472 protein-coding genes, 4 tRNA genes and 33 pseudogenes (2 of these 509 only partly in view) are annotated in these 439,577 nt (G+C 67.2%); 245 read left to right on the top strand and 264 right to left on the bottom strand.

What is annotated here, in order from left to right; translation table 11 throughout:
* The 17 genes from MNOD_RS20225 to MNOD_RS46935 all read right to left on the bottom strand — a co-directional run.
* Positions 1-2,033, bottom strand: the 5' portion of a protein-coding gene (locus tag MNOD_RS20225) for a phage tail length tape measure family protein (RefSeq protein WP_015930809.1). The gene continues 1,066 nt to the left of window position 1, outside the view; the window shows 2,033 of its 3,099 coding nt (coding positions 1-2,033); the start codon lies at positions 2,031-2,033; its stop codon lies beyond the left edge, outside the window.
* A 148-nt stretch (positions 2,034-2,181) separates the two neighbouring features.
* The gene (locus MNOD_RS20220; RefSeq protein ID WP_015929246.1) at positions 2,182-2,592 is read right to left on the bottom strand and encodes a gene transfer agent family protein; all 411 of its coding nucleotides are present in this window, start codon (positions 2,590-2,592) and stop codon (positions 2,182-2,184) included.
* On the bottom strand, positions 2,592-3,038 hold the full coding sequence (locus MNOD_RS20215; protein ID WP_015930808.1) for a phage tail tube protein: 447 nt from the start codon (positions 3,036-3,038) through the stop codon (positions 2,592-2,594). The genes MNOD_RS20220 and MNOD_RS20215 overlap by 1 nt, the downstream gene beginning before the upstream one ends.
* A 21-nt stretch (positions 3,039-3,059) precedes the next feature.
* Positions 3,060-3,458, bottom strand: a complete 399-nt coding sequence (locus MNOD_RS20210) for a DUF3168 domain-containing protein (protein WP_015930807.1) — start codon at positions 3,456-3,458, stop codon at positions 3,060-3,062.
* Complete coding sequence (locus tag MNOD_RS20205; protein ID WP_015930806.1) at positions 3,455-3,952, bottom strand: HK97-gp10 family putative phage morphogenesis protein; 498 nt, start codon at positions 3,950-3,952, stop codon at positions 3,455-3,457. Before MNOD_RS20205 ends, MNOD_RS20210 begins: the two co-directional genes overlap by 4 nt.
* A complete protein-coding gene (locus MNOD_RS46940; RefSeq protein ID WP_157091520.1) occupies positions 3,852-4,097 on the bottom strand; it encodes a hypothetical protein in 246 nt (81 codons plus the stop codon). The genes MNOD_RS20205 and MNOD_RS46940 overlap by 101 nt, the downstream gene beginning before the upstream one ends.
* The gene (locus MNOD_RS20200; protein ID WP_015930805.1) at positions 4,097-4,462 is read right to left on the bottom strand and encodes a head-tail adaptor protein; all 366 of its coding nucleotides are present in this window, start codon (positions 4,460-4,462) and stop codon (positions 4,097-4,099) included. Before MNOD_RS20200 ends, MNOD_RS46940 begins: the two co-directional genes overlap by 1 nt.
* Positions 4,459-4,743 (bottom strand): head-tail connector protein, encoded by a 285-nt coding sequence (locus MNOD_RS20195; protein WP_015930804.1) that lies wholly within the window; start codon positions 4,741-4,743, stop codon positions 4,459-4,461. Before MNOD_RS20195 ends, MNOD_RS20200 begins: the two co-directional genes overlap by 4 nt.
* A gap of 5 nt (positions 4,744-4,748) precedes the next feature.
* Complete coding sequence (locus MNOD_RS43725; protein WP_015930803.1) at positions 4,749-6,695, bottom strand: collagen-like protein; 1,947 nt, start codon at positions 6,693-6,695, stop codon at positions 4,749-4,751.
* On the bottom strand, positions 6,688-8,052 hold the full coding sequence (locus tag MNOD_RS20180; RefSeq protein WP_015929253.1) for a phage portal protein: 1,365 nt from the start codon (positions 8,050-8,052) through the stop codon (positions 6,688-6,690). The genes MNOD_RS43725 and MNOD_RS20180 overlap by 8 nt, the downstream gene beginning before the upstream one ends.
* A gap of 6 nt (positions 8,053-8,058) precedes the next feature.
* The gene (locus MNOD_RS20175; protein ID WP_015929254.1) at positions 8,059-8,358 is read right to left on the bottom strand and encodes a hypothetical protein; all 300 of its coding nucleotides are present in this window, start codon (positions 8,356-8,358) and stop codon (positions 8,059-8,061) included.
* A gap of 55 nt (positions 8,359-8,413) precedes the next feature.
* On the bottom strand, positions 8,414-10,399 hold the full coding sequence (locus MNOD_RS20170; protein WP_015929255.1) for a phage major capsid protein: 1,986 nt from the start codon (positions 10,397-10,399) through the stop codon (positions 8,414-8,416).
* 14 nt (positions 10,400-10,413) lie between these two features.
* Positions 10,414-12,165 (bottom strand): terminase large subunit, encoded by a 1,752-nt coding sequence (locus tag MNOD_RS20165; protein ID WP_244424537.1) that lies wholly within the window; start codon positions 12,163-12,165, stop codon positions 10,414-10,416.
* A gap of 31 nt (positions 12,166-12,196) precedes the next feature.
* The gene (locus tag MNOD_RS20160) at positions 12,197-12,628 is read right to left on the bottom strand and encodes a P27 family phage terminase small subunit (RefSeq protein ID WP_015930801.1); all 432 of its coding nucleotides are present in this window, start codon (positions 12,626-12,628) and stop codon (positions 12,197-12,199) included.
* Positions 12,629-12,763: 135 nt separating this feature from the next.
* Positions 12,764-13,036, bottom strand: coding sequence for a hypothetical protein (locus MNOD_RS20155; protein WP_015929258.1), 273 nt, complete (start codon positions 13,034-13,036; stop codon positions 12,764-12,766).
* 3 nt (positions 13,037-13,039) lie between these two features.
* Positions 13,040-13,402, bottom strand: a complete 363-nt coding sequence (locus MNOD_RS20150) for a hypothetical protein (RefSeq protein WP_015929259.1) — start codon at positions 13,400-13,402, stop codon at positions 13,040-13,042.
* Positions 13,395-13,535, bottom strand: a complete 141-nt coding sequence (locus tag MNOD_RS46935) for a hypothetical protein (RefSeq protein WP_015929260.1) — start codon at positions 13,533-13,535, stop codon at positions 13,395-13,397. Before MNOD_RS46935 ends, MNOD_RS20150 begins: the two co-directional genes overlap by 8 nt.
* 382 nt (positions 13,536-13,917) lie before the next feature.
* Here MNOD_RS46935 and MNOD_RS20145 point away from each other — a divergent pair, with 382 nt between their 5' ends.
* Both MNOD_RS20145 and MNOD_RS20140 read left to right on the top strand, forming a co-directional pair.
* Positions 13,918-14,166 (top strand): hypothetical protein, encoded by a 249-nt coding sequence (locus MNOD_RS20145; protein WP_015930800.1) that lies wholly within the window; start codon positions 13,918-13,920, stop codon positions 14,164-14,166.
* A gap of 83 nt (positions 14,167-14,249) precedes the next feature.
* Positions 14,250-14,579, top strand: a complete 330-nt coding sequence (locus tag MNOD_RS20140; protein ID WP_015930799.1) for a hypothetical protein — start codon at positions 14,250-14,252, stop codon at positions 14,577-14,579.
* A gap of 161 nt (positions 14,580-14,740) precedes the next feature.
* On the opposite strand, the gene nusG (MNOD_RS41625) is transcribed toward MNOD_RS20140, so the two are convergent.
* Positions 14,741-15,433 (bottom strand): transcription termination/antitermination protein NusG, encoded by a 693-nt coding sequence (gene nusG / locus MNOD_RS41625; RefSeq protein ID WP_015930798.1) that lies wholly within the window; start codon positions 15,431-15,433, stop codon positions 14,741-14,743.
* 50 nt (positions 15,434-15,483) lie between these two features.
* Positions 15,484-15,642, bottom strand: a pseudogene (locus MNOD_RS50045) (MucR family transcriptional regulator); the annotation flags it as partial.
* Between the two features lie 656 nt (positions 15,643-16,298).
* On the opposite strand from MNOD_RS50045, the gene MNOD_RS43720 reads away from it, so the two are divergent.
* The gene (locus tag MNOD_RS43720) at positions 16,299-16,904 is read left to right on the top strand and encodes a hypothetical protein (RefSeq protein WP_015930797.1); all 606 of its coding nucleotides are present in this window, start codon (positions 16,299-16,301) and stop codon (positions 16,902-16,904) included.
* A 561-nt stretch (positions 16,905-17,465) separates the two neighbouring features.
* Here MNOD_RS43720 and MNOD_RS20125 read toward each other — a convergent pair.
* Positions 17,466-18,221, bottom strand: a complete 756-nt coding sequence (locus tag MNOD_RS20125) for a sulfite exporter TauE/SafE family protein (RefSeq protein ID WP_015930796.1) — start codon at positions 18,219-18,221, stop codon at positions 17,466-17,468.
* Positions 18,222-18,265: 44 nt separating this feature from the next.
* Positions 18,266-18,490, bottom strand: coding sequence for a hypothetical protein (locus MNOD_RS20120; RefSeq protein WP_015930795.1), 225 nt, complete (start codon positions 18,488-18,490; stop codon positions 18,266-18,268).
* Between the two features lie 113 nt (positions 18,491-18,603).
* Here MNOD_RS20120 and MNOD_RS20115 point away from each other — a divergent pair, with 113 nt between their 5' ends.
* Both MNOD_RS20115 and MNOD_RS20110 read left to right on the top strand, forming a co-directional pair.
* Positions 18,604-19,494 carry a LysR family transcriptional regulator gene (locus MNOD_RS20115; protein WP_015930794.1) on the top strand — a complete coding sequence of 297 codons (891 nt, stop codon included), beginning with the start codon at positions 18,604-18,606 and terminating at the stop codon, positions 19,492-19,494.
* 217 nt (positions 19,495-19,711) lie between these two features.
* Positions 19,712-20,779, top strand: coding sequence for an ISAs1 family transposase (locus tag MNOD_RS20110; RefSeq protein WP_425277482.1), 1,068 nt, complete (start codon positions 19,712-19,714; stop codon positions 20,777-20,779).
* Positions 20,780-21,021: 242 nt separating this feature from the next.
* Here MNOD_RS20110 and MNOD_RS20105 read toward each other — a convergent pair whose 3' ends face one another.
* Both MNOD_RS20105 and hisD read right to left on the bottom strand, forming a co-directional pair.
* Positions 21,022-21,381, bottom strand: coding sequence for a RidA family protein (locus tag MNOD_RS20105; RefSeq protein WP_015930792.1), 360 nt, complete (start codon positions 21,379-21,381; stop codon positions 21,022-21,024).
* Between the two features lie 14 nt (positions 21,382-21,395).
* The gene (gene hisD, locus MNOD_RS20100; protein WP_015930791.1) at positions 21,396-22,706 is read right to left on the bottom strand and encodes a histidinol dehydrogenase; all 1,311 of its coding nucleotides are present in this window, start codon (positions 22,704-22,706) and stop codon (positions 21,396-21,398) included.
* A gap of 74 nt (positions 22,707-22,780) precedes the next feature.
* Between hisD and MNOD_RS20095 the strand changes: the two genes are divergently transcribed.
* The gene (locus MNOD_RS20095) at positions 22,781-23,500 is read left to right on the top strand and encodes a GntR family transcriptional regulator (protein WP_015930790.1); all 720 of its coding nucleotides are present in this window, start codon (positions 22,781-22,783) and stop codon (positions 23,498-23,500) included.
* A gap of 225 nt (positions 23,501-23,725) precedes the next feature.
* Here the strand turns inward: MNOD_RS20095 and MNOD_RS20090 are convergent, their stop codons facing one another.
* Positions 23,726-24,076 (bottom strand): RidA family protein, encoded by a 351-nt coding sequence (locus MNOD_RS20090; RefSeq protein ID WP_015930789.1) that lies wholly within the window; start codon positions 24,074-24,076, stop codon positions 23,726-23,728.
* A gap of 96 nt (positions 24,077-24,172) precedes the next feature.
* Between MNOD_RS20090 and MNOD_RS20085 the strand changes: the two genes are divergently transcribed.
* From MNOD_RS20085 to MNOD_RS20070, 4 genes are read left to right on the top strand one after another with little or no spacing between them, the layout of a single operon-like run.
* The gene (locus MNOD_RS20085) at positions 24,173-25,252 is read left to right on the top strand and encodes an ABC transporter substrate-binding protein (protein WP_015930788.1); all 1,080 of its coding nucleotides are present in this window, start codon (positions 24,173-24,175) and stop codon (positions 25,250-25,252) included.
* A 9-nt stretch (positions 25,253-25,261) separates the two neighbouring features.
* The gene (locus MNOD_RS20080; protein ID WP_015930787.1) at positions 25,262-26,356 is read left to right on the top strand and encodes an ABC transporter ATP-binding protein; all 1,095 of its coding nucleotides are present in this window, start codon (positions 25,262-25,264) and stop codon (positions 26,354-26,356) included.
* 12 nt (positions 26,357-26,368) lie between these two features.
* Entirely contained in the window at positions 26,369-28,150 is a 1,782-nt protein-coding gene (locus MNOD_RS20075; protein ID WP_015930786.1) for an ABC transporter permease subunit, read from the top strand.
* 7 nt (positions 28,151-28,157) lie between these two features.
* The gene (locus MNOD_RS20070) at positions 28,158-29,429 is read left to right on the top strand and encodes an NAD(P)/FAD-dependent oxidoreductase (RefSeq protein ID WP_015930785.1); all 1,272 of its coding nucleotides are present in this window, start codon (positions 28,158-28,160) and stop codon (positions 29,427-29,429) included.
* 418 nt (positions 29,430-29,847) lie between these two features.
* Here the strand turns inward: MNOD_RS20070 and MNOD_RS20065 are convergent, their stop codons facing one another.
* The gene (locus tag MNOD_RS20065) at positions 29,848-31,332 is read right to left on the bottom strand and encodes a M81 family metallopeptidase (RefSeq protein WP_015930783.1); all 1,485 of its coding nucleotides are present in this window, start codon (positions 31,330-31,332) and stop codon (positions 29,848-29,850) included.
* Between the two features lie 266 nt (positions 31,333-31,598).
* On the bottom strand, positions 31,599-32,936 hold the full coding sequence (locus tag MNOD_RS20060) for a chloride channel protein (RefSeq protein WP_015930782.1): 1,338 nt from the start codon (positions 32,934-32,936) through the stop codon (positions 31,599-31,601).
* A 152-nt stretch (positions 32,937-33,088) separates the two neighbouring features.
* Here MNOD_RS20060 and MNOD_RS46930 point away from each other — a divergent pair.
* Positions 33,089-33,187, top strand: a pseudogene (locus tag MNOD_RS46930) (IS6 family transposase); the annotation flags it as partial.
* A 583-nt stretch (positions 33,188-33,770) separates the two neighbouring features.
* On the top strand, positions 33,771-33,971 hold the full coding sequence (locus MNOD_RS20055) for a hypothetical protein (protein WP_015930780.1): 201 nt from the start codon (positions 33,771-33,773) through the stop codon (positions 33,969-33,971).
* 490 nt (positions 33,972-34,461) lie between these two features.
* Here MNOD_RS20055 and MNOD_RS49250 read toward each other — a convergent pair whose 3' ends face one another.
* From MNOD_RS49250 to MNOD_RS19990, 12 genes are all read right to left on the bottom strand, one after another.
* Positions 34,462-34,938, bottom strand: coding sequence for a hypothetical protein (locus MNOD_RS49250; RefSeq protein ID WP_043749102.1), 477 nt, complete (start codon positions 34,936-34,938; stop codon positions 34,462-34,464).
* Positions 34,939-34,954: 16 nt separating this feature from the next.
* Positions 34,955-36,349, bottom strand: coding sequence for an RtcB family protein (locus tag MNOD_RS20040; protein ID WP_015930778.1), 1,395 nt, complete (start codon positions 36,347-36,349; stop codon positions 34,955-34,957).
* Between the two features lie 79 nt (positions 36,350-36,428).
* Positions 36,429-36,872, bottom strand: coding sequence for a Ros/MucR family transcriptional regulator (locus MNOD_RS20035; protein ID WP_015930777.1), 444 nt, complete (start codon positions 36,870-36,872; stop codon positions 36,429-36,431).
* Between the two features lie 367 nt (positions 36,873-37,239).
* Complete coding sequence (locus tag MNOD_RS20030; protein WP_050783374.1) at positions 37,240-38,868, bottom strand: hypothetical protein; 1,629 nt, start codon at positions 38,866-38,868, stop codon at positions 37,240-37,242.
* Positions 38,865-39,434, bottom strand: coding sequence for a hypothetical protein (locus MNOD_RS20025; RefSeq protein WP_015930774.1), 570 nt, complete (start codon positions 39,432-39,434; stop codon positions 38,865-38,867). The genes MNOD_RS20030 and MNOD_RS20025 overlap by 4 nt, the downstream gene beginning before the upstream one ends.
* Entirely contained in the window at positions 39,431-40,528 is a 1,098-nt protein-coding gene (locus tag MNOD_RS20020) for an ATP-dependent DNA helicase (RefSeq protein ID WP_015930773.1), read from the bottom strand. Before MNOD_RS20020 ends, MNOD_RS20025 begins: the two co-directional genes overlap by 4 nt.
* On the bottom strand, positions 40,525-40,773 hold the full coding sequence (locus MNOD_RS20015) for a hypothetical protein (RefSeq protein ID WP_015930772.1): 249 nt from the start codon (positions 40,771-40,773) through the stop codon (positions 40,525-40,527). The genes MNOD_RS20020 and MNOD_RS20015 overlap by 4 nt, the downstream gene beginning before the upstream one ends.
* Before the next feature lie 4 nt (positions 40,774-40,777).
* Complete coding sequence (locus MNOD_RS20010; protein ID WP_015930771.1) at positions 40,778-41,455, bottom strand: hypothetical protein; 678 nt, start codon at positions 41,453-41,455, stop codon at positions 40,778-40,780.
* A complete protein-coding gene (locus MNOD_RS20005) occupies positions 41,446-41,886 on the bottom strand; it encodes a hypothetical protein (RefSeq protein ID WP_015930770.1) in 441 nt (146 codons plus the stop codon). The genes MNOD_RS20010 and MNOD_RS20005 overlap by 10 nt, the downstream gene beginning before the upstream one ends.
* A gap of 2 nt (positions 41,887-41,888) precedes the next feature.
* The gene (locus tag MNOD_RS41620; protein WP_015930769.1) at positions 41,889-42,269 is read right to left on the bottom strand and encodes a VRR-NUC domain-containing protein; all 381 of its coding nucleotides are present in this window, start codon (positions 42,267-42,269) and stop codon (positions 41,889-41,891) included.
* 98 nt (positions 42,270-42,367) lie between these two features.
* Entirely contained in the window at positions 42,368-42,775 is a 408-nt protein-coding gene (locus MNOD_RS46920; protein WP_157091518.1) for a hypothetical protein, read from the bottom strand.
* A 554-nt stretch (positions 42,776-43,329) separates the two neighbouring features.
* Positions 43,330-43,662: a hypothetical protein gene (locus MNOD_RS19990; RefSeq protein ID WP_015930767.1), complete on the bottom strand. Its 333-nt coding sequence runs from the start codon at positions 43,660-43,662 to the stop codon at positions 43,330-43,332.
* 93 nt (positions 43,663-43,755) lie between these two features.
* Here MNOD_RS19990 and MNOD_RS19985 point away from each other — a divergent pair, with 93 nt between their 5' ends.
* The gene (locus MNOD_RS19985; protein ID WP_043749094.1) at positions 43,756-44,025 is read left to right on the top strand and encodes a hypothetical protein; all 270 of its coding nucleotides are present in this window, start codon (positions 43,756-43,758) and stop codon (positions 44,023-44,025) included.
* 89 nt (positions 44,026-44,114) lie between these two features.
* Here MNOD_RS19985 and MNOD_RS19980 read toward each other — a convergent pair whose 3' ends face one another.
* Positions 44,115-44,384 carry a hypothetical protein gene (locus MNOD_RS19980; protein ID WP_157091517.1) on the bottom strand — a complete coding sequence of 90 codons (270 nt, stop codon included), beginning with the start codon at positions 44,382-44,384 and terminating at the stop codon, positions 44,115-44,117.
* Positions 44,385-44,516: 132 nt separating this feature from the next.
* Between MNOD_RS19980 and MNOD_RS46915 the strand changes: the two genes are divergently transcribed.
* The 13 genes from MNOD_RS46915 (at position 44,517) to MNOD_RS19925 (ending at position 51,247) form a co-directional block, all read left to right on the top strand.
* On the top strand, positions 44,517-45,287 hold the full coding sequence (locus tag MNOD_RS46915) for a S24/S26 family peptidase (protein WP_043749067.1): 771 nt from the start codon (positions 44,517-44,519) through the stop codon (positions 45,285-45,287).
* Between the two features lie 448 nt (positions 45,288-45,735).
* Positions 45,736-46,164, top strand: a complete 429-nt coding sequence (locus tag MNOD_RS19970; RefSeq protein ID WP_015930765.1) for a hypothetical protein — start codon at positions 45,736-45,738, stop codon at positions 46,162-46,164.
* A 10-nt stretch (positions 46,165-46,174) separates the two neighbouring features.
* The gene (locus MNOD_RS50040; RefSeq protein ID WP_015930764.1) at positions 46,175-46,300 is read left to right on the top strand and encodes a hypothetical protein; all 126 of its coding nucleotides are present in this window, start codon (positions 46,175-46,177) and stop codon (positions 46,298-46,300) included.
* Positions 46,297-46,431, top strand: a complete 135-nt coding sequence (locus MNOD_RS50035; protein WP_015930763.1) for a hypothetical protein — start codon at positions 46,297-46,299, stop codon at positions 46,429-46,431. The genes MNOD_RS50040 and MNOD_RS50035 overlap by 4 nt, the downstream gene beginning before the upstream one ends.
* Positions 46,432-46,483: 52 nt before the next feature.
* On the top strand, positions 46,484-47,365 hold the full coding sequence (locus tag MNOD_RS19965; RefSeq protein ID WP_015930762.1) for a TAXI family TRAP transporter solute-binding subunit: 882 nt from the start codon (positions 46,484-46,486) through the stop codon (positions 47,363-47,365).
* 6 nt (positions 47,366-47,371) lie between these two features.
* Entirely contained in the window at positions 47,372-47,566 is a 195-nt protein-coding gene (locus MNOD_RS19960) for a hypothetical protein (protein WP_015930761.1), read from the top strand.
* 3 nt (positions 47,567-47,569) lie between these two features.
* On the top strand, positions 47,570-47,959 hold the full coding sequence (locus tag MNOD_RS19955; RefSeq protein WP_015930760.1) for a hypothetical protein: 390 nt from the start codon (positions 47,570-47,572) through the stop codon (positions 47,957-47,959).
* A complete protein-coding gene (locus MNOD_RS19950) occupies positions 47,959-48,933 on the top strand; it encodes a PD-(D/E)XK nuclease family protein (protein WP_015930759.1) in 975 nt (324 codons plus the stop codon). Before MNOD_RS19955 ends, MNOD_RS19950 begins: the two co-directional genes overlap by 1 nt.
* Complete coding sequence (locus MNOD_RS19945; protein WP_015930758.1) at positions 48,930-49,871, top strand: AAA family ATPase; 942 nt, start codon at positions 48,930-48,932, stop codon at positions 49,869-49,871. Before MNOD_RS19950 ends, MNOD_RS19945 begins: the two co-directional genes overlap by 4 nt.
* A complete protein-coding gene (locus MNOD_RS41610) occupies positions 49,871-50,224 on the top strand; it encodes a helix-turn-helix domain-containing protein (RefSeq protein WP_015930757.1) in 354 nt (117 codons plus the stop codon). The genes MNOD_RS19945 and MNOD_RS41610 overlap by 1 nt, the downstream gene beginning before the upstream one ends.
* Positions 50,221-50,640 carry a hypothetical protein gene (locus tag MNOD_RS19935; RefSeq protein WP_015930756.1) on the top strand — a complete coding sequence of 140 codons (420 nt, stop codon included), beginning with the start codon at positions 50,221-50,223 and terminating at the stop codon, positions 50,638-50,640. Before MNOD_RS41610 ends, MNOD_RS19935 begins: the two co-directional genes overlap by 4 nt.
* Positions 50,640-50,837, top strand: a complete 198-nt coding sequence (locus tag MNOD_RS19930; protein WP_015930755.1) for a hypothetical protein — start codon at positions 50,640-50,642, stop codon at positions 50,835-50,837. The genes MNOD_RS19935 and MNOD_RS19930 overlap by 1 nt, the downstream gene beginning before the upstream one ends.
* On the top strand, positions 50,837-51,247 hold the full coding sequence (locus tag MNOD_RS19925; protein ID WP_015930754.1) for a hypothetical protein: 411 nt from the start codon (positions 50,837-50,839) through the stop codon (positions 51,245-51,247). Before MNOD_RS19930 ends, MNOD_RS19925 begins: the two co-directional genes overlap by 1 nt.
* A gap of 44 nt (positions 51,248-51,291) precedes the next feature.
* Here MNOD_RS19925 and MNOD_RS19920 read toward each other — a convergent pair whose 3' ends face one another.
* Entirely contained in the window at positions 51,292-51,543 is a 252-nt protein-coding gene (locus MNOD_RS19920) for a hypothetical protein (RefSeq protein ID WP_015930753.1), read from the bottom strand.
* Positions 51,544-52,057: 514 nt separating this feature from the next.
* Between MNOD_RS19920 and MNOD_RS19915 the strand changes: the two genes are divergently transcribed.
* Genes MNOD_RS19915 through MNOD_RS19880 form a run of 10 tightly spaced genes read left to right on the top strand, consistent with a single transcriptional unit; the run spans position 52,058 to position 55,807 of the window.
* The gene (locus tag MNOD_RS19915; protein ID WP_015930751.1) at positions 52,058-52,333 is read left to right on the top strand and encodes a hypothetical protein; all 276 of its coding nucleotides are present in this window, start codon (positions 52,058-52,060) and stop codon (positions 52,331-52,333) included.
* A complete protein-coding gene (locus tag MNOD_RS48160; RefSeq protein WP_015930750.1) occupies positions 52,326-52,481 on the top strand; it encodes a hypothetical protein in 156 nt (51 codons plus the stop codon). Before MNOD_RS19915 ends, MNOD_RS48160 begins: the two co-directional genes overlap by 8 nt.
* Positions 52,482-52,483: 2 nt before the next feature.
* Positions 52,484-52,957 (top strand): hypothetical protein, encoded by a 474-nt coding sequence (locus tag MNOD_RS19910; RefSeq protein WP_015930749.1) that lies wholly within the window; start codon positions 52,484-52,486, stop codon positions 52,955-52,957.
* A complete protein-coding gene (locus tag MNOD_RS19905) occupies positions 52,954-53,394 on the top strand; it encodes a hypothetical protein (protein ID WP_015930748.1) in 441 nt (146 codons plus the stop codon). The genes MNOD_RS19910 and MNOD_RS19905 overlap by 4 nt, the downstream gene beginning before the upstream one ends.
* 11 nt (positions 53,395-53,405) lie before the next feature.
* The gene (locus MNOD_RS19900) at positions 53,406-53,834 is read left to right on the top strand and encodes a hypothetical protein (protein ID WP_015930747.1); all 429 of its coding nucleotides are present in this window, start codon (positions 53,406-53,408) and stop codon (positions 53,832-53,834) included.
* On the top strand, positions 53,827-54,687 hold the full coding sequence (locus tag MNOD_RS19895; protein WP_015930746.1) for a phage Gp37/Gp68 family protein: 861 nt from the start codon (positions 53,827-53,829) through the stop codon (positions 54,685-54,687). The genes MNOD_RS19900 and MNOD_RS19895 overlap by 8 nt, the downstream gene beginning before the upstream one ends.
* Positions 54,680-54,931, top strand: coding sequence for a hypothetical protein (locus MNOD_RS19890; protein WP_015930745.1), 252 nt, complete (start codon positions 54,680-54,682; stop codon positions 54,929-54,931). Before MNOD_RS19895 ends, MNOD_RS19890 begins: the two co-directional genes overlap by 8 nt.
* Positions 54,921-55,367: a hypothetical protein gene (locus tag MNOD_RS19885; protein ID WP_015930744.1), complete on the top strand. Its 447-nt coding sequence runs from the start codon at positions 54,921-54,923 to the stop codon at positions 55,365-55,367. Before MNOD_RS19890 ends, MNOD_RS19885 begins: the two co-directional genes overlap by 11 nt.
* Positions 55,364-55,525 carry a hypothetical protein gene (locus MNOD_RS48155; RefSeq protein WP_015930743.1) on the top strand — a complete coding sequence of 54 codons (162 nt, stop codon included), beginning with the start codon at positions 55,364-55,366 and terminating at the stop codon, positions 55,523-55,525. Before MNOD_RS19885 ends, MNOD_RS48155 begins: the two co-directional genes overlap by 4 nt.
* A 3-nt stretch (positions 55,526-55,528) precedes the next feature.
* Positions 55,529-55,807, top strand: coding sequence for a helix-turn-helix domain-containing protein (locus MNOD_RS19880; RefSeq protein WP_015930742.1), 279 nt, complete (start codon positions 55,529-55,531; stop codon positions 55,805-55,807).
* 171 nt (positions 55,808-55,978) lie between these two features.
* Here MNOD_RS19880 and MNOD_RS19875 read toward each other — a convergent pair.
* Positions 55,979-56,054, bottom strand: a tRNA-Glu gene (locus MNOD_RS19875).
* Positions 56,055-56,172: 118 nt separating this feature from the next.
* Between MNOD_RS19875 and MNOD_RS19870 the strand changes: the two genes are divergently transcribed.
* Positions 56,173-56,952: a TrmH family RNA methyltransferase gene (locus tag MNOD_RS19870; RefSeq protein ID WP_015930741.1), complete on the top strand. Its 780-nt coding sequence runs from the start codon at positions 56,173-56,175 to the stop codon at positions 56,950-56,952.
* Between the two features lie 157 nt (positions 56,953-57,109).
* Here MNOD_RS19870 and MNOD_RS19865 read toward each other — a convergent pair whose 3' ends face one another.
* The 9 genes from MNOD_RS19865 to phnG all read right to left on the bottom strand — a co-directional run bounded on the left by MNOD_RS19865 (position 57,110) and on the right by phnG (position 64,945).
* On the bottom strand, positions 57,110-58,645 hold the full coding sequence (locus MNOD_RS19865) for a CYTH and CHAD domain-containing protein (protein ID WP_015930740.1): 1,536 nt from the start codon (positions 58,643-58,645) through the stop codon (positions 57,110-57,112).
* A gap of 147 nt (positions 58,646-58,792) precedes the next feature.
* Entirely contained in the window at positions 58,793-59,326 is a 534-nt protein-coding gene (gene phnN, locus MNOD_RS19860) for a phosphonate metabolism protein/1,5-bisphosphokinase (PRPP-forming) PhnN (protein WP_015930739.1), read from the bottom strand.
* Between the two features lie 2 nt (positions 59,327-59,328).
* Positions 59,329-60,465, bottom strand: coding sequence for an alpha-D-ribose 1-methylphosphonate 5-triphosphate diphosphatase (locus MNOD_RS19855; RefSeq protein ID WP_015930738.1), 1,137 nt, complete (start codon positions 60,463-60,465; stop codon positions 59,329-59,331).
* 28 nt (positions 60,466-60,493) lie between these two features.
* The gene (phnL, locus tag MNOD_RS19850) at positions 60,494-61,198 is read right to left on the bottom strand and encodes a phosphonate C-P lyase system protein PhnL (protein WP_015930737.1); all 705 of its coding nucleotides are present in this window, start codon (positions 61,196-61,198) and stop codon (positions 60,494-60,496) included.
* Positions 61,195-61,965 (bottom strand): phosphonate C-P lyase system protein PhnK, encoded by a 771-nt coding sequence (gene phnK / locus MNOD_RS19845; protein ID WP_015930736.1) that lies wholly within the window; start codon positions 61,963-61,965, stop codon positions 61,195-61,197. Before phnK ends, phnL begins: the two co-directional genes overlap by 4 nt.
* A 2-nt stretch (positions 61,966-61,967) precedes the next feature.
* Positions 61,968-62,858, bottom strand: a complete 891-nt coding sequence (locus MNOD_RS19840; RefSeq protein WP_015930735.1) for an alpha-D-ribose 1-methylphosphonate 5-phosphate C-P-lyase PhnJ — start codon at positions 62,856-62,858, stop codon at positions 61,968-61,970.
* Positions 62,855-63,937 carry a carbon-phosphorus lyase complex subunit gene (locus MNOD_RS19835; RefSeq protein WP_015930734.1) on the bottom strand — a complete coding sequence of 361 codons (1,083 nt, stop codon included), beginning with the start codon at positions 63,935-63,937 and terminating at the stop codon, positions 62,855-62,857. Before MNOD_RS19835 ends, MNOD_RS19840 begins: the two co-directional genes overlap by 4 nt.
* A 4-nt stretch (positions 63,938-63,941) precedes the next feature.
* The gene (gene phnH, locus MNOD_RS19830) at positions 63,942-64,532 is read right to left on the bottom strand and encodes a phosphonate C-P lyase system protein PhnH (RefSeq protein WP_015930733.1); all 591 of its coding nucleotides are present in this window, start codon (positions 64,530-64,532) and stop codon (positions 63,942-63,944) included.
* Positions 64,532-64,945, bottom strand: a complete 414-nt coding sequence (gene phnG, locus MNOD_RS19825) for a phosphonate C-P lyase system protein PhnG (RefSeq protein WP_043749089.1) — start codon at positions 64,943-64,945, stop codon at positions 64,532-64,534. Before phnG ends, phnH begins: the two co-directional genes overlap by 1 nt.
* A 144-nt stretch (positions 64,946-65,089) precedes the next feature.
* On the opposite strand from phnG, the gene phnF reads away from it, so the two are divergent.
* Together phnF and MNOD_RS19815 are read left to right on the top strand one after the other, a co-directional pair.
* Complete coding sequence (phnF, locus tag MNOD_RS19820) at positions 65,090-65,839, top strand: phosphonate metabolism transcriptional regulator PhnF (RefSeq protein WP_015930731.1); 750 nt, start codon at positions 65,090-65,092, stop codon at positions 65,837-65,839.
* Between the two features lie 190 nt (positions 65,840-66,029).
* Positions 66,030-66,452 (top strand): tellurite resistance TerB family protein, encoded by a 423-nt coding sequence (locus tag MNOD_RS19815; protein WP_015930730.1) that lies wholly within the window; start codon positions 66,030-66,032, stop codon positions 66,450-66,452.
* Positions 66,453-66,744: 292 nt separating this feature from the next.
* On the opposite strand, the gene phnE (MNOD_RS19810) is transcribed toward MNOD_RS19815, so the two are convergent.
* From phnE (MNOD_RS19810) to MNOD_RS19790, 5 genes are all read right to left on the bottom strand, one after another.
* Entirely contained in the window at positions 66,745-67,611 is an 867-nt protein-coding gene (gene phnE, locus MNOD_RS19810; RefSeq protein ID WP_015930729.1) for a phosphonate ABC transporter, permease protein PhnE, read from the bottom strand.
* A complete protein-coding gene (phnE, locus tag MNOD_RS19805) occupies positions 67,608-68,492 on the bottom strand; it encodes a phosphonate ABC transporter, permease protein PhnE (protein WP_015930728.1) in 885 nt (294 codons plus the stop codon). Before phnE (MNOD_RS19805) ends, phnE (MNOD_RS19810) begins: the two co-directional genes overlap by 4 nt.
* 7 nt (positions 68,493-68,499) lie before the next feature.
* Complete coding sequence (phnD, locus tag MNOD_RS19800) at positions 68,500-69,429, bottom strand: phosphonate ABC transporter substrate-binding protein (RefSeq protein ID WP_015930727.1); 930 nt, start codon at positions 69,427-69,429, stop codon at positions 68,500-68,502.
* A gap of 50 nt (positions 69,430-69,479) precedes the next feature.
* Positions 69,480-70,301, bottom strand: coding sequence for a phosphonate ABC transporter ATP-binding protein (phnC, locus tag MNOD_RS19795; RefSeq protein ID WP_015930726.1), 822 nt, complete (start codon positions 70,299-70,301; stop codon positions 69,480-69,482).
* Between the two features lie 93 nt (positions 70,302-70,394).
* On the bottom strand, positions 70,395-71,078 hold the full coding sequence (locus MNOD_RS19790) for a DUF1045 domain-containing protein (protein ID WP_015930725.1): 684 nt from the start codon (positions 71,076-71,078) through the stop codon (positions 70,395-70,397).
* Between the two features lie 97 nt (positions 71,079-71,175).
* Here MNOD_RS19790 and MNOD_RS19785 point away from each other — a divergent pair, with 97 nt between their 5' ends.
* The gene (locus MNOD_RS19785; protein ID WP_043749085.1) at positions 71,176-71,646 is read left to right on the top strand and encodes a SelB domain-containing protein; all 471 of its coding nucleotides are present in this window, start codon (positions 71,176-71,178) and stop codon (positions 71,644-71,646) included.
* 94 nt (positions 71,647-71,740) lie between these two features.
* On the opposite strand, the gene MNOD_RS48150 is transcribed toward MNOD_RS19785, so the two are convergent.
* Positions 71,741-71,911: a hypothetical protein gene (locus MNOD_RS48150; protein ID WP_015930724.1), complete on the bottom strand. Its 171-nt coding sequence runs from the start codon at positions 71,909-71,911 to the stop codon at positions 71,741-71,743.
* 57 nt (positions 71,912-71,968) lie between these two features.
* A complete protein-coding gene (locus MNOD_RS19780; RefSeq protein WP_015930723.1) occupies positions 71,969-72,256 on the bottom strand; it encodes a YARHG domain-containing protein in 288 nt (95 codons plus the stop codon).
* 547 nt (positions 72,257-72,803) lie between these two features.
* Between MNOD_RS19780 and MNOD_RS46910 the strand changes: the two genes are divergently transcribed.
* On the top strand, positions 72,804-72,977 hold the full coding sequence (locus MNOD_RS46910; RefSeq protein ID WP_157091515.1) for a hypothetical protein: 174 nt from the start codon (positions 72,804-72,806) through the stop codon (positions 72,975-72,977).
* Positions 72,978-73,070: 93 nt separating this feature from the next.
* Here MNOD_RS46910 and MNOD_RS19770 read toward each other — a convergent pair whose 3' ends face one another.
* The 3 genes from MNOD_RS19770 to MNOD_RS19760 form a co-directional block, all read right to left on the bottom strand.
* Positions 73,071-73,304 (bottom strand): GcrA family cell cycle regulator, encoded by a 234-nt coding sequence (locus MNOD_RS19770; RefSeq protein ID WP_012332750.1) that lies wholly within the window; start codon positions 73,302-73,304, stop codon positions 73,071-73,073.
* A gap of 210 nt (positions 73,305-73,514) precedes the next feature.
* Complete coding sequence (locus MNOD_RS19765) at positions 73,515-74,873, bottom strand: hybrid sensor histidine kinase/response regulator (protein WP_015930720.1); 1,359 nt, start codon at positions 74,871-74,873, stop codon at positions 73,515-73,517.
* A complete protein-coding gene (locus tag MNOD_RS19760) occupies positions 74,870-76,030 on the bottom strand; it encodes an FIST N-terminal domain-containing protein (protein ID WP_015930719.1) in 1,161 nt (386 codons plus the stop codon). The genes MNOD_RS19765 and MNOD_RS19760 overlap by 4 nt, the downstream gene beginning before the upstream one ends.
* Positions 76,031-76,623: 593 nt before the next feature.
* Between MNOD_RS19760 and MNOD_RS19755 the strand changes: the two genes are divergently transcribed.
* The 5 genes from MNOD_RS19755 (at position 76,624) to MNOD_RS19735 (ending at position 83,564) form a co-directional block, all read left to right on the top strand.
* On the top strand, positions 76,624-77,286 hold the full coding sequence (locus MNOD_RS19755; protein ID WP_085984947.1) for a response regulator: 663 nt from the start codon (positions 76,624-76,626) through the stop codon (positions 77,284-77,286).
* 186 nt (positions 77,287-77,472) lie between these two features.
* A complete protein-coding gene (locus MNOD_RS19750; protein ID WP_015930717.1) occupies positions 77,473-79,539 on the top strand; it encodes a carbon starvation CstA family protein in 2,067 nt (688 codons plus the stop codon).
* 7 nt (positions 79,540-79,546) lie between these two features.
* Positions 79,547-79,771, top strand: coding sequence for a YbdD/YjiX family protein (locus MNOD_RS19745; protein ID WP_015930716.1), 225 nt, complete (start codon positions 79,547-79,549; stop codon positions 79,769-79,771).
* Between the two features lie 441 nt (positions 79,772-80,212).
* Positions 80,213-81,154 carry a DMT family transporter gene (locus MNOD_RS19740; protein WP_015930715.1) on the top strand — a complete coding sequence of 314 codons (942 nt, stop codon included), beginning with the start codon at positions 80,213-80,215 and terminating at the stop codon, positions 81,152-81,154.
* Positions 81,155-81,254: 100 nt separating this feature from the next.
* Entirely contained in the window at positions 81,255-83,564 is a 2,310-nt protein-coding gene (locus MNOD_RS19735) for a Tex family protein (RefSeq protein ID WP_015930714.1), read from the top strand.
* A gap of 56 nt (positions 83,565-83,620) precedes the next feature.
* Here the strand turns inward: MNOD_RS19735 and MNOD_RS19730 are convergent, their stop codons facing one another.
* Positions 83,621-84,193, bottom strand: coding sequence for a L,D-transpeptidase (locus MNOD_RS19730; protein ID WP_015930713.1), 573 nt, complete (start codon positions 84,191-84,193; stop codon positions 83,621-83,623).
* Between the two features lie 261 nt (positions 84,194-84,454).
* Entirely contained in the window at positions 84,455-85,348 is an 894-nt protein-coding gene (locus MNOD_RS19725) for an alpha/beta fold hydrolase (protein WP_015930712.1), read from the bottom strand.
* A 682-nt stretch (positions 85,349-86,030) separates the two neighbouring features.
* On the opposite strand from MNOD_RS19725, the gene ssb reads away from it, so the two are divergent.
* Positions 86,031-86,543: a single-stranded DNA-binding protein gene (ssb, locus tag MNOD_RS19720; RefSeq protein ID WP_015930711.1), complete on the top strand. Its 513-nt coding sequence runs from the start codon at positions 86,031-86,033 to the stop codon at positions 86,541-86,543.
* A gap of 662 nt (positions 86,544-87,205) precedes the next feature.
* Here ssb and MNOD_RS19715 read toward each other — a convergent pair.
* The gene (locus MNOD_RS19715; protein WP_015930709.1) at positions 87,206-89,149 is read right to left on the bottom strand and encodes an APC family permease; all 1,944 of its coding nucleotides are present in this window, start codon (positions 89,147-89,149) and stop codon (positions 87,206-87,208) included.
* A 508-nt stretch (positions 89,150-89,657) separates the two neighbouring features.
* Between MNOD_RS19715 and MNOD_RS50715 the strand changes: the two genes are divergently transcribed.
* The 3 genes from MNOD_RS50715 (at position 89,658) to MNOD_RS19700 (ending at position 93,875) form a co-directional block, all read left to right on the top strand.
* Positions 89,658-89,939 (top strand): hypothetical protein, encoded by a 282-nt coding sequence (locus tag MNOD_RS50715; RefSeq protein WP_425277481.1) that lies wholly within the window; start codon positions 89,658-89,660, stop codon positions 89,937-89,939.
* Between the two features lie 313 nt (positions 89,940-90,252).
* Positions 90,253-92,982 carry a DNA gyrase subunit A gene (gene gyrA, locus MNOD_RS19705; protein ID WP_043749080.1) on the top strand — a complete coding sequence of 910 codons (2,730 nt, stop codon included), beginning with the start codon at positions 90,253-90,255 and terminating at the stop codon, positions 92,980-92,982.
* Positions 92,983-93,182: 200 nt separating this feature from the next.
* Complete coding sequence (locus tag MNOD_RS19700; protein ID WP_015930707.1) at positions 93,183-93,875, top strand: ArsR/SmtB family transcription factor; 693 nt, start codon at positions 93,183-93,185, stop codon at positions 93,873-93,875.
* A 40-nt stretch (positions 93,876-93,915) separates the two neighbouring features.
* Here the strand turns inward: MNOD_RS19700 and MNOD_RS19695 are convergent, their stop codons facing one another.
* From MNOD_RS19695 to MNOD_RS19665, 7 genes are all read right to left on the bottom strand, one after another.
* Entirely contained in the window at positions 93,916-96,057 is a 2,142-nt protein-coding gene (locus MNOD_RS19695; protein ID WP_015930706.1) for a S9 family peptidase, read from the bottom strand.
* Between the two features lie 115 nt (positions 96,058-96,172).
* Positions 96,173-96,601, bottom strand: a complete 429-nt coding sequence (locus tag MNOD_RS19690; protein ID WP_015930705.1) for a SufE family protein — start codon at positions 96,599-96,601, stop codon at positions 96,173-96,175.
* A 67-nt stretch (positions 96,602-96,668) separates the two neighbouring features.
* Complete coding sequence (locus MNOD_RS19685) at positions 96,669-97,694, bottom strand: sensor histidine kinase (RefSeq protein WP_015930704.1); 1,026 nt, start codon at positions 97,692-97,694, stop codon at positions 96,669-96,671.
* Positions 97,695-97,780: 86 nt separating this feature from the next.
* Complete coding sequence (locus tag MNOD_RS19680; protein WP_015930703.1) at positions 97,781-98,170, bottom strand: DoxX family protein; 390 nt, start codon at positions 98,168-98,170, stop codon at positions 97,781-97,783.
* A gap of 174 nt (positions 98,171-98,344) precedes the next feature.
* Positions 98,345-99,217 carry a S1 family peptidase gene (locus MNOD_RS19675; protein WP_015930702.1) on the bottom strand — a complete coding sequence of 291 codons (873 nt, stop codon included), beginning with the start codon at positions 99,215-99,217 and terminating at the stop codon, positions 98,345-98,347.
* 150 nt (positions 99,218-99,367) lie between these two features.
* On the bottom strand, positions 99,368-100,117 hold the full coding sequence (locus MNOD_RS19670) for a S1 family peptidase (protein ID WP_043751638.1): 750 nt from the start codon (positions 100,115-100,117) through the stop codon (positions 99,368-99,370).
* A 223-nt stretch (positions 100,118-100,340) separates the two neighbouring features.
* Positions 100,341-100,676 (bottom strand): hypothetical protein, encoded by a 336-nt coding sequence (locus MNOD_RS19665; RefSeq protein WP_015930700.1) that lies wholly within the window; start codon positions 100,674-100,676, stop codon positions 100,341-100,343.
* Between the two features lie 186 nt (positions 100,677-100,862).
* On the opposite strand from MNOD_RS19665, the gene MNOD_RS19660 reads away from it, so the two are divergent.
* The 3 genes from MNOD_RS19660 to MNOD_RS19650 all read left to right on the top strand — a co-directional run bounded on the left by MNOD_RS19660 (position 100,863) and on the right by MNOD_RS19650 (position 103,540).
* The gene (locus MNOD_RS19660; RefSeq protein ID WP_043749077.1) at positions 100,863-101,240 is read left to right on the top strand and encodes a PepSY domain-containing protein; all 378 of its coding nucleotides are present in this window, start codon (positions 100,863-100,865) and stop codon (positions 101,238-101,240) included.
* Between the two features lie 153 nt (positions 101,241-101,393).
* Positions 101,394-102,071 (top strand): response regulator transcription factor, encoded by a 678-nt coding sequence (locus tag MNOD_RS19655; protein WP_015930698.1) that lies wholly within the window; start codon positions 101,394-101,396, stop codon positions 102,069-102,071.
* Positions 102,068-103,540: a sensor histidine kinase gene (locus tag MNOD_RS19650; RefSeq protein WP_015930697.1), complete on the top strand. Its 1,473-nt coding sequence runs from the start codon at positions 102,068-102,070 to the stop codon at positions 103,538-103,540. Before MNOD_RS19655 ends, MNOD_RS19650 begins: the two co-directional genes overlap by 4 nt.
* Before the next feature lie 30 nt (positions 103,541-103,570).
* Here the strand turns inward: MNOD_RS19650 and MNOD_RS19645 are convergent, their stop codons facing one another.
* On the bottom strand, positions 103,571-104,809 hold the full coding sequence (locus MNOD_RS19645; protein WP_015930696.1) for an MFS transporter: 1,239 nt from the start codon (positions 104,807-104,809) through the stop codon (positions 103,571-103,573).
* Positions 104,810-105,019: 210 nt separating this feature from the next.
* Here MNOD_RS19645 and ccmI point away from each other — a divergent pair, with 210 nt between their 5' ends.
* The 4 genes from ccmI (at position 105,020) to MNOD_RS19625 (ending at position 109,516) form a co-directional block, all read left to right on the top strand.
* A complete protein-coding gene (gene ccmI / locus MNOD_RS19640; protein WP_015930695.1) occupies positions 105,020-106,138 on the top strand; it encodes a c-type cytochrome biogenesis protein CcmI in 1,119 nt (372 codons plus the stop codon).
* Positions 106,139-106,424: 286 nt separating this feature from the next.
* Positions 106,425-106,931 (top strand): cytochrome c maturation protein CcmE, encoded by a 507-nt coding sequence (gene ccmE / locus MNOD_RS19635; protein ID WP_015930694.1) that lies wholly within the window; start codon positions 106,425-106,427, stop codon positions 106,929-106,931.
* Between the two features lie 115 nt (positions 106,932-107,046).
* A complete protein-coding gene (locus MNOD_RS19630; RefSeq protein WP_015930693.1) occupies positions 107,047-109,041 on the top strand; it encodes a heme lyase CcmF/NrfE family subunit in 1,995 nt (664 codons plus the stop codon).
* Between the two features lie 4 nt (positions 109,042-109,045).
* Complete coding sequence (locus MNOD_RS19625; protein WP_015930692.1) at positions 109,046-109,516, top strand: cytochrome c-type biogenesis protein; 471 nt, start codon at positions 109,046-109,048, stop codon at positions 109,514-109,516.
* On the opposite strand, the gene MNOD_RS19620 is transcribed toward MNOD_RS19625, so the two are convergent.
* Positions 109,500-110,654 carry a GGDEF domain-containing protein gene (locus MNOD_RS19620; RefSeq protein ID WP_015930691.1) on the bottom strand — a complete coding sequence of 385 codons (1,155 nt, stop codon included), beginning with the start codon at positions 110,652-110,654 and terminating at the stop codon, positions 109,500-109,502. The genes MNOD_RS19625 and MNOD_RS19620 overlap by 17 nt on opposite strands.
* Positions 110,655-110,687: 33 nt before the next feature.
* Positions 110,688-110,960, bottom strand: a complete 273-nt coding sequence (locus tag MNOD_RS46905) for a hypothetical protein (RefSeq protein WP_157091514.1) — start codon at positions 110,958-110,960, stop codon at positions 110,688-110,690.
* An 89-nt stretch (positions 110,961-111,049) separates the two neighbouring features.
* On the opposite strand from MNOD_RS46905, the gene MNOD_RS19615 reads away from it, so the two are divergent.
* The 3 genes from MNOD_RS19615 (at position 111,050) to lanM (ending at position 113,869) form a co-directional block, all read left to right on the top strand.
* The gene (locus MNOD_RS19615; protein WP_015930690.1) at positions 111,050-111,652 is read left to right on the top strand and encodes a PilZ domain-containing protein; all 603 of its coding nucleotides are present in this window, start codon (positions 111,050-111,052) and stop codon (positions 111,650-111,652) included.
* A gap of 352 nt (positions 111,653-112,004) precedes the next feature.
* Entirely contained in the window at positions 112,005-113,327 is a 1,323-nt protein-coding gene (locus tag MNOD_RS19610; RefSeq protein ID WP_015930689.1) for a hemolysin family protein, read from the top strand.
* A 122-nt stretch (positions 113,328-113,449) separates the two neighbouring features.
* Positions 113,450-113,869 (top strand): lanmodulin LanM, encoded by a 420-nt coding sequence (gene lanM / locus MNOD_RS19605; RefSeq protein ID WP_015930688.1) that lies wholly within the window; start codon positions 113,450-113,452, stop codon positions 113,867-113,869.
* Between the two features lie 58 nt (positions 113,870-113,927).
* On the opposite strand, the gene MNOD_RS19600 is transcribed toward lanM, so the two are convergent.
* A complete protein-coding gene (locus MNOD_RS19600; protein ID WP_015930687.1) occupies positions 113,928-114,161 on the bottom strand; it encodes a hypothetical protein in 234 nt (77 codons plus the stop codon).
* A gap of 272 nt (positions 114,162-114,433) precedes the next feature.
* Here MNOD_RS19600 and MNOD_RS19595 point away from each other — a divergent pair, with 272 nt between their 5' ends.
* The 3 genes from MNOD_RS19595 (at position 114,434) to MNOD_RS19590 (ending at position 116,604) form a co-directional block, all read left to right on the top strand.
* A complete protein-coding gene (locus tag MNOD_RS19595) occupies positions 114,434-115,462 on the top strand; it encodes an adenylate/guanylate cyclase domain-containing protein (RefSeq protein ID WP_050783525.1) in 1,029 nt (342 codons plus the stop codon).
* Between the two features lie 94 nt (positions 115,463-115,556).
* Complete coding sequence (locus MNOD_RS46900) at positions 115,557-115,697, top strand: hypothetical protein (protein WP_015930685.1); 141 nt, start codon at positions 115,557-115,559, stop codon at positions 115,695-115,697.
* A gap of 481 nt (positions 115,698-116,178) precedes the next feature.
* Complete coding sequence (locus MNOD_RS19590; RefSeq protein WP_015930684.1) at positions 116,179-116,604, top strand: Ros/MucR family transcriptional regulator; 426 nt, start codon at positions 116,179-116,181, stop codon at positions 116,602-116,604.
* A gap of 36 nt (positions 116,605-116,640) precedes the next feature.
* Here the strand turns inward: MNOD_RS19590 and MNOD_RS19585 are convergent, their stop codons facing one another.
* Positions 116,641-117,423 (bottom strand): DUF1194 domain-containing protein, encoded by a 783-nt coding sequence (locus tag MNOD_RS19585; protein ID WP_015930683.1) that lies wholly within the window; start codon positions 117,421-117,423, stop codon positions 116,641-116,643.
* 210 nt (positions 117,424-117,633) lie between these two features.
* Here MNOD_RS19585 and MNOD_RS19580 point away from each other — a divergent pair, with 210 nt between their 5' ends.
* Positions 117,634-118,377, top strand: coding sequence for a restriction endonuclease (locus tag MNOD_RS19580; RefSeq protein WP_015930682.1), 744 nt, complete (start codon positions 117,634-117,636; stop codon positions 118,375-118,377).
* A gap of 346 nt (positions 118,378-118,723) precedes the next feature.
* Here MNOD_RS19580 and MNOD_RS19575 read toward each other — a convergent pair whose 3' ends face one another.
* The 5 genes from MNOD_RS19575 to MNOD_RS48145 form a co-directional block, all read right to left on the bottom strand.
* Entirely contained in the window at positions 118,724-120,214 is a 1,491-nt protein-coding gene (locus MNOD_RS19575; RefSeq protein WP_015930681.1) for an efflux transporter outer membrane subunit, read from the bottom strand.
* Positions 120,211-123,498 carry an efflux RND transporter permease subunit gene (locus MNOD_RS19570; RefSeq protein ID WP_015930680.1) on the bottom strand — a complete coding sequence of 1,096 codons (3,288 nt, stop codon included), beginning with the start codon at positions 123,496-123,498 and terminating at the stop codon, positions 120,211-120,213. Before MNOD_RS19570 ends, MNOD_RS19575 begins: the two co-directional genes overlap by 4 nt.
* Before the next feature lie 49 nt (positions 123,499-123,547).
* Positions 123,548-126,667: a multidrug efflux RND transporter permease subunit gene (locus MNOD_RS19565; protein ID WP_015930679.1), complete on the bottom strand. Its 3,120-nt coding sequence runs from the start codon at positions 126,665-126,667 to the stop codon at positions 123,548-123,550.
* Positions 126,668-126,971: 304 nt separating this feature from the next.
* A complete protein-coding gene (locus tag MNOD_RS19560) occupies positions 126,972-128,327 on the bottom strand; it encodes an MdtA/MuxA family multidrug efflux RND transporter periplasmic adaptor subunit (RefSeq protein ID WP_015930678.1) in 1,356 nt (451 codons plus the stop codon).
* A gap of 317 nt (positions 128,328-128,644) precedes the next feature.
* Positions 128,645-128,806, bottom strand: a complete 162-nt coding sequence (locus MNOD_RS48145) for a hypothetical protein (RefSeq protein WP_015930677.1) — start codon at positions 128,804-128,806, stop codon at positions 128,645-128,647.
* Between the two features lie 363 nt (positions 128,807-129,169).
* Here MNOD_RS48145 and MNOD_RS19555 point away from each other — a divergent pair, with 363 nt between their 5' ends.
* The 3 genes from MNOD_RS19555 to MNOD_RS19545 all read left to right on the top strand — a co-directional run bounded on the left by MNOD_RS19555 (position 129,170) and on the right by MNOD_RS19545 (position 132,071).
* Complete coding sequence (locus tag MNOD_RS19555; RefSeq protein WP_015930676.1) at positions 129,170-130,324, top strand: aminotransferase; 1,155 nt, start codon at positions 129,170-129,172, stop codon at positions 130,322-130,324.
* Positions 130,325-130,399: 75 nt separating this feature from the next.
* The gene (locus tag MNOD_RS19550; protein ID WP_015930675.1) at positions 130,400-130,864 is read left to right on the top strand and encodes a DUF4112 domain-containing protein; all 465 of its coding nucleotides are present in this window, start codon (positions 130,400-130,402) and stop codon (positions 130,862-130,864) included.
* A 19-nt stretch (positions 130,865-130,883) separates the two neighbouring features.
* Positions 130,884-132,071 (top strand): ABC transporter permease, encoded by a 1,188-nt coding sequence (locus MNOD_RS19545; protein ID WP_015930674.1) that lies wholly within the window; start codon positions 130,884-130,886, stop codon positions 132,069-132,071.
* Positions 132,072-132,113: 42 nt separating this feature from the next.
* Here MNOD_RS19545 and MNOD_RS19540 read toward each other — a convergent pair whose 3' ends face one another.
* The 24 genes from MNOD_RS19540 to MNOD_RS19425 form a co-directional block, all read right to left on the bottom strand.
* Positions 132,114-132,818 carry an ABC transporter ATP-binding protein gene (locus MNOD_RS19540; protein WP_015930673.1) on the bottom strand — a complete coding sequence of 235 codons (705 nt, stop codon included), beginning with the start codon at positions 132,816-132,818 and terminating at the stop codon, positions 132,114-132,116.
* Positions 132,819-132,927: 109 nt separating this feature from the next.
* Positions 132,928-134,214 carry a lipoprotein-releasing ABC transporter permease subunit gene (locus MNOD_RS19535; protein ID WP_015930672.1) on the bottom strand — a complete coding sequence of 429 codons (1,287 nt, stop codon included), beginning with the start codon at positions 134,212-134,214 and terminating at the stop codon, positions 132,928-132,930.
* Positions 134,215-134,288: 74 nt separating this feature from the next.
* Complete coding sequence (gene proS / locus MNOD_RS19530; RefSeq protein ID WP_015930671.1) at positions 134,289-135,620, bottom strand: proline--tRNA ligase; 1,332 nt, start codon at positions 135,618-135,620, stop codon at positions 134,289-134,291.
* Positions 135,621-136,106: 486 nt separating this feature from the next.
* A complete protein-coding gene (locus MNOD_RS19525; RefSeq protein WP_015930670.1) occupies positions 136,107-136,442 on the bottom strand; it encodes a DUF1467 family protein in 336 nt (111 codons plus the stop codon).
* A gap of 5 nt (positions 136,443-136,447) precedes the next feature.
* Positions 136,448-136,852: a methylmalonyl-CoA epimerase gene (gene mce, locus MNOD_RS19520; protein ID WP_015930669.1), complete on the bottom strand. Its 405-nt coding sequence runs from the start codon at positions 136,850-136,852 to the stop codon at positions 136,448-136,450.
* Positions 136,853-136,969: 117 nt separating this feature from the next.
* Entirely contained in the window at positions 136,970-138,640 is a 1,671-nt protein-coding gene (locus MNOD_RS19515) for a ribonuclease J (RefSeq protein ID WP_015930668.1), read from the bottom strand.
* Between the two features lie 194 nt (positions 138,641-138,834).
* Positions 138,835-139,629, bottom strand: coding sequence for a biotin--[acetyl-CoA-carboxylase] ligase (locus MNOD_RS19510; protein WP_015930667.1), 795 nt, complete (start codon positions 139,627-139,629; stop codon positions 138,835-138,837).
* Positions 139,630-139,639: 10 nt separating this feature from the next.
* The gene (gene nuoN / locus MNOD_RS19505; protein ID WP_015930666.1) at positions 139,640-141,088 is read right to left on the bottom strand and encodes an NADH-quinone oxidoreductase subunit NuoN; all 1,449 of its coding nucleotides are present in this window, start codon (positions 141,086-141,088) and stop codon (positions 139,640-139,642) included.
* A 9-nt stretch (positions 141,089-141,097) separates the two neighbouring features.
* On the bottom strand, positions 141,098-142,618 hold the full coding sequence (locus MNOD_RS19500) for an NADH-quinone oxidoreductase subunit M (protein ID WP_015930665.1): 1,521 nt from the start codon (positions 142,616-142,618) through the stop codon (positions 141,098-141,100).
* A 40-nt stretch (positions 142,619-142,658) separates the two neighbouring features.
* Entirely contained in the window at positions 142,659-144,764 is a 2,106-nt protein-coding gene (gene nuoL, locus MNOD_RS19495) for an NADH-quinone oxidoreductase subunit L (protein ID WP_015930664.1), read from the bottom strand.
* 64 nt (positions 144,765-144,828) lie between these two features.
* The gene (nuoK, locus tag MNOD_RS19490; RefSeq protein WP_015930663.1) at positions 144,829-145,134 is read right to left on the bottom strand and encodes an NADH-quinone oxidoreductase subunit NuoK; all 306 of its coding nucleotides are present in this window, start codon (positions 145,132-145,134) and stop codon (positions 144,829-144,831) included.
* 117 nt (positions 145,135-145,251) lie between these two features.
* The gene (locus MNOD_RS19485) at positions 145,252-145,872 is read right to left on the bottom strand and encodes an NADH-quinone oxidoreductase subunit J (protein ID WP_015930662.1); all 621 of its coding nucleotides are present in this window, start codon (positions 145,870-145,872) and stop codon (positions 145,252-145,254) included.
* Positions 145,873-146,009: 137 nt separating this feature from the next.
* Positions 146,010-146,498 carry an NADH-quinone oxidoreductase subunit NuoI gene (nuoI, locus tag MNOD_RS19480; protein WP_015930661.1) on the bottom strand — a complete coding sequence of 163 codons (489 nt, stop codon included), beginning with the start codon at positions 146,496-146,498 and terminating at the stop codon, positions 146,010-146,012.
* Positions 146,499-146,523: 25 nt separating this feature from the next.
* The gene (nuoH, locus tag MNOD_RS19475; RefSeq protein ID WP_015930660.1) at positions 146,524-147,546 is read right to left on the bottom strand and encodes an NADH-quinone oxidoreductase subunit NuoH; all 1,023 of its coding nucleotides are present in this window, start codon (positions 147,544-147,546) and stop codon (positions 146,524-146,526) included.
* 10 nt (positions 147,547-147,556) lie between these two features.
* Positions 147,557-149,638, bottom strand: coding sequence for an NADH-quinone oxidoreductase subunit NuoG (gene nuoG / locus MNOD_RS19470; protein WP_015930659.1), 2,082 nt, complete (start codon positions 149,636-149,638; stop codon positions 147,557-147,559).
* Positions 149,639-149,676: 38 nt separating this feature from the next.
* The gene (gene nuoF / locus MNOD_RS19465; RefSeq protein ID WP_015930658.1) at positions 149,677-150,978 is read right to left on the bottom strand and encodes an NADH-quinone oxidoreductase subunit NuoF; all 1,302 of its coding nucleotides are present in this window, start codon (positions 150,976-150,978) and stop codon (positions 149,677-149,679) included.
* A gap of 9 nt (positions 150,979-150,987) precedes the next feature.
* Positions 150,988-152,145 carry an NADH-quinone oxidoreductase subunit NuoE gene (nuoE, locus tag MNOD_RS19460; RefSeq protein ID WP_015930657.1) on the bottom strand — a complete coding sequence of 386 codons (1,158 nt, stop codon included), beginning with the start codon at positions 152,143-152,145 and terminating at the stop codon, positions 150,988-150,990.
* Between the two features lie 39 nt (positions 152,146-152,184).
* Positions 152,185-153,375 carry an NADH-quinone oxidoreductase subunit D gene (locus MNOD_RS19455; RefSeq protein WP_015930656.1) on the bottom strand — a complete coding sequence of 397 codons (1,191 nt, stop codon included), beginning with the start codon at positions 153,373-153,375 and terminating at the stop codon, positions 152,185-152,187.
* Between the two features lie 78 nt (positions 153,376-153,453).
* The gene (locus MNOD_RS19450; protein ID WP_015930655.1) at positions 153,454-154,101 is read right to left on the bottom strand and encodes an NADH-quinone oxidoreductase subunit C; all 648 of its coding nucleotides are present in this window, start codon (positions 154,099-154,101) and stop codon (positions 153,454-153,456) included.
* A gap of 11 nt (positions 154,102-154,112) precedes the next feature.
* Entirely contained in the window at positions 154,113-154,700 is a 588-nt protein-coding gene (locus tag MNOD_RS19445; protein ID WP_043749071.1) for a NuoB/complex I 20 kDa subunit family protein, read from the bottom strand.
* A gap of 38 nt (positions 154,701-154,738) precedes the next feature.
* Positions 154,739-155,104, bottom strand: a complete 366-nt coding sequence (locus MNOD_RS19440) for an NADH-quinone oxidoreductase subunit A (RefSeq protein ID WP_015930653.1) — start codon at positions 155,102-155,104, stop codon at positions 154,739-154,741.
* 321 nt (positions 155,105-155,425) lie between these two features.
* Complete coding sequence (locus MNOD_RS19435; protein ID WP_015930652.1) at positions 155,426-155,911, bottom strand: CAP domain-containing protein; 486 nt, start codon at positions 155,909-155,911, stop codon at positions 155,426-155,428.
* Between the two features lie 75 nt (positions 155,912-155,986).
* Positions 155,987-156,063, bottom strand: a tRNA-Asp gene (locus tag MNOD_RS19430).
* A gap of 42 nt (positions 156,064-156,105) precedes the next feature.
* Positions 156,106-156,182: transfer RNA gene (locus MNOD_RS19425), tRNA-Asp, on the bottom strand.
* A 139-nt stretch (positions 156,183-156,321) separates the two neighbouring features.
* On the opposite strand from MNOD_RS19425, the gene MNOD_RS19420 reads away from it, so the two are divergent.
* Positions 156,322-156,397: transfer RNA gene (locus tag MNOD_RS19420), tRNA-Val, on the top strand.
* Between the two features lie 106 nt (positions 156,398-156,503).
* On the opposite strand, the gene MNOD_RS19415 is transcribed toward MNOD_RS19420, so the two are convergent.
* The 8 genes from MNOD_RS19415 to MNOD_RS19385 all read right to left on the bottom strand — a co-directional run bounded on the left by MNOD_RS19415 (position 156,504) and on the right by MNOD_RS19385 (position 160,583).
* On the bottom strand, positions 156,504-157,661 hold the full coding sequence (locus MNOD_RS19415) for a site-specific integrase (RefSeq protein ID WP_015930651.1): 1,158 nt from the start codon (positions 157,659-157,661) through the stop codon (positions 156,504-156,506).
* 214 nt (positions 157,662-157,875) lie between these two features.
* Entirely contained in the window at positions 157,876-158,037 is a 162-nt protein-coding gene (locus tag MNOD_RS48140; protein WP_015930650.1) for a hypothetical protein, read from the bottom strand.
* 60 nt (positions 158,038-158,097) lie between these two features.
* Positions 158,098-158,559: a hypothetical protein gene (locus MNOD_RS19410; protein ID WP_015930649.1), complete on the bottom strand. Its 462-nt coding sequence runs from the start codon at positions 158,557-158,559 to the stop codon at positions 158,098-158,100.
* Positions 158,556-158,738 carry a hypothetical protein gene (locus tag MNOD_RS19405; RefSeq protein WP_015930648.1) on the bottom strand — a complete coding sequence of 61 codons (183 nt, stop codon included), beginning with the start codon at positions 158,736-158,738 and terminating at the stop codon, positions 158,556-158,558. The genes MNOD_RS19410 and MNOD_RS19405 overlap by 4 nt, the downstream gene beginning before the upstream one ends.
* Positions 158,728-159,435: a hypothetical protein gene (locus tag MNOD_RS19400; protein WP_015930647.1), complete on the bottom strand. Its 708-nt coding sequence runs from the start codon at positions 159,433-159,435 to the stop codon at positions 158,728-158,730. Before MNOD_RS19400 ends, MNOD_RS19405 begins: the two co-directional genes overlap by 11 nt.
* On the bottom strand, positions 159,425-159,658 hold the full coding sequence (locus MNOD_RS19395) for a hypothetical protein (RefSeq protein WP_015930646.1): 234 nt from the start codon (positions 159,656-159,658) through the stop codon (positions 159,425-159,427). Before MNOD_RS19395 ends, MNOD_RS19400 begins: the two co-directional genes overlap by 11 nt.
* A 15-nt stretch (positions 159,659-159,673) precedes the next feature.
* On the bottom strand, positions 159,674-160,114 hold the full coding sequence (locus MNOD_RS19390) for a hypothetical protein (RefSeq protein ID WP_015930645.1): 441 nt from the start codon (positions 160,112-160,114) through the stop codon (positions 159,674-159,676).
* Positions 160,115-160,118: 4 nt separating this feature from the next.
* Positions 160,119-160,583 (bottom strand): hypothetical protein, encoded by a 465-nt coding sequence (locus tag MNOD_RS19385; RefSeq protein ID WP_015930644.1) that lies wholly within the window; start codon positions 160,581-160,583, stop codon positions 160,119-160,121.
* A gap of 188 nt (positions 160,584-160,771) precedes the next feature.
* Here MNOD_RS19385 and MNOD_RS46895 point away from each other — a divergent pair, with 188 nt between their 5' ends.
* Positions 160,772-161,128 carry a hypothetical protein gene (locus MNOD_RS46895; protein ID WP_157091513.1) on the top strand — a complete coding sequence of 119 codons (357 nt, stop codon included), beginning with the start codon at positions 160,772-160,774 and terminating at the stop codon, positions 161,126-161,128.
* 82 nt (positions 161,129-161,210) lie between these two features.
* Here MNOD_RS46895 and MNOD_RS49240 read toward each other — a convergent pair whose 3' ends face one another.
* Positions 161,211-162,803 (bottom strand): DNA adenine methylase, encoded by a 1,593-nt coding sequence (locus MNOD_RS49240; RefSeq protein ID WP_015930643.1) that lies wholly within the window; start codon positions 162,801-162,803, stop codon positions 161,211-161,213.
* 87 nt (positions 162,804-162,890) lie between these two features.
* Here MNOD_RS49240 and MNOD_RS19375 point away from each other — a divergent pair, with 87 nt between their 5' ends.
* Positions 162,891-163,127: a hypothetical protein gene (locus tag MNOD_RS19375; RefSeq protein ID WP_015930642.1), complete on the top strand. Its 237-nt coding sequence runs from the start codon at positions 162,891-162,893 to the stop codon at positions 163,125-163,127.
* Positions 163,128-163,182: 55 nt separating this feature from the next.
* On the opposite strand, the gene MNOD_RS19370 is transcribed toward MNOD_RS19375, so the two are convergent.
* The 14 genes from MNOD_RS19370 to MNOD_RS46880 all read right to left on the bottom strand — a co-directional run bounded on the left by MNOD_RS19370 (position 163,183) and on the right by MNOD_RS46880 (position 170,130).
* The gene (locus tag MNOD_RS19370) at positions 163,183-163,635 is read right to left on the bottom strand and encodes an ASCH domain-containing protein (RefSeq protein WP_015930641.1); all 453 of its coding nucleotides are present in this window, start codon (positions 163,633-163,635) and stop codon (positions 163,183-163,185) included.
* Positions 163,635-164,018 (bottom strand): hypothetical protein, encoded by a 384-nt coding sequence (locus MNOD_RS19365; protein WP_015930640.1) that lies wholly within the window; start codon positions 164,016-164,018, stop codon positions 163,635-163,637. The genes MNOD_RS19370 and MNOD_RS19365 overlap by 1 nt, the downstream gene beginning before the upstream one ends.
* Entirely contained in the window at positions 164,018-164,215 is a 198-nt protein-coding gene (locus MNOD_RS19360) for a hypothetical protein (RefSeq protein ID WP_015930639.1), read from the bottom strand. Before MNOD_RS19360 ends, MNOD_RS19365 begins: the two co-directional genes overlap by 1 nt.
* Position 164,216: 1 nt before the next feature.
* Positions 164,217-164,459 (bottom strand): hypothetical protein, encoded by a 243-nt coding sequence (locus tag MNOD_RS19355; protein WP_015930638.1) that lies wholly within the window; start codon positions 164,457-164,459, stop codon positions 164,217-164,219.
* On the bottom strand, positions 164,459-164,878 hold the full coding sequence (locus MNOD_RS19350; RefSeq protein WP_015930637.1) for a hypothetical protein: 420 nt from the start codon (positions 164,876-164,878) through the stop codon (positions 164,459-164,461). The genes MNOD_RS19355 and MNOD_RS19350 overlap by 1 nt, the downstream gene beginning before the upstream one ends.
* A gap of 2 nt (positions 164,879-164,880) precedes the next feature.
* Positions 164,881-165,327: a hypothetical protein gene (locus tag MNOD_RS19345; RefSeq protein WP_015930636.1), complete on the bottom strand. Its 447-nt coding sequence runs from the start codon at positions 165,325-165,327 to the stop codon at positions 164,881-164,883.
* 10 nt (positions 165,328-165,337) lie between these two features.
* Positions 165,338-165,829: a hypothetical protein gene (locus MNOD_RS19340; protein ID WP_015930635.1), complete on the bottom strand. Its 492-nt coding sequence runs from the start codon at positions 165,827-165,829 to the stop codon at positions 165,338-165,340.
* Between the two features lie 3 nt (positions 165,830-165,832).
* Entirely contained in the window at positions 165,833-166,930 is a 1,098-nt protein-coding gene (locus tag MNOD_RS19335) for a hypothetical protein (protein WP_015930634.1), read from the bottom strand.
* A 9-nt stretch (positions 166,931-166,939) separates the two neighbouring features.
* The gene (locus MNOD_RS41605; RefSeq protein WP_015930633.1) at positions 166,940-167,863 is read right to left on the bottom strand and encodes a hypothetical protein; all 924 of its coding nucleotides are present in this window, start codon (positions 167,861-167,863) and stop codon (positions 166,940-166,942) included.
* 5 nt (positions 167,864-167,868) lie between these two features.
* Positions 167,869-168,183 (bottom strand): hypothetical protein, encoded by a 315-nt coding sequence (locus MNOD_RS19325; protein ID WP_015930632.1) that lies wholly within the window; start codon positions 168,181-168,183, stop codon positions 167,869-167,871.
* Positions 168,180-168,350, bottom strand: a complete 171-nt coding sequence (locus MNOD_RS48135) for a hypothetical protein (protein WP_015930631.1) — start codon at positions 168,348-168,350, stop codon at positions 168,180-168,182. The genes MNOD_RS19325 and MNOD_RS48135 overlap by 4 nt, the downstream gene beginning before the upstream one ends.
* Positions 168,347-168,472, bottom strand: a complete 126-nt coding sequence (locus tag MNOD_RS50030; RefSeq protein WP_015930630.1) for a hypothetical protein — start codon at positions 168,470-168,472, stop codon at positions 168,347-168,349. The genes MNOD_RS48135 and MNOD_RS50030 overlap by 4 nt, the downstream gene beginning before the upstream one ends.
* Before the next feature lie 10 nt (positions 168,473-168,482).
* Positions 168,483-168,911: a hypothetical protein gene (locus MNOD_RS19320; RefSeq protein ID WP_015930629.1), complete on the bottom strand. Its 429-nt coding sequence runs from the start codon at positions 168,909-168,911 to the stop codon at positions 168,483-168,485.
* 448 nt (positions 168,912-169,359) lie between these two features.
* Positions 169,360-170,130 (bottom strand): S24/S26 family peptidase, encoded by a 771-nt coding sequence (locus MNOD_RS46880; protein ID WP_043749067.1) that lies wholly within the window; start codon positions 170,128-170,130, stop codon positions 169,360-169,362.
* Positions 170,131-170,262: 132 nt separating this feature from the next.
* Here MNOD_RS46880 and MNOD_RS19310 point away from each other — a divergent pair, with 132 nt between their 5' ends.
* Complete coding sequence (locus MNOD_RS19310) at positions 170,263-170,532, top strand: hypothetical protein (protein WP_157091511.1); 270 nt, start codon at positions 170,263-170,265, stop codon at positions 170,530-170,532.
* 190 nt (positions 170,533-170,722) lie between these two features.
* Here the strand turns inward: MNOD_RS19310 and MNOD_RS19305 are convergent, their stop codons facing one another.
* A complete protein-coding gene (locus MNOD_RS19305) occupies positions 170,723-171,001 on the bottom strand; it encodes a hypothetical protein (protein ID WP_015930626.1) in 279 nt (92 codons plus the stop codon).
* 107 nt (positions 171,002-171,108) lie between these two features.
* Between MNOD_RS19305 and MNOD_RS19300 the strand changes: the two genes are divergently transcribed.
* Positions 171,109-171,435, top strand: a complete 327-nt coding sequence (locus MNOD_RS19300) for a hypothetical protein (protein ID WP_063748571.1) — start codon at positions 171,109-171,111, stop codon at positions 171,433-171,435.
* A 626-nt stretch (positions 171,436-172,061) separates the two neighbouring features.
* Here the strand turns inward: MNOD_RS19300 and MNOD_RS49235 are convergent.
* The gene (locus MNOD_RS49235; protein ID WP_015930624.1) at positions 172,062-172,334 is read right to left on the bottom strand and encodes a hypothetical protein; all 273 of its coding nucleotides are present in this window, start codon (positions 172,332-172,334) and stop codon (positions 172,062-172,064) included.
* A 212-nt stretch (positions 172,335-172,546) separates the two neighbouring features.
* On the opposite strand from MNOD_RS49235, the gene MNOD_RS41595 reads away from it, so the two are divergent.
* The 27 genes from MNOD_RS41595 (at position 172,547) to MNOD_RS19160 (ending at position 198,504) form a co-directional block, all read left to right on the top strand.
* Positions 172,547-172,927, top strand: a complete 381-nt coding sequence (locus MNOD_RS41595) for a VRR-NUC domain-containing protein (RefSeq protein ID WP_015930622.1) — start codon at positions 172,547-172,549, stop codon at positions 172,925-172,927.
* Positions 172,928-172,929: 2 nt separating this feature from the next.
* A complete protein-coding gene (locus MNOD_RS19285; protein ID WP_015930621.1) occupies positions 172,930-173,364 on the top strand; it encodes a hypothetical protein in 435 nt (144 codons plus the stop codon).
* Positions 173,355-174,032, top strand: coding sequence for a hypothetical protein (locus MNOD_RS19280; RefSeq protein ID WP_015930620.1), 678 nt, complete (start codon positions 173,355-173,357; stop codon positions 174,030-174,032). The genes MNOD_RS19285 and MNOD_RS19280 overlap by 10 nt, the downstream gene beginning before the upstream one ends.
* A gap of 4 nt (positions 174,033-174,036) precedes the next feature.
* Positions 174,037-174,366 (top strand): hypothetical protein, encoded by a 330-nt coding sequence (locus tag MNOD_RS19275; RefSeq protein WP_015930619.1) that lies wholly within the window; start codon positions 174,037-174,039, stop codon positions 174,364-174,366.
* The gene (locus MNOD_RS19270) at positions 174,363-174,683 is read left to right on the top strand and encodes a hypothetical protein (protein ID WP_015930618.1); all 321 of its coding nucleotides are present in this window, start codon (positions 174,363-174,365) and stop codon (positions 174,681-174,683) included. Before MNOD_RS19275 ends, MNOD_RS19270 begins: the two co-directional genes overlap by 4 nt.
* Positions 174,680-175,798, top strand: a complete 1,119-nt coding sequence (locus MNOD_RS19265) for an ATP-dependent DNA helicase (protein ID WP_015930617.1) — start codon at positions 174,680-174,682, stop codon at positions 175,796-175,798. Before MNOD_RS19270 ends, MNOD_RS19265 begins: the two co-directional genes overlap by 4 nt.
* A complete protein-coding gene (locus MNOD_RS19260; protein WP_015930616.1) occupies positions 175,795-178,707 on the top strand; it encodes a bifunctional DNA primase/polymerase in 2,913 nt (970 codons plus the stop codon). Before MNOD_RS19265 ends, MNOD_RS19260 begins: the two co-directional genes overlap by 4 nt.
* Before the next feature lie 326 nt (positions 178,708-179,033).
* On the top strand, positions 179,034-179,459 hold the full coding sequence (locus MNOD_RS19255; RefSeq protein ID WP_015930615.1) for a Ros/MucR family transcriptional regulator: 426 nt from the start codon (positions 179,034-179,036) through the stop codon (positions 179,457-179,459).
* 68 nt (positions 179,460-179,527) lie between these two features.
* Positions 179,528-180,049 carry a transcription termination/antitermination protein NusG gene (nusG, locus tag MNOD_RS19250; RefSeq protein WP_015930614.1) on the top strand — a complete coding sequence of 174 codons (522 nt, stop codon included), beginning with the start codon at positions 179,528-179,530 and terminating at the stop codon, positions 180,047-180,049.
* 299 nt (positions 180,050-180,348) lie between these two features.
* The gene (locus tag MNOD_RS19245) at positions 180,349-180,663 is read left to right on the top strand and encodes a hypothetical protein (RefSeq protein ID WP_043749064.1); all 315 of its coding nucleotides are present in this window, start codon (positions 180,349-180,351) and stop codon (positions 180,661-180,663) included.
* Positions 180,664-180,755: 92 nt separating this feature from the next.
* Positions 180,756-181,106 (top strand): HNH endonuclease, encoded by a 351-nt coding sequence (locus tag MNOD_RS19240; protein WP_015930611.1) that lies wholly within the window; start codon positions 180,756-180,758, stop codon positions 181,104-181,106.
* A 119-nt stretch (positions 181,107-181,225) separates the two neighbouring features.
* Entirely contained in the window at positions 181,226-181,807 is a 582-nt protein-coding gene (locus MNOD_RS43675; RefSeq protein WP_015930610.1) for a hypothetical protein, read from the top strand.
* Between the two features lie 16 nt (positions 181,808-181,823).
* A complete protein-coding gene (locus MNOD_RS19230; protein WP_015930609.1) occupies positions 181,824-183,524 on the top strand; it encodes a terminase large subunit in 1,701 nt (566 codons plus the stop codon).
* A gap of 19 nt (positions 183,525-183,543) precedes the next feature.
* Positions 183,544-185,523, top strand: coding sequence for a phage major capsid protein (locus MNOD_RS19225; RefSeq protein ID WP_015930608.1), 1,980 nt, complete (start codon positions 183,544-183,546; stop codon positions 185,521-185,523).
* 56 nt (positions 185,524-185,579) lie between these two features.
* Positions 185,580-185,978 carry a hypothetical protein gene (locus MNOD_RS19220; protein ID WP_015930607.1) on the top strand — a complete coding sequence of 133 codons (399 nt, stop codon included), beginning with the start codon at positions 185,580-185,582 and terminating at the stop codon, positions 185,976-185,978.
* A 2-nt stretch (positions 185,979-185,980) separates the two neighbouring features.
* Positions 185,981-187,354: a phage portal protein gene (locus tag MNOD_RS19215; protein ID WP_015930606.1), complete on the top strand. Its 1,374-nt coding sequence runs from the start codon at positions 185,981-185,983 to the stop codon at positions 187,352-187,354.
* A complete protein-coding gene (locus MNOD_RS50025; protein ID WP_157091509.1) occupies positions 187,347-190,469 on the top strand; it encodes a hypothetical protein in 3,123 nt (1,040 codons plus the stop codon). Before MNOD_RS19215 ends, MNOD_RS50025 begins: the two co-directional genes overlap by 8 nt.
* 7 nt (positions 190,470-190,476) lie before the next feature.
* Entirely contained in the window at positions 190,477-191,091 is a 615-nt protein-coding gene (locus tag MNOD_RS19200; RefSeq protein ID WP_015930602.1) for a hypothetical protein, read from the top strand.
* Positions 191,092-191,111: 20 nt separating this feature from the next.
* Positions 191,112-191,417 (top strand): hypothetical protein, encoded by a 306-nt coding sequence (locus MNOD_RS19195; RefSeq protein ID WP_015930601.1) that lies wholly within the window; start codon positions 191,112-191,114, stop codon positions 191,415-191,417.
* Positions 191,417-192,094, top strand: a complete 678-nt coding sequence (locus MNOD_RS19190) for a hypothetical protein (protein WP_015930600.1) — start codon at positions 191,417-191,419, stop codon at positions 192,092-192,094. Before MNOD_RS19195 ends, MNOD_RS19190 begins: the two co-directional genes overlap by 1 nt.
* Before the next feature lies 1 nt (position 192,095).
* A complete protein-coding gene (locus MNOD_RS19185; protein ID WP_015930599.1) occupies positions 192,096-192,506 on the top strand; it encodes a phage tail terminator-like protein in 411 nt (136 codons plus the stop codon).
* A 28-nt stretch (positions 192,507-192,534) separates the two neighbouring features.
* Positions 192,535-193,461 carry a phage tail tube protein gene (locus MNOD_RS19180; protein WP_015930598.1) on the top strand — a complete coding sequence of 309 codons (927 nt, stop codon included), beginning with the start codon at positions 192,535-192,537 and terminating at the stop codon, positions 193,459-193,461.
* 11 nt (positions 193,462-193,472) lie between these two features.
* Positions 193,473-193,757 carry a hypothetical protein gene (locus MNOD_RS43665; RefSeq protein WP_015930597.1) on the top strand — a complete coding sequence of 95 codons (285 nt, stop codon included), beginning with the start codon at positions 193,473-193,475 and terminating at the stop codon, positions 193,755-193,757.
* Positions 193,696-194,112, top strand: a complete 417-nt coding sequence (locus MNOD_RS19175) for a hypothetical protein (RefSeq protein ID WP_015930596.1) — start codon at positions 193,696-193,698, stop codon at positions 194,110-194,112. The genes MNOD_RS43665 and MNOD_RS19175 overlap by 62 nt, the downstream gene beginning before the upstream one ends.
* Positions 194,113-194,231: 119 nt before the next feature.
* Positions 194,232-194,477, top strand: a complete 246-nt coding sequence (locus tag MNOD_RS50710) for a phage tail assembly chaperone (protein ID WP_043749054.1) — start codon at positions 194,232-194,234, stop codon at positions 194,475-194,477.
* A gap of 38 nt (positions 194,478-194,515) precedes the next feature.
* Positions 194,516-198,307, top strand: coding sequence for a phage tail length tape measure family protein (locus MNOD_RS19165; protein ID WP_015930595.1), 3,792 nt, complete (start codon positions 194,516-194,518; stop codon positions 198,305-198,307).
* An 8-nt stretch (positions 198,308-198,315) separates the two neighbouring features.
* A complete protein-coding gene (locus MNOD_RS19160) occupies positions 198,316-198,504 on the top strand; it encodes a helix-turn-helix domain-containing protein (RefSeq protein ID WP_015930594.1) in 189 nt (62 codons plus the stop codon).
* Here the strand turns inward: MNOD_RS19160 and MNOD_RS19155 are convergent.
* The gene (locus tag MNOD_RS19155; protein ID WP_015930593.1) at positions 198,488-198,694 is read right to left on the bottom strand and encodes a hypothetical protein; all 207 of its coding nucleotides are present in this window, start codon (positions 198,692-198,694) and stop codon (positions 198,488-198,490) included. The two genes, MNOD_RS19160 and MNOD_RS19155, sit on opposite strands and share 17 nt — an antisense overlap.
* A 32-nt stretch (positions 198,695-198,726) precedes the next feature.
* On the opposite strand from MNOD_RS19155, the gene MNOD_RS19150 reads away from it, so the two are divergent.
* The 17 genes from MNOD_RS19150 to MNOD_RS19070 all read left to right on the top strand — a co-directional run bounded on the left by MNOD_RS19150 (position 198,727) and on the right by MNOD_RS19070 (position 215,416).
* Positions 198,727-199,044: a hypothetical protein gene (locus MNOD_RS19150; RefSeq protein WP_015930592.1), complete on the top strand. Its 318-nt coding sequence runs from the start codon at positions 198,727-198,729 to the stop codon at positions 199,042-199,044.
* A gap of 58 nt (positions 199,045-199,102) precedes the next feature.
* Positions 199,103-199,429: a hypothetical protein gene (locus MNOD_RS19145; RefSeq protein ID WP_015930591.1), complete on the top strand. Its 327-nt coding sequence runs from the start codon at positions 199,103-199,105 to the stop codon at positions 199,427-199,429.
* 26 nt (positions 199,430-199,455) lie between these two features.
* Positions 199,456-199,845 carry a hypothetical protein gene (locus MNOD_RS19140; RefSeq protein ID WP_015930590.1) on the top strand — a complete coding sequence of 130 codons (390 nt, stop codon included), beginning with the start codon at positions 199,456-199,458 and terminating at the stop codon, positions 199,843-199,845.
* Positions 199,846-199,855: 10 nt separating this feature from the next.
* Positions 199,856-200,221, top strand: coding sequence for a phage tail protein (locus MNOD_RS41580; RefSeq protein ID WP_015930589.1), 366 nt, complete (start codon positions 199,856-199,858; stop codon positions 200,219-200,221).
* A complete protein-coding gene (locus MNOD_RS19130) occupies positions 200,218-200,949 on the top strand; it encodes a phage minor tail protein L (RefSeq protein ID WP_015930588.1) in 732 nt (243 codons plus the stop codon). Before MNOD_RS41580 ends, MNOD_RS19130 begins: the two co-directional genes overlap by 4 nt.
* Entirely contained in the window at positions 200,927-201,745 is an 819-nt protein-coding gene (locus MNOD_RS19125; protein ID WP_015930587.1) for an NlpC/P60 family protein, read from the top strand. The genes MNOD_RS19130 and MNOD_RS19125 overlap by 23 nt, the downstream gene beginning before the upstream one ends.
* The gene (locus MNOD_RS19120; protein WP_015930586.1) at positions 201,742-202,305 is read left to right on the top strand and encodes a tail assembly protein; all 564 of its coding nucleotides are present in this window, start codon (positions 201,742-201,744) and stop codon (positions 202,303-202,305) included. The genes MNOD_RS19125 and MNOD_RS19120 overlap by 4 nt, the downstream gene beginning before the upstream one ends.
* Before the next feature lie 7 nt (positions 202,306-202,312).
* Complete coding sequence (gpJ, locus tag MNOD_RS19115) at positions 202,313-211,015, top strand: TipJ family phage tail tip protein (protein WP_015930585.1); 8,703 nt, start codon at positions 202,313-202,315, stop codon at positions 211,013-211,015.
* A 2-nt stretch (positions 211,016-211,017) separates the two neighbouring features.
* Complete coding sequence (locus tag MNOD_RS19110) at positions 211,018-211,437, top strand: hypothetical protein (RefSeq protein WP_015930584.1); 420 nt, start codon at positions 211,018-211,020, stop codon at positions 211,435-211,437.
* A 3-nt stretch (positions 211,438-211,440) separates the two neighbouring features.
* Positions 211,441-211,878: a hypothetical protein gene (locus MNOD_RS19105; RefSeq protein ID WP_015930583.1), complete on the top strand. Its 438-nt coding sequence runs from the start codon at positions 211,441-211,443 to the stop codon at positions 211,876-211,878.
* Between the two features lie 6 nt (positions 211,879-211,884).
* Complete coding sequence (locus tag MNOD_RS19100; RefSeq protein ID WP_015930582.1) at positions 211,885-212,334, top strand: hypothetical protein; 450 nt, start codon at positions 211,885-211,887, stop codon at positions 212,332-212,334.
* Between the two features lies 1 nt (position 212,335).
* On the top strand, positions 212,336-212,752 hold the full coding sequence (locus tag MNOD_RS19095; RefSeq protein ID WP_015930581.1) for a hypothetical protein: 417 nt from the start codon (positions 212,336-212,338) through the stop codon (positions 212,750-212,752).
* On the top strand, positions 212,749-213,111 hold the full coding sequence (locus MNOD_RS19090) for a hypothetical protein (protein WP_015930580.1): 363 nt from the start codon (positions 212,749-212,751) through the stop codon (positions 213,109-213,111). Before MNOD_RS19095 ends, MNOD_RS19090 begins: the two co-directional genes overlap by 4 nt.
* A gap of 114 nt (positions 213,112-213,225) precedes the next feature.
* Entirely contained in the window at positions 213,226-214,098 is an 873-nt protein-coding gene (locus tag MNOD_RS19085; protein WP_015930579.1) for a hypothetical protein, read from the top strand.
* Between the two features lie 47 nt (positions 214,099-214,145).
* Complete coding sequence (locus MNOD_RS19080; RefSeq protein ID WP_015930578.1) at positions 214,146-214,415, top strand: Pam3-gp28 family putative phage holin; 270 nt, start codon at positions 214,146-214,148, stop codon at positions 214,413-214,415.
* A gap of 67 nt (positions 214,416-214,482) precedes the next feature.
* The gene (locus MNOD_RS48130; protein WP_198157524.1) at positions 214,483-215,043 is read left to right on the top strand and encodes a hypothetical protein; all 561 of its coding nucleotides are present in this window, start codon (positions 214,483-214,485) and stop codon (positions 215,041-215,043) included.
* The gene (locus MNOD_RS19070) at positions 215,018-215,416 is read left to right on the top strand and encodes a hypothetical protein (RefSeq protein WP_015930576.1); all 399 of its coding nucleotides are present in this window, start codon (positions 215,018-215,020) and stop codon (positions 215,414-215,416) included. The genes MNOD_RS48130 and MNOD_RS19070 overlap by 26 nt, the downstream gene beginning before the upstream one ends.
* A gap of 799 nt (positions 215,417-216,215) precedes the next feature.
* On the opposite strand, the gene MNOD_RS19060 is transcribed toward MNOD_RS19070, so the two are convergent.
* Together MNOD_RS19060 and MNOD_RS43655 are read right to left on the bottom strand one after the other, a co-directional pair.
* Complete coding sequence (locus tag MNOD_RS19060; RefSeq protein WP_015930572.1) at positions 216,216-217,601, bottom strand: aminotransferase-like domain-containing protein; 1,386 nt, start codon at positions 217,599-217,601, stop codon at positions 216,216-216,218.
* A 28-nt stretch (positions 217,602-217,629) separates the two neighbouring features.
* Positions 217,630-218,016: a GntR family transcriptional regulator gene (locus MNOD_RS43655; RefSeq protein ID WP_083786510.1), complete on the bottom strand. Its 387-nt coding sequence runs from the start codon at positions 218,014-218,016 to the stop codon at positions 217,630-217,632.
* 212 nt (positions 218,017-218,228) lie between these two features.
* On the opposite strand from MNOD_RS43655, the gene MNOD_RS19055 reads away from it, so the two are divergent.
* Positions 218,229-219,350 (top strand): LacI family DNA-binding transcriptional regulator, encoded by a 1,122-nt coding sequence (locus MNOD_RS19055; protein ID WP_015930571.1) that lies wholly within the window; start codon positions 218,229-218,231, stop codon positions 219,348-219,350.
* Between the two features lie 116 nt (positions 219,351-219,466).
* Positions 219,467-219,583 (top strand): annotated as a pseudogene (locus tag MNOD_RS19050) (transposase); the annotation flags it as partial.
* Here MNOD_RS19050 and MNOD_RS43650 read toward each other — a convergent pair.
* The 5 genes and pseudogenes from MNOD_RS43650 to MNOD_RS19035 all read right to left on the bottom strand — a co-directional run.
* Positions 219,557-219,916 (bottom strand): annotated as a pseudogene (locus MNOD_RS43650) (GntR family transcriptional regulator); the annotation flags it as partial. The pseudogenes MNOD_RS19050 and MNOD_RS43650 overlap by 27 nt on opposite strands.
* Positions 219,917-219,957: 41 nt before the next feature.
* Entirely contained in the window at positions 219,958-220,311 is a 354-nt protein-coding gene (locus MNOD_RS49225; protein WP_043749046.1) for an aldehyde dehydrogenase family protein, read from the bottom strand.
* A gap of 48 nt (positions 220,312-220,359) precedes the next feature.
* Positions 220,360-220,623, bottom strand: a complete 264-nt coding sequence (locus tag MNOD_RS49220) for an aldehyde dehydrogenase family protein (protein ID WP_244424535.1) — start codon at positions 220,621-220,623, stop codon at positions 220,360-220,362.
* A 108-nt stretch (positions 220,624-220,731) separates the two neighbouring features.
* A complete protein-coding gene (locus tag MNOD_RS19040) occupies positions 220,732-221,631 on the bottom strand; it encodes a dihydrodipicolinate synthase family protein (RefSeq protein WP_015930569.1) in 900 nt (299 codons plus the stop codon).
* A gap of 148 nt (positions 221,632-221,779) precedes the next feature.
* Positions 221,780-222,754 carry a hypothetical protein gene (locus MNOD_RS19035; protein ID WP_280113426.1) on the bottom strand — a complete coding sequence of 325 codons (975 nt, stop codon included), beginning with the start codon at positions 222,752-222,754 and terminating at the stop codon, positions 221,780-221,782.
* Positions 222,755-223,691: 937 nt separating this feature from the next.
* On the opposite strand from MNOD_RS19035, the pseudogene MNOD_RS43635 reads away from it, so the two are divergent.
* Positions 223,692-224,526 (top strand): annotated as a pseudogene (locus tag MNOD_RS43635) (IS5 family transposase); the annotation flags it as partial.
* Here the strand turns inward: MNOD_RS43635 and MNOD_RS19030 are convergent.
* The 3 genes from MNOD_RS19030 to MNOD_RS19020 all read right to left on the bottom strand — a co-directional run bounded on the left by MNOD_RS19030 (position 224,491) and on the right by MNOD_RS19020 (position 229,693).
* Positions 224,491-224,943, bottom strand: coding sequence for a Crp/Fnr family transcriptional regulator (locus MNOD_RS19030; protein WP_244424801.1), 453 nt, complete (start codon positions 224,941-224,943; stop codon positions 224,491-224,493). The pseudogene MNOD_RS43635 and the gene MNOD_RS19030 sit on opposite strands and share 36 nt — an antisense overlap.
* Positions 224,944-225,347: 404 nt before the next feature.
* Positions 225,348-228,461 (bottom strand): efflux RND transporter permease subunit, encoded by a 3,114-nt coding sequence (locus MNOD_RS19025; RefSeq protein ID WP_015930566.1) that lies wholly within the window; start codon positions 228,459-228,461, stop codon positions 225,348-225,350.
* A 41-nt stretch (positions 228,462-228,502) separates the two neighbouring features.
* Positions 228,503-229,693 carry an efflux RND transporter periplasmic adaptor subunit gene (locus MNOD_RS19020; protein WP_015930565.1) on the bottom strand — a complete coding sequence of 397 codons (1,191 nt, stop codon included), beginning with the start codon at positions 229,691-229,693 and terminating at the stop codon, positions 228,503-228,505.
* Positions 229,694-229,751: 58 nt separating this feature from the next.
* Between MNOD_RS19020 and MNOD_RS50020 the strand changes: the two genes are divergently transcribed.
* Positions 229,752-229,976, top strand: a complete 225-nt coding sequence (locus tag MNOD_RS50020) for a hypothetical protein (protein ID WP_425277513.1) — start codon at positions 229,752-229,754, stop codon at positions 229,974-229,976.
* Here MNOD_RS50020 and cysC read toward each other — a convergent pair.
* The 8 genes from cysC to MNOD_RS18995 all read right to left on the bottom strand — a co-directional run bounded on the left by cysC (position 229,973) and on the right by MNOD_RS18995 (position 236,382).
* Positions 229,973-230,605 carry an adenylyl-sulfate kinase gene (gene cysC, locus MNOD_RS19015; RefSeq protein ID WP_015930564.1) on the bottom strand — a complete coding sequence of 211 codons (633 nt, stop codon included), beginning with the start codon at positions 230,603-230,605 and terminating at the stop codon, positions 229,973-229,975. The genes MNOD_RS50020 and cysC overlap by 4 nt on opposite strands.
* A 75-nt stretch (positions 230,606-230,680) precedes the next feature.
* Positions 230,681-231,430: a sulfotransferase domain-containing protein gene (locus MNOD_RS43625; RefSeq protein ID WP_015930563.1), complete on the bottom strand. Its 750-nt coding sequence runs from the start codon at positions 231,428-231,430 to the stop codon at positions 230,681-230,683.
* A 66-nt stretch (positions 231,431-231,496) separates the two neighbouring features.
* Positions 231,497-232,285, bottom strand: coding sequence for an ABC transporter permease (locus MNOD_RS19010; protein ID WP_043751560.1), 789 nt, complete (start codon positions 232,283-232,285; stop codon positions 231,497-231,499).
* Between the two features lie 3 nt (positions 232,286-232,288).
* Complete coding sequence (gene nodI, locus MNOD_RS19005) at positions 232,289-233,203, bottom strand: nodulation factor ABC transporter ATP-binding protein NodI (RefSeq protein WP_015930561.1); 915 nt, start codon at positions 233,201-233,203, stop codon at positions 232,289-232,291.
* Positions 233,170-233,544 (bottom strand): carbamoyltransferase N-terminal domain-containing protein, encoded by a 375-nt coding sequence (locus tag MNOD_RS50705; protein ID WP_157091508.1) that lies wholly within the window; start codon positions 233,542-233,544, stop codon positions 233,170-233,172. Before MNOD_RS50705 ends, nodI begins: the two co-directional genes overlap by 34 nt.
* Before the next feature lie 67 nt (positions 233,545-233,611).
* Complete coding sequence (nodC, locus tag MNOD_RS43620; protein WP_015930559.1) at positions 233,612-235,066, bottom strand: chitooligosaccharide synthase NodC; 1,455 nt, start codon at positions 235,064-235,066, stop codon at positions 233,612-233,614.
* A gap of 15 nt (positions 235,067-235,081) precedes the next feature.
* Complete coding sequence (gene nodB, locus MNOD_RS43615) at positions 235,082-235,741, bottom strand: chitooligosaccharide deacetylase NodB (protein ID WP_015930558.1); 660 nt, start codon at positions 235,739-235,741, stop codon at positions 235,082-235,084.
* Positions 235,738-236,382: a NodA family N-acyltransferase gene (locus MNOD_RS18995; protein ID WP_015930557.1), complete on the bottom strand. Its 645-nt coding sequence runs from the start codon at positions 236,380-236,382 to the stop codon at positions 235,738-235,740. The genes nodB and MNOD_RS18995 overlap by 4 nt, the downstream gene beginning before the upstream one ends.
* 113 nt (positions 236,383-236,495) lie before the next feature.
* On the opposite strand from MNOD_RS18995, the gene MNOD_RS18990 reads away from it, so the two are divergent.
* The 14 genes and pseudogenes from MNOD_RS18990 to MNOD_RS18935 all read left to right on the top strand — a co-directional run bounded on the left by MNOD_RS18990 (position 236,496) and on the right by MNOD_RS18935 (position 247,577).
* Positions 236,496-237,422: a LysR family transcriptional regulator gene (locus MNOD_RS18990; protein WP_015930556.1), complete on the top strand. Its 927-nt coding sequence runs from the start codon at positions 236,496-236,498 to the stop codon at positions 237,420-237,422.
* A 116-nt stretch (positions 237,423-237,538) separates the two neighbouring features.
* Positions 237,539-237,763: a transposase family protein gene (locus tag MNOD_RS18985; protein ID WP_015930555.1), complete on the top strand. Its 225-nt coding sequence runs from the start codon at positions 237,539-237,541 to the stop codon at positions 237,761-237,763.
* Between the two features lie 109 nt (positions 237,764-237,872).
* Positions 237,873-238,865, top strand: coding sequence for a DDE-type integrase/transposase/recombinase (locus MNOD_RS18980; RefSeq protein ID WP_015930554.1), 993 nt, complete (start codon positions 237,873-237,875; stop codon positions 238,863-238,865).
* Positions 238,866-239,748: 883 nt separating this feature from the next.
* Entirely contained in the window at positions 239,749-240,069 is a 321-nt protein-coding gene (locus tag MNOD_RS18975; RefSeq protein ID WP_015930553.1) for a HesB/IscA family protein, read from the top strand.
* A gap of 12 nt (positions 240,070-240,081) precedes the next feature.
* Positions 240,082-240,342, top strand: a pseudogene (locus MNOD_RS43610) (iron-sulfur cluster assembly scaffold protein); the annotation flags it as partial.
* 209 nt (positions 240,343-240,551) lie between these two features.
* A pseudogene (locus tag MNOD_RS50325) lies at positions 240,552-241,121 on the top strand (beta/alpha barrel domain-containing protein); the annotation flags it as partial.
* A 67-nt stretch (positions 241,122-241,188) separates the two neighbouring features.
* Complete coding sequence (locus tag MNOD_RS50320) at positions 241,189-241,614, top strand: homocitrate synthase/isopropylmalate synthase family protein (RefSeq protein ID WP_341874467.1); 426 nt, start codon at positions 241,189-241,191, stop codon at positions 241,612-241,614.
* A gap of 198 nt (positions 241,615-241,812) precedes the next feature.
* A pseudogene (epsC, locus tag MNOD_RS18960) lies at positions 241,813-242,522 on the top strand (serine O-acetyltransferase EpsC).
* A gap of 22 nt (positions 242,523-242,544) precedes the next feature.
* Positions 242,545-242,904 carry a nitrogenase stabilizing/protective protein NifW gene (nifW, locus tag MNOD_RS18955; RefSeq protein ID WP_015930550.1) on the top strand — a complete coding sequence of 120 codons (360 nt, stop codon included), beginning with the start codon at positions 242,545-242,547 and terminating at the stop codon, positions 242,902-242,904.
* 148 nt (positions 242,905-243,052) lie between these two features.
* Positions 243,053-243,907, top strand: a complete 855-nt coding sequence (locus MNOD_RS18950) for an electron transfer flavoprotein subunit beta/FixA family protein (protein WP_015930549.1) — start codon at positions 243,053-243,055, stop codon at positions 243,905-243,907.
* 12 nt (positions 243,908-243,919) lie between these two features.
* Positions 243,920-244,846, top strand: a pseudogene (locus MNOD_RS48125) (electron transfer flavoprotein subunit alpha/FixB family protein); the annotation flags it as partial.
* 24 nt (positions 244,847-244,870) lie between these two features.
* Complete coding sequence (locus tag MNOD_RS48120) at positions 244,871-245,911, top strand: electron transfer flavoprotein subunit alpha/FixB family protein (protein ID WP_050783523.1); 1,041 nt, start codon at positions 244,871-244,873, stop codon at positions 245,909-245,911.
* A gap of 31 nt (positions 245,912-245,942) precedes the next feature.
* Positions 245,943-247,250: an FAD-dependent oxidoreductase gene (locus MNOD_RS18940; RefSeq protein WP_015930547.1), complete on the top strand. Its 1,308-nt coding sequence runs from the start codon at positions 245,943-245,945 to the stop codon at positions 247,248-247,250.
* Positions 247,251-247,292: 42 nt separating this feature from the next.
* Positions 247,293-247,577: a ferredoxin family protein gene (locus MNOD_RS18935; protein ID WP_015930546.1), complete on the top strand. Its 285-nt coding sequence runs from the start codon at positions 247,293-247,295 to the stop codon at positions 247,575-247,577.
* 167 nt (positions 247,578-247,744) lie between these two features.
* Here the strand turns inward: MNOD_RS18935 and MNOD_RS50700 are convergent.
* The 9 genes and pseudogenes from MNOD_RS50700 to MNOD_RS18895 form a co-directional block, all read right to left on the bottom strand.
* Positions 247,745-247,944 (bottom strand): annotated as a pseudogene (locus MNOD_RS50700) (SIR2 family protein); the annotation flags it as partial.
* A 37-nt stretch (positions 247,945-247,981) separates the two neighbouring features.
* Positions 247,982-248,200 carry a putative nitrogen fixation protein NifT gene (gene nifT / locus MNOD_RS18930; RefSeq protein ID WP_015930545.1) on the bottom strand — a complete coding sequence of 73 codons (219 nt, stop codon included), beginning with the start codon at positions 248,198-248,200 and terminating at the stop codon, positions 247,982-247,984.
* Positions 248,197-248,502 (bottom strand): nitrogen fixation protein NifZ, encoded by a 306-nt coding sequence (locus tag MNOD_RS18925; protein WP_015930544.1) that lies wholly within the window; start codon positions 248,500-248,502, stop codon positions 248,197-248,199. Before MNOD_RS18925 ends, nifT begins: the two co-directional genes overlap by 4 nt.
* Before the next feature lie 125 nt (positions 248,503-248,627).
* Positions 248,628-249,263, bottom strand: a complete 636-nt coding sequence (locus tag MNOD_RS18920) for a 4Fe4S-binding leucine-rich repeat protein (protein WP_015930542.1) — start codon at positions 249,261-249,263, stop codon at positions 248,628-248,630.
* Positions 249,264-249,274: 11 nt separating this feature from the next.
* Positions 249,275-249,481 (bottom strand): 4Fe-4S binding protein, encoded by a 207-nt coding sequence (locus MNOD_RS18915; protein ID WP_015930541.1) that lies wholly within the window; start codon positions 249,479-249,481, stop codon positions 249,275-249,277.
* Between the two features lie 62 nt (positions 249,482-249,543).
* Positions 249,544-251,040: a nitrogenase cofactor biosynthesis protein NifB gene (gene nifB, locus MNOD_RS18910; RefSeq protein WP_015930540.1), complete on the bottom strand. Its 1,497-nt coding sequence runs from the start codon at positions 251,038-251,040 to the stop codon at positions 249,544-249,546.
* Between the two features lie 237 nt (positions 251,041-251,277).
* The gene (nifA, locus tag MNOD_RS18905; RefSeq protein WP_015930539.1) at positions 251,278-253,077 is read right to left on the bottom strand and encodes a nif-specific transcriptional activator NifA; all 1,800 of its coding nucleotides are present in this window, start codon (positions 253,075-253,077) and stop codon (positions 251,278-251,280) included.
* A gap of 295 nt (positions 253,078-253,372) precedes the next feature.
* Positions 253,373-253,817 (bottom strand): annotated as a pseudogene (locus tag MNOD_RS18900) (carboxymuconolactone decarboxylase family protein); the annotation flags it as partial.
* Positions 253,818-253,882: 65 nt separating this feature from the next.
* Positions 253,883-254,430 (bottom strand): annotated as a pseudogene (locus MNOD_RS18895) (redoxin domain-containing protein); the annotation flags it as partial.
* Between the two features lie 383 nt (positions 254,431-254,813).
* Here MNOD_RS18895 and MNOD_RS18890 point away from each other — a divergent pair.
* The 4 genes and pseudogenes from MNOD_RS18890 (at position 254,814) to MNOD_RS18875 (ending at position 258,129) form a co-directional block, all read left to right on the top strand.
* Positions 254,814-255,020, top strand: a complete 207-nt coding sequence (locus MNOD_RS18890; RefSeq protein WP_244424534.1) for a hypothetical protein — start codon at positions 254,814-254,816, stop codon at positions 255,018-255,020.
* 569 nt (positions 255,021-255,589) lie between these two features.
* A complete protein-coding gene (locus tag MNOD_RS18885) occupies positions 255,590-256,624 on the top strand; it encodes a hypothetical protein (protein WP_341874466.1) in 1,035 nt (344 codons plus the stop codon).
* Positions 256,625-256,772: 148 nt separating this feature from the next.
* Positions 256,773-257,024 (top strand): annotated as a pseudogene (locus MNOD_RS18880) (dihydrodipicolinate synthase family protein); the annotation flags it as partial.
* Between the two features lie 193 nt (positions 257,025-257,217).
* Positions 257,218-258,129, top strand: coding sequence for an ornithine cyclodeaminase family protein (locus MNOD_RS18875; RefSeq protein WP_244424533.1), 912 nt, complete (start codon positions 257,218-257,220; stop codon positions 258,127-258,129).
* 290 nt (positions 258,130-258,419) lie between these two features.
* On the opposite strand, the pseudogene MNOD_RS43595 reads toward MNOD_RS18875, so the two are convergent.
* Positions 258,420-258,754, bottom strand: a pseudogene (locus tag MNOD_RS43595) (transposase family protein); the annotation flags it as partial.
* A 513-nt stretch (positions 258,755-259,267) separates the two neighbouring features.
* Between MNOD_RS43595 and nifH the strand changes: the two are divergent.
* From nifH to MNOD_RS18830, 10 genes and pseudogenes are all read left to right on the top strand, one after another.
* On the top strand, positions 259,268-260,167 hold the full coding sequence (nifH, locus tag MNOD_RS18870) for a nitrogenase iron protein (RefSeq protein ID WP_015930533.1): 900 nt from the start codon (positions 259,268-259,270) through the stop codon (positions 260,165-260,167).
* Between the two features lie 70 nt (positions 260,168-260,237).
* A complete protein-coding gene (nifD, locus tag MNOD_RS18865; protein ID WP_015930532.1) occupies positions 260,238-261,755 on the top strand; it encodes a nitrogenase molybdenum-iron protein alpha chain in 1,518 nt (505 codons plus the stop codon).
* Positions 261,756-262,188: 433 nt separating this feature from the next.
* Positions 262,189-263,727: a nitrogenase molybdenum-iron protein subunit beta gene (gene nifK / locus MNOD_RS18860; protein ID WP_015930531.1), complete on the top strand. Its 1,539-nt coding sequence runs from the start codon at positions 262,189-262,191 to the stop codon at positions 263,725-263,727.
* Between the two features lie 75 nt (positions 263,728-263,802).
* Positions 263,803-265,323, top strand: coding sequence for a nitrogenase iron-molybdenum cofactor biosynthesis protein NifE (nifE, locus tag MNOD_RS18855; RefSeq protein ID WP_015930530.1), 1,521 nt, complete (start codon positions 263,803-263,805; stop codon positions 265,321-265,323).
* Positions 265,320-266,702 (top strand): nitrogenase iron-molybdenum cofactor biosynthesis protein NifN, encoded by a 1,383-nt coding sequence (gene nifN, locus MNOD_RS18850; protein ID WP_015930529.1) that lies wholly within the window; start codon positions 265,320-265,322, stop codon positions 266,700-266,702. The genes nifE and nifN overlap by 4 nt, the downstream gene beginning before the upstream one ends.
* Positions 266,671-267,162: a nitrogen fixation protein NifX gene (nifX, locus tag MNOD_RS18845; protein ID WP_015930528.1), complete on the top strand. Its 492-nt coding sequence runs from the start codon at positions 266,671-266,673 to the stop codon at positions 267,160-267,162. The genes nifN and nifX overlap by 32 nt, the downstream gene beginning before the upstream one ends.
* 15 nt (positions 267,163-267,177) lie before the next feature.
* Positions 267,178-267,660 (top strand): NifX-associated nitrogen fixation protein, encoded by a 483-nt coding sequence (locus tag MNOD_RS18840; RefSeq protein ID WP_015930527.1) that lies wholly within the window; start codon positions 267,178-267,180, stop codon positions 267,658-267,660.
* A gap of 13 nt (positions 267,661-267,673) precedes the next feature.
* Positions 267,674-267,787 (top strand): annotated as a pseudogene (locus MNOD_RS50015) (CCE_0567 family metalloprotein); the annotation flags it as partial.
* 111 nt (positions 267,788-267,898) lie between these two features.
* A complete protein-coding gene (fdxB, locus tag MNOD_RS49195) occupies positions 267,899-268,213 on the top strand; it encodes a ferredoxin III, nif-specific (protein ID WP_043751555.1) in 315 nt (104 codons plus the stop codon).
* Positions 268,185-268,958 (top strand): nitrogen fixation protein NifQ, encoded by a 774-nt coding sequence (locus tag MNOD_RS18830; protein ID WP_015930525.1) that lies wholly within the window; start codon positions 268,185-268,187, stop codon positions 268,956-268,958. The genes fdxB and MNOD_RS18830 overlap by 29 nt, the downstream gene beginning before the upstream one ends.
* Before the next feature lie 375 nt (positions 268,959-269,333).
* Here the strand turns inward: MNOD_RS18830 and MNOD_RS18825 are convergent.
* Positions 269,334-270,373 (bottom strand): annotated as a pseudogene (locus MNOD_RS18825) (IS110 family RNA-guided transposase).
* Between the two features lie 152 nt (positions 270,374-270,525).
* Here MNOD_RS18825 and MNOD_RS43585 point away from each other — a divergent pair.
* Positions 270,526-271,366 (top strand): annotated as a pseudogene (locus tag MNOD_RS43585) (IS5 family transposase).
* 1,197 nt (positions 271,367-272,563) lie between these two features.
* Here the strand turns inward: MNOD_RS43585 and MNOD_RS18815 are convergent.
* Positions 272,564-273,214 carry a TetR/AcrR family transcriptional regulator gene (locus MNOD_RS18815; RefSeq protein WP_015930522.1) on the bottom strand — a complete coding sequence of 217 codons (651 nt, stop codon included), beginning with the start codon at positions 273,212-273,214 and terminating at the stop codon, positions 272,564-272,566.
* A gap of 510 nt (positions 273,215-273,724) precedes the next feature.
* Here MNOD_RS18815 and MNOD_RS18810 point away from each other — a divergent pair.
* The 7 genes from MNOD_RS18810 to MNOD_RS18785 all read left to right on the top strand — a co-directional run bounded on the left by MNOD_RS18810 (position 273,725) and on the right by MNOD_RS18785 (position 281,791).
* Complete coding sequence (locus MNOD_RS18810) at positions 273,725-275,398, top strand: AMP-binding protein (RefSeq protein ID WP_015930521.1); 1,674 nt, start codon at positions 273,725-273,727, stop codon at positions 275,396-275,398.
* A gap of 92 nt (positions 275,399-275,490) precedes the next feature.
* The gene (locus MNOD_RS18805; RefSeq protein WP_157091507.1) at positions 275,491-276,150 is read left to right on the top strand and encodes a nitroreductase; all 660 of its coding nucleotides are present in this window, start codon (positions 275,491-275,493) and stop codon (positions 276,148-276,150) included.
* 111 nt (positions 276,151-276,261) lie between these two features.
* Positions 276,262-277,920, top strand: coding sequence for an MFS transporter (locus MNOD_RS18800; RefSeq protein ID WP_015930519.1), 1,659 nt, complete (start codon positions 276,262-276,264; stop codon positions 277,918-277,920).
* A 140-nt stretch (positions 277,921-278,060) separates the two neighbouring features.
* Entirely contained in the window at positions 278,061-279,233 is a 1,173-nt protein-coding gene (locus tag MNOD_RS18795) for an acetyl-CoA C-acyltransferase (protein ID WP_015930518.1), read from the top strand.
* A 12-nt stretch (positions 279,234-279,245) separates the two neighbouring features.
* A complete protein-coding gene (locus MNOD_RS18790; RefSeq protein ID WP_015930517.1) occupies positions 279,246-280,007 on the top strand; it encodes an SDR family NAD(P)-dependent oxidoreductase in 762 nt (253 codons plus the stop codon).
* Positions 280,008-280,566: 559 nt separating this feature from the next.
* On the top strand, positions 280,567-280,809 hold the full coding sequence (locus MNOD_RS50695; protein ID WP_083786504.1) for a LuxR C-terminal-related transcriptional regulator: 243 nt from the start codon (positions 280,567-280,569) through the stop codon (positions 280,807-280,809).
* A gap of 271 nt (positions 280,810-281,080) precedes the next feature.
* Complete coding sequence (locus MNOD_RS18785) at positions 281,081-281,791, top strand: enoyl-CoA hydratase-related protein (RefSeq protein ID WP_015930516.1); 711 nt, start codon at positions 281,081-281,083, stop codon at positions 281,789-281,791.
* A 92-nt stretch (positions 281,792-281,883) separates the two neighbouring features.
* On the opposite strand, the pseudogene MNOD_RS46860 reads toward MNOD_RS18785, so the two are convergent.
* A pseudogene (locus MNOD_RS46860) lies at positions 281,884-282,288 on the bottom strand (methyl-accepting chemotaxis protein); the annotation flags it as partial.
* Between the two features lie 142 nt (positions 282,289-282,430).
* Between MNOD_RS46860 and MNOD_RS18775 the strand changes: the two are divergent.
* From MNOD_RS18775 to MNOD_RS18740, 8 genes are all read left to right on the top strand, one after another.
* Complete coding sequence (locus MNOD_RS18775; RefSeq protein WP_015930514.1) at positions 282,431-283,399, top strand: proline racemase family protein; 969 nt, start codon at positions 282,431-282,433, stop codon at positions 283,397-283,399.
* Positions 283,400-283,410: 11 nt separating this feature from the next.
* On the top strand, positions 283,411-284,064 hold the full coding sequence (locus MNOD_RS18770) for an amino acid ABC transporter permease (RefSeq protein WP_015930513.1): 654 nt from the start codon (positions 283,411-283,413) through the stop codon (positions 284,062-284,064).
* Complete coding sequence (locus tag MNOD_RS18765) at positions 284,064-284,912, top strand: amino acid ABC transporter ATP-binding protein (protein WP_015930512.1); 849 nt, start codon at positions 284,064-284,066, stop codon at positions 284,910-284,912. Before MNOD_RS18770 ends, MNOD_RS18765 begins: the two co-directional genes overlap by 1 nt.
* A 3-nt stretch (positions 284,913-284,915) precedes the next feature.
* Complete coding sequence (locus tag MNOD_RS18760; RefSeq protein ID WP_015930511.1) at positions 284,916-285,815, top strand: dihydrodipicolinate synthase family protein; 900 nt, start codon at positions 284,916-284,918, stop codon at positions 285,813-285,815.
* Between the two features lie 108 nt (positions 285,816-285,923).
* Positions 285,924-287,357, top strand: coding sequence for an NAD-dependent succinate-semialdehyde dehydrogenase (locus tag MNOD_RS18755; RefSeq protein WP_015930510.1), 1,434 nt, complete (start codon positions 285,924-285,926; stop codon positions 287,355-287,357).
* Positions 287,358-287,633: 276 nt separating this feature from the next.
* Positions 287,634-288,869: an NAD(P)/FAD-dependent oxidoreductase gene (locus MNOD_RS18750; RefSeq protein WP_015930509.1), complete on the top strand. Its 1,236-nt coding sequence runs from the start codon at positions 287,634-287,636 to the stop codon at positions 288,867-288,869.
* Between the two features lie 99 nt (positions 288,870-288,968).
* Positions 288,969-289,811: a transporter substrate-binding domain-containing protein gene (locus MNOD_RS18745; RefSeq protein ID WP_015930508.1), complete on the top strand. Its 843-nt coding sequence runs from the start codon at positions 288,969-288,971 to the stop codon at positions 289,809-289,811.
* Between the two features lie 81 nt (positions 289,812-289,892).
* Positions 289,893-291,287, top strand: a complete 1,395-nt coding sequence (locus MNOD_RS18740; RefSeq protein WP_015930507.1) for an aminotransferase-like domain-containing protein — start codon at positions 289,893-289,895, stop codon at positions 291,285-291,287.
* A gap of 81 nt (positions 291,288-291,368) precedes the next feature.
* On the opposite strand, the pseudogene MNOD_RS18735 reads toward MNOD_RS18740, so the two are convergent.
* Positions 291,369-291,633 (bottom strand): annotated as a pseudogene (locus tag MNOD_RS18735) (methyl-accepting chemotaxis protein); the annotation flags it as partial.
* Between the two features lie 142 nt (positions 291,634-291,775).
* On the opposite strand from MNOD_RS18735, the gene MNOD_RS18730 reads away from it, so the two are divergent.
* The 7 genes from MNOD_RS18730 (at position 291,776) to MNOD_RS18700 (ending at position 298,642) form a co-directional block, all read left to right on the top strand.
* Complete coding sequence (locus tag MNOD_RS18730) at positions 291,776-292,747, top strand: proline racemase family protein (RefSeq protein ID WP_015930506.1); 972 nt, start codon at positions 291,776-291,778, stop codon at positions 292,745-292,747.
* Positions 292,748-292,887: 140 nt separating this feature from the next.
* On the top strand, positions 292,888-294,123 hold the full coding sequence (locus MNOD_RS18725) for a metal-dependent hydrolase family protein (RefSeq protein WP_015930505.1): 1,236 nt from the start codon (positions 292,888-292,890) through the stop codon (positions 294,121-294,123).
* 32 nt (positions 294,124-294,155) lie between these two features.
* Complete coding sequence (locus MNOD_RS18720; protein ID WP_015930504.1) at positions 294,156-295,373, top strand: ABC transporter substrate-binding protein; 1,218 nt, start codon at positions 294,156-294,158, stop codon at positions 295,371-295,373.
* Positions 295,374-295,429: 56 nt separating this feature from the next.
* Complete coding sequence (locus tag MNOD_RS18715) at positions 295,430-296,296, top strand: branched-chain amino acid ABC transporter permease (protein WP_015930503.1); 867 nt, start codon at positions 295,430-295,432, stop codon at positions 296,294-296,296.
* Positions 296,296-297,183 (top strand): branched-chain amino acid ABC transporter permease, encoded by an 888-nt coding sequence (locus MNOD_RS18710; RefSeq protein WP_015930502.1) that lies wholly within the window; start codon positions 296,296-296,298, stop codon positions 297,181-297,183. The genes MNOD_RS18715 and MNOD_RS18710 overlap by 1 nt, the downstream gene beginning before the upstream one ends.
* Positions 297,180-297,938, top strand: a complete 759-nt coding sequence (locus tag MNOD_RS18705) for an ABC transporter ATP-binding protein (protein WP_015930501.1) — start codon at positions 297,180-297,182, stop codon at positions 297,936-297,938. The genes MNOD_RS18710 and MNOD_RS18705 overlap by 4 nt, the downstream gene beginning before the upstream one ends.
* A complete protein-coding gene (locus MNOD_RS18700; RefSeq protein ID WP_015930500.1) occupies positions 297,935-298,642 on the top strand; it encodes an ABC transporter ATP-binding protein in 708 nt (235 codons plus the stop codon). Before MNOD_RS18705 ends, MNOD_RS18700 begins: the two co-directional genes overlap by 4 nt.
* 122 nt (positions 298,643-298,764) lie before the next feature.
* Here the strand turns inward: MNOD_RS18700 and MNOD_RS18695 are convergent, their stop codons facing one another.
* Complete coding sequence (locus tag MNOD_RS18695; protein WP_015930499.1) at positions 298,765-299,592, bottom strand: pyrroline-5-carboxylate reductase family protein; 828 nt, start codon at positions 299,590-299,592, stop codon at positions 298,765-298,767.
* 639 nt (positions 299,593-300,231) lie between these two features.
* Here MNOD_RS18695 and MNOD_RS18685 point away from each other — a divergent pair.
* The 4 genes from MNOD_RS18685 to MNOD_RS18670 all read left to right on the top strand — a co-directional run bounded on the left by MNOD_RS18685 (position 300,232) and on the right by MNOD_RS18670 (position 305,856).
* Positions 300,232-301,131, top strand: a complete 900-nt coding sequence (locus MNOD_RS18685) for a dihydrodipicolinate synthase family protein (protein ID WP_015930497.1) — start codon at positions 300,232-300,234, stop codon at positions 301,129-301,131.
* A 199-nt stretch (positions 301,132-301,330) separates the two neighbouring features.
* Positions 301,331-302,764, top strand: a complete 1,434-nt coding sequence (locus MNOD_RS18680; RefSeq protein WP_015930496.1) for an NAD-dependent succinate-semialdehyde dehydrogenase — start codon at positions 301,331-301,333, stop codon at positions 302,762-302,764.
* A gap of 133 nt (positions 302,765-302,897) precedes the next feature.
* Positions 302,898-304,133: an NAD(P)/FAD-dependent oxidoreductase gene (locus tag MNOD_RS18675; RefSeq protein WP_015930495.1), complete on the top strand. Its 1,236-nt coding sequence runs from the start codon at positions 302,898-302,900 to the stop codon at positions 304,131-304,133.
* A gap of 331 nt (positions 304,134-304,464) precedes the next feature.
* Entirely contained in the window at positions 304,465-305,856 is a 1,392-nt protein-coding gene (locus MNOD_RS18670) for an aminotransferase-like domain-containing protein (protein WP_015930494.1), read from the top strand.
* A gap of 206 nt (positions 305,857-306,062) precedes the next feature.
* Here MNOD_RS18670 and MNOD_RS45735 read toward each other — a convergent pair whose 3' ends face one another.
* Entirely contained in the window at positions 306,063-306,221 is a 159-nt protein-coding gene (locus MNOD_RS45735) for a hypothetical protein (RefSeq protein ID WP_244424532.1), read from the bottom strand.
* Between the two features lie 66 nt (positions 306,222-306,287).
* Between MNOD_RS45735 and MNOD_RS45730 the strand changes: the two genes are divergently transcribed.
* Positions 306,288-306,566 (top strand): hypothetical protein, encoded by a 279-nt coding sequence (locus MNOD_RS45730; RefSeq protein WP_050783368.1) that lies wholly within the window; start codon positions 306,288-306,290, stop codon positions 306,564-306,566.
* A gap of 770 nt (positions 306,567-307,336) precedes the next feature.
* Here the strand turns inward: MNOD_RS45730 and MNOD_RS50690 are convergent.
* Positions 307,337-307,420, bottom strand: a pseudogene (locus MNOD_RS50690) (IS6 family transposase); the annotation flags it as partial.
* Between the two features lie 382 nt (positions 307,421-307,802).
* On the opposite strand from MNOD_RS50690, the gene MNOD_RS46855 reads away from it, so the two are divergent.
* The 3 genes from MNOD_RS46855 (at position 307,803) to MNOD_RS46850 (ending at position 308,697) form a co-directional block, all read left to right on the top strand.
* On the top strand, positions 307,803-307,997 hold the full coding sequence (locus tag MNOD_RS46855) for a hypothetical protein (protein WP_015930492.1): 195 nt from the start codon (positions 307,803-307,805) through the stop codon (positions 307,995-307,997).
* 75 nt (positions 307,998-308,072) lie between these two features.
* A complete protein-coding gene (locus tag MNOD_RS50010; protein ID WP_015930491.1) occupies positions 308,073-308,204 on the top strand; it encodes a hypothetical protein in 132 nt (43 codons plus the stop codon).
* Positions 308,205-308,523: 319 nt separating this feature from the next.
* The gene (locus MNOD_RS46850; RefSeq protein WP_015930489.1) at positions 308,524-308,697 is read left to right on the top strand and encodes a hypothetical protein; all 174 of its coding nucleotides are present in this window, start codon (positions 308,524-308,526) and stop codon (positions 308,695-308,697) included.
* Here MNOD_RS46850 and MNOD_RS50005 read toward each other — a convergent pair.
* Positions 308,694-308,837: pseudogene (locus tag MNOD_RS50005) on the bottom strand (IS481 family transposase); the annotation flags it as partial. The gene MNOD_RS46850 and the pseudogene MNOD_RS50005 overlap by 4 nt on opposite strands.
* 74 nt (positions 308,838-308,911) lie before the next feature.
* Positions 308,912-309,010, bottom strand: a pseudogene (locus tag MNOD_RS50685) (IS481 family transposase); the annotation flags it as partial.
* A 103-nt stretch (positions 309,011-309,113) separates the two neighbouring features.
* Between MNOD_RS50685 and MNOD_RS18650 the strand changes: the two are divergent.
* A pseudogene (locus tag MNOD_RS18650) lies at positions 309,114-309,557 on the top strand (transposase); the annotation flags it as partial.
* 545 nt (positions 309,558-310,102) lie between these two features.
* On the opposite strand, the gene MNOD_RS18645 reads toward MNOD_RS18650, so the two are convergent.
* The 3 genes and pseudogenes from MNOD_RS18645 to MNOD_RS46840 all read right to left on the bottom strand — a co-directional run.
* The gene (locus MNOD_RS18645; protein ID WP_015930488.1) at positions 310,103-310,486 is read right to left on the bottom strand and encodes an MmcQ/YjbR family DNA-binding protein; all 384 of its coding nucleotides are present in this window, start codon (positions 310,484-310,486) and stop codon (positions 310,103-310,105) included.
* A 102-nt stretch (positions 310,487-310,588) separates the two neighbouring features.
* The gene (locus MNOD_RS18640; RefSeq protein WP_198157523.1) at positions 310,589-311,806 is read right to left on the bottom strand and encodes an FAD-binding oxidoreductase; all 1,218 of its coding nucleotides are present in this window, start codon (positions 311,804-311,806) and stop codon (positions 310,589-310,591) included.
* Positions 311,807-312,006: 200 nt separating this feature from the next.
* A pseudogene (locus MNOD_RS46840) lies at positions 312,007-312,126 on the bottom strand (IS481 family transposase); the annotation flags it as partial.
* 1,218 nt (positions 312,127-313,344) lie between these two features.
* Here MNOD_RS46840 and MNOD_RS18630 point away from each other — a divergent pair.
* The 5 genes and pseudogenes from MNOD_RS18630 to MNOD_RS18615 all read left to right on the top strand — a co-directional run bounded on the left by MNOD_RS18630 (position 313,345) and on the right by MNOD_RS18615 (position 316,313).
* Entirely contained in the window at positions 313,345-313,683 is a 339-nt protein-coding gene (locus MNOD_RS18630; RefSeq protein ID WP_015930486.1) for a hypothetical protein, read from the top strand.
* 354 nt (positions 313,684-314,037) lie between these two features.
* On the top strand, positions 314,038-314,493 hold the full coding sequence (locus tag MNOD_RS18625) for a LexA family protein (protein WP_015930485.1): 456 nt from the start codon (positions 314,038-314,040) through the stop codon (positions 314,491-314,493).
* Positions 314,490-315,784, top strand: a pseudogene (locus MNOD_RS18620) (Y-family DNA polymerase). The gene MNOD_RS18625 and the pseudogene MNOD_RS18620 overlap by 4 nt, the downstream one beginning before the upstream one ends.
* Positions 315,785-315,840: 56 nt before the next feature.
* Positions 315,841-315,950, top strand: a pseudogene (locus tag MNOD_RS46835) (IS6 family transposase); the annotation flags it as partial.
* A gap of 168 nt (positions 315,951-316,118) precedes the next feature.
* The gene (locus tag MNOD_RS18615) at positions 316,119-316,313 is read left to right on the top strand and encodes a hypothetical protein (RefSeq protein ID WP_043749008.1); all 195 of its coding nucleotides are present in this window, start codon (positions 316,119-316,121) and stop codon (positions 316,311-316,313) included.
* Between the two features lie 945 nt (positions 316,314-317,258).
* Here the strand turns inward: MNOD_RS18615 and MNOD_RS18610 are convergent.
* Entirely contained in the window at positions 317,259-318,419 is a 1,161-nt protein-coding gene (locus MNOD_RS18610) for an IS110-like element ISMno25 family transposase (RefSeq protein ID WP_015930483.1), read from the bottom strand.
* A 252-nt stretch (positions 318,420-318,671) separates the two neighbouring features.
* Positions 318,672-319,682 (bottom strand): annotated as a pseudogene (locus tag MNOD_RS18605) (IS110 family RNA-guided transposase).
* Between MNOD_RS18605 and MNOD_RS18600 the strand changes: the two are divergent.
* Positions 319,611-320,147: an NAD(P)H-dependent oxidoreductase gene (locus MNOD_RS18600; protein ID WP_425277480.1), complete on the top strand. Its 537-nt coding sequence runs from the start codon at positions 319,611-319,613 to the stop codon at positions 320,145-320,147. The pseudogene MNOD_RS18605 and the gene MNOD_RS18600 sit on opposite strands and share 72 nt — an antisense overlap.
* A gap of 24 nt (positions 320,148-320,171) precedes the next feature.
* Here the strand turns inward: MNOD_RS18600 and rpoN are convergent, their stop codons facing one another.
* The 4 genes and pseudogenes from rpoN to MNOD_RS18580 all read right to left on the bottom strand — a co-directional run bounded on the left by rpoN (position 320,172) and on the right by MNOD_RS18580 (position 323,884).
* Positions 320,172-321,683 (bottom strand): RNA polymerase factor sigma-54, encoded by a 1,512-nt coding sequence (gene rpoN / locus MNOD_RS18595; protein ID WP_015930482.1) that lies wholly within the window; start codon positions 321,681-321,683, stop codon positions 320,172-320,174.
* Between the two features lie 341 nt (positions 321,684-322,024).
* Positions 322,025-322,392 (bottom strand): annotated as a pseudogene (locus tag MNOD_RS43570) (IS481 family transposase); the annotation flags it as partial.
* A gap of 176 nt (positions 322,393-322,568) precedes the next feature.
* The gene (gene trxA, locus MNOD_RS18585; protein ID WP_015930481.1) at positions 322,569-322,892 is read right to left on the bottom strand and encodes a thioredoxin; all 324 of its coding nucleotides are present in this window, start codon (positions 322,890-322,892) and stop codon (positions 322,569-322,571) included.
* 238 nt (positions 322,893-323,130) lie between these two features.
* Positions 323,131-323,884 (bottom strand): annotated as a pseudogene (locus tag MNOD_RS18580) (IS6 family transposase).
* A 536-nt stretch (positions 323,885-324,420) separates the two neighbouring features.
* On the opposite strand from MNOD_RS18580, the gene MNOD_RS18575 reads away from it, so the two are divergent.
* Both MNOD_RS18575 and MNOD_RS18570 read left to right on the top strand, forming a co-directional pair.
* A complete protein-coding gene (locus tag MNOD_RS18575) occupies positions 324,421-325,455 on the top strand; it encodes a hypothetical protein (protein WP_341874465.1) in 1,035 nt (344 codons plus the stop codon).
* A gap of 148 nt (positions 325,456-325,603) precedes the next feature.
* A complete protein-coding gene (locus tag MNOD_RS18570) occupies positions 325,604-326,503 on the top strand; it encodes a dihydrodipicolinate synthase family protein (protein ID WP_015930479.1) in 900 nt (299 codons plus the stop codon).
* Between the two features lie 406 nt (positions 326,504-326,909).
* Here the strand turns inward: MNOD_RS18570 and MNOD_RS43565 are convergent.
* Positions 326,910-327,125 (bottom strand): annotated as a pseudogene (locus MNOD_RS43565) (IS3 family transposase); the annotation flags it as partial.
* Between the two features lie 107 nt (positions 327,126-327,232).
* Between MNOD_RS43565 and MNOD_RS18565 the strand changes: the two are divergent.
* The gene (locus MNOD_RS18565) at positions 327,233-327,592 is read left to right on the top strand and encodes a DUF4113 domain-containing protein (protein WP_015930478.1); all 360 of its coding nucleotides are present in this window, start codon (positions 327,233-327,235) and stop codon (positions 327,590-327,592) included.
* A gap of 25 nt (positions 327,593-327,617) precedes the next feature.
* On the opposite strand, the gene MNOD_RS18560 is transcribed toward MNOD_RS18565, so the two are convergent.
* Complete coding sequence (locus MNOD_RS18560) at positions 327,618-327,869, bottom strand: hypothetical protein (RefSeq protein WP_015930477.1); 252 nt, start codon at positions 327,867-327,869, stop codon at positions 327,618-327,620.
* 88 nt (positions 327,870-327,957) lie between these two features.
* On the opposite strand from MNOD_RS18560, the pseudogene MNOD_RS50680 reads away from it, so the two are divergent.
* Positions 327,958-328,059, top strand: a pseudogene (locus MNOD_RS50680) (IS6 family transposase); the annotation flags it as partial.
* A gap of 89 nt (positions 328,060-328,148) precedes the next feature.
* Here MNOD_RS50680 and MNOD_RS18555 read toward each other — a convergent pair.
* On the bottom strand, positions 328,149-328,805 hold the full coding sequence (locus MNOD_RS18555; protein WP_244424531.1) for a Crp/Fnr family transcriptional regulator: 657 nt from the start codon (positions 328,803-328,805) through the stop codon (positions 328,149-328,151).
* A 428-nt stretch (positions 328,806-329,233) separates the two neighbouring features.
* On the opposite strand from MNOD_RS18555, the gene MNOD_RS18550 reads away from it, so the two are divergent.
* Positions 329,234-329,602, top strand: a complete 369-nt coding sequence (locus MNOD_RS18550; RefSeq protein ID WP_015930475.1) for a hypothetical protein — start codon at positions 329,234-329,236, stop codon at positions 329,600-329,602.
* A gap of 579 nt (positions 329,603-330,181) precedes the next feature.
* Here MNOD_RS18550 and MNOD_RS18545 read toward each other — a convergent pair.
* Genes MNOD_RS18545 through MNOD_RS18525 form a run of 5 tightly spaced genes read right to left on the bottom strand, consistent with a single transcriptional unit; the run spans position 330,182 to position 332,467 of the window.
* A complete protein-coding gene (locus MNOD_RS18545) occupies positions 330,182-330,370 on the bottom strand; it encodes a hypothetical protein (protein WP_015930474.1) in 189 nt (62 codons plus the stop codon).
* The gene (locus MNOD_RS18540; RefSeq protein WP_015930473.1) at positions 330,370-330,618 is read right to left on the bottom strand and encodes a hypothetical protein; all 249 of its coding nucleotides are present in this window, start codon (positions 330,616-330,618) and stop codon (positions 330,370-330,372) included. The genes MNOD_RS18545 and MNOD_RS18540 overlap by 1 nt, the downstream gene beginning before the upstream one ends.
* Before the next feature lie 37 nt (positions 330,619-330,655).
* On the bottom strand, positions 330,656-330,913 hold the full coding sequence (locus MNOD_RS18535; RefSeq protein ID WP_015930472.1) for a hypothetical protein: 258 nt from the start codon (positions 330,911-330,913) through the stop codon (positions 330,656-330,658).
* Between the two features lie 35 nt (positions 330,914-330,948).
* Positions 330,949-331,389 carry a very short patch repair endonuclease gene (locus MNOD_RS18530; protein ID WP_015930471.1) on the bottom strand — a complete coding sequence of 147 codons (441 nt, stop codon included), beginning with the start codon at positions 331,387-331,389 and terminating at the stop codon, positions 330,949-330,951.
* A gap of 1 nt (position 331,390) precedes the next feature.
* A complete protein-coding gene (locus tag MNOD_RS18525) occupies positions 331,391-332,467 on the bottom strand; it encodes a DNA cytosine methyltransferase (protein ID WP_015930470.1) in 1,077 nt (358 codons plus the stop codon).
* Positions 332,468-332,618: 151 nt separating this feature from the next.
* Between MNOD_RS18525 and MNOD_RS43560 the strand changes: the two genes are divergently transcribed.
* The 4 genes from MNOD_RS43560 (at position 332,619) to MNOD_RS46825 (ending at position 336,440) form a co-directional block, all read left to right on the top strand.
* Positions 332,619-333,944 (top strand): ATP-binding protein, encoded by a 1,326-nt coding sequence (locus MNOD_RS43560; RefSeq protein WP_198157522.1) that lies wholly within the window; start codon positions 332,619-332,621, stop codon positions 333,942-333,944.
* Between the two features lie 3 nt (positions 333,945-333,947).
* Positions 333,948-334,922, top strand: a complete 975-nt coding sequence (locus MNOD_RS46830) for an O-methyltransferase (protein WP_015930468.1) — start codon at positions 333,948-333,950, stop codon at positions 334,920-334,922.
* A gap of 694 nt (positions 334,923-335,616) precedes the next feature.
* Entirely contained in the window at positions 335,617-336,000 is a 384-nt protein-coding gene (locus MNOD_RS18520) for a DUF2493 domain-containing protein (RefSeq protein ID WP_015930467.1), read from the top strand.
* Between the two features lie 260 nt (positions 336,001-336,260).
* Positions 336,261-336,440: a hypothetical protein gene (locus MNOD_RS46825; RefSeq protein WP_015930466.1), complete on the top strand. Its 180-nt coding sequence runs from the start codon at positions 336,261-336,263 to the stop codon at positions 336,438-336,440.
* A gap of 484 nt (positions 336,441-336,924) precedes the next feature.
* On the opposite strand, the gene MNOD_RS18515 is transcribed toward MNOD_RS46825, so the two are convergent.
* Complete coding sequence (locus MNOD_RS18515; protein ID WP_015930465.1) at positions 336,925-337,149, bottom strand: hypothetical protein; 225 nt, start codon at positions 337,147-337,149, stop codon at positions 336,925-336,927.
* Positions 337,150-338,013: 864 nt separating this feature from the next.
* Here MNOD_RS18515 and MNOD_RS18510 point away from each other — a divergent pair.
* The 3 genes and pseudogenes from MNOD_RS18510 (at position 338,014) to MNOD_RS18500 (ending at position 339,446) form a co-directional block, all read left to right on the top strand.
* Positions 338,014-338,364: a CsbD family protein gene (locus tag MNOD_RS18510; RefSeq protein ID WP_015930464.1), complete on the top strand. Its 351-nt coding sequence runs from the start codon at positions 338,014-338,016 to the stop codon at positions 338,362-338,364.
* Between the two features lie 30 nt (positions 338,365-338,394).
* A complete protein-coding gene (locus MNOD_RS18505) occupies positions 338,395-338,628 on the top strand; it encodes a hypothetical protein (RefSeq protein ID WP_015930463.1) in 234 nt (77 codons plus the stop codon).
* Between the two features lie 459 nt (positions 338,629-339,087).
* Positions 339,088-339,446, top strand: a pseudogene (locus MNOD_RS18500) (integration host factor subunit alpha).
* A 396-nt stretch (positions 339,447-339,842) separates the two neighbouring features.
* Here MNOD_RS18500 and MNOD_RS46820 read toward each other — a convergent pair.
* Positions 339,843-340,103: a hypothetical protein gene (locus tag MNOD_RS46820; protein WP_157091505.1), complete on the bottom strand. Its 261-nt coding sequence runs from the start codon at positions 340,101-340,103 to the stop codon at positions 339,843-339,845.
* A 330-nt stretch (positions 340,104-340,433) separates the two neighbouring features.
* Complete coding sequence (locus MNOD_RS50675; protein ID WP_157091721.1) at positions 340,434-340,562, bottom strand: DUF3309 family protein; 129 nt, start codon at positions 340,560-340,562, stop codon at positions 340,434-340,436.
* Here MNOD_RS50675 and MNOD_RS18495 point away from each other — a divergent pair.
* Together MNOD_RS18495 and MNOD_RS43550 are read left to right on the top strand one after the other, a co-directional pair.
* The gene (locus MNOD_RS18495) at positions 340,541-341,851 is read left to right on the top strand and encodes a hemolysin family protein (RefSeq protein ID WP_043748998.1); all 1,311 of its coding nucleotides are present in this window, start codon (positions 340,541-340,543) and stop codon (positions 341,849-341,851) included. The genes MNOD_RS50675 and MNOD_RS18495 overlap by 22 nt on opposite strands.
* Positions 341,852-342,264: 413 nt before the next feature.
* A protein-coding gene (locus MNOD_RS43550; protein ID WP_076611772.1) for an IS630-like element ISMno11 family transposase occupies positions 342,265-343,226 on the top strand; the annotation gives its coding sequence in 2 pieces (ribosomal slippage) (positions 342,265-342,604 and positions 342,604-343,226; 963 coding nt in all).
* Between the two features lie 607 nt (positions 343,227-343,833).
* Here MNOD_RS43550 and MNOD_RS18475 read toward each other — a convergent pair.
* From MNOD_RS18475 to MNOD_RS18465, 3 genes are all read right to left on the bottom strand, one after another.
* Complete coding sequence (locus MNOD_RS18475; protein WP_043748996.1) at positions 343,834-344,097, bottom strand: hypothetical protein; 264 nt, start codon at positions 344,095-344,097, stop codon at positions 343,834-343,836.
* A gap of 271 nt (positions 344,098-344,368) precedes the next feature.
* Positions 344,369-344,686 (bottom strand): helix-turn-helix domain-containing protein, encoded by a 318-nt coding sequence (locus tag MNOD_RS18470; RefSeq protein ID WP_083786496.1) that lies wholly within the window; start codon positions 344,684-344,686, stop codon positions 344,369-344,371.
* Positions 344,687-344,912: 226 nt separating this feature from the next.
* The gene (locus MNOD_RS18465; protein ID WP_015927300.1) at positions 344,913-345,146 is read right to left on the bottom strand and encodes a hypothetical protein; all 234 of its coding nucleotides are present in this window, start codon (positions 345,144-345,146) and stop codon (positions 344,913-344,915) included.
* Between the two features lie 183 nt (positions 345,147-345,329).
* On the opposite strand from MNOD_RS18465, the pseudogene MNOD_RS46805 reads away from it, so the two are divergent.
* The 4 genes and pseudogenes from MNOD_RS46805 to MNOD_RS18445 all read left to right on the top strand — a co-directional run.
* Positions 345,330-345,416: pseudogene (locus MNOD_RS46805) on the top strand (IS6 family transposase); the annotation flags it as partial.
* A gap of 1,064 nt (positions 345,417-346,480) precedes the next feature.
* Positions 346,481-346,699 (top strand): DUF6894 family protein, encoded by a 219-nt coding sequence (locus tag MNOD_RS18455; protein ID WP_244424529.1) that lies wholly within the window; start codon positions 346,481-346,483, stop codon positions 346,697-346,699.
* Positions 346,700-346,975: 276 nt separating this feature from the next.
* On the top strand, positions 346,976-347,494 hold the full coding sequence (locus MNOD_RS18450) for a Ros/MucR family transcriptional regulator (RefSeq protein ID WP_015930455.1): 519 nt from the start codon (positions 346,976-346,978) through the stop codon (positions 347,492-347,494).
* A gap of 90 nt (positions 347,495-347,584) precedes the next feature.
* Positions 347,585-347,782 carry a hypothetical protein gene (locus tag MNOD_RS18445; RefSeq protein WP_244424528.1) on the top strand — a complete coding sequence of 66 codons (198 nt, stop codon included), beginning with the start codon at positions 347,585-347,587 and terminating at the stop codon, positions 347,780-347,782.
* 1,275 nt (positions 347,783-349,057) lie between these two features.
* Here the strand turns inward: MNOD_RS18445 and MNOD_RS46800 are convergent.
* Positions 349,058-349,255: a hypothetical protein gene (locus MNOD_RS46800; protein ID WP_157091504.1), complete on the bottom strand. Its 198-nt coding sequence runs from the start codon at positions 349,253-349,255 to the stop codon at positions 349,058-349,060.
* A 450-nt stretch (positions 349,256-349,705) separates the two neighbouring features.
* Between MNOD_RS46800 and MNOD_RS18430 the strand changes: the two genes are divergently transcribed.
* Positions 349,706-349,945, top strand: coding sequence for a hypothetical protein (locus MNOD_RS18430; RefSeq protein WP_043748989.1), 240 nt, complete (start codon positions 349,706-349,708; stop codon positions 349,943-349,945).
* Here the strand turns inward: MNOD_RS18430 and MNOD_RS18425 are convergent.
* A complete protein-coding gene (locus MNOD_RS18425) occupies positions 349,936-350,202 on the bottom strand; it encodes a hypothetical protein (protein ID WP_015930451.1) in 267 nt (88 codons plus the stop codon). The genes MNOD_RS18430 and MNOD_RS18425 overlap by 10 nt on opposite strands.
* Positions 350,203-350,305: 103 nt before the next feature.
* On the opposite strand from MNOD_RS18425, the gene MNOD_RS18420 reads away from it, so the two are divergent.
* Positions 350,306-350,560 carry a hypothetical protein gene (locus MNOD_RS18420; RefSeq protein ID WP_015930450.1) on the top strand — a complete coding sequence of 85 codons (255 nt, stop codon included), beginning with the start codon at positions 350,306-350,308 and terminating at the stop codon, positions 350,558-350,560.
* Positions 350,561-351,069: 509 nt separating this feature from the next.
* The gene (locus MNOD_RS43540) at positions 351,070-351,357 is read left to right on the top strand and encodes a hypothetical protein (protein WP_015930449.1); all 288 of its coding nucleotides are present in this window, start codon (positions 351,070-351,072) and stop codon (positions 351,355-351,357) included.
* Between the two features lie 203 nt (positions 351,358-351,560).
* On the opposite strand, the gene MNOD_RS18410 is transcribed toward MNOD_RS43540, so the two are convergent.
* Positions 351,561-351,854, bottom strand: coding sequence for a helix-turn-helix domain-containing protein (locus MNOD_RS18410; protein ID WP_244424527.1), 294 nt, complete (start codon positions 351,852-351,854; stop codon positions 351,561-351,563).
* A 1,595-nt stretch (positions 351,855-353,449) separates the two neighbouring features.
* Between MNOD_RS18410 and MNOD_RS18400 the strand changes: the two genes are divergently transcribed.
* Entirely contained in the window at positions 353,450-353,653 is a 204-nt protein-coding gene (locus tag MNOD_RS18400; protein ID WP_015930445.1) for a hypothetical protein, read from the top strand.
* Between the two features lie 253 nt (positions 353,654-353,906).
* Here the strand turns inward: MNOD_RS18400 and MNOD_RS18395 are convergent, their stop codons facing one another.
* The 17 genes from MNOD_RS18395 to MNOD_RS18315 all read right to left on the bottom strand — a co-directional run bounded on the left by MNOD_RS18395 (position 353,907) and on the right by MNOD_RS18315 (position 371,335).
* Positions 353,907-354,272, bottom strand: coding sequence for a hypothetical protein (locus tag MNOD_RS18395; protein ID WP_015929235.1), 366 nt, complete (start codon positions 354,270-354,272; stop codon positions 353,907-353,909).
* Position 354,273: 1 nt separating this feature from the next.
* Positions 354,274-354,780: a hypothetical protein gene (locus MNOD_RS18390; RefSeq protein ID WP_015930444.1), complete on the bottom strand. Its 507-nt coding sequence runs from the start codon at positions 354,778-354,780 to the stop codon at positions 354,274-354,276.
* 17 nt (positions 354,781-354,797) lie between these two features.
* On the bottom strand, positions 354,798-355,067 hold the full coding sequence (locus MNOD_RS18385; protein ID WP_015930443.1) for a Pam3-gp28 family putative phage holin: 270 nt from the start codon (positions 355,065-355,067) through the stop codon (positions 354,798-354,800).
* A 135-nt stretch (positions 355,068-355,202) separates the two neighbouring features.
* Positions 355,203-355,841, bottom strand: a complete 639-nt coding sequence (locus MNOD_RS18380; RefSeq protein WP_015930442.1) for a glycoside hydrolase family 108 protein — start codon at positions 355,839-355,841, stop codon at positions 355,203-355,205.
* Positions 355,842-355,955: 114 nt separating this feature from the next.
* Complete coding sequence (locus MNOD_RS18375; RefSeq protein WP_015930441.1) at positions 355,956-356,318, bottom strand: hypothetical protein; 363 nt, start codon at positions 356,316-356,318, stop codon at positions 355,956-355,958.
* Entirely contained in the window at positions 356,315-356,731 is a 417-nt protein-coding gene (locus MNOD_RS18370) for a hypothetical protein (protein ID WP_015930440.1), read from the bottom strand. Before MNOD_RS18370 ends, MNOD_RS18375 begins: the two co-directional genes overlap by 4 nt.
* A gap of 1 nt (position 356,732) precedes the next feature.
* On the bottom strand, positions 356,733-357,182 hold the full coding sequence (locus MNOD_RS18365; RefSeq protein ID WP_015930439.1) for a hypothetical protein: 450 nt from the start codon (positions 357,180-357,182) through the stop codon (positions 356,733-356,735).
* A gap of 6 nt (positions 357,183-357,188) precedes the next feature.
* Positions 357,189-357,626, bottom strand: a complete 438-nt coding sequence (locus MNOD_RS18360; RefSeq protein ID WP_015930438.1) for a hypothetical protein — start codon at positions 357,624-357,626, stop codon at positions 357,189-357,191.
* A 3-nt stretch (positions 357,627-357,629) separates the two neighbouring features.
* Positions 357,630-358,049: a hypothetical protein gene (locus MNOD_RS18355; protein WP_015930437.1), complete on the bottom strand. Its 420-nt coding sequence runs from the start codon at positions 358,047-358,049 to the stop codon at positions 357,630-357,632.
* Between the two features lie 2 nt (positions 358,050-358,051).
* The gene (gpJ, locus tag MNOD_RS49185) at positions 358,052-367,768 is read right to left on the bottom strand and encodes a TipJ family phage tail tip protein (RefSeq protein ID WP_015930436.1); all 9,717 of its coding nucleotides are present in this window, start codon (positions 367,766-367,768) and stop codon (positions 358,052-358,054) included.
* A gap of 7 nt (positions 367,769-367,775) precedes the next feature.
* A complete protein-coding gene (locus MNOD_RS18345) occupies positions 367,776-368,345 on the bottom strand; it encodes a tail assembly protein (RefSeq protein WP_015930435.1) in 570 nt (189 codons plus the stop codon).
* Positions 368,342-369,160: an NlpC/P60 family protein gene (locus MNOD_RS18340; RefSeq protein WP_015930434.1), complete on the bottom strand. Its 819-nt coding sequence runs from the start codon at positions 369,158-369,160 to the stop codon at positions 368,342-368,344. Before MNOD_RS18340 ends, MNOD_RS18345 begins: the two co-directional genes overlap by 4 nt.
* Positions 369,138-369,869: a phage minor tail protein L gene (locus MNOD_RS18335; RefSeq protein WP_015930433.1), complete on the bottom strand. Its 732-nt coding sequence runs from the start codon at positions 369,867-369,869 to the stop codon at positions 369,138-369,140. Before MNOD_RS18335 ends, MNOD_RS18340 begins: the two co-directional genes overlap by 23 nt.
* The gene (locus MNOD_RS18330) at positions 369,866-370,231 is read right to left on the bottom strand and encodes a phage tail protein (protein WP_015930432.1); all 366 of its coding nucleotides are present in this window, start codon (positions 370,229-370,231) and stop codon (positions 369,866-369,868) included. Before MNOD_RS18330 ends, MNOD_RS18335 begins: the two co-directional genes overlap by 4 nt.
* Before the next feature lie 3 nt (positions 370,232-370,234).
* The gene (locus tag MNOD_RS18325; RefSeq protein WP_015930431.1) at positions 370,235-370,624 is read right to left on the bottom strand and encodes a hypothetical protein; all 390 of its coding nucleotides are present in this window, start codon (positions 370,622-370,624) and stop codon (positions 370,235-370,237) included.
* 26 nt (positions 370,625-370,650) lie between these two features.
* Entirely contained in the window at positions 370,651-370,974 is a 324-nt protein-coding gene (locus MNOD_RS18320) for a hypothetical protein (protein WP_015930430.1), read from the bottom strand.
* 58 nt (positions 370,975-371,032) lie between these two features.
* Entirely contained in the window at positions 371,033-371,335 is a 303-nt protein-coding gene (locus MNOD_RS18315) for a hypothetical protein (protein WP_015930429.1), read from the bottom strand.
* Between the two features lie 104 nt (positions 371,336-371,439).
* Here MNOD_RS18315 and MNOD_RS18310 point away from each other — a divergent pair, with 104 nt between their 5' ends.
* A complete protein-coding gene (locus tag MNOD_RS18310; protein WP_015930428.1) occupies positions 371,440-371,640 on the top strand; it encodes a hypothetical protein in 201 nt (66 codons plus the stop codon).
* On the opposite strand, the gene MNOD_RS18305 is transcribed toward MNOD_RS18310, so the two are convergent.
* The 5 genes from MNOD_RS18305 to MNOD_RS18285 are packed head-to-tail and all read right to left on the bottom strand — an operon-like array spanning position 371,637 to position 377,276.
* Entirely contained in the window at positions 371,637-375,209 is a 3,573-nt protein-coding gene (locus tag MNOD_RS18305; protein ID WP_015930427.1) for a phage tail length tape measure family protein, read from the bottom strand. The genes MNOD_RS18310 and MNOD_RS18305 overlap by 4 nt on opposite strands.
* On the bottom strand, positions 375,199-375,396 hold the full coding sequence (locus MNOD_RS18300) for a DUF7697 family protein (protein WP_198157521.1): 198 nt from the start codon (positions 375,394-375,396) through the stop codon (positions 375,199-375,201). The genes MNOD_RS18305 and MNOD_RS18300 overlap by 11 nt, the downstream gene beginning before the upstream one ends.
* A 53-nt stretch (positions 375,397-375,449) precedes the next feature.
* Positions 375,450-375,866 carry a hypothetical protein gene (locus MNOD_RS18295; protein ID WP_015930425.1) on the bottom strand — a complete coding sequence of 139 codons (417 nt, stop codon included), beginning with the start codon at positions 375,864-375,866 and terminating at the stop codon, positions 375,450-375,452.
* Positions 375,867-375,880: 14 nt separating this feature from the next.
* Complete coding sequence (locus MNOD_RS18290) at positions 375,881-376,822, bottom strand: phage tail tube protein (RefSeq protein ID WP_015930424.1); 942 nt, start codon at positions 376,820-376,822, stop codon at positions 375,881-375,883.
* 19 nt (positions 376,823-376,841) lie between these two features.
* Positions 376,842-377,276 carry a hypothetical protein gene (locus MNOD_RS18285; RefSeq protein ID WP_015930423.1) on the bottom strand — a complete coding sequence of 145 codons (435 nt, stop codon included), beginning with the start codon at positions 377,274-377,276 and terminating at the stop codon, positions 376,842-376,844.
* A 302-nt stretch (positions 377,277-377,578) separates the two neighbouring features.
* Here MNOD_RS18285 and MNOD_RS18280 point away from each other — a divergent pair, with 302 nt between their 5' ends.
* Positions 377,579-377,791: a hypothetical protein gene (locus tag MNOD_RS18280; protein ID WP_015930422.1), complete on the top strand. Its 213-nt coding sequence runs from the start codon at positions 377,579-377,581 to the stop codon at positions 377,789-377,791.
* 51 nt (positions 377,792-377,842) lie between these two features.
* On the opposite strand, the gene MNOD_RS18275 is transcribed toward MNOD_RS18280, so the two are convergent.
* The 12 genes from MNOD_RS18275 to MNOD_RS41575 form a co-directional block, all read right to left on the bottom strand.
* Positions 377,843-378,508: a DUF6441 family protein gene (locus tag MNOD_RS18275; protein ID WP_015930421.1), complete on the bottom strand. Its 666-nt coding sequence runs from the start codon at positions 378,506-378,508 to the stop codon at positions 377,843-377,845.
* On the bottom strand, positions 378,505-378,858 hold the full coding sequence (locus MNOD_RS18270) for a head-tail joining protein (RefSeq protein ID WP_015930420.1): 354 nt from the start codon (positions 378,856-378,858) through the stop codon (positions 378,505-378,507). Before MNOD_RS18270 ends, MNOD_RS18275 begins: the two co-directional genes overlap by 4 nt.
* Entirely contained in the window at positions 378,855-379,118 is a 264-nt protein-coding gene (locus tag MNOD_RS18265) for a hypothetical protein (RefSeq protein WP_015930419.1), read from the bottom strand. The genes MNOD_RS18270 and MNOD_RS18265 overlap by 4 nt, the downstream gene beginning before the upstream one ends.
* A gap of 11 nt (positions 379,119-379,129) precedes the next feature.
* On the bottom strand, positions 379,130-380,170 hold the full coding sequence (locus MNOD_RS18260; RefSeq protein ID WP_015930418.1) for a major capsid protein: 1,041 nt from the start codon (positions 380,168-380,170) through the stop codon (positions 379,130-379,132).
* A gap of 3 nt (positions 380,171-380,173) precedes the next feature.
* The gene (locus tag MNOD_RS18255) at positions 380,174-380,554 is read right to left on the bottom strand and encodes a head decoration protein (protein WP_015930417.1); all 381 of its coding nucleotides are present in this window, start codon (positions 380,552-380,554) and stop codon (positions 380,174-380,176) included.
* Between the two features lie 4 nt (positions 380,555-380,558).
* The gene (locus tag MNOD_RS18250) at positions 380,559-381,146 is read right to left on the bottom strand and encodes a hypothetical protein (protein ID WP_015930416.1); all 588 of its coding nucleotides are present in this window, start codon (positions 381,144-381,146) and stop codon (positions 380,559-380,561) included.
* A 68-nt stretch (positions 381,147-381,214) separates the two neighbouring features.
* Positions 381,215-382,117, bottom strand: a complete 903-nt coding sequence (locus MNOD_RS18245) for a S49 family peptidase (RefSeq protein ID WP_015930415.1) — start codon at positions 382,115-382,117, stop codon at positions 381,215-381,217.
* Complete coding sequence (locus MNOD_RS18240; RefSeq protein ID WP_015930414.1) at positions 382,114-383,727, bottom strand: phage portal protein; 1,614 nt, start codon at positions 383,725-383,727, stop codon at positions 382,114-382,116. The genes MNOD_RS18245 and MNOD_RS18240 overlap by 4 nt, the downstream gene beginning before the upstream one ends.
* Positions 383,721-383,978 carry a phage head-tail joining protein gene (locus MNOD_RS18235; protein ID WP_015930413.1) on the bottom strand — a complete coding sequence of 86 codons (258 nt, stop codon included), beginning with the start codon at positions 383,976-383,978 and terminating at the stop codon, positions 383,721-383,723. The genes MNOD_RS18240 and MNOD_RS18235 overlap by 7 nt, the downstream gene beginning before the upstream one ends.
* A gap of 2 nt (positions 383,979-383,980) precedes the next feature.
* On the bottom strand, positions 383,981-386,059 hold the full coding sequence (locus tag MNOD_RS18230; protein ID WP_015930412.1) for a phage terminase large subunit family protein: 2,079 nt from the start codon (positions 386,057-386,059) through the stop codon (positions 383,981-383,983).
* Positions 386,007-386,150: a hypothetical protein gene (locus MNOD_RS46790; protein WP_157091502.1), complete on the bottom strand. Its 144-nt coding sequence runs from the start codon at positions 386,148-386,150 to the stop codon at positions 386,007-386,009. The genes MNOD_RS18230 and MNOD_RS46790 overlap by 53 nt, the downstream gene beginning before the upstream one ends.
* Positions 386,151-386,503: 353 nt before the next feature.
* Positions 386,504-386,926 (bottom strand): hypothetical protein, encoded by a 423-nt coding sequence (locus MNOD_RS41575; protein ID WP_015930411.1) that lies wholly within the window; start codon positions 386,924-386,926, stop codon positions 386,504-386,506.
* A 182-nt stretch (positions 386,927-387,108) separates the two neighbouring features.
* Between MNOD_RS41575 and MNOD_RS18220 the strand changes: the two genes are divergently transcribed.
* Positions 387,109-387,294 carry a hypothetical protein gene (locus MNOD_RS18220; RefSeq protein ID WP_015930410.1) on the top strand — a complete coding sequence of 62 codons (186 nt, stop codon included), beginning with the start codon at positions 387,109-387,111 and terminating at the stop codon, positions 387,292-387,294.
* A 5-nt stretch (positions 387,295-387,299) separates the two neighbouring features.
* Here MNOD_RS18220 and MNOD_RS18215 read toward each other — a convergent pair whose 3' ends face one another.
* The 4 genes from MNOD_RS18215 to MNOD_RS18195 all read right to left on the bottom strand — a co-directional run bounded on the left by MNOD_RS18215 (position 387,300) and on the right by MNOD_RS18195 (position 390,083).
* Complete coding sequence (locus tag MNOD_RS18215) at positions 387,300-387,713, bottom strand: hypothetical protein (RefSeq protein WP_043748980.1); 414 nt, start codon at positions 387,711-387,713, stop codon at positions 387,300-387,302.
* Between the two features lie 662 nt (positions 387,714-388,375).
* Complete coding sequence (locus MNOD_RS18205; protein WP_015930407.1) at positions 388,376-388,585, bottom strand: cold-shock protein; 210 nt, start codon at positions 388,583-388,585, stop codon at positions 388,376-388,378.
* Positions 388,586-389,093: 508 nt separating this feature from the next.
* Positions 389,094-389,693, bottom strand: coding sequence for a hypothetical protein (locus MNOD_RS18200; protein WP_015930406.1), 600 nt, complete (start codon positions 389,691-389,693; stop codon positions 389,094-389,096).
* Positions 389,694-389,801: 108 nt separating this feature from the next.
* Positions 389,802-390,083, bottom strand: coding sequence for a hypothetical protein (locus MNOD_RS18195; protein ID WP_015930405.1), 282 nt, complete (start codon positions 390,081-390,083; stop codon positions 389,802-389,804).
* A gap of 890 nt (positions 390,084-390,973) precedes the next feature.
* Between MNOD_RS18195 and MNOD_RS18190 the strand changes: the two genes are divergently transcribed.
* From MNOD_RS18190 to MNOD_RS18180, 3 genes are all read left to right on the top strand, one after another.
* Complete coding sequence (locus MNOD_RS18190) at positions 390,974-392,635, top strand: IS1182-like element ISMno10 family transposase (protein ID WP_012631283.1); 1,662 nt, start codon at positions 390,974-390,976, stop codon at positions 392,633-392,635.
* 209 nt (positions 392,636-392,844) lie between these two features.
* Positions 392,845-393,114, top strand: coding sequence for a DUF6489 family protein (locus MNOD_RS18185; RefSeq protein ID WP_085984945.1), 270 nt, complete (start codon positions 392,845-392,847; stop codon positions 393,112-393,114).
* Positions 393,115-393,377: 263 nt separating this feature from the next.
* Positions 393,378-393,536, top strand: a complete 159-nt coding sequence (locus MNOD_RS18180; protein WP_157091501.1) for a hypothetical protein — start codon at positions 393,378-393,380, stop codon at positions 393,534-393,536.
* Between the two features lie 114 nt (positions 393,537-393,650).
* Here the strand turns inward: MNOD_RS18180 and MNOD_RS18175 are convergent, their stop codons facing one another.
* The 12 genes from MNOD_RS18175 to MNOD_RS18120 form a co-directional block, all read right to left on the bottom strand.
* Positions 393,651-394,289, bottom strand: coding sequence for a transcription termination/antitermination NusG family protein (locus MNOD_RS18175; protein ID WP_015930401.1), 639 nt, complete (start codon positions 394,287-394,289; stop codon positions 393,651-393,653).
* Positions 394,290-394,377: 88 nt separating this feature from the next.
* Positions 394,378-394,785: a Ros/MucR family transcriptional regulator gene (locus tag MNOD_RS18170; protein ID WP_015930400.1), complete on the bottom strand. Its 408-nt coding sequence runs from the start codon at positions 394,783-394,785 to the stop codon at positions 394,378-394,380.
* Between the two features lie 367 nt (positions 394,786-395,152).
* Positions 395,153-396,781 carry a hypothetical protein gene (locus tag MNOD_RS18165; RefSeq protein WP_050783367.1) on the bottom strand — a complete coding sequence of 543 codons (1,629 nt, stop codon included), beginning with the start codon at positions 396,779-396,781 and terminating at the stop codon, positions 395,153-395,155.
* A complete protein-coding gene (locus MNOD_RS18160; protein ID WP_015930397.1) occupies positions 396,778-397,347 on the bottom strand; it encodes a hypothetical protein in 570 nt (189 codons plus the stop codon). Before MNOD_RS18160 ends, MNOD_RS18165 begins: the two co-directional genes overlap by 4 nt.
* Entirely contained in the window at positions 397,344-398,441 is a 1,098-nt protein-coding gene (locus MNOD_RS18155; protein WP_015930396.1) for an ATP-dependent DNA helicase, read from the bottom strand. The genes MNOD_RS18160 and MNOD_RS18155 overlap by 4 nt, the downstream gene beginning before the upstream one ends.
* Positions 398,438-398,686, bottom strand: a complete 249-nt coding sequence (locus tag MNOD_RS18150) for a hypothetical protein (RefSeq protein ID WP_015929138.1) — start codon at positions 398,684-398,686, stop codon at positions 398,438-398,440. Before MNOD_RS18150 ends, MNOD_RS18155 begins: the two co-directional genes overlap by 4 nt.
* Positions 398,687-398,690: 4 nt before the next feature.
* Entirely contained in the window at positions 398,691-399,254 is a 564-nt protein-coding gene (locus MNOD_RS18145; RefSeq protein ID WP_015930395.1) for an MT-A70 family methyltransferase, read from the bottom strand.
* On the bottom strand, positions 399,251-399,691 hold the full coding sequence (locus tag MNOD_RS18140) for a hypothetical protein (RefSeq protein ID WP_015930394.1): 441 nt from the start codon (positions 399,689-399,691) through the stop codon (positions 399,251-399,253). The genes MNOD_RS18145 and MNOD_RS18140 overlap by 4 nt, the downstream gene beginning before the upstream one ends.
* 2 nt (positions 399,692-399,693) lie before the next feature.
* Positions 399,694-400,083, bottom strand: coding sequence for a VRR-NUC domain-containing protein (locus MNOD_RS18135; RefSeq protein ID WP_015930393.1), 390 nt, complete (start codon positions 400,081-400,083; stop codon positions 399,694-399,696).
* On the bottom strand, positions 400,080-400,277 hold the full coding sequence (locus MNOD_RS18130; RefSeq protein WP_015930392.1) for a hypothetical protein: 198 nt from the start codon (positions 400,275-400,277) through the stop codon (positions 400,080-400,082). The genes MNOD_RS18135 and MNOD_RS18130 overlap by 4 nt, the downstream gene beginning before the upstream one ends.
* Positions 400,277-400,636: a hypothetical protein gene (locus MNOD_RS18125; protein WP_198157520.1), complete on the bottom strand. Its 360-nt coding sequence runs from the start codon at positions 400,634-400,636 to the stop codon at positions 400,277-400,279. The genes MNOD_RS18130 and MNOD_RS18125 overlap by 1 nt, the downstream gene beginning before the upstream one ends.
* Positions 400,637-401,201: 565 nt before the next feature.
* Positions 401,202-401,525 (bottom strand): hypothetical protein, encoded by a 324-nt coding sequence (locus MNOD_RS18120; protein ID WP_015930390.1) that lies wholly within the window; start codon positions 401,523-401,525, stop codon positions 401,202-401,204.
* 93 nt (positions 401,526-401,618) lie between these two features.
* Between MNOD_RS18120 and MNOD_RS18115 the strand changes: the two genes are divergently transcribed.
* Positions 401,619-401,888, top strand: a complete 270-nt coding sequence (locus tag MNOD_RS18115; protein WP_043748970.1) for a hypothetical protein — start codon at positions 401,619-401,621, stop codon at positions 401,886-401,888.
* Between the two features lie 89 nt (positions 401,889-401,977).
* Here MNOD_RS18115 and MNOD_RS18110 read toward each other — a convergent pair whose 3' ends face one another.
* Positions 401,978-402,220 carry a hypothetical protein gene (locus tag MNOD_RS18110; RefSeq protein ID WP_015930388.1) on the bottom strand — a complete coding sequence of 81 codons (243 nt, stop codon included), beginning with the start codon at positions 402,218-402,220 and terminating at the stop codon, positions 401,978-401,980.
* A gap of 87 nt (positions 402,221-402,307) precedes the next feature.
* On the opposite strand from MNOD_RS18110, the gene MNOD_RS43525 reads away from it, so the two are divergent.
* The gene (locus tag MNOD_RS43525; protein WP_198157519.1) at positions 402,308-402,982 is read left to right on the top strand and encodes a S24 family peptidase; all 675 of its coding nucleotides are present in this window, start codon (positions 402,308-402,310) and stop codon (positions 402,980-402,982) included.
* A 243-nt stretch (positions 402,983-403,225) separates the two neighbouring features.
* On the opposite strand, the gene MNOD_RS18100 is transcribed toward MNOD_RS43525, so the two are convergent.
* A complete protein-coding gene (locus MNOD_RS18100; RefSeq protein ID WP_015930386.1) occupies positions 403,226-403,486 on the bottom strand; it encodes a hypothetical protein in 261 nt (86 codons plus the stop codon).
* Between the two features lie 198 nt (positions 403,487-403,684).
* Between MNOD_RS18100 and MNOD_RS18095 the strand changes: the two genes are divergently transcribed.
* From MNOD_RS18095 to MNOD_RS18055, 12 genes are read left to right on the top strand one after another with little or no spacing between them, the layout of a single operon-like run.
* Positions 403,685-404,113 (top strand): hypothetical protein, encoded by a 429-nt coding sequence (locus MNOD_RS18095; RefSeq protein ID WP_015930385.1) that lies wholly within the window; start codon positions 403,685-403,687, stop codon positions 404,111-404,113.
* 10 nt (positions 404,114-404,123) lie between these two features.
* A complete protein-coding gene (locus tag MNOD_RS49995) occupies positions 404,124-404,249 on the top strand; it encodes a hypothetical protein (protein ID WP_015930384.1) in 126 nt (41 codons plus the stop codon).
* Positions 404,246-404,419 (top strand): hypothetical protein, encoded by a 174-nt coding sequence (locus tag MNOD_RS48115; protein ID WP_015930383.1) that lies wholly within the window; start codon positions 404,246-404,248, stop codon positions 404,417-404,419. Before MNOD_RS49995 ends, MNOD_RS48115 begins: the two co-directional genes overlap by 4 nt.
* Positions 404,416-404,610, top strand: a complete 195-nt coding sequence (locus MNOD_RS18090; protein WP_015930382.1) for a hypothetical protein — start codon at positions 404,416-404,418, stop codon at positions 404,608-404,610. The genes MNOD_RS48115 and MNOD_RS18090 overlap by 4 nt, the downstream gene beginning before the upstream one ends.
* 1 nt (position 404,611) lies before the next feature.
* Positions 404,612-405,001 (top strand): hypothetical protein, encoded by a 390-nt coding sequence (locus MNOD_RS18085; RefSeq protein WP_015930381.1) that lies wholly within the window; start codon positions 404,612-404,614, stop codon positions 404,999-405,001.
* Between the two features lie 21 nt (positions 405,002-405,022).
* Positions 405,023-405,757: an ERF family protein gene (locus MNOD_RS18080; RefSeq protein WP_015930380.1), complete on the top strand. Its 735-nt coding sequence runs from the start codon at positions 405,023-405,025 to the stop codon at positions 405,755-405,757.
* Entirely contained in the window at positions 405,757-406,392 is a 636-nt protein-coding gene (locus MNOD_RS18075) for a lambda exonuclease family protein (protein ID WP_015930379.1), read from the top strand. Before MNOD_RS18080 ends, MNOD_RS18075 begins: the two co-directional genes overlap by 1 nt.
* Positions 406,392-406,541, top strand: a complete 150-nt coding sequence (locus MNOD_RS46785; RefSeq protein ID WP_015930378.1) for a hypothetical protein — start codon at positions 406,392-406,394, stop codon at positions 406,539-406,541. Before MNOD_RS18075 ends, MNOD_RS46785 begins: the two co-directional genes overlap by 1 nt.
* Entirely contained in the window at positions 406,541-406,894 is a 354-nt protein-coding gene (locus tag MNOD_RS18070) for a helix-turn-helix domain-containing protein (RefSeq protein ID WP_015930377.1), read from the top strand. Before MNOD_RS46785 ends, MNOD_RS18070 begins: the two co-directional genes overlap by 1 nt.
* Positions 406,891-407,313: a hypothetical protein gene (locus tag MNOD_RS18065; protein ID WP_015930376.1), complete on the top strand. Its 423-nt coding sequence runs from the start codon at positions 406,891-406,893 to the stop codon at positions 407,311-407,313. The genes MNOD_RS18070 and MNOD_RS18065 overlap by 4 nt, the downstream gene beginning before the upstream one ends.
* A complete protein-coding gene (locus tag MNOD_RS18060) occupies positions 407,313-407,510 on the top strand; it encodes a hypothetical protein (RefSeq protein ID WP_015930375.1) in 198 nt (65 codons plus the stop codon). Before MNOD_RS18065 ends, MNOD_RS18060 begins: the two co-directional genes overlap by 1 nt.
* Positions 407,510-407,716: a hypothetical protein gene (locus tag MNOD_RS18055; RefSeq protein ID WP_015930374.1), complete on the top strand. Its 207-nt coding sequence runs from the start codon at positions 407,510-407,512 to the stop codon at positions 407,714-407,716. Before MNOD_RS18060 ends, MNOD_RS18055 begins: the two co-directional genes overlap by 1 nt.
* A gap of 205 nt (positions 407,717-407,921) precedes the next feature.
* Here MNOD_RS18055 and MNOD_RS18050 read toward each other — a convergent pair whose 3' ends face one another.
* The 4 genes from MNOD_RS18050 to MNOD_RS46780 all read right to left on the bottom strand — a co-directional run bounded on the left by MNOD_RS18050 (position 407,922) and on the right by MNOD_RS46780 (position 410,966).
* On the bottom strand, positions 407,922-408,173 hold the full coding sequence (locus MNOD_RS18050) for a hypothetical protein (protein ID WP_157091500.1): 252 nt from the start codon (positions 408,171-408,173) through the stop codon (positions 407,922-407,924).
* Positions 408,174-408,337: 164 nt separating this feature from the next.
* Positions 408,338-408,880, bottom strand: coding sequence for a hypothetical protein (locus tag MNOD_RS18045; protein WP_043748961.1), 543 nt, complete (start codon positions 408,878-408,880; stop codon positions 408,338-408,340).
* A gap of 535 nt (positions 408,881-409,415) precedes the next feature.
* Complete coding sequence (locus MNOD_RS18040) at positions 409,416-409,913, bottom strand: DUF2441 domain-containing protein (RefSeq protein ID WP_244424526.1); 498 nt, start codon at positions 409,911-409,913, stop codon at positions 409,416-409,418.
* A gap of 516 nt (positions 409,914-410,429) precedes the next feature.
* Entirely contained in the window at positions 410,430-410,966 is a 537-nt protein-coding gene (locus MNOD_RS46780; protein WP_157091499.1) for an STM3941 family protein, read from the bottom strand.
* A gap of 227 nt (positions 410,967-411,193) precedes the next feature.
* Here MNOD_RS46780 and MNOD_RS18035 point away from each other — a divergent pair, with 227 nt between their 5' ends.
* The 5 genes from MNOD_RS18035 to MNOD_RS18020 are packed head-to-tail and all read left to right on the top strand — an operon-like array spanning position 411,194 to position 413,572.
* Positions 411,194-411,586 carry a hypothetical protein gene (locus MNOD_RS18035; RefSeq protein WP_015930368.1) on the top strand — a complete coding sequence of 131 codons (393 nt, stop codon included), beginning with the start codon at positions 411,194-411,196 and terminating at the stop codon, positions 411,584-411,586.
* Positions 411,579-411,734: a hypothetical protein gene (locus tag MNOD_RS48110; RefSeq protein ID WP_015930367.1), complete on the top strand. Its 156-nt coding sequence runs from the start codon at positions 411,579-411,581 to the stop codon at positions 411,732-411,734. Before MNOD_RS18035 ends, MNOD_RS48110 begins: the two co-directional genes overlap by 8 nt.
* Before the next feature lie 2 nt (positions 411,735-411,736).
* On the top strand, positions 411,737-412,201 hold the full coding sequence (locus MNOD_RS18030) for a hypothetical protein (protein WP_085984944.1): 465 nt from the start codon (positions 411,737-411,739) through the stop codon (positions 412,199-412,201).
* 4 nt (positions 412,202-412,205) lie between these two features.
* The gene (locus MNOD_RS18025; RefSeq protein WP_015930365.1) at positions 412,206-412,646 is read left to right on the top strand and encodes a hypothetical protein; all 441 of its coding nucleotides are present in this window, start codon (positions 412,206-412,208) and stop codon (positions 412,644-412,646) included.
* 14 nt (positions 412,647-412,660) lie between these two features.
* Entirely contained in the window at positions 412,661-413,572 is a 912-nt protein-coding gene (locus MNOD_RS18020) for a phage Gp37/Gp68 family protein (RefSeq protein ID WP_015930364.1), read from the top strand.
* A gap of 76 nt (positions 413,573-413,648) precedes the next feature.
* Here MNOD_RS18020 and MNOD_RS18015 read toward each other — a convergent pair whose 3' ends face one another.
* Positions 413,649-413,798: a hypothetical protein gene (locus MNOD_RS18015; RefSeq protein WP_157091498.1), complete on the bottom strand. Its 150-nt coding sequence runs from the start codon at positions 413,796-413,798 to the stop codon at positions 413,649-413,651.
* Between the two features lie 298 nt (positions 413,799-414,096).
* Between MNOD_RS18015 and MNOD_RS48105 the strand changes: the two genes are divergently transcribed.
* Together MNOD_RS48105 and MNOD_RS18005 are read left to right on the top strand one after the other, a co-directional pair.
* A complete protein-coding gene (locus MNOD_RS48105; protein ID WP_198157518.1) occupies positions 414,097-414,258 on the top strand; it encodes a hypothetical protein in 162 nt (53 codons plus the stop codon).
* Between the two features lie 212 nt (positions 414,259-414,470).
* Positions 414,471-415,577, top strand: coding sequence for a tyrosine-type recombinase/integrase (locus tag MNOD_RS18005; RefSeq protein WP_015930362.1), 1,107 nt, complete (start codon positions 414,471-414,473; stop codon positions 415,575-415,577).
* A 416-nt stretch (positions 415,578-415,993) separates the two neighbouring features.
* Here the strand turns inward: MNOD_RS18005 and MNOD_RS18000 are convergent, their stop codons facing one another.
* On the bottom strand, positions 415,994-417,298 hold the full coding sequence (locus MNOD_RS18000; RefSeq protein WP_015930361.1) for a solute carrier family 23 protein: 1,305 nt from the start codon (positions 417,296-417,298) through the stop codon (positions 415,994-415,996).
* A 338-nt stretch (positions 417,299-417,636) separates the two neighbouring features.
* Here MNOD_RS18000 and MNOD_RS49170 point away from each other — a divergent pair, with 338 nt between their 5' ends.
* Entirely contained in the window at positions 417,637-418,011 is a 375-nt protein-coding gene (locus MNOD_RS49170) for a hypothetical protein (RefSeq protein ID WP_244424525.1), read from the top strand.
* An 874-nt stretch (positions 418,012-418,885) separates the two neighbouring features.
* Positions 418,886-420,058 carry a hypothetical protein gene (locus MNOD_RS17985; RefSeq protein WP_015930359.1) on the top strand — a complete coding sequence of 391 codons (1,173 nt, stop codon included), beginning with the start codon at positions 418,886-418,888 and terminating at the stop codon, positions 420,056-420,058.
* A 356-nt stretch (positions 420,059-420,414) separates the two neighbouring features.
* Here MNOD_RS17985 and MNOD_RS50670 read toward each other — a convergent pair whose 3' ends face one another.
* The 6 genes from MNOD_RS50670 to MNOD_RS17960 form a co-directional block, all read right to left on the bottom strand.
* Positions 420,415-420,771, bottom strand: coding sequence for a pilus assembly protein N-terminal domain-containing protein (locus MNOD_RS50670; RefSeq protein ID WP_425277512.1), 357 nt, complete (start codon positions 420,769-420,771; stop codon positions 420,415-420,417).
* 128 nt (positions 420,772-420,899) lie between these two features.
* Positions 420,900-421,355 carry a pilus assembly protein N-terminal domain-containing protein gene (locus tag MNOD_RS17980; protein WP_015930357.1) on the bottom strand — a complete coding sequence of 152 codons (456 nt, stop codon included), beginning with the start codon at positions 421,353-421,355 and terminating at the stop codon, positions 420,900-420,902.
* 431 nt (positions 421,356-421,786) lie between these two features.
* A complete protein-coding gene (locus MNOD_RS17975) occupies positions 421,787-423,043 on the bottom strand; it encodes a pilus assembly protein TadG-related protein (protein ID WP_050783366.1) in 1,257 nt (418 codons plus the stop codon).
* 111 nt (positions 423,044-423,154) lie between these two features.
* On the bottom strand, positions 423,155-424,120 hold the full coding sequence (locus MNOD_RS17970) for a type II secretion system F family protein (protein WP_015930355.1): 966 nt from the start codon (positions 424,118-424,120) through the stop codon (positions 423,155-423,157).
* Positions 424,121-424,128: 8 nt separating this feature from the next.
* On the bottom strand, positions 424,129-425,112 hold the full coding sequence (locus tag MNOD_RS17965; RefSeq protein WP_015930354.1) for a type II secretion system F family protein: 984 nt from the start codon (positions 425,110-425,112) through the stop codon (positions 424,129-424,131).
* Positions 425,113-425,139: 27 nt separating this feature from the next.
* Positions 425,140-426,597 (bottom strand): TadA family conjugal transfer-associated ATPase, encoded by a 1,458-nt coding sequence (locus MNOD_RS17960; protein ID WP_015930353.1) that lies wholly within the window; start codon positions 426,595-426,597, stop codon positions 425,140-425,142.
* A 619-nt stretch (positions 426,598-427,216) separates the two neighbouring features.
* On the opposite strand from MNOD_RS17960, the gene MNOD_RS17955 reads away from it, so the two are divergent.
* From MNOD_RS17955 to MNOD_RS17930, 6 genes are all read left to right on the top strand, one after another.
* Positions 427,217-427,381: a Flp family type IVb pilin gene (locus MNOD_RS17955; protein ID WP_015930352.1), complete on the top strand. Its 165-nt coding sequence runs from the start codon at positions 427,217-427,219 to the stop codon at positions 427,379-427,381.
* Between the two features lie 119 nt (positions 427,382-427,500).
* Positions 427,501-427,983: an A24 family peptidase gene (locus MNOD_RS17950; protein ID WP_157091496.1), complete on the top strand. Its 483-nt coding sequence runs from the start codon at positions 427,501-427,503 to the stop codon at positions 427,981-427,983.
* Between the two features lie 18 nt (positions 427,984-428,001).
* On the top strand, positions 428,002-428,796 hold the full coding sequence (gene cpaB / locus MNOD_RS17945; protein ID WP_015930350.1) for a Flp pilus assembly protein CpaB: 795 nt from the start codon (positions 428,002-428,004) through the stop codon (positions 428,794-428,796).
* A gap of 82 nt (positions 428,797-428,878) precedes the next feature.
* Entirely contained in the window at positions 428,879-430,150 is a 1,272-nt protein-coding gene (locus MNOD_RS17940) for a CpaE/TadZ family protein (protein ID WP_015930349.1), read from the top strand.
* 143 nt (positions 430,151-430,293) lie between these two features.
* The gene (locus tag MNOD_RS43515) at positions 430,294-430,692 is read left to right on the top strand and encodes a TadE/TadG family type IV pilus assembly protein (protein WP_244424524.1); all 399 of its coding nucleotides are present in this window, start codon (positions 430,294-430,296) and stop codon (positions 430,690-430,692) included.
* Positions 430,693-430,762: 70 nt separating this feature from the next.
* On the top strand, positions 430,763-431,086 hold the full coding sequence (locus tag MNOD_RS17930; RefSeq protein ID WP_198157517.1) for a TadE/TadG family type IV pilus assembly protein: 324 nt from the start codon (positions 430,763-430,765) through the stop codon (positions 431,084-431,086).
* Positions 431,087-431,253: 167 nt separating this feature from the next.
* Here MNOD_RS17930 and MNOD_RS17925 read toward each other — a convergent pair whose 3' ends face one another.
* The 6 genes from MNOD_RS17925 to MNOD_RS17910 form a co-directional block, all read right to left on the bottom strand.
* Positions 431,254-431,799, bottom strand: coding sequence for a tetratricopeptide repeat protein (locus tag MNOD_RS17925; RefSeq protein WP_015930347.1), 546 nt, complete (start codon positions 431,797-431,799; stop codon positions 431,254-431,256).
* Positions 431,789-432,109 carry a hypothetical protein gene (locus tag MNOD_RS46775; protein ID WP_015930346.1) on the bottom strand — a complete coding sequence of 107 codons (321 nt, stop codon included), beginning with the start codon at positions 432,107-432,109 and terminating at the stop codon, positions 431,789-431,791. The genes MNOD_RS17925 and MNOD_RS46775 overlap by 11 nt, the downstream gene beginning before the upstream one ends.
* A gap of 1 nt (position 432,110) precedes the next feature.
* On the bottom strand, positions 432,111-433,208 hold the full coding sequence (locus tag MNOD_RS41565) for a type II and III secretion system protein family protein (protein ID WP_198157516.1): 1,098 nt from the start codon (positions 433,206-433,208) through the stop codon (positions 432,111-432,113).
* Between the two features lie 24 nt (positions 433,209-433,232).
* Positions 433,233-433,496, bottom strand: coding sequence for a pilus assembly protein N-terminal domain-containing protein (locus tag MNOD_RS48100; protein WP_198157515.1), 264 nt, complete (start codon positions 433,494-433,496; stop codon positions 433,233-433,235).
* A 778-nt stretch (positions 433,497-434,274) separates the two neighbouring features.
* Positions 434,275-436,488 (bottom strand): ATP-binding protein, encoded by a 2,214-nt coding sequence (locus tag MNOD_RS41555; protein WP_015930345.1) that lies wholly within the window; start codon positions 436,486-436,488, stop codon positions 434,275-434,277.
* Complete coding sequence (locus MNOD_RS17910; protein WP_015930344.1) at positions 436,485-437,156, bottom strand: LuxR C-terminal-related transcriptional regulator; 672 nt, start codon at positions 437,154-437,156, stop codon at positions 436,485-436,487. The genes MNOD_RS41555 and MNOD_RS17910 overlap by 4 nt, the downstream gene beginning before the upstream one ends.
* A 258-nt stretch (positions 437,157-437,414) precedes the next feature.
* Between MNOD_RS17910 and MNOD_RS41550 the strand changes: the two genes are divergently transcribed.
* Positions 437,415-437,924: a pilus assembly protein N-terminal domain-containing protein gene (locus tag MNOD_RS41550; protein ID WP_015930343.1), complete on the top strand. Its 510-nt coding sequence runs from the start codon at positions 437,415-437,417 to the stop codon at positions 437,922-437,924.
* A 29-nt stretch (positions 437,925-437,953) separates the two neighbouring features.
* Positions 437,954-438,451: a hypothetical protein gene (locus tag MNOD_RS46770; RefSeq protein ID WP_157091494.1), complete on the top strand. Its 498-nt coding sequence runs from the start codon at positions 437,954-437,956 to the stop codon at positions 438,449-438,451.
* A 669-nt stretch (positions 438,452-439,120) separates the two neighbouring features.
* Here MNOD_RS46770 and MNOD_RS49165 read toward each other — a convergent pair.
* Positions 439,121-439,577, bottom strand: the 3' portion of a protein-coding gene (locus MNOD_RS49165) for a hypothetical protein (RefSeq protein ID WP_244424523.1). Its footprint extends 113 nt past the window's final position; 457 of the gene's 570 nt are visible here — the last part of the coding sequence; its start codon lies off the right edge, out of view; the stop codon is at positions 439,121-439,123.

Raw genomic sequence — 439,577 nt, 5'->3', positions numbered from 1 at the left:
CGGTTCGCGGCGTCATCGCCCAGGATGCTGCGCCCCGACACGCCGCCGCGCCCGTCCCTTGCGGCGCGCAGCAGGTTGAGGCCACCGCTCGGCCCGTAGTTGTGGAGCAAGTACAGGTTCTCCAGCGATGCGGCGAACCCCGCATCCAAGAGCTTCTTGCCGTTCTCGCGCCCATAGGCTTCGGTCAGCCGCTCGTTGACGGCGCGATCCTGCTTGAGGCCGAGGATGGCCGCATCCGTCATGCCCGCGGCCAGATTGGAGAACTCCTTCCGGTAGAGCTCAACGAAGGTCTTGTCCAAGAACTGCCCGTAGCCTGATGCCGATGACCTCGTGTTCTTGGCCGGGTTGTTGCCCTCCGCTCCGAACACCGCCCGCACGTAGCCTTCCGGGAGGATGACGTCGCCCTTGGCCTGCTCGGCAGCCTGGGCCCGGTAGGCTTCAACAGCCCGGGTGCCCGCCGCCTCGAAGCCCTTGGCCGCATTCTCATTGCCGGCGGTGCGCGCCGCCTCGGCCATGTCGTGGAACCGGCGGACGATCTGCTGCAGGCCGCGCTCGTAGGACGAGAGGCCGGCCGTGCGCTGGTCGAAGTCGGCGGCCTCGAGGGCCTGCTTCGCCGCCGCTCCGCCGGCCGCATAGGCTTTCCTGAGCAGGTCGAGCCGCGCCTGAAGCGCACCGTACTTCTCGATCGCGTTCTGAACACCGCCCGCGATTTCCACGTCGGGATGGCTGATGAGGTTGGCAAGCGCCTTTTCGACCTTGACGACTTCGGCCTCAACCTCGCGCAACTTGGCCGCCTCCGGGTCGAGAGCACGAATGATCTCGCCGGCCTGGACCGACAGTTCGCGCGCGCCGATGTCACTCGCTGCCTTCTTCGCGTCCTCCAGCTGCTTCGTGATGCGCGCGATGGCGTCGTCGAGGACCTTAAGCTGCTGCGGGTCGGCGATGCTCGGCACGAGCATCCGGACCTGATCCTCCGACAGGCCGCTGGCGCGTAACTCTTTCGCGTACTCGCTCTCCACGCCCTCGGCCGCCGCACGCCGCTGGGCCTGCAGCATGGCAAGCTGCTCTTCTGGCGAGAGCGCGGTGAAGCCGCCGACCGCGCGACCGATGATACCCGCTGTGCGCGAGGCCGCGGAGCCGAGATCGTTCCAGATCTGGCCCCACAGGCTGGTCAGCTTCGCGGCCCGCTCAAGCTCCGGCTGCACGGCCCGGGTCAGGACATTGATCGCCTCCTGGCGGTTGCCTTGAGCAGTCAGTGTCTTGACGTACTGCATCGTCGCGTCGTCAAGCGCGCCGATCCTGGCGTTCAGCTCCTCGGCGCCCCGGGCCGGGTCGGAGAACAACTTGGCGAGTTCCTTGCCGGCCTCAGGAAGATCCGTGCCAGTGAGCTTGGCATACCCTTTCGCCAGAGAGGCTACGCCCTCCAGATTGCCGACTCCGACCTTGCCCGTCGACGCCACGGAGGTGACGGTCTGCTGGGCATCCCCCAAAGGGAGATTCTGAGCCCGGGACAGAGCGTCCGAGACCCGGGTCACGTCCCGCACGGTGGCGCCGCTCGCCCGGCCCACGCCCGTCAGGCCCAGCTCGATCTTCTGTTGCATCTCGCGGTAGCGGATGCCGAGGAAGGCCGCAGCCGCCCCGGCGCTGACAATGCCGCCCGTCAGGAGGCGAGCCGGGGTGAGAGCGGCAGCGAATCGCCGAGCGAGGTCCTTCGCGCCGGCCGCTGCACCTCCCGGCGTGTCGGCCAGCGCCTGATAGACCTGCCCGCCCTGCTGGGCGAGCACCTGCAGAACGGGTGCGCCCGAGCCGAGCGACGAGACGATGTCGTTGGCCTGGAAGGCCAGGTTCTTGAGCTGGTCCGAGCGAAGCCCCTGCTCCAGGTTGTCGGTGATCGCCTTGGCCGCACGCTTGGACGACTGATCCGCCTTGCGGGCGAACGCATCGACGTCGCCGGTCGCCTTGGCCAACTGGCGCGACAGACGGGTGACGTCCGCGTCCAGCGCGATGACAAGCCGTTCGAGGTCAGTGGCCATCAGCGAAGCCCGATCCACGCAGCGAGAGCATTTTCCTCGCCTTCGGTCAGCTCTGGGTCGCCCTGGGGATCCTGGGCTCTATTCCAAGCCGCGACGATCTCGTTGAACTCCTCGAGCGACAGCCCATCGAGGCTGTGCAGGCCGATGATCAGGGCGTTGGCGCGGAGGGCGGCGAAGTCGATGCGGCCGTCATCGACGGCGACGAGATCGCCGCTTCCCGGTTTCCCTGGCGGGTGACCTCCTCGCCGGCATTGCCGAGGACGGCGGCCCCGAGGACCAGGATGGCGACCGCGATGACCTCCGCCAGAGGCGTCTCGTCGCCGGCGTAGAGCCGCACGAGCTTGGCCGCCTGCGGCGCCGGCAGCCCGCCGCCGATCAGCCCGAGCCGCACCGTCTCCTGCGCGTCCTCGACCCGGGCGCGGCCCTCCACCAGGCGCTTGAGCACCTCGGGCGGGCCGGCGTCGCACCTCTCCTGCAGCTCCTTCAGCCGCGGGATGTCCAGATGGAACAGGTACGTCCCATCGGCCCAATCGAGTTCGATGCTGGTCTTGCGCGCCATCAGGATGCTGCCACCCAGGTGACCGGGCCGGTCGATTGCAACTCGATCGCCTTGGTGACGCGCTGGCCCTTGCTGGCGCCGTCTTCCATCGAGGTGAGATGGAACAGGCCGAGCCAGTAGCCGCCGTCCTCCGCCGCGGTGCCGGACTTCTGGATGCGCACGCGCACCGGAGCGTCGTCATCATAAGCGGCCCGCCAGCGCGGCTCGCTCTCCTTGGCCATCACACCGCGGCCCGAGATACGCACCGACTTCGAGACCACGTCGCGCTCGGTCCAGGCCGCCGCGTCTTCATTGTCGCAATCGGGCACCTGGGTCTCGCTGACGTCCTTGCTGAAGGTGACCGACCGCTCGGTCAGCCCGCACGGGGCCACGAAGGTGTTCGGGGTGGTGGTGCTCTCGAGCAGCACCTGATAGCCCGCAAAGCTGCGGGTCGTGGCCTGCGCCATCTCAATCTCCTGGGGCTGGGGTCAGACGCGCTCGACGAGAGCGCGGAAGGAAAGGCGAGCGCGCACCAGGAGCGGCTCGCTGCCGTCGATCGTGGTGTCCCGGTGCTCGATCTCGAGGAGCACCCAGGGCGCAGCGAGCGTCAGGGGCGCGAGATGGAGCGCGTCGCGCACCAGGCCGGCGATGCGGGAGGCCTCGGGTTTCCCGACCGCGTCGGACCAGACGTCGAGGTCGGCATAGACCTCCAGCCCCTCCACACAGTCGGCTCGATCGTCCACGGCCTGGAAGCTGCGCAGGTGGAGGTAGGGCAGGTCCGTCTTGGCGGGGATGCGGTCATAGACGCGTCCGCTGACCGCCGCGCCGGCCGGGGACGTCTTCAGCGCCGCGACGAGCGCGCCCTGCAGCGCAAGCTCCGCGCTCATTCAGCCGCCCCGCTGCCGCCCGTCCGGCCAGCCGCAATGTCCTTGGCGGCCTTGCGGCCGGCCCGCACGATCCGGGCTGTGGTGCGCTTCTTGAGAGCCCGATAGGCCGGGTAGAAATACGGCTCGGCTCGGGCGCCCGGGTTTTGGGTGCCGGCAAACCGGCCCTGGTTGATGTGCGGCGCGGTGCCGAACTCCACCAGGCGGGCGTACCAGGCCGTCGCATCGCCCGCGACCACGTGCACCGAGAGGTCGGGGTCGCCGACGAGCCCGCCCGGCCCGCCGACACCGCGCACGTTCGCGTTCTCGGGCGTGTAGGTGCCCTTCACGGCGCGAATCGACTTGCGCAGGGCGCCCGACTTCACGGGCGCGAGGCGCTTCTGCAAGGCGACGATTTCATCGGCCCCCTGCGCGATGGCCGGCCCGACCGCGGCGCGCACCTTGTCCGGCAGCGCCCGCATCTTCTGCAGCAGCCTCTCGCGGTTCCTGATCGCCATCGATGATCTCCGCTGCGCCCGCAGCCACGGCCGCCTCGACCTGCACCTGGGGCAGGCGCATCTCCTCGCCCTTGCGGTGGGCGATCACGACGCTCGGCCGGGGCCAGAAGTCGAAGTCGCGCAGGAAGCGCACGCGCGCGGCCATCAGGCGGTCTCCCCGGCCATGCACACCAGCGTGATCCACTGGCGCCTGCGGTCCATGTCAGCGGCGGCCTGGATCGCGTAGACCGTGCCGGTGCGCTCATCGACGGCCCGCCAGGACGGGGTGATGGTCCGGGTTTGCCTGTCGAAGCGGACGATCATCGTGACCGGCTGGCGGCCGGTGAGGCGCGCCGCCAGCACCGCCTCGCTGCCGGGCTTCATCAGGAAGGCCGCGGCGCGCGTGAACTGCGCCTCGAACGGGCCCGGCACGGTGTTGCCGTAGCCGTCCTCCGTGCCGCCCCGCTTCTCGAAGCGGATGCGCTCGCGGAGTGCGCCGGCCCCGAACGCCAGCCCCGGTCCCGCCCTCATGCGATCGCCGGGTCGCGCAGCCGATGCAAGAGCGACCGCACCGCATCGGTCAGTGGGTCGACCTGCCCCTCCCGGTTCTCGTACAGGACGCCGAGCGCCAGCAGGATCGCCGCCTTGACCCGCGCCGGCACCGTCTCCGCGGTCCAGCCGTGCTCGGGCGTCTTGAGGTAGTCGAGCACGAGGTCGGTCGCGGCCTCGATCTTGTCCTGCACCAGCGCATCCTCATCGGTGCCGTCGATGCGCAGGTGCAGCTTGGCCGCTTGCAGCGTGACCAGAACCATGGCCCTCACCACCTCCGGCCGTCAGGGCCGGCCTTGCCCTCGGGCCCGCGCTCGCCCGGCTTGCCGTCCTTGCCATCGCGGCCGCGCTTGACCGCGAGGCGCCAGCCCTCGCCGCCATCCGGCTTCGCGTCGGTCTCCGTCTGGGCGATCCAGAACGAGCCGGCCCAGGTGACGCCGTCGCCGGGCTGGTAGATCGTGCCCGCCTTGTAGACGCCGCGATCGATCAGCGTCGGGACGCGGTGGCGGAACTCCTTCACCTCCTCGCCGCGGCGGTAGCGCCGCACAAGCGTGCGGCCGTCCTCGGCGAGCTCCTCCTCCAGGTCCTCGAAGCCAAAGCCGTCGGCGCCGCGCTCACCGGTTTCGCCCTTCTCGCCCCGTTCGCCGCGCTCTCCGGCGGCCCCAGGAGCGCCGTCCTTTCCGTCGCGGCCCGGGTCGCCCTTCTCACCGCGCCCGCCAGGTATCCCGCGCTCGCCGCGCTCACCAGGAGCACCCGGCTCACCGCGCTCGCCCGTCTCACCAGGAGGACCCGGCTCGCCCTGCGGCCCCCGTTCGCCCCGCTCGCCTGGAGGCCCCTGCTCGCCGGGCTCGCCACGCTCTCCTCGATCGCCGGGCGGTCCCTGTTCACCGCGCTCACCGGGCGGACCCTGCTCACCCGCAGCGCCGGGCTCGCCCGGCAGGCCGCGCTCACCTTGTGGCCCGCGCTCGCCCAGCGGACCCGGCTCGCCCGGCGGACCCGGCTCGCCCGGCGGACCCGGCTCGCCGGCCGGTCCCCGCTCGCCGGCGGGACCTCGCTCGCCCCGCTCTCCGGGGTCGCCCTTCTCGCCCTGCTCGCCGCGCGGGCCCGGCTCCCCCCGCTCGCCCGGCGCACCATCCTTGCCGGCGCTGCCGGCCCGGCCATCCTTGCCGTCCCGGCCGACCACGAGGCCAAGCTGCTTGGTGTCGCCGTTCGACAGCGTGACCACGAGATTGCCAGCTCGATCGATCAGAGCATCGGCGAGGCCGACGCCGTCCTTGCCGTCCACGCCGTCTCGACCGTCCCGGCCCGGCGTCCCGTCCTTCGGGAGCGGGATCTGGCTGACGGCCTGCGTGACCGCCTCCTCGACAGCGACCCGCAGGGCCTCCGGTTCGACGTCCTGGCCATCCCGACCGTCGGTGCCATCCTTGCCATCGCGACCTGGTTCTCCTTGTTCGCCACGCTCACCGGGAGCGCCGTCGCGGCCGTCGCGGCCGTCGGCACCGTCCTTGCCATCTCGGCCAACCACCAAGCCGAGATCCCGCGTTTCGCCATTCGACAGAGTGAGGATGAGCTTGCCGCTCCGGTCGATCAGGGCGCCCGCAACGCCGACGCCATCCCTGCCGTCCCGGCCCGGCGTCCCGTCCTTCGGAACAGGGATCTGGCTGAGGGCCTTCGTGACGGCCTGCTCGACAGCGGCCGCGAGCACCTCGGGATCGAAGTCCTTGCCATCCCGTCCGTCCTTCCCGTCCGTGCCGTCGCGCCCAGGCGCACCGTCCCGCGGCCTCGGGATAGCGTCGACCGCCTTGGATACCTCCTCGACCACCGCGGTGCGGAGAAGCTCCGGATCGAAGTCGCGGCCGTCCCGACCATCCGCCCCATCCGTGCCATCGCGGCCCGGCTCGCCCGGCGCGCCGTCGACCCCATCGCGGCCGTCCCGGCCGGGCGCGCCATCGGCCCCGTCCTTGCCGTCCTTGCCTGTCACGCGGCCGACGCTGAGCTCCTCGCCCGTCGTCATCGTCAGGACGAGCAGGCCATCCGCGGTGACGATGGCCTTCGCGAGGCCGCGGCCCGGCTGGCCATTGTGACCCCGCTCGCCGCGCAGAGGCTCCCGCCTCTCCAGCGCCTCGAGCCGGGCGAGCAGCGGCCCCACCGTCCGGGCGAGATAGCCCTCCACCGCGCGAAACACCGCCTCCGCGAGCCGGTCAGCCTCATCCATGGGCGGGCGCCTCAGCGAACTTGAGCCGGAGGGCCGTCGCCAGACGCGCGATGTTCTCACTCGCCGCCTGCGGATCCGGGGGCGCGTCCACCGCGGCCGGGTGGAACGGATCGGCCTGCGCATCGCGCTTGGCCAGCGCCGCGAGACTGAAGTTCTGTTGCTGCAAATAGGGGGACTCGCCCCCCGGGACCGGCTTGAGGTCGAGCCGTCGGCGCGCCTCGTTCGGCGATTTGATCCCGGCCCCCACCGCCTCCTTCTCGGCGTTGATCAACGCCGTGGTGTCCATCCGCAAGAGATTGTCGACGTCGAACTCCGTGCCGATGCCCTCCGCCAGGCCGAGACCTTCGTCGAGACAGAGCTCGATCGCCTCGATCAGGGCCTGAAGGCACTGCGAATAATACTCGATGTTGAGCGCCTGAACGTTGTTGTAGGACGGCAGCGGCCCGACGCCGATCTTGTAGGGCGGGACATGGTAGGTGGAGCAGACCACCTCGGCGGTCCACCTCAGCTGCTCGATCAGCTGAAAGTCGACGGCCTTGGCCTTCATCGGCTCGTATTTGAGGCCGTCGCCGAGCACGGCCACCTTGCCGGCGTTCTTCCCCGAATAGTTGCTCTCCCAGTGCTCCTTCAGCCGCTTGGCCGTGTCGTCGTGGATCGCCCCGGGCGCCGTCAGGATGCCGCTCGGCTGCGCCCCGTTCTGGAAGAACTGCGTGCTGTCGTTCTGGATGGCCAGACCCTGGGTTGCGGCCAGCCCCCCGGCGAAGATCGGCGACAGCCCGATCAGCGGGTGAAAGAAGCAGTTGAAGCGGTCGTGGATGATCTCGCGCGCCGGGACGACGACGCTCCCGGTCAGGCCGCTGATCCGGTCGGTGTTGAGCTGGTAGAAGACCGAGCCGTCGTCCGCGACCAGCGGAGTGACCAGGTTCCAGTCAAGCACATAGAGCCGCACCACGACGCCGCGGTTGTCGCGCTGCTTCAGGACGATGCTGTTGCCGGACTGCAGCTTCGAGAGCACCCAGCTTTCCATGAACTGGATGCGGTTCTGGAAGTGGTTCGGCTTGCGCAGGACCGGCGAATAGGCCGGATTCGTGACCTCGGCCCAGATCCCGTCATCGCCCCTTTGGACCAGCTTGATGCGCAGTTTCGCGATGTCCGAGGCGATCAGCGTGCGGCAGGCGAAGTCGGCATGATGGGACAGGACGGCGTTATACTTCACCGCCACGCTCTGCTGCCACGCCCCGGCGACGCTCTCGAGGATGCGGAGCCAACCGCCGCGGCCCTGCGGGACGGGCGCGAGCGCCTTGGTCCGCGGGGCAAGGGCGTTCCCAAGGGCCGCCAGGAACGTGCTGCGCGCCATGCAAGGTCAGCCCTCGGTCGTGGCCGCCGCGATCTTCGCGCGCAGCGTCTCCACGTCCCAGCCATGAAAGGCGCGCTTGCCCACGACGCGCTCGTATTCGGCGCGGAGGGCCGCAAGACCGTCCTGCGCTTCGGCCTTCGAGGTGGACGGCGTCTCGTCCTGCTGGGCGTCCGTCTCCTCGGCCGGCGGGGCGTCCAGCGAGGCAGCCGGCGCAGCGGGGCGGCGATAGCCGAGCCTTTCGAGCACGCGCCGATAGCGCGGATCGGACGACCGCATCGCCCGGGTCAGGTAGCTTTGGCTTTTCACGGGGATCTCCCTGGACCGGAGACGAGCCGCACGAGGCGGCCCGTCAGAGGATCAATCAGGGAGTGGCCGGAGGCGCGCCCCACTTGACGCCCGACAGGAGGGCGACGCCGCTCGCCCGGCGGCGGGCCCAGTTCACCGTGCGCTCGGCCCGGAAGCCGACCGAGTCGGTCTGCCAGAGCGAGACGAGCTGCGCCCCCGTCGGCACGCCGGCGTCGCCGGCCGGGGTGTCCGCCATCTCGAGCGACGCCTCGCGGCTCATGTCGATCGCCACGCCGCCCTCGTCGGCGAGGTAGACGTCCGCCGCATTCACCAGGGCCACGTAGGCGCCCGTCCCCGGGCTCGGGACGAACTCGGACGCGATCACCGGCAGGCCGAACAGGGTGCCCCCGTTCATGCTGATGCCGGCGAACTCGGCCTGCCCGAGCGGGTTCTGCATCAGCGACAGGGCCAGCGCCGTGGTCGCCGGCATCACCCACACGCCCGAGGTCGGGGTGTTGTTCGCCGCGATGAAGGCGCCGAACAGCGCGCGGATGTCGGCGCGCACCGCATCGGCGTCGTTGCCGGACGACGCGATCGGCGTGAGGCCGTGGGTGATCGACGCCGGCGACACGTTGGCCGCCGCGGCCTTGGCCGGGTCGATGAAGTCCCGATCGAGGCGCTCGCGGAGGGCCGCGGCGAGCTGGTCGCGCACGATCATCTCGGCGGACGGGCTGGAGTCGCGCAGCGTCTCCTCGCTCACGACCGCGATGTTGGCGACCTTGAGCGGCTCCAGGGTCTTGCGCTCGAAGTCGAACCTGGTGAGCGGCTTGGCCTTGCCCTCACCGACCCAGTAGCCCTGACCGCCCGAGGTCTGGCCGATCAGCGCGACCCGGAACGGCACCTGCCGCAGGGCCGGGACGCCGTTGGCGCCGAAGCGGCCGAGGATGGTCTGCGGGCGCAGGAACTCGACGAAATCCGCAAAGACGCTGGTCTCCTCGCCGACGAGGGCACCGGCCCAGGTGGCGTTGCTCGTGGTCCCGGCCGGCACCGCGGCCTTGGACACGATGCCGTAGATGACCGAGTTCTCGCCGTAGAGCTCCTTGGCGAGCGTGCGCGGGCTCTCGCCGTCCAGCTTGGCGAGGGCCTTCACCCGGGCCAGCCGCGCAAAGCCGATGCCCGGCGGCAGCTTCGGGCTGGCCGTGACCACGACCCCGCTGCGGGCCGCCGCGCCGTCCTCGGCGGTCCGGATCTGGTTCTGCACGACCGGGCGCGCGGAGGCGGCCTGGGCCTTCTCCAGGGCGCGCAGCCGCTTGAGATCGCCGTCGATCGCCTGGACCTCCTGCTCCAGGGTATCGAACTCCTCCTGCTCGGCGGCGTCGGTCGAGCGGCCCTCGTCGATCGACGTCTGCATGACCTCGGCCATGCGCGCGGCCTTGGCCTGCCGGGTGGCTTCCAGCGCCGCGATCTGCTCAGCAACGGTCTTCATCGCCGTCACGTTCTCCGGTTTCAGATTGACAGGTTTGGTGGATGTGCCCGAGGCGCCGGGACGAACAGGTCGATCGGATGCTCTCGGCTCCTTGCCGGTCGCGGCGAGCACAGGGGCGTCGATCGACTTGATGAGGGAAATCTTGGCGTCCGCATTGGCCGGGACGGTCACAAGACTGAGCTCCAGGACCTCGGTTTGCGTGAACCGGATCCCGCCGCTGTCGAGGAAGGCGTATTCGAGGGCACGGAACCCGATCGAGACCGCGCGGACGAGCCCGGCCTTGACCTCGCCCCAGGCCGTCTCGACCCGGTCGCGCAGCGGGCCCGGCTCCGCGATCTGCGGCAGGCGCGCCTCGAAGGTGATCCCGTCCGGGGTCGGTTTGTCGAAGCTGACGCTGCCGACCGGCTTGTCGTGGTCGTGGTGATGCAGCAGAGGCATCGGGTTCTTGAACCGGACGCCCAGCGGTTCCACGATGTCCCCGACCCGGTCCGGATTGGGTGTGGTCGCAATGCCGCGGATGATGCGCTGCTCGTCCTCAACGGCTTTGACGGTGAGGAGCGAATACATGCGGTTCATGTCCGGGGTCCTTCTCAGCCCAGCACGAACATCTGGTATTCGCGCGGGCGTTCGGTCGGGTGGAACAGGGCGGCGCCGGTCGCCATTGCCAGCGTGACCAGCCCGTCGATGCGCCCGCGCGAGCGGGCCTTGTCGAAGGCGCGGTTGCCCTGGCCGTCGCAGTCGACCTGGGCGTTGGCCGCGCAGGCATAGGTCACCGGCGAGGCGGCGATGGTGATCGTGCCGGTGAGGATCTTGTCCTCGAGCTGCTCGATGGAGCGGGGCATCACCAGCTGGCGGTCCTCGAACGCGACCCGCTTGCCCTGGCCGTGCGCGACGAGCTTCAGCCCCGCGCCGGGCGGCTCCTCCGGGCCGCGGTAGCGCCAGACCGCCAGGCCGATCGCCTCGCAGGCGGCGATGAAGTCGGCCATGCCGGCCGGATCGAAGGCCAGGAACTGCACCTCGTGCTCGGCGACCAGCCGGGCGACCTGGGCCGCCACGAAGGTCTTGTCGATCACCGCGCCCGGAACGGCGACCAAGCCCGTCTCCTCAGGCCTCTCCGCCCACTGGTCATAGGGCGCCTGATCGGCCCGGGCCCGGTCGGCCAGCCCCTCGCGCGTGGTCCAGTACCAGGTCTTGGCGAAGAGGTGCCCGTCCGCGCCGGCCCACACCGCCGTGAGGGCGGTGAGGTCGTTCTTCTTGGACAGGTCCAGCCCCAGCCAGCACGGCCGCCCCTTCAAGGCCTCCTCGTCCACCGTGCCCTGCACCGCGGCCCAGGCCTCCTCGGCGATCCAGAACGCGGTGGCGCCGATCGGGATGCCGAAGTAGAGCCGCTTCACCGACAGGGCAGTGGAGAGCAGCTGCCGGGCGGTGTTGACCTCGCCCCGGATGTTCTCCAGCGGGAAGGTCACGCCCAGCGCCGGCAGCGCCTTCGGCCAGCAGGCCTCGTTGTCGAACACGCTCTCGCGGTCGGCTACATCGACCCGGGCGATGAGGGCGAACGCCTCGTCGTCCCTAATCTCGCCCGTGGCGACCTTCTGGTAGAACTCCGAATAATCCGTGCCGACGATCTGGGTGGAGGCGGGCGTGTTGGTGCCCAGCAGCATGATCGCGTCGCCCGGCATCTTGGCGATGGCCCGCTTCCACGTCTCGATGGGGCCGTTCTGCTTGAACTCATGGATCTCGTCGGCCAGCACCGCGGTCGGCCGCGGGCCGGAAATCGACTCACCATTGGCCAGCGATTGGAACTTCGAGCCGGTCGCCGGGTGCTCGATTTTCCAGGCGTTGTCGAGCTCGCCCCGGATGACCACCTGCTCGCGGCTCTCCAGGCTGTCGGTCTCGTCGTCGCCGCCCGGGATCGGCGCGCGGCACATCGCGACCGCGTCCTTGAACAGCACGTTGGCGGTCGCCCGGTCCTGGCCGATGGCGTAGATCTCCGACCGGGCCACGCCGTAATAGCCCATCAGGTAGAGCCCGATCGCGGCCATCAGGGGCGACTTGGCCTGGCCCTTGCCGGTCTCCAGCCAGCCGGTGCGGAAGCGCATCCGGCCGCTGTCCGTGCGCCAGCCGAACAAGGAGCCGATCACGAAGGTGTGCCAGGGCAGCGGCTGGAAGGGCTGGCCGGCCTTGGTGCCGGCCGTGATGGTGAGCACCGCCGGGAAGAACCCGAGCGCGTGCGCCGCCCGGTCCGGCCGCCAGTGCAGCCCCCGCGCCGGTCCGTCGCGCAGGTCGCGCAGGTGCCGCTCGGCGGCATGGCGCACGAGCTCGCCGGCTATCTGCCGGCCCACAACGACCTCGTCCGCCCAAGCCGTAACCGGGTCAGCGGGCGACCGGCTTGAGGTAGGCGTCCGCCGCACGGGCCGTCCTCGCTCTCCGCTCGACCTTCGCCGCCTTGCCGCGGCGCACCGGCGCGAGGCCGAGCTCGGCCTCCAGCACCCGAATCGCCTCGTCCGCCTTCGCCATCACCGACCAATACGGATTCCACTGGCCGGTCTTGGCGCGCTTCGCCCGCAGGATCGCGCCATGCTCGGCCACGTGCCGGCTCGCGCGCTCGTACTGGATGCGCATCTCGACCAGCCGCTTGATGGCGTGGCCGTTGCTGACCGACAGGGTGCCCCGCTCGCCCATCTCGCGGACGATGTGGCCCCACTGCTCATGCGCGAACGCAATGTCGAGTTCATCGGCGTAGGCCTGAGACCAGTCGGGCTCGGCCGGCGCGCCGTCACCGCCGGGAATTGCTGCCAGTGTCAACCGTCTTCTCCGTAGGAGATGGCCGACATCCCCCCGTTCAATTTTTGCTTCCGGTGCGAACGCAGCGGGGGCGACCGGTGCAGTCCGAATGCCCCTGAACTTTCGACCACCCCCCCCGGGGGGGTATCAGTCCCCTCAGGGCCGGGCGCGGCGGTCTGCATCCCGCTCCCGACCACGCGGGTTGATCTCGGCGAGATCCATCACCGTCGCATCCCGCCAGAACGTGTCGGCGCCCTGCGCCCCCACATCGCGCTGGCCCCGCGGCGGCACCTTCGGATAGAGCGGCTCTGGGGATCTCACCTCGACCTGCATCACGACACGGCCGAACCAGCCCGGTCTGCCGCGCACGCGGCCGGTGAGATGCCGGGCCTGTAGCTCGGCTCGCGAGTGCCAGCGCCGCTCGGCCATCGATCAGCTCCGGTTCCACGGATGCAGCGGGTCGCGCGGGCGCCCGTCCGGGGTGACGCCGGGCACATAGCCCCGGCGCTCCTGCCTCTGCTTGAGGCGGTCATGGCAGGGAGCGCAGAGGGACTGCCGCTCGCCATGCCAGAACAGATGCTCGTCCCCTCGGTGAGGCTGGATGTGATCGCAGATGGAGGCCGCCACCGGGCGCTCATCGGTGGAGCACATCGCGCAGAGGGGATGCTCCCTCAGCTGGGCCTTGGCGAGGCGGCGCCAGCGGGCGGTCCAGTACCAGTGACGCCAAGGCTGATCGGCCGTGCGGTGCGCGTCGGACCTACGGCTCCGGGCCTTCTCGGCTGCGCTCTTATCCATGGCGCAACTGAACGCCCGCCAGGATCTTGCCGGCCGTCACGAGGCTGATCGCAGTCGAGAACACTGCGAACATGCTGCCGAGCATGGTGAGAAGCGCACGGGCTAGGCCAATGACTCCAGTGTAGCCGGACATCGGCTAATCCCCCTGAGCGGTGGCGGTCGATAGCCCAACGTGCATCATGGATGCTGCTCTCTGATCACTGCAGCCAACTTTGCGGAGGGCGGCAGGTCGAGTGGCTAGCCTCCTGGTCACCCGACCTGCTCTCACAAGCCGACCTGCTACTGCCTCTCTCGACACAGTCCCTGGCCGTAGATCTCGCAGGGCGGTGAGACGGGCTGGCCCGCAGACACTTCGCGACAGAGCCGTCCGCGTCGGGCTTGGTGATGATGCGGCCGATGGAGGCCCAGCACACGCAGAAGGTCTCCGGCGCGGGCGCCGGAATGTGAACCCCCGCACATCGTTACCTGAAATCCCCGCACAGTGTGTTGTCGAGGCACACCAAGGAGATCCCAAGATGGCGCTCGCTCAATCCAAGTTACACATCGCCGCCGTCCTGTGCGGAATGGCGTCCATCGCGCTCAGCGTCCCTGCCGAAGCGCAGTGGGGTGGGTACGGCGGCCATCGCGGCGGCAGGCAGTGCCCGATGGGCGACTGCGGCTACCGTCGGCCTCCCTCGCCCGGCTCTCGGGTCGGAATGATCTGCTACAATTTTGCGGGCAAGCCCTACGTCTACAAGGGCATCGGACGCTGCCCGATCAGCTAAAGCGCAGTCGCGCCAGGCAAGTTGCCTCGGCCTCTCACCACGGCGCTGTTTGCAGTTCACGGTGACAGCGAAGGATCAAAACGATGCCGCTCGCGACTGTTCGCCGCCTGGCTTTGCCCGCTCTGTTCATGGCGACTCCGATCGCAGTGTTCGCCTACACCGTCCCCGTCCAAGCTCTTGGTGTTGAACAGTGCTACAAGTACAAGAAAGGCAGTACGGAGTATAAGCGCTGCCTTTCATATCTGAATATGGCCGGAACCCCCGTTCAGCGTCGCAACGCCAGCGATCAGATGCGCCAGGATCGGGAACGTCGCCGCTGCAGCTGGTACCCAAGCGCTTCAGCGAGCAACAGGCTTTGGGTCTGCAACGACTATATCACGCATCGCGAGCGCGAACTCGGCATCAGACGCTAAGTGGCATTTGGACATAGCTATCGCAGGGAGCGGTGGTTTTCTTCGAAAACCGCCGCCGGGGTCCACTGCCGCAACCTTCTACCCGAAGGGAGGTCGCAGGGTGGGTCGAGCCCAGATCGCACACGATCCGGGTTCTGGATACACGGCGCCATTCCGTCGAGTCAAGCAGCATTGCTCAACCTTTCCACCTGTGACGGCTCCAGAGTCACCGGAGTCGAACGGCCGAAGATCGACACGGCAACCTTCAACGTATGCTCGAGGTTGTCGATCTCTTCGACGAGGCCGTTGAACGACGCGAACGGTCCATCCGTCACGCGCACTGGTTCCCCGACCTCGAAGTCTTCCACGGTGAGCGCATCGGCACGGCGGATGGGCTCGCCACGACCACCGAGATTCCCGGCGAAGGCGTCGAGCTGCTTTCCGCGGACCAGGACCGGCTTCTCGGCCACGTGCCGAACCCCCTCGACCTCGAAGTAGACCTCCTGCAGCCAGGAGGCGTCCTCCCCTGGCTCGAGGCCCACGAACAGGAGGCGGCCGAGCAGCGGCACCCGGACCTTCCGAGCCCGGCCGGATCGCTCAGCGACAACGACCTCCTGGAGACGAACCGCCGGCACAGCGCCCTGCGCGAGGGCAGCCATCAGGCGGGCGGTCTGCTTGCGGCGAGCATCGACGAGGTGCCAGCGCATCGAGCTCATGTGCTCGTCCTCGGCCTTCTTCGCCGCCTCACGCCGGGCGGCGCGCTCCTGGGCCGTTCGCGCACGCTCGCCGCGGGCCTGGAACTCCGCGGAGCGTCGCCGCTTCTCGCGGCGGCGACGCTTCGGGTTGAGACGGAGTTTGGCCTGCTTGCTCGCCATGCTGAACTCCACGCGGGGTCAAGCCGGCACCGCAGCGCCGGCCGAGAGCATCACGCCACGGCGGCGAGGTGCGGCTTCCGACCCAGCCCCGCAGCCTTGGCGAGTTCCGACCGCTGCGCCGCGTAGTTCGCCGCGACCATCGGGTAGTCGATCGGCAGGCCCCACTTCGCCCGGTACTGCTCGGGCGATGCGCCCCGCGCCCGATCGCGCACGAGAAGCTTCTGGCTGCGGCCAAGCGCCTGACGAGCGGCACCGGCAAGCGAAAGGATGGAAAGTTGGCCTGGTCTCCGAAGTCATGGTGGGAGCGGTCAACGGCTTAGGTCCGTGTGGTTACGTCGCTATCCGTACGGTTCCCGTGCCGCCGCTGACACTGTCAATCGTGTCCGAAGGGACCTGGATCAGGACCCAATCAGAGTGACCGTAGGTGCATCTGCTTCCGACCCGCCTTCGAGCCTCAAGGCGGGCCGGGCCAACCGGTGCTCTTGACCCGTTGCGGACATTGACGCGGCGCGGCTCGCGGGTCCGCTCACGGCGCATCTCGACCCTTCGGTGCCATGTCACGCGCCTCGGGAGCCTCGACTGAAGGTGTGAGGTGTGGCGGAGCCCCTCTCGTCCAGGCAGACGGATGCGCGATAGAACGGTTGTATTGCCGGAGTGCCAAGCTCGACTATTTCGGTCTTAGCCCTTTGCCGTAAACCAGGGCGATCCATCCTCCTCGTATCACAATTTACATCCGCACAGCGTCGCCCAGGAACCTCGGCCGTTATCATGTGTTGACGGTGGGCCTGTTGGGATTTCGCTGCCTGGGTAGCCTGAGTTTGCAACTCTGCTGGACAGGCAGTGCGCAGATGCAATGGAGGCAGCTATGCGTGCCATCATATTTGCGCTTATTGTCATTTTCGTAGCAGAGAACGGTACGGTAGCGGCTGCTGAGAATCAGGACTCGACATATAGTAAGCAGTTCATAGCTTTCTTTTTTGAAATAAGAAGATACAACAATATTATCTCGGAGGTTACAGAAGAAAGTATAAAACATTCCGGTGACGCGCATATATCGCAGAAAACAAGCAAAGCTGCATCTGCCTTTGACATCTGCAATATGGATGACTTTGACAATTTTAAGAGCTATATATCGTCCAGAGATAGTCGCTACATCAGGGAATTCAATCTGGCCAAGAATCCTGAAGACATTTTCTATATTGATGATTCCGTAAATTACGTCAAGCAACTTATAAGCAATATAAACAGACTTGCACGGAAAAGAACTTACAAAGTTGGCGCTGCAATTGCCTATTTCCGGCTCGATACCGAAGGTGTCGTTCTGGAGGCTCGTGTGATAGACTTTTTAGGAGATCCAACGACCGTCAGAGAGGTCTACGGGGTTGTAACTCCAGGAAGGAAGCTGGGCGAGCCGCCGTATTTTGCAGATGAAGATAATCTGAAGTTTATAGTTCCCGTCGTTTTTGAGTGATGGTGTTTTTGCATCTGAATACCAGCGGATACGACTATCGGTCGATCAGCAGTATATTCTTCATATTATCGTCGGATATTGCCTCATTCATTCCGTCGGAAGGATGATATGAGGCCTGGTAATCAATTTCAGTATATAATTTCTACCAGCGGACGTGCCACATCCTTCGGCTGCTACTGATGAACGCGTTCGCTACGCTGCTGACATCGAAAAGTTAAGGATGACCGATATTGTTGAAAAACTCCGTTTGGCGTTCGCTTTCGTGCGTCAGCATACAACAGGTTGGGCTGGTGCGCTGCAGTTGCCGCTACCTATGGAGGAGCCGAAGGGCGTCAGGGACATTTTCAACAATATCGGCGCATTTCGGCCCTTCGCGGCATCGGCCATTGTGCCTCGGGGCTCTCGACCAGAGGCGGGACGTGTGGCGGAGCTTGTCAGCTCAGCCTGATGGTGTTCAACACGATCGTGGAGGCGCCCCGCGGGAGGACTGGGGTTGAGGCCTCATCCAAACAGCGTCACGGCGCCGAGCGGCACGCTGCGCCGAACCGCTCCGCAGGACGTTCAGAGCAAGGCGCGGGACGCCAAATGAGTGCCGAGGGCGAGCAAGCCGAGGAAGAAGCAGCGCCGGAACACCGGCTCGCTGACCCGGCCCCGCACCCATCCGCCCATCGCCATACCGACCAGCGCCGGGCCGAGCGCGAAGGCCGAGGCGCCCGCCGTTCCGGGCTCGAACACGCCGCTCCCAGCCAGCACCGCCGCGAGCGCCAGTGTCGACACTGTGAACGAGAGCCCGAGGGCCTGGATCAACTCATCCTTCGCCAAGCCAAGCGCCCCGAGATAGGGCACGGCCGGGATCACGAACACGCCCGTGGCGGCCGTCACAAGCCCCGTCAACGCGCCGATGAGCGGCCCCATCCACCCCCCCTGCGCTTCGGGCGGCAGGGCGAAGCGCACGGCGGTGAGACCGAGCACCGCGTAGGCCATCAACGCCAGGCCGAGCGCAATGGCGGCCTGTCCGGCGTGGCTGCCCTGCAGGAATCCGGCCCCGGCGAGCGTCCCGACCACGACACCAACCATCATCGGCCAGAGCCGGTGCGCCAAGGTGCCAAAGCGGGGTCCGGCCGCGAGCTGCCAGACGTTGGTGACGAATGAGGGCACGATCAGGAGCGCGGCGGCCTGGGCAGGTGCCATGACAAGGCTGAGCAGTCCCATGGCGACGGTCGGCAGGCCCAGCCCGATCACGCCTTTGACGAAGCCGGCGAGGAGGAAGGTCAGCGCCGTGATCGCGATCGGGAGTGGGTCCAGAGCGGAGGTCATGGCCGGCCGTGTCGTTGGGACGGGGGTGAACTGGCTTGGCAGGATCAGTCGTGCAGCAACATGTCCCGCAGCACGGCATCCTCGGCACCCTCGAGGCTGACGGGGGCTGTCCGCTGCTCACCAGCCACCGGCAACGCCATGCGACAGGCGTGCGAGTCGGCATCCAGTCGGGCGAGCGCTGCGAGGGCGGTCAGGCCCGCCAGGGCGACCGTGGCCGCCTGAAGCAGCACATCTGCTGCGGTGATCGTTGTTCGTGCGTTCCGCGCCATACTCCTACCCTGAGAGCAGCGCCGGCACGGGACAATGCGGAAGTGACCAGGCTCAGGCTTCGGCCCGGCCGAAGGCTCTTGCATCCGTGCTCTCGGGTTCGGACGATTGAGGAATGCGCTTCGACCTGACCGACCTCCGCCTGTTCCTGCATGTGGCCGAAGCCGAGAGCATCACGCGCGGAGCGGAGCGGGCCGGCATGGCCCTGGCGTCCGCGAGCGAGCGCATCCGCGGCATGGAGAGGACGAGCAATGTGCCCCTGCTCGAGCGCCACCCCCGCGGCGTGCGACCGACGCCGGCCGGTCAGGCCGTAGCTCATCATGCACGAGTCGTGCTGGGCCAACTTGAGCAGATGCGGGGTGAACTGGGGCAGTATGCTCAGGGCCTGCGCGGCCACGTTCGGATGCTGTCGAACACGGCCGCCCTGGCCGGCTTCCTTCCCGACGCGCTGACCGATTTCCTGACCGCCAATCCCACCATCGACATCGACCTTGAGGAGCGACCAAGCCGCGAGATTGTCTCCGCGATCGCGGGTGGGTTAGCTGACATCGGCATCGTCGCCGATACGGTCGACCTCGGCGCCTTGGAGACGCTGCCCTTCCGGACCGACCGGCTCGTCCTCATTGTGCCGGCGGATCACGCCTTCGCCAGCCGAGGCGAGGTCGGGTTCCGAGAGGTGCTGGGCGAGCCCTTCGTCGGCCTGAGCCATGGCAGCGCGTTGCAGGCCCACCTCGCCGATCACGCCGCGCGAGCCGGCCACCCGCTCAAGCTCCGCGTACGCTTGAACGGGCTGGAGGCGGTCTGCCGGATGGTCGCGAGCGGAGTGGGCGTGGCGATCGCCCCCGAAGCGGCCGCACGACGTGCAAGTGGGACGGCGGCGATTCGATCGGTCCAGCTCAGTGACGCCTGGGCGCTCCGGCGTTTGACGATCTGCGTCCGCAGCGTCTCGGCGCTGCCGGTGCACGCTCAAGGGCTGGTGCATCACCTGACCAGGGATCACTCATGACCCCTTCCGGACGTTCGCGGGGTGCGTGAGGAATGTCCGGTTGCGAGCGTTTTCCGGACATTTGATTTCCTGACAGGGTTCACGCATGATCTCGGGTTGGGCTGTGATTGAGGCTCGTGCTGGCCATTTCCCGCTCCGTGCAACAGGGGACGAGCGGCATGATCGAAGGTTTGGCGGCCTGCTTCCCAGGGCTTGAGGATCCACGCGAGACCAGCCGGTGCGACCACCTGCTCATCGACATCCTGGTGATCGCGGTGTGCGCCGTGTCGCCTGCGCCGAGAGCTGGGAGGACATTGAGCTCTACGGACGCAGCAAGCAGGCATGGCTGCAGACTTTCTTGACCCTGCCGAACGGGATCCCCTCCCACGACACCTTCCGGCGGGTCTTCATGCTGCTCGACGCGGATGCATTCGAGCGCTGCTTCACCCGATGCGTGCAGTTCCGGGCCGGTGGGATCGCGCGCGAGGTGGTGGCGGTGGATGGCAAGTCGGTCCGCCGCTCGGCCAGCCACCGCCATGAGCATGGGCCGCTGCACCTGGTCAGCACCTGGGCGAGCCGGCGAGGGCTGGCTCTCGGCCAACGCGCGCTCGACGGGAAGTCGAACGAGATCAGGGCGATCCCGGAGCTACTCGAGACCCTGCAGCTCGACGGCTGCATCGTGACGCTCGATGCGATGGGCTGCCAGACGAGCATCGCCGAGCGGATCCGCGCCAAGGGCGCCGACGATCTCCTGGTGCTCAAAGCCAATCACGGCGGCGCTTATCGCGCCGTGCGCATGCATTTCGAGCGCACCTGCTTGGGCTCGGGAGCTGCTGGTCGCCCGGTGTTCGACGCCTTCGAAGGTCACGGCCGGTTGGTACGCCGGCGCGTCTTCGTGGACGCCGCGGCCACGGCGCTCGCGCCGTTGAGCGGCTGGCCCGACCTGAGCAGGGTGCTGGCGGTGGAGACGCTCCGCGGGATTCCTGGCACCGGCACGGTGGTGGCCGACATTCGCTACTTCCTGACCAGCTGCAGGGACGATCCCTCCGTCCTGGTCGGCGTGATCCGTCGGCACTGGAGCGTGGAGAACGCGCTGCACTGGGTGCTCGAGGTCAGCTTCCGCGAGGATGACAGCCGCGTTCGTGACCGGACCGCCGCGCGCAACTTCGCCCTCGTGCGCAAGATCGCCCTGAACCTGATCGCCCAGGACCGGAGCACGCAGGCCAGCCTACGCGGTAGGCGCAAGAAAGCTGCTTGGGACGATGACTACATGCTCCAGATCATCGCAAACCAGGCTCATGCGTGAACCCTGGATTTCCTGACAGGGTCTCCTGACACAGATGGCTGAGGGGCTGGAGCGCTGGGCAGGACGCAATCCGCGTGGAAGGTTTTCCGTCGTTTTCTATACATCCAGATCGGGCAAGTTTCGGCCGTGAGTTCCGAGACCAGCATGCCGCTGATGGGGCAGGTAGCACGGGAGCCGCCTAGAGCGGCACCCGAGCGGTTTGAGTCGGGACGGTAATCGCGCAGACCGCCGAGCGGCTGTCCTCAAGCCGGCTTGGCAATCGCGGCCGTGACAACCAGTTCAAGCCGCACGTCGCGCCCAAGGTCCTGGACCCCAATCGTAGCTCGCGCGGGTAGGTGAGCGGCGCCAAAGAACTCCTTCCAGGCGCGGTTCAAGCCTTCTTTCTCGCCGAGGTCGACGAGGTAGGCCGTTGCCTGCAGCACGTGCTGGCGATCAGAGCCATGGGCGAGGAGGAGGGCGTCTAGCTGCGTCAGCACATCGCGCGCCTGCCCCGCGATGTCGAGGTCTGTATTCTCGGCCACGATGCCTGCAAAATAGAGAACCCCACCGTGAGCAACGACCTCGTGCAGCAGGCCGCCATAGGGAGAATGACGCTGAACCATCGCCTGCCTCGTCATCAAGCTTCGACGGCGGCGCCATAGGGCACGTTGCGGCGGCCGTACCGGCGGACGCGGATGTTGGCCTGCTCGGCATGGCCCGTGAAGCCTTCGAGCGCACAGAGCCGCGAGCAGTAGGCGCCGAGTGAGGCCGCTGCCTCATCCGTCATCACGCGCTGATAGGTGACGGTCTTGAGAAACTTCCCGACCCAGAGCCCGCCCGTGTAGCGCGCAGCCCCCCGCGTGGGCAGCGTGTGGTTCGTCCCAATCACCTTGTCTCCGAAGGCGACGTTCGTGCGCGGCCCGAGGAAGAGTGCGCCGTAATTGGTCATCCGATCGAGAAACCAGTCGGGATCCCGCGTCATCACCTGGACGTGCTCGGAAGCGATGCGGTCTGCCTCGCGCACCATCTCGTCATCATCCTCACACAGGATGACCTCCCCGTGCGTCTCCCACGCAGCCCGAGCGATGGCGGCGGTTGGCAGAACTGTAAGCAGGCGCTCAATCGCAGCCAGGGTGTCGCGAGCGAGGCGCTCGGACGTGGTGAGCAGGATCGCGGGCGAGTCTGGTCCGTGCTCGGCTTGGCCGAGGAGATCCGTCGCGCAGAGCTCGCCGTCGGACGTCTCGTCGGCGATGACGAGCGTCTCGGTGGGACCGGCGAAGAGATCGATGCCCACCCGCCCGAAGAGCTGGCGCTTCGCCTCCGCCACATAGGCGTTGCCCGGCCCCACCAGCATATCAACGGCCGGGATCGTCTCGGTACCGAGCGCCATGGCGCCGACGGCCTGGACCCCACCCAGGCAATAGATTTCGTCGGCGCCCGCGAGCTTCTGGGCCGCTACAATCGCGGGCGCGGGCCTCCCCTTGTAGGGCGGTGCGCAGGTAGCAACGCGCGGCACCCCAGCGACCTTGGCGGTAATAACCGACATATGAGCCGAGGCGAGCAGCGGATATTTCCCACCCGGCACGTAGCAGCCTACGGCGCTGACCGGGATATTCTTATGGCCAAGCACAACGCCAGGCAGGGTCTCGGCCTCGACGTCCTTCAAGCCGGATCGTTGGATTTCGGCAAAGTGGCGGACTTGGTCCTGAGCGAAGCGGATATCGTCGAGGCTCCGGCTGGACAACTCGGCCACGCAATCCCTGATCTCGCGGTCGGTCAAGCGGAAGTCACTTCGGTCCCAACCATCGAAGCGAGCCGAGGCTTCGCGCACGGCCACGTCGCCCCGCGCAGCGATGTCTGCGAGCAGCGTCTCAACGGTAGCCCGCACGCCTGCATCTTCGGCGGCCTGCGCGTCGGCACTGCGTCCGGCCTTCAGAAATTTTGCCATCTCGGTTACCCTTTCACGCAGCCCATTGACATGTCAGATCTGACATGTCAATAGAGGCACGAGAGGATACATTCGTGGACGATGTCGCCGAACGGCAGCTCAAGGACCACCTCTACGAGGCCTTGAAGCTGGCCATTATCACCTGCGAGCTACCGCCGGGCGCGGAGTTGTCCGAGGGGTATCTTTCTGCCCGCTATGGGGTCGGCAAGGCACCGGTTCGCCACGCGCTGTCGCGACTGGGCCAGGACGGTTGGGTCACGAGCATTCCGCGCAGCGGCCATCTCGTCGCGCCCATGACGCTCGACGACGTTGCCGATATCTTCGCCATGCGCGAGATCGTCGAACCGGAGTCTGCGGCGAGGGCGGCCGGGAAGATTTCCGAGGTGCGCCTGAAGCGGCTCAACCGCGCCTGCGCCAACCCCTATCGAATTTCGGACGTGGCGGCGAAGCGGCGCTTCCTTCTCGCCAACCGCGACTTCCACGTCGCGATCGCTGAAGCCTGTGGAAGCCCGCGCCTGGCCCGCTCAGTGGCCAAGCTTCATGACGAGTCCCTTCGCGTTCTCTACCTCAGCGCCAGCGAGAAGGAGTTGTCGGGCGATTGGTCCCGGGGCCACGGCCCGATGATTGAGGCGATCGCGACCGGCGACAGAGAAGCGGCGCGCCAGACTACCCTGGACGGCATCAAGCGCAGCCGCGACGCCGTCATGACGGTGTTTCAGGAGACGCCGGAGCTGATTACCGGACGTCGTACGCTGCGGGCGCCATCCAGGCGCCTCGTCGAGCGGATCGGGTAACAGGCCTGCAACCCGGCATGTCACGAACTTGATTCACAGCAGAAGTAGACAGCAAGCAGTCAGGTGCCGATTAGGGCACCTGACTGATAACATGTGACTACTTTGCTGAATTCATAGTCTCGAAACGGTTTGAAATTTAAAAATTTCTATCATCGTTTTTCCAATATTCACTTTCAATTCATTTCGCGATATCACGCAAGATACCGGAGACGTAATACCTGTCTCTCAGTCTACTGCGGCCACCACCTTAATCTCGACGAGGTGGCGAGAACTCGCGAGGGGCGCTCCGACCGTGGCGCGGGCTGGGGCATGGCCTTCCGGCATCCAACTCTCCCACACGGCATTCATCTTGGCTGCCTCGGCCATGTCGGCGAGCCAGATCTGCGCAGACAGAATGCGAGTTTTGTCTGTCCCAGCCTCGGTCAGGAGCGCGTCTATTTTGGCGAGCGTCTCGCGCGTTTGAGACTCAAGCGAGCCATTCAAGTCGTCCGCGACCTGGCCTGCCAAGTAAGCTAAGCCGCGGTGCACAACGAGCTTACTGAGGCGCTTGTTCGTGCCGCTGCGCTGTATCGACATGGTGAGGTCCTCCTTGTTGGCAGACCGCTGTTGACATGTCAGATCTGACATGTCAATCGAGTTTGGCGGAACCATCGTGACATGTGAGAGGGTGGGATGAGCAAGACGGGACCGATCACGGGAATGACCCGCCGCGGCCTTCTCGGCAGCGTCGCAGCGGCAAGCGCGATGGTGTCGGCACCGGCGATCCGGAGCGCCGCGGCGCAGGCGAACCGCCGCATCGTGGTGCGCGATCCGGGCGGCCCTTACACGCCAGGCTTCACAGCCGCCTTCTACGAGCCGTTCAAGAAGGCGACCGGGATCGAGGTGGTGGGCGTCGTGGGCCAGCACGATCCTGTTAGCTACATCAAGAGCATGGTCGAGGCGCGCAACTACGTCTGGGACGGCGCGCTCCTCAACCAAGCCTCGCACGACGTTCTCATGGATCCGAAGACGGGTCTGTTTCTGGAAGAGCACCGCTCCAGCCCAGGCGGCATTCCGGAGAAGTACGTCACGCCGACGTTTATGCCAGTTCTGGCGCTCCAAACCGTCCTCGCCTTCCGCAGCGACGCCTTCTCAGGCAAGTCAGGTCCGGCTTCGTGGGCCGATTTCTGGAACGTCAAGGACTTCCCCGGTCGGCGCTCCCTGCGCAAGCATCCCCAGGACACCTTGGAGCAGGCGCTGCTCGCCGACGGCGTACCAGCTGACAAGCTCTATCCGCTCGACCTCGACCGTGCTTTCAAAAGCCTCGACCGCTTGAAGAAGGACGTCCAGATCTGGTGGACGGGCGGAGCGCAGACCTCGCAGCTGCTCAAGACCCGCGAGGTCGACCTCTGCCCAACTTGGAACGCCCGCGCGCAGGCCGCCATCGACGAGGGTGCGCCGGCCAAGATCGTCTGGAATCAAGGCCTGCTCGGCACAGAAGGCTTCTGCATCCTGAAGGGTGGGCCCAAGGCCGATCTTGTCCGTGAATTCGTCGCCTTCACGCGCGATCCAGAGCGTCAGGCAGTCTACACCAAGTATCTTTCCTACGGGCCTGTCCATCCGGATGCTTACAAGTACATCGATGCGGAGCGCGCCAAGGCGCTTCCGACCTCGCCAGAAAATCTGAAGACTGCCATCCAGATCGACACGAAGTACTGGGGTGAAGCAAAGGACCGGGTGTTGGAACGCTTCAACACCTGGCTGCTCGGGTGAGGACGGGATATGGCTGTTTCTCGCTCCATCAAGCTCTCCGCGCGCGACGTCGGCAAGCGCTACGGCGCAGCCGTCGCGCTGGCGGACGCGACCTTCGACCTCGCCGAGGGCGAATTCCTGACGCTGCTCGGCCCCTCCGGGTCGGGTAAGACGACGCTGCTGATGATCGTGGCCGGGCTCGTGCCGCCGAGCTCCGGCGAGATCCTGATCGACGGCCGGCCGGCGACCAACCTCGCGAGTTGTGACCGCGATATCGGGATGGTCTTCCAGAGCTATGCGCTCTTTCCGCACCTGACTGTCGCCGAGAACGTCGCGTTCCCGCTCGAGATGCGGCGCCTGCCCAAGCACGAAGTCGAGACGCGCGTGCGAGAAGCGCTCGACCTCGTTCGGCTCGGCCACCTCGCCGACCGGCTGCCAGCGCGGCTCTCGGGCGGGCAGCAGCAGCGGGTGGCGCTCGCCCGCGCCATGATCTACCGGCCCTCCATCATCCTGATGGACGAGCCGCTAGGTGCCCTCGACAAGAAGCTGCGCGAGCATATGCAGAGCGAGATCCGCCGCCTGCATCATGAGCTCAGCATCACTGTTCTCTACGTCACGCACGATCAGGATGAGGCGATGGGCCTGTCCAATCGCATCTGCCTGATGAACAATGCCCGCATCGAGCAGATCGGCACGCCGGACGAACTTTATTTCCGGCCGAGCACGCCGTTCGCAGCGAACTTCATCGGTGAGTCCAACCTCCTGCCTGTGACGGTGGCCAGTCGGGACGGCGACATCGGCGAGGTTCGCACAGCCACCGGCGTTACGCTGCGCGGCCGCACCGTCCCGACGAGCCCGGTCTCTGGCGACGCATTGCTCGCAGTACGGCCGGAGCGGCTTCTGCTCCTCGACGAGGGAGCGAGTAGCGAGAACAGGCTCGTCGGGACGGTGCGCGACAGCGTGATGCTCGGCGCTCTGACCCGCGTGGAGATCGAGCCGGCCGGCGGCGGCCACCTCGCCGCCCTGCTGCTCACAGCCGGACGGGCCCGCCCGCGCGTCGGCGAAGTCGTGCGACTCGGCTGGCCCGCTGATGCCGGCATTGTGCTTCCTTGTGAAGCGGCCTGAGCGGGAGCGGACATGAGCAATATGGCCTTAGCGACCCCTCTCGACGCCCCCGCTCCGCGCCTCAAGCTTCGTCTCGCGGCCCTCCGCGGCTGGTTGCTGCTTGCGCCGGCTGCGGTTCTGCTCGGGTGCTTCTTCCTCTACCCCGTCGTGAGACTCATGGCGCTGAGCCTTCTCGACGGGTCAGGCCAGCCGAGTCTCGTCCATTACGGGCGCTTGTTCGGTTCGCCCGTCTACGTCTCCGTGCTGGGGACGACGCTGCAGATCGCCTTTTGGACCGCCATCGTCGCGCTGCTTGCCGGCTACCCCGTGGCCTATGCCATCGCGCGGGCCGAGCCGCGCAGCCGAGCGCGGCTGATGCTGTGGGTGCTGCTCCCCTTCTGGACAAGCTTCCTGGTCCGTACCTTCGCCTGGATCGTGCTGCTCGGCCGCACCGGCGTGCTCAACGACACGCTCCAGCGCCTCGGCATAGTGGGGGGGCCACTCGAGCTGATCTACAATCTTGCGGGCGTGCTGGTCGGCACGGTGCACGCGCTCATGCCACTTGCGATCCTGACGCTCGTGCCGGTGCTCGAGAAGATCAACCGCGATCTTGAGAAGGCGGCCTCGACCCTCGGCGCGCGCAGCGGCTCGACGTTCTGGCGCATCTCCTTCCCTCTCTCGCTTCCGGGCGTCGCCGCGGCGGGCCTCCTCGTCTTCATCTCGGCTCTCGGCTTCTTCATCACTCCTGCCCTCCTCGGCTCGCCGAAGCAGACGATGGTCGGCCAACTCATCATCGAGCAGATCCAGGAGATGATGAACTGGGGCTTCGGGGGCGCGATCTCGGCGCTCCTGATCACCGCGACGATCCTGATCTTCTTCGCCTACGACCGGCTCGTGGGTCTGTCGACGCTGGCCGGCGGCAGCTCGGAGGGCGATGCGGCGCCGAGCCGCGCGGCGCGCCTCGGCACTTCCATGCTCGGCGCTGCCGGCCGGGCTTCGGACGCGTTCGGCGGGGCCCTCGGTCGGGTTGGTTTCGCCCGCGCTCCCTCGCTCGCCGGGCGTGCGACCGTCCTGCTCACCCTCGGTTTCCTGGCCAGCCCGGCCCTGTTCTTGATCCCGGTTTCGGTTTCGAAAAGCGCCTTTATCGAGTGGCCGCCGGCTCTGTTCTCCGGCCAGTGGTACGCGGCACTCGCCGACTCGCCGCAGTGGCTCGGTGCGGCGGCCCGCTCGATCACCGTGGCGACGCTCTCGGCGCTGTTGGCCGTGGCGATCGGCACGCCCGCGGCTTTCGCTCTGACGCGCTTCAACCTCGCCGGCAAGTCCACGATCTTGGCTCTACTCCTGGCGCCGCTGATCGTGCCGCGCATCGTGACGGCCGTCGGCCTGTTCTACCTCTTCGCCCAGATCGGCCTGATCGGCACGACGCTGGGCCTCGTGCTCGGCCATGCCGTGCTGTCGGTGCCCTACGTCACGACCACGGTCATGGCCGTTCTGAAGCACCACGACTGGCGACTTGAACAGGCTGCCTCGACTCTCGGTGCCGGCCGCATCACGACGCTGCGGCGCGTGACACTCCCGCTGATCCGCAACGGGCTCATCGCCGCCTACCTGTTCGCCTTCGTGACTTCGTTCGACGAGCTCACGATCGCGCTCTTCGTCACGGGCGGCCTGTTCGGCACGCTGCCGAAGCAGATGTGGGATGACGCACTGCTCAAGGTGAGCCCGATGCTAGCCGCTGTCTCGGTCGTGCTGCTGGTCCTGATCACGGTCTTCGTGGTCGTGGCCGAGCGGCTGTCGCGGCCGCGGAGCGCCTGAGGTGACCATGGTTTCGACAGCAAACGGACGCGCGTCCAGGCACGGTCGCTCGGCCCTCGTCATCGGTGCGGGCGCGGTCGGCCTCTCGGCTGCGGTTCAGCTCGGACGCCGGGGCCTGCAGGTCACTGTTCTCGACGAAGCCCAGCCCGGAGGCGGTGCATCGCACGGCAATTCCGGCATGCTGGTGGCGGACACCGCCATGCCGACTTCTCTGCCCGGCATGATCCGAAAGGTGCCGCGCTGGCTGAGCGATCCTTTGGGACCACTCACGATCCGGGCGGCCTATCTGCCGAAGGCAATGCCCTGGCTCTGGCGTTACCTGAAGGCCGGGACGCGACGTCAGGTCTTCTACGCCTCGGCTGCGCTTCGCGAGCTGAACCGCCGCACCTTCTCGGGCTGGGCCGATCTTATCGGCCCTGCCGAGATGGCGCGGCTCGTGCGCCAGGACGGCCAGATCTATCTCTGGGAGGGGTTGAAGACGGCCCCCCCGCCCGGGATCGAGGACGAGATCAGGGCAATGTTCGGGATTCAGTCAGAGATCATTGGACCCGATCAGATCCGGCAGTTTTATCCCGGCATCGCCCGCACGGCCACTCACGGGCTTCTCATCAGGGGCAATGGTCACACGGTCGATCCCGGCGGCCTCACCCGTGCCTTGGCCGAGCGCTTCGTGGCCGAGGGAGGCGAGTTGGCGCATGAGCGGGTGCTGAAGCTCTGGCCACGCGACGGGGGCGGCTGGAGCGCGATGACGAACCTGACCAATCACACCGCGGACTTGGTTGTTGTGGCCGCAGGTGCTTGGTCGACCCGCCTCTTGGCGCCACTCGGCATTGCAATACCTCTGGAGACGGAGCGCGGCTACCACGTCATGCTGCCGACGCCGTCGATCCGGCTCGGGATGCCGATCCTCAGCAAGACCGGCTACTTCGGCATGTGCTCGATGGCCGGGGGCCTTCGAGTGTCGGGTACGGTGGAGATTGCTGGGCTCGACGCGCCGCCGACGCTGCAGCGCGCCGAAAATCTGCTGGTTCAGGCGAAACGCCTTTTTCCCAGTCTGGAACATGGTGAACCCATCTACTGGATGGGACATCGTCCCTCGACGCCGGATAGCCTGCCCGTGATCGGGCCGATCGGGGATCGGCCAGGTCTTTATGGCTGTTTTGGCCATGGACACGCGGGTATGACGGGGGCGCCCGCAAGTGGCCAGCTGCTAGCCCAGCTGATTGCTGATGAGCGACCCAGCTTCGATCCTGCGCCATACTCCGCGGCCCGATTTTGAGAGTAATGTGCGGTGGAAGCAAGCGAGCACTGCCAATATAGCTTCTTCCATAAGCCGCCCGATACTGTTGGCGAATTCGGATGGCTTTCCGGCCGGGCGTCTGGCGCGGCCGTTGCACAGGCGTGAGGCCCGTCCCGTCACGGGCTCTGCGGCGGGCGTGGTCGGAATTCCCCAACAGATGGGCCGCGCGCGGGCGCGCACCATCCGCGCGGGCGCGCACCATCATGGAGAGGAAATGGGACGGCTGAGTCGGGCCCGGGACCGAGCGGCCAACCCTATTTCCGCAGCAGTATCCCGTCGTTTTCTGGACATGGGCAGAACGCAGGACGGCCCGCGCACAGGCGCAGGCCGTTGGCCGTCATCAGTGAAAAGGTGAGGCTTGGCGGCGAAAGCCAGTGCCCCCCATCCTCCGTGCTCTTCAGGCGGTCCACGTGGCCTCCAGGTCGATCGGGTAGGTCGGGCGGGCGAGCTTGGCGAAGGGGAACAGGCGGTAGTCGGAGCTCGTCACGCCGGCGCTGGCGCACTCGACGGTCGCCCGGGCAATCGGCTCGAAGACCGGGCGGCAGTACATGCGCGACTTCAGGATCAAGAAGCGCGCCGCCCGCGGATCGATGCCGCTCTCTATGAAGATCGCGAGGTCCCAGGGCTCATGTGGCTCCTCGGTCACCAGGACGCGCGCCCGACCAGTGTCGAGGACGGCAGCGCGACCCATGGAGAAGCGCTGCCCCGTATAGGTCGGGCCAGTGACGACATAGCTGCCATCTCCGAGCGCCGCGACCCGGCCCGAGAGCGCGAGCGGGGCCTGGGGCGGGAAGCCCGGGAGCGCCACCTTGTTGCCGAGCCGGACCTCCGCTGCGGCGCCGGTCCCGGCCGCGAACAGGGCGGCCACGGTTTCCGGGTCGCAGATCGGCCCGGCAACGATGCCGTCGAGGCCCGCCTCCAGGCAGGCGGCTAGCACGTCCATCACGTCGCAGGTGCCGCCCGACATGCAGTTGTCGCCGTGGTCGAGGAGCAGGACGGGTCCGGTGCCGGGGCCCGCCTCGGCCGCGCGCGCTGCGGCGATTGAGGCGGCGAGCGGCACCTCGTGGTAGACGAACTCCGTCCGGCGCGCCCAGATCGCGGCACCGAGCTCTGCCGCGGCTGCCCGCGCCTGCGCTGCGCTCTCGGCCGCGACCACGAAGGACACGCCGGTCTCGGCGAGATCCGCGAGGCTGAAGCCGCCGAAGAGCGTGGCGGCGAGGATACCCGGCCGCGCCTCCATTGCCCGCGCCGCGGCGACGAGGTCGGCCATCGGCCCCGGCACGCGGGTGTCCATCCTGAGCGTATGGGCGAGCTGAGGCGGATGGCACCAGGCCTGGTGCGGCCGCAGGCCCTCATCGAGCATGCGGCCGACGAGGCGGGCGACGTGTTCGCCTGTCTCGGCCATGTCCACGTGCGGGTAGGTTTTGAAGCCGACAATGACGTCCGCCGCCTCGACCATGCGCGGCGTGACGTTGGCGTGGAGATCCAGGGCGACGCCGAGCGGAACGTCCGGGGCGATCGCCCGAATGCGGGCGAGAAGCTCGCCCTCGCCGTCGTCGTGGCTCTCGGTCACCATCGCGCCGTGCAGGTCGAGGAGGATCGCCTCACATCCCTCCGCCACCGCGGCGAGGATCGCGGCGGACAAGGCCTCGAAGGCCGCGTCGGCGACCGGTCCGCTCGGGTTGGCATGGGCCATGACCGGCACGGCGACCTCCATCCCCCGTGCCTGTGCGAAGGCCAGGAAGGCGCCGAGCGCCGTGGCACTCCCGGTGCCCGCCTCGCGCGCCGCCTCGCCCCAGAGAGGCCGGAAGGCCGAGAGCGGTGTGGCGAGGGGCGAGAAGGTATTCGTCTCGTGGTTGAGGCGAGCGGTCACGATGCGCATGGCGGCCCTCGGCGGAAGATGTAGGGATGGGGCGAGTCGGGTCCGTCCAAGGCTACCTGCTCGGAAAGCCGCAGCCACTCGACGGGATACTCACCGTGCTAGGCAGGAGTTGATGTTGCTACGGCGTGAGGTGGTTCCATACGCCGCGCTTATGCGAACGACACGGCTCAGTTCCAGCTCCGCGGTTCCAGTGCGCAAGCCCTATTGGAACGCATCCTTCTGCAGCCTGCGGCACGCGATCCGGGTGTCTAAGCAGTTTCTTCTGCTCAGGCAGCCGGCTTCACCGGCGGGGCCGCGGGATCGGCGCGCGCCAGAATGATGTCGGCGAGCGCGTGGTAGAGCCCGCCCCGGCAGACGAGCTTCGAGGCCGCGTCGGCGATGAGCGCAGCGATCATCAGCGGGATCATCATGGCGTGGTCCTGGGTCATCTCGGTGACGATGACGAAGGAGGTGACCGGCGCCTGCAGCACGCCGGTGAGGTAGGAGACCATGCCGATCAGCACGAGCGCCCCGATCGAGATGCCGGGGAACAGCCCGTGGAACTCGGCCCCGAGCCCGGCCCCGACCGCCAGCGAGGGCGCGAACAGCCCGCCCGGGATGCCGCTGATCGAGGTCAGCACGGTGGCGGCGAACTTGAGCGGCGCAAAGTCAGCGCGCGCGGGCGCGTCCCCGTGTAGGATGGCGCGGGCCTCCTCGTAGCCGGTGCCATAGACCGCGCTGCCGGAGGCGAGGCCGCACAGGGCGACGCCGAGCCCGCACAGCATCGCGAAGGCGACCGGCCGCCGCGCGATCAGCGCGCCCGCCCGGCCCGGCAAGCCGCGGCCGAACAGGATCACGATGCGGCTGAACAGGCCCCCACCGAGCCCGCCGAGCCCGCCGATCAGCGGCACCACGACCCAGCCGGTGCCGATCGCCAGCGTCGCGTCGGTGGTGCCGAAATAGGTGTAGTTTCCGACGAGCCAGAGGGAGGTGAGGCCCGCCGCCACGATCGCCGCCACGATGAGGCTGGTGGTACGCGCCTCGTAGGTCCGCCCCAGTTCCTCGATGCCGAAGGCGATGCCGGCCAGCGGCGTGTTGAAGGCCGCCGCTACCCCGGCCGCGCCGCCGGCCAGGATCAGGCCGGGCAAGCGCTTCGGCGAAAGGTGACCCGCCGCCGCCATGATGGCGGCCCCCACCTGCACGGTCGGGCCCTCGCGCCCGGCAGCGGCCCCGCAGAGGAGGCCGAGCGTCATCACCACGATCTTGCCGAAGGCGACGCGCAGCGAGATCAGCGCGTGGCGAAACCGCGGGTCCTTGGTGTGGCGCGCAGCGATCACCTGCGGGATGCCGGAGCCTTGCGAGTTCGGGAAGACCGTGCGGGCGAGCCGTGCCCCGAGGCCGAAACCGGCGGGGGTCATGACGAGCGCGATCAAGGGGGAGACCGCCAGGATCGACTTGAAGGCGGCCTGTGCCGCATCCGCGGCCTTCGCCATCAGCACGGCGGCGAGCCCGATGCAGATGCCGCTGAGGAGGAAGAGCAGGCGCCGGCGCCAGATCCCGAAGGCATCGACCGATGCGCTGCGCAAGTGCGCCATCGAGCGGGAGTGATAGAAGCGTCGCGGCATCTCTCAATTCGGTCCGGCGTTTTCGGCTGCGAGGGCGAGTAGCGCGGCTCCTAATCCGCTATTCTTGGGCCTGTCGCAAACGCGGATGAGCCCACGTTCACGAGTCGTTAGGCATACCGAAAGAGCTTGCCGCCTCATCCCGGAGCCGGCCCATGATCCTGAATGCCCTCGCCCTCAAGCTGAGGCGCCAGGCCCGCAGCGACTTCAAGGGCCGGCGCTTGGAGGCGTCGCTCATCGTCCAGGCGCTCTCAAGGCACATTTGCTGGGTTCCATACGCCGCCCTGATGCGAATGGGGCCGGCCTCACGCGGGCGGGCGCATTTCCGGCGACGACGGGCGCTTACGTCCAGCGTGCCCTGAGCTGGGTGAATGAGCTGGTGCTGTGCAACATGCAAACCGCGCCGGCCTAGTCCAAACGGCAGGATTGCCTCGCCGCCTGAGGCGTGTACTTCTAGTGCCACTTGTCTACGAGCTGCCTTCGCCTGCCCGGTTTACTATGGCGGGCTTTTCTTGTTTTCAGCCCCTGATGGCCGTTCCAACCGCTCTCCTCGCTGGAGTCACATTCTTCTTCGCAATCTGCAATAATATCATCCCATCGCCTGTCTTATAAGCACTTAGATTATAGATTTATTCTATAGAACCTGACCTCGCCTTAAAAAAGCGATTATTATCTGCTCATCCGCGTTATCGGGAGCATTATGGCGCGCCGTGCTCAAGCTTGTCGATCGCTTGTTGAGGACGCGGCAGAGGTGACCGTCAACCGGCGCAGCGGAACCAGACGAGCAACCGGACATCGACTCGTGGGCCTTGCCCCAACGATTGATGGCAACCGGTCATGACGGACCCCAACCTCGCCGAGGTGCTGCGGCAGGTCGAAGAGACGATCACGGAGTGGAACCGTCAGGCGGCTGAACTCTGCCGGTCGTCGGAGGAGTTGCTCCGCGTCGAGGTGACCGCCGAGCGCAAGTCCGCCCGCGCGATCCGATGCGCCTGGACGCCCGCCCCGGGCCGCAGGAGAGTCGCAGGCGGCGTTTGAGGGGGCCGGCGGTGCCGGGGCGGGGACTCGACAGGCACGATCGGCCGCTGGTGGCCTCCTGCGCGATCCATCGGAACTGATTGGTCGGCCGGCGAGCTACTGGCGCGCGACGAGGAGCCGGGAGTAACATCGCGATCGGTCGGCGCGGGTGTCTCCCCCGCACGTCCCCGCGCCGCCAGCGAGACTCCTCGCAAAGGGACGGGGGTCGGTCAGCCGGAGGGGGCCACCGGTCCTCGTCTGACACCTGCCCGTGGGCATCACCACGGACAGCCGATTGCGCCAGGAGCTCCGGTTCCTTCTCGCCAGGCTCGCCCATGTCGGAGCCTTCGGTGAAGCCAAACAGGGGCTCGCTGGCGAGCTCTTCGTCGCGGCCGCTGTTCTCTGCCGCGGTTCTCTCATCCTGAGCCAGGACCACGCTGTCGGGCGGCAGGATGAGGCATGCAGCAGCGGGCAGGACAGGCAGAGAGTCACTGACAGCCGCCTCTCACCGTCAAGCTGATTGAGTCCTGACCCCAAACCGATTTTCGCGTTCGGCCAGGCTCGCCGCGTTCTTTGCCGCGGCGAGCCGCTCACAAGCCCGCACGCGCCGTCGGTGAAAGGTGCGCTCGTTCCAGCCCTTCTCACGGCACCACTCCGCGATCGAGGCCTCCGCGTCCCCGCCGGCCGCCCGGATCCGCGCGTAAGTCTTCAGCGCCAGGAGCTCGTCCTTGTCGGTCAGCACCGTGCGGGCCAACCCCAGAATATCGAAGCTGGCGCCGGGCCGCTCGAGGTCAGCCGAAAGCAGCGCGGCGCCAGGTCCGGTGGCGATTGCGGATTCCCGCAGGAGCCGCAGCGGGATGATGACCCACCGCTCGATGTCCTTGGCGGTCCACGCAGGCAGCGGATCAGCACGCTCGGGAGGCTCTGCCACCTCGGGCGCCTCCTCGCCGCCTCCGCCGGCCGCTCCGGGGCTCTCCTGCAGGCTCACGCGCGCTTAGGGCTCCTCAGTCCTTGTACGGGTCGAACTCGCCTTCGCCGGCCATGGCGACGGCGAATGGGCGCAAGGTGTGCAGGATCCGGATCGTGCCCTCGTGCTGCGCCAGCACCTCGGGCAGGCGCCGATAGGCCTGGGGCGCCTCGTCGATCTCGCCGCCCCACAGGTGCACCCCGCGCTCGCGGATCCAGGCCTGCCACTCGTCGTGACGCACCCGGCCGGGCTGGCGGATCTTCTTGCCGCGCTCGTCACGCACGAAGCGCCCACGCGCCTCGGTGCGCGACATGATCCGGCCCGCCCCGTGGATGGTCGAATAGAGGCTCTCGCGCGACTTCTCGCTCTCGGTCCCCTCCAAGATCACGGCGTTGTCGCCCATCGAGCCGCCGACGAAGCCGCGCTGGCCCGGGAATGCTGGGGTCGCCCCCTTGCGCACCACCCACAGGTCCCGGCCGCTGTGGCGCTCGCGCCAAGCCCAATTGTGGTGGTTGTGGACAGTATCGGTGATGGCGCCGCCAATGATCCGGCGCACGCGCTCCACCACCCACTCGCGGCCCGCATAGGCATACTGGCCGGCGAGGTCGAGCCCAGCGATGTAGCTCTGCCCGATCTCGTGCTCGACCGGTACCAGTGCTGGGGCCACCTCCATCCCATCCTTGGCATCAACGAGTTCGAGGTGCTTCGTGGTGATGGTGTGCCCGAGGCCGCGCGAACCGAAATGCACACCGATCCAGACGAAGCCCTCCTCGTCCTCGAACAGGTCGACATAGTGGTTGCCCGAGCCCACCGTGCCGAGTTGTGCCCGCGCTTTCCCCTTCATCTCCTTGGCACCGATGGCGTGGTCCCACAGGTCGCTTTCGAAGAGGGGATGGTCGACCTTGAAGTTGTTTTTCTGCCCTACGCCGAAGCTGATCGTGCGGCCGATGTCGGCAAGGATTGAGGGCGCCTGGTCCGCGATGTCGGCGTAGCGGGTATCGAGACGGACCGCCATGTTCCCGCAGGCGATGTCGAAGCCCACGCCCGAAATCGAGATGTGGTCCTCGTAGGCGACGACACCACCGATCGGGTGGCCGTAGCCGAGATGGCCGTCGGCACAGAGTACGCCTTTCACAGCGCTGCCCAGCCCCATGCAGCGCTCGATCTGACGCACGGTCTTCTCGTCGTGCTCACCGAAGATGGTGATCGGCGGGTCGAGGACCTCCAGATTCTCGCGCCGAATGGGCGCAAGAGACGCCGGTCCGACTTCCGGCAGGGACTGATCGTCCACCTCGCTCATCGTCTTGAGCGCCGCGATGATCTCGTCCTGGCGGGCGCCGGCGGTCTCCATCTCGGCTGCCTTGGCGATCCCCGCCTTGAACCATTTGCCCGGCTTGAAGCCCCAGCCGATCAGGGTGCTGCCGTCGATCATCACGTCTCTCCCTGCTGAGTGGGGCTGCGGTGGCGCAGAGGCCCCACCGCTAGCTGAACTCTCGATAGGCGGCTGGGGGTCAGTGAGCCGTCGCCCCCGAACGGCCGCCAAGATGCGCCTGCGCGGAGCCACGGCCGAGACCCGAGCTCTTGGCGAGTTCCGACCGGTGCGCGGCGTAGTTCGCGGCCACCATCGGGTAATCCGGCGGCAGGCCCCACTTGGTTCGGTACTGCTCGGGCGTCAGTCCGCGTCCAGCAAGGTGCCGCTTGAGCGTCTTGTAGGGCTTGCCAACCTCCAACGAGATGATCGCGTCCGGCGTCACGGTCTTGCGGATCGGCACAGGCGGGACGAGCGGTTCGGGCGCGGGCTCCGGCGCCTTACCCAGGTCTTGCAGCGCGGCGTGGGTGCTCGCAATCAGGCCGGGCAGTTCCGCGGCAGGGACGGCGTTGTGGGCGACGTAGGCGCCGACGATGCGGGCAGCCAGGCCGGCGAGGCCGGGGGACTGGGTGTCAATGTCGGGCATCAGGATCTCCTCTATGTCTCTGAACTACCTACTGTTCTTCATCTGGAACGGCGGTGGCGCACCGGTCCGGTCCTGGGGTTTCGGTGGGGTTTTGGGGGGTTAGGGTGGGGTTTTTTGTCGAGAAACCCCACACCAAAATCTGCTGATGTGTCAGAGACTTAGAGGTGCTTTGGGGGTTATTGGGGTTTTTTTCTCATTCTTACGCGTGCGCAGGAAAGGTCGCGCGTGAAGATTGGCGAAAAAACCCCGAAAACCCCCAAATCAGCCATAAACCCCTGTCCCATCGTCAGATTTTCCGTGGGGTTTCCGGTGGGGTTACATTTTTCGAAACCCCACAAACCCCACGAGAAACCCCACTCGCGCGTGCTCACCTCCCTTCCTCCGGCGCCTTGCAGAGTGCGTAGCGATTGCCCCGCTTCTCGTCGGCGACCATCTCGATGCGCATGCCGGCCACGACCCGGCCGCGGACGCCCGTGAGCCAGCGGCCGAGGCTGCGGGTCGAGATCGCGGATCCCTTGCCGGCCTGGCGCATCAGCACCTCGCGCAAGGACGGCCGCAGCGGCTGCCCGTCGGTGCCGGTCTCCTGCGCGGCCGCGGCGATGTCGCCGGTGGCGTAGTAGGCGCCCTCGATGAGGTGCTCGCCCCAGGCCGTGATGAGCTCCGACAGCGCGGCGCGCTCGGGATCCTCGCCGCGCGCGATGTCCATGCTCGCGACCGGGTCGGCCTCGCCGAGCCACACCAGCGCCGAGCGGACCGTGTCCGACCACGCCCCGTAGGACCCGATCGGGCCGCAGACCCGCGGCGCGCCGGCGGCGCGGTAGGCCCGGGCGATGGTGAGGGCGGCGGCCACGTAGGCGCCGCGGTCGGCCATCACGGCCTGCATCGGGTTCGACGCGAACTCCCGCTGCTCCGGCCGCTCCACGCCGGCGTCGAGCCGGCACAGCACGGCCCGCCGCGTCATGTCGCCGACGAGCGTCAGATTGTTGCCCGTCGCGAACACGGCCGCCCGGCACTCGATCTCCGGCACCTCGGACCGGCCCAGGATGCGCACCCTGACCACCGGCCGTTCCGTCACTTGGCAGAGCGCGTCACCGCCGAGTTCGCCGTTGACGTTGTCGAGCGAGATCAGGGGCGTACCGCTGAGAAGGAGCGCGCCGAGACGCTTCTCGGTCTCCTCCTCGGTGCGCCCGACCGCCATGACGGCACAGGGCCGTCCCGTGACGATGGCGGCGATCAGATCGACGAGATACGACTTGCCGGTGCCCGCGGAGGAGGCCCGGATCCCGTGACAGGGCGCCGAGGGCAGCGTGGGCCGCAGCATCGCGGTCAGGATGCCGGACAGTGCCACGGCGCGATCCACGGGCCCGACGAACGGAAATTCCTGCAGGGGCTCCAGCAGAAGCGCGAGCGCGGCCTGCGCCTCGGCGCGACTCGGCCGCTCCGGGATCGCCGGCATGACCACGGCCTCGTCCGGCATCAGGAAGAGCCGGGTCGCGGGGTCGTATCCGGGCTCGTCGAGCAGCGAGCCGTCGGGCCGCAGGGTCGGAATCGTGGTGATGCCGGAGATCGGCGGAAGCCGCCACCGGCCCTCGCGCGACAGCAGGATCGCCACGGCCTTGTCGGGCGGATCGATGTTCACCCAGCGCTGGGCGCGCCCGTCGAAGCGCTGGAACTTGGCGACCTGGGCCAGGATGTCGGCCAGGGAATCTGCGGTCAGGGGCTTCAGCTTGGCGACGAGGGCGAGGCCGCCGTTGGCGGTCGGGGTCGGCTCCACGACCGGCCGCACCAGCGCGCCGGCGCGGGTGAACACCGCCGCCCCGCTCTCGATCAGGGCGTCCTCGGCCTCGTCGACGACCCGCGGCAGCTCGGAGGCCACCACCTTGATCACCGGCAGAAGGTCCGACGATCCCGACGCGCCGCCGGCACCCTGGGCGCCGGCATCACGAAGCCGTTTAGCCCGGCGGGCCTGATCGAGGTCGATCGGCGCCGTCATCATGGTGCCTCGACCAGGATGCGGGGCATCCTGACCTTCCTGAGCATCGCCTCCACGGCCTCGCCGTGGGCGATGTCCTGCGTCAGCAGCGTGCCGGCTCCCAGGAGCGCAGGCCGGGCAAGGGCGTCGTTGATCACCACCACGCCGCGCCAGCCCGCCGCCAGCCAGCCGACGGGGTCGCGGTGCACCACGAGCGGCTCCTTGTCCGCGAGCGGGCGCCACAGGCTGTCCTCGCCGAGCATGCCGACCACGCCGAGCCACGTCGCGAGGCGGCCTGCGGCGGGATCCCAGGCCACGACGTCGACCAGCGCTCCGCCGGCGTCCCGGGCCGGGATCGTGTAGGCCTCGACCGCGCCCGGCCCTTCGCCGCCGTCGTGCCGCGCGAAGCCGAAGCGCTGTCGCTTCCCGAACACCACGAGGTCGCGCAGCACCAGGTCGACGCCATGCCGAGCGCAGGCGAGATGCCGGCCCTCGACGCCGCGGCGCCGGAACGCCGCGAAGTCGGCGCGCCCCAGCGGCAGCCCACGGGCCTGCTCCCGTTCCGGGTCGAGGGCGGGCCGCGCCCTCATGACAGCACCACCGTCACGGCATCGGCCGCGCGCGTGAGCCCGGTGTAGAGCCAGCGCTGCGCGGTCTCGCGAAAGGCGCAGCTCTCGTCGAACAGCACCACGCGATTCCACTGCGAGCCCTGCGCCTTGTGCACGGTGAGCGCGTAGCCGTACGTGAACTCGTCGAAGCCTCTGCGCTGCTTCGGGCTCAGCGCCTCTTCCTGGCCGTGGAAGAACTCGCTGCGTACCTCCACCGGGACCGGCACGGCGTCCGGGTCGTGGTCCGGCATGACCTCAAGTTCGACGGTGGCGCCGTCGTTCTGCGCGACGTCGGCGACCTCCCAGAGCCCGCCGTTGAGCAGGCCCTTGTCCTTGTTGTTGCGCAGGCAAACGAGCCGGTCGCCGATCTCCGGGCCGGCCGGGTCGCGGCCGTAGAGCTGTCGCACCTTCGCGTTCAGCCCGCGCCGGGTCTGGTTGCGACCGACCAGGATCTGGTCCGCGCGGAGCACGGCGCGCTGGCCGAGCGCCGCGCGCTGGATGACGCGGCTCTCGCCGTAGGCGCCGGCGTCGAGCCGCCCGCCCTGGCGCACGCGCATCGACATCGCGATGATCGGGTTGTCCGCGGCCTGCCGATGCACCTCGGTGAGCATGAAATCGGGGTCGCCGCCCGTGAAATAGCCAGCGCCGTCGACGGGCGGCAGCTGCGCGGGGTCGCCGAGCACGAGCACCTTGGTGCCGAAGCTCATCAGGTCTCGGCCAAGCTCAGGACCGACCATCGAGCACTCGTCGACGATGACGAGCGCGGCCGATGCGACGGGGCTGTCCTCGTTCAGCACGAAGATCACGCTGCCGTCGCGGCGCGGCTTCGGCCGGTAGATCAGCGAGTGGATCGTGCTGGCGCCGGTGCAGCCCTTTGCCCGCAGGACGAGCGCAGCCTTGCCGGTGAAGGCGGCGAAGAGCACATCGCCTTTGACGCCCTCGGCAAGGTGCCGGGCGAGCGTAGTCTTGCCGGTCCCGGCGTAGCCGCCGAGGTAGAACGGCGCCCGGCCCGGGCTCTTGAGCCACGCCTTGACGGCGCGCAGGGCCTGATCCTGCTGGGGCGACCACGCCGTCATGCGCGTTGCCCCGTTCGCTCGTAGGCCGCCAGGATCCGCTCCCGCTGGCGCGCCGGCAGCCCTTCCAGGATCCGCAGCGCGCGGGCGCGCCGCGCCGGGATGGATGGATCGCCCAGCGCCACAGCGGCCGGATAGGCGTCCGGCACGCCGACGAGCGCTCCGGAGAGGCGCACCGCGTCCGCCCCGCGCGTGTGGACGCCGACGAGGCCAGGACGGAAGACGGGCAGGGCGCGGAAGGGCGTCATGGCGCTACTCCGCGGCCACGAGCAGCGGTGCCGTGGTCTGCGCGCCGAAGCGCGCGGCGTCATCGGGACGAGTGAGCGCGCGCCGACAGCCAGGCGGGATGTGCAGGATCGGCTGCGGCTCGACGAAGGTGCTCCAGCAGAACCACGCGTAGGCGGTCGCCGTCGTGCCGTTCGGCTCCCACCGGCCGCGATGCATCGGAAGACGCTCGACGTAGGGGGCGAACAACGTGGGCGGCCGGCGCCTGAACAGGCGCTTGTAGCGGTCCGCGCCCTCGTTCCAGGCTGTCCGGCACAGGCAGGCGACGATGGGCGCGAGGTCGAGCGCGCGCAGCACGAAGTCGGCCGCCACATTGAACGGCGGGTTGAACACGATCGCCTCGACGTCCCGCGGCGGCAGTGTCGCAGCATCAAGGAAGTCCGCGACCACGTACCCGCAGCCGTAGTCGAACACGTCTGAGGCGTGCACGTTGGGAATTGACTCGCGCAGCACCTCGGCCATGTGTCCCGCGCCGCAGCACGGGTCCCACACGCTCGCGATCGGCCGCAGCGACAGGCGTGGCAGGACGTGGCGCACGAAGGCGCGCGTGCCCCACGGCGCCGTCGGGAAGAAATCGAGGCTGTCCGGCGGCTCGCGCCGCGACGCCATGACGGCCGCGCCGCCCGCGGGGGCGATCACCGACATCCGAGAATCCCCTTGATCCGCTCGAAGGCGCGGGGTGGGTCGCCGGGCACGCCGTCGTTGAAGGGCTCGAGGCCGTTCCGCTCCCGCATCAGGGCGATGCGCCGCCCGATCAGGCTGAGGAGATCGTGGCGGGCGTCGCCGTCCATCTCCTGGATCCACGCCGCGGCCTCGACGCGGGCGATCAACGCCGGCCCGTCGGCGAAGCCCATCCGGCGCATGAACCGATCGAGGTCGCGGATCTCCTCGCCGCGAGGACCGGCGAGCAGCGCCTCAAGCTTCTGCCGCTTCCAGGCCCGGTACTGCTTGGAGAGCTGCTCGTCCTCGCGCAGCTTCTTCTCGCCCTTCAATCCGAGCCGCATTTGCGCCGATCCCCCGACGCGGGCAGGGCTGCGGGCATGACGGGCCTCGGAATGGGACTGGAGCGCCGCCACGGTCAGAACTCCGTCGCCGGCTCGGGCGCAGGCCCGCGGCGCGGCCCGAACCCAGCCTCGCGCATCGCCTGCACCGCGCCCTCGATGTCCCGCACCACGGCGACCGGGAAGCCGCGCTCGCGCAGGTTCGGGATCAGGCGCCGCTGGGCCGCGCTGAGCGACCCGCCGGCCGCCTTGACCTCGAGCAGCAGGACCCGGCCGTCGCGGCCGTAGGCGATCAGATCGGGATGCCCGGGCTCGACGCCCTCCGCCCGCAGCTCTACCGCCTCGCGCTTGCCGCGCCGGCCGCCGTTCGGCACCGCAGCCACGATGGCATCGAAGCTGCCGCGCAGGCGCGCCACGATGGCGGCCTGGATGTGGTGCTCGGGGCGGGCGCGGGTCATCGCTGACCTTCCGCGCGACCATCGGTCGGCGCCGGCCGGCCTGTCTCGGGCGGCGTGAATTCGGAGGGCCTGAAATCGACGAAGTCCGTCATCGTCGATCACGCTCCGCGCGCTTCCGAAGCAAGACGGCGAAGCGTACGCGCCGCCTTCCACGCCTCATCTGCCGTAGACCGGATCTGCTCAAGATCTTCGCCGCTTGAAGCAGGAGATGCTTGGGCAACCAGGCGCTCAAGGCGTTGAGCCAACGCCGCAGCTTTCTGAACTTCGGTCCGAAGCTCGCCGGCGCGGCGGGCATGCGCGGCCCGGATGGCGTCCATCTCGGCGGCGTCGATCCGGCGAGCCTCGCGCCGCCAGATATCCTCGGCACGGCCATAGCTCATCGGCTCCTGAAGAACGGCAGAGACCGCGCGCGCGGCGCGCGTGATGGCAGCTTTCACGGTGTCGCCGACCGGCCGCGGTTCGGCGAGCTCTCGCAGAAGCTGAGAGGCTTGATCGACCGTCGTCATGCGACCGCCCTCGGAATACTTTTCCGAGCCCTCGGTATGTTTTCCCGGCACGTCGGAAGGCTCCTGTGGTTCAACAGCGTCGAACCGAAAGGAGCTTCGAGATGCAGGAGGTGGACAGGGATACGCAGGACAACACGCGCGCGACCGACGATGCTTGCCGGCGAGCGGTCACGCGAGACCAGGAACAGGGGAGCGCCCGCGCGGTCAGCGATGCGAGAGACCTTGATGGCGCGGGCGCACGCGCCGCCGAACGCGGCACGTCGGAATTGCGGCCCCAAAAAGCCCCCCTCTCCGCACCGGGAGAGGGGGCCAGTCAGGGAGGAAACGCCCACGATGGGCAGTGCTCCAGCCGGGAACGCCAACGCCGGCCGGGGCCTCGGAGCGCGGGCCGGGCGGCCGGCGCGAACAGAATTGCTGAGCTGAGCTCCGCGAAGAGGGTTGCGCCCGATCCGGAACGGACAGGGGCCGGTCGTAGCCGGACCGGGCGCGCTGCCGGCTGGGCCAGGCTTGCTGGACCGGCGGGTCTCGGGGGCGGAGGAGGAGCGCATGACGGCTCACGCCTCGCCGCGACTGGACGAGTGAAGACGCTGGGCTGGTGCGGGGCTGGTGCCGCCGCTGAGCGCATCGCCGGCCTTCTCGAACACGGGTCGGTCGCCGTCGGCGCTGAGGCCGCGGACGAGGCGCGGACCGCTCTGGTGCGGGCCGCCGCCGCTCGCCATTACGGCGTCGCCGTCCAGGAAGCGGTCGAGCCAAGCGCGCAGCTGCACCGCTTCCGTGCGCGTGAGCTGCCCGTCGGCGAAGGGTCCGGCGGAGGGGATCTGCACGCGAGCGCGATTGCCGATCGGGGCGACGCGAAGCGGGCCAATCTCCTGCGGGAGGGCGCGCATCAGGCGCCTCCCACAGCAACTGCAGACGCCGGGCGGCGGAACAGGTCGGAACGCCGCCCGGCGCTGCTACCATCGGAAGTGCCAACCAACCCGATGGAGCGGCTGATGACGGAAACCGATGAGGCTCGGTGGCTCGCGCTGTGCGCCGCGGTGCGCGCCCTGGCCATGCACGCTGCACGCGCGGCCAATCCGGCGCATCCGGCCGACTGGCTGGCGAGCGTCGCGCTCGCCGCTGATGGTCTAGTCAACGCCATGACGAACCCGCACCTGACGGAAGAAGAGCTTGAGAAGGTGACGCAAGCGACCGAGACCACGCTTCGGCTGATCTTCGATCAAGCGGTCTTCCCGGTCCGTGAAGCGTGATTGGCCCCACGACCAACCCGAGCCCGCATCGCCTGACATGCGGACGATGTGATGGATTGCTGTCCGATCGACGGTGAAGCGGTGCTTAGTCACGGCGCCGCCTCCGCCATCGAGGCAGCAGAGGAAGCGGCCAGCGCGGCCTCTACCTGTGCCGCTGACTTCGGCGGGCGCCGGATGTCATCGGGCCACGGGAGATTATCCGGCCAATGATCGGAGAAGAATTGCATCGCGCGCTCGTAGCGCCCGAGATACAGATCGCGGCCGCTTGCGATAACGTCGAGCTTGTTAGTGTCCTGGAAGAGGCGCCAGCTTACGGTTGTCCGCTTCAGCCCTGTCGCGGAGCCGTAGAGGCCTGCCAAGCGAAGGATGTCTTCTCTGCCATTCATACCGAGGCGTCCGATCCAACGCACTCAGCATCGGTACAAATACCGCGGATGTCAACGGCCTTATTACCGCTCGCAAACGGCCGTGTTGGCGGTCATTCTACCGCCATGGAATTACGAGAGATTTTGGAGCGGATAGAGCGCCGGCTGGAGGCCACCGGCCTGTCGGAGCGTGCCGCTTCGGAGAAGGCCGGAAAGCCCGACGCAATCCGCAATCTGCGCCGTGCTCTAGAGAAGGATGGCCGCCAAGGGGTCAGCACGGCGACACTGAATGCGCTCGCGCCGGTCCTGGGTACGACATCTGTCTGGCTCTTTGCCGGAGCAGGCCCTGAGGAGCCAGCCAAGGCGCCTAGCTCTGGATCAACCTCTATCTCTTCTGCAGCAGGTGGAGAAGAGATCGTCCAAGCGACACAGCCGGCGGTTCGCGTTTTATATGGCGGCTTTGTCGAGGCGGGATCTTACCGCGAGATTTCAGAATTCATAGATGTCCCGCCCGAAGACATCTTTCTTCCACCCGATAGCGAATACCCACGGGTGCAGCAGGTTGCCTTCGACGTACGCGGGGACTCAATGAATGCTCTCACGCCGCGACCAATTCTGCGCGGCGATCGCGTTGTGGCTCTAGACTTTGAAGGGTTGCATGGTCGTGTTGCACTCCACACCGGAATGGTCGTGATTGTCCAGCAAAGCCGAGAAGGCGGGCACTTGGTAGAGCGCTCAGTGAAGCAACTGGAGGTCTATGAGGACCGGTACGAGTTTCACCCGCGCTCGACAGTGTCGCGCTATAAGCCGATCGTGGTTCCCCACAGCATGGAGGCTGACGATGGACGCGAAGTTCGGATACTGGCTTGGGCTCGGAGCGTGTTGAACAAGCTTTAACAGGCCAGCCGAGTGGGCGGACTTTCGAAATAAGCTACTAGCTGAGAAGATTTGCCGGAGCATCTATGGCATTCAAACGGGATATTCTCTGCCATTTTTCTCACTCGCCTGTCAATTGTAGCAGCATCTCTGCGCTGCATTCCAAGTGATACAATCGGGTATGTCTCGTCCATACATGACAAACAACGCACCCTGAGCTTATACCGCAATTCAGATAGGCCGCCTGACGCATCATTGCGCCCGCACATTCCAAGTTCCTCTGCGTCATATGCCCCTAGTTCGTTCTCTTTTGAGCTGCGTGTCAAGCGTCCCGGCCGCGGTGGAATGGCATTTTTTCCGCCGTGCGGGGTTGCACCCGCTTTCGCGGGTTTTATACCGCAAGCCTCTTGACGCGGTAAAATAACCGCAGTTAGTTTCCGTCCATCGCCTCTCGCGATGGAGCCCCGCAGTGCTCACCCGCCCCCAACCCGACCTCGTTGCCCTGCTCGGCCGCCGCGAGCCGCCTCGCACCTACCTTGCTCACTTTGTCGATGCCTCGGGCCGGAAGTGGATCGAGGAGACCATCGTCGACAACGGCCTCACTGCGATTGCGGAGTTCCTTGCAGCCGACGAGCGCCAGGGCTCGATGCTCCGGGAGGTCTACGAGCTCGACATCACCGACCCGCTGACGCCGGTCGCCCGCAACGTCACTGCGATGGCGCTCGGCAAGGTCGTCGACCTGATCGACCGGGACGATGAGCGGGACGCGCTGCCCGCGAGCCTGGAGGACGCGGCCCGGCGCCATGGCGTCGTGGGTCCGGCCGAGAAGGCGCCCGCCGACGTGCTGCCCTTCACCCGCTTGACGCCCGCGTGCGTCGGCGTCGCGACCCGCGGGTGAGGAGGGGCGGATGCGCCTTGCTCTCCGCCTCGCCGCGCTCGACCGCCGCTGCCGGGCCGCCGCCCAGATCGCCGCCCGAGCCGGGCTTCTCGTCGTGATCGCCGCGAGCTTCGCGGCCATCGGGAGGTGGCTGTGATCTGGGCCGTCCTCTCCCGCTCCACCGACCTCCTCGCCCTGATCGGGCTCGGGACGGTCATCGTCCTGAGCGTGCGCGTCGCGCTCCGCCTCTCCCGCCTCTTCGCCCGTCGCTCTCCGCCCCGGGCCTGACCCGCTGCCGGCCCGGGCTCGGCCGGCTCGCACCCCACCCCCGGAGATCCCCATGAGATCGCTGCTTCTCGTATCCGCGGCCCTGCTCGCATCCTGCGCCGCCCAGGCGGCCGAGCCGCCGGCCTTCCGCCTCTGCACCGGCAGCGAGGCGGGCCATTATTTCCGCGCCGGCCACCTCCTGAAGAGCAAGGCCTCGAGCGTGCAGCTCGAGGTGATCCCAACCCAGGGCTCGCTCGACAATCTCGACAAGATCGTGGCGGGCCAGTGCGACGGCGCCTTCGTCCAGGCCGACGCGCTCCTCGTCTACTCGGCCCGCAACGCTCAGGCGCTATCGACCCTCGAGCGGGCGGGCGTGCTCTATCAGGAGCAGGCGCACCTGCTCTGCAACCGGCAGGCCGGGATCAAGCGGGTGGTCGACCTCACCAAGGCCACCACGGTCGCGGTCGGGCCGGACGGCTCGGGCGGTCGCACGACCTGGGACGCCTTCGTGCTGGCCGACAAGACGCGCTACGCCCCCATCCAGATCGACACCCGGTCGGGCGTGCGCGCGCTCTCGGCGGTCGCGGACGGCTCCCAGGTGCAGTGCATGCTCTGGGTCGGCGCGCTCAACGCCTCCTTCATCAAGGGTGATGCCCAGGCGCAGGGGGACCGCATCGTGCTCGCCGGCACGGACGACCGCGACATGACCACGACCGCCAAGGATGCGCGCGGGCAGCCGGTCTATACCTACGGCGAGATCCCGGCCGGGACCTATCCGCGCATCCAGCCCGCCGGGCTGGTCTACGGCACCAAGGCGCTCGGCACGATCGCGGTCGATGCGCTGTTCGTGACCGGGCTGGCCTGGGTGACCGCGCACGAGCGGGCCTACGACGGGCTGCTCCGCGCCTTCGCGGCGGCCAAGCCGCAGATCCAGAGCCTCGTCCAGCCGCAGTAGCCGCTCGTGACCCGCCGGGCCGAGCCCGAGACCCCGGCCGAGCGGCGGGCACGTCGCTCCGCCGACCGCCTGGAGCGCATCGCGGCCGCGGCCCGCGCTGAAGACGCTAGCGCCCGCCAGCTCGCCCTCGCCACCGAGGCCCGCATCGCTCGCCTGCAGGCGCGGGCCGGGTCCGACACCAGCCCCACCAAGGAGGACTGATCCATGCCGATTCCTGCCGACCAGACGCTTGTGCGCGGGGACGTGATCCTCGTGCGGGCCGTGGTGGAGTTCGCAGGTCACAACGACCCGAACCTGATCTTCGCGAAGGTCGAGGGGTATGGCGAGGACGTCATGGCACGCCGTGAGTCCGCCGACCTCGCCGAAACGCTGATTGCCGTCGGCGATGAGGTCACCCTGGCGGATGCCGAGGGCGAGGAAGACCTCCGCGGCATCGTCCGGGCGCTCGACGGCGAGGACGTCTGGGTGCGCTGGAGCTCCGCCCTCGCTGCGGCGCCGGTCGTGGATCGCTGCCTGCTGATGCGCACCCGCACCGCCGATGAGGTCGCCGCGGCCGCGCGCGCCTCCAGCCCCTTCCTGGAGGCGGCCGAGTGATGGACATCCGCCCCCACTCCGCGGGCCGCGTGCCCGGGCCCGGCCTTTTCCACATGCCGGCCGAGATCTACCACGACGATCCAGCGCCCGAGCCGAGCCTGAGCTCGTCGATCGCAGACCTCCTCATCCACCGCAGCCCGCGCCACGCATGGCTCGCCCATCCGCGGTTCGGCTCGGACGGAATTGAGCGAGATCCGACCCGCGCGAAGGAAATCGGCACTGCGGCCCACAAGCTGATCCTCGGGCGTGGCACCGGCCTCGTCGTCATCGATGCCGACGATTACCGCACGGCCAAGGCGAAGGCCGAACGCGCCGACGCCTACGCGGACGGGCTCTGCCCGATCCTCGCGCCCGACCTCGCCCAGGCCGAGGCGATGGCGCAGGCCGTGACCGCGCAGCTCGCCGAGATCCCGGACTGTGAGGGCTTCGCCGACGCGCCGTCCGAGGTCGTCGCGGTGGTGCGCGACCCGACCGGGGCGTGGGTCCGGATCATGATGGACCGCGTCGAGTTCCGCGCGAACCGGGTCATCATCTGGGACGTCAAGACGGGTGACCAGCCGGCCGCGCCGCAGGGCCTCGGGCGGCGCGTCGAGGCAATGGGCATGGAGGTGCAGGCCGCCCTCTACGTCCGCGCGCTCGCGACGCTGTTCCCGCGGTTCGCGGGCCGGGTGAGCTTCCGCTGGCTGTTCGTCGAGAACGAGGCGCCGCAGCACGCCATCGCGGTGGCGGAGGCCGACAACGTCGGCATGGGCATCGGCGCCCGGAAGGTCAGCGCTGCGCTCCACCTCTGGAACCGCTGCCGCGCGACAAAGACGTGGCCGGGCTACCCGGCGCAGATCCTTCGCGTCGAATACCCGGAGTGGGCCGCGAACCGCTGGACCGAGCGGGAGGAGGCGGACCCGACCCTCGCCGGGGTGTCCTACGACATCACGCAGAGCCCGTGGCGCCCCGTCGACATGGGAGATGCCGCGTGAGCTTCACCTTCGCTCCCGCCGTCCGCGAGCAGGTCTCGCTCCTCATCGCCCTGGCTGGCGCCAGTGGCAGCGGCAAGACCAAGAGCGCGCTGCGCCTCGCCGAGGGGATCTCGCCGTCCGGCAAGATCGCCTTCATCGATACGGAGGCCCGGCGCGGCCTCCACTACGCCGACCAGCACCGCTTCCTGCATGCCGACATGCGCCCGCCGTTCCGGCCCGAGCGCTTCGTCGAGGGCATCCGCGCGGCCGAGGTCGCCGGCGCCGAGGTCGTGATCCTCGACAGCTTCAGCCACGAATACGACGGCGAGGGCGGGATCATGGATTGGGCCGACGACCTCGCCGAGACGGGCGTGAAGTCGCCCGGCAACTGGAAGGAGCCCAAGCTCGCGCACAAGCGCATGATGGGCGCGCTGCTCCAGTGCCGCGCCACGCTGATCTTCTGCCTGCGCGCCGACGAGAAGATCGAGATCGTCCGCGAGGGCGGGCGCACACAGGTCCGCCCGCTCGGCTGGATGCCGATCTGCGAGAAGCGGTTCATGTACGAGATGACGGCGAGCTTCACGCTCTCGCCGGACACGCCCGGCAAGCCGCGCTTCGACTTGCCGCACAAGGTGCAGGAGCAGCACCGGGGCTTCTTCCCGCAGGGTCAGCCCATCGACGAGGCGTGCGGGCAGAAGCTCGCGGCGTGGGCGCGGGGCGGGACGCCCTCACCGGCCCTCGCGCCTCCGCCGAGCCAGCCTGAAGCGAGCGAACCGAAGCTGTTCGGCGTCGCCCGCGAGAAGGCCCGGGCCGGCCGCGAGGCCTTCGAGGATTGGCGCGAGCGCCTGACCGACCGCCAGCGCGACGGCCTTCAGCCCATCGCTGCGGAGCTCGAGCGCCTCCTCGATGACGCCGATGCGCGCGCCGACGACCGCCACCTTCAGCCCGAGGACGCCTGATGCAGCCCATCATCATGACCACGGCCACGGCTCCGCGCTCGCTCGGCGAGCGCATCCAGCGCCGCCGCCGCAGGCTGGGCATCCTGCAGTCCGAGCTCGCGCGGGCCATCGGCTACGGGCCGGGGGCGATCTCCCGGTTCGAGCGGGGCCACCGGGTGCCGAAAGAGGTGCTGCCGCGGCTCGCGGCCGCGCTGCAGGTCGATGTCGGCGACCTGCTCGCGGATGCCGCGGCCATCGAGCCGTCGCGCGAGGAGCGCGAGCTGCTGCGGGCCTACCGCGCGCTGCCCGACAGCGGGCAGGCCGAAATCCGCAGCCTGATGGCCGCCATTGCTGCCGGGAGGGTGGCGCGATGATCGATCCTGCCATCGCCGACCTGCGCGAATTCGACTGGCCCAGCCTTGCCGCCGCCCGCATGGAGGCCGACGGCAAAAGCGGGGTGCTCGCTCAAGCCGTGGACTGGCAGGCGAGCCTCGTCGGCGCCTTCCCGGGCACTCACCGCAAGTCCCGACAGGTGATCGCGCATGTGCGGGCGCAGCGGGACGACCTGCGCCGGCTCCAGGTGCTGGCCGAGATCTTCGAGCGGCACGGCGAGCAGCTCGTCCCGATCGTCGAGGCGCTGGAGGCGGGCCGGGAGGTCGTGGTCCGGCAGAGCCGGGCGGCGGAGCTGGTCCGCTGCAGCGCACCGGTGCTGGCGCACTGGCCGGCGATGCGGCGGCCCGGGACGGTGATGGGGCCGGTCGTGGTCGCGATGGCAGCGGAGGTGCGGTGATGCGCTCCGACCTCGTCGACCTCACCGTGCGCCTGCACCACGAGACCAATCGTGCCGTCCTCGTCTCGACGGACGGCGACCGCGAGAAGGCGGTCTGGATCCCGAAATCCGCCTGCGAGATCGAGCCGGACGCGGGGCAGGCCACCCACACCCTGAGCCTGCCCGAGCGGGTCGCTGTCGAGAAGGGGCTGGTGTGATGGCCCGCGAGCGCCTGCCCAACCGCCGCGAGCACGAGGTCTTCGACTTCGTGTTCTCCCGCGGCCCGCACGATCCGGTCGGCACCCGCTACACCGCCGGCCTCGGCTGGGCCGCCCCCGGCGCGCCCGTCACCGAGATCTTTCTCGACTGCGACAAGCTGGCCTCCGCGATGACCGACGACGCGCGCGACATCGCCGTCATCCTGTCGATCGCGCTCCAGCACGGCGTGCCGCTCGCGCCAATCCGCGCCGCTCTGACGAAGCTGGAGAGCGGCGAGCCGGCGGGCCTCGCCGGCCGGCTCCTGGCCGAGATCGAGGCGCGGGCGCCGGAAGCGTTCGAGCCGCGGCCTGGCGACCCTGGCGGCCACGCGCCGGCTCCTGTGGTGGCGGATGTGGAGGCCGCGCGATGACCCGGCCCCTCGTGGTCGACAGCTTCGCGGGCGATCTATTCCGTCTAATGCACCGCGAAGTTCTTAACGTCATAGATTTCGTACAGGATCGGCATCATTCGGCGGATCGCGTCGACAGCCGTGTTCGCCTCGTCACCGGCTTGCGCATCCACATCGATAACGAACGAAGGCAAAACCGTTACGTCGGTGCGTGGCCCGATCCGAATGCCTTTGATATGCTCGCCGCCAGGAACGCGGCGAATGTGCTGCAAGAGAATATCAGCGATTTCGGTTCGCGTCTTCGACTTGCGCTTCATGTAGATCCGCCCCTGCGCCGCGGGCGTATGCCTCGTGGGTGCCCGGCCGTCCCTTACATTTGTCAAAGGGAAGCGGCATGACCTCCGCCCGCCTCACAGACCTGTGCGCAGCCGGCACGAGCCTAGTCGTCTTTCACATCGTAAACCTGGAACATTGTGTGCGCCAGCTGGCGGATCACCTCAATAAGAAGCTGATAATCCGCCTCGTCGCCATTCTCGAAACACAGAATGACACCAGGATCTTCATTACATTCGGTGGACGCAATAAGTCGAAAATATCTTATGTTTTCGCTGCCCGGAACGTTGCGAACAATGTGAATGATCGCTTTCTCTATATGGCTTCGAGTCCTTGTCAAACGCTGCATGAGTCTGACCCTGGCCCGCTGATAAACTTACCTCCACCTTGGCTAGCGACCTACTGCTCATTGGTGGTGTGAGACCGTGACCGCCGCCCTCTCCCGTCTTACCCCGCCCTCAGGGCGCCCCGATCCCTCATCCGCAGGAGCGTGATGCCGTGACCATCAAGAACGTGATCGCGCACGTCGAGTGCGACCGCTGCCGGAAGGACTTCACGGTCCGGATGGAGACCGGCGATGCGATCCCCAAAGGCTGGGATCTGATGGACCTCGCCACCGACGCGGTGCGCGGCGGGGAGATCTACCTCGCGCCGCGGGAGACCGTGACCTTCGACGGCTGCTCCGTCGCTGGTGAAGGCTCAGACCTCGAACATCTGTGCCCAGCCTGCACCCAGGCCGAAGATGCCAAGCAGGCGGAGGCGGAGCATGCCTGACCGCCTCTCCCTCTTCGATCTCATCAGCATCGCTGCCGCGGCCGTCGAGCTGTTGATCACTGCCGTCTGGCGGATGCCGGCGGCGGTGATGGCCGACATCGCAGGCTTCTTCGGCCCGGGCCCGGCCTTCTCGTTTGTGGGAGCGTGACCTTGTCCCGTCGCATCTACGTCGCCTCGTCCTGGCGCAATCCGAAGCAGCCGGCGGTCGTCGCCGCGCTGCGCGCGGCGGGCCACGAGGTCTACGACTTCCGCAACCCCTTCAATGGCGTGCCGGGCTTCGCGTGGTCGGAGATCGACCCGAATTGGGAGGCATGGTCGGCCGCGGAGTACCGGCGCCTGCTGACCACGCACCCGATCGCCGCCCGCGGTTTCGTCAGCGATCTGCGGGGCATGCAGTGGGCCGACACCTGCGTCCTCGTTCTGCCCTGCGGGCGCAGCGCACACCTGGAAGCCGGCTGGTTCTGCGGTCAGGGCAAGCGCTGCCTGATCCTCACCCAGGATGGCGAGGAGCCCGAGCTGATGGCGCTCCTCGCCACTGACATCTGCATCTCGCTCGAGGAGGTGCTGCAGCGGCTCGCGGGCGGTCCAGGCCCGCTCGCCATGGCTGCGGAGTTGAGGCCATGACGACCGAGACCCAAGCCGCGGCCGCGGCCGGCCCGGCCTTCCCCCGCTTCGACGGCGCCGATGTGTGGGTCACCCTCACCAACGAGGAGAAGGCCGAGATCGGCGCTATCGCGATCGAGCTCGTCGTCACCCGGCGACTGTGGCAGCGCGTCTATGAGGATGGACTGGGCGACATCATCCAGCGCGCTGCGGGCGCTGCGCTCCAGCTGCTGCCGCATCTCCTCGACCAAGCCGTGTCTGACGTGCTGCCGGACGGCGCGCTGGAGGCCGAGGACGGCATCACACCGCGCGTCCCGTCGCTCCTCGGCGGGATCTGCCGCGACTGCGGCTGCACCCAGGAGGACGCCTGCCCGGGCGGCTGCGGCTGGGCCGGCGAGGACCAGTGCAGCACCTGCGCGGCCGAGAACGCCCCGGCTGCCGCTCATCCCGAACTCTGACGGGGGCCGTCGTGGCGACCATCTTCGATCGCGAGATCGCGATCCGCAATCCGCAGCAGATCGACATGGAGAAAGTCTGGCACGCCTTGCGCGGGTCACCCAATGGTCTTCGGCAGAAGGGCCTGATGGTCGCGGTCCACAACGACTATCGGCTGGACGGCCAAACCAAGACTTTCTGGCTGATGACCTGGGACACTGGCCAGCGGGACAGCTTCGGCCGCCAGATCATCCGCTCATTCAAGGGCGAGGGCGCCACCGACGCCGAGGCCCTGGACCAGATCCGGGCGGAGTTCGCCGCGGTCACCGACAATCACAAGCACGCCCCGCTCTGCCCAGCCAACCACTTCCACGGCGCTCGCGCGCCGACGGGCCCATGCACCTGCGGCGCGGTGCAGCTCGGCGTCTTCATGCACGGCGCCCGGGAAAACGATCATGGCTGAAAACACCAAGATCGAATGGTGCCACCACACCTTCAATCCGTGGGTGGGCTGCACTCGCCTCAGCCCGGCGTGTGACCACTGCTACGCCGAGGCCTGGGCCAAGCGCACCGGACAGGCGCACCTCTGGACCGGCGAGCGCCGCCGGACCAGCGCCTCGAACTGGCAGCAGCCCTTGAAGTGGGACCGCGCCGCGGCCGCGGCCGGCGAGCGGCACCGGGTCTTCTGCGCCTCGCTGGCCGACTTCTTCGACAACCAGGTGCCGAGCCGCTGGCGCGACGACGCTTGGCACTTGATCAGCCAGACCCCGCAGCTCGATTGGATGCTGCTGACGAAGCGCCCGCAGAACATCGCCAAGATGCTGCCGGGCCCGGCGACCGGCGCGCCGGCCTGGGGCGAGGGCTGGCCGAACGTCTGGCTCGGCACGACGATCGAGGACCGCGCCCGGCTGCGGAACCCCGACGCGCTGAGGACCGTGCCGGCGCGGGTGAGGTTCCTGTCCTGCGAGCCGCTGCTCGAGGATCTCGGTGAGATTGACCTCACCGGCATCCACCTCGTGATCGTCGGCGGCGAGAGCGGCCCGGGCGCGCGGCCTATGCGAGCGGAGTGGGCGCGATCCATCCGCGACCAGTGCATCGCAGCGGGCGTCGCCTATCACTTCAAGCAGCACGGCGACTGGATCGACGTCGACCAACTGCGCCACCTCGACGGCTGGACGGGCGGGCCCGGGTTCGGGCGCTTCGACCACTGCCGCTACGACCAAGACGCCGAATGCCTGCGGATCGGCAAGGCCGCCGCCGGCCGCCTCCTCGACGGCCGCACCTGGGACGAGATGCCGGAGGTGCGCCATGCATAGCCCGCGCACCCGGCGTCACTCGGCCCAGCATGACGATCACTGCGTCCTGACCTTCGACGGCATCAACTGGCGCATCGCCAAGATGTGCGGCCTCGACAGGATCGTCCTCATCAGCCTGGACGGTCAGAACATGACACTGTTCGACCTCTCGGCGGCGGATCTGCCGGTTTATTGCGCGATGGCGGCGGCCTGGCTCGAGCCGGACATGGCGATCGACAATGCGGAGGTGAGCCATGTCGGTTGATCCCGCCCGCGCCGCCTACGAGGCGCGCTTTGCCAACATGACGCTCGGGCCGCGCGGTGCCGCCCCGGCTTGGGACGACCTCCCGCCCGAGGGCCGGGCGGTGTGGCAGCGGGTGGCGGAGGCCGCCCGGCAAGGCCAACTGACCGTCGCCGAGCACAAGAAGCTCGTCGCGGCCACGGAGGCGGCTTTCGCTGCGCTCAGAACGGAGCACCAGGAGGCGCTGTGCGATCTGGGCGACCGAGTGGACGAGATCGTCCGCCTGCGCGAGGCGCTAAAGCCCTTCGTGGCGTACGCCCGCTACGCGCTGGCCGACGGCTTCGAAGGCGAGATCGGCGAAGTCATCGTGGACGGCCTGCGTCGCAGCATCAGCATGCAGGATCTGCGCCGAGCAGCCGAGGTCTATGGCGCCGCATCTGCTCAGGAGGGCGGCCGGTGAGCACCTTCGACGCCATCCTGCTCGGCAGCACCGCCCTGGCCATCCTGTTCGCCTTCACGCACTACGGCTGGCGGGCCGTGCACTGGCTGGGCTGCGCCATCGGCCTGATCGGGCTCGCGCTGGCGAGCCTCGGACGCAACAACGAAGAGAGGAGGTGAGCCATGCGCAGGGCTGAGCGCATCCCCGGCCAGAACGAGACACCGGCACAGGAGCGATCCGTGAAGCGCCGATCCGAGCCGCGGCGGCCCGCAGACCCCCTCGCCTATCGCGTCGATGATGCGGCTGCCGCGATCGGTGTCAGCCGCTCCAAGGTCTGGGAGCTGATCGCGCGTGGAGAGATCGTCGCCCGGAAGCTCGACGGATCGACCATCATCCTGCGCGACGATCTCCAGACCTATCTCGACGGCTTGCCAGAGACCGGGGCGCCCGCCTCGATGTAGGCGCCCCAATCATCCATCAGCCGGCGACGCTTCGTGCGTGCGTCGCCGCGGCGGTCGTTGGAGCCACACCTGACACGCGTCTGTCCGTGGATGTCCACCACCGCCCAGGGGCGTATATTCGACCGATATTCGACGAATGATCCGCGCCGCCTGCTAAGTTATTGAAATTGCTGGCGCGCCCTACGGGACTCGAACCCGTGTTTTCGCCGTGAAAGGGCGACGTCCTAGACCGCTAGACGAAGGGCGCTCGCGCGGTGGGGACCCTATAGTGACCTTCGCTGCCGCGGGCAACTGGATTGATGGGGTTGACGCGGTCGGCGGCCTGCGTCTTGTCGGCTCGCCGCAGGGCGGCGGGAGACGAGCGAATGATGACGAAGCGGACGGCGCCCCGGGATCGGCGGCACCGGAGCGGAGCGGACCGGAGAGCGGCACCGGCCGGGGATGACCGGATCATCCTCTATGGATGGCATCCGGTGACGGAGGCGCTGCGTAATCCGGGGCGCGGCCTGCATCGGCTGCTCGCCACCGAGAACGCGCTGGCGCGACTTGCCGCGGAACTGGGCGAGCTGCGCATCGTCCCGCAGATGGTCCGGCCGGGCGAGATTTCGGCCCTCGTCGGTCCGGATGCCGTGCATCAGGGCCTCTATCTCGAAGCCGAGCCGCTCCGGGCCCCAGCCTTCGATACGCTGCCGCCGGATGCGGTGCTGCTCGCCCTCGACCAGATCACCGATCCGCACAATGTCGGCGCGATCGTGCGGACGGCCGCCGCCTTCAACGTCACGGCCATCGTGACCACGGCGCGGCACTCTCCCGCCGCCACGGGCGTGCTCGCCAAATCGGCCTCGGGCGGGCTCGAACACGTGCCCTTCGTGACCGTGCGCAACCTCGCCGAGGCCCTGATCGACCTCGGCGAGCGCGGCTTCACCCGCATCGGCCTCGATTCCGAGGCACCGGTGCCCCTCGATCAGGTGACGCCGGCGCCCCCCCTCGTCATCGTGCTCGGGGCCGAGGGCAAGGGGCTGCGCCAGCGCACCAGGGAGTGCTGCGACGTGATGGCCCGGCTCGATTTCCCGGGCGCCATCAAGAGCCTCAACGTGTCGAACGCCGCGGCCATCACGCTCTACGCGCTGGCGCCGCGACGCTGACAGGCGCCGCGCTGGATCTTATACCACCGGCCCAAGATGCTGCCGCGCATGCTCACGCATCGGGCCGTTGATCCATCTCGAATTGTCGACACCAAGCCAGAGGCTTGGCGACAATGCGAGAGCGGAACCAACGGTCACATGAAAATGACCGTTGGTCTCAGCGCCAGAAGGGCCGGACATCGATCAGGGCCGCATGCGCCTTGGCGGCGGCGGCGAGGAGCCGCGCGGTGCGCTCCTCCATGTCCGCCGTGGTCAGGCCCGCGGCGAAGATGGCGGAATCGGGGGCGCCGCGCGTGAGATCCTCCGTCAATCTGTGCGCGGTCGAGATGTCGTTGAGGTCGCCGAGGCAATCCTGCAGGTCCGAGAGCGCGCCGACGAAGACCTTGTGGCGCTTGGCAGCCTTCGGCTTGGGATAGAGGCTGCCGAAGAACTCGGCCCCGTAGCGCAGCTTCTTCGCCGCAATGCGCACTTGATGGCGCGCCTCGGGATCGAGCTCGTCGAGCCCGCGCCCGCGCTTCTTCAGCTTGCGGCGGCGGCGCTCCAGCTCCTCGGCCGCGAAGGCGCGCGCCGGGCCGTCGCGCCGGTCGGCCTGCGGAGCATCCGGCGCGAGCCAGGGGCCCGCATCGACCCAGGCCACGAGGTCGAGCAGAAAGAGCCGCCACTCGGCGCTGCGGAGGATGGCGACCACGGCATCGTAGGCCTTGGTGCGCTCGCCCTCGAGATGCTTCTCCAGGTTGAGCAGGCCCGCCTCGTCCGGCCGGCGCTCCCGCTCGGCCGGCAGCGTGCTCCGGAGGAAGACGTCGAGGTTGCGGGCAACGCCGAACGGCTCGCTCAGGCGCTTGAGCTCGGCGCGCAGACCCGGCGAACGGGCATCGTCCACGAGGTCCCCGAACAGCGAGAAGGCGGAGCGCAGCCGCCGCAAGGACACGCGCAGCTGATGCAGCGCCTCCACCTCGCGGTGGGCGAGCAGCGCCTCCTCGTTGCGCCGCATGTGCCGCAGACAGGCCTGAGCGATCGCCTGCAAGGCCGCCCCGGCGCTCATCGCCGGGTCCAGGCGAAGCGGCTCCGCCTTGCTGAAGCGGTCGAGCCGGCCCGCCAGAAGAGCAAAGCCCCGCTCGGCCTTCGTCATCACGCCGAGGCGCAGCGGCACGCTCGCGTTGAGGTCCCGGGCGAGCGCGAACAGATCGGCGGCGGTGCCGCCCTTCAGCTCGAGTTCGAGTTCGTTGATCGGGGCGACGCGGTCGATGGCGCCGTCGATCGCCGTGATCCGCCCACGGTCGAGCGCGACCTCGATGCGCGTGTCGCCGCGGTCGATGGCCCGCACCGACCGCTCCACCGCGGCCGAGAACAGCGGCTTGAGCGTGGATTTCCGGTCGAGCAGGTCGGCCACCGGCGTGTCGCAGAGCGGCGTCAGGTCCGGCTCGGCTCCCTTGATGACCCATTCCCATTCCGGCCGCTCGAACAGCCCGGCCCCCGTTCCGGCGGCCTTGACCGTCTGGATGTGCCGCGCCCCGTTGCTGCGCACCCGCAGGGTGTAGCCGGCCTCGCTGAGGCGCCGGTCCTCGGTGTCGAAATAGACGGAGGTGAGCCGCTCCTCCGCCGCGCTCCCGCCGAGCAGCGGGTGCCCGCTCAAGGTTGCGAGGTCGGACGCCTCGAATTCGAGCTTCAATTCGGTCTCACGCGGCGTCGTCATCCTGGCCTTCCCGTCTCCCTCGATGCGGACCCCCGCCCGACGCAGGTCCGTACCGCCCGAGCAGCAACGCGCGAGCGAGAGCGAAGATCATGGCGGCACAGACAGCTTTCGCAAGTGGGCCGCTTCCGCTGGGTCAGAGCGCTTTTGTCAGCGCGCCCGCAGGTGAGCCACGAGCCGCGCGGCCCCGTCCTCCGGCGGGCCGTCATTGACGATGGTGAGGTCGGCCTCGTCCGGGGCCTGGCGGGCGAGGCGGGCGGCGATGTCGCCATCCTCCGGGCGACCCCGCACTGCCAGACGCGCCGCCAGCACAGCGGGCGGCGCCGTCACCGCCACGACGCTCACCCGGGGCAGGCGGGCGCGGGCCTCGGCCACGATGCGGCGGGAGATGTTGACGACCACGACCTGCCCGGCCTGCGCCAGCGCCACCGTCTCGCGCGGGAGCGCATAGCCGAGCCCATGCGCGTGCCACGACAGGGCGAAGCGGCCGCTGGCCTCGCCCTCGGCGAAGGCGGCCTCGCCGATCTCGTCGTTGTCCTCGTGGGCGGAGGGCGGCCGCGTCACGAGGCGGCGCGGGAAGACGAAGCGGGGCTCGTCCGCGAGCGCCGCCCGCGCGAGGCGGATCAACGTATCCTTGCCGGCCCCGCTCGGGCCGACGACGAGCACGAAGCCGCCCGGCCTCATCGTCACGCCACCCGCTCGCCGCCGCGCCAGACCTGACGGACCACCGGCACCCCGTCGGCGAGGTGGACCCGGACGAGGTCGGCCCTCAGGCCCGCCGCCAGGGCACCGCGGTCGTGCAGGCCGGTGGCGCGGGCGGGGTTCGCCGTCACGGTGGCAAGGGCCTGCGGCAGGGTGATGGAGGCCACGCGCTGCGGGAGCAAGAAGGCCGCCAGGATCAGGCTCGCCGGCACATAGTCGGAGGAGAGGATGTCGAGATGCCCGGCCCGGGCGAGATCCTCGGCCGCGACATTGCCGGAATGCGAGCCGCCGCGGATCAGGTTCGGGGCGCCCATCATCACGGTGATCTCCGCCGCCCGGGCCGCCTCGGCCGCCTCGGCGGTGGTCGGGAACTCGGCCAGCGCCACCCCTTCGCGGCGCGCGAGGGCGACATCGTCGAGGGTGGTGTCGTCGTGGCTCGCGAGCGCAATGCCGCGCGCCCGCGCCAGTTCCACCAAGGCCGGCCGGTTGATTGCGGTGAGGGCCTGGCCCTCGCGGATCTTGCGCTCGGTCCCCGCCTTGATGGCCTCCATGGAACGCCCGCCGCGGCCGGCATACTGGTAGTACTTCGTGATGTCGCGGAACTGGCGCTGGCCCGGCGTGTGGTCCATCAGCGAGATCAGGCCGATGGGGAAGCGGTCAGTGAAGCTCCGCACGGATTCGAGCACGTCCTCCGAGGGAAGCTCGCAGCGCAGATGCGTGCGGTGCTCGGCCCGGAACAGGCCGGCGCTGCGCGCCCCGTCGATCGCCGCGGCCAGAAGCATCAGCTCGGGACCAAGGCCGCTGCCGTCCGGATCGCTGCCCGCCCGCAGACTGTCGAACACCGTGGTGATGCCCGAGGCCGCGATCTGCGCGTCATAGGCGAGGACGGCGCCGAGCGGGTGCCAGCGCACCCCCGGCCGCGGGGCATAGTGGCTCTCCAGGTGATCGGTGTGGAGCTCGATGAGGCCGGGGATCAGGTGGTCGCCCGCAAGGTCGAGCCCGCGCTCCGGCGCCCTCCCCTCGCCGATCTCGGCGATGCGGCCATCCGCAACGGCGAGCCAGCCGGTCTGCACCCGGTCGGGCAGGACGAGGGTGGCGTTGTCGAGGATCATCTCGGTCATGGGGGGTCTCGCTGGGGGGTCTCGCCCTTCAGGCCGCCGCACGGTCGCGGAAGTGAGTGACATCGAGGATGCGGGTGGCGACCGCCTCCCGCATCTCGGCATCGTGGAAGATGCCGAGGAGGCCGGCCCCGGCCGCCTGTTTCTCGCGGATCAGCTCCAGCACGACCGCGCGATTCGTCGCGTCGAGGGAGGCGGTGGGCTCGTCGAGGAGCAGCAGCGGCTTGTCGGCGATGAAGCCGCGCGCGATGTTCACCCGCTGCTGCTCGCCGCCTGAGAAAGTGGCGGGGGGCAGATCCCACAGGCGCTCGGGCAGGTTGAGGCGGGTGAGCAGCGCGGCGGCGCGGCACTCGGCCTCCTCCGGCGACAGGCCGCCCTCGCGGCCGGCCTCCTCGACCACGGCGCGGGCGCCGACCCGCGGGATCACGCGCAGGAATTGCGAGACATAGGCGACGACCCGGCGGCGCAGGGCCAGCACCTGCCGCGGCTCCGCCGTCGCCACATCGACGAGGCGTGCCCCGTCCCGGATGCGGATGGCGCCCGCATCGATCCGGTAGTTGCCGTAGGCCATCTTCAGGAGCGAGGATTTCCCCGCCCCGGAGGGCCCGCCGAGCACCACGCATTCGCCCGGGCGCACCTCCAGGCTCACGCGGGAGACCACCGGCAGCCGCACGCCCCCGCGCAGGTGGAGCGTGAAGGTCTTGGCGACATCCTCGAAGGCGATGAGCGGGGTCATGCGGCGAGCACCGAGGAGACGAGGAGCTGCGTGTAGGGCTCGGCGGGATCGTCGAGCACCTGATCGGTGAGGCCGGTCTCGACCACGCGCCCGGCCCGCATCACGATCATGCGGTGGGAGAGGAGCCGGGCCACCGCGAGATCGTGGGTGACGATGACGACAGCGAGGCCGAGTTCCGCGACGAGGCGGCGGATCAGGTCGAGGAGCCGGGCCTGCACCGAGACGTCGAGGCCCGAGGTCGGCTCGTCCATCAGCACGAGGCGCGGGCCGGTGACGAGGTTGCGGGCGATTTGCAGGCGCTGGCGCATGCCGCCGGAAAAACTCGCCGGGGTGTCGTCGATGCGGTCGGACGCGATCTCGACCTTGGCGAGCCAGTCGAGGGCAGCGGATCGGATCCTTCCGTAATGCCGGGCGCCCACCCCCATCAGCCGCTCGCCGACATTTCCGCCGGCCGAGACGGCAAGGCGCAACCCTTGCGCCGCATCCTGCCGGATGAAGCCCCAATCGGTGCGCATGAGGTGGCGCCGCTCGGCCGCCGACAGGGCGGCGAGATCGGAAAGCCGCCCGTCGCGCATCCGGAACAGAACCTCGCCGGCATCGGGTTCGAGCTCGCGGGCGATCAGCGACAGCAGGGTCGACTTGCCGGAGCCGGATTCGCCGACGATGGCCAGCACCTCGCCCGGATCGAGGTCGAAGGAGATGTCGGCGCAGCCGAGCCGGGCGCCGTAGCGTTTGGTGAGGCCGCGGATGCGCAGAAGCGGTTCCATCGTCACACGCCCTCCCCCTGATGGCCGGCGGCGCGGCGCTCCTCGCAGAAATCCGTGTCCGAGCAGACGAACATCCGCCCTCCGGCATCGTCGAGCAGCACCTCGTCGAGATAGACTTCCCGGGCTCCGCAGAGGGCGCAGGGGCGCTCGAAATGCTGCACCCGGAACGGATGGTCCTCGAAATCGAGGCTCCTCACCCGCGTATAGGGCGGCACCGCGTAGATGCGCTTCTCGCGCCCCGCTCCGAAGAGCTGCAGGGCCGGACAATCATCCATCTTCGGGTTGTCGAATTTCGGGGTCGGGGACGGGTCCATCACGTAACGGCCCGCCACCTCGACCGGATAGGCGTAGGTGGTGGCGATGTGCCCGTGCCGGGCGATGTCCTCGTAGAGCTTGACATGCATCAGCCCGTATTCGGCGAGGGCATGGAGCTGGCGCGTCTCGGTCTCGCGCGGTTCGAGGAAGCGCAGCGGCTCGGGGATCGGCACCTGGTAGACGAGGGTCTGGCCCTCGGCGAGCGGGTGCTCGGGGATGCGGTGGCGGGTCTGGATCACCGTCGCCTCGGCGGTGCGGGTGGTCACCGCGACGCCGGCCGTGCGGGCGAAGAAGGCGCGGATGGAGACGGCGTTGGTGGTGTCGTCCGAGCCCTGGTCGATGACCTTGAGCACGTCCCGCCGGCCGAGGATCGCCGCCGTCACCTGCACGCCGCCGGTGCCCCAGCCATAGGGCATCGGCATCTCGCGCGAGGCGAAGGGCACTTGGTAGCCGGGCACCGCGATGGCCTTGAGGATCGCCCGGCGGATCATCCGCTTGGTGCCCTCGTCCAGATAGGCGAAGTTGTAGCCGGGATGCGGAGCCTCGACCGCAGCGTCGTGAAGCAGCGTCGCGCTCATTCGGCGGCCTCCTGCGCGGCGGCGTGCTCGGCGCGCATCCGGCGCACCAGTTCCAGCTCGGCCTGGAAATCCACGTAATGGGGCAGCTTCAGGTGCTCGACGAAGCCCGTCGCCTGAAGCGCGTCGCAATGGGCGAGGACGAATTCCTGGTCCTGGGCGGGCGAGGCGACCGGCTCGCCCAGTTCGGCCGCCCGCAGCGAACGGTCCACCAGCGCCATGGCCATCGCCTTGCGCTCGCTTTGCCCGAAGGCGAGGCCGTAGCCGCGGGTGAATTGCGGCGGTTTTTCGGCGCTGCCCTTGAACTGGTTCACCATCTGGCACTCGGTGAGCGCCACGCGCCCGAGGGGCACCGGAAAGCCGAGTTCCTCCGGCACGAACTCCACCTCCACCTCGCCGACGCGGATCTCGCCCACGAAGGGGTGGGTGCGGCCATAGCCGCGCTGGGTCGAGTAGCCGAGCGCCAGGACGAAGCCCTCATCGCCCCGGGCGAGCGCCTGCAGCCGCACCGCCCGGTCGGCGGGAAAGTCGATCGGCTCGCGGGTGAGATCGCCGACGGGCTCGCCCGCATCCGGCGGCGAGGGCTCGATCAGGCCGTCATGCCCGAGGAGATCGGTCACGCGCGGGGCCGGCCCCGGCTCCGGCTCGGCCTCGGCGGCGGCGGGCACCTCGCCCCCAGCGGCGAGGGCGAAATCGATCAGCCGGTGCGTGTAGTCGAAGGTGGGCCCGAGCACCTGCCCGCCGGGCAGATCCTTGAAGGTGGCGGAGATCCGCCGCCGCAGATTCATGGCGCCGGTCTCCACCGGCTCGGCGGCGCCGAAGCGGGTGAGCGTGGTGCGGTAGGCGCGCACCAGAAAAACGGCCTCGATCAGGTCGCCGCGCGCCTGCTTGAGGGCGAGCGCGGCGAGGTCGGGATCGTAGAGCGAGCCCTCCGTCATCACCCGGTCGACGAGGAGGCTCATCTGCTCGGCGATCTGCGCCACGGAGAGGTCGGGCACGGCGGGGTCGCCCCGGCGCTCCTCCGCGAGGAGGCGGTGGGCATTGGCGATGGCGGCCTCGCCGCCCTTCACGGCCACGTACATGGGTTCACCCCTCCGTCACGCGGGTCGAGCGGGGCAGGCCGGCGATGCGGCCGGGCGCCGTCAGCAGGAGGTCGATTCCGAGCGGAAAGGCGGCCCGGTTCCGGCCCATCCGGGCCACGAAATCCGCCGGCAGCGGAGAGGCCGAGAGGCGGGCTTGGCCGCGGATGCCGGGGCCTTCGAGAATGACGCCCCCCGCCTCCGCCAGCGCCTCCACCGCCATCACCAGGGTGGCGGAACGATCCGGATAGGCGGGCTCGCCTTGCGCGAAGCGAGAGAAGTCCGGGCAGCGAGCCGGATCGGCGATGAGGGCGAAGGCGGCCGCCTCCGACTCGGCCACGATCGGCGCGCCGGTGTGGAAGCGCAGGAACTGCGCGACCTCCGCCTGCGCGGCAAGCGCCGGGTCGAGCCAGACCGGCGCATCCGCATCGGTCAGCGCGAGCGCTACGGCGGCGAGTTCGGGCGTGAGCGGGGGCGGCGGCGCCAGGGCGATGGCCATGGCCTGGATCCGGCCGGGGCGGGCGAGCGCATCCATGACGGCCCGGAAGACGGCCTGCCCGTCATGGACCGGATCGCTGAGACCGGGAGCGAGCGCCATCAATCCTCTCCGCGCGCCATGGTGAAGAAGTTGACCCGCGTCGCCGCGATGCGCCGGGCCTCCGCCTCCGCCTCCGCCGCGCGCCGGGCCGCGAGTGGCGCGAGGGCCGCCTCGACGGCTGCCCGTGTGTCGGGACGCTGCCAGAGGGCATCAAGGATCGCGGCGAGCCGCGCCCTCGCGCGGTCGCGGCCGAGATGATAGGCAAAGCCCGTCTCGCCCGCGGCCAACCGGATCGCCGCCCGGGTCACCGTCATCTCGCCCCAGTTGAACGGGCGCCCGTCGCCGCCGATGCGCCCGCGGGCCATCACCAGCCCGGTCTCGGCGGGGCGGAGATCCTCCACCTCGCCCATGGGCCCGATCGCCGCGAGGGCGGTCCGCAGCTCCTCCCGGGTCGCCTGCCCGCACAGGGCCATCACGGCGCGGCGCGCGGCGGTGTCTGGCGTCTCTGTCCCGCCTGGTGTTGGAGTGCGATCCGGCATGAGTGTGATGGGTGTTCCGATTTGTCTAATTGTATAGACAACCTCTCTGCGCAGGGCAACGGCAATTCGGGTGATGGTATGGGCGAGAGCGGCGACACCCCGGTGACGGCGCTGAGCCGCGGCGAAGGTCTGGCGGCATGGCGGCAGATCGCGGACGGGCTGGCGGCCGAGATCGAGGCCGGCCGGCTCGCGGCCGGAGCCCAGCTGCCGACGGAAGCGGCCCTGGCGGCCCGGTTCGGCGTGAACCGGCACACGGTCCGCCGGGCGCTCGCGGCACTGGCGGAGCGCGGGCTGGTGCGGGCGACGCAGGGGCGCGGCACCTTCGTGGAGGCGCCCCGCCTCGCCTATCCGATCGGACTGCGCACGCGCTTCTCGGAGATCGTGTCGCGGGCGGGGCGCGAGGCCTGGGGCGACCTCATCGCAGCCGCGTCCATCCCGGCCGACGATGGGCTCGCGGAGGATCTCGGAATCGGCGTCGGCGATCCGGTGCTCGAACTGCTGACCGTGCACCGGGCAGACGGCACGCCGATTTCGACGGCGCGCACCTGCCTTCCCCTGCCCCGCTTCGCGGGCTTCGACCGCGCCTATGCGGCCCTCGGCTCGATCACCCGCGCCTATGCGGAATACGGGATCGCCGACTACACCCGCCTCTCGACCCGGATCGGCGCCCGCGTGGCCGCCGCCGACGAGGCCGCGCGGCTCGACCTCGCGCCCGGCCGGGTCCTGATCACCATCGCGAGCGTCAACGTCGATGCGGCGGGCACGCGCATCCAGGCGACGCGCAGCCTGTTCGTCGCCGACCGGGTGGAACTGGTGGTGGAGGGCTGACATGCGCCGGGACATGCCGGGCGGAATGGATGCCGGTCCGGCGCCCCTGTTACGTGTTCGTCGAAGAAATCATCCCGGAATGCGCAAATAAAAGATGCCACCCGTCTCGGTCCCGGACATTCGACAAAAATATACTCCTTGCCTATGAACCCGCCGGCGCTGCCGATCGCGCGCCGCGCAGGGAGACACGATGATGTTCAACATGTTCAAGTCGCAGGCATCCCTTGATCTCACCCCGCGGAACTGCCTTGCCGTCTCATTGATCTATTGCATGGGAGCCGATGGCGAGGTGGACCCGGAGGAGATCGGTCATCTCATGTCGGTGCTGGGTCGTAACGTGACACGCCAGCAGCTGGACGCCGTCCTGCGGTACTCCCGCTCCACGCAGCCGGCTCAGTTCCTGGCCGACGCCGCGCCCAACCTGCGGCCGGAGCAGCGGCTCTGCATCATCCTGAACATGATCGACAGCGCGATGGCGGATGGCGAGGCGGAGCCGGGCGAACAGCAGTTGATCATGCAGTTCGCACAGGCCTTCGGCCTCACGGAAAGCGATCTGACGCCCTATTTCCGCACCCTGGTGGCCAAGAACGATCGCGCCGTGCTGGATCGGTAGTTCGAGACGGGCTCGTTATCCGCAACGACCGCCGGCGGTCGTTGCGGCGTCGGAATAATCATCACATCAGCGTCATGCACAGGCAGGATCTGTTCTAACGTGAACGGATCCTGCTTAGGCTTTTGATACGGCTTCCAGTTGATCCGTTCGGAGACGAGAGGGCGCGGGAACCCCTCTCCCGCACGGGAGAGGGGTTCCCGCGCCCTCTCGTCTCCGAACGGATCAGCCGGAAACTGTATGACATGTCGCAGGTTTTTGACGGAAAACCGCAAGGTACTTGTCCGAAACCTGCTTAGTGCACCACCTTGCCGATGATCGCCTGCCGCAGCCGGCCGGAGACGAAATCGATCGCCGCCACCGTCACCAGGATCATCAGCACCAGGAAGGCGACCTGCTGCATCTCCAGCACCCGGATCAGCTCCGTCAGGTACTGGCCGATGCCCCCCGCGCCGACGATGCCGATGATGGTCGCCGAGCGGGTGTTCGATTCGAAGTAGTAGAGCACCTGGCTCGCGAGCACCGGCAGCACGCCCGGCAGGAGGCCGAAGCGGAGGCGGTGGAGCGCCCCGCCGCCCGCGGCCGTCACGCCCTCCTGGGGCTTGCGGTCGGCGGTCTCGATGGCCTCGGCGAAGAGCTTGCCGAGCGCGCCGAAATCCGCGCAGGCGATGGCGAGCGCCCCCGCGAAGGGGCCGAGCCCGACGACGTTGATCCAGATCAGCGCCCAGATCAGCACGTCGACCGAGCGGATCACGTCGAAGCCGCGCTTGGCCGCGAAGCGCACGAACAGGTTCGGCGCCGCGTTGCGGGCGGCGAGGAATGCGACCGGGAAGGCGAACAGGGCCGCCGTCAGCGTGCCGAGGAAGGCGATGGCGAGCGTCTCGCCGAGCGCCTTCAGGAAGGCCGTGAGCTGCCCGCCAGAGGAGGGCGGCAGCATCAGCACGGCGAATTCGCCGAGGCGATGGAGCCCCGCGAGGATGCGCCACAGCGAGAAGTCGAGCCGCACCATCCCGAAGATCGCGAGCCCGAGGACGGCCGCCACGATGCCGATCACCGTCAGCCGGTGCCGGAGCGGCGTCGCGAACGCGTCGGGATGGCGGCTCCTGAGGCCCGCGAGATCGGCGAGCGCGGCGCGCCGCAGGGCGGAGGCCGGACGGCTCATCGGGCGATCTCCCGTCCGAGCAGATGATGACGCAGCCGCTCGGTCGCGATGTCGATGCCGATCACGGTCAGGATGATGAGGAGCAGGATCGCGCTCACGTCAGTGTAGTAGAAGTTGCGGATCGCCACGAGGAACTCCTGGCCGATCCCGCCCGCGCCGACGAAGCCCATTACCCCTGCGCCCCGCACGTTGATCTCGAAGCGCAGGAGCCCGTAGGAGGCGAAGTTCGACAGCACCTGCGGGACGACGGCGAAGCGCACCGTCTCCACCCAGGAGGCGCCGCTCGCGGTCAGGCCCTCGACGGGCTTCATGTCGATGTTCTCGACCACCTCCGCGAAGAGCTTGCCGAGCGCCCCGGCCGTGTGGATGGCGAGGGCGAGCACCCCGACCATCGGCCCGAGGCCGAAGGCGATCACGAAGATCAGGGCGAAGACCACCTCCGGCACGGTGCGGAAGAGTTCGAGCAGCCGGCGCGTCGCAAAGCAGAGGATGCGGGAGCGCACGAGATTGGCCGAGGCGAGGAAGCAGAGCGCGAAGGCGGCGAGGCCCCCGAACAGCGTGCCGAGATAGGCCATCAGCAGCGTCTCGCCGAGAAGCGAAAGCCATTTCGGCAGGCCCCAGTACCAGGCGGCGAGATCGCCCGGCAGCGTCGCGGGTGAGAGCGACGGCAGGATCTGGGCGATGTAGGCGGTGAAGTTCTCGATATTCTGGACGAAGGTGAGCGGCCGCACCTCCGCCATCACCCCGGCGACCAGCACGAGGGCGAGGACGAGAACGAGCGCCGCGAGGCTGCGCCGTCGCGCGCCCGCGACGGCCGCCTCATAGGCCCCGGCGAGGACCTGAGCCCTCGCCGGCGGCAATGGTGGGATGCGCGTGGTCACGGGACCCTTACGAACGCTTGCGCTGCTCGTCGTTGTACCGAAGCATCTCGATGATCGGCTGATAGTCCTTCAGGGTCACGGCCGTGAAGTCGAGGTCCTTGCCGTCCGACAGCCTGTCGAAGGCAGCCTTGTCCTTCTTCGGCACGGCAACGAAGGCCTCGCGGATGGACTTCTTCAGGTCGTCCGGCAGGCTGGACAGGATCGCGAAGGGCCCTTCGGGCAGGAACTCCGACTTGAAGACGACGCGGAAATCCGACTGCTTCATCGGCGAGCCGTCGGCGTTCTTGAGCATGCCCTTGGTAATCATCCGGGTGACGGCGGTGTCGTCCTCGGAGTTCCAGAGGTTCGCGGCGGCATCCGCCGTTCCCTGCACCAGAGCCAGCACGGCATTCTCGTGGCTGCCCGCGAAGAAGGTCTTGCCGAAGTGCTTCTCGACGTCGTAGCCGGCCTTCTGCATGAAGAAGCGCGGGGCCTGGTTGCCCGAGGTCGAGTTGGGGTCGACGAGGGCGAGGTTCTTGCCCTTCAGGTCCGCCAGGGTCTTGTAGGGACTGTCGGCCTTCACGTAGACGACCGAGTAATAGCCGGAGGCGCCGTTGCTGTGCTTCTGGTTGACGACCGGCTCGGTCTTCACGCCGGTCATCACCGCGCGCGAGAAGGAGGCCGGACCGTAGAAGGCGATCTGGATGTTGCCGGCCCGCTGGCCCTCGATCACCGCCGCGTAGTCGTTGGCGACCCGCAGCTTCACCGGCACGCCGATCTCCTTCGTCAGGTATTCGGTGAGCGGCGTGTAGCGGTCGACCGTGCCGGAGGCGTTCTCGGCCGGGATCACCCCGAGGGTGAGCTCCGGATACTTGGCCTTCCAATCCTGCGCCGCGGCCGGGACCGCCAGGGTCGCGAGCGCCGCGAAGGCGCCGACGAGGGTGCGTCGGTTGAGCATCGTGTCCATCCTTCTTTGAGGCGCGGGGGGTTCCGCGTCCGGTCGAACCGTCAGGCGCCGAGGCGCGCCGCCGCCCGCACGGGCTGGGCGCCGGGCTCCGGCAGCGGCGGGGCGGGCGGGCGGTCCATCACCTCGCCCGCCTCCAGGCGGTAGAGGGTTTGCGCCACGTCCTCGGTCAGGTCGAAGCCGCGGCCGTCGAAGACGAGCCGGCCGGCCGAGAGGCCGATCAGCCGGTCGCAATAGGCCCGCGCGAGGTCGAGGGAGTGCAGGTTGCACAGCACCGTGATGCCGTAGCGCTTGTTCGCCTCCGCCAGGGCGTCCATCACCAGCCGCGTGTTGCGCGGATCGAGGGAGGCGACCGGCTCGTCGGCCAGGATGATCTCGGGCTCCTGCACCAGCGCCCGGGCGATCGCGACCCGCTGCTGCTGGCCGCCCGAGAGGGCATCGGCGCGGTTTGCCGCAAAGGTGCCCATGTCGAAACTCTCCAGCGCCGCGAGCGCCAGCGCCTTGTCCTCCGCCGACCACAGCTTGAGGAGCGAGCGATGGGCCGGCGCATGGTTGAGCCGCCCCATCAGCACGTTCGTCATCACGTCGAGGCGACCGACGAGGTTGAACTGCTGGAAGATCATGGCGCAGCGCCCGCGCCATTCCCGCAGGCGCCGCCCGCGCAGCGCCGTGACGTCGAGCCCGTCGTAGAGGATGCGCCCTTCCGTCGGGTCCGCGAGCCGGTTGAGCATGCGCAGCAGGGTCGATTTGCCCGCGCCCGATCGCCCGATCACGCCCACGAAGCTTCCGCGCTCGATGCGCAGCGACACGCCATCCACGGCGCGCCGGGCGCCGTATTGGCGCGTGAGATTCTCGACAACCAGCATCAACCCGTCCGTGGTCGCTTGCGAGGCGGACCTAAACCCCGGTCAGCGACAGTGGGATGACAGCGGCCGGCGCCGTGCCGGGATGGCGGGGAGTCAGGACGGCTTCCCGAAGGGAAGGCGCCGCAATACGCGGAACGGCGCATCCCCGTCCTGCCGCATCAGGGTCACGGCATCGATTACCAGTTCCTCCCCGGCGCCGTAGGCCCGGCTCAGGCGCTCCCGCCAGGGCGCACGGTCCTCCACCGGCAGCGCATCCGTCAGGGTCATGTGAAAGCGGAAGAACTCGAACACGTACGGGTAGCCCCAGCGGTCGAGGAGCGCCCGCTCGCGCGGGCTTAAGCGCTCGGGCCGGCGCCGCGTCCGCTCGGCCTCGCTCAAGGGAGCCCGGAGCGGGTCGAGGGCGGCTACGCACTCCGCTGCGAAGATGCCGAGCCCGGCCGGGCTCTCGGCCGGGACCAGAGCCGTGAAGCCGTCGAGGGTTGCGACGACGAGCCGTCCGACCGGGACGGGCGGGTGGTGCGCCGCGAGCGCGGCCGCGGCGGCGAGCAGATCCTCCTCGCTCCGGCCGGCCGCGAGCCGCATCGGCGCCTTGAGGGTGGCATGGAAGCCGTAGCTGCGCGGCGAGACGCTGACGCCCTCCACATCCGCGAATCCGGCGAGGCGCGGAACCGCCGCGCCGCTTTCGCTGTCATAGCCCAGGATGCCGTTGCCGAAACGAGCGAGCGCGGAGCCGGGGTCGGGCGTGTAGTAGAGCGCGTAGCGCGTTGCATCCCTCACCGCGGTTCTCCTCCCTCGTTCTGCACGGGTTCAGCATGGCGGGATGACGGTTCGGTGACGAGGCCCGTGCCGACCGGGGCTGCGCGCGAGGAGAATGATGGAGCCGAGGGGTCGGGTGCGGGACCGGGATCTCGTTCGGGCGGCGGCATCCGACCCGTCGCGTCACGAATCCGAGGTGGTGCGCGGCCTGGAAGCGGTGTTTCGCCGGGGCGGCCTCACCCCGCCCGACGAGATCGATGCGGTCGGGCGCGACATCCGCCGCCAGGAGGCGCTCGCCCATCTGGTCCGGGCCGGAACCCTGATCCGCGCCGTGGACCGGGTGCAGCGCCGTGCGATTCTCTTCCACCGCGAGGCCGTCGAGGGCGCCAAGGCGACGCTCGCGCGCAGCTTCGCAGGGGGAGACGGCTTCCTGGCCCGCGAGGCGGGAGCGGTGCTCGGGATCTCGCGCAAGTTCTCGATCCCGCTCCTCGAACATCTCGACGACATCCACTTCACGCGCCGGATCGGAGACCGGCGCGTGCTCATCGGCGAGGCGGGGGCAGGACCGGGCACGCCCGCCTCCCCATAGCCCATGGCGGAGGCGATCGGGGTCTGGCGGCCCTCCCGGTCTTTAAAACCAGCGGCGGGCGTCGGGCCACGGCCGGTCGGGCGCCCGAGCGGTCTCACAGCACCCAGCAGATCAGCCAGACGACGCTCCAGCCGACGAGGCCGACCCAGGCCAGGGTGAGCGGAATGCCCACTGCCAGCGTCAGGAGCATCGCGGCATCGCGCAGTCTGTCCAGAAACGGCGAACCCGGATGAAATCCGGACATCTCGGTCTTGTTCTGATGCATGATCAGGCCTCCCGCGGGACGTGTCGCCCCCGATCGCAAACGGAGCGCCAGCTTCCGTCAGGGGCGGCAGCCGAGCAGCCGCTCGGTCTCGCGGATCGCCGCCACCGCGTCGCGCTGCCGGACGGAGAGCGGCACGTCGCGCTCGTCGTCGTAGGCGCAGCCGGCATTGCCGAAGGTCCGGATGCCGCGCGGCGTGCGGAAGCAGTAGCCGGCTTCCTTGAAGATGCGGTTGCGCTGATACCAGAGTTCCTCGCAGCCCTGGGCCGAGGCCTGGAACGGCAGCAGCGCGCCGGCCGCGGCCAAGCCGATGAGGATGGCGCTGCGGATGGTGGCGTGGTCGGTCATCGGTCGGATCTCCTGCGCCGCTTGGCGACGTGACAGGGCGACCATGCCGCGCAGTACCGCGGCTGCCATGCGGTGGCGCACCAGGCGAGCCTCACCCCGGGGTGCCCGCCATGGCAGATTGTGTCCTCTGCGCAGGGCGTCGGCCGGGACGGCCACCGGGATTCCCCTGCGGCACGACATGCTCTATGCCGTCGGGACGCGCTGCATCCTTACGGAAGGGACCGTTCTGGTGTTGAATCGCCGATTCGCACTCGCGGTGGCGCTACTGCTCTGTGCCGTCCCCGGCGCGGAAGCACAGACCCGCTGGACCGATCCGCCGAGCCGCGCCGCAGCCCCGTCCGGGCCGGCCGCCTCGGCCGTCGCGCATCCGAAACAGGGCGCGATGCCGCACCCGATCCGGCCTCGGGCCAGGCGCATGCCCGCCCCCGTCAGGCTGGTCGCAACCAGCCGCCGCCATCCGAGTCCGTCCGCACGGCATCCGCCGCAGCCGGTCGCGCTTGCGCGTCGGCCGCGCGGCGTCCCCCGGTCGGCGCCGCTCCGGCAGACCATGCTGGTCCGGACGCTCTACCCGACTCTCGGCACCTGGGACGGGCCCGGATGGGTGATCGGGGCGGATCCGCGGGCTGGCTCTCCCGGCTGCCGCCGCCCGGTCGCCGCGGAGGACGGGCGCGGGCCGCGCCGCCGGATGCCCGCCCTCTATCCCTGCGCCGCCGGAAATTGAGCCGCTGCCCGCGAGCGTCAGCGCCCGGCCGAACGCCCCGGCCCGGAAACCCGTTCGGCTTCCAGCCCGTCGAACGGCGATGCTACGGTTGCCTCAGCGCAGGCGGCCAGGACGCGCCGGCTCGAAGACGATGCGGCGGTGGAAGGCGCACCAGCTCTTCCCGTCCTGCACCGGAGCGCCGCAGCAGATCGCGCGGTCGTTCGGCTCGCCGATGATGAACTTGCACACGAACGCGCCCGACTGCGCGAACGGCACCCGAAGCTCCGGCGACGGCTCCTCGACGGTCTCGGCAGGGAAGAGATGCGACATGCGCACGAGCTGATTCATATCGGGCTGACTCACGGGCCTCCACTCGATCCACAAGAGGATGACGGGCCGGTTCGAGAAATGAAGCACGGCACGCCGTCCCTGCGGCCCGTGCGAGCACGGGCCGCAGGGACGGCGCGATTCAGCAAATTTGGGGAGCATGCGGCGAGAAGGCAAGTCCCGCCTGCCCTCGACCTTTGCGGGGCACGCCTGCGCGGAACGCGGGGACGCTCAAGCTTTCGTCAACAGATGCGCCAGCAATGCGCGCAGCTGTCCGGGCTTGATCGGCTTGTGGACAAGCTCGCAGCCGGCGGCCCGCACATGCGCCTCGACCTCCGGCGAATGGTCCGCGGTGGTCACCACCGCCGGGATGTCGCCGCCGTGCACGGTGCGCAGCCACGTCACCGTGTCGAGGCCGCAGGCCCCGCCGTCAAGGTGATAATCCGCGATGATGACGTCCGGGCTCCAGGTCGAGCCGGTCAGGCGCATCAGGCTGAGATGGTCACGGGCCGCCAGCGCATGGGCGTCCCAGTTCTGGAACAGCCGCGCCAGGGCTTCGAGCGCGGCGCGGTCGTTCTCGATCACGGCGATGCGGGCGCCCGTCAGGCTCGTCGGCAGGGCGAGCGGCTGCACCGGCCGGGGCGCCTCCGCCCGGGCGCGCGGCAGCATCAGGGTGAAGCGGGAGCCGTGGCCGACGCGCGAGGCGAGGGTCAGCCGGTGGCCGAGCGCCTCGGCGGAGCGGCGCACGATCGAGAGGCCGAGGCCAAGCGCGATCTCGCCGTCGACGCTCTCGCGCCCGCCGCGGTGGAACTCCTCGAAGATCAGGTCCCGGTCGGCGTCCGGGATGCCCGAGCCAGAATCGATCACGTCGATCCGCACCTCCGCGCCGCGGGCCCGCGCCGCCACCAGCACGCCGCCCGCCTGTGTGTAGCGGATTCCGTTCGAGACGAGGTTCTGGAGGATCCGCTGCAGGAGCAGAAGGTCGCTCGTGACCCAGAGGTCGCCCGGCCGCACCCCGAGGCGCAGGCCCTTGCGCGCGGCGAGCGGGCCGAAGCTCGCCTCGACGCTCTCGAACACGTCGGCGAGATTGAGGCTGCGGGGCGCCGGCTGGATCAGCCCGGCATCGAGCTTCGAGATGTCGAGGAGGGTCTTGATCAGGTCCTCGATGGTCTGGAGGCCGCGCTCGACCTGGCCGACGATCGCCTGGGCTTCCGCCCCCACCGGCATGTCGCCGAGCGCCGAGAGCGAGAGGCGCGCGGCGTTGAGCGGCTGGAGCAGGTCGTGGCTCGCGGCCGTGAGGAAGCGCGTCTTCGAGCGGTTCGCCCGCTCGGCCTCCTCCTTCGCCGCGGTGAGCGCCTGGTTCGAGCGCTCCAGGCTGCGCATCAGCGCCGTCAGCTCCTCCGTCCGCGCCCGCACCTGCCCTTCGAGGGTGATGGCGGTCTGGAACAGCGAATAGGCGGTGCCGCGCTGATCCATCGAGCGCTCGACCTGAGCCATCAGGGCGCCGTTGATACGCTCCAGCTTGGCGATCCGCCGCAGCAGCGCCTCGCGCTCCTCGGCCGCCGTGACCTCCTCCGTCTCGACGCTCATGACACGGTCCGCCGGCCGATCGCAATGCCAGTTAAGGTCTGGTTCAGGTGCATGGAGCGGAACTGCTCGCCGTAGGTCTCGAAGCCCACGACGTTGTACTGGCGATAGAGGTCCGAGATGCAATGGCGGACCTGATGAAGCTCGGCGTCGAGGCGGCGCAGCACGCATTCGAAGCCGATGACGAGGTCGAGCCCGCCGAGGCGCGCGTCGAGGCGCGCGAGCTCCTCGCGCGTCGCCTCGACGATGTCCTTCTGGCGGGCGAGGGTCAGCACCACGCCTTCGTCCACCGCGCAGAAGAAGCTGAGCGAGCCGTCCGGATTGAGGTGGCGGATCGAGCGGCAGAAATAATCGCCGCCGATGCGCACCACGAGCGGATTGGCGGCGAAGTCGGTGGGCGTCAGGGCCTCGAGCGGCATGCCGAGTGCACGCGCGTATTCCAGGGCGGCCGGCTCGGCGTTCAGCTCCCGCACCGCGCGCCGCCCGTGATCGGTGTCGGTGACCACGAACTTGGTCCCGGTCGGCTCGAAATTGTGGTTCTTGAAGATCTCGACCAGGAAGTCGGTCTCGATCAGCAGCAGGATCGCGGCGCGGCGGTGAACCGCCCCGTCGTGGATCAGCGCCGTTTCGCAGAAGGTGAGTTCGTCCCCGGCCGACCCCCCGACGAGGGGTACGCCGTCGAGCCCGCCCGCGACGGCGGAGGTCACCGCCTCCTCGGCATTCGCGAGCCCGTCGATGAGCGAGATCGCGAAGCGCTGCCCTCCGGTGCCGATCGCGTCGAGGCTGGTGCGCAGCAGGCGCAGCGCTTCCGCGGCCCGCTCCACGTCGAGATCGTCGATCCTGTCCAGCAGCACGGAGGCGATCCGGAAACCCTCCCGCGGGAAGGCGACGGCGACGAGGCCCCGCGCCAACCCGCTCATCGGGCTGATCTCGCCCGACGAGGTGCAGCCCGAGACCCGGATGCCCGGGAAGTGACGGGCGACGGCCGCCGCCACACCGTCGACGCCGTAGCTCGGCGAGAAGAAGATCACGAGATGCGCGATCCGCTCGCGATCGAGTGTCGCCGCAAACGCTGCCACCGCCGCTTCCGCACCTGCTTCATCGGTCCAGGCCGTCTGAATGCCGCACTGGTGCGAGCAGGAGCGTGTGCCCTGCGCCACGGTTCCTCTCCCAGACCCACCGCCCGTCACACGGCGGGACGGTGCGCATTATGGCGGCTGCCCGGGAAAGAGGCAAATGCGGCAGGGTGCGCAGGCGCAGCCGGTGCGGCGACTGCGCCTGCGCTGGGGAGCGGGGCGGCGATCGCCCCCGCGATCGGCCGGCGCGCCCGGACAGGCGCGCCCGCCATGATGCCAGCCCCGGTCCCGCCTGCTTCGCGGTGACGTTTCCTCCGACCGCTGAAGGCCCGAACGATACGGCTGACCCTGTCTCGCCGGCCATTGGACGAAGGTGCAGGGAGACCTCATCCTCACGCCGCCCCGGCATCGTCATACCAAAGCACAGTGTCATAAGATCAGCTCGCATGATAATCCTCAATCCCGCTAATAACAGATGTAGTTGGAAAGTATTACTTCTGCGGGGCGGTTCGGCAGCGCGGCGGGGGCGGCGGAGGCTCCGCGGAGGCGGGCCGCCGGCAGCTTGATAAGGATGTTGCAGGCCGATGGTGGGATTGACCGGGACGGGCAACCATATGTCTCCTCGCGACGGGAGGACACCGGACGAAAGGCCGGCGCCCGTCGAAAAGGGGTCGGACATGCATCTGATGATCGTCGATGATCACCCGCTGTTCCGCGAGGCTCTGGCGAGTGCGGTGCGGCTCGCCTTTCCGGCGGCGGCGGTCGAAGAGGCGGATGGGATCGAGGCCGCCTGCGCGACGCTCTCGCGCCTGCGCTCGGTGGACCTGACGCTTTTGGATCTCACCATGCGCGGCGTGAACGGCTTCGACGGCCTGATCGCGATTCGCACTCGGTTCCCACGCATCCCGATCCTGGTCGTGTCGGGCCTCGACGATCCGCGCATCGTGCGCGAGGCGCTGAGCCACGGCGCATCCGGGTTCGTCCCGAAGGCCGCGGGCAAGGCGGTGCTCACCCGCGCCATCACGGATGTTCTCAACGGCTCGATCTTCGTGCCCGAAGGCGTGGGCGCCCAGGAGGGTGAGGCGCCCCGCGGCGGCAAGCCGCCGATCGCGCAGCGCATCGCCGAACTCACGCCCCAGCAGGTGCGCGTGCTGCTGATGATCCGGCAGGGCAAGCTCAACAAGCAGATCGCGCACGAACTCGGCGTCGGCGATTCCACCGTGAAGGCGCACGTGTCGGAGATCCTGCGCAAGCTCGGCGTGATCAGCCGCACCCAGATCGTGATCGAGACGGCGAACCTCGACTACGACCATATTCTCTCCGAGAGTTCGACCAACTGACGCGCCGGCGGCCTTGCGCGAAGCGGATGGGCCGGGCGGAGAGAGGATGAGCGATGTCGTCCGCGCGGGCCGTGACAGGGCTGCGGCGGCCGCGGGTGCTTATGCGAGAGTCTAAAAGCGGTTAATGTCCCGGGAAACTAAACGGCCGTCCGCTGCCGGACCGCCCCCCTCGGGAGACTCGCTCGCATGACAGCCATCCAGAAGCACGGGCCATGGGCCCTCGTCGGCGCCCTGGGTGCCGCCGCGCTCGCCATCATCGCCACGACCCGCGGCGAGACCGTCAACGCCCTCTGGATCGTCGTTGCCGCGGTGTCGATCTACCTGATCGCGTACCGCTACTATTCGCTCTACATCGCCACCCACGTGATGCGGCTCGACCCGAACCGCCCGACCCCGGCCGTGCGGCACAACGACGGGCTCGATTACGTGCCCACCGACAAATACGTGGTGTTCGGGCACCATTTCGCGGCGATCGCGGGCGCCGGCCCGCTGGTGGGCCCGGTGCTCGCCGCGCAGATGGGCTACCTGCCCGGCCTGCTCTGGATCATTGCGGGCGTGGTGCTGGCCGGCGCCGTGCAGGATTTCATGGTCCTGTTCGTGTCGATGCGCCGCGACGGGCGCTCGCTCGGCGAGCTGATCCGGACCGAACTCGGCATCGTCCCGGGCATCGTCGCGCTGTTCGGCGCCTTCCTGATCATGGTGATCATCCTGGCGGTGCTCGCCCTCATCGTCGTGAAGGCGCTGGCCGAAAGCCCCTGGGGCACCTTCACGGTGATGGCGACGATCCCGATCGCCATGCTGATGGGCGTCTATTCGCGCTGGATCCGGCCGGGCAGGATCGGCGAGGTGTCGCTCCTCGGCTTCGTGCTCCTGATGCTCGCCATCGTGTACGGCCAGACAGTCGCGAACGACCCGACGCTGTCGCGGATGTTCACCTTCACGGGCACGCAGCTCTGCTGGATGCTGATCGGCTACGGCTTCGTCGCCTCGATCCTGCCCGTGTGGCTGCTGCTCGCCCCGCGCGACTATCTGTCGACCTTCCTCAAGATCGGCACCATCGTGGGCCTCGCCCTCGGCATCCTGGTGCTCGCCCCGCACCTGCAGATGCCGGCGGTGACCAAGTTCGTCGACGGCAGCGGCCCGGTCTGGTCGGGTTCGCTGTTCCCGTTCCTGTTCATCACCATCGCGTGCGGCGCGGTCTCGGGCTTCCACAGCCTGATCGCCTCGGGCACGACCCCGAAGCTCATCGACAACGAGGTCAATGCCCGCTTCATCGGCTATGGCGGCATGCTGATGGAATCCTTCGTCGCCGTGATGGCGCTCGTCGCCGCGAGCGTCATCGATCCGGGCGTCTACTTCACCATGAACTCGCCCACTGCAATCATCGGCACCACGCCCGAGACCGCCTCGGCGGCGGTGACCCAGATGGGTTTCCCGATCGTGCCGGCGACCATCCAGCAGACCGCCGCCGATGTGGGTGAGCACACGGTGATCTCGCGGGCGGGCGGCGCCCCCACCCTCGCGGTCGGCATGGCCCACATCATCTCGAACGTCATCGGCGGCAAGGCGATGATGGCGTTCTGGTACCACTTCGCCATCCTGTTCGAGGCCCTGTTCATCCTGACGGCAGTCGATGCGGGCACCCGGGCGGGGCGGTTCATGCTGCAGGACCTGATCGGCGTCGCGGTGCCGGCCTTCAAGGACACGGCCTCCTGGGGGCCGAGCATCCTGGCGACCGCGATCTGCGTCGGGGCCTGGGGCTACTTCCTCTATCAGGGCGTCACCGACCCGCTCGGCGGCGTGAACACCCTGTGGCCGCTCTTCGGCATCTCGAACCAGATGCTCGCCGCCATCGCGCTCACCCTCTGCACGGTGGTGATCTTCAAGATGAAGCGCGAGCGCTACGCCTGGATCACCATCCTGCCGACCCTGTGGCTCGTGGCCTGCACGCTCACCGCCGGCCTGCAGAAGGTGTTTTCCGCCGATCCGCGCGTCGGCTTCCTCTCCCATGCTGACCGCTACGCTTCGGCCGTGGCCGAGGGCAAGGTGCTGGCGCCGGCGAAGTCGATCGACCAGATGCACCAGATCGTGTTCAACGACCGCATCGACGCGCTGCTCGCCTTCCTCTTCGTGGCGGTGGTCGTGGCGATCGTCGCCTTCGGGGTGAAGTCCTGCATCGCGGCCTACCGGGCCACGACCTGGACGGCGCTGGAAGCCGATACGCGCGGCGCGGTCCCGGCTCCGGCGGAGTGAGGCGGCCATGGCCCTGCAGACGGAGGCCCTGCGGCAACGCTGGGCCACCCTTACGAAATGCGTCTGCGACGGAGCCCGGCTCATGGTCGGCCAGGGCAATTACGACGCCTATGTGGCGCATATCCGCAAGACGCATCCGGACCAGGAGCCGATGACCCCGACGGAGTTCTTCCGCGACCGGCAGAACGCCCGCTTCGGGGCCGGCGGGCGCGGCGGCTTCCGATGCTGCTGACCTCCTGAATGGGAAACTGGCTCTGCGGGTGAGATGGAGCATGCGACGCCGCAGCGCTCGCTCTGTCTCGATCGAACCTGACCGGCGTGGCAGCCGCCCCGCTCCTCGTGCTGAGGTGCTGGCGATCGAAGATCGCAAGGAGCACCTCAGCATGAGAGCCGGGGTTGGCTGCCATCGGGGGCCTTGCGGCCGGTTTCATCCGTCAGGGTCGACCCGGCCGGTGGTGAACTGGTGCCGTCAGGCGCCCTGAACATGCGCGGCGCCCGGCCGTGACGGGCCGGGCCGCCGCGCGATCCTGGCCCTCGTTTGGCCACAACCCGGTAAACCCGGCCTTAATCAGGGCTGAGCCGGCAGCATGGCCGTTCCGCGGGATCGTCACGGCTCAGTCGAGGCAAGCAGTGGTAAGTTGAGCGGGTCCCGTTCTCCCGCCCCTGTCGTTCCGTGGCCACGCTCGCCCCCAGCCTTCCTGCCGTCCTCCCGTCGCGCCCCGCCCTGTCCCTGATCGGGGATCAGCCGCTGCGCGGAATCGCGCTCGTCATCCTGTCGACGGTCTTCCTGTCATCGTCCGATGCGACCGCGAAGTACCTCGCCGGGTCGCTCCCGCCGCTCGAGATTGCGTGGCTGCGCTATGCCGGCTTCGTCGTGGTGATGCTGGCCGCTTCCCTGGTCGGCGGCGCCAGGCAGCGCGGGCGCTCGCCGTTCCGCAGCGCGCGGCCGGGGCTCCAGCTGCTGCGGGGCTTCGCCCTGGTGGCCTCCGCGGTGCTCTTCCTCTGCGGGCTGCGCTACCTGCCGGTGGCGGAGGCGACGGCGATCAGCTTTGTGTCCCCGCTCTTCGTCACCGCCCTGTCGATCCCGCTTCTCGGCGAGACCATCGGCATGCGGCGCTGGATCGCCGCGCTCGTCGGCCTTTGCGGCGTGCTGATCATCCTGCGCCCGGGCACCAGCGCCTTCCAGGCCGCGGCGCTGCTTCCCGTCGCCTCGGCGCTGTTCTGGGCCCTCGCCCTGGTGGCCACCCGCAAGATCAACGGCTACGACGCGCCGCAGACCACGATGACGTGGTCGGCTCTCGTCGGCTTCGCGCTCCTCACCTGTGTGGTCCCGACCGTCTGGACGACCCCGAACCTCAAGGAGGTCGCGATCGGCGCGGCGATCGGCCTGATCTCGACCACCGGCCACTGGATCGTCACGATCGCCTACCGGCACGCCCCGGCCTCGACGCTGGTGCCGTTCTCCTACAGCCAGATCGTCTGGGCGGCGCTGATCGGCGCCTTCGCCTTCGGCTCGGTCCCGGATGCCTTCATGGGCCTGGGCGTCCTTGTGATCGCGGCGAGCGGCCTCTACACCGCCCACCGCGAGCGACTTCGGGGAGTCCGGAGGGCCTGAGGCCCTCCGGCGGGGTTTCCCAAGGGGCAGCGCCCCTTGGGGCGAAGCCCCGCGGGCGAAGCCCGACGGAGCCGTCTCGCCGGGTTCCCAAGGGCAGGACATGCTGAGCATCACCCAGCGCATCGCGGCCGAACTCGGCGCGCAGGAATGGCAGGTCAAGGCGGCGGTCGATCTGCTCGACGGCGGATCGACGGTCCCGTTCATCGCCCGCTACCGCAAGGAGGCGACCGGCACGCTCGACGATGCGCAGCTGCGCACCTTGGAGGAGCGCCTGCGCTACCTGCGCGAGCTTGACGAGCGCCGCCGGGCGATCCTCGAGAGCATCGAGGCCCAGGGCAAGCTCGATGAGGCGCTGCGCATGCAGATCCTCTCGGCCGAGACCAAGGCGCGGCTCGAAGACCTCTACCTGCCCTACAAGCCCAAGCGCCGCACGAAGGCGCAGATCGCCCGCGAGGCTGGGCTCGGCCCGCTTGCGGAGGCGCTCCTCACCGATCCGCGACGCGCGCCGCTCGACGCCGCCGCATCGTTCGTGAACGCGGAGAAGGGTGTCGGAACGCCGGAGGCCGCGCTCGAAGGGGCGCGTGCCATCCTGGTCGAGCGCTTCGCGGAGGACGCGGAGTTGATCGGGGCGCTGCGCGAATCCTTCTGGAGCCGCGGGCGCCTCGTCTCGACGCTGCGCGAGGGCAAGGCGGAGGCGGGGGCGAAGTTCTCCGACTATTTCGACTTTTCCGAGCCGCTGACCCGCCTCCCCTCGCACCGGGTGCTCGCCCTGTTCCGGGGCGAGAAGGAGGAGGTGCTGGACCTGCGCCTTGATGAGAATCCGGCGAATGCGGAGCCCGGCGCGCCCAACCTCTCCGAGGGCCGGATCGCGCTGCGGCACGGGATCCGCGACGAGGGGCGGCCGGGCGACCGCTGGCTCGCCGAGACGGTGCGCTGGGCGTGGCGGACGAAGCTCCGGTTGTCGATCGAGCTCGACCTGCGGGCGCGGCTCTGGGAAGCGGCCGAAACGGAGGCGGTGCGGGTCTTCGCCGGCAACCTGCGCGATCTGCTGCTCGCCGCGCCCGCGGGGGCACGCCCGACGCTGGGCCTCGATCCGGGCTACCGGACGGGCGTGAAGGTCGCGGTGGTGGACGCGACCGGCAAGGTCGTCGCCACGGACACGATCTATCCGCACGAGCCCCGGCGCGACTGGGACCGTTCACTCGCCACGCTGGCGCGGCTCTGCCACCTCCACAAGGTCGAGCTGGTCGCGATCGGCAACGGCACCGCCTCGCGGGAGACGGACCGTCTCGCGGCGGAACTCGCGCAGAAGCATCCGGAGCTGAAGCTCACCAAGGTCGTGGTGTCGGAGGCCGGCGCGTCGGTCTACTCGGCCTCCGCCTATGCGAGCCAGGAGCTGCCGGATCTCGACGTGTCGCTGCGCGGGGCCGTGTCGATCGCCCGGCGGCTGCAGGATCCCCTGGCGGAGTTGGTCAAGATCGAGCCGCGCTCGATCGGCGTAGGCCAGTACCAGCACGACCTCGCGGAGGGGAAGCTGTCGCGCTCCCTCGACGCGGTGGTGGAGGATTGCGTCAATGGCGTCGGCGTCGACGTCAACACCGCCTCGGCGCCGCTCCTCGCCCGGGTCTCGGGCCTCACCGAGCGCGTGGCGCAGAACATCGTCGTCCACCGCGACGCCAACGGCCCCTTCCGCAGCCGCAGCGGGCTCAAGAAGGTGGCCGGGCTCGGGCCGAAAGCCTTCGAATTGTCAGCGGGCTTCCTGCGCATCACCGGCGGCGAGGACCCGCTCGACGCGTCGGGCGTGCATCCGGAGGCGTATCCGGTGGTGCGCCGGATCCTCGCGGCGACGAAGAGCGACATCAAGGGCGTGATCGGCAACACGGCCCTGCTGCGCGGGCTGAACCCGAAGAGCTTCACGGACGACACGTTCGGGCTGCCGACCGTCACCGACATCATCGCGGAGCTGGAGAAGCCGGGCCGCGACCCGCGCCCGAGCTTCCGCACCGCGACCTTCCGGGAGGGTGTCGAGACCATCGCGGATCTCAAGCCCGGGATGCTGCTCGAAGGCGTGGTGACGAATGTCGCGGCCTTCGGGGCCTTCGTGGATGTCGGCGTCCACCAGGACGGCCTCGTCCATATCTCGGCCCTGTCGAACAGCTTCGTGAAGGACCCGCGCAATGTGGTGAAGCCCGGCGACGTGGTGAAGGTGAAGGTCCTCGACGTGGACGTGCCGCGCAAGCGCATCTCGCTGACCATGCGCCTCGATGATGCCGCCGGCGCTCGCCAGGGCCGCGAGGGTGGCCGGCGGGAGCCTGCGCCGCGCCCCTCCCGTCCGGAGCCGCGCCCCTCCGGCGATGGCGCCCTGGCGGAGGCGCTGCGGCGGGCCGGCCTCGACCGGCCCCGGCGCTGACGACACGACGCGCCGGACCGTCTCCCGGCGGGTCCGGCACCTTCACGGCGATCGGATCAGGGCAGCACCACCACCTTGGTGCCCACCTTCACCCGATCGTAGAGATCGATCACGTCCCGGTTCGTCATGCGGATGCAGCCGGAGGACACGGCGGCGCCGATGGTCTCGGGCTCGTTCGAGCCGTGGATGCGGTAGAGCGACGATCCGAGATAGAGCGCGCGGGCACCGAGCGGGTTGTCCATCCCGCCCGCCATGTAGCGCGGCAGGTCGGGGCGCCGCTTCAGCATCTGCCCGGGTGGCCGCCAGGCGGGCCATTCCTTCTTCATGGTCACGGTCTTGGTGCCCGACCAGGAGAAGCCCTGCCGTCCGACGCCGACCCCGTACTGGATCGCCTCCTGGTTCGGCAGGATGTAGTAGAGCCGCCGCTGGCTCGTCGAAATCACGACGGTGCCGGGCTTGTAGGGGCTGTTCCAGCCGATGGTCTGGCGCGGCACCGCCTGCTGGCGAAAGACGGTCAGGAAGTCGGCGAGCGGGCCGCGGTCGAGCAGGTTCGCCGCACGGCCGGGCCCGGTGCCGGCAAGCGCCATCAGGGCGGCGCCGCAGAGCGGCGCCAGAATTCGAGGCGTCATCTGTCCCCCTCACTCTGCGGGTGCGCCGGATCGCGGCGCGGAGCAGCGGGCATGGCCGAGGTGGATCCGGACGGTCAAGCCACGGTCGGCAGACGGAGGGCCAGGTGACGCTTTCGGGACACAGGCTTGAGGAGCGGTTTCATAGCAACGGCCCGGGCTGCTGACGCAGCGGGTGCTGACGCAGCGGGCCGTTGATCCATCTCGGATTTTCGCCAAGCCTTTGGCTTGGCGAAAATCCGAGAACGGAACCAACGGTCCTTTTCAATGACCGTTGGTATCGGCCGTCAGGAAGCCGACCAGCGCCCGGTTCACGGCCTCGGGCTCCTCGTGCTGAACCCAGTGGGTCGCGTCCGGGAAACGCTGCACGCGCCCGTCCGCGCAGCGCGCGAGGCTATCCTCCGCCAGGCCGGCTTCGAGGGCCGTGTCGCGTTCGCCCCACAGGACGAGCACCGGCGGCTGCACCGGGGATGGCGCCGGGCGCCGGGGCAGCCGCAGGGCGCGGTACCAGTTCAGCATGCCGGTGAGCGCCCCGGGCTCGGCCCAGGCGGCCGCGTAGCGGTCGAGGGTCGCGGCCTCGAAGGTGCCGGGGCGGCTGCTCGTGACGAGGGCACGGCGAAGGAGTGCGAAGTCGCCGGCCCGCAGCATCGTCTCGGGCAGCCAGGGCAGTTGGAAGAACCCGATGTAGCTGCTGCGCAACGCTTGGCTCGGATGGCGCCGGACATAGTCCATGAACACGTCCGGATGCGGCGCGTTCAGAATCGCCGCGCGATCGATCCGCTCGGAGTACTGAGCCGCCACCCGCCACGCGACGAGCCCGCCCCAGTCATGGCCGACCACCCGGATCCGATCCCGCCCGAACGCATCCGCGAGAGCGATCACGTCCGCGGCCAGTTCGTCGAGGTGATAGGGGCCGAGATCGGTCGGCTTTCCGGTCGCCCCGTAGCCGCGCTGGTCCGGCGCGACGACGCGCAGGCCGGCCGCGGCGAGCGGCCCGATCTGGTGCCGCCAGCCGTACCAGAACTCCGGAAAGCCGTGCAGGAGCAGGGCGAGCGGCCCGTCCTCCGGACCGGCCTCCGCCATGTGCATGACCATTCCGCGCACGCGGATCGACCGCGTCGTGGGCTCGGGCATCGTCGTCACGGTCGCATCCACCATGCATCGTCCTCCCGGGAGAGAACGGTGCAAGAGGCATGACGATCCGGACCGACTGTCGATCGCCGTGCCCGGGAGGCAGGCTCCCGCCCTGCCGTCGTGCCGACAGGCCTTCCTCACTGCGCTCTTCAGCCTTCGTCAACCGGGGACTCGTCAAGGCACGTGGCATCAATGCACCAGCCCACACCAATCACCCTACCTGACCTAAGGGCCGCTTGCCGAAGCCACGCCGCCGCGCCTATATCTCGCACTGCAACACGGCGATGGCATCGTCGAGTTGCTGCCCATCTTGGGGCGTTTCCTCCCTAGACTTTGGCCACACCGCGCGTGTGGCCTTTTTTTGTGGAGGCAGCATTGCTGTCGATGACGACGCAGCGGTGTTCTGGGCGGAGCCGGCCCGATCGCCAGACCTGCCGTCGTCGCGATCGGCGGCTGGCCGCACGGCAGTCGACGTGGTCCGGATCGGAAGCGCCCAGGCGCGGAGCACGCTTCATCTTGCTCTTTTGTGCGAACAAAGATAGAACGATCTCGATCCTGCCGGCTGTGTGTTCCGGGCACAGGCTGCCCGTCGACCTTGCCGGTGCGGATCCGTTCGGCCCACCTTCGGGCGCGACCCATGGACGGTCCGCAAGCCTGGGCCGGGCGCGGCAGCCCGAGAGAGATGAACGGCGTTGAGGAGAGTGTGATGGCGGGCAGCGTGAACAAGGTGATCCTGGTGGGCAATCTCGGGCGCGACCCCGAAACCCGCCGCCTCACCTCCGGCGACCCGGTGGTCAACCTGAGGCTCGCGACTTCGGAATCCTGGAAGGACAAGGCCACCGGCGAGCGCAAGGAGAAGACCGAGTGGCACTCGGTCGTGATCTACAACGAGAACCTCGCCCGCGTGGCCGAGCAGTACCTGCGCAAAGGCTCGAAGGTTTACGTCGAGGGCCAGCTCCAGACCCGCAAGTGGCAGGACCAGTCGGGCGTCGAGAAGTACACGACCGAGGTGGTGCTGCAGCGCTTCCGCGGCGAGTTGACGATCCTCGACGGGCGCGGCGGCGGCGAGACGGGCGCCATGGACGAGATGGGCGGCGGCCAGATCAGCCGCGGTGGCGATTTCGGCGGCGACCGCTCGTCCGGCGGTGAGCGCCGTCCGGCTCCGGCGGGGGGTAGCCAGAAGCGCTACGACGACCTCGACGACGATATCCCCTTCTAGAGCGCTCCCCGCCGAAGTGGAGGCCGGTTCGGCGCAAGGGAGCGCGAACCATTAAAAACTTGGGAGCCGTGGCCGTTTCAGCCGAAACGGCCACGGCTCTAGTGTTTTGTCCTAGATCAAGTGCTGGGGAGAGGCTGCGCGGCTTGTCGCGAGCTTGGCAGGTCATGAAGTGCCAGTTCACCTTGGCGGCGTTGCGCCGCTCTTCCCAGAAGGCGACCTGACGACTGAGCGTCTCGGCCTGGGCGATGCGCCGGGCGAGGCACAGCAGCCTCCGGTGCGCTCAACTCGATCTCGGCCATGGTGAGCCACCAGCCATGCTGGGGCGTGTGGTGCGTTGCGGACATGGACTTGGTCCGTGCGCGCCTCCGATCCCGGGCGCACCCGCAGCGGCGGGCAGGTCGCGCCGATCCGGTGCTTGAAAGTCTCGTCCAGGCACACCACCGGCCGGCGCGCATCATAGGGCCGGCAATACACTTCCAGCCCCTCCTCCATGTGGAAGACGAACTCCGCCGAGTGCTGGGGCGGAATGCACCACATCCGCCTCAGATGCGGTTTGAGCGCGGCTTTTTGAGTGCCTGACGCACCGGCCCGTGCGACACGGCCGCCGCATACTGGAGTTCCACCATGGGGCGACAGGTGGCGTCCATCGAGGCGGGGCTTCCTCAGGCGGCCACTCGCGGTCGAGCCGGCGCCTCCATCTCGTCCAGGTACCAGGGCACGTTGACCACCGTCAGACGGGGCCCGCCGTGCTTCAGAAGCCGGGAGCGGAGCCGGCGCGCCCGGTGCGTATGCATGATGGTCTGGTACCAGCGCTGCTGCACCAGTTCCGGGATCAGGACGGCGATGCGCCGGCCCCCGAACCGGGCTTGGAGCTCCCGCGCAAGCTCAAGGATCGGCTCGTAAATGGTGCGGCGCCCCGCCCGCAGGATCACGAGCCGCGGCGGTGCCAACCCGGCCCGGCGCGCCGGCTCCTCGACATCCTTCTTCCATTGCGCCCGCAAGATGCGGTGGCGCTCCTCCTCGTCAGGGCCCTCGAGCTGGATCAGATGAACGCCGACGACGTCAGGCGAGAGGCTCATGGCGAAGGCGAGCGCCCTGTCGCCGACCTTGTTCCAGTCCTCAAGCGCGACAAGCACGACGGGCGGTTCGGTCTCCCGGAGGTCGAGCGGGCCCGGTTCGCGCACACGGGCGGCGACTTCGTCGTAGTAGCTCCGGACCGCCTTCAGGAGCACGATAACCAGCGGCATGACCACGACCGTGATCCATGCGCCCTCCAGGAACTTGGCGGACAGGATCACGATGAGGGCCACCCCGGTCGTCGTGGCGCCGACCGCATTGATGGCGAGATGAACCTTGTGAGCCCAGCGTTCGCGGGCGGATGTGGCATGACGGATGGCGCGGAGCCAGTGCGCCACCATGCCGGTCTGCGACATGGTGAAGGTCATGAAGGCGCCAATGGCAAACAGCGGGATCAGGTGATCGGTGATCCCGCCGAACACCGTGAGGAGGATCCCGGCCGTAGCGGCCAGATAGAGGATGCCGACCGAGAACACGAGGCGCCGCCCGACGACCGCGAAGGGCTTCGGCAAGAATCCGTCCTGTGCGACGGCCCGGCAGAGACGTGGGAAATCGACGAAGCTCGTGTTCGCCGACAGGGCCAGGACGCAGAGCAGGGAGCCCATGGCCACGTAGTAGAAGACGCCTTCGCCGATGACCGCGCTCGCGAGCTGGGAGAGGACGCTGCGGTAGCCTCCTTGGGTTTGATCCATGGCACCGACGCGATAGGCGGTGGCGAGATAGGCGATGCCCGCGAGGAGGCTGCCCAGGATGACCACGATGGCGGTCAGCGTCCGGTGTCCGTGTTTGACCGGCGGTTCGCGGAAGGCGCTCATCCCATTGCTGACGGCCTCCACGCCAGTCATGGCCGTGCAGCCGCCGGCGAAGGCGCGCAGCAGCAGCCACACGCTCACGGCCTCCGCCGCCTCGGGGAGATGGGGCGGGGGCACGACAGGGTGCGGGCTGCCTCCCGACGTCACGGTGTTGTAGATCCCGATGCCCAGGATGGCCGCGAAGCTCGCCACGAAGGTGTAGGTCGGGAGGGCGAACAGGCGGCCGGCATCGAGCGTGCCGCGCAGGTTGACGATCGTGACCAGGAGGAGGATGCCGAGGCACAGCGGCAGGATATAGGGATGCAGCGCTGGGACAGCCGACACCAGCGCCGCCACCCCTGCCGAGATGCCGACGGCGACGTTGAGGACGTAGTCGATCATCAGCGCCGCGGCCGCGAGCAGGCTGGCGTTCGTGCCGAGATTTTCCTTGGCGACGACGTAGGCTCCGCCGTTGGTGGGGTAGGCCCGGATCGTCTGCCAGTACGAAACGAACAGGACAACGAGGAGCGCCACGATCGGCGCCGTGACCCAGCCGATAGAGGCGAGGCTTGCCGCGCCGAGCGGCCTCAGGACGGTGAGGGCCGCCTCGGGCCCGTAAGCGGACGAGCCGAGGCCGTCGAGGCCCATGGCTGGCAGGCCCTCGAAGGCGCCAATCTTCCGCTCGCCATACTCGCGATTCGCCAGTCGACGGCCCAGGATGAGGCCAACAATGCTCAAGCCATGTCTCCCGGCTCACCCGGGGGCCGGGCAGGAGACCAACAATGGCTGGCGCCGCGACGTTCCGCGCTCAGGCTCGTGTTCTCCGCAGAGACAGTGATGTACGACCGGATGCGCGAGCGAGGATCGCTCCGACAATCGGGAAACAGGTCAAGCCGCAAGCAGCCTTGCCCACCGGCATGACGCGTGGCTCCCCCGTGACCCGCGCCACGCCCATGGACCGGGCAGGCATCCCGGACACCTGACTTGAAGCCAACCAGGTGAACTCTACCCCGCCAGCCTGAGGAATTGCGCAAGCCCGTGCCGCTCCCGCCAGAGAGGCCACAGCCTCCGGCAGATCTTTGCCGCCGCCCCATCCTCCCCAGGTGAAACGTAGCGGCTCCTCGCGCGACCAGCGCTCGCTACCGCGGCTGCGTTACCCAGGCGATTCGAATGCCCCGGCGGCCGAGACCGTGAACTGTCGCTGCACCCTTGAAACCCGGGCCGACTTTCTGGCGGGCATGCGCTGATGCGGTCAGCCGACCAGATCGTCCAAGGTGAGGTTGAGCGCCTGGGCCAGCTTGCGCAACGTGTCGATCGTGCCTTCCCGGCGGCCCGTCTCGATCTGCGACAGGAAGGGCTGCGCAATCCCCGCCTTCTCGGCAAGCGCCTTGGCGGTCAGCCCGCGGTACTCGCGCCAGACCCGGATTCGGTTCGCGCCGCTGAGCAGGCGCTCGACGATCTCGGCGGGAATGAGCTCTTCCTCGGCTGTTCAACACGACTGACGAGGTCGACCAGTTGGCCGATCTGATCCGGCGCCGCCACCAAGCGTCGTCCCACATCGCCAAGGCGGCCGCCACCGTCGACTGACATCCAATGCGGGGCAGCCCATGAGGACCGCCCCGCCTGATCGTCCGATTGTGCGGTCAGGCTTGCCAGGGGTGTGCAGCCCCGGCGGCCGAAGACGGATCCGGGCAGGCAGGCCCGGCTTGCGGAGCGCCCTCGCACACACCATCTAAAACCTTGAATTCTCATAGTTTCCGGCAGCCGTCACGCGGGTGGCGGCTGGGCCGGAAATCGGCTATTTGCAGGGCGGCCCTGTCGGCCCCCGCGAGAGTGTGACCTTGGCAGAGAAGAACGACGAGACCGGCGCGCCTCCGCCCGCCAGCGACATCAAGCCCGTTTCCATCACCGACGAGATGCGCCGCTCCTACCTCGATTACGCCATGAGCGTGATCGTGAGCCGGGCGCTGCCGGATGCGCGCGACGGGCTCAAGCCCGTGCATCGCCGCATCCTCTACTCGATGTATGAGAACGGCTACCTGCCGGACCGCAAATACGTCAAGTCGGCGCGCATCGTCGGCGACGTGATGGGTCAGTATCACCCGCATGGCGACCAGTCGATCTACGACGCGCTAGTGCGCATGGCGCAGGATTTCGCCATGCGGATCATGCTGGTGGACGGCCAGGGCAATTTCGGCTCGATCGACGGCGATCCGCCGGCGGCGATGCGCTACACGGAATCGCGCCTCGCCAAGCCGGCCATGGCGCTCTTGGAGGACATCGACAAGAACACCGTCGACTTCAACCCGAACTACGACGAGTCGAAGGACGAGCCGGCGGTCCTGCCCGCCCGCTTCCCCAACCTCCTCGTCAACGGGGCCGGCGGCATCGCGGTGGGCATGGCGACGAACATCCCGCCGCACAATCTCGGCGAGGTGATCGACGGCTGCGTCGCCCTGATCGACGACCCATCCCTCACCATCGAGGCGCTCAACGAGATCATCCCGGGGCCCGATTTCCCGACAGGCGGCCTGATCCTCGGGCGCGCCGGCACCCGCGCGGCCTACATGACCGGGCGCGGCTCGGTGGTGATGCGCGCCAAGTCGCATGTGGAGGAGATCCGCAAGGAGCGCGAGGCGCTGGTCTTCACCGAGATCCCCTATCAGGTGAACAAGGCCTCGCTCGTGGAAAAAATCGCCGACCTCGTGCGCGAGAAGCGCATCGAGGGCGTGGCGGACCTGCGCGACGAATCCGACCGCGACGGCATGCGCATCGTCGTCGAGCTGAAGCGCGACGCGATGGCGGATGTCGTCCTCAACCAGCTCTACCGGTATACGCCGCTGCAGACCTCCTTCGGCTGCAATATGGTGGCGCTGAATGGCGGCCGGCCGGAGCTCCTCAACCTCAAGGACCTGATCCAGGCCTTCATCGATTTTCGCGAAGAGGTCGTCTCCCGGCGCACCAAGTTCCTGCTGCGCAAGGCGCGCGAGCGCGCCCACGTCCTGTGCGGGCTTGCCATCGCGGTGGCCAATATCGACGAGGTGATCCGCCTGATCCGCACCTCGCCGGATCCGAACAGCGCCCGCGAGGCCCTGATGAGCCGCGACTGGCCGGCCGCCGACATCGCGCCGCTCATCGCGCTCGTGGACGATCCGCGCCATCGCGTCGCCGATGACGGGACCTACCGCCTGTCCGAGGCGCAGGCCCGCGCGATCCTCGACCTGCGCCTCCAGCGCCTGACGGCCCTGGGCCGGGACGAGGTCGGGGACGAGCTGAAGCAACTCGCCGACGAGATCGCCGATTATCTCGACATCCTGCGCTCCCGCGCCCGCATCCTCGGCATCGTCAAGGCCGAGCTTGCCGAGGTTCGCGCCGAATACGCGACGCCGCGCAAGACCGAGATCCAGGACTGGGACTCGAACGTCGAGGACGAGGACCTGATCCAGCGCGAGGACATGGTCGTGACCGTGTCCCATGCGGGCTACATCAAGCGCGTACCGCTCTCGACCTACCGGGCGCAGCGCCGCGGCGGCAAGGGCCGCTCCGGCATGACGACGCGCGACGAGGATTTCGTCACCCGCCTGTTCGTGGCGAACACGCACACGCCGGTGCTGTTCTTCTCCTCGCAGGGGCAGGCCTACAAGGAGAAGGTCTGGCGGCTGCCGCTCGCCGCGCCCAATGCCCGCGGCAAGGCCCTGGTGAACATCCTGCCCCTCGACCAAGCGGGAGAGCGGATCACCACGATCATGCCGCTGCCGGAGGACGAGGCGTCCTGGGAGACCCTCGACGTGATGTTCGCGACCGCGAGCGGCAACGTGCGGCGCAACAAGCTCTCCGACTTCGTGCAGGTGAACCGCAACGGCAAGATCGCCATGAAGCTCGACGAGGGCGACCACATCGTCCATGTCGAGATCTGCACCGAGGCCGACGACGTCCTGCTCACCACGGCGGCGGGCCAGTGCATCCGCTTCCCGGTCACCGACGTGCGGGTGTTCAAGGGCCGCGACTCGACGGGCGTGCGGGGCATCAATCTCGGTAAGGACGACCGGGTCATCTCGATGACGATCCTGCGCCACTTCGAGGCGACGCCCGAGGAGCGGCAGGCCTATCTCCGGCGGGCCAATGCGGACCGGCGCGCCACCGGCGAGGCGGTCGATCTGCCGACGGCGCCCGAGGCGGATGGCGAGGAGACCACGGCCTCGATCGATCTCGGCCAGGAGCGCTACATCGACATGGGAGCGGCCGAGCAGTTCGTGCTCACCCTCTCGGAGCGCGGCTTCGGCAAGCGCACCTCGTCCTTCGAGTACCGGATCTCCGGACGCGGCGGGAAGGGCATCAAGGCCATGGAGGTCAATGCCCGCAACGGCCACCTCGTGGCCTCGTTCCCGGTGGAGCCGAGCGACCAGATCATGCTGGTCACCAATGGCGGGCAGCTCATCCGCGTGCCCGTCGACGACATCCGCATCGTCGGCCGCGCCTCGCAGGGCGTGACGGTGTTCAACACCGCCAAGGACGAGCGCGTCGTCTCGGTCGAGCATATCGAGGGCGAGGAGGAGGGTGAGGGCAACTAGGCTCCCGATCCCGGGTCTCGCCGGAGGCCTCACGCCTCCCGGTTGATTCCTTCCGAGACGAGACAAGCGCGGGGAACCCCTCTCCCGCACGGGAGAGGGGTTCCCCGCGCCGCCCGCGCCCTCTCGTCTCCGAACGGTACGGCGGCGGCCGAAGCGTCGCCGCCGCGGCCGTGCTACCTCCGGCGCCGGAGGGTTGCGCCATGGTGACGACGGCTTCGATCGCGGAAATCGGTGCGATGATCGGCGATCCCGCCCGGGTCGCCATGTTGCAGGCGCTCATGGGCGGGCGAGCCCTGTCAGCGGGCGAACTCGCGGCAGTGGCCGGCATCGCGCCACAGACCGCCAGCGGCCACCTCGCGCAGCTCACCGCGTCCGGCCTCCTCGCGGTCACGCGCCAGGGCCGGCATCGGTATCACCGCCTCGCCGCGCCCGCGGTGGCGCGCCTGCTGGAGAGCTTGATGCAGGTCGCAGGCACTGCCGCCGCGACGCCCCGGACCGGACCGCGGGACGAGCGGCTGAGGCTCGCCCGAACCTGCTACGACCACATCGCCGGCCGGCTCGGCGTCGCGCTCGCGGATGCGCTCGCGGCGGCAGGCTGGATCGAGCTCGGGGATGAGGCCGGCCTCGTGACGCCCGAAGGGCTGTCGCGGCTGACCGCGCTCGGCCTCGACCTGTCCGTGCCGCCGCATCGTGGCCGCGCCGTTCCGCTCTGCCGGCCCTGCCTCGACTGGAGCGAGCGCCGCCCCCATCTCGCGGGACGGCTCGGCGCCGCGCTCTGCACGCACGGGCTCGCGCAGGGATGGATCCGGCGGCAGGCGGGATCACGGGCCCTGGCCGTCACGCCCGAGGGACGGCGCGCCTATCGCGAGGTCTTCCGGGTCGAGCTGGCGTGAGGCCGGCGCCCCTCGGCGATGCGCCTCGAAGAACCGGGGCTCAGCTCCCCTCCCCCGCCTTGCCCACCACGGCGAGCGCGAAGGCATAGATCAGCGCCACCTCCTCCAGCCGGTCGAAGCGGCCGGCGGCGCCGCCATGGCCGGCCTCCATGTTGATGCGCAGCAGCACCGGGCCGCCCCCCGTCATGGTGGCGCGCAGGCGAGCCACCCATTTGGCGGGCTCCCAGTAGGTGACGCGCGGGTCGGTGAGCCCGCCGAGCGCCAGGATCGCCGGATAGGCCGTCGCCCGAAGGTTGTCGTAGGGCGAGTAGGACAGGATGGTCTCGAACGCCTTCGGGTCCGCGCCGGGATTGCCCCATTCGGGCCATTCCGGCGGGGTGAGCGGCAAGCTGCCGTCCAGCATGGTGTTGAGCACGTCGACGAAAGGTACATCGGCGACGATGCCGGCAAAAAGCTCCGGCGCGAGGTTGGCGACCGCCCCCATCAGCATGCCGCCCGCGCTGCCGCCATGGGCGACGATGCGGCCCGCCGACGTGTAGCCCGCCGCGATCAGGGCGCGCGCGCAGGCGACGAAATCGGAAAAGGTGTTCGGCTTCTTCTCGCGCTTGCCGTCGAGGTACCAGCGCCAGCCCTTCTCGGTCCCACCCCGGACATGCGCGATGGCATAGACGAAGCCGCGATCGACGAGCGAGAGCGGGTTGGTGCGGAAGCTCGCCGACATCAGCGAGCCATAGGAGCCGTAGCCGTAGAGAAGGAGCGGCGCCGTGCCGTCGAGCGGACAGTCGCGGCGGTGGAAGAGCGAAATCGGCACGCTCTCGCCGTCCGGCGCGGTCGCGAACAGCCGCCGCGTGACGTAGGCGGCCGGATCGTGGCCGCTCGGCACGTCCTGGCGCTTGCGCAGGAGGCGGGTGCGGGTGGTGACGTCGTAGTCGTAGGTCTCGGCCGGCGTCGTCAGGGACGAGTAGACGAAGCGGATCACGGTCGTGTCGAAGGCAAGACCTGGCAGGAGACCGAGGGAATAGGCCTCCTCCGCGAAGGCGACGCTGTGCTCCTCGTCCGTCGCGGCCTCGCGCACGATCAGGCGCGGCCGCGCATTCTCCAATTCCAGCCGCACGAGGTGCTGCGCCAGCACGTGCTGGAAGCGGATCATCACGCCCTGCCGATGCGGGACGAGGTCGCGCCAATTTGCCCGGCCGGGTTCGGCGAGCGGGGCGACCGCGATCTTGAAGTCCTCCGCCCCGTCCGCATTGGTGAGGATGAAGAGTTCGTCGCCGCGATGCTCGACGGAGTAGATCAGCTTGCTCGTGCGCGGCTCCACCGTCCGGTAGGCGGTGCCCGGGCGGGCCCGGTCGACGAGGTGGACCTCCGCGGTCTCGTGGTCGCTCGCCGTGATGGTCAGGAAGGCGCCGGACTGGGTCTGGTCGATATGGACGAAGAAGCCGGAATCCGGCTCCTCATAGACCATCTCGTCCTCGCTCTGCAGCGTGCCGAGCCGGTGCAGCTTCACCCTGGCCGGCCGGTGATTCTCGTCGACGGCGACGTACCAGAAGGCGGTGGCGTCGGCGGCCCAGACCGCCTCGCCGGTGGTGGCGATGACCGCGTCCTCGCGGTCCCGGCGGGTGGCGAGGTCGCGGACCCGGATGGTGTAGAGTTCCGACCCCTTGGTGTCCGAGCTCCAGGCGACGAGGGCATGGTCGTCCGAATGGGCCGCGTCCGCGAGGTCGAAGAAGGCATGACCCTCGCCCTCGCGATCACCGTCGATCAGGATCTCCTCGCCCTCACCGGCGAGCCGGTCGACCGGCAGTTCCGCGATGCCCGCGGAGGGACGGCGGCAGACGAGCGGATGCTGCCCGCCCTCCCGATGGCGCGTGTAGTAGGCGAAGGGCCCATCCACATCGGGCACGCTGCCGTCATCCTCGCGGATGCGCGCCCGCATCTCGGCGACGAGCGCCTTGCGCAAGGGGCCGGTGCCGGCGAGCGCCGTTTCCGCATAGGCGTTCTCGGCCTCCAGATACCGGCGGATCTCGTCCGGCAGCGCCGCCGGATCCTTGAGGACCTCGCGCCAGTTCTCGGCCTTCAGCCACGCATAGGGATCGCTGACGGTGCGGCCATGAACCGTGACGGCATGCAGCCGCACGGGCGCCGTCGGAGGCGGAAGGGTGGGTCGAAGGAACGAGGTCATGCGGGCCACCGGGTCGATCGCGAATGCCTGCCATGTGCCGCCATAGGCGGCATGCGGCAAGGTATGAACGCTGCCGCAGGCGGCAGGGAGCCGGGTGACGGTGTGACCGCGGCGGTCAGGCCGCTTCCGCCACCCGGGCGGCGTCCGACCGCATCCGCTCCATCATGGCCCGTGCGCCGTTCGACCGCTGGGCCGTCAGGTGCTCGGAGAGCCCGAGCTTCTGGAACAGCCCGAACGCATCGGCCTTTGCGGCATCCGCCGCGGGGCGCCCGTCGAAGAAGGCGATCAGCACCGCTACCACGCCCTTGGTGATGTGGGCATCGCTGTCGCCGCGGAAATGCAGGCGCGGCGTCCCGCCGGCCCGGTCCACGAGCGTCTCCAGCCAGACCTGGCTCACGCAGCCGCGCACCTTGTTGGCCTCGGTGCGGGCCTCCTCCGGCAGCGGCGGGAGCTTGCGGCCGAGTTCCATCAGGTACTGATGGCGATCTTCCCATTCCTCAAGGAATGCGAAATTGTCCACGATCTCGGCAATGGGCGGCAGCATGGCTCGACGGGGTTTCGGGGCGATGGCCGGGATATAAGCATCCGCCCGGCGCCGCGCCACCCGCGCCTCACGGGGGTTCCGGCAGGTGGAGTTCCAGGGGGGATTCCGGCGTCGCCTCGCCCGTGGCGGTGATTTCGGCCTGCCCTGCATAGGCGGCGATCAGCCGGGGCCCGAGCTTCGGGGGCGCGGCGGAGACCAGCCCGCTCCCGATCCCGCTCGCGATGATCCGCACGCGGATCGGCTCCTCCGGGGCACCCGCCGGGATCAGCACGGAGGTGAAGCAGGTCGCAGTCTCGGGCGTGGCGTCGAGCCCCTCCGCCACCACCTCCGCCAGGATCATCCCGAGGGCGTTCGCGGTGCGGGGCTGGAGCAGGGCCGTGCGCTCGACCGCGACATCGACCACGATCCGGCCGGCCCGGCGCATCTGCGAGAGGCCATGGCCGAGCCGCTCAAGGTACTCGGCAAGGTCGATGCTGGCGATGGCCGGCGCCTCGTGCAGATGCTGCTGGACGAGCGCGATGGCCCGCACGCGCTGCCCGAGCGCATCGAAGGCGGGCCGGCACTCGCCCGGCGCCGCGCGGCCGTAGAGGCCGATCAGGCTGACCATCACCTGCAGGTTGTTGCGCACGCGGTGATAGACTTCCGCCAGCAGCGCCTCCTTCTCGACGGCGGCGTGGGCGGCGTGCTCCTCGGCCCGGCGCCGGTCGGTGATGTCGAAGCAGGAGCCGCAATAGCCCTGGAAGGCGCCGCCCTCGTAGAGCGGCGCGCCCTGGCCGAGCATCCAGCGGAAATCGCCGTCGTGGCGGCGCAGCCGGTACTCGGCCGTGAAGCTGCTGCGGTCGGCATGGGCGGCGGCGAGGACCGCCTCGTGCCCGTCGCGGTCCTCGGGATGGATGCCGTCCTTCCAGCCGGAGCCGAGCTCGTCCGCGACGGGCCGGCCCCGGAACGCGAGCCAAGCCGGATTGACGTAGATGCAGCGTGCCTGCGGGTCGGTGCGCCAGATCAGAAGGGGCGCCCCATCAGCGAAGAGACGGAAGGCCGCGCTGACGCCGGTCGGCGGAGCCGCCTCGGGCGAGGATATGTCTGCGGCCATGTGCGTTTTGCCCGCTCTGCCGGTTCTCTCCCTCGGAGCGCGATCAACGTGCCGGCCGCATGGCCGTTCCCCCTGATTAACGGGTGTTAGCGCTGGTTGATCGCGAGGCGGCCGGGACCGACGGCGGCGATCATCAGGAGCGCACCGATGATCGAGACGTTCTTCATTGCCTGGATCTGATTCGCACGCACGGCGTCGCCCGTCATCGACCAGAAATTGTGGAAGAACACGATGGTGAGGGCGGTGAAGGCGGCGAGCGCCACGGCGGCGGCCCGCGCGTAGAAGCCGAGCGCGATGAGGAGGCCGAGGCCGAGCTCCGCCGCGATGGTCAGGTAGGCGAGGATCTCCGCCGCCGGCAGGCCCTTGGCCGAGATGGCACCGGCCACCATCCCCGGATTCATCAGCTTGCCGAATCCGGACCAGAGGAACAGCGCCACGACGAGCAGGCGGGCGACGGCAAGGACGGCGTTGGTCATGGGATCTCCTGGAGCATTTTCCGGCGAAGCGGATCCCGGTTCGTCGCAGAAGAATGCGACAAACTCAGAAACCTCGGGCGGCATCCGTTCCATCGTGAACGGATGCCGCCCTCCATGAGGTCTCCCGATAGGACTACGGTTCTTCAGCCGTCAAGCTTGCGCGCCGGCCTTGGATCAGCGCCCGCCCGTCCAGTCCGCCGGATTGCCGCGCAGGCTGCGCGACTGCGCGGGGTCGCCCGGCCGGTAATGCGAGAAATCATCGATCCGGGCGGCGATCCAGTCGGTGTGGCGGGCGATCGGCGTCACGGCGGTGAAGCCGCCGCAGGCGGTCCGCACGCGCCCCTGCTGGGCGGCGCCGCTCGACCAGCTCACCACGCCGACGAGTTGATAGCCCCCGGGGCCGCCCTTCAGGATCGGGCCGCCCGAATCCCCCAGGCAGGCGCCCGCCCCCGCGGTCTCCGCGAGGCTGCGCCGGTCGGCCACCACCGTCACGGTATTGGCGACCTTGAGGTCGCCCAGGGAGACGAGGCGCGCCTGTCGCAGCACCCGGGCGGTGCTGCGGCGATTCTCCGCCACGACGCCGTAGCCCGCGATCGCCACCGCCTCTCCGGCGGCGAGGCCGCCTCCGCCCCGGGTGCTCAGGGGCTGGAAGTCGGGCCCGAGCCGCTCGCTCAGCTTGAGGATCGCCAGGTCGGTGCCCGGCTGATCCTCCGGCGTGGTGCCGGCGACGAAGTCCGGATGCATCGCGGCCGCGATGGCCCGAAGGCGCCGCTGCCGGAAGGAGCGGTCCGTGACCACCACCCAGTAGCCGGCCTTGTGCATGACGCAATGCGCGGCCGTCAGCACGAGATCCTGATCGATCAGCGAACCGGAGCACATCTCGCCGCTCGTGCTCTCGATGCGCACGACGGAGCCGCGCAGGCCGTCGGGATCTCGGGCGATCTCTCCGAGAACGACGGCTCTCGCACCGCCCGGCCACCCGGCGAGGGACAGACCGAGCGCGGCGACGGCGAGGCGGGAATTCAGGCTGGCAGATACGAAGTGCATGCGTCGAACTGTGGAGCCTCCGGCCACGCTCGACAAGGGAAGTCTCGCAGGCTGTTGCCGGTTCCGAGACAATAGCGCCGCAGCGTAAACAGAGTCGTGAACAACCGACCGGTCGGGCTGCCGGATCCTTGCGCCGGCATAAGCGGACCTTCACTCCCAGCGGACGGCGACGCCCCATTCGGCCGCGATGCGGTCGATCCAGGCCCGCTGTGGCCCGAGGAGCACGCCCTGGGAAAATCCGCCACACCCCTTGGCGCCGCTCGCCCAGGTGGTGACGGCGACGATCCGGGTCTCGGCGGCGATCGGCCCGCCCGAATCGCCCTCGCAGGCCCCGACCGGATCGCCCGTATCCTTCAGCCAGACCAGGATGCGGCTTTGGCCGTGAGGCTCGACGACGGGCAGGGCCGCCGTCCGGAACGTTCCGCTGCTGCGCGCGTCGCCCGGCCGGGCGAGGCCGTATCCGCCGAGCGTGAGGCGCGTCCCGGCGCGCGGCATTTCCTCGGACAGCGCGGCCGCGGCGAACCGCGCGGGCAGAGGCTCGGCCAGCCGCAGGAGGGCGAGATCGATCGACCGCCGGCGGGCCGCGATGGCGCCCGCGTCGTAGCCGGGATGCACCGCCGTCCCGGCCAGCGGCAGGAGAACGGGCTGGCCGGCCTCATCGCGAAAATGCACCCTGTGCTCCGCCGGCCCCGCGGCGCAATGGCCGGCCGTCAGGATGATCCGGGGTGCCAGCACGACGCCGCTGCACACGCCGCCGCGCGACGACAGCACCATCACCGCGGCACGGGCGAGACCGCTCGCGGAATCGTCGCGGCCGCCCGTGACAGCCCGGGCCGGCAGCAGGCCGGAGCCCAGGACCAGCGCCGCAGCCAGGCAAGGAGCGGCCCACCGGAGCCCCATGCGGCCGATGAAGCGGCCGTCCCGAGCAGAGCGCTTGAGGTCATCCGAGAGGAATCGTGGAACGCGGCGCAGCATCGGCTCGTCTTGATCGGTCCGGCATCAGGCTGCGGCCCCGTCCGGAGATCGCCGCGCAGGCCCGAAGTGATATCATGCGGTTTCCGGTTGGTCCGTGACGGTGACTGTCGCACCGCACAGCCGTCAAGCCGCAAGCGAGACCCCACCGTCAAGGCCGAAGCGGTGCAATCGATCCCGTCACCGGCGCTTCGGGCGCGAGGCACCCGGTGCAGACCGAAGCGATCGCCCGCCGAGCCCTGGCGGTGATCCGCGCCTCGAAGGCCTCCCGCGCGGCAATGGCCCGGCGAACCGTCTCGGCCTCGTCGTCTCCATCCGACAGGATGGAAGACTCGCCCCGGGGATGGATGCGCAGCAGCAGGGGCCGCTCGGCATCCTGCGCGGCGGCCGCGGCTCCGCTGGCGAGTCCGCAGGCGAGACCGAGCAGCAGGGCCGGTCCTGCGCTCCTAAAGGGAAGCCGCGTCTCCAGACGTCGCCTCTCCGCCATGTGCCCTTCCCGGTGCCCCCGCCGTTCCGATCGGGACGAAACTCGGTGCAAGCCGTTGACCAATTGCTAACCATGATCGCCGCCATCGGTCCGGGTCGACAGGCGAAATTCTCAAGGCAGACCGGCGGGTCTTCCGCCGATACCTCATTCAGGCCGCATTCAGTGCTGCAGCCCGATGGTCCGGACATGCGTTACGCCGCTCTCATCCTGTCTGTCGGAGCCGCCGGCCTCATCGGAGCGATGAGCTGGTATGCGCTCGCTCAGGACACGACGGAGACGGCGACGGTGGCGGCGCCCGTGCCGGCCTTGCGGCTGTCGCAGGCGGCCCATACCTGCCTCTCGCCGGGCGACCTGCGCGAGGCGGTGGCCGAGAAGCGGGTGGTCGAGCCGGTCGCGGCGATCCGCGCCGCGCAGGCGGCGGTGCCGCGGGCCGAGATCGTGCGGGCCAATCTTTGCCGCCGGGACGAGGCGCTGGTCTACATGCTGACGGCCTTGCGCCGGGACGGGCAATTCGTGCACGTCGTGGTCGATGCCCGGTCGGGTCGGGTGGCCGGCCAATGGTGAGGCCGCATCCGCGCGCGGCCGGACGGATCGTCCCGAGGCTCCGGGGCGCTTCCGAAAGCGCCCCGGAGCCTCTAAGCTCTTGATGTGTCGCGTGTCCGGACGGAAAACCGGATTCCGCCGCTTCAGGACAAGCGCTAGTGAACGAGGCTCGCCGTGCGTCTGCTCGTCGTCGAGGATGACCGGGATCTCAACCGGCAGGTCGTCACCGCCCTGGAACAGGCGGGCTACGCCGTCGACAAGGCGTTCGACGGCGAGGAGGGCGCCTTCCTCGGCGAGACCGAACCCTATGACTGCATCATCCTCGACATGGGCCTGCCGAAGCAGGACGGGGTGACGGTGCTGTCCGGCTGGCGCCGGGCGCAGGTGAAGACGCCGGTCATCATCCTGACCGCCCGCGACCGCTGGAGCGACAAGGTCAACGGCTTCGATGCGGGCGCCGACGATTACGTCACCAAGCCCTTCCACATGGAGGAGCTGCTCGCCCGGGTGCGCGCCATCCTGCGGCGGGCTGCGGGCCATGCGTCGAGCCAGATCAGCGCCGGTCCGGTGACCCTCGATACCCGCTCGGGCCGCGTCTTCGTGGACGGCAGCCCGGTCAAGCTCACCTCGCACGAGTACCGCCTGCTCTCCTACCTGATGCATCATACCGGCCGCGTGGTCTCCCGGGCGGAACTCACCGAGCATCTCTACGACCAGGATTTCGACCGTGATTCGAACACCATCGAGGTCTTCGTCGGGCGCCTGCGCAAGAAGCTCGCGGTCGATCTGATCCAGACCGTGCGCGGCCTCGGCTACCTGATCGATCCCGGCGCCGGCTCCGCCCCGTCATGAACGCGCCCGCCCGAGGCATCGCGGGCAGCGTCGGCCCGGAAACCGAGACCGCGGCCCCGGTCCGCCCTAATCTCTGGCGGTCCTGGCGGCGCCGCTCGATCTCGGTCCGCCTCGCGGTCTCGGCGCTTTTGTCGAGCGCCCTGATCCTGCTGATCGCGGGCCTGATCCTCTCGACCCTCTACCGGGAGACGACGGAGCGCGCCTTCGACAGCCGCCTGATCGTCTACGCCAACGACCTCGCCACGAACCTCGTCTCGCCCGGCGACACCGAGGGCAAGGCCTTCGGGGCCTTGGGGGATCCGCGCTTCGACCTGCCGCTCTCGGGCTGGTACTGGCAGGTGGGGCGCCCCAATGCCAAGCCGCGCGACCTGCGCACCTCGCGCTCGCTCGTCGGCGTGCCACTGCCGCCGCCCGACAACGCCGTCGGGGAGGCCGGGGCCGGGCAGCTCCGCAAGGGCTACGGCCGCGCCCAGGACGAGCGGCCGCTGCGCATCATCGAGCGCACGGTCGATCTCGGCGAGGAGGGACGCTACCTCGTGCGCGTTGCCGGCCCCTCGGACGAGATCGAATCCGACATGCGCCGCTTCACGGTGGCGCTGACGACGACCTTCTCGATGCTCGGACTGTCGCTCGGGCTCACGACCCTGCTGCAGATCCGCTTCGGCCTTGCCCCGCTCAACAAGCTGCGGGCGGCGCTCGGGGCCATCCGCCGCGGCGAGGCCGACCGGATCACGGGCGACTACCCGCGCGACATCGCTCCGCTCGCGGGCGAGGTGAACCTCCTCATCGAGACCAACCGCGAGATCCTGGAGCGCGCCCGCACGCAGGTCGGCAACCTCGCGCATGCGCTCAAGACGCCGCTCAGCATCATTGTGAACGAGGTCGATGCCAACGACGCGTCGAGCGAACTCGCCGTCAAGGTGCGGGAGCAGGCCGCGATCATGCGCGACCAGGTCAACTACCACCTCGACCGGGCGCGGGCGGCAGCACTCGCCGGGACGCTCGGCACCTTCACGGATGTGGAGCCGGTGGTCGCGGCGCTGATCCGCACCTTCGGCAAGATCTACCGCGACAAGACGCTGGCCTTCGACGTCGCGATCACGCCGGGCCTGCGCTTCCGCGGCGAGCGGCAGGATTTCGAGGAGATGATCGGCAACCTCGTCGACAACGCCTCGAAATGGGCCGCCGGGCGGGTGGCGATCCGGGCCGAGGTGATCGGCCAGGGCGATTATCCGCATCTGATCATCGCCGTGGAGGATGACGGCCTGGGCCTCCCCCCGGAGGCCCGCGTCGCGGTGCTCAAGCGGGGCCGGCGCCTCGACGAGACCAAGCCCGGCTCCGGTCTCGGCCTGTCGATCGTCGCCGATCTCGCCACGCTCTATCGCGGGCGCCTGCGCCTGGAGGCGGCGAGCCTGGGCGGCCTGCGGGCCGTGGTGGAGATCCCGGGCGACGCGAGCCCCAGGGCCTAGCGCGAATCCCTCACGGCCCGCGACGCCCCTCTACTCGGCCGCCGCGCCGATCGCCCGCACCCCGCGGCTGCCTGCGCGCTCGGCAAGCAGCGAGGCCGCCCAGATGACGAGGCCGCCGAGCGCCAGCGCCGTCCCGACCCAGCCGGTCGCCGGGAGCCCGAGGCCATGCGCCAGGGCGAGGCCGGACAGCCACGGACCAAGGGCGTTGGCGACGTTGAAGGCCGAATGGTTGAGTGCCGCCGCCAGGGTCTGCGCATCCTCCGCGACGTCCATCAGCCGCGTCTGCAGGATGGTGGAGAGCCCGCCCCCGCAGCCGATCAGGAACACCACGGGCGCAAGCGTCCACAGGCTGCCCGTGGCCGCCGGATAGAGCGCCAGAGCCGCCGCGCTCCCCGCGAGGGTGAGGCCGGCGGCTTGCATCTGCGCGCGGTCCGCCGCCCAGGCGCAGACCAGATTGCCGATCGTCAGGCCGAGCCCGAACAGGCCGAGCACGAGCGGGACCATGCCGGGCGAGGCCCCCGTGACCGTCAGCAACGTCGAGGCGAGGTAGGTGTAGACGGCGAAGAGGCCGCCGAACCCGATGGCGCCCGTGGCAAGGGTCAGCCAGACTTGCCCGCGCCGCAGCGCGCCGAGTTCACGCAGCGCGCTCGCCCCCGTAGCGGGCCGGCCGAGCGGCGCGAACCAGCGCACCAGAGCGGCGGTGGCGAGGGCGAGCAGGGCGACGAGCGCGAAGCTCCAGCGCCAGCCCGCCACCTGCCCGATCACGGTGGCGAGCGGCACGCCGACGATGGTCGCCACCGTGAGGCCGGCGAGCACGCGCGCCACCGCCTGCGCCCGCCGCTCGACGGGCACCAGGGAGGCCGCGACCAGGGAGGCCACCCCGAAATAGGCCCCGTGCGGCAGCCCGGCGAGGAAGCGGCAGATCAGCATCGCCCGATAATCCGGCGCGAGGGCGGACAGGCCGTTGCCGAGGGCGAAGAGCACCATCAGGCCGACGAGGAGCCTGCGCCGCGCCACCCGGGCGGCGAGGACCGCGATGACCGGCGCGCCGATCACCACGCCGAGCGCATAGGCGCTGATGACGTGGCTCGCGGTCGCCGCGTCGATGCCGAGATCCGGCGCGAAGGCCGGCAGCAGGCTCATCGCCGCGAATTCCGTCGTCCCGATCGCGAAGCCGCCCATGGCGAGCGCGAGCAGGACGAGGGCGGGATGGCGCGCGGGGGGATCGCCCCCGGCAGAGCGGAAGGTCTGGGGCGGCACGTAGGACATGCGGGCGGAACGGCTCCTGGGCGGCCCGGCCGGCCGCGAGGCGGCGGTCGAGTCGGACCGGGGCCAACGTTGCACTGCACAATGCGTTGCGCAATGCAGCGTTGCCCCATGGGCAGGCCAGCCATGCGCCGCCGGCGCGGCGCCTCGCGTGACACCGTGTCGCCGCGCGGCGCAATCGTGTCGTTTCAGCCCGGGAGCTAGAGGGACCAGATGATGGCGATCTGGTTCCTCTTCGCGCTGATGACCGGGGCAGCAGTGTTCGCGCTGCTCTGGCCGCTCTCGCGCCGGCCCGATCCGGCTCTGCCGGAAGGCGGCACGGACTCGGTACTGGCGACCGAGACCGAATTCTACGAGGACCAGCTGCGCGACATCGAGCGGGACGCGGCCCGCGGCCTCATCACGCCGCAGGAGGCGGAGGCCGCCCGCGCCGAGGCCGCCCGCCGGCTCCTGCGCGCCAGCCGCACGCTCGGCGATCCGGCCGTGGCGCGGGTCGGCGAGCCGGCCCTGCGGCACCGCCGCGCCGCCTCCGCCTTCGCGCTCTCGACCGTGCCGCTGATCGCGCTGCTCGTCTACGGCCTCTACGGGTCGCCGGGCCTGCCGGCCCGGCCCCAGGCTGAGCGCCTCGCCACCGCCCGGGATGCGGGACGCGACCTCGCGGCGGGCGTCGCTCAGATCGAGACCCACCTCGCCAAGCACCCGGAGGACGGGCGCGGCTGGGAGGTGCTGGCGCCGGTCTATCTCCGGCTCGGGCGCACGGAGGATGCGATCAGGGCCTACGAATCGGCCCTGCGGATCCTCGGCGAGACCGCGCCGCGCCTCGCGGATTACGGCGAAGCCCTGGTGGCGGGCAGCGACGGCATGGTGACGCAGAAGGCCCGCACGGCCTTCGAGCAGTCGCTCGCCGCCGATCCGGGCGGGGTCAAGCCGCGATTCTATCTCGCGCGGTCGGCCGAGCAGGACGGCAACCGCGACCTCGCCCTCTCCCGCTACACGGCGCTCGCCGAGGCCTCTCCGGCCGACGCGCCCTGGATGCCGCTCCTGCGCGAGAGCATCCGGCGCCTCGGCGGGACGCCCTCGGCGGCCGAAGCCAAGCCGGCCCCCGGCGAGGACCAGCGCAGTGCCATCCGCGGCATGGTCGCGGGCCTCGACCAGCGCCTCGCGGCCGAAGGCGGCAGCCCGGAGGAATGGGCGCGACTGGTGCGCTCCTACGGGGTCATGGGCGAGCGCGACAAGGCCGCGGATGCCCTCGCACGGGCGCGGGCCGCGCTCGGCGACAAGGCCGCGCCGGTCGAGGCCGTGGCCCGCGAGATCGGCCTGTCCTCCCCCTGATACCAACGGTCATTGAAAATGACCGGTGGTTCCGTTCTCGGATTTTCGCCAAGCCTCTCCACAAAGCCTTTGGGCTTGGCATCGAAAATCCGAGATGGTCAACGGCCCGATGCGTGAGCATGCGCGGCAGCATCTTGGGCCGTTGGTATGATGTCGCAGGGCCAACAGGTCGCTGCGGGTTTTGCGCCTGTGCGCGGTAGTCTAGAGGTCCGTGCGTGACAACGAGCCGGGAGACGCTCCTGATGGTTCCGACGCCCCCTGCCGCCGATCAGCCGGAGGTCCGCCGGTGACCCGCAAGCAGCGTCGGCTGATGCTCATCGGCGTCTGCGGGGCGGTACTCGCGGTGGCGCTCGGCCTCGTCCTGTGGGCGATGCGCGGCACCATCGTGTTCTTCCGGTCGCCGAGCGAGATCGCCAGCCAGGCGGTGGCGCCGGGCGTGCGCTTCCGTCTCGGCGGCCTCGTGCAGGAGGGGTCCGTGCAGCGCGGTCCCGACGGGCGGGTCGCCTTCGTGGTCACCGATAATGGTGCCACCGTGCCGGTGCGCTATCAGGGGCTGCTCCCCGATCTCTTCCGCGAAGGCCAGGGCGTCGTCGCCGAGGGGATGCTCGAGCCCGGCGGCATGTTCCGGGCCGACACCGTGCTCGCCAAGCACGACGAGACCTACATGCCCCGCGAGGTGGCCGATGCCCTCAAGAAGCAGGGGCACTGGCAGGGCGAGGCCAAGCATCCGGGCGGGACGGCGCCCGCACCGCAGACGGCAAGCGGTGAGAAGCCGGCGCTCCGGCAGCAGTGACCGGTTGTCCGTGCGGCGAAACATCGTCGCGGCGGGACGGATCAACCGGATTAGAAGGCGACGGGCGGGCCGGCAGCGGACGGGCCGCGGCGGGACTTGAAAAGAGGCTTCTCCCTTGCTCATCGAGGCTGGTCACTACGCGCTTGCGCTCGCGCTCGCCCTGTCGCTCGCGCAGGCGGTAATGCCGGTCTGGGCCGCGCGCACCGGCGATCCGGTCCTGCGCGGCGTCGCGGTGCCGGCGGCGCTCGCGAGCTTCGTCTGCATCGCCTTCGCGTTCGGCGCCCTTACCTTCGCGCATGTCACCTCGGATTTCTCGGTCCTGAACGTCTTCGAGAATTCCCATGCCCTCAAGCCGATGGTCTACAAGATCTCCGGCGTCTGGGGGAATCACGAGGGCTCGATGCTCCTCTGGGTGCTGATCCTGGCACTGTTCGGGGCGATCGTGGCGCTCGCCCGGGATTCGGTGCCCGCGACGCTCAGGGCCAACACGCTCGGCGTTCAGGCCACGATCACCTTCGTGTTCCTGCTCTTCATCCTGACGACGTCGAACCCCTTCGCGCGGCTCAACCCGGCGCCGGTCGAGGGCCGCGACCTCAACCCGATCCTCCAGGATCCAGGCCTCGCGATCCACCCGCCGCTGCTCTATCTGGGCTATGTCGGCTTCTCGATCACCTTCGCGTTCGCCATCGCGGCCCTGATCGAGGGGCGCCTCGACGCCGTCTGGGCGCGGGCGGTGCGGCCCTGGACGCTGCTCGCCTGGTGCTTCCTCACGGTCGGCATCGCGATGGGCTCCTACTGGGCCTATTACGAGCTCGGCTGGGGCGGCTGGTGGTTCTGGGATCCGGTCGAGAACGCCTCGCTGATGCCCTGGCTCGCCGGCACCGCGCTCATCCACTCCACGATCGTCATGGAGAAGCGCGACGCGCTCAAGGTCTGGACGGTGCTCCTCGCCATCCTGACCTTCTCGCTGTCGCTGCTCGGCACCTTCCTGGTGCGCTCCGGGGTGCTGACCTCGGTCCACACCTTCGCGACGGATCCGGCGCGGGGCACCTTCATCCTGGCCATCCTGGTCCTGTTCATCGGCGGGTCCCTCACGCTGTTCGCGTGGCGGGCGCCGAGCCTGCGGCAGGGCGGGCTGTTCGCGCCGATCTCCCGCGAGGGGGCGCTGGTGCTGAACAACCTCTTCCTCTCGGCGGCCTGCGCCACCGTCCTCGTCGGCACCCTCTATCCGCTCGTGCTCGAATCGCTGACGGCGGAAAAAATCTCGGTCGGCGCCCCCTTCTTCAACCTCACCTTCCTGCCGCTCGTGGTGCCGCTCCTCTTGGCTGTGCCCTTCGGGCAGACGCTCGCCTGGAAGCGCGGCGATCTCATTGCTGCGGCCCAGCGCCTCCTCGTCGGGGTCGCGGCCGGGATTCTGGCGGTGCTCGGGCTCCTGGCGATCCGCGCCGGCGGGCCGGTCGCCGCCCCCTTAGGGGTCGGGCTCGGCACCTATCTGGTCGTCGGGGCGGTGATGGAGATCGTGACGCGCGCGAAGGGAGGCTCGCTCGGCCTGTCGCTGCGCCGCGCCACGGGTCTGCCGCGCTCGGCCTGGGGCACGGCACTCGCCCATGCGGGCGTCGGGCTCACGGTGATCGGCATCGCCGCGCAGGCCTGGAGCGTCGAGGCCCTCGCCACCGTCCCGCGCGGCGGCACCCTCACGGCCGGCCCCTACACGGCGACGCTCACCGGCGTGGTGCCGCGGACGGGCCCGAACTACACCGAGACGGTGGCCCAGCTCGCCATCCGTGGCTCCGACGGCGCGCTCGAAGGCCGGCTGGAGCCGGGCAAGCGCTTCTACGGCACCCGCAACATGGCGGTGAGCGAGGCGAGCCTGCTCACGCTCGGCCTCGGCCAGGTCTATGCCAGCGTCGGCGAGAGCCAGCCGGACGGGGCGCTCGGCATCCGGCTCTACTACAAGCCGCTCGTCCTGCTGATCTGGCTCGGCGCCGTGGTGATGGCCCTCGGCGGCGGCCTGTCGCTCACCGACCGGCGCTTCCGGATCGGCGCCCCGGCCAGGAGCCGGTCGCGCGCGCAGGCCCCGGCCCCGACGACCCCCGTGGCGGCGGAGTAGCCCGATGTCCCGCCCGAAAGCCGTCCTGACCTCCCTGGCGCTGCTCTCGCTCCTCGCCCTCTCCTCTGCCGCGCATGCGGTGCAGCCGGACGAGGTGATGGCGGATCCCAAACTCGAAGCGCGCGCGCGGGACATCTCGGCCGGGCTGCGCTGCCTCGTGTGCCAGAACCAGTCGATCGACGATTCCGACGCGCCGCTCGCCCGCGATTTGCGCCTGATCGTGCGCGAGCGGCTGCGCCAGGGCGACGACGACAAGGCGGTCGTCGACTACGTCGTGCGGCGCTACGGGGAATTCGTGCTCCTGCGCCCGGTACTGGCCTGGCACACGGCCCTGCTCTGGCTCACCCCTCCGCTGGTGCTCGCGCTCGGGGGCCTGGGGCTGTGGCTGCGGACCCGCCGCCGGAGGCCCTCCCCGCCCGCCGCGCTCTCGGCCGCCGAGGAGGCCGCCCTCTCCGACCTCATGAAGCGGCGCTGATCTCCCGGACGGGACGCGGCGCCGGCCCGTCCCACACCACGCGGTCGCGCCCGAGGCGCTTGGCCCGGTAGAGCGCCCTGTCGGCGCGTTCGAGGAGTGCGTCGAGCCCCGCTTCGCCGCGCGCGGCTCCGACGCTCACCGTCACCCGAAGGTTCGGGATGCACTCGGCGCGCATGCCCGCCAGCGCATGCCGGATCGTCTCGGCGATCGGCTCCGCGGCGGAATCGCCCGGCAGCACGCAGGCGAATTCCTCGCCGCCCAGGCGGCCGAACACCGCCTGCGGCGGCAGAAGTGTCCGCGCCAGCGTGCAGAAGCCGACCAGCACCGCATCCCCGATCCCATGCCCGAACGTATCGTTGATGCGCTTGAAGTGGTCGAGGTCGAACAGGAGGAGCGTCGCCCGTCCGCTTGCCAGCAGGACCGAGGCCCTCTCCTCCAGCCCGCGGCGATTGACGACGCCGGTGAGCGGATCGGTCAGCGCGCTGAGCCGCTGCTCCCATTCGAGCCGCTCCTTGGCCAGCGCCATGAACAGGAAGGCGATCGCCACCATGTAGAGGAGCGCCGCGAAACAGAGCACCGCGACCCAGGGGCTCGCCACCGGATTCACCGCCGGCACCGGAAAGACGAGGCTCGCCGGGATCCGCACCGCGTATAGCGCCGCCTGGCTCGCGAGGAGCAGGATGGCGGGGCCGCGGGAGACGAGCGGCTCGGGGCGTCCGCGCCAGAATTCGTGGGCGCACAGCAGGCACAGCACGGATGCCGCGCTCGAGGCCAGGATCACCCGCGCGGTGACCGATTCGTAGAAGGCGGGCACGAGGCAGGCCGCAATCCAAAGGGCGGGCGCCGCCATCAGGGCGGTGGGCGCGGTCCGGCGGCCCTCGAAGCTGCGGGCGCCGCTCCAGATCATCCCATAGGCCAGGAGGAGCAGCGTGTTGGCGAGGCCGATCGACAGCCAGTCCGGGATGACGCCCCGCCCGCAGAGCAGGGCCGAGCCCCCCGCGCCGATCAGATGCGCGAGCCCCCAGACGGCGAGCGCCTGCGTTCGCCGCGCCTGTCCCCACGACAGCAGGAAAAGCATCCCGACGATAAGGGCGACGAACACCGTCACGGCCATCAGGGTCGGGGCGTCGAGGATCATCGAACGATTCGATTCCTTCAGCACTTCGCGACATCAAGCCCAGGGAAGGTGAAGAAAGACTGTCGCGACCGGAGATTTCTCCCGGCCGGCCCCGAGAAGGGCAGGATCGTCGATGTCGATCCTCACCCGGCCATGGTGGTTTCGACGATCAGCTACGGATGAACCCTCGGTCGCCCGGATCCGGATTGCGAGGCGGGCCAGCCGCTCGCGAAAACCAATTCGCAACGCGGCCCGGTCAAGATCGAGCCGCGAGCCCGAGGCGGCGGGGTTGCTCTCCGGCACGGCGATCTCGATGCGCTCCGTCAAGGAAGCCGCAACGAGGGCGCGCCAGACTCCGCGCGCGGGTTGGCTTGGTGTCGCAGCGCCGAGCATGTCCCGGGCAGGTCGGGTGTGTCATGATGCAGACCTCACGAGCGATCCCCCCGCCGGGCACGCCCCCGGAATCCCCCGCGACGGTCCTGCGGATCTCCGGCCGCTACCTCCTGCCGAACGGCCACGAGCATGCCTGCGAGACGCGCACCTTCTCCCTGACCGAAGCGGAGTTGATCGCCGCCGTCCCGGGGCTGCCGGGCGATCCGGTCACGATCTATCTCAACACGATCGGCGCGGTCACGGGCGTGATCCGCAGCCTGACGCCCGCAGGCTTCATCGTGGCGATCGAGATCGGCCCGGGGCGCCGTGCCCGCATCGCCGCGCGGCTCGCCTGGCTCGCCGCCCGCGCCAGCGGCAAGATCGACCAGCGCAGCGATGTGCGCATCGTTCCGGCGACAAAGGCAGTTCAGGTGAAGCTTCCGGACGGCTCGGTGCTGCCCGGGAGCTTGATCGATCTCTCGATGACCGGAGCCGCCATCGCGGTCGCGGCCCGGCCGGCCGTCGGCGCGACCGTGACTGTGGGCAAGCGCTTCGCGACCGTCGTGCGCCACCTCGACGGCGGGATCGCAGTCGCCTTCCGGCTGCCCTTCCGCCCCGAAACCTTCAACGAGTCGGTGGTGCTCTGAATAGAAGCTGAGGTGCGTGGAAACCACCCCGCGCCTCAGCATGAGGGCCGGTGGGGCTGCCACAAAAGGAAGCGTTCGTTCAGCCGGTTTAATCCGTCAGGCTCAACGCAACTTGTGGTGAACTGATCCGGTTTCCGGACGATCCGTTCGGAAACCGGATCACCAAGCCCGTGCGGCGCGGAGCTCTGCTCCGTGCCCCCAAAGCGAAGCCGAAATCCGCATGGCGAGGCAATCATCCGGATTTCGTATGACGCGCTTTCCCGGACGGCCGGATAGCCCAGCGGGGGCAAGACACGCTATGAGATGGCCGCGGTGGCCTGCCGAGGCACCACCGCATGCGCCACGGGAGGCGGTGATTTTTTCCGACAGTCCTTGGGGAACGGGCCTTGGCCTGTTCGCCGTCGTGTTCCTGGTCTTCGCGAACGGGTTCTTCGTCGCGGCCGAGTTCGCCCTCGTGGCGGTGCGGCGCAGCCGGGTGCAGGAACTGGTGGCGGAGAAGCGAGCCAACGCCGCCGCTCTCCAGCGGGCGACCGACCATCTCGACGCGCATCTCGCGGCGACGCAGCTCGGCATCACCATCTCGTCGCTCGCCCTCGGCTGGGTCGGCGAGCCGGCTCTGGCCCACCTGATCGAGCCGCTGCTCGCATGGCTGCCGCCGCCCCTGGGAGCGGCGAGCGCCCACGCGATCTCGGTCGTCGTGGCGTTCGTGGTGATCACGGCCCTGCACATCGTGCTCGGCGAACTCGCGCCCAAGAGCCTCGCGCTCCAGCGCAGCGAGCGCACCGCCCTGGCCGTGGTCCGGCCCCTCCGGCTGTTCCTGCTCCTGTTCCGTCCGGCGATCGCCTTCCTCAACGGGCTCGGGAACGGCGTCCTGCGCCTGTTCGGTCTCCAGCCCGGCTCGGGCGAGGATTCGCTGCATTCCCCGGCCGAGCTCACCCTCCTCGTCGCGGCGAGCCAGGAGGCCGGCCTGATCCAGGAGGCGCAGCAGGAGGCGGTCGCGCGCATCTTCGGCATCGGCGAGCGGCGCATCCGGGACATCATGACCCCGCGCCACGAGGTCGACTGGGTCGACATCGAGGAGCCTCGGGAGGCGATCCTCGAAACCGTGCGGGCCTGCCGTCACGAGGCGCTGGTGGCGAGTCGGGGCGAGATCCACGAGATCGTCGGCGTCCTGCGCAAGCAGGACATCCTCAACCAGATCCTCGACGGGACCTCCGTCGACATCGCGCCCCTGATCCGCGAGCCGATCGTGGTGCATGAGGGGATGCCGATCCTGCGCGTGCTCGAGACCTTCAAGGCCAAGCCGGTACGCATGGCGATCGTCGTGGACGAATACGGCAACCTCGAAGGCATCGTCACCCAGACCGACCTTCTGGAGGCGATCGCAGGCGACATTCCGGACGCAGAGGACGAGGAGCCGATGGTGGTGGAGCGGCAGGACGGCTCGCTCCTGATCGACGGCATGATGCCGGCGGTCGAAGCCTTCGAGCGCCTGGGCTTCAGCAATCCGCCGGACACGGACGATTATTCCACCCTCGCCGGATACGTGATCTCCGAACTCGGCCGCATCCCGTCGGCGGGAGACGCCTTCGAGCGGCAGGGCTGGCGCTTCGAGGTCATCGACATGGACGGTCGCCGCGTCGACAAGATCCTGGCCGAGCGCGCACCCGCCTGATCTCTCGGCCGCTTGCGGTCTCCGGCCGCCCGCCTATGTTGACGCGCTGGGCGTCGAGCCGAGATCTCGGTGTGGCAACATCGGGGCTCGACTTTCCGCCGGACTTGACGAGAGAGACTTCCATGATCGGATCCCTTCGACATGCCGCGCTGGCGATGGCGCTTATCGTTGCCGCACCGACCGGCTGGAGCGGCAGCGCCGAGGCGAAGCCCAAGGGCGCGGACCGCACGATCGCGGCGGTCGACACCGATGCGGACGGCACGATCGACCTCACCGAGGCCAAGGCGGCAGCCTCCAAGGTGTTCGACGCGGCGGAGAAGGATGCCGACGGGACGGTCGACGCCAAGGAACTGAAGGGCCGGCTGAGCCGCAAGGAGCTGAAGGCCGCCGATTCGGACAACGACGGGACGCTCACCAAGGACGAGTTCCTCGCCCTGGTGGAGGCCCGCTTCAAGGCCGCCGACCCGGACGGCGACGGCACTGTCGACGCCAAGGAACTTGCTACGCCCGCCGGCAGGGCGCTGTCCCGGCTCCTGAAGTAACGGCCGGCACGGTCGGCCGCGGGCCGAGGGCGGCGCTGGCCGCCCCCCTCCCCCGCGGTCAGTCGCAGCGCTCGCTGCGCACCGTCTTCGAGTCGCCGAATTCGTTCTCCTTGCGCACGGTCTTGGTCTCGCAGCCGCCGACCGAACCGGTGGATTCGACCGACCGCTTCTCGATCACCGTCGAGCGCTCGGCGGGCGGCGCGTCGCGCCGGATGACGGTGACGTCCTCGGCGAGCGCCGGGACCGCGGTGAGCGCAGCGAGAGCCGCGAGAGGGGCAAGGCGGATGCGCATGGAAGCCTCCTGGCTTGAGGGTGATTGACGCCTCGAACGTCACCGCAGGCGGGAGGGTTCCGCATCACCGCGCCCGCCCGGACTTGCCGCAAGTTCGGCCCATCGGGGCAATCCTTGCGCAAAGCACGCGGAATGCTCCGAAAAGAGCCTGAATCGCAGTGCAGAGGCGCCCGCATGCCCCGTGACAGGGAGGCCTCAGGGTGACCCGCGCCGCTCAGTTCGATCGTCCGGCTCCGCTTGCCGGACGCGGTCCGGCCGCTGTGGTGTCGAGGCTGATCCCGCAACACGTCTGGTTCTGGGTCGCCATCCTCGCCCTCAGCGCCGCGGCGGGCGTCCTCTACGACGTGATCTTCAGCAACGGCATCCCGGTCGTGGCCGGGATCTACGGTCTCTGCATCGGGGCGAGCGCGCTCATGCTGGAGCGGGGCGTGCTGATGCCGCGCCTTCAGTCACGCTTTCGCCGCCTGCCGACCTTCCTCTACGTGCCGGTGGCCGAACTCGCCTATGTGGGGATGATCGCGCTCGGACATGCGGCCGGCGGCGTCGTGGTCTGGGGCACCGGCTTGAGCGCGGAGCCCTTCGCCAGTTCCGTCGTGCCGTCCCTGCGTGCGCTCGTCTACGCGCTCGCGGTCTCCGCCCTGCTCGTCTTCGTCGTGCGGATGCGCGACCTCATCGGCGCGGAGGTCTTCGTCAACCTGATGGTCGGCCGCTATCACCGGCCCGTCGAAGAGGAGCGCATCTTCCTGTTCGTGGACGTGGTCGGCTCGACCGCCTATGCGGAGATGCATGGCGACCTGAAGGCGCAGGCCTATCTGTCGGCGGTGTTCGCCGCGATCGCCGAGCCCGTGCGCCGCTGCCAGGGATCCACCGACGACTTCATCGGCGACATGGCGCTGATCACCTGGCCGATGGCCCGCGGGCTGCAGGAGGCGCGCTGCGTCGCCTGCATCTTCGCCATCCGCGACGCTCTGGCCCGTGAGGCGCCCGCCTGGCGCGAGCGCTTCGGGACGGTGCCGGAGGTTAGGGCCGCGCTCCACGGCGGCTCCGTCGTAACCGCGGAGGTGGGCGTCGACCGGCACAAGATCGCGTATTTCGGCGATGCCGTGAACGTCACGGCGCGCATCGAAACCCTCTGCCGCACCCTCGACGCGCCCGTCCTCATCTCCGCCGACCTTCTCGACCTGCTGCCTCACCTTCCGGCCGGCATCCGGGCGCGGCCTCTGGGGCGCCACGCGCTGCGCGGACGGGGCCAGGCGCTCTCGGTCGCCGCCCTCGAACAGGATCAGGCGACGCTGCGCTGATCCCGACCGCATCGAACATTTCGGTTGGGATCGGCCGCCGACCCAACGGAACCGTGCCGGCCGCACCCGGTTGACGGTGCATGGAGGGCCGGTGATGCCGCTCATCCGGAAACAATCGAGCTTCGACGGCCGCTGCACGGTCTTCGTCGGCGAGGCGGTGATCTTCACCGACCTCACCGAAGCGCAGGCGGACGCGATCATCCTCACCTACCGGCGTCTCCTCGGCACGGACTGACGCGACGGCTCCGGCCGGATCGCCCGGCCCCTCCGGGGTGACGAGCCTTCATCAAGGTGCGGGCGGCCCATCGCATTGCGACCCGCAGATATAGGAAAATATTCCTAAATCGCAGCGTTCGCGCATAGAACGGCGGTCCTGGCTGCGTATTCTTCGCGCTTCGGCCTGCCCTGACACCGATTGGAGGCGCAACCCATAACTTTGTCCTTGGGCAAGAGATGACCTTTTCGGAGCGGCCTGAGATGGCCGGACGTGATTTCGCGGACATGACTTACATATGTTATCATCCAACGGTTGCAACACCAAAGCACGACCGGAACCTGGAATACTCCGCGTGTCGTTCTACGACCCTCTTGCATGAACGCGCGGGACGCAATAGTCGTGACAACTCGCGGACACAGTCCAGCCACATCGCGCACATATCTTAGCGCGGAAATGTCTGGGTCTGAGTGCGTTCAATCCGGTATAGAGGGTCGGCAGAATGAGTGAGAGTGAGGCGTTGGCGGGCTACATCGAGCTGGCCGCCGACATCGTGTCGGCGTTCGTGAGCAAGAACCCGGTTCCGGTGGGCGAGCTGCCGGGCCTGATCGCCTCGGTTCACGAGACCCTCGGCCGGCTGGGCAAGGATCCCGTCGAACAGAAATCCGAGCCCCCGACCCCTGCGGTGCCCATCAGGAAGTCGGTCATGCCAGACTACCTCGTCTGCCTTGAGGACGGCAAAAAGTTCAAGTCCCTCAAGAGGCATCTGCGCAGCCGGTACGGCCTGTCGCCGGAAGAGTATCGGGAGCGCTGGAATCTGCCGACCGACTATCCGATGGTGGCGCCGAACTACGCGGCAGCGCGCTCGGAACTGGCGAAGACGATGGGCCTGGGGCAGCAGCGGCGCCGGAGAAGCGGCCGCAGCTGAGACCCGGCAGAATCGACCCGGACCGGAAATAAGACTTTAGTCCCAATCCGGGCTCGGCCTGTCGCCGACGAAGCAATTGGTCGCCGGCGCGGTCTGGGTGCGCAGGATCAGGGGCACGGGGGGCCGGTCGGCCACCTCGCGCACGATCTTCGCCCGGATGGCCTCGGCGAACTGCTCGCGCTCGCGCACCGGCACCATGAAGCTGCCGGTGCCGCCGATCACGCAGTCCCGGTAGTAGAGGTCGAGGTCCTTGATGTCCCAGGGGCCGCTCGGCTCGCGGATCATCAGCGGCAGACCGTTGATGACGATGCCCTTCGCCACCGCGTCGTCGCGGGCGCGGGTGACGGGCCGGCCCTGGTTGTTGGGACCGTCGCCCGAGACGTCGATCACCCGCCTGACGGGCTGGAAGCGGGTCTCAGTGAGAAGACCGACCGAGAAGTCGATCGCGCTCGCGATCGAGGTCCAGGTGGAGCGCCGCGGAGGGCTCTGCGACAGGCGCTCCGCGAAGGCGAGTGCGTCCTTCCGGCCGGATATGAGGGTCCAGGGCACCACCACCCGCTGGTTGCCGACGCCTGCCCATTCCACATAGGTGACGGCGATGCGCCCGACCTGCCCCTGGGCGACCGCCTGATGGACGGTCGGGGAGCGAAAGGCTTCGACATAGCCGCTGCGCTGGACGAATTGCTCGTCGGCCGTCATCGACAGCGAGATGTCCACGGCCAGGACCAGGGCGAGATCCACCTCGGCTGGCGTCTCGGCGCTGCGCCCGACGGCGCCGCAGATCACGCATGCGAGACACGCCAGCACCCATCGCCGCATCGGGGGACTCCCTGTGGACCGGCCGGGGAAGGCGAGCGGGCCGGAACGGGAAAGCATCGGCCGAGCCTGAGGGGCGTGCAAGGGAGGCGGCAGCCTTGCGCTGATAGGTCCCGGCCGCAAAGAGGCCTGTGGATACCGCCTCCGCCAGGGGTGCGGTTAGCTCCCGGTCAGTCGGCCCCCGCCAAGACTCCCCGGGGACAAGGAGCCCGCATGGCCGCGCCGCGCAGCATCGCCGATCTCGCCTTCTGGCCCGTGGTGGCCGGCGGCCTCGCGAGCCTGTGGGTGGGTCCGGGGGCGCTCGCCGCCAGCGGCATCGTGCTCGCCGGCATCATCCTCCACCGGCTCGGCCGCGGGCGCCGCTTCCGCCGCCGCGCCCGCGCCCTCGTCGAGCGGCATCGCGAGACCCTGACGCTGCGCCGCCGCCAGGAAACCTATCTGGACGCCTACGACAACCTGATCCTCGACGGATGGGAGCGCGAGCGCGCCTATTACATCGCCCGCACGCTGGTTCCGCGCCTGGAGGAGGAGGGCTACGGCGACCTCGTGGCGAAGCGCCACGCCGATCTCCTGGCCATCGTCGAGGCCGCCTCGCTGCCTGACGAGGCGCCCGAGGAGGTGCCGCCGGACGACGGGATCGCCTACGAGCGCTTCTGCGCCGCGCTCCTGGAGCGCGCCGGCTGGGATGCCCGCCCCACCCGCGCCTCCGGGGACCAGGGCGCCGACGTGATCGCCGAACAGGACGGCCTGCGCCTTGTGCTGCAGTGCAAGCGCTACGCGAAGCCGGTCGGCAACGCGGCCGTGCAGGAGGTGGTGGCGGCCCGCAGCTACTGGCAGGCCGACTGGGCGGCGGTGGTGTCCAATGCCGGCTTCACCCCGGCCGCCCGCAAGCTCGCAGGCGCGACGGACGTGCTCCTCCTGCACCACGACGACCTGCCGACGCTGCGGGTGCGCTGAGACGCGCCCCAAATAGAACCTGACCTGCGTGGCAGCCGCCCCGCTCCTCATGCTGAGGTGCTGGCGATCGAAGATCGCACCGCAGCGGGCCTCGAAGCACCCCGGACCGGTATTCCCGGCATGAGGGCCGGGGTTGCTTGCCACGGGAGAGAGCGTTCATTCAGCCGCGGTTTCATCCCTCAGGATCGGCCTAGCCGGTGGTGAACTGATCCCAACGGCCCGGGCTGCTGACGCAGCAGGTGCTGATGCAGCGGGCCGTTGACCATCTCGAATTTTCGACACCAAGCCTGTGGCTTGGCGAAAATTCGAGAACGGAACCAACAGTCCTATTCAAGGCCCGGTGGTATTACTCGTCCGTGCGCAGTGCCTGACCCGTATCGATCGGCAGCGTCCTGAACGCCTTCAGCTCCTCGCCGCTCGGCAGCGAGCGGGTGTCCCAGCCCCCGCCGAGCGCGCGGATCAGCGAGACCGAGTTGGTGAAGCGGTTGAGCAGGATCTGCAGCGCCGTCACCTCGTTGTTGAGCGCCAGGGCCTGGGCGGTGACCACCGTCGTGTAGTTCTGGGTCCCGGCCCGGTACTCGTTGAGCGCGATCTCGACCGCGCGCCGCGAGGATTGCACGGCGACATCCTGCGCCGCCGCCTGCCGGGCGAGGATGCGCTGACCCGAGAGGCCGTTCTCCACCTCCTGGAAGGCGGTGAGCACCGTCTGCCGGTAGGTGGCGACATCGGCGTCGTAGCCCGCCCGCGCGGCCTGGAGCACGGCGGCGCGGGCGCCGCCGTCGAACAGCACCTGGCTGCCATTGGCAGCCACCGACCAGAAGGTGTTCGCCGCCGAGAAGAAGTTGCGGGCCGGGTCGCCCGCGATGCCGCCATTCGCCGAGAGCGTGATGGTCGGATAGAAGGCCGCCACCGCGACGCCGATCTGCTCGCTCTGCGCCTGCACGGCCCGCTCGGCCTGCGCGATGTCGGGCCGCCGCTCCAATAGGTCGGAGGGCACGCTCACCGGCACGGTCGGCGGCCTGGCCGCGAGCCGTATGCGGGGCAGCGACACCTCCGCGGGCGGCCGGCCGATTAGCACCGCGATCGCGTGTTCCAGGGTCGCCCGCTGCAGGCCGACCGCGATCGCCTGGGCCTGCGTGGTCTGGAGCTGCGTCTGCGCGGTGATCACGTCCGAGCGTGCGGCGACGCCGGCCGCGTATTGATTCTCGGTGATGGCGAGCGAGCGCTGGTAGGCCTGAACCGTCTGGTCGAGCAGGCGCTGCAGCGAATCCTGGTAGCGGAGCTGGAAATAGGCGGCCGCGAGTTCGGCCTGGTTGGCGAGACGCACCGCCGCGATCTCGGCCGCGCTCGCCTGCGCGGAGGCGACGTCGCTCTCGATCTGGCGGCGGATGCGCCCGAACAGGTCGAGTTCCCAGCTCGCCGAGCCCTGGAGGGTCAGCGTTGTGCGCTCGACGCCACCGCTGCGCGAGCGGCTGATGCTCGGCGCCCCGAGCACGGTCGGGAAGAGCTGCGCCCGCGCCTCCTGGACGAGGGCCCGGGCCTGCCGGTAGGCGGCCACCGCCGCGCGCAGGTTCTGGTTGTCGACATCGACGAGGCGGATCAGCCGGTCGAGCGCCGGATCCCGGTAGACGCGCCACCAATCGCCCCGGTCGGCCTCGTCGGCGGGCCGGGCCGGGCGCCAGTTGCGTCCCGGCATCACGGTGGCGCGCGCGCCGCCCTCCTTGAAGGCGAGCGGCGTCTCCACGGAGGGCCGGGAATAATCCGGGCCGACGAGGCAGCCGGCGAGCAGCAGGGACGGCAGCGCGGCCGCGCTCAGACGAACGGTGAGCGTCTTCATTCGGCGGCCGGAGCGGGCAGCGGCGACGCGCCGGACCCTTTACGCATCACGCGCAGCCGGAGGCGGTCGAGGAGGAGGTAGACGACGGGCGTGGTGTAGAGGGTCAGGACCTGGCTCACGATGAGGCCGCCCACGATGGCGATGCCGAGCGGACGGCGCAGTTCGGAGCCCTCGCCGCCATCGAGAATCAACGGCAGCGCGCCGAGCAGCGCCGCGAGCGTTGTCATCAGGATGGGCCGGAAGCGCAAGAGGCAGGCCTGGGTGATCGCCTCCCGCGGGCCGACGGCGCGCGTGCGCTGCGCGTCGAGGGCGAAGTCGATCATCATGATGGCGTTCTTCTTCACGATGCCGATGAGGAGGAAGATCGCGATGAGCGCGATCACGCCGAATTCCTCGCCCATCGCCATCAGGGCGAGAATCGCGCCGATGCCGGCCGAGGGCAGCGTCGAGAGGATCGTGATCGGGTGGACGAAGCTCTCGTAGAGGATCCCGAGCACCGCGTAGACGGTGAGCAGCGCCGCCAGGATCAGCAGGGGCTGGCGCGACGAGGAGGCCTGGAAGGTCTTGGCGGCCCCGGCGAATTCCCCGTGGATGGTCGCCGGCATGCGTAATGCCCGCATATGCGCCTCGATCGCCGCCGTGGCGTCGCCGAGCGTCTTGCCCGGGGTGAGGTTGAACGAGACGGTGGTCGCCACGAACAGGCCCTGATGGCTCACCTGCACGGGGGCGGTGCCGGTCTCGAATCGCGCGAAGGCCGAGAGCGGCACCATCGTCTCCTTGGCGCTGCTCACCGCGGCCGCCGAGGAGGCGCCGGCCTTGCCGCCCGCGATGGCGTTGGTGGCGGCGTTGCGGGCCGAATCGGTGGCGACGGCCGCCGCCGCCGCAGCGGCGTCGCTGGGGGTGGTCTGCGCGCTCCCCACGGTGCCGGCCACCGCGTTGGTGGAGGCCGAGCCGCGCGCCCTCGCGCCGGAGGTCGAGACGTAGATCTGCTTCAGGACCTCCGGATTGCCGAGATAGCGGGGCGCGATCTCCATCACGACGCGGTACTGGTTGAGCGCGTTGTAGATGGTCGAGACCTGGCGCTGCCCGAAGGCGTCGTAGAGGGTGTTGTCGATGAGGTCGGGGGTCAGGCCGTAGCGGTAGGCGGTCGGGCGGTCGACCACGAGGCGGCTCTCGAGCCCGCCCTGCTGCTGGTCGGAGGTCACGTCCGTGAAGATCGGGTCCTTCTGCAGCGCCTCCACCAGCTTGGGCGCCCAGGCATAGAGCTCCTCGCCGCTATCGCCCTGCAGCGTGTACTGGTACTGCGAGAAGCTCTGGCGCCCGCCCACCGTGAAGTCCTGCCGCGGGAACAGGTAGAGCCGCGCCCCCGGGATGCCGGCAAGCTTGGGCCGCAGCCGCGCCATCACCTCGCTGATCGGGTCGCGGGTGCCGTGGGGCTTGAGGCCCACGAAGACGTTGGCCGAGTTGGTGCCGCGGCCGCCCGTGAACCCCACCACGCTCTCCACCGCCGGGTCCGCCTGCACGATGTCGGTGGCCTGCTTGAGCTTGGTGCTCATCGCCTGGAAGGAGATGCGCTGGTCGGCCTGGATGCCGCCGATCATCTGGCCGGTATCCTGCTGGGGAAAGAAGCCCTTCGGCACGATGACGAACAGGTAGACGTTGAGCCCTACCGCCCCGAGCAGCACGAGCATCACGATGGCCCCGTGCCGCAGCGCCCAGGCGAGCGTGCGCCCGTATCCCCGCAGCAGGAGATCGAAACCGACCTCCAGAGCGCGCGCGACGAGGTTGGGCCGGCGCCCGTGCGGCCCGGGCGTGAGCAGCCGCGCGCACATCATCGGCGTGGTGGTGAGGGACAGGACGAGCGAGATCAGGATCGCCAGCGAGAGCACCACGGCGAATTCCTGGAAGAAGCGCCCGATCAGCCCGCCCATCAGCAGGATCGGTATGAACACGGCGACGAGCGAGAGGCTCATCGACAGCACCGTGAAACCGACCTCCCGGGCGCCGAGCAGCGCCGCTTCGAGCCGCGGCCTCCCCTCCTCGATATGGCGCTGGATGTTCTCCAGCACGACGATGGCGTCATCGACCACGAAGCCCGCCGCGATGATCAGCGCCATCAGCGAGATGTTGTCGAGGCTATAGTCGCACAGATACATCGCCGCGAAGGTGCCGACGAGCGAGATCGGCACCGCCACGGCCGGGATCAGCGTCGCCCGCCCCGAGCGCAGGAACAGGAACACGACCAGGATCACGAGCCCGACCGAGATCATCAGCGTGCGCTCGGCTTCCGCCAGCGAGGCCCGGATCGTGCGGCTGCGGTCGCCCGTGACCACGAGGTCGATGTCGCCCGGAAGCGCGGCCTTGATCTGCGGCAGGGCGGCCTTCAGGCGGTCGACGGCCTCGACCACATTGCCGCCCGGCTGCTTGTAGACGATGAGCAGGACGCCCGGCTGGCCGTTGATGAGGCCGAGATTGCGCCGGTCCTCGACGCCGTCAATGACCTGCCCGACATCCCGCAGGCGCACGGCGGCGCCGTTGCGGTAGGCCACCACGATGTCCTGGTAATCGGCCGCGACCCGGCCCTGGTCGTTGGCATAGAGCTGGTAGCGGCGCGTCTGCGTCTCGATCGCGCCCTTGGGCGAGTTGGCGTTGGCGCTCGCGATCGCCGCCCGGATGCCTTCGAGCCCGATGCCGTAGTGGAACAGCGCGCCGGGCTCGAGTTCGACGCGCACCGCGGGCAGCGAGGAGCCGCTGGCGTCCACATTGCCGATGCCGTCGAGCTGCGAGAGCTTCTGCTGCACCACGGTCGCGGCGCTGTCGTAGAGGGCCGAGGGGCTGAGCGTCTTCGAGGTCAGGCCGATGATCAGGATCGGCGCGTCCGCCGGATTGAACTTGCGGTAGGTCGGATTCTGGCGCAGCGCGGCGGGCAGGTCGGCGCGCGCGGCATTGATCGCTGCCTGCACGTCGCGGGCGGCGCCGTTGATGTCCCGCTCCAGGGCGAATTGCAGCACGATCCGGGTCTGGCCGGTCGAACTCGTCGAGGTCATCTGGTCGACATCGGCGATCTGGCCGAGGCGCCGTTCGAGGGGCGCGGCGACGGTCGCCGCCATGGTCTCGGGGCTGGCCCCCGCCATCTGGGCCTGGACGAGGATCGTCGGGAAATCGACCTGCGGCAGGGGCGCCACGGGCAGCCGCACGAAGGCGAACAGGCCCGCGAGCAGGACGCCGAGGGTGAGCAGCGTCGTCGCGACCGGCCGCAGAATGAAGGGGGCCGAGAGGTTCATCGCGCGGCACCCGCATAGGGCGCGGGTCGCGCGGGGAACCGAGCGCGATTCACGGCACCGCCTCGCCGGGCGCGAGCCCGCTGCGCCGCCGGCCGCTCAGGCGCCGGCCCAGGCGGTCGAAGGCGAGATAGATCACCGGCGTCGTGTAGAGGGTCAGCACCTGGCTCACGATCAGCCCGCCCGCGATCGAGATGCCGAGCGGCTGGCGCAGTTCCGAGCCCGTGCCCGTGCCGAGGATCATCGGCACCGCCGCGAACAGGGCCGCGAAGGTCGTCATCATGATCGGGCGGAACCGCAGCAGGCAGGCCTCGTAGATGGCGTCGCGGGGCGACCGGCCCTCCTCGCGCTCGGCCTGGAGCGCGAAGTCGATCATCATGATGGCGTTCTTCTTCACGATGCCGATCAAGAGCACGATGCCGATGATGCCGATGATGTCGAGGTCGAGCCCGAACAGCATCAGCCCGGCGAGCGCGCCGATGCCGGCCGAGGGCAGCGTCGAGAGGATCGTGATCGGGTGGATGAAGCTCTCGTAGAGCACGCCGAGCACGATGTAGACCGTCACGATCGCGGCGAGCACCAGGAACAGCGTGTTGTTGAGCGAGGCCTGGAAGGCCAGGGCCGAGCCCTGGAAGACAAGCTGGAAGCTGTCGGGCAATCCGATCTCGGCCTTCGCCGCCTGGATCGCCGCGACCGCCGGTCCGAGCGAGGCGCCGGGCGCGAGGTTGAAGGAGATCGTGGCCGCCGGGAACTGGCCGAGATGGCTGATGAGGAGCGGCGCGCGCTTCTCGGTCACCGTGGCGATGGCCGAGAGTGGCACCTGCCCGTTCGTCGCCGTCGAGGAGGGCAGGTAGATCTGGTTGAGGGAGGGTAGGCTGCGGTGGAGGTCGGGATCGGCCTCCAGGATCACCCGGTACTGGTTCGACGGGGTGAAGATCGTCGAGACGATGCGCTGCCCGAAGGCGTCGTAGAGCGCGTTGTCGACCGAGGCCGGGGTGATGCCGTAGCGGCCTGCCGTGGCGCGGTCGATGGTGATGTAGGCCGCAAGACCGTTCGCCTGCCGGTCGCTCGCCACGTCGGCGAGGTCGGGGATCTGCCGCAGGCGGTCGACGAAGCGCGGCACCCAGGTATCGAAGGCTTCGGGATCGGGATTCTCCAGGATGAACTGGTACTGCGTCGGGCTCACCGCCGTGTCGATGGTGAGGTCCTGCACCGGCTGCATGAACAGGGTGATGCCCGGCACCTCCGCCGTGCGGGCGCCGATGCGCCGGATGATCGCGCTCGCCGTCTCGGAGCGCTCGTCGCGCGGGCGCAGGTTGATGAGGAAGCGCCCGGAATTGAGCGTGACGTTCTGCCCGTCGACCCCGATGAAGGAGGACAGGCTCACCACGTCCGGATCCTTCAGGATCTCCTCGGCGAGCCGCCGCTGGCGCTCGGCCATGGCCGCGAAGGACACGGTCTGGTCGGCCTGGCTGACGCCCTGGATCACGCCCGTATCCTGGACCGGGAAGAAGCCCTTCGGGATGACCGCGTAGAGATGGACCGTCAGGATCAGGGTCCCGACCGCCACGAGCAGGGTCAGCGGCTGGTGGTTGAGGACCCCGCGCAGCGTGCGTCCGTAGAGCCGGATCCCGGCCTCCATCGTCCAGCGCCCTGCCCGGGCTATGAGGCCGGCCTGGCGCGCCCGCGCCGGCTCGTGGCGCAGGAGCCGGGCGCAGAGCATCGGCACGAGGGTGAGCGAGACGATCCCTGAGATGACGATCGTCGCGGCGAGCGTGATGGCGAATTCATGGAACAGCCGGCCCACCACCTCGCCCATGAACAGGAGCGGGATCAGCACCGCGAGCAGCGAGACCGTGAGCGAGATGATGGTGAAGCCGATCTCCGCGGAGCCTTTGAGCGCCGCCTCCAGGGGCGAGGCGCCCTCCTCCACGTGGCGGGCGATGTTCTCGATCACCACGATGGCGTCGTCGACCACGAAGCCCGTGGCGATGGTGAGCGCCATCAGCGAGAGGTTGTCGAGGGAGAAGTCCCACAGGTCCATCACCGCGAGCGCCCCGACGAGGGAGAGCGGCACCGACAGGCTCGGGATCAGGGTCGCGGGCAGCGAGCGCAGGAACAGGAAGATCACCAGCACCACGAGGGCGATGGCGAGAAGAAGCTCCATCTGCACGTCGTGCACGGAGGCGCGGATGGTGACGGTGCGGTCGGTGAGCGGCGTGACCTGGATCGCCGCCGGCAGCGTGGCCTGAAGCTGCGGCAGCAGCGCCTTGATCCGGTCCACGACCGCGATGACGTTGGCGCCGGGCTGGCGCTGGATGTTGAGGATCACCGCCGGGGTGGTGTCCATCCAGGCGCCGAGCTTGGTGTTCTCCGGGCCCTCCACCACGTCGGCGACCGCCGAGAGCTTGACCGGCGCACCGTTGCGGTAGGCGATGACCGCGTCCCGGTAGGTGGCGGGGTCGCGGATCTGGTCGTTGGCGTTGATGGCGAAGGACTGGCTCGGCCCGTCGATCGTCCCCTTCGGCGTGTTGACGTTGAGGTTGGCGATGGTGGTGCGCAGGTCGTCGATGTTGAGGCCGTAGGCGGCGAGCGCCCGCGAGTTGAAACGCACCCGCACGGCCGGCCGCTGCCCGCCGGCCATCGTGACGAGGCCGACGCCCGCCACCTGCGAGATCTTCTGCGCGAGCCGCGTCTCGGCGAGATCGCGCACCTCAGTGAGCGCCAGGGCCTTCGAGGTCAGGGCGAGCGTCAGGATCGGCGCGTCGGCCGGGTTTACCTTGGCGTAGACGGGCGGCGCCGGCAGGTCGCTCGGGAGCAGGTTGCCGGCCGCGTTGATCGCCGCCTGCACCTCCTGCGTGGCGATGTCGAGGGAGAGGTCGAGGTCGAATTGCAGCGTGATGACCGAGGCTCCCGCGGAGGATTGCGAGGTCATCTGGTTGAGATTGGCGAGCTGCCCGAACTGCCGCTCCAGCGGCGCCGTCACGGCGGAGGTCATCACCTCGGGGCTCGCGCCCGGATAGAAGGTCTGGACCTGGATCGTCGGGTAGTCGACGGCCGGCAGCGCCGAGAGCGGCAGGTTGAGGTAGGACAGGATGCCGCTGAGCAGGATCGCCAGCATCAGGAGCGTGGTGGCGACCGGCCGCAGGATGAAGAGGCGGGAGGGGTTCATGCCGCCCTCCGATCAGATCGTCCCACGCCTCTTCTGTTCAGCGCGGGCAGCACCGAGAACCCCTCTCCCGTGCGGGAGAGGGGCAGGCGATCGAAGATCGCGCGTGAGGGTCCCGGACGGATCCGCCATATGGCTGAGACGGTAGTGCTGGCAACGGCACGGTTCAGGATACTTGCTGAACCACCTAGGCCCTCACCCCTACCCCTCTCCCGCACGGGAGAGGGGTTTCCATACGGAGAGGGGTTCCCGTGCGCGGACGGGAAGGGGGATTGTCCGGTGGACCACGCGGCCCGCATGGCTCGCCTCACTGAGCCTGCCGGCGGCGCCGGTGCGGGCGCTCGCCCTCGGCCGCAGCCTCGCCTTCCGCACGGGGGCGCGTCTCGGCGGGTGGGGCGGCCGGTTCCGCATCGGCCGCCTTCGCCTCCGCCGCGCCGCGCCCGGTCACGCGCACCTCGGCCCCGTCGCGCAGGCGGTCGGTGCCGTCGACCACGACCTGATCGCCGGCCTTGAGCCCGGCGGTCACCACGGTCCGAGTGCCGTCCGTCTCGCCAATCGTAATCGGCCGGATCGTGACCTTGCTGTCCTCGCCCAGCAGGTAGACGAAGGTGCCGGGCGTTCCCCGCAGGACCGCGGAGGCCGGGACGATCGGTGCATCGCGGACCGTGTCGACGAGGAGCTTCGCGTTCACGAACTGGTTCGGGAACAGCCGGTCGTCCTTGTTCGGGAAGAGCGCGCGCAGTTTCACGGTGCCGGTGGTCACGTCGATCTGGTTGTCGACGGTGTCGAGCATGCCGCTCGCGAGCTCGGTCGTGTCGCTGCGGTCGAAGATCCGCACCGGAAGCTTCGCGCCCGTGCGCAGACGGTCCATCACCCGTGCCAGCACGTCCTCCGGCAGCGTGAACAGGACCGAGATCGGCTGCAGCTGCGTCACCACTACGATGTTGGTGGAAGCCGCCGTGACGTAGTTGCCCTGGTCGATCTGGCGCAGGCCGACCCGGCCGTCCACCGGCGAGGTGATGCGCCCGTACTGGATGTTGAGCTTCTGCTGGTCGATCTGCGCCTGGTCCGAGGCGACGATGCCCTCGTACTGCTTCACCGTCGCGGCCTGGGTGTCGACGTTCTGCTTCGAGATCGAATCCTGGCGGTTGAGGGTCTGGTAGCGGGTGAGATCGAGCCGGGCATTCTGCAGGAGCGCCTGGTCGCGCTGGAGCTGGCCCTGGTACTGCGCGAGCAGCGCCTCGTAGGGCCGCACGTCGATCTGCGCCAGGAAATCGCCCTGCTTGACGAGCTGGCCCTCGCGGAAGCCGATCTGGGTCAGGTAGCCGCTGACCTGCGAGCGCACGGTCACGGTGGCGAGCGGCGTCACAGTGCCGAGACCGGATAGCACCACCGGCATGTCGCCCGTCGTCACGGTGGCGACGCCGACTGCCTGCGGCCCCTCCCCGCCCCCGCCGCGTCGGCCGCCGCGGCGGCCCGTCTCGGACTTGGCGGCCTGCTTCGCCTGGAACTGGAACCCGTTCGGCAGATAGGTGCGGTAGCCCCAGGCCCCGGCCGCTCCCAGCGCGAGCAGCAGGAGCAGCCAGAACGGCCACCTCCTGCGGCGGCGCGGCGACACCGTCTCGACGGCGTCGTCGGTGCGGATGGGAGAGAGTTCGTTCATCGCCTCGACCCGTGACTCTTGCACTCAGGCGGCGCCCCCCGCCAGCCGCACCCCATGGTCTCGCCTTGCCTAAGCGGTATAGGGCGCGACACACGGAGAGCCGCTGCGTCACGCCATCGCCCGGCCCCATCCGCCACGGCAATGCGTCGCCAGTACGGCCGCGATGTTGCGCCTTGATTACTGAACGCAGGCCGAGCGCGGCGCGGGAAGCAGCTTAGAGCCGTTCCCGACCTGACTGCATCGGGCCGGCGGCTCTAAAGCTTTGATGTGACGCGCTCCCTTGCGCCGAACCGGCATCCACTTCGACGGGGAGCGCTCTAGCGCAGGCCCTGCTCGACGAGGGCGCGGCGTTGCGCGAGCACGTCCCGCACGATGGCCCGATAGGCATCGTCCACCGGACGCACCGGCACGGCGAGACGCAAGGAGAGGCCGAGCGCCGCCGTCAGGCAGCCGAGGATGATGCAGGTGCGGACGGACATGAAAGCTGGAACTTGGAGGCTGACGGGCTCCCGTCGCCCGAAGCGGGGCGGCGCGCCCCGGCCGGGGCACGGGGCCGCCCGAAGCATGGGGCCGTGATGCCCGACCCTCGCGGGTTCCGCAAGGCGGGCCGCAAAAGGTACGGCCGGGCCGACTGCCATTCGCGATGCGGGGCGAGGGGGCGGAGCCCCGCATCACTGACAGCGGCCAGCCCGACCGCATGGCCGAAAGCTATTCGATGACTGACGAATGTCAACATTCGTCAGTTCACAGGGTGCGGCCGATGTGCGGTTTCGCACGTGCCGGACGCGTGGTAGCCAGACGGGACTTCCCCTGGTTCTCGCGATGGCGCTGACGATTCCGGCATGAACCCGATCTTCGCCGACCTGCCGACCACCGTGTTCGAGGTCATGTCCGCCCTCGCCCGCGAGACCGGCGCCGTGAATCTGGGCCAGGGCTTCCCCGACGATCCCGGGCCCGAGGACGTCCGGCGAAAGGCGGCCGAAGCCGTGATCCACGGCTGGAACCAGTACCCGCCGATGATGGGCCTGCCCGAGCTGCGCGAGGCGGTGGCCGCCCATTATGCGCGCTGGCAGGGCCTGTCCGTCGATCCGGGCACCGAGGTGATGGTGACCTCCGGCGCGACGGAGGCGCTCGCGGGCGCGCTGATGGCGCTGGTCGAGCCGGGCGACGAGGTCGTGCTGTTCGCGCCCCTCTACGACGCCTACCTGCCGCTGGTGCGACGGGCCGGCGGCGTGCCCCGCATGGTGCGCCTGACCCCGCCCCATTTCCGGCTCGACGAGGCCGCGCTCGCGGCCGCCTTCTCGGCGCGCACCCGGGTGGTCCTGTTCAACAATCCTCTCAACCCGACCGCCACGGTCTTTCCCGAGGAGGATCTCGCGCTGCTGGCGGAATTCTGCCGCCGCTTCGACGCGGTGGCGGTCTGCGATGAGGTCTGGGAGCACGTGGTGTTCGATGGACGGCGGCACCGGCCGCTGATGGCGCTGCCGGGGATGCGCGAGCGCACCGTCAAGATCGGCTCGGCGGGCAAGATTTTTTCGCTCACGGGCTGGAAGGTCGGCTTTGTGCTCGCCTCCCCGCCGCTGATGCGGGTCCTGGCCAAGGCCCATCAGTTTCTCACCTTCACCACGCCGCCGAACCTCCAGGCAGCGGTGGCCTACGGGCTGGGCAAGGAGGATTCCTACTTCGAGGCGATGCGGGCGGGGCTCGCCCGCTCGCGCGACCGGTTCTCCGCGGGCCTGCGCGACCTCGGCTTCTCGGTGCTGCCCAGTGCCGGAACCTACTTCCTCAACATCGACATCGCGCCCCTCGGCGAGAGCGACGACGTCGCCTTCTGCGAGCGGCTGGTGCGCCGGCACGGGGTGGCGGCGATCCCGGTGAGCGCCTTCTACGCCGAGGATCCGGTGCGCCAGGTGGTGCGCTTCTGCTTCGCCAAGACCGACGAGACCCTCGACCGGGCCCTGGACCGGCTGAGCGGCCTCGCCCGCCGGACCGCCTGATGCGGGCGCTCCTTGTTCTGCCCCGGGGCCGGGGCCACATGCGGGATCATGACGATTCCGCATCGGAGCCCCGCAATGGAGTTCATGCAGACGGCCGGCGGCCGCTTCTCCGCGTCGGAGATGCCGCCCTTCCGGTCCGCCCGCGCACAGCCGGACGATGTCGAGCGGACCTTGGCCCGGCTCGAACTCCTGGCGCATCTCCTCGATTCTGCCTTCGTGCTGCCGGGGATCAACCGCCGCGTCGGCATCGACGCGCTGATCGGCCTCGTGCCGGTGATCGGCGACGCGATCACCACGGCGATTTCCTCCTACATCATCTGGGAGGCGCGCCGGCTCGGCGTGCCGCGCTGGCTGATCGCCCGGATGGCGGCGAACGTGGCCTTCGACGGCGTCGTCGGCGCGGTGCCGCTGATCGGCGACCTGTTCGACGCGGCCTTCAAGGCCAACAAGCGCAACGTGCGCCTGCTGCGCCGCCACCTGGAGCGGAGCGGCAGCGTGCGGCCCTCCGTCATCGACGGGATGGCAACGCGCCTCGACTGACCCGCAACGGGGAGCCGGCATGAACGAGCGTCCCCGCCCCGCGGAGCTCGATGCGGTTCCGCTCACCTCGCCGGCGGCGGCCCCCGTGGCGGTGCCGCTGCCCGAGATCGGGACGCGGCGCCTCTCGCCGCTGAACCGGCGGCGGCTCGCCAATTTCCGGGCGAATCGGCGCGGCTCCTGGTCCTTCCTGATCTTCGTCGTCCTGTTCGTCGTCAGCCTGTTCGCCGACTTCATCGCCAACGACCGGCCGATCCTGGTCTCCTACAAGGGCGAGTGGCTGACCCCGATCTTCGTCGACTACCCGGAGGAGAAGTTCGGCGGCTTCCTGGCCCGGACCGACTACCGCGATCCGGTCATCAGGAAGGAGATCGCCGAGAACGGCTGGGCGATCTGGCCCCCGATCCGCTTCTCCTACGACACGCACAACCTCGACCTGCCCGTGCCGGCGCCGGCCCCGCCCACCTGGCTGCTCACGGATGCCCAGTGCCGCCCGATCGCCGAGAAGACCGGGGGCTCGTCCTGCCGCGACATCGAGTGGAACTGGCTCGGCACCGACGACCAGGGCCGGGACGTCGTCGCGCGCCTGATCTACGGCTTCCGCCTCTCGGTCCTGTTCGGCCTGACGCTCGCGATCATCTCCTCGGTGATCGGCGTGCTGGCCGGCGCCGTCCAGGGCTATTTCGGCGGCTGGATCGACCTGACCTTTCAGCGGGTGATCGAGATCTGGACCGCGATCCCCTCGCTCTATCTGCTGATCATCATCTCGTCGATCATCACGCCGAGCTTCTTCGTGCTGCTCGGCATCCTGCTGCTGTTCTCCTGGGTGTCGCTGGTCGGGGTGGTGCGGGCGGAGTTCCTGCGGGCGCGCAACTTCGAATACGTGCGGGCGGCGCGCGCGCTCGGGCTCTCGAATGCCCGCATCATGTTCAAGCACCTGTTGCCGAACGCGATGGTGGCGACGCTCACCTTCCTGCCCTTCGTGCTCAACGGCTCGATCACGACGCTGACCTCGCTCGATTTCCTCGGCTTCGGCCTGCCGCCGGGCTCGCCCTCACTGGGCGAGCTGCTGGCCCAGGGCAAGGCGAACCTGCAGGCGCCCTGGCTCGGGCTCACGGGCTTCGCCGTCATCGCCGTGATGCTGAGCCTGCTGATCTTCGCGGGCGAGGCGGTGCGCGACGCCTTCGATCCGCGCAAGACCTTCCGGTAGCGGCGGCTGCCACGGACGGGAGCGCTTATACGATCGCGGCCCTCAGGCCGCCTGGACGACGAGGCCGTCGCGGATGGTCACGCGCCGGTCCATACGGGCGGCGAGCTCGAAATTGTGCGTGGCGATCAGCGCCGCGACGCCTGAGGCCCGCACCAGCGAGACCAGCACCGCGAAGACATGGGCCGCCGTCTGCGGGTCGAGGTTGCCGGTCGGCTCGTCGGCGAGCAGCAGGCGCGGTCCGTTCGCCACCGCGCGCGCGATCGCGACCCGCTGCTGCTCGCCGCCCGACAGCTCGGCGGGCCGGTGGGAGAGCCGGTTCCTGAGGCCGAGGAAGGTCAGGAGTTCGGCCGCCCGCGAGCGCGCCTCCCGGGCATCGAGGCCGCGGATGAGCTGGGGCAGCACCACGTTCTCCAGCGCCGAGAACTCGGGCAGGAGATGATGGGCCTGGTAGACGAAGCCCATCTCCTCGCGCCGCATGCGGGTGCGGGCGTCGTCGTCCATCCGGGCGCTCGGCTGGCCGCCGACATAGACCTCGCCGCCATCCGGCCGTTCGAGCAGCCCGGCGACGTGCAGCAGGGTCGACTTGCCGGTGCCGGAGGGGGCGACGAGCGCCACGATCTCGCCGGGCCAGATCGCGAGGTCGGCCCCACGCAGGATGTCGAGGGTGCCCTCGGCCTGGGCGTAACGACGCTCCACCCGAGAGAGGAAGAGCGCCGGGACCGGCTGCTGCGGCTGCGAGGCGTCCATGGCGGCCTCAAGCCCAGGGGAACGGCGTGAGCGGAACGGGACGGTCGTAGGTCACGGATACCATGAACTCGAACACCTCGCGGCGGCCCGGACGGGCCGCGGACAAGCCTCAGCCGTAGCGCAGTGCCTGCACCGGGTCGAGCCGTGCGGCCCGCCAGGACGGGTACAGGGTGGCAAGGAGCGACAGGACGAGGGACATCAGCACCACGGCCACCACCTCGCCCGGATTGATCTCCGAGGGGATCTCCGAGAGGAAGCGCACCGTCGGATCCCACACGCCCGGCAGCAGCGTGCGCTGGATCACCGTGATGTTCGCCGCGAACACGATGCCGAGCAGGCAGCCCACGAAGGTTCCGACGAAGCCGATCGACGCACCCGTGATCAGGAACACGCGCATGATCGTGCCCCGCGTCGCCCCCATGGTGCGCAGGATGGCGATGTCGCTCGACTTGTCCTTCACCAGCATGATCAGGCTCGACACGATGTTGAGCGCGGCCACCAGTACGATCAGGGTGAGGATGATGAACATCACGTTGCGCTCGACCTCGAGCGCCGAGAAGAAGGTGCGGTTGCGCTGGCGCCAGTCGGTCAGCACGACGGGCCGCTCGGCCGCGAGTTCGAGGGCGGAGCGCAGCTCGCCGACGCTGTCGGCATTGTCGAGGAAGACCTCGATCACCGTCACGTCGCCGTCGCGGTTGAAGAAGCCCTGCGCCTCCGAGAGGGGCATGTACACGAAGGTGGCGTCGAATTCCGACATGCCGACCTCGAAGATGGCCGCGACGTTGTAGCCCTTGATCCGCGGCGCCGTGCCGAAGGGCGTCGTCGCGCCCTTCGGGGTCGCGAGCGTGATGGTGTCGCCGGCCTGGAGGCCGAGCGCCTCGGCAAGCCGTCGGCCGATGGCGACGCCGCCGGCCGTGTCGAAACCTTCGAGCGTGCCGCCGCGGATGTTGCCCGACACCGCCTGGATCTTCTTCAGGTCCTCCGCCCGCACGCCGCGCACCAGCACGCCCGAGCCGCCATAGGGCGAGGAGGCGAAGGCCTGCCCCTCCACCATCGGCAGCGCGAGCGAGACGCCCGCCACCTTCGACAGGCGCTCCGACAGATCGGCGTAATCCGTCAACGGCTTGTCGATCGGCGCGACGAACACGTGGCCGTTGATGCCGACGATCTTCGACAGAAGCTCCTTGCGGAACCCGCTCATCACCGACAGGACGATGATCAGCGTGGCGACGCCCAGCATGATGCCGAGGAACGAGAACAGCGCGATCGCCGAGACGAAGCCCTCCTTCCGGCGCGTCCGGAGGTAGCGTCCGGCGATCACCCATTCGAAGGGCGCGAAGGGCGGGGTGCCGCCCGAGGAGAAGCGCAGGCGTTCGCGCACCAGGGCCGTGATCATCGATGCCCCTGCCTTTCCTCGGCGCATGATGCGCGGCAGTCCCTCTCCCGGGTGGGAGAGGGGGGATCCTGCATTCACTCCTTCGCCCCCCGCAGGCGGGGCGCCACCGCGTCGACCGCAACGATCTCCCGCTCGCCGGTGGCGCGGCGCTTGAGTTCGATCGTGCCTTCCGCAAGCCCCTTGGGGCCGACGATGACCTGCCAGGGCAGGCCGATCAGGTCGGCGGTCGCGAACTTGGCGCCGGGCCGCTCGTCGCGATCGTCGGTGAGCACCGTCAGGCCCGCCGCCTCCAGTTCCTCCTGGAGCTTCGCACAGGCCGCGTCGGTCGCCGCATCGCCCACCTTCAGATTGAGCAGCGCGACGTCGAAGGGCGCGACCGAATCGGGCCAGACGATCCCGGCTTCGTCGTGGCTCGCCTCGATGATCGCCGCGACGAGACGGCTCGGGCCGATCCCGTAGGAGCCCATATGCACCGGCCGCTCCTGCCCGTCCGGGCCGGTGACGCGGGCACCCATCGGCTCGGAATACTTGGTGCCGAAATAGAAGATGTGCCCGACCTCGATGCCGCGGGCGGCCATGCGGGCCTCCTCGGGCACCGCCTCGAAGGCGGCCGGCTCGTGCATCTCGGAGGTCGCGGCGTAGCGGGAGGTCCAGTGATCGACCGTCGCCTGCAATGCCGCCACGTCGTCGAAATCGATCGAGGCGGGCGGGATCGGGAAGCCGAGATAGGCGCGGTCGCAGAACACCTCGCTCTCGCCGGTCTGCGCCAGGATGATGAATTCGTGCGAGAGATTGCCGCCGATCGGCCCGGTCTCGGCCCGCATCGGGATCGCCTTGAGCCCGAGCCGCGCGAAGGTGCGCAGATAGGCCACGAACATCTTGTTGTAGGCGTGCCGCGCCCCCGCCTCGTCGAGGTCGAAGGAATAGGCGTCCTTCATCAGGAACTCGCGCGAGCGCATGGTCCCGAAGCGCGGCCGGACCTCGTCCCGGAACTTCCACTGGATGTGGTAGAGGTTCTTCGGAAGATCCTTGTAGGAGCGCACCGCCGAGCGGAAGATCGCCGTGATCATCTCCTCGTTGGTCGGCCCGAACAGCATCTCGCGCTCGTGCCGGTCGCGGATGCGCAGCATCTCCTTGCCGTAGGCCTCGTAGCGGCCGGATTCGCGCCAGAGCTCCGCCGACTGGATGGTCGGCATCAGGAGCTCGATGGCGCCGCTGCGGTCCTGCTCGGCGCGGATCACCTCCGTGACCCGGTTGAGGACGCGCAGGCCGAGCGGGAGCCACGCGTAGATGCCGGCCGCCTCCTGGCGGATCATGCCGGCGCGGAGCATCAGCCGGTGCGAGACGATCTCCGCTTCCTTGGGAGTCTCACGCAGGATGGGCAGGAAGTAGCGGCTGAGACGCATGCAGAACCTTGCCGAGCATGGTGGGCGCGCGAGGCACGGCGGATGGCCGACTCGCCCCGGCACACAACACATTGCACCGGCAAAAGACAAGCGGCGCATGGTCCGGCCTGCCTGCAACCATTGCAACCGCCGGCGCCGAAATGGACCGATCGGAGCCGGATCGGACGCGCCGGCGGGCCGGGGAGAGGATTTCGGTGCGGTCCATGCAAAAAATCGCATCGCCCTGCTCCGAAAGGCGTGACAATGCGTACTCTTCTTCCTATAAGCGGCCTTGCGATGATGCGCAGTCGGCCACAAAGGCCGACGCGCAAGGTCCGAGTCTCGGGAGGAACGGTCAGCCGAAACGCCGGATGCGGCGCAAGACCAATCGAGTGGCTGACGAAAACATCCAGAAGCTTTTTAAGCAAGGCTCCCGAGCCTTGCTTTTTTATTGTCGGCCGGGACCGTCCGGATCATCGTGATCCGGCTAACAACCTGCGGCCGACATCAGAGGCCGGCGAGCGGGAAAGCCGCGATGGCCGCCAGGAATACAACGTCGGAGAGCAGTGTGGTCCACAGAGCCTTGCGGCGCATCTGCGGCAGGGGCGGCGCGCCCGGATCCTGCCCGGGCACGTAGGGCTGCGAACCGTCGTCCTTCGCCCGGAAGGGCAGCACGGCGAAAAGCAGCGTCCACCAGACCACGAAATAGAGCGCGACCGCTCCGAACCAGGTGAGGCCGAAGGGGCCCGTCGCCACCGCGAGGGCGGGCACCATCACGGCGGTGCAGGCGAGGAGCGTGCGCGGAATCGAGGCGGTGGCGACCTCGACGGTGGAGGCGAACATAGGCGTCAGGCCTGTTCCAGCTCGACGAGGGTGCCGAGGAAGTCCTTCGGGTGCAGGAACAGCACCGGCTTGCCATGCGCGCCGATGCGGGGTTCACCGCTGCCCAGGATCCGGGCGCCCTCCCCCTTCAGGCGATCGCGGGCAGCCAGGATGTCGTCCACCTCGTAGCAGACATGGTGGATGCCGCCGCCCGGGTTGCGCTCCAGGAAGGACGCGATCGGGGAATCGGCGCCGAGGGGCTCCAGGAGCTCGATCTTGCTGTTGGGCAATTCGACGAAGATGACCGTGACGCCGTGCTCGGGCTGGGCCAGCGGCGGCGACAGCGTCGCGCCGAGGGTGTCGCGATAGATCTTCGCGGCGGCCTCCAGGTCCTTCACCGCGATGGCGACGTGATTCAACCGGCCGATCATGTTCCTCTGGCTCCTCTCCGGGTGGTCGCGCTCGTTGTACACGAGGCCGCGAAAGGCCACCCGGGTCTTTCGTCCGAGACGGGGCCGGGACCGCCGCAGGCGCTCCCGGGGCGGGGCTCAGATCTCCACCACCTGGACGTGGCAGGCGGGCTTCTTGCCCCAGACCTCGTTGACGGCCGCGCGGATCGCGCGGTCGACGGCGTTCTCGACGGCCTCGGAATCGCGCCGCTTCTGGCGCGACAACCCGCCGAAGGTCCGCTCCACCACGTCCTCGACGATGTCGATGATCGCCTCGCCGTTCCGGCCGTAGGTCGGCAGGCCCATGAGGTCGATCGCCGGCTCGCCCTTCATCTCCCCATGCTGATCGATGGCGATCGCCACCGAGATGATCCCCGTGAAGGAGAGCTTGCGGCGCTCGGGCAGCGCCCGGTCCGTCTCGGTGATCAGCACCATGCCGTCCTTGTAGAGGCGCCCGTGGCTGACATGGTCGATGATCTGAGGCGCGCCCGGCGCGAGGCGGATCAGGGTGCCGTTGCGGGCCTTCACCACGTCCTCGACGCCCTGCTTGCGCGCGAAGGTGGCGTGCTCGGCGAGGTGCAGCGGCTCGCCATGCACCGGCACGGCGATGCGCGGCTTCGTCCAGCGATACATGGCGGCGAGTTCGTCCCGGCGCGGATGGCCCGAGACGTGGACAAGTTCCGTACGGTCGGTGACGACCTCGACCCCGGCCTCGACCAGGTCGTTGATGATGGCCCCGATCGCGCGCTCGTTGCCGGGGATCGCCCGCGACGAGAAGATCACCCGGTCGCCGGGAGACAGGGCGATCTCCGGATGCTCGTCGCGGGAGACGCGGGACAAAGCCGCGCGCGGCTCGCCCTGCGAGCCGGTGAGCAGGGCCACCACCTTCTCGCGCGGCAGATAGCCATAGGCCTCGGGTTCGCGGAACTCGGGCAGGCCGTCGAGATAGCCGCATTCGCGCGCGACATCGATGACGCGGTCCATGGCGCGCCCGACCGCCACGACCTCGCGCCCGCAGGCCTGCGCGGCATCCGCCACCGCCCGGATGCGGGCGACGTTCGACGCGAAGGTGGTGACGGCGACCCGGTGCGGCGCCGAGCGGATGAGCTCCGCCAGATGGGCCGCGACCTCGGCCTCGCTCGGCGAGCGGCCCTCGCGGGTGACGTTGGTCGAATCGCAGACCAGCGCCAGCACGCCCTCCTCGCCGAGGCGGGTGAACACCTCCTCCGAGGTGACGTTGCCGACGACCGGCGCGTCGTCGAGCTTCCAGTCGCCCGTATGCACCACGAGGCCGTGCGCGGTGCGGATCGCCAGCGCGTTCGCCTCGGGGATCGAGTGCGCCACCGGGACATACTCGACCTCGAAGGGACCGAAGCTCATGCGCTCGTTCGGCCTGACCTCGCGCAGGTCGATCTTCGGCGCGCCCGGCTCGCCGAGGCGACGCGTCTCGATCAGGCTCTTGGTGAAGCCCGTCGCGTAGACCGGCACCTTCAGGCGGGGCCACAGCTCGACTAGCGCGCCGATATGGTCCTCGTGACCGTGGGTGATCAGGATGCCGAGCAGGTTCTCGCGCTGTTGCTCGATGAAGCTCAGGTCCGGATACATCAGGTCGACGCCCGGCATGTGCTCCTCGCTCGCGAAGCCCATGCCGCAATCGACCATGATCCATTTGCGCGCCGTCGGCGGACCGAATCCGTAGAGCGCTGCATTCATCCCGATCTCGCCGACGCCGCCGAGCGGCACGAAGACGAGTTCATCTCCCTTCGCCATGGACACACAACACCTCATGGGCCGCCGTCGCGGCCCTCCTCGAAGAACGGCTTTCTGCCGTCACGGTCACGGCGCCGTCATGTCGGTTCCGGCCGCAGGCGAGCGGCCCCGGGCGGCGGCGCGTCGGCGCCCCCGCCTGTCGCTTGTTCATCGAGAGCCGTCGTCGCCGCTCAGGCGCCGGTCCGGCCCGTCCCTCACGCCGCCGTCGCGGCCGAACCGAAATGCACCGCTCCGGCCGTCACCGTGCGCTGCGTCCCATCCGCAAGGCGCACCACCAGGCGCCCGCTCGAATCGATCGTGTCGAACGTGCCGGCGAGGCGTTCGGATCCCGTGTCGACCGCCACGGGGCCGCCGAGGCCCGCCGCCGTCGCGAGCCAGGCCGCTCGGATCGCCGGAAACCCGCTCCCCTCGTCCCAGACCCGGAGGGTCTCGATCCAGGTCGCGCTGAGGCGCCGGAACAGCCCGGCCGCATCGGCCGGGCGGCCGAGACCGGCGAGCGAGGCCACCGGATAGGCGAGCCCCTCGGGCGCGGCGGCCACGTTCACCCCGAATCCGACCACCACCGCGGCGCCCTGCGGCAGGGTTTCCATCTCGAGAAGGATACCGGCGAGCTTATCCCCGCCCGCCAGCACGTCGTTCGGCCATTTGAGGCGAAACGCATCCGCCGCGCCGCGCTCCGGCCCGCAGACCTCGCGCAGCGCCCGTTCCAGGCTGAGTCCGGCCACGAAGCCGAGCGTGGCGATGCGGTCCGGCGCGAGGCCCGGCGGAACCGGCCAATACAGGCTCGCCGCCAGATTGCCCTCCGGGGAGGACCAGGCGCTGCCGCGGCGTCCCCGCCCCTCCGTCTGCCGACGCGTCACCACCCAGAGCGGCCCCTCGGCGCCCTCGCGGGCGCGCGCCATCGCCTGCGTGCTCGTCGAGCCGAGGGTATCGTGCGTCTCAAGACGGTACCCCGCGGCCAGCGCCGCCGGGTCGAGGGAAAATGCCATGCGGCCTGGGTCAGAACAGGGATCGGGCGGCTGTTCCGGCGGCCGCGACCAGCGGAGCCGGAACGATCCAGAACAGAACGACGACCACGCTCGACGCCGCAAGCACGATCCGCAGGCCCGGGGCCAGCGGCTCGTAGGCCGCCTGCGCATCGTCGAAATACATGATCTTGACGATGCGGACATAGTAGTAGGCGCCCACGACGCTGGTGACCACGCCGATCACTGCCAGCACGTTGAGCCCCGCCTTGATGGCTGCGGCGAAGACGTAGAACTTGGCGAAGAACCCGGCGAGCGGCGGGATGCCGGCGAGCGAGAACATCATCATGGCCAGGCAGAAGGCCAGCCAGGGATGGGTGCGCGACAGACCCGAGAGATCCTCGATCGTCTCGAACATCCGGTTGCCGCGCCGCATGCCGAGGATGACCGCGAAGGCACCGAGCGTCATGGCGAGGTAGATCGCCATGTAGACGACGACGCCGCGCACGCCCTCCTCCGTCCCGGCGGCGAGCCCGATCAGCGCGTAGCCGACATTGCCGATCGAGGAATAGGCCATCAGGCGCTTGAGGTTGCGCTGGCCGATCGCCGCGAAGGAGCCGAGCGCCATGGAGGCGATGGCGATGAAGACGATGATCTGCTGCCACTCGGCTACGACGCCCGGGAAGGCGCCGATGAAGACGCGCACCGTCATGGCCATGGCGGCCATCTTGGGCGCCGAGGCGAAGAAGGCGGTGACCGGGGTGGGCGCGCCCTCGTAGACGTCCGGCGTCCACATGTGGAAGGGCACCGCCGCGAGCTTGAAGGCGACGCCCGCCGCGACGAACACGATGCCGAGCACGAGCCCGAGGCCCGCATGCGCCTCGCGCAAAGCCGTGACGATCCCCGGGAAGGACACGCTGCCGGTGAAGCCGTAGACGAGCGAGGCGCCGTAGAGCAGCATGCCCGAGGACAGGGCGCCCAGCACGAAGTACTTGAGGCCCGCCTCCGTCGAGCGCACGTCGTCGCGGTGGAACGAGGCGATGACGTAGGCGGCGAGCGATTGCAGCTCGAGGCCGAGATAGAGCCCGATCAGGTCGTTGGCCGAGGCCATGATCAGCATCCCGATCGAGGAGAGCACGATCAGGATCGGGTACTCGAAGCGCTCGATGCGCTCACGGGCGAACAGGTCGCGGGCGAGCAGCAGGGCCGCGAGCGAGCCGACGAGCGTCAGCGTCTTCATCACGCGGGCGAAGCCGTCGACGATGAAGGAGCCGTTGAAGGTCGTGATCTTGGCGCCCAGGGGCTGGCTGACCACCGAGAACAGCGCGACGATCAGCACGATGATCGCGCCGACCGTGACGCCCTCCGTGGAGCGCTCGCCGCGGAGCGCCCCGTAGAGGATCAGCACCAGCGCGCCGACCGTGAGGATCAGCTCCGGCAGGGCGGGCCCGAGGGCGGGCATGACGATCTCTGCGGCGTTCATCGGGGATCTCTAATGCGCGACCGGCAGCGCCGCGGCGGCGGTCTGGGTCGAGGAGAGGGCGGCCCGCAGGCCCTGCATCAGCGCCTCGGTCGAGGGGGCGAAGACGTCGAGGACCGGGCTTGGGTGGAAGCCGTAATAGATCGTGAGTACCACGAGGGGCGCCAGGATCGCGATCTCGCGGCGGTCGAGGTCCGTGATGGCCTGGAGGCTCGGCTTTTCGAGCTTGCCGTAGATCACCCGGGCGTACAGCCAGAGGGCGTAGGCCGCCGAGAGGATGATGCCGAAGACGGAGAAGAACGACACCATCGGGTTGGTCCGGAAGGCGCCGACCATGGACAGGAACTCGCCGACGAAGCCGGAAGTGCCGGGCAGGCCGACATTCGCCATAGTGAAGACCATCAAGGCCACGGCGTAGAGCGGCATGCGGTTCACGAGGCCGCCATAGGCGGCGATCTCGCGGGTATGCATCCGGTCGTAGATCACGCCGACGCAGAGGAACAGCGCGCCCGACACGATCCCGTGCGAGATCATCAGGAACAGCGCGCCCTGGATGCCCTGCTCGGTCATCGTGAAAAGCCCAAGGGTGACGAAGCCCATATGGGCGACCGACGAATAGGCGATCAGCTTCTTGATGTCGGTCTGAGCCAGCGCCACCAGCGAGGTGTAGATGATCGCCACGATGGAGAGCGCGAAGATCAGCGGCGCGAACAGGTGCGAGGCATCCGGAAACATCGGCAGCGAGAACCGGATGAAGCCGTAGCCGCCCATCTTCAGGAGGATGGCGGCCAGGATCACCGAGCCCGCGGTCGGCGCCTCGACATGGGCGTCCGGCAGCCAGGTATGGACCGGCCACATCGGCATCTTCACCGCGAACGAGGCGAAGAAGGCGAGCCACAGCCAGGTCTGCAGGTTGGCCGGGAAGCGGTGCTGCAGCAGAGTCGGGATGTCGGTCGTGCCAGCCTGCCAGTACATGGCGAGGATCGCCAGCAGCATCAGCACCGAGCCGAGCAGCGTATACAGGAAGAACTTGAACGAGGCGTAGATCCGGCGCTTGCCGCCCCAGATGCCGATGATCAGGAACATCGGGATCAGGCCGGCCTCGAAGAACAGGTAGAACAGCACGAGGTCGAGCGCGCAGAACACGCCGATCATCGTGGTCTCGAGGACCAGGAAGGCGACGAAATACTCCTTCACCCGGACGCCGATCGAGTGCCATGAGGCCGCGATGCAGAACGGCATCAGGAAGGTGGTGAGGAGCAGGAGCGGCATCGCGAAGCCGTCGACGCCGAGCTTGAAGCGGATCGACTCCGTCAGCCAGGCATGGCTCTCGACGAGCTGGAAGGCCGCGGTCGAGGAATCGTAGCGGCCCCAGGCCACGAGCGAGAGCAGGAAGGTCGCGACCGTGGCGATGAGCGCCGCCCAGCGGGCATTGCGCTGCACGCCCTCCTCGTCGCCCTGCAGGGTGAGGATGAAGGCGGCGCCGACGAGGGGCAGGATGAGGAGGCCGGAGAGGATCCCGAGGCCGAACATCAGACGCGTCTCCGGTCGGTTGAGATGAGGCGGGCGCGCATCAGTGAGCGCCCACACCGGTCACGAGGTACCAGCTCACGAGGGCGGCGACGCCGATCAGCATCACGAAGGCGTAGTGATAGACGTAGCCGGTCTGGAGCCGGACGACGCCGCGCGTGACGTCGACCACCCGGGCCGCGATCCCGTCGGGGCCGAGCCCGTCGATGATCGCGCCGTCGCCGACCTTCCACAGGAAGGTGCCGAGGGCCTTGGCCGGCCGCACGAAGATGCGGTCGTAGATCTCGTCGAAGTACCACTTGTTGAGCAGGAAGCGGTAGAGCAGCGGCTGGCTTTCGGCGAGCTGGTTCGGCAGCTCCGGCCGGCGGATATACATCCAGTAGGCAAGGAGGAAGCCGAGCACCAGCATCACGAAGGGCGAGGAGGCGACCCAGGCCGGAGCGCTGTGGATGTCGTGCATGATGTGATTGTCGGGGCCGTGCGCGAGCGCGCCCTTCCAGAACTCGTCCATGCCCTCGCCGATGAAGCGGTTCTTGAACCCGAGGCCGGCCAGCAGCGCGCCGATGGCGAGCAGGGCGAGCGGGATCGTCATCACCCGCGGGCTCTCGTGCGGCGTGTGCGCGTGGTGGTCGCCGTGGGGCTCGAGCGCCGAGTGGGAGACCGGCTCGATGTCGTGACCCTTGTCGTCATGGGCCACGCCCTCGTGGTGGCCGGGCGCGCCATCGGCCTCGTGGGCGAGGGAAGCCGCCGCATGGTGGGCGGCGGCCTGATGGTGGGCGTCGGCGTGATGGTCCGCCCAGCGCGCCGGCCCCTCGAAGGTGAGGAAGAACAGGCGCCAGGAATAGAAGGACGTGAAGAAGGCCGCGGTGACGGTCGCCAGGAAAGCCAGCACGTGGCCCGGGCGGGTCGACATGTAGGCCGCCTCGATGATGGCGTCCTTCGAGTAGTAGCCGGCGGTGAAGGGGAAGCCGATCAGCGCCAGGGTGCCGATCGCCATCATCAGCGCGGTGAAGGGGATGTAGCGGCGCAGCGCCCCCATGTTCCGCATGTCCTGCTCGTGGTGCATCGCGTGGATGACCGAGCCGGCGCCGAGGAACAGCAGCGCCTTGAAGAAGGCGTGGGTGAAGAGGTGGAAAATGCCCGCCGCATAGGCGCCGACGCCAAGCGCCACGAACATGTAGCCGAGCTGCGAGCAGGTCGAGTAGGCGATCACCCGCTTGATGTCGTTCTGCACGAGGCCGACGGTGGCAGCGAAGAAGGCCGTGATGCCGCCGATCACCGTGACGGCCGTGAGGGCCGCGGGAGCCACCTCGAAGAGCGGCGAGAGGCGCGCGACCATGAACACGCCGGCCGTCACCATGGTGGCCGCATGGATGAGGGCCGAGACCGGGGTCGGGCCCTCCATGGCGTCGGGCAGCCAGGTATGCAGCAGGAACTGGGCCGACTTGCCCATCGCGCCCATGAACAGGAGCAGGCAGGCGAGCGTCAGCGCGTGCCAGTCGGTGCCGAGGAAGTGGAACGAGGCGTCCTTGAACTCCGCCACCCGCGGGAAGATGCCGTCGAAGGCGACCGTACCGAACAGGACGAAGACCAGGAAGATGCCGAGGGAGAAGCCGAAATCGCCGACGCGGTTGACGATGAAGGCCTTGATGGCCGCGGCGTTGGCGGAGGGCTTCTCGTACCAGAAGCCGATCAGCAGGTAGGAGGCGAGGCCGACGCCCTCCCAGCCGAAGAACATCTGAACCAGGTTGTCGGCCGTCACCAGCATCAGCATGGCGAAGGTGAACAGCGACAGGTAGGAGAAGAAGCGCGGCCGGTGCGGATCCTCCTCCATGTAGCCCATGGAGTAGAGATGCACGAGGGAGGACACGGTCGTGACGACGACGAGCATCACCACAGTCAGCGCGTCGACCCGGAAGGCCCAGTCGACCACGAGGTCGCCGGCCGAGAACCAGTGCGCCACCTGGATGCGGGCCGCACCGTGCCCCTCCCCGCCCGTGACCTGGAAGAAGGCCACCCAGGACAGGAGCGCCGCGAAGAACAGGATCGAGGTGGTGACGACCTCGCTCGCCTTGGCCCCGATCCAGCGGCCGAACAGGCCGGCGATGAGGGAGCCGATGAGGGGCAGGAAGACGATCGCGTGGTACATGCTCGGGATCCGGCCTCGTGGTGAGCGGCTCGGGTTTGATCGAATCGAAGGGTTGAGGCGGCTTTTAGCCCTTCATCATGTTGACGTCCTCGACCGCGATCGAGCCGCGGTTGCGGAAGAACACCACCAGGATCGCGAGGCCGATCGCGGCCTCGGCGGCCGCCACGGTCAGCACGAACAGCGCGAACACCTGGCCCACGATGTCGCCTAGATAGGCCGAGAAGGCGACGAGGTTGATGTTCACGGCGAGCAGGATCAGCTCGACCGACATCAGGATCACAATGATGTTCTTGCGATTGATGAAGATGCCGAGCACGCCGAGCGTGAACAGGATCGCGGCGACCGTCAGGTAGTGGCTCAAACCGATCATCTGTCTGCCTCTCGGCCGCGATGCGACCGCCTCATACGCGCGTGCAAGTCCAAGGATGCGGGCATCCCTCTCCCGCCCGGGAGAGCCCGCCTCCGGGTCTGTCTTTCGGCCGCGCCGTCACACCTCGACGCCCTGGCGCGTCGGCACGTTGCGCAGCTCCACGGCCATGGCCTGGGTGCGGGCGTTCTGCACCGTGACGTCCTGCCGCTTCACGCCCGGGCGCTCGCGCAGGGTCAGGACGATCGCCCCGATCATCGCGACCAGCAGCACCAGGCCAGCGATCTGGAAGAAGAAGAAGTAGTTCGTGTACAGCACCAGGCCGAGGGCCTGCGTGTTGGTGATGCGATCACCGCCCGGCGCCACGGCGAGCGGCGCCTGCACCAGGCCCGGATCGATCGCCCAGGAACCGACGACGAGGAGCAGCTCGACCAGGAACACCGCGCCGATCAGCGCGCCCACCGGCAGGTAGTCCTGGAAGCCCTGGCGCAGCTCGGCGAAATCGACGTCGAGCATCATCACCACGAACAGGAACAGCACGGCGACGGCGCCGACATAGACGACGACGAGGATCATCGCCAGGAACTCGGCGCCCATCAGCACGAACAGGCCCGCCGCGTTCACGAAGGCGAGAATCAGGAACAGGACCGAGGTGACAGGGTTGCGGGAGGCGATCACCATGAAGCCCGAGGCGACGGTGATCGCGGCGAAGAGATAGAAGAAGGCGGCGGCTGCGGTCATGCGCTGAGTTCATGCCGCCTCGCGGCGGCCTCCTGCCTGGTCCCGATGTCCGGCCCCGGATTCCCCGGCGGCCCGTCTATAGATCCCGCTCCTGCGGCGCACAACGGCCTGCACGGGATGCGGGCCGGTCTTTCGCCTCAGCGGTAGGGCGCGTCCGCCGCGATGTTGCGGGCGATCTCGCGCTCCCAGCGGTCGCCGTTCGCGAGCAGCTTCTGCTTGTCGTAGAGCAGTTCCTCGCGCGTCTCGACCGAGAACTCGAAGTTCGGCCCCTCGACAATGGCGTCCACCGGGCAGGCCTCCTGGCACATGCCGCAATAGATGCACTTCACCATGTCGATGTCGTAGCGGGTGGTGCGGCGCGTGCCGTCGTTGCGGCGCGGGCCGGCCTCGATGGTGATGGCCTGGGCCGGACAGATCGCCTCGCAGAGCTTGCAGGCGATGCAGCGCTCCTCCCCGTTCGGGTAGCGGCGCAGCGCATGCTCGCCGCGGAAGCGCGGGCTGCGATGGCCCATCTCGAAGGGATAGTTGATCGTCGCCTTGGGCTTGAACAGGTAGCGCATGGCGAGGGCGAACCCCGACACGAACTCCTTGAGCAGCAGGCTGCGGGCGACCTGATCGAGCCTCATCGCTCAATCTCCGATTTTACGTGCGTCAGGAGACCGGCGCGAGGCCGGTCAGCTTCAGGACCAGGGCGACGACGAAGACCATGATGAGCGAGAGCGGCAGGAACACCTTCCACCCCAGCCGCATGAGCTGGTCGTAGCGGTAGCGCGGCACCATCGCCTTGGCCATGGCGATGAGGAAGAACAGGAAGCTCGCCTTGATGGTGAACCAGATCACGCCCGGCACCCAGGTGAAGGGCGCGAACGGAATCGGCGAGAGCCAGCCGCCGAGGAACAGGATCGTTCCGAGCGCGCACATGGTGATGATGGCCACGTACTCGCCGAGCATGAACAGCAGGTACGGGGTCGATGAATATTCGACCATGTAGCCCGCCACGAGCTCCGATTCGGCCTCCGGCAGGTCGAAGGGCGGGCGGTTCGTCTCGGCCATGGCCGAGACGAAGAAGACCACGAACATCGGGAGCAGCCAGAGCCAGTACCAGCCGAAGAGGCCGAGCGCGGTATCCTGCGCGCGGACGATCTGCGACAGGTTGAGGGAGCCGGCGCACATCAGCACGGTGATGATCACGAAGCCGAGCGAGACCTCGTAGGAGACCATCTGGGCGGTGGAGCGCAGCGCGCCGAGGAAGGCGTATTTCGAGTTCGAGGCCCAGCCGCCCATGATGACGCCGTACACGCCGAGCGACGAGATCGCGAAGATATAGATCACGCCAACATTGATGTCGGCGATCGCCCAGCCGTCGGCGAGCGGGATCACCGCCCAGGCCGAGAGCGCCAGCATCGCGAAGACGCACGGGGCCAGGAGATAGAGGCCCTTGTTGGCCCCCGCCGGAATCACTGGCTCCTTGATGACGAATTTCAAGAGGTCGGCGAAGGACTGGAACAGGCCGAACGGCCCGACCACGTTCGGGCCCCGCCGCAGCTGCACCGCCGCCCAGATCTTGCGGTCGGCGAGCAGCGCATAGGCGATGAAGAGGAGGAGCGCGACGAGCAGCACCACGCTCTTCAGCGCGACGAGGCCGACCGTCAGCAGGAAGTCGGTGACGCTCATGGTCTTCGTCCTATTCGGCGGCCTGGAGCGCGCGCTCGCGGGCGAGCCCGGAGCACTCCGCCAGCACCCGCGAGGCGCGGGCGATCGGATTGGTGAGATAGAAATCGAGCACGGGGCTGCGGAAGGGCTCGCGGGCCGGCTCGCCGCCGAGGCTCGCGAGCGCCGAGACCGCCGCCGCCACGTCCTGCTCCGCCACCTGATCCACCGCCGCGAGGTGCGGGTGATCGGCGTAGAGGGCGCGCCGCAGCTGGGCGAGCGAGTCGAAGGGCAGCCTGTGCCCGAGGGTCTCGGAGAGGGCGCGCAGGATCGCCCAGTCCTCGCGGGCGTCGCCCGGCGGGAAGCCGGCCCGGTTGGCGAGCTGCACGCGCCCTTCCGTATTCACGAAGGTCGCCGACTTCTCCGTATAGGCCGCGCCCGGCAGGATCACGTCGGCCCGGTGCGCACCGCGGTCGCCATGGGTGCCCTGATAGATCACGAAGGCGCCGGGCGCCACGTCCACCTCGTCGGCGCCGAGGTTGTAGAGCACGTCGAGCGCGCCCGGAGCCGTCATGCGGGCGACGTCGAGCCCCCCCTCCCCCGGCACGAAGCCGAGATCGAGGGCGCCCACCCGGGCGGCGGCCGTGTGCAGCACCCCGAAGCCGGTCCAGCCCTCGGCGAGCGCGCCGATACTTTCAGCGAGCTTCGCCGCCGCCGACAGGATCGCGGCGCCGTCCGGGCGCGCGAGGGCGCCCATGCCGACGATGACCAGCGGGCGCTCGGCCCCCTTCAGCACCTCGGCGAAGCTGTGCCGCCCGGCGGCGAGATCGGCCAGCGTCTCGGGCCCTGCCCCCAGATAGGTGTGCGGATAGGTGAGGTCCGCCGGCTCGCCGATCAGGCCGACCGGGAGCGGGCCCAGGCGCCAGCGCTTGCGGATCCGCACGTTGAGGAGCGAGGCCTCGATGCGCGGATTGGCGCCGACGAGCAGGATCGCGTCCGCCTGCTCGATCCCCGCGATGGTCGGGTTGAAGATGTAGGCGGCGCGGCCCCAGGCCGGATCGATCGCGGCGCCGTCCTGGCGGGCATCGAGATTGGCGACGCCGAGCGCCGTCATCAGGCGTTTCAGCGCGTAGATTTCCTCGACTCCCGCGAGGTCGCCCACGATGGCGCCGACGCGCTTGGGATCCGCCCCCTTGAACCTCGCCGCGATGGCAGAGAACGCCTCCGCCCAGCTCGCGGGGCGCAGGCGCCCGTTATCGCGGATGTAGGGCCGGTCGAGGCGCTGCAGGCGCAGGCCGTCCACCACGTAGCGGGTCTTGTCGGAGATCCACTCCTCGTTGACGGCCTCGTTCACCCGGGGCTCGATCTGCATGACCTCGCGGCCGCGGGCATCCACGCGGATGGCGCAGCCGACCGCGTCCATCACGTCGATCGATTCGGTCTTCGAGAGTTCCCAGGGCCGCACATTGTAGGATTGCGGCTTGTGCACGAGCGCGCCGACCGGGCAGAGATCCGCGACGTTGCCCTGCAGCTCCGATTCCATCGCCTGTTCGAGGTAGGAGGTGATCTCCATGTCCTCGCCGCGGCCGATCGCCCCGAGATCCGGCACGCCGGCGACCTCCGCCAGGAAGCGGACGCAGCGGGTGCAGTGGATGCAGCGGTTCATCGCCGTCCGCACCAGCGGGCCGATATACTTGTCCTCGACGGCGCGCTTGTTCTCGCCGTAGCGGGTCGAATCGACCCCGTAGGCCATGGCCTGGTCCTGCAGGTCGCAATGGCCGCCCTGGTCGCAGATCGGGCAGTCGAGCGGATGGTTGATGAGGAGGAACTCCATCACCCCCTCGCGCGCCTTCTTGGTCAGCGGCGACTTGGTGAAGACCTGCGGCGGCTCGCCGTTCGGCCCCGGCCGGCAGTCGCGCACGCCCCAGGCGCAGGAGGCCACGGGCTTGGGCGCCCCCTTCAGCTCGACGAGGCACATGCGGCAATTGCCGGCGATCGACAGCCGCTCGTGGAAGCAGAAGCGCGGGATCTCCGCGCCGGCCGCCTCGCAGGCCTGCAGCAGCGTGTAGTCCGGCGGGACATCGACCTCGGTGCCGTCGACGACGATCTTGGTCACTTTAGTCTTCTCCAGGCGTTCGACGCGCGAAGCGCTGCTCACTCCGCCGCCATCGGCACGGGGTCGCTGTGCGGGTTGGCGCTGTAGCGGTCGATGCGCTTCTCGATCTCGGGGCGGAAATGGCGGATGAGGCCCTGGATCGGCCAGGCGGCGGCGTCGCCGAGCGCGCAGATCGTGTGGCCCTCGATCTGCTTCGTCACGTCGAGCAGCATGTCGATCTCGCGCTTCTGCGCCCGGCCCTCGGCCATGCGCAGCATCACGCGCCACATCCAGCCCGTGCCCTCGCGGCAGGGCGTGCACTGCCCGCAGGATTCGTGCTTGTAGAAGTACGAGATGCGGGCGATGGCCGAGACGATGTCGGTGGACTTGTCGAGCACCATCACGGCCGCGGTGCCGAGGCCGGATTGCAGGCCGCGCAGGGTGTCGAAATCCATCGGCGCATCGATGATCTGCTCGGCCGGCACGAGCGGCACCGAGGAGCCGCCCGGGATCACGCAAAGCAGGTTGTCCCAGCCGCCGCGGATGCCGCCGCAATGGCGGTCGATCAGCTCGCGGAACGGGATGCCGAGCGCCTCCTCGACGTTGCAGGGCCGGTTCACGTGCCCCGACACGCAGAACAGCTTGGTGCCCGTGTTGTTCGGCCGGCCGATGCCCGCGAACCACTCGGCGCCCCGGCGCAGGATCGCGCCCGCCACCGCGATCGACTCGACGTTGTTCACCGTCGTCGGGCAGCCATACAGGCCCATATTGGCCGGGAAGGGCGGCTTCAGCCGCGGCATGCCCTTCTTGCCCTCCAGGCTCTCCAGCAGCGCCGTCTCCTCGCCGCAGATATAGGCGCCGGCGCCGTGATGGACGTAGAGGTCGAAGGGGTAGCCGTGGACGTTGTCCTGGCCGATCAGCCGCGCCTCGTAGGCCTCGTCCACCGCCCGCTGCAGGGCGTGCTTCTCGGCCACGTACTCGCCGCGGATATAGATATAGGCGGCATGCGCCCCCATCGCGAAGGATGCGAGCAGGCAGCCCTCGATCAGGAGATGCGGGTCATGCCGCATAATCTCCCGGTCCTTGCAGGTGCCGGGCTCGGATTCGTCGGCGTTGACCACGAGGTAGTGCGGCCTTCCATCCGACTTCTTCGGCATGAACGACCATTTGAGGCCGGTCGAGAAGCCGGCGCCGCCGCGGCCGCGCAGGCCGGACCGCTTCATCTCCTCGACGATCCAGTCGCGGCCCTGCTCCAGCAGGAACTTGGTGCCGTCCCAGGCGCCGCGCTTCCTGGCAGCGTCGAGGCCCGGGGAGTGGAACCCGTAGAGATTCGTGAAGATGCGATCCTGGTCGGAGAGCATGCCGTCGTCCTACCGGTTCGAGGGGGTCTTGGAGCGGCCCTTGGAGCCGGGGCCGGGCGGGCCCTTGTCGCCCGGATCCGCCCCTACGGGCTTGGCCTGCGCGGCGTTCGTGCGCCCGGGCGCGGCGTTCGGCTCGGCACCGGCCCGCTTGGCGGAGCCCTTCGCCTCGGCGACGGGACGCCCCTCCCCGGGTTTCGAGGGCGTCTCGGTGTAGGAGCGCCCGCTCTGCGGCCCGGGCTGCGGCTCGGGCCCGCTCTTCGGCTCGGCCACCGTGGTGCGGTCGGGACGGGCCTGGCCGGCCCGCTCGGCAGGATCCACCGGGGCCTTGCCCTCGGCCACCCGCTGGGCGGGGGCGGCGGCGGCCGGGCTCTCCGTCGCGCGGCCCGAATCGGGCTTGGCGGGCTTCGGCTCGGCAGCGTTCTTGGCGGCGGCGGTGGCGCCCTCGGTCTTCGCCCGGGTATCCTTCGCCTGAGTATCCTCGGCCTGGGTATCGGCCCCGGCCTCGCGCAGGTGCTCCTCCTCGAAGCGCTTGCGCCATGCGCCGATGCGCGAGCCGTCGAACAGCGTCTCGTCGGTGAGCGTGGTCACGGCGCCGAGCGGCTCCGACGAGGTCCGGCCGATCTGCGAGCCGGTCTTCACCGGGCGCCCCGCGGCGAGGTCGTCCATCAGCTTCGACAGGCTCTCGGGCGTGAGATCCTCGTAATAGTCGTGGTTGATCTGCACCATGGGCGCGTTGCAGCAGGCGCCCAGGCACTCGACCTCGATCCAGGAGAAGGTGCCGTCCGGGCTGACATGACCGGAGGGGCCGAGACGCTCCTCCAGCATGCGCTTGAGGTCCTTCGCGCCGCAGACGTCGCAGGGCACGGTGCCGCAGACCTGAATCCAATATCGGCCGACCGGCTCGAGCGCGAACATCGTGTAGAAGGTCGCGACTTCGAGCACGCGGATATGCGGCATGCCGAGCTGGTCGGCGACCGCCTCGATCGCCTTCTGGGGCAGCCAGCCGCCGTTCTGCTCCTGCGCCCGCCACAGGAGCGGGATCACCGCCGAAGCCTGCCGGCCCTCGGGGTATTTGGCGATCTGCTGCCTGGCCCACTCGGCGTTCTCGGGCGTGAACGCGAAGCTCTCGGGCTGTTCGGCGGTGGGCGCCAGTCTGCGGTTTGCCATCGCTCTCGTTCTCTCAGCCGCGGCCGCTCGTCATGCCACTCACCGGTCCACCTCGCCGAACACGATGTCGAGGGTGCCGATAATGCACGAGACGTCCGCCAGCATGTGCCCGCGGCACATCCAGTCCATCGCCTGCAGATGGGCGAAGCCCGGCGCGCGGATCTTGCAGCGGTAGGGCTTGTTGGTGCCGTCGGCGACCAGATAGACGCCGAACTCGCCCTTCGGCGCCTCGACGGCGGCATAGACCTCGCCGGCCGGCACGTGGAAGCCCTCTGTGTAGAGCTTGAAGTGGTGGATGAGCGCCTCCATCGAGCGCTTCATCTCGCGCCGCGAGGGCGGCGCCACCTTGCCGTCCTGCGTCGCCACGGGCCCTTGCCCGTCCGGCGCGCGCAGCTTGGCGATGCACTGCTTCATGATGCGCACGCTCTGGCGCATCTCCTCCATGCGGATGACCTGACGATCGTAGGTGTCGCCGTTCTTCCCCACCGGGATCTCGAATTCCATCTCCTCGTAGGACTCGTAGGGCTGCGCCTTGCGCAGGTCCCACGGGATCCCGGAGCCGCGCACCATCACGCCCGAGAAGCCCCAGGCCATCGCCTGGTCGGCCGTCACGATGCCGATATCGACGTTGCGCTGCTTGAAGATGCGGTTGCCGATCACGAGCTCGTCGAGATCGTCGACGACCTGCGGGAAGGTCTCGCAGAAGGCCTCGATGTCGTCGAGGAGCCCCGCCGGCAGGTCCTGATGAACGCCGCCCGGCCGGAAGTAGTTGGCGTGGAGCCGCGCGCCGCTGGCGCGCTCGTAGAAGATCATCAGCTTCTCACGCTCCTCGAAGCCCCAGAGCGGGGGCGTGAGGGCGCCGACATCCATCGCCTGCGTGGTGACGTTGAGCAGGTGCGAGAGCAGCCGCCCGATTTCGCAGTACAGGGTGCGGATCAGCTTGGCCCGCCGCGGCACCTCGATGCCGAGCAGCTTCTCCACCGCGAGGCAGAAGGCGTGCTCCTGGTTCATCGGCGCGACGTAGTCGAGCCGGTCGAAATACGGCGTCGCCTGCAGGTAGGTCTTGTACTCGATCAGCTTCTCGGTGCCGCGATGCAGGAGCCCGATATGCGGGTCCACCCGCTCGACGATCTCGCCGTCGAGCTCCAGCACGAGGCGCAGAACGCCATGCGCCGCCGGGTGCTGCGGCCCGAAATTGATCGAGAAGTTGCGGATGCTGTGCTCGGTCATGCGGCACCTCCGGCGCGGGAGGACGCGCTCGGGACTGTCGGAGAGGGAGGCTTCGTCATCGTCGCGCGCTCCGCCGCCCTAGCCTTTGGCCTTCTCGTCGCCGGGCAGCACGTAATCCGTGCCTTCCCAGGGCGACAGGAAGTCGAAGTTGCGGAACTCCTGGGTGAGCTTGACCGGCTCGTAGACCACCCGGCCCTCGTCCTGGTCGTAGCGCACCTCGACGAAGCCGGTCAGCGGAAAATCCTTGCGCAGGGGATGCCCCTCGAAGCCGTAATCGGTCAGGAGGCGGCGCAGGTCGGGATGGCCCGAGAACAGGATGCCGTAGAGGTCGTAGGTCTCGCGCTCGTACCAGTTGGCCGCCGGATAGACCGCGATGACGGAGGGCACGGGGGTGGCCTCGTCGGTCTGCACCTTCACCCGGATGCGCAGGTTATGGCGCAGGGACAGCAGGTGGTAGACGACGTCGAAGCGCCTGGCCCGGCCCGGATAATCCGCCCCGCAGATATCGATGAAGCAGCGGAAGGCGCAAAGGGGATCGTCGCGCAGATGGGTGAGCACCCGCACGATCTCCTGAGCCTCGACGGTGAGCGTCAGCTCGTCGAAGGCGATCACGCGGTCGGTCACGGCGGAGCCGAGCGCCTCGGCGAGACGGTCGCTCAGCGCCTGAAGCGCCTCGATCCCGTGGGCGACCTCCGTGTGGGGCCGGATCGTGATGCCGTTCGTCATCGTCTGAAGCCTTAGCGCTCGATCGTCCCGGTCCGGCGGATCTTCTTCTGCAGCAGCAGCACGCCGTAAAGCAGCGCCTCGGCGCTGGGCGGGCAGCCCGGCACGTAGATGTCCACCGGCACGACGCGGTCGCAGCCGCGAACCACCGAGTAGGAGTAGTGATAGTAGCCGCCGCCGTTGGCGCAGGACCCCATCGAGATGACGTAGCGGGGCTCCGGCATCTGGTCGTAGACCTTGCGCAGGGCGGGCGCCATCTTGTTGGTGAGCGTCCCGGCGACGATCATCACGTCCGACTGGCGTGGGCTGGCGCGGGGCGCGAAGCCGAAGCGCTCGGCGTCGTAGCGCGGCATCGACATCTGCATCATCTCGACCGCGCAGCAGGCGAGGCCGAAGGTCATCCACATCAGCGAGCCGGTGCGGGCCCAGGTGATGAGGTCGTCCGCGGTGGTGAGGAGGAAGCCGCGGTCGGCGAGTTCGTCGTTGATCGACAGGAAGGTCGGATCGGTCGCGCCGACGGGCAGGCCGGTCGCCGGGTCGATGATGCCCTTCGGCTGGGGCGCGATCGCCGGGGCGCGGGAGAAGGAGGTATCGAGGGCCATGGGCATCCGGATCTCTCAAGAGGCGGCGGGGGCTCGGCTCAATCCCATTCGAGGGCGCCCTTGCGCCACTCGTAGACGAACCCGACGGTCAGCACGCCGAGGAAGAACATCATCGACCAGAAGCCGAACCAGCCGAGGTCCCCGAAGGTGATCGCCCACGGGAACAGGAAGGCGACCTCGAGGTCGAAGATGATGAACAGGATGGCGACGAGGTAGAAGCGCACGTCGAACTTCATGCGCGCGTCGTCGAAGGCGTTGAACCCGCACTCGTAGGCCGAGAGCTTCTCCGGGTCCGGGCTGCTGTAGGCGACCAGGAAGGGCGCCACGAGGAGCGCCAGGGCGATCACCAGCGAGACCCCGATGAAGATCACGAGCGGCAGGTAGTCCGACAGGAGGCCGTTCATGGGAGAACCCTCATTGGTCGTAAGGGCGGCGCGGACTCGCGGACGGCCCGGCCGGCTCGGCCCGTCATTCGGAACGGTTCCAAGGCCCGGAGAATGCCGCGAGGCTTAAACGAGCGGGTATGCCGAAACAAGGGGCGTTCGCAGCGCACAAACCGCGAACGTCCGTCCAGGAGATAAGATGGCGGATCCGGTCCACAACACCGGTAAAGGGCCTGCCGCCTGACGAGTTTCGTCGCAGCCCCCCTGCCTTTCCGGGGCTTTTGCGCCCCGGCGGGCCGGGATTCGGCACGGGCGGGCTTGGCCGCGGCGCGGCCCGGTCGGTCAGGAATCGGAGAGGATCAGGGCCCAGAAGCGCTTGTAGCGGCTGCCCGGCGCGTCGACGCGGGCGATGCCGACGCGTCGCACCTGCGGCATCAGCATGTTGCGGTTGTGCTCCGGGGAGGCCTGCCAGCGCTTGAGCACCTCCTCGAAGGTGGTGGAGCCGGCGCTCAGGTTCTCGGCCGCGTAGCGCCCGCCGAAGCCGGCGCGCCTGAGGCGACCATCGAAGGTGCCGCCGACCTCGTGCGAGAGATAGCCGGCCCGGGCATTGGCCGCGGCCTGGAGCGAGGCGGCCCGGACGAGCGACGGATCGATCGCCACGGGTCCCAGGCCATGGCTCGCCCGGTAGCGGGAGATCGCGGCGGCGGCGGCCGCCTCGTCCAGGATCACCGGGCTCGTCATGAGATCGGGCTGGGGCAGCAGGTTCGGTCCGCCGCAGCCGGCCAGCAGCAAGCAGGCGGCGAGGGCGGCGAGGCGCAAGCGCGGCATCAAGGGCGATTCTCCCGTCCCGCTTCGGCGGGGCGGCGGGCCTTTAGGCGATCAATTGTGAAGATTTCGGGATCGTGGCGCGGGCGACGGGGCTCGAACCCGCGACCTCCGGCGTGACAGGCCGGCACTCTAACCAACTGAGCTACGCCCGCGTGAGACGCGGTGCGACGACGATCACCCGACGAAGGGAAGAATGGCGCGGACGACGGGGCTCGAACCCGCGACCTCCGGCGTGACAGGCCGGCACTCTAACCAACTGAGCTACGTCCGCGCGGCGCATCGCTGTGCTGCGATGGCGGCGGTGTATGAGGCCGGCCCCGGCCTGTCAAGCAGGCGATACGCGGAAAAACGCTCGGCCCCGCGCGAGGCCTTGCGCTCGCAGGACGCTCCCCTTAACCATGCCGCCCTGAGGGCGGTTAGCTCAGTTGGTAGAGCATCTCGTTTACACCGAGAGGGTCGGCGGTTCGAGCCCGTCACCGCCCACCAACGGCTTCAAGGACTTAGGCGATTTCCGGCGAGCTGCGAACGGCTCAGCTCCCAAATACCTCCCAAAAACCCAGAATTGCTGCGCTGCACCACAGCCACGCTCGATTCACGAGCGGCGCCGGCCGGACACGGTCTCGACCACGCCGCGCAGGTGCTCTGGCGCGTGGTGACCATACACGTTCGCCACGATGGCTTCCGTGGTACCGAGCGCGCCTGCGACGAGGCCGAACGGCGCCCCGCCCTGCACAGCCCAGGTTGCGAAGGTGTGGCGCAGGATGTGGGGCGTCACCTCGGGCCCAAGGCCGGCCGCTTCTCGCGCAGTGCGCCATCCCCGACGCATCTTCGCGATCGGCAGCCCCTCGAACTCGACCACGTGGGCGACGCTCTGCGATCGCCAGCGGGTCAGGTGGGCGAGGAGCCGGCGCGACAGCGGGATGGGCGTCCGGCGCTTCGTGCTCTCCCCCTCCCCCGTGCCGCGCCGATACAGGATGCCGGCTCGCAGATCGACCCACCCCGCGATAGGACTCGGCAGCCACTTCAGGCGCAGGATCGCGTCATGCCTCGTGCCGGTGTAGAGGCCCAAGAGAATAAAGCGGGCGACGTGGCGCGTCTTGCCCTGAGCCTCCCCCGTCCGCCGCCAGATCTCTCGGCCGGTGATCGGGTGCGTGCCGACTCGTCGGAAGCCGAGCGCAGCCCATAGCAGACGCGCGGCCTCGGACCGGGTCAGCCACCGATCGCGCGCGGGCGCCTTGTCCGGTAGCGTCACGGCCACGGGATACAGGAGCTTGTGTTCCTTGTGAGCGTAGCCGAACGCAGCGGCCAACACCTCGAGCTCGCGCCGGGCGGTCTGCGTACCGACCCGCGGAGCCGTCTCGGGATCCTTGAAGCGCTTCTGCGGCATCGCCCTCCGCCAGCGGACATAGCCGGCGCAGAGGTTCGGTGTGGCATGTGCCACCATCCGGCCGTCGAAGAAGTCGATCAAATGTGGCAGCGCGCTCCACACCACATCCGGTCGTTTCGTCTCGGCGGCGCGCTCGTCGGCGTAGAGGCTCAAGACGTCGGCGATGAGGATCCGAGCGGGATCACCTTGGCCGAAGTCGGGCTTGTGCTTGCGCGCGAGGTATTCCTGCAACGCTCTTTCAGCCGCCTCACGCTCTCCATGGCGGCAGCCCGTGCTGAAGTCGACGCCTCCGGAATCTCGGACAAACCAGCGCTCGTGTGATTTTCGGTAATAGAGGCGCGCGCCTTTGGCTGGACGGGGCATTGTTCGATCATCCGCCTGATATCGGCCAGGGTGGTGAAGTGCTTGCCAGCGACCTCGAAGATTCGCAGGCGACCACGCTGCCCCTCTCGCCGCAAGCTGCGCGCGGACACACCAGAGCCAGCCGGGAACGCAAGCGCTGCGGCGTCGTCGAGGCGGAGCGGCGTGTCGTCCGCGACGTCGGCCCTGTCGGGAATGCGCCCTGCCCTGCGCATGTTCACCTCCCCTCCCCTCTGTCACGTCCGAGACTCGCCAGCGCGAGCCCAATCAATCCGATGCCGCAGCCCAGCCAGTGCACGGCGCGCCAGCCGTAGCGCGTGAAGGCGAACAGGACTGCGAGCGCGATCAGGCCGAGCGGGATGGTGTCGAAGGTGCTCACCGGCCGGCCTCCCCCTTGCGCCACACCACGAGCGGCGCCCCGAGCGCGATGTGCACGAACTCACGCACGGAGGATCTCCAGTACAGTGAGCCGCTCGTTGGTGCGGGCGATGATCGCCTGGCGCTCGTCGTTCCGATCCTGCGGATAGCAATCGACACGCGGCGGCCGCTCCCCGTCGAAGTACAGCTTGCCGCCGAACCCGAGCCGCCCCTGGAAGCGCCATTCCAGCGGCAGCACGCCGGCTGCGGAGCGCACGAAGATCTCGCGATCGTACTCGTCGTCAGGTGCCCCAGCCTCCTCGACCAGGGCGGTGTAGATCGCATCGGCCTCGTCCTCCGTCAGAGCGCCTGGTCTCATTGTCTCCCTCCCCCTCCCCCTTCCGCGTCCTAAGTTCGCCAGTGCGAGCCCGATCAGGGCAATGCCACAGCCCAGCCAGTGCACGGCCCGCCAGCCGTAGCGCGTGAAGGCGAACAGGGTGGCGAGCGCGATCAGGCCGAACAGGATGGTGTCGAAGGTGCTCACGGCCCCTCCTCCCGATCGTCGGCCATGCTCCACAGCTGGCCGCTGCACTTTGGGCACGGCAGCTCGCCGTAGGCGTCGCAGACACAGAGATCCCCGCCGCACAGGCACTCGGTCGTGCCGAGGTTCTGGCACTCATCGCACCAGAAGCCGTCGGCGGTGCTGAAGGGGCTATCGGCCATCGGCGGCCTCCGCCCAGGTGAGAAAGCTCTTCCAGATCTGGAGGTCGATCTCCCAGCCGGCGATGGCGTCCCGGCTCTCAGGAGGCCGGGATTCCTGCCTCTCCACGTGCTCGCGGATATCGCGCAGGATCAGATCACGCCCCTTGGGCCGAAGATGCGGCCAGTGCTCGCGAAGCCAGTCGCAACACAGTCCAGGCGCATAGCTATGGCGCCCGAGGCAGTAACGGACGGCAAACAGGATCATCGAGTCGGTGAAGGCGTCGCGCGGGTCGAGTGTGCCCTCGCGGGCGGCCGCCGCGGCGGCGCGGCAGACCTCTCGGGCCTCGCCGCCGAGGTCATCCCAGGCCGGGGCGGCGCCGCGGGGGCCGAGCGTGAACCCGGCGAACCGGGCTTCGTAGGTGGCTCGGGCGGGGTCAGCAGGATAGGCCGGGCTTGATGGTGCGACGGCTGTGCCATAGCCATGCGGCTCCCCCGGACACGGGAAGAGGATTTTGCGGTGACCCTGTTCGGTGGACTTGTGGCTGCATCCGGCGCGACTGTGTTGATCGTCGGCTTCGTAGGCCGAGAGGACCGCTCTGATAGAGCCAACAGCATCCTCTATCTGGCGGGCTTCTTGTTCGCCGTCGTTGGAGGCTTGCTCTACACAGCCTGAGGCGAGTTTCGCCACCGCAGCGTTCCGATTGCGGTCAGCCGACATGGCGCGCGTCCTCCGGTAGCGGCGCCCACTCCACAGGATCTCGGATGGTCGAGCGCGGTCCGAGATTGTCGCAGACGACCCACTCGCCATCCCAGGTCACCAGACTCGGGAAGGCCTGCGGGATGACCTCCTGATTGCCGCGCTCCCACCTACCGCCGCGCACCAGGATGCGGCGGGTCGGGTCCTGCGGTGCGGTCGCGATGTCTCGCCAGTACTCAGCCATGGGGCGGCCTCAGGGTCAGAGCTCGGCGCGGCCCGCCGCGGGGGCGTTCTCGGCCGCGCAGGTGGTGCACTGGTCCTCGCCGGCCCAGCCGCAGCCCCCAGGGCAGGCGTCCTCCTGGGTGCAGCCGCAGTCGCGGCAGATGCCGCCAAGCAGCGACGGGACGCGCGGTGTGACGCCGTCCTCCGCCTCCAGGGCGCCGTCCGGCAGCACGTCGGACACGGCCTGATCGAGGAGATGCGGCAGCAACTGGAGCGCGGCGCCCGTGGCGCGCTGGATGATGTCGCTCAGCCCATCCTCATAGACGCGCTGCCACAGCCGCCGGGTGACGACGAGCTCGACCGCGATAGCGCCGATCTCGGCCTTCTCCTCGTTGGTGAGGGTGACCCACACATCGGCACCGTCGAAGCGGGGGAAGGCGGGACCGGTGGCGGCCGCGGCTTGGGTCTCGGTCGTCATGGCCTCACTCCGCAGCCATGGCGAGCGGGCCCGGACTGCCCGCGAGCCGCTGCAGCACCTCCTCGAGCGAGATGCAGATGTCGGTGGCGAGGAGCGCCATCAGCTCGGGCTCCTCGCCATCCTGGGTCAGGATCAGGCAGCGCTTGCCGGCGCCGCAGAACCAGCCGGCCTCCAGGTGCGCGCTGCGCCCGCACGGCAGGACGAGGACGCAGGTGTCGGCCCACTGCATGCCGCGCAAATCGCTGACAAAGCCGCGGGCGGCGATCGGATGCGAGGTCAGCAGGCGCCGGTACTCGGCGGCCGACCATGCCTCCCAATTCGGGTCGATCTCCGACCACGCGAATCCCGGCACGCCATTGAAGGGGTTGCGGAAGTCGTAGACCTCGTGGCCCGCCTCACGCAGCGCGGAGACGACCGCCGGCTGCTTCGGGTTGCGCCAGGACGAAGCGACGTAGATGCGACGGGACACTGGTCAGACTCCTGCGGATGAGGGATCGGTGCGCCCTGAGGGCGGGGTGAGGCGGGAGAGGCCGCTAAGTGCTTCCGCCGACGTTTCTTCTCCGGGCAAGGCTACGTTAATCAAAACCCCTGATTGTGTGGCACGGCCTGCAACCGGAAACGTTGTCGGTGCGGCTACATCCTGGGGGGATGACCATGATGGGTCGCGACGACGAAGCCTCATGCGCAATTCTGATCATGAACGGTGTTACGTTCTTCGGTCGGGTTACTGCCTCTGAGAAGAATCTTCCACTCATACACTCAGAAGGAGAGCCGCAGAGAAAATTCGAACATTTCTTTATCAGCTTTGATGGAGCCAGCGCGCCTGTAGGTCTGTGGTTGGCTGTAGATGAAGAACAGATTACGCGCAGCACATCAACCGAAGCAAGCACGCTGCGACTGATGAAACGCCGAGCATCCTTCGGCAGCCGCTTGAGAAAAGCGTGGTCACTGACCTTGATGTGGGTGAGAAATGGAGCCGACATCGCCACCTCACACCCGCAGCGATTAGGTTGAGCCGCCCGGAAAGACGGCATCGAGCGGCACGTCGCCGGTCGGCTTGCGCCCTCTGCGCACAGGTCCGTGAGGCGGGCGGAGGTCATGGCCGACCTCCAGCCATAGAGGGGCGAACGGGAACGCGGGCCGAAATGAAAGTCGTCTGTCGCCCGACTAGTTGTGGATATCGCTTGCAGGCGCCGGCGTTGTCGGCTTCTCCTGCAGGCCCCAGAAATAAACGCAGGCGGCTATGGTGAGCATCGTTTCTGAAACACTTGGGAGTGCAAATGCCCCCGCATGGGTTCAAGCAATAGGAAGTCTTCTCGCCCTTGTGGTAGCAATTTACGTCGGCGACAAACAAGCGAAACGAAGCGAAAAACTCCAGAGATCTCAGCAAAATTATTCCGATGTTGAATTTCACAGAGGCTTGCTCGCGGTCTGCAATGAGGCGGCTCAGATGCTTGAGCTGGCTTGTGACGAAATGGCGGTAACTTCTGGCCGAGAATACGCATTGCGGCGGCAGGCGCCTCATTTCACATCTCTTGCCAATCTCATATGGTCGCTTCTCTCGTCCGGAAAGACGAGAGGCGCTGCAACAAGAGCAGCCCTTGAAATGCATCGGCAAATGATCGAATGCAGGTCCATTCTTGAAGATGCGTTGGCCCGAATCCAGAGCGGCACTTATTCTGAGAATTTGCTCCAAAACCTTGCGACCCGGCGCGAGATCGTGAGACAACTCGTGCGACAGATAGAAAATGACCTCCAGGTTTGACCCTTTCACTAGCTGAATAATCATGCCGGCACCTCGAAGAGCTGCGCCTGGGCGAGCACGCTGCCGAAGGCGGAGAGGCGGGCGGCCGCGCGGGTTGATCCACAGCACCTCGGTGCGCGCCCGGGCGCCGTCGGCATGGGCGGCGCGCTCGACCCGCGTCCAGCCCGGCAGCGCGGCGTCATAGACCGGCGACGGGTAGCCGGAGAGCACCACCATGCCCTTCAGGCCGCACAACGCGTCGAGGAGGCGCGCGTGGTCGGCGGCCGTCAGCTCGTGAGCGTACATGCCACCGCGATGCTTGATGTCGTACGGGTTCCGGAGAGACCTCGTCTCCGGCAGATACGGCGGATCGACGTAGTGCAGGCTCTCTGGGCTGTCGTGCTGGGCCAGGACCTCGGCCGCGTCGCGGTGCTCGATCACAACGCCGCGCAGCCGCTCGATCACGAGGCCCAGCGCGTCGGGCAGTCCGGCCCAATCTTGAGCCGGGGTCGTGCCGCATCGGAAGCCATTCGACCGGAAGCCCGTCGGTGCCCGCCGGTTATGGCCGTTCGATCCGAAGCCCATGAACGACCGCACGATGAGCCGTCGAGCCTCCTCGACCCGATCGTTCGAGATCTCGTAGGCCTGCTCGAACTCCGCGCGAGCGAAGGGGGTCGCCCGCAGAGCCGCGATCAGCTCCGGCGCGCGATCAGACCGCAGCACCTGAAACAAGTTCACCACGTCGTCGTCGAGGTCGTTGTAGATCTCGGCGTAGGAGCGCGGCTTGCGCAGCAGGACGCTGGCGGCGCCGCCGAACGCCTCGGTGTAGAGGCGGTGGGGCGCGAAGTGCCGGACGATCCAGGGGGCGAGGCGCCACTTGCCGCTGTGCCAGCGCAGGACGGGACGCGGCGGCTCGGACGTGGGCGCAAGGGCGGCGGAGGTCATGGGATCACGCCTCCGTGCGTCGCAGAATAGTGCGATGTGCCGTGACTGCACCTACATCCGCTGCAGTGCATAGCGTCGGAGGACCCCATGGAGTTGCTGGAGTCGCTCGCCCTGCCGCTTGCATCGGCGGCGATCTTCACACTTGGATGCGCCATCTTGCAGATGTCCCGCCAGTATGCGGACCGGATCACGCCTTTTCTTATGGGCATCGCCATGCTTCTGATCCTGGCGATACTGACAGTCGCCAGTGTGCAGAACCAAGTCATCCGAAGCATGGCAGTGGATGCACTTCTCCCGCCCCCCGGGGCAGCCGCAGTGTTGTGAGGGGTGGGGCCGAGTTCGGCCCTGACCGCGTAACTGTCGATCACGAGAGGGCTGCTCATGCGGCCCTCGCTGGGTCGAGGGCGTCGAGGTTCTGGAAGGGCGGCCAGCGGATCACGACTCCGGAGAACACCCACACGTCCGGGTGCTCCGCGCGCCAGAACGCGGCCATGTCGTCGAAATCGCGGAATCCGTCCCGCCTGGCAAAAGCGTCCAGCTTGCCCGGATCGTCGGTGTCCTCGATCACCGTGCCGGCGCTGTTCGTCAGGATCACGGACGGGCGCTGCGCGAGGCTGGGCAGGGTCAGGACGATCCGATCGACGCTCTCGCAGGTGGTCCGGCCGATCAGCTTGCAGTGGCGGGTCCGCATGCCGGTGTAGAGCTGCAGCGGCTCGCCGGGCCGGGCGTGGCGGCCCTGGTTGGTGATGCCGCGGTGCGCGCGGATCGTCTGCGCCTTGGCGCCGAGGGCGATCGGCTCGACGAAGCGCGGCTTGAAGTTGTAGGCGACCATCAGCGCGCGCCCTCCCCTGCCTGATCCGCGGCCGGCCGCGGATCGAACGCTTCCGGCGCCCGCGCCTCGATCTCGACCGGGAGCCGGCCGGCGAGGCCCGCCGGCTCGCCGCTCTCCAGCTTCGTCAGCGCGGCGCGGATCGGCGCCAGCGGCACGCCGTGCTGGAGCGCGATCGACAGGATGACGGCGATGTCGCGCGCGTCGTCGGTCATCGCGGATGCCAGCTTGTGGCAGTCGAGAAAGATCTCGGTGACGGGCGCGCCGGGAGCGGCCCGGCCGAGGCCGGCGGTGTAGCGGGTGCCGACCGGATCGTGCGGGCCGCGGGAGAACACGAAGTCGAAGACCTCGTGCTCGCGGCGGTTCGGGAGGCGCTCGCGGGTCATCACACCAGCCCCTTCTCGATTGCGACCCGCTCGGGGAGCGTCAGGGTGTGGGTGGCCTTCCCCGCGTCCGGCTCGATCTCGCAGGTGGATTTCGGGATCCAGACCGCCTTCTCGCGGTCGCCGTCCGTCGAGACGAGCACCGCACGATTGGTCTCGTGGTGCAGGCGCACGGTGAGGTCGACGAGGTCGGAGCGCATTTCAGCGGCCCTCCTCGGCAGGCGCCTCGCGCGCTTCGACAGCGAGCGTGTTCTGCCGCAACGCCTCACGGGCGCCCTGCGGCCAGATCGCGACCCCTTCGCAGCGAAAGCAGTAGGCAGACCGGCCGTTGTCGTAGAGCGGGTTGTCGATCGAGAGCCGCGTGTGATGGATCGGACACCGACCGAGCGAGAGCCAGAACAGCGTCTTCCAGCCATGGAGAGTGCGGGGCCAGCGGTAGCGCATCACCGCACCTCCGCCGCCATCGCGACCACGACCGGCCCCATCACCGTCCCGGGCCGCCGCATCATCGGCCAGTGGGCCCGCACCGGGACCGCGCTGCGCGACCGCACCAGCTCCGCCGCCCGGCTCTGGCGGATGGTCACCTCCGCGCCGCGCTCCAGGGCTTCGAGGATCGGCTGCAGCCGGTCGGCGTAGAGCCCATAGAACTCGGCAAAGTCCTGGAGCCGGCGCAGGTCGTCCCGTTGCGCCGTGGCGTGCGCGCGCATCCGCTTCAGGTCTCGATGCTGGCCTGGCCAGTTACCGATGAGGGTCGATTGCCACTCGAACGCCTGCGCGAGCTCCGCACTATGCTTGTCCGCTTCCTTGCGGGCGGCGTCGGCGAGGCTCGGAAAGTCGAATTCGCGGAGGTCAGCAGCGCGCATGGTCAGGCATCTCCCGGGATGGCGACGAGGCGGAGGGAGCCGCCCCAGATTGTTTCGATGTGCAGGTGCAGACGGGCGAGCACCGCGTTGGCGCGGCGCACGAGCTGGGATTGCCGGGCGTCGCTCATCGGCTTGCCGGGCCGGGCCGCAGCCATGGCCTCGGCGCGGCTCACCGCCAGCCCGACCCGCTCGCCGAACAGGAAGGCGAGCAGCTCGAACGTGCCGACCTGACGGAGGTCGAGGCGATGCCGGCCGCACCGGAGGCAGCGGTAGGCCCGGTCCAGCACCACGGCGCCGGGGTTGGCGAGCGCGGTGTCGTAGCCGCAGGCCTCCACGATGATGATCGTCGGCAGCGGCAGGACGGGCCGCTCCGCCGCCTCGCGCGCGGCGTGGGCGCGGCGCGAGCGGATGTTGTGGCGGACGGCCTGGGGCGCGGTGGTGCCGAGCATCGCAGCGCCCTCAGAAGGGGATGTCGGCGGGATCCGGCCGGCCCGTGGCGGCGCAAATCGCGCTGACGAGGGTCATCCGGAAATCGCTGGTCGCATCGACGCCGCGGGGGCCTTCGATCCCGTGCGGTCCCGCGCCGGCGGCGAAGCCGCGGCACCAGCTCAGCAGGTCGGCCATCTCCTCGGCGATGCGCTCGGCTGCGGGGATGCTGAGCGAGAGCGTGAGGGCGGGCTCGGCAGACTGCGGCGCCCACGGCTCGCCACGCCGCGGGACGCACGGCGTCGCGTCCGACACAGCATCGCCCCGCTTGGCACCAGCCGCCGCGCGGACCTTGCTGATGCCGTACGGCGCGGACCGGATCTCGGGGTGGGTGAGCACACCCACCATGCCGAGGAGCTCGTCCCACGCGAGGCCGGTGGCGTGCTGGGTGTTCTCGCCGTTCCCGATAGCGAGGTTGAAGTGCCCCGAGTCGTCGGCCGTGATCGTGATGGGGAGGGCGCGCATCGGTCAGGCCTCCGCCTCGACGGAGTCGAAGCCAGCCTTCCAGCGGCGCATCCGCTCGGGGTCGGACACGATGCCCTGGTTGAGGCACTTCGTGTGGCCGCGCTTCTTGGCGGTCACGCCGCGCTGGAAATCCTCGTCCTGCGGATCGACCGGCTCGTCCTCTGCGTCGAGGTCGCGGGTGTCGGCCGGCATCTCGCGGATCAGCCGCAGCTCGGCCGCCTCGCGCGCCTTCTGCGTCCGCTCGGCCTGGCCGTCGTTCAGCCGGACGCCCTCCAAGGCTGCGAAGGCCTCGTCGAGATCTTCCGGCGAGCGCGCGACCGCCGCGGCCTCTTCGGCCTGGACAACGAGCGCCTCGACATCGGCCTCCCCGCCGGCTTCCCCGGACTGCTCGGCCGCCGCATCGTTCGCCGGCCCGGGCGCGGGCTCCGGCTGAGGCGTGGGCGCCGTCAGTCGCCGCGGTGGGCCGCTCGGTGCCGGGCCGCTGCGCACCTGCTGCGACGGAGGGGTGACGTCGCGCATCGGCGCGACCGGCGCCGGGGTCTCGACCTCCTCGACGGTCGGGATCCCGAGCATCACCTCCGGCGCGTAGAGCCGGACCAGCATCGCGGCCGAGCGCCAGCGCAGCATGTGCTCGGGCATGGAGGTGTACTTCGGGTTCTTGGTCCAGCCGTCCGCCTTCGCCATCGCCATGCTGACCGCGACGGAGACGACCTCGCCGGTGTCCGCCAGTGCCGCGAGCGCGGTGACCGTGAGCCCCTCGTCCTGGCCTTCGGATTTCCAGGTGATGCGCCCCCGGAACACCCCGGACTTGTTGGCGCGACCGATCATGTATTGCGTGGCCCAGCACGGGCGCCCGCTTACGATCGCAAGGTTCTGGAACACAACGAGCGGATCTTCTTGCATCCGATCCGCAATGTTCAATGCAATCAGGCAATCCGCGATCTTCCCGCGGAAGTGCGCCGGGACGAGCTGTGAGTCCGCGAAGACCTTTGCGACCCGGTTGGCCTGCGTGAACTTGTCGGGATCCGAGAAGATGCCGGTCTGCGCCAGCATCATGCGCGTCGGCTGCGCGGCAGGGTCGTGCGGAACAAGAGCGTTCATGGGGCGTCCTCAGGCGACGGACTGGATGGGGACGGAGCGGGTACCGGGCAGCGTGGCACCGGTGCGCGCAACCTTGTCGGCGAGGCGCTGCACGAGCTGGCGGAGCTCGGGGTTGTCCCTCAGCGCCGCGAGCGCGGCGTCGAAGTCCTCGATCTCGGCACGGTAGGTCGTGCGCAGGCTGGAGCGGCGGCCGACCGTGCCCGCACCCGTTGCCTTGGCGAGCCGCACCGCCTCGCCGGCCTGGGCCGCTGCGGCCCGGGCCTCGGCCTCGCGGCGCCGCTGCTCCTGCTGGAACGGCAACTGCGCCTCCTTCAGCCGGCGCTTCAGGCTGGCGGCGAGGTCCTCCAGCGGCTTCCACTTCGCCTGCACCGCCTTGGCGGCTTCATCGTGCGCGCGCTTCTCCTCGACGCGCAGGCTGCCCGCCTTCTTCTCCAGATCGGCAAGGCGCGAGGCCCAGTTCGCGGCCCGGTCGCAGGCGGTTTGGTCCTGGATCGGATCGTCCTTCAGCCAGCGCTCGATCTCGTCGCGCTCGCTCTCGATCTCGATGCGCAGCGCCTCGAAGGCGTCGCCCGGCAGGTTGGCGTAATCGGCCGGCGCCGTCGGCGGCAGGTCTGGCCAGGGCGCGCCCTCGCACACTGCCCAGTAGAGCGGCTCGGGAATCGGTGAGCGCCAGCAGCGCGCGATGACGCGCTCGCAGAACTCCTCTTCGGCATGGCCGGCAAGGCACTGCGGGGCCTTTTCGCCGATCTTGGCCCAGAGGACGCCGTCCTCCTCGGGCCACACCGCGACCGGCTCGAATGAGCCGTCGCGCCGCTGAAGGCGGAAGAAGCCGCAGGGGGCCCTGCCCGGCTCCAGGGGCCAGGCCTCGTTGCGCAGGGCCGCGGCGTGCCAGGCGAAGGGATCGGCAGGGGTGATGACGGCGGTCTGAGCCATGGCGCTCACTCCCCCACCGCAGCGCCGACGCGCCGGAGGAAGTGCGCCGTCTCGGCCGACAGCGCGTCGAGGTGGGCCGGGTCGAGCGGCGCCATGGCGCCCGCCGGCAGGACACCGGCCATCGCGTTGACCGCCGAGCAGATCAGCTCGGCCCGCTCGTGCACGATGGCCACCGAGGCGACCGGCATCGCCGAAGCGCAGGGCTTGCCCTCGGCGTCGACGATCATCCGGCCGGAGCACTCTACGACGCGCCAGGGCGCCGGGCAGCCGAGAGCGTGGAGCAGGTCCACGAAGAGCTGTTGGGGCTCGGAGGGGCTCACGGCCGGCTCCTCCGCCAGAGCGCCTGCAGGTGCCCGAGCAGGCACCACCCCGGTGTCGCCTCAGCGCCCTCACTGGTGAGGCGGCGGGATTCGGCGAGGCCGATCAGGGCGCCGACGATGATCGGCACGACAGCCGCGATGAGGACGAGGTCGCCGGTGCTGATCACAGCCACCTCCCGATGGCCGCGCAGCCCGCGGCGATCACGACGAGAAGCCCGGCCCGGGCGGTGATCTGGGCGGCGGTGCGGCAGCCGCGGTCGAGCGCGGCGAGGCGGAGAGCGAGGCGCATCCGCCCCTCCTCACCAGCGGGTCGCGACGCCGACGCACGCGGGCGTCAGGCGGGTGAAGGGCAGCACGTCGGCGGGCGCCTTCTCGGCCGGACCCACGACGCCATGGCGCCGGGCCGCGTCCTCCACGCTCGCAGGCAGCGCGTCGCGCTCGTCATCGTGGTCGATCAGGTCGACGACCTTGCCGAGCACCATCGCGGTGACGTTGCGGGCGACCGGCACGAGCGGGTCGGTGATGTCGAGCTCGTAGACCTCCCGGAGCGTCGAGCCCTGGCGCTCGTCGGCAGCAAGGAACGCTGCAATCGCGGTGAGGCCATTGTCGACGGTGGTTTCCTCGATCCACTTCCGGCCCGAGGCATCGACGAAGTGGGCGAGGTAGGTGCGGGGCGGCTCGCGGCGGCCGAGCAGCGCAACGAGGTCGGGTTGGGGGCGGGTGAGCACTGCGGGGCTCCATCGCGAGAGGCGATGGACGGAAACTAACTGCGGTTATTTTACCGCGTCAAGAGGCTTGCGGTATAAAACCCGCGAAAGCGGGTGCAACCCCGCACGGCGGAAAAAATGCCATTCCACCGCGGCCGGGACGCTTGACACGCAGCTCAAAAGAGAACGAACTAGGGGCATATGACGCAGAGGAACTTGGAATGTGCGGGCGCAATGATGCGTCAGGCGGCCTATCTGAATTGCGGTATAAGCTCAGGGTGCGTTGTTTGTCATGTATGGACGAGACATACCCGATTGTATCACTTGGAATGCAGCGCAGAGATGCTGCTACAATTGACAGGCGAGTGAGAAAAATGGCAGAGAATATCCCGTTTGAATGCCATAGATGCTCCGGCAAATCTTCTCAGCTAGTAGCCTATTTCGAAAGTCCGCCCACTCGGCTGGCCTGTTAAAGCTTGTTCAACACGCTCCGAGCCCAAGCCAGTATCCGAACTTCGCGTCCATCGTCAGCCTCCATGCTGTGGGGAACCACGATCGGCTTATAGCGCGACACTGTCGAGCGCGGGTGAAACTCGTACCGGTCCTCATAGACCTCCAGTTGCTTCACTGAGCGCTCTACCAAGTGCCCGCCTTCTCGGCTTTGCTGGACAATCACGACCATTCCGGTGTGGAGTGCAACACGACCATGCAACCCTTCAAAGTCTAGAGCCACAACGCGATCGCCGCGCAGAATTGGTCGCGGCGTGAGAGCATTCATTGAGTCCCCGCGTACGTCGAAGGCAACCTGCTGCACCCGTGGGTATTCGCTATCGGGTGGAAGAAAGATGTCTTCGGGCGGGACATCTATGAATTCTGAAATCTCGCGGTAAGATCCCGCCTCGACAAAGCCGCCATATAAAACGCGAACCGCCGGCTGTGTCGCTTGGACGATCTCTTCTCCGCCTGCTGCAGAAGAGATAGAGGTTGATCCAGAGCTAGGCGCCTTGGCTGGCTCCTCAGGGCCTGCTCCGGCAAAGAGCCAGACAGATGTCGTACCCAGGACCGGCGCGAGCGCATTCAGTGTCGCCGTGCTGACCCCTTGGCGGCCATCCTTCTCTAGAGCACGGCGCAGATTGCGGATTGCGTCGGGCTTTCCGGCCTTCTCCGAAGCGGCACGCTCCGACAGGCCGGTGGCCTCCAGCCGGCGCTCTATCCGCTCCAAAATCTCTCGTAATTCCATGGCGGTAGAATGACCGCCAACACGGCCGTTTGCGAGCGGTAATAAGGCCGTTGACATCCGCGGTATTAGTACCGATGCTGAGTGCGTTGGATCGGACGCCTCGGTATGAATGGCAGAGAAGACATCCTTCGCTTGGCAGGCCTCTACGGCTCCGCGACAGGGCTGAAGCGGACAACCGTAAGCTGGCGCCTCTTCCAGGACACTAACAAGCTCGACGTTATCGCAAGCGGCCGCGATCTGTATCTCGGGCGCTACGAGCGCGCGATGCAATTCTTCTCTGATCATTGGCCGGATAATCTCCCGTGGCCCGATGACATCCGGCGCCCGCCGAAGTCAGCGGCACAGGTAGAGGCCGCGCTGGCCGCTCCCTCCGCTGCCTCGGTGGCGGAGGCGGCGCCGTGATCCGCTTCCTCGTCTCCTGGTTGGATCGGCGCATCGATGCGCGGATCGAGGCGCGTGAAGCAGCGCGGCGCGCGGAGGTGGACGCTCGTCGCTCGGCGCGGGCCTCGGAGATCGCCGCCATCATCGCGGCGGGCGGACGCCCGGGCACTTGCCTGGAGGCCAGCCGAATTCGCCACCTGGGTCCTCGCCGCTACAGCAAGGAGTCGAATGCCGGGCCGAATGTATCGTCGAGGAAGCCTTCGGCGTCCGATGACACCTGCTTGATCACCTCGGCGTCCTGCCTGTCGCGATCCTCGGAGGACATCCGATGAATCGCAGCTTCCACACGCTCGTCCGCAGCGATGTGCAGGCGCCTCAGGGCCGTCTCGCCCTGCTCGCGGCCGATGTCGGTCAGGATCACCGTGAGAATGCTGCGGATCGCGATCAGCGATCCGCGCGCCATCTCCGGATCCACGTTGCGGTCGCTCATGGATGCCTCCAGCGGCATGGGCGGTTGCGCGAGGGGCCGGGCCGCTACCCGGCCCCTCACCACGGCATGCTTGCGTCATCTCATGCCCTCCGCAAGGGAGCCGCCGCATGATCCGGCCCGCTCCTCAGATGATTGGTCCGCTGCGGGTCGCGAGGATCGGCAACCGATCCCTGCTCGCCATCCCCGAAGCCGGCCCAGCCGCGACGGTGCTGCTCACGCCCGAACAGGACCTGGCGCTGGAACGCTGGCTCGGTCAGCGGCCGAGTGACGTCACCGCGGCGGCAAGGAGCGGCCCGACCGGCCTGCGCCTCGTCCGCGGCCTCAGCGCCGACGGCGACCGACCCGTGTTCGAGAAGGCCGGCGACACTCTCAGCGGTGGCACCAGCCCCGCTCCAGCCCGGCGTCTTCACTCGTCCAGTCGCGGCGAGGCGTGAGGCGTCATGCGCTCCGCGTCCGCCCCCGAGACCCGCCGGTCCAGCAAGCCTGGCCCAGCCGGCGGCGCGCCCGCCCCCGAGACCCGCCGGTCCAGCAAGCCTGGCCCAGCCGGCGGCGCGCCCGGTCCGGCAATGACCGGCCCCTGTCCGTGCCGGACCGGGCGCAACCCTCTTCGCGTCGCTCAGGTCAGCAATTCTGTTCGCGCCGGCTGCCCGGCCCGCGCTCCGAGGCCCTGGCCGGCGTTGGCGTTCCCGGCTGGAGCACTGCCCATCGTGGGCGTTTCCTCCCGGACTGGCCCCCTCTCCCTGGGCGGAGAGGGGGGCTTTTTGGGGCCGCAATTCCGACGTGCCGCGTTCGGCGGCATGTGCGCCCGCGCCATCAAGGTCTCTCGCATCGCTGACCGCGCGGGCGCTCCCCTTTTTCTGGTTTCGCGTGACCGCTCGCCGGCAAGCATCGTCGGTCGCGCGCTCGTTGTGCTGCGTATCCCTGTCCACCTCCTGCATAACGTTGGCCTCCCTGGTTCAACTGAGTTGAACCACAGGAGCCTTCCGACGTGCCGGGAAAACATACCGAGGGCTCGGAAAAGTATTCCGAGGGCGGTCGCATGACGACGGTCGATCACGCCTCACAGCTTCTGCGAGAACTCGCCGAACCGCGGCCGGTCGGCGACACCGTGAAAGCTGCCATCACGCGCGCCGCGCGCGCGGTCTCTGCCGTTCTTCAGGAGCCGATGAGCTATGGCCGTGCCGAGGATATCTGGCGGCGCGAGGCTCGCCGGATCGACGCCGCCGAGATGGACGCCATCCGGGCCGCGCATGCCCGCCGCGCCGGCGAGCTTCGGACCGAAGTTCAGAAAGCTGCGGCGTTGGCTCAACGCCTTGAGCGCCTGGTTGCCCAAGCATCTCCTGCTTCAAGCGGCGAAGATCTGGAGCAGCTCCGGTCTACGGCAGATGAGGCGTGGAAGGCGGCGCGTACGCTTCGCCGTCTTGCTTCGGAAGCACGCGGAGCGTGACCGGCGATGACTAGCTTCGTCTATTTCAGGCCCCCCGACTTCACGCCGCCGGAGACGGGCCGGCCGGCGCCGACCGATGGCCGCGCGGGAGGCCAGCGATGACCCGCGCCCGCCCCGAGCACCACATCCAGGCCGCCATCGTGGCGCGCCTGCGCGGCAGCTTCGATGCCATCGTGGCTGCAGTGCCGAACGGCGGCCGGCGCGGCAAGCGCGAGGCGGTGGAGCTGCGGGCGGAGGGCGTCGAGCCCGGGCATCCCGATCTGATCGCCTACGGCCGCGACGGCCGGGTCCTGCTGCTCGAGGTCAAGGCGGCCGGCGGCTCGCTCAGCGCAGTGCAGCGGCGCCTGATCCCGAACCTGCGTGAGCGCGGCTTCCCGGTCGCCGTGGTGCGGGACGTCGAGGGCGCGGTGCAGGCGATGCACGAGGCTGGGTTCGGGCCGCACCGTGGGCCTGCGCCCGAGCCGGCGACGGAGTTCTGACCGTGGCGGCGCTCCAGTCCCATTCCGAGAGCCGCCGCAGCCCTGCCCGCGTCAAGGCGACGGCGCAGATGCGGCTCGGGTTGAAGGGCGAGAAGAAGCTGCGCGCGGACGAGCAGCTCTCCAAGCAGTACCGGGCCTGGAAGCGGCAGAAGCTTGAGGCGCTGCTCGCCGGTCCTCACGGCGAGGAGATCCGCGACCTCGACCGCTTCATGCGCCGCATGGAGCTTGCCGACGGGCCGGCCCTGATCGCCCGCGTCGAGGCCGCGGCGTGGATCCAGGAGATGGACGGCGACGCCCGCCACGATCTCCTCAGCCTGATCGGGCGGCGCATCGCCCTGATGCGGGAGCGGAATGGGCTCGAGCCCTTCAACGACGGCGTGCCCGGCGATCCGCCGCGCGCCTTCGAGCGGATCAAGGGGATTCTCGGATGTCGGTGATCGCCCCCGCGGGCGGCGCGGCCGTCATGGCGTCGCGGCGCGAGCCGCCGGACAGCCTCGACTTCTTCCCGACGGCGCCGTGGGGCACGCGCGCCTTCGTGCGCCACGTCCTGCCACGCCTGTCGCTGCGGCCGATCGCGAGCGTGTGGGACCCGTGCTGCGGCGCGGGACACATGGCCGAGGTGCTGCGCGAGTCAATTCCCAACGTGCACACCTCAGACGTGTTCGACTACGGCTGCGGGTACGTGGTCGCGGACTTCCTTGATGCTGCGACACTGCCGCCGCGGGACGTCGAGGCGATCGTGTTCAACCCGCCGTTCAACGTGGCGGCCGACTTCGTGCTGCGCGCGCTCGACCTCGCGCCCATCGTCGCCTGCCTGTGCCGGACAGCCTGGAACGAGGGCGCGGACCGCTACAAGCGCCTGTTCAGGCGCCGGCCGCCCACGTTGTTCGCCCCCTACGTCGAGCGTCTTCCGATGCATCGCGGCCGGTGGGAGCCGAACGGCACGACCGCCACCGCCTACGCGTGGTTCTGCTGGAGCACCTTCGTCGAGCCGCAGCCGATCCTGCACATCCCGCCTGGCTGTCGGCGCACCCTGACTCGCCCCGATGATGCCGCACGGTTCGGAGCCGAAGTCGCGGCGCCGCTCCTCATGGCCGCGGAGTAGCGCCATGGCCGAGCCCTACGACCCGAAGCACCCGACCCGCCCCGTGCCGATCGGCCGGATCGTCGATTGCATGACCTACGCGATCCGGACGAAGCCGCTCGGCTACTGGTCGTACATGGCCCGCTTCGGGGACAACGACGCCTACAAGGTCGATCCCTGGCGCTGGATCGACATCCCCGAGGCGCTTCAGGACGCTGCCGACCTGATCGGCGATCTCGCCCGCCTCGCCGCGCTGATGCCGGGCGGGGAACAGCGGCTGCGCGAGGTCATCCGCGAGAAAATCGCGCAGCTCGAGGCGGCCCAGGCTCAGACAACCTCGGGGGCTGCCGCATGAGCGAGGGCGCGAAGCTCGCGGTCGAGGTCGTCTCCTTCAAGGCGATGGACCGCAACACCCTGAAGGGGTTCGTGACGGTCCGGATCCCGGCGATGCGGCTCACCATCCGCGACTGCACCGTGCACGAGAGCCACGGCAAGCGCTGGGTCGGGCTGCCCTCGAAGGCGCAGATCGGGCGCGACCAGGAGCTCGTGCGCAAGGACGGCAAGATCCAGTACGCGGCGGTGGTCGAGTTCGATTCGAAGGCGGTCAGCGATGCCTTCAGCGCGGCGGTGCTGCGCGCCCTCGACGCGCGTGTCGACGGAGCCGCCGCGTGACCTGGTCCGGGCAACAGGATCGCGCCCTGCGCGAGATCGCGGCGTGGCGGCGCAGGCGCGGCCAGCAGATCTTCCGGCTGTTCGGGTTTGCCGGCACCGGCAAGACCACGCTGGCGCGCGCGGCCGCGGCGGAGGTGCGCGGCACGGTGCTGTTCGCGGCCTTCACCGGCAAAGCCGCCCTCGTCCTGCGCTCGAAGGGCTGCGAGGGCGCGTCCACGATCCACAGCCTGATCTACCGCGCCTTCGAGATCGAGGAGCGCGACGCGCAGGGCAACGTCGTCGGCGTGAAGATCCGCTACGGCCTCGACCCGTTTTCCGCCGTCGCGGCTGCCGCGCTCGTCATCGTCGACGAGTGCTCGATGGTGAACGAGAAGCTCGCCCGGGATCTCCTGGCGTTCGGCACGCCGATCCTGGTGCTCGGCGATCCGGCGCAGCTGCCGCCGGTGCGCGGCGAAGGGTTCTTCATCGCCGAGCAGCCCGACGTCATGCTGACCGAGATCCACCGGCAGGCGGCAGACAATCCGATCATCCACCTGTCGACGAAGGTGCGGGAGGGCAGCCGGCTGGCCCGGGGCCAGTACGGCAACAGCCGCGTCATCGACCTCGGGCGATTCACGGAGGAGGTCGAGGCCGGCTCCGATCAGATCCTGGTCGGGCTGAATCGGACCCGCCGCACCCTCAATGCGCGGGCCCGGCGCCGGCTCGGGCGCGACCCGAATTACCCAGAGGCCGGTGATCGCCTCGTCTGCCTGAAGAACAACAAAGACAAGGGTCTGCTCAACGGCGGCCTGTGGGATATCGCCGAGGTCGAGGGCTTCGACGAGGATGGGGTCGACCTGCGCATCGCGTCCTGCGACGTGGAGGGTCAGCGCGCCGACGTCTACGTGCGGCGCGAGTTCTTCGAGGGCTGCGAGGAGACCATCCCGCCGGCCGAGCGGCGGAAGAGCGACGAGTTCACCTACGGCTACGCACTCACCGTGCACAAGGCGCAGGGCTCGCAGTGGGACGACGTGCTGCTCATCGATGAGAGCGGCGCGTTCCGTGAGAACCGGGCGCGGCACCTCTACACCGGCCTGACCCGGGCCGCCGAGCGCGTGACGGTGGTGCTGTCATGACGGCGCCGACCGACAATCCCCTGCTGCTCGCGGCGCTCGACTATGCCACCCGCGGCTGGCCCGTGTTCCCGTGCTCGCCGACGACGAAGCAGCCGCTCACCCGCAAGGAGAGCGCGCCCGGCGCGAAGGACGGAGGCCTCCATCTCGCCACTACCGACGAAGACCAGATCCGGGCGTGGTGGACGAAGCACCCGCGCGCCATGATCGGGATCCCGACCGGCGCGCGCACCGGCAACGTGCTCGACCTCGACCTCGGCGACCCGGCCGTGATCACGGGTGCCGCCTACCTGGAGCGCCTGCGCGAGCACGTCGGCGGGATTCCGGAGACCGCCATCGCCGAGACCGGCTCGGGCGGGCTGCACCTGTGGTTCCGCGCCGATCCCGATGCGCCGATCGCGAACGGCGCGAACATCTGCCCGGCCCTCTTCATCCCGCCTACTGAGGGCGCGACGCGGGCCGATGGGCGCAAGGCCAAGGGCGCCGCGATCGATGTGCGCGGCGAAGGCGGCTATGTGATCGTGCCGCCTTCGGTGCGCGAGGACGGCCGAGCCTACACGTGGTGCCCCGGACCCGAGGACGGGCTGAGCCCGCCGACCGAGGCGTTGCTGCGCCTGATGCGCAAGGAGGAGGCCCGAGCCGCTCGCGACGCGCAGACCGAGGCCGCCTCGCGCGGTCCCTGGGCTCCGCGACCGGCGGACGGCAGCGACCCGGCCCGATCGCTGGCGGAGGGGGACGAGGCGGTGGTGCGCTACGGCCGCGCCGCACTCGACAAGGAGATCGCGGCGGTCGCAGCGGCGCCGAGCGGCGGCCGCAACAACGCGCTCAATGCGGCCGCGCTCAAGCTCGGCGGCCTCGTCGCCGCGGGCGCGCTGGTCGAGAGCGAGGTGCGGGAGGCGCTGCGGAGCGCCGCGGAGGCCTGCGGCCTGGTCGGAGACGATGGGCTGAAATCCGTCCTCGATACGATCGACTCGGGGTTGCGGGCCGGACTGCGACGCCCGCGCGACCTGTCCGAGGTGTGGGCGCGTGCCGCCCGCGACGAGCGGCGACGCCAGCGCCGCGCGGGCGGGTCCGGAGCCGATCAAGCCGACGCAGCCGCGGACGAGAGCTGCGGCGACGCGGAGATCGACCGCATCGCGGCGCTCTATCCGCTGCCGCGTCTCGCCTCGCCGCCGCTGTTCTACGAGCGGCACCGCGGCCGCGTCATGGTGCACAAGGAGGTGCCCGCGAAGCGGCGCGACGCCGCCGCCGCCACCGTAGCCGTGCCGGTCGCGACCCCTTTCGGGATGACGGCGCGGATCCGCTACCTCGACCGCGAGGATGCCTACGGGCTGCGCATCGCGGTCGAGGACATGAGCGGGCGGCCCCGCTACATCGACATCGAGCGCGGCGACCTCGCCCGGCAGGGTGCCGGTGAAATCCGCGCCCTCCTGTTCGCGGCCGGGCTGCGCACCGAGGACGACGGCGAGCACATCGCGGTGCGGGCGCTCAAGGCGGCCGACCCGAAGGCCGAGATCCTGGTCGTGTCGCAGCCGGGCTGGCACGAACTGCCCGACCTCGCCGATCCCTTCTTCGTCTGCCCCGGCGGCGAGGTGATCGGCACTCCCGAGGGCTCCGCCTACGAGCTGTCCGTCTCGACCAGGATGCCGCCGTCGGTCGCGGCTTCGGGCAGCTTGCCCGGCTGGACGGATGCGGTCGAGGCCGCCATCAATGTCGAAGCCTGCGAGCACTGGACGCTCGGGGCCTGCGCGGCGTTCGCTGGGCCGCTCGTCTCGCTGACCGGGCTCGACACCTGCGGCCTGAACCTCTCCGGCTTGTCGTCGAGCGGGAAGAGCACGGCGCAGAAGATCGCGGTCTCGGCCTGGTCGACGCCGGACATCCGCAAGCCCGGCCTCGCGCAGTCCGCGAAGTCGACGGTGAACGCCATGGAGGCGCTGGCCGCGCGCTCGAGCGGCACCGTCCTGTCCCTCGATGAGCTCGCGCATGTCACCGGCGCCGAGGTCGCGCGGATGATCTACACCTTCGCGGGTGGCGTCGGGCGCCGACGCATGACCGCGGACGCCACGCTGCGCGAGAGCTACACTTGGTCCACCTTTGCGATCCTGTCGGCGGAATGCTCGCTGGAGGAGAAGGTCAAGACCGACGAGCGCGCGGAGTGGGTCGCCGGCATGGCGGCGCGCTTCGCGGACGTCGACGTCACCTCCGTCAACCGGTCCGTCGACCGGCCGACGCTGGATCGCATCGCCGCCATCGAGCGCAACTTCGGCCATGCGGGTCCGGCCTTCGTGCGCGCGCTCGTCGCCGATGGCGCGCACCGAGATCCCGTCGCTCTCCGCGAGCGGATCATGGCCGATGTGAAGCGGATCGCCGGGACCGCAGCCGACAGCACGCAGATGCGGGCCGCGATTCCCTTCGCCCTTCTGCGCCGCGCTGGCGAACTGGCGGTGAGCTACCGCCTCCTGCCGGCCGAGACGCCGGTCGCGGCGGCGGTGGCCTGGGCGTGGAACCAATTCATGCACTCGAGCGATGCGCGGGCCCTGGATCCCGAGGAGCAGGTCGTCGCCAACCTGCGCGCCTGGGTCGTGCAACGCTGGAACGTCACCCTGCGGGAGGTCGGCGCGAGCGGAGGGGGGCCGCGGGAGGCGGAGGGCTGGTTCGACGAGGACGCGGTCTACGTGCTGCGGGAGAAGCTCCGCGCAGCCGCGGGCAACGTCATGACGGAAGAGGCGACGGCCGGCGTGCTGCGCCGGAACGCGTTGCTGTTCAAGGAGGAGAAGGATGGCCGCCCCTATCTGCGGTACGTCAGAGGGCTCGGCAAGGTGCAGGCCTACGCGCTCAAGCGCCCCGACTTCGGTCGCGAAGTCTTCACCAATATCGTCGATTATCCGGGACAGGGGAGATTCGCCTCATGACGCGACCCCCGGATAGGCGGTTTTCCCGGTTTTCCCGCGATTTTCCCGGAAACGGATTGGGTCAAGTGATTGATCCACAAGGGTTTCCCGTTTTCCCGTTTTTTCCACCGCCGGAGAAGACACGACGCGCGTGCGCGCACGCGTGAGAGAGCCATGGAGACCCGTGAACCCGCACGAAAATCACCCCCTTAGTATCTCCTCTACTCCTGGAAAAAACGGGAAAACGGGAAAGGCAATCAGATCAATAACTTAGGAGGTGTCGAGCGCGGGAAAAATCCGGGAAAGACGGGAAACGTAATGAGATCAACGACTTAGGAGATAGCACGGTGAACGACAGCACGACCACCCCACCGGCTCAGGATCTCGCCGGCCTCACCGCCCGCATCGTCGGCGCCTACGTCGCCCACAATGCCGTCCCGACCGCGGAGCTGCCCGTGCTCATCGCGTCGGTGCACGGCGCGCTCGCCGCCCTGGGCCGGCCGGCCGAGCACGAGGCGCCCGCCCTCGTCCCGCCGGTGCCGATCCGCAAGACCGTCACCCCGGACGCGATCATCAGCCTGGAGGACGGCCGGCCCTACAAGTCGCTAAAGCGCCATCTCGCGACGCGGGGTCTGACGCCCGAACAGTATCGTGAGAAGTGGGGTCTCCCCCCGACCTACCCGATGGTGGCTGAGAGCTACGCCGAGCGGCGCTCGGAACTCGCGAAACAGTTCGGCCTCGGCCGGAGAGCTGAGGCGAAGGCCGCCGCCTGACGTGCCGGGGCGGCCGGAATGCGCCCGGCCGCCTCATCTCCCCCACGTTGAGCACTGTGGAGAGCACCGTGGGCACCGCCCCCGCTTACGACCCGTCTCTGACCTACTACGCCGCGTCCGTGGCCGGTCACGGCGAGTATCGGGCCTGCGAGTGGCTGCAGCAGGCCGGCTTCGTCACCCTGGTGCCGAGCCGCACGGCTGTCGTGCGACAGGCCTCCAGCGGCAAGCGGCTCGTGCGGCGTCCGGTGTTCCCTGGCTACGCCTTCGTTGGCAAGCGGCCGGAGCAATCCTGGCGGGACATCCTGCGGGTGCCTGGCGTCCGCGCGCTCGTTACGACGGGCGAGGCTCCGACCGAGCTGCCGCCGTGGATGATGAAGATGCTGATCGCAGCTGACGAGATGGCCGCGTACGACCGCCCGCGACCGCAGCTTGCGGTGGGCGACAAGGTGCGGATCCGCGACGAGCTCTGGCAGGGCCTGATCGGCGAGGTGATGCGGGCGCCGGAGGGCCGGCGCATTGCCGTGCTGCTGAAGGCGTTCGGCAAGAAGCATGTCCTCAGCGTCGATGTTGACAGGCTGGCTGCCACATGAGACCTTGCATCTGCGCACGGTCGTTGTTGCATTTTTGCAACCACGCCGTGCGGATGCATTGGTTGCCAGCCCCGCGCGAGCGATCGTGACGGGGCTTTTTCGCGTGTCCAGATGGAGAAGAAGCAGGACCGCACGCCCGCGCCGGAGACCTTCTGCGTGTGCTGGGCCCCCACCGGCCGCATCATCACCAAGCCCGATCCGGATGGCTCTGTCGCGAAGTGTCTGCAGGCCAGCCCGTGTCCCCGCCCTGCGAGATCCGTGGCCAGGGCCCCTACCGCGAGAGGCCGTGACGGGTGCGCATGATCGTCGGTCCATCCATCGCCTCGGCGTGGCGGCTGCTCGGCCGGGCGCGCGTCAGACAGACCGTCTTCGGCCGCCTGGTGGTCGAAGTGTGCGAAGGGCGTCGCCACGGCTACGCGATGGCCGCGCCGTCCGGCGGGCCGCTCTACGACGAGCACATCGAAACCCGCTGGCGTCCTGCGACCGTCTACGACATGGCCGGCTTGGACAGCATCGCTCCGAAGGACGAGAGCGATCTGCTTCCGATCCCGACGCCGCGGCCCTGGCCTCATGAGCAGCGTCTCCCAGCCCCCTGCCGGGAGCGGCAAGGATGAGCGGCTGCATCGGCGGTATCGGCCTGGGCCGCATCCTCCTGATCGGTCGGACCGGGCTCGTTGGCAGGATGCTGAGGGGAGACCGGTGATCCATGCCCCGCCTCTCCACCCTCAAGCCCCGCCTCGCAACGCTCGATCCACGCACCGCCCGACCCGCCCCCAAGGCCGCGGATGCCGAGCTGCAGACCCCGGAGCACCGGGCCTGGCGCCTGGCCGTCCTGCAGCGGGCCGGCTGGCGCTGTGAGGATTGCGGCGCTCAGGGCGGCCGCGGCGGCGTCCGCCTCTTCGCCGATCACGTGATCGAGCGCCAGGACGGCGGTGCGCTCACGGATCCGAGCAACGGCAGGTGCCTATGCGGATCCTGTCACAGCCGAAAGACCGCGGCCGAGCGGGCGCGGCGGATGGCGGAGCGGAGCGCGGTGGCCGAGCCGGGCCGTGGCTGACCCCCCGGGGGGTGGTCGAGAGTCTGGCGGGCCAGGGGCGGTGAACCGCACAGGGTCTCATCCGGACAAAAAATTCCCTCCGAGCAAAACCAGGGTGCGCACATCCGCGCACGGGTGCGATGGCAGGCAAGCGACGGCCGATCGACTGGGCCGAGATCGAACGCGAGTACCGCGAAACCGCGACGCCGATCAGGGACTTGGCGCGCTGGCACCGGGTCGCCGAGAGCGGCATCCGGGCACGCGCGAAGCGCCACCAGTGGACGCGGCGTGCGCAGGCCGATGTGCGCAGGCCGGCCCCGATGGGCGCACCCGCGGCGCCGGCCCCGGGGCGGGTGAGCCCGGTGCCGCCGGAGATGGCCAGGCCGGAGGCCATTCTCGGGCGCGGCCGCGGCCTCGTGCTGCGCATGCTCGACGAGCTCGAGGCCACCACCGCCCATCTCGGCGAGATCGAGGCGGCGATCATCGGGGAGACCGCGGACGATGACGGCGGCCGGCGGCGCGAGGCGCTGCTGAAGGCGGTCAGCCTGCCGGCGCGGGCGGGCACGCTGAAGGCCCTGGCGCTCGCGGCCAAGACCCTGGCCGAGGCTGCGCTGCCCGACGGCAAGAAGGCGCAGCAGGCCGATACGGCAGCCAAGCTGGCGCAGGGCGGCGGCCGCTTCGCCGCACCCGCCCCGCCCAAGCTGGTGGTGAGCAACTCATGACGAAGGGCAGCACCCCGTGAGGGAATGGAGCACCGCCTGCCCGGATTGGGAGGAGCGCATCCGGGCCGGGCGCTCGCTGCTGCCCTGCGGGCCGCTCTTCCCGGCCGAGGCGGCCGCGGCCATGGAGGTGTTTCGCGCGCTGCGGATCGTGGATGCGCTCGGCAGCCCCACCCTCGGCGAGGTCTGCCGGCCCTGGGTCACCGAGTTCGCCGAGGTGATCTTCGGCGCCTACGATCACGCCAGCGGGCGGCGGCTGATCCGCGAGTTCTTCCTCTGCATCGCCAAGAAGAACGGCAAGTCGACGCTGGCGGCCGGCCTCATGCTCACCGCCCTGATCCGCAACTGGCGGCGCTCGGCCGAGTTCCTGATCCTGGCTCCGACCATCGAGGTGGCCAACAACGCCTTCCAGCCGGCGCGCGACATGGTCAAGGCCGATGACGAGCTGCGCGCCCTGCTGCACGTGCAGGACCACTACCGCACCATCACCCACCGCCACACCGGCGCGGCGCTGAAGGTGGTCGCGGCCGACACCGAGAGCGTGTCGGGCAAGAAGGCGACCAGCGTGCTGGTCGACGAGCTGTGGCTGTTTGGCAAGCGGCCGCAGGCCGAGAACATGCTGCGCGAGGCGACCGGCGGCCTGGTCTCGCGGCCCGAGGGCTTCGTGATCTACGTCTCGACGCATGCGGACGAGCCGCCCGCGGGCGTGTTCAAGCAGAAGCTGGCCTACTTCCGCGCCGTGCGGGACGGGCGGATCACGGATCCGCGCAGCCTGGGCGTGCTCTACGAGCATCCCCGGGCGATGGTGGAGCGCGGCGAGCACCTCGCTCCGGCGAGCTTTCGCCTCACCAACCCGAACCTGGGCCTGTCGGTCGACCCGGAGTGGCTCAGCGAGAAGCTGGAGGAGGCGCGGACCGCCGGGCCGGCCTCGCTGGCGGGGTTTGCGGCCAAGCACCTCAACGTGGAGATCGGCCTGGGGCTGCGGGCGGACCGCTGGCCGGGCGCCGAGTTCTGGGCCCGCCGCGCCGATCCTGCTCTGGCCTCCCCTGTCGAGGATCCGCGGGCGGGTCTGCAGGCCCTGCTCGAGCGCTGCGAGGTGGTGGTGGTCGGCATCGACGGGGGCGGCCTGGACGACCTGTTCGGCTTGTGCGTGCTCGGCCGCGAGCGGGCGAGCCGCGACTGGCTGGCCTGGAGCCACGGCTGGTGCCACGCGGGCGTGCTGGAGCGCCGGCCGGCGATCGCCTCGCGGCTGCGGGATTTCCAGGCGGCGGGCGAGCTCACCATCGTGGGCGACGAGCTGGCCGACATCTCGGCGATCGTCGGCCTGGTCGCGGCGGTGAAGGAGCGGGGCCTGCTGGGCGGGGTCGGGGTCGATCCGGCCGGGCTCGGCGAGCTGATCGAGGCCTTCGCGGAGATCGGGGTGACGCAGGAGGCCGGCCTGCTGATCGGGGTGCCGCAGGGCTACGGGCTGATGACCGGCATCAAGACCGCCGAGCGCAAGCTCGCCAACGGCACGCTCCGGCATGCCGGCTCTGCCCTGGCGGCGTGGTGCGTGGCCAATCTCAAGATCGAGCCGACCGCGACCGCGATCCGGGCCACCAAGCAGAATGCCGGCGACGCCAAGATCGACCTGGCCATGGCGCTGTTCAACGCGGTGGTGCTGATGGCGCGCACCCCCGAGGCTCACCGCGAGCCGGAATACGCCATGTATTTCGCCTAGGCGCATCCCGAGATCGAGAATGAACCGAGCTTATTCCATCCTGACCGTGAAAGCGGTCGAGGACGAGCAGCGCGTCATCCGGGGTGTGGCGACCACGCCCTCGCCGGATCGGGTCGGCGACGTCGTCGAGCCGCTCGGGGTCAGGTTCACCAATCCGATGCCGCTGCTGCACCAGCACGATGCGGATCGGCCCGTCGGCACGGTGCGCTTCGACAAGCCGACCAAGGACGGCATCACCTTCGAAGCCACCCTGCCCAAGATCGCGGAACCCGGCCCGCTCAAGGACCGAGTCGAGACCGCCTGGGGCGAGATCAAGGCCGGCCTGGTGCGTGCCGTCTCGATCGGCTTTCGCACCCTGCCGGACGGCTACGAGATCATGCAGGACGGCGGCATCCGCTATCTCAAGACCGAGGTGCTGGAGCTCAGTCTTGTGACCGTCCCGGCCAATGCGGACGCCAAGATTTCCCTGATCAAGTCGATCGATCGCCCGCTGCTCGCCGCGTCCGGCAAGGAGCCGCGGGCGGATGATCGGCCCTCACCCCCCGGCGCTTCGGGATCCCAACCACACCAGAGCTTGCCGAAAGGGGCACGCATCATGCCGAAGACCATTGCCGAACAGGTTGCCGCGTTCGAGGCGACGCGCCAGGCCAAGTCCGCGCGGATGACCGAGCTGATGAACGACGCGGCCGAGCAGGGCGTCACCCTCGATGCCGCGCAGACCGAGGAGTACGACACCCTCGAGAGCGAGGTGAAGGCGATCGACGCGCACCTGAAGCGGCTCGAGGCGCTGGAGAAGACCAACCGCGCCGCGGCGGCCCCGGTCGAGGGGGTCCGCGACACCGAGACCGGGTCGAAGATCCGCGGCGGCGCGCGCATCGAGGTGAAGGGCCCCACCCTGCCGAAAGGCACCGCCTTCACCCGCTACGCCATGGCGCTGATGCGGGCCAAGGGCAACCTGATGCAGGCCGAGCAGATCGCCAAGGGCTGGCACGACAGCACGCCCGAGGTGGAGACCGTGCTCAAGGCGGCGGTGGCGGCCGGCACGACCACGGACACCGCCTGGGCCAAGCCGCTGGTCGAGTACCAGACCATGGCCTCCGAGTTCGCGGAGCTGCTCCGCCCGGCCACCATCCTCGGCCGCATCCCGGGCCTGCGCCGGGTGCCGTTCAACATCAAGGTGCCGCGCCAGACCGGCGGCTCGACCATCGGCTGGGTCGGCCAGGGGGCGCCGAAGCCGGTCGGCAAGCTCTCGTTCGACCAGATCACGCTCGGCATGGCCAAGACGGCCGGCATCGTGGTGATGTCGGACGAGCTGGTGCGCTCCTCCAACCCCTCGGCCGAGGCGATCGTCCGCCAGGACATGATCGACCAGACCGCGCAGTTCCTCGACCAGCAGTTCGTCGATCCGAGCGTGACGGCGGTGGCCGACGTGTCGCCGGCCTCCGTGACCCATGGCGTCACGCCAGTGACCGCCAGCGGCACCGATGCGGATGCGGTGCGGGCCGACGTGCGCGCCGTGATGGGCAGGTTCATCAGCGCCAACATGTCGCTGGCCGGGGCCGTCTGGATGATGACCGAGATGCAGGCGCTCGGCCTGGCGCTGATGCTGAACCCGCTCGGCCAGCCGGAATTCCCGGGCCTGGTGGTGAACGGCAACAGCGGCGGCACCTTCTTCGGCCTGCCGGTGATCCTGTCCGAGAACATCCCGGCCAACCCCGGTTCGGGCACCCCCGTGACCGGCGCGGGCTCGCGCCTGATCCTGGCCAAGGCGAGCGAGATCCTGCTGGCCGACGACGGCGAGGTGGTGCTCGATGCCAGCCGTGAGGCCTCCCTGCAGATGGACAGCGCGCCCGACAACCCGCCGAGCGCCAGCACCGTGCTGGTGTCGCTCTGGCAGAACAACCTGGTGGGTCTCAAGGCCGAGCGGTTCATCAACTGGAGCAAGCGCCGGGATGGCGCCGTGCAGTACATCGACGCGGCCAACTACGGCTCCGCCTAAGCAACACCAGCACAGCGCGGCCCGTCCTGGCGGGCCGCCCCAAGTCGGAGGCGGAGATGAAGGTTGATCTGATCGCCACGACGGCGATGCGCTATGGCGGCCGCGCCCTCCAGCCGGGCGAGTCCTTCCGGGCGTCGCGCCGCGATGCGCGAACGCTCGCGGCCATCGGCAAGGCCAAGGAACCCGAACCGGCGACCGTTGAGAAACCGGCCATCGCTGAGCCTGAGCTCTCGGAACCGGAGCGGCAGGAGGCCGAAGCGCCGCGGCCGGCCGAGCCGAAGAACGCGGAGCAGGAGAGAACCGAGCGGCTTGAAGCCTTGCGGAGCCAGTACCGGGCGGTGACGGGCGAGGATCCCGACCTGCGCTGGGGCATCCCGCGCCTGGAGACGGCAATCGCGTCCGCGGCATCCGCGAACCAGACCTACTCGCGTCGTGATCTGCGCCCCGAGGGCTGAGCGTGCGCATCTTCGGGCTGACGATCACCCGCGAGAAGGCGGCCCCGACTGCCTCTCCGGTCGACACCCGCGGCGGCTGGTGGGGCATTGTCCGGGAGGCCTTCACGGGGGCGTGGCAGAAGAGTGTCGAGGTGAGGCTCGACACGGTGCTGACCTACAGCGCCGTGTTCCGCTGCGTGTCCCTCATCGCCTCGGATATCGCCAAGATGCGCCTGCGGCTCGTGTCGCAGGATGCGGACGGGATCTGGACCGAGACCAGCAGCCCGTCCTTCTCGCCGGTCCTGCGCAAGCCGAACCGCTTCCAGAACCGGATCCAGTTCATCACGAGCTGGGTCGAGTCGAAGCTGATCCACGGCAACACCTACGTGCTCAAGGAGCGCGACAGCCGTCGCGTGGTGGTCGCCCTCTCCGTGCTCGACCCCACCCGCGTGAAGCCGCTGGTCGCCCCCGACGGCGAGGTCTTCTACCAGCTCTCCCGCGACGATCTGGCCGGGGTCAGCGACCTGGATGCCGCCCTGCTCGTGCCGGCCAGCGAGATCATCCACGACCGCTGGAACACGCTCCATCACCCGCTGGTCGGCACCTCCCCCATCTACGCCTGCGGTCTCGCCGCGGTGCAGGGGATCCGGATCCAGACCAACAGCGCGCACTTCTTCGGCAACGGCTCGCAGCCGAGCGGGATCCTGGTGGCGCCCGGCCCGGTCTCGGAGGAGAACGCCAAGCGCCTGAAGGCGCATTGGGAGCAGAACTTCACGGGCCCGAACGTCGGCCGGGTGGCGGTGCTGGGCGACGGCCTGCGCTACGAGCCCATGGCCGTGAAGGCCAGCGATGCCCAGCTGATCGAGCAGCTGAAGTGGAGCGCCGAGACGGTCTGCTCGGTGTTCGGGGTGCCGGCCTACAAGATCGGGGTCGGCGCGCCGCCCGCCTACACCAACATCGAGGCCTTGGACGCGCAATACTATGCGCAGTGCCTGCAGATCCACATCGAGAGCATCGAGCTGTGCCTCGATGAGGGGCTTGCTCTGCCGGCGCCGTATGGGACCGAGTTCGAGCTCGACACCCTCCTGCGCATGGATACCGCGACCCAGATCCGGACCTACGCCGAGGGCGTGAAGGGCGGCCTGCTGAAGCCGGACGAGGGCCGGGCGAAGCTCGGGCTGCCGCCGGTGACCGGCGGCAACGCGGTCTACCTGCAGCAGCAGAATTTCAGCCTCGCGGCGCTGGCCAAGCGCGACGCCCAGGCCGACCCGTTCAATCCCTCCGCCCCCGCATCTCCGCCCCCAGAGCCCGCGCCGCCGCCAGACGCGGCAGAGGAGGTCAGTCGCTTCGCCTCAGCGCTGCGGCTCAAGCTGGCAGAGGCGATTGTGAATGCGTGATCCCGAACTCCTGGCCGAGACCGTCTTCCGGTCGGTCGAGAGCTATCTCTCCAAGCACATCTCGCCGCTGCTCGCCCGCATTGAGGCGCTGGAGAAGCGGCAGCCGGAACGCGGCGAGCGGGGTGAGCCCGGGATGCCGGGCCGCGGCATCGCGAAGGCGATCCTCACCGAGGACGGCATCCTGGTCCTGACAATGACGACCGGCGAGAACCTCCTCGTCGGTCGCGTGCGAGGCCTGGATGGCCGGGACGGCAAGGACGGGGCCGACGGACGCCCGGGCCAGGATGGTCGCGACGGTGTCGACGGCGCGCCGGGCGCTCCGGGTGAGCCGGGCCGCGATGGCAAGGATGGGAGCGACGGTCGGGACGGCCGCGACTTCGATCCGGACCTCCTTCGGTCTGCGGTGGTCGAAGAGGTGACCAGGGCGGTTGACGCGATTCCGCGGCCGCAGGACGGCGCGCCTGGGCGCGACGGCACGGACGGGAAGGATGGCAAGGATTTCGACCCGGCCGTTATGACGGCCGCGGTCGAGGAGGCGGTCACGAAGGCCGTCAGCCAAATCCCCGTTCCGAAGGACGGGGCGCCCGGCCGGGACGGCGTCGGGGTCGCGGGCGCCCTCATCGACCGCAGCGGCCATCTCGTCCTCACCCTGTCGAACGGCGAGACCCGCGATCTCGGCAGCGTGGTCGGCCGGGACGGCAAGGATGGCGAGCCTGGACGTGATGGCGCTCGTGGCGAACGCGGCGAGCCGGGTCGAGACGGCAAGGACGGCGCGAACGGCCGTGACGGCCAGGACGTCGACCCGGACCTACTGCGTTCCGCGGTTGCCGAGGAGGTCTCCAAGGCGGTCGCAGCCATCCCGCAGCCGAAGGACGGGGCGCCCGGGCGAGATGGGAGGGACGGAAAAGACTTCGATCCCGAGGTGCTCGCGGCCGCTGTCGAGCGAGCCGTCACGCAGGCGGTCGGGCAGATCCCCGTTCCGAAGGACGGAGCGCCGGGCCGGGACGGCGCGGATGGCGTCGGTGTTGCTGACGCCCTCATCGACCGGACTGGCAAGCTCGTCGTCACGCTGACGAATGGCGAGACCCGTGATCTTGGCTTGGTGGTCGGCCGGGACGGCAAGGACGGTGCCGACGGCCGCGATGGCGCTCCGGGTGAGCGTGGCGAAAAGGGCGAGCATGGTGAGTCTGGGCGCCCCGGAGAGCGCGGCGAGAAGGGAGAACCGGGCCGAGACGGCAAAGACGGCCGCAACGGCAAGGACTTCGATCCTGAGACGCTCGCGACTGCTGTCGAGCAGGCTGTCACGAAGGCCGTCAGCCACATCCCCGTTCCGAAGGACGGCGTCGGTGTTGCGGGCGCCCGGATCGATCGGAGCGGCACGCTCGTCCTCACCCTGTCGAACGGCGAGACGCGGGACCTCGGCCTTGTGATCGGCCGCGACGGCAAGGATGGTGCGCCCGGCCGCGATGGCCGCGACGGCGCCCCTGGCGAGCGTGGCGAGACAGGAGAGCCAGGGCGGGACGGCAAGGACGGCCGCGACGGTCAGGACTTCGATCCGGACCTGCTGCGTTCCGCTGTTGCCGAGGAGGTCGCCAGCGCGGTCGCAGCCATTCCGACGCCGAAGGATGGCGCGCCAGGGCGCGACGGTCGGGACGGCCAGGACGTCGACCCGGAGGCTCTGCGGACCGCCGTCGAGGAGGCGGTCACGACAGCCGTCAGCCAGCTCCCGGTCCCGAAGGACGGGGCGCCCGGCCGGGACGGTCGCGACGGCGTGGACGGCAAGGACGGCGTCGGCCTCGCCGATGCTCTGATCGATCGCTCCGGCAATCTCGTGGTCACGCTGTCGAACGGCGAGACCAAGCAGCTTGGCAGCGTGGTCGGCCGGGACGGCAAGGATGGCCGGGACGGCAGCGACGGCAAGGATGGTGCGCCCGGCGAGCGTGGCGAGAAGGGCGAGCCCGGGGAACGCGGCGAGCAGGGCCTGCCCGGTGAGCGGGGGCCTGCTGGCCAGGACGGCACCCCTGGAGAACAAGGGCCACCTGGAGAGCAGGGACCACCTGGAGAGCGTGGGGAGCGCGGCGAGCAGGGTCCTCCCGGCGAGCGCGGAGAGCGTGGTGACCAGGGCCCGCCGGGCGAACGCGGTGAGCCCGGTTCGCAGGGTGAACAGGGACCGCCTGGAGAGCGCGGCGAGAAGGGTGAACAAGGTCCGCCGGGCGAGCGTGGGCCACAAGGTGAGCGCGGCCTGCAGGGCGAGCCCGGCGCTCCGGGTGAGCAGGGTCCGCCCGGTGAGCGCGGCGAACAGGGACCGCCCGGCGAGCGTGGAGAGCCCGGCGAGCAGGGGCCTCCGGGCGAGCGCGGTGAGCCTGGCGAGCAGGGGCCTCCGGGGGAGCGGGGCGAACAGGGCCCCGCCGGCGAGCAGGGACCGGCCGGCGAGCCCGGCGCTCCGGGTGAGCAGGGTCCGCAAGGCGAGCACGGAGAACCCGGAGAGCGGGGCCCCTCCGGCGAGAAGGGGGAGCCTGGCGAGCGTGGCGAGCGCGGGGAGCAGGGTCCGCGGGGTGAGGATGGAGAACAGGGGCCGCCCGGTGAGCGTGGCGAGCGCGGTGAGCCGGGTGCTCCTGGTGAGCGCGGCGAGCGCGGTGAGAAGGGCGACCCGGGCCGTGACGGAAAGGACGGCGCTCCTGGTGCTGCCGGAGAGCGCGGGATGCCCGGCGAACGGGGCGAGAAGGGCGAAACCGGTGAGCGCGGCGCCGACGGCCTCGGCTTCGAGCACATGGAGGAGGAGCTCGCCGAGGACGGCCGCACCCTTGTGCGGCGCTACCGCCGCGGCGAGGAGGTGAAGGAGTTCCGCCACCGCGTCCCGACGGTGATCGACCGCGGGGTCTACAAGGCGGGCACGACCTACCAGCCGGGCGACGGCGTCACCTGGGCGGGCTCGTTCTGGATCGCCCAGGCCGAGACGAGTTCGAAGCCGGATAGCGGCGAGGGCTGGCGCCTCGCGGTCAAGCGCGGGCGCGATGGGCGCGATGGCAAGGACGGCGCTCCCGGGCCCCAGGGCAAGGAAGGCCCTCGCGGGCGCGACCTGACCCAGATGGGCCCTGACGGGAGCAAGTGGTGAGCCGCGGATGAGCGTGACCGTCATCGTTCCGGCGACCGCTTCGGCGCTCACCACGCCCGAGAACGTGCGCCTGGACGTCAGCGTGCCCGCCACCATCTCGAACGCGCAGCTGACCCGCCTGATCGCGCAGGCCTCCGGCTCGATCGTGCGACATTGCGGCCGCTCGTTCGGCCGGGAGACGGTGCGGGAGACGTTCTCTCTCTCGTTCCGCCCTCCGAGCGAGATCATCCTCTCCCGGGATCCGATCCAGATCCTCAGCATCTCGTCCGACGGCGTGCCGCTCGGCGGTGAGACCGACTGGGTGCGCGAGGGCGCGACTCTCTACCGGATGAGCGGCGGGCGCCCCGCGCTTTGGCAGGGCACGACCACTGCAGTGGAATACACCACGGGCTGGATCCTGCCGGGCGAGGCTGGCTCAGATCTGCCGGCAGAGGTCGAGCGCGCGGCGATCCTGATGGTCGGCGCCATGGTGGCGTCGCGCGGCCGCGACCCGAATCTCAAGGGCGAGAACGTCGTCGGCGTCGGCAGCTTCACCTACGGCACGCCATCGGCGGAGGGGAAGTTGGCCCATCCGGAGGCTGAGGCCCTGCTCTGGCCCTACGTGCGCGGGGTGATCGCGTGAGCCCAGAGCAGGCGATCGCCATGCTGGACCGTCAGATCGCGGCGAATGGCCAGACCGTGACGCTCAAGCACAACGGGGTGCCCTACACGATGCGCGCCTTCGTTCGCGGCTACACCCCGCGCGAGATCGGCAACGGGATCGAGCAGGGCGACTCCAAGGTGGTGCTCTTGCCGACTGAGCTCACGGCCGCCGGCTTCCCGGCCGACCAAGTCCCGGAGCGGCTCGACACCATGGTGGTGAGCGGCCGGGCGCGGAACGTCGAATACGCCAACCCGGTCGAGCTCGGGGACACCGTGGTCCGCTACGACCTGCTGGTGAGAGGCTGATGGCGCGCGACCGCATCGCGCCGATCCAGCGGGACCTGCAGCTCCTCATTGATGAGGGGCTGTCGCCCGAGGTGCAGGCCCAGCACTTGCGCGAGTTTGCCAACGAGGAGTTCCAGCGGGCGCAGTTCCAGAACGAGCGCGCGCTCGGCTATGTGCCGGAGCACGACCTCTACGTGGACGGCGGCAAGCGCGAGGATCTGAGCACGGTCCGGCCGACGTCGCGGATCATCTACGAGTTCCACCTGCTCACGGACGTGATCGAGTGGGTGGACGGCATGCTGCAGGTGCACTCGCCGGTCTTGAGTGGGCGGTATCAGGCCAGCCACCAGTGGTTCGCCGACGACCAGCCCTTCGACATCAACAAGATCCCGCCGGCCGAAGCGTACGTCGTGCTGAACACTCAGCCGTACGCCAGGAGGATCGAGCGCGGCTGGTCCCGGCAGGCGCCCGACGGCGTGTACGAGGGCGTGGCGGCGTTGGCAAAGCGGCGCTTCGGCAACGTGGCCTACGTGGGCTTCACCTACCGGAGCTTCCCGGCTGGCGCGATCGGCGCGTGGGCGCAGTCCGCGAGCGCCGCGCAGCTGGCACGCGAGGTCCGCGGCGGCACCCCGAAGCTCCACGAGGAGTGGCTGACCCGGCAGCCCGCCATCTCCATCGATCCGGGCCGAGGCGGCTGACATGGCCCTGAGCACCGTCATGGCGGCCGTGAAGGCGCGCCTGGACGAGACCTGGACCCGCTGCCCCGTCGTGTACCCGAACACCAAGGGCACCACGCCCAAGGACGGCTCGCGCTACCTCGCGGTCTCCTACCCCCTGGCCAGCTCCGAGCCCATCACCGTCGGCTCACCGGGCAGCACCGTGTACCGCGAGACCGGCACCTTCCGCCTCGTCCTGCACCTCGAACGCGGCCTGGGGGTTGATGAAGGCTCGGCCTGGATGGACGAGCTCGCCGCTCTCTTCCGGGGCCTGACCGTCGGCCACTTCCGCTGCTACGGCCCGACGTCCCCCGCCCACGACGATCGGAACGACCTCGGCAACTACTACGCGCTGTCGATCTCCGTGCCGTATGAGGCCGATTCCGTCGGCTGACTTTCCGCCCACCACTTTGGAGCGACACATGACCATTGCAGCAGGCAGTGGGCGTCAGATCGCCTACGTCCTTGAGACCGCCTACGGAGTGGTGCCGGCCACGCCTACCTTCAAGCTGCTGCGCTCGACCGGCGGCGGGCCGCGGACCGACAAGGCGACCGCGGTCTCGGACGAGATCCGCGCCGACCGCAACGTCTCGGACGAGCAGCAGGTCGGCCAGGACGTCACCGGCGGCTACAACTTCGAGCTCAGCTACGGCTCGCTGGACGACATCCTGGAGGCCGCGCTGTGCGGCACCTGGGCCGGGAATGTCCTGAAGAACGGGACGGTTCAGCGCTCGCTGACCTTCGAGGAGCGGCTCGACCTCGGCGGGGGCAGCTTCAGCTTCAGCCGCTTCAGCGGGTGCGTGATCAACACCTTCACCCTGGCGATCAACTCGCGCGCCCTGATCACCGGCTCCTTCGACCTGCTGGGCCGGAGCGAGGCGCTCGACACGGCGATCATCGCGGGCGCGACCTACACGGCCGCGAACACCAAGGCGATCCAGTCGGCAAGTGGCAGCGTCGCGGGGCTGACTGTCGGCGGGGCGACCTCCAAGGTGCGCCAGCTGAGCCTCGCGGTCGCCAACAACGGCCGCACCCGCCCGCTGGTCGGCTCGCTGTACACCGACAGCATCGGCCTCGGCCGCGCCGACGTGACCGGCTCGCTGCAGGTCTACTTCGAGACCAACACGCTCTACCAGCGCGTCCTCAACCACGAGGGTGGCGCGATCTCCTTCACGGTCGGGACGGTCGCCAATGAGAAGTACACCTTCTCGATGCCGAACGCCCTGTTCCTGAATGGTGAACGCCAGCCGGGCGGCAACACGGATGACGCGATGGTCACCATTCCGTTCCGCGCCCGCTTCGACAGCGGCATCGGCGCCTCCATCCAGATCACGCGTGGCGTGGCGTGAGGAGGCGGCCGATGAAGACGGTCAAGATCCTGGAGAGCTTCGAGGGCTGGCCGACCGGTCAAGCCCCGGTGCGCTACGTCGCCGGGCAGCAGGTCGAGGTCTCCAACGAGTTTGCCGACCTGATCGTCGGCAAGGGGCACGCCAAGGAGGTGATCTCCGCGAAGGCGGCCCCAGCATCTGAAGAGCCGGCAGATGTAGCACCGCGTATCCCCCGGCCGCCAAGGGAACCCCAGCGTGAAGCTCAAGTCTTTCAAGACGAACTCGGCGCTCCTGGAGCAGGGGCGCTGGGTCGATGACATCCCGCAGGCGGGCAACCTCCGCCTCCGGGTCCGCGGGCTCGGTAACGTGGATTACCGGACCCTGATGGACCGGCTGGTCGACGCCGTGCCGCGCGAGAAGCGCATCCGCGGGATCGACCCGCGGGAGCGCGACCGGATCACCGGCGAGTGCCTCGCGGAGGCCGTCCTGCTCGACTGGGACAACCTGTTCGAGGACGAGGAGGAGACGGTGAAGGTCCCCTTCTCGAAGGAGCTCGCCAAGCAGCTCCTCACGGACCCGGACTACGTCCGCCTGTATGACGCCGTGATCTGGGCGGCCAATCTGGTCGCGAACGAGAGCGAGCAGGACCAGAAGGACGCCGAGGGAAAGTAGTCGCCGCCCTCGAGTGGCAATTTGAGTGGGGCGAAAAGCTCGAATTCCTCCTCGACCTCGCCGAGGAGAACCTCGCCGAGGGGAAGCCGCCACCCGCGGCTCTCCTCGCCCGCCCGGACTTGCCGGAGCTGGCCGCGACGGCCTGGGACTGCTTCTGGGACCTGACGGGGGAGAGGCCGCTGGGCTTCGGCGCCGTCGGTCAGATCCCCTGGTCCACGATTGCCGCCTGGGCCGACCGGCACGGCATCCACTGCAACGACCAATTCGAGCGCCTCAAACGCTTGGTCGTCGCCCTTGATCGGAGGTGGCTCGAGCACCTCCGCGCGTCGGCTCCCACGCCGCCGCCCTCTCCCGGCGCGGGGTGACACCCCCGCCGGCCCCTTCCCCTTGTCCAGGATCCCCGATGGCGTCCATCGAGAGCATCCGCCAGCTGACCATCCAGGCCCGCACGCAGGGCTTCGCGGATGCGCAGCGCAAGATCGAGAGCACCAGTGGCTCCATCGGCACGATGGCGGGCGCCATGGATCGCCTCGAGCGGTCCTTCGATCCGCTCTACCGGGCCCATGACCAGCTCTCCCGGATCTCGCGCACCCTGGCGCTCGCTGTCTCGAGCGGGACGACCACGCAGGAGCGCGCCAACCAGATCTGGGAGCTCGCGACCCAAAAAATCCTGAAGTACAGCGAGGCGATGGACCGCGCGGCGCGCGCGCAGCGCCAGTGGGCCACCCTCAGCACGCAGGGGCAGGCGCAGCTCGCCTCCGTAAACGCCGACAACCTCGTCCGGCAAGCCAGCCGGCGCATGGGCTCGCTCAGCTACGCCGCCGGCACGATCACGAACGACGCCCAGAACCGCGCGATCGCCGCTTCCCTCGACCCCCTGACGGCGGCCCAGCAGAAGCGCGACGATCAGCTGGCCAAGGCAGACGCGGCGCTCAAGGCCCGGATCATCACCGAGGACCAACACAAGCGCGCGGTCGCCCAGACGAATGCCGTCTACGTGGCGCAGGAGCAGGCGATCCGGCGCTTCATTTCGAACACGGACGCCTCGGGCAAGGCCGCGAAGCTCTCCGCCTACGAGCTGCAGAACCTCGGCTATCAGGCCAACGACGTCTTCTCGTCGCTGGCGTCCGGCATCTCGCCGATGCAGACCCTGGCCCAGCAGGGCCCGCAGATCTACCAGATCATGGCGGGGTCGCAGGGCGGTCTGAAGGGCGCGATCACGGGCATCGGCTCCAGCGCCATGGGGGCGCTCCGCAGCGTCGGGCTCCTCGGGGGCGCCCTCGGCGCGATGGGCGTGGCCGCCGTCACCGCCACCGCTGCGGCCTTGTCCTACGGCTCCAGCATGCGGGAGACGGACCGCCTGCTCGCCGGCATGGGGCGGGCATCGGGGGTGTCGGCCGGGCAGGTCACTGCGGCCGGCGAGGCGATCGCCGCGGCGAGCGAGGTCTCGCGGCGCGAGGCCCGCACCATGGCGGCCACCTTCGCCTCCACGGGCAAGATCGGCGCCGACATGCTGGTCGGGCTCGGCAAGACGGCCAAGGACTTCGCCGCCACGACCGGTCAGGAGCTGCCCGACGCCTACAAGGAGCTGGCCCAGGCCTTCGCGGATCCCGCGCGCGGCGCGGAGACCCTGAACGAGAAGCTCGGGTTCCTGAACGCCCGCACCCGCGAGAACATCCAGACCCTCGTGGCCCAGGGTGACCGGCTCGGCGCGCAGCGGGTGCTCCTCGACGCCTACGCGGCCAGTCTGACCAAGGCGGCCAACCTCACCTCCTCGCTCGGCGACAAGACCTCCGCCTTCGGGCGGATCTTCGGCGACGTCTGGGACAAGATCGGCGAGCGCATGGCCGATGCGTTCGGCGGCCCCGGCATCGACCGCCAGATCAAGCTCCTCGAGGAGCAGCTGCAGTCCAACCGCTCGGCGCGCGGCGGCCTCCTGGGCAATCTCCCGGGCGCATCCGGCCGCCTCGATGCCGAAGCCGCGGACATCCGGAAGCGGATCGACCTGCTCAAGCAGGAGCAGCGGGCCCAGGCTGCCGTGCGCGAGCGGTCCGCGGCCTCGCAGCGCGGTCTGGAGGTCATGGACCTCGTCCGGCAGCTGGACACCTCCCAGCGCGAGCTGCGGGACACCGAGAACGCCGCCGAGAAGCTGCGCAAGGCGATCTCCGACCCCGCCAAATTCATGCTGGACGGAACCCAGCTGGGGCAGGTCCAGGCGGCCTTCGAGCGCCTCTCCAGCCTTGCGCGCACCATGCGCGAGGACGTGGAGAAGTGGGGCTCGGTCGCGTCCGCGCAGATGGTGCGCGCGGCTCAGAACGCGAACGCCAACGTCGGGCTCAACTCGGTCGACCGGGCGAAGGCCGAGGAGACCCAACGGCTCGCGGCGGCGCTGCGCGCCCAGGGCCTCGAGAAGCTGCCGAAGCGCACGGACGTCGAGGCGGAGTTCGCCGCGCGCGAGGCCCTCGCCGACCCGCGCGACCTCGCCATGATCCGGGCGGAGCGCGACGCCCGCCTGAAGGTGATCGCGTCCCGTGACGCCGAGGTCGAGGTGTCCCGGCTCAACATCGAGCGCATCCAGAAGGAGGCCGAGGAGCGGGCCAAGGCGACCGCGGTCCAGGGCGACTTCATCCAGGCGATGATCAACCACGAGAGTGGTGGCGACCGCTTCGCGAGGAACCCGCGCTCGACCGCGACGGGCCTCGGCCAGTTCATCGAGGAGACCTGGGAGCGGCTGTTCCGGAAGGCCTTCCCCGACCGCGCGGCCAACATGAGCCGCGACGAGATCCTCGGCCGGCGCACCGACCGTGAGGACAGCATCACGCTGATCCGCGTCCTCGCCGAGGAGAACCGCCGGGCGCTGGAGAAGGCCAACCTGCCGACCACCAACCGGAACCAGTACGTCGCGTGGTTCGCCGGCGCCGACCGTGCCACCCGGCTGTTGAACGCCGATCCGAACGAGGCGGCGTCCGCCTACTTCTCCCAGAAGGCGATCAACGCCAACCCGGGCATCATCGCTGGCCGGACGGTCGGGCAGTTCCTCGACTGGGCCGACCGGGTCATCAACCGGAACACGCAGGGCAACGTCGCGACGCGGCGGCAGGCGGACATCCTCGGGGCCCAGGTGAGGACGACGGACGAGACCACCTATGAGGCGGCCCGGCGCGAGAAGGCGCAGGAGCTCCTCAACGAGGCGGTCGAGAAGGGCACCCGGCTCGGACTGGAGTACCAGAACGCCCAGAAGCTCATCAACGACGGCCTGGGCAAGGTCTCGGAGGGCGCCCGTGGGGAGGCGCAGGCCCTGCTGGAGAGCGCCGACGCCTGGGCCAAGCGCAACGCCCAGGTCCAGAACAGCGCCCTGATGCGCGAGGTGAGGTTCGAGACCGAGCAGCTCGGACGCACCGACAGCGAGCAGCGGATCGCCTCCCGCCTGCGCGGCACCGGCCTCGGCATGGACAGTCCGGAGGCCGAGGGGATGCGGATGGTCGACACCCTGAAGGAAGCGAAGGACATCGCCAAGGACGCCTTCTCCGGCCTCGCCTCGGATCTCCGCCGCGGTGTCTCCGCGGCCGAGGCGCTCAAGAACGTCTTCGACCGCATCATCGACAAGCTGATGAACAAGGGCATCGACGCCCTGGTCAGCGGTCTGTTCGATGGCATCGGCGGCGGCTCGCGCGCCCTGCCGACGATGGCGCAGGGCGGCTACGGGCCCGACCTTCCGGGGGGCGGCTCATTGGGCGGGCTGGGCAGCATCATGGCTGCGGCCAGCAAGTTCTTCGGCTTTGCGGATGGCGGCTACACCGGCGCGGGCGGCCGCTTCGAGCCGGCCGGCATTGTCCACCGCGGCGAATACGTGCTCGACGCGGCGACCACGTCGCGGATTGGAGTGTCGGCCCTGGACACCCTCCGGGCGAACCTCCGGGGCTATGCCGCTGGCGGCTATGTGGCGCCGGCCGGCGCCGCGGTTTCGGCGGCCATGCAGCAAGCCGCAAACGCCAACGCGGCCCAGCAGGGACCGGTCTTCAACGCCACCATCAACACGCAGTCGACGGGCGACCCGGAGGCCGACCAGCGCAACGCCGACGCGAACGCCAAGGCGATGCGGGCCGAATATGAGCGGATGTGGATGGCAATGGCGCAGCGCGAGATGCGGCCGGGCGGGACGCTGCACGCCGCTGGCGCGCGGCGGGCATCGTGAGGGGCGACATGGCCGACGCGATCAATACCAAGCCATGGGATCCGGTGGAGTACCTGGACTCCATCTCCACCGTGACCGCCTACCTCGAAGCAGCCCTTGAGGACGGGAGCCCGATCCTGCTCGCGAAAGCAGTCGAGAACTCTATTCGCGCTCTGGGCCGGATTGAGGCTCGCGTCGTCGCTAATCCGCTCGGGTGATCGTGATCTCGAAGTTACCCAGCGGCCGGCCCTCGGCCGTGAGGTCCCGCAAGCTGAACATGAGGCTCTGCGAGCCCTGGTTCACGGCGAAGGCTACCAGCTCGAAGAGCGCCCGCTGCACCTCCGGCGGCCAGTTCGTCACCGGCGTCGGCTTCGGGATCTGAGGCCCGCGGTTCTCCGACTTCGTCATTCACCCGTCCATCGTTTTCTCGGGAGTAGCACATGAACCGCCGCTCGCTGCTGGCGATGCTCGGGCTCGCACCCGTGGCCGCACCCGCCGCCCTGGCCGCCGCCAAGCAGGCCGTCCACGAGAACCTGATGGTCGGCGAGTACGCCAGCGGCCTCTCGGACGTCGTCATCGACGGAACCCGGATCGGCTGCGGCTCGATCACCGCCGACAGAATTCGCGCCGAGCACATCGGCGCCGCCGAGATCCCGGCCGGCTCGATCAGCATCAGTAAGCTGCGCGTCGAGACCCCCATCGATCCCTTCTGCACCGGCCAGGACCGCCTGATCGGCGCCCTCAGCTTCGGCGCCTAACGGCCCCGTCCCGTCGCGGCCTCGGGAATGGGCCGGCAGCACACCCTAGGAGCAGCCCGTGAAGAAGCCCCCGATCGACCGCAAGGCCGAGGACGCCCAGATCCCTCCGCCCGCGCCCCCGTCAGCGCCCCAGGCGACCGCGCAGGCCTCCGGCGACGTGCCGATGCCCACGGTCGAGAACAACCCGCCCTGCGTCTTCAAGCCGGGCGCCGGCATCAACACCGGCGACGTGATCGAGATCGCCCTGATGTTCTGGATCCAGCTCACCAACAGCCCGGTCCAGGTCGAGAAGGGCGCCCTGCGCAGCGTCACCCTTTCGCCCGAGCGGGTCGAGCAGCTGAGCGACAGCGCCCGCCGCTTCATGGCCCCGCTGGGGCAGCACTGAAAGCCTGACAGGCCAGGAGCAGATCGATGGCAGATCAGACCCTACAGCTCGACCTCAACGCGACCGCGGTCCAGCGCGGCACGCCCGTGGCGGTCTTCCGCCGCGGCTTCGATGCCTTCGCGATGCGAGGTCCCGTCCAGATCCAGGGCGCGAACGGCACCTCCGTCCAGGGCGTGATCGTCTCCACCGAAGTCGGCCGCTTCTTCACCCTCTGCCAGCGGTTCATCGGGCAGAACGTGTTCGCCGCCCCCGCGGCCGCGGCGACGCCGGGCTACTTCGCGCCGGAGGCGGCGCTGTTTGATGCGCTGGAGAAGGAGTACGGCCGCGAGGCGCTCTACCCGCTGGAGCCCTACACCGTGCTGATGGTGACGGTCCCCATGCAGTCGCCCACCCCCATGCCGCTCGGGACGGCGTAAGGAGTAGGCCTTGGCCTACCCGAGCTTCCCCACGCTCGGGATCGGCCCCTACGGGCCGGTCACGACGGGCTCGTCGCGGATCTCCAGGATGGCGGTGCTCACCGCCACCTTCGGCGACCGCTACAGCCAGCGCACGGGCGACGGCATCAATCCGCTGACGCGGGACTTCAACTATCGCTCCGTCCCGCTCGCAGCTGACAAGATCGAAGCGCTGGAGGCCTTCCTGGTCAGCCGCAAGGGCTACCTGCCCTTCCTGTTCCAGGTCCCGTACGAGCCGGCGCCCCGGCAGTTCATCTGCGACACCTGGACCACCGACTATTCGGATCGGCTCCAGAGCACGCTGACGGCGACGTTCAAGGAGAACTTCGACCCGTGACCTCTCCGAATACCGCTCTCATCCGCGCGGGCCAGAGCCTCACGCCGGGCGATCTCGTCGCGCTGTTCATCATCGACCTGTCGCCGATCCGGGTGAACCAGCAGTTCGCGTTCACGTCCGAGGCGGACCGGGCGCGCGGCCCGCTGACGTTCCGGGGCGTGACCTACACGCCGCTCGACGTGAAGGCCGAGGGCTTCGAGATGACCGGCCACGGGCAGATGCCCCAGCCGAAGATCAGCGTCTCGAACGCCACCCGGTTGATGTCGTCGGCGACGCTGCTCTACCAGGACCTGATCGGCGCCCGGCTCATCCGCACGCGCACCTACGCGCAGTTCCTCGATGACGGTGAGACACCCGACGCCGAGGCGGCCTACGCCCAGGACATCTACCGCTTCGAGCAGAAGGTCGAGCACTCGAAGCACCAGATCGTCTGGACCCTCGCGGCCGACATGGACCAGGAGGGCCGCGAGCTGCCCGCCCGGCTGATCGTCCGCGACATCTGCCTGTGGCGGTACCGGCGCTGGGACGCTGAGAAGGGGGACTGGGACTATTCCCACGTGACGTGCCCCTACACGGGTCCTCAGGCCTACGACCGGTTCGGCAATCCCACCACACCCGACAAGGACGAGCCCAGCCGGCACGTCACCACCTGCTGCAAGGTCCGCTTCGGCGCCGACGCGCCACTGCCCTTCGGAGGCTTTCCCGGTGTCGCTCGCGTTCGCGTTTGACGACGGCCTCACCACCCGCTGGAGCGCCGCGGTGGACGCGCACAAGCGCCACGCTCATGCCGAGTGGCCGCGCGAGGCCGGCGGCCTGATCCGCGAGGACGGCTCCTACGCCCCGCTCCGGAACATCGCCGGCGAGCCGTTGACGGAGTTCGAGACCGACCCGGCCGAGGTGGAGGCGGTGAGCGGGCACCGCTACCTCGCGGTCCTGCATTCGCACTGCTCGGTCGAGGATCCGGCGACCGGCAAGGTCACCCCGCCGCCGGACTGTCCCTCGGGCGCCGACATGGAGGCGCAGATGGCCACGGCGGTGCCGTGGGGCATCTCGCTCTGCCTCTCGACCGGCTGCGCCGACCCGTTCTGGTTCGGGGATCAGGTGCCGCGCCCGCCGCTGCTCGGCCGCCCGTTCCGGCACGGGGTCAACGATTGCTACAGCCTGGGGCGCGACTGGCACCGCGAGGTGGCCGGGATCGAGATCCCCGACTTCGTGCGCAACCCGGACTGGTGGCAGCCGCGGGACGGCCAGCCCCAACTCGATCTCTACCGCGACGGCTTCGAGCGGGCGGGCTTCCGGCGCGTCGAGCGCGGCCCCGAGGGCCCGCTGCCGGGCGACTGCTTCCTGTGCCGCGTCCGCTCCCCCGTGCTGAACCACGGCGGGATCTACATCGGGGGCGGCCTCATCCTGCACCACCTCGCGCACCAGCTGTCCGGTCGCGACCCCGCCTCGGTCTGGCGGAGCAAGCTCGACTTCCTGGTGCGCCACACGGATCTGCCCGACGACTGGAGGCCTCCGGCATGATGCGGACCGTGCGCCTCTACGGCTCCCTGGCCGAGCAGTTCGGCTCCTCCTTCCGCCTCGACGTGCGCTCGCTGGCGGAGGCCTGCCGCGCGCTCGGCGCGCAACTGCCGGGATTCCGGCAGGCGATCGAGGAAGGCCGGTTCCGGGTCACCCTCGGCCGGAGCCGGCGCACCGGCTGGCAGCTGGACAAGGATCTGATCAGCTTCGGGCTGCCCGAGGGCGACCTGCACATCGTGCCGGTGATCCGCGCCCGCAAGTCCGGCATGTCGATCGGCAAGATCATCGTCGGCACGCTGATTGCGGTCGCCACCTGGTGGATGGGCGGCCCGGCGTGGCTGATCAGCATGGGCGCCATGGTTGCCCTCCAGGGCGTGTCCTCCCTGCTGTCCCCCAAGAAGAAGACCGAGAAGCAGAAGAAGTCCTACATGTTCCAGGGCGCCGACAACGTCTCGGAACAGGGCATCCCCGTGCCGCTCATTTACGGGCGCGCCATGGTGAACCCGATCACGATCTCTGCTGGCGTGACCACGGCCAACAGCACCGGCCTGCCGACCGCGTAAGGACATCATGGACCGCATCGATTTCGATCCGGCCCCCGCGCCGGAGGACAGCGTGCGCCAGGACGCTCCGATCCGGGGCAGGAAGTCCTCCTCCGGCCGCGGCAAGACCGACGGCTCGGGCTCGACCGCGCCCGACACCCTGTTCTCGAACGCCACGGTCCGCCTCGTGGACCTGCTCGGCGAGGGCGAGATCACGGGCGTCGTCGACGGCCTGAAGGGCGTCTACTTCAACGACGTCCCGGTCCAGAACGCGGACGGCACCTTCAACTTCAAGGGCCTGAGTGCCGACTTCCGCACCGGCACGCCGGATCAGTCCTACATGCCCGGCTATCCCGAGGTGGAGACGCCGCGGGAGGTCGGGGTCAAGGTCAACAAGGCGACGCCGGTCACCGCCGCGATCAGCGACGGCGAGGCCGACCGGGCCCGCGTCATCATCGAGCTGCCGGCGCTGTTCCTGGCCAAGAACGACGGCTCGGTCCGCCAGAACAGCGTCAGCTTCCGCATCGAGGCCCGCTACAGCGGCGGGCCGTGGGTGAACCAGCTCGGCGACCTCACCATCACCGGCAAGAACACCTCGCCCTACTTCGTGTCCTATGAGGTCGCCCTGCCGCGCAATCCGGCCGGGTCGAGCCCGCCCTGGCAGGTGCGGGTCACCCGCCTGACCGACGACACGGACGGCTTCAACACCAGCCAGGACCAGTGGACGAGCCAGAGCGATCTCGTCTTCTACTCGGTCACCGCGATCCAGGACGCCAAGTTCAGCTATCCGCATTCGGCCCTGGTCGGCCTGACCGCCGACGCGAGCAACTTCGGCTCCTCGGTGCCGGCCCGGACCTATCTGGTGGACGGCCTGCTCATCAAGGTGCCGTCGAACTACGACCCGATCGCGCGCACTTACTCCGGCATCTGGGACGGCACGTTCAAGGAGGAGTGGTCGGACAACCCGGCCTGGGTGTTCTTCGACGTGCTGTGGAACGACCGCTACGGCCTGGGCGAGTTCATCAGCGTCGAGAGCATCGACAAGTGGACGCTGTACGAGATCGGCCGCTACTGCGACGTGCCGGTCTCGGACGGCCGCGGCGGGCAGGAGCCGCGCTTCCGCTTCAACGCCCAGATCAGCGCCCAGCAGGACGCCTTCGACCTGCTGCAGCAGATCAGCGCGATCTGGCGCGGCATGGCCTACTGGTCCTCGGGCGCGGTCACGGCCACCCAGGACCGGCCCGACGACGTCCGCCAGCTGGTCACGCCGGCCAACGTCATCGAGGGGCTGATCACCTACAGCTCCTCGGGGCGCAAGGCCCGCCACACCGTGGCGCTGGTCAGCTGGACCGACCCGGACAATCTGTTCAAGCCGCAGATCGAGGTGGTCGAGCACGGCGAGGGCATTGCCCGCTACGGCTACAACCCGACCAAGATCGACCTGCTCGGCTGCACCAGCCGGGGCCAAGCCCACCGCGAGGGCCTGTGGCGCCTCCTGGTCGAGAACTACGCCACGCAGACCGCGACCTACCGGGCCGGCCTCGACCATGCCGTGCGGCGGCCCGGCGACATCATCGCCATCGCCGACCCGCAGATCAGCACCATCGACGCCGGCGGCCGCCTCAAGGCCGGCTCGACGGCCTCGAGCCTCCTCCTCGACCGCCGGGTCACCCTGAAGAGCGGGGTGAGCTACGAGATCTCCGTCACCCTGCCGGACGGCAGCGTGGCGGAGCGGCAGATCACGACCCTGGCCGGCGTCGACCTCACCGAGGTCAGCGTCTCGCCCGCGCTGCCGGCCGTGCCGGACGCCGCGGCGGTGTGGCAGATCGCCGGCGAGGTGGTGCCGCAGCTGTTCCGGATCGTCGGGATCAAGGAGGTCGAGCCGCACATCTACGAGGTCCAGGCGCTCCAGCACGAGCCCTCGATCTACGCGGCGGTGGACGACGGGGCGGCCTTCGAGCCGCTGACCATCGGCGAGTTCCCGAACGTCGTTCTCGCCCCGACGAACCTCACGGTGAGGGAAAGCACCTACTTCGAGAACAACCTGCCGCGGCAGAGCCTGCTCCTCAGCTGGACGGCCGGCCAGCCCTTCAACTCGGTTGCCTACTACGTCACTGCGGTGAAGCCGAACGGCTCGCTGGTGACCCTACCGAAGCGCAGCACCACCTCGGCGGACTTTGACGACGCGGCCACGGGCGAGTGGACCTTCATCGTCCAGGCCGAGGGGTTGAACGGGCGCCTCTCGGATGCCGCCCAGACCACCTACACGGTCCAGGGCTGGGAAGGCCTCCAGGGGCCGAGCGTCACCGGCCTGCAGGTCAAGGGCGGCGGCAGCGTCTTCACGGGGCGGAGCTGCACCCTGGAGTGGGGCCTGACCTGGCCGGCGGACGTGAGGCCCTACGAGGTCGGCTACGCCTTCCGGGTCTTCGACGCGGACACCACCGCGCTCCTCCACACCGAGATCATCACCGCCGCGCAGGCGACCTACGACTACGAGGAGAACCTCAACGAGGGCGGGCCGCGGCGGCGCTTCCGCGTGTCGGTCGCCGCGCGCGACGCGATCGGCCGCGAGAGCCAGCCTGCGGTTCTGGTCGTGTCCAACCCGCCGCCCGGCATGGTCGTCCCGACGCTGGACTGGACGACGGAGTCGATCGGCATCTGGATGAACCCGCCGGCCGACCCCGATCTGGCGGGCGTGCTGGTCTGGCTGTCCAAGACGAACAACTTCAACCCACTGACCACATCCCCGGCGGCCGATTTGGCCCCCACGGGCTTCGCGCTGCTGCCGGCCGAGGCGGAGACGACCTACTACGTCCGGGTCGCCTTCTACGACAGCTTCGGCAAGAACCCGGCCGAGCTGAACATCTCGCCCCAGGTCGAGATCCGCACGACCAACCTGCTGTTCGACACGACCGCGCCCGACATCCCGACCGGGCTCGCCCTGGCGACCGCGCTGGAGGTCTCGGCGACCGGGGTGGCGACCTCGCGCATCGACGCGACCTGGAATGCGGTCACGAGCGATAACCTCGGGATCTACGAGTTCGAGCTGACCGAGGGAGATGGGATCACCAACCCCTCGTGGGTTCGCGACCGCGCCGACAAGGGCCAGCCGAAGTACACGTGGCGGAACCTCAAGCCGGGCGTCCTCTACACGGCCCGCGTCCGCACCGTGAACGACAGCGGGGTGGCAGCCTCGGGCTGGTCGAGCATGGTTTCGATCACCGCGGCCAAGAACGCCACCCCGCCCGGCGCCATCACCAACTTCACCGTGGACGCCGCCTACCGGACGGCAAGCCTGTCGTGGACCAATCCGAGCGACCCGGACCTTGCCGCGATCGAGGTGTGGATCGGGACGCGCGACGACGGGGCGGACGCCACCCTGTTCGCCAAGGTGCCGGTCCCGCTCAACTTCTTCAGCGACACCACCCTGGAGATCGTACAGACCCGCAAATACTGGGTGCGGCCGGTCAACAGCTCGGGCGCGGCCGGCGACTTCGTCGGCCCGAAGACGGCGACCACGGCGGCTCTCCCGGCGGCGGCGCTCCAGAACGAGACCATCGACGCCACCAAGATCGCCTCATCCATCGTGGCGCCGGCCGTGGTCACCAGCCTGCCGGATCCGGCGACCTGGACCGGCCCGAAGCTCGCCTACAACGCCGCGGACGGCAAGCTCTACCGGCTCGTGAACGGCGCCTGGACGGCGGCGGTTGCGGCGGTCGATGTCGGACCGGGCCTGACCGCGGCCCAGATCGCCAGCGTCAATGCGGCGGCGGTCGCCGGCCAGCTCACGAAGGAGCAGATCGCGAGCATCAATGCGGCCTCGGTGGTCGGCCAGATCGTCGCCGCGCAGATCGAAAGCATCACGGCGGCCCAGATCAGCGGGCAGCTCACGGCCTCGCAGATCGTCTCGCTGGCAGCCACCCAGATCTCCGGCACCCTGTCGGACGCCCAGATCGCCGCCATCAGCGCCTCGAAGCTGGTCGGGCAGGTGGTCGCCTCGCAGATCGCCTCGCTCGCCACCTCCCAGCTCACCGGCACGATTTCGGATGCGCAGATCGCCCAGCTCTCGGCCGCCAAGGTCGCAGGGCAACTCTCCGACGCCCAGCTTGCAGGCATCAGCGCCTCCAAGCTGGTCGGACAGGTGGTCGCGAGCCAGATCGCCTCGCTGACCGCCGCGCAGATCACGGGGCAGCTCACCGCGGCCCAGATCACCTCACTGACGGCTGCCCAGATCACCGGGCAGATCGGCCGGACGCAGATCGCGGACAACGCGATCGACACGCCCCAGCTCAACGCGGGTGCGGTCTCGACCGCGAAGCTCGCCGCCTGGGCAGTCACGGCCTCGAAGCTCGCCGTGGCGAGCCTGAACCTCGCGACCAACGGCGGCCTCCAGCAGGGTTCCTCCGGCTGGGTCGCTGGCCCGGGTAACACGGGCGTCAACCCGATCGTGGAGGGCATCCGCACCGACTACGCGCCGGCCGGCATGCGGGTGCTCTCGGCCCGCTACGATACGGCCCCGACCACGGGGACCTACGCCGAATTCATCTACTCCAACCCGGATGCGAGCGGGGCCGGGCAGCGCATCCGAGTTACGGGCGGCGCGCTCTACGAGGTCTCGGCCTACATCTCGGCCCACCGCTGCTCGGCTTACGTGTCGATCATCTGGTGGGACGCCGCCGGTACCTACATCACGGAAGCCACCGGCAACAGCATCGTCGCGACGCAGCTCGCCTCCGGCTCCTCCCTGGCGGACTGGGACAAGTTCGCCCGCTCCTGGGTGATCGCCACCGCGCCGGCCAACGCTGCCTTCTGTGACCTTCGGGTCCGGTGGACCGGCTTCGGCATCCAGCCCTACTGCATGGCCGGCGGGCTGCTGTTCGCCCAGGCGGTCGCGGGCCAAACCGAGCCGAGCCCGTATGCCGACGCGGGCGTGACCATGATCGACGGCCCCAACATCCGCACGGGCTCGATCTACGGCGACCGGCTTGTTGCCCGCACCATCACCGCAGGGCAGATCGCCACGGGAACAATCACGGCCACGGAGATCGCCGGCTCGACCATCACGGCCGACAAGATCGCCGGCCGCACCATCACGGCCTCGCAAATCGCGACCGGGACGCTCACCGCCACCGAGCTGGCGGCGGGCTCGGTGACCACCTCGAAGCTCGCGGTCGCCAGCCTGAACCTCGCCATCAACGGCGACATGGGCAACCTGAACACGCTGGGCAATCCGGCCGCCTGGAGCAGCGACAGCTCCGGCCTTGCCGGCGCCACCATGCTCCCCAGCGGGGTCGACTACCTCTACTGCCCGGCCGGCCTGCGGGCCATGAAGATCGCCGCCACCGCGGTTCCGACCAACCAGGGCTCGATCGGGCAGGTCTGGTTGAGCCGGGTCGAGACGGACGGCACTCTCTATCCCTTCTCGGTGCGCGCCGGCACGACCTACGAGGTCTCGGCCTACCTCAGTGCCCACCGCTGCACCGCCTATGTCGGGTTGGTCTGGTATGACGCCAACCAAGCCTATATCGGCGAGACCTGGGGCAGTCAGATCGTCAACTGGGGCGGCAGCATCTACAACTCCCAGGCGGATTGGGAGCAGTTTGGCCGCTCGAAGCTGATCGTCATCGCCCCAGCCGGTGCAGTCTACTGCCGGCCTTACGTCCGCTATGGGATCACATGGTATCCGTCAGACCCTGCACCGCCCTACTGCTTCATCAGCGGTGTGATGCTGGCGGTCGCAGTGGCAGGGCAGACGGAGGTCTCGCCGTTCTCGCCGGCCGGTCTCACCACCATCAACGGCGCCTCGATCCGCACCGGCTCGGTTGCCGCCGACAAGATCATCGCGAAGTCGATCACCGCAGGCCAGATCGCCACCGGCACCATCACGGCGACCGAGATTGCCGGATCCACGATCACCGGGGATCGGATCGCCGGCAACACCATCACGGGCGGCAACATCCAGGCGGGCAGCCTGACCGCGCGCGAACTCGCGGCCGGCTCCGTCACCACGTCGAAGCTCGCGGTCTCCAGCTACAACGTCGCCTACAACACGGAGCTGGCGCAGAGCACCCGGGGCTGGAGCATCTCCGGCACGAGCTGGGGTGCGAACATGCCCCTGATCTGGCAGGAAACCCTTTGGGTGCCGGCCGGCGCGACGGGCCTCCGGCTCACCTGCGACGTCGCGGCGGCGGCCGTCCCGGCAGGCGGCTACTTCGAGCTGTTGCACGGCCGCGCCACCGCCACCGGCCTCTGGGCCTTCTACCCCTGCGTGGGCGGATCCTTCTACGAGTTCAGCGTCTACGCGACGGGGCACCGCTGCGCGCCCCAGATGTATGTCCAGTTCCTCGACGCGGCCGGCAATCATGTCGCCTACGCGGGCGGCGTGGTCGGTGCCCCCAACCAGGGCGTGGCCGGCGGCGCCCTGAAGGACTACCCCCGCCTCGGGTTCATCGCCCAGGCTCCGAGCAACGCAACCCAGTTCCGAGTCATGTATCGGGGCGTCAACATCACGGGTGACAACCCGATCGTGATGCTCGCCGGCATGATGTATGCGGGCGCCCGCGCCGATCAGACGGAGTGTTCGCCCTACACCCCACCCGGGGTCACGCTGATCGACGGCGGCACCGTCATGACGCACACGCTCGCGGCGGACCGACTCGTCGCACGGTCGATCACCGCCGGGCAGATCGCGGTCGGCGCGATCACGGCAACCGAGATCGCCGGCTCGACCATCACGGGCGACCGCATCGCCGGGTCGACCATCACCGGAGACAAGATCCAGGTCCGCACCATCACCGCGGCCAATATTGCCGGCCAGACCATCACGGCCTGGGAGATCGCCGGCAACACCATCACGGCAAACCAGATCGCCGGCCAGACCATCCTCGGCTGGAACATCGCCGGCCGCACGATCTCGGCGGACAAGCTCGTCGCCAACTCGATCACGGCGGGCGAAATCCAGGCCGGCGCCATCGGCGTCGATCAGCTCGCGGCGGGCGCGATCACGGCCGACAAGATCGGCGTCGGGCTCAACTCGACCAACCTGCTCTACAACTCGGACTTCAAGGCGGGCGCGGCCAATGCGATGCCGCCGGGCGTTACCGGCTGGGGATCGAGCGTCACGGTCAGCGCCCCGTATGTCGGGCTCAACCAATCGGGCCCCGGCTGGCAGCCGACCGGCATGGGCTCGCTCCAGATGTCGTGCGCCGGCACGCCGCCGGCGGGCCAGATCCTGGATGCGTATCTGGCCTACCCGCGCCAGGACGGTGCGTGGGAGACCAAGTTCCCGGTTGTCGGGGGCAAGCGGTATGAGGTGTCCGGCTATGTGAGCGCCCACCGCTCGCAGGCCTACATGGTGGTGTCGTGGTTCGACGCGGGCGGCATCTATCTCGGGGCTACGACGACGACCGTCGTTGAGAACCAGCAGTCGAGCGGCAACCTGAACGCCTGGGCACGCTGCACCGGCATGGGCACCGCGCCGGGTGACGCCGCGACGGCGACCGTCTCGTTGCGCATGGCCTTCAACGGCGGCAACGGACCCTACAACTTCTGGAGTGGCATTTACTTCGCCCAGGCGAAGGCCAACCAGACCCAATACTCGGACTGGGCGCCGGGCTCCTCGACCGTGATCTGGGGCGATACCATCGCCACCGGCACCATCCATGCCAACCGGATCACCGCCGGGACGATCACGGCCGACCGGATCGCCGCGAACGCCATTACCGGCGGCCGGATCGCCGCCAACACCCTCACCGGCTGGCACGTGGCGGCGAACTCGATCTATGCGGACAAGATCGCGATCGGCGGTGGGCAGGCGCTCACCTCGTGGATGGGTTCGGACACCACCAAGATCAACGGCGGCGCCATTCAGGCCAACTCGATCCTGGTCAACTCCCTGGTCGTCGGCCTGCGCGGCGTCCGCACGGTGAGCCTCGATTTCTCGGTCGACAAGACCACGCGCGTCCTCTCGTGGACCGCAGGCTACGTCCTGTGGATCGATGACACGGGTGCCAACCGGGCCGATCAGGTCGCAGCCGGCAGCTTCAACACGGGCGGCGGCTACACCTATGTCTGGTGGAACAAAACCACGCCGGGCCAACTGTATGCCGCCAGGGACAACTGGCCCGACATCTTCAGCGACAAGAACGCGGTGCTGCTGGCGTCGTATGATGGGTACGCTGGGATCAACAACTTCGGCGGCGGCACGATCATCGACGGATCCCGGATCAACACCGGCACGATCACCGCCAACCAGATCGCGGCCAACGCCATCCAGGCCAGCCACATCGCGGCCGGACAGATCACTGCGGAGAAGATCGGCGCCGGGCAGGTCACTGCGGACAAGATCGGGGCCGGCACCATCACGGCGGGGGACATCTTCGTCGGGAACACGCAGTTCGTCCTCCAGGCCAACGGCGGCGCCCCGCGCATGTTCGTGCGCGACGGCGGCGGCAACCTGCGGGTGCTGATTGGCCAGACGAACGGCTTTACCCCGCGCGGTGGCGACTGGGGCATCGCGATGTGGGGGAACGACAACACCTACATCCTCGGCCCGGACGGCGTGAACGGCGGCGGCATCTGGGTCAGCTCGATCGCCGCCGACAAGCTCTCGGTGACGCAGCTCTCCGCCATCACCGCCAACGTCGGCACGATGACCGCCGGCCTGCTTCAGAGCGGCGATGGGCAGATGCAGGTCGACCTCACCAACAAGCGCATCCTCATCTGGGGCTGACCGTGGTTTGGCGCACCCTCATCGGGCAGCACCCGACCGGGCATCAGGGGCTGTTCGTCTCGAAGCCCGGCTACGACGCACTGGCCTGCGACCCGACCAACCACTCGCAGTGGATGTTCTCCTCCGCTGCGGGCCGGATGGCGAACATCCTCCAGGCGGGGACGAGCAATCTCGATCAGGTCGTCACCATCCCGGACATCGGCTACTACCCCTGGTACTACTTCGACCGCTACGACCCCTCCGCCGGACAGCTCGCCCAAGAAGAGGCCGTGTATGGAGGCAACTACGGCTTCCCGCGCTTCCAATTCCAGTACCTGAACCGAGCCCAATTCAGGATCGCGAAGCTGCGGCCGGACTTGGATCCCAACGCCGTGCCGGGTTATTTCCGGTACGTGGTCCTCACCTTGCCGATCAAGGCATAGCTCATGACCTGGCGAACTCATATCGGACCTGGGGCCTTCCGGGTGATGCGCCCCGGCTTTGATGTCTTCACCCCGTCCTGGGACGGGATCCTGCTGGACCTGTTCGTCCGGTCGGGTCAGCTCCTGGAGCACGGCATCGTCACCCTCGGGGCTCACCCGACCTCGTCAGGGGCGAAGCAGGCCACGGTCGGCATCGGGCCCTACGGCGTCACCCCGGACGTGATCCCGATCGCGGTGCGCCCGAACGGCACGGTCCAGTGGCCGCCGGTGGCCCTCCAGTCGAGCGGAAGTGCCTTCAACTCAGTGGTCCCGCGCCACACCATGAAGCTCCGGATCGCGACGAACCAGTTCGTGATCTCGTGCTTCGGCGCTGGCGGCACCTACACCGAGCTGCCGGACAAGATCATGTACCTCGTCTATCGCCGCCAGACCTTCTCGTGAGACCCCATGGCCTTCAACGCTCAGTTCAATGTCAACGGCGATCCGCTGAAGATCTGGAACCACGGCGGTGGCGCGCCGGGCGACCCGCTGGATCCGTCTCTGATCTTCTCGGCCCAGTACCCGCCGGCCGTGGCCGAGGAGTTCATCCTGGGCTCGCCGGGAGACATGACGCAGGCGTGGCGCCCCCGGGTCGAGACCGCGCGCAAATACTACACCTTCCCGTGGATCTGCGGGACCTACATCAACAACGACGGGACCATCTTCCCGATGGGGGCGCTCGTCATCACCAACACGCAAGGCGTCGCCCAGGCCTACTGGGTCTGCCAGTACACCCTGACCCCGCTCGGCGACGGGCGCTTTGCCATCGACTGGTCTGTCCAGGGCGGCGGCACCTCCGGCACAGGGATGATCACGGCCGGCACCCTCAAGTTCTGGGTGCTGGGCAGAGGAGACTGAGGTGTTCTTCATCTACAACGACGCGGGCCGCATCACCCAGATGGTGGGCCAGAGCCAACCCGGCTACGCCGACCTGCTGCGCGAGGCCGGCACGAACTTCGTGGAGGTCGGCCAGGACATGACCGACACCTACGTGGACCTGAGCAGCGGCACGCCGGCCCTGAAGCGGCGCCCGGAGCTGGCGGGCGAGTTCGACAAGACTACCCTCAAGCCGTTCGAGCAGGCGACGCTGCCCGGCGTGCCGGCCTGCAGCATCGTGGTCGAGGAGGGCCCGCTCGGCCCCGGCCAGACCCCGCACCCGGGCGGCGACCTCGTGATCGGCTTCGTGGTGCCGGGCAGCTATCGCCTCTCGATCGAGCCGTTCCCGTATCGGCGGCGCGCCTTCACCCTCACCGTCACGGAGCCGTCTGCCCCATGAGCCTGATCCTCGGCCCGAGCCTGGCGCAGTTCCAGGACCTGGCCTACGCCGCCCTGATGCGCTTCTACGCCGAGATCGGCCAGACGGAGCGCGCGGCGGTGCAGCGCGCCATGGACACCAACAAGGCCGCCCAGGCCCGCGCCTTCCTCTCCGCGGGCGTGCGCTCGACCATGCTGGAGGAGGAGGCCCGAATCCGCGGCCTCACGGTTGCGCAGCTGGCCCGGCAGGTCGACGCCGCGGCCAGCACGGCCGAGCAGATCGAGCTGGCGCGCGTGGCCTGCGCGCAGGAGGTCTACGCCGCCACCGACCACCAGGGCGTGCTCGCGGCCCTGAAGAAGCGCGGCATTCCACTCGCCTAAGCCCCGCGCCGCCGGTTCCTTGATCCGGGGCTCAGGATCACGGCGAGAGCGCCGCGCGCCGCCTGATCCTCCCGCCCCCAGCCCTTCCGCTCCCCTGACAATCGGAGATTCCCCATGGCCGCAAGCCTCGACAGGCAGGCGTTCTTTTCGGCTGTCCGCACGCAGCCCTTCGGCGGCTCGCTCACGCAGTCCCAGGTGGACGGGATGGACGCCATGCTCGACATGGCACCGCCCGACATGGGCGCCGCGCCGCTCGCCTACTGCTTGGCCACCGCCTTCGACGAGACCGGCGGTGCGATGATCCCGCGCGCCGAGAACCTCAATTACACGACGGCGGAGCGGATCCGGGCGGTCTGGCCGAGCCGGTTCCCGACCGTCGCGAGCGCGGTGCCCTACGTGAGAAACCCGCAGGGGCTCGCGAACAAGGTCTACGGCGGGCGGCTCGGCAACACCGGCCCGAACGACGGCTGGCTGTTCCGCGGCATGGGGCTGGTCCAGGCCACCGGTAAGGACAACGCGATCCGCGCCACCAAGCGGCTGCGGGCACTCGGCTATCTCACGCCGGATCAGGACCTCGTCGCCACGCCCGAGCTGATGCTGAACCCGGACATCGCGGCCGTCATGCTGTTCGTCGGCCTGTCCGAGGGCTGGTACACGGGGCGCAAGCTGTCCGACTACTTCGGGCCCGGGCGGGAGAACCCGACCCATGCTCGCGCGATGGTCAACCCGGACAGCAACGGGCCGGCTATCGCGACGATCCACGGCCAGTTCAAAGCGGCGCTGGTGGCCGCCGGGCATAAGCCGGGGGCGGTGACGATCGCGATCCCGACGCCTCCCATCACCATGCGGCCGCTGCCGGCCCCCGACGTCGTGACGCCCGCCGTTGAGGCTCAGACACCGGTGATCGGGGCCAGCACGCCGGCGCCGTCCGCCTCCTGGGCATCGCGGCTGCCGAGCGCTCTGCGCCGCCTTTTCCGCGTCGCCTGACCTATCCCGCACCGGCCGGGCCAGCCGCGCACTTCCAGGAGCCCCCCATGAACAGCGAGCAGCTTACCTCACTCCTGCGCACCCTGCTCCAGGTCGCCGGCGGCATTGCCGTGGGCCGTGGCTGGATCGACGCCGATACCGCCACCGCGCTCACCGGTGCGATCCTCACCATCGTCGTGACCCTGTGGGGGCTGTACGCGCGCCGCAACGCCGCCCTGGTCTCCGCAGCCGCCAAGGTGCCCGAGGTCAGGACGATCCTCGCTGATCCGGCGACCGCGAACGCCATCCCGAGCGCCAAGGTGCAGCCGGCGCCGTGAGGAGGCCGCCATGCTTCTCTCGGTCGTCCGGCACTCGGCCTCGCATAGAGCCAGCCCGGAGGCGGCCATGCGGATCCCCCCACGGCACTGCTGGCTGGCTTACCTTGCGCCTTGGCACGGAACCGCCATGATCCAGTACGATCCCGATCCGGCCATCAACGAGCGCATCCGCAGAGCCGTCCGGTACGGCCAGACCCGCTGGGCCGAGGTCTGGCTGTCCCTGATCATGGTCACGCTCGGGGGAGTGCTGCTCCTCCCCGAGCCCACCTTCGTCGGCCCGCAATGGCGCGTGATCGCGTCCTGCGTGACCGAGCGCACGGCCGGGACGATCTCCGTCTCGGTGGGCGGGGCGCGCCTCCTCGCCCTTTGGATCAATGGCCGCCGCGGCCGGGAGACCTCGCTGATCCGCACCCTCGGGTGCATGTCCGGCTTTGCGTTCTGGCTCGCGACCGCGGCCGGCTTTGCCGCAGCCTACCCGCCGCTCTCCATCGGCATCGCGGTCTACGGCGTCCTCGCCCTGGCCGAGCTTCATTCGTCGGGGCGGGCCGCCTCGGACATGGCGGCCGAGGACACCTTCGGCTTGCGCAGGAGGAGACGGGCAGGTGGCCGACCCGGGCGTCTCCTTTGACAGCTGGCCGGCGATCGTCGTCGGCATCACGGCCGCGATGGCGGGCGCGCTGGTCCCGCTGAACGGCTTCATCAAGACCCTGCTCGATTACCGGCTGGAGGCGAAGAAGGCCGAAGCGCTCCAGGCCGAAACCGCGCGGGACGTCGCCACGGCCGGCCCGGCGGTGTTCGATACGATCGCCGTGGCCGACCTGACGGATGCGGTGAAGGATCTGGCGGCCGCCATCCGGGCCGACACGGCCTCGGACGCGGCCCGGCATGACAGCCAGCTGATCAGCGTGCTGGCCCGCCTCACGGAGCGGATCGAGGAGTGGGAGGAGGCGAGCAGCTGCGGGATGCACCGCGGCTCCCGCCGCGAGCAGCATCCCCGCTGACCGGCCATCGATCTGATTACCCAAGCCCGCCCGGCCCCCGCTGTGGCGGGCTTCGTCGTTCTAGACCTCACCGGCGGGGCGGGTCGCTCGCGCGGACCACCTTTGGTAAGTCTTTGGCGGCGGCGCCGCGGCATGGACTTGGCCCAGGGTCTCCAGCCAGGCGGCCAGTCCGGACGGGATCGGCACCTCGCCGCCTACCTGGAGGAACCCAGGCCCGGTCCGCGTACGATCGCGGAAGGTGTGACGCTGGACGTGGCCGCGGCCGTCGCGAATGACCCAATTGCGTTCTTAACCATGGGCTGGGAGGACGCGACCGATGCTGCCCGCCAGGATGCGTTCCGGACCGCGATCCTATTGGCGAGGGCGGACGTGTGATGAGCAATGGCGAGCACAGAAGCCGCCGGCACCGCTTGGTGGCGGTGATCGTCGGGCTCCTGGTCGTCCTCTTCCTCACCGCAGCCGTTCTGCTGATGTGGGTGAAGTGATACCATGCGGTTGCAGCGCCCGCCGCGACTACGAACACGGCTGAGAGATCCCGCCGACCATCGGCGAGCTGCGCGCAGAAGGCGACGGGACGGCTGCTGTCTATGGCGAGGTCCCTGCGGTCACCAGGCGATCCTCAGCACCGACCGCTTCCTGGCTGAGCTGCCGTTCCCCGACATTGCGCTGCGTCTGCGCTGCTCCGCCTGCGGCGCCCGGCAGGTCAGTGTGATGCGCGACGTGCTCGGGATCTACGCGCGGCTCCATGACGAGACCGGCTGGGGCATGGGCAGCGCCGGCCCGCTGACGGAGGACTACATTAGGCGACTGAGAACGCGTTCGGGGGCGGGCGGGCGATGACCTCGTTGAGGGTGTACAATGCGTTTGAGAGCTCGGTAAGGTCCTTCGGCCCGCCCAGGCAGATGCGGACCGCGCCAGGATCGGTGTCGTCCACCATGGACTCGATGGGGTACGTGACGCGTATGTTGTCCCGGCCCGCGGCCGCAGCGAAGCCGACCGCCGACCATTCGGGCGGCAATGGCAGCCAGCCATAAAAGGGAGGGAACTCCAGCCTCTCTGCTGCGGGAAAGATGCCGGAAAACACCCGATAGCGATCAAGCGCCTGCTGCCGGCGCTCGCGCACCAGCTCGTCCAGCTTGCCGCTCTCGATGAGCCGCACCGCCGTCTCGCTGAACATAGGAACCACGGACGAGGCGCGCAGGAGAAGTTCGGCCTGCTCGGTAAAGGCCGATGGCACCGTCAGCGTGCCGAGGCGGAACCCCGGCGCGACGCATTTGGAATAGGACGTGATGTAGAAGCTGCGGTCGGGAATGAGCTTCGTGAGCAGCACCGGCCGCTCCGGTAGGAAGAAGCCATAGACATCGTCCTCGATCACCTTCAGGTCGAGTTCCTCAGCCAGTTCGGCGATGCGCCGCCGGCGCGCTAGGCTCATGGTGCGAGCCGTGGGGCTCTGCAGGGTCGGCATGCAATAGAACACCTTCGCGCCGGAGGCCCGGCAGGCGGCCGCCAGCGCGTCAGGATGAGCGCCCTCGCCGTCCATGGCCACAGGGACCAGCGTGAGATGGTTGGCCGCGCCGATCGCCTTGAAGCCGGAATAGGTGAGGGAATCCACGAGGACGGCATCGCCGGGCCGCGCCACCAGGCGCAGCGCGATGTCGATGGCGTGCTGGGCGCCGTTGCACAGGAACAGCCGCATCGGGTCCACGATGAACGAGCCGCCGGAGACGGAGGCGGCAATGATCTCGCGATGCTGCCGGATACCGCCGTGGGGATGGTAGTTCAGGAGGGGCGCGAGCTCGCGCCCCTGCGACACCTCGGCCAGCAGCTCTGATAAGATCTCGGTCTCGCGCCCATCAGCCGGCACGTTCAACGCCAGGTTCACGGGCTCGCGCGCAGCGGACGCCTCGTCGCGGCCCGGGGCGGGCCGGCGCACAAAGGTGCCTTGCCCCACATGGCCGCTGACGATGCCGCGCTGCTCGGCCTCCTGATAGGCCTTGCTCACGGTGCCAACGGATAGGCCAAGTTGCTGCGCCAACTTCCGGTGCGAGGGCAGGCGGGAACCGTCAGTCAACCGGCCTTCGGTGATATCCTGCTCCAGGGCGTTCACCAGAGCCAGGTAACGCGGCCCGGAGGGTGACAATTTCCTTGGCAGCCATCCGGAAAGCTTCATCTTGTCCGAGCCCATCAGCTGATATTTCCTTTCCCGGCCCGTTTCACTTCGGGCCGCTATATCTGAAGGTGGCCGACGTATTTCTTGACCGTATAGGCCTCAAGTCCCTCGATGCCACCTTCGCGGTTAACTTGGCAGAATAGCCACGTTGGGTAAAGTTTTCGATCAAATATTCGTGCGTCAGTTTGATCAACACGTCGCGGACAGGCGTTACACCGGCGCCGTACTTGATATAAAGCTCATTAACTTTGAAAGAACTGGCTGGAGCGATCCGATTGAAGGCGATATTGTCCTCTATTCTTGAATGAGCTCCCATATTCTTGTATTGATTGTTATGGTTGTGTTCGGCCGTACCATTTCGTACGTTCATTTGTTTAACCACGTTTCGCCCATCATCAGCCGATGGCGCACCCGTGTCTGCGCGGTCCATCTTTTCGCGATCTGCGCAGTTCCTCGACACCGGCACCTCCGGTCGAGGTTGCTACCCTATGAAAAAAACCTTTGCAAGGAGCGTCGAGGTTTTGCAAGGATCGTTGACGCCATATGAAAGAAATCTCTCAAGCGGGTTTGACATTCTTTGTCCCAGAAACTAGCATATCTATGCTGCGGATGAATGAAAGAATCTGCCAACAGGAGAGTTAGATGCCCCGCCCTACCATCGCCGATGTGGCCAAGGCCGCCAATGTCAGCGTGTCAACGGTCGATCGTGTCCTGAGCGGCCGCCATTCCGTGCGGGAGGCAACCGCCGAACGGGTGCAACGTGCCGCGGAGGCCGTCGGCTTTCATCTCGCTGGGACGATCCGTCACCGCCTCGGACAGGATCGGCCTGCCCGCACCCTCGGCTTCCTCCTCCAGCAGCGGCAAAACGAGTTTTACGAGACACTCGGGCAGGTCCTGCAGGAGGCAACGGATGCCTCGACGACCATCAGGGGCCAGGCGGTGGTGAGGTTCCGGGACTACCAGGAGGAGGAGGTCGCCGCGGAATGCCTCCTCCAGCTTGGGCGGGAATGCAATGCCGTGGCGGTCGTCGCCGCAGATCACCCCAAGGTGACGCAGGCGATCGACACTCTGCACGAGGAAGGCGTGCCTGTATTCGCGCTCATTTCCGAGCTCACGGCGGCGAACAGTGCCGGCTACGTAGGGCTGGACAACTGGCAGGTCGGCGGCACCGCGGCTTGGTTCCTCTCCAACATGTGCAGGACACCGGGAAAGATCGGCATCTGTGTGGGGAGCCTTTGCTTCCAACGTGCCAGCGAAATGCGCTTCCGTTCGTACTTCCGCGAACGTGCACCAGAGTTTCAGTTACTCGATTCCACGGTGACCCTCGACGACGAGCGCTACGCCTATGAATGCACCCGGGATTTGTTGCGGCAGACGCCGGATCTGGTTGGCATTTACGTCGCCGGTGGCAGCATCACCGGCGTCATCCGAGCCTTGCGTGAACTCCCGAGCGCCGCATCCCGAAACCTCGTGGTTATCGGACGGGAACTGATACCTGATACCATGAGAGGGCTCATCGAGGGTTTGATCAATGTTGTCCTGTCGCATCCGAAGAAATTGCTGGCCGAGACGCTGGTCGAGGCGATGGCGCAGTCAACGATCAGCAACCAAGGCGGCAGCTACGTGCACCCTCCCATTCCCTTCGATATCTACGCGCCCGAAAATCTTTGGGCATTTCGATTATCTGACTTGCGGGGAATGTATGAGCCGGGGTGGCCATGGCGGCCGAACATAGCACGGAGCCGGAAATTGAGTGGCGTGTGATCCGCCCCGCTGTGAGTGGTCCGCCCTGAGGAGAGGTGGCTCGGGAAATCGGACAGGTGCGATGAGTGGAGTTTATGCCTGACGGCGGCCAGACTGGCTGCATAACAGGAGAGACGATGAGCAGACGACCTCGCCGGACCCACAGCCCGGCATTCAAGGCGAAGGTGGCTCTGGCCGCCCTGAGGGGCGAGAAGACGCTGGCCGAACTCGCCCAGCAGTTCGATGTCGCGCCCATCAGCCGGCACGTTCAACGCCAGGTTCACGGGCTCGCGCGCAGCGGACGCCTCGTCGCGGCCCGGGGCGGGCCGGCGCACAAAGGTGCCTTGCCCCACATGGCCGCTGACGATGCCGCGCTGCTCGGCCTCCTGATAGGCCTTGCTCACGGTGCCAACGGATAGGCCAAGTTGCTGCGCCAACTTCCGGTGCGAGGGCAGGCGGGAACCGTCAGTCAACCGGCCTTCGGTGATATCCTGCTCCAGGGCGTTCACCAGAGCCAGGTAACGCGGCCCGGAGGGTGACAATTTCCTTGGCAGCCATCCGGAAAGCTTCATCTTGTCCGAGCCCATCAGCTGATATTTCCTTTCCCGGCCCGTTTCACTTCGGGCCGCTATATCTGAAGGTGGCCGACGTATTTCTTGACCGTATAGGCCTCAAGTCCCTCGATGCCACCTTCGCGGCCCCAGCCGCTGTCGCCAATGCCGCCGAAGGGCGTTTCCGGGATCGTGACGACCATCTGATTGATGCCGATGGTCCCGACCGCAAGCTCCTCCGCGATACGATTGACGGTCGCGGCGGAGCCGGTGAAGGCATATCCGGCCAGCCCATAGGACAGCGCATTCGCCCGTGCCAGCGCTTGGTCGATCTCATCAACAGGTTGCACCAGCGCAAGCGGGCCAAACGGTTCGTGCGTCATGGCCTTCGCGTGGTTGGGCATGTCCGCCAAGATGGTCGGCCTGTACATCAGGCCTGTCCCCTTGAGGCGTTCACCGCCGGCGATAAGCCGGGAGCGTTAGCACGGTCGCGATGTGGTCGAGCCGCTCGCGCATGAGGTCAGCAGCGCGACGCAGGATCTGGCCCCGCTCGAAGGCGAGGTGCGTTTCCAGCCCTCGAAGGCCCGGCTCGCCGCCATCAGTGCGCGGTCAAGTTCTGCCGTACCGGCGTGAGCGAGCGCGCCAAGAGGCTGTTCCGTAGCAGGGTTGAGAACGATCTCGCTCCCTGCTTCAGTTCCTTCGATCCATTCGCCGTCGATGAGGAGAGCCAGCTTCGTGTACATTCTGGTTCCTTGCACAGGGACGTTCAAACGCCAGTACGGCGAAAGTCCGTTCGAGACGGATGAGCGTGCATCGCCTGAATGATGAGATCAGAGAACAACTCTGACGAATTAGGCCTTGGCCCACCGGGCGAGGCCGGCATCGGCAATGATCTTGGCGATGGCGGCCTTTTGTTCGTCTGCCAGCGGCAGCAGCGGCAGGCGCGGGCCGCCGGCGTCGCGCCCAAGCTGGCTCATGGTCTCCTTGATGGCCGCGTAATAGGACCCGGACTGGAAGCAGCGATACAAGGCGCAGACATCGCGACCGAGGTCCTCCAGGGCCTTGTCCCCGCTGAGCGCCTTGTCCCAGTAGGCGCGGATCAAGGGGCCGGCGATCTGGTGCGCCATGGCGATGACCCCATGGGCGCCCACGGCCCGGGCGGGAACGATCATGGTCTCGTAGCCGACGAAGACGCGGAGGTTGTCACCCACGCGCTGCACGAGCTCGCTCACCTGGGTGATGTCGCCGGAGCTGTCCTTGATGGCAACCACGGTCCGCAGCGCGGAGAGCTGCTCCACCAGCGCCGGGGTGAGCTCGATTTTCGCCCGGCGCGGGCTGTTGTAGAGCATCAGCGGCAGCGGGGTGTTGCGCGAGATGTGCGCGAAGAAGGCCACGACCTCACGCGGGCTCGGCATGGCGTAGATCGGCGGCAGGATCAGGCCGCCCGCGCAGCCCGCCGCGACCGCGGACTGGCACGCTTCCAGGACATCCTCTACCCGGAGGTCGGCGACACCGGCCAGCACGGGCACGCGGCGCGCCGCGTGGTCAACGGCCAGCTTGAACAGGCGCGCGCGTTCGGCTTTGGTGAGGGCATAGAACTCGCCGGTGCTGCCGGCGGCCACCACGCCCTGCGCGCCATTGGCGATCGCGTCGTCGATGAGCGCCTTGTACCGGATCTCGTTGATGGAGCCATCGGCTCCGAAGGGGGTGACGAGAACGGGGAAGATGCCACCCCAGTCTGCACGGGCCATGCTTTACTGTCCTTGTGTGGCAGATGTGGTCGAGGGTGCGCCCGCCGCGGCCGCGAGGGGACCGAGACGGCGGGCCTGTTCCGTGGAGCGGCCGACGAAGGCCGCGAGCCGCGGGTTGGCGCCCGACAGGGGGTGTGCCGCTTTGGGGTTACGGTGCCTTCGCGGAAAGATCGAGTTGCGCTGTCCGGAGTGCCGCCTCGATATCGGAACGCACGAGCGGCACCTTTGGAGCCAGCTGCTCATTGTTCTGGTCGATTAACCGGCGGAACTCTTCGCCGTACATGTTCACGTAGTTGAGCTTCCCGGCTAGGGCTGCCGCCATCACTGGATTTGCCGTCAGGTCCACTACCGTGCGCGGCTCCAGCCGCAGAAGCGCATTCTGAAGATCGGCTTTGTCTTGATCGGTGAGATTGGAGGTTGCGATCACGACGAGCGACTGTGGTTCGCGTGCGTGCCCAAATTCTTTCTGGTGTATGACCTCGACTTTTTTGTCAGTCTCGCGGTGGAGACGTTTGCGAGCGCTCTTCGGGTCCCGCGTCACGATTGTCGTGGAACGGAAATGCTCTTCCACACCGCTCTCGATCAGGTCGTAACTCAGGTTGCTTGATCCAAGCAGGTAAAGGTGGTCGGGAAGCTCGCCATTCTGACATCGATCAGCCATGATGTATCGGACGAACTGATCGTAGATGGGCGGTGCGTTGAACTGATATATCTTGCGTGCGGTCAGACCAAAATCAATCCCCTGCCGTGCGATCCGGGCGATCGGAAGGTTTGGGTCAAGACGTTTGTAAGCGCCCTCGAGCTGCTGGATGATGTTCCTCTCGCCGAGGATCCGGGAACGAACGCCGGATGCAATCTCAGCGATTCGCTGCATAATGGCGGCCGCACCTTCAATGGGCCTGAAGTCAAAGCCGGCGAATACCTCGCTCGGGATGTTTACGAGTGCGTTCTCCTCACTGTAGAACTCAACTCTCGAGCATGTCGGGAGCGTGAAAACTCCGATTGCCGCGAGGTTGTCAGCCATTGGCTTGATCTTATCAGAATGTCGCGCAATTGCTGAAGGCGCGTTCATCTGGTGATCAACGCAACGGCCGCGAAACTCGATTTGGCGCAGACCAGTCATGGTCAAACCCCGCTTGGTTGATGGCGGCATCGCTCCCGATGTCACCGCCGTCGGCGACCTCCGCCGCTGCCGGACCTCTGCGCAAGCGAGGTGCCAAATGCTTCTGGAGCAGTTTTGCTATTGAGATCAGTACGTTAGTGGAACCGCCGGTGATTGGCGGAAACTTCACTCAGCTGTCGGGAATCTGACAATGTCCGACAGCGGCGGGGCAGGAGGGAGATGACCTCGGCTTTCGCGTGAGGTCATTGGCGTGCGGCTGCGGCAACGGCCGAGGGGAGGGGCGGGATCCGGATCTGACGCGGAACATCCCTCACCCGCACGGACTTGCGCCTTCACACGTCGCTGTGTGCGCATCGCCTCGCTCCGCGTGCGGACAGAGGGCTCAGCCGAGCTTGTCGTCGCGATGGGGTATGGCGAGGGCCGCGCCCGCACGGCCGAGGCGAAACCTCACCAGCAAGGGCCGCGCCAGCTGCGACGCAGCGCGCCGTGTCGGGTGAAGCCCCCGGCAGGTCGCTCGGCCTGCACGGCCTCGATCACGACCTTCACGTCGGCCGGAGCGGCCCCTCAAGGCGCGGAGGTCACGAGGATGTCCGCGCCCGCCGCGTAGAGGCCGCGGCGTTCGCGACGGTCACGCCACAGGCCGCCGCGATCCGCGGCCCGCCGCCCCTGGCGCCATGGCCAGGGCCTGCACGGCGGTGCCCGTCTCCGGCGCGCACTTCTCGCTTTGCAGGATGGCGGGCCGCCGCCTCGCCCTACATGGTGGGATTGCTTTTCAGCTGTGTAGCTTGGGGCCAAACGGGACCGGCTCAACAAGCCTGTGGCGCGGACCCGACAAACCCGACGGACGCTGTCGGATGGCGTTGCCTGAGAGTCCGCTGGGCAAGGGTGGCCAAGAGAAAATCCGGGATGCTGGAGGACGTCTGCCCGTCCTGAATGGATCAGCGGCCCTTCCGTGGTCTGGAGCGATGAAAATCGATCGGGCAATGACCGTCGTGATCAGAGATATCCCCGTGATATGACGAATGACGAGTGGCAGGCCTTGGAGCCCCTTCTTCCCCTTGCGAAGGGGCTCGGTCAGCCACGGACCTATCCCCTTCGGGAGATCATGTACGGAATCCGCTATGTGCAGCGGTACGGGATCCCGTGGGATGCGATGCCCAAGGATCTGCCGCCCGCCAGCATCTGCGACGATGATTGGCGGCGGCTCACTGATGGCGGCCATATGGAACGGATCAACCACCATCTCGTCGTGCTGGACCGGGAGAAGTCTGGAAAAGAAGCCAGCCCAATCCTGGCGATTGTCGATGCGCAGGCGGTGAAGTGTGACGCCTCGCAAGGCGAGCGGGGGGTACGACGCCGGGAAGAACGTTCTGGGACGCAAGCGTCAGCTGGCGGTCGACAGCGACGGACGCCTGCTGGCGGTGATGATGACCCCAGCCAACGTTCAGGATCAGGATGGCGGCATCCCGCTGGTCAAGCGCTTGGTTCGTCTGTGTCCCTGGATCACGACCATCGTGGTGGATGGTGGCTGCAAGAGCCGTTTCATCGACGCCGTTCAGGCTGGAATGAACCGTGTCGTGGAGGTGGTTCTACGGCCGCACTTTGCGAAGGGCTTTGTGCTTCTTCCGAAACGGTGGCGGATTGAGCAAAACATTGGCGCCCTCACGGGATCGCGCCGTCTCAAGCTGGATTACAATACGCTGCCTCATATCTCGGCGTCTGCCATGTTTTCCGCCTCAACAACGAGGCTTCTTGCGTCTATCACTATGAAACAACCATTTCCCAACGGACTCATAGAGCAGCCACAGCGCGAGCCGCTCGTCGAGCTTGTTGCGGCGATACACGAGGGCGGTCTGGCTGCTCCAGATCAGCACGACCTGCACGTAGCGCATCAGGATCTCGTGCAGGAGGCTGCTCTGCATGACGAGGCGGTGCAAGCCACCGGCCCCGATTCGCAGAGCGCTTCCGGCCACGCGCACCTGGACGTCGTGGGGCGCGCGTTCGACGCCGAGCACCGGCGCGGTGCTCACCATCCCCTCGCGCCCGACGACGAGCGTGTCGAGCACGCCGCGACCGCCCACATTGAAGATGACGGAGACGATTCCGCTTTCGGGAAAGTAGACGTGGCTGATCGGCTCGTTGGCGGTCACGATCCGCTGGCCCGCCTCCAGGACGACCTCCTCGAACATCGGCCGGATCCGGTCGAAGCTCTCGGCGGGCAGCGCCCCCAGCAAATGATTCTGCAGGTCAGACGGCATAGTGGCTCGCCTGTGAGAGCAGATCATTTAATCACATCCTGACTGGGCCGACTACCTGCACCGACTCAAACTGCAGAGACTTCGCTCTAGTGGGCCCTCAAGATCCCTAGTGCGAGCGTGCGCCTCGAATGTGAGCGGTACCTCTCGCAATAGCCCACATCTCATCTCGCGGCTACACTCCCAGATACCAGGCGGAAGTGTCGGAGTGGTGGGCGTGCAAGTAGCGCTCCACCGTGGCAACCGAGGCGTGGCACAGGCTCCAGGCGCTTGCGCTGATGCCGGACACCATCATCTGGTCTCGCGCGCATATTGAAGCGCCTGACGGACTCCAGTCCCTACTCCGCCGCGATCCGGCGCGGCGCGGCGTAGGGCTGCGACGCCTGCGGCTTCGGCTCGTCGACGGCGCCCACGAAGCGCCCGAAGAGACGCCCGAACAGCCGCGAGAGATCGTCCATCAGCACGAAGATCGCCGGCACGAACAGCAGCGACAGCAGCGTCGAGACGATCAGCCCCGAGATCACCGCGATCGCCATCGGCGAGCGGAACTCGCCGCCGATGCCGAGCGCCATCGCGGAGGGCACCATGCCGGCCGCCATGGCGATGGTGGTCATCACGATCGGCCGCGCCCGCTTGCGGCCGGCATCCACGATGGCCGTGATGCGGTCGACGCCGCGGGCCATCTCCTCGACCGCGAAGTCGACCAGCATGATGGCGTTCTTCGTCACCACACCCATCAGCATCAGGATGCCGATGACGACCGGCATCGAGATCGGCCGGTTGAAGATGAGCAGGCCGAGGATCGCGCCGCCGATCGAGAGCGGCAGCGAGAACAGGATGGTGAGCGGCTGCAGGAAGGAGCCGAACAGCAGGATGAGGACGCCGAGCACCATCATCAGGCCGGCGCCCATCGCCATGGCGAAGCCCTCGAAGACCTCGCCCATGATCTCGGCGTCGCCCGTCTGGCGGATGGTGACGCCCGGCGGCAGGTTGCGGGCGGTCGGCGTGGCGAGCGCCTGGGCGATCGCCACGGCGAGCGCATCCGAGCCCTGGAGATTGGCCTCGAGCGCGACGCGCACCGCCCGGTCGTAGCGGTCGATGGCGGTGGGGCCACGGCCGAGGCTGATGTCGGCAACCGCGGTGAGCGGCACCGCGGCGCCGCTCTTCGTCGGCACCTTCAGGCTCTCCAGCGTCTCGACCTGGCCGCGAGTCTCGACGGGGAGCTGGACGCGGATCGGGATCTGGCGGTCGGTGGCGTTGAATTTCGCGAGATTCGCGCCGATGTCGCCGATCGTGCCGACGCGCACCGTCTCGGCGATGGTGTCGGTCGAGACGCCGAGATCGGCGGCGACCGCCGGCTTCGGCCGGATCCGGACCTCGGTGCGGTCGAGGGGCGCCGTCGACATCACGTTGACGAGGTTCGGGATCGCCGCGACCTCGCGCTGCATCCGCTCGGCCACGTCCGTCACCACGGCGGTGTCGGGCCCGGCGACGATGAGGGCGAAGTCACGCTGGCCGCCCTCGCGCAGGGACCAGTAGCGCAGGTCCGGCTCGTCGCGCAGCAGTTCCATGATCGCTGCCTCCACGTCGGCCTGCTTGCGCGTGCGCGCAGACTTCGGCGTGAGGTTGATGGTGAGCGTCGCGAGCCGGATCTCCTTCTTGCCGGGCAACTGGCGCCCGCCATCGACGAAGACGGAGCTCACCTCGGGCAGGGAGCGGATCGCCCGGGCGATCCGGTCCGAGACCGCGATCGTGTCGTCGAGCCGCGCCCCCGGCGGCAGTTCCAGCACGAGGAGCGTGCGGGCCGCGTCCTCCTTCGGCAGGAAGCCGGCCGGCAGGAGGCGGGTGGAGAGGATGGAGCCCGTAAAGAGCGCGAGGCCGACCACCAGCGTCACGTATTTGTGCCGCACCGACCAGGCGACGACGCGGGTATAGGTGCGCATCACCGGGCCGGGCGTCTCCTCGTGGTGGCCGTGGTCGCGCATGAAATAGGCCGCCATCATCGGGGTGATGAGGCGCGCCACCAGGAGCGACATGAACACCGCGGCCGCGATGGTGAGGCCGAACTGCTTGAAGTACTGGCCGGCGATGCCGCCCATGAAGGAGACCGGCGCGAAGATCGCGACGAGCGTCGCCGTGATGGCGATGACCGCAAGCCCGATCTCGTCCGCGCCCTCGAGCGCGGCCCGGTAGGGCGACTTGCCGAGCCGGATGTGCCGGACGATGTTCTCGATCTCGACGATGGCGTCGTCGACCAGGATGCCGGTGACGAGCGTGATGGCGAGCAGGCTCACGGCATTGAGCGAGAAGCCCATCGCGCTCATCGCCCAGAAGGTCGGGAAGACCGAGAGCGGCAGCGCGACCGCGGCGATGAGCGTCGCGCGCCAGTCGCGCAGGAACAGGAACACGACCAGCACCGCGAGGCCCGCGCCCTCCATCAGGCCGTGCATCGCCGAGTGATAGTTGCCGATCGTGTTGGTGACCGAGGTGTCGATCAGGTCGAAGCGCACGTTCGGATAGGCGGTGCGCAGCTCGTCGATCTTCTTGGCCACGATCTCGGCCACCGAGGCGTCGCTGGCGCCGCTGGCGCGGGAGATGGCGAAGGCCACGACCGGCTCGCCGTTGAGGCGCGCGAAGGTGCGCGGCTCCTCGGCGCCGTCCGAGAGGGTCGCGAGCTCGTCGAGGCGCACCTTGCGCCCGCCCGGCAGCACGATCGAGGTCGCGGCGAGTGTGTCGAGGCTCGCCGAGGCCGCGAGCGTCCGGATCGACTGCTCCTGGCCGCCGAGCTCCGCCCGCCCGCCCGCCATGTCGGCGCTGGTGAGGCGCAGCTGCCGGTTGACGTCCGCGGCCGTGATGCCGAGCGCCAGCAGCCGGTCGGGCTTCAGCGTGACGCGCACCTCGCGGGCGACGCCCCCGAGCCGCCCGACGCCGCCGACGCCGCGCAGGCCCTGGATCTGGCGCGCCACCACGTCATCCACGAACCAGGACAGGTCCTCGGGCGTCATCGCGGGCGCCGAGGCGCCGTAGACCATGATCGGCAGGCCCGCGATCTCGACGCGGTTGATGATCGGCTCCTCGATCGTCCGCGGCAGGTTCATGCGGATCTTGGCGATCGCGTCCTTGACGTCGTTCACCGCCCGGTCGGTGTTGACCTCCAGGCGGAATTCGATGGTGGTGGCGGAATTGCCCTCGGTGATCGCCGAGGTGATGTGCTTGACGCCCTTCACGCCCGCCACCGCATCCTCGACCCACTTGGTCACCTGGGTCTGGAGTTCGGAGGGCGCCGCGCCCGGCTGGTTGATCGACACCGAGACGATCGGCACGTCGATGTTGGGGAAGCGGGTGATCGGCAGGCTGCGGAAGCTGACGAGCCCGAGGAGCCCCAGCACCAGGAACAGCACGATCGAGGGGATCGGCTTGCGGATCGCCCAGGCGGAGACGTTGAGGCGCATGGGGTGGTCCTCGGCGGGATCGCCGTCAGCGAATCGGGGCGTCAGGGGCGCGGGAGGGCGTCGGCGCTGGCCTGCTGGGCGGGAAAGACCGGCCGGACCCGGTCTCCGTCGCGCAGGAAGCTGCCCGCCCGGGCGACCACGGCATCGCCCGCCTTCACCCCGTCGCGGATCTCGATGAAGCCCGCGGCCGAGAGGCCGGTGCGGACCGCCCTCACCTCGACCCGGTCGCCCGCCACCACCAGCACGGTGGCGCCGCCATTGCCGTAGACCACCGAGGCGACCGGCACGGCGACGCCGGTGCGGCGCGCCACCTCGACGCTGCCGCGGGCGAAGGCGCCGATGCGCAGGCGCGGATCGGGCTGCAGGCGGATGCGGACCTTGCCGAGGCGCGTCGCGCGGTCGATCTCCGGATAGACCGCGCGCACGCGGCCCGGCACCACGACCGGCCCGTCCGCCGTGTCGAGGTCGAGCTGGGCCGGGGCCTCGGCCTTGAGCCGCGGGATGCCGGTCTCGGTCACCTCGCCTTCGAGCTCGATCTCGCCGCGGGCGATCAGACGGAACAGCGGCTCGCCGGAGGCGCTCGCCGTCGCCCCGACGCGCGCCACGCGGCGGCTGACGATGCCGCCCTCCGGCGCGCGGATCTCGGTGCGGGCGAGCTTGAGGTCGAGTTCCTTGCGCTGGGCCTTGGCCTGCAGCAGCTCGGCCTCCGCGATCGACAGGCCGTTGCGGGCCGCCGCCAGCCGTCCGTCCGCCGAGCGGGCGGCCGAGACGCGCTGCTCGAGCAGCGCCTCGGTGGCGTTGCCGGACTTCATCAGGGTGCGGGTGCGCTCGAGCGCGAGGGCGGCCTCCACCTGCGCGGCCTCGGCCTGCACGATGGTGCTGCGCGCCTGATCGACCGCGGCCTCCGCCCGGGCGATCGCGGCAGCGTTCTGGGCGAGTTGGGTGTCCAGCATCTCGCGCGACAGCCGTGCCAGCACGGCGCCCCGGGCGACCCGGTCGCCCTCCTCCACCAGGAGTTCGGTGATGCGGCAGCCCTCGATCTCGGGCGAGACCATGATCTCGTCGCGCGGCACCAGGGTGCCGGTGACGACGGTGCGCTCCACGATCTCGCGCTCGGCCGCGACCACGACCGTCACGGCGGGCACCGGCACCTCGGTCTGGCTTGCCCGGGCGGCGGGCGGCAGCAGGATCAGCGCGGCGAGCGGCCCGGCGAGCAGGCGGAGGCGGAACATCACGGGGTATCCTGGTTGGCACTTGCTCGACCACGCGCGGCCCGGTGACACGCTGGCAGTGTTCCGGCTCGACCGGTTCGGCCGCTCGCCCGTCGAGCTGCTGGCCATCGTGGCAATGCTGAAGGAGCGCGGCATCGAGTGCTATGCCATCTTGAGGGCCTCTGGGCTGCTATCGGCCGGCTGGTGGATGCCGTCACATCAGCCGAGTGCGCCAACTTCATCGCCTGCGCTGGGTATGTTTCCATCTGATCGAATAACGCTCAAGTTGCTACCAAACAACTAGGGCTTAAGTGACGAGTATGATCGTCCGAGGACATGCTCCTGAAGGTAGCCGATGAGGCGCTCGGCCGCCTGCTCGGGCGTGAGCACGCTCGTATCCAGGCGCAGGTCCGGCGCGTCGGGCGCCTCGTAGGGCGAGTCGATCCCGGTGAAATGGGCGATCTCCCCGCGGCGCGCCCGCCGGTACAGCCCCTTGGGATCCCGCCGCTCGCACTCCGCCAGCGGCGCGTCCACGTGAACCTCGATGAAGGGCACCGCCCCAGCCGCTTTCCGCGCCTGCGCACGCTCGCGCCGGAAGGGCGAGATCAGCGAAACGATCACGATCAGCCCCGCATCCGCCATCAGCCGCGCCACCTCGACGGTGCGGCGCATGTTCTCGATGCGATCGGCATCCGAGAAGCCGAGATCTCGGTTGAGGCCGCTGCGCAGGTTGTCGCCATCGAGGATGTAGGCGTGGCGGTCCTCCGCCGCGAGGCGGGTCTCGACCAGATTGGCCAGGGTGGACTTGCCCGCCCCCGACAGCCCGGTCAGCCATACGATGCAGGCCCGCTGCCGCATCAGGCCGGCACGCGATGTGGCGAGGTTCGGACGGATGATGGTGCTCGGCAGAGCGAGGTGGTCGGCAGGGATCATGTGTCGGTCTTAGTTCGGTTCACGACCGCATCAATCAGAACAGGTCCGTCATGGGTGAAATCGGCGGTGGTTCCATCACAAATCACCCACTTTGAAGAATCGTACATAAGGTCTACCCGCGAAATGGTGTCGCAACTCATGAAAATTCTGCACGGTTTGGTCCAGCGATCGCGATTCCTGACGCTGAAGGATCGCGCGACCAGGAAGCTGAAGCGCTGGAACTCCCAGAAAATTCCAAATCAATTCCAAACACGCGTTGGGATCAAGAATAAGACTCTCGTACTCGATCACAACCATGTCAGTCGACGCAAAGGAGCGCGCGACCCGGTCATGAAAACCATCGGCGGCCTTGAAGTAGACCTCGCAATCAGCGATTGATAAATTGACACGCGGCGGCGGAGTTGCGTCATTGTCAGAACTGAACTTCAGCCACTGGCCAGACTGCCTTGCCTGCACCAACGACCGAAGCGATTCCAATGTGTTTCTGCGACGTGCCAGGATGACTTTGAGGCGCGGCCAATTGGCCAGCTCGCCAAATAAGCCAGGACGGTCGCGAAACTGAGGTTCGTTGATCTTGCAGCCAACGTGCGTCACTTTAGCCTTGGTGCTCCGCGTAGGATAGCGCAGGTAGGCAAGCTCAAGGAGCTCGCAATCGCTACGGAGCAGGCGGTCCTTATCGGGCCAATTCATATCATACGGGTTTAGCAGCTCACCGTTGCTCAAGACGTTCGGATGCTCGTTCAGCAATTCTTCCAGATAGTGCGTGCCCGTTCTCGGCATTGCTAGGATTACAAATGGCTCAGGCGGGGGTGTTAGACGGCTCATTGAGTCTGCCTCCAGATAAGATTGGCCGCGACGGTTCGGGGTTGAATTAACTCTTACGTGGTGGGATCAACGTAGGAGGCGCCGACCAAGCAGCGCAGTCGACAAAAAAAACGGCAATACTGCGTATACGCAAAGTATGCCGATATGCAGGCCGACGCTGTCAGCCGGACGGCCAAGCATCGCTGCACGAACGAGATCGACGGAATGTGCTAGTGGCAAGACGGTCGCTATGTGTTGAAAGGCGATTGGCAGTTGAGCGGCCGGAAACACCGCACCGCACAAGAACAGCATGGGTGTTAGGAAGAGAGTCTGGTAAAAAACGAAATAGTCGTAACTGGGCGCCAGCGCTGTGACGACCATCGCTAGGCTTGCAAACGCAAGACCAGTGAGGGCGATTGCCGGCAGCGCATAGAGGAAGGATGGCCAAGCTGCATAGCCCAGCATGGCCGCAACAATCGTAATTCCGGTCCCGGCCAGAAAGGCCCTTGTGGCTGCCCACGCTAATTCACCGAGAACGATGTCGCCGAGCGTGAGTTGCGTGCACAGGATTGCTTCCCAGGTCCGCTGAGCGTGCATGCGAGCGAAAGCCGCATAAATCGTTTCGAAAGTCGCGGAGGTCATCGCGCTTGTCGCGACCATCCCAGCCGCTAGAAACGCGATGTATGGAGTGCCTTCAACTTGACCTAACATTACCCCGATGCCAAAGCCGAGACCAAACAGATAGATCATGGGATCGGCGAGATTCCCGAGAACCGATGCAAGCGCGACTTTCTTCCACGCCTGACAGTTGCGGCGCCATACCGCGAGCCAGTTCCACGCGTTGGAGGGCAGAGCCGCTGCATAACCTTCGCCTATCATTCATTTCTCCATCTCGCGCCCGGTCAGCCGCAAAAAAACATCCTCAAGATTCGGGGGACGCTGCAGAAGGCGTAGCCCCGTGCGCCCAAGCAGCTGCACCCGCACCTGCTCTGGATCTGGCGCATAGCAAAAAAGCGTCTCGCCGCTCACCTCGATGTGCTGCGCGTACGGCCTGATCAGCGTACGCAGCTCATGCGGATTGCCGCCGTAGATCTCGATCACGTGGCAGCCAATCTTCTCCTGGATCAGCGCGTGAGGCCGGCCTTCGGCGATCTTGCGTCCTTCCTCAAGCACACACACTCGGTCGCACAACCGCTCAGCCTCTTCCATGAAGTGGGTCGTCAAAAGGATCGTTTTGCCGCGGGCCAACAGCGAGCGCAGGCGTTCCCAGATCAGGTGGCGCGCGTGCGGATCGAGGCCGGTGGTCGGCTCATCCATCACCAGCAGCTGAGGGTTATTGATCAGCGCACGCGCCAGCGTCAGGCGCCGCTTCATGCCGCCGGACAAGTCAGCGATGCGTGCATTCGCCTTGTCCTCGAGGCGGGCGAACTCAAGGAGTGACGGCGTGACCGCTTCGACATCGCGAGCGCTCATGCTGAAGTAGCGCCCGAACACCAACAGGCTCTCGCGTACGGTGAACTCAAGGTCAAGGTTGTCGAACTGAGGGACCACGCCGATGCGCGCGCGTGCCAAGCGAATGCGTGCCGGCACTGGCTCGCCGAGCACCTTGATCTTGCCCGCGTCAAGCGGTGCTATGCCGAGGAGCATACGCGCGATCGTGCTCTTGCCTGCACCGTTCGGTCCCAGTAAGCCGAAGCACTCTCCCGGCGCAACAGTGAACGACAACCCGTCGATAACGATCTTGTCGCCGTATGACTTCCTTACGCTGGTAAGATCGATTGCTGCTGTAGACATGGAGCCAAGAAGACCCTTCCGTGAAGCATCACGCCGGAGCCGCCGGCAGAAATGATAAGGCTCTCGGCCTGGTGTTCGGCACACTGCGGCTCTATGAGCGCGATAGCGGGTACGCCAGTGACGATCTCGAGCAGAGACCCGACCTCCCCATCCAAGTCGTCGATCACGAACTGATCAACGTCGTGCGGCGCATCCAGATCGTGCGCCCCCGAAGCGACGACAATTGCATCGAGATCGTCTAGAATTGGATACCGAAGCTTGTGACTCCGCTTCTTGTGCCCGGCCCGAACAATGCGCCGTCCGTTCTCGATATAAGCAATCGCCAGAGCATCTGTCAGCATGATGCCTTATACGCGCATAATACATCCACGTATAGTTCCCGTTATGGACAAGCGGGAGGGCGGATGCTCAGATGAGAGGGCGCGAGTCTGAACAATCGCCCTGCGCGTCACCTCGACGCTCTGCTGTTTGGCGATCTCGGCGGCCGTAATGCACGCTCGCCTCCGTGGCCGCGGCCCTCAGCGGAGGCTTACCGAACATCAAGGAATCTCGCGTGAGATCCAGCCTACGAAGCAGCGCCACAATCCCCGAAAGCTCTGTAGTATTCGATCCAATGACCAGGTTTCGGATGGCGATCTGTTTTCCATCCCTGTTTTGTGCAAGAGTGGCAGACTCGCGCGACAGCCAACTGCTATTGCTCAATGTACACAATGCATAGGTTTTCAAGGGAAGTAACAGAAAAGCGTTGATGGGCGTGTGAAGAGAAAATCCAAGAAATCGAAACTGGCGAGTACGAAGCGCTGCCACGCTGCAGCGAATTGTGGTCATGGATGCGATCACTAAGCCTGTCCACCACGGCACTGTAGCTGTCAATGCGAGCTGCGCGAGCCCCGTTACTAACGAAAGGGCGAGAAATAGAGATCCGAGATTCTGTCCGACTACGTCTAGGGTGAGGAAGGGATCGAGGCCAGGCAGCAGGCGCAGTGCGAGCAACGTGTCTCGGTAAGTGCTCCGTGCCCAGCGGAGTTGTTGGCGCAGATACGAACCGAGCCTATCCGGGACGACCGTTGCCGCAATGGCGTCCGGGACGTACTCGGTTCGAAAGCCTGCTTTCAGCATTAGAATCGTGAGATGGCGATCCTCACCGAAGTCACTTGGCTTACCTCGAAAGACTTGCGTCTCGTACTGATCTAGCAACAAAAGGAGCGCGGACCTGCGGTACATAGCACAAGGGCCGCAGCAGCACATAACGGCACCGAAGCGAGCTTGCGCCGCGCGCTCCTCGTTACAAGCTAGCCAGTATTCCATATCGATCAACCGTGTCAACCAAGTATCGCTCCGATTACTGGCTGTCAACTGACCCATCGCCGCGCCGACTGATGGATTCTGCATCTTCAACGCAAGCTTCGTGACCACGTCGGAGGCGGCTATCGTATCAGAGTCGATGTTGAGCACCAAATCTCCTGATGAACGGCGTATCGCAGCGATCTGTGCTTTGCGCTTTCCAATATTGTTACGGAGAAGAATGAAGTTAAATCTCGGATCGTGGGCGTAGGAATCGTGTACAGGCGTTACCGCATCGCGGTTTCCCGAACCGTCATCAACCACATAGACCCGCAGTTTTCCGCCGTATTCCTGCTTTGCAATTGAAGCCAGGCACGCAGAGAGCGTGCACGGGTCCTCGTTAAAGCAGGGAACGATGACATCTACGCTCGGCAGAACGTCCGAGTCGATCAGATTGTCCGACTCCGATGATGAAACGTTTGTCGGCAGAGCATAAAACACCTGCATGCCTTTATAAAAAGTCGAGAGTAGCGCATACAATGAAACAGCGGTAGCGCTGGCTGTGGCAAGCACGTCCATAGGTTGTCTGCCTGGTCAGTGATGTTGAGGAAGCGAGCGAATTGTAAACCCGCGGCTATGCAATTCCGGAATCAGGCGGGCAAGCGCAACGACGGTTTGGTCTCGCAGACCGGCGTGAGTGCACGGTGCCAACTCGCTGGGAGGACATCCGTCGTGCAAGAGCACGATTGCACCCGGACGGACAGAGCTCAGCACTGCATCCACAATCGCGTCTACCCCAGGCCGAGACCAGTCCCGCGGGTCTACTGACCAGTGCAGGGCCGCTAGTCCAGCCCTCGCTGCAGTAGTAAGCACTTCTTCTGTCCACGAGCCGTACGGCGCGCGCATGTGCCGCAACAAAGCTTGGGGACATGTCATCCTGATGACCCTGTTCGCCCATAGTATTTCCCTTTGTATTTCACCGGATTCGCTTCTGGATAGGTCCGGATGAGTCATCGTGTGATTTGCGACTTCGTGCCCTTCTGCGATCATTCTTTGGATTAGTTCAGGCTCATTTGCTGCGTACGCGCCAATGACGCAGAACGTCGCCGGCACCCGGTGTTCAGCCAGCACATCAAGGATATCCGGTGTGCAACGTGGATTCGGACCGTCATCAAAGGTCAAATAGACGCTGTGATGCCCTCTACCGTCAGCGCACTCGCTGCGCAGTTCTGATAAGTAGTTGAGGCGTCTCACAGCTCTGGCCCGTTCCGATCAATTATCGTACCAGCCGGCCAATCGCTCATTGGCCTTCCAATCGGGAAAACTAGGATCAGTAGGTCCTCGACCCGTGTGGGCGGCATGTCGAGACGCATATCTCTGAGGGTGGACCGCACGCGAACCCCGGACACGATGGTCGCTAGACCGGCCTTACCGAGCAGCCTTGTAAGATGTTTCTGCAGCGCGTGCCGAACCGTGCCGAAGCCGAATGGAACGCCGAGCTCCTTCAGGGCTGGATACATCACGAGCATTGAATGACTGATTCGCAGTCCCTCAAGGTCCGGACGTACCGCGTACAATCCTAGTTCGGCGACGAGTAGATCGACCGCCCCAACCTTGATGAAGCGACGCAGTGCGGCTATATGAGCCGCTACGCCGCGCGAGTCGTAACCGATTGCACGGACCTCAGGTCTCGCGCCGGCCCAACTTCGACCGCCTTCGAATGGCCTTGCATTAAACGTCCCACTCGGGTTGTAGGCCTTTCGCAGGAACTCGGCGAGTTCGGCATGGTCGGCGAGTTCCAGCTCATTTTCCCAGCACAGCCTCCACCGCACCTGCGAGCGCGCGGACAGCTCTCCTGTTCCGGAGCTGGGGCAAAGGTCGGAAGGGAATCTCATGGTATGATGACGTACCTAACTAGATCGGCATCACGTTATGTGCTATATGCCCGCGACATTTGTAAAATCGATTGTTTTGATGCAGCATATCCAAACGATGGATAGGTGGGCACATGCGCTTCAAGGGCCTCGATCTCAATCTCCTCATCGCGCTCGACGCTTTGATGAAAGAGCGAAACCTCACCCGCGCGGCATGCAGCATCAACCTGAGCCAACCCGCCATGAGCGCGGCCGTCGCGCGTTTGCGCGCCTATTTCCGTGATGAGCTATTTATTATGAGGGGCCGCAAACTTATTCCAACATCGCGTGCAGAAGAACTCGCCGCCCCCGTTCGGGAGGCTCTGTTGCACGTACAGCTCGCAATTATCTCCCGGGAGAAGTTTAAACCGGCTCAATCGGATCGTTGCTTCAGGATCATCCTTTCAGATTTCATGACAGTCGTGTTTTTTAGAAATATACTGGAGCGTGTCGCTTTGGAGGCCCCCGACGTCAGCTTCGAATTGCATGACCTCGCTGATGATCCTGATGAGCTTCTTCGGCGCGGCGAAACCGATTTTCTAATCTTTCCGGAGTTGTTCATGTCGAATGCGCACCCGAGAGCGTCGCTTTTCGACGAGACACTTGTTTGCGTGGGATGCTGCACGAACAAGCAGCTATCGCGGCAGCTTACATTTGAGAGATACATGTCGATGGGGCACGTTGTAGCCAAATTCGGGCGCACGCGAAAGCCGTCCATCGAGGAATGGTTTTTGCTAGAGCACGGAATCAAGAGGCGGATTGACGTCGTTGTACAGAGCTTTAGCATGATCCCTTCTATGCTATTAGGCACTGACCGTATAGGGACTATACCCTTAAGGCTGGCAAAGTATTTCGCAAAATCGATGCCTCTGCAGGTCGTCGAGCTTCCGCTGCCACTTCCCGCGTTCACCGAGGCCGTCCAATGGCCTGCCCTTCACAATGCTGACCCGGCAAGCATCTGGATGAGGGAGATATTCTTCCAGGAGGCGTCCCGTATGGCTTCTTCGCATGAGGGCGCCTGAAGACTCAGGCGCCCATGAAGTTTCTCAGAGCCAGGGTTCAGGCATGATCTCGGGCTGGGCTGTGATTGAGGCCAGCGCTCGCCGTTTCCCGTTCGGTGCAACGGGGGACGAGCAGCATGATCGAAGGTTTGGCGGTCTGCTTCCCGGGGCTTGAGGATCTACGCGAGACCAGCGGGTGCGACCACCGGCTCATCGCCATCCTGGTGATTGCGGTATGTGCGGTGATCGCCTGTGCCGAGAGCAAGGACATCGGGCTCTACGGACGCAGCAAGCAGGCGTGGCTGCAGACGTTCCTACCCCTGCCGTGCGCAACCTCGCGCTTCTGCGCAAGATCGCCCTGAACCTGATCGCCCAGGACCCGATTACGCAGACTAGCTGTCTGGTGGCGGAACGTTGTTGGGATCAGGTACGTTGCGCGATTGAGGTGCAGGCCTGGAGGTTCGAGCCGACATGGCGCTCCTCCTCCCGGAGGGCGCGCTGACGCACGCGATTCATCCCAATGCCCGCACCACCCCGGCCGTGCGTGCCGAGATCGCCCGCTCCCCCGAACCCTCCGGCGTGCTCGCCAAGCGCTACGGCGTCTCCGCCGAGACCATCCGCAAATGGCGCAAACGCGGGCCACACGACTGCCAGGACCGCTCTGCCCGGCCCCATAAACTGCCCTGGAAAGCCAGCGAGGAGGAGCGCGCCACTGGCTTCCCGCTCGACGAGCTCACCTTCATCGTCAGCCATTTCCTGCCCCACCTGAACCGGGATGCAGTCGACTGCATCCTCAAGGCCGAAGGCCTCAACCGCCCCACCCCCGCCGACCGCACCCGCAAGCCCCACAGCTCTTTCAAGGACTACGAGGTCGGCTTCGTGCACCTGGACGTGAAACACCTGCCCAAGCTGCGGGATCGCGACGGGATCACGCGCAAACGCTGCTTGTATGTCGCCATCGACTGCGCCTCCCGCTTCGTGCATCTGGCCGTCAAAGATGACGAGACCGCGGCTTCAGCTGTCGCCTTTCTGGAGGAGGCGCTTGCGGCGCTGCCGTTTCGGGTTACGCACGTGCCGACCGACCGCGGCTCCTGCTTCACCGCTGATGGCTTTGAGAACCCCTGCCGGCAGCACAAGATCGAGCATTGCACGACCCGGCCCTCCACGCTGCGTACGAATGGAATGGTGGAGCGCTTCAACGGGCGGGTACAGCGCGAAGGGTTGGGGATCATGCTCTATAGCCATCGGGATCTTGAGACGGTGCTGGCCGGCTTCACCGCGGCCGACAACGGCCGCCGTCAACGTGCCCTGAAGGGCCGCTCCCCGGACCTGGTGCTGCGTGAGCAGCTGAAGGCGAAACCCGAGCTGGCCAAGCCCGTCACCAAGCCGCCCGACCCGGACGCACTCCCGAAAGCGCTCCAGGTTGTCGCGGCCGCCAAGGAGGTTGCGCATCCAGACAACTAGCCTATGCGGCATGCGCAAGAAAGCTGCTTGGAACGAAGCCTACATGCTCCAGATCATCGCAAATCAACTTCATGCGTGAACCCTGTACTCGGAGCGTCTCACACATGCTCTTTGCGTCAATGGAGGTGGATGGCCGGGTGGGCGTGAACCGCTCGCCCATCTCATTTATTTGGCGGTCGCGTAAGGGCAGTTGCTCCCGCGCAAGGGACGGAGGATCTCATGGGCGGGCATCTGGCGCACCGGCTTGAGGTAGTCCTAGTGCACTGACGCCATCAGAACGTACACCGTGCATCACGATTTCGCTTGTGTTCACAGGCGGTTAGTGAACGAGCGCGTGGTGCTTTCATCGGCGTCTGTGCACTAGCGACCCTCGGATTCGGTGGGGGATGCACCTCACCAAGGGCTTCTCTGGCGCGGCCTGCGGCGTCTCACCCCGAGAGATGGCGACCCAGCCGATCTTCTGAGGCAGCGCGTCCCCGTGCCCTCCCCTGCTCCCGCAAGCGAGCAGTCCGGCCTGGCGGCCCGACGTCAGGCCGGACCGTTCATTCCGTCCGCCGCGATTGCAGCCGCGGCACCCGCGGCGGGGGCCGTCCCGCGGCCGCAAGGTTTCCCATCGTTCTCAACATTCCGGCTTTGCATCGGCTTTGTCGACTTTGCGACACACCTGCCAATCTAGCACTACTTGGGCAGGCTTTCGAAATTCCTGAATAATGACAATGGCTTAAGGAAATTTTGCGATAGAGTTAGGCCATTGATTCACACCCGTTTTTCAAGAAGGCGCCAAAGTATTACTAGGGACTATTAAGCGATCACAATATCATAGCCAGTGGCACGGCGTTTGCCCCATCAACGTCGGAACCTGACTCGGAAAGAGGATTCCGACATGATCTCGCTCACTGACAACGCGGTCTCCGCGGTGAAGAACGCTCTCTCGCAGGCTTCAGGCGCTCCGACCGGCCTGCGGATCATGGTCGAGGCGGGCGGCTGCGCCGGTTTCAAGTATATGATATTGCTGGAGAGCACCCAGCGCCGCGGGGATCTCGTGATCGAGCAGGACGGCGTCCGGCTATTCGTCGAGGGCCGGTCCCAGTCGCTGGTCTCCGGCCTGCGGATCGACTTCGTCACGGCGCTCAATAACTCTGGCTTCGTGTTTGAGAACCCGAACGCGGCGTCGAAATGCGCCTGCGGCAAGTCCTTCGGTTGACCAGAACGCGCCATGTGGGACTATCCCGAGAAGGCCAAGGACTACTTGTTCAGTCCGAAGAACGCGGGCGTGCTCGCGGAAGCGAACGCGGTCGGCGAGGTCGATGCGATCGCCTGCGGCGACGTGCTCAAGCTGATGCTGAAGGTCGATCCCGTCACCGACGTGATCACGGATGCGAAGTTCCAGACTTTCGGCTGCGGCTCGGCCATCGCTTCTTCATTGGCCATCACCGGGATCGTGATCGGCGAGCCCCTCGATCAGGCCCTCGCCATCAGCAACCAGGACATCGCGGGTTCCCTCGGAGGGCTGCCGCCGGAGAAGTCGACCGCGTCCTCGCCGTCATGCCGGATATCATCGGCAAGCTGCGGGCCCTCTCCCCGTTCTGGAGCGAGACCGGGGCCGACGCGGCCGCCTTCAAGCCGGTCTACGCCTGAGGCGCCCGCAGGGCCCTGCCCTTCCCGCCTAGCCCCCCAGAGCGCGCGATGCCAGATCCCTCGTCTGACACCAATCCCCATGCGCCTTCCGTGCCCCCTCCTTTCCGGGAGGCGCCGGCCCGGAACGTCTTCCTCATTGACACCACCCTCCAAGACGGCGAGCAAGCGCCGGGGATTGCCTTCACGCACCGTGAGAAGATCGAGATCCCGGAGGCGCTCGCCCATGCGGACGTCCCAGAGATCGAGGTCGGCACACCGGATGTGGGCGACGACGAGATCGAGACGATCCGCTCAACCGTCTCGCTGCGGCTGCCGCTGTGCGTGATCGCGTGGTGCCGCATAAGCGAGGACGATCTCCTCGCCGCCATGGCGGCGGGCGCGTCGGCGGTCAACTTCTCGATCCCCGTCTCCGATCCCCAGCTTCGGGGGAAGCTCGGACGCGACCGGTCCTGGGTCCCGGACACCCTGGCGGCCGTGGCGGGGCGCGCCCGCCGCCTCGGCTTCGCGGTGGCGGTGGGTGCCGACGACACCTCGCAGGCCGACCCGGATTTCCTCTGCGACGTCGCAAAGGCCGCAAGGGCCTCGGGCTCCGAGCGCCTGCGGCTAGCCGACACGCTTGGCGTGCTCGATCCCTTCGGCACCGACGTGCTGGTCCGGCGCCTCTCCGCGGCCACCGACCTCGACCTTGAGGTTCCACGCCTACGACGACCCCGGACACGCGACCGCCAACACACTCGCAGCCCTGGGGGCGGGCGCACGCCACGCCAGCGTCACCGTGACGGGTCTCGGAGAACGGGCCGGCAACGCCGCCCTGGAGGAGGTGGCGGTGGCGCTCGCGCGGTTCGGCTCCTCACAGACAGGAATCGATCCGCGGGCGCTACGCCGACTTGTGGTCAAGGTGAGGGAGGCTGCCGGGCTTCCCCTGCCGCGGGGCAAGGCCATCGTGGGCGAGGACGTCTTCACCCACGAGTCAGTCATCCACGGCGCGGGACTTCTGCGGGACCGCGCGACTTACGAGGCGCTGGATCCGGAGATGCTCGGGCGCATCCGCCGGATCGTGATCGGCAAGCATTCAGGTGTCGCAGCGATCAAGAGAGCGCTCGCCACGTAGGGGCGGACGCTCAATGTGGCGCAGGAGCGCCACCTCAAGCGGGTGCGGGCGGCGGCGGTGCGAACCAAGGCACGATCCCGCCGAGCCTGCCGTGCCACCTCCATGACGAGTGCCTGATGAGCGCGCGCCCGTTATTGCGCGACGCCTTGGCTGGGAGTTGACCGATGATCATGGGATCCCGCGCGCCGAGTCAGGGCGGTGCAACTCCAGGAGCTCTGGAGTCCCGCCGGACCACCGGCGGCGCCCTCGCTCTGGCAGTCGGTCCGCGAGGACATCGCCTATGTGCGCTCGCGCGACCTGGCCGCGCGCCACAGGCTGGAGATCGTCACCACCATCCAGGGCGTCCACGCGGTGATCCTGCACCGCCTCGCCCACAGGCTCTGGAAGTGCGGCCTCAAGTACCCGGCGCGCCTCATCGTCAACGTGGACATCCATCCGGGCGGCCGGATCCGGCGTCGGTTCTTCATCGACCATGGGGCCGGGGTGGTGATCTGCGAGGCGGTAGCGATCGGCGACGACGTCACGCTCTACCACGGCGTGACGCTCGGCGGGACGTCCTGGGCTCCCGGCAAGCGCCATCCGACGCTGGGCGATGGCGTCCTCGTCGGTGCGGGCGCCAAGATCCTCGGGCCGGTCACCGTCGGCGCGAGAGCGCGGGTCGGGGCGGATTCCGTGGCGATTGCGGATGTGCCCCCGGCATGATGGTGGTGGGTGTGCTCGGCCGTCTTGTGGCTGTGACGCGGGAGCGCCGGTCCCGCCCCGACGGATGCATCGACCTGGAGCATCTCCGCCTGCCCGATCCGCTCGGCGCCACCCTCGCAGCCCTCGCCGCGCGGATCGAGCGCCTGGAATCCGGCCTCGCGGTGGTGACAGCGACGCGGGCAACCGAGCCGTTTGATCCGGCCTGATCCCGCCAACCCGGAGGTCCCCATGTCTTCTCGCGACGTGTCCTGCCTCGATCGCCTCACCGCGCTGTCGAGCGCGGAGGAGTTCTTCGCCGTCCTCGACCTGCCCTACGCCCCGGAGGTACTGCGTGTCGCGCGCCTGCACATCCTCAAGCGCATGGGCCAGTACCTCGCCACCACCTCGTTCGAGGGCCTGGACGACAACGCCGTGCGGCGCGCCGCCCGCGACACCCTGGAGCGGGCCTACCAGGACTTCGCGACCTCGACCCCGCTCGCCGAGCGCGTCTTCAAGGTGCTGAAGGAGCACGATCCTGCGCGCCCACCGGCTCCGAAGGGCGCCTTCGTGCCCCTCGCCGCGCTCGTGCAGCCCTTGGCGCAGTCCTGACAAACTTTGTCGGCAAACCGACACAGATCTCATAAGCCTATCCCCACGTCTTCTAAGTTATTGAATGTCAATGATTCAATCAAACGTTCAGCTTGGCACGGTGAATGCCTGGACAGGTCGGAGAGCAACAGTTGTCGGGGTGAGCGACATGCACAGCGTAGTCTGTATCAAGCAAGTGCCGGATTCTGGACAGATCCGGGTACATCCGGTGACGAACACGATCATGCGGCAGGGCGTGCCGACGATCATCAACCCCTACGACCTGTTCGCGCTCGAAGCCGCCCTGCGGCTGCGCGACCGGCACGGGGGCGAGGTCACGGTGCTCACCATGGGGCCGCCGATGGCGGCGAAGGCGCTGCGCAAGGCGCTGGCATTCGGGGCGGACCGGGCGGTGCTGCTGACCGACCGCGTCTTCGCGGGCTCCGACACGCTGGCGACGAGCTTCGCCCTCTCGACCGCGATCGGCCGGATCGGCCAAGCCTGGGGCCCGCCCGACATCGTCTTCACCGGCAAGCAGACCATAGACGGGGATACCGCGCAGGTCGGCCCCGGCATTGCCAAGCGCCTGAACCTGACGCAGCTCACCTACGTGGCGCGGATCGCCGAGGTCGACCCCGACGCGCGCGCCATCACGGCCGAGCGGCGCGTCGAGGGTGGCGTGCAGGTGCTCAAGACCCGCCTGCCCTGTCTCGTGACGGTGCTGGAGAGCATCAACGAGGTGCGGCGCGGCAGCATGGCTGAGGCCCTGCGCGCCGCCCGGGCCGAGATCGCGACCTGGAGCGCCGCGGAGGCCGGCATCGCCGACATCACGCGCTGCGGCCTGAGCGGCTCGCCGACAGTGGTCAAGCGCATCTTTGCGCCCGCGCCCCGGGCCGAGAAGGCCGCTTTAGTCTCAACGACCGAGCGGGACGCCGCGGGAATTGCCGAGGGGCTGATCGAGGCTCTGTTCGCCCGCAGCCCCGGCCTCGAAGCCGATCTCGGCCGCCTTGTCGCCGGCGACTGACAAGAGGACACAATGAGCCAAGCCAAGCCAGAGAGCAAACCGGCAGCCGGCGGCCGCGCCGGAATGAATGAGGAACCCCCGGAGCACTTCCGGGCCTACCAGCACGTCTGGGTCTTCGTGGAAGTGGAGCGGGGCCAAGTCCACCCGGTCTCCTGGGAGCTGATGGGCGCCGGGCGGCGCCTCGCGGACAAGCTCGGCGTCTTGCTCGCGGGCGTGGTGATCGGCGCCCCCGACGGCGGCACCAGCGAGGCGGTGGCGGAGGCCTTCTGCTACGGCGCCGACCGAGTCTACCTCTGTGAGGATCCGATCCTCGCCCATTACCGCAACGAGCCCTACACGACGGCGCTCAAGAATATCGTCAACTCCTTCAAGCCCGAGATCCTGCTGCTCGGCGCCACCAACCTGGGGCGCGACCTCGCGGGCTCGGTCGCCACGACCCTGCTCACGGGCCTGACCGCCGACCTCGCGGGCTCGGTCGCCACGACCCTGCTCACGGGCCTGACCGCCGACAGCACCGAACTCGACGTCAACGCGGACGGGTCACTGGTAGTGACGCGACCGACCTTCGGCGGCTCGCTGCTGTGCACGATCTACACCCTGAACAGCCGGCTCCAGATGGCGACCGTGCGCCCGCGCGTCATGCCGATGCCCGCGCGGGTCGAGCGGCCGTTGGGGCCGGTCACGCCCTGCCGCCTCCTCATGGACGAGAAGGACATCGTCACCAAGGTCTTGTCCTTCGTGGCCGACCGCGAGGCGTCGATGGCGAACCTCGCCTACGCGGACATCGTGGTGGCGGACGGGCTCGGCCTGCAATCGGCCGGGAACGTCCAGCTCGTGCGCAACCTCGCCCTCTCGCTCGGTGCCGAGTTCGGCGGCTCCCGCCCGCTCGTCCAGAAGGGATGGATCGACTCCGACCGGCAGATCGGGCAGAAGAGCAAACCGGCAGCCGGCGGCCGCGCCGGAATGAATGAGGAACCCCCGGAGCACTTCCGGGCCTACCAGCACGTCTGGGTCTTCGTGGAAGTGGAGCGGGGCCAAGTCCACCCGGTCTCCTGGGAGCTGATGGGCGCCGGGCGGCGCCTCGCGGACAAGCTCGGCGTCTTGCTCGCGGGCGTGGTGATCGGCGCCCCCGACGGCGGCACCAGCGAGGCGGTGGCGGAGGCCTTCTGCTACGGCGCCGACCGAGTCTACCTCTGTGAGGATCCGATCCTCGCCCATTACCGCAACGAGCCCTACACGACGGCGCTCAAGAATATCGTCAACTCCTTCAAGCCCGAGATCCTGCTGCTCGGCGCCACCAACCTGGGGCGCGACCTCGCGGGCTCGGTCGCCACGACCCTGCTCACGGGCCTGACCGCCGACTGCACCGAACTCGACGTCAACGCGGACGGGTCACTGGGAGCGACGCGGCCGACCTTCGGCGGCTCGCTGCTGTGCACGATCTACACCCTGAACAGCCGGCCCCAGATGGCGACCGTGCGCCCGCGCGTCATGCCGATGCCCGCGCGGGTCGAGCGGCCGTTGGGGCCGGTCACGCCCTGCCGCCTCCTCATGGACGAGAAGGACATCGTCACCAAGGTCTTGTCCTTCGTGGCCGACCGCGAGGCGTCGATGGCGAACCTCGCCTACGCGGACATCGTGGTGGCGGGCGGGCTCGGCCTGCAATCGGCCGGGAACGTCCAGCTCGTGCGCAACCTCGCCCTCTCGCTCGGTGCCGAGTTCGGCGGCTCCCGCCCGCTCGTCCAGAAGGGATGGATCGACTCCGACCGGCAGATCGGGCAGACCGGCAAGACCATCCGGCCGAAGCTCTACATCGCGGCCGGCATCTCGGGCGCGATCCAGCACCGGGTCGGGGTCGAGGGCGCCGATCTCATCGTCGCCATCAACACCGACCCCAACGCGCCGATCTTCGATTTCGCGCATCTGGGCGTCGTGGCCGACGCCATCCAGCTGCTGCCGGCGCTGACTGAGACCTTCCGGCGGCGCCTCTCGCCGCATTCCTGAAACCGCCTCGCCGGCTGAGGAGCCCGATCCCATGTCTTTCGAGACCTTCGACGCGATCGTCGTCGGCGCCGGCATGTCCGGCAACGCCTGCGCCTTCACTCTGGCCAAGCGCGGCCTCAAGGTGCTGCAGCTGGAGCGCGGTGAGACCGCTGGCTCCAAGAACGTCCAAGGCGCCATCCTGTACGCCGACATGCTGGAGCAGCTCGTGCCCGATTTCCGGGACGACGCGCCGCTCGAGCGTCATGTGCTGGAGCAGCGGCTCTGGATCATGGACGGCGCCTCGCATGTCGGCATGCACTACCGTTCGGACAACTTCAATGAAGAGAAGCCCAACCGCTATACAATCATCCGCACCCAGTTCGACCGCTGGTTCTCGCGCCGGGTCCAGGAGGCGGGAGTGACCCTCCTCTGCGAGACCACCGCGACCGAACTCATCCGCGACCTGTACGGCCGGGTGGTCGGCGTGCGCACGGACCGGGCCGGGGACGTCGTCCTCGCTGATGTCGTCGTGCTGGCCGAAGGTGTCAACGGGCTCCTCGGCTCGCGGGCCGGCCTGCGGCCAATCCCCCGGCCCGAGCAAGTCGCGCTCGCCGTCAAGGAGATGCACTTCCTGCCCTCCGAGACGATCGATACCCGTTTCACCCTGCGGGAGGACGAGGGCGTTGTCATCGAGGCGATCGGAACGATCTCCAAGGGCATGACCGGGATGGCCTTCCTGTACACGAACAAGGAGAGCCTCTCGGTCGGCCTCGGCTGCCTCGTCTCCGATTACCGCGACGGGGCGGAGACGCCCTACAGCCTCCTCGACGCCTTCAAGAAGCACCCCTCGATTGCCCCCCTCCTCGCCGGGAGCGAGGTAAAGGAATACACCGCGCACTTGATCCCGGAGGGCGGCTACAAGGCGATCCCGCAACTCTACGGGGACGGCTGGCTCGTGGTGGGCGACGCGGCGCAGTTCAACAACGCCCTCCACCGCGAGGGCTCGAACCTCGCCATGACCACCGGCCGCCTCGCGGCCGAAACCATCATCCAGCTCAAGGCTCAGTGCCTGCCCCCGACTGCCGCCAACCTCGCGCTCTACCGGGAGATGGTCGAGGACTCCTTTGTCATGGAGGACATGAAGAAGTACAAGGACATGCCGGCGCTGCTGCACACCCACTCCAAGACCTTCTTCCTGACCTACCCGGAGCTGATGTCGAGGGCAGCGCAGAACTTCCTGCGCATCAATGGCGTGCCCAAGCGCGAGAAGGAGCGTGCGACGCTGCACAGCTTCGTGCGCAGGCGCTCCTGGCCGGGGCTCATCGGCGATGCCGTCCGCGTCGCCCAGGCGTGGCGCTGACCCGGCGCCCCGCCGCATCCCACCGCATCACTGGAGGCCATCATGACCGCGCGCGTCGAGGAGAAGCTTTATCAGAACCGCTACCTCGTGGATGTGAGGCGCCCCCATATCCGGATCATGCCCCATGCCGAACCGTCGCCCAACCTCCTCGCCATGACGCGGCTGTGCCCGGCGGGCTGCTACAGTCTTACCGACCGTGGGCAGATCGAGGTGGTGCCCGACGGCTGCTTCGAGTGCGCCACCTGCCGGGTGCTGTGCGAGCCGTCGGGCGAGATCGAGTGGAACTATCCGCGCGGCGGCTTCGGGGTGCTGTTCAAGTTCGGCTGAGCCGGCGGCCGGCCTGCGGCGGACATAGTCCGTCCGGTCCGGGATCTCGGCCTGTGGGCTTCTTGCACGTCATCCCGCGCCGGGTCACAATCAAACCGCGCTGACGCCGCAGCGTTGCGCCAGTGTACCGGCCGGCATCCGAAGCACCTATGCTGTATTTTGCGATAGGTCCGGCGGTGCCGCCGCTGCTCGATGAACTGAGCCACGGCCCAGAGATTGGTGCGGATCCGGCCGGGCGCCGCCCGACGCTGGCCGAGGGACGCCGCCAGCGCCTCCGGGCTCAGCGATACGGTGCCGCCCGCGCCCGGCCCGGCCCCAGATAGGGCACGAGCCGGTCCTGGCGCAGGAGGGCAGCGACCGAGCGCATCGGGGCCTGCGGCTTCAGGATCGACGAGTCCATCGGCTCACTCATCTTCCTCGCCAAGCTTATGGGCATGGACGGTGATGGGCAGGCGGGTGTCTGCGGGCAACGCCGGCAGCACGAAGGTCCAGCCGTTCTTCAGCCGCACCCAGCCGCCCCAGAGGGCCTCGCGCTCCATGGCGACAATAGGCTCCTCCAGGTCCTTCTTCGGCGCGTAGGCCGAGAGGCCGCCGCGGGGCAACTTGCGGATCATCAGCTTCACGGGCGAGCCTCCTCGGTGACGGCAAGCGCCGATGGCCGGTCGAGGCTGACCAGTTCCTTGCCGCGCATGCCCACGATGGTGCCGCGGTCGATCCACTCGACCGCGTAGATGTAGAACTGCTGGAGAAAAACCCCGATGTCGCGCACGTAGCCGACGTCACCCTTGCGTACGAGGGTCTCGCCAATCCTTTTGTGCGGATAGGTCCCGTCGTTCTTCACGTGCTTCGTCGCGCGGACCTTTTCGCCGGGCCGGAAGTCGGGCTCCCGCCGGATCTCGATGTCCTGCTCGTGCCCAAGTCCCATTCCGGCCTCCTCATTCGGAGAGGCGGCGCGTCGCCGTCTTGCGGATGGCAGGATCCTCGTCCTCGAGGAGAGGCACGAGGTGCTCGGGCGCGATGCGTTCGGCCACCACGTGGCGCACGCGCATGTCAGGGTCGCGGATTAGCGCGCGAGGCCCGGGGCGCCATCCGCTCGGCCGCCACGAGCCGCACCAGCGGGTCGGGATCGGCCGCGAAGGTCATCAGGGCCGCAGGCAAGGCCCAGCGCGCCGCCGCGCGCCGCACCTCCGCCTCGGGTTCCTGGGCAAGCAGGAGGAGCGAGGCCGGCGGCGCGCTCCGGGCCGCCGCGAGCCACACCGCATAGTCCGGGTCGCCGAGCAGAGGGACGAGGCCGCCGCCCGAGAGCCGCTGCGCCACCGCCATGCACACCCGCCGGTCCAGGTCGCTCCGCATGGCCCGCGCGCGAGCGAGCGGCAGGCGCAAGGCCACCATCACCCGCACCTCCGACTCCAGATCGTCCCGGAGCCGCCCGAGCAAGATCACGCTCGCGTGCTTGGCCGCCAGCGTGCGCACTTCGAAATACGGATGCTCGAGATAGGCCGCCGCGAGATCCGGGTTGCGGGAGAAGAAGCGGTCGATGCGCTTCCCTCGCCGGTCGAGCATGCAGGCCCGGCCGAGATCGCAGCGCCCCTGGGCCTGGAGATCCTCGTGGGGGCAGTCCTGACAGCGCAGCGAACGGCCTTGCCAGTCGAGCGCCTCCGGGACCTCCTCGACTCCGCCCGCCATGGCCGTCGTCCTCAATGCACCGGCGCGGCCTTGACGCAGGTATTCGGCACCGGGCAGACGGTCGCGCATTGCGGCTTGTCGAACTGGCCCTCGCACTCCGTGCACTCCTTGGGATCGATGATGTAGATGTCGCCCTTCGCGCGAATGGCGTTGTTCGGGCACTCGAATTCGCAGGCGCCGCACATAGTGCACTGCGAGGCGATGATCTTGAGGGCCATGTCGATCTCCTGCTGCGGAAGGGCCGGGCGCGCCCGGCGACGAGGGGACGGGTGCGGCCCGGTCAGGCCGAGAGCATCAGCCGGGCGCCGGTGACGCTGCGGCCGAACCGTGCGGTGTAGACCGCGCCGATCGCCGCTTCGACGTATTCCAAGGCATAGACGTCGGTGGCACGGATGCCGGCCGCCTCCAGGCTCTCCTTCGGGCAATCGCCGATCTTGGCGCAGAGGACGACCTCGACCCCGTCCAGCGCCGCGATCACACTGTCGAGCGTCGCGTCCTCGCCGAAGCCACCCATGCAATAGGCCTCGACCTTGCGGTGGCCGACGAAGGTGACGCCGCCCGGACCCGCCTCGTAGACCTGGAACTCCTTGACGTGGCCGAAATGCTCGTTGACCCGGCCGCCGCCCTTGGTGGCGACCGCGACGAGGAGCTTCTCCTCGCTCCCGAGGGCCTTGAGCTCCGCGGCCGCCGCCTGTTTCTTCACCTGATGGTCGCCGCGCTCGCTCGCCACGAGCTCACGGTAGGCGGCGCGCTTGCTCGGATCGTAGGTGATCTGGCCGGGGAGCTGATCCCGGGTGAATTCTTGGCCGCGATCCTCGCCGATGAGCCCGACCGCGTCGGCCCGGCACTGGCGGCAGTGGCGCATCAGCTTGGCACCGCCCTCCAGCTTGTCCTGCAGGGCCTTGAGCTCCATGGCGGTCGGCCCACGTTGGCCGGTCAAGCCGAAATGGGTGCCGTGTTCCGGCGCTGAGATCAGCGGCATGACGTTGTGCAGGAACGCGCCCCGCTCCCTTACCCACTTGTTCACTTCGAGCAGGTGGTCGTCGTTGATCCCGGGGATCATGACCGAGTTCACCTTCACCAGAATGCCGCGGGCGCGCAGCATCTCCAGGCTCAGCATCTGCCGCTCGTGCAGGATGCGGGCCGCCTCGACGCCCGTGTAGCGCTTGTGCTGATGGAAGATCCACGGATAGATTTTCGCCCCGATCTCCGGATCAACCATGTTGATGGTCACGGTGACGTGGTCGACGTTCATCTGCGCGATCTCGTCTACGTGGTCGGGCAGGGCGAGCCCGTTGGTGGAGAGACATAGTTTGATGTCGTGGATCTCCTTCGCCACAGCATCGAAGGTGGCCTTGGTTTTCTTCCAATCGTAGCAGCTGTCGCCGGGGCCGGCGATGCCGAGAACCGAGAGCTGCGGCACCTCGTTGGCCACCGTCACGACCTTGCGCAGCGCCTGATCGGGCGTGAGCTTCTCTGACACCACACCGGGACGGCTCTCATTAGCGCAATCGTATTTGCGGTTGCAGTAGTTGCACTGGATGTTGCAGGCGGGCGCCACCGCGACGTGCATGCGGGCGAAATAGTGGTGCGCCTCCTCCGAGTAGCAGGGATGGTCCTTGATCTTGTCCCAGACGTCCTCGGGCATCTCTTCGGGCTTGGCGGAAGAGCCGCAGGAGGACGACGAGCAACCGCCCTCGTGCAATTTCGCCCGCATCGCGTCGAGCGAGATCGGTGTCGCCACCAGGGAATCGAGGGAGAACACTGGAGAGGACATGTCTTCACCTCTGCGCCAATTCAGGCGAAGGCTCCGCAAATTGCGTGCCAGCTGCTAAAGTATTGTTTCTAGTGAAGATTCTTTTGTCCGTAGCGTCGGACATCGCTGGCTCGTCCTGTCGGGTTCGCGACATTGTGCGTCGTGGTCCGGTGTTGGCTGCGCGAGAGTCCTGCAGACGCACGCGCGCCGCGCGGGGGCCCGCGCGGCGCTCTCGGGATCGGAGCCGCGCGGTTGGGGTCAGAACTCTTTGAGGGGGATGTCGTACTTGCGCACCGCATAGCCGAGCTGGCGGGGCGTGATCTCGAGGAGGCGGGCGGCCTTAGCCTGCACATAGCCGGTGCGCTCTAGGGCCTCGAGCAACTGCTGCTTGGTGGGGCGCGGCCGGACGCCCGGGAGGGTCTTGGCGCCGGGGCAGGACGCGGGCGGCTCGGCCTCCGCCGGGGTGGGCGGCCGCTCCGGGCTCACCGGCACGGGTGTGGCGGCCGTCACCGCGGCGTCCCAGGGCTTCGGCGTGCTCCTCTTCCAGAGCACCGCCGAGAGGCATTGCCCGCTCACGCATGCGAAGTCGTCCGACATGATCAGCTCCTCGGAGGCCGCTAGCGTCGCGGTGCCCCTGACGCAGTTCTCAAGCTCGCGCACGTTGCCCGGGAAGTAGCACTTCAGCAGGACCCCCATCGCGCCTTGCGAGAATGCGAGCTTCGACCCGTTCTCGCTGTTGTAGCGGGTGAGGAAGGCCTTCGCGAGATCCGGGATGTCGCCCCGCCGCTCGCGCAGCGGCGGCAGGATCAGCGACACCACGTTGATGCGGTAGTAGAGGTCGGCGCGGAAGTCGCCCTTGGTGACCGCCTCCTCCAGGTTCCGGTTCGTCGCGAAGACGAGGCGCACGTCGACCTTGATGGTGCGGTTGCCGCCGACGCGCTCGAACTCCCCCTCCTGCAGGACGCGCAGGAGCTTGGCCTGGAAGGTGGCGCTCACCTCGCCGATCTCGTCGAGGAACAGCGTCCCGCCGTTGGCGGCCTCGAAGCGGCCATGGCGCGTCGCGATCGCGCCCGTGAAGGCCCCCTTCTCGTGCCCGAACAACTCGGATTCGAGCACGCTGTCGGCGAGCGCCGCGCAGTTGACCCGCACGAAGGGCTTGCTCTTGCGGGGCGAGAGTTCGTGGATCGCGCGGGCGAAGAGCTCCTTGCCAGTGCCGCTCTCGCCGCGCAACAGGACAGTCGTGTTCGAGCGCGCCGCGACCTCGGCCTTCGCGGCGAGCCGCTTCAGCTCCTGGCTCTCGCCGACAAGGCCGACTGAGGAGGAGATCGCGCTCGTTTCCGCCAGGGCCTTCTCCAGCCGGTGGGCTTTGGCGATGAGCCGGTCGCGATCCTGCGCCAGCGTGTTGTGGAGCCACACCGTCTGGCCGATGAGGTTCGCCACCATGGTGAGAAAGCGCGTGTCCTCGTCGGAGCAGAAGCGCGCGCTGCCGTCACAGATCCGGTCAATTGAGAGGGTGCCGAGGACCCGTGAATCCGCCTTAATCGGCACGCCGATGAACGACGTGATGGCCTTGCCGGCATCCTCGAACAGATCGAGATGGCCGTGGAAGAGCGGGTCGGCGCTGACGTCCTGCACGACGAGCGGGGCCGCGGTGTCGACGATTTGGTCGATGGCCCGCTGGGGCAGGCACGCGCGGAGGTGGTGGGCGATCTGGGCCGTCCAGCCGGTGCTTGAGACGATTTCCGGCCCGCCCTCCTGGTCGAGGATGACGATCATGCCGTGGTGCATGCTCAGAGTCGACGAGAGGATGTCGATCACCTTAGTGAGGGTGACCTCGAGGTGGCGCACCGCGGTCAGCGCCTTGGAGATCTCGTAGATGCCGATGAGCTGCACCTCGGCCGAGGTGCCGCGCGAGGCTGAGGCGGGACGCGCTTGGACGGGCAGCCTCGGGGTCGGGCTCGGCGGGGCGGGCTGCTGCCCAAGCCGCTCCGGGACGACGTGCTCCACCTGGGGCAGGCCCGTCTCGATTCGGGAGGGAAAAAGGTCCGCGTAGTCCATTATGGCGCACTCATGGTTCAGACCTACCCGCTAGCATCGACCCGGAGCGCCGAGGCGGCGCCGGCGGCGGTCAGATTTTGGATTGATCCGCGGTCGTCCGGCCCGGATTGGCCAGGGCGATCCCCGACGAGGTGGAGGCTCGCCTCCCCTGGTGGCGCGAGTGGCTCCGGGCAGCGAGGGGAGCACCAAGCGGACGCCTCGTCCTTGATCTGTCGCAAACCGAGCGGGGCTTTTCGCCTCGTCCGGAGTCGCGCTGCTCACGCCGCGGCGCGCAGGCTCTCCAGGGCGACCGCCAGGAGGCGGCGACCGCAGCGACGCGCACCGCGGCCAGGATCTGCTTCTCGCGCAGCCCGGCCTCGCGCAGCACCCGCTCGTGCGCGTCGATGCTAGCGCCCGCAGCCGTTCATCGCCGAGACCGCTAGCGACCACAGCTCGAAATCCGCCCGGTCGGTATCCGGATTGCCGATGCTGCTCATCCGCAGCTTCACCGGCAGCATGGCGTAGGCCGGGTTCGAGGCGAGCTGCGTGAAGCGGTAATAGACGTTGTTCATCGCCATCACGGTCGCAGCGGTCTCGGCGGCGGCGAGCGCCGCCGGGGAGAGCCGTGGCGCGGCCTCCTCGTCCAGGACGCGGGCCACCTCTGGGTTGCGGCTCGTGAGCCCGCAGGCGACGAGAAGCCCGTCACGCTACTGCGGCGTCAGCGTCTCCTCGCGGCCGAGAGACGAGAGGTTGAGCTTCACGTCCTTGGCGTAGGACGGAAGCTCTGGAGGAGGGCATAGAGGGACATGGTCCGCCTCCGCCTCAGGGCCTTCAGGACGCCACCGCCGATCTCGCGGTTGCAGGGGCAGGTTCGTCCGTATGGAGCGCGTCGAGGACGCGCAGCGTGTCCTTGGGCGCCCGCCCGACCTTCAGGTTCGTCGCGTAGACGTGCTGGATCACGTTGTCCGGGTCGACGACGTAGGTGTAGCGGTAGGCCACGCCCTCGGGCGAGCGCACGCCAAGGCCGTCGACGAGGGCGTCCCACGGATCCGCGAAGGACCAGATCGGCAGCCGGTCGAGATCCTTGTGGTCGCGCCGCCATGCCAGCTTAACGTGCTCGTTGTCCGTCGAGCCCCCAAGCACCACCGCGTCGCGGTTCTCGAACTCCGGCGCGAGCTTGGCGAACTCGGCGATCTCCCTCGGGCACACGAACGTGAAGGCCTTCGGATAGAAGAAGATCACCTTCCACTTCCCTGGGAAGCTGTCCAGTGTGAGGGGCTTGAGGGCCGGGATCCCGTTCTCCTGGTGATAAATGAAGCCGGGCTTCACGCCGACGATCTCGAAGACGGGAAGCGTGTAACCGATGCCGAGCATGTTCGCGTGTCCGGGAGGGCTCGAAGGGGTAACGGGCCGGCGAGGCGCCGACGCCCTGGGGCCGTTCTTCAAGCGCCGTGCCACGGGCGATGTCGTTGGAATTTCAACGATCCCTATCTCTGTGGGCGGTGTCGGATTCGCGACACGCTGGAGGGGTCGGTCGCGGTACGTGTCGCATCTCCAACATGGGCGAGAGCGGGGCCGCCAGCCCGCGCGGGACCCTGCGCCCTCAGGGAAATTCGACCCCGGCCGGCTTTCCGTGCGGCGGACGCGCGGCTGGCACAAGCGTCGCAGAAGGGCCGGACGCGATTGCGCGTGACGCGCCTCTTCGGCCCCGGAGATTGAATGCAGACCGTGAACAGCCTCGCGCCGGCCGGGCGCCGGTGGCAGCGATCGCCGACTTGCGCTGCGCCGCCCCCGAGAAGGCGATCGTCGAGGTCACGGGTCTCGACGAGACGCACGCGCTCCTGCCCGCTCGGCCCGCCATCCTGCAAAGCGAGAAGTGCGCGCCGGAGACGGGCACCGCCGTGCAGGCCCTGGCCATGGCGCCAGGGGCGGCGGGCCGCGGATCGCGGCGGCCTGTGGCGTGACCGTCGCGAACGCCGCGGCCTCTACGCGGCGGGCGCGGACATCCTCGTGACCTCCGCGCCTTGAGGGGCCGCTCCGGCCGACGTGAAGGTCGTGATCGAGGCCGTGCAGGCCGAGCGACCTGCCGGGGGCTTCACCCGACACGGCGCGCTGCGTCGCAGCTGGCGCGGCCCTTGCTGGTGAGGTTTCGCCTCGGCCGTGCGGGCGCGGCCCTCGCCATACCCCATCGCGACGACAAGCTCGGCTGAGCCCTCTGTCCGCACGCGGAGCGAGGCGATGCGCACACAGCGACGTGTGAAGGCGCAAGTCCGTGCGGGTGAGGGATGTTCCGCGTCAGATCCGGATCCCGCCCCCTCCCCTCGGCCGTTGCCGCAGCCGCACGCCAATGACCTCACGCGAAAGCCGAGGTCATCTCCCTCCTGCCCCGCCGCTGTCGGACATTGTCAGATTCCCGACAGCTGAGTGAAGTTTCCGCCAATCACCGGCGGTTCCACTAACGGACTGAGCTCAATAGCAAAACTACTCCAGAAGCATTTGGCACCTCGCTTGCGCAGAGGTCCGGCAGCGGCGGATGCCGCTGACGACGGTGACATCGGGAGCGATGTCGCCATCAACCAAGCGGGGTTTGACCATGACTGGTCTGCGCCAAATCAAGCTTCTCGGTCTCTGCCTTGACTGGACGATGACGGAGCCTTTAGAACTTGCGCAGCATTCTGAGAAAATCAAGAAAATGGCACAAGCCCTTGCGGCAAAAGGAGTTCTCACGCTCCAGACATGCTCTCGGACTGAGTTCTACGGCGAGGAGACCGCACTCAGAAACATCCCGAGCGAGGCATTTGCCGGCCTTCCCTTCAGAAGCATTGAAGGTGCGGCCGCCATTGGGCAACGTTTCGCCGAGATTGCATCCGGCGGTCGTTCCCAGATCCTCGGCGAGAGGAACATCATCCAGCAGCTCGAGGACGCTTACAAACGTGGTGACCCAAACCTTCCGATCTTCCAGATCGCACGGCAGGGGATTGATTTTGGTCTGACCGCACGCGAGAGACATCAGTTCAACGCACCGCCCATCTACGATCAGTTCGTCCGAGACATCATGGCTGATCGATATCGGAATGGCGAGCTTCCCGACCACCTTTACCTGCTTGGATCAAGCAACCTGAGTTACGACCTGATCGAGAGCGGTGTGGAAGAGCATTTCCGTTCCACGACAATCGTGACGCGGGACCCGAAGAGCGCTCGCAAACGTCTCCGCCGCGAGACTGACAAAAAAGTCGAGGTCATACACCAGAAAGAATTTGGGCACGCACGCGAACCACAGTCGCTCGTCGTGATCGCAACCTCCAATCTCACCGATCAAGACAAAGCCGATCTTCAGAATGCGCTTCTGCGGCTGGAGCCGCGCACGGTAGTGGACCTGACGGCAAATCCAGTGATGGCGGCAGCCCTAGCCGGGAAGCTCAACTACGTGAACATGTACGGCGAAGAGTTCCGCCGGTTAATCGACCAGAACAATGAGCAGCTGGCTCCAAAGGTGCCGCTCGTGCGTTCCGATATCGAGGCGGCACTCCGGACAGCGCAACTCGATCTTTCCGCGAAGGCACCGTAACCCCAAAGCGGCACACCCCCTGTCGGGCGCCAACCCGCGGCTCGCGGCCTTCGTCGGCCGCTCCACGGAACAGGCCCGCCGTCTCGGTCCCCTCGCGGCCGCGGCGGGCGCACCCTCGACCACATCTGCCACACAAGGACGGTAACCCATGGCCTATTCAGACTGGGGCGGCATCTTCCCGGTTCTCGTCACCCCCTTCGGAGCCGATGGCTCCATCAACGAGATCCGGTACAAGGCGCTCATCGACGACGCGATCGCCAATGGCGCGCAGGGCGTGGTGGCCGCCGGCAGCACCGGCGAGTTCTATGCCCTCACCAAGGCCGAACGCGCGCGCCTGTTCAAGCTGACCGTTGACCACGCGGCGCGCCGCGTGCCCGTGCTAGGCCTACGAGCAGAGCTACTACCGTGCACAGTGATCCGACTAAACAGCGCCGGCTAGAGAAATCGCGCCCATCGGTAGAGCGATTTAGAACGGCCTCGCCTGGGCGCAGACCATTTCCTCCGGATAACAAATCCGATGCCAAGAGCATAGGTGATACATGGCAACATGTGCAGTAAGATGGCTTAGCAGGAGTGACGTTCTTGCGGCAGCGTTGCCGCTTGCCTCCGCATTGGAGGTCGTCGAAGCTACGCTTCGAGACCACGGTAACGGCGCATTCGAAAACCCGCCCAAAACCGGCGTTCACCCTCAACATGATGCGTTCATCCACGCCATGGCGGGCTGGCTGCCCAGGCAGAAGCGTGGGGGCGTTAAATGGGTCGCGGGCTATTCCAGCAACTACAAGAGCGGCCTGCCGAATATTACCGGCCTGATGGTTCTCAACGATCCGGAAACGGGCCTACCCATCTGCGTCATGGATGCAGCCTACCTGACTGCGGTGCGCACGAGCGCTGCGTCGGCTATCACCAGCAAGTATCTCGCGCCAAGCAACGTGGATAGGATTGCAGTCATTGGCGCTGGTCTGCAGGGGCTTTATCATGTGAAGCTGATGTCGCTGATCCACCCCTCGGCCGAGTTCCAGGTGGTAGATATCGATCCCAGCGCCGTGGACCGTCTGGCCAACCAGGTCTCGGCAGAGGCACGCGTCGTCCACGTTCGAGAGGCCGAGAGCGCCATACGCGCCGCCGATGTCGTGGTGACTGCGACGAGCCGATTGGAGGAAGTCGTGTTCCAGTTCGGCTGGATGAAGAAAGCCAGCCTGGTGCTCCCCGTCCATGTCCGGGGATGGTCCCAAGACATCACGACGGCGTCGGACGCATTATTCACGGACGACGTGGAACAATTCACAAACTTCATACGCGCGACAGGCTCGCCGTATGAGGATTTATCGCGTGTGCGAGGCTCCGTGAGTAGTGTCATCGTGGGAAAGCTGACTGGCCGGTCAAGCAACTCCGATCGCATCGCGGTATTCAATCTTGGCTTGGCGATTCATGATGTTGCCATCGCCGCCGAGATCCTATCTCTCGCAGAGCGGCAGAACATAGGAACAGTCGTAGCCTACTAAAAGCAACATACATGGCCGACAACGGCTTCGCTGCGGGCAGCGATATATGGAGGCAGTTTTTCAGTAGACAGGTAAGCGGCCACGCCGAGGGCCGAAGGCCCTCGGCGTGGCTCTGTTGCATTAACCTGGCAAGCTACAGGATGTAGTAGCAACTCAGGCTAATAAACACGCTAAGGATTGTGCCTCACAAAGTTAATGCAACAGGGCCGGTTTGCGACAGCACCTCCCCCCAACTTCTTTCCGGTCTCTGATGTCTACGTAGAGCGGTCTCAGAGTCTGTTGGGAAAGGGTTATTTCACAGTGATTGAGGCGAGAAGCCGGGTTATCGAGGCGAAAAGCATGGCTGCCGCTGAGATGTGAAGAAGCGTGTCGCAGTCCAGCTTGAGACGGCGCGACACCGTGAGAGCGCCGATGCTTTGTTCGATCCGCCACCGCTTCGGCAAAAGGACAAAGCCCTTTGCGAATTGCGAAGGACCGCTTCTACGGCACGGTTCATCCCAGCCTGAACCGCCTCGATGAAACGGCTCTTGCAGCCACCATCCACCACGATGGTCGTGATCCAGGGACACAGACGAACCAAGCGCTTGACCAGCGGGATGCCGCCCTCCTGATCCGGTAGCCGAGCGACCTGCCGGGGGCTTCACCCGACACGGCGCGCTGCGTCGCAGCTGGCGCGGCCCTTGCTGGTGAGGTTTCGCCTCGGCCGTGCGGGCGCGGCCCTCGCCATACCCCATCGCGACGACAAGCTCGGCTGAGCCCTCTGCCCGCACGCGGAGCGAGGCGATGCGCACACAGCGACGTGTGAAGGCGCAAGTCCGTGCGGGTGAGGGATGTTCCGCGTCAGATCCGGATCCCGCCCCCTCCCCTCGGCCGTTGCCGCAGCCGCACGCCAATGACCTCACGCGAAAGCCGAGATCATCTCCCTCCTGCCCCGCCGCTGTCGGACATTGTCAGATTCCCGACAGCTGAGTGAAGTTTCCGCCAATCACCGGCGGTTCCACTAACGGACTGAACTCAATAGCAAAACTACTCCAGAAGCATTTGGCACCTCGCTTGCGCAGAGGTCCGGCAGCGGCGGATGCCGCCGACGGCGGTGACATCGTGAGCGATGCCGCCATCAACCAAGCGGGGTTTGACCATGACTGGTCTGCGCCAAATCGCGTTCTACGGGAAAGGGGGGATCGGCAAGTCGACCACCTCCCAGAATACCCTCGCGGCCCTCGTCGAGAAGGGTCAGAAGATCCTGATCGTCGGCTGCGATCCGAAAGCTGATTCCACGCGCCTCATCCTCAATGCGAAGGCGCAGGACACTGTCCTCAGCCTCGCGGCAGAGGCCGGCTCGGTGGAGGACCTCGAGCTCGAGGAGGTCCTCAAGATTGGCTACAAGGGTATCAAGTGCGTCGAATCCGGCGGCCCTGAGCCGGGCGTCGGCTGCGCCGGCCGCGGCGTCATCACGTCGATCAACTTCCTCGAGGAGAACGGCGCCTACGACGACGTCGACTACGTCTCCTACGACGTGCTTGGCGACGTGGTCTGCGGCGGCTTCGCGATGCCGATCCGCGAGAACAAGGCCCAGGAAATTTACATCGTCATGTCCGGCGAGATGATGGCGCTCTACGCCGCCAACAACATCGCCAAGGGCATTCTCAAGTATGCCCATTCGGGCGGCGTCCGGCTCGGCGGCCTTATCTGCAACGAGCGCCAGACCGACCGCGAGCTCGATCTCGCTGAGGCGCTGGCCAAGCGGCTGAATTCGCAGCTCATCCACTTCGTGCCGCGCGACAACATCGTCCAGCACGCCGAGCTGCGCCGTCAGACAGTGATCCAGTACGCGCCGGATTCCGCCCAGGCGGGCGAATACCGCAAGCTCGCCGAGAAGGTCCATGCGAATGCGGGCAAGGGCACCATCCCGACCCCGATCACCATGGAAGAGCTGGAGCAGATGCTGCTCGACTTTGGAATCATGAAGACCGAGGAGCAGCAACTCGCCGAACTCGCCGCCAAGGAGGCTGCGAAGGCGGCCGCCGCCCTGCGCTGATCGTATGGACATCCGGGAGCGGCCCGCCGGGGCCGCCCCAGCCGCTGCCATCCACGGAAGGTCGACTGCCATGAGCCTCGATTACGAAAACGACGGCGCATTCCACGAGAAGATTATCAAGGAAGTGCTGGCCGCCTATCCCGACAAGTTCGCCAAGCGCCGCCGCAAACACCTCTCGGTTGCCACCCCCGCCGCCGCGGACGAATCCGCGCCGGAGGAGGAAAAGGCGCTCACCGAGTGCGACGTGAAATCCAACATCAAGTCGATCCCGGGTGTCATGACCATCCGAGGCTGCGCCTATGCCGGCTCCAAGGGCGTGGTCTGGGGACCGGTCAAGGATATGATCCACATCTCGCACGGACCGGTCGGGTGCGGGCAGTATTCCTGGTCCCAGCGCCGCAACTACTACATCGGCACGACCGGAGTCGACACCTTCGTGACGATGCAGTTCACTTCCGACTTCCGGGAGAAGGACATCGTCTTCGGTGGCGACAAGAAGCTTGACAAGGTCATCGACGAGATCGAGACGCTGTTCCCGCTCAATCACGGCGTGACGATCCAGTCGGAATGCCCGATCGGCCTGATCGGCGACGACACCGAGGCGGTGGCCAAGAAGAAGATGACGGACATCGGCAAGACCGTGGTGCCGGTGCGCTGCGAGGGGTTTCGCGGCGTGTCGCAGTCGCTGGGCCACCACATCGCCAACGACGCGATCCGCGACTGGGTGTTCGAGAAGCAGGAGCGCGAGTTCGCCTTCGCGGGCACGCCCTACGACGTCAACGTGGTCGGCGACTACAATATCGGCGGCGACGCCTGGGCCTCGCGCATCCTGTTGGAGGAGATGGGCCTTCGCATCGTCGGCAACTGGTCGGGGGACGCCACCCTCGCCGAGATCGAGCGCGCGCCGAAGGCCAAGCTCAACCTCATCCACTGCTACCGGTCGATGAACTACATCTGTCGCTATATGGAGGAGAAGTACGCAATCCCGTGGATGGAGTACAATTACTTCGGCCCGTCGCAGATCGCGGCCTCTTTGCGCAATATCGCTAAGCATTTCGGTCCCGAGATCGAGAAGAAGGCAGAGGCGGTGATCGCCAAGTACCAGCCCCTCGTTGATGCGGTGGTCGCAAAGTACGGTCCGCGGCTGAAGGGCAAGAGAGTCATGCTCTATGTCGGTGGCCTGCGCCCGCGCCACGTGATCACAGCCTACGAGGATCTCGGCATGGAGATCGCAGGCACTGGCTACGAATTCGCCCATAACGACGACTACCAGCGCACCGGCCACTACGTTAAGAAAGGCACGCTGATCTACGACGACGTGACAGGCTACGAACTCGAGAAGTTCATTGAGACGATCCGGCCCGACCTCGTCGGCTCCGGCATCAAGGAGAAGTACCCGGTCCAGAAGATGGGCATTCCGTTCCGGCAGATGCACTCCTGGGACTATTCGGGCCCGTATCACGGCTATGATGGGTTCGCGATCTTCGCCCGGGACATGGACTTGGCGATCAACAACCCGGTCTGGGGCCTGTTCGACGCGCCCTGGAAGAAGACGCCGGCGCCCTTGCTCCAAGAGGCCGCCGCGTAAGCAGGCGCTCTTGGTCCGGCCGTTCGGGATGAGCGATCGGATAATGGCTTGGCAGGGTACCCCTCTCCCGGAGATGGGAAGGCGATCGAAGATCGCGCGTGAGAGTGGCGCGGGTTCAGGATTGAACTGGAGCGTCACCGCTTCCAGCGGCGCGGTTCAGTCTTCTTGCTGAACCGTCGGTCCCTCACCCCTATCCCTCTCCCACTCCGGTGAGGGGTTTTCCCTGCCTTGATCACGTTGATCGATTCAGGACTGCAGTAATCAGGTATTTCTCGACGAAATAGCGCCGACACATCGCGAAAAATGATGCAAGCATATAAATGTTGAGCGGATGCCGTTCCACTGTGAACGGTCGCTGCTCTTCGAAAACGCCATCCCTGTGTTCCGAATGATGCGTGCCGCCGTATGACGCGGCCGCCAACAGGAGCAGACCATGCCCCAATCCGCCGATCAAGTACTCGATCACGCACCGCTGTTCCGCCAGCCCGAATATCAGGAGATGTTCGCCCGCAAGCGCGAGCAGTTCGAATGCCCGGCCTCCAGCGAGGCGGTCGAGGCGCAGCGCGAATACGCCAAGACCTGGGAATACCGCGAGAAGAACCTCGCCCGCGAGGCCTTGGTGGTGAACCCCGCCAAGGCCTGCCAGCCGCTTGGCGCCGTCTTCGCGGCGGCGGGCTTCGAGCGCACGATGAGCTTCGTGCACGGCTCGCAGGGCTGCGTCGCCTATTACCGCTCGCACTTGTCGCGCCACTTCAAGGAACCCTCCTCGGCGGTGTCCTCCTCGATGACCGAGGACGCGGCGGTGTTCGGCGGTCTCAACAACATGATCGACGGCCTCGCCAACACCTATTCACTCTACAAGCCGAAGATGATCGCGGTCTCGACCACCTGCATGGCCGAGGTGATCGGCGACGACCTCCAAGCCTTCATCCAGAACGCCAAAAACAAAGGCTCGGTGCCGAAGGATTTCGATGTTCCCTTCGCCCACACCCCGGCCTTCGTGGGCAGCCACGTCGACGGCTACGACCACATGATCAAGGGCATCCTTGAGCATTTTTGGGAGGAGCGGACCCGCCAAGCGGGCACGCGGATCAACATCATCCCGGGCATGGACGGGTTCTGCGTCGGCAACAACCGCGAGCTGAAGCGCCTGCTCGGCCTGATCGGGGTGGATTACACGCTGATTCAGGACGCCTCCGATACCTACGACACGCCCTCGGACGGCGAGTTCCGGATGTATGCGGGCGGTACGACCCTGGAGGAGGTCGCGGCCGCGCAGGATGCCAAGGCGACGCTCTCGCTGCAGAAATACTGCACCCGCAAGACCCTCGATTACTGCGCCGAGCAGGGCCAGGAGGTCCACGCCTTCCACTACCCGCTCGGGGTGCGTGGTACCGACGAGTTCCTACTCAAAGTCTCGGAGCTGGCCGGCGTCGAGATCCCCGAGGAAGTGACGATGGAGCGCGGGCGGCTCATCGACGCTATGGCGGACAGCCAGTCCTGGCTGCACGGCAAGAAATACGCGATCTTCGGCGATCCGGACGTGGTCTACGGGCTCGCGCGATTCATCCTGGATACCGGAGGCGAGCCGATCCACTGCCTCGCCACCAACGGCAACAAGACCTGGGAGGAGGAGATGCAGGCGCTACTCGCCTCCTCGCCCTTCGGCGCGAGTGGGCAGGTCTGGGCCGGCAAGGACCTCTGGCACCTGCGCTCTCTGCTCTTCACCGAGCCGGTCGATTTCGTGCTCGGCAATTCCTACGCCAAATATCTGGAGCGCGACACCGGCACGCCGTTGATCCGCACCGCCTTCCCGATCTTCGACCGGCACCACCACCACCGCTTCGCGATCATGGGCTACCAGGGCGGCCTGCGCCTGCTGACGACGATCCTCGACAAGATCTTTGATAAGCTCGACCAGGAGACGATCGCCCTGGCCAAGACCGACTCCTCCTTCGACCTCACCCGCTGAGGACGGCTCCGGGCGCCGGCTCTCCGGCCGGCGCCCCCTCCCGCGCGTGTTCGACCAGATCCGAAAGGCATTTCCATGCTCAAGGACAGAATCGCGGACGTGTTTAACGAGCCCGGTTGCGAGAAGAACCAGGCCAAGAGCGCCAAGGAGCGCAAGAAGGGCTGCTCCAAGCCGCTCACGCCCGGGGCCGCGGCGGGAGGCTGCGCCTTCGACGGCGCCAAGATCGTGCTGCAGCCGATCACTGACGTGGCCCACCTGATTCACGCGCCCCTCGCCTGCGAAGGCAACAGTTGGGACAACCGCGGGGCAGGCTCCTCCGGTTCGGGCCTCTGGCGGCGCAGCTTCACCACCGACCTCACCGAACTGGACGTGATGATGGGCCAGGGCGAGCGGAAGCTCTACCGGGCCGTGCGCGAGATCGCCCGCACCCACGCTCCGCCGGCGATCTTCGTCTACTCCACCTGCGTCACTGCGCTGACAGGCGACGACATCGAGGCGGTCTGCCGCAAGGCGTCCGAGAGCTACGGCCTGCCGGTGGTGCCGGTGAACGCGCCGGGCTTCGTCGGCTCTAAGAATCTCGGCAATAAGCTCGCGGGCGAGGCCCTGCTCGATCACGTCATCGGTACCGTCGAGCCGGACGATGTCGGCCCGACCGACATCAACATCCTAGGCGAGTTCAACCTCGCGGGCGAGTTCTGGGCGGTGCGGCCGCTCTTCGAAAAACTCGGCATCCGCATCCGCGCCTGTATCTCGGGCGATGCGCACTACCATGAGGTTGCCGCCGCCCACACGGCGCGAGCGACCCTGATGGAATGCTCGACCGCCCTCATCAACCTCGCCCGCAAGATGGAGGAGCGCTGGGGCATCCCGTTCTTCGAGGGTTCCTTCTACGGAATCTCCGACACCTCAGACGCCCTGCGCCAGACCACGCGGCTCCTCGTCTCCCGCGGCGCGCCCGCCGATCTGATCGACCGCACCGAGGCGCTGATCGCCGAGGAGGAGGCGCGGGCCTGGGCCAAGCTCGACTCCTTCCGGCCCGGCCTCCAGGGCAAGCGCGTCCTCCTCAACACCGGCGGCGTGAAGTCCTGGTCGGTAGTCACGGCCTTGATGGAGATCGGCGTCGAGATCGTCGGGACGTCCGTGAAGAAGTCGACCGCCGAGGACAAGGAGCGGATCAAGCAGCTCCTCAAAGACGACCACCACATGTTCGAGAGCATGGCGCCACGCGACTTCTACGCGATGCTGGTTTCAAACAAGGCCGACATCATGCTGTCGGGCGGGCGGTCGCAGTTCATTGCGCTGAAGGCCAAGATTCCCTGGCTCGACATCAACCAGGAGCGGCACTACCCCTATGCGGGCTATGACGGGATGGTCGAGCTGGTGCGCCGCATCGCCATCGCCCTGTCGAACCCGATCTGGGCCGACCTGCGCGAGCCAGTGCCCTGGGATGCGGAGGGACGGCCGACCGATGGCGCTGGCATCGCCGTGCCCGACGCCTCGCGCGGCGAGGACCCGACCTACCTCGCCCATGGCCGCCGGAAATTCGCCAGCGCGGGCGCCGACGACATGGCCGAGTGCCGAGGGAGAGCGCCATGACTCCGGTCACTCTCCTCACCAAGGCGGCCTCGACCAACCCGCTGAAATCCTCACAGCCTCTCGGGGCGGCCCTCGCCTTCCTCGGGATCGACGGCGCCATGCCGCTGTTCCACGGCTCGCAGGGCTGCACCTCCTTCGCCCTCGTGCTGCTGGTGCGGCACTTCAAGGAGACTGTGCCGCTCCAGACCACGGCGATGGACGAGGTCGCCACCGTGCTCGGTGGCACGGATCACCTCGAAGAGGCGATCCTCAACCTCAAGACCCGCACCAAGCCCAGCCTGATCGGCATCTGCACTACCGCCCTCGTCGAGACCCGGGGCGAGGATTTTTCGGGCGACCTCACCCTGATCCAACAGCGCCACGCCGGCACGCTCGGTGAGACCGAGCTGATCCTCGCCCAGACCCCCGACTTCGCAGGCGCAATGGCGGAAGGCTGGAGCAAGGCCGTCGAGGCCACGATTGCCCGCCTCGTGCCGCCGGAACCCGGCCGCGTCACCGCCCTCAACCAGATCAACATTCTGCCGGGCCAGCACCACACCGTCGCGGATGTGGAGTTCCTGCGCGACAGCGCCCGCGCCTTCGGCCTCGAACCCGTCATCCTGCCGGACATCTCCGGCTCCCTCGATGGCACGGTGCCAGAGCGCTGGATCCCCACCACCTATGGCGGCACGGCGGTGGCGGCGATCCGCGGCATGGGCCGGGCTCTCCACACGGTGGCGCTCGCTGAACACGTGCGGGGGGCCGCAGCGCTCATCGAAGCGCGCACCGGCGTGCCGTTCACGGTCTTCGATACGCTCACCGGCCTCAAGGCGGCGGACCGCTACATCGTGCTGCTTGCCGCACTGTCAAGGCGCCCAGTGCCGGCGGCTCTGCGCCGCCGCCGCAACCAGCTCCAGGACGCGCTCCTCGACGGGCATTTCCACTTCGGCGGCCAGCGCATCGCCATCGCGGCCGAGCCCGACCTGCTGTTCGGACTCGTGAGTTTCTTCGTCGGGCTCGGCGCGGTGGTGGCGGTCGCCGTCACTACCACCGGCGACAACCCGATCCTTGCCCGGGTGCCCGCCGAGGCGGTGCTGGTCGGCGATCTCGGCGACCTGGAGGCTCGGGCCGGGGGCTGCGACCTCCTCGTCACCCACAGCCACGGCCGGCAGTCCTCCGAGCGACTCGGCATCCCGCTGATGCGGATGGGCTTTCCGATCTTCGACCGGCTCGGCTCCCAGCACCGGCTCACGATCGGCTACGAGGGCACGCGCAACCTGATCTTCGAGGTAGCGAACCTGTTCCAGGCGAACCGCCGCGACCCGACCCTCGAATCCCTCAATCCCTTCCGAAACCGGGGAGAGATCCATGACGGCCCTGCGCAGATTGCGGCTCGTTGACAGCGAGAAGGCGGGGGAGGCGCCCGCCGTCCCGGCGGTGCGCGTCGCCATCACCACGCAGGACATGAAGAGCCTCAACGCCCATTTCGGCTCCGCGCGCCACTTCGCCCTCTACAACGTGACGCTGCGGGGGTGGAGCTTCTTCGAGGCCGTCACCTTCGAGGACGTCTCGGACGAGGGCGGTCAGCACAAGACCGACGGCGACCGCATTACCCCCAAGGTCGAGGCCCTGCGCGGCTGCCACCTGCTGTTCTGCCTCGCCATCGGCGGCCCCTCCGCCGCCAAGGTCGTTACCGCGAAGGTCCACCCGATCAAGATCGCGCGGGCGCAGCCGATCGAGGCCGTGCTGGAGCGCACCCGCGACATGCTCGCGGGCTCGCCGCCCCCCTGGCTGCGCAAGGTGCTGGCGGCGGCCGGCGCGGTCGCCCCCAAACCCTCCTTCGTCGACGACGAGGATTGAGAGGAGACGCTGATCATGTCCGAGACCGACACCCTGGAGCGGGCGCAGGCGGCCGACGCGGCCGCGTTGGCGACGCCCTTCGTCACCGCCCTGGTGCGCCTGCTTCGCGCCCAGGACAGCTACGGCGCCTGGGAGAAGAAGCCGGACGCAGTGCTCTTGAAGGATTTCATCGTCTCCAAGGATCAGCGGCGGCAGATCCCGATCATGGGCGATCCCGACCCGGACGTCCTGTGGCGGGTCGAAATGTTCTTCACGGCGGTCGGTCTCGCCGTGGAGGAGCGGACGCAGCTCATCGCAAGCCCAATGATGAAGATGAGCCACGAGGGCTTCGGCCGCGTGCTGCTTACCGCCGGGCGCCTCATCGTCCTGAACAAGTACCTGCGGGACGTGCACCGCTTCGGCTTCGAGAGCCTGACCACGCTCGCCGAGGCCGGGACCAAGGCCGCCGACGAGGCGGCGGCCCTGATCGAAGCCCATCCCGACGTCGCCCGGAGCTGACGGAGGCCCTGCCATGTCCGATACCGAGACCCTCAAGACCGAGATCAAGAAGCTCTCGGCGCGGTCCGCAACCGCCAAGATGAACCTGCACGACTCTGCGGAGGACCTGCCGACCAACTGGCAGAGCGTTCCAGCCGTGGCGCAGGAGACCCACGACGCCTTCGCGGCGCTGGACGCGGCGCGCTCTGAAGGCCGCCGAGGTCGCGGCGGCCTGACCCTCATCGGAAGGAACCCCGCCATGGCCTTTACAACGCGCGACGGCCGCGCCTGGATACCGGACTTCCTCGTGGCCATCGACGAGACTACCTGCATCGGCTGCGGCCGCTGCTATAAGGTGTGCTCGCGGGACGTGATGCATCTGTTCGGCGTCGGCGACGGCAACCTGCTCCTCGGCAAGATCGAAGAGGACGAGGATGACGACTTCGACGGCGAGCTTGTCCGCAAGGTCATGGTGGTGGACAATGCCGGGGCCTGCATCGGCTGCGGGGCGTGCGCCCGGGTCTGCCCCAAGAACTGCCAGACCCATGTCCCCGCCGACCGGATCGCGGCCTGACGCCGTGCCGGCCGCCGCCCACTACGCCGCCCTGATGGCGGGGCACGCCGTGTCCCGCCCGGCGGCCGATCCCTTCGACGCGCATGTCTTTGCCTGCGTGCTCGCCCTGTGCACGGCGGAAGCTGAGGCCCTCGGCGAGACGCTCGCCGACCGGCTCGGCCTCCGGCCGGAGGAGGTCGCCGCGATTGAGGAGGTCTACTTCGCGCCCGGTGCCGTAGGGCGGAGCGGCGTTCCGACCGGCCTGCCGGTTGCGGTGGAGGAGGAGGTCACGGTCCGCGACCTCCTCGTCGCGCACCGCGCCGAGCGGGGCAGCGAGGAGGTATGGCTCGCCGCGATCGTCGCCCGCCGGGCCATGGAACCCGACCATCTTTGGCAGGATCTCGGCCTGCATGCGCGGGCCGAGCTGTCGCGCCTGATGGCGCGGCACTTCCCGGTGCTCGCTGCGGGCAACGACCGGAACTTGAAGTGGAAGAAATACCTCTACCGCCGCCTGTGCGAGGCTGAGGGTTTCGTCCTTTGCACGGCCCCGAGCTGCGCGGCCTGCGCGGATTTCAGCGTCTGCTTCGGGGACGAGAGCGGGGAGAGCCGCATGGCCCAGCGGCGGAGGCTGGCCGATGAGGCCTTCGCGGCCGAGACCGCGGCGACCGCGTGCGCGGCGGTCCCGGGTCACGTCTCGACCGAATCGAGGCGGCGATGCCGGGTTGCGCTGCATCAAGGTGCCTCGCCGCCCGCGGGCCGACGCTGACGGCCGCCGGGTCTGACCCCGAACGCCGTTCCGTTGCGCAAATTCCTGCCGCTAGTGCTTCAGACGCTCCGTCTCGCTCTGAGAGCCTCTCTGATTGGGGTTGCTGGCGCAAGCAGCTCCTGACCAGGTTCTGCCGGTTTTCGGGCTGGCCGGGTCGCTCCCGCGGGTCACGCGCTTCTCTTCGCGGTCGGCGCAGTGGGCCGCCGCAGCATGGGGTCAGGCGAGCAAGGTGTCTCAATCGGTTCGACGACCTGGCCTGCTGGCGCCGACCGGTTCTGAACTCTCATCGCGATCACCTCGCCCATCGTCCCCGCGCGAACGATCCGGCTCACTCCGGCAGAGGCAGGCTCGCCGGCTCCTGCCAGGGTGTCTCTCTCACGCGGCCGCCGTCACGGCTGGCTCCTGACCGAAGCGGAACGCACTCCCATCGCACCACAGGCGGTGGAGCACGACCGCCAACTTGCGCGCCACCGCCACCCGCGCCCGGGCCATGCCGCGCTGCTGGGCGATCCGCATCCCCCAGGCCGCAGGCTCGACCACTGGCGGGAGCGCACCAGGAGGGTCTGCGCGGCTTCGTCGAGCGCCGTGCGCGCCACCTCATCCCCACACCGACTGATCCGGCCCTGGAGGTCGGTCTCGCCTGACTGGGAGCGGGTGGGCGTCAGGCCCAGATGCGCCCCCACATCCCGCGAGCGGCGGAAGCGTTCGGGCCGGTCGATGGTGGCCCGATCAGCCAGCGCGATGATCGGGCCGACCCCCGGCACCGTCATCAGCCGCCGGCTGACCGCGTCCTGGCGCACGATGGTCCGCACCTGCCGGCTCAGACCGGCGAGCTGGGTGAGCATCGCGGCCAACACGCTCAGCAGCGGCTCGACGAGGAGCCGGATCCGCTTGTCCTCGCCCGCCAGCTCGCGCACCCGGGCCGCGAAGGCTGCTCGGCTCGGAGTGCCGAGCTTGAGCCTACCCTCGCGCAGGATAGCCCGCACCACGTTCTCGATGGTGCGCATCTGATTGAGCAGGGTGCGGCGCGCCACCAGCAGCGAGCGCCAAAGCCGAGACTGGCGCGACTTGACGTGGACCTGTCAGTACCAGCCGGTGCGCATGATCTGGGCGAGCGCGCGGGCATCGTTGCGGCCGGTCTTGTTGGGCCTGGTCTTCATGGCCGCCTTGGCTTGACGCGGCTCGATGCAGAGCGCCGGCAGCCCGGCGGCGGTCAGCTCCTCGTGCAGCCAGGCGCTCAGCGAGCAGGCTTCCAGGCCGATGCGCTCCAGCGGCAGGTCGAGGGCCATGAGCGCGGCGATCAGAGCGGCTGGCTCGCTCTCGGCTCGCAGTTCTTTGGTGATGCGGCCTGTCTCATCGACGACGCAGATGGCGGTCTCTTCCAGGGAGACGTCGAGTCCAGCAAAGGAGCGCATGGCTGCTCCTTCCTGATGCGTGTGGCGATCCAAGCTCGACCACGATCTCACATCTCGACAGCAGCAGCCGCCTTCCAGGGCTCGGCCGCTCAACCCCAATCACCCCATCTGTTGGGAAAGGGTGGCCAAGAGAAAATGTGAGATGATAAAGCATGTCTGCTCGTCTCGAATGGATAAATGGCCTTTCCTTGGTCTGGAGCGATGAAAATCGATCGGGCGATGACCGTCGCGATCAGAGATATCCCCGTGATATGACGAATGACGAGTGGCAGGCCTTGGAGCCCCTTCTTCCCCTTGCGAAGGGGCTCGGTCAACCACGGACCTATCCCCTTCGGGAGATCATGTACGGAATCCGCCATGTGCAGCGGTACGGGATCCCGTGGGATGCGATGCCAAAGGATCTGCCGCCCGCCAGTCTCTGCTACGACCATTGGCGGCGGCTCACCGACGGCGGTCACATGGAACAGATCAACCACCATCTTGTCATGCTCGACCGAGAGAGGTCTGGAAAAGAAGCCAGTCCGACCCTCGCGATTGTCGATGCGCAGGCGGTGAAGTGTGACGCCTCGCAAGGCGAGCGGGGGGTACGACGCCGGGAAGAACGTTCTGGGGCGCAAGCGCCATCTGGCGGTCGACAGCGACGGACGCCTGCTGGCGGTGATGATTACCGGATCAGGAGGGCGGCATCCCGCTGGTCAAGCGCTTGGTTCGTCTGTGTCCCTGGATCACGACCATCGTGGTGGATGGTGGCTGCAAGAGCCGTTTCATCGAGGCGGTTCAGGCTGGGATGAACCGTGCCGTAGAAGCGGTCCTTCGCAATTCGCAAAGGGCTTTGTCCTTTTGCCGAAGCGGTGGCGGATCGAACAAAGCATCGGCGCTCTCACGGTGTCGCGCCGTCTCAAGCTGGACTACGACACGCTTCTTCACATCTCAGCGGCAGCCATGCTTTTCGCCTCGATAACCCGGCTTCTCGCCTCAATCACTGTGAAATAACCCTTTCCCAACGGACTCAAGGCGGGACGCCATCGCCCGGCATGGCAGATGGCGCCCCTGACCACTCGCGTACCGAGGATACGCTTATGGCTATGTCTGAGCCTAATTTCTCTGTGTTCGATGTGAAGCAGCTCGCGGAGCTGTATGACATCCTCTCGACCCTGAAGTCCGTGTTGCTCGCGATCCAGTGCCAGCCCCGCTGTGAAACCAGCACGCTTGGCTCCTTCGTTGAGGACGAGGGCCGCCGCTACGGCCAGGCCCCGCTCCCTCGTAGCAGCATGGCCGTAAGGCTGCTCAGAGCAAGGCGCCGGCCCATCAGGGCCGTGGAGCCTTTGACCCGTGAACGCGCTCGGCCTTAGCTTGGTCTTCGAGGAAACCAGGGGGAACATCGCATGTGTGGCGCTGGTGCTCGTGGGTCAGCCTCACGTCGGTCCGGCAAGCCTTATCCGGTCCTGGATCGCTACCTGCTCAACTCGCGTCGTCGCGCCGCGAACGACAACGGGTGGTACTCGGAAAGCTTCAGGTTCGCTCTGGTGATCTCCGGCATGGCGCTCGCTGGCGCTACCGCTTTCGTCACTTTTGCCGTCCCGCTGTAGCGCGCCGCCTTCTCCCGGGCGAAACTGTTCAGGCGGGCCGCCAGCGGCTGGGGAGCCGCCGAGGCTCAAGCTAGCCTCTGAAGCTTGACGGCCGTCTAGCCCCGTCCAGGCGCAAGGAAGCGGCATCCTAAAGTCTGACCGCCGGAGCTGAACCAGGTTCGGCTGGGGCTGATCGGTGCCGGGAGGTCTTGCTTCTAATCGGCCTGCTAAGCTCTCACGAGCGACGTCGTTCGCATAAGGGCGGGATACCGTTGGCGAATTCCCACTGGCGCCCCACGAAGCACGCCGACGCAGGGGCTTCATGCTCGTGAAGCAGCCGCGCGAGACGCCTGGCCGAAGGGCCGCTGGAATTCGCCAACAGTATCGGGCGGCATACGGAACCAGAGTTCCTCACGGTGCGACGGCGATAAGGACCGGAGTTGCTCACCCCAGCGCGTGCCGTAGGTGGCCGCTAAGGTGCAGTGTGCTCGCACAAGAGAGGCATGGAACGTGTCAATCGGCTGGTCACAATGTAGGTGGGTGTGCTGCCCGGCGGCATGTTTCTCTGGCAGCACCGTACTTCTGGATGTTCTCAAAACTTTCATCCGCCACTGCTTTCCTCCTAATCATCTACGATTGATGGAACAGCCATTCGCCCACTGACGCCGCGGAGACAGAACTCGATAATCGACTTGGCATGATCTCGGCGTTCTGAGTCTGTTGAGAGATCATCCGAGGCCAAAGGGCCGACTAGACCTTCGAAAATTGATCCGACGATACAGGCGGCCGACGCCTGGATGTCCTGCGGCGGGAATGTCCCGTCTCGGACCCCCTGCTCGATGATGGTCTCGAACACGCGCGCGAGTTTGCGCCGGTACTTCAGGCGTGCCGACTCGATCTCTGGCTCCACGGGTTCTGCCACGAGTGCGTGTGCCAAGCGCCTTCCCCGCAGCGCCCTGCTGGCGAAAAGCCAAGCCGAAGCCGATAGACGGTCGGCAGCGTCCCCCTCACCCATGGCCACACCCGCCGCGACGTCGACTTCGCGCTGTGACACCTCCGAGACGACATCGACCATCAGGACGGTCTTGGATGGGAAGTGGCGGTAAAGTGTCCCCAGGGCGACACCCGCCGCATCAGCCACCGCCGACATCTGTGCTTCCCGGAACCCAACGCTTGAGACGAGTTCGCGGGCCGCACGGAGGATTTGCAAGCGCTTCTCTGAAGAGCGGCTTCTAACGGGACGGCTCTGCACCGCCAGATTTGCACGCGTCATCGGTATCCTGTTTGAGGGCCGGAGCCACGGATAGGCGGGCCAGCACGCGCAATCTAGGTCACGGCGCAATGGGTGTCGCTCGCCATCTCGCATCAGCGGAACACCACAGTCTACACCTGAGCCGAGACCGCTGCGTTGGGCTCAAGCCGTCCTACGGCCTGCCCTGCGGCGCATTGGCACGCCCGCCTGCCGATCCCTCGGCGGCGTCGAAGAGCTGTTGACATTGTAGAATCAGGATTCTAGTTTCCCCGCCATACCAACCGGAGCGCTCCAGGAAAATCCTTTCCGTGAAAAAGCTTGCGCAGACAGGCAGCATGAACCTGGATTATCGCTAAGGCTCTAATAAGGGCATGCTCTAGAACATTCCGGGTAACCATCGCATCGCGCCGCACCTGTATCGTGGTCGGATCAGCATCCGACAGCACGCCTTTGCCATTCAGGCAACATGCCTGGATACGCACATTCGTGCCGAAAACATGGTGCAGTATTCTTCTGGAGGAAACAGTGTCGATGTCTTTGCAGCAGAGCGGGCCTGGCCTGTCACGCATCAGAGAACTCATCTCTTTATATGCAGATCCCAAGGTGAGCGTGGCGGAAGTCCTTTGCGACCGCTACACGCAGGACGCCTTGGCGTACAAGGTGGTGGGCTCTGATCTTGAAGCCACCAACCTCACCTACGGAGACCTGCGCGTCCGGTCCGAGCGGTTCGCTTCCGCGCTAGCCGGTCTCGGTGTTGGACCTGGCGATCGCGTCGCCACCTTGATGGGCAAGAGCGTCGAGTATCTCGTTACCCTGCTGGCCATCTGGCGCCTCGGTGCGGTCCACGTCCCAATCTTCACCGCGTTCGCGCCGCCCGCCATCGCCTTCCGGCTCCTCGGCAGCAGAGCAAAGGTAATTGTGTGCGATGCGGCCCAGCAGCCGAAGCTTGCGCCAGGCCAGGACATCCCCGCTGACGCCCATTGGAAAGTGGTGACCACTGCCGGGCCGGAACAAGATGTTCAGGGCGCGCTGCGGTTCGCGGACCTCGTCGCTTCGAGTTCCCCGGGCATGCCCGCCGCGAGGCTTGGCGGCGACGCACCAATCATCGAGATCTACACATCGGGTACGACTGGACGGCCCAAGGGCGTCGTCGTCCCGACACGGGCTCTTGCCGGCTTCAGAGCCTATGCCGAATTCGGGCTTGGTATACGAGCCGACGATCTCTACTGGTGCGCCGCCGATCCTGGTTGGGCCTATGGTCTCTATTTCGGAATTCTTGGATCCTTATCAACGGGTGTTCCAAGCTTGCTGTATGGATCCGGCTTTGACGCGGGCGCGACGCTTGAGATCCTGTCGCGCTATGGCGTCACGAACTTCACTGCGGCACCCACGGTCTACCGTTCCCTGCGCGTCTATTCGGGCCCAATCCCGAAGATCACAAAGCTTCGCTGTGCGTCCAGCGCCGGCGAGCCTCTGACTCCTGACGTAAATCTCTGGGCGGGCGACGCGCTGGGAGTGGCAGTTCACGACCACTACGGCCAGACCGAAGCGGGGATGCTGATCAACAATCACCATCACCCCGATCTCCGGCAGCCTCTGAAGCCTGGTTCCATGGGGCGGCCGCTTCCCGGCTGGTCGATGCTGGTCCTGAAGGATCAGGAGGACGCTCCGGCGGCGGACGGTGAGCTCGGGCGCGTGGCGGTGGAGTTGAGCGAGAGCCCTCTCGCCTGGTTCTCAGGATACATCGACGATCCGCAGAAGAGTGCAGAGAAGTTCGCCGGCAACGGCCGCTGGTACCTGACGGGCGACGCAGGCCGCCGGGATGAGGATGGGTATTACCACTTCGCATCGCGCGACGATGACGTGATCATCATGGCGGGCTACCGCATCGGGCCGTTCGAGATCGAGTCGATCATCGTGACTCATCCCGCAGTCAGCGAGTGCGCCGTGATCGCGGTACCGGACGAGACCCGCGGCGAAGTCCTGGAAGCCTACGTCGTACTCCGTTCGGGCGAGCAGGCGTCTCCAGAGATCGTCCGCGAGATCCAGAGCTGGGTGAAGACCCGCTACGCCGCACATGCCTTCCCAAGGAAGGTGCATTTCACCGAGGCGCTGCCCAAGACGGCGAGCGGCAAGGTGCAGCGCTTTGTCCTCCGCCAGCAGCGACGGGCCGAACTGGCATCCCAGGTTCCTGAGGCGGTTTGAGATGGTCGCCCAACGACTGACGTGGCGAGAGATGCCTTTGGGAGACGGAAGTGGAAACGTCAACTGGGCCGGCGTTGGTCGGGAACAGCACGGTGATCGAGACAGTCGTGAATCGCCGGTCCATTCGGCGCTTCCTGCCCGTACCAGTGCCGGTGCAGACGCTGCGGTCGATCCTAACGGGGGCAGCGCGAGCGCCCTCCGGGACCAACTTCCAGCCCTGGCACGTCCATGTTGTGACTGGACAGGCCCGCGAGCGGCTCTCGCGCGCGGTAATCATGGCTGCCGAGGCGGGGGAGCGATCAGACGAGTATGCCTACGCGCCCTCGCCGGTGCAGGAGCCCTATCTCTCGCGGCGGCGGCAAGTCGGTTACGAACTTTACAGATTGTACGGGATCGCGCGGGACGATTATGCCGGCCGCAAGCAGGCCATGCTGCGCAATTTCGAGTTCTTCGGCGCCCCAGTCGGGCTCTTCTTCACGATGGACAGGAGCCTGCTCCTTGGCTCGTGGCTCGACTGTGGAATGCTCATGCAGAACGTCATGGTCTTGGCCCGCGCCCACGGCCTTGAGACGTGTCCGCAGCAAGCGTGGTGCGAGTATGGGGGCGTCGTGCATGAGCAGCTCGGCATTCCGCAATCGCAGATCATCTTGTCGGGCATGGCGATCGGTGTTGCCGACCCTGCTGCGCCTGAGAACGGACTGATCAGCGAGCGGCTTGAATTGGACGAGTTCACAAAGTTCCACGACGAGTGAGTCATCAATTGTTCCTATTACCTGGGAACAGCGAAAAACTACTGAGTGAAACACACACCAGCGTGAAATGTGACATGTCAAAAAAACACGTGTTTACAGAGGGAGGAAAAATTGGAACACGTCCTAGCTATGACCCGGACGGCGACAATCTCGTCCAAATATCGGAAGGTCATCGTAGCTGCTTCCTTGGGAACGGTGTTTGAATTCTATGACTTCTTTCTGATTGGCCTCCTTGCAGCAGAAATCGCCAGAAACTTCTTCTCCGGTGTAAACCCGACTGCAGGCTTCATCTTTACCTTGCTTGGCTTTGCTGCCGGCTTCATGCTCCGGCCGTTCGGGGCGATCGTCTTTGGGCGCCTGGGCGATTTGGTAGGTCGCAAGCATACATTCCTCGTGACCATCGTCCTGATGGGCGGGTCTACCTTCGCCATCGGTCTTCTGCCCGCCTACGCAACGGTTGGGATCCTGGCTCCGATCGGCTTCGTGACGATGCGGATGATTCAGGGCCTCGCGCTTGGCGGCGAGTTTGGTGGCGCGATGATCTATGTCGCGGAGCATGCCCCCTCCGACAAGCGGGCAGCTTGGACGGCTTGGGTCATTTTGACCGCGGCTGTCGGTTTCCTCCTCGCCGTCTCCGTGATCATCCCTCTACGCTTGACGATTGGCGCTGATGCGTTCGGCCTGTGGGGTTGGCGCGTGCCCTTCCTTGTCTCGATCGCTCTTCTCGGCGTCTCACTGTGGATTCGTCTGAAGCTCGACGAGTCTCCCGAGTTCAAGCGCATGAAGGCCGAGGGTCGGGCATCCAAGTCGCCCCTGGGTGAGACCTTCGGCACATGGAAAAATGTCCGCCTGATCCTCACCGGCGCTTTCTGTATCCTGCCGGCCCAGGCTGTCATCTGGTACACGGGTCAATTCTATTCTCTCTTCTTTCTGACCCGTGTTCTCAAAGTCGAAAATCTCTCCGCGAACATCATGCTGATCGTTGCAACGGTCCTTACTATTCCGTTGTACGTCCTCTTTGGCAGCCTCTCCGACCGCATTGGCCGGCGGACCGTCTACGTGGGCGGCTACGTCCTCGCGGCGGCTCTGACGATCCCGATCTTCCAGGCAATGACCCACTACGCCAACCCGGCGCTGGAGCGTGCCCAGGTTGCGGCCCCGATTTCGGTCGCGGCGGCGAGTAGTGACTGCTCGGTCCAGTTCAACCTGCTCGGAACCTCAAAATTCACGACCACCTGCGACGTGGCAACCGACGCCATCACGAAGCTTGGTCTGAACTATGTGAGTGCGGATCTCCCCGCTGGGTCCGCTGCCGAGGTCAGAGTCGGGGACCGTGTGATCGTGTCGTACGCGGGGGACGCGCCCGATGCCCCGGCGCAAAAGGCCCGCTTTGACCGTGAACTTGCGGCGGCGCTTGGCGAGAAGAACTACCCGCTCGGGGTCGCAGCGCCGGAGGACGTGAACGCCCCGATGATCGTGTTCCTGCTCATGGTTCTTCTGAGCTTCGGGGCCATGACCTTCGCACCGTCGACGACCTCGCTTCTGGAGATGTTTCCGTCCCGCATCCGCTACACGGCAATGTCCTTTCCTTATCACCTCAGCGCAGCGTGGTTTGGAGGGTTCCTGCCGGCGACCGCCTTCGCGATCGTGGCGGCGACAGGGAACATCTACTCAGGGCTCTACTATCCGGTCTGCATCTGCATTGCCTGCACGATCCTGAGCCTCCTGTTCGCCCGGGAGACGAAGGGAGCCGACATCGCGCGGGGCTGAAGACGACCTCCGGATCGGTGCGCCGCAGCCCTGGTTGGCGGCGCACCGATCCGCCCGACGCGGGCAAGGTGATCGCTCGCGAATGTCGGCCCAGAAGCCGAAAGAACCTGACACTTACGACCAACCTCCCGGGAGGACCTATGCCGTTCGATCCTGTCGTCATCGCAAGCGCTGCCCGCACCCCGATGGGTGGCTTCGGCGGTGAGTTGAAAGATCTGCCCGCGCCGGCGCTTGGGGCGGCCGCGATCCGGGCGGCCGTGACCCGGGCCGGCATAGACAGCAACGACGTCTCGGAAGTCATCATGGGGTGCGTTCTCCCCGCCGGTCTCGGTCAGGCCCCGGCGCGGCAGGCCGCTCTCGGTGCCGGTCTCTCCGAGGCGACGCCCTGCGCGACCCTCAACAAGGTCTGCGGGTCGGGCATGAAGGCCATCATGCTCGGACACGATCTCCTGCGCGCGGAAAGCGCCGATGTCGTCGTCGCCGGCGGCATGGAGTCGATGTCGAACGCTCCCTACCTCCTCGACAAGGCAAGAACCGGCCAGCGCCTGGGGCACGGGCGAATGCTCGATCACATGTTCCTCGACGGTCTCGAGGACGCCTATGACAAAGGGCGGCTGATGGGCAGCTTCGCGGAAGATACCGCGCAGCACTACCAGTTCACGCGCATCGCCCAGGACGAGTACGCCCTGACCTCCCTCGCCCGTGCCAAGGCTGCCCAGGAAGCCGGCGCATTCGCCGACGAGGTGGTGCCCATCCAGGTGAAGGGAGGCGAGGTGCGGGCGGACGAAGGCCCGAGCAAGGCCCGGCCCGAGAAGATCCCGACCCTCAAGCCTGCGTTCCGGCCGGACGGGACGATCACGGCCGCGAATGCCTCGTCGATCTCGGACGGTGCGGCGGCGCTGGTTCTGACGCGTCTGTCGGACGCTGAGCGGCGCGGCCAAGCTCCGCTGGCGATCATCCGGGGCCACGCGAGCCACGCCGCAGCACCCGCCTGGTTCTCGACCGCCCCCATCGGCGCAATCACCAAGCTTCTCGACAAGGTCGGCTGGGACAAGGGCAGCGTCGACCTGTTCGAGATCAATGAAGCGTTCGCAGTCGTCGCGATGGCAGCGATGCGCGATCTCGATCTGCCGCACGACAAGGTCAACGTGCACGGGGGTGCCTGCGCCCTTGGTCATCCGATCGGCGCGTCAGGCGCTCGGATCGTCGTCACCCTCCTCTCCGCGCTCAAGCAGCGCGGGCTGAAGAGGGGCGTGGCCTCGCTGTGCATCGGTGGTGGGGAAGCCACGGCCCTTGCGCTGGAACTGATCTGAGGAGATCCGGACGTGAGAACCGAAGGCATCGCGGCGATCGTAACCGGGGGCGGATCGGGACTAGGGGCGGCGACCGGCCGCGCGCTGGCGGCGGCCGGCGCGAAGGTCGCACTCCTCGACCTCAACGAGGCGGGCGCGGCGGCGGTCGCAGCCGAGATCGGCGGGATAGGCATCGGCTGCGACGTGTCAGACGCGCGGAGCGCGGAAGCGGCGGTCGCCCACGCGGCGGAGGCCCACGGTCCGGCCCGGATCCTGGTCAACTGCGCGGGCGTGGTCAACGCTGGGCGGATTGTCGGGCGCAAGGGCCCGCTCGACCTCGCGGCCTACGCCCGCGTGATCGAGATCAACCTGATCGGCACCTTCAACCTGATGCGGCTCGTGGCGGCGGGCGCGTTGCCCCTCGACCCGCTGGAGGGGGGCGAGCGCGGCGTCATCGTCTCGACCGCCTCGGTCGCGGCCTACGAGGGCCAGATCGGGCAGGCGGCCTACGCCTCCTCGAAGGCGGCCGTGGTCGGGCTGACCCTGCCGGCCGCGCGCGAGTTCGCGCCGGCCGGCATCCGGGTCTGCGCCATCGCGCCGGGCCTGTTCGAGACCCCGATGATGAAGGGTCTGCCGCAGGAGGTGCAGGACTCCCTTGGCGCCGCCGTTCCATTCCCACCGCGGCTCGGCAGGCCGGAGGAGTACGCCGCGCTCGTGATGGCGATCCTCGCGAACCCGATGATGAACGGCGAGGTGATCCGCCTCGACGGCGCGCTGCGCATGCAAGCCAAGTAACGGCGAAGCTCTAGATCGAGGTATGAACGCACTTTCATAAACATGCTGGCCACGGACGATTACGATGGGGCCAGTATTAACCACGTTGCCTGCGAGTTCATGGTCGAGGAGATCGGGCTTGGCACATGGCGCCATCGATCACCGTGATCATCCAATGATGAACATTCTCATTATCGACAATCAAATCCTCCATAGAGAGGCGATTGTGAGCAGTTTGTCCAGAATTTACAGGAGTCAATTTGATTGAGTCACCCGATCTCGCCGGCGCATTTAAGCCAGATCTACAAAGTAAACACATCTATATTTTTTGATTGACTTGATGCTTCCTGGACTCGTGAAAGAACGTAGCCTTGCCGATATAATCAAGACGTTCCCAGGGGCGTGTGTATTGGCGATGGACTGGCTAAACAATCCTATCACCGCCGACGAGGTTATAGATCTAGGGGCCGCGGGACATTTTCCGAAGACAGGATCTCGTTTGGATCTCGTCGGCGCCGTCTCAACAATTATGAACGGTGGTATATAACGTCCTCCACATAACGGCAGATAAGCAAACACCATGGTGCACAATCTTAAGCAAGAAAAACTCAGTAAAGCTCTTGACCAACTCTCATTGCGGCAAATGCAAATTGTCGGACGTATGATGCAAGGAAAGCGGATCAAGGAAATATCCGCTGAGATCGGATTAAGCGAGCGCGCTACAAAATATCACCTCAAGCTATTTCAAGACCAAATTGGGATTACGAGTCAATTACAGCTTGTGATACGGCTGCTAGAGCTGAGGATGTCGTGGACCTACTAGCAAAGGGCTTGAGGTGGGCGCCTTGCCGCGCTCATCTTGCCTAGACAGAGTCAGCAACTTTTTGCTGTCTAAGTCCGGCTGGATCCTGACCAGTTCTCCAGCTCGCGCCGCAGGTCCAGGCGAGACGGCCGGCGGTATCTAGTTGCGTAGAAGTTTGTCCAGAAAGCGAGCGTTATAATCTTGCTCTTGTCTGCATGGATCGTGTATCGAAACATTAATAGTCTGGCCGGTGCGTCGCGATTATCTTCGTTGACATGAGATGAGGTGAAGCATGACCTGTGGAACTATCCTTACAGAAACACATGGCCGCGTCCGGCTCGTTACCCTGAACCGACCCAAGGCGCTCAATGCGATCAATCGGCAGCTCACTAGGGAGCTTGTAGCTGCAGCGATCGAGGCCGATGCAGACCCGACCGTCGGCTGCATCGTGGTCACGGGCTCGCCGAAGGCATTCGCAGCAGGGGCCGACATCAAGGAGATGGCAGCCGCGACCGCCACCGAGATGTACATCAACGACCACTTTGCGGCCTGGGAGCAGTTCACGGCCGTCCGAACGCCGATCATTGCGGCGGTAGCAGGCTACGCGCTTGGCGGTGGCTGCGAACTTGCCATGATGTGCGACTTCATCCTCGCCGCCGACACCGCGAAGTTCGGCCAGCCTGAGATCAAGCTCGGGGTAAACCCGGGGATTGGTGGCAGCCAGCGGCTCACACGCTTTATCGGGAAGTCTAAGGCCATGGAGATGTGCCTCACCGGCCGCACTATGGATGCTGCGGAGGCGGAGCGCTGCGGTTTAGTCTCCCACGTGGTGCCGGCTGACCGTCTGCTTGTGGAGGCGATCAACCGCCGCTACGAAACCACACTGAGCGAGGGCGTGCGTTTTGAGCGCCGTGTCTTCTACGCCACCTTTGCCACTCACGATCAAAAGGAGGGCATGACAGCCTTCCTAGAAAAGAGGCTGCCGACGTTTACGCATGGCTGAGCGCCTACTAGGGCTCACCAGACCATGCAGCTGCTTGGATTGGCCGGCGCGTTCACGCTGTTGAGCGAGCATGCTTCATCATGGGAGCACTAAGAGGCCGCCGCGCCTGTCTCCTCTGCCGCCCTCGCAACACGCGCAATATTGGTTGTTATCTCACCTGTGCCCTGCGCCGCCTGCGCTACATTTCGCACGATCTCCTGGGTCGCGGCCCCTGCTCCTCGACGGCCGCTGCGATGGAGGAAGAAACCGCGTTGATCTCACGAATACGCGCGGTGACCCCGGCGATTGCCGCGACCGCGTCGCTGGTGGATCCCTGGACGCGGCCGATGTAGCCGCCGATCTCTTCCGTCGCGCGCGAGGTCTGCGCCGCCAGCTCCTCGACCTCGGCGGCCACCACCGCAAGCCCGCGGCCCGCCTCACCGGCGCGCCGCTTCGATCGTGGCATTGAGCGCCAAGAGATTGATTTGGCGGGCGATCGCCTGAATCAGCCGCACGATACCCGCTCATTGCGGTCGCGGCCGAGGTCAGGTTCGCGGAAGTTCTCCACGACGAGACATGAGACGCCTTGTGCTCCCTGAAATTAATGCTATAGGACAATGAAGCGTGCGATATAGGTCAATGGGAGGAATCTGGGCTGCCATGCATACGAGCCGCCTTTTCACCGTCATCGACAGCCATACGGCCGATCACCCGACACGGGTGGTGACGTCGGGCATACCGCCGCTTCAGGGGCGCAGCGTGCGCGAGCAGCGGGACGATTTTCGCGCTCGCTACGACGGGCTGAGGACGCTCCTGCTTCATGAGCCGCGCGGACATGCAGCTATGGTGGCAGCCGTACCCGTGCCATCGCAGCAGGCGGACCAGGGCCTGTTCTTCATCTCGTCGTACGTTTATCTCGACATGTGCGGGCATGCCACGATCGGCTACATTGCGAGCCTTGCTGTCGGTGCCTTGCCGGAGAAATTCGAGTCCGCTGGCATGTCGATCGAGACGCCTGCGGGCATCGTCTCCGTCACAGGGACGTTCGAGAACGGACGGTTGACCTCGGTGGTGCTGCGCAACGTGGCATCCTACGTCGTCGCTGCCGATGTCGCCGTCGAGGCCGAGGGTCTCGGTACGGTGACCTGTGACATTGCCTACAGCGGTATCATGTATGCCCTGGTCGATGCGGCGCAGGTTGATCTGCCCTTCGACATCGAACACGCCAGCCGGTGGTGCCGCGCGGGCATGGCGATCAAGCAGGCGCTCAACGCTGTAGGCGCGCACCCGCAGGTCGGCAGCGTGCTGTTCCACCGCGCCATCGAGGGCGGTTCTCGCCATCTGGTGATCTTGGCGGGCAACAAGTTCGACCGTTTACCCTGCGGCGCCGGCACCTCCGCGCGTCTGGCTCAGCTTCACGCCCGTGGCAAGTTGGCGGCAGAGCCCCCCTACCGGGCCGAGAATATCCTCGGCGTACCCTTCGCGGCCAAGGTTATCGGTCTCGCTCAGGGCGAACATGGCCAGCCCGCGGTAATCCCCGAGGTGCGCGGCATGGCACATGTCAGCGCATTTTCTACCCTCGTGCTTGAGGCTGACAATCCGCTACCCTCCGGCTTCCTTCCCAACTGACGGAGGGCACCATGAAATTCGATCCGTCGATCGTTCTCAAGAATTGGGACCTGCTGGCCCAAGGCCTGCTCCTTACCCTGAAATACACGATCTATACGTGCGCCATCGGCCTTGCCATCGGCCTGTTCGTGGCACTTCTCCAGCTCACGCCCTGGCGGCTGGTGCGCTGGATCGGGCGGATCTGGGTGGAGTTCTTCCGTAACATTCCGCTGCTGGTGCTGCTCCTGTGGACTTATTACGCCATGCCGATCTTCCTGCAGATCCAGGTGGCGAAGGAAACGGCGGGCATTCTCGGCCTCGGGTTCTATGCCAGCGGCTTCTATGCCGAGATCCTGCGCGCCGGTGTTCAGTCTATCGACCGTGGCCAGACTGACGCCTCCTTGGCGCTGGGCATGAGTTACATCCAGCGCATGAGACGCATCATCCTGCCGCAGGCGTTGCGCCGGATGGTGCCGCCGCTGGTGGGGCAAACCATCATGCAGCTCAAGAACACGACGCTGCTCTCCGTGCTGACTATCCCGGATCTGCTTTACCAAGCGAGCTATATATCTAGCTTCACCTATCGACCGATGGAGGTTTACACCGTCATCGGCATCGTCTTTGTCCTCATCCTGTTCCCTCTGAGCGCCCTGTCACGCCAGTTTGAGCGCAAGGAGGCTGCGTGATGACTACGACATCCACCGAGATTGTCCTCTCTGTCCGCGGCATCGAGAAATCCTACGGTCAACATCATGTGCTGCGCGGCGTCGATCTCGATGTTCGTCGCGGCGAGGTAGTCTGTCTGATCGGGTCCAGTGGCTCGGGAAAGACCTCGCTGCTGCGCTGCATGAACCTCTTGATGGAGCCTGATCGAGGCGAGGTCGTCATCGACGGTGCGCCGCTGTTCCGCCGCACCAGAACCGACGCGTTGAAGCTATCCAGCGCGCAGGCCAGTGCTGTGCGCGTGAAGACCGGGATGGTGTTCCAGAATTTCAATCTGTTCCCTCACCGCACCGCGCTGGAGAACATCATTGAAGCCCCGATGATCGTGAAGAAGGTGCCGCGGGCCAAGGCCACGGCACGGGCACGTGACCTTCTCACGCGTATGGGCCTGCCCAACGCCGGGGACAAATACCCGTCTCAACTGTCGGGCGGCCAACAGCAGCGCATCGCGATTGCCCGTGCGCTCGCCATGCAGCCCACCATCATGCTGTTCGACGAGCCGACTTCGGCGCTGGACCCGGAACTGGTCGGCGAGGTGCTCGCCGCCATCCGCCAGCTCGCCGCCGAAGGCATGACCATGGTCATCGTCACCCATGAGATCGGCTTCGCCTACGAGCTGGCCGATCGGGTGGTCTTCATGGACCAGGGTGTGGTCGCTGCCAGCGGCCCTCCGCGCGAACTTCTGCTGTCGCGCGCCAATCCGAGACTCGCAGCCTTCGTGGGCCGCTTCACGGAGCAGGCTCGCCTTCTTGGTCCCCTCGCAGCCGCGGCGGACGCAGGTCCAACCATTGCTCTCACACAAGGACGCTAAGTTATGGCCCGTGTAAGTTGGGGTGGTATCTTCCCCGTTCTCGTGACCCCCTTCGGAGCTGATGGCTCGATCAACGAGACCCGGTACAAGGCGCTCATTGACGACGCGATCGCCAATGGCGCGCAAGGGGTGGTGGCCGCCGGCAGCACCGGCGAGTTCTATGCCCTCACCAAAGCCGAACGCGCGCGCCTGTTCAAGCTGGCCGTTGACCACGCGGCGCGCCGCGTGCCCGTGCTGGCCGGTGTCGCCGACCTCCGGGTGGAGGATGTCCTGGAAGCGTGCCAGTCCGCGGTCGCGGCGGGCTGCGCGGGCGGCCTGATCCTGCCGCCGATCTACGCCATGCCGAGCCCGCGTGAGGTCGTGGCCTTCTTCGCGCACATCTCGCGCAACACCCCGCTGCCGCTGATGCTCTACAACAGCCCGCGCCGGGCGAAAATCGAGCTCACCCCGGCGCTGGTGGAGCAGCTCTCCGCGCTGCGGACCGTGGTTGCCATCAAGGACAGCTCCGGCGACATCACCCAGGTGAGCGAGCTCGTGCAGCGCGTGGGTGACAACCTCCGCGTCTTCGTCGGCTACGAGACCATGATCGTTCCCGCCCGGGCCGTGGGCGCCCATGGGGTCATCGCCATGGCGCACCAGATCGCCGGCCCCTTGATCCGCGCCTACTGGGACAAGGCGCTCAGCGGGGACAAGGCCCTGGAGGACCTCGGTCGCGATGTCTGCGCCTTGTATCGCTGCTTCCAGTCCGGGTCCTATTACGCGGCCATCAAGGAGACCATGAGCCAGCTTGGGCGCGACGCCGGCGGCCCGCGCCTGCCGCTGCTGCCGCTGGCAGACGAACAAAAGGCCGCCATCGCCAAGATCATTGCCGATGCCGGCCTCGAGCGTTGGGCTAAAGCCTAACAAGCCAGAGATGTGCCCTGAGCTAATTATTCAAGATCTGCACGCTCATCCGTCTCGAACGGACTTTCGCCGTACTGGCGTTTGAGCGTCCCTGTGCAAGGAACCAGAATGTACACGAAGCTGGCTCTCCTCATCGACGGCGAATGGATCGAAGGAACTGAAGCAGGGAGCGAGATCGTTCTCAACCCTGCTACGGAACAGCCCCTTGGCACGCTCCCCCACGCCGGTACGGCAGAGCTTGACCGGGCACTGCAGGCGGCAAGCCGGGCCTTCGAGGGCTGGAAGCGTACTTCGCCCTACGAGCGGGGCGAGATCCTGCGTCGCGCCGCAAACCTGATGCGCGAGCGGCTCGACCACATCGCGACCGTGCTGACGCTTGAGGAGGGGAAGACCCTCGCGGAGGCCAAGGGCGAGATCACCGCTGCGGCAGAGTTCTTTGATTGGTTCGCAGAGGAGGGGCGGCGCAGCTATGGCCGCACCATCCCGGCCCGCCTGCCCGACCTGCGCCAGACGGTGACGCAGGAGCCAGTTGGCCCCGTTGCCTGCTTCACGCCGTGGAATTTCCCGGCCGTGACCCCGGCGCGCAAGATCGCCCCGGCTCTGGCCGCCGGGTGCACCTGCATCATCAAGCCCGCCGAGGAAACGCCCGGGACCACGCTGGAGATGGCGCGCGCGCTCATCGATGCTGGGTTGCCCAAGGGTGTGCTGAACGTGGTTTTCGGTGAACCGGCAAAGGTCTCTGAATACCTCCTGCGCTCCCCGGTGATCCGCAAGATTTCCTTCACCGGATCGACCCCGGTGGGACGCCATCTGGCGCGACTGGCCGGCGAAACCCTGACGCTCGCGACTATGGAGCTTGGCGGTCACGCGCCTGTGATTGTGGCGAAAGACGCCGATATCCGGCGCGCGGCAGAACTCTCCATGTCCATCAAGCTGCGCAACACGGGCCAGGTCTGCACCTCGCCGACGCGCTTCTTCGTGGAGCACGCCGTCTACGAGGAGTATCTCGAACACGCGCGCGCCTTTGTTGAGAAGCAGGTGGTGGGTGACGGTCTCCAGGCGGGCACAACCGTGGGGCCGGTCGCCAACACGCGTCGCGTCGCCGCCATGGATGACCTGATCTCCGATGCATTGTCCCACTCGGCCCGGCTGATCGCCGGCGGTGAACGCATCGCGGGCGTCGGCCTGATGTACAAGCCGACCATCCTGGCGGACATGCCCGACCAGGCGAAGGCCATGGCGCACGAGCCCTTTGGCCCGCTCGCGCTGGTGCAGCCCGTGAACGACATCGACCAGGCCATTTCGCGGGCGAATGCTCTGCCCTACGGGCTGGCCGGATACGCCTTCACCAGCTCTGCCGCGACCGCCAACCGCATCGCGGAGAGGCTGGAGGTCGGCGTGATCGGCATCAATCAGATGGTCGTCACGATCCCGGAAACGCCCTTCGGCGGCATTGGCGACAGCGGCTGGGGCCGCGAAGGCGGCATCGAGGGTCTCGAGGCCTACACCGTGAAAAAGTACGTCGGTCATCTCTGCGTCTAGGCGGACGCAGCGGAAACGGAAAGGGGCGCCGGCACAACGGCTTGAACAGGGCTCGGGCGAGGACACGATCCCAGGAGCGGGACAGCGCCGTCAGACAGCCGGCTGCCGCCACTGTCCTGCTTTACAGCCTGGCCTTGGACAAGGGTGTGGCCGCCCCAGCCGCGCGCCCGCAACCGCCGATCCCGGGTGCTGCAGAGGCGGGCCAGCACGGCCCGCCGAGGAATGGCCTGGCGCTGCCCGCCGCCTGGGTGACGCGGCGCCTACAGGAGATACTCCATGGCTGAACCGCGTACCGTCGCCGTCGTCGGTGGGGGGCTCATCGGCGTAAGCTGCGCCCTCGTGCTGGCGCGGGAAGGACACCGGGTCACCGTGATCGAGGAGGGCCGCATCGGACATGGCTGCTCCTTTGGGAACGGCGCTCAGTACAACGCGGGATCGTCTCTCCCCATGGCCCATCCCGGCGTCATGTGGCGGGCGCTACGCTGGCTGACTGACACGAACGGCCCGGTGCGCCTCACCCCGCGTGAGCTGCTCCGCAACCTCCCCTGGCTCGCGCGCTTCCTGCGCATCGGCCGCCCCGACGCCTGGGAAGCCGCCTATACGGCGTTGCACGCTCTGAACGCCCCCTGCGCCGCGCTCTACCGCGACATGCTCGGCGACACCGACTGGCGGCGGGTGTTTCGGCCGAATGGCGCCCTGCATGTCTGGCGCGACACGGCACCCGGCGTGCTGGATGCGCTGGTGGACAGCCTGCGGGCCAAGCATGACGTGGCCTTCGAGAAGCTCAATGCCGCACAGCTGCGCGAGTTGGAGCCCGGCTTGTCCCGCGACTACCAGCGCGGGATCTACTTTCCCAACAGTGGACATGTGTCCTCGCCCCTAGCATTGGTCGAGGGCCTGATGGAGCGCGCCGCGGCGTTGGGGGTGACGACACGCGCGGCACGGGTCAACGCGATCGAGCCTGGTACTGAGGGCGTGACGCTGCAGACAAGCACGGGCCCCCACCGCAGCGATATAGTGGTCATTGCGGCCGGCATCGCCAGCCGCACCCTGGCGCGCTCCCTGTGTGTTTCGCTGTCGCTGGCCAGTGAGCGTGGCTATCACATCGGCCTGCCAGGTCTTTCCAAGGTCATCAGCCGCCCCGTGACCGACGCGGCTTCAGCCTTTGTGGCCACGCCACTGGACGACGGGCTGCGCGTCGTCGGCATCGCGGAGTTCGCTGCGCCTGATGCGCCGCGCGACGCGAAGCAGAGCAGCAAGCTGGCGGCCAGCATCCGCACCATGCTGCCGGATCTCCCCGTCACCAAGGTGAGCGACTGGATGGGGGTCAGGCCATCGACGCCGGACAGCCTGCCGATCATCGGTCCACATCCCAAGCATGACGCCATTCTGTTCGCCACGGGCCACGGCCACATGGGCATCAGCGGCGCCCCCATGACCGCAGCTCTGGTCAGCGACCTCGTCGCGGGCCGCACGCCGCGGCGCCCCTGCGCGCCTTACCGCGTCCGTTAGAAGGCAGGAGCCCACGCGCAGGACGCATCTTGCGCGGCTGTGTGGAATTGATATGCTTCATTTCAGAAGCGACATATGACAATCAGAGGGAGGCATCCTATGAAGCGTTGGATTGGTGCGATCGGTGCGGTCGCCATTGCCGTGGCAACCCTGTTCGGTCCGGCCGCTTCACCGGCACAAGCCGAAGATCCCTCCCTGGTGCTCGACCGCATCAAGGCGAGTGGCAAGCTGAAGTTTCCGGTGATGGTCTCGGAGGAGCCGGGCTACATCAAGGACCCGCGCACGGGCGAGTGGAGCGGCTTCTTCGTCGATTGGGGCAAGGATATTGCCAACCTGCTCGGCGTTCAGATCGAGTACTACGAGACGACGTGGGGCAACCTCGCCGCAGACTTCCAGGCCGGCAAGGTGGACCTCGCGGTAGCGCTGAACCCCAACCCGCGACGGGGCCTGGTCATCGACTACGTGCCGGGCTCCATTGTCGATGGTCTGTGGGCGCTGGCCGCCCGTCCGGGCTTCGAGCCGAAGACCTGGCGCGAGATGGACAACAAGAAAACCCGGGTTGCCGTCCAGAAGGGCGGCACCATGCAGGTCATCGCCGAGGCGGTCATCCCGAACGCCACCATTGTTGTTGTGCCGACGCGTGATCAAGCGATCCTGGAGCTTCAGTCAGGCCGGGTTGATGCCATGATCGTTTCCGACCAGGACGCGGCCTTGATCGACTCCAAGGGTGTCGGCAAGGCGGTGGTGCCGATGCCGGTGCTGCGTAATCCCGCCACTATCGGAATTCGCCGGGAACCGGGCAACGCCGGTTATGCCAACTTCCTGGCCAACTGGATGTCGCAGCAGAACTCGCTGGGCCTCGCCTGCTCGCGCATTACTCGCTACATGCTCGACCGCGACATCGACATGAAGGTGGTTCCCCAATCCGGCAAGTACTGCTGACCGCCATGTGCACGCGCCGTCTCCCCGTCGTTATGGGGAGCGGCACGAAGTGAAACGGGCCGGAAAAGGGAACGTCAGCTGATGGGCATGGACAGGACGAAGTTCGCCGGATGGTTGCCCAGGCAGTTGTCACCCTCCGGGCCGCGTTACCTGGCTCTGGTGAGCGCCCTGGAGCAGGATATCACCGAAGGCCGGTTGACTGACGGTTTCCGCCTGCCCTCGCACCGGAAGTTGGCGCAGCAACTTGGCCTATCCGTTGGCACCGTGAGCAAGGCCTATCAGGAGGCCGAGCAGCGCGGCATCGTCAGCGGCCATGTGGGGCAAGGCACCTTTGTGCGCCGGCCCGCCCCGGGCCGCGACGAGGCGTCCGCTGCGCGCGAGCCCGTGAACCTGGCGTTGAACGTGCCGGCTGATGGGCGCGAGACCGAGATCTTATCAGAGCTGCTGGCCGAGGTGTCGCAGGGGCGCGAGCTCGCGCCCCTCCTGAACTACCATCCCCACGGCGGTATCCGGCAGCATCGCGAGATCATTGCCGCCTCCGTCTCCGGCGGCTCGTTCATCGTGGACCCGGCGCGGCTGTTCCTGTGCAACGGCGCCCAGCACGCCATCGACATCGCGCTGCGCCTGGTGGCGCGGCCCGGCGATGCCGTCCTCGTGGATTCCCTCACCTATTCCGGCTTCAAGGCGATCGGCGCGGCCAACCATCTCACGCTGGTCCCTGTGGCCATGGACGGCGAGGGCGCTCATCCTGACGCGCTGGCGGCCGCCTGCCGGGCCTCCGGCGCGAAGGTGTTCTATTGCATGCCGACCCTGCAGAGCCCCACGGCTCGCACCATGAGCCTAGCGCGCCGGCGGCGCATCGCCGAACTGGCTGAGGAACTCGACCTGAAGGTGATCGAGGACGATGTCTATGGCTTCTTCCTACCGGAGCGGCCGGTGCTGCTCACGGAGCTCATTCCCGACCGCAGCTTCTACATCACGTCCTATTCCAAATGCGTCGCGCCGGGGTTCCGCCTCGGCACGCTGACGGTGCCATCGGCCTTTACCGAGCAGACCGAACTTCTCCTGCACGCCTCGGCTTGGTTCGTGGCTCCTATGCTCAGCGAGACGGCGGTGCGGCTCATCGAGAGCGGCAAGCTGGACGAGCTGGTGCGCGAGCGCCGGCAGCAGGCGCTTGATCGCTATCGGGTGTTTTCCGGCATCTTTCCCGCAGCAGAGAGGCTGGAGTTCCCTCCCTTTTATGGCTGGCTGCCATTGCCGCCCGAATGGTCGGCGGTCGGCTTCGCCGCTGCCGCGCGCGGGCGCAGCATATTCGTCACACCGCCCATCGCGTCTATGGCGGATGGCGCCGATCCTGGCGCGGTCCGCGTCTGCCTGGGCGGGCCGAAGGACCTTACCGAGCTCTCAAACGCCCTGTACGTCCTCCACGACATTGTTTCCCGCTCGCCGTCTCTGAACGTGTTCTCAGTCGCCTAGGGCGGCTCTGCAACTCAGGTGAGCCATAGCATGGTCACGCTGGCCATAACCATACTTTGACTGCCGCAGGTTGCACCTCGTGATGGAGGAAGAAACCGCGTTGATCTCACGAATACGCGCGGTGACCCCGGCGATTGCCGCGACCGCGTCGCTGGTGGATCCCTGGACGCGGCCGATGTAGCCGCCGATCTCTTCCGTCGCGCGCGAGGTCTGCGCCGCCAGCTCCTCGACCTCGGCGGCCACCACCGCAAGCCCGCGGCCCGCCTCACCGGCGCGCCGCTTCGATCGTGGCATTGAGCGCCAAGAGATTGATTTGGCGGGCGATCGCCTGAATCAGCCGCACGATACCCGCTCATTGCGGTCGCGGCCGAGGTCAGGTTCGCGGAAGTTCTCCGCGACGAGACATGAGACGCCTTGTGCTCCCTGAAATTAATGCTATAGGACAATGAAGCGTGCGATATAGGTCAATGGGAGGAATCTGGGCTGCCATGCATACGAGCCGCCTTTTCACCGTCATCGACAGCCATACGGCCGGTCACCCGACACGGGTGGTGACGTCGGGCATACCGCCGCTTCAGGGGCGCAGCGTGCGCGAGCAGCGGGACGATTTTCGCGCTCGCTACGACGGGCTGAGGACGCTTCTTCTTCATGAGCCGCGCGGGCACGCTGCCATGGCGGGTGCGATCCCGGTGCCTTCGACGATTGCAGACCAGGGATTGTTCTTCGTCTTTTCGTACTCCTACGCCGACATGTGCGGTCACGCGACCATCGGTTACGTAGCGAGTCTCGCGGCTTTAGGTTCCCTTCCTAGAGGGTTTGAACAGGACGGCATGTCGATCGAGACGCCGGCGGGAATCGTGCACGTCAAAGGGACGTTCGAGGCGGGTCGGCTGACCTCCGTGATCCTGCGGAATGTGCCATGTTATGTCATGGCCAGCGACGTCGTCGTCGAGGCAGATGGCTTCGGCCGAGTGACCTGCGACATCGCCTACAGCGGCATCACCTATGCCCTTGTGGATGCCGACACGTTCGAGCTTCCGTTCGACATCGCAAATGCCGGCCGCTGGTGCCGCGCGGGCATGGCCATCAAGGACGCGCTGAACTCAATCTCCAACAATCCGAAGACCGACAGCGTCTTGTTCTACCGCTCAACCGACGGAGGGGCTCGCCACCTCGTGGTTCTGGCTGGCAACAAGTTCGACCGTTCTCCTTGCGGTACGGGCACCTCGGCGCGCCTTGCTCAACTCCATCGGCGTGGAGCGATTGCCCCAGGAGCAAGCTATCGCGCCGAGAACATCATGGGCGTGCCTTTCGTCGCCGCGATCGCTGAACTCGCTGAGAGCCGGTCTGGGCAGCCCGCGGTGATCCCGGAAGTCCGCGGTATGGCGCATCTGAGTGCCTTCTCGACGCTTGTGCTTGAGGCTGAGGATCCGCTCCCCTCGGGCTTTCTGCCCGGCTGAGAGCGTCGTCAGCCGGCCGTTCTAACGAGTAGAGGCGATTATTGTCCAAGTGGGCCGCCTGCGGGCGCTGATACCAAGTCGACGTCAGAAGACAAGTCGCGAAAAGCTTTTTCCTAAGATCTGGATGCGAGGAACCCGCCATGGCAACGTACTTGTTCAGGAACAGCTGCATCGTCGACGGAAGCATGGATCGGCCGACGGACCCGATGCAGGTCCTAGTCGAGGGCGGTAAGATCCGCGAAGTCGGCAAAGCCATTACCGCATCCGCAGACGAGACGATCGATCTCAATGGTAAGGTGCTGATGCCGGGCCTGATCGATTGCCATGTTCACACGATCGCCGTGGGTGCCTCGTTTGGGCGAAATGCAGAGCTTCCCGACTCGCTGGTGACGGCGCGAGCCTCGCTCGTCCTGCGAGGAATGCTCATGAGAGGCTTCACGACGGTCCGCGATGCGGGTGGGGCTGACTACGGGATCAAATGCGCGGTCGGGGAGAAGATCTTCTCCGGGCCGCGCCTCGTCATTTCGGGCAAGGCTCTCAGCCAGACCGGCGGCCATTGCGATTTCCGCGGCCGTTTCAACAGCCGGCCGGAGGTCCGTTCGGGCTTTCCGCTCGGGGCGCTGGGACGCGTGTGCGACGGGGTTCCGGAGGTGCGTCTAGCGGCTCGCGAGGAGATCAAAGCCGGCGCGGACTTCATCAAAATCATGGCAAATGGAGGAGCCGCATCGCCGACGGATCCCATTCACTTCCTCGGCTTCTCGCGCGAGGAACTCCTCGCCGTCGTCGAGGAGGCGAAAAATGCGGGCACCTACGTGGCCGCCCATCTCTACACGGATGAGGCAATCCGTCGCGCCGCCGAGGCGGGGATCCACTCGCTGGAACATTGCAATCTCATCCAGCCGGACACGGCCAAATTCGCCGCGGACAAGGGGGCTGTCGCGGTCCCGACCCTCGTTACCTTCGATAAGCTTCTGAGCGAAGGCGCTCTGAACGGTTATCCGGCTGACGCGATCGAAAAGGTCAAGGTCGTGCAGGCTGCCGGAATCGAATCGCTCACCATCATGAAGAAGGCCGGCCTGCCGATGGCCTACGGCTCCGACCTCCTGGGAGAGATGCACCGCCACCAGGCCGAGGAATTCGTTATTCGAGGGAAGGTGCTTCCGGCTCACGACGTCATTGCTTCCGCGACCACTGTCGCCGCAAAGCTTTGCCACATGGAGGGAAAGATCGGGACTGTGGCTCCAGATGCATTCGCCGATCTGATCGTGGTCGATGGAAATCCCCTTGACGACCTCTCTCTGCTGACCCGGCAGGGTCAGCATCTGTCCCTCATTATGCAAGAGGGCGTGATCGTCAAAAGAAGCGGACTTAACTAGCGCGTAGCCTGAACAAATAGAGGGGTTGACCGATGATTACCCGCAGACAAGCTGTTGCTGCTCTGGCGAGTGCGACGTTGCTGTCCTCGGTCCGCGGCGGCGCCGCCCAGGCAGGCCCGACCTTCCGGATTGGCGCTCTGAACCCCATCACCGGCGCCGGCGCCGCCTACGGCACCGGTATGCAGAAGATGATCCTGGCGGCCGCAGAAGAGGTGAATGCGGCCGGAGGCGCCGGAGGGCGGAGGATCGAGATCCTGGCCGAGGACGATCAAAGCCAGCCTCAGGCAGGCGTCCTCGCTGCCAAGAAGCTCATCGAGATCGATAAGATCCAAGCGTTGGTCGGCGTTTGGTCCTCCGGCGTCGCTCTGGCGACGATCCCCATCGCGAACGATGCTAACGTGATCTTCATGGCCACCTCCGGTGCGCCGGAGATGACAAGTCCGCAAGTCAACTCGAAGAAGCTGGTCTATCGGTTCAACACGACTGGTGACGGATTCGGGAAGGCCTTCGCCGAAATCTGTGGGAAGGAAGGTTTCAAGCGACCTGCAACGATGGCCTTCAACAACGCCTCAGCCATCGGCATCGTCGAAGGCTTCCGTAAGGCGTGGGAAGCCAAGGGCGGCAAGGTCGTCGAAGCCGTGGTTTACGAGCCCAGCCAGCCCAGCTACCGGTCGGAACTCCAACGGGTGCTGGCGGCCAAGCCCGACGTGGTCGTCCTGGGGTCCTATCTGGCCGACACCACCATCATCGTGCGTGAATGGTTCCAGACGGGTGACACACAAAAATGGCTCATCCCCGGCCATGCTGCCAATGCCGATCTGATTAAGGCTGTCGGACCGAATGCGAGCGAAGGTTTGATGGTGGTGAACTCCATTTCAAACGAGGCGTCCACGGCGTACAGCAGGTATGACGCCGCTTACCGCAAGGCGACGCGTGAATCGGGCGCGGTGAACATCTACGCGGCAATGGCGTGGGATATGGTGATCGTGCTGGCGCTCGCGATCGAAGCTGCTGGCCCGAATGCAGAAATCTACGCCATCAACGCGAAGATCAAGGAAATCGCCAATCCTCCCGGCAAGCAGGTCTCGAGCTTTGCTGAAGGCAAAGAGGCGCTCAAGGCCGGAAAAATCAACTACGAGGGCGCTTCCTCTGCGGTCGATTTCAATGATCTCTCTGACGTAACGCCGGATTTCGATCTTGCGGTCATAGAACATGGCAAGATCAATCGGAAGTACATCGTCAAGATCTGATCGGCTTGGAGAAAGGTCGGCGTCCTTGCCGCCCTTTCTGCGCCAATGGAGCTAGCATGCCAGCTTTCGCTGAACTATTCATCGGCGGCCTCATGTCGGGCTTGGTCGTCGGCCTGTCCGCTCTCGCGATCACATTGGTCTTCGGCATCGCGCGGTTTCCGAACGCGGCGACAGGCGACGTGATGACGGCTGGCGCTTATGTGGCGCTGTCGATGGCTGCCTTGACGGACTCGGTCATCGTCGGCGGCCTCGTCGGGGCGATGACGGGTGCAGCCCTCGCCATCCTCTCTTACCTGCTCGTATTCCGAAAGCTCTCGGGTCGCTCCTCTGTAACCAACCTTCTCGCGTCGATCGGCATCGCGTTCTTCCTGCGCGCGGTGATTGGTGTCGGCTTCGGGCATCAGCAGCAGGTCTTTCAACTTCCCCTCGAACGGCCCTGGCGCATCCTCGATGTCCGGTTCCAACCGGCCGATCTGAACTTGGTGATCGTCGCCGTAGCGGCTTTGTCAGTCGTCTTCTTAATCCTCTACGCGACGCCAATCGGCCGGTGCATGCGGGCCGTCGCCGACGATCCCGGTCTGGCGAAGGTCTCCGGCATTTCCCCCTCCCGCATTATGATCGCGCTGTGGGCCTTGGCCGGATCTGTCTCCGCGGTGGCCGGCGTCATGTACGGGATCAAAACCGTCGTAACGCCGGAGATGGGGTGGGACATGCTCCTTCCGGCATTCGCCGCCGCGATCCTGGGCGGCATCGGCAATCCGGTCGGCGCGATCTGCGCTGGCATCCTCCTCGGAACGTTGCAGGAGGTGGCGACACCTCTCGTAGGGTTTACCTACAAGATAGCGATCTCGTTCGTCGTTCTGCTGCTCGTGCTGCTTGTACGTCCTCGGGGCCTGTTCGGCCAAATAGAAGGGGTCCGCTGATGGAAGCCTACATCATCGCGATTCTGATCATCAGCGGGATCTATGTCCTTCTCGCCCTTGGGCTGAACCTTCAATACGGCCTCACCGGCATTACGAACTTCGGTCATGTCGGCTTCTTCTGCATCGGAGCCTATACAGCGGCGTTATTAAGCCAAGTGTCGGTTCCCTGGCCTTTCGCCTTTCTCGCAGGCGCGGCGCTCGCCGCCCTCACGGCCTGGCCCCTCGGACTCATTAGCCTTAAACTTCGAGACGATTACTTCGCCATCGTGTCGCTGGGCTTCTCGGAAGTGGTGCGGATCGTCGTCACGAGCGAGAAATGGCTGACGAAGGGCGTGCAGGGCATCACCGGCATACCCAAGCTGTTCGCTTTCCTCGGGACGGGCATTACGCAGGCTGTGGCCGTGCTGCTCCTTCTCGTCGCCGTGAACGTGCTGGCGGGTCTGTCCAAGTCGCGAATCGTCCGATCGCCCTTCGGTCGCATGATCGAGGCAATTCGAGACAACGAAGAAGCCGTGAAAGCGCTCGGCAAAGATCCGTCCAAGTTCAAGATCCAGGTTCTCATGCTTGGAGCTGCCCTCGCCGGCATCGCCGGTGGATTCTACGCACACTACATCGGGTACATCGTCCCCGAGCAATTTGTCCCGCTGATCACATTCTACATCTGGATGGCGATTATCATCGGCGGCGTCGGGCCGATCTCGGGCGCGCTCGTCGGCACGCTCATTCTGATGTTCTTCCTGGAGGGATCCCGCTTCCTGCGAGGCCTCATACCGTTCGTGTCCGAGGTCGAGATGGCCAGCATCCGCCTCGGTGTGATCGGGCTCGCTCTCGTCCTCTTCACGCTCTACCGGCCCCAAGGCCTCATGGGGGATTATACAAAGCGATGAACCTTGCGATCGAGGGTCTGACGAAAGTCTACGGCGCGCTTCGGGTCGTCGATGGGGTTTCGTTCTCTGTTCCGCCCGGCGACGTGGTCGGGGTCATCGGCCCCAACGGCGCCGGCAAATCGACGCTGTTCTCACTGGTGACCGGGTTCCTGGACGCCAGCGAGGGGACGGTTCGGCTCGACGGCAAGCAGATCGGCCATCTCTCCTCGGTGGAGCGAGCGAGAGCCGGAATGGTGCGCACATTCCAGGTCCCGCGGGAATTCAGCCATCTGACCGTTAAGCAGAACCTGATGGCAGCCGCGCCAAAGCAGAGCGGCGAGCGCATCGCCAACCTCTTCTTCAAGATCGGAAAGGTTCGTCAGGAAGAGAAGGCGATCTCCTCTGAAGCCGATGCCTTGCTGGACTTTCTGCGGCTCACGCGCATCGCGAACTCCCCGGCTGGTCGGCTCTCTGGAGGCCAGAAGAAGCTTCTGGAGCTCGGCCGTGCGCTGATGACCGGCGCCAAGCTGATCCTGTTGGACGAGCCTTTCGCCGGTGTGAATCCAGTCCTGATCGAAGAGATCGCGGAGCGCATTCGCGAGCTGAAGAACCGGGGCATCGGCTTCCTAATCATTGAGCACGATCTCGGCGCGCTCACGCGTCTCGTTTCTACGCTTCACGTGATGGATCGTGGACGCCTGATCGCGTCCGGCCTTCCGGCTCACGTGCTGGCGTGCAAACAGGTGCGCGAGGCCTATCTCGGAGGGTCGTCATGAGTGTTCTGTCCATCGAGGGCCTGAAGGGTGGCTATGGAGAGGTCGATATCCTGAACGGCGTCGACCTTGAGCTCGAAGCAGGCGAAATACTGACCGTCGCCGGAACAAACGGTGCGGGCAAATCGACCCTCGCGAAAGCCGTCGTCGGGCTGCTGCCGCGCGTGGAGGGGAATGTGCGTCTCGGAGGAAGAGACGTCACGCGTCTGGCAACTGAGAAGCGGGCTCAGAACGGTATCGGCTACGTGCCACAGGTGGCCAATGTCTTTCCTTCGCTGACGATCGTCGAGAACCTCGAAGTCGTCCAGGGAGTGCGTGACGCAAAGGCGCGCATTGCCGAAGTGTTCAGCCTCTTCCCCGCTTTGGCCGAACGCAAGCGCGCGCGTGCAGGGAGGCTCTCCGGCGGCGAGCGTCAGCAACTGGCCTATGCGAGAGCCCTCATGACACGGCCTCGCGTGGTGGTGCTCGACGAACCAACGGCCGCCCTCTCTCCCGCATTGGTCGCCGACAGCTTCTCTCGCATCGCATCCCTGGCAGCGGACGGAACCAGTATCCTTCTGATCGAGCAAAGGGCCCGACAAGCGTTGGCCATCTCAAACCGTGGCGCGATCATGGATGGTGGGCGCGTCGAGATGGCGGGCCCAGCGAACGAATTGCTCAACGACGAGAAGGCAGCGGCTCTGTATCTCGGGCGTTATTCCACCTGATCGCCAAAGCAGGCTGGTTCGGACCTCGAAGCGCCTCTGGAATGGTTGCTCAGCTCGTCAATTGTCTCGCCGAGCTGAAAGCCAGAGTTACCGGACCGATCGACGGCCAGGCCGGAACTCGATCATTCCTGTGGCGGGACTCTCAGACGTTGCATGTGACCGAGCATCTTGTCGACGATGGCGCCGAGTTGTTCGCTCACCTGCGTAGAGTGTGACAGGGCCACCTCCGTGACGCCCCCCGGCGTCGCCCTGTGGCCCTCCGCTTGCTTCGAGGCGTCGTGGCGTCCACGCAGTCTCCTGGTCAGTTCGTTGAACACCACGTCCATCACATGGTCCCGCGCTGCGGGCGTGAGACCGCGTTCGGCCAGACCGGCCTCGATCGTCCTCGTGAGTGCCGACCTGATTAGTGTCAGCAGCGGACCCGCCAGGAGCGTCACCAGATCGTAGAGCTGTTCCTCTTCGATCCAACTGGCCGGGCCGAGTGGCTGAAGAGCCGCGATCGCTAATGAAACACGGGGATCGGCCCGCGCGATGTTGTCCAGGAGCCCGATCGAACGGACTTCGCCTCCGTCTTGAGGAATGGCCGGGCTGAGCCGCACCACCAGCGCGTTCGGAAGAGCGTCGCGCACGATGCGCGCCTCTGCGTCGATCCCCAGCGCGAACATGACGCCATCGAAGCTGCGAAGATCACCGCGCTTGGACAGGCTCACCAAGGCTTGGTTCGGGATCGCGGAGAAGATGACGCGAGACTGTATGACGGCGCCGAGATCATCGCCAGATCTCCTGCCAGCCGATGGCCGCGATGCGGGATCCTCGAAGCGCCGGCTCCACATGACGACTTGCTTGCCTTCCTCCCTCATTCGAGCGGCGACCGCGTCTCCGAGGCGTCCGGCGCCGAGAACACCGACTGCGCCGGTGGATCCCGAGACATGCGTGATAGAAGGTTCCATGTGATGTCATCCTCAAGCGTGTGACGGACAAGTTGAGCGTCGACGCCGAGAGCGGGGCCTCAACCCACGTCAAAAGAGGAAATCCTCTCCCGGCACCGCCGAAGACGGCCCTTTCGAAGAAGCATCGATGCGTCGATGCCAGCCCTGCGAGCAGCGATAGCGGTCTCTAAAAACGCGACGAGGCGGGCGGGAACTCCGTTAGGAGTGTCCCAGATGGGTCAATCGGCCGCCGAATTGCCCATCAATGTACCGGTCTTCCGCGCACCGTGTCACTCTATGCCGTAGTTTTATCGGACAAACAAGACCGAAGGATCGAAGTTCGTGCTTGTGTCATCCGCTCAAATTGATATATAACAAGACAGGAATGACATAGTTCGCTTCGAACGGGAGGGATGGGTATGAATCGGTGGTTTGTCGGGGCGCCGGCGTTCGCGACGGCTGCCGTCGCCGTCATGGGTGCTGCCACCGCGCCTGCCTGGGCTGAAGATCCCTACTTGACTCTCGGCCGGATCAAGACCGGCGGAAAGCTCAAGCTCCCTGTCATGGCCGGTGAGGAACCCGGCTACATCAAAGCGTCCATGCTCGGTCCGCTCGCGGCCGCTCTCGCTTGAACCTCAACTCACTCTGGAGGACACTGACATGGCAAATGTTGACTGGGGCGGCATCTTCCCGGTTCTCGTCACCCCGTTCGGGCCTGACGGGTCCATCAACGAGGTGCGATACAAGGAACTGGTCGACGAAGCGATAAGGAACGGTGCTCGCGGCATCGTTGCGGCTGGTAGCACGGGCGAATTCTATGCACTCACGATCGGTGAGCGCGCCCGCCTCTATAAGCTGACGGTCGATCACGTCGCCGGCCGGGTCCCCGTCTTGGCCGGGGTTGCCGACCTCCGCGTCGAGGATGTGGTCGATGCCTGCCAGTCCGCGGTCGCAGCCGGTTGCGCCGGCGGTATGATCCTGCCGCCCATCTACGCCATGCCAAGCCCGTGCGAGATCGTCGCCTTCTTCGAGCACGTCTCCAAGAACACCTCCCTGCCGTTGATGCTGTACAACAGCCCGAGGCGCGCAGGGGTCGATATCCCTCCGGCCCTGGTCGAGCAGCTCTCCAAGCTTCCCACCATCGTCGCCATCAAGGACAGCTCCGGGCTAATCAATCAGGTCACCGAGCTGGTGCAGCGCGTCGGCGGCAGGCTTCGCGTCTTTGTGGGGTACGAAACCATGATCGTGCCGGCCCGTGCGGTTGGCGCCCATGGCGTCATCGCCATGGCACACCAGATCGCCGGGCCTCTCATCCGCGATTACTGGGACCACGCGTTGGAAAACGGGAAAGCCGTCGAGGACATGGGTCGCGACGTCTTCGCATTCTACCGCTGCTTCCAGTCGGGCGCCTATTACGCAGCGATCAAGGAGACCATGACGCAGCTCGGGCGTGACGCGGGCGGGCCGCGCCTGCCGTTGCTCCCGCTGGCCGACGACCAGAAGGCTGCGATCGCCAAGATCATCGGAGAAGCCGGGCTGAGCCGCTGGGCGAAGGCCTGAAGCGTCTCGGCAACCGCCGTCACCTCTCTCCGAACCATCCGATCGAGCAACGGGTGACGCCGCGGGCACGTAGGTGGTCGCGTGCGCACTGGGATCGTTGGCGCACGGTGAGAGGACCTCGTACTTCGGGACTGGGCCATTCGGGCTCGTATCCGATCGGCATTCGCGTGCGAAAGCCCGCACTTTCTAAAGGACCGCTATGTATACGAAATTGGCCCTGCTCATTGATGGCGAATGGATTGAAGAAACCAGTGCTGGCAGCGAAGTGGTTCTCAATCCCGCAACCGAGCAGCCGCTCGGTACGTTGCCTCACGCCGGTCGGCCGGAGCTGGATCGAGCGCTCGCGGCGGCGGATCGCGCTTTCGGCGGCTGGAAGCGCACTTCGCCCTACGAGCGGGGCCAGATCCTGCGTCGCGCTGCTGACCTCGTGCGCGAGCGGCTCGACCACATCGCGACCGTGCTGACGCTTGAGGAGGGGAAGACCCTCGCGGAGGCCAAGGGCGAGATCACCGCTGCGGCAGAGTTCTTTGATTGGTTCGCCGAAGAAGGACGGCGGAGTTACGGGCGCATCATCCCAGCCCGCCTCGCCGGCATGCTTCAAACCGTGACGCAGGAGCCGGTCGGTCCCGTCGCCTGTTTCACCCCGTGGAACTTCCCGGCCGTAACCCCGGCGCGCAAGATCGCGCCTGCTCTCGCAGCGGGGTGCACCTGCATCATCAAGCCGGCGGAGGAAACTCCGGGCACGACGCTAGAGATAGCGCGCGCGCTTACCGATGCCGGCCTGCCCGATGGCGTGCTTAACGTCGTGTTCGGCAACCCCGCGGAAGTTTCGGAATATCTTCTGAGATCTCCTGTGATCCGGAAGATCTCGTTCACCGGGTCGACCACCGTTGGCCGCCATCTTGCGCGCATCGCAGGAGAGACGCTGACGCTCGCCACGATGGAGCTCGGCGGACACGCCCCTGTCATTGTCGCGAAGGACGCCGATATCCGTCGCGCCGCCGAGCTGTCGATGGCGATCAAGCTACGTAACACGGGGCAGGTTTGCACGTCGCCGACGCGCTTCTTCGTGGAACGCCCCGCTTACGAAGAGTACCTGGAGCACGCACGCGCCCTCGTCGAGAAGCAGGTGATCGGCGACGGGTTGAAGCCCGAGACGACGGTCGGACCTGTCGCGAACGCCCGCCGCGTCGCTGCCATTGACGACCTGATTTCGGATGCCCTCTCGCACCAGGCTCGGCTCATCGTCGGCGGAGAGCGTATCGACGGAGTCGGGCTCATGTACAAGCCCACCATCCTCGCGGACATTCCGGACCACGCGAAGGCGATGTCGCACGAACCGTTCGGCCCGCTCGCCCTCGTGCAGCCGGTCGAAGACATCGGCCACGCGCTCGCGCGGGCGAATTCGCTGCCCTACGGCCTGGCCGGCTATGCTTTCACGAGTTCCTCGGCGACGGCGAACCGCATCTCCGAAGAGCTCGCCGTCGGCGTGATCGGGATCAACCAGATGGTCGTTACGATCCCTGAGACGCCCTTCGGCGGCATCGGAGATAGCGGGTGGGGGCGTGAAGGTGGGATCGAAGGTCTGGAGGCCTACATGAATAAGAAGTACGTAGGTCACCTTCAGGTCTGAGTGCGCGACGTGGTTCTGCCTACGTCGGGAGAATCTTCCGTCGACCGAAGGCGCCGGCGCGAGTCCGTTTAATCGAGGAGCAGAAGAGCTCCTCTCTTCGAACAGACTCGCCCTCATCTCGGGAAGATATGGAATGGTACAAGCGAGATCCGTTGCTGTGGTGGGAGGAGGGCTCATCGGCATCAGCTGCGCCCTCTCGCTCTCCAGGGAAGGCCATCGCGTGACGGTCTTCGAGGAAGGCAAAGTCGGTCATGGTTGTTCCTGGGGCAACGGTGCCCAATACAACGCCGGCACCTCGCTGCCGATGTCCTATCCGGGGGTGACGTGGCGCGCCCTGCGATGGCTCGCCGACAAGAACGGACCCATACATTTTGCTGCCCGAGAGCTTCCTCGGAACATCGGATGGCTCCTGCGGTTCATTCAGACGGGCCATCCGAAGAGATGGGAGAAAACATACACTGCTCTCAACGCGCTCAACGCGCCATGTGCCGAACTGTTCAAGGATCTGCTGGGTGATGCCGAGTGGGTTAAAGTCTTCCGGCCCAGTGGTGCTCTCCATGTCTACCGGGACTCGACACCCGGCAAACTCGACGATCAGATCGAGCGCTTGCGGATGAGCCACGGCGCGGCCTTTCAGGAGGTGTCCGCGGAAGACATCCGGGAACTAGAGCCGAATCTGTCGAAGGACTACCAGCGCGGCATCTTCTTCCCGGGGAGCGGTTATGTCGATGCTCCGGTGACGCTGGTGGAGCGTTTAGAAGCGCGCGCCGCATCGTTCGACACGAAGGTGCAACACGCGCGCGTCTTGTCTATCGAGCCGGGATCCGAGGCCGTGACGCTCCATACCACGTCTGGTCCCCATCGCTGCGACATCGTCGTAATCGCCGCTGGCATCGCCAGCCGTGATTTGGCGAGGAGCCTTGACGTGTCCTTGTCCCTGACGAGTGAGCGAGGCTATCATGTGGCGTTGTCGGATGTCGCTGGCGCCATCAGCCGCCCCGTCACCGACACGGGCTCGGCCATCGTCGCAACCCCTCTCTCAGAAGAATTGCGAGTGGTCGGCATAGCGGAATTCGACAGGCCCGACGCGCCGTTCAGGGATAGCCAAACGGACAAGCTTCTTGTGGCAGCCCGCCGCATGCTGCCGGACCTTCAAGTCAGTACAGTGCGACGGTGGATGGGCATCCGTCCGTCAACTCCGGACAGCCTGCCCGTCATCGGACCGCATCCGAAGAACCCCGCCATCTTGTTCGCGACAGGTCATGGTCACCTCGGAATCAGCGGGGCGCCGATGACCGCCGCCTTGATTTCCGACATCGTCGCGGGCCGGCGCCCTCGCATCCCCCTGACGCCGTATGGCGTCAGGTAGGTCTGGGGGCAAGTGCGGGGTGGCCGCGCAGATCTCCGTCGAAACGGTTGAACAAGCGCTTCACCTCCGACGCTTTGACCTGGTACATTCATGGGGCCGCCCCATCTTGCATCAGGCCCGGTCAATGACAATTTCGGATCTTGCTGCCGCGTTCCTCCTGCGCTCGAGGGGTGAAGCTGTGTATGCCAGACATCATGGAGAGCGATTGGCTCAGCCCCGCCATTGATGCTACCTGCCCGAACCCGTAAGGACGGAGAGCTTATACATTGGTCACACGTGGTCGCCAAAGCTGGAATTACGGTTGATAGATCAGCGCAGGGAAGATTGCTTTATGGCCTCGGAGAAGACCAAGTTTTTCGGCTGGCTGCCCCGGGAGCTGTCGTCGGAAGGTCCGCGCTACCTTGCTCTGGTAAATGCACTTGAGCAGGACGTGGCGGAGAACCGTCTCGTCGACGGCTCGCGCCTCCCGCCGCATCGTGAGCTGGCTGTGCAACTCGGATTGTCAGTCGGTACCGTCAGCAAGGCGTATCAAGAGGCGGAGCAACGCGGCATCGTCAGCAGCCATGTCGGGCAAGGGACTTTCGTGCGCAGACGCGCACCGGCCGGCGCGGCCGGCGCGGTCGCGCGACAAGCCGTCAACATGGCCCTCAACGTGCCGGCTCATGGCCGTGAGGCGGAGTTTCTCTCGGGGCTCCTGAGCGATGTCTACCGTCCGCGAGAACTGGCGCCACTGCTCGATTTTCATCCTCATTCAGGCATCGGGCGTCATCGCGAAGTCATGGCCCGCTCCATTTCCGATGATGCGTTCAGCGTTGATCCCGCGCTGCTGTTCCTGTGCAACGGCGCCCAGCATGCCCTCGACATCGCTGTGCGTCTCGTTGCACAGCCCGGCGACAAAATCCTTGTCGATCGGCTCACCTATTCGGGCTTCAAGGCGATCGCAGTCGCGAACTCGCTCACGCTCGTGCCCGTCGACCTCGACGATGAAGGCACCGATCCTGACGCCTTAGAGGCAGCGTGCCGGGATTCGGGTGCCCGCGTCTATTACTCCATGCCAACCCTGCAGAGTCCGACAGCGCGGACGATGAGCCTTCGGCGGCGAAAGCGCATCGCCGAACTGGCCGAAAAACTGGACCTCCTCATTATCGAGGACGACGTCTACAGTTTCTTCTATCCTGAAAGGCCCCGCCCGATAGCCGCGCTTCTTCCCGAAAGAAGCTTCTATACGACGTCCTACTCGAAGTGTGTCGCGCCAGGTTTCCGGCTCGGGACTCTCTCGGTTCCTCCGGCTTTCAGGGATCGGGCTGAAATATTTGTCCACGCCTCGTCGTGGTTCGCTGCGCCCATCTTGAGTGACCTTGCAGTTCGTCTCATCGAGAGCGGCAAGCTCGATGAGCTGATTCGTGAGCGGAGGCGGCAGGCAACCGAGCGGTATCGCCTCTTTGCGAAGTTCTTTCCATATGCGGACAAGCTGGAGCATCCGCCCTTCTACGCCTGGCTGCCCTTGCCGCAGGAATGGTCCGCATCGCGTTTCACATCGGCGGCACGCGGACAGGGCATCCTCGTCACGCCTCCAACCGCCTCCACTGTCGATGACGACGATCCGGGTGCCGTTCGCGTCTGCCTAGGTGCGCCGGACGATCTGAGCGAGCTGTCCGATGCCCTCTCCATCCTCAGCGAGATCCTTGCTCGGCCACCTCTGAGCGTCTTCTCTGTCGCATGAAGTGGAGAACGGGCAGTGAAGAGGCGCCAAGGACCGTGATTGTCGAGTGTCCGTTGTCGGATGACTAGAGCATTTTCAGTGAAATCCGGGTCAGCCTTGATCGTTTCCTGGGCTGCACCCGTCGCAGCCTGCCGGCGCGCCCGCGGCCTCACCTTGCGAGACGCGATCAGGATTAAGCTGAAAATGCTGTAAGAAGCTGTACGCAATTAAACTACTTGCTGCGCCTGGGCATGAGCGAACATCTGTCGTGAGATGATGGAGATCATGGCAATCCAGATGTGCGCCGCGAAGAGATCCGGCTGGCGGTCGTACACGGTGTTGAGCTGGCGGTAGCGGCTCAACCAGGCGAACAACCGCTCGACCACCCACCTGATCCCGCACGGCAGGAACTGGCCGTCCCGGGTGCCGCCGGGCGGGACCGGGGCGACCCGATGCGCTCGGTGTCGACGGTGGTGCATCTGCCGGAAGCCACGAACGACACGCTGGCGCTGATCAAGGCTGCCCGGCTCGGGGTAGAACGCACGTGCCGTGATCCAGTCGGGGCGCCCTGGCGCTACAGCAAGGCCGGCGTGATCACGACCGACCTCGTGCCGCTGACGGAGAGCCCGCGGGCCCTCGGCAACGCCATCCGACAGCGTCCGTCGGGTTTGTCGGGTCCGCGCCACAGGCATGTTGAGCCGGTCCCGTTTGGCCCCAAGCTACACAGCTGAAAAGCAATCCCACCATGCAGGGCGAGGCGGCGGCCCGCCATCCTGCAAAGCGAGAAGTGCGCGCCGGAGACGGGCACCGCCGTGCAGGCCCTGGCCATGGCGCCAGGGGCGGCGGGCCGCGGATCGCGGCGGCCTGTGGCGTGACCGTCGCGAACGCCGCGGCCTCTACGCGGCGGGCGCGGACATCCTCGTGACCTCCGCGCCTTGAGGGGCCGCTCCGGCCGACGTGAAGGTCGTGATCGAGGCCGTGCAGGCCGAGCGACCTGCCGGGGGCTTCACCCGACACGGCGCGCTGCGTCGCAGCTGGCGCGGCCCTTGCTGGTGAGGTTTCGCCTCGGCCGTGCGGGCGCGGCCCTCGCCATACCCCATCGCGACGACAAGCTCGGCTGAGCCCTCTGTCCGCACGCGGAGCGAGGCGATGCGCACACAGCGACGTGTGAAGGCGCAAGTCCGTGCGGGTGAGGGATGTTCCGCGTCAGATCCGGATCCCGCCCCCTCCCCTCGGCCGTTGCCGCAGCCGCACGCCAATGACCTCACGCGAAAGTCGAGGTCATCTCCCTCCTGCCCCGCCGCTGTCGGACATTGTCAGATTCCCGACAGCTGAGTGAAGTTTCCGCCAATCACCGGCGGTTCCACTAACGGACTGATCTCAATAGCAAAACTACTCCAGAAGCATTTGGCACCTCGCTTGCGCAGAGGTCCGGCAGCGGCGGAGGCCGCCACCAACCAAGCCTAACCCGAGTTCAGGAGTACACCGTGAACGCTTCATCCAGAAACCCTTCAAAGCAGTGCCGGTCCTTGAAGGCTCCACGGGCCTGTCTCTTCAGCTTGAGGGAAAGGGCGTTCAGGATCATGGGCCGGCTCCGAGCGGAGGCGGCAAGCTGGCGGAGGCGGCAAGCTGGGCGGGTATGCCTAACGACCCGTGAACGTGGCCTATCCGCGTTTGCGACAGGCCCATCGCGACCGCCGCAGGGGCCCACCGCCCGCGCCGACGTGGGTACGGACGTCAGTGAGCGCGACCGAGAGGCCGCCAAGGTTTTGGACGAGTGGCTTCCGTAGCACGGACAGGGCGGAGGCATGAGCATTCCAACTGGAGAAAACTATGACGGACCTCCTGCTCGCCGGCATTGCCGGGATTTTGTTCTGTATCGGCCTTGAGTTGAGCCGCATCGCGCGAGCGGTGGAAGCAGCTACGCGATCCGGCCAAGGGGAACACAACCAATCAAGGAGATGAGGATGACGGACAAACAATCAGTTCAAGCGGATATGGCGCGTCTGGAGGACGAGAACAGTCGTTTGCGCCAACTGATCAACTCCGCCCCACAGTCGTTGCTGTATCCCAACGCGGAGTGGTGCGAAATCTATGCGCGCTGGCATCGCAATGCGGTCCGCGTGGCTCACTTTCCACACCTTCCCCAGCCGAAAACCTAATCCCCTGATCAGCGTGAATGAGACGGCTGGATTAGTATGGATGAAGGACTTAGCGATGAGCGAGACGATCAGCCCATGGCCGCCCATCTCTTGTTCCTCAACTTGAAGGATCGCGGCCTGGTGTCGCCGGCACCCGGGGATGACGGGCCGGTCTACGCGATCACGCCGGCCGGCGTGGCCGCCCTCGACGCGCCGACCGCTCACTGACCCGAAAGGACACAGCATGGACAGGCCAACCATCCCCGACGTGCTCGATAGATTTCGGTCCTATCACGCGCGAGAACCCTCATGGGGCGCACTACACGTCGTCTTAGATGACATTAACCTCACAGACGCCCATGTGCGCCAGGGTCAAGACTTCGCGCGAGAGCGGGGCGACGAGGAAGGCTACGCACTCGGCGAGATCCTCCTCAAGATGACCATAACACAGCGCCTCTGGCTGGCGCTGAACGCCTGAGTGCGGAGGAAAGGCCCGCCTTATCCGCGAAACGCGCAATCGGAGGACTCGCCCATAACGAAGCAAGAGATGATCAAGGGCCTGCGCGCAGGGCGCACGCTCATTCAAGAGGAATGGGCCGACCCGGCCGAGCGGCAGGCCGTGCACGAGCTGGAGGCGGAAGGCCTCATCACGCGCGAGCTGCTGCCGTTCGAGCGCTACCAGTGCGAGGCACACCGCATCCGCTGGAAAAACGCAGACTAGTTGTCTGAATGCGAAACCTCCTTGGCAGCCGCAACAACCTTGAGCGCTTTCGGGAGTGCGTTTGGGTCAGGCGGCTTGGTGGCAGGCTTGGCCAGCTCAGGTTTCGCCTCCAGGCGCTCGCGCAGCACCATGTCCGGTGATCCTCCTCGTTCATCATGCCGACCTCCTCGCTCATCGAGGGGGTCAGCTCCTCATGGCGTCAGGGGGTTAGTTTGCCGTGTCGCCTGACAACGCCGGAAGGTTCGGTCGAGCGGGCGATTTTAGCGCGCACGGCTGGGGTGGTGCGGGCATTGGGATGGATTGCGAGCATCAGCGCGCCCACCTGGAGGAGGAGCGCCGTGAGGGCTCGAAGCGCCAGGCCTGCTCCTCAATTGCCCAACGCACCTGAGCCCAACAATGTTCCGCGACCAAACAACTACCTGTCGCGCTACACCCACCGGGTCGCCATCGCCAACAGCCGGCTGATCTCGCTCGACGAGCGCGGCGTCACGTTCCGCTGGAAGGACTACCGGGTTCGGGATGGCGCGAAGGGTCGCGAGTGGATCAAGACCATGACGCTGGCCCCGGATGAGTTCATCCGCCGCTTCCTGCTCCACGTGCTGCCTGACGGCTTCCACCGCATCCGCCACGACGGCCTGTTCGCCAGCGGCACGCGGGCTGCCAACATCACTCGGATCAGGAGCCTGCTCGAGCCGATGCAGGCTCCGTGCGCGGCCAAGCCCGAACCCGCCGCCATGACCGGCCCACCTACGGGACCGGCCTGCCCGTGCTGCGGCGGACGCCTCCTCGTCATCGAGCACTTTCGCCGGGGCGAGGTCCCGAAGCTGCGCCCAAGCGCCGTTCGGATCAACACGTCATGAGCGCAGCCCCGAGCCTGATCACGACCGCCAGTCGAGAGACCGCGGGATCACCGGCCCGCCTCGGGTTCGCTCGCGCCGGGATGCTCGTTCTCGATCAGGTTGCCCCGTCCAACACCGTCCGCAGCCCTCGTCGCGACCGCGATGCACGGTCACGAAGGCCGACCTGCGCCCTGGGATCGCGCCCGGTCAGCGCCATGAACGAGCGCCATCGCAACCGCTGCGCCCTAAAATCCCCATAGCGCGCGCACCACCTTCAGCGTCGCGGCGCCCCCGCGGCTTCCTCCCCTGAAGATTTTCGAACGCCGGCCCTCAGTCCGTGCCCAACTCTCGCATCAGGGCCGCCATCCGAAAACCTTCACATTTCCGGACCTGCAACCTTGCGCGCCAGAGGTCCGCTCATGATGCAGAAGCGGACAGATGCTAGCTCGCCTCCACCCAACCGAGTGCCGCACCTACATCTCCGCCGCCGGATATGATGCAAACTGATCGGATGCCGCATTAGAACTTCTATACCTTATGGCCCGCTAAACGATGGCGCGGCGGGATCACTCCGCTCGCTTCGGTCGATCGGCCTTCGGTAAGCTCTCCACGACGAGTTCGTATGCGGACCTCACCAAATCTTCGACTAGCTCGCGATCAATCTTTGGCCCGCCGCCGAGCGAGATCCAGTGACGCTTGTTCATGTGGTAGCCTGGGTTGATGCTCTCATGCGTGTCGCAGAGCATTTGTGCTCGGTCTGGATCACACTTCACAGTCAGGATCTTTTCACCTAGCACCTCGGTGGTCATGGCGAAGACCTTGCCCCGCACCTTGAACACCTCGTAGCCCGGACCAAAGGCTTGGGTCTGCGTCACGTCCGGCAAACCGTTCGCAACACGCGTCGCAACACCCTGAACGTCCTTGCCGGACAATTCGCTCGTCTTCGTCATAAGCTCTGCTTTCCTGCTGATCGGCTGTCAGGGAACAGGCCCCTTCAAAGCCTGCTTCGACCCGGTAGCCAGCTCGCCTCTGACAAGCGGTTACTCCCTGGTTCAGAACAGACCGAAATCTGCCGAGAAACGGTTTTCGAGATCGTACTTGCGCTTGATCACGGTCAAAGCCTCGATGGCCTCGCCATAGAACGCCCTGGCTCGATCGTGGCTGTCGAGACCCAGTACACTCGGGTAACCCCCACGCGTGCTCAAGGGATTCAACACCGCCCTGATGTGCTCGATCCATTGCCTGCCCTTGGCCTCCTCGTCCGATCGGCCGGGCTCCCATCGAGCGACAATCTGCATGTTGAAGTGGTTGAACCGGAATGGAAACGCGGTCGCTTCCGTAGGAACACGTGCGGCCGCGCCACGAAAGTCGTGCAGCATGATGCAGTTCTTTTCCGACGGCGAGCGCCGGGCGCACTCCACGGTAACGTCGATCACCTCCGGCGTCAGTCTTGCAATGTTGTGGGCGTCCATCCGATAGCCCTGTCCGTCCGGCCAAGCAGCATCGGAACTTGCATCATAGATGTCCCTGTAGACGACCCAGCTCTTGACCAGGACGGTCGCCCCCTCCAGGCGGGATAAAAGGCCAAGATAGTGTTCACCTCTCTGCTTCCTACCGCTCCATAAAGGCTCCAGAACCAAGCCGAAGCCTTGGTTCGGCACGGCAGTGAAGGCCGAGAACGTGCTGAGGTTGTCTCCCGCCTCGTCGAGGATATCCTGCACCACCCGTAGACTGGCTCTGGCCTGTGCAAGGGGAATGAAAACCTTCGCGTTTAAGACCTTTTCCAGCGGAAAGAGCGCGAACTCGGCCGAGGTGAGGATGGCGAAGTTCTTTCCGGCTCCGCGTAGCGCCCAGAAGAGGTCCGGGTTCTCGTCGGCACTTGCAACGATGTTCGTCCCATCGGCCAGAACCACCTCGGCGCGTTGCAGAGTGTCGGCCGCCAAGCCGAAGCGGGAGTTGAGCTTGCCGTAGCCGCCCCCGAGCGTCAGCCCCGACACACCGACCTGGCTATGGACACCTGCGACGAAAGCCATATCGTCCGGCAGACAGTCGAGAACGTTCTGAACAATGGCGCCGCCCTCGATGGAAAGCGTTGCGCGCTCCCGGTTCACCCTCGTCTTATTCAGCGATCGCAGATCCAGCGTGATCCCGTTCCGGCACACCGACCGGGCGGTCCAGTCGTGTCCGCCGCCCATGACGGAAACGTGGGCATTGTAGTCGCTTGCGATCCGCACCGCGTTTTCCACATCCGACGCGGTGAGGCATTCCACGGCCGCTATCGTCTCGATGTCCGCTGACCCGTTCCACAGGCCCGTTCTCAAATTGCGGGCAGCACCCTCGCCGGTCCTCACCGTGCCGGATACGTACTTCGCGAGAGGCTCGAGTATGCTGTGTGGCATTGGGTACTGGGCCCTTATTCATGCGAATGCAGCCACCGGGCGTAAGATCCGGCTGGACCAAGGATGGGAACTTAGATGTTAGGTCCCGCCATGTGACGTGACGGATCGAGCCTGAAGCGTTCGGGCGCTTTCGTCCAGGCTTGGCAGATGAACTCGTAGGGTGTGAGGCCGCGCAGAGTCTTGAGGCGGCGAAGCGGGCCACGGCCAACTCGATGTCGTCGGCCATCTCAGCCAGGGCAGCCGTCGTAGCGAGGGCGCTTGCAATGGGACCGGCAGGGACCGCGTCCCGCGGGTCCGACCTTTCGAACGGCCCATGTCAGTGCGGCACAGGCCGTCATGCTGCGCATGCCCGCCACGAACCCGATGCCGAACGAAGTTCCGTATCCCTGCATATGCGCGGCTCCCATCGCTTCCGAGACCTCACGCCGATGGCAAGACGGCGATGTCGCTCGGTATTCCGGCCGGGGCGGTGGCGCCCAATGACGGGGCCAGGCGCTGGTCGATGCAGTCGCCTGCGCCGAACTGTACCCTCTCGAAGGTCCGGTCGCCGATGTGCCCGAACCTGCTGATGACGCGGCCGCCGCTGTCAGATCCGCCCCTTCCTCCGGAGCGGGCCTTTGTAGCGACAAGACCGAAGGTCCGGAAGAGGTCAGCCCCGGTCATTGCAGGCGAATGGCGTAGAGAGCTGCTGTCCACCCATCACCGCCCTTCCATAGCCAAGCTGGTTGAGTTTCGAGCCTGACGCGCTCCGCACCAGAAAGCCAGCAAGCCAGCCTAGCCCCGCCGTGGCGGGCTTTTTCGGTTCCGGCATTGAGCCTGGATCTGACCGCACTCTAAGTTCTACGTGCGCACTCTAAGTTCTACGTGCGCACTCTAGGTTCTGATGGTGGCGCTCACATTTCCTAAGCCTCTAGATTTCTAAATATCAAAGTCTAGAATATCAGCATCTCCTGAGGTAAGTATTGTACAACTAGCATGATCGGTCATAGGCTGTTTGGCCTGAGTCGGACGTGCGGACAGTTCCGGGAGCCTGCAAGGTACGATCAATCGATTGAGATAAAAAGATAATTTGGTTTGCCCGGTCCGACCGGATCCGACTTCAGTTTTCCAGCCTTACGTGCAGGAGCTATATCGACACCACCCTATACTGTGATAACGTTGTGTCAGCGGCTCAACGGCAGGTGGTGTAGAGCCGGCCGAAGGCACCCATTGACGCATCTCCTGCTGCGTCGGCTGGTGCCGAGGTCTGAATCTGCGCCGCTGCCCCCCTGCCCGCTCGGGCCGCGCCATCACCCGTTTGGGTATCCGCACCGAGGTCGCCTTATATTATGTCGATCGCCGCCTCCCGGCGCGCTCGCGCGTCGTTTCGACAGCTTCCAAGGCTTCGACTTCCACGGGGGCGAACCACCGTGAGCGCCCCGCACGATCGTCGCGCATTCCTGCACGGCTTGGTGAGCCTCCCGCTGATCGGGGGCAGCATCACCCTCATCGGCAACCCAACCGGCGTGGCCGAGCCTGCTTCGGACTTCCTCCTCGAGCAGGACAGCACCTGGGTCGAGGGGGAGCGCCTTCGGATCGCGGAGGCGCGCCACGACACACGGGCGATCAGCGATCTCTTTGGCCCGGCCTACGAGTGGCAGCTCCGGGGGTGCGAGGCAGCGCCCGAGGAGGTGCGTGCCCGCGTGGCGACCCGCGCAGCCGTGGTGCTGAGTGCGGTCGGGTGCGACTGGCATGGAGGCCGGACATAAGCCCCCTCGCCTCTCTCCTGCACCTCTGGCGCCTCAAGCGCATCCAGTGGGCCATAACGGCGCTCCGGCGCCGCCTGGAGGCCTACGAGAAGGCGTACGGGCGGGGGGCTGCGCCTGCCCGGCGAGCAGGGCTGACAAGCAGAGCCTTGGTTCGCCTTCGCCTGGCCGCCGCTCATGCGCGGCCGGGCTTTCGTCGTTTCTTCTCGCCGTTTCAAGCCTCCTCATCCGACCACAGCACGTCCCGCCCTCCGTCACGGGCTACCCCCACTCTCCACGACGCCAACGCCGTTACCTTGACCCCGGAACCGCCAGCCTCTTTGTTCTCTTTTCGTTCTAGTGGGGCGGAGGGCGGACGTGAGGCTCTACTGGGTCGGCGAGCAGGCAGCAGACTGGAGTGGGCTGGTGCGCATCCCGTTCATGCGCACCACCCTCTGCGCCGGCTTCCCGTCCCCGGCCGAGGATTTCATTGAAGGCGCCCTCGAACTCCCGCGCTGGCTCGCGCCCAACCCGGCCGCGACCTTCATCTGGCGCGTGCGTAGCTGGTGCATGAAGGGCGCGGGCATCCATGACCAGGATCTGGCGGTGGTCGACCGCTCCCTCCACCCCGGCCCGGGCGCCGTCGTCGTTGCGGTCGCGAACGGCGAGATGAGCCTCAAGCGCCTCGTGCTCGACGGCAACCGCCTCGCACTCACCTTCGACAACCCCGAGATGCCCGCCTTCGGCCTCGAGGACCTGGAGGAGTGTCAGATCTGGGGCGTGCTGCTGTTCTCGGTGCGCTGGCACCACGTCCGGCCGAGCCCCGTGCGATGAGCCGCGCCCTCGCCCTGATCGACGGCAACTCCTTCTATTGCTCGTGCGAACGGGTGTTCGACCCGCGCCTTACGGGCGTGCCGGTGATCGTGCTGAGCAATAACGACGGCTGCGCCATTGCCCGCACCAGCGAGGCCAAGGCGCTCGGCATCAAGATGGGCGAGCCGTATTTCAAGCTCCGCGACCTGTGCCGCCGTGAGAAGGTGCGGGTATTCAGTAGCAACTACGCGCTCTACGGCGACATGTCGGCGAGGGCCAATGCCGTCTACCGGATCTTCGCGCCCGACGTGGAGGTTTACTCGATCGACGAGAGCTTCCTTGACCTCTCGGACGCGCACGAGCGAGAGAGGCTCGAACTCGCCCGCGACCTGCGCTCGACTGTGCGGCGCTGGACGGGCCTGCCCACCTGCGTCGGGATCGGGCCGACCAAGACGCTGGCCAAGCTGGCCAACCACATCGCCAAGAGCATCCCCGAGCTAGGGGGCGTGTGCGATCTCTCGGACGAGGACGAGCGCGCCGCTTGGCTCGTCGGCACCCAGTCGGCGAGGTGTGGGGCATCGGCCGCGCCTCGCTCGCCAAGCTCGAGGAGATGGGCATCGATACAGTCGCGGATCTGCGCGACCTCGACCCGCGCCCGGCCCGCCAGGCGCTCACGGTGGTCGGCGAGCGCATCATCCACAAACTCCGTGGCCGCGCCTGCCGCTGGAGATCGTGCCGGCTCGCCGCAAGGGCTGCGCGGTCACCCGCAGCTTCGCAAGCCGGGTCACCGAGCGAGGCGTGCTCGACCAGGCGCTCGCGGCGCATGCCACTCGCCTCGGCGAGAAGCTGCGCCGGGACGGGCTCGCCACCACCCAGCTCACCGTCTTTTACCACGCGAGCGAGCACGACCGGGGCGATCCGATGCGCTCGGTCTCAACGGTGGTGCACCTGCCGGAGGCGACGAATGACAGCCTTGCGCTGATCAGGGCCACCCGGCTTGGGGTGGAGCGCACTTGGCGCGAGCCGACGGGCGCGCCCTGGCGCTACAGCAAGGGCCGGCGTGATCACGACCGACCTCGTGCCACTGGCGGAGAGCCCGCGGGCCCTCTTCGGGGCGCTCGAGCGGGAGCGGTCGGGAGCACTGATGGCGGCGATGGATGCCTGCAACCGGCGTTTCGGACGCAGCACCGTGGTGCCGGCGCGGGCGAGGCTCGAGAGGAAGCGGACCTGGGCGACAAAGTTCGAGATGCGCATGCCGCGCTACACGACCCGGCTCGATGAGCTACCGGTGGTCAATGCCGTGCCGGTGTGAGCGCGCGTGTCGCGGGTCAGGACGGCCTCGCAGGTTCGCACTGCGGAGAAACATCTGCTGCACGGTGGCTGCGCAAGGGCTTCAGGTTCTCGGGTCCGTGGACTGTGCGCGAGCAGAACTGCTCCTCGCCTCCTGCTTCGGGCTTCCCGTCGCGAACAAAGCGTGAAAGCGGGACAGCTGAGCCCCTTCTGTGTCCCGGCTCCGAGTTTGCGACACGCCCATTTATGGCCGTGCGGAGCCGGCCAGCCGCATTCTCGCCCCAGTGATGACCATGGTTCGCCGAGCTTGGCCGTTCCGGCGGCCTAGCCGCAACGACAACAAGGGGAATACCAGAGTGCCTCACACCATCGCGGAGCGCCGCCGCCAGCTAGAAGCCCGGCTTGAGGAGTACGAACAGGCGCAGGCGGAAATCCGCAGCTCTGCCGGTCTGGGCGCCAACAGTCGGGCCCTCCAACTCCAGCATGCCCGTCTGATCGCTCAGGCGCGCAGTGAACTAGCATCGCTCGACGACGAGCAGGCGGAAGCTTAGGCCGAGCATACCGACCCCACGTAGCCGGTAGGCCTGGGATCGCGTGGGTGGTCGTGAGAAATGCTCCGTCCATACGGAGAGCTTCATGGACTTATTGTAGCAGGTCCATGAAGCGAAGTGATCTATTGTGGTGCAATCGAGAACAGTAATGCCGACGTTCATCGTAGCCCAGATTCACCCCCTATTCCGAGCGTCGGAATAAGCATAGATTCAAACCACTCCTGACGTCATGCGATCTGATCCTGGGAGCGGGCGGGGAGAGCAGCGTCGGGGGCCTGTCGCAACCTTTTTTCAGCGGCCAACCACGCCTGTGAGCGTCGAAATTTCCGCAGCTTGAAGTAGCCTTCCGAGCACGTAAGCGCGCAGAGTACAACCCAGAGCTAGAACTGACGGCGCGCGCTCATGGCTCCCCTGCGGGGCCTGTCGCAACCTTTTTTCAGCGACCAACCACGCGCCTGAGCGTTGAAATTTCCGCACCTTGTCGTCGCATTTCGGGAGCTCAAGCAGGCGAAATACAAGCCTAAGTGAGAGCTGACGGCGCTCTCTCATAGCCTGCGGGCGAGCCGAAAAAAAGTTTGCGACATGTGTGGACGGCCCCTGCGGTGCAAGTGGAAAGGGATGCTGCCCGGTCGGGGTGCAGTCATGTGTCCGGCCTCACATGAGGGCGCAGTCGTCAAGCTACCTCATGGCGGGTTCCTCCAGAACTTTGCGGGGCACAGGGGAATTGTTGTCCAAGATGGAGCTCTCTTCAGCGCAGGGCTTCCCTGCAAACCTCACATCCGGCGGGACATGTCCCACCACTGTCCCGCATCCGGGACGGGAGAGCTCCAGGAGGGTGGCGCCACTATTTGACGGCGTTCGTGCGCCAAGCCGGACAACGGCGACGCCCTCTTGGATCCTGAGGGCCGAGCCGACCGACGGCTCATACCCGATCTTCGCAGGCGATCAGGACGCGGGCTTCAGGACCGCACCCTCCGGCAGAACGCCCTGGGTGGCGAACCGCCACAGAGCGATGAGGAGCCTGCGCGCCAGGGCCACCACCATCACCTTGCGGCCACGCGCGCCTGCACCGCTGACGCGCGTACGGAACCAGTTCACCGGGGCGGAGCCGGGCTGATAGCGTTGCCAGAGCCAAGCGAGTTCGACCATGACGGTCCGCAGCCGCCGGTTCCCGGCCTTCCCGATGCCCTGCTCGCGCACCGTCCCGCCGCTGCTGTAGGGGGTCGCGGCCAAGCCTGCGTAAGCGCCGAGCGCTTTGGCGTTGGCGAACACGCGCACGAACGCCTCGCGCACCAGGATGGTAGCGCTCTGCACACCGATGCCGCGCAACGTGCTCAGTTGCTGGATCATCGCGCCGGCCCTGTCCGGCGCCTCCTGGTCGAGGACGGCGTCGCGCTCCCGCTCCAGGGCCGTGATCTGCGCGCACACCAGATCCAGGCGGTCGAGCAGGCGTCCGATCTTGGCGCGGGCATGCGCCGGCAGCGGCGTCCCGAGCGCGGTGCGCAGCGCATCGAGCCGCTCGCGCCGGTTCCGCAGCAAGGGGTTGTAGTCGCGCACGCCCAACGTCGCCAGCACGGCACCAATGCGGTTCACCAGGGCGACCCGCTCGGTCACGAGCTCCGTCCGCTCGCGCACGCACCGTCGGGCGTCCTCGTCGGCCTCGCTCGGGACGGGCACCATCGAGCACACGCGTGGCTCACCGCGCAGCCAGGCAAGCAGCGTTCGCAGCAGCAGTTCGGCATCGATCCCGTCGGACTTGGCGCGCCGCGCCCGGCGATCCACCGGCACGCTCGCGGGCTGGACGACATGCGTCTCAATCCCGCGCATGCCCAGCCAGCGCGCCAGCCAGAAGCCCGACCAGCCAGCCTCGTAGATCGCGATCACGCGTTCGACGTCGCGTCCTGCCGCGCGGGCTCGCTCGCGATAACCTTCGATGGCCGCCAACAGGGCCTCGGGAGCCGGCGCGACGCTGCGCTTGGCCTTCAGGCGTGGCAAGCCAGGGATCTGAGCGGCCAAGACCCAACTCACGTTGCTCAACTCGATTGCGAGGACGAGCGTGCGCTCGTAATCAGGCGTCGGAGACGATGAGCTGGGCATCTGCGTCATAGCGAGGATCCTCAAGGTCGTGCACCGGAGACCAGACTAACCGTCTCGCGCCGCCCTCATGGGATCTGTCGACGCGGCGCTCATGGCCGCTGGCCCTGATGAAGTCCGCGATCGAGGTCCCCCTCAAGCCAGCGCGCTGTGACGCGCATGTCGCAAAGCGGGCTCCCCTCAATCCCGGCTCGACCGGTTCGTCATCCCCTCTCAGCAGCTTGCCCCCCGTCGCCGGCGAGAGAGCCGGCAGGCGGGATCTCGTCAGACGGCGGGCGCTCTGTAGACGTCGCCGCGCGTCATCACCGCCCAGGCAATCCGGGCGGTCTTGTTGGCCAAGGCGACGGACACGAGCCGCGCGGGCTTGCGCTCCAAGAGCCGCTTGGCCCAGGCGCGCCCGGGGTTGTCTTGGCGCGCCACTCGGATCACGGCCGTGGCCCCGAGCAGCCGGCGGATCGTTCCGTCGCCCTGCTTGCTGATGCCCCCGAGCCGATCCTTGCCGCCGCGGCGATGGGCTCGCGGCGTGAGGCCGAGCCAGGCTGCGAACTCCCGGCCGGACCGGAAGAGGGTGGGGTCGGGCCCGGCCGCCGCGATCGCGCTGGCGGTGATCGGGCCGATGCCGGGGATGGTCAGCAGACGGCGGCTCGCAGCGTCGCTGCGGCACCAGGCGACGATCTCGGTCTCGGCGCTTCTCAGCTGCTCGGCGACCTCCTCGCTCTGGCCGATGAGGCGGCGGATCGCCGATCAGGCCAACTCCGGCAGGCTGGCCTGATCGGTCCTGAACTGCGCGATGGCGCTCTTCACGCCGGCGGGCCCCTGCGCCGCCACGATCCCGAACTCGGCCAGATGCCCCCGCAAGGCGTTGATCAGCAGGGTGCGCTGCCGGACGAGCAGATCGCGCCCCTTGTGCAGCATGAGCACGGCCTGCTGATCGACGGTCTTGACGGCGACACAGCGCATGGTCGGGCGGCGCACGGCTTCTGTGATGGCCTCGGCATCGGCAGCATCGGATTTGCCACGCTTGACGTACGGCTTTACGGAGGCTGGCGGCATGAGCCTCACGATATGCCCGAGCTTAATCAGTTGGCGAGCCCAGTCGTGTGCCGGTCCACAAGCCTCCATGCCGACCAGGCCAGGTGAAAGCTTGGCAAAGAAAGGCAGGACCTCGGCTCGACGCAAAGGTCGGCGCACGATGACCTCGCCTTGAGCGTCGATGCCGTGGACCTGGAAGACGGTCTTCGCCAGATCGAGGCCGATGGTGCTGACCTGTGCCATGGACGGCTCCTGATGATGAGAACCAGCGGCCTCATCCTGGCACAGCGATGCCGTGAGCAGGGGCCGTCCACCCCATCAGGCCCGGCCATCGAGGGGGCGGACGGGCTGATCGTCGGCTCGCCGGTCTACAAGGGCTCCTATTCGGGCCTGTTCAAGCACGTCATCGACTTCCTGGCGCCCGAGGCGCTGGCCGGCAAGCCGGTGGCGATCGCCGCGACGGGCGGCGGCGCCCGCCACGCGCTGATGGTGGAGCATCAGCTGCGCCCGCTCTTCGGCTTCTTCACCGCCCATGTGGCGCCGACCGCGGTCTATGCGGGCGAGGCGGAGATCCAGGACGGGGTGGTGACGGATCCGGGGGTCGCCGCCCGCGTGGTGGCCGCGGCGACGGAACTCGCGCATCTGCTCGACACCGCCGAGGCGGCCCGGCGCGCCCGCACGCAGCCCCCGACGGCGGCGGCGCTGTAGAGGTTGCCACGCTGCGGCCAACCCTCACCGCACCGCCCTCGCCGCCCGCTCGCGGCGGCGCTCGATCGAGGAGGGGATGCGCAGCGACTCGCGGTACTTCGCCACCGTGCGGCGGGCGATGTCGACGCCCTCGCCGCGCAGGCGCTGCATGAGCGCGTCGTCCGACAGCACGTCGTCCGCCTCCGCATCGATCAGCTGCTTGATGCGGTGGCGCACGGCCTCCGAGGTATGGGCCGCCGCGCCCGCCGCGCCCGGAATCGCCTCAGGGAAAAAATACTTCATCTCGAAGGTGCCGCGGCTCGTGCCGATCGACTTGTTCGAGGTCGCGCGCGAGACCGTCGATTCGTGCATGCCGATCGCGTCGGCCACCGTCTTCAGGTTGAGCGGGCGCAGATGCGCCAGGCCGTTGCGGAAGAACCCGTCCTGCTGGCGCACGATCTCGCTCGCCACCTTCAGGATGGTGCGGGCGCGCTGCTCCAGGCTGCGGGTGAGCCAGGTGGCGGTCTGGAGGCAATCCGACAGGAAGGCCTTGTCGGTGTCGCTCTTCGCGCCGCGGGAGACGGTCGCATAGTAGCTCTGGTTGACGAGGACGCGCGGCAACGCCTCGCTGTTGAGCTCCACGAGCCAGGACCCGTCCGGGGCCGGCCGCACGAAGACGTCGGGCACCAGCACCTCGACCGGACCGGCGCCGAAGGCCCGGCCGGGCTCGGGATCGAGCTGGCGCAGCTCCGCCAGCATCTCGGCGAGATCCTCGTCGTCGACCCCGCAGAGGCGGCGCAGGGCCGCGAGGTCGCGCTTCGCCACGAGGTCGAGCCGGGAGACCAGCGCCTGCATGGCGGGATCGAGTCGATCGCGCTCCTTCAGCTGAATGCTGAGGCACTCGGCGAGATCGCGGGCGCAGACGCCGGACGGGTCGAAGCCCTGCACCAGGCTCAGCACGCGCGCGACCACCTCCGTGCGGACGCCGAGCTGCTCGGCGAGTTCCGCGAGGTCCTCGCGCAGGTAGCCGGCCTCGTCGACGGCATCGATCAGGAAGCCGCCGATCAGGCGCTCCATGGGATCGCGGGTCGCGAGGTCGAGCTGGGGCGCGAGATGCTCGCGCAGGGTGGATTCGCTGGTGAGCGTCGCCTCGAAATCCGGCGCCTCGTCATCCTCGCCATCGAAGCTGCCGCCCGTGTTGCCCCAGGGCGCCGGGGTGAGGGAGAGGCTGTCGCCGCCCGGCGCCTCGCGGGCGGCCGGGCCGTCGTCGGGGAAGACGTTGTCCAGACAGGTGTCGAGGTCGCTCTCGATCTCGCCGCGGCTCAGGTCGAGATCCTGGGCGAGCCGGGGCTCGGCCGCCTCGCCGTCGAACCCGCCTTCGCCGTCGAAGCTCTCGGCCTCCGCGCGCTCCAGGAGAGGATTGCGCTCCAGCTCCGCATCCACATAGGCCGCGAGATCGAGATGGGAGAGCTGCAGGAGCTTGATCGCCTGCAGGAGCTGCGGCGTCATCACCAGGCCTTGGCCCTGGCGCATTTCGAGCCGTTGCAACGATTTCATCAGCCTGCTCCGGTGTTCCGCCCCGGCTGCCGCCCGGGCCTGGTGGCGACATCGCTCCCGATGTCACCGCCGTCGGCGACCTCCGCCGCTGCCGAACCTCTGCGCAACCGATGTGCCAAATGCTTCTGAATACCTTTATCCTTCTGAATACCTGTTGCTATTGAGCTCAGTACGTTAATTGAACCGCCGGTGATTGGCGGGAACTTCACTCAGCTGTCGGGAATCTGACAATGTCCGACAGCCATGTAATTGGGGAAAGCGCGTCGCCGTTCGCGCCCGTCATCAGCGAGGCGCGGGATGGGCTTGTCGCCAACGCAAACGCGCTGCCGTTCACGGGTCGGGATGTCCGGTCCCGGCATGTGGTGTGACGGATCGAGCCTGAAGCGTTCGGGCGCTGTCGTCCAAGCCTGGCAGATGAACTCCTAGGGTGTGAGGCCGCGCAGCGTCTTGAGCCGACGGCCATTGTTGTCGACGTCCACGAACAGCTGCAGGGGGTGGCGCAGCTGATGGTGCGGTTCATGCGCTCAACTCGACCGTTCCTCCCTGGGCAGCGCGGCTTGGTCAGGCGGTGCTCGACCGTGTTCTGCTCGCAGGCCCAGTCGACGGGATGCCAGCGGTCGAGGCGCGGCTCGGTGCGCTCGGCCCAAGAGGCTGCCGCTGTGGCCTCGGCTTGCTCGTTGACCGGCGTGCTGTCGACGAACTGGATGCCGTAGCCCATCGGGACGATGGCTCGACGGTTCTGGGGCGGCGCGCGGAGCCCTGCGGAGGGCAGCGCGCCGCCCTGGGCGGGCATGGCCGATCAGCAGGTCGCTAGGGCGACGGCGTTGCAAGCCTCACCCCGGAGATCGACCGACCATGACCACCCTGCTCGGACGAAGCGCCCGGTCAGGCGCTCGCGGACTGGATCCAGCGCAACAGGGCGCCCTTCGACAAGGCCCCGAACTTCTGGCTCACGAGCTTGCCGTCCTTGAAGATCATCAGGGTCGGAACCCCGGCGATCCCGTACTCCGAGACAATGCCCGGATTCTCGTCCACGTTGAGCTTGGCGATCTTGACGCGGCCCTGCATCTCGCTCGAGATCTCTTCCAGCGCCGGGCTGATCGCCTGACAAGAGACGCACCCCTCGGCCCAGAAAACGACGACGACGGGCTCGGAAGCCTCCAGGACGTCCTGCTTGAAACTCGCGTCGGTTACCATCACGGTAGGCATCGTAAAACACTCCGACGCGGCGCCATCCGCCGCTGCCGGGTCTTTCCGCAAGCGATGTGCCGAATGCTTCTGAATACCTTTATCCTTCTGAATACCTGTTGCTATTGAGCTCAGTCCGTTAATGGAACCGCGGGTGATTGGCGGGAACTTCACTCAGCTGTCGGGAATCTGACAATGTCCGACAGGGCTTGTCGCAAACTCGGGACCGGAACGCAGAGGGGGCTCTGCCGTCCCGCTTTCACGCTGTGTTCGCAACGGGAAGCCCGAAGCAGGAGGCCAGCAGCTGGTTCTGCTCCCGCACGGTCCACGCGCCTGAGAACCCGAAGCCCTTGCGCCACCACAGCATGGCCTCAAAGCCCTGGATCGTGCGCCGTGCCGCGGTGAACGACTGGAACCCGCCGACCCGCGGCATCGGCCTCTTCACCCGGAAGTGGTCGCTCTCGATCCCCTGCTGCAGGGGCTTGGTGACGTGGTGGATCGGTGCCCGGGGCAGCAGGCCCTCCTTGCGGCTCTCAGCGATGCCCGGCGGGTCGGAACCAGCTCCGTCCGTGCCGATGCGGTCGGGCGCGAGCAGCGGCTCGGCCGCGAGCATCTTGCGAAAGAAGCGCTTGGCCGCATCCAGGTCGCGATGGGCGGTGAGCAGGACGTCGACCGCCTCGCCGGGCATGTCGATGGCCCGGTCCAGGGAGCGCCACTGACCCCGGACCCGGATCTAGTTTCATCCACGCGCCCGGAGCCGCAGTGCGGCTTGCGGAACCGGCGTAGACGGCGCTCGATCGCCGGCGCGTAGGCGAGGACCCACCCGGTTGAGGGTGGAGTGGTCGACGGTCAGGCCCCTCTCCAGGAGGCATCTCCTCGAGATCGCGGTCGCTGAGGGCGTCGCGCAGGGACCAGGAGACCGCCTGCACGATCAGGGTGGCCTCGACGTGCCGGCCCTTGAAGGCGCCGCGGGCCTGTCTCTTCAGCTTGAGGGCGAGGGCATTCAGGATCATGGGCCGGCTCCAAGACGGAGGCGGCAAGCTCGGTCGGTATGGCTAACGCCCCATGAACACCGGCGCGTTCCGCGGCCTCTACGCGGCGGGCGCGGACATCCTCGTGACCTCCGCGCCTTGAGGGGCCGCTCCGGCCGACGTGAAGGTCGTGATCGAGGCCGTGCAGGCCGAGCGACCTGCCGGGGGCTTCACCCGACACGGCGCGCTGCGTCGCAGCTGGCGCGGCCCTTGCTGGTGAGGTTTCGCCTCGGCCGTGCGGGCGCGGCCCTCGCCATACCCCATCGCGACGACAAGCTCGGCTGAGCCCTCTGCCCGCCCCTCCGCTCGGCCGTTGCCGCAGCCGCACGCCAATGACCTCACGCGAAAGTCGAGGTCACCGCCCTCCTGCCCCGCTGCTGTCGGACATTGTCAGATTCCCGACAGCTGAGTGAAGTTTCCGCCAATCACCGGCGGTTCCACTAACGGACTGATCTCAATAGCAAAACTGCTCCAGAAGCATTTGGCACCTCGCTTGCGCAGAGATCCGGCAGCGGCGGATGTCGCCGACGGCGGTGACATCGGGAGCGATGTCGCCATCAACCAAGCGGGGTTTGACCATGACTGGTCTGCGCCAAATCGAGTTTCGCGGCCGTTGCGTTGATCACCAGATGAACGCGCCTTCAGCAATTGCGCGACATTCTGATAAGATCAAGCCAATGGCTGACAACCTCGCGGCAATCGGAGTTTTCACGCTCCCGACATGCTCGAGAGTTGAGTTCTACAGTGAGGAGAACGCACTCGTAAACATCCCGAGCGAGGTATTCGCCGGCTTTGACTTCAGGCCCATTGAAGGTGCGGCCGCCATTATGCAGCGAATCGCTGAGATTGCATCCGGCGTTCGTTCCCGGATCCTCGGCGAGAGGAACATCATCCAGCAGCTCGAGGGCGCTTACAAACGTCTTGACCCAAACCTTCCGATCGCCCGGATCGCACGGCAGGGGATTGATTTTGGTCTGACCGCACGCAAGATATATCAGTTCAACGCACCGCCCATCTACGATCAGTTCGTCCGATACATCATGGCTGATCGATGTCAGAATGGCGAGCTTCCCGACCACCTTTACCTGCTTGGATCAAGCAACCTGAGTTACGACCTGATCGAGAGCGGTGTGGAAGAGCATTTCCGTTCCACGACAATCGTGACGCGGGACCCGAAGAGCGCTCGCAAACGTCTCCACCGCGAGACTGACAAAAAAGTCGAGGTCATACACCAGAAAGAATTTGGGCACGCACGCGAACCACAGTCGCTCGTCGTGATCGCAACCTCCAATCTCACCGATCAAGACAAAGCCGATCTTCAGAATGCGCTTCTGCGGCTGGAGCCGCGCACGGTAGTGGACCTGACGGCAAATCCAGTGATGGCGGCAGCCCTAGCCGGGAAGCTCAACTACGTGAACATGTACGGCGAAGAGTTCCGCCGGTTAATCGACCAGAACAATGAGCAGCTGGCTCCAAAGGTGCCGCTCGTGCGTTCCGATATCGAGGCGGCACTCCGGACAGCGCAACTCGATCTTTCCGCGAAGGCACCGTAACCCCAAAGCGGCACACCCCCTGTCGGGCGCCAACCCGCGGCTCGCGGCCTTCGTCGGCCGCTCCACGGAACAGGCCCGCCGTCTCGGTCCCCTCGCGGCCGCGGCGGGCGCACCCTCGACCACATCTGCCACACAAGGACGGTAACCCATGGCCTATTCAGACTGGGGCGGCATCTTCCCGGTTCTCGTCACCCCCTTCGGAGCCGATGGCTCCATCAACGAGATCCGGTACAAGGCGCTCATCGACGACGCGATCGCCAATGGCGCGCAGGGCGTGGTGGCCGCCGGCAGCACCGGCGAGTTCTATGCCCTCACCAAGGCCGAACGCGCGCGCCTGTTCAAGCTGACCGTTGACCACGCGGCGCGCCGCGTGCCCGTGCTGGCCGGTGTCGCCGACCTCCGGGTAGAGGATGTCCTGGAAGCGTGCCAGTCCGCGGTCGCGGCGGGCTGCGCGGGCGGCCTGATCCTGCCGCCGATCTACGCCATGCCGAGCCCGCGTGAGGTCGTGGCCTTCTTCGCGCACATCTCGCGCAACACCCCGCTGCCGCTGATGCTCTACAACAGCCCGCGCCGGGCGAAAATCGAGCTCACCCCGGCGCTGGTGGAGCAGCTCTCCGCGCTGCGGACCGTGGTTGCCATCAAGGACAGCTCCGGCGACATCACCCAGGTGAGCGAGCTCGTGCAGCGCGTGGGTGACAACCTCCGCGTCTTCGTCGGCTACGAGACCATGATCGTTCCCGCCCGGGCCGTGGGCGCCCATGGGGTCATCGCCATGGCGCACCAGATCGCCGGCCCCTTGATCCGCGCCTACTGGGACAAGGCGCTCAGCGGGGACAAGGCCCTGGAGGACCTCGGTCGCGATGTCTGCGCCTTGTATCGCTGCTTCCAGTCCGGGTCCTATTACGCGGCCATCAAGGAGACCATGAGCCAGCTTGGGCGCGACGCCGGCGGCCCGCGCCTGCCGCTGCTGCCGCTGGCAGACGAACAAAAGGCCGCCATCGCCAAGATCATTGCCGATGCCGGCCTCGCCCGGTGGGCCAAGGCCTGAGGGGAGGGGTCCCCATGCGTTCTAACCTCGACCCGGAGGACCCGCTCCCAGCGGGCTTCCGACTGACTGGCGTCTGAGTGCACCTTCCACTGTCCAAGGAATGAAACATGTACACGAAACTGGCTCTCCTCATCGGCGGCGAATGGATCGAAGAAATCGAGGCGGGAGCGAAGTTATTCTCAATCCCGCCACGGAAGAGTCCCTCGGCACGCTGCTCCACGCCGGCACAGCAGAGCGTGACCGCGCACTCAGGCCAAGCCGGGCGGGGCCAAGCCCGGGCACGAGGGCCACACCCTGGCTCTGTCCGACAACCCCGATCTGCCGGCTGAGGTGATCCGCGCGCACGAGCAGATCGACCTGCCGCCGGTGAACCGCCCCAGGTTTCCCGGAGGCTGTTTGGTTTGGGTCAAGCGGCCAAGGCTGGTACCTCGGCCTGGGCATCGTAGCGCGCTTCTGCCACAGCGGAAGGCACGCGGCCGATCGGTGCGAGCAGCCGGCGGGTGGTGAACCAGGCGACCCATTCCAGAGTGGCAGACTCGACCGCTTCGAAGCTCCGCCACGGGCCTCGACGATGGATGACCTCGGCCTTGAACAGGCCGTTGATCGTCTCGGCCAGTGCGTTGATGCTCCTCTAATCGTCAGGTGGGATTTGTAACGGCTGCGGCAGGCCGGAGATGGCCACAGAGGTGGGTGTAGACCTCGCGCGCGACGAACCGCTTCAGACCGCGGATGATCTCCCGCTTCGTCAGGCCCTCGGTCAAGCGCCTCTGCATGGAGGCCAGCGTCGGCGAGTGGCTGCGCAGGCGGAGGATCACGACCGACCTCGTGCGGCTGGCCGAGAGCCCGCGGGCGCTATTTGGCTCACTGGACCGGGAGCGCGGCGGCGCGTTGATGGCGGCGATGGATGCCTGCAACCGGCGTTTCGGGCGCGGCACCGTGGTGCCGGCGCGGGCGGGCCTGGAGGCGAAGCGGAGGTGGGCGACCAAGTTCGAGCTGCGCACGCCGCGCTATACGACGCGGCTCGCCGAGGTGCCGGTCGTGACAGCGATGGCGGCTCCCAGACCCGAGATCCGCCCCTCCTCGTCGTAGGTGCGGCGCGGGCTGCGGCGGCCCATCAATGAGCGACGCCGTAGAAGATGATGCGTTGGAGAGCCTCCTCGAAGTCGGGGTGCGTTCCCTCAATGGGCACGTAGAGGCCCTTCGCCCAGCGCTCGGCGGTGAACCACTCCCGCATCGGTTCGCCCAGCTCGGCCGCTTGCCAGCGCCGCACGCGGCCGATCACGTCCTCTCGGCCGCGGTAGACCTGCTTCACGCGGGTGTGGCCATCGACGGCGGGGAGCCACACGTCGTCGAAATAGATCGGCATCGGCAAGCCTCACGGTCGCATCGACCCAGCATACCTCATGCCGGCCGCGCCGGTAGGCTCGCACTGCGGAGAAACTTCTCCCGCACGGTGGCTTCGTAAGGGCTATGGGTTCGCCGGCCCACGGACCGTGCGCGAGCAGAACTGCTCCTCGCCTCCTGCTTCGGGGCCCCCCGTCGCGAACAAAGCGTGAAAGCGGGGACGGGTAGCCCCTTCTGCGACCCGGTCTCGAGTTTGCTACAAGCCCTGATCCGCTACCTCGCCAGCCTGGAGCGGTGAGGCTCATGCCGCCGCGAGATCCTCCAAGCGCCTCGGGTTCAGCACCTGGATGCCATTCCGCACAACGAGAATCACCTTGTCGCCGGCGAGCTTTGAGAAGGTGCGGCTCACCGTCTCCAGCGTGAGGCCGAGATAGTCGGCGATGTCCTGGCGCGTCATCGGCAGGTGCAGCATCACGGTGCTGCGTCCGAGGTGTCCGAGGCGCTTGCGCAGGCCGAGCAGGAAGGCCGCGACCTTTTCCTCGGCGGTGCGGCGACCGAGGAGCACCATGTGATCCTGCGCTAGGGTGAGTTCGTGCGTCGCGGCCTCGTGCAGGCGCCGCAGCAGGTGAGGCATCCGGTCAACGAGCCCCGAGAAGGCGGAGCGCCCGAAGCGGCAGGCCGCCACCGGCTCGACCGCGTCCGCCGAGAAGGCGTAGTGCTCCGAGAGCGACAGTCCGATAAAGTCACCGGGCAGCAGGAAGCGGACGATCTGGCACCGCCCGTCTGGCAGCAGCCGGTAGAGCCGGGCCGTGCCCTCGGTGATGGTGTAGACGGCGTCCGCTGGATCGCCCTGCATCAGCATCGTCGTCTTGCCGGCGAAAACCGCGTTCTCGGCGAGGGCTTCGAGGCGGTCGAGTTCGGAGCGGTCGAGGGCGGCGCAGACGCTGACGCTGCGCACGCGGCAGACTGAGCAGCGCCCTTGTGGGCAGTGGGTCGGATCCCGGCTTTCCGGTAGCATGGGTCGCTCCCGCTATTCGCATTATCACCCAGCAGCTGCTTGTCGTAGAGCGGCTGCGCGCAGGTGGTCACGAGACGCAGGAAGCCGAACGTCTCTCACCATGATGAAGGGGACGCTCGCCACCTTCCGCGAGCACCACCGGCAGGCCATGGAGATGATCGAGCAGATCGACGCCGGTCTCGCTTAGGGCGCATCGCCTAGCCCGCTGTCATGTCCTTTGTCAAAGGATATGCCCATGCGGATGTCCCGTGGAGCCCGACCGGCATCATCCGCAAGGGTTGTCTTTGGTCGCCAGCCGGCCATCAACCTGCCAAGCGTCGCCGCCAGGGGCGATGCGGAGGCGGCTCGGGCGGGCGTGTCGCGGCTGCATGCCAGCGGTCGCGGTCTCTCTTGGCCATGTCGAGGGCTGCCTGGAGGGCATCGAGCTGGACCTTGAACACGTCCCCTTCGACGGCAACGGTGTCGCGATCGGCAGCTCGGTTCAGCGCGGCCTCAAGCTGTCCTTCCAGGCGCTCGATGTGCCGCGTGAGCACCCCGACAACGGGGAGGACGTCGGGGGTGTCGTCGGGCTGGACGTCCTGATGGACGACGGCGGCCTTGTCGGGTGTCAGCCGCTCGACGGGGACGGCGATGAGGGTGCGGCCGTCGTTCCCCGGCTTCCTGGGCCACCGTCGGCGAGCCACGAGGGGCGGGCGCTGTCCGGCGCGATCCCGAGTGCCGCGGCCAACTCGTCGTAGGTCACCCAGCGGGTTTCATCGCCTATGACGTCATGCCCGACGCCCATCCAGATGGCCGCCCGGACGTCAGCGGTGACGTCGAGCATGACCGTGAGCGGGTGATGGTTAAGGCTTTGCTAACGGATCGAGCACCAGCGTGGGCTGGGCCGTGTTGCCAGACTCGCTGCGGCGGTCCGCCATGGCCAGCGGAGCCGCATCTCCGGCGCCCAGGAGATCGGAGGACGAGTAGAGCCTGAAACGCAAGAACCCGCCGGTGAGGGCGGGTCCAAGGTCCCGATGCAAGGCACCGGAAGATCGATGTAGCGATCTGATCCTCCTTCAGCCCGCCCCCCTGTCAACATGCGATTTGCGCGAATGCAAACGCATGCGCGAACGCCGGCTTGGGCGGGGCTTGTCGCAAACGCGAACGGGCCCGCGTTCACCAGCCGTTAGGCATACCCGCCCAGCTTGCCGCTCCGCTCCGGAGCCGGCCCAAGATCCTCACCGCCCTCGCCCTCAAGCTGAAGAGCCCGGCGCCCAGCACACAGTCTTGAGCTTACCTTCAGCCCTCCCAGTCCCGTAGTGGCGGGCTTCCTCGTCTCAGCGCTCCTCATCCGACCACGGCGCGTCCCGCCCGACCACCTTGTGGTGCGCTGGCAGCGAACTGCTCCACCCGTGGCAGGAGATCACCGCGGTTCGGTCGGCCTCTGCCCGGAGCATGTCGATCGTCGGTGGCAGGATCTCCCGGCCGTTCTCGTCGTAGGCGCGGCGCGGGCTGCGGCGGCTCATCAATGAGCGACGCCGTAGAAAACGACCCGCTGCAAGGCCTCCTCGAAGTCGGGCTGCTTGCCCTCGATCTGCACGAGCAGGCTGCCTTCACATCGTTCGGCCGTGTACCACTCTCGGGTCAGTTCGCCCGGCTCACTCACCTGCCACCGCCGCACCCGGCCGATTAGGACTTCGTCCCGATAGACGCGCTTCACACGAGTTTCGTCGCTCAGAAAGGCGTGCCATTCGTCGTCGAGGTAGATCGGCATGGGGCGGCCCCTTGCGCTTGGATCGCCCCATCGTACCTCAGCTGGCCCGCGCCAGCAGGATCGCGGTTCGCTCCGCATTGCGCCGCTGCGCCTCGGGCGCATTCTCCCGTGCGAGCACTTCGCGGACATAGGGGTGGCCCAGCACGACCGCGGTGAGGTCGAGAGCGACACCCTCCGTGATCAGCCGCATGCCGGGCGTCGGGTCGTTCAGGTAGTCGCGGACGGCCGCGTCGAGCTGCTCGTCCGTGACGTGCTTGAGCTTGTACAGCTCGCCGATGGTGGGAGTGTCGGGCATGGCGTGAGGCTAACAGCGACGCTTCTGGCACGCCATCAATTCGGCGCGGCTGGCTTGGCTCCGCCGGGTGGTCCGAGGAAGGCGGTGAGCCGCTCGGCGACCGCGGCGCCGTCCCGCGTCTCGCACTCCCAGATCACAAGCACGTCCCAACCGGCGTCGCGCAGCAGGCGCTCGTTGCGGGCGTCGCGTTCAACGTTGCGCGAGAACTTCGCTTCCCAGAAGTCGCTATGCGTGCCGGGCGTCGAAGCCTTCCTGCAACCAGGATGGCGGTGCCAGAAGCAGCCATGCACGAAGACGACCTTACGCCTCGTAGGAAAAACGAGATCGGGCATTCCCGGTAGGTCGCGGCGATGGAGTCTGAAGCGGAATCCCAGGCTATGAGCGAGCTTCCGCACCTTGAGCTCCGGCGTGGTGTTCTTTCCCTTTACCGCCGCCATGAGGCGCGACCGCGCCTCCGGCGTGAGGCGATCCACCATGCTACTCAGCCGCCAGCGACGCCGCGTCGGACATCTTCGAGCGAATCGCCTTGAAGATCCGCTCTGCAATGATCGGAGACACGCTGTTTCCTATCATCCTGAAGCTGTGCCACGCAGTCGGGTGAAAGACGAAACGATCAGGGAAGCCTTGCAAGCGGGCCGCTTCCCGTACCGTGATCACGCGCGGCTCAACGGGATGGAGCGGCCTAACGGCTTGGAACGATCCTCGGTCCGGTCCGGTTCCTGCTCGGATCGTTGGACACTGCTTGTTCCAATCCAGCCGAACGTGCCGCCCGACGATATCTCTCCCGCCCTGCGGGACAACCGCGAAGCGAGCGGCGACCGCGGGCGCGTGCGGGATGCGCCGGTGGCCGGAGAACAGCCGCCTCGTACCTCGCAAGCGACGTGCATACAGTGACGGCGCCACGTCGAATCCATAGCGCCACCAGTCTAGGCCATCGGGATCGACTCCTTCCTCCATTGCTCCTTGCAAATCGCTGATCGCATCGAAAACCGTAGCCGCGGGCCGGCGCCACGCGTGAAGTTCGCCGACGGTAAGCCGATCAACATACGAATGGTCGAATCCGATCACGAACACGCGCGGCCTTGATGTTGCCGCTCCGAACATCGCCGCGTCGAGTTTGACGGGTCCCAGCACCTCATATCGCCCAGCTACCAACTCAAGGGCGGAATCAAGCTCATGACGGTTCTTTTCGAAGGCCAAACCCCTAACGTTCTCCATAAGAAAGAACGACGGTCGCAATTCAGAGACGAGCCTAAAGAAATGCCTAAGCAATCCGCGTCTAGGATCGTCAGGACTTGCCAGGCCGGCCTCACTGAAACCTTGACATGGCGGCCCACCCACTACGCCATCGACGTGCCCACCCGCATGTCGCAGTAGCTCAGATCGTGTTAAAGATGATATATCCGCAATTAGTGGTCGCGATCCTCTAAAGTTGCGTTGATATGAACTCGTTAGAATGGGATCGATATCAACAGAGGATACAACCTTAAACCCCGCATTACGGGCTCCAAGGCTAAGACCTCCACAACCGCAAAAAAGATCTATCAGACGCATCGCTCAACCGGCTCGAGTCGGAGCGTTGTATCATCCAAAGCACGGTTTGGCGATCGCCGCTGTGCAAATCTCGATTCAAAGTTGTGGAAGCCGGCCCACATCACGTAAGCTGACGGCGCGGGAGAACGTCGTTATGTCAGGTGGATCACAGGTGTCGGCCTCGGCCGATGAGACAATTAACGTCATGCCGACGAAGTCATTTTTCGTCGACATGCTAATTCGGGATATACCTCTCGAGAGGGCCGTTTTAGATCTCGTGGACAATTGTATAGATGGAGCAAAGCGCCTTCGCGACGCCGGTGAGCAAAACTACGACGATCTTAAAGTAAAAATTGAAATGGATGATCAAGGATTCGCCATAGTTGATAATTGCGGGGGATTCTCGATTGATACGGCAAAAAATTACGCTTTTCGTTTTGGTCGCCCAGACCGTTCAAGAGATACGCCCTTCTCGATAGGACAGTTCGGCGTCGGAATGAAGAGAGCTCTCTTCAAATTTGGAAGGTCATTCACTGTATTATCCACAACAGCGAATGAGCGCTGGTCGGTTGATGTAGACGTGGATGAATGGGAAAAGACTCCAAGCTGGAGTTTTTCATTCACACGCCATGAGACTGGGCTTTCGGTGCCAGAAGAGGATCAAGGTACCGAGATCCGCGTGTCCCGATTGCGTCCGGAGGTCAGCATTAAATTCGGATCCAGCTCCTTCAAACGCACGCTGGGAGAGATGCTGCGCACACATCAGAGGCAGTTCATTGCAAATGGGCTGAGTATTCAGTTCGAGGGATCCTCGCTTTCTGCAACCGATCTCAAGCTGCTCACCGGAACCGTCTCCCCAGCTGTCGACACTTACGAAGATAGCTTGCAGGGGCAGGAAACGGTGATGGTGAGGATAGTTGCAGGCGTTGGCATTTCCGATCCTCAGTCAGCCGGGTGGTATGTTGTCTGCAACGGCCGAGTTGTCCTGGCAGCAGATCGAACAGAGGAGACAGGCTGGGGACAGGTCGCTGAACAGCGGCCCGAAATTCCGAAGTATCACAATCAGTATGCGCGCTTCAGAGGGGTTGCTTACTTCGATTGCCGTGATGCCGGTCGACTTCCTTGGAATACAACCAAAACCGGTATCGATTCCGATAATCCTGTCTGGCGTCGTACGCTTGAGCGAATGGTCATCATGACTCGATCTGTGATCGATTTTCTCAATGAGGTCGACGCCGAAATCTCGACCCAAGGCCGCGAAGGGCCACTGTTGAAGGCATTGAGCTCTGGCACTGCGCAACAGGCTGAAGTGCTGCGGCAGCCTAGGGCTTTTACTCCTCCAGACAAAACAAGATTCTCTGCTCCTCCAAGGCGCACAATCGCCTACTCGCGTCCGCTCGAGCAGATCGAGGCATTAATGGACCACCTAGGCCTGAATAGTGCCAAAGCAGTCGGCGAAGAGACCTTTGACGAAGCATACCGGAAAATCGAAGGTTAACCCGTGACCGCCAGCTACCGCAGCATCGATTATTCGATCAGACCCGCCAAATTTGCTGAAAGACGCATGCTTGCAGAAGCGTTTAGGAGGCTTTCAAAGTTTGCAACTATTGAATCCTATCAATATGTGGGATTCGGATCCATCTGGTTTTCGGATTTTACTCATTTTCACAGAGCTCTCGGCATAGAGCGCATGATCTCGATCGAGCGTGAAGCAGCTCATTCGGCTCGTTTTGAGTTCAACAAGCCGTTCCGTGGTATTGAGATGCGCTTCGGAGAATCGGCTGCTGAGCTTCCGAAAATCGATTGGTCGTTAAGATCAATAGTATGGCTAGATTATGACGACCCTTTGAATAAGTCCATGCTGGCTGACTTGCGGACAATAGCTTTAGCTGCGACGTCAGGAAGCGTCGTTACAATATCCGTTCAAGCAGAAACTCCTCCGCTCGTTTCTGTAGATACAAGCGAAGGTGAGTTGCGCCCTTCAAGTGGAATAGATGAGTTGAAGGCAGCGATAGGCGTAGCTCGAGTCCCGTCGGATGCTGTAGACTCAGATATGCGGGGATGGAAGTTGGCACGCTTGCTGCGTCAGGCGCTTCTTTCTGAAATCGAGGATTGTCTTAGCTCGCGTAATAGCGGCCGACCTCAGGGACAATGGATTGATTTTCGCCAGATAGGAGCTTGGGAGTACGCTGACGGAGCTAAAATGACTACCATTTCCGGTGTGTTTGTTGATCGCGGTCAAGCAAGTATTTTTGCGTCATGTGCATTTGAGGAGTTGTCCTTTTATAGACCATCACTTGATGCCATGAGAATCGAAGTTCCCAAGTTGACGCCAAAGGAGATGCGCGATATTGAAACTAGGCTTCCATTAGTGAATGGACAAGATATTGATCCAGGGCATGCCCCCCTTCGCGATGCAAGACAATTCGCTACATTTTACAGGTATCTACCCGCTTTTGCGTCTTTCGAGCCCTGATCTTCGCCGAGGAATAAATGTACTAAATACGGGGACGCGACCAATGAAACTGTTCCGCTTGTGAATTGGAGCTCTGTCGTGCCGCGCCTAGGACAATGAGGGCCGACACTCGAAAGGCGTGTTCGGACCTGAGCTCTGATCAGGCTACAATCGCGCCAGCTTCGCCGCCCGCGCGTCCGACCTCAGACGTGTGTAACGCATCCGCATGCGGGCATCACGAAACCCGCTGATGAGTGGCGCCTCAGAGATTCTGATGCCCAGCTCCAAGAACCGGCCCACCATCGCGTGCTCTGGGCATGCATTTGGTGGCCCGGGACAGGGCGGCTGTCCGGGCGACAGGCTGGCGAGCCCACGGCTCCATGCGAGGACGGTGGGGGACGGCGAATCAGCGGCACTCATGGAACGGCGTAGCCAACGCAGCGCTGCCGACGCCCCCTCCCCGTCTCCCAGATATCTCCCAGAAACCCCGGCACCAAACGAGAACAAATGGCTCCAGAAGCTCTTGGCATAGAAGGAGTTGCAGAGGGGAGCAGGGGAGCACACGTCGTTTACACCGAGAGGGTCGGCGGTTCGAGCCCGTCACCGCCCACCATACGCGGCAATGGGTTATAGAGAAATCTGCCCATGGGCAAGCGATCAGGCGACAGATATCCCGACAGAAACCACTGAAGCGCCAGCCCTGCGGGGCGGCCCGATGACCCGCATCCTCGTCACCGGCGATCGGGAGTGTCGGGACCTTGAGCGGATCTATATGGAGCTCGACGCGCTGCTGCCGACCATGTCCGCCTTCATGTGTGGCGGTGAGCCGGGCGCGGACACGCTGGCTTGGGATTGGGGCTGGAGCCGCAACTTCCACTGCGAGCGATGCATAGCCGACTGGCGCCAGCACGGCCGCGCCGCCGGCCCGCTCCGCAATGCCCGCATGATCGCAGAGGGCCGGCCTGACCTGGTGCTCGCATTCCCAGGCGTGCGCGGCACGGCGGATTGCGTCCGGAATGCCGAGGCGGCCGGGATCAGGGTCGTGAGGAATGGAAGGGAGGGGTGCGATCCGTTCTCGGAAGGGCTCGTCGAAAATTGACGTTCAGAGGCGAGAAAAGCTCCCACATACCGACAGTTTTCGGTATGCTTCGACTGGGGATGAAATCGCCGTTCGCGACGCGCTCAAGCGCCTCGACGTCGCCCTCTACAAGGCGGCCTGCTTCCTGAGAGTGAGCGATAGGACATGCCGGAAATGGGCCAACGGCCGCGCGCGTCTCGATCCACGCCGGGATGCTCCTCACCCTGATGATCACGATGAAGCTGGCGCCAGTGAAGTGCAGGAGTGGCTGGAGGTGAGCGATGGCATACGGCGAACGCGCTGAGCGCAAAGGCCACATCCGGGAGTACTGGTCCCGTCGCCTCGGCGGCGAGCATAATACCTGGGGGCGGTTCGCGAAGTGGCTGACGCATCGCCGTGAGCGGCGCGCCGCAACCCGCGAAGAGCATCATGTCCTGAGGCAACCGGATCAGGACAACTGACCGCGCCGGCATGGTGGACGATGACCAGCGGGAGTTGGTGCACAGGCTCGCCCGCGGGTAGCGTCCCGCCATGGCCGACCCACCCCCCTCGACGCCCCCTCCCCCACCATTCTCGAATGGAGCCGCGGGCTCGCCAGCCTGTCGCCGGGCCAGTCGCCGTGCCACTGAGGCACGCGACACCAGGGTCGGACGGTTTCATTCACATGAGAGCCGATGCACCCCGAACTCCCTCGCGTGCGAGGCTGGCCTGCTACGCGTCCGCTTCCATCGCGATCCAAGGGTGCTGTGGCAATCGCTCCTCCAAGGTCTCCCATAGCAGGCGGGTCGTGCGCGAACTTGTCCTATGCGTCTCCTATGCGTCCCGGCCAGCCTCCCGCGAGGGCAAGACTGGGCAAGCCGAGACTCTAATAAGATCCCTAGAGCGGCATCCGATCAGGTTGCATCATAGCCGGTGCGGACTCTTTGTACGGGTGACGGCCTCAGATCACACGGCAATCCTGTGCAGGACTTCGCCGCTCGCGATCACCTGAAAGGCACCGCCATCAAGCTGAACCACACCCTTGCCATTGAGCAGCGTAAACCGGTGCTGTCCCTTCAGGATGCGCGATCCGCTGAGGCCGCCGGTTCGCGCAAACGTCTGCCAAGCGATGATGGTGCGAACAGTGCCGTCCTCGGTCCTAGCCTCGAAGCGCTCCAATTCATGATCCACGGCTCACCTCGTATCTGAACGGGGCATATAGGAAGCGTTGGATCGTGCTCCCGACATGCTCCGGCGTCTAGAGCGCTACTCAATGAAGCGGCCACCGGTTCGGCGTTAGGAAGCGCGTCAAGACAGAGCCTTACGAGCCGTGCCCATTCCAACCTGATCGGGTACGGCTCTAGCGCGACTGGCTTCGCGATGGAGGCTTCCTGAGAGAGGGAGCGCCCCCGGTAGGATCGAACGGGACCACAGGGCCGCCGCAACCGATGCAGATCGAGTTGGATACTCGGTCTAGGCGCTCTGTACGTAGCTTGTCAGCCGCGTCTCGCTTAGCGGCGGCTGCATCAACATTAGCTCGCCGGCGCCTCTCTTGAGCCTCTGGTGAGTTGCTTGATTCGGCCTTGGAGTGTCGATCAGCAGCAGTTTCAAGGCGTGCGGCTGGAGGGCGCGCTTCTGCATAAGCCGTGGAGATCATTGAGATAAATATTGCGCACAGAAGTATCCTCCTGTGTGGCGCGGTGATCGTTCTGACTTTCATTCTGATCCCCTCAAAAACCGACAATAACATACTCTGGAGGGCGTGTGTGAGCGCGTTGATTTAGGCTTATCCGCGTGATTACCCGGCAGCGTCTCGAGGGGGCTTAGCCCACCTGCAGTCTGATATTCCCGCGCCAGCTGCCGGCCCCAACAGGCCGATATGACCGCTGCTGCTCTCCCCCTGCCGCCTCCTCGTTGATGGTCCTGGTCTCCAGCCAGAGCCTCTCCCGGGGCCTGGACGTCGACCGCTGCTAGCTGTCGGGACAAAGCCTCTCGACGCGCGTTGCATCCTCTGAAGGCTTCCTCATTGGGCGGCCCGGCTGAGCGAGGCAGGCCATGGACGAGAAGCGCGTGACCGGAGAGATCAACAAGGCTGCCGGGCAGGTTCAGGGTGCCGTGGGCGACCTCACGGGCGACACCAAAACCCAAGTCGAGGGTCGGGCAAGAGAAACCCAGGGCACGGCCGAGAACCTGGCCGGGCAGGCCAAGGACGCCATCGGCCAGACCGTGGACCGCTTGCAGGACGCCATCGACAAGGGAGGCGAGCGTCTACCAGGTGCCGAGGAGGTGTACCGGCAGGGCAACGAGGCTGTCAGGCGATATACGAAGGCTGCGCCACTTGGAACTCTGCTGGTGGCTGCCGGCATTGGCTACTTTGTGGGGTGGCTGATCCATGCGCGCCGCTGAGCAGCGGCACGCTCGCGGTCCGCTCTGCGGATGAGCAAGGACAGGCAAGTCCGGTCCCTCTACTCCGCTCTCGTTGGCGCCATCGCCGAGAACGAGACGCTCGCGCTCGACTGCGCTGAGATTGCCGAGCGAGAGGGCGACCCAGCTATCGCCGATATTGCTCGCGCGGTTGGCCGCAACGGGCGTATCAGAGCTCTGGAGTTTTCGGGCCGGCTGGCCTCTCTGGTGGAGCGCTACCCGCAGCTCCTCGACCCGGAGCCCTGAGCCCTTTCCTCCGGCCGGCCGCCGCGCCCCGGGTTCAGGCCGGACGAGTGAGTCGAGACGCTCGCGAACTGCCGGCGATTTGTGTACCGGTTCGGCGCCGATTCTGGGCAGGCCTTCGCCGCGGCGAAGGTGTGGGCACAGCGGGTCCGTCGAGCCCCGGCGCCAGCCGGCCGGCGATCCCGCCGTCTGCGCTGCAACGCCCGCCTATAAGCCTCCCTGCGCCCCCAGGGCCATGCCAGCGGCTCAGGTCGCCCACATGCAAAGCTCACCGGGAACCGGTCCGATTATGGGCGAGGAGAGGAGCAGGGCACCAGAATCGAGCCTCGAGGCTGCGCTTGAGCCACTGCGCCGGGCGGGAGGGTTCTGGTCCGTGGAGGCCAGCGGAGCCGTCCAAGGGCTGCCGGGACGGCAGGGCCGCGGCGAGCGGAGCGGCTCGCGAGATTCGACGCTAGAGCGAGGATGAACCCAAGGGGCACAGGAAGCGGCTCTGGGGGGAGCAGGATGGCAGGCAAGACGATCACGCGGGCTGACCTGACCGAGGCCGTCCATCAGCGGGTGGGCCTGTCGCGAACCGAGTCGGCGGCGCTCGTGGAGACGGTGCTGTCGGAGATCACTGATTGCCTCGCCTCGGGCGAGAGCGTGAAGCTGTCCGCCTTCGGCTCCTTGTGGTGCGCGACAAGGGCAAGCGCGTCGGGCGCAATCCCAAGACCGGCGTCGAGGTGGCGATCGCGCCGCGCCGGGTGATGGTGTTCAAGCCCTCGAACGTGCTCAAGGCCCACGTGACTGGTGGACTGGCCGAGATCGAAGACGACGAGTGACCTGGGAGCGGCGCACACCGACCGCCGGTTGTCCCGGCCCACAGTGAAGCTATGTCGTCCCCCGCGCGGGCCCTGATCCGGCCGCCAAGCATCCTTCAGGGACTCACTGGCGGGCTTGGTGCGTTCGGGTGTAGGGTGCCGTGGGCTGGCGTTCCTGAGCTCTCACGAGCTTCCGCCGCCTGGTGCCGGGCCCCGCGGAACCAAGCCGCCGGCACCTCCTCTGGGAGGGCCCGTCGCGCCTCCTGTACGACGCGGCGGGCTGCCTCATATCGCGGGGACGCGGGCGAGCGAAAAGAAAAAGCCCGCCACCGCAGGCCCGGGCGCGCTCAGACTGACCGCCTGTAGAGCAAGGGGCTATCCGCCTATACCGGAAGCTTGAGCGCGAGGCGGTGGTGGTCAGACCCTGCGATCTTCGTCGTCAATGTAAATTGTCACCGGAGTATTATAGTTTGACGCAAGCCAATGCTTGGCACGTTCAATAATTCTGTCTAGATCTCCTTCGCATTCTTCATCGAATATGTTGTTGTTCTGTATCTCTCCTGCCGTTATTCTGCCAGTTTTAGTTCCATCCTCGTGATTGTGTACTTTGATCAGAAGGTAATCTGGATGAACAGACTCATTGCAACCGAGATAGTGGGTCGTAAAGAGGTCAGACATGGCGACCGCCTCCATAGTCGCGCGCGAAACCGCCCCGCCGGATAGTCCTCGGAAGCATTCTACGCCGATCCGCTCAGGGTGCGAGCCCCGCCCTCAAGCCCGGCGCCTGCGGCGACCCGCTGCGCGGCCATGGGCCGTCCGCGACTACCTGAACGACCCCTCCCCTGGCATGCGGCTGATCGCAGAGGGCGTCGCTCTCGACCTCGCCGCGGTCGTCGCGGCGCACGAGTGGGCGAATCGGATCGCGACCGACCCAGCGATGGGCGAGGGGGCGCGCCGCAATCAGGAACGCCGAAAGGCCGTGTTTCGATGCGCAGCAGGTAGCCGATGTCAGATCCGTCCCACGACCGCGAGGATGATCACGATCACCAGGATTAGGCCGACAACCCCGCCAGGGGCTAGACAGCGTCCACGACGCGCAAACCCGGGAGACGACGATTTCGGACGACGGTTGGGCAGCCGGCTTAGGCCTCCTGGCCGTCATCGCCCTGGTGCTCGCCAACGGCTTCTTCGTGGCAGCCGAGTTCGCCCTCGTTGCGGTCCGCAGGAGCCGGGTCGCCGAACTCGTCAACGAGGGGCGGACGAACGCGCGGGCCCTACTTCGGGCGATCGACCATCTCGATGCTTATCTCGCCGCGACCCAGCTCGGCATTACCATTTCGTCCCTGGCGCTCGGCTGGATCGGCGAGCCGGCGCTCGCGCACCTGATCGAGCCCACCCTCGCCTGGCTGCCGGGCATCCTCTCCACCGCGGCGGCACACACGATCGCAGTGGTGGTTGCCTTCTTCATCATCACAGCCCTTCATATCGTGCTGGGCGAACTCGCCCCGAAGAGCCTCGCCCTTCAGCGCAGCGAGCGCACGGCCCTTGCGGTGATTCGGCCGCTCAGGCTGTTCCTGGTTGTCTTCCGGCCCGCCATCCTGTTCCTGAATGGGCTCGGCAACAGCGTGCTGCACCTGTTTGGCCTGCGGTCGGGCCACGGCGAGGGGGCCCGGCACTCAACGGCCGAGTTGAACCTCCTGGTCGAGGCGAGCCGCGAGGCAGGGCTTATTCGAGCCGCGCAGCAGGAGGCAGTGGAGCGGATTTTCGGCTTAAGCGAGCGCCGTATTCGAGAGATCATGACGCCTCGGCCTGAGATCGAGTGGATCGATCTCGAGGATGATCAAGAGCGGATCCTGAGGGCGGTACGGGCCTGCAACCACGCCCAGATCGTGGTCAGCGGGGGCACTGTCGATGACGTTGTCGGCGTCGTGCGCAAGCAGGACCTGCTCGACCAGGTCCTCGACGGCAATCCCCTCGATGTCGCCGCCGCCGCGCGGCCACCGATCGTGGTGCACGAGGCGATGTCGGTGCTGGCCGTGCTGGAGACCTTCCAGCGCAAGCCGGTTCAGATGGCCATCGTGGTCGACGAGTATGGCAGTCTGGAGGGCATCGTCACGCCGACGGACCTCCTGGAGGCTATCGCCGGCGATATCCCGGAACTCGGGGAAGAGCCTACCGTGGTCGAGCGGGAAGATGGCTCGTTGCTCATGGACGGCATGATGCCGGCCAAGGAGGCATTCGAGCGCCTCGGCATCACGGAGGAGCCGGAGGCGGCCGACTTCAACACGCTGGCCGGCTTCATCATCTTCCAGCTCGGCCGCATCCCGGCAGTGGGAGACAGCGTCGTGGCGGACGGCTGGCGGCTGGAAGTCGTCGACATGGACGGCCAGCGCGTCGACAAGGTGCTGGCGACACGGATGGAGTAAGTGGTCGTAATCGAGACGTAGGCCCATAATGCCCAATCCACGCAACACCGGCCCATTCGCATAAGGGCCGGTATGGGATGCGTTACGGTGCCTGCGGAAGTCTTCCGAAGGTCTCGCGCGGACCTCGAACCGGCCGCCAGGCACCGTTCAGGGAGTCGCTGGCGGGCTTCGTGCCTTCGGGTGTAGGATAACTGTGGGCTGGCGCTCCCGAGCTCTCCCGGGCTTCCGCCGCCTGGTGCCGGGCCCCGCAGAACCAAGCCGGCAACCTCTGAGGGAGGGTCCGTCGCGCCTCCTCAACGCGGCGGGCTTCCTCGACCTTCAGCGCCGCTAGAGCGGGGTCCGAGCGGGTTGAAACCGTGGTGATGGCAACGCGTTGGCCGGTCCCCGGGGGGGCGGCTCAACGGAGGTGGCCCATGCCCTCAGCTTTGTCTGTCGACCTGCGCCAGCGCGTCGTCTCGGCCGTTGCAGAAGGCGCCTCCTGCCATCAGGCCGCCGCGCGCTTCGGGGTCAGCGTGGCCAGCGTCAGCCGCTGGTCCAGGCAGCAGGAGGGCCAGGGAGATGTCACGCCCAAGCCCATGGGCGGCGACCAGCGCTCGCAGCGCATCGAGGCTCATGCCGAGCTCATCCTGCAGACCTACCAAGCCCACCCGCAGAGCTTCCTGCATGAGCTCTGCGAGACGCTCCAGGAGCAAGGCGTTCCGGTCAGCCGCAGTAGCCTGTCGCGCTTCTTCGCCCGGCACCGCATCACGCGGAAAAAAGGGCGACGTACGCAGCTGAGCAGGAGCGGGAGGATGTAAAGGCGGCTCGTGAGGCGTGGTTTGCCGGCCAGCTTGAGCTGGATCCGGAGCGACTGGTGTTCCTGGATGAGACCGCCGCCACCACCAGCATGGTCCGCCGCTACGGCTGGGCCCCGCGCGGCGAGCGTTGCCGCCTCGCGGCACCCGCAGGGCACTGGAAAACCACCACTGTGATTGCCGGGCTGCGCACGAGCGGGCCTGACGCGATCGCTCTGCTGGACGGCCCTGTGACGGGCGAACGCTTCCGCGCCTACGTGACCGACACCCTGGTCCCCACCCTGAGACCCGGCGACACCGTGATCCTGGACAATCTGGGCGCTCACAAGGTGGCCGGCGTGCGCGAGGCGATCGCGGCAACCGGGGCCCGGCTGCTTTATCTTCCTCCGTACTCACCTGAGTTCAACCCGATTGAGCAGGCCTTCGCCAAGCTGAAAGCGCTGTTGCGCAGGGCGGCGGCCCGCAGTGTCAGTGAACTCTGGGCGGCGATCCACCAAGCCTTCAAATGCTTCTCGCCGGCTGAGTGCCGCAACTACTTCACAGCTGCTGGATACGAGGATGATGCTTACGCTTCAACCTGATCGGGAGCGGCTCTAGCCGCGGCAGGTCCTTCGACATCGACAAGACCGGGCTGGTGAAGTTCGACACATACTTCGGGCCGGCGTTGAGCTTGGTCAGGAACGCGCGCCGCCCATTCGCAGAAGCCCCGCCCGGTATGGGACGAAGAAGAGCCCGCCCGGTCCTGCAGTGGCGAACTGACTGAGGTGGGCAGAGGCAACCACACCTGCCGGTGCGGCGCCTTAACCTGCGTTACCGGATCGGATCTGCCCCGTCCTGAGAACGTAGCCGCGCAGCGACGGCCAGCAGGCCCACCCGATCGATCCAGCGGCCATCTCGGGATCATCCTGCTCCTCTGCACGCGTGCTCAGACCGGCGAAGCGGAGCAGCACCCGCTGCACCTCGTCATTGACCAGCAGAGCGGGAGGTGGAGCGGCCATCACAGGCGACGGCACGACGAAGGAGCATGAGGTCCCGGTCATCCTGTGCCCCGCGAATCAAACCGAGCCGGCTTCGTAGCCCAGGCGGTCGCGGATGGCATTCACCTTGGAGGTTGAAGGCGACGAGCTGGAGGCCTCAGCCTCGCGCGTGACGCCGGCCCATTCGCATAAGCGACAACGCCGGCTTCAATCACCGTCGTGAACGCCTGGTCGGCTCGGTCGCCCTGATCACCTCCTGCGGCGGCACGACGGAGGCGGTCGTCTCAACGTCGAAAGTGTTGATCAGAGGCGTGGGCTCCGGCGGTGGGATGATCCTGGCCTCCGTCATCGGCAAGTCCGGAAGGCGCGGCCGAGACCTGTACGAGCCTTCCCACCATGTGACCGCGCCCGCTCCGATCAGGATCAGCGCGACGACACCAGCCAGTTTCAGCTTGAGGGTGATCCGATTGGCCATGCCGGACAACGCCCGCACCTCGACGTGGTTCTTAGAGCCGAACTTCAGGTTGTTAATAGCTCCTGTGTGGCTGTATCCGCCCTCGCGCGCGAAGCCGGTCCGTTCGCATAAGTGCAAGTATGGGACGAGAAGAGCCCGCCGCGGTGGGGCCGGGCGGGCTGAGGTCTGGTTCGATGGGGATCGAACTGGTCCAGAGGAACACACCTACCGGCGCAGCGCTCTAAACTTTGCTAGCCGAGCTCCGTCTGGACGTTCCGCGCCACATGGCCTTTCAACGACGCCGGTGTTCCTTCCGCCACGCGCTCGGTGTCGTGCCGGTCCAGCGCCGGAAGGCATGCGTGAAGGCGGCCGGCTCCGAGAACTCCAGCGCGGCCGAGATCTGCGCTAGGCTCAGGGTGGTGTCGGCCAACAACTGCTTCGCGATGCTAAGCCGCGTCTCGTCGGCGACCTGTGTGAAGCTCGTGCCTTCGGACTTCAGCCGGCGGCTCAGCGTGCGCCGATGGATCCCCATCATCTGCGCGACCTGCTGCGCAGTGAGCGGCTTCTCAGTCATCGTGGCGCGCAAGCGCTGGTGAAGCTCGTCTGTCATGTCAACGGGAATGAGGGCCTCGGGACAATGTTCCGGAAGTCTCATTCGCCGCCGATAAATGCCGGTTTTGTCACCGGCAATGAGCGCGTGACAAGGAGATTGGGCTCGCCCGGCTCGTGCTCAGGGCTTCGAGCGCCGCGGCGGCCCGCTCCAGGATGCCAGGGTTGTACTCGGCCCGCTCGAACCAACAATTTCACGTCAGCGCCGAAGCCAGCTCGCCCGCGGGTTAATCCTCATCGTCCTCATCGCGGCGCAGCTCCTGCTCTCGCCGGTACTCGCGGCGGCGCTCGATCGCACGGTCTCGTCTCATCTCTTGGCGTTCGATGTCGCGCTCGCGTTCCCCTCGTGAGCGGAAGTCGACGCTCGGCCCGCCAGGGCCGATTTCGATGTTCTGGGCTGAGGCTGGTGAGATCGAAAAAATCCCCACCGCGCAAACGGCGGTCACAAGGAATGTTTTCATTTCTCCCTCCATAATGTCCTTACGGGAACAGCCTCCCCGAAATTTCGTTCCTCAGCATCAGGGAAGCCTCGTTGCTTGGTGCAACACCAGAAAAAAGGGGCTGTCGCAAACGCGAACGCGACGGCATTCACGGGTCGTTCGCCATACCTGCCCAGCTTGCCGCCTCCGCCCGAGAGCCGGCCCATGATCCTCAACGCCCTCGCCCTCAAGTTGAAGCGCCAAACCCGGGGCGACTTCAAGGGATGGCATTTCGAGGCGACGCTCATCGTTCACTACGGGTGCGCCTCGCTCTGCAGCCTGAGCCGCGCAGCGGCGGCCCGAAGTCCCGCATGATCGATCCACACGGCCAGTTCGGGATCGCCCTCATCCTGAGCCCGTATGCTCAGTCCGGCGAAGCGCCGTAGCACACGCTCCACCTCGTCGTTGACCAGCGGAACGAGAGGCGGTGGGGCGACAATCAGGGCTGGTGGCAGGGCGCGGCGGACGACCTACCGGCGTGACGTGTCGACCATCCTGAACGCCCCCTCGCACATCGAAGTGAGCCGGCTTTCTAGCCGGAGCACCCGTCAATGCGATCTACCTCCGGAAGTTGCAGTTACCAAGCTGGAAGATGTGCTCGGCCTCGCGCGCGTGAGGGCGGCCCATTCGCATAAGGGCGGGTATGGAACGCGTTATGGTGCCTCCGGGAAGTGCTCGGAAGCATTCCGCCCCGGTCCGCGCGGGGCGCCAGTCGAGGGCTAGTCTAACTGCCTCCGGAGGGCCCTGGCGGTCGCTCGGCTAATCTGGCTAAGACTATGCCGGGCTACGCCGCTGCGGATCTCCAGGGGGCACCGCGATGCAACCCATCCCGCGGGGTGAGACTCCGTCGCCTGCCAGGCTATCGGACGCCCGCCGCAGCCCTCCGCATCGGCCGCTGGCTTATTTTTGCGACTTCTCTCTGTCTTGAGAGGCGATCAGCTTCCTAATAATCTTTATAATATGTATGCGTACTTTGTCGCTCTGCTCAGGTGAGTCCTGGCTCATATGAACACCTTTGAGCTTCGACAGCGCGACATTCATCTTGGCCTCCATGCTGAGGAGGACGATATACGCATCGAGCAAAGTTCGGTTGCACATTAGCCAGCTAGAGTGGCGCAGATTCAGTCGATACCGCCTAGCTACTCACAGTTTACAGCCTTCTCAGAATAACCTCAAGTAAGTGAAAAATAAGCTGTTACAATTGGTTACATATCGAATAGATAAGCAGAATTCGCCCGGGGCGGGGAGAGCCGGTGACTGACCACATAGGTAGGCCGTTCCGTGCTGGCCCCGTGATGCGTACCGTGGGGAGCTCCGTGGCACAGCGCTTCTACTTCGACCTCACTGATGGCTTCACCACCATCCGCGACAACGAGGGTGTTGAGGCTGAGGACTTGGCCGACGCCGTGAAGCAAGCCGAGGCCGCGCTCGAGGAGATGAGAGCTGCTGGCGAGCTGGCCGACTTCGAAGAGGGCTGGAGACTCGTCATTCGCACCGGGGCCGATGCGAACCTTGCCACGATCCCGATCGTCTAGGCGAGTAGGCCGCGCTACGCGGCCCAGCGCTCCGAACGCGCCAAATAATTAGGATTAGGTCGAAGGAAATAGTGAACGACAATGGCGCGCGGTGGCAGTATTGGCCATCACAACTCAAGCGAGCTCGTCGGCAACTGTCTATGTAGCGCTGAGAGAGGGTTGGCTAACAGCTCCAATTTGACAGGCGTCCGCAAATTCAGCTGTGGGTTGTCGTTCTACCACGTCGACTACCAGAGCGGCCACTGCAAGACCTACCTCGTCTGGGAGGTTTCATCCATGAGCGACGAAGCAGGCGCTCCCACGTCGCATTCTGAGGCAGGTACGATCGAACTGGTCGCCGACATTGTTTCGGCGTACGTCTCGAACAACGTCGTCCGTCCGGCCGACCTGCCGGACCTGATCGCGGCGGTGAGCCGGACGCTCGGTGAACTGGGCAAACCCTCCACGCCCGCCGCGGAAGAGACGCCGAAGCCGACCGCCGCCCAGATCCGGAAGTCCATCACGCCAGACCACATCGTCAGCTTCATCGATGGCAAGCCGTACAAGACCCTGAAGCGGCATCTCACGCGTCACGGAATGTCGCCGGACGAGTACCGGTCGAGGTACGGGCTCCCACCGACATACCCGATGGTCGCTGAGAGCTACGCGAGCCAACGCTCCGAACTCGCCAAGGCGTCGGGCCTTGGTCAGAACCGCCGGAAGACCGCTGCGGAGAAGCGTGCGGCCACTGCCGCGACGGTGAGTGCGCCGGCCAAGCCGAAGCGGAGTTCTGGGCGGCCGAAGACGGCGAGCTAGCGCGACATATCGCGGGCTGGAGCCAAGGCTGGCGGGAGGCGATCTATCGGCTCTCCCTACAGCTGAGGTATCCAAGTGCTCGCATTCCCCATGCTGCCGCTGGTCGTGGTTCTCGTTTTCGCCGCCGGTCTGGCGGTCATGCCACACCTTGAGCAGTGGGCTGGCGTGGTGAGTATCGTGCTGAGTGCGACAGCCCTGGCGCTCGGTATTTTGGTGGCCGGCATGGCCGCCGCGCCGCCCACGACCGCAGATCATGGGGCGGCGGTAGCTGTCCCCGTGGACGAGTAAGGGCCTCACCGGCATGTGATCGCTTGTTCGAAGCAGAACGTGCCTGGACCTGACCAGATCGGCAGGGCACCGAGGCAGGCTCTGAGGGCGGCCGGATCGCGTGAGACGCCTGCTGTCTTCGCTTGTTCTACGGCGAGGGCCCGCTGAGGGCGGACGCCTCGTTTGCGATGCAGGCCTGCAGCAGTGCCCAAGGCTTGTGGGGCTACTCGCCGAGCTCCCACCACAGACTGGCCATGGAAGTCCGCCCCGAGCCGGCTCGCCAGCAGGGTCAGGTAGACCTTCCAGACAGCCGGCGCCGCACGCGCCTCCACATTGCGAGCGGCTGGGGCGCGAGCGGATCCGGTCCGCAGCCCGCGCACTACAAGGTGGTCGGACGGGACGTGCCGTGGCCCGACGGGTGGACGGCGATCTGAAAGGCCGGTTCCCGGCGCCTGGACGAGGGCTAGACGGCCATCAAGCTTCAGAGGCTAGCTTGGAGAGCCTCGGCGGCTCCCCAGCCGCTGGCGGCCCGCCTGAACAGTTTCGCGCGGGAGAAGGCGGCGCGCTACAACGGGAGCGGGACCAAACATATCTCTCTAGAGCCGCGACCGTTTCGATTGAAACGGGCACGGCTCCCAAGTCTTTGATTTTTCGCGCTCCCTCACGCCGAACCGGTATCCACTTCGGCGGGGAGCGCTCTAGCGGCCGAGACGGAGATCGCCTCGGTCCGCATGGGCTCGAAGGCGCGGACGCACCGATTGCACCGCGGGTGGCCTGAACATGCTCTGCATCAGCATGTTCCTGTTTGCAGCAAATTCTGACCACCGCGTGCAGCACTGCTCGTAATGCGCGAGCCAGCGCTCCGTTTGGGCGATCACATCGTCCAACGAGGGGTACATTCCGGCCTCCTGAGGTCAGGATCCAGACAATAAAAACTAGACTGGTGTGGATACATCAGTCACATATCTCTTTGGGATACTATGCTTCAGCGTGGCTTTGTTTCAGCACAGCTTTGCGGCTGGCGTAACATGACGGCTCAGCGGATGGAACCGCCCGGGTTGAGCCAGATCAGCACAGTCCCATGCTGCCCTGGCATGCTCACGGGCTGAGTCGGCCGGCGAAAGCGCGGTCAGCGCGCCTGGACGCCCATTGGGCCGGTCCGGGTAAGCCGCCATGCCCGTGAGCACCCCTGAGGGGCTGATCTTCCGGTTGGCGAGTGTCGTCCATTCACCCAGCCCTGGGCCACGCCCCCGCCGCAGCAGGACAAATTTGAGGGGTCGAAACGCACTTCCGTGATCATGCGCGTCTTCCCGGGCTCACCAACAAACGATCGAACTGAGTGGGTTGATAGTCTCTGCCTGTAATGTCCCTGATAACCACCGCCTCATGGGACGTGCATTCAAGATCGCGGGCCTTTTCAAGGGCAGCCACAGGGGTTTCCTTGTGAAAAATAGCACTGATGCCGGATTTCCAGCCGACAACTACGAAGCTCATCTCTCAAATCTTTCTGCTGATACGCACACGCCTGCCTACTGCCACGCCAAGCATGGCGGCTCCTTTTTTCACGGATTGCGAAACAATAACCACGTTGGCTGGAAATCTGTTCCAAATACTGCTTTGCGCCCCAGCCGGCCGGCGCCATCTGCCGGCTTTTGGACACGGTCGCCTTCTTGAAGGGCCCATCCGTGTCGGACGCGGACCACCAGATGCTCTTAAGGCGCCTAACACGCATGGCGGTGCGGACGGCGATCCTGCTGGCGAGGCCCGCGTAATAGCTCGCCCTCGAGGCGCGCCTGGAGCCGTGGCGCGCCTCCGGCGGCGCTCACGGCGGTGCGGTGCTGGGCCTGCCCATCGGCGCGACCGCAATCAAGCGCATCCGGCGGCTGCTCGGCCACCACTACATCACCGACCGGGCCGCATGGTGGGCGGCGCGGGCCGAGGCTGGTGGACCTCACGCTGGAGGCGTTTGCCGTGCGCCATGGCTGCTCGGTCGGCGGCACCTCCAAGGCCCGGACCGCCCTGTTCGGCCCGTCACTGCGGCCGGCCGGCTGGTGGCGGGCGCCGGACGTGGCGGCGGTGATCCTGGCGGACCGGCCGCGGGCGGACATCGCGGATGACCTTGGGGTCTCGGTCGGGACGGTCGGGCGGCTGCGGTGGGTGCTGCAGCGCGACGGTCACGGGTAGCGCTTACCCCGACAATCTCGCAGCTCGTAGCAGCCGACGATCGCCCGCACCTCCTCGGCCGTGAGACGGTAGACAACGCGACTCCCTCGCATCACCGCCGCCGTCCAGACCTGCCCACTACGCGCCGGATCGTAGGTCACATTGATCTGATCCCCCGCAACCTCGAACCGGCCGTCGTAGGGCAGCGCCCAGGCCCGCGCCTCGCCCTCGTGAATGAAGGCGTGCACGATCTCAGGGGCGTCCTGGATTCTGGTCATCGGCATGGCTCCGCTCAATCCGGGCGAGACTCGCGCGAGCGCCGATGATAGAACAAAATCAGAACCTGCACGCTGCCCAGAGGGAGCAGCGCGGAGGCGAGCGATGGCGACGGGGACGACCTACCTGATCCAGACCTCCGAGTTTAAGCGGAAGCGCCTCGTACCGGGCGCGCGCGATGTGGCGCCAACCGGGAGCGGCGCGCTCAAGCGGGCCGAGGCGATTGCGACCCGCAAGCCGGGCGCAGCGGCTCTCCAGATCCGGGCCGACAACGAGACCGGCGAGCTGGAGAGCGTCGTGATCCTCGGCCAGTTCGGTGAGGTGCCGGAGGACTTCGCCGAGCAGCTCGCCGGCGGCTGAGGCGACGCCGGCACCCGATTCCCCTGACTTGATCGGGAGTGAGGACCGAGCGCGGCCCCTGACGGATCGTGAGTTTCGCATGGCGCTTGCCGCGCTCGGGCTCACGCAGAGCGCCGCCGCGAGGCTTCCAGCACCGGACCCTCATCATCCCGGCACGCCGCCATCAAGGAGCCGTCAATCTCACGGGAGATGATAGGGCGCGGCGCGGCCTTTGCCCCGCCACGTATTCCGCGGTAGTGCGAGTCCCGTGAGCCGCTTACTCCTCGTGGGCGGGTCGCCCGCGCAAGCGGGGCCCGGATGCTGGAACCACCCGGGCCGAACCTTCTCAGGCCCCGGGCGGCAGCGTAGCGCCGGAACGAAAAAGCCCGCCGCGGCGGGGCCGGGCGGGCTGCTCTGAACTTAAGTTTGTGAGGTGGAAAGAAGAGTCCGCTCGCGGAGTTAACTTCAGACGCTTCGACCCCTCAACCGGAGCGAGGCGTCAGCAAGGACGGCCAGAGGAGCTTGATCGCGTGCGGATAGCCATCATCACAGCCGCGGTACTCGCCGGGATCGGCGCGGCCGCTCTCACCGAGCCGGCCGCCGCCCTGCCGATCGGCTCTAGCCAAGGGGTCGCGGCGCCGGAGGGCATCATCAGTGAAGCCCGGGTGGCCCACCATCACATGCGGCGAGCCCGCCATCGCCGCTTCGGCGTGATGCGTAGAGGCGGGCGCTTCAACAACGTCACGCGCGGCGCACCGGCGGGTTACAGTCGTGGCAATGCTGTCACCGGCAGCACGGCCGCTCCGAGCGGTAGGTAATCTTTGCGGTGCACCGGAGGTTTGAGCCTGTGCACCACCACGGTCCTCTCAAGGTTAGCCTGCTTGCGGTACGCCGTAAGATGCGGGAAACGGAGAAGAGCCCGCCACGGCAGGACCGGGCGGGCTGAGAAGGGCACCATTGGGAGGAGCACCCCAGACAACCACGCCGGCAGGCGTGGCGCCTTAACCTGGGCTACCGGCTTTCAATGGCGCCGGTGTTCTTTCCGCCATGCGCTTGGCGTTGTGCCGGTCCAGCGCTGGAAGGCATGCGTGAAGGCGGCCGGATCGGAGAACTCCAGCGCGGCCGAGATCTGCGCTAGGCTCAGGGTGGTGTCGGCCAACAACTGCTTCGCGATGCTAAGCCGCGTCTCGTCGGCGACCTGTGTGAAGCTCGTGCCTTCGGACTTCAGCCGGCGGCTCAGCGTGCGCCGATGCATCCCCATCATCTGCGCGACCTGCTGCTTGCCGAGGGGCTTCTCAGTCATCGTGGCGCGCAAGCGCTGGTGAACCTCGTCTGTCATGTCAATGGGAATGAGAGCCTCGGGACAATGTTCCGGAGGTCTCATTCGCCGGAGATAAATGGGGATTACCGGTGACGATCAGCGGGCCTCGCGGGCCGGCGGATCTACTGCGGCGATCTGTCGGCCTGAACCGGGCAGATGCCGGGCAAAGAGACGCCGACCGCGGGTGAGGACACTGCCCGGGGCCGGCGCGCTGTCCCTCGCTGGCTAGAAAGAAGCCGGCCGGAGATGCGTGATCCAGCCGGCAGTGAGCAAGGGGGCCATGGGGGTTAGACATGGCCATTGAATTCATCGCGGCGCGGCGCAGCCTGTTCCGCTGTAGGGTTGTCTTTGCGGAGCAACTCGACCGGCGCACAAAGAAGCGCCGGCAGCGGGTGAGGGAAGCCCGGCCGACCTTGAAAGAACGTCCATAACCGCAGGCATATCGCGCGGCAGCCTGCGATGGTTCCATCTCTGCCACGATGTCGGGGGCCTCGGCGCTGGTCATCCCTGCGGCTCTTCACCGGTGAGATCTCACCCCCAGTTCGCATCCGTAGCAGGCGCGCATGCTCGGGGCGAAGTAACCCAGCTGAACGACGCGACCGCGGATCGGGTGCATCAGGTCGCCATGACCGACCATGTCGCACGCGATACTCAAGCGGTCTTGGACGATGCTCAAGCGCTTAAGCGGGAGCGCCAGTGCCTCCGCGAACAGCGGCAGGAACTGCTGAAGGCGCTCCGCTTCAGTGTCCTCGCCCTTAGGAGCGAGCGAGTGGAGGGTGCGGTGATCCGTGCGGAGATGAGGCATCGCGGCATGCCGTCCCCACCGCCGAATCGCAAGAAGGATGGGCCGGACGGGGCCTGACCGGCGATCTCAGCGCCTGCCCAGCAGCGTCCAGCCGGCGCTGATTGTGACCATGCTGGCGAGGCCCGCGTGACCCGCCGCAACCCCCGTCGCGCCTACGAGTACGGCCGGGGTTGCGGCCGCCGACCATCGCCGAGTTGCGCGCGGCCAGCACAGCGAACTTGCGGTTCTTTCACTTCTGCTTGGATTCAGGACGCTCGCCTGGACCCGGCGGGTGGCCGGGATCGGCTCGGCCACCTGGCTGTCCTGCGACGCCGGGCGCTCCGCCCCCAACATTTGCGCCTGGTGTCGTGCCGGTCGTGCGTGGCTCCTGTTGAGCATTCCCCGCCGCTGCCGGTTTGTCGGCTCCTGCTCCTGTGGTCGTCCCTTCCGCTGCAAGGGCGATTGAACTGAGGGACACTACGGCTGCGGCGCATGCGCCAAGAATGGGCGCAGATTTCATCGGGAGAGCTCCCTATGTACGTTGGCTGACACGGGGCTTCTGGCCCGTGTCGAACGAGTCAACGCAGGGGCCCATGCGGCAGATCCAGACAGGCGTCCGACACGGAAGGCGGCTCGCCGTGGCGGGCTGAGTGGATAGGTCAAAAAACCTCTTGGGCTGTCTTCTTGGGGCTGCTTAGGGCGGCAATCGATCAAGTTGCGTCGTACCCCGCTGTGGCGAGGTGTTTCAACACTTGGCCGGACGGAAGTGGGTCAGCGCGGGGTAATAGCGGCCCAGAGGTCCGGGATGGTGCGCGCGGACAGCCACATCACCGCGGCCGTGAGCTGCTCTGCCTGCGGCTCCCGGGAGATCGGCGTGATGCGCGCCATGCTGGCCCACTCTGCTCGGGTCCATGCCGAGACCGGCTGGCACCCGACCGGATCCGGCCCGCTGCCGGCGCACTACCAGGTGCTTGGGCGGGACGTGCCCTGGCCGGATGAGGAGCCCTGAAACGAAAAGCCCCACCACGGCGGCGCCGGGCGGGGCAAAGGGATCGCAGGTCCTGAGTAGAAGAGCACATCACCGGCTCGGGCGGGATGGCCTTTTGGTACGGCCTGAGACGAAAAAACCCGGCGGTGAGAGGCAGCCGGGCGCAGTGTCGAACTTGGAGATTGACACAGGAAAGCACAGCCTCCCCGGCAACGAAATAGCCCGCCGCGGCGTGCAGGGCGGGCTCGGTGCGCTCCAGGATCTGACGCAGGGCTCAGTGCTCGCGGTTGGCCCGCCCCTGCACGGCCTGCTCGCGCTCGATCCGGTCCAGGATCTCGGTCTGACGTCGGCTCTCCTCACGGATGATCCGCACGCACTCCGCAATCCGGCTCTGGGCCTCCGTGCCCTGGCGCAGCAGGTCGCGGATCTCGCGCTGGAGGTCGAGCAGCGCCGCCGGACCCTGGAAGTGCAGCAGCGGGCCGTCCGCGAGGCTGCCGGGCGCCGGTGGCGGGGCCTCAGCCTTGTCGCGATTGGCCCGCAGCACCATCGCGACGCAGACCACCGACACCAGCCCGCCGACGATGACCTGCAGCACCGGCATGGAGGACAGGAGAGGCAGCAAGGCGATCAGGTGTTCCATCTCAGCCCACCTGCTCCAGGGCTATTAACGCCTGGCCCAGCCGCGACTTGCGGTCGACCGCATCCAGACGTGCCACGTAGCAGGAGAGCGCCTCGAACAGGGTCAGTGTCCCGAACACCGGGATCACGAAGGACGGTGCCGCTGCAGTGATGGCCTCCACCACCAGGGCGAGGGTGAGCTGGCCCATGATGAGCGCCCCGAAGCCGGCGCAGATCGCCCGGACGTTGGCTCCGTTGGGGCGGACCAGCCCGTTGTTGATGTGGCCGTTGAGGTAGAGCGCGGTGATGCGCAGCACGCCCACCGCGCCGAAGAAGAAGGCCATGCTGCCCTCGCCGAAGCCAAGGTCCGCGATCGGCTTGAGCGAGGCCCGCTCCAGGGTGTCGCCTGGCAGCGCGAGCGTCAGGGCGATCAGCAGCATCATCACCGCCATGGCCCATTCGAACAGGCGGTTCGAGCTGTAGGGCCCCGCCGGATGCGAGACGGTGTGTTGAGTGCCCGGGAGATGCATGCTGACCCCCTCGCTCCTTACGGTGCCGGCTGGACTTTGGCGCTCGGGATGGCGATCGCAGTGGCCGGATCGGCGAGGATCGTCTTGACCTCCGGCACCTTGGCGGCCGCGGCGACCAGGGCAGCGTTGCGGCGCGCGTACAGCCCCCACAGGGTCACGAGGATGGTGACGATGGCGCCGGTGAGCGCGGTGGCAGTATCGGCGTCGATCCAGCCGCGACCGACGGCGATGCCGCCGGCGACCTGAAGGAGGGTGCGCAGGAGTGAGGTGAGCTGCTCGCTGTTCATGGGGGGCTCCTGAAGATGCGCGGCGGGCCCGGCCGGCTCGGGGTGGTGCTGAACGCGCCCTCGGAACGCCGATGGCGAAGCGAAATAAGGGGCTTGAGGCGGTGACGAACTGTCTGGGATTTCCGGACGGTTGGTTCAGGCCGCCTTGCCGCGCCACAGGCGCTTGAGCGCCGCGAGCAGGCCGCCGGTCTGCACCGTGGCGGGCTTCGGGGGCTGGGTCCCGACCGGCGGCAGGGTCGTCGAGGTCGCGCCGACGGGTGCCGTGACCAGGGCGAGCGCGTCCGTCCGGACACCGGCCACCCGCTTCGTCCAGCCCTTCCCGAAGGTGGGCCAGCCCTTCAACGAGCGCAGGAAGGTCAGGCGGCGGTCGCACAGCGCGGTGACGAGCCAGCGCTGATCCGTGCGCGCGACCGCCGCCAGGGTCACCGCTCCGATCACCCCGTCATCCGCCACGCCGACCAGGCGCTGCAGCGCGATGGCCGCCCGGGCTGGGCCAGAGTTCACCGCGAAGTCGAACACGGCGTAGTCGACGCCGGCCGGCAGCTCGTCGCCACGCACCGCATCCCAGTAGCGGGCGCGGTAGATCGGGGCGACCTTGGCGGGCGTCAGCGCCTTCACCTCTGCCCGGGTGGCGGGCCGCCCGAGCACGGCGGAGAGCGTGCCGAGGGTCACCCCGAGGTTGGTCGGGCCGCCAGGGTCGTCGGGGTGATCGACATAGCCGCCCTCGTGCGCAAGAACGAGCGACAGCGCCCGGTCGAAGGACGACGCGGCCATGGATGATCTCCGATGGTCAGGGGAGCGGAAGGGCTGGGAGCGGACGGAACAGGCGGCGCGCGGCGCTCTCACCGTGATCGGGAGCCCCGGATCAGGGGACCGGCGGCGCCGGGCTCAGGTCAGCGGAATGCCGCGCTTCTTCAGGGCCGCGAGCACGCCCTGGTGGTCGGTGGCGGCGTAGACCTCCTGCGAGCAGGCGACCCGCGCCAGCTCGATCTGCTCGGCCGTGCTGGCCGCGGCATCGACCTGCTGGGCCAGCTGCGCAACCGTGAGGCCGCGGATCCGGGCCTCCTCCTCCAGCATGGTCGAGCGCACGCCCGCGGAGAGGAAGGCGCGGGCCTGGGCCGCCTTGTTGGTGTCCATGGCCCGCTGCACCGCCGAGCGCTCCTTCTGGCCGATCTCGGCGTAGAAGCGCATCAGGGCGGCGTAGGCCAGGTCCTGGAACTGCTCCAGGCTCGGTCCGAGGATGAGGCTCATTGGGCAGACGGCTCCGTGACGGTGAGGGTGAAGACGCGCCGGCGGTACGGGAACGGCTCGATCGCGACGCGGTAGCTGCCCGGCACCACGAAGCCGATCACGAGATCGCCGCCCGGGTGCGGGGTCTGGCCGGGGCCGAGCGGCCCCTCCTCGACCACGATGCTGCAGGCCGGCACGTTCGGAAGCGTCGCCTGCTCGAACGGCTTGAGGGTGGTCATGTCGAACTCGCCCGGCAGCTCGGGGCGCCGCTTCAGGGCCGGTGTGCCGCTGCTCAGGTCCACGTAGGTGTCGGTCATGTCCTGGCCGACCTCCACGAAGTTCGTGCCGGCCGCGCGCAGCAAGTCGGCGTAGCCGGGTTGGCTCTGGCCCACCATCTGCATGATGCGGCCGGTGTCGTCGTAGATGAAGAACACGTCAGTCTCCTCTCCCCAGCACCCAGAACTTGAGGGTGCCGGCCGTGATTGTCCCTGTGCCGGAGGTTCCACCGCCCTGGACAGACCAGTCGATGGCAAAGCGCCCGTCTCCGATCGGGGTTAGGGTGTACTGGCAGATCCACAAGGACTGGGCGACGCCTTGCGTGTTGGTGATGACGAGCGCCCCCATCGGGATGATGGTCCCGTCGTTGTTGATGTAGGTCCCGCAGATCCACGGGAATGTGTAGTACTTACGGGCAGTCTCAACCCTGGGGCGCCACTGCTGCGTCATATCTGCAGGCGAGCCTAGGATGAACTCCTCGGCCACGGCTGGCGGGTACTGGGCCGAGAAGATCAGGGCCGGGTCGAGCGGATCGCCCGGCGCGCCACCGCCGTGGTTCCAGATCTTCAGCGGATCACCATTGGCGTTGAACTGAGCGTTGAAAGCCATGGGGTCTCACGAGAAGGTCTGGCGACGGTAGACGAGGTACATGATCTTGTCCGGCAGTTCGGTGTAGATGCCACCGGCACCGAAACACGAGATCACGAACTGGTTCGTGGAGATCTGGAGCTTCATGGTGTGACGCGGGACCACTGAGTTGAAGGCACTTCCGCTCGCCTGGAGGGCCACCGGCGGCCACTGGACCGTGCCGTTCGGGCGCACCGCGATCGGGATCACGTCCGGGGTGACGCTGTAGGGGCCGATGCCGACCGTGGCCTGCTTTGCGCCGGCTGAGGTCGGATGAGCCCCGAGCGTGACGATGCCGTGCTCCAGGATCTGGCCCGTCCTGACCCCGAGGTCCATCAGGATGCCATCCCAGGACGGGGTGAAGACATCAAAGCCGGGGCGCATGACCCGAAACCCACCGCCGCCGATCAGGGTCCGCCAGGTCATGGGCTATGCCTTGATCGGCAAGGTGAGGACCACATACCGGAAATAGCCCGGCACGGCGTTGGGGTCCAAATCCGGCCGCAGCTTCGCGATCCTGAATTGGGCCCGGTTCAGGTACTGGAATTGGAAGCGCGGGAAGCCGTAGTTGCCTCCATAAATGGTCTCCTCTTGGGAGAGGTTCCCAAAGGCTGGATCGTAGCGGTCGAAGTAGTACCACGGATAGTAGCCGATGTCGGGGATATTGACGACCTGATCGAGATGGCTCGTCCCCGCCTGGAGGATGTTCGCCATCCGGCCCGCCGCGGAGGAGAACATCCACTGCGAGTGGTTGGTCGGATCGCAGCCGAACAGGTCATAGCCGGGTTTCGAGACGAACAGCCCCTGGTGCCCCGAGGGGTGCTGCCCAATGAGGACGCGCCAGACCACGATCAGCCCCAGATGAGGATGCGCTTGTTGTTGAGGTCGACCTGCATCTGACCGTCGCCGCTCTGGAGCACACCCGCGGTCATGGTGCCGACGTTGGCGGTGATGGCGGAGAGCTGCGTCACCGACATCTTGTCGGCGCTGACCGAGCTGGCCCAGAGGCCGCCGCCGTTGACGCCGGTCCCGTTGAGGATGGGGTTGCCGGCGGCATCCCACATCGCGAGGCCCCAGCCGCCACTGTTGCCGATCAAGTCGCCGATGTAGCCCACCGCCACGCGCAGCGTGCCGTTGTTGTCGCGCGAGAACATGCGACCCCAGCCGCCCTCTGGGCGAGACTGCAACACGAAGAAGTCGGAGCCCACCCGGATATCCGCGGACGTCATCATGCCGGTGCCGATCCGGTCGGCGGTGAGCGCTCCGACGCCGATGTGGCTGGCCGTGATCTGGTTCGCCGCGATGTGGTTGGCCTGGATCGCGTTGGCGGCGATCTGGTTCGCCGTGATCGTGCCGGTGTTGATCCGGGTGCCGTCGATGATCGTGCCGCCATAGAGCGGGTTCAGGCCGGCATACCCGTCGTAAGAACACATCAGGATGGTGTTCTTGTCGGAGAAGATGTCGGGCCAGTTGTTGACCCCGGCGTTGAGCTGGCCGGGGACGAATTTGTTCCACCAGACGTAGGTGAAGGCGCCGCCCGTGCTGATGCTGCCGGCCGTGACTTGGCTCGACACGTTGTTGCCGCTGTCATCGATCCACAGGACGTAGCCCGCGGTCCACGACAGGACGCGGGTGTCCTTGTTGACCGAGAAGTCGAGGCCCACCGTGCGGACGCCGCGCAGCCCGACCGTCAGCGCGTTAACCCGGATCGAGTTGGCCTCGATCGCGCCGCCGTTGATCTTGGTTGTGTCCGAGCCCATCCAGCTCGTCAGCGACTGCCCGCCGCCGACCTGGATCTTGTCGGCGTAGATCGAGTTCGACTGGATGTGCGCGCCCGTGAGGGTCAAGCCCGCGATCTTGTCGCCCGTGATGGTGCCCCCGAAGATCTTGTCGGCGGTGATGGTGCCGGCGGTGATCTTGTTGGCGTTCATGGTGCCGGTGGCGATGGTGTCGCCCCAGATCACGGTCGCCGAGCCCGGCGCCCAGTCCGAGTAGGTGGACTGGTTCGGCTGCGCCTGCCCGAAGTAGAGGCCGCTCCAGAAGGTGTAGGGGCCGTCCTCGCCCGTGAACTCCATCCGCAGGGTGACGGAGGCGAGGCAGGCGGCGGCCGGCGCCGTCGCGAAGCAGCCGATGCGGGTCCAGTCCTTCAGGCCGCCCGACGACATCACGCGGTCGTTGACGCTCGTCAGGGAGGTCGCGATCACCGTCCCGGCGCCGTCGAACCACGTCACGTACATATACGCCCTCGAGCGGTGGGCGCTCACGTAGCCGGTCAGCTCGTAGCGCTTGCCGCCGACGACGGGCATGCGGCTGTCCCAGGTGCCGACCTGGGTGGGGACGCTCACAGCGACGTCCCAGAGGGAGCCGGCCGGCGGGGTGCCGACGCAACTCACCTGGAGCGACTGCATGCCGATCGGCTGCCACGTGCCGCTGGACTGGTTGATGCCGATGTAGGGGGCGCGGCTGCCGAGGTCCCCGATGTTGGTGAAGTGGCTGCCGATGCCGGGGACGGTCTTGCCGGCGGTGAAGTTGTCGCCGACCACGCCCGCCCGGAAGTCGGTGTTGTAGAGCAGGTTGGTCGAGTTGAGCCCCACCCCGATCTTGTCGGCCGAGATGGCGCCGCCCGCGATCTGGTCCGCCTTGATCGCCCCGGTCGAGATCGACCCGGCCGTGAGCCAATCCGCCGTAATCATCGCGGCCGTGAGCGTGCCCGCGGTGATGCGGTTGGCATGGAGCGAGTTCGTGACGATCGAGCCGCCGTCGATCTTCGTGACCGCCGGCGGCACGTAGGGCGAGCACTCCGTCTGGTTCTGGTTCGCGCCGGCATACATGGTGCCGGTGATGAAGATGTAGGGGTCGGGCAGCACGATGTTGATGCCGCGGTAGAGCACGTGGCAGGAGGCCGCGTTCCCCGGCGCCTGCCCGATCCAGGTGAAGCGCGGGAAGTCGCGGATCGTCCCGCCCGTGTGGGCCCCCTGCGGGATCGTCTGTCCGCTGGAATAGGCGAGGAGGTTGCCGGCGCCGTCGAACCAGCCGATGTAGCACTGGATGTCGCAGCGATGGGCGTTCACATAGGCCGAGAACTCGTACCACGCCCCGCCCTGGACGGCGTATCGCTGCGAGGCGCCGGTCGCCGGGTCCACCGTCTGGTGGACGAGGTCGAACCATTGGCCCGCCGGGCCGCTGGCATCGGACGGATGGCAGCCGATGCCGGTCATGCCCGAGGGCATCCAGGCGCTGTCCACGTAGATGGAGAGGGCCGCACCCCAGCTTGAGCCGCCGGACCGCCAGCCGCGGGTGCTCTGGGTGCCCTCCGAGTTGTAGGCGAAGTTGCCGGTCGAGATGGCGAGCTTGTAGCCGGTGACGGAGCCGGCCGCGAGGTTGCCCGCCGTGATGGTGGTGGCGTCGATTTCCGTGCCGGTGATCTTCTGGGCGGCGATCAGCCCGGCCCGAACGTTGGCGACGTTCAGCTCGGTCGCGGTAATGGTGCCGGTGGCGATCTGCCCGGCCGTGATGGACTTCGCGATGATCTTGTCGGCGGCGATCGAGCCGGTCCGGATCGAGGCGCCGTTGATGGTGGTGAGCCCGGCCGGCGAGAAGGGCGAGACCTCGGTCTGCCCCGCCACCGCGACCGCCAGCATCACGCCGGAGATGAAGCAGTAGGGAACGTCCTGGCCCGGATACCACGTCACGCCGTAGCGGACGTAGGGCCGGCAATAGACCGCGCCGGCCGGGGCGACGACGATCAGCTTCGAGCGGCCGAACTGCTCCCAATCCGCCATCGGGCTGTAAATGCTGCCCTGCCAGTTGACGATCTGGCTGCCCCAGGTCTCGCCGATGTAGGCTTGATTGGCGTCATACCAGACCAGCCCGACATAGGCGGTGCAGCGGTGCGTCGAGAGATAGGCCGAGACCTCGTAGGTGGTGCCGGCGCGCACCGAGAAGGGGTAGAGAGTGCCGTCCGTCTCGACCCGGCTCAACCAGACCTGCCCGATCGAGCCCTGGTTGGTCGGAACCGCGGTGGCGGCGATCTTCATGGCCCGCATACCGGCGGGGCAGTAGATGTAGTCGACGCCGCTCTGGAGCATGGTGGCGCCGGCAATCTGGGAGGTGTCGATGCTCCAGGCGGCCGGATTGCCCGCGACGTTCAGGTTGCCCATGTCGCCGTTGATGGCGAGGTTCAGGCTGGCAACCGCGAGCTTCGAGGTCGTGACCGAGTTTGAGGCCAGCTCCGCTGCGGTGATGGTTCCGCCGTAGATCTGCGCCGCCGTGATCGACTTACTGACGATGCGGTCAGCATTGATCGAACCGGTGACGATCCGATCGCCATCGATGATCGTGGAGCCGTAATGGACGTCGAGGCCAGCGTAGGTGTTGTCGAAGGTGACGAGGCAGATCCACGACTTGTCGCCCGCCTGCTCCCGGTTGAGAGCCCAGTTGAGATCGGTCGACACATACAGGTTGGAGGCGCCAACCTGCCAGTTGATCGAATACCATGCCCCGCGAGCATTGAAGCTGCTGCCCGCAATGCTGGCCGAGGTCGGGTTTCCGTTATCATCGATATAGTAGATGATGCCGGAGTCCCAGGTGATGACGCCGGTCTTGCCGTCGATGCGCCAGTTGAACCCGACCGTGTTGATCGGCCGGGCCGAGACGAGCAGGTTCTTGGTCTGGATCGTGTTGGCGGCGAGCTTGTCGCCCGTGATCTCCCCGCCCTTGATCTTGGCCGCCGTGATGGCGTTGGTATCGATCTGGTCCGCCTTGATCGAGAGGGTGCGGATGTTGCCGCCCTCGATCAGGGTGACGCCCGCGTCGGAATACGGGCTCGGCTCGGTCTGCCCGGCGGTGGCCTGGGCGAACATCAGCCCGCCGGCCATGCAGTAGGGCTGGGAGCCGAAGTTATACCAGCGGACCCGGATGTCCGCGAACACGGCGTTGGCCGGGGCAGTGGCGATCACCCAGGAGCGGGCGAGCCGGTTCCAGTCCGCCAGCGAGGAGCCGGCGCCGAGCTGCGTCGCGACGATGGCGGTGCCGCCGACTTCCGTGATGTAGTTGCTGTTGGCATCCCACCAGATGATCGAGACGTAGGCCGTGCAGCGGTGGGCCGAGATGTAGGCCGAGAACTCGTAGGTCGCGCCGCCCGCGACCCTGATGAGCTGCCCGGTCCCGGTGCTGTCGGGGTTGCGGTAGACGATCTCGGAGACGCCGCTGGTCGGCTTGTTGCTGTCGTCGTAGTGGGCCGAGAGGACCCGCATGCCGGCCGGCGCATAGTCGGTGCGGACGCCTTCCGTGATCGGAGTGACGCCCGAGCCACCGGCCAAGCACTGCCAGCCGGAGGTGCCCTGCTGGAGACCGCCGTTCGCGGCGAGGTTCAGTGAGGCGACGGCGAGGTTCGAGGCCAGCACCGCGCCGGCCGCAAGCTTGCCGGCCTTGATCTCCCCGGCCTTGATCGCGCCCGCCGTGACGCTGTCGACCCCCAGCTCGCGCGCCGAGATGTCGCCCGCAACGATCGAGCTGGCCTTGAGCGTGTTGGTGATGACCGTGCCGCCATCGATCACCGTCACACCGGACGGCACATAGGGGCTCGGCTCCGTCTGCCCGGCCCGACCCGCCGCCAGCATCGGCATCGAGGCGAAGACGTAGACGTCGGTCCCCGGGCTCGCCGTCGTGTCCATCCGCACGATCGGCAGCATTGAGGCGGCGCCGGCCGGCGCCACCGCAATCACGCTGGCGCGCGGAAAAGCCTTCGGGTCGGGCGCCGAGACTTCCGTGAGCCCCTGGTCGCCGGACGCACTGTTCGAGGGCAGAGAGGCGCTGGCTACGCTGGAGATCCAGTTCCCGGCGGCGTCGTAGAAGGCGAGGTGAACGGCGCCCGCGCAGCGGTGCGTCGAGAGGTAGGCCGACCACTCGTAGGTCTGCCCCGCCAGCACCGGGTAGCGCTGGCTCGTCCCATTCGGCAGCGGCTGCTGGAAGTAGACGTCGACAACCGCGTTCGCCGGCTGGGCGCCGCTGGCATGGATCATCAGCGCATTGGAGCGGTTGATCGTCCACGCCGAGGCGGGATTGATCGTGACCGAGAGCCCCACGACCCCGCCGGACTGGCCCGAGGTCAGGCCCTGCATCCCGAGGCCCTGGCCGAACTCCGAGCCAAACAGGATGTTCTGGGAGGCCACCGCGAGCCGGGAGGTGGTGACGGCGCCCGCCGCGATCTTGGCCGTCGAGACCGCGCCCGCGTTGAGCTGGGGCGTGTCGACCGCGTTGTCCGCGATGTTGGTCTTGGTGATCTGGGTCGTGAGCTTCGCAGCCGCGAGCCCGGCGATCTGGTCCGAGGAGATCTGGGCGTTGGCGGCGAGCTGCGCCCCCGTCAGGCCCGAGATGTTGGCTACCACGGCGGCCGGCAGGGAGCCGGAGAGCTTGGCGGCCGAGAGATCGTTGATCTGGGCGTCGGTGAGCGTGCCGGTGATGTCGGCCGCCGGGACCGTCGAGACGAACCGCCCCTGCGCCGCGTCGTAGCGGTAGAGCTTCTTGTCGGTCGACAGGAAGACCACGCGCCCGTCGAAGTTGCCGGTGGTCGGCAGGGTGGCGAAATTCTCGACGGCAGCGAGCCCGGTCGCGAACTTGGTGGCGTCGATGGCACCCTGGGCGATCTGCTCCTTGGCGATGGTGCCGGCGATCTTCGCCGCCGAGAGCTGGGCGATTTGGTCGTCCGTGATCTGTCCGGTGAGCTGCGAAGCGTCGAGGTTCTCGATCTGGTCGGCGACGATCTGCCCGACCAGCTTCGAGGCGCTGATGCCCGCAAGCTGGTCATCCGACAGGGTGCCGGCGATCTTGGTGGCTGCGAGAGACTGGATCTGCTCGGAGGTGAGGGTGCCCGTGATGTCGCCCGCCTGCACCGCGGCCGTCCAGGCCCCGTTGACCAACCGGTAGAGCTTGCCGTCCGTGGTGAGCAGGACGGTCTTCGGGCCGGTGTAGCCGGCCACCACCGGCAGCACCGAGACGATGCCGACCGGCTCGATGCCGTTCGCGAACTTGGTCGCGTCGATGATGCCCTGCTGGAGCTGCGCCGCCAGAAGGGCCGCGGTGGTGGCGGTGCCCGGCCCGACGAAGTCGCCGGGCGTGCCAGAGCTATTGACCGGCCGCACCCAGTATTTCCGGGTCTGCACCGTCGCCAGGGTGGTGTCGGTGAAGAAGCTGAGAGGCGCCGGCACCTTGGTGCCGAGCACCCGGTCAGAGCCGTCGTCAAGCGTCCCGAACCACAGCTCCGTGTAGGCGAAGTCGGGGTCGGACGGGTTGGTCCAGCGCAGGTTGGCGGTCTCGAAGGCCGCCGTGACCGTGAAGTTGGTGATCGCGCCGGGCTTGGCCGTGTTCTTGGCCGCGATGATCGAGGCCATCGCCGACCAGCCGGACGGCTTCACCCCGCTGTTGTTCACCGAGCGGACGCGGGCCGTGTAAAGGACGCCCGGCTTGAGGTTGCGCCAGGTGATCAAGGGCTGGTCCGCGTTGGTGCGGTTCTGGACCCACGAGGGGGTCGTGATCCCGTCGCCCTCGGTCAGCTCGAATTCGTAGATCCCGAGGTTGCTGCTGCCGACCGGGTTCCAGATGGCCGTGATCGCGGCCGTCGCCACGCCGGTCGCCGAGACTTCCAGAGCCGTCGTCAGGTTGAGCCCGGTCGGGATGTCGGGCGCCTGGACGTCGATGATGAGGTCGTTCGTGCGGACCGCCACCTCGCCCGAGATGTTCAGCTCGGCCGGGTTCTTGCCGAAGTCATCGTAGAGCGCGACCCGGACGTAGTACCATGTGTCCGGATCAGCCGTGAAGAACTGGAGAGTATTCGGCCCGTCGTAGACCGGCGCCGTCGTCAGCGGGTTGAAGCCGGACGTCCTGCTGACCCAGATGAGGGCGCCCCGGAGATCCGGGTCCCCCGGCGGGGTGTACTGGACCGCGATGCTCTCCGTCGTCCAGGTGGCGCTGGGGACGACCACGCCGGGCGGCGGGTTCGAGACGACCAGCACTGCCGGCTGGCTCTCGCGGCCGATCGCGTCGCGCGCCGCCACCGAGACCCGGAAGCGCCGCCGCGGGCCGCCCTCGTTGAGGTTCTCCTCGTAGTCGTAGGTCGCCTGCGCGGCCGTGATGATCTCGGTGTGGAGGAGCGCGTTGGTGTCCGCGTCGAACACCCGGAAGGCGTAGCCGACCTCGTAGGGCCTCACGTCCGCCGGCCAGGTCAGGCCCCACTCCAGGGTGCAGCTCCGCCCGGTGAAGACGCTGCCGCCGCCCTTGACCTGCAGGCCGGTGACGGTCGGCCCGGCAAGCCCTTCCCAGCCCTGGACCGTGTAGGTGGTCTGGACGGCGTCCGAGAGGCGGCCGTTCAACCCCTCGGCCTGGACGATGAAGGTCCACTCGCCGGTCGCCGCGTCGAGGAACTCCACCGAGGTGGAGCTGGTCTTGGGCAGGGTCACCAGCGAGCCGTTCGGCTTGATGGCCGTGACGTAGTAGGCAACCGAGTTGAAGGGCTGGCCGGCCGTCCAGCTGAGGAGAAGGCTCTGCCGCGGCAGGTTGTTCTCGAAGTAGGTGCTCTCCCTCACCGTGAGGTTCGTCGGGGCGAGAACGACGTTCGGGAACTCGCTGATGTTCAGCGGCTCGAAGGCCGCGCCGTCGTCCACCGCCGCATAGATCGAGGGCTCGTGCTGGAGCGCCTGGATCTCGTAGATGTGCGGCTCGACCTCCTTGATGCCGACGATCCGGAACAGCTGCGGCACCACCTCGCCGGCGATCTGCCACACCGCCGCGGCATCCGGCACGGCCGGCAGCGCGGGCGAGACGCTGACCTCGGTGAGGTCGACGCCGGCTAGCGTCTTGATCTGCCGCTCCGCCACGCTGCCGTCCGGCAGGGTGACGGAGATCTCGTAGGGCACGCCGCTCTTCAGGGTGACCGGCCGATCGAGGAGGAGGGTCGAGGCCGTCGAGCCGGCCTTGAGGCGCCCGCCGGCGTCGATGTTGCTGATCTGCGGGTCGGCGATGGCGATGATGTCGCCGGGGCGCCGCACGGCATGGTCGAGGCCCGCCCGGTAGGTGGCGGTCTGCGTCGCATAGTTCTCGACCAGGAGGCGCCACAGGCCCTCGCGATGCGCCTGCCCACGCGAGGTGCAGCCGAGCAGGTCGATCTTGGTCGGGTTGTAGCCGTAGCGGGCAATGCCCTCGCCGTGCTCAACGACCTCGATCTGCGGCTTGAACAGATTGTCCGGGTCGGTCCAGCTGACCAGCGCCACGGTGTGGCGGGCCTTGCGCCCCGAGGAGCTGTAGGTGATCAGCCCGTCGATGACGTTGGCGGGCGTGACCAGCTGGCGGACGTCGTCCGGGCGGTCCTGAGTGGCCGTGACCGCGCCCGAGGACCAGTAGGCCATGCCGCGCCAGATGGCGCTGATCTGCTGGAGCAGGTCGAAGGCATCCTGCTGGGTGCTGATCTGGGCATTGAAGCGGAAGCGCGGCTCCTGGCCGCCCTTGCCGTCCGAGACCAGCACGTCGCAGTAGCGGCCGATCTCGTAGAGCGTCCACTTGTCGATGCTCTCGACGCTGATGAACTCGCCCAGGCCGTAGCGGTCGTTCCACAGCACGTCGAAGAAGACCCAAGCCGGATTGTCCGACCACTCCTCCTTGAACGTCCCGTCCCAGATGCCGGAGTAGGTGCGCGCGACCGGATCGTAGTTCGACGGCACCTTGATGAGCAGGCCGTCCACCAGGTAGGTCCGGGCCGGCACCGAGGAGCCGAAGTTGCTCGCGTCGGCGGTCAGGCCGACCAGGGCCGAATGCGGATAGCTGAACTTGGCGTCCTGGATCGCGGTGAGCGAGGAGAAGATCAGGTCGCTCTGGCTGGTCCACTTGTCCTGGCTGGTGTTGAAGCCGTCGGTGTCGTCGGTCAGGCGCGTGACGCGCACCTGCCAGGGCGGGCTCGACCCGGCCGGGTTGCGCGGCAGGGCGACCTCGTAGGACACGAAGTAGGGCGAGGTGTTCTTGCCGGTGATGGTGAGGTCGCCGAGTTGGTTCACCCACGGTCCGCCCGAGTAGCGAGCCTCGATCCGGAAGCTGACGCTGTTCTGGCGGACCGAGCCGTCGTTCTTGGCCAGGAACAGGGCCGGCAGCTCGATGATGACGCGGGCCCGGTCCGCCTCGCCGTCGCTGATCGCGGCGGTGACCGGCGTCGCCTTGCTGACCTTGACCCCGACCTCCCGCGGCGTCTCCACGTCCGGGAAGCCCGGCATGTAGGACTGATCCGGCGTGCCGGTGCGGAAGTCGGCGCTCAGGCCCTTGAAGTTGAACGAGCCGTCCGCGTTCTGGACCGGGACGTCGTTGAGGTAGACGCCCTTCAGGCCACCGACGACGCCCGTGATCTCGCCCTCGCCGAGCAGGTCCACCAGGCGGACCGTCGCGTTCGAGAACAGGGTGTCGGGCGCGTTCGAGCCCGAGCCGCCGGTCTTGCCGCGGCCGGAAGAGGACTTCCTGCCCCGGATGGGGGCGTCCTGACGCGCGTCGTCGTCCACAGCGGCGGCCGGATCGCGTTCGAAGCTGTCCATGATGTCCCTACGCGGTCGGCAGGCCGGTGCTGTTGGCCGTGGTCACGCCAGCAGAGATCGTGATCGGGTTCACCATGGCGCGCCCGTAGATGAGAGGAACGGGAATGCCCTGCTCCGAGACGTTATCGGCGCCCTGGAACATGTAGGACTTCTTCTGCTTCTCGGTCTTCTTCTTGGGGCTGAGGAGGGAGGACACGCCCTGGAGGGCAACCATGGCGCCCATGCTGATCAGCCACGCCGGGCCGCCCATCCACCAGGTGGCGACCGCGATCAGCGTGCCGACGATGATCTTGCCGACCGACAGGCCGGACTTGCGGGCCCGGATCACCGGCACGATGTGCAGGTCGCCCTCGGGCAGCCCGAAGGTGATGAGATCCTTGTCGAGGTGGAGCGCCCTCTTCGAGCGGGTGCTCTTCCCGCACACGACCCGGAACTTGCCTTCCTCGATCGCTTGGCGGAAGCCCGGCAGCTGAGCGCCGAGCGCGCGGCAGGCCTCGGCAAGGCTCCTCACCTCGAGGCGGAAGCTGGGGCCGAACTTCTCGGCCAGCGAGCCGTAGAGGCGGACGGTCCGCATCATGCCGGAGGCCTCCAGTCGTCGGGCAGATCCGTGTGGCGCACCAGGAAGTCGAGCTTGCTCCGCCAGACCGCGGCGGGGTCCCGACCGGAGAGCTGGTGCGCGAGGTGGTGCAGGATGAGGCCGCCCCCGATGTAGATGCCGCCGTGGTTCAGCACGGGGGAGCGGACGCGGCACAGGAAGCAGTCGCCGGGCAGCGGGCCCTCGGGGCCGCGCTCGACGCGCCGGAAGCCCGCCCGCTCGAAGCCGTCGCGATACAGGTCGAGTCGGGGCTGGCCTTCCCGCGGCTGCCACCAGTCCGGGTCACGCACGAAGTCGGGGATCTTGATCCCGGCCACCTCGCGGTGCCAATCGCGGCCGAGCGAATAGCAGTCGTTGACCCCGTGCCGGAACCGGCGGCCGAGCAGCGGCGGGCGCGGCACCTGATCGCCGAACCAGAACGGATCGGCGCAGCCGGTCGAGAGGCACAGCGAGATGCCCCACGGCACCGCCGTGGCCATCTGCGCCTCCATGTCGGCGCCCGAGGGGCAGTCCGGCGGCGGGATGACCTTGCCGGTCGCCGGATCCTCGACCGAGCAGTGCGAGTGCAGCACCGCGAGGTAGCGCTGCCCGCTCACCGCCTCGACCTCGGCCGGATCGGTCTCGAACTCCGTCAGCGGGTCATCGGCGATGTTGCGCAGCGGCGCGTAGGCGCCGTCCGCGCGGATCAGGCCGCCGGCCTCGCGCGGCCATTCCGCGTGCGCGTGGCGCTTGTGCGCGTCCACCGCGGCGCTCCAGCGGGTGGTGAGGCCGTCGTCAAACGCGAACGCGAGCGACACCGGGAAAGCCTCCGAAGGGCAGCTGCACGTCGGCGCCGAAGCGGACCTTGCAGCAGGTGGTGACGTGCCGGCTGGGCTCATCCTTGTCGGGCGTGGTGGGATTGCCGAACCGGTCGTAGGCCTGAGCGCCCGTGTAGGGGCACTGCACGTGGGAATAGTCCCAGTCCCCCTTCTCAGCGTCCCAGCGCCGGTACCGCCACAGGCAGATGTCGCGGACGATCAGCCGGGCGGGCAGCTCGCGGCCCTCCTGATCCATGTCGGCCGCGAGGTTCCAGACGATCTGGTGCTTCGAGTGCTCGACCTTCTGCTCGAAGCGGTAGATGTCCTGCGCGTAGGCCGCCTCGGGATCGGGTGTCTCACCGCCGTCCAGGAACTGCGCGTAGGTGCGCGTGCGGATGAGCCGGGCGCCGATCAGGTCCTGGTAGAGCAGGGTCGCCGACGACATCAGCCGGGTGGCGTTCGAGACGCTGATCTTGGGCTGGGGCATCTGCCCGTGGCCGGTCATCTCGAAGCCTTCGGCCTTCACGTCGAGCGGCGTGTAGGTCACGCCCCGGAACGTCAGCGGGCCGCGCGCCCGGTCCGCCTCGGACGTGAACGCGAACTGCTGGTTCACGCGGATCGGGCTGAGGTCGATGATGAACAGCGCGACGAGATCGCCCGGCGTGAGGCTCTGGCCCGCGCGGATGAGAGCGGTATTCGGCGAGGTCACGGGTCGAAGTTCTCCTTGAACGTCGCCGTCAGCGTGCTGTGCAGCGGGTTCGCGTAGTCCGTGGTCCAAGTGTCGCAGATGAACTGCCGCGGAGCGTCCTCGAAGGGGACGAGGAACATGAAGGGCAGGTAGCCCTTCCGGCTGATCAGGAAGTCTTCAAGCTGCCTGAGCTTGTCGGACCGGAGCGGGACCGATCGATAATTGAAGTCCCGCGTCAGCGGATTGATGCCGTCGCCGGTCCGCTGCGAGTATCGGTCCCCGAAGGTCGCAGTGAGCACCGCGACCTTCGCCGGCTTGGACGAGCCGGTGGTGACCGGCCCGTAGGGTTGGATCCCGAGCGTCGGGAACGAGGGAAAGGCCAAGGCCTATGCCGTCCCGAGCGGCATGGGCGTGGGCGACTGCATGGGGACAGTCACCATCAGCACGGTGTAGGGCTCCAGCGGGTAGAGCGCCTCGCGGCCGTACTCCTTCTCCATCGCATCGAACAGCGCCGCGTCCGGGGCGAAGTAGCCCGGCGTCGCCGCGGCGGCCGGCGCGGCGAACACGTTCTGCCCGACGAAGCGCTGGCAGAGATTGAAGAAGCGGCCGACCTCGGTGGAGACGATCACGCCCTGCACGGAGGTGCCGTCCTTACCCTGGATCTGGACGGGACCGCGCATCGCGAAGGCATCAAACCCGCGGCGGAACACCGCCACGGGCGTGCCGCGCTGGACCGCGGTCGCGTTGAGGTCGAGCTGTAGGGTCTGATCTGCCATCGATCTGCTCCTGGCCTGTCAGGCGGTTAGTGCTGCCCCAGAGGGGTCATGAAGCGGCGGGCGCTGTCGCTGAGCTGCTCGACCCGCTCGGGCGCGAGGGTGACGCTGCGCAGGGCGCCCTTCTCGACCTGGACCGGGCTGTTGGTGAGCTGGATCCAGAACATCAGGGCGATCTCGATCACGTCGCCCGTGGTGATGCCGGCGCCCGGCTTGAAGACGCAGGGCGGGTTGTTCTCGACCGTGGGCATCGGCACGTCGCCGGAGGCCTGCGCGGCGGCCTCGGGTGCCGGCGGAGGCACAGGCGGCACTTGGGCGTCCTCGGCCTTGCGGTCGATCGGGGGCTTCTTCACGGGCTGCTCCTAGGGTGTGCTGCCGGCCCATTCCCGGGGCCGCGACGGGACGGGGCCGTCAGGCGCCGAAGCTGAGGGCACCGATCAGGCGGTCCTGACCGGTGCAGAGGGGGGCGAGCGGCGTCTCGAAGGCGCGGGGGTCGGAGATCTTGCTGATACTGATGCTGCCGGGCTGGATCTTGTCGGCGGTGATCGAACCGGCGCGGAACATGTCGCCGTCGAAGTACAGATCCCAAGGCTCGCCGGGCGGCGCGAGCATGCCCGTCCAAGACGGGTCCACGACCTCCTTCGCGGAGGCCAGGGCGGCGGGTGCGGCCACGGGTGCGAGCCCGAGCATCGCCAGCAGCGAGCGGCGGTTCATGAGGGGGTCCTGTGTGAGTGGATGCAGGAGTGGACCGGGGAGCTTGCGTCGCTCACCCGGCCCTTTCACCATCGGCGGGGCCACCCAACCCGATGGAGAGCCCAGTGTCGGAGGAGAAGAAGCCCGAAGTCCCGAGACCAACGCCGGTCACACGCTGGCCGCCGGACGTTCAGAAGGCGCTCTTCGAACTGGTTGCCTTCGCGCACAATCATGGGGCGCGAAGTCTTATGTTCAACCTGGACAATCTAACTCACGACGGGCAGCCGCTCGGCTCCTTCGAGATCGAGATCACGCGGACCGACTAGCTCGCCCGGCGGGCGCCCGCGGCGTGCAGCGTCCCGCCCGGCCGCATCTCGCGCTGCGCCATCGCCAGCCACATGCGCTCGTATTCGGCCCGCATCGCCTTGGCGTTGGCCGCGGCCGCGCGCTGGTCGGCCTCCGGGTCGCCGGTCGCTTGGCTCGTGATGTTGGCGATGAAGGTCGGGCCGGCTGCGGGTTGGTTGGCGTTCGTAGGCGCGGTGGCGGGCATGGTCGGAAAGGTCCTGGGGCCGACATAGCCGCCGTCGGCATAGCCCCGGAGGCCGGCCCGCATCGCTTCCAGGGTGCTGACGCCGATCCGCGACACTGATGCGGCATCGAACACGTATTCGCCGCGGTGGACGATGCCAGCAGGTTCGTACCTCCCGCCCGGGCCCGTGTAGCCGCCCGTGGCGAAGCCGAGAGCCTTGCCGATCCCGCTGAAGAAGTCGCCGAGACCACCCCCGCCGGCGACCGACTTGCCACCAGCATCGAAGATCGAGTTGATGAACGTATCGATGCCCTTGTTCATCAGCTTGTCGACGATGCGGGTGATGACGTTCTGGAGCGCCTCCGCCGCGGTGACGCCGCGGCGAATGTCGGACGCGAAGCTGGAAAAGGCGTCCTTGGCGAGATCCTTCGTCTCCGTCAGCCGGTCATTGAGGCGCATCGCTTCCGCCTCGGCCGAATCCAGGCCGAGCCCCGTGCCGCGCAGACGCGAGGCGATGCGCTGCTCGCCATCGGTCCGGCCGATCTGGGCGCGCTCGAACAGCAGGTCGCGGCCGAGCTTGCTGGTCTCCAGCGCGGCCGTCTGCTTCGCGTAAGCATCGGCGACGTCGAGGATGGCCTGCCGCTCGTTGCGAGCCGTGTCGGTCAGCTTCGTGCTGTCGGCCGCGAGGAGCTCCTGCGCCGTGTTGAACTGCCGGCCGACCTCGGTGCCGCGCTCGATCGCGTCGTTCAGCAGCTCCTGCACCTTCTGCCGGTGGGCCTCCGTCTCGGTGGCCTGCTCCTGCAGCGTGACCTGCGAGCGCAGTACGTCGGCTGCCCGCTGGGTGGCGCGGATGTTCGGAGCGTTCTGGTTGATGGTGCGGTCGGCCCAGTCGAGCAGCTGGCCCACCGAGCGGCCGGGGATGACGGTCGGATTGGCGGCGATGGCCTTGCGGCCGAAATAGGCCGCGGCAGGCTCGGTCGGATCGGCGTTCAACAGCCGGATGGCGCGGTCGGCGCCGGCGAACCATGCGAGGTACTGGTTCCGGTTGGTGGTCGGAAGGTTGGCGCGCTCCAGGGCGCGCCGGTTTTCTTCGGCATAGACCCGGATCAGCGCGATGCTGTCCTCGCGATCCGTGCGGCGAGCCAGGATTTGATCCCGATCCATGCCCGCCGCGCGCTCGGGGAAGGTCTTGCGGAACAGCCGCTCCCAGGTCTCGTCGATGAACTGGCCGAGCCCGGTGGCGCTCGAGCGCGGGTTCTTGGCGAAGCGGTTTCCGCCGCTCTCGGCGTTGATCATCGCCGCGATGAAGTCCTGGCTGACTGCTGTCCGCTTGGCGGCTTCCTCGGCCTCCTTTCTGATCCGGTCCGTCTCGACGCGGGCGGTCTCGATCAGGGTCTCGCGTTCATCGATGTTGCGCAGGCGCGCATCGCGCTCCCGCTCTAGACTCTGCAGCTCGCGGGCATCGAGGTTGTCGTTCGCGGCGCGGGCGGAGAACTGCTGAAGCACCTCCTCACGGGTCGGCAGCTGGTCGAGCCCCTTATCCCGGAGATCCTTCCGGAGCGCCTGGTCACGCTCGGCGAGGGCCCGGTCGACTGGGTTGAGCCCGACGTTCCGGCTGGCGTCCTGGGCTGCCCGCAGCGCCGACGCCGCGCTGGCGCTGCCGTACCGCTCGATGTCCTCCCGCGCCGACCGCGCAAGGTTCTGCAGCCGCTCGAAGGCCGCCTGAACCTGTCCGAGCTGCTGCGGGTCGAGCCCGAACCTGACCGGATCCGAGATCGCCTTGCGCAACAGCTCCACACGATTGCGCAACTGGTCCGTCTCGCGCGCGGCCGGATTGAGCTGGCCCACGAGGCTCATCACGTCGCGGTTGTTCTGCGCCGCCTGAGCTTGGGTCCGCTGCTGCTGCTGGCGGGCCCGCTCGGCCTGCAGGCGTGCGATCTGCTGGCGCAGCTCCCCAGCCTCGGCCTCCACCTTGTAGTCGAGCAGGCCTCCGAAGGTGTACGCGCCGCCGCGCGCGCTCTCCACGCCCTTCAGCCGCGCCTCGAGCAGCTCGAGCTGCCGGTCGAGGGTCGCGCCGCCAAAGGCATCCGACACCTTCTGGCCCAGGGAGTCCCAGACGTTCGACGCCACGCGCCCGAAGGCGCTGGTGGCGTCGCCCAGCTGCGAGGTGAGATCCGCCGCGCGCGACAGGCTGGCGGCGTAGGCCTCGAACAGCACGCGCTGCGCGCCGAGGCGGTCGCCCTGCTCCGCAAGGTTGCGGACGGTCTCCTCGGTGCGGGCGTTCAGGAAGCCCAGCTTCTCGTTGAGGGTCTGAGCCCCTTTGGCCGGATCGGCAAAGGCCTGCGCCAGCTCCTGCGTGGCGTCCGGGACCTCCTGGCCGGTGGTCGCCGCGAAGTCCTTCGCAGACCGCCCGAGGGCCACGAACATCTCGACCCCGATCCGCCCCGTGGCGGCGAGGGTCGCCGCGATGCTGCGCGCCTCGCGCACGGACACCTCACCCGAGGCGGCGATGGCGACGGCCGCGGCGTTCACCTGCTGCGCACTCGCGCCCGAGGCCCGGCCGGTGCCGGCCAGCAGGCGGTCCACCTCGCGCATCCGGTTCTGGTAGGAGAGCAGCGCCGCACCCCCGGCGATGATCGCGACCGTGGCGACACCGACCGCGCCCCCGAGCAGCCCGATCCGGGCGGCCAGCCCTGTCGCCGCCTCGCCGGCCTGCGTCAGGGCGCCCTTCACACTCGCCCCACCCGGTCCGGCGAAGGTCTGCGCGATCTGCGGGGCCTGCTGAAGCGCAATCAGGGCAGGGCTCATGCCGGAGGCGGCCGACGAGACGATATCGCCGCCCTGGAACATCAGGTTGCGGATCTCGTCCGACCGCAGGCGGCGCAGGGCATTCTCATTCGCAGCCGGCGGCGTCACCCCGAGAGAGCCCAGCCGCCGGGAGGCCTGCGCATTCGCCTCGGCGCGGGCGCGGTCGGCTTCGATCTGGGTCAGGGTGGCGCGGCCAGAGGCGCCGAGATCGCGCCAGCCATCGCTGACGGCCCGAACGCGGGCGTGTGCCGCTTCGGCGGCCCGGGCCTGCTCCTCGAACACCGCGGCGGAGGCGCGCGCGGAGCCAACCTGGGGCGTGCTGACGCCGAGCAGCGCATTCACGCTCGCCTGAGCGCGCGCCTGCGCCTCCGCCTGCCGAGCGGCCTCGGCCAGACGCTGGTACCGAGCGGCCTGGCGGTCAGCGGCAGCGCCCGCAGCGTCGGCCGCGGCGGTGACGCCCTGGAACGCCTGCTGGCCGGCCCGGCCGGCCTCATCGAAGGCCCGCCGAACCTCGGCGCCGCCCTCGACGGCGAGGCGGATCGCGACGCTATTCGCCATCGCCGCCCTCCTTCCGGTAGGCTTTCACGATCAGCGGCTCGACCCGAGGCAGCAGGTCGGCAAGCAGCGGCGAGGTGGCACCCATGGCATCGGCCATCAGCAGGATCGCCCCGAAGTCGAGAGCGTAGACGCCGCCGAAGCCCACGCGCACCTGCCCGCCGCAGCGCTGGATCACCGACCAGGCCACGATGCCCTCATCGGTTTCCGGGGCGTGCAGCGTGTACGGGCACTTGGCACAAGTCACGCTGCAGGCGGCGCAGTATTCGTCTCCCCCGCCGAAGTGCCAGGAGGCGAGCTCGAGGATGCGTTTTTTTCCGCGTCCCGCTTCAGCGCCGGAATGACATAGCGGCTGTCGAACTCATCGAAGGCGGCCCAGACGGTCATCAGCAGGTCGATGGTCTCGGGCGTTGCCGGAACCGGCACGCCGTCGGCATCGCCAACCCCCTCCCACTCGATGATCGCGCGCCGGGCGAGCTCGCCGACAAGGGCGATGTTCGTGCGCAGATCGAGGTCGTCGCGATCCTCGCCTCGGATGACCTTGCTGACCGCCTCGCGCGCGGCCAGCATCATCGCCACCGTGACCGGACGAACCCGGACGCGCACGCCGGGCAGGAGGTCGAGCCAATAGGGTTCGGAAGAGGGAGCCAGTCGAAGCATGGGATCTGCCGTCCTCAGTAGCTGGGCACGTTGTTGATCAGGGTGGCGGTGACCGTGCGGCCGAGGGTGGGATCCTTGGCCGCCTGCCAGTTGAAGGTCGCCTGCACGCCGTTCGGGCCGGTCACGGGGGTCTTGGCCCGCGGCAAGAAGACAGAGTGGACCTTGAACACGAGCGAGCGCGCGGCGTCCGTCACCCACCCGAACGTGAACTCGACCGGCGTGCCGGCGGTGGCTTGATCCAGCAGGGCGGTGTTGGCAAAGCGCACCGCGAGGCTGCCGGTCATCGCGACCATGCCGGGATCCGCATCCTCGATCCGCCCGTCCCCGCGGATCACCTCCACCTTTTCGAGGTTGTTCGAGTAGGTGAACTCGGCCGAGATCACGGAGCCGAGCGCCACGCCGGCGCGGGTCACAGTGCCCTGGAACGGGCTGAACCGCTCGAGCGTCGCCTCGGCGAGGCTGCCGGCGGCCGAGGCGGTGAGCTTGGTCTCGCCCTGGGCGATCAGGCCCAGGGTCGCGGTGAGCAGGCCGGAGCGCTGCATCTGCACCCGCAGCGTGTTGCCGCGCACCCCGAAGTTCTGGCCGTAGCTCGGCACCTCGGGCAGGCCGGCCTCGACCGTCATGGAGGGCAGGTCGATCGCGCCCGACGTGAACACATGCGTGGTGGTGCCGCTGTTTGTTGTTGAAGTCGGCTGCCCCATGAACAGCTTCAGCCAGTTGCCGAAGTTCTTCAGGTCGATCGGCACCACCACGTCGCCGTCATTGTTGATCACGTCCTTCGAGGGCGGCAGAGGCTCGCGGCCGTAGCCGAGCAGATCGCTGGCGATCAGCCCCTGTTCCTCGCCGAGGTTCGAGGAGACGAAGGGCAGCTTGCGGTAGCCGCTGGCGGGCGGCGTGCCGTAGGTGGTCTCGAAGGCCGCCGCCATGATGGCGTTGGCTCCACGGGCACGTGCCATGGGTCTCTCCTGGCGGTGGTCAGTTCAGGGGGTCGGGGGTGCCGTAGACGGCGGTGATGCCGATCAGGGCGGCGCGGGAGACGGGCGCGCCCTCCGCCGTCAGCGGTTCGGTGGTGGCCGCCGACACCAGGAGGTAGTCGCACAGCCCGCCGAGCGTCCGGTCTGCCGCCACCGCCGTTCCGATCGCCTGCAGCATGGCGTCGAGCCGCGCTTCGGCGCTCAGGCTGCGGGTGCCGTTCGCGGCCACCTCGACCGGGATCTCGTGGCTGAAGATGTAGGTGGTCGGGTTGAGCGTGACCTCCGGCTCGCCTGGGTCGCCGTCATCCACGTTGACGAAGCCGCCGGCCGGGATGATCTGCGGCTTGACCTCGTTGCGGGAGTGCGCGGCCTGCGGCAGGGCCGTCTTCAGCAGGTCGGCCACGGCCTGAAGGACCCGCTCGCGGGTGCTCGGCATCGTCTCAGTTGCCCAGATGTGCACAAGCAGAACGGAATAGGAACTGCGGCGTCCGAACGAACGCGCAAAACCCGCGACACGAATCGGCAACACAGCGCAACGTTTTCGGCTTCATCCCGCCAGACTCGGCCCGCACTGCTCGTTGTTGCGCTACTCGATGCCCTCCCTCCGGGTGGCGTGACGAGGGTGGACTAATGTCCGAGCGGTGGCAGCGCTGTCCTTCCACTAATACCAGGATTGGGGGCTTGCCTAAGATGTCGGTGTGTATCAGGCAATATTAAACCAAAATCCGGGGAAAGGTCATGCGCAATCGCAGCTTTGCTGTGCGCAAGGCGCGCAAAGGGTGGGGCGTCTATTGCGCCCGCACGGGCGAGCCAGTCCGCGTCAACGGGCGGGAGCAGACAGGGCTGCCGCGAGAGACCGCCGCTGAGCTTGCTACGTCGCTGAAGATACTCGCCTACATCCAGGCCGAGTTCGATCAACGAAGGGCCAGCAATCCTCATACGCTCCACTAAGGCGACAGGCGAACGAACGACTGGCGGGCGAGCACGGGCTCCGGCGCGGGATCAGACAGACCAGTTCGCCGCGATGGCGCCCGGCACGCGCTCGGCCCAGGCCTGGGCGACGCTGTCGATGTCCAGGCGCTTGCGCAGCTTCGCCTGCCGCACCAGCACGAAGATCACGACGAACCCCCTCCCCTTCGCCGGCCCCGCCTCGCGGATCGGCTGGAACGACTTCCGGTGCTGGAAGCGCGCCGCCTGGCGCCGGTAGAAGGCGTCCGCCACGAGCACGCCCCCGGTGCGGGTCGGGATGAAGTGCAGCTTGACCCCCGTCTCCCGCTCCCACACAGCCGGGGTGAGACTGTTGCCGGTGGTGCCCTTCGCGCGCCGGGCGGAGACCTGCCGCACGCCCGCATCCGGCGTCGGGATGGCGAGGTACTTCCGGCCTTTCGCCAGGATGGTGACGCCCCGGTCGAAGGCGTCGATGAGCTTGGGGGCGTTGCTGCTGACGTAGGCCGCCGCCTCGACGCTCTCGCCCGAGCTCGGGAAGGTCCGGCCCCGCCAGGTGTTGGCCAGGCGCTGGCCGAGCCCGGCCCGGCGCACGTCCTCGCGCAGGTCCTCCTTCAGCCCGTCGGTCACCTGGCGCATGCCGGCCGTGACCGAACGGGCGATCTGCACCTCGGTGCCAGTGAGCGCCTGGCGGAGGTCCGGGATCTGCGCGGAGAACCTCATGGCGCATCCTCATCCGGCGAGAGTGGCGAGACCTCGCAGGTGCGCACGAGCCGGCGCGGGTCGATCTTCGCGAGGCCGGTCACCACCACCGTCTGGGTGATCCCGCCCTCCTCGTCGAGGAGGTCGACCTGATCGTTCGGCGCGGGCTCCGGGACCTCGGAGAGGCGCACGGAGATCAGCATGGCATTCAGGTCGAAGCGGCTGTCACCCAAGCCGACGATGGCCTCGGGCGACAACCGCAGGAGGCGCACGGGCAGCCCGGGTGCGGCGCCGCCCGCCCGCCAGAGCGCATCCTCACCCATGTTCGGGTCGTCGAACAGGGCGTCGATGCCGAGCGCAAAGGCGGTCATGGCTGGGTCCGCAGGGCCGCGATGACATCGGCCTTGGTCTTGGCGCCGGAGATGTCGACGCCGCGCTCGGCCGCGAGCGCTTCGAGCTCGGGCTGGGGCCTGGCATCGAGATCGCCGCTCTCCGCCGGCTGGTCCGGTCTGCGCTCGCCCTCGCCGCCCTCGGCCGAGACGTGCGTGCCGGCCAGGAGCGCGGCCTGGGCCGCGTCCCAGTCGAGCGCCACGATCGCGCCGTCCGGCTTGCCCTTCTCGCGCAGCCTCATCGCGCCCTCCCTCAGTTGCTCGAAAAGCCGCGAACCAGCACGCTCGGGCGCTTGCACAGCGGCAGCGGGTTCGACTCGGTATGGATGTCGATGCCCTTGCCGAACTTCATCCGCTCCAGCGGAGCCACGAAGACCTCGAGGAGGCCGGGCGCCGTGTTGACCTCATCCACGAAGTCCGGCGGCGCCCAGTAGTTGGCGAAGGTCTCGGTCGTGCCGAGCGGGAAGAAGCGCGCATCCCCGTCCGGGATGAAGCGCTGCACGGTCGTGGTGCCGTCCTCGTTCAGCTTCGTGGCCGACCCGCGATACTCCTCGAACGTGATGTTCTGGAAGGTAAAGCCCTTGCGCAGGTCGTTGCGCAGCGGGTTCTGGGTCGACACGAAGTACTTGTACGCTTCCTTCACGCTGGCATGGGTGACGAGCCTGTCGAAGAACGAAGGCGAGCACAGCGCCATGACACCCGTCATGGTGTCGCCCATCAGGTTGTCCTCGATGTAGCCGGACACCTCGCGGCACTTGCTCCCGACGTCGGTGCTGGCCGTGCCGAAGGTGAAGTCGACCACCTTCGGCGTGATACCGAACTTGTCGAACAGGTTGATCAGCGGGGTTCCGTCGTAGTCGGAGATCACGCCCTTGATCGCGCCGACCCGCAGGTTCTCCAGCGTGATCGCGTGCTTGCGTCGCATCGTGATCAGCTTGCGGTTGACCATGCCGAGCACGCTCTCCAGCCCCTGGCTCGGCGCCCGCGCCAGCATGTTCTGCACGTCGACGGCGAGCACGCTGTCGTCGTGCGGGATGTGCGGGATCACGAAGGCCTCAAGCTTCTGGCGCTCGGGCGCACCCAGGCTGGCCGGACCGCCGCGCGGGCGGGTTGGCAGCAGATTCAGCACGCCATGGCTGATGTTGATCGCCACGGAGGTCGTCATGACCGGCTCGTTACCGAACAGGTGAAGCTCGTTCAGGCGGCCGTAGGTGTTCTGCACCATGTTGACGCTGTCGGTCAGCGACACGGCGCTGAAGGCGTCCTGGTTGAAGATGTCGAGGATCTCGGGCATCGCTTAAGCTCCTTCCCGTACGACGATGCCCGCGGCCTTGAGCTGGGCGTTGGCCGCAGCGCGCTTCGGTGCATCGGTGATGGTGGATCCGTAGGTGAGACCGGCGTGGCTCACGATGGCGTGGCGGGCCACGATCACCGCCGGTGCATCGGCGCTCGTGGCATCGACTGGCTTGAGCAGGATCGCGACGGCGGTCTGCGAGCCGTCCGATCCGGACGCCGCCGCCGGGGCGTACTTGCCGGAGGCGGTGAGCTGGGCGAGCACCGTGCCCGAGACGAGCTGGCCTGATCCCGCGGCGATGAGGGCGGTGTCGCGCGAGTAGTCGGATCCGGCCTCGTATTTGAGCCAGTCCGCGGCATAGATGGGGCTGGTCAGCGTGGGCATGGGATCAGGCCTCCTTGGTCACGAGGCCCATGGCCTCGAGCTGGCGCTTCATGTTCGCCTTGGCCGCAGCCGGGCCGGCATTGCCCTGCGGGGCGGGCGGATGGGAGCTGATCGAGGTCCTGTCCTCGGCCGCCACGAGCCTGTCGAAGAGCGCGGCGCGGATCTGCTCGACGGTCTTGCCCTCGGCGAGCATGGTGGCCGCAAGGTCCTCGGGGATGCTGGAGTCCTTGCGGCGCGCCAGCATCACGAGGTTCTTGGCTTCGCCGGCTGCCGCGACGCGCTTCTTCGCGTCGTCGGTGCTGACGCCCTCGGCGAGGAGGGTGGCGGCCATTGCCGGGACGCCGCCCTCCACGCAGAGCCGCGCGATCTCCGCCGCGTCGGCACGAGGGAGGGAGGCCGCCGTGGTGCGCTCCCGTTCGGCCTCTTCGGCCGCGATCTGGGCGTCGAGGTCGCGCACCTGCGCGGCCGCAGCGTCGAATTCGCGCTGCTCGTCGTCGGTCATCGAGCGGCCGCGGGCCGCCGCGGTCAGCTCATTCATGCGGTCGGAGGCCTTCGCGCGATCGCGTCGAAGGCCCGCGAGGTCGCGAGGCATTCGGTCTCTCCTGGTTGCGATGCGCCGAAGCGCCGTGGTCCCGGCCGCGCCGGGATCGGGTGGGGCGGCTACTGCCGCGCGGCCCGGGCGGCCCGCTCGTTGGCCGCGGTCCGGGTCAGATCCCTGAGGGTGAAGTCGTAGGTCTGCACGCGGTCGGCCATGCCGGCGGCGACGGCGTCCGCTCCCACCTTCATGCCGCCGGCCCCGAAGTTGGTGCGCACCCGGGCCGGCGTCGTCTTCCGGCCGCGGGCCACGTCGGCGATGAACTGCGCCTCGATGCTGTCGAGGAGGGCGCGGATCTCAGCGGCGCCGTCCTCGGTCTGCGGGTCGGGGCGCTTGTTCGGCGCGTTCGAGGAGACGATCTCGATGGACAGGCTGCCGGAGGCATCCGGCTCGACCTGCTTCGAGATCGCCGCGACGACACCGATCGAGCCGAGCATGCCGGTCTTCTCGGTGACGAGCTCGCCCGCCGAAGAGGCGATCCAGTAGGCCGCCGAAGCGGCCGAGCCGCTCACATGCGCCACCACGCGCTTGCGCCCGCGCATGGCGTAGAGCTGATCGGCGAGGGCATTGATGCCGGTCGGCGAGCCGCCGGGCGAATCCACCAGCAGCATGACGGCGCCCACCTCGGCGCTGTCGCGGGCGAGCTGCAGATCCCGCGCGAGCATCGCCGCCGAGGTGCCGGTGCCGGACATCTCGGTCAGCATGTTCGCGCGCGGAAAGATCGGGCCGATAACCGGGATGACCGCGACGCCCTCCCGGGTGAGCATGGCGTAGCGCGCCCCCTCCAGGCGCTGCGCGGTCGGGCCGGCCGCCGCCTGCAGGTCCAGCCGGAACCAGTCCTCGCCCTCGGCCGCGCGGCGCTCGGCGCGCCCGGCGCGGTCCAGGCTCGCGAGGCTGGCCAGGAAGTAGAGGTAGTCGGGACGGATCGCCCACGGCTCGGCCGTCAGAGCATGGAGCGCGCTGATCATGACTGCCCTTCCGGGGTGGGGGGAGCGTCGTCGGGCGGCGGATCCCCGGCGGCCGCTTGCGTGGCGCGGCGGCCGTCGCTGGTGTAGGCGAGACCTTCCGCATCGGCTCGCTCGTTGTCGGCCTTGTTCTCGGCGTCGATCGCCTCGGCGTCGTAGCCGGCCTCGGCCACCTTCTGGGAGCGGGACGAGAACCCGGCCTGAACCTCCATGGACTTGCCCTGGACGTCCTGCACGGGGTGGATGTAGGGCCAGGCCTGCGGGATCCACTTCACCGCATAGGCGACCGAGCGCGGCATGCCCGCGGGGATCGTCAGGGCGCCCGACAGCACCGCCAGATCCATCCAGCGGTTCCACACCGGCCGGCAGAACTGAAACACCACCTGATGGTGCTGCCAGCCCTCGACCGCCCGGCGGAAGTCGTTGAGCGCGGCGCGCAGCGTGCGGTCGTTCAGCGTGCTGTAGTCGCCGCTCAGGAGCTCGTAGAGCAGCCCGCACGCCGCCGCCACGCCGCGCTTGGCTTCGCGCACGAACATCTCGAAGTTCGGCCCGACGTCCGGCGGGTTCGAGAAGGTGACGTCCTCGCCGTCGGCGAGCACCTGGAGCGTGCCGGGCTCGAACTCCAACGTGGCGGCGCCCTCGTCGTCGGCGCCATCCGTGCCGAGCGGCCCGGAGCCGACCGGGCTGTCCGCGCCTTCTTCCATGACGCGCTTGATGAAGCCGACGAGCCGCGCTGCGTTCTTCTTCCGCACCAGCTCGGCGTCGAGGTAGGCATCGAGGTCGTAGAGGGTGCGCAGCGCCCGGGCCAGCCAGGGTTCGCCGCGGTCCTGCCCGGGCCGCATTGCCCGGTAGAGGTGGGCCACGTCGCTCGCCGGCACCTCGGCGAGCTCCAGGCCGGACGCAACCATGAGGCCGTCGCCCGGATGCTCGCGGTAGAGGAAGTAGCTCTGCCGCTTCCCGATGGCATCGTAGCGGATGCCCTGCCGGATCCGGTTCCCGATTTCGGTCTTGAGGTGCGGGCAGTGATCGCCCTCCAGCACCTGCAGCTGCAGCGGGACCGGCAGCCCGTCCGTGAGGAGCCGCGTGCGCAAGCGCGTGAAGGTCTCGCCCCCCTCGACCATGCCGCGTACGGCAATGGCGGTGAGGCCGTAGAAGTCGTGCGCGCCGACGCTGTCGGCCACATCGGTCCATTCCAGCCAGAGGGCCTGGATCCGAGTCCGGAAGGCCGCGTCCTCCGCCTTGACCCGCTTCGCCTCCTCCTCGCTCAAGCCCTCCGTCGGCCGCGCCGCCGTGGATCGGGGCACGATGCCGGTTCCGACGATGTTGCTGACCAGCCGGTCGACTGCAGCGCCGGCATAGGGGTTCTTGCGGGCTTGGTCCCGCGACTTCCGCCGCAGCTCGTCGAGCGCGTAGGTAATGGCGCTGTTCGGGCCGTAGCTGCCGACCCGCCAGGATCGCGAGCGCCGGCCGCGCCCGCCCGCGACGTCGTAGGCCGGCGCCTCCACCGCGCCGCCCTCTCCCTCGCCGGACAGGCTCATGGCGATCGGGGTGACGTACTGGTGGGTGCCCTTGATCCGGAACCGGACGGGTTGGGCCTGAGACACGCTCACCACCCGCTGCGGCTCGTCATCACGACCTGACGGGTGCGGCGGCGGCGTGAAACTCCGCCACTCTGCATCTCCAGGTCGCCGATCCGACGCACGAGGTCCGCCCGGGCCTGCCGCATCTCGGCGTAGCTGCGGTAGGTGATACGCCCGGCGTTGTCGGCCTGCTCGACGGTGAGCACGCCGCTCGCCATGGCCCGATCGAGCTTGGCGAGCTGGGCTCTCAGCTTCGCGAGCTGCTGTTCCGGCGTGTCGGCCATGCCTACCTCATCGGCCGGTTGTTGACCCGGCTGCGCCGCACGGCGCGCCGCTGCTGGTTGCGGGCCGCGAGCGTCCGCGCCGCGACCTCGGGCGCCACCACTGGCTCATCCGCCGCTGGCCGGGGCCGCTCGATGCCGAGCGCCGCCTCGAGCTCGCGCCAATGCGGCTCGCGCCAGCGGTCCCAGCCCCGCATCGCGGCAAGCCCGCGGGCATAGTTGGCGCAGTCCAGCACCTCGTTGCGCCGCCCGCCGATCGGCACCCACTCCCGGCGCGTGCGGCCCCGGGTGACGTGGGTGACCAGCTCCTCGGCCGTGAGCTGCTTGACCTGGTCCTCGCTGACGTCCCGCGGCAGGTGCACGAACCCGGCCGGGAACGGCTTGCCCTCCGGCGGGCGGTGCAGGGCAAGGCAGCCCATCAGCTCCTGCTTGGCGAAGGACGCCCCGATCCGGACCGTCTTCAGCCCGCGCCGCAGCTTCCGGCCGGCGGCCGTGGAATCCTTCGCGCCCACGCCCAGGAAGGCGCCGGCATAGCTGTCCTGGCCATCCACCGCATGCACCGGGCGCCCGGCCTGCCGGCGCACGAAGGCATACACCTCCGCGGTGAAGCCGCTGGAGTCGATGCCCCAATCCCGCACCGTCATCTCGGCGCCGCTCGCGTGCGGCCAGGTCTCCTCGACCATGGCTTCGAGGTCGGCCCACACCTCCGGCCGGTTGGTCGCCCCGGGCAGCACCCGGTGCTCCACCAGCCAGCGCTCGCGGTTGCGCCCGAACGCCCAGATCCCGACCTCCAGGCGATCCTTCTGGACGTCCACGCCCGCAAACAGGATCAGTGCCGCCCGCGCGACCGTGCCGGACAGGTACTCGTCCCGGCGGGCATAGACGTCCTGCCACTCGGGCGCGTCCGCCCCCTCCTTCCAGGTGCGGGCGAGCTGGGTGTTGAAGAAGGTGCGCAACGCCTCCGGGCCGCGGCGCAGCGCCCGCGCGAACTTCGCCACCGTCTCGCGCACCGTCTGCTTGGGGGCGTAGAGCTTCGAGACCTGGAACCCGGCATGCTCGTTCGGCAGCGCCCGCGCGCCGCAATGCCGGCAGAGCGCGCGCCGGACCCCGTGCCGCTCCTCCTCCCAGATCTCCGGGACCTGCCGCTCGCCGCAGCAGGTGAAGGCCCGGGTCTGCCGCCACTCGACCCGCCGCAGGGCAATGAGGCGCTGCGCCTCGGTCCAGGGCCGCTCGCACTCCACGCATTCGTAGCGGGCCGTCTCGGGGCGGATGCGGCCGTCCTCGTCCTTGTCGAAGCGCACCTGCTCCCATTCGAGCGGGTGCCAGCCGCCGCAGTGCGGGCAGGCGACAAAGGCCTTGCGCTGATCGCTCTCCTCGTAAGACGCCTCGATCGCCGAACGCCCGGCGACCGTAGGGGAGCAGGCCCGCACCGACAGGCTGGTGGCCTTGAACTCGGCCTGGCGCTCCTCGGCAAGGTCGATGGGCGGCCCCTCCCCACCAGCGGAGAGCGGGTACTTGTCGATCTCGTCGCAGACCAGCAGCCGGATCGGCCGCATCGCGAGGTTGGTCGGGCTGTTCGCCCCGACCAAGGTGATGTGGCCGCCCGGGAACTGCTTGTGGGTCAGCGTCGCCCCGGCATCGCGGGCCTTGGCCTCCCCGAACACCTCGCGCAGCACCGGGGTGTCCCGGATCATCGGCGCGAGGCGGTCCTTGGAGAAGGTCTCGGCCGCGTCGTCCTTGGGCAGCACCGCCAGCATCGGGCAGGGATCCACGTGGACGAAGCGGCCGAGGATGTTCTCGATGACCGTGGTCTTGAGCAGCTGCGTGCAGGCCAGCAGGGTGATGGTTCGCACTCCCGGCTCGGTCGCCGCCAACATCGGGCCGCGGGCGACCTCGACGCGTGAGACGATGAAGCGGCCGCCGTTCGAGGATTCCTTGCTCAGTCTGCGGTAGCGCTCCGCCCATTCCACCACGTTGAGGTTCGGGGGCGGGGTGAGCCCCCGGCGCCAGGCCCGTTGCAGGCGCGTGGTGTCAGCCGAAGGTCGCGGTGGGCTCGCCGAGTTCGGCGAGGTGCTGGTGGACATGCGTGGTCAGGATCGTGGTCAGCACCCGCGGATCGACCTTGAGTTCGTCGGCCATCACGATGGCGACCCGGGCCGGCCAGGCCAGCCACACGTGCCAGATCGAAGAGCAGGCCCTCGCCGTTGCCGAAGACCAGCAGCCCCTTCTTCTTCCAGCCGGTGACGGCCTTGCCCCAGTCCGCCGGCAGCGCTGTCTCGAACCCTTTCGAGTGAGGGCCGGCAGCACCGCTGAGGCGCTCTCCAGCTCCGGAGCTGTCGAAGCCCAAGAAGCCGCCTGCCAGCCTCTCAGACGCCGAGATCTCCAAAAGCAGCTCATTTGAGGAGTCGATCGCGAGCTACAGCGGGCCATATGGATGCCCCTACCAGCACGACCGGGATGGCCGCTCCTGCGGACGGCGGAGCGCCAACAGACTGCCAGGCGGGGCCGCGCCGATACATTAGGCGCGCTCAACGAGGCGGCAGCGCCGCGGCTGTCGCGTCCCGGCGTGCTAGCAGAGCCTCCAAAGCCGCCTGCGCTGCTTCGTCAGCTGCCGCGATCGCAAGCTCAAATACCGCAAGCGCATAAGCTTCGGCGTCATCGGCCCGAGTGTTAAGTTTCAGGAAGCTGCGGTCCTCGCGCCACTCCGCCAGCTTGGCATCGAAGCCTGGACGCTTATCTTCGATCCAGGCAGTTACTCGGTTGTTGGCCGCCTCGACTACACGCCTGCGGTCGAAAATGCGCTGCTGGACCGAGTCCATGTGGCTCTCGATCTGGTGTTGTGATGTATCGGACAGGTCTGAGCCGTTTGCTTTCAAAGCTTCAAGCCGGCGATCCATGCCGTGGAGCTTGATACGAAGCTGGTCGCACAATCGACTGATGTGTTCGGTCATGTCCTGTTCTCGCGTAGCACGATCGGGATAGACGGGGTGGGCTGGTGGCCGATCAAGCAGCCAACGCAGTCAAGGCTCAGGCCTGCACGATTTGGAAGTCAGTGCGGAGTTGCCAATCTGCGGCCCACCGGCTGTGGTGGCCGCCCGTACTCAGGATGCAATAGCGTCCGCAGGGGAAAGCCATGGGCCGCTTCAAGGATCTCGGCTACTTAGTACCTGCCGTTCCAGTCCGCGTCGATACCGCGGCGGCCGACGAGCCTGACGTGTTGGCCGAGCGCGTACTTCAAAGCTTTAACGGCGCCTCCTCGAAGTACGATAGTCTCGGCCCATTGGCTATCGGGTTGCTCACAAGGGCTCCCTTTGATTGAGCTGACTAGAGTGGGAAGGCTCCGTTGACCCTGACTTCAGCGGTAGGACCGCCCCCTGGATCGGAGAGCACGACGTCAAGCTGGAGACCACCCTCAAGGGTGAGGAGCGCACCACCAGCCTTGAAGGCCTGCGCGAGCGCGGTACTGTCGCCCTCGATCTGTCCGGCAGCGGAGCGGCACGCGCGGTCCTGGAAGCCGTCGATCTGGTAGGCGATCGCGTCCGGCGCCTGGTCATGGCCCTGGACTATGAGATGCCCTCTGCCGCGCAGGGATCCAAGGTACTTGATGAAGCCTCGTTGATGGATCGAAGTCATGGCGTAGAACTCCTGCTGAGCATCTGGAAGCACCGGTATTGCACGCCGGGCGATGATCGGGCTGCAGCAGATGAGCTGGACTGCGCCTCTGCCGATCTTGTCCACTCACTCACAGCCTCTCGCCACTTGGTGCGGTGGGTAGCTTGACCTCACTGGGGCTGTTCAGTCCTGGCTAGGAATTAACAGTAGAGGAGTCCTCCTGCTGACCGAGGTGCCGGCGCACCGCGTCCAGAGCTCCGTTTCGGGTGAGATAAGGTCCAGTGAGTACACCCATAAGTGACGACCAAGGGCAAGGCAGGATGCGAAAACTTGCGTCAGATGCCTCTATGAACCCAAGCTCCCCATCCTGGAGAAGCTCAGCCTCGTCAGTTCGTAAGCCGGCCGGCCACACAGCGGTGCTCATCGTTGGGTTCTTCCTTAAGATATTTCCGTGCACAACTCCTACACTCGAGCGCTGATCTCGCACTCAAGGACGGCACGCTCGCCCCAACCAGAGCCAAACTCCTTGATTCGGTAAGATACCTCTCCGGTCTGGTCCGCTGGCATGAGGCGAGTCACCTCGTAGATGCGGCCTGCGTTCGACAGTTGGTCTGAGAAGCCGGTGCGGGAGAGATGGACCAACTGCCTAACCTTGTACTTGTGGAGCATTGCTCTCCTCCTATCGCAGCGCGTCGACGACTGACGCAAAAACAGTAATGCCGCCCCACGAGGGAGCGGCCTTCGAATTCAGGATCGGCGCCGATGGTGTGGCGTTTCAGTCAAGGCAATCACGCGAACTGAATGTTGTTGACAGCCATCTTTCCGCTACGGCGGTCTTCCGCTGTGTCGAACGAGACTTTCTGCCCCTGGGAGAGGCTACCCAGGCCGGCACGCTCGAGAGCGGTTGCATGGACGAATACGTCCTTGGAGCCGTCCTCCGGCTGGATAAAACCGAAACCCTTCTGATCGTTGTAGAACTTAACAATGCCTATGGTCATCAGAGTATCCTTAGCATTTGGTTAGGTGCACGAGGGAACAGCGCGTGCGTCAGCGCGCCCTGGACCCGGCTCATCGATATCTGGAAAGAGAGTCCGATCGCGCGCCTTGCCAGTGGCTAAGGCAGACGGCCTGATTGTCCGGCCAAAAGAGTCGACTGATTTGAAATAGGAACGCCGGAGACGATTACAAGCCCTTCACCAAATCGCAGATCCAGGGAGCGTCTGCCAGGCGCCGGCTCCGCCATCGCCCACCGGGCGCATTTCAGGCACCAGAATTGAAAAGGGAGCGGAGAACGCAGCCGTCACGCCTGCCATCGTTCAACGATACGCGTCACCACCGAATCGTGTGTATCGATCGTGTCCTGAGAAGAAGCCGACTGTGTGGCACCGAGCGCCATTTGGCAGGATACCCAGCACAGCCCGCCGATGTTACCTCAGGACGAGGAGGCCGGCCACGTCGTGCACCTCGTTGCCGAGGTTCCAGCCGCGTAGGAGGCGCTACAGTCTCCTACCGAAAGTCGCCCATCGGCTCGCCGAGCTCGGACAGGTGTCGGTTGACGTGGTTGGTGAGGGCCTGGGTGAGCACCCGGGCCTCGATGCCGAGCTCGGCCGCGAGCTCGATGCCGATGCGGGCGGGCCAGGCCAGCCACGCATCGCGCAGCTCGCGGGCGGTGTCGAAGAACAGCTTCTCGGCCGCGGCCCGCTCGATGAGGCGGCCCTGCTGCTCGGCCTGGTCAAGGCTGCGCTGGCGGGCCTTCAGGATCAGCTCGGCCGTGCGCGCCTTGCTGAAGTCGATGCTGCCGTCCGCATCCTCCACCCCCTCCTCGGCCAGCACCCGGGCGATCAGGCTGACCGCCTCGCGGGCCTCGGCCGGGGTGCGCACCTCCACGCGGGGGTGCGTACCGCGGGTGCGTACCGTCTGCGGCTCGGTACGCACCTTGGTACGCACCGGATCAGTTGAGCCCTGCCACGCCTCGCGGGCTGCCTCGCGATCAATCAGGCCATCCGGTAAGCGCTTGATCCGATTGGCCTTGAGCGCCTTCCGCACCGCGCCCTCGGTCACGCCGAGGATCTTCGCCAGCTGCCTCGCCGAGACGCCGTCGGCCATGGGTGCGTACCTCGAATTTCGGGGTCAGCGCTAGGACAAGGCGGGGCCCCGCCCACCCGTGTACATTTCGGCCCTCCAGGGGCCCTGGCGCCATACCCGACGAGCGGCTCAGAAGGGGTCGCTATCGTCCGTCCAGTGCCGGTGCCGGCGGACGATGCGGACCCGGCCGCGGTGGGTCTCAAGCAGGATCTCACCGGGATGGTGCGGATCGAGTATTACGTGGCCGCTCCTATTCCGAGCCGGCACGATCACCTCGCCGGTCAGATCGTCGGCGGTGTGGACAGGTGCTAACCGCTTGCCATCGAGCGTCACGTTAAAGGTGATGCCCTGGTCACGCGCCTCAGCGTAGGCCCGGAAGCCGGGGTCACGCGCATCGATCGAGATCCGCATGGGCTCTCTCCCGCGGGGATCAGAAGCTCACAACCCCAACAACGCAGATCCACCCCAGACGATCACCCCCACTACGACGTTCGCGGCGACGAGGCCACCAAGGAGGGTGCGCGCAGAGCTTACGGGCGTGCCGCCGATCATGCCGGACATGTGGTGCTACTGCCTCTCTCGGCATGGCCCCTGGCCAATCCGTTCGGCGTAACTCGGAAGGTTGATTGCTCGGATCCGTCGCAGGCGTAGTCTCACGGACATGCGGGTGAAGCAGGCGACGGTCAGGATTCTCGCTGATCGGCGGCGGGGCAGCACCGGCCCACCCGCACCAATCTCTTCTCACCCCTACTGCCGTTCGCGGCACGGGCCCTGGCCGCAGATCGCGCAGGCGGTGAGGCTGGCAGGCCCGCTGAGCGGGCAGCTTTGGCACTGCGGGGTGTCGAAGTTCTCAACCCTCGGGTCGATCGCGCCCGCGGCAGTGACGACATCACGGGCGAAGCGCAGGGCTTCTCGCGTCGCGGTGTCAGATCGCTTCGGAGCATGGCGGCGCGTCCCTGAGCCGCCACGACGGGACCTGGACAAAGGATGCATTCCCCCTGTCGCGGCGCACGGGACTTCCGGGCCAGGGCCACACCGGAGATGCACGCGAAGATCGCGGATCACGCACAGCGTGGGCGTCCGCTGGACGAGGTAGCATGCTACCGTAATTCGAGCAAGGGTGGAGTTGGGCTGACCACCTTCGCCGGAGCGGACATAAACAACCGTCTGATGAACCAGTGCTCCTGACCCCTTCCGCGCGATCATGACCTACATTCGGAATTGCCGGTTTCGACCGGACACTGTTGGCGAATTCCGGGGGGTGCTGGGTGTAGGCTGACCGTCCCGCTCGGAGGTCGCTCATGTCGCTCCGGCCGCACCACCCACTCCCACCGGTCCCTGAGGACACCGCCCGGGTGGCCCAAACCGCGTTCCGGCGCGGCAACCCCTACCTGCTCCTGCGCACGCGGCTCGGCACAATCTTCGCTGATGCCGCGTTCGCCGACCTCTATCCCGCACGCGGCCAGCCCGCCTACGCGCCCTGGCGCTTGGCCCTGGTCACGCTCTTGCAGTTTCGGGAGAGCATGAGCGATCGCCAAGCCGCCGAGGCGGTCCGGGCGCGGATTGACTGGAAGTACCTGCTGGGACTTGATCTGGCCGATCCCGGCTTCGACTACAGCGTCCTGTGCGAGTTCCGCGGTCGGCTGCTGCAGCACGAGGCCACCGGGCGGCTGCTGGCCCGCATCCTCGATGCCGCGCGCGACCAGGGCGTGCTCAAGGCGCGCGGGCGCCAGCGCACCGACAGCACCCACGTGCTCGCCGCGGTGCGCGACCTCAACCGGGTCGAGCTGTTGGCCGAGACGCTGCGGGCGGCTCTCAACGCGGTCGCGGCCCTCGCCCCCGACTGGCTGCGCCGTGTCGCCCCGCCCGACTGGCACGAGCGCTACGATCGCCGCATCGAGGATGCGCGACTGCCGGAGACCGGCCCCAAGCGCGAGGCCTACGTGCTGCAGGTCGGGGCGGACGGCTACCGCCTGCTCGACGCGCTGGATGGCGCGAGCGCGCCGCCACTCGCTGTCGCCTTGCCTGCCGTGGCCGTGCTGCGCCGGGTATGGGCGCGGCACTTCGAGCGCGCAGGGGACGGAAGTCCACCCGCCGGCACCAGCGTCCGGCTGCGCCCGGTGCAGGGACGCGGGCCCGGCGACCGGGTCGAGTCGCCCTACGACGTCGAGGCGCGGTTCCGGGCCAAGTCTGGAACGGAGTGGACCGGCTACATGGTCCACCTGACCGAGACCTGCGACCCCGACCTGCCTCGGTTGGTCGTTCACGCCGACACCACTCCGGCCAATGTGCATGAGGCGATGCGCACCGGCGTGATCCATGCCGCCCTGGCGGGCCTGGATCTGATCCCCTCCGAGCACCTGGTCGACGCGGCCTATATCAGCGCCGAGCATCTGGTCGCGGCGCACGAGCGGCACGGCATCGCCCTGATCGGCCCCGCGCGGTCGAACCAGAGTTGGCAGACGCGTGAGGAGGGGGCGTTCCACGTCACGGACTTCGCGGTCGACTGGGAGCGCTGTCGCGTGTGCTGCCCCGAGGGCCGCGAGAGTACGAGTTGGGGCACGTACAGGGACAAGGTGAGCGGACGCGCGTTCATACGCGCAGGCTTCAGCCCCGCCGTCTGCCGCGTGTGTCCAGCCAAGCCGCGGTGCACCCGGGCGGGGAGCCGCCGGCTCAGCCTGCATCCGCGTGCGGAGCACGAGGCGCTGGCGGCCGCGCGGATGCGGCAGGAGAGCGAGGAGGGCCGGCAGCTCTACGGGCAGCGACAAGGCATTGAGGCGACGATCGCGCAGGGCGTGCGGAGCTTCGGCTTGCGCCGAGCGCGCTATCGCGGACTGGCGAAGATGACCCTGCAGAGCGTGGCGACGGCGGCCGCTCTCAATCTTGATCGTCTCGCCGCTTGGTTCTCGCACCGCCCGCTGGCCCCCACGCGCACCTCACGCTTCGAGGCTCTCGCTGCATAGCGGCCGAATTCGCCAACAGTATCCGACCGTTTTCCAGACATTTGATTTCGAGACAGGGTTTCCGCACAGAGGCGGACGATGGCTGGAGCGCCACGAGGGCCTCTACCCGGGTGTTAAGTTTCCGGTCGTTGTTTTGACATAGCGAGTTTCGTCCAACATGGCGGAGGAAGATCCGCCAGGTAGGTTTCGGAGCAACGGATCGTTCGAAGTTGGCCAGCATTCCTCAGGATGAGGAGGGCTTCGCGATGAAAGTCACCGCAGACATCGACTGCACCCCTGAGGAGGCTCGAGTGTTTTTGGGCCTCCCTGATGTGCAGCCTCTTCAGGCCGCAGTCATGGCTCACATGGAGAAGCGGATGCTGGCGGAGGTCGACCGCTTCTCACCGGACCGCCTGATGAAGACTTGGATGTCGCTCTTCGGGCAAAGCCCGCCGGCTCGTGTCTCGGGCGCTAGGCGAGATGTACCAAAAGGCTCCTGACCCACGCCGTGAAGCGTCTCGGAAGACCAGAACCGACCTTTCGAGACGTACTGGCAAACGTCTTGTGGCGGCGCCTCGGATGGATATACCCCTGCGGACGATCGAGAGGCTGTCCGAAATCACGTCTGCTGGGGTCTGAGACGCCCAACGGACACACCTGTCTGCGGACAAGGTCTCAGCGGACATTCCGCTGATGCCTAAACCCGCTCTGGACACGCCAGGAGCATCGGCAGATGGTTCTCGTCATGAGTGACGATCGAGACATGCAGGGACCCCTTCTCATCCTGCTCTCCGTCGCGCTCCTGACGGCCCTGTTCGTCGGGGCAGCCGTGCTCCTCGGCTACGGCCGCCACCAGTTCCAGCATCACGACAACAAGGCGGCTCCTGTCTCCGCCCAACTCAAAAGCGGGGGTGCGCCCTAGGCGCGCCCGTACCCTAGATCGCCGGCACACTCAGTGCCCATCTGATCGAAGGTCGGTTTGCGGCGCATCTTTTCCGTTTACATGAGCGCCCGACGGAATTGCCAACGTGCCCCGCTATGACGCTGCCGCTCGGCAGTCCTCAGATCCGCTGCGTACCAGGTCGGCAACCTCGCAGAAGTCCAGGCGCTGCCCTTCGAGAATGCAGGCCGCCGCAGCCGGGAACTGCCCAACCGGCTGCTGGCCCGCATAGAGCACCGCCACGATCTCGGCGCCGGTCTTGTCGGCGAAGCGTTGCAGCTGGGCGGGTTGGAACGGTCCCATCACGCAGTAGAACGGACGGTCCGCCTCGCCCTGCTGACGAGCCTGAACGATGCGGCCCTCCTCCAGTTGGAACACGGACGGCAGCCGGCTCGCCATGACACAGTCGTGATAGGCCCAGAGCGCCGCGCGCCCGTCCGTGCCGGGATCCACCCCGACGAACAGATAGCCCGGCGCCGCCCGGTGGCGCACCTCCCGGATCCGGCCACGACGCTCGACGAGGGTGCTGCTGGCCGGTACGCAAGTCGCAAATCCTGCCGCTTCCAACCCCTCACTGATCTTCCGCTCGCGGTTGCTATCGATCCGGACGACGTACCAGCGGCGATCCGCGTCGACCACGACCCGCAGCCGATGCAGCCGCACGTGGTGCGTCGGGGTGACCTTCGCGTCGAAGATCTTGGTGCGGTTGCGGCGGCGATTCCGCTTCCGGGCCATGCTCGCTGTGCTCCACGGTATGTGACGAGTACGAGGATGGAAGGCGGCCGGGCGCGTCCCGGCCGCCGATAGGATCGGGCGACGGCTGTCAGGCCGCGACTTTCCGGCCAAGGCCGTACTGCTTCGCGAGCTCGGACCGCTGCGCCGCATAGTTCGCCGCCACCATCGGATAATCGAGCGGCAGGCCCCACTTGGCCCGGTACTGCTCCGGGGTGAGCCCGCGCCCGGCGAGGTGGCGCTTCAGGGTCCGGTACGGCTTCCCGTCCTCGAGCGAGATGATCGCGTCGGGCGTGATGGTCTTGCGGATCGGCACGGGCGGGACGAGGGCCGGCGCCTCGGGCTCAGCCGGACGGCCCAGCGCGGCGAGCGCGCCATGCACCGCGGCGATCAGCGCGGGCAGCTCGGAGGCTGGCACGGCGGTGTAGGCGACGTAGGCGCTGACGATGCGGCCGGTGAGGCCGGAGAGGTCGGGGGACTGGGTGTCGATGTCGGGCATCGGGATCTCCTCTATGTCTCTGAACTACCAACTGTTCTTCATCTGGAACGGCGGTGGCGCACCAGTCCGGTCCTGGGGTTTCGGTGGGGTTTTGGGGGGTTAGGGTGGGGTTTTTTTTCGAGAAACCCCACACCAAAATCTGCTGATCTGTCAGAGACTTAGAGGTGTTTTGGGGGTTATTGGGGTTTTTTTCTCAATCTTATGCGTGCGCAGGAAAGGTCGCGCGTGAAGATTGGCGAAAAAACCCCGAAAACCCCCAAATCGGCCATAAACCCCTGTCCCATCGCCAGATTTTTCGTGGGGTTTCCGGTGGGGTTACATTTTTCGAAACCCCACAAACCCCACGAGAAACCCCACTCGCGCGCGCTCACCTCCCTTCCTCCGGCGCCTTGCAGAGCGCGTAGCGGTTGCCCCGCTTCTCGTCGGCGACCATCTCGATGCGCATCCCAACCACGACCCGGCCGCGGATTCCGGTGAGCCAGCGACCCAGGCTGCGGGTCGAGATCGCGGATCCCTTGCCGGCCTGGCGCATCAGCACCTCGCGCAAGGAAGGCCGCAGCGGCTGCCCGTCGGTGCCGGTCTCCTGCGCGGCCGCGGCGATGTCGCCGGTGGCGTAGTAGGCGCCCTCGATGAGGTGCTCGCCCCAGGCCGTGATGAGCTCCGATAGCGCGGCGCGCTCGGGATCCTCGCCCCGCGCGATATCCATGCTCGCGACCGGGTCGGCCTCGCCGAGCCACACCAGCGCCGAGCGGACCGTGTCCGACCACGCCCCGTAGGAGCCGATCGGGCCGCAGACCCGCGGCGCGCCGGCGGCGCGGTAGGCCCGGGCGATGGTGAGGGCGGCGGCCACGTAGGCGCCGCGGTCGGCCATCACGGCCTGCATCGGATCGGCGGTGAACTCCCGCTGCTCGGGTCGCTCCACGCCGGCGTCGAGCCGGCACAGCACGGCCCGCCGCGTCATGTCGCCGACGAGCGTCAGGTTGTTGCCCGTCGCGAACACCGCGGCCCTGCACTCGATCTCGGGCACCTCGGACCGGCCCAGGATGCGGACCCTGACCACCGGCCGTTCCGTGACCTGGCAGAGCGCGTCGCCACCGAGTTCGCCGTTGACGTTGTCGAGCGAGATCAGGGGCGTACCGCTGAGAAGCAGCGCGCCGAGACGCTTCTCGGTCTCCTCCTCGGTGCGCCCGACCGCCATGACGGCACAGGGCCGGCCCGTGACGATGGCGGCGATCAGATCGACGAGATACGACTTGCCGGTGCCCGCGGAGGAGGCCCGGATCCCGTGACAGGGCGCCGAGGGCAGCGTGGGCCGCAGCACCGCGGTCAGGATGCCGGACAGTGCCACGGCGCGGTCGACGGGGCCGACGAACGGAAATTCCTGCAGCGGCTCCAGCAGAAGCGCGAGCGCGGCCTGCGCCTCGGCGCGGCTCGGCCGCTCCGGGATTGCCGGCATGAGCACGGCCTCGTCCGGCATCAGGAAGAGCCGGGTCGCGGGGTCGTAGCCGGGCTCGTCGAGGAGCGAGCCGTCGGGCCGCAGGGTCGGAATCGTGGTGATGCCGGAGATCGGCGGCAGCCGCCAGCGCCCCTCGCGCGACAGCAGGATCGCCACGGCCTTGTCGGGCGGATCGATGTTCACCCAGCGCTGGGCGCGGCCGTCGAAGCGCTGGAACTTGGCGACCTGGGCCAGGATGTCGGCCAGGGAATCTGCGGTGAGGGATTTCAGCTTGGCGACGAGGGCGAGGCCGCCGTTGGCGGTCGGGGTCGGCTCCACGACCGGCCGCACCAGCGCGCCGGCCCGGGTGAACACCGCGGCCCCGCTCTCGATCAGGGCGTCCTCGGCCTCGTCGACGACGCGGGGCAGCTCGGACGCCACCACCTTGATCACCGGCAGGAGACCCGACGATCCCGACGCGCCGCCGGCACCCTGGGCGCCGGCATCACGAAGCCGTTTAGCCCGGCGGGCCTGATCGAGGTCGATCGGCGCCGTCATCATGGCGCCTCGACCAGAATGCGGGGCATCCTGACCTTCCTGAGCATCGCCTCCACGGCCTCGCCGTGCGCAATGTCCTGCGTCAGCAGCGTGCCGGCCCCGAGGAGCGCAGGCCGGGCAAGGGCGTCGTTGATCACCACCACGCCGCGCCAGCCCGCCGCGAGCCAGCCGACGGGGTCGCGATGCACCACGAGCGGCTCCTTGTCCGCGAGCGGGCGCCACAGGCTGTCCTCGCCGAGCATGCCGACCGCGCCGAGCCACGTCGCGAGGCGGCCTGCGGCGGGATCCCAGGCCACGACGTCGACCAGCGCTCCGCCGGCGTCCCGGGCCGGGATCGTGTAGGCCTCGACCGCGCCCGGCCCTTCGCCGCCGTCGTGCCGCGCGAAGCCGAAGCGCTGTCGCTTCCCGAACACCACGAGATCGCGCAGCACCAGGTCGCAGCCGTGGCGAGCACAGGCGAGATGCCGCCCGTCGACGCCGTGCCGTCGGAACGCCGCGAAGTCGGCGTGCCCCAGCGGCAGCCCACGGGCCTGCTCCCGTTCCGGGTCGAGGGCGCGGCGCGCCGTCATGACAGCACCACCGTCACGGCATCGGCCGCGCGCGTGAGCCCGGTGTAGAGCCAGCGCCGGGCATGATCCCGAAAGGCAGTGCTCTCGTCGAAGAGCACGACCCGGTCCCATTGCGACCCTTGAGCCTTGTGCACGGTGAGCGCGTAGCCGTACGTGAACTCGTCGAAGCCTTTGCGCTGCTTCGGGCTCAGCGCCTCTTCCTGGCCGTGGAAGAACTCGCTGCGTACCTCGACCGACAGCGGCACGGCGTCCGGGTCGTGGTCCGGCATGACCTCGAGTTCGACGGTGGCGCCGTCGTTCTGCGCGACGTCGGCGACCTCCCAGAGCCCACCGTTGAGCAGACCCTTGTCCTTGTTGTTGCGCAGGCAAACGAGCCGATCGCCGATCTCTGGGCCGGCCGGGTCGCGACCGTAGAGCCGTCGCACCTTCGCGTTCAGCCCGCGCCGGGTCTGGTTGCGACCGACCAGGATCTGATCCGCGCAGAGCACGGCGCGCTGGCCGAGCGCCGCGCGCTGGATGACGCGGCTCTCGCCGTAGGCGCCGGCGTCGAGCCGCCCGCCCTGGCGCACGCGCATCGACATCGCGATGATCGGGTTGTCCGCGGCCTGCCGATGCACCTCGGTGAGCATGAAATCGGGGTCGCCGCCCGTGAAGTAGCCAGCGCCGTCCACGGGCGGCAGCTGCGCCGGGTCGCCGAGCACGAGCACCTTGGTGCCGAAGCTCATCAGGTCTCGGCCAAGCTCAGGACCGACCATCGAGCACTCGTCGACGATGACGAGCGCGGCCGATGCGACGGGGCTGTCCTCGTTCAGCACGAAGGTCACGCTGCCGTCGCGCCGCGGCTTCGGCCGGTAGATCAGCGAGTGGATCGTGCTGGCGCCGGTGCAGCCCTTCGCTCGCATGACGAGCGCAGCCTTGCCGGTGAAGGCGGCGAAGAGCACATCGCCTTTGACGCCCTCGGCAAGGTGCCGGGCGAGCGTGGTCTTGCCGGTCCCGGCGTAGCCGCCGAGGTAGAACGGCGCCCGGCCCGGGCTCTTGAGCCACGCCTTGACGGCGCGCAGGGCCTGATCCTGCTGGGGCGACCAGGCCGTCATGCGCGTTGCCCCGTTCGCTCGTAGGCTGCCAGGATCCGCTCCCGCTGGCGCGCCGGCAGTCCTTCCAGGATCCGCAGCGCGCGGGCGCGCCGCTCCGGGATGGATGGATCGCCCAGCGCCACAGCGGCCGGATAGGCGTCCGGCACGCCGACGAGCGCTCCGGAGAGGCGCACCGCGTCCGCCCCGCGCGTGTGGACGCCGACGAGGCCAGGACGGAATACGGGCAGGGAGCGGAAGCCCGCCATGGCGTCACTCCGCGGCCTGCAGGACGGGCGCGTCGAAGCGCCCGGCCTCGTCGCCCCAGGTCGCCCAGCCGGCGCGCGACTGGCGGCTGAAGAGCTCGCAGCGGTACGCCGCCGGCACGAGCCGCTCCGCGATTCCGTAGGCCTCCTCCGGCTTGCGGCTGTGCTGGCGGGCGCCGCCGCGGATGATGTTCGGGATGCTGCGCCCGTCGAACACGGGCCGGCCCAGCGTGCCGATCAGGAACGGCTCGGCGACGGAGCGCATGATGTAGCCCGTGCCCCAGCGCTGCTTGTCCCAGGTCCCGAAAGTCCGGTACCGGAAGCCCCAGGCCGTCATGACGCGGAAGGCAAGGTCGAGCTTCGGGCCGGTGGCCCAGAGCCACAGCACGGCATCCCCGCGGGCGAGCTGGCCGACGGGCAAAGCGCAGATCGCCTCATCGGACATGCATGCGTACTGCGCCATGGCCGACTTCCTCATGCCCTTCTCGGACCAGAGCTCGTAGGACCACGGCGGGTCGGCCATGATCAGCCCGAAGGAGAGCGGCGGCAGCGGATCAAAGGGCCAGGTCATCGGCACCCCATCAGGGTCTTGATCCGCTCGAAGGCGCGCGGCGGATCGCCGGGCACGCCGTCGTTGAAGGGCTCCAGGCCGTTCCGCTCCCGCATCAGGGCAATGCGGCGTCCGATCAGGCTGAGGAGATCGTGGCGGGCGTCGGCGTCCATCTCCAGGATCCACGCCGCGGCCTCGACGCGCGCGATCAGGGCCGGCCCGTCGGCGAGACCCATCCGGCGCATGAAGCGGTCGAGGTCGCGGATCTCCTCGCCGTGAGGACCGGCGAGCAGCGCCTCGAGCTTCTGCCGCTTCCAGGCCCGGTACTGCTTGGAGAGCTGCTCGTCCTCGCGCAGCTTCTTCTCGCCCTTCAGCCCGAGCCGCATTTGCGCCGATCCCCCGACGCGGGCAGGGCTGCGGGCATGACGGGCCTCGGAATGGGGCTGGAGCGCCACCACGGTCAGAACTCCGTCCCTGGCTCGGGCGCCGGACGCGGCCGCGCCGAGGCTGGCGGCAGCCCAAATGCCGCGCCGGCCGCGAGCGCGTCCTCGACGCAGTCCACCACGTGCACCGGAAAGCCGCGCTCCCGCAGGACGGGAAGGAAGGCGCGCTGACTCGCGCTGAGGCTCCCGCCGGGCGCCTTGACCTCGATGAGAAAGCACCGACCGCCCCGGCCGTACACGATCAAGTCAGGGTGCCCCGCCTCGACGCCCATCTCCTTGAACGCCACGCCCTCGAGCTTGCCGCGGCGGCCGCCGTTCGGCACGTGCACACACAGGCAGTCGAATCGCCGGTGCATGGCCACGACGATCTTGGTCTGGATCACCTGCTCGGGGCGGGCGCGGGTCATCGCCGATCTCCCGCGCGGCCATCGGTCGGCGCTGGCCGGCCCGTCTCCGGCGGCGTGAACTCGGCGGGCCCCCAGGCCCGCCGCTCGCACCATCCGGCCGCGCGCAGCACGGGCGTCGCCCACGAGCCGATCCAGAGCAGCGGAATCGCAGCTCCCCGCAGGACGTCCGCAGCGACGAGGTAAGCGCGGCGCATCACCGGCCTCCCGTCAGCGCGTCGAGCTGAGACTGGATCGCGGCGGCCCGAGCCTCGAGCGCGGCCTGGCGCTCGGCGCGCGCGACGCGGTGGAACCACGCCCCATGCTCATCCGGCCGCATCGCGCACAGGAATGCCGCGCCGTAGGTCGCGATCATGGCGTCATAGGCCGGACCCGACGGGCAGTGCCCCTGGTCGAGCCATTTCCGGACCGTGCTCGACGGCACGCCGGTGTCCGCCTCCACGTAGAGCGCGGTCTTGTTCGGATAGCGCTGGCGCAGGAACCGGCAGGCGCGTTCTGCTAATGTTCGGGCGTCGATCTGCGAAAACTTTCGCACATCATGACCAGACTTTCTCATCCCTCTCCCCGATGCTGTGTGCATCGGGGTTTGGTCTTGAGGGAAGGAGCCTGCAGTGATGGTAGAGGCGAACGACATCTCAGCGCCTCGCCGCGTAAGTGGATGGAGACGCAGGCACACAGGCGCGACCGGCGCTGGCAGGCTGACGGTCGCGCAGAAAGGGCAAACCCCGCCGGACGGAGCGGCGACGGGGATGAGGAGCGCCCGCGCCAGGGTCGTGATCTGGAAGGGAGTACAAGGCGCGGGCGCACGCGCCGCCGAGCGCGGCACGTCGGAATTGCGGCCCCAAAAAGCCCCCCTCTCCGCACCGGGAGAGGGGGCCAGTCAGGGAGGAAACGCCCATGGAGGGCAGTGCTCCAGCCGGGAACGCCAATGCCGGCCGGGGCCTCGGAGCGCCGGCCGGGCGGCCAGCGCGAACAGAATTGCTGGGCTGAGCGACGCGAAGAGGGTTGCGCCCGGTCCGGAACGGACAGGGGCCGGTCGTTGCCGGACCGGGCGCGCCGCCGGCTGGGCCAGGCTTGCTGGACCGGCGGGTCTCGGGGGCGGACGCGGAGCGCATGACGCCTCACGCCTCGCCGCGACTGGACGAGTGAAGACGCTGGACTGGTGCGGGGCTGGTGCCGCCGCTGAGCGCATCGCCGGCCTTCTCGTACACGGGCGGATCGCCGTCGGCGCTGAGGCCACGGACGAGGCGCAGGCCGGTCGGGCCGCTGCTCCACGGCACGGCGTCACCATCAAGGAACTGGTTGAGCCAGTCGCGAAGCTGCGCCGCCTCGGCGCGGTTCAGCTGGAAGTCGGCGAACGGGCCAGCCTCGGGAATCTGGCCGCGCATACGGTTGCCGATCGGAGCGACGCGAAGTGGGCCGATGTTCTGAGGAGCGGCGCGCATCAGGCGCCTCCCACAGCAACTGCAGATGCCGGGCGGCGGAACAGGACGGAACGCCGCCCGGCGCTGCTACCATCGGAAGTGCCAACCAACCCGATGGAGCTGCTGATGACGGAAACCGATGAGGCTCGGTGGCTCGCGCTGTGCGCTGCGGTGCGCGCCCTGGCCATGCACGCTGCGCGTGCGGCCAATCCGGCGCATCCGGCCGACTGGCTGGCGAGCGTCGCCCTCGCCGCTGACGGTCTAGTCAACGCCATGACGAACCCGCACCTGACGGAAGAAGAGCTTGAGAAGGTGACGCAAGCGACCGAGACCACGCTTCGGTTGATCTTCGATCAAGCGGTCTTCCCGGTCCGCGAGGCGTGATTGGCCCCACGACCAAGCCGAGCCTGCATCGCCTGACATGCGGACGATGTGATGGATCGCTGTCCGCTCGACGGTGAAGCGGTGCTTAGTCACGGCGCCGCCTCCGCCATCGTGGGGGAGGACGGCGCGGGGACGGCAGGCGAAGGCGGCCTGTACTCCCTCATAAAGCGGCGAATGGCCGACGCCTTTTCCAGCGTGACGGTGCGGCCCTCGCGCAGGCGAGACACCAGCTTCCCGTCATTCACGCATTTGCGGCCGAAGGTGCTCTCAGCAAGCCGCGTCGCAGTGAGGAAGGCTTCAATCTCGTGAAGCAGGATCGTGGTCTCGCTCATGCCCAGAGAGCTAATGGGCAAATGCCCGCCATGTCAATGGGCATCTGCCATATTGGCGATGGGCGGAATGGTGGGCAGTCTCCCACCATGTTGGGTGACGAGTGGCGGCAGCTGATCGCCGATGAGATCAAGCGACAGGGGCGCGACCTCAAAGAGGTGTCGCTTTCTGCCGGCCTGGGCGAGACGTATGTTCGCGACGCGCTCAAGCGCGGTCGCGGCAAATTAGAGAACCTGATCCGCGTCGCGAGCGTTCTAGGCAAGCCGCCGGAATGGATTACAACATCAAGCAAGACCAAGCCCGGCACGAGAGGGGCCGTCATTCCGGAGGCGAATGCTTCAGCGCCAGTTGCTGCTCCACGTTACGGTGGGCTAATGCCAGTGCTGGGCGTGGCCAAAGGCGGATCAGATGGTCGCCTTATCTTCAATGGACAGGTAATTGAAAGCGTGCCACGACCAGCAGCGCTAGAAAATGTCGAAGGAGCTTACGCGGTTTATGTGAGCGGCGACAGCATGCACCCGCGCTTCAAGGCCGGAGAGCAAGTTTGGGTGCATCCACATCGACCGCCGAAGCGAGGCGACGACGTTGTTGTACAGCTTTATGCCGAGGATGAAGGCGATCCGCCAGAAGGATATATCAAAGAATTCGTCGCATGGACGCCTTCAATGCTAATTCTGTATCAGCACAATCCAGCAGGGGAGTTTGAAATTGACCGGGCCCTGGTCAAGTCTGTACATACGGTAATTGGATCTTTGCGAATTTAGCTTAACCTAGAAGCCTTGTCAGGCTTATTGAACGACCCAGACCGCCCGCGCGAAAGCAAAAACTGCAGTACAGGCGCTTTCCAAGGTCGTCTACCGTTTTGCATCCCTTCTCCAGGCGCCGCAACCGCTCGTCACGAATAATCGTCGAGTGGCCGCAATCCTCACACGTGACCCGCAAAGCGCTAGCGGCACTTAGAGGTGTTCCATGCTTCTCTGATGAGCTGGCGGCACGACGAGCCGCTTTCACCACGGAAGGCGCCCCTCAAAGAACTCCGGAGGCATTTCGCCTCCGGTGGCTAGTACAACAGCATCCGCCCACTCTCCAGTGGCCGGATCACCGGTCCGTGAGAACGCTATTGCCCCGACAACAGGCTCGGCGAGATTTCGCAGGGCCAGCTCGGCCGAGACTTTATTCGACTTCTCGACCGTCTCTATCGGATACACAGCGCCGGTATTGGAATCCTTCTTAAATTGCTGGACGACGTAGTATGTTATCTGGGTCATTCGCAGCCCCTCCCTTGCGGCACTCAATAGTTGCCGCAAGGATAGGAACGAAACAAGCACAAAATTCCAACCTGTGGAATGCTGTGGATGAAGTCGATGGGCGCATGATGGGCTAATGGCGCGGGCTCTTGCCCACTTTCCCATTGACAGGGGGCAAATGCCCATTAAGGTTTGCCCATCCACTTATGGATGGCGTACATGCTCACCCGCCCCCAACCTGACCCCGTTGCCCTGCTCGGCCGCCGCGAGCCGCCCCGCACCTACCTTGCTCACTTTGTCGATGCCTCGGGCCGGAAGTGGATCGAGGAGACCACCATCGACAACGGCCTCACTGCGATCGCGGCGTGGCTGGCGCGCGATGAGCGTCAGGGCTCGACGCTGAAGGAGGTCTACGAGCTCGACATCACCGACCCGCTTGTGCCGGTCGCACGCAACGTCACAGCGATGGCGCTCGGGAAGGTCGTCGATCTGATCGACTGGGACGACGAACGCGACGCGCTGCCCGTGAGCCTGGAGGATGCGGCCCGGCGTCATGGGGTCAAGGGTCCGGCCGAGAAGGTGCCCGCCGACGTGCTGCCCTTCACCCGCTTGACGCCCGCGTGTGTCGGCGTCGCGACCCGCTGGTGAGGAGGGGCGGATGCGCCTTGCTCTCCGCCTCGCCGCGCTCGACCGCGGCTGCCGCACCGCCGCCCAGATCACCGCCCGGGCCGGGCTTCTCGTCGTGATCGCCGCGAGCTTCGCGGCCATCGGGAAGTGGCTGTGATCAGCACCGGCGACCTCGTCCTCCTCATCGCAGCCGTCGCGCCGATCGCCCTCGGGATCCTGCTCGGCCTCGCCGGGTCCCGCCGCCTCACGGGCGAGGGCGCCGACGCCACGCTCGGGTGGTGCGTGCTCGGGCACCTGCAGGTGCTCTGGCGGAGAGGCCGGCCGTGACCCGCCGACCCGAGCCTGAGACCCCGACCGAGCGGCGCACCCGCCGCGCCGCCGACCGCCTGGAGCGCATCACCGCGGTGGCCCGTGCGGAGGGCGCCAGCGCCCGCCATCTCGCCGTCATCACCGCGGCCCGCATCGCCCGCCTGCAGGCGCGGGCCGGGTCCGACGCCACCCCCGCCCAGGAGGACTGACATGCCGATTCCTGCCGACCAGACGCTCGTGCGCGGGGACGTGATCCTCGTGCGGGCCGTGGTGGAGTTCGTCTCCCCGACCGATCCCGACACGATCTACGCGACTGCCGAGGATGGCGGCACTGGGATCACGACGCGCCGCCAAGAAGCTGACCTCGCCGAGACGCTGATCGCGGTCGGCGATGAGGTCACCCTGGCGGACGCCGAGGGCGAGGAAGACCTCCGCGGCATCGTTCGAGCTGTCGACGGCGAGGACGTCTGGGTGCGCTGGAGCTCCGCCCTCGCCGCGGCGCCGGTCGTGGACCGCTGCCTGCTGATCCGCACCCGCACCGCCGACGAGATCGCTGAGGCCGCGCGCAACACCGCCGCCTGCCTTGCCGCCGCCGAGTAGCCCCCAGCCTGGAGCCGCCCCGTGAGCACCGCTTCGCACGCCGTCACCCTGCGCGACGACACCCAGCCCCTCGCGCCCGCCGTCTCGGAGACCGCCGCGATCGTCCAGATGATCGAGCGCGCCGCCTCAAACCCGGCCGTCGACATCGACAAGCTGGAGCGCCTCCTAGAGATGCAGGAGCGCGTGCTGGCCCGCAACGCCCGCGCGGCCTTCGCGGCCGCTTTCGCCGGCATGCAGCAGGAGCTCCCCACCATCCCCGAGCGCGGCCGGGGCGACAGGGGCATGAAGTACGCCCTCTGGGAGGACGTGAACGAGGCCATCAAGCCGGTGCTGGCCCGGCACGGCTTCGGCATCAGCTTCAAGACCGGCCGCACGCCTGAGCGCGTCAGCGTCACGGCCATCCTGATGCACCGGGACGGCCACAGCGAGGAGACCACCCTCGAACTGCCGGTCGACAGCTCGGGCTCGAAGAACGCCGTGCAGGCGGTGGGCTCCTCGACCTCTTACGGCAAGCGCTACACCGCGGCGGCTCTGCTCAACCTCACCAGCCGCGGTGAGGATGACGACGGGCGTGCGGCCGGCCTGGGCCCGCGCATCACCGAGGATCAGACCATCGAGCTGCGCGACCTTGCCCGGGAGGTCGGGGCCGACCTGCCGCGCTTCCTCGCCACCATCCGCGTCGACAGCCTCGCGGAGATCCGCGCCGACAAGTTCGAGGAGGCCAAGCGCCTGCTCGAGCGCAAGAGGGGGCGCTGATGGCCGCGATGGTCCAGGGCAGCCCGGCCTGGTTCGAGGCCCGGCTCGGCCGGGTCACCGCCTCGCGCGTGGCCGAGGTGATTGGCCGCACGGCCAAGGGCACGTGGACGGCCGAGCGCGCCCGCTACCGCGCCCAGCTCGTCGCCGAGCGCCTCACCGGGCAGGTCGCCCATCACTATGTCAGCGTCGAGATGATGTGGGGCACCGACCACGAGCCCCACGCGCGTGCCGCCTACGAGTTCCTGTTCGACAGGCCCGTCGTGCAGGTGGGCTTCGTCGACCATCCGACGATCGCCATGGCCGGCGCGAGCCCGGACGGTCTGATCGGCGCGGACGGTCTGGTCGAGTTCAAGTGCCCGAAGACCGAGACGCATCTGGCGACCTGGCTTTCGGGGGCGGTGCCCGAGGAGTACCTGCCGCAGGTGCAGTGGCAGATGGCCTGCACCCGCCGCGCCTGGTGCGACTTCGTCTCCTTTGATCCGCGCGTGCCGACTGACCTGCAGCTCTTCTGCACCCGGGTGGCACGCGATGAGGCGATGATCGCGGGGCTGGAGCAGGACGTCGCGGGCTTTCTCGCCGAGGTCGACGCTCAGGTGGCGCAGTTGCTGGCGCTCGGGCAGCGGAGGGCCGCCTGATGCTGCCCGCCGCCGAACCCCACACCCGCGCGGAGATCGCGGAGCGCCTCAGAACGATCGGCATCCGACAGAGCGCCGCCGCGCGCCGCCTCCTCGACGACGCCGATGCGCGCGCCGACGACCGCCACCTTCAGCCCGAGGACGCCTGATGCAGCCCATCGTCATGACCACGGCCGCGGCTCCGCGCTCGCTCGGCGAGCGCATCCAGCGCCGCCGCCGCAGGCTGGGCATCCTGCAGTCCGAGCTCGCACGGGCCATCGGCTACGGCCCGGGGGCGATCTCCCGGTTCGAGCGGGGCCACCGGGTGCCGCGCGAGGTGCTGCCGCGGCTCGCGGCCGCGCTGCAGGTCGATGTCGGCGAGCTGCTCGCGGATGCCGCGGCCATCGAGCCGTCGCGCGAGGAATGCGAGCTGCTGCAGGCCTACCGTGCGCTGCCCGACAGCGGGCAGGCCGAAATCCGCAGCCTGATGGCCGCGCTTGCCGCCGGGAGGGTCGCGCGATGATCGATCCTGCCATCGCCGACCTGCGCGAATTCGACTGGCCCAGCCTCGCCGCCGCCGCCCGCATGGAGGCCGACGGCAAAAGCGGCGTGCTCGCTCAAGCCGTGGACTGGCAGGCGAACCTCGTCGGCGCCTTCCCGGGCACCCACCGCAAGTCCCGACAGGTGATCGCGCATGTGCGGGCGCAGCGGGACGACCTGCGCCGCCTCCAGGTGCTGGCCGAGATCTTCGAGCGGCACGGCGAGCAGCTCGTCCCGATCGTCGAGGCGCTGGAGGCGGGCCGGGAGGTCGTGGTCCGGCAGAGCCGGGCGGCGGAGATGGTCCGCTGCAGCGCACCGATGCGAGTCCCCTGGCCGATGATGCGGCGGCCCGGGACGGTGATGGGGCCGGTCGTGGTCGCGATGGCGGCGGAGGTGCGGTGATGCGCTCCGACCTCGTCGACCTGACGGTGCGCCTGCACCACGAGACCGCGCGCGCCGTCCTCGTCTCGACGGACGGCAACCGCGAGAAGGCGGTCTGGATCCCGAAATCCGCCTGCGAGATCGAGCTGGACGCGGGGAAGGCCACCCACACCCTCACGCTGCCCGAGCGGGTCGCCGTCGAGAAGGGGCTGGTCTGATGGTTGGCACCTTCCTCATCGCCGCAATCGGCTACGGCGCAGCGATCTTCTTCGTGCTGAGCGCGGCAATCAACTTGGTTGAGTTAGCCAAAGCTCCAGCGGAAGCCCGACATCGTCTAGCCGCGGCGATTGCCTGCACCCTGAACTTCGGGATCGCTCTCGCCTTCGCTGCTGTCACCCGCTGGCTGCTCGGGGGTGCGCTGTGAACCTCCGCGCCGAGACCCTTCACGACCCGTTTCTGACCGGCAATGGCGAATGGTGCTCGTCGTGCTGTCCGAACGGCGCTCCCAGCCCTCATCACCCCCGCTGGCTCGGGCTGCTGACGCTCACGGACGCCGGCCGGGCCGCGCTCGGAGTCGCCGCATGAACTGCCCCCTTGTGATCGACTCCTTCGCGGGCGGCGCGCGTTCTCTAGTGCAGCGTGTAATCTCGGACGTCGTACTGGCGGCGGAGTTCGCTCACGAGCCCTGCAATAGCGCGAGCCAGCGCCTGATTATCTCGCTTGGACATCCCTTTGGTTTCAATGGTAAAACCCGGGCAGTCTTCGCTCTCAAGAGCAGTCTCGAACTCAATCGAAAGAAGTTTTTCGCCGTCAGGAAGGCATTGAATTTCCTCCCAGACGAGGGTTGCGATTTGCGCCCACGTCTTTCGCTCACGCTGCATCTGGGCGACTCCCACCAAAGACTGAGTGTGCGCCTCGAGCGGGCTGCTGTCACTCACATTCGTGGCGGAGCCACGCGATGACCTCCGCCCGCCTCACGGGCCTGCCCGTTGTCAAAAACAGACGAACTTCTGGACCGCCGGCCAGCACCCGCACAATTCCCACATCACCTCTCCCAGGGATCATTGATGATGCCATGGAAGTGAAGGACTGCATCGCGCAGAGCCTTAGAGCCGCCTTCCAGGCGGTCAGCTTCGATCCAGAGCTCGCGTGGAGCTCCCGAGCCGCTCACCCGCACGACATTAACCGCAATCTTCCGCACAGGCAGAGCAGAGCCAGCATTCTGGTTAAGTCGAAAGATGAGCCCTCTCTGCTTAATACCCATGACTCTGACGTTATGAATTTTATCCCAGGAGATCCAATCGGTCGAGACACGTCTATCGAAAATACCGCGACGCCCAACGGAGACGACTACACCCATTCTAAACAGCTCGACCCCCATAATAATCATGTATATACCAAAGAACGCCATTCCAGACACTGTTATAAATTCGCCTACGCCACCCACAATCAAACTTTTCTGTTCGAACAGCATGGTGCGGACGTAAACAATGCCAGCAGACACAACGAAGAATATTGCCGTAATAGCAAATATCAAAGCCTCCTTTTTCTTAGAGATTCGAAAATCAATCTGATCTGGGTTGGGCATCACCGCCCTCCTCTGTCGGACGATGACGTTACCACGCCGCAGATCTCGCGGCATAAAAACTGCGGGGCTAAGGCGACATTAAGCTGGGGCGCTGACCTGCACCGGGCTCAACCGAGGAACATCACGCCCATTTCAGCCGGCTTCTGCCACACGACTTGGCAGCGCTACGCGTCGCCCTTTTCCTCCCCACTCCGCCCTCACGGCGATCCCATCCCTCATCCGCCGCAGGAGATGATCGTGGCTGAGACCCTCTCTGCCGCCCGCAAGCGAATGAACGACCGTCAAGACGTGCGCCTCTGTATGGGCGCTGCGAATAGGCGTACGATCATCGCCCATGAGACGGATGAACCCAGACTCCCTCTGGCACTGGTCGGAAGTCGCAGGACTGACGTTGCTCGTGCTCGGGCTTGCGATCGCAGAGGTGATGTAACTCCGCCCTCAGGTGGAGCGCACGCCTCCTTGGACAAGGAGGCGCACCGTGGCGACTGACCCGCGCCCGCGCCGCCCACGAGGCGAGCTTTTGCGTCCGCCGGCCTCAACCCAGTTGCCGGACGACAATGAGCGGAGACGGGGTGATCACTTCCATGTAAGTGCCTGGTCCGCGGGGCTGATCTGGGCCAGGAATCCCCTGCCAGTAAAGATCGGCTGTGATCTCGGCCCCCGGTCCGCCGCGCATCACCATCTCGGCCAGGTTCCAGTCGCCGTGGTGCATGAGCGGATTTCGCTCGGTGGTCTCGACCTCGTACAGCGGTTCTCTGACTCGGCTTGGATGCCGTGCCATCTGCTCTTCGACGTACTGCCGGATGTCCGCCTCAGTCGGGCATGTAAACACACATCGCAATCGCGATGGCTTCTGGGGGTGGCGACGGGTTCTGATCCTTTCGAGCACTTGCTCGCGGGAGAAGTGATAATGTGAATGCCGAGATATGCCGATCATTCGGCCGTAATGGCCGGGATGAATGATATCTCCGTTCTTCCGATAGTGTCGGGATGCATAGAAGAGACGAGCCATGATTGAGAGTGTGGCAGCCATGACGAGCGCCGTCTACCCTCCAGGCAGCGGGGTGAGCTCCATGCTGATCCGCCACCTCGTGACCGGCAGCTTCGTGCGTGGTTCGCAGCATCTAATGGGTTATGAAATCTCTGACGTCGTAACGACCGTAGAACCGATAAATTAGCTTAATAATTTTATGAGCTACGGCGAGTTTTTCATCGTCGTTGCCGCTCTGAAAGTTGACAACAAATCCAGGAAACTCTCGGTAGTCATGGCTAGGCGTAAACCTAAAACTTATCACGCGTTCTCCGCCGGGGTCGCTGCGAAGATGCTCCAGTATCATGTCGGCAATTTCCGACCGCGTTCTCCGCTCACGCTTCATGGAGGCGTTCTCCGCCAAAACCCGGGCGTGCGCTTCGGCAGAGCGACTGTCAATCACATTGACGGGATGGCGATCCGATGACCTCCGCCCGCCTCACAGAGCTGTTCGCTAGCAGCCCGGCCCGCCTCGTGTATGACCAAATAGCCGCTTCGGCGCTCATGGGTTCGCAGATCTCACCAGCTCCCGACGACTCGATGGAAGCGGTTCACGGCGGCGTGGAGCGCACCGAAGCCTCCCTTCAAGCTGTCCGCCTCAATCCAGAATTCGTCCGGCGCACCAGACGCATTGTTTCGCGCTATACTCTTCTGGTAATCTCGCAAAGGCAGAGAAGTGATTTTATTTTTATCAATACGGAAAATAAGTCCATTCTGCCAATTTTGGTTAAGAACACTTACATTCCTAATCGCACTCCACGGAACCCAGTCTGTGGAAACACGTCGATCAAATATACCTTTGGAACTGATGGACACGACGGCGCCTGTTCTAAGCAGTTGAAGCAGCATATAAACAGCATAAATTCCAAAGAATGTTGCGCCAAATATGGATGCAAACTCAACGACCCCGCCTTGAGACATGCTATTCCAGCCATCGACCCCAGGTCTTGTGAGAATGAGAAAAACACAACCTGCAAAGAAAAATGCTACGACGACAAGAACTGCAGCATCCATTTTTTTAGATTTTTTGAATGTGATTTGGTCTTCTTCAGCCATAAGCGCCTCCATTTTTCATTCGGCGACAATATCACGCCGCAGATGCAATGGCACAAAATTCGCGATTGCTTGCAACGCTTACTTCGAGGAGGGGCCACCATCGGCTACTGCGGTAAAGGTCTCGGAGGCAGACAGCTGATTTCAGCACCTTTCCACTTGGTGTTGGAGCGTCATCCCGCTCGCTACACGCCCAGAGCGCCCCGATCCCTCATCCGCAGGAGATGACCGTGGCTGACGTCAGCACAAAGAACCCCGCGCGGGTCTGCCGGATTGAAGACCTGTTCGCGGTCGACGGAAGCCCGCCGCCCGAACTGACGGAGGCTCTGACCGCCTACCTGTCGGCCTTCGCCGCCCCGGTGCGACGCGACGGCGAGATGCGCTGCCTCTGCTGCGATGAGCCGATCAACGGTCTTCGCGCAGCGCTCGGCATCGGCGTCGCCTGTCGGTGGGCGCTCACGCACGGCGAGGCCGCCTGTTCCGGCTGCGGCTGGCCGGCTCGCGGCATGCACTACGTCACGGATGCGGATGGCCGAAAGGTTGCGACCCTCCGCAACGTCTTCCTGGCCTACCACCCCGATCAGGTCGTGCGGGCTCCCGCCGTGGAGGCGGAGCATGCCTGACCACCTCTCCCTCCTCGACCTCATCAGCATCGCTGCCGCGGCCGTCGAGCTGCTCGTCGCTGCCGTCTGGCGGATGCCGGCGGCGGTGGTGGCCGACATCGCGAGCGTCTTCGGCCAGAGCCCGGCTTTCTCTTTCCTGGGAGCATGACCTTGTCCCGTCGCATCTACGTCGCCTCGTCCTGGCGCAACCCGAGGCAGCCGGCGGTCGTCGCCGCGCTGCGCGAGGCGGGCCACGAGGTCTACGACTTCCGCAACCCCTTCAATGGCGTGCCGGGCTTCGCATGGTCGGAGATCGACCCGAATTGGGAGGCGTGGTCGGCTGCGGAGTACCGGCGCCTGCTGACCACGCACCCGATTGCCGCCCCCGGCTTCGTCAGCGATCTGCGCGGCATGCAGTGGGCCGACACCTGCGTCCTCGTTCTGCCCTGCGGGCGCAGCGCACACCTGGAGGCCGGCTGGTTCTGCGGCGCCGGCAAGCGGTGCCTGATCCTGACCCAGGATGGTGAGGAGCCCGAGCTGATGGCGCTCCTTGCCACCGACATCTGCATCTCGCTCGAGGAGGTCCTGCAGCGGCTCGCGGGCGGTCCAGGCCCGCTCGCCATGGCTGCGGAGTAAGGCCATGACGACCGAGACCCAAGCCGCGGCTGCGGCCGGCCCGGCCTTCCCCCGCTTCGACGGCGCCGATGTGTGGGTCACCCTCACCAACGAGGAGAAGGCCGAGATCGGCGCTATCGCGATCGAGCTCGTCGTCACCCGGCGGCTGTGGCAGCGCGTCCATGAGGATGGGCTGAGCGACATCATCCAGCGCGCTGCGGGCGTCGCGCTCCAGCTGCTGCCGCATCTCCTCGACCAAGCCGTATCCGACGTGCTGCCGGACGGCGCGCTGGAGGCCGAGGACGGCATCACACCGCGCGTCCCGTCGCTCCTCGGCGGGATCTGCCGCGACTGCGGCTGCACCCAGGAGGACGCCTGCCCGGGCGGTTGCGGCTGGGCCGGCGAGGACCAGTGCACCGCCTGCGCGGCCGAGAACGCCCCCACCCCGGGCCGGATCGAGCTTTGACCCGGAGGCAGTGCATGGCCGAGAACAGCAAGATCGAATGGTGCCACCACACCTTCAATCCCTGGGTGGGCTGCACGCGGATCAGCCCGGCGTGCGACCATTGCTACGCCGAGGCCTGGGCCAAGCGCACCGGGCAGCCGCACCTCTGGACCGGCGAGCGCCGCCGGACCAGCGCCTCGAACTGGCAGCAGCCGCTCAAGTGGGACCGCGCCGCGGCCGCGGCCGGCGAGCGGCATCGGGTCTTCTGTGCCTCGCTCGCCGACTTCTTCGACAATCAGGTGCCGAGCCGCTGGCGGGACGATGCCTGGCACTTGATCAACCAGACCCCGCACCTCGATTGGATGCTGCTGACGAAGCGCCCGCAGAACATCGCCAAGATGCTGCCGGGCCCGGCGATCGGCGCGCCGGCCTGGGGCGAGGGCTGGCCGAACGTCTGGCTCGGCACGACGATCGAAGACCGGGCCCGGCTGCGGAACCTCGAGGCGTTGAGGGCCGTGCCGGCGCGGGTGCGGTTCCTGTCGTGTGAACCGCTGCTCGAGGACCTCGGTCAGGTCGACCTCACCGGCATCCACCTTGTCATCGTCGGCGGCGAGAGCGGCCCCGGTGCCCGGCCGATGCATCCGGATTGGGCCCGGTCGCTGAGAGATCAGTGCCAGACGGCCGGAGTGGCATTCCACTTCAAGCAGCACGGCCACTACGCCGAGGTAAGCCCCGAGGATCATCACCGGGATTACATCCGCGCGGCCAACGGCAAGGGCCCCTGGCCCTTCGATCGTGTTGTTGACCGCGATGGCACCGTCCTGCCTGGCGACAGCATGTGCATCGGGACGCGCGTCTACATGCGCCCGATGGGCAAGAAGGCCGCCGGCCGCCTCCTCGACGGACGCACGTGGGACCAGATGCCGGAGAAGCGCCATGTCGGGTGACTTTTCCCGTCTCGCCCTCAATGAAGCAGCGCCAGAGGCATCCCGGCGCTTGTTTAGTGGAATTCAGGCAAAATCCCTAGAACGTGTAGAGCAGGATCCCGGCAATACCGAGGGAGAAAGCTGCCAGCAGCAGAAGGCTGTTGCTCCGATCGTCGCGCCACTCCCGACCCGCGAAGCTGATGATAAAGATCACGGCGCCGACTGCAGCCATGAGCACCCCGATCATTTTCATCTTGCGCGACCTTTCAAGGATGTGCGTGCAAGACATGGCTATTGTGAAGCGGGGAAACCTACAAGATCGACTGCCGGGGCAGCGGCCGTGTGGATTGTGGCGCGGGGCAACCTCGTGCCGCCTGGGCTCCACGCGGATCGTGTCGCGGCCGCGCTGTCGCTCGACGGGCGGCGCCCGCTCTACGCGTTCGGCACGACCAACGACGCGGCGCCGATCCATCCGATGGCCCACGGCCGCCACGCGTGCCCGACGGCGCGCCGCTTGTGGTGTGGCGCAAAGGGGAGGGCAGCCGGTGAGCACCTTCGACACCATCGTGCTCGGCGCCGTCACGCTCTACGCGCTCTTCGGCGCCACCCGCTACGGCTGGCGCGCCTTGCACTGGCTGGGCTGCAGCATCGGCCTGATCGGGCTCGCACTGGCGAGCCTCGGACGCAACAACGAAGAGAGGAGGTGAGCCATGCGCAGGGCTGAGCGCATCCCCAGCCGAGAGGAGATCACCGACGAGACGCCGCTTCGCCTGGAGGCCGCTGCAGCCCTCGGATGGCCGGGCGGCGGGATGAGTGTCTCGACGCTGCGCCGCGAAATTGCACGGGGACGGCTTGCCGCAGAGCTGGTTGGCGGCAAGCACTGGACAACTCTCGCCGCGATCAGGGAGCTTCGTGAGCAATGCCGCGTCCAAGCCTCGGCGCCCGCCTGCAATTCATCGAGTCTGACGGCTTCTGGTACATCCGGGACGGGTCACGGCGGCGCAGCACTGGCTGCCCTAGAGAGGACCGCGCAGGCGCTGAGCGAGCACTCGCTGAATACCTCGCGACGAAACACGAGCCTAGCTTCGGCCGAGGCCATCCTGATGAGGTCAGCATCATCGACGTCCTCATCCTCTATGCGACCGAGCGAGGGCCGCACACGCGCCGGCCGGACGTCATCGCGAGCGCCGTCCGGCACCTCGGGCGGTTCTGGAACGGCAAGGTCGTAGGCCAGATCACCCCGGGGCTATGCACCGAATATGTGAAGTGGCGAACCGGGCAGGCACAGGCCCGGTTCACGAAGTCGGAAGCCCCGCCAAAGGTGGGGGACCAGACCGCACGCCGCGAGTTGGAGGTTCTGAGCGCCGCGATCGGGCACGCCTACCGGGAGAGGAAGCTGCGCTTCTTGGTGCCGGTCGCCTTGCCGGCGAAGAAAGAGTCCCGCGAGCGGTGGCTCTCCCGGTCCGAGGTCGCCCGATTGCTATGGGCCGCGTGGCGGCAGGACCAGGGCAAGAGCCGGCATCTTGTGCGCTTCATCCTCATCGCCCTTTACACCGGGACGCGCCACGACGCTGTGCTGCGGCTTCGGTGGACCCCATCAACGGACTCGGGCTGGATCGATCTCGACCGCGGAGTCATCTACCGGAAGGGCTCGGGCGAGAAGCAGACCTCGAAGCGCCGGACGCCCGTCCCGATCTCGAATCGCCTCCTGCCCCACCTGCGGCGCTGGCGCCGATCGAGCACCACTCATGCGGTCGAATACGCCGGCGGCCCGGTCGGTAGCATCAAACGCAGCTGGAATAGCGCCCGCAACGATGCCGGCCTCGGCCCCGAGGTCGTGCCCCACATCCTGCGGCACACGTTCGCTACATGGGCCGTTATGGACGGCTTGCCGTTCGGCAAGGTAGCAGCTGCGCTCGGCACGTCCGAGCGGATGGTGCAGCAAGTCTATGGCCACCACGCTCCGGAGCACCTGCGCGACGTCGTCAACGCCGTCGGCCGGCAGGCGAAGCTCCGCCGGATCTGACGCGTCGGAAGACGACAGGAACCCGACAGAAACGACAAGAATGGGTGAGAACGAACGGTGAAGAACGAGGGCTTGGCCAGAGAGCGCCGTAGGGAAGAACCGGCCGAGCGAAACGTTTACACCGAGAGGGTCGGCGGTTCGAGCCCGTCACCGCCCACCAACGGCTTCAAGGACTTGGCGGATTTTCGACTTGGTGGATTTTCCGCTGAAGGACTGAGGGCCTTCCCCCAGAAATCCCCCGAGGTCCCCGGCCACCGATCGGTGAGCCCGGGAGCCTCGGAGTTCGACCTATGCCGCGAAGGCCGCCGCGGCGCGCCCGTGCGCAGGATCCAAAGCATGCCGTTGAGGATCCGGCGGCGATCCCCCGCCGGTGAACCCCTTACAGAGACGCCCTGGACCCTCCGGAGCCGGCGGCCTCAGGCCGGCTCGTCCCGCAGGACGTGGTAGAGCAGGATGGCCGCGGCCGTGGCCGTCCCGATCCCGCCGAGCCGGAAGTCGCCGAGGCTCACCGTGAAGTCCCCGGCCCCGAGCACGAGCGTCGTGCCGACCGTGAACAGGGTCCGGGTTCGCGAGAAGTCGACCCGGTTCTCCACGAAGATCCGCCCCGCCGCGGCGGTGATCAGCCCGAAGACCACCACCGACAGGCCGCCGATCACCGGCCCCGGGATCACCAGGATCGCAGCGCCGAACTTCGGCGACAGCCCGAACAGGATGGCCACGAGGCCGGCTGTGGCGAAGACCAGGGTCGAGTAGATCCGCGTGACCGCCATCACGCCCATGTTCTCCGCATAGGTCGTCACGCCGGTCCCGCCAAGCGCCCCCGACAGCATCGTGGCGAGCCCGTCACCCAGGAAGGCCCGGCCGAGATAGGGGTCGAGGTTGCGTCCGGTCATCGCCCCGATGGCCTTCACGTGTCCCAAGTTCTCCGCGACGAGCACCACCGCGACCGGGGCGATCAGCCAGATCGCTTCCGGCTCGAAGACCGGCGCGGCGAAGCGGGGCCAGCCGAACCAGGGCGCGTCCGCCACCCGCGCGAGGTCGAGGGGCTTGGCGAGCCCGAGCCCGTTCGCCAGCACGGCGTACAGCAGGGTGGCGGCGGCGGCCCCGATCAGCAGGGGCAGCCGCCGGGCCGCCCCCGGCAGGTAGGCGGCCGCGAGGCCCACCGCCGCCACGGTAAAGAGGCCCACGCCCAGATCGAGCCCGGAGCCCGAGATGCCCTTCACGCCGATCGGCGCGAGGTTGAGGCCGATCGCCCCGACGATGGCCCCCGTCACGGCGGGCGGCATCAGCCGGCCGATCCAGGCGTCGCCCGCGAGCATGACCACCGCACCGATCAGGGCGTAGACGGCCCCGGCCGCCACGATGCCGCCGAGGGCCACCGCCAGGTTCGGGTTCGGGCCGCTGCCGCCGTAGCCCGTGGCGGCGATCACCACCGCAATGAAGGCGAAGCTGGAGCCGAGGTAGCTCGGCACCCGTCCGCCGACCACGACGAAGAACAGGAGCGTCGCGATTCCGGAGAGCAGGGTGGCGAGGTTGGGGTCGAACCCCATCAGCACCGGCGCCAGCGCGGTCGAGCCGAACATCGCCACGACGTGCTGGAGCGCGAGCACGAGCATCTGGCCGAGCGGCGGCCGCTCGTCCGGCTGGATCACCCCGCCCCGGGTGAGCCGCCAGCGCGGAAAACCCGGCTCCCCTCCCCGCCCCTGCTCCCTCGACACCATGCGGCCTCTCCCCCCGTCGCATCCACGCGGGGCATTAGAGCAGAACGCGGCCGCGCCGTAGGGGCCGGAATCCGCTTCAACCACCTCGCCATGGTCGCGCCCGGCATGATCATGCTCTGGCTCAAATGAGTTTGTAGAGACGCCCTAAGCAGGTTTCGGAACAGTGCCCCGCGATTTTCCGACAAGAACCTGCGACAGACCAAGGACCTCAGCAGGCGAAGTGGTGGCACGCCAACGCAAGCCTGCTTAGCCGCGCCGCCGCCCAAAATAGAAACTGACGTGCGTGGAAGCAGCCCCGCTCCTCATGCTGAGGTGCAGGATGTGGGTGGATGCGCCGAGTGGATGGATTCGATCCCGGGCTCCGCACCCACGACGATTCCGCGCTCGATCAGGGGCGCATCAGGAGAGCGAAACTGGAGCGCGCGCCCGGCCGGGAGTACCGTGTGGCCACTGGAGAGGAGGCGCCGATGCCAAAGTGCATGACCAGGGCGCTCGCACTTCTTGTCCTGCTGAGCCCAGCCGCTCTTGCTCAGGCGCGCGACACCCCGCAACGGAGCCGGGACGAGGCTCCGAACATGCCGCCCGCGCAAGAAACCATCCCGGAGCGCATCCGGCAGATCGATCCTGACACCACCGGCACCATTCCTGGTGCGCCCTCCCGAGACCGCAATCTGAGGATGCGCCGTCCGGCATCTCGCATTCTCATCGGGTGAATGAGGCAGGCACGGCCTCTCCGGATCAGGGGCCGTGCCGAGGATCGGGCCCGTGCTGCCGGAGAACAGGTCTGCCAGGCGTGCGGAGGTCATGAGGTCACTCCACGGCCTGGAGTGTGGACAACGCTCGTAATGGCTGCCACACTCTCAATTATGGCTCGTCTCTTCTATGGATACCGACACTATCGGAAAAATACAGATATCATTCATCCCGTCCATTACGGCTGAATGATCGGCATATATCAGCATTCACATTGTTGTTTCTCCCGCCAGCAAATGCTCAAATGGATCGGAACCCGTCGCCACCTCTACAAGCCATTGCGATTGCGCTGTGTGTTTACATGCCCGACTGAGGCGGATATCCGGCAGTACGTCGATGAGCGAATGGCACGGCATCCCGGCCGAAGCTGGCTCAGGCCGAGTAACGGCATCGGCGCTTGGCTTGCGATCTCATCCGCGTCGCTCTGGGCGAGGTCGATTGCACGGCAGCCGAGAGGGGCCATCCGGTGATGCCGGGTGCAGAATGGATGCAGCAGGCAGTCGCCGAGTTGACGCGTCGCTATCAGGGAGCGCGGGGCAGGCAGTCCAGGGGGCTCGACAGTGATCCGGCCATTATGTCCCTGGCGCCCGCCTGATCCGCCCGATCCCTGAGCCGGCTTCTCCATAGGGTGGACCATGTCAATCGGTCCGATCTCGACCCTCTGCGGAAGCTGAGCCGACAGCCGCTTCGCGCCACGAGCCGACCTTCGATCATGACATCGGCAGCGGTGGCCCGAACTGTCAAGGAAGAGTCTTCCCCGATCAAGCACAGCGCTCCGGCTGGGGTAAGCTCCGATGCCGAACGGCAGGGCTGAAAGCCCTTGAGGAGGCGACGATGACCTCATGCGTCAAGACCGCCACAAGCGACAACATGACACGGACATGGCACCCGGTGCATGCGCCTGAGCTCGCGTTCCCCTGGTGCGATCAGGCCCACGCCGATTTCGACTACGCGACCCTTGACGTCCCGGGGATCTTCGTGACCGGTGTGCGGTCCGACAGCGCCACGACCGATGCCGTCGTCGTCACCGCCAGCGACGTGACCGGCGGCACCACCAGCGCCGCCCTGTATCAGGGCTCGCTGCAGGACCTCGCGTCGGCGCCCGCGAGCCAGTGGAACGTGCTCACGCCGGTCTTCCCGGGCCAGACGGTAACCAGTTCCACCTTCTACGGCCCGAACACCCCCAGCTTCGACCCGAGCCTCGGTGATGGGGAGGTCCGCGCCGTCGGCAGCTACAAGTATGCCGAGGGCCTGTCGGGGCCCGACTTCGACCACGGGATGATCTACCAGGGGCCGGCCAACGGCGTCGGGGGCACCTGGACCCAGATCGACGCCACCAGCCTGGTGGGCGCCGGCGATACGCTGCTGGACACGATCGCGCACAGCACCATGGGCGATCTGGTCGTGGGCAACTACGACACCAGCCTCTCGACCGGCCACGCCTTCATCTACGACATGGCGAGCGACCAGTGGACCGACCTGAACCCCGCAGGCTCGCTGAGCGTCACCGCCTATGGCATCTGGCAGAACGGCGACAGCACCAGCACCTCCTATACGATCGCCGGGGGCTACAGCGACCTGAACAGCCTCGGCCTGGATGCGGGGTACTTGGTCGACTACGACTCCGCCACGCACGCGTTCAGCCACTTCACGACCTTCGAGTTTGACAACCAGCCGCTCGCCGCGCTGATCTCGCATTTCGACGGGATCACCGGCACGGCGGACGGCTACAACCTCACGGGCGACTTCGTCCGCGGCGAGACCGAAGGCGCGTTCTTCGCCCAAATCGAGCGGCGGGCGGACGGCAGCTTCGCCGAGCCGCTCTGGACCGAGATCGCCTACCCGGGGGAGGATGTGACCTTCACCAGCGGGAACACCGTTATCGACGACACGGTACTCGGCATCTACGTCGCCGGCGGAGAGACGCATAGCTTTGTCGCCAGCGCCGCGGTGCCGGAGCCCGACCCGCTGGCGAGCTGCGGGCGCAGCTGGGAAAGCTGGGGCTGATCGGGTTGCGCTCGCGGCGCGCTTGCTGAGGTGGGATTGGCACGAGCGCCGAGGTCCGGAGCGGGTCAGCCTCGGTCATTGCAGAAGGTGTAGAGGGCTACTTTCCACCATAGCGGCCCCCTCATAGCCAAGCTGATTGGGCTTTGACCCTGATCCGCCCGCGCCCGGAGCCAGTACGCCCGCCTCGCCGCAGCCACATCCTTTGGGGGCGTCCGGTCCGACATGCACCACATGCAGGATGAGGCAGCTCGGAAGATAGTAGAGCAGATTCATGCCCTGATCTGCGAGCACATCAATGAAGAGTTCATCCTCTGAAGTGCGACGATCAGCTGGGATAATTTAGTTCTGCCCCCAGGCTACCTTTCGAAGTCCTGCTTTGCGCCAGAACTCGCAATTGGGTCAGAAATCGGACTACATCCCGGACCACACAAATATCTGTGTATTTCATGTGAATTTCCCGGCTCTTTTGAAGGAACGCGGACCCGGATTTCCCGACGTTCAATTGCATTGGTTGGATGAACATCCGCTCCGCTGACGACCTGGACTCGCGCATTGAGAATCGTTCTACCATTACTGTCGAATAATATTATACTCGTGGTCCCAAGCTCTTTCCCGGTAATGACAAGCGTATTGACGTTCGTATGAGTTGCGTCGGCAACCTTAGGATCCCCTATCACAACGGCCTGGACGGGCCGCTTTGGCTGCAGGACCATTGTGAGGCCTCGCTCCAGTTCAATCACATCTTCAGCGGCAGCAGGACGCATCGAAGGGAGAAGTATAATTGCAACATAAGCGCCCAATAGTAGGTTGCGCAACATTTACATCCCTCTTTCCAGGCACTTTACTCAGGGGGCGTGGTCACCGCTTCCTTAGCTTCGGTGGTTTCACTGGGCCTCACCTTTGCCTGCCCGATCGCAGCTCTCCGTGTTGCTCCCGCTAGCTTCGGGAGGGGCATGCAGCTGGATGCCGTGCATACAGCTTCTGTGGTCTCCCTCGCCGTTCGGTACACCCTCACGGTCAGTTCAGGTGACCCAATCTGCAGCTGCTTCCGGAGAAACTCCCGCCCCGATTCGTCGAGCAGAACCAGATCCGTGACCCCATTCTCCTTCGCGGTCACGACAATTGTGCTCTCGTTCGCTACAGTGACATCCGCGATATCAGGATCTCCGACCACGACGGTACGAGCGCCCCGGCTGGTCTTCACGATTTCGACCTGCCCGGGTCTCAGCGCCAGCGAGTCGGCTGCTGATGCGCTGGTCACGATCGCAAGCAGCGGAATGATTGCGAACGCTCTCATCGAAAGCTCCCGTAGCACTTCATGAGTAGCAGGCGCGGTAGCCCCGACGCAAGGTGGCGGCCGGTCGTCCGTCATAGGCCATCGCACAGATTATCCGGAAAACGACAGAACGCCCGGAACCGGTCCAGCGCGCACCTGTACGCGACCTTGCATTGAGCCGGGGCCGGAAGGCGGGAGATTTCACGCTGAAATTCGGAGTTCAGCGCGCCGATTACCAGGTAGATGTCGGTCGTGTGACGGATGCGCTTTCCGTCAGCCCGAAGGCGGAGCCCGGGCAGCACGGTGCCAGGAGGAACTTGGCTTCGACCAGTCGAGCCGTGATTGTCCTGCGCGTCGCGAGTTTATGACGCGAGCGCTCAAAAACGGCAGACGTGCTGATCTTGTCAGATCTTGCGAGATTTGACGAGGTAAAACGGTCCGCGCAAAACGTCTTACTCCACCAACACAACCGTCTCGCTGGTCAGGATCGTCTTTGTCCCGGCATTGTCGCAGGTCGAGCCGAGGCTGGAATTGCCCGAAAATGTCACAGTCCGCCCGATCACCTGTGTGCATCCGCCAGTCGACGCCGAATTCCCGGTGAACAGAACATCAGACCCCGGCATGTAAACCGCACCCTGCAATGTGGATCCCGAGGTCCCGTTCACGACCTGGTTTGCTCCGGCCGAGGTCCGGCTGCCAAAAAAGAGGATGCCCGAGAATGGCCCTGAGGTCGGTGCCTTGAGATTGAGCACCGCGTTTCCGCCCAGCCTCAGACGCCCGCCATTCGCGAAGTAGAACGTTACGCCCGAGCCGGTGAGGGTGATGAGGGAGGTCGCGTTGAGGTCACCGCCGTTGACCGTCATATCCCCGTTCTCGATGATGTAGAGGCCCGGGGCGAACGTGACCTGCCCCTTCAGGTTAAGCCCTGCACAAAAGCGCATCGACTTGACGCCGATCGGGTGATTTTCGGTCGGAGTGAGCGTCGTTGAGGTGCTCGGCGTGCCCACGTTGCTGTTCTGGCAGGTTCCGAATGCTGCCGGTTCCACGACAGATGCATAAGGATCCCGGACGACCGGCGCGGAGGTCTTCACGGTCGCACATTGCGTCAGCTTCAGTTGGATCGTGGTCACCGCGCCGCCAACCGAGGAAGCACACCCGGCGCTCAGAGCAGCGGAACTGCCCGACATCAGGAATGCATCCGCTGCTGTCGAGTTGGAGGCGATGTCGCAGCCCTTCAGATTCACGACCGTTGAACCGGAGAGCGTCACTGCTCCCGATGCCGCGGGCGAGAGCGCCAGTACACACGCCTGCGATCCTGCGACGATGCTCGCCACGGCACGCGCCCTGATCGAAACCGGCTCCGACGAAAAGACGGACGAGAACAGCCGCGGGCGCACTTCCGTCAGGATGACTTCGAGACTGCTTGTGTCACCGGCCTTGATCCCGCTCGTCGGAGGGGAATTGGCGAGCATGTTTCCCAAGGAGGAGGACATCCCACTGTTCAGGGCAATGTTGAGCGCTGCCGCGTCGATCTGGCTCTTAGGATCGCCGGCTCGCTTGCGCACCCCTGCCGCGTGAGCGGAAAGATCGGCAGCGTGCTGCAGCTTGCGCTGGGTGAGATACCAGTAGCCCGTCTCCGCGCCGAGCCCCATCCCACCGATCACGACCGGAAAGGCCAGCGCTGCGATGACAGCCGCGGTGCCGCTCACATCCCTTTTCAGCGCTCGGCTCCTGCATACGAGCGCAGCCACAAGTGTTCGGATCGCAATCAAAGCTACAAACTCCGTTCCCTTTTTTCGACCCGGCCGACGCAGGCTGCATCAGTAGGTGTTCGCGATCTGGATCGCGGCCGGGGTGATGATCACAGCAAACAAGACGGGCAGGAAGAACAGGATCATTGGTACGGTGAGCTTGGGCGGCAATGCGGCCGCCTTCTTCTCTGCTTCAGTCATCCGCATGTCGCGGTTTTCCTGTGCAAGCACGCGCAAGGTCTGCCCGACAGGCGTTCCGTATTTTTCAGCCTGGATGAGACTGGTCACGACTCCCTTCACCCCATCGAGCCCGGTCCGCTCGGCGAGGTTCTCGTAAGCCTTTCGCCGGTCCGGCAGATACGAGAGCTCGGCCGTGGTCAGGCTGAGTTCCTCAGCCAGCTCAGGAGATTGCGGCCCGATCTCGTCGGCCACCTTTCGGAAGGCGCTCTCCACACCCATGCCGGACTCCACGCAGATCAGCAGGAGGTCAAGCGCATCGGGCCAAGCGCGCCGAATTGCCGTCTGGCGCTTGCTGATCCGGTTCTTCACGAAGATCGCCGGCGCATAATAGCCCAGGTATGCGACGGCCAAAGCGATGCCGAGCTTCAGGACGAATGGGCCATCGAGACGGAGGACGACGAACACGTAGAACATGGCCACGGCAAACATGACGAAGGGCATGATGAGCCGGACAGCCAGAAAGGTGACGACCGGTCCCTGTCCCCTATAGCCGGCCATACGCAGCCGCTGCACTACGGCGCCGTCCTCAGCCTGGCGCGCAAGATTGAGCCGATCGAAGATGTCCTTGAAGAGCTTCTTCGGCTCGGTTCGCAGCGAAGGCCCATGTCCGGCTTGGAGCTTGGCACGCTCCCGGATCCGGATCGCCTCGGTCTCGTCCGCGACCTGACGCAGGCGCGACGCGAGAGGGTCGCGGACCAGATACGGCCAGGACACCACCATGCACGCACAGAAGGCGGAGATCGCCGCTATGCCTGCAACGAGCAGGTCGGAATGGGACGTGAGCGCGCTGAGCATCGGCCGCCTCAGAAATCGAAATTGATCATCTTGCGCATCATCAGTGTTCCCAGGAGCATCCAGACGACGCACCCGGCGAGAACCGCCTTGCCGATCGGGGTCGTGAAAAGGAGCGCCATGTAAGCGGGGCTGGTGAGATACACGAGGGAGCCGACCACGATCGGAAGCGCGGCGATGATCCCCGCCGATGCTTTGGCTTCCGAACTCACTGCCTTGATTTTTCCCTGCATCTTCTTCCGTTCGCGCAGCACCCGTGAGAGGTTTCCGAGCGCTTCGGAGAGGCTTCCGCCGGTGCGGCTCTGGATGGCGATGACGATCGCAAAAAATCGAGCTTCGGACAGCGGCATCCGCTCGGGAAGCCGCTCCACGGCGTCTTGCAGCGGCATCCCGAGCGTCTGGTCCTCCACGAGTGCTCGGAACTCGCTCTTCACGGGCTCCTGAGCCTCTGCGGCAACGATGTTGAGGCAGTCGACCAGGGGGAGGCCGGCCTTGACCCCGCGCACGATCACGTCGATTGCGTTCGGGAACTCAGCCGCAAAGCGCTTGAACCGGCGCTTCCTCCTGGCACTGACGTACAGGTGCGGCAGGAGCATGCCTCCGCACAGCCCAAAGCCGACGGCCGGCAGCAGTCCCAGGCCCATCAGGCCCCACATGGCCAGAAAGGCCAAAGTGCCGACGGTGAGGCAAATCGTGTAATATGTGCTCTTACTCCAGCCGAGATCAGCCTGTCTGAGCCGCATCACCAGGGACAGCTTTGCGCTGTTCTTTGCCTTCTGTTTCTGTTCGGTTTCGCGCAGCAGCTCCTGAACGGAGCGCTTTCTGCGATTGTCATCGGATCCGGCGGCACGGGTCGTCTGCCCGGCTGAGGCACGAACAAGCTGGAGCCGACGGTCGAGCGCGGACGTGCGCGCGAGACGAGGATGAAACGCTGCGAGGAGCAGCCCGCCGGTGCTGAACGCCCCGAGGAAAAAAACGAGAAGGGGGAGAAGCACGATCGCGATCCCTGCCGGCTGCCCGGTTCAGGCCGGTATTGACGCGTGCGCTGCGTCGAGCGCTGCGGCGAGGCGCTTCTCCTCGCCGTAATAGCGGGCGCGGTCCCAAAAGCGCGGCCGGCCGATTCCGGTCGAGCGGTGCCGGCCCAGGATCTTGCCACCGGCGTCTTCGCCGAGAAGGTCGTAGACGAACAGGTCCTGGGTGATGATGACGTCACCCTCCATGCCCAGCACCTCGGTCACGTGCGTGATGCGGCGGGAGCCGTCCCGAAGCCGTTGAGCCTGGATGATGACGTCGACGGAGGCACAGATCATCTCGCGGATCGTGCGGGACGGCAGCGCAAACCCGCCCATGGTGATCATCGATTCGAGCCGCGACAGGCATTCGCGGGGCGAGTTGGCGTGCAGCGTGCCCATCGAGCCGTCGTGACCGGTGTTCATGGCCTGCAGCAGGTCGAAGGCTTCGGGCCCGCGCACCTCGCCGACGATGATCCGCTCAGGGCGCATGCGCAGGCAGTTGCGCACGAGATCCCGCATGGTGATCTGGCCCTGCCCCTCGAGGTTGGGCGGGCGCGTCTCCAGGCGCACCACATGCGGCTGCTGCAGCTGCAATTCCGCCGCGTCCTCGCAGGTGACGATGCGCTCGTCATGTTCGATGTAGTTGGTCAGGCAGTTGAGGAGCGTCGTTTTGCCCGAGCCCGTGCCGCCCGATATGACGATGTTGCAGCGTACCCGGCCGATGATCTGCAGAATCTGGGCCCCTTCAGGTGAAATGGCGCCGAACTTGACCAGCTGGTCGAGGGTGAGCTTGTCCTTCTTGAACTTGCGGATGGTCAGCGCGGGGCCATCGATGGCAAGCGGCGGGGCGATGACGTTCACGCGTGATCCGTCCGCCAGGCGGGCGTCGCAGATGGGCGATGCCTCGTCCACGCGGCGGCCGACCTGGCTCACGATCCGCTGGCAGATGCTGAGCAACTGGGCGTTGTCGCGGAAACGGATGTCGGTCTCGCGGATCTTGCCACCGACCTCGATGAAGATACGGTTGCAGCCGTTGACCATGATATCGGCGATGTCGTCGCGGGCCAGGAGCGGCTCAAGCGGGCCGTAGCCCAGCACGTCGTTGCAGATGTCTCCGACCAGCTCGTCCTGCTCCGCCGTCGACAGCGCCACCTTCTTGGCGGCGACGATTTCGCCGACAACGTCGCGGATCTCGATGCGAGCCTGCTCCGGCTGCATGTTCGTGAGCTGGGAGACGTCGATGATCTCGACGAGCGCGCCGAAAATCTGCTTCTTCAGTGCAAAATACTCGTCCGTTTTGCCTCCCTCCACGAGCTTGAAACGGGGTTCAGCCGCCTTCTGCGCCGCTTTCGGCTTCGCCGGCTCGGCAAGCGGACGCGGATTCTGATCCTGGGGCTTTGAGGCCACGACGTGGAGCATCGGGCGTTCGAGGACATCCTCCTCGAGTCCGTTTCTTCTGCCGAACATCGGTCTGTGCTCCCGGTGGCTTTAACCGTTCCGCCTTCGGGCGCAGCCGTTGAAGGCGGGAACGCAATGGCTGGCTGCTTTGGTTTCCTCGGCCAAGGGGCTCACAGCAGCTGGTTGAAGCCGCGCTGCACCCGTACCGATCTGGCTTCGATATCTGCGGGTGCTTGAACCAAAACCATTCGGCGTGATGGCCTAATACAAACAAGAAGCGGGGTCGCGCACTGGCTTCTACAGGTAATCCGGCAAGCTTGGCACTTTGCTTTGCGCCCCGGCAGCCGTGGTTTGTTATGCCCTGGTGGCTTGTCCCGTATCGCTGAACGGGGCTGCGCTCGCCCGATCGGTCTCATCGGCCAAGCTAACCACGGCGAAAGACCAACCGTCCGCTGATATCCCGACCAGACCACCTGTGAGAGCTGGTCATAACCGCACAGAACTCGGCTGTAACACTAGCTGCCTCGCCTATAGCACTTTCGTCCGCGCCTTAGACCATCAGGCTGAATGGGATTGGTGGCCGGTTTGGGTCATATACGGCCCACGTTCAGCGAGCGATTGATCAAACAGAGATCATCCGCTGGCGTTCCTCCTGGCAGAACCCATCAGCTACACAGGATCTAAGCTTATGACCAACCTTTTCACCCGCTTCGTCAAGGACGAGTCTGGCGCCACCGCTATCGAGTACGGTCTCATCGCCGGCCTGATCGCGGTCGTCATCATCACGGCCGTGACGACGATCGGCACCCGTTTGAATACCAAGTTCACTGCGATCGGCACTGCGCTGCAGTAACCCCGCTCCATCCCACGGAACGAGGAGCGGAGGGCTGCGCCCTCTGCTCTCTCCAGCTCCGGCGCTACCCACGCGAGTCCAGTGCAATGACAGTCTCAGATTTGGCGGCGCCCTGCGGCATGATCCTGTTCGCCTTCACGGTGATCTACGCCGGGATCACGGACCTGACGACCATGAAGATCCGGAACGGGCTCGTCCTGGTCCTTCTTCTCGGATACGGAATTTTGGCGCCATTAGCCGGCTTTTCGTTGCCTCAAATCGGCTGGAGCGCAGCATTGAGCTTCGGCGTTCTTCTGGCCGCCTTCATCTTCTTCGCTTTCGGATGGATCGGCGGCGGAGACGCCAAGTTCGCTGCGGCGACCGTCCTCTGGCTCGGGATCGACCACAGCCCTGTCTATCTCGTCTACACGGCGCTGCTCGGTGGGTTATTCACGCTGCTGCTCCTGCAGTTCCGGACGCGTGCCTTGCCAGCCTTCCTCAATGGCAGCACCTGGCTTGTGCGCCTGCACTCGCCCACCTCCGGCGTGCCCTACGGGGTCGCCATGGCTCTGGCCGCGCTGGTCGTGTTTCCGCAGACGCACTGGATGACGCCCCTTTTCTGAACCGAAGGTTCTGCAGCAATGCTCCGCCTTTGCCTCCTGATCGTTGCACTGGGTGCCGGGATCGCGGCCGCCTGGCTCGCCGTGAGCTTACGCGATCAGCCGGTCGCAGCCGTCGTGCCTGCGCCGGTACAGCCGGCGACACAGGACGTACTCGTCGTTTCGACCGAGCTTGCGCAAGGAGAACGGCTGACGAAAGAGAACATGCGGTGGCAGCCTTGGCCGGAGAGCGCGCTGAACTCCGCTTACGTGACTCGTTCGGCTCGGCCCGCCGCTCTCGATGAGTTCGCCGGCTCGACCTTGCGCAGCCGCATGGCGCCGGGCGAACCCGTTCAAGACGGGAAGCTTGCGGGCCTCAATGCCGGCTTCCTCGCCACGGTCCTCCCCTCGGGCAAGCGCGCGGTAGCCGTGCGGATTTCTGCGGAGAACACGGCCGGCGGCTTCATTCTGCCCAGTGATCGGGTTGATGTTATCCACACGTTCGCGCCGCAGGCCCAAGGTGAGGGCGCGCGCGAGCACCGCAGCCGCACAATCCTGAAGAACGTTCCCGTGCTCGCCATCGATCAGACGGTCGACGAAGCGCAAAAGGCCGATAAAGGCAAAGGGAAATCCGTCGTCATCGGCAAGACGGCCACTCTCGAGCTGGATTCGCGGCAGGCGGAGATCTTGGCGGCTGCCGAAGCTGCCGGCACACTCTCGCTTTCGCTCCGCTCCGCCGCCGACAGCAACGAAGTCCCGACGGCTGCTACGGAAGAGAGGATCCAGACCGTACGCGTCATCCGAGGTGGACGCAGCGAAGTCGTGAAGATCCAGTAACGGAGCTCCACAGTTTTGATGCAGCAGTGAGTGCCGCGACACGCTCGCGCGATCCGCCAAAGATTCAGGGCCCTTCAGGACGATGACGAACCTCGCTTTCAAGATCACCGCTCCGGCGCCGCAAGGCTGCCGAGCCCAGACCCTGGATACACTGCGGGTCCCGCAGATCTCGGTGCACGCATTCTGTGATACGCCGGAAACGGCAGCCACGCTGGAGGCGGCTTTCGCCGACCGGCGGATGTCGCGTGCCCATGCCAGCGTGTATCCCGGCGGCATTCCCGCCGCAGCCGCACATTACCGCCAAGCAACGACGCCGAATCTCCTGGTTTTGGAGGCGAGCGACGCCGGAAGCCGCCTTTTGGCGGACCTCGAGATCTTGGCCGAGGTCTGCGACCGCAGCACGAAGGTCGTGGTCATCGGGAAGGTCAATGACATCAGGCTCTACCGCGAACTCCTCGACCGAGGCATCAGCGAGTATCTTGTGGCTCCTGTCGAACCGGTGGGCCTCATCGCTGCTGTCGCACAGCTCTACCGCGACGCTGGTGCGAGCAAGCTCGGCCGAAGCTTGGCCTTCATCGGCGCGAAGGGCGGCGTCGGATCGTCGGTGGTCGCCCATAATGTGGCCGCGGCCATCGCCCGATCCTACGACACCGAGGTGATCCTGGCGGATCTGGACTTGCCGTTCGGCAGTGCGAGCCTCGCGCTCAACCTGGATCAGGAAAAGGGCCAAGGCATCGCGGATGCGTTGGCAAACACAGGCCGGCTCGACGATGTACTGCTGGAGCGTCTGCTGACGAAGTCCGGGGAGCATCTCTCGGTCCTGAGCGCTCCGGCCACCTTGGATCATTGCCATGATTTGGACGGAGGCGCCTTCGAGCGTCTGATCGAGGTCGCGCAGGCGAGTGTGCCCTTTGTGGTGCTGGATCTTCCTCATGTCTGGATGCCCTGGGCGAAGAGCACCTTGCTGGCTGCAGACGAGGTGGTCATCACGGCCACTCCTGATCTGACAAGCCTCCGAAATGCCAAGAACCTGATCAGCTTTCTGACGCAGGCGCGCCCGAACGATGCGCTTCCGAAGCTCGTGCTCAATCAGGTCGGGGTTCCGAAGCGGGCCGAGATCAAGGTCGACAAGTTCGCCGCGGCGCTCGAACTCGAGCCGGCGGCCTGCATCCCTTTCGAAGCTTCGGTCTTCAGCACGGCGGCGAACGAGGGCCGATTGGTTGCGGACGTCTCCGCGAAAGCCCGGGCCTGCAGCGCGTTCGATCACATCGCTCGAGTCATATCCGGTCGAAACGCACCGGCAATCCGCAAGGGCCGCTTCTCTCTCGAACGCTTCCGGAGGACCGGGCGATGATGGACCCTTTCGGGCCCCTTGCGCGAAGCCTTCGGACCGGACCTGAAGTGTCTGCGTGCCGATCGAGACGGCTCGGGAATTTCCGGAGCATCGCCGCGAGATGTTGCCGTTCGGAATGCGGCGCATCGGCGGTTGAGTTTGCGTTGTTTGCTCCCGTTCTGTTCTTTGCGCTCGTGGCAGCGGCCGATCTCGGCCTCGCCGAGTGCGAGCGGATGACGATTGACCATGCCCTGCGGGCTGGCGCGCAAAGTGCAATGTCGGATCAGGGAGCGTCCAACGTCCTCACGGTTGTACAGAGCACGGCCTCAAAGAACTTTACCCTGTCGGCCCAGTCTGCTCCGAGCACGACGTCGCTATCAGTGTCGGTGAACCGCTTCTGCGCCTGCCCGAATGCCACAACGGTTGCAGTGGATTGCCTGACAACCTGCCCTGGGCCAACCCCCACGTTCATCTACTATCGCCTGGAAGGAACGAAGGTTCATAGCACCATGATTCTGCCGCCGATTACGCTCAGTCCCACGGTTCAGGTGCAGGTCCGCTGACATGAGCGCTCTCCGGCGCTTTTGCGCATGCCGCAGCGGCTCGACGGCTGTCGAATTCGCGATGGTCGGGATGATCATGCTCGTGACGATGCTCGGCATCGTCGAGCTGGGCCGCGGGCTGAATGTCCGCAACCAGCTGTCGCAGGCAGCCGACTTTGGCGCACGGGCAGTTCTCATGAACAAGACAATCTCCGACAGCGGACTTGAGGCCGTGATTCGGGCGGCGTTCCAGGCTGCAAGCCCGGACCAGCTACAGGTCACGGTGGGAGCCGAGGTGGTGAACGGGCTGCAGTTCCGAACCGTCTCCGTCAGCTATCCTTTCGTGCCGCTGACCTGGGGATTCTCGACGGGTACGATCAACCTGAGCGTCTCCCGCCGAACTCCCGTCATCTGAAACCTGGATCCGGTCCGGATTGGTCGTCCCCTGTGGACCGGACTGACAGATGGGAGTCGACGCAGGCGCCATCGGGCCGCGGGAGTGGCGCAGGCGCGGCCGTACCGACCGACGCTTCAAGCTCCTTCGCTCACCAACCGCGTGACAATGCGTGACCGAGCCGTGGTTCAGGCTCGGCCGGATCTGAACTTGGCCTCGGCGGCAGCGAGGAGCTTCATATTGTTGAGGATCACCTCGTTGTTTGGCTCAAGAGCCAAAGCCTCGTTGAATGCAGTCCTTGCTCTTGCGAAGTCGCCCCGGACCATGAACGAATAGCCGCGATTGTTGAGGAGACGCGCAAGACGCCCACCGAGCCGGAGCGCCTGCTCGTAGGCACGGTCCGCCAGATCAAACCGCTTCAGATTGTCGTAGCTCGCGGCGAGCCCGATCCAGGAGTCCAGGTCCGACGGATTGGCCTCCACGGCTTGGCGGAAATAACGCTCTGCGAGGCCGTAATTCCCACGCTCGAGCTGCTTTCGACCGACGATGGCAGGCTCGTTCGTATTGACGAACATGTCCTCGAAGCCGGTTGCAGGTGCCGGCGGTCCGACCCCGATCAGGTCCAGCGACTGACACCCCGCGCCGAGGAGCAGGACGACCGCTGCAGCGGACAAGCCCCATAGGCGCCGCACGCCAGCACCCTCGATGGTTGCCGGCACCGGCTCAATGTGCATCTGCACCGGCTCCGGTCGAGGTCGGCGGGCTCGCGTTTGTGGTGCCGTAGGCTCCCGGCTGCCGGACGTTCGAATCTTGTCCGGTCCGATAGCGCTCGACGGCCCGCTGCAGACGTTCTCCGCTGAATGCGATATCCCGCTGGCGGGCGTGTCTGGGCCAAGGGTCGATCATGTGGGTCACGATGTTCGTCTGGACCGCATCCCCGGCGCTCAACGCCACCGTCTCTTTTCGGTCGAGGTACTGCGCACATCCCGCCGTTTGAAGCGCGCCCAGAAGCGCCAAGGCGCGGCTGAAAACGCGGCAGGCCATCTTAGTTCTTCACCCGGGCGACCGGAGCAGGAACGGCGATCGTTCCCGCCGGGCCGGACATCAGGTATCCGTGCGGGCCCACCGCCGCACCGGCGGTCGCGACGAACTCGGATACCGGACCGCGACCGTTCTTCTCGACCTCCATTTTGCCTGCCAGGAACAAATCCACGTCATTGGCCGGGACCGTGGCATCCAGAGGAGTTTTGATCGTCGCGCCGGGCTTGGCAGGCTTGACCAGGTGAGGAGTGACGATCACCACGAGCTCTGTCTCCCGCTGCTGGAACCCCGTGCTCCGAAACAGGGATCCAAGAACCGGAATCGATCCGACCCAGGGAAACTGCTCGATGTTGTTTTGGGTGTTGGCCTGGAGCAGACCCGCAATCGCAAAGCTCTGCCCGTCTCGGAGCTCGACGGATGTCCGGGCACGGCGCTTCGAGAGGCCGGGGATCAGAATACCCCCGGTATTGACGGATATGCTCGGGTCGATGTCGCTCACCTCTGGCTCGAGGCGAAGGTTGAGGAGGCCATTCGCGAGCACGGTCGGCGTAAATCCCAGCCGGACTCCGAACTCCTTGAAGGCGACGGTAATGGTCGGCACGCCGGTTTGCGTGGTCGATGCCACGGGAATGGGATACTCGCCACCCGCCAGGAAATCTGCCGTGTCGCCGGACATCGCGACGAGGTTGGGCTCAGCCAGGCGTCGTGCCAGTCCCTTGTCCTCAAGAGCACTGATGAACAGGTCGAGTTGGCGCGAGTCGGAGCGGAAGCGGGTCAGGATCTGGCCGAACGGCGCCGATGAGATCGCGCTTGCGACTGCGGGTACGAAATCCGTGATGAGGCCGGCACCGTTGGTGCTCCCACCTGCGGTGGTCAGCGGAGTGATAGGGCCAACCTCGCCGGCACGGAAGGCTCGGTTGCGTCCCGCATACTCGAACCGCAATCCCAACTCGCGGCCCGCAGTGCGATTGATTTCCACAAAACGCACCTTGAGCAGAACCTGCTGAGGCGAGGCGATCCGGGTCGCGTTGATGACGCCTCCCGGGGCCAGTGCCGTAGCGATGCTGACGGCGCGATCTACAGTTGTGGCATCTGCAGCCACTCCGCTCAGGACTATTTTATCGCCCTAGCTTCGGACACGAATCGCACCAGACCCTGCCCCGGCCTGCACCTTCTCTTGGAAGCTTGCGGTGTCGAGGCCGACTTCGACGTCGATCACGCTGATCAGACGCTTCTCCGCATCAAGAAGCGAGATGTTGGTGGTGCCTATTTTCTTTCCGAGCACATAGAGCGTGCGTTCGTTCAGCGGGATCACATCGAGAATTTCCCGAGATCCGATGAGAACGTCATTGAATGACTGCCCGACCGTTACGGTCTCCGACTTGTTCACGGCCAGTTTGGTCCGCGTGAGGGTCGCACCGTTCCCCTGGGCGAATCGCTTGGACTGGACGTAAGGGGTATTCGCAGGCCACTCGTCCGCAGCGCCCGCCCCAGCAACGAAACACGCGGCAAGTCCGACGCAGGTTGGCAGGACTAAGAACCTGAGCAGGCGCGAAAAAGGGCTCTGCCTCCGCCCACACCGCATCAAGACCTCCATTCAGCGGCGTAACCATTTCCGCCTCTCACTGCCCTCCGCCGTTCAGCCGCGAGGCCGTATAGGAGCCAGTCTTCGGTAAGGGCTGATGCCCGCGGAAGCCAGCTGCCGCGCAGGTGATCGTCATAGGAGCCGGACTATCAGTGGTTGAGGGTTAATCAAAAGTTAACGCCTGGAGGCTGGATCAGCCGGCTCGGCCTCGACAGCTTGGCGGAAGGAGCGCTCCGCCAAGCCATCATTCCCCCGCGCGAGCCACTTGCGGTCTCAAGCAGGCTTCGGAACAGTGCGTTGCGGTTTTCCGTCAAAAACCTGCGACACATCAAACACTTAAGCGGACGAAGCGGTGGCACGCCCCGCCAAGTCTGCTTACGGCAGCAGGCGCCTTCGTGGCGGCGGCCACGTCCTGAAGGCCCGGTGTCGCGGCCGAAGGTGCAGACCGAAGAGGCCGAGGGATGGACCTCGCGTGCCGAGAAGGGTGCCATATCGCCGGGCTCAACGGTCTCCCGGGCCGGCTCGAAGCCGCCGCACGGCGGCGTCGGATGACGGACGAAGATCCGGCGCCACCGGCGAATGCCTAAACGCTGCCGGTCTCCCGCGGCGCGAGCATATCCCGCACCTGCCTGTCCACGACTTGCGCTGACGCTTTGGCCCGATGGAACGGCCCCACCACATCATCTCCCGTTGTGCATGCCTCCTCAAGAAGACTGCAGAATTCAGAGAGCTCCGCGAAGCCGAAAAGCGACGCATGGGACACCAGCGCGTGAACACGCCGGGCGAGCTCCGCACGGTCGCCGAGAGCAGCCTCTTCATCCCCGAACGCTTCCTCGATTTGCACTCGGAGCTTCTTGAGGCCACTCGTCACCCAATCAGGCCCCATCAGCTCTTGTAATTCGCCGAGAGCCTGAGCGTCGGCTGCTTCCGGTGCCGATGCAGGCGAATTGGGCCGTTGCAGCCATGTGTTCACCTTCTTCAGCAGCTCCGGTTTCTTGAACGGCTTGCCCACGTGGTCGTTCATGCCGGCGTCGCCAAACGACTTCACCTGCTGGGGGAGCACATTGGCCGTCATCGCAATGATCGGGACGTCTCTTGCAGGATGATCGAGCTCCCGAATCCTCTTCGTTGCCGTCACTCCGTCCATGACCGGCATCTGAACATCCATCAGCACGAGGTCGTAGGCCTTCGCCTGGACGGCCGCGACGGCCTCCGCTCCGGTCTCGGCGGTATCGACCTGATGGCCGGCGTTCACCAGGAGCATGCGTGCGAGATCCCGATTGTGCTCGAGATCCTCCACGAGGAGGATCCGGCCCGACCGGCTCGCCTTCTCGCTGGTCTCGGCGAGGACCGAGGCAGCCACATCCTCGTCGGTTCTGGGCAGCAAGACCTTGAACCAGAACCTGGATCCCTTGCCCTCCTCGCTCTCCAGACCAATCTCGCCGCCCATCAGGCTGATGAGCCGCTTGGATATCGCCAGCCCCAGCCCCGTTCCTCCGATCTCTCGGGTGCTGGAGTGCTGCACCTGGTAGAACCGGTGGAACAGGTGCTCGTGCTGATCCTTCGGAATCCCGATGCCCGTATCGGTCACCGAGAAGCAGATCCACTGGCAGTCACTGAGCGAATCCTCGCACCGAACCTGGAGCGTGATGCTGCCCTCGTGCGTGAATTTGAGCGCATTGTTGAGCAGGTTGAGCAGGACCTGCCGGAGCCGGTCCTCGTCCCCGATCACCGCCGCGGGCATATGTGGGTCGACGTCAACGGTCAGGGCCAGCCCTTTTCGCTGGGCAGCCTCGGCAATGATCGAGACGGTGTTGCTGACAAGTGCAACAAGCGAGAACGGGCGCGGCTCCAACGCAACCTGACCAGCCTCGATCTTCGAAAAGTCGAGGATGTCATTGACGACGGTCAGGAGTGCGGCACCGGCAAACTGAATGCGCTCCAGAAGCCGGCGTTGTTCCGGTTTGAGATCCTGATCAAGCAATACGTCCGTGTACCCGATGATCCCATTCAACGGCGTTCGGATCTCGTGGCTCATGGAGGCGAGGAAGTCGGTTTTGGCCCGGCTCGCCGCTTCGGCGCGTTGCCTCGCCCGCCGGAGCTCAGCCTCGGACTTGCTCCGGTGCAACGCGTACGGGATCGCAGCAGCCGCAGCGCCAATCAGCACGATGGCAAGCCCGACGGCCAATCCGAGTGTAATTTTCTCAAACCAGGCAGTCCGGTCGCGCACGGCTGCCGTGTATGTCTCAACGTCGCGATTTTCTGCCTGCAAGAGCGCACCGACGATCCCGCGGATCTGGTCCATGTGCTCCTTGCTCTGCCGGGTGAGGACCAGCTGGGTCGCGCCGGACGGATTCCCCTCGCGCCGCATCTCGATCGTCTGAGCGAGAATCGAGAGCTGGGCGAGGCTGATCTCCTGCAGGCGCCGGATGGTGGCCTGCTCGGTGGCCCCGCCACTGAGCCGCGCCAGCTCGTCGAGCTGAGCCGGAAGCCCCTGGACGGCCTTCTCGTACGGCTCAAGAAACTCTGGATCGTCCGTCAGCGCGAATCCCCGCCCCCCCGTCTCGGCATCCTGCAAGAGAGAAAAGACCGAATGCACAACACCCCGTCTCCTGACCGACTGCTCCAGCCGGTCTCTGAACGCCCGCATGCTGGTGGTTTCCGATGCGAGCTGCATGAACAGGACGGTCAGCAGCCCGAAAGTGGCACCGAGGACGACGCCGACAACCACGATGGCGCGCGTCCGAATCCGGTGCGGCTGGGCAGGCTTCTTGCCGTCAGGTGCCTCGCCTCTCATGTATCTGACAGGAGCTTCGAGCCCGCTGCGGCGGCGGCCGCCCGGGTGCTCACGCCGAGAGTGCGGAAGAGCGCCGCCATATGGACCTTGACCGTTCCCTCGCCAAGGTTGAGCGCACGGGCGATCTCCTTGTTTGATTTGCCCTGAACCAGAAGAGCGAGCACGTCCCGCTGGCGACGAGTCAGTTCGGCCGTCCCCTTCGGTTTTGGATTTGGTCCTGAATCGGGAAGATCCGAGCGATTGTCAGGATCTGCCGAAATCTCGGCAAGAAGCTGAGGAGCATAGATTGTCCCCTCAGCAATGGCGCGCAGAGCTTTCGTGAGCTCCGCGAGCCCTAAGCTCTTCGGCACGTATCCGTGGACGCCGGCATCGAACGCCATCAGGATGTCCCGACGCCGCTTCGACCCTGAGACGACGGCCACGCGCGTATTCGGGAAGCATTCGCGCACCGCCCTGAGGTTCGCCGGGCTTTCCACACCGGGCATGGACAGGTCGAACAGCGCGACGGAGATGTCCTCCTCGGTCCCGAGCCGATCGAGCGCCTCGTCGAGCGATCCGGCTTCGATCACGTCGCCATAGCCGAGACGTTCTCTGAGGATCGACTTCAACGCCACCCGGAAGAGCTCGTCGTCGTCGGCAACGAGGGCTGTGCCTGCCTCATAGGTCATTGTGTTCACCCTCTGTACGTCCTAATACGCAACTAGGATTTGCGCGAAAAGTTCACGGGACCAGGCGCTTGGCAGTTCGAGCAGAGGCCCCGGGCCGGGCAGCGGCACCGACCGCTCGGTCGGCCACCGACGCTGTTGCCGTACAACCAGGACCAAAGGATCCGCCTGGGGCGCTTCGGGTTGTTCCGCACAGCGCCTGTCGTTGGCGCCGCGGCCGTTGCGCGCGGATCAGCGACGGTTCAGCTCAGGGAGATGCGCATGAAGCGGTTCCGGCCAACCCTGCATGGAGTAGCGGCCGTCGCGCTCGCATCCTTGTTGCCCGCCATGTCCCAAGCGGCCGACACTCTTGATCTGACCGTTGGCCATTCGCAGATCCTGCGGCCCGGCAAGGCCGTCGGAACCATTGCAATCGGCGATCCGGATATTGCCGATGCCACGACCGCGGCCGGGGGCACGATTCTGGTCACAGGAAAGAAGATTGGCACCACGAACATCATCGCACTGGACGAAACAGGATCGGAGGTGCTCGCCTCTACGCTGCGCGTCGTCCCGATCGATCGCCGGCCGAAATACAGCGTCGATGTGATCAAAGGCGGGCAACGCATCGAGTATTCCTGCGGACCAGAACTTCATTGTGCGCCGACGAAAGACGTTGCCAAGGGGGCGAGCGCAACGGTTGTCGTCGAGCCGCCTTTGGGAAGGCCACCAGCCGGAGCAGCTGCCACAACTGTCAGCACCCAGACGGAAAACAAGTCCAGCTCCGAATGATGGCTCGTGCGATTCAGCGGGATGCAGAAATGGCGCTGCCGACCGGGTGCTGTTTGCGGCCGCAGAACGCCAACCATGCAAGCCGGGAGCATTGCTCCCATGAGCCCATTGCCGGCTGCGCGACGAATGTGCACCTCGTCGCCCTTGACGACCTGATTGGCCGGATCGCAGTCCAGGCCGCTATTCCGGCCGAACAACGTTCATCGCCCGGAGCAGCCTTGGCGGCCACCCCGATTAAATACCATGGATTTATTAAAGATGCTCTGATGATGACAAGAAAGAGAGCTGCAGAACGTGACGACATGAAGCTTGTAGCTATAATAGACAGGACCTTGCAGCAGTTGGGCCGACCGGGCGTGCGGGTACACACACGGATTATGCGGGCAACAAAGAGGCATCAAAATGCAGGTCTGATAGCGAATATTTCTGACATTCCGCGTTGTCGCTTACGAAGTAGTTTACATAAAATAACCTTCCGTCCGAATCTATTACCTGTGCACGATAGACATTGCAGCTTATTTGCTTGATAGCGTCATCGCACATGACGCTGTCAAGCAGTTGATGCGCCTCAGCGACGGGATCCTCAATAGCTGTTCGCTCGACAGAAACTGCAACTCGCAAGTCATCGTCTGCGTGAACAAAAAATCTAAAGCTTGACATTTGCGGCCCATGCTATGTTCATCCCTGCACGGGATCAACACTGTACACGCCAGTACGTTCCGCCATTTGTTATATTGGCATGCCTGATAGAATCAGGAACCGCCACTGTATCCTGTGGTCCCGATCTGTCGAACTCACTCGGGCTGCGCGCAGGCTTTCTGGGCATCCTGATCCCCGAAGGAGGGTGGATGCTCTCTTCCGCGAGAGCGCAGCGGGGAAGACGCCGGCTGGCGCGGCCGTGGCGGGCTTCTGGGACGGAGGAGGTGCGGACCGAGCGCGTGCTTTCCGAGGCCTCTGCACCCGGCTCGCCGTTCCGCGCCTGCAGGGAGAGACCAGAGCGGAACGGTGACATCCCTCGCATGGAACGTGCCGCTCAGATCGCCGTAGCAGATCCATTGGCCCACGAGGCCCAACTGGAGGCCGGTCTACAGGAACTTGACTGTCCTCCGGTTTCGAGGCCCGCGCGAGACCTTCGGGATTCGCGTTCCATAAAGCTGTCCTACGCGCCCGGCGCCCCTCCGGACGGTTCCGGGCCCTCAGGCGCCCATCCACACGACCTTGAACCGCTCCCGCCGAGCCTTGGCGTTCATGGACTCGCAGGTGGCGCGGGCTTGCCGCTCCGAGAAGAAGGTCATCCGGACGATCGGGCGGGGGAAGCTCAGGTCCAGGATCTGCCAGGGCTTGGGGGAAAGATGGGCTTGACCCTGGAGGCTGTCTGCCGACACCGTTCCGTCGAGGACATTGGCGAACGGGAAGAGGACTTTCTCGGACTCATTCATCTCTGGAGCCGGCTTTTCGTTATTCGGCTCGCTCATCGCCTGCCTCTGTTCTGAAAACTCTGCCCGAGGCTGCACAAGATCGTATGAGGACCGGCGGCGCTTTGCGTCCTGACATGCCTGCCTGAAAAAGCTCAGCTGTAGCTCCGCATCCCGATGGCTGGGATACGAGAAACTTGTAAGACAATCCCCAGTCTCCTTATCAATATAGCGGACA

The organism is Methylobacterium nodulans ORS 2060, assembly GCF_000022085.1.
GTDB classification, from domain to species: Bacteria; Pseudomonadota; Alphaproteobacteria; order Rhizobiales; family Beijerinckiaceae; genus Methylobacterium; species Methylobacterium nodulans.
The sequence above is the reverse complement of the archived record's forward strand: the minus strand, read 5'-3'. Positions and strand labels throughout refer to the sequence as shown.

Coding starts and splice junctions, on each gene's coding strand:
- MNOD_RS20220 (WP_015929246.1), bottom strand. CDS start 2,592: ATGGCGCGCAAGACCAGCATCGAACTCGATTGGGCCGATGGGACGTAC.
- MNOD_RS20215 (WP_015930808.1), bottom strand. CDS start 3,038: ATGGCGCAGGCCACGACCCGCAGCTTTGCGGGCTATCAGGTGCTGCTC.
- MNOD_RS20210 (WP_015930807.1), bottom strand. CDS start 3,458: ATGAGCGCGGAGCTTGCGCTGCAGGGCGCGCTCGTCGCGGCGCTGAAG.
- MNOD_RS20205 (WP_015930806.1), bottom strand. CDS start 3,952: ATGGCGATCAGGAACCGCGAGAGGCTGCTGCAGAAGATGCGGGCGCTG.
- MNOD_RS46940 (WP_157091520.1), bottom strand. CDS start 4,097: ATGGCCGCGCGCGTGCGCTTCCTGCGCGACTTCGACTTCTGGCCCCGG.
- MNOD_RS20200 (WP_015930805.1), bottom strand. CDS start 4,462: ATGAGGGCGGGACCGGGGCTGGCGTTCGGGGCCGGCGCACTCCGCGAG.
- MNOD_RS20195 (WP_015930804.1), bottom strand. CDS start 4,743: ATGGTTCTGGTCACGCTGCAAGCGGCCAAGCTGCACCTGCGCATCGAC.
- MNOD_RS43725 (WP_015930803.1), bottom strand. CDS start 6,695: ATGGATGAGGCTGACCGGCTCGCGGAGGCGGTGTTTCGCGCGGTGGAG.
- MNOD_RS20180 (WP_015929253.1), bottom strand. CDS start 8,052: ATGGCGCGCAGCACGTTCCTGGCGGCCCTTGGGAACGCCCTTGCCCCG.
- MNOD_RS20170 (WP_015929255.1), bottom strand. CDS start 10,399: ATGAACCGCATGTATTCGCTCCTCACCGTCAAAGCCGTTGAGGACGAG.
- MNOD_RS20155 (WP_015929258.1), bottom strand. CDS start 13,036: ATGGCCGAGCGGCGCTGGCACTCGCGAGCCGAGCTACAGGCCCGGCAT.
- MNOD_RS20150 (WP_015929259.1), bottom strand. CDS start 13,402: ATGGATAAGAGCGCAGCCGAGAAGGCCCGGAGCCGTAGGTCCGACGCG.
- MNOD_RS46935 (WP_015929260.1), bottom strand. CDS start 13,535: ATGTCCGGCTACACTGGAGTCATTGGCCTAGCCCGTGCGCTTCTCACC.
- MNOD_RS20145 (WP_015930800.1), top strand. CDS start 13,918: ATGGCGCTCGCTCAATCCAAGTTACACATCGCCGCCGTCCTGTGCGGA.
- MNOD_RS20140 (WP_015930799.1), top strand. CDS start 14,250: ATGCCGCTCGCGACTGTTCGCCGCCTGGCTTTGCCCGCTCTGTTCATG.
- nusG (WP_015930798.1), bottom strand. CDS start 15,433: ATGGCGAGCAAGCAGGCCAAACTCCGTCTCAACCCGAAGCGTCGCCGC.
- MNOD_RS43720 (WP_015930797.1), top strand. CDS start 16,299: ATGCGTGCCATCATATTTGCGCTTATTGTCATTTTCGTAGCAGAGAAC.
- MNOD_RS20125 (WP_015930796.1), bottom strand. CDS start 18,221: ATGACCTCCGCTCTGGACCCACTCCCGATCGCGATCACGGCGCTGACC.
- MNOD_RS20120 (WP_015930795.1), bottom strand. CDS start 18,490: ATGGCGCGGAACGCACGAACAACGATCACCGCAGCAGATGTGCTGCTT.
- MNOD_RS20115 (WP_015930794.1), top strand. CDS start 18,604: ATGCGCTTCGACCTGACCGACCTCCGCCTGTTCCTGCATGTGGCCGAA.
- MNOD_RS20105 (WP_015930792.1), bottom strand. CDS start 21,381: ATGGTTCAGCGTCATTCTCCCTATGGCGGCCTGCTGCACGAGGTCGTT.
- hisD (WP_015930791.1), bottom strand. CDS start 22,706: ATGGCAAAATTTCTGAAGGCCGGACGCAGTGCCGACGCGCAGGCCGCC.
- MNOD_RS20090 (WP_015930789.1), bottom strand. CDS start 24,076: ATGTCGATACAGCGCAGCGGCACGAACAAGCGCCTCAGTAAGCTCGTT.
- MNOD_RS20085 (WP_015930788.1), top strand. CDS start 24,173: ATGAGCAAGACGGGACCGATCACGGGAATGACCCGCCGCGGCCTTCTC.
- MNOD_RS20080 (WP_015930787.1), top strand. CDS start 25,262: ATGGCTGTTTCTCGCTCCATCAAGCTCTCCGCGCGCGACGTCGGCAAG.
- MNOD_RS20075 (WP_015930786.1), top strand. CDS start 26,369: ATGAGCAATATGGCCTTAGCGACCCCTCTCGACGCCCCCGCTCCGCGC.
- MNOD_RS20070 (WP_015930785.1), top strand. CDS start 28,158: ATGGTTTCGACAGCAAACGGACGCGCGTCCAGGCACGGTCGCTCGGCC.
- MNOD_RS20065 (WP_015930783.1), bottom strand. CDS start 31,332: ATGCGCATCGTGACCGCTCGCCTCAACCACGAGACGAATACCTTCTCG.
- MNOD_RS20060 (WP_015930782.1), bottom strand. CDS start 32,936: ATGCCGCGACGCTTCTATCACTCCCGCTCGATGGCGCACTTGCGCAGC.
- MNOD_RS20055 (WP_015930780.1), top strand. CDS start 33,771: ATGACGGACCCCAACCTCGCCGAGGTGCTGCGGCAGGTCGAAGAGACG.
- MNOD_RS20040 (WP_015930778.1), bottom strand. CDS start 36,349: ATGATCGACGGCAGCACCCTGATCGGCTGGGGCTTCAAGCCGGGCAAA.
- MNOD_RS20035 (WP_015930777.1), bottom strand. CDS start 36,872: ATGCCCGACATTGACACCCAGTCCCCCGGCCTCGCCGGCCTGGCTGCC.
- MNOD_RS20030 (WP_050783374.1), bottom strand. CDS start 38,868: ATGATGACGGCGCCGATCGACCTCGATCAGGCCCGCCGGGCTAAACGG.
- MNOD_RS20025 (WP_015930774.1), bottom strand. CDS start 39,434: ATGAGGGCGCGGCCCGCCCTCGACCCGGAACGGGAGCAGGCCCGTGGG.
- MNOD_RS20020 (WP_015930773.1), bottom strand. CDS start 40,528: ATGACGGCGTGGTCGCCCCAGCAGGATCAGGCCCTGCGCGCCGTCAAG.
- MNOD_RS20015 (WP_015930772.1), bottom strand. CDS start 40,773: ATGACGCCCTTCCGCGCCCTGCCCGTCTTCCGTCCTGGCCTCGTCGGC.
- MNOD_RS20010 (WP_015930771.1), bottom strand. CDS start 41,455: ATGTCGGTGATCGCCCCCGCGGGCGGCGCGGCCGTCATGGCGTCGCGG.
- MNOD_RS41620 (WP_015930769.1), bottom strand. CDS start 42,269: ATGACCCGCGCCCGCCCCGAGCACCACATCCAGGCCGCCATCGTGGCG.
- MNOD_RS46920 (WP_157091518.1), bottom strand. CDS start 42,775: ATGACGACGGTCGATCAAGCCTCTCAGCTTCTGCGAGAGCTCGCCGAA.
- MNOD_RS19990 (WP_015930767.1), bottom strand. CDS start 43,662: ATGCGCGCCCTCCCGCAGGAGATTGGCCCGCTTCGCGTCGCCCCGATC.
- MNOD_RS19985 (WP_043749094.1), top strand. CDS start 43,756: ATGGAGCGGCTGATGACGGAAACCGATGAGGCTCGGTGGCTCGCGCTG.
- MNOD_RS46915 (WP_043749067.1), top strand. CDS start 44,517: ATGGAATTACGAGAGATTTTGGAGCGGATAGAGCGCCGGCTGGAGGCC.
- MNOD_RS50040 (WP_015930764.1), top strand. CDS start 46,175: ATGCGCCTTGCTCTCCGCCTCGCCGCGCTCGACCGCCGCTGCCGGGCC.
- MNOD_RS19965 (WP_015930762.1), top strand. CDS start 46,484: ATGAGATCGCTGCTTCTCGTATCCGCGGCCCTGCTCGCATCCTGCGCC.
- MNOD_RS19955 (WP_015930760.1), top strand. CDS start 47,570: ATGCCGATTCCTGCCGACCAGACGCTTGTGCGCGGGGACGTGATCCTC.
- MNOD_RS19950 (WP_015930759.1), top strand. CDS start 47,959: ATGGACATCCGCCCCCACTCCGCGGGCCGCGTGCCCGGGCCCGGCCTT.
- MNOD_RS41610 (WP_015930757.1), top strand. CDS start 49,871: ATGCAGCCCATCATCATGACCACGGCCACGGCTCCGCGCTCGCTCGGC.
- MNOD_RS19935 (WP_015930756.1), top strand. CDS start 50,221: ATGATCGATCCTGCCATCGCCGACCTGCGCGAATTCGACTGGCCCAGC.
- MNOD_RS19930 (WP_015930755.1), top strand. CDS start 50,640: ATGCGCTCCGACCTCGTCGACCTCACCGTGCGCCTGCACCACGAGACC.
- MNOD_RS19925 (WP_015930754.1), top strand. CDS start 50,837: ATGGCCCGCGAGCGCCTGCCCAACCGCCGCGAGCACGAGGTCTTCGAC.
- MNOD_RS19920 (WP_015930753.1), bottom strand. CDS start 51,543: ATGAAGCGCAAGTCGAAGACGCGAACCGAAATCGCTGATATTCTCTTG.
- MNOD_RS48160 (WP_015930750.1), top strand. CDS start 52,326: ATGCCTGACCGCCTCTCCCTCTTCGATCTCATCAGCATCGCTGCCGCG.
- MNOD_RS19905 (WP_015930748.1), top strand. CDS start 52,954: ATGACGACCGAGACCCAAGCCGCGGCCGCGGCCGGCCCGGCCTTCCCC.
- MNOD_RS19895 (WP_015930746.1), top strand. CDS start 53,827: ATGGCTGAAAACACCAAGATCGAATGGTGCCACCACACCTTCAATCCG.
- MNOD_RS19890 (WP_015930745.1), top strand. CDS start 54,680: ATGCATAGCCCGCGCACCCGGCGTCACTCGGCCCAGCATGACGATCAC.
- MNOD_RS19885 (WP_015930744.1), top strand. CDS start 54,921: ATGTCGGTTGATCCCGCCCGCGCCGCCTACGAGGCGCGCTTTGCCAAC.
- MNOD_RS19880 (WP_015930742.1), top strand. CDS start 55,529: ATGCGCAGGGCTGAGCGCATCCCCGGCCAGAACGAGACACCGGCACAG.
- MNOD_RS19870 (WP_015930741.1), top strand. CDS start 56,173: ATGATGACGAAGCGGACGGCGCCCCGGGATCGGCGGCACCGGAGCGGA.
- MNOD_RS19865 (WP_015930740.1), bottom strand. CDS start 58,645: ATGACGACGCCGCGTGAGACCGAATTGAAGCTCGAATTCGAGGCGTCC.
- phnN (WP_015930739.1), bottom strand. CDS start 59,326: ATGAGGCCGGGCGGCTTCGTGCTCGTCGTCGGCCCGAGCGGGGCCGGC.
- MNOD_RS19855 (WP_015930738.1), bottom strand. CDS start 60,465: ATGACCGAGATGATCCTCGACAACGCCACCCTCGTCCTGCCCGACCGG.
- phnL (WP_015930737.1), bottom strand. CDS start 61,198: ATGACCCCGCTCATCGCCTTCGAGGATGTCGCCAAGACCTTCACGCTC.
- phnK (WP_015930736.1), bottom strand. CDS start 61,965: ATGGAACCGCTTCTGCGCATCCGCGGCCTCACCAAACGCTACGGCGCC.
- MNOD_RS19840 (WP_015930735.1), bottom strand. CDS start 62,858: ATGAGCGCGACGCTGCTTCACGACGCTGCGGTCGAGGCTCCGCATCCC.
- MNOD_RS19835 (WP_015930734.1), bottom strand. CDS start 63,937: ATGTACGTGGCCGTGAAGGGCGGCGAGGCCGCCATCGCCAATGCCCAC.
- phnH (WP_015930733.1), bottom strand. CDS start 64,532: ATGGCGCTCGCTCCCGGTCTCAGCGATCCGGTCCATGACGGGCAGGCC.
- phnG (WP_043749089.1), bottom strand. CDS start 64,945: ATGGCCCTGTGCGGGCAGGCGACCCGGGAGGAGCTGCGGACCGCCCTC.
- phnF (WP_015930731.1), top strand. CDS start 65,090: ATGGGCGAGAGCGGCGACACCCCGGTGACGGCGCTGAGCCGCGGCGAA.
- MNOD_RS19815 (WP_015930730.1), top strand. CDS start 66,030: ATGATGTTCAACATGTTCAAGTCGCAGGCATCCCTTGATCTCACCCCG.
- phnE (WP_015930729.1), bottom strand. CDS start 67,611: ATGAGCCGTCCGGCCTCCGCCCTGCGGCGCGCCGCGCTCGCCGATCTC.
- phnD (WP_015930727.1), bottom strand. CDS start 69,429: ATGCTCAACCGACGCACCCTCGTCGGCGCCTTCGCGGCGCTCGCGACC.
- phnC (WP_015930726.1), bottom strand. CDS start 70,301: ATGCTGGTTGTCGAGAATCTCACGCGCCAATACGGCGCCCGGCGCGCC.
- MNOD_RS19785 (WP_043749085.1), top strand. CDS start 71,176: ATGGAGCCGAGGGGTCGGGTGCGGGACCGGGATCTCGTTCGGGCGGCG.
- MNOD_RS48150 (WP_015930724.1), bottom strand. CDS start 71,911: ATGCATCAGAACAAGACCGAGATGTCCGGATTTCATCCGGGTTCGCCG.
- MNOD_RS19780 (WP_015930723.1), bottom strand. CDS start 72,256: ATGACCGACCACGCCACCATCCGCAGCGCCATCCTCATCGGCTTGGCC.
- MNOD_RS46910 (WP_157091515.1), top strand. CDS start 72,804: ATGCTGGTCCGGACGCTCTACCCGACTCTCGGCACCTGGGACGGGCCC.
- MNOD_RS19770 (WP_012332750.1), bottom strand. CDS start 73,304: ATGAATCAGCTCGTGCGCATGTCGCATCTCTTCCCTGCCGAGACCGTC.
- MNOD_RS19765 (WP_015930720.1), bottom strand. CDS start 74,873: ATGAGCGTCGAGACGGAGGAGGTCACGGCGGCCGAGGAGCGCGAGGCG.
- MNOD_RS19755 (WP_085984947.1), top strand. CDS start 76,624: ATGCATCTGATGATCGTCGATGATCACCCGCTGTTCCGCGAGGCTCTG.
- MNOD_RS19750 (WP_015930717.1), top strand. CDS start 77,473: ATGACAGCCATCCAGAAGCACGGGCCATGGGCCCTCGTCGGCGCCCTG.
- MNOD_RS19745 (WP_015930716.1), top strand. CDS start 79,547: ATGGCCCTGCAGACGGAGGCCCTGCGGCAACGCTGGGCCACCCTTACG.
- MNOD_RS19735 (WP_015930714.1), top strand. CDS start 81,255: ATGCTGAGCATCACCCAGCGCATCGCGGCCGAACTCGGCGCGCAGGAA.
- MNOD_RS19730 (WP_015930713.1), bottom strand. CDS start 84,193: ATGACGCCTCGAATTCTGGCGCCGCTCTGCGGCGCCGCCCTGATGGCG.
- MNOD_RS19725 (WP_015930712.1), bottom strand. CDS start 85,348: ATGGTGGATGCGACCGTGACGACGATGCCCGAGCCCACGACGCGGTCG.
- ssb (WP_015930711.1), top strand. CDS start 86,031: ATGGCGGGCAGCGTGAACAAGGTGATCCTGGTGGGCAATCTCGGGCGC.
- MNOD_RS50715 (WP_425277481.1), top strand. CDS start 89,658: ATGCGGTCAGCCGACCAGATCGTCCAAGGTGAGGTTGAGCGCCTGGGC.
- MNOD_RS19700 (WP_015930707.1), top strand. CDS start 93,183: ATGGTGACGACGGCTTCGATCGCGGAAATCGGTGCGATGATCGGCGAT.
- MNOD_RS19695 (WP_015930706.1), bottom strand. CDS start 96,057: ATGACCTCGTTCCTTCGACCCACCCTTCCGCCTCCGACGGCGCCCGTG.
- MNOD_RS19690 (WP_015930705.1), bottom strand. CDS start 96,601: ATGCTGCCGCCCATTGCCGAGATCGTGGACAATTTCGCATTCCTTGAG.
- MNOD_RS19685 (WP_015930704.1), bottom strand. CDS start 97,694: ATGGCCGCAGACATATCCTCGCCCGAGGCGGCTCCGCCGACCGGCGTC.
- MNOD_RS19680 (WP_015930703.1), bottom strand. CDS start 98,170: ATGACCAACGCCGTCCTTGCCGTCGCCCGCCTGCTCGTCGTGGCGCTG.
- MNOD_RS19675 (WP_015930702.1), bottom strand. CDS start 99,217: ATGCACTTCGTATCTGCCAGCCTGAATTCCCGCCTCGCCGTCGCCGCG.
- MNOD_RS19670 (WP_043751638.1), bottom strand. CDS start 100,117: ATGGGGCTCCGGTGGGCCGCTCCTTGCCTGGCTGCGGCGCTGGTCCTG.
- MNOD_RS19665 (WP_015930700.1), bottom strand. CDS start 100,676: ATGGCGGAGAGGCGACGTCTGGAGACGCGGCTTCCCTTTAGGAGCGCA.
- MNOD_RS19660 (WP_043749077.1), top strand. CDS start 100,863: ATGCGTTACGCCGCTCTCATCCTGTCTGTCGGAGCCGCCGGCCTCATC.
- MNOD_RS19650 (WP_015930697.1), top strand. CDS start 102,068: ATGAACGCGCCCGCCCGAGGCATCGCGGGCAGCGTCGGCCCGGAAACC.
- MNOD_RS19645 (WP_015930696.1), bottom strand. CDS start 104,809: ATGTCCTACGTGCCGCCCCAGACCTTCCGCTCTGCCGGGGGCGATCCC.
- ccmI (WP_015930695.1), top strand. CDS start 105,020: ATGATGGCGATCTGGTTCCTCTTCGCGCTGATGACCGGGGCAGCAGTG.
- MNOD_RS19625 (WP_015930692.1), top strand. CDS start 109,046: ATGTCCCGCCCGAAAGCCGTCCTGACCTCCCTGGCGCTGCTCTCGCTC.
- MNOD_RS19620 (WP_015930691.1), bottom strand. CDS start 110,654: ATGATCCTCGACGCCCCGACCCTGATGGCCGTGACGGTGTTCGTCGCC.
- MNOD_RS19615 (WP_015930690.1), top strand. CDS start 111,050: ATGATGCAGACCTCACGAGCGATCCCCCCGCCGGGCACGCCCCCGGAA.
- lanM (WP_015930688.1), top strand. CDS start 113,450: ATGATCGGATCCCTTCGACATGCCGCGCTGGCGATGGCGCTTATCGTT.
- MNOD_RS19600 (WP_015930687.1), bottom strand. CDS start 114,161: ATGCGCATCCGCCTTGCCCCTCTCGCGGCTCTCGCTGCGCTCACCGCG.
- MNOD_RS46900 (WP_015930685.1), top strand. CDS start 115,557: ATGCCGCTCATCCGGAAACAATCGAGCTTCGACGGCCGCTGCACGGTC.
- MNOD_RS19590 (WP_015930684.1), top strand. CDS start 116,179: ATGAGTGAGAGTGAGGCGTTGGCGGGCTACATCGAGCTGGCCGCCGAC.
- MNOD_RS19585 (WP_015930683.1), bottom strand. CDS start 117,423: ATGCGGCGATGGGTGCTGGCGTGTCTCGCATGCGTGATCTGCGGCGCC.
- MNOD_RS19580 (WP_015930682.1), top strand. CDS start 117,634: ATGGCCGCGCCGCGCAGCATCGCCGATCTCGCCTTCTGGCCCGTGGTG.
- MNOD_RS19575 (WP_015930681.1), bottom strand. CDS start 120,214: ATGAAGACGCTCACCGTTCGTCTGAGCGCGGCCGCGCTGCCGTCCCTG.
- MNOD_RS19570 (WP_015930680.1), bottom strand. CDS start 123,498: ATGAACCTCTCGGCCCCCTTCATTCTGCGGCCGGTCGCGACGACGCTG.
- MNOD_RS19565 (WP_015930679.1), bottom strand. CDS start 126,667: ATGAACCCCTCCCGCCTCTTCATCCTGCGGCCGGTCGCCACCACGCTC.
- MNOD_RS19560 (WP_015930678.1), bottom strand. CDS start 128,327: ATGAACGAACTCTCTCCCATCCGCACCGACGACGCCGTCGAGACGGTG.
- MNOD_RS48145 (WP_015930677.1), bottom strand. CDS start 128,806: ATGTCCGTCCGCACCTGCATCATCCTCGGCTGCCTGACGGCGGCGCTC.
- MNOD_RS19555 (WP_015930676.1), top strand. CDS start 129,170: ATGAACCCGATCTTCGCCGACCTGCCGACCACCGTGTTCGAGGTCATG.
- MNOD_RS19550 (WP_015930675.1), top strand. CDS start 130,400: ATGGAGTTCATGCAGACGGCCGGCGGCCGCTTCTCCGCGTCGGAGATG.
- MNOD_RS19545 (WP_015930674.1), top strand. CDS start 130,884: ATGAACGAGCGTCCCCGCCCCGCGGAGCTCGATGCGGTTCCGCTCACC.
- MNOD_RS19540 (WP_015930673.1), bottom strand. CDS start 132,818: ATGGACGCCTCGCAGCCGCAGCAGCCGGTCCCGGCGCTCTTCCTCTCT.
- MNOD_RS19535 (WP_015930672.1), bottom strand. CDS start 134,214: ATGATCACGGCCCTGGTGCGCGAACGCCTGCGCTTCTCCTCGGGCGGC.
- proS (WP_015930671.1), bottom strand. CDS start 135,620: ATGCGTCTCAGCCGCTACTTCCTGCCCATCCTGCGTGAGACTCCCAAG.
- MNOD_RS19525 (WP_015930670.1), bottom strand. CDS start 136,442: ATGTTCGCCTCCACCGTCGAGGTCGCCACCGCCTCGATTCCGCGCACG.
- mce (WP_015930669.1), bottom strand. CDS start 136,852: ATGATCGGCCGGTTGAATCACGTCGCCATCGCGGTGAAGGACCTGGAG.
- MNOD_RS19515 (WP_015930668.1), bottom strand. CDS start 138,640: ATGGCGAAGGGAGATGAACTCGTCTTCGTGCCGCTCGGCGGCGTCGGC.
- MNOD_RS19510 (WP_015930667.1), bottom strand. CDS start 139,629: ATGGCATTTTCCCTCGACCCGGCGGCGCTGGCCGCGGGGTACCGTCTT.
- nuoN (WP_015930666.1), bottom strand. CDS start 141,088: ATGAACGCCGCAGAGATCGTCATGCCCGCCCTCGGGCCCGCCCTGCCG.
- MNOD_RS19500 (WP_015930665.1), bottom strand. CDS start 142,618: ATGTTCGGCCTCGGGATCCTCTCCGGCCTCCTCATCCTGCCCCTCGTC.
- nuoL (WP_015930664.1), bottom strand. CDS start 144,764: ATGTACCACGCGATCGTCTTCCTGCCCCTCATCGGCTCCCTCATCGCC.
- nuoK (WP_015930663.1), bottom strand. CDS start 145,134: ATGATCGGTTTGAGCCACTACCTGACGGTCGCCGCGATCCTGTTCACG.
- MNOD_RS19485 (WP_015930662.1), bottom strand. CDS start 145,872: ATGACCGCAGCCGCCGCCTTCTTCTATCTCTTCGCCGCGATCACCGTC.
- nuoI (WP_015930661.1), bottom strand. CDS start 146,498: ATGAGGCTCGATCAGGTCGCCCGCAGCCTGCTGCTCAAGGAGTTCGTG.
- nuoH (WP_015930660.1), bottom strand. CDS start 147,546: ATGAGCGTCACCGACTTCCTGCTGACGGTCGGCCTCGTCGCGCTGAAG.
- nuoF (WP_015930658.1), bottom strand. CDS start 150,978: ATGCTCTCCGACCAGGATCGCATCTTCACGAATCTCTACGGGTTCCAC.
- nuoE (WP_015930657.1), bottom strand. CDS start 152,145: ATGGCAAACCGCAGACTGGCGCCCACCGCCGAACAGCCCGAGAGCTTC.
- MNOD_RS19455 (WP_015930656.1), bottom strand. CDS start 153,375: ATGACCGAGCACAGCATCCGCAACTTCTCGATCAATTTCGGGCCGCAG.
- MNOD_RS19450 (WP_015930655.1), bottom strand. CDS start 154,101: ATGACGAACGGCATCACGATCCGGCCCCACACGGAGGTCGCCCACGGG.
- MNOD_RS19445 (WP_043749071.1), bottom strand. CDS start 154,700: ATGGCCCTCGATACCTCCTTCTCCCGCGCCCCGGCGATCGCGCCCCAG.
- MNOD_RS19440 (WP_015930653.1), bottom strand. CDS start 155,104: ATGAACGGCCTCCTGTCGGACTACCTGCCGCTCGTGATCTTCATCGGG.
- MNOD_RS19435 (WP_015930652.1), bottom strand. CDS start 155,911: ATGCCGCGCTTGCGCCTCGCCGCCCTCGCCGCCTGCTTGCTGCTGGCC.
- MNOD_RS19415 (WP_015930651.1), bottom strand. CDS start 157,661: ATGCCCCGTCCAGCCAAAGGCGCGCGCCTCTATTACCGAAAATCACAC.
- MNOD_RS19405 (WP_015930648.1), bottom strand. CDS start 158,738: ATGGCCGATAGCCCCTTCAGCACCGCCGACGGCTTCTGGTGCGATGAG.
- MNOD_RS19400 (WP_015930647.1), bottom strand. CDS start 159,435: ATGTCGGCTGACCGCAATCGGAACGCTGCGGTGGCGAAACTCGCCTCA.
- MNOD_RS19395 (WP_015930646.1), bottom strand. CDS start 159,658: ATGGCTGAGTACTGGCGAGACATCGCGACCGCACCGCAGGACCCGACC.
- MNOD_RS19390 (WP_015930645.1), bottom strand. CDS start 160,114: ATGACGACCGAGACCCAAGCCGCGGCCGCCACCGGTCCCGCCTTCCCC.
- MNOD_RS46895 (WP_157091513.1), top strand. CDS start 160,772: ATGGGTCGCGACGACGAAGCCTCATGCGCAATTCTGATCATGAACGGT.
- MNOD_RS49240 (WP_015930643.1), bottom strand. CDS start 162,803: ATGACCTCCGCCGCCCTTGCGCCCACGTCCGAGCCGCCGCGTCCCGTC.
- MNOD_RS19375 (WP_015930642.1), top strand. CDS start 162,891: ATGGAGTTGCTGGAGTCGCTCGCCCTGCCGCTTGCATCGGCGGCGATC.
- MNOD_RS19370 (WP_015930641.1), bottom strand. CDS start 163,635: ATGGTCGCCTACAACTTCAAGCCGCGCTTCGTCGAGCCGATCGCCCTC.
- MNOD_RS19365 (WP_015930640.1), bottom strand. CDS start 164,018: ATGACCCGCGAGCGCCTCCCGAACCGCCGCGAGCACGAGGTCTTCGAC.
- MNOD_RS19360 (WP_015930639.1), bottom strand. CDS start 164,215: ATGCGCTCCGACCTCGTCGACCTCACCGTGCGCCTGCACCACGAGACC.
- MNOD_RS19355 (WP_015930638.1), bottom strand. CDS start 164,459: ATGCGCTACCGCTGGCCCCGCACTCTCCATGGCTGGAAGACGCTGTTC.
- MNOD_RS19350 (WP_015930637.1), bottom strand. CDS start 164,878: ATGCGCGCTGCTGACCTCCGCGAATTCGACTTTCCGAGCCTCGCCGAC.
- MNOD_RS19345 (WP_015930636.1), bottom strand. CDS start 165,327: ATGCTCGGCACCACCGCGCCCCAGGCCGTCCGCCACAACATCCGCTCG.
- MNOD_RS19340 (WP_015930635.1), bottom strand. CDS start 165,829: ATGCGCGCCCTCCCCATCACGATCACGGCCGACGACTCGGGGCACTTC.
- MNOD_RS19335 (WP_015930634.1), bottom strand. CDS start 166,930: ATGAACGCTCTTGTTCCGCACGACCCTGCCGCGCAGCCGACGCGCATG.
- MNOD_RS41605 (WP_015930633.1), bottom strand. CDS start 167,863: ATGGCTCAGACCGCCGTCATCACCCCTGCCGATCCCTTCGCCTGGCAC.
- MNOD_RS50030 (WP_015930630.1), bottom strand. CDS start 168,472: ATGCGCCTCGCTCTCCGCCTCGCCGCGCTCGACCGCGGCTGCCGCACC.
- MNOD_RS46880 (WP_043749067.1), bottom strand. CDS start 170,130: ATGGAATTACGAGAGATTTTGGAGCGGATAGAGCGCCGGCTGGAGGCC.
- MNOD_RS19305 (WP_015930626.1), bottom strand. CDS start 171,001: ATGAGCGACCGCAACGTGGATCCGGAGATGGCGCGCGGATCGCTGATC.
- MNOD_RS19300 (WP_063748571.1), top strand. CDS start 171,109: ATGATCCGGCCCGCTCCTCAGATGATTGGTCCGCTGCGGGTCGCGAGG.
- MNOD_RS41595 (WP_015930622.1), top strand. CDS start 172,547: ATGACCCGCGCCCGCCCCGAGCACCACATCCAGGCCGCCATCGTGGCG.
- MNOD_RS19280 (WP_015930620.1), top strand. CDS start 173,355: ATGTCGGTGATCGCCCCCGCGGGCGGCGCGGCCGTCATGGCGTCGCGG.
- MNOD_RS19275 (WP_015930619.1), top strand. CDS start 174,037: ATGGCCGAGCCCTACGACCCGAAGCACCCGACCCGCCCCGTGCCGATC.
- MNOD_RS19270 (WP_015930618.1), top strand. CDS start 174,363: ATGAGCGAGGGCGCGAAGCTCGCGGTCGAGGTCGTCTCCTTCAAGGCG.
- MNOD_RS19260 (WP_015930616.1), top strand. CDS start 175,795: ATGACGGCGCCGACCGACAATCCCCTGCTGCTCGCGGCGCTCGACTAT.
- MNOD_RS19245 (WP_043749064.1), top strand. CDS start 180,349: ATGATCGTCGGTCCATCCATCGCCTCGGCGTGGCGGCTGCTCGGCCGG.
- MNOD_RS19240 (WP_015930611.1), top strand. CDS start 180,756: ATGCCCCGCCTCTCCACCCTCAAGCCCCGCCTCGCAACGCTCGATCCA.
- MNOD_RS43675 (WP_015930610.1), top strand. CDS start 181,226: ATGGCAGGCAAGCGACGGCCGATCGACTGGGCCGAGATCGAACGCGAG.
- MNOD_RS19225 (WP_015930608.1), top strand. CDS start 183,544: ATGAACCGAGCTTATTCCATCCTGACCGTGAAAGCGGTCGAGGACGAG.
- MNOD_RS19220 (WP_015930607.1), top strand. CDS start 185,580: ATGAAGGTTGATCTGATCGCCACGACGGCGATGCGCTATGGCGGCCGC.
- MNOD_RS50025 (WP_157091509.1), top strand. CDS start 187,347: ATGCGTGATCCCGAACTCCTGGCCGAGACCGTCTTCCGGTCGGTCGAG.
- MNOD_RS19200 (WP_015930602.1), top strand. CDS start 190,477: ATGAGCGTGACCGTCATCGTTCCGGCGACCGCTTCGGCGCTCACCACG.
- MNOD_RS19195 (WP_015930601.1), top strand. CDS start 191,112: ATGCTGGACCGTCAGATCGCGGCGAATGGCCAGACCGTGACGCTCAAG.
- MNOD_RS19190 (WP_015930600.1), top strand. CDS start 191,417: ATGGCGCGCGACCGCATCGCGCCGATCCAGCGGGACCTGCAGCTCCTC.
- MNOD_RS19185 (WP_015930599.1), top strand. CDS start 192,096: ATGGCCCTGAGCACCGTCATGGCGGCCGTGAAGGCGCGCCTGGACGAG.
- MNOD_RS19180 (WP_015930598.1), top strand. CDS start 192,535: ATGACCATTGCAGCAGGCAGTGGGCGTCAGATCGCCTACGTCCTTGAG.
- MNOD_RS43665 (WP_015930597.1), top strand. CDS start 193,473: ATGAAGACGGTCAAGATCCTGGAGAGCTTCGAGGGCTGGCCGACCGGT.
- MNOD_RS19165 (WP_015930595.1), top strand. CDS start 194,516: ATGGCGTCCATCGAGAGCATCCGCCAGCTGACCATCCAGGCCCGCACG.
- MNOD_RS19160 (WP_015930594.1), top strand. CDS start 198,316: ATGGCCGACGCGATCAATACCAAGCCATGGGATCCGGTGGAGTACCTG.
- MNOD_RS19155 (WP_015930593.1), bottom strand. CDS start 198,694: ATGACGAAGTCGGAGAACCGCGGGCCTCAGATCCCGAAGCCGACGCCG.
- MNOD_RS19150 (WP_015930592.1), top strand. CDS start 198,727: ATGAACCGCCGCTCGCTGCTGGCGATGCTCGGGCTCGCACCCGTGGCC.
- MNOD_RS19140 (WP_015930590.1), top strand. CDS start 199,456: ATGGCAGATCAGACCCTACAGCTCGACCTCAACGCGACCGCGGTCCAG.
- MNOD_RS19120 (WP_015930586.1), top strand. CDS start 201,742: ATGATGCGGACCGTGCGCCTCTACGGCTCCCTGGCCGAGCAGTTCGGC.
- gpJ (WP_015930585.1), top strand. CDS start 202,313: ATGGACCGCATCGATTTCGATCCGGCCCCCGCGCCGGAGGACAGCGTG.
- MNOD_RS19105 (WP_015930583.1), top strand. CDS start 211,441: ATGACCTGGCGAACTCATATCGGACCTGGGGCCTTCCGGGTGATGCGC.
- MNOD_RS19100 (WP_015930582.1), top strand. CDS start 211,885: ATGGCCTTCAACGCTCAGTTCAATGTCAACGGCGATCCGCTGAAGATC.
- MNOD_RS19090 (WP_015930580.1), top strand. CDS start 212,749: ATGAGCCTGATCCTCGGCCCGAGCCTGGCGCAGTTCCAGGACCTGGCC.
- MNOD_RS19085 (WP_015930579.1), top strand. CDS start 213,226: ATGGCCGCAAGCCTCGACAGGCAGGCGTTCTTTTCGGCTGTCCGCACG.
- MNOD_RS19080 (WP_015930578.1), top strand. CDS start 214,146: ATGAACAGCGAGCAGCTTACCTCACTCCTGCGCACCCTGCTCCAGGTC.
- MNOD_RS48130 (WP_198157524.1), top strand. CDS start 214,483: ATGCGGATCCCCCCACGGCACTGCTGGCTGGCTTACCTTGCGCCTTGG.
- MNOD_RS19060 (WP_015930572.1), bottom strand. CDS start 217,601: ATGGGCTCGGACAAGATGAAGCTTTCCGGATGGCTGCCAAGGAAATTG.
- MNOD_RS43655 (WP_083786510.1), bottom strand. CDS start 218,016: ATGGACCGCGCAGACACGGGTGCGCCATCGGCTGATGATGGGCGAAAC.
- MNOD_RS19055 (WP_015930571.1), top strand. CDS start 218,229: ATGCCCCGCCCTACCATCGCCGATGTGGCCAAGGCCGCCAATGTCAGC.
- MNOD_RS49225 (WP_043749046.1), bottom strand. CDS start 220,311: ATGTACAGGCCGACCATCTTGGCGGACATGCCCAACCACGCGAAGGCC.
- MNOD_RS49220 (WP_244424535.1), bottom strand. CDS start 220,623: ATGTACACGAAGCTGGCTCTCCTCATCGACGGCGAATGGATCGAAGGA.
- MNOD_RS19040 (WP_015930569.1), bottom strand. CDS start 221,631: ATGGCCCGTGCAGACTGGGGTGGCATCTTCCCCGTTCTCGTCACCCCC.
- MNOD_RS19035 (WP_280113426.1), bottom strand. CDS start 222,754: ATGACTGGTCTGCGCCAAATCGAGTTTCGCGGCCGTTGCGTTGATCAC.
- MNOD_RS19030 (WP_244424801.1), bottom strand. CDS start 224,943: ATGTTCGAGGAGGTCGTCCTGGAGGCGGGCCAGCGGATCGTGACCGCC.
- MNOD_RS19025 (WP_015930566.1), bottom strand. CDS start 228,461: ATGCGCCTCAACGTCTCCGCCTGGGCGATCCGCAAGCCGATCCCCTCG.
- MNOD_RS19020 (WP_015930565.1), bottom strand. CDS start 229,693: ATGTTCCGCCTCCGCCTGCTCGCCGGGCCGCTCGCCGCGCTGATCCTG.
- cysC (WP_015930564.1), bottom strand. CDS start 230,605: ATGATCCCTGCCGACCACCTCGCTCTGCCGAGCACCATCATCCGTCCG.
- MNOD_RS43625 (WP_015930563.1), bottom strand. CDS start 231,430: ATGAGCCGTCTAACACCCCCGCCTGAGCCATTTGTAATCCTAGCAATG.
- nodI (WP_015930561.1), bottom strand. CDS start 233,203: ATGTCTACAGCAGCAATCGATCTTACCAGCGTAAGGAAGTCATACGGC.
- MNOD_RS50705 (WP_157091508.1), bottom strand. CDS start 233,544: ATGCTGACAGATGCTCTGGCGATTGCTTATATCGAGAACGGACGGCGC.
- nodC (WP_015930559.1), bottom strand. CDS start 235,066: ATGGACGTGCTTGCCACAGCCAGCGCTACCGCTGTTTCATTGTATGCG.
- MNOD_RS18995 (WP_015930557.1), bottom strand. CDS start 236,382: ATGAGATTCCCTTCCGACCTTTGCCCCAGCTCCGGAACAGGAGAGCTG.
- MNOD_RS18990 (WP_015930556.1), top strand. CDS start 236,496: ATGCGCTTCAAGGGCCTCGATCTCAATCTCCTCATCGCGCTCGACGCT.
- MNOD_RS18985 (WP_015930555.1), top strand. CDS start 237,539: ATGATCGAAGGTTTGGCGGTCTGCTTCCCGGGGCTTGAGGATCTACGC.
- MNOD_RS18980 (WP_015930554.1), top strand. CDS start 237,873: ATGGCGCTCCTCCTCCCGGAGGGCGCGCTGACGCACGCGATTCATCCC.
- MNOD_RS18975 (WP_015930553.1), top strand. CDS start 239,749: ATGATCTCGCTCACTGACAACGCGGTCTCCGCGGTGAAGAACGCTCTC.
- nifW (WP_015930550.1), top strand. CDS start 242,545: ATGTCTTCTCGCGACGTGTCCTGCCTCGATCGCCTCACCGCGCTGTCG.
- MNOD_RS18950 (WP_015930549.1), top strand. CDS start 243,053: ATGCACAGCGTAGTCTGTATCAAGCAAGTGCCGGATTCTGGACAGATC.
- MNOD_RS48120 (WP_050783523.1), top strand. CDS start 244,871: ATGAATGAGGAACCCCCGGAGCACTTCCGGGCCTACCAGCACGTCTGG.
- MNOD_RS18940 (WP_015930547.1), top strand. CDS start 245,943: ATGTCTTTCGAGACCTTCGACGCGATCGTCGTCGGCGCCGGCATGTCC.
- MNOD_RS18935 (WP_015930546.1), top strand. CDS start 247,293: ATGACCGCGCGCGTCGAGGAGAAGCTTTATCAGAACCGCTACCTCGTG.
- MNOD_RS18925 (WP_015930544.1), bottom strand. CDS start 248,502: ATGGGACTTGGGCACGAGCAGGACATCGAGATCCGGCGGGAGCCCGAC.
- MNOD_RS18920 (WP_015930542.1), bottom strand. CDS start 249,263: ATGGCGGGCGGAGTCGAGGAGGTCCCGGAGGCGCTCGACTGGCAAGGC.
- MNOD_RS18915 (WP_015930541.1), bottom strand. CDS start 249,481: ATGGCCCTCAAGATCATCGCCTCGCAGTGCACTATGTGCGGCGCCTGC.
- nifB (WP_015930540.1), bottom strand. CDS start 251,040: ATGTCCTCTCCAGTGTTCTCCCTCGATTCCCTGGTGGCGACACCGATC.
- nifA (WP_015930539.1), bottom strand. CDS start 253,077: ATGGACTACGCGGACCTTTTTCCCTCCCGAATCGAGACGGGCCTGCCC.
- MNOD_RS18885 (WP_341874466.1), top strand. CDS start 255,590: ATGCCGCTGACGACGGTGACATCGGGAGCGATGTCGCCATCAACCAAG.
- nifH (WP_015930533.1), top strand. CDS start 259,268: ATGACTGGTCTGCGCCAAATCGCGTTCTACGGGAAAGGGGGGATCGGC.
- nifD (WP_015930532.1), top strand. CDS start 260,238: ATGAGCCTCGATTACGAAAACGACGGCGCATTCCACGAGAAGATTATC.
- nifK (WP_015930531.1), top strand. CDS start 262,189: ATGCCCCAATCCGCCGATCAAGTACTCGATCACGCACCGCTGTTCCGC.
- nifE (WP_015930530.1), top strand. CDS start 263,803: ATGCTCAAGGACAGAATCGCGGACGTGTTTAACGAGCCCGGTTGCGAG.
- nifN (WP_015930529.1), top strand. CDS start 265,320: ATGACTCCGGTCACTCTCCTCACCAAGGCGGCCTCGACCAACCCGCTG.
- nifX (WP_015930528.1), top strand. CDS start 266,671: ATGACGGCCCTGCGCAGATTGCGGCTCGTTGACAGCGAGAAGGCGGGG.
- MNOD_RS18840 (WP_015930527.1), top strand. CDS start 267,178: ATGTCCGAGACCGACACCCTGGAGCGGGCGCAGGCGGCCGACGCGGCC.
- fdxB (WP_043751555.1), top strand. CDS start 267,899: ATGGCCTTTACAACGCGCGACGGCCGCGCCTGGATACCGGACTTCCTC.
- MNOD_RS18830 (WP_015930525.1), top strand. CDS start 268,185: ATGTCCCCGCCGACCGGATCGCGGCCTGACGCCGTGCCGGCCGCCGCC.
- MNOD_RS18815 (WP_015930522.1), bottom strand. CDS start 273,214: ATGACGCGTGCAAATCTGGCGGTGCAGAGCCGTCCCGTTAGAAGCCGC.
- MNOD_RS18810 (WP_015930521.1), top strand. CDS start 273,725: ATGTCTTTGCAGCAGAGCGGGCCTGGCCTGTCACGCATCAGAGAACTC.
- MNOD_RS18795 (WP_015930518.1), top strand. CDS start 278,061: ATGCCGTTCGATCCTGTCGTCATCGCAAGCGCTGCCCGCACCCCGATG.
- MNOD_RS50695 (WP_083786504.1), top strand. CDS start 280,567: ATGGTGCACAATCTTAAGCAAGAAAAACTCAGTAAAGCTCTTGACCAA.
- MNOD_RS18785 (WP_015930516.1), top strand. CDS start 281,081: ATGACCTGTGGAACTATCCTTACAGAAACACATGGCCGCGTCCGGCTC.
- MNOD_RS18775 (WP_015930514.1), top strand. CDS start 282,431: ATGCATACGAGCCGCCTTTTCACCGTCATCGACAGCCATACGGCCGAT.
- MNOD_RS18770 (WP_015930513.1), top strand. CDS start 283,411: ATGAAATTCGATCCGTCGATCGTTCTCAAGAATTGGGACCTGCTGGCC.
- MNOD_RS18765 (WP_015930512.1), top strand. CDS start 284,064: ATGACTACGACATCCACCGAGATTGTCCTCTCTGTCCGCGGCATCGAG.
- MNOD_RS18760 (WP_015930511.1), top strand. CDS start 284,916: ATGGCCCGTGTAAGTTGGGGTGGTATCTTCCCCGTTCTCGTGACCCCC.
- MNOD_RS18755 (WP_015930510.1), top strand. CDS start 285,924: ATGTACACGAAGCTGGCTCTCCTCATCGACGGCGAATGGATCGAAGGA.
- MNOD_RS18750 (WP_015930509.1), top strand. CDS start 287,634: ATGGCTGAACCGCGTACCGTCGCCGTCGTCGGTGGGGGGCTCATCGGC.
- MNOD_RS18745 (WP_015930508.1), top strand. CDS start 288,969: ATGAAGCGTTGGATTGGTGCGATCGGTGCGGTCGCCATTGCCGTGGCA.
- MNOD_RS18740 (WP_015930507.1), top strand. CDS start 289,893: ATGGGCATGGACAGGACGAAGTTCGCCGGATGGTTGCCCAGGCAGTTG.
- MNOD_RS18730 (WP_015930506.1), top strand. CDS start 291,776: ATGCATACGAGCCGCCTTTTCACCGTCATCGACAGCCATACGGCCGGT.
- MNOD_RS18725 (WP_015930505.1), top strand. CDS start 292,888: ATGGCAACGTACTTGTTCAGGAACAGCTGCATCGTCGACGGAAGCATG.
- MNOD_RS18720 (WP_015930504.1), top strand. CDS start 294,156: ATGATTACCCGCAGACAAGCTGTTGCTGCTCTGGCGAGTGCGACGTTG.
- MNOD_RS18715 (WP_015930503.1), top strand. CDS start 295,430: ATGCCAGCTTTCGCTGAACTATTCATCGGCGGCCTCATGTCGGGCTTG.
- MNOD_RS18710 (WP_015930502.1), top strand. CDS start 296,296: ATGGAAGCCTACATCATCGCGATTCTGATCATCAGCGGGATCTATGTC.
- MNOD_RS18705 (WP_015930501.1), top strand. CDS start 297,180: ATGAACCTTGCGATCGAGGGTCTGACGAAAGTCTACGGCGCGCTTCGG.
- MNOD_RS18700 (WP_015930500.1), top strand. CDS start 297,935: ATGAGTGTTCTGTCCATCGAGGGCCTGAAGGGTGGCTATGGAGAGGTC.
- MNOD_RS18695 (WP_015930499.1), bottom strand. CDS start 299,592: ATGGAACCTTCTATCACGCATGTCTCGGGATCCACCGGCGCAGTCGGT.
- MNOD_RS18685 (WP_015930497.1), top strand. CDS start 300,232: ATGGCAAATGTTGACTGGGGCGGCATCTTCCCGGTTCTCGTCACCCCG.
- MNOD_RS18680 (WP_015930496.1), top strand. CDS start 301,331: ATGTATACGAAATTGGCCCTGCTCATTGATGGCGAATGGATTGAAGAA.
- MNOD_RS18675 (WP_015930495.1), top strand. CDS start 302,898: ATGGTACAAGCGAGATCCGTTGCTGTGGTGGGAGGAGGGCTCATCGGC.
- MNOD_RS18670 (WP_015930494.1), top strand. CDS start 304,465: ATGGCCTCGGAGAAGACCAAGTTTTTCGGCTGGCTGCCCCGGGAGCTG.
- MNOD_RS45730 (WP_050783368.1), top strand. CDS start 306,288: ATGCGCTCGGTGTCGACGGTGGTGCATCTGCCGGAAGCCACGAACGAC.
- MNOD_RS46855 (WP_015930492.1), top strand. CDS start 307,803: ATGACGGACAAACAATCAGTTCAAGCGGATATGGCGCGTCTGGAGGAC.
- MNOD_RS50010 (WP_015930491.1), top strand. CDS start 308,073: ATGGCCGCCCATCTCTTGTTCCTCAACTTGAAGGATCGCGGCCTGGTG.
- MNOD_RS46850 (WP_015930489.1), top strand. CDS start 308,524: ATGATCAAGGGCCTGCGCGCAGGGCGCACGCTCATTCAAGAGGAATGG.
- MNOD_RS18645 (WP_015930488.1), bottom strand. CDS start 310,486: ATGACGAAGACGAGCGAATTGTCCGGCAAGGACGTTCAGGGTGTTGCG.
- MNOD_RS18610 (WP_015930483.1), bottom strand. CDS start 318,419: ATGACGCAGATGCCCAGCTCATCGTCTCCGACGCCTGATTACGAGCGC.
- rpoN (WP_015930482.1), bottom strand. CDS start 321,683: ATGAAATCGTTGCAACGGCTCGAAATGCGCCAGGGCCAAGGCCTGGTG.
- trxA (WP_015930481.1), bottom strand. CDS start 322,892: ATGCCTACCGTGATGGTAACCGACGCGAGTTTCAAGCAGGACGTCCTG.
- MNOD_RS18575 (WP_341874465.1), top strand. CDS start 324,421: ATGTCGCCGACGGCGGTGACATCGGGAGCGATGTCGCCATCAACCAAG.
- MNOD_RS18570 (WP_015930479.1), top strand. CDS start 325,604: ATGGCCTATTCAGACTGGGGCGGCATCTTCCCGGTTCTCGTCACCCCC.
- MNOD_RS18565 (WP_015930478.1), top strand. CDS start 327,233: ATGATCTCCCGCTTCGTCAGGCCCTCGGTCAAGCGCCTCTGCATGGAG.
- MNOD_RS18560 (WP_015930477.1), bottom strand. CDS start 327,869: ATGCCGATCTATTTCGACGACGTGTGGCTCCCCGCCGTCGATGGCCAC.
- MNOD_RS18550 (WP_015930475.1), top strand. CDS start 329,234: ATGCCAGCGGTCGCGGTCTCTCTTGGCCATGTCGAGGGCTGCCTGGAG.
- MNOD_RS18545 (WP_015930474.1), bottom strand. CDS start 330,370: ATGAGCCGCCGCAGCCCGCGCCGCGCCTACGACGAGAACGGCCGGGAG.
- MNOD_RS18540 (WP_015930473.1), bottom strand. CDS start 330,618: ATGCCGATCTACCTCGACGACGAATGGCACGCCTTTCTGAGCGACGAA.
- MNOD_RS18535 (WP_015930472.1), bottom strand. CDS start 330,913: ATGCCCGACACTCCCACCATCGGCGAGCTGTACAAGCTCAAGCACGTC.
- MNOD_RS18530 (WP_015930471.1), bottom strand. CDS start 331,389: ATGGTGGATCGCCTCACGCCGGAGGCGCGGTCGCGCCTCATGGCGGCG.
- MNOD_RS18525 (WP_015930470.1), bottom strand. CDS start 332,467: ATGCGTCTGATAGATCTTTTTTGCGGTTGTGGAGGTCTTAGCCTTGGA.
- MNOD_RS18520 (WP_015930467.1), top strand. CDS start 335,617: ATGACCCGCATCCTCGTCACCGGCGATCGGGAGTGTCGGGACCTTGAG.
- MNOD_RS46825 (WP_015930466.1), top strand. CDS start 336,261: ATGGCATACGGCGAACGCGCTGAGCGCAAAGGCCACATCCGGGAGTAC.
- MNOD_RS18510 (WP_015930464.1), top strand. CDS start 338,014: ATGGACGAGAAGCGCGTGACCGGAGAGATCAACAAGGCTGCCGGGCAG.
- MNOD_RS18505 (WP_015930463.1), top strand. CDS start 338,395: ATGAGCAAGGACAGGCAAGTCCGGTCCCTCTACTCCGCTCTCGTTGGC.
- MNOD_RS46820 (WP_157091505.1), bottom strand. CDS start 340,103: ATGTCTGACCTCTTTACGACCCACTATCTCGGTTGCAATGAGTCTGTT.
- MNOD_RS18475 (WP_043748996.1), bottom strand. CDS start 344,097: ATGGCCAATCGGATCACCCTCAAGCTGAAACTGGCTGGTGTCGTCGCG.
- MNOD_RS18470 (WP_083786496.1), bottom strand. CDS start 344,686: ATGACAGACGAGCTTCACCAGCGCTTGCGCGCCACGATGACTGAGAAG.
- MNOD_RS18465 (WP_015927300.1), bottom strand. CDS start 345,146: ATGAAAACATTCCTTGTGACCGCCGTTTGCGCGGTGGGGATTTTTTCG.
- MNOD_RS18450 (WP_015930455.1), top strand. CDS start 346,976: ATGAGCGACGAAGCAGGCGCTCCCACGTCGCATTCTGAGGCAGGTACG.
- MNOD_RS18445 (WP_244424528.1), top strand. CDS start 347,585: ATGCTGCCGCTGGTCGTGGTTCTCGTTTTCGCCGCCGGTCTGGCGGTC.
- MNOD_RS46800 (WP_157091504.1), bottom strand. CDS start 349,255: ATGAGCTTCGTAGTTGTCGGCTGGAAATCCGGCATCAGTGCTATTTTT.
- MNOD_RS18425 (WP_015930451.1), bottom strand. CDS start 350,202: ATGACCAGAATCCAGGACGCCCCTGAGATCGTGCACGCCTTCATTCAC.
- MNOD_RS18420 (WP_015930450.1), top strand. CDS start 350,306: ATGGCGACGGGGACGACCTACCTGATCCAGACCTCCGAGTTTAAGCGG.
- MNOD_RS18400 (WP_015930445.1), top strand. CDS start 353,450: ATGGTGCGCGCGGACAGCCACATCACCGCGGCCGTGAGCTGCTCTGCC.
- MNOD_RS18395 (WP_015929235.1), bottom strand. CDS start 354,272: ATGGAACACCTGATCGCCTTGCTGCCTCTCCTGTCCTCCATGCCGGTG.
- MNOD_RS18390 (WP_015930444.1), bottom strand. CDS start 354,780: ATGCATCTCCCGGGCACTCAACACACCGTCTCGCATCCGGCGGGGCCC.
- MNOD_RS18385 (WP_015930443.1), bottom strand. CDS start 355,067: ATGAACAGCGAGCAGCTCACCTCACTCCTGCGCACCCTCCTTCAGGTC.
- MNOD_RS18380 (WP_015930442.1), bottom strand. CDS start 355,841: ATGGCCGCGTCGTCCTTCGACCGGGCGCTGTCGCTCGTTCTTGCGCAC.
- MNOD_RS18375 (WP_015930441.1), bottom strand. CDS start 356,318: ATGAGCCTCATCCTCGGACCGAGCCTGGAGCAGTTCCAGGACCTGGCC.
- MNOD_RS18365 (WP_015930439.1), bottom strand. CDS start 357,182: ATGGCTTTCAACGCTCAGTTCAACGCCAATGGTGATCCGCTGAAGATC.
- MNOD_RS18360 (WP_015930438.1), bottom strand. CDS start 357,626: ATGACCTGGCGGACCCTGATCGGCGGCGGTGGGTTTCGGGTCATGCGC.
- gpJ (WP_015930436.1), bottom strand. CDS start 367,768: ATGGACAGCTTCGAACGCGATCCGGCCGCCGCTGTGGACGACGACGCG.
- MNOD_RS18345 (WP_015930435.1), bottom strand. CDS start 368,345: ATGATGCGGACCGTCCGCCTCTACGGCTCGCTGGCCGAGAAGTTCGGC.
- MNOD_RS18325 (WP_015930431.1), bottom strand. CDS start 370,624: ATGGCAGATCAGACCCTACAGCTCGACCTCAACGCGACCGCGGTCCAG.
- MNOD_RS18315 (WP_015930429.1), bottom strand. CDS start 371,335: ATGAACCGCCGCTCGCTGCTGGCGATGCTCGGGCTCGCACCCGTGGCC.
- MNOD_RS18305 (WP_015930427.1), bottom strand. CDS start 375,209: ATGGCGAATAGCGTCGCGATCCGCCTCGCCGTCGAGGGCGGCGCCGAG.
- MNOD_RS18295 (WP_015930425.1), bottom strand. CDS start 375,866: ATGCTTCGACTGGCTCCCTCTTCCGAACCCTATTGGCTCGACCTCCTG.
- MNOD_RS18290 (WP_015930424.1), bottom strand. CDS start 376,822: ATGGCACGTGCCCGTGGAGCCAACGCCATCATGGCGGCGGCCTTCGAG.
- MNOD_RS18285 (WP_015930423.1), bottom strand. CDS start 377,276: ATGCCGAGCACCCGCGAGCGGGTCCTTCAGGCCGTGGCCGACCTGCTG.
- MNOD_RS18280 (WP_015930422.1), top strand. CDS start 377,579: ATGCGCAATCGCAGCTTTGCTGTGCGCAAGGCGCGCAAAGGGTGGGGC.
- MNOD_RS18275 (WP_015930421.1), bottom strand. CDS start 378,508: ATGAGGTTCTCCGCGCAGATCCCGGACCTCCGCCAGGCGCTCACTGGC.
- MNOD_RS18270 (WP_015930420.1), bottom strand. CDS start 378,858: ATGACCGCCTTTGCGCTCGGCATCGACGCCCTGTTCGACGACCCGAAC.
- MNOD_RS18265 (WP_015930419.1), bottom strand. CDS start 379,118: ATGAGGCTGCGCGAGAAGGGCAAGCCGGACGGCGCGATCGTGGCGCTC.
- MNOD_RS18260 (WP_015930418.1), bottom strand. CDS start 380,170: ATGCCCGAGATCCTCGACATCTTCAACCAGGACGCCTTCAGCGCCGTG.
- MNOD_RS18255 (WP_015930417.1), bottom strand. CDS start 380,554: ATGCCCACGCTGACCAGCCCCATCTATGCCGCGGACTGGCTCAAATAC.
- MNOD_RS18250 (WP_015930416.1), bottom strand. CDS start 381,146: ATGCCTCGCGACCTCGCGGGCCTTCGACGCGATCGCGCGAAGGCCTCC.
- MNOD_RS18245 (WP_015930415.1), bottom strand. CDS start 382,117: ATGATCAGCGCGCTCCATGCTCTGACGGCCGAGCCGTGGGCGATCCGT.
- MNOD_RS18235 (WP_015930413.1), bottom strand. CDS start 383,978: ATGGCCGACACGCCGGAACAGCAGCTCGCGAAGCTGAGAGCCCAGCTC.
- MNOD_RS18230 (WP_015930412.1), bottom strand. CDS start 386,059: ATGTCCACCAGCACCTCGCCGAACTCGGCGAGCCCACCGCGACCTTCG.
- MNOD_RS41575 (WP_015930411.1), bottom strand. CDS start 386,926: ATGACCGAACACATCAGTCGATTGTGCGACCAGCTTCGTATCAAGCTC.
- MNOD_RS18220 (WP_015930410.1), top strand. CDS start 387,109: ATGGGCCGCTTCAAGGATCTCGGCTACTTAGTACCTGCCGTTCCAGTC.
- MNOD_RS18205 (WP_015930407.1), bottom strand. CDS start 388,585: ATGACCATAGGCATTGTTAAGTTCTACAACGATCAGAAGGGTTTCGGT.
- MNOD_RS18200 (WP_015930406.1), bottom strand. CDS start 389,693: ATGGCCGACGGCGTCTCGGCGAGGCAGCTGGCGAAGATCCTCGGCGTG.
- MNOD_RS18195 (WP_015930405.1), bottom strand. CDS start 390,083: ATGCGGATCTCGATCGATGCGCGTGACCCCGGCTTCCGGGCCTACGCT.
- MNOD_RS18190 (WP_012631283.1), top strand. CDS start 390,974: ATGTCGCTCCGGCCGCACCACCCACTCCCACCGGTCCCTGAGGACACC.
- MNOD_RS18180 (WP_157091501.1), top strand. CDS start 393,378: ATGCAGGGACCCCTTCTCATCCTGCTCTCCGTCGCGCTCCTGACGGCC.
- MNOD_RS18175 (WP_015930401.1), bottom strand. CDS start 394,289: ATGGCCCGGAAGCGGAATCGCCGCCGCAACCGCACCAAGATCTTCGAC.
- MNOD_RS18170 (WP_015930400.1), bottom strand. CDS start 394,785: ATGCCCGACATCGACACCCAGTCCCCCGACCTCTCCGGCCTCACCGGC.
- MNOD_RS18165 (WP_050783367.1), bottom strand. CDS start 396,781: ATGATGACGGCGCCGATCGACCTCGATCAGGCCCGCCGGGCTAAACGG.
- MNOD_RS18160 (WP_015930397.1), bottom strand. CDS start 397,347: ATGACGGCGCGCCGCGCCCTCGACCCGGAACGGGAGCAGGCCCGTGGG.
- MNOD_RS18155 (WP_015930396.1), bottom strand. CDS start 398,441: ATGACGGCCTGGTCGCCCCAGCAGGATCAGGCCCTGCGCGCCGTCAAG.
- MNOD_RS18150 (WP_015929138.1), bottom strand. CDS start 398,686: ATGGCGGGCTTCCGCTCCCTGCCCGTATTCCGTCCTGGCCTCGTCGGC.
- MNOD_RS18145 (WP_015930395.1), bottom strand. CDS start 399,254: ATGACCTGGCCCTTTGATCCGCTGCCGCCGCTCTCCTTCGGGCTGATC.
- MNOD_RS18135 (WP_015930393.1), bottom strand. CDS start 400,083: ATGACCCGCGCCCGCCCCGAGCAGGTGATCCAGACCAAGATCGTCGTG.
- MNOD_RS18130 (WP_015930392.1), bottom strand. CDS start 400,277: ATGCGCCGCGCTTACCTCGTCGCTGCGGACGTCCTGCGGGGAGCTGCG.
- MNOD_RS18125 (WP_198157520.1), bottom strand. CDS start 400,636: ATGAGAAAGTCTGGTCATGATGTGCGAAAGTTTTCGCAGATCGACGCC.
- MNOD_RS18120 (WP_015930390.1), bottom strand. CDS start 401,525: ATGCGCGCCGCTCCTCAGAACATCGGCCCACTTCGCGTCGCTCCGATC.
- MNOD_RS18115 (WP_043748970.1), top strand. CDS start 401,619: ATGGAGCTGCTGATGACGGAAACCGATGAGGCTCGGTGGCTCGCGCTG.
- MNOD_RS18110 (WP_015930388.1), bottom strand. CDS start 402,220: ATGAGCGAGACCACGATCCTGCTTCACGAGATTGAAGCCTTCCTCACT.
- MNOD_RS43525 (WP_198157519.1), top strand. CDS start 402,308: ATGTTGGGTGACGAGTGGCGGCAGCTGATCGCCGATGAGATCAAGCGA.
- MNOD_RS18100 (WP_015930386.1), bottom strand. CDS start 403,486: ATGACCCAGATAACATACTACGTCGTCCAGCAATTTAAGAAGGATTCC.
- MNOD_RS18095 (WP_015930385.1), top strand. CDS start 403,685: ATGCTCACCCGCCCCCAACCTGACCCCGTTGCCCTGCTCGGCCGCCGC.
- MNOD_RS49995 (WP_015930384.1), top strand. CDS start 404,124: ATGCGCCTTGCTCTCCGCCTCGCCGCGCTCGACCGCGGCTGCCGCACC.
- MNOD_RS18085 (WP_015930381.1), top strand. CDS start 404,612: ATGCCGATTCCTGCCGACCAGACGCTCGTGCGCGGGGACGTGATCCTC.
- MNOD_RS18075 (WP_015930379.1), top strand. CDS start 405,757: ATGGCCGCGATGGTCCAGGGCAGCCCGGCCTGGTTCGAGGCCCGGCTC.
- MNOD_RS46785 (WP_015930378.1), top strand. CDS start 406,392: ATGCTGCCCGCCGCCGAACCCCACACCCGCGCGGAGATCGCGGAGCGC.
- MNOD_RS18070 (WP_015930377.1), top strand. CDS start 406,541: ATGCAGCCCATCGTCATGACCACGGCCGCGGCTCCGCGCTCGCTCGGC.
- MNOD_RS18065 (WP_015930376.1), top strand. CDS start 406,891: ATGATCGATCCTGCCATCGCCGACCTGCGCGAATTCGACTGGCCCAGC.
- MNOD_RS18060 (WP_015930375.1), top strand. CDS start 407,313: ATGCGCTCCGACCTCGTCGACCTGACGGTGCGCCTGCACCACGAGACC.
- MNOD_RS18055 (WP_015930374.1), top strand. CDS start 407,510: ATGGTTGGCACCTTCCTCATCGCCGCAATCGGCTACGGCGCAGCGATC.
- MNOD_RS18050 (WP_157091500.1), bottom strand. CDS start 408,173: ATGCAGCGTGAGCGAAAGACGTGGGCGCAAATCGCAACCCTCGTCTGG.
- MNOD_RS18045 (WP_043748961.1), bottom strand. CDS start 408,880: ATGCCCAACCCAGATCAGATTGATTTTCGAATCTCTAAGAAAAAGGAG.
- MNOD_RS18040 (WP_244424526.1), bottom strand. CDS start 409,913: ATGGCTGCCACACTCTCAATCATGGCTCGTCTCTTCTATGCATCCCGA.
- MNOD_RS46780 (WP_157091499.1), bottom strand. CDS start 410,966: ATGGCTGAAGAAGACCAAATCACATTCAAAAAATCTAAAAAAATGGAT.
- MNOD_RS48110 (WP_015930367.1), top strand. CDS start 411,579: ATGCCTGACCACCTCTCCCTCCTCGACCTCATCAGCATCGCTGCCGCG.
- MNOD_RS18025 (WP_015930365.1), top strand. CDS start 412,206: ATGACGACCGAGACCCAAGCCGCGGCTGCGGCCGGCCCGGCCTTCCCC.
- MNOD_RS18020 (WP_015930364.1), top strand. CDS start 412,661: ATGGCCGAGAACAGCAAGATCGAATGGTGCCACCACACCTTCAATCCC.
- MNOD_RS18015 (WP_157091498.1), bottom strand. CDS start 413,798: ATGATCGGGGTGCTCATGGCTGCAGTCGGCGCCGTGATCTTTATCATC.
- MNOD_RS18005 (WP_015930362.1), top strand. CDS start 414,471: ATGCCGCGTCCAAGCCTCGGCGCCCGCCTGCAATTCATCGAGTCTGAC.
- MNOD_RS18000 (WP_015930361.1), bottom strand. CDS start 417,298: ATGGTGTCGAGGGAGCAGGGGCGGGGAGGGGAGCCGGGTTTTCCGCGC.
- MNOD_RS17985 (WP_015930359.1), top strand. CDS start 418,886: ATGACCTCATGCGTCAAGACCGCCACAAGCGACAACATGACACGGACA.
- MNOD_RS50670 (WP_425277512.1), bottom strand. CDS start 420,771: ATGGTCCTGCAGCCAAAGCGGCCCGTCCAGGCCGTTGTGATAGGGGAT.
- MNOD_RS17980 (WP_015930357.1), bottom strand. CDS start 421,355: ATGAGAGCGTTCGCAATCATTCCGCTGCTTGCGATCGTGACCAGCGCA.
- MNOD_RS17970 (WP_015930355.1), bottom strand. CDS start 424,120: ATGCTCAGCGCGCTCACGTCCCATTCCGACCTGCTCGTTGCAGGCATA.
- MNOD_RS17960 (WP_015930353.1), bottom strand. CDS start 426,597: ATGTTCGGCAGAAGAAACGGACTCGAGGAGGATGTCCTCGAACGCCCG.
- MNOD_RS17955 (WP_015930352.1), top strand. CDS start 427,217: ATGACCAACCTTTTCACCCGCTTCGTCAAGGACGAGTCTGGCGCCACC.
- MNOD_RS17950 (WP_157091496.1), top strand. CDS start 427,501: ATGATCCTGTTCGCCTTCACGGTGATCTACGCCGGGATCACGGACCTG.
- cpaB (WP_015930350.1), top strand. CDS start 428,002: ATGCTCCGCCTTTGCCTCCTGATCGTTGCACTGGGTGCCGGGATCGCG.
- MNOD_RS17940 (WP_015930349.1), top strand. CDS start 428,879: ATGACGAACCTCGCTTTCAAGATCACCGCTCCGGCGCCGCAAGGCTGC.
- MNOD_RS17930 (WP_198157517.1), top strand. CDS start 430,763: ATGATCATGCTCGTGACGATGCTCGGCATCGTCGAGCTGGGCCGCGGG.
- MNOD_RS17925 (WP_015930347.1), bottom strand. CDS start 431,799: ATGCACATTGAGCCGGTGCCGGCAACCATCGAGGGTGCTGGCGTGCGG.
- MNOD_RS46775 (WP_015930346.1), bottom strand. CDS start 432,109: ATGGCCTGCCGCGTTTTCAGCCGCGCCTTGGCGCTTCTGGGCGCGCTT.
- MNOD_RS41555 (WP_015930345.1), bottom strand. CDS start 436,488: ATGAGAGGCGAGGCACCTGACGGCAAGAAGCCTGCCCAGCCGCACCGG.
- MNOD_RS17910 (WP_015930344.1), bottom strand. CDS start 437,156: ATGACCTATGAGGCAGGCACAGCCCTCGTTGCCGACGACGACGAGCTC.
- MNOD_RS41550 (WP_015930343.1), top strand. CDS start 437,415: ATGAAGCGGTTCCGGCCAACCCTGCATGGAGTAGCGGCCGTCGCGCTC.
- MNOD_RS46770 (WP_157091494.1), top strand. CDS start 437,954: ATGGCGCTGCCGACCGGGTGCTGTTTGCGGCCGCAGAACGCCAACCAT.